Below are 461,373 nucleotides of genomic sequence, written 5' to 3' on the forward strand. Positions count from 1 at the left end.
TCGCGCCGCGCTCCGGAAAAACAGCCCGCGCGCGGTAGGCGGCGGGGATGGCGCACACGATATCGGAAAACGGCGTGAAAGGGGGGCCGGCGCGAGCCGACGACGGCTTTTACCCTTCCGATACCGCTCCCTTGAAGCGCACCACCTCCGCCCGCCCGGCGAGCTTCCACACCACCGCCGCCACCGACGCCGCGACGAGCGCCGCTACCCCCAACGCCGCCGCAAAACCCGCGACGAAGCTTGCCAGCGCGGCCGTCGTGAGCGCCGCCCGTAGCGCAGGCGCCAGCGACGCGGTGGCCTGCGCGGCGTCGCCCACCATCACGCACGACATAAAACCAGCGTCGAGCGCGGCGCGCACGGCCGGCGTCAACGGCGTGGCCGCGTCGAACGCCGCGCGCGCGTGCGCGGCCAGCACCGCGCCGAGCACGCCGACCGACGTGACGATCGCCGTAGAACGCGTGGTCGTGCTGATACCCGAGGCCATCCCGGTCCGCTCCGGCGGCACACACGCCATGATCGCCTTCTGGGTGTCGCCGTTCAGTACGCCCGCGCCGAGCCCGGTCACGATCATGCCGCCCGCGACCCAAGCGTAGCGCGCGCCGCCGGCCGCGAGCGCGGTCAGCAGATTGCCGAGCGCGATCAGCAGCAGCATCGGCGAAATCCATCTGCCGAGCGCCGCGCCGACATACGGCCCCACGACCATCGCGAGCGCAAACGGCAGCATGCCGATGCCCGCGGCCACCGCCGACAGCCCGAACGTGTTCTGCAGATACAGCGGCAGGAACGTCATCATGACTTGCGCGCACGCGGCATAACCGAACATCGCGAGCACCGCCGCGACGAAGCGCGGCTGGCGGAACAGCGCGAGATCGACCATCGGATGCGCGCGGCGCCGCTGCAACTGCACGAACGCGCCGCCCAGCAACGCGAAGGCCGTGAGCCGCGCGCCAGTGGCCCAGCTCGCGAAGCCGTGCGACGGCGCGTCGTTCAGGATCAACCTTCGTCCGCATATGCGCGGCCTCGAATCTCGGCCAGCGACGTATCGACCAGCAAGCGGCCCGCTTCGAACACCGTCTCGAGCGCTTCGTCCCACTCGCCCTCCACCGTGCTCCCGTCCCACGCGATCGGCAACGTGACCGTCCGGTACTCGCCGGTGCGGCGATGGCGCAGCAAGGTGAGCCGGCCTTTCATCGAGCGCTTGCCGTGATCCGTGACTGGATCCTTCGACACATCGTGCCACGTGTCGCCTAGCCGGATCGCCGAGCACTTCATCGCGAAGCGCTGCGTATCGCGGTTGATCTGCTGCAACAGCGCACCGCCCATGCCGAACACGATGTTGTCGGTGGCGAAGCCGGCCTCGTCCATCGCGGCGAGGATCGCGACGATCGAATCCGGGTTCACGCCGTCACCCTGAATCACGCGCACATGGTCGAGCACGCGCCGCCCCTTGCTGTTGGTCTGCGACCCGAACGAAGCCTCCAGCGAGCGCAGCGTGTGCAGGACGATCGTGCAAGGATCGCCGGAGTCCGGGCGAATCACGAGCATGCCGCCGGAATCGAGCACGGCCTGCTTCAGTTCGCCGCCCCATGCGTTCAGCGCGGCGAACAGGTCGTAAGAGTCGGACACCACCGAAACGATCGCGCCCGGCTTGCCGAAGCGGGCGATCATGTTGCGATATGCGTCGACTTCGCGCTCGCGGCCCCACGACGTGATCGTGCTGTGCTCGGCCGCCGGCACCGAGAACGCGGCCATGCGGTCGCGGTAGTAGTGATTCGCCGCAACCACGCCGAGCACCGTATCCGAGCCCATGAAGCTGACGAGATGTGCCGCGCCGCCGATCGCCGCCGACTCCGCGCTCGACACGCCGCGCGCGCCGAAATCATGCAGCTTGAACGGTAGCTGCGAGAGATCGTCGCTGCTTTTCAGCAGATACGCGCGGATCGTCTGGCGCAGATGCCAGCTTTGCGTCGCGACCGTGATCGGATACCACACGCGCATCAGCATCGTCTCCAGATACGACGTGAGCCAGAACACCTGCGGATCGTCGCATTCGACGGTGACGAGCACGTTGTGCGTGGGCACGACCGAGCCTTCGGGCGCCGCGCGAATCCGCACCGGCAGATAGCCTCCGTATCGCTGCACGACGTAGCGCCAGCCCGCCTCGTTGAACGGCTCGCCGTGCGCGCTGAAGAAGGTCCGCGCCTGGTCGATCATCGCGCCGGTAACCGGCCGGCACAGGTACTCCTTCAGCAGCATCTGCAAGCCGAAGAACAGCGTGCGGCCGTAACGTCCGCCGCGCGATTCGATGTACGAGAACATCGCCGTCGCGTCGGGCGGATATTGCAGATAGTGCGATGCCTTGTACGAATCCGTATTCAGAATCGGATTGGACAGGATCGACGCGAGGTCGCTGAAACTCTGCGCGTTTTGCATGGACGGTGCTGCGCTCACGTGATTTTCTCGCTGGAGTGACCGGGCGGCGCGAGCCTGCCCGACGCTTTCGAAACTCTGAGGCTGCGGCTCTACGCCTACAGAATATGCTGGGGATGACCCTGTATCTCACCTTACTACGGTATGCGCGATAGCGCTCGCCGTCGGACTGTAGCTTCTCTTCGCGCAGGATGAGTCGGGCCCGCAGCGCCAACTGCAGCCGCAGACGATCATGTTCCGGATCTCGAGGTTCACCAGCAGAAGACCGGGCTCGAGCAGCGAGTAGACGTCGTCCTAGACCCCCGGCTTCAATTGCGGCGGCAAATTCGGCCACGTCGCGAGCAACCTGCCGAGCATGCTCCTGCGGCGCTCCGCACCCGCGGGCCACAGCATGTTCGCGAGCAGCACGATACCTTGCGCGAGCCCGCTGTCGCGCGCGCACGCGACGAGCGGCACGCCGCGGCTGAGCGCATCGTTGACGTGCTGATCGTCGCGCGGCAGTTGATGCGCGACCTTCGCGCCGAGTGTGCGTTCGAGCATCGGCAGATTGATCTGCGCGTCCTTGTCGTACTGGTTGACGACGACCCGCACCTTGCTGGACGGATGCCCCAGTTCGCGAAAGATATCGAGCATGCGGCGCGCGCCATGCAGGTACAGCGGGTTCTGCCGCACCACCATGCAGATCGCGTCGCTATGCGCGAGCGCGCGGATCGTCGACGGATTCAGGCTCGGGCCGACGTCGATCAGCACCGCGTCGTAGCGCTCGCGCACCAGCGTCAGAATCCGGTCCAGCTGACCCGGCAGCAGTTCGGCGGCCTTCAACGGATCGCCGGCGCCGGCGAGCAGATCCAGGTTCGGGCACACATGCATCGCGCACGCGTCGAACAGCGCCGGGTCGAGTTGCTCGTTGCGCGAGCACAGATCGACGAGCGTCATGGGCGGGGGGCGATTCGCCATCAGCAGGCTCGCGTCGGCGAATTGCTGGCTCAGGTCGATCAGCAGCACGCGCCGCTCACGCCGCGCGGCGAGCGCGCACGCGAGGTTGACCGCGATCAGCGTGGTGCCGCTACCGCCCTTGCTCGACGCCAGGGTGACCACGCGCGCGTGGCGGCGCTCGGGCTCGCGGCGCCGCGCTTCGATCTGCGCAAGCGCATCGACGACGGCCTGACGATCGAGCGGCCACGACAGCACCTGCCGCACGCCGACGCGCAGCGCCGCGCCGATCAGCGCGGTGGACGGCGCCGGCGTCACCAGCATGCAATGGAGCGTCGGCGCGCAGGCGAGCGTTTCCTCGATGCCGTCAAGTCCGCGGACGCTCAGATTGGCGTCGTCGACGATCAGCAGGTCGGCGCCGCGGACCACGCGCGCGTGCATCGGCAGTTGCCGGGCCGGACCGAACGCGGTGTGCAGCCGGTAACGCACGCCGCTCTCTTCGAGCCGCACGACGATTCGCTGCGCGTTTTCGATGCTCGCGGCAATCAGGAAGATGTCGATCATGGCAGCTCTGCGGCGCTTGGCGCGTCATGCGCGGGCTTTTATTCCAGTCGTCTGTTCACGATTGACGACGCAGGCTTCGGCGCGAGTTCCTTACCGCGACGCTCCTCCGTGAAAACCATGAGCCGGCAAACGGTGCTATCGAATTCCTGCTCGGTCGCTGCGAGCCGACGAGCGGCAAGCGTCAGACGTCGGTTTCATCGTCGTCGCGCCGATGCGCCGCGCTGCGTTCAGCGCGCACTCGCATGGCGTACAGCGCGTCGCGCAGCAGGTCGCGGCGGATCTCGGCTTGCGCTCGGCGCTCGAGCGCCTTAGCGACGACGAGCGTCAGCAGATCGACCGACGAGCCCGCCGCCTGCGCGAAAAAGCGCGCGCGCGATGCCGCGACATACCGCCGGTAGGTGCTTCTGGTTCCTCCCGAAGCGGCCGGCCTGCGAATCAGTTGTGGTTTCATGTCAGCCCCCGATGTCGAGCAGATTTGCGCCAGGTCACGCCGTCTGGTCTCAGCGCCCCGGCCGTTGGGCCAGGTCGCCGTGCCCGTGCCAATCCACGGACACGGCCCCTGTACATTTGTCTCTCTGTGGAGACTAGCGTCTCTCCCCGCTTCATCGCGCCGGCCGGTCCTGATCCGGCGCTGCCCCTTCCCTTTGCGGCGCGTCGCTCGCGAACGTTGCCAGCGCGTTGCCTGTCGTTATCGCCACCCTTTTCGCGTCGTAAGGACAAAAAGTCGAAAAGGAAAAACGGCGAAGTCGTTGCCCTTTTTTCGTCCGGTTTTGAATGGCCGCCAAACCGGTCCGCCACTCACCCGTTTTCTAACGTATTCAAGAAGGCCCCGCCGCGCTCCCGCAAACACCTGATGGCTTCCCCGACCATGTCTGCGAGTGACTTTTTTACCGCCGGTCTTCTTTTAATCCGGTTTTCCCCGTACCGTCGACCTGGTGGCAAAACATTTTTCTGTGCAGACCTTATTGCAATGGTTATGCCAACACGCATTCGAATTTGTAAGGCGCCCGCCAAAGCTTCACTCTGGCGAGAAATCGATTTGCTTTTGACGCAGTGCGAGCCTGCCCGATTTTTGGCGTGGCGCGCATTGATTCGTTTCTGACACGCCAAATCGCCGCGCGCTGGCCGCAAAGCGCGCCTCCCGCTCCGTCTCGCCAGCCTGCTGACTGGCCGCGGGGCCGGCCACACGCGGCTTCGCCGCTCCTTCCGGTTGGCAAAGCACCTCACCCGGCGCGGCAAAGCGCATTCGACTCGCGCTGTCCAATCTGTCGCAAGTGTGAAACATGACTGCCCGCGCCCCGTCCGTTTTAGTCACGCCTTAATACCAGGGCAATTGCTACGCAATGTGCGATTCCGCGCATAACCAGCCTTGACCGCTTATTCATTAGTGATCCGTGTTATTCCGAAAATCCAACACGCATTCTTCATCCATGTTTCTTTATCTGGCGCTTTTAGGCGCTTTCGCTTATCGTTAGGCCATGCGCCAATCAGAGCGCTTGTATCAGGTCTACGAGGCAAGCCACGGTTCAAGTGGTTTTCACGGTTCGGGGAAAAAATCGCCGGGCAGTTTCAGCAATGAACGACAAGGTCGCCGCCATTGCATGAATCGGTCCGCCACGCAGCGCGTTCCGGTTCGCGCCGCGCTTGCAGCGTGTCCCTTGTTCGTGATTGCTGCTGTCGTGAATGCGTCGCAGCCGGAGTGCAGCAACTGGCCGCCTGAATCTCACAACGTCGCACGGCAGTCCTGAGGATCGAACGGGGGGAACCATGACTACGACTTGCACGCCGGCCGATATGGAACGCACGGTCCTGTACGTGGCGAACGCGCCCGACCAGAAACTCGTCGAGTTTCTGGTCGCGTCGGGATGGCAAGCCGTGCACGCAAAAAGCACGGCCGTGGCGGAACGCATGATCGAACGCGGCAACATCAAGGTCGGTCTCGTTCAGTTGCCCGAAGATTGCACGTCACAGCAGCTGTCCGCGCTCGCGCTGTGCATGCGCCGCGTCGAAACCAACTGGGTCGCGCAGATCGTGCCGGGCCAGGCCGACAACGAACTGGTCAGCCGTTTCATCCTCGATTACTGCTTCGACTTCGTCACGCAGCCGTGGCTCAACGAGCGGCTCATGTTTGCGCTCGGCCACGCGCATGGGCTGTCGAGCCTGCGTCAGCCGCGCGTCGTGCCGGAGCCGTCGCTCGGCCGCCACGGCATGGTCGGGCAATGCGAGCCGATGCAGCAGCTCTACCGGCGCATCGACAAATGCGGCGTGACCGATGCGCCGGTGTTCATCGCGGGCGAATCGGGCACCGGCAAGGAGCTGACCGCTCGTGCTATTCACGACCGCTCGCCACGAGCGGGCCGCACGTTCGTCGCGATCAATTGCGCGGCGATTCCGCCGAGCCTGTTGCAGGCCGAACTGTTCGGCCACGAGCGCGGCGCTTTTACCGGCGCGCTGCAACGCAAGCTCGGGCGGATCGAGAGCGCGCATGAAGGCACGCTGTTTCTCGACGAAATCGGCGACATGCCGCACGAATGCCAGGCGGTGCTGCTGCGCTTCCTGCAGGAAGGCACGATCGAGCGGCTTGGCGGCAACGGTCCGATCAGCGTCGACGTGCGCGTGATCTCGGCCACCCACGTCGATCTGGAGCGCGCCGTCGAAGACGGGCGTTTCCGTTCCGACCTCTATCACCGGCTGTGCGTGCTGCGCCTCGTCGAGCCGCCATTGCGCGAGCGCGGCGGCGACATCAAGCTACTCGCCAATTACGCGCTGAGCATGTACAAGCAGGACGGCGCGCGCAAGCTGCGCGGCCTGTCGAGCGACGCGATCGTCGCGATGTCGAACTATCCGTGGCCCGGCAACGTGCGCGAGCTGATCAACTGCGTGCGCCGCGCGGTCGTGATGAGCGAGGGCCGCTTCATCACCGCGAGCGACCTCGGCCTACCCGAAGCTGACAATGGCCCGGCGGTCACGCTGGCGGAAATCCGCAGCAAGGCCGAAAAGGATGCGATCGAGAATGCGCTGCTGCGGCACGGCTACAAGCTGTCCGATGCGGCGGCCGAACTCGGCATTTCGCGCGCGACGCTGTACCGGCTGATGCACGCGAACCGGTTGCATCAGGAGCCGGCCGGACGTGGCGCGAGCAGTGGCCCCCATGCCGATGACGAAGCAGAGCGCCAGACCTCTTCAGTGGCATAAGCGCGGATTTAAGCGTTTTTTGTAGTGAACGCTTAGCAGCGCACGGTCACGGCGATTGAGCATTCCCGACTTTCCGCGTTCTGCCCGCACGTAGCGTGGTCGTCGAGAACATCCTCGCGCTGCCGCCAGCATTGCCACGCGGCAAGCGGCCTCCTACCCCCTGCGCCGCCCCGCCCAGGGGGCTTTCCGGGCAGGCTTTCTGCTGCCTTCGACAGGCCTGCCGGCCATCATCGGCTATCCTGTCGGGTCAACGCCCCGCCCGACGGGCGCCGCTCTCGCGGCCCTTTCGCCCGTCCGGCGGGCCTCCGCCGCAGGAACTTCAGCGCTCCGCCCCGTGTCGGTCCCGGGTCACCCCGCTGAAACAGCCCATGTTCCGGCACAATCGTCCGCACTGGCTTCATCCCGCTTTACACCCTATGCAAAAATTTCTGCGTGTCTATTTTTTCATTTTTCTGCTCGCAGGCGCGGCGCCCGTCTTCGCCGCCGCGCCTGAGCTTGCCCATCCCACGCCCGCGACACCCGCTTCCGCCGCCGTCACGCTGACACCTCAGCAGGCCCGCGACGCGCTCGCTGTCCTGAACGACCCCAAACGCCGCGCGCAAGTCGCCGATACGCTGCAAGCGATCGCCGCGGCCGGCGCGTTGAGCGCGCCGCCCGCATCCGCGCCGGCGGCGGCGTCGGCAGCGGCGTCGGCGCCCGCCGCCGCAAGCGGCGCAGCCGCGCTCGTGCCGGACGCGTTCAAATCCAATGGCCTCGCCTCGCAACTCGCGCGCGAGGGCTCGCATTACGCCGGCTATCTCGCGACCTCGCTGCGCGGCTCGATCGCCGCGCTGCTCGACGTCGCGTCGGTGCGCGCATGGTGGAACTGGCAGTTCGCCAATCCGCACGCGCGCGCGGTGCTGTTCAAGGTGCTGTGGTCGCTGCTGGCCGCGCTGATCCCCGCTCTGGTGCTCGAATGGCTGGCGCGGCTGCTGCTGCGGCGCGTCTATCGGGCGATCGCCGAGCGCCGCGAAGCCGCGCTGCAGGATGACAACGACAACTCACCGCCGCCCGCGCACGCCGCCGGCGCCGCGCCGGCAGGTCATCCGCCGACCAGCACGCCGCCGCCGCCCCCGATGTCATCGGTGCCGTCAGTGCTCGAAGCGGAGGCGCAAGCCGTTGCGACTGGCCCGGCCGCGCCGTACGCGACGCCATCCGCCAAAGGCCGCGCCATCGAAACCGAAGGCAAGCGCAACGCGACGCACCACTGGACGCTGCTGCAACGTCTGCCGCGCGCGTTGCTGATCACGCTGGTGCGGCTCGTGCCGATCGCGGTGTTCGTCGGCGCGGCGAGCGCGCTGATGTCGATCTTCACCGGCAACGGCACGCCGCAGGATCGCGCGCTCGATTCGCTGATCGACGTCTATGTGGTGTGCCGCTGCGTCGTGATCGTCGGCGCGTTCTTCCTGCAGCCGAGCGCACCGCGTCTGCGGCTGCTACGCATGGGCGATGCGTGGGCCGCGTTCGTGCTCGGCTGGATCGTGCGAATCGTCAGCGTGGTCGGCGCCGGCGTCGCGCTAGCCGAAGTCGCGCAGGCGCTTGGCATGAACGACGCCGCGCATCTCGCGCTGCTGAAAGTGGTCTCACTCGCCGGTCACGTGATGATCTCGATCCTCGTGCTGCGCTGCGCGAAACCGGTCGCCAACCGGATCCGCAATCGCTTCGCCGCTCACGAGTCGTTAGAGATGTTCGGCAACGCGTTCGCGGACGCGTGGGCCGTGGTGACCGTGGTCATCGTGATGGGCCTGTGGTTCGTCTGGGCCTTCGACGTACAGAACGGCTATCACGCGCTCGTGAATATCGGCGGCAAGACGCTCGCGATACTGATCGGCGCGCGGCTCGTGTCGATCGTGATCTTCGGCGCGCTCGCGCGCATCTTCCATGTGCAGGACGATGCGTCACGCTCGCTCGTGCATGAGCACGCCTACCGATACTATCCGGCGCTGCGGCGCGTGATCGGCTGGATCATCGGCAGCGTCACCGCGCTGGTGCTGTTGCAGGCGTGGGGCGTCGACGTCATCGATCTGTTCCGCAGCGGCACGATCGGCCACCGGCTCGCATCGGCGCTCGCGACGATCGCCGTCGCCGCGATCATCGCGCTAGTGGTGTGGGAGGTCGTCAACGTGTCGGCCGAACGTCGCCTCGATAACTGGACGAGCAACGGCGATCTGGTGCGCGCCGCGCGTCTGCGCACCTTGATGCCGATGCTGCGCACCGCGCTGTTCTGCGTGATCGCGCTCGTCGTCGTGCTGACCGGCCTGAGCCAACTCGGCGTGAACATCGGCCCGCTGCTCGCGGGCGCGAGCATCTTCGGCGTCGCGCTCGGCTTCGGCTCGCAGAAGCTCGTGCAGGACTTCATCACCGGCATCTTTCTGCTGATGGAAAACGCGATGCAGGTCGGCGACTGGGTCACGCTCGCGGGCGTGTCGGGCACCGTCGAATATCTGTCGATTCGCACCGTGCGGCTGCGCGGCGGCGACGGCTCGCTGTTTACGGTGCCGTTCAGTTCGGTGTCGACCGTGAACAACACGAATCGCGGCATCGGCAACGCGGCGGTGCGCGTGAATATCGTGTTCGGCCAGGACGTCGAGCGCGCGATCGACACGCTGAAGGAAATCGGCGCATCGCTGCGCACGGACGACAACTTCAAGGACGGCATCCTGGCGGACTTCTCGTTCTGGGGCGTCGATGCGGTCGACGGTTCGGCGATCACGCTGGCCGGCCAGATGCAATGCCGCGATACGTCGCGCTGGGGCGTGCAACGCGAATTCAACCGACGCATCCTCGAGCGCTTCAGCGAACTCGGCATCGAGATCGCGAATCCGCAGCGTCATCTGCTCACGTGGGACCCGGCGAGCAAGGCCAGGTTCGATACGGCCCTGCCGCGCGAACGCCATAGCGACCGGCCGGACGGCGACGCCGCGGGGGACGGTCACGCTCCGCACAAGGGCGACGCGCCGCTCGACGACCAGATCCCGGTTGATCCGAGCCCGGCCGGCGGCCCTGGTACGCCCGGCAATCCGGGCTCGACCTCGCCGCACGCGTGACGCGTCGCGCGTCGCGCGCGTAAAGGTTCGCTAGCGCGGCGCTAGCGAACCTGCCACCAGCGCGGCAACAGGCGCCGCACTTCCGGCCTGCGAAAGCGGTCGTCGATCAGATGCAAGACGCCGCGGTCCTCTTCGGTGCGGATCACGCGCCCCGCCGCCTGCACGACTTTCTGCAAACCCGGATACAGGTACATGTAGTCGTAGCCATTGCCGAAGCGCGCATCGAGCGCGCGGCGCATCTGCTCGTTGACGTCGTTGATCTGCGGCAGACCGAGCGTCGCGACGAACGCGCCGATCAGTTGCTGCCCGGTCAGATCGACACCCTCCGAAAACGCGCCGCCGAGCACCGCGAAGCCGATGCCCTGATTCATCGTCCTGAAGCGCGCGAGAAACGCATCGCGCGCGGCTTCGTCCATGCCGGGTTCCTGGGCCCACACCGGCAAGCCGGGATGCCGCTCGCGCAGCAGCGTGACCACGCGTTGCAGATAGTCGAAACTGCTCAGGAACCCGAGATAATTGCCGGGCTGGGAGTCGTACTGCTTCGCGATCAGCTCCACGATCGGCGCGAGCGAGCGTTCGCGGTCGCGCCAGCGCGTCGACACATGAGCGGCCACGTGCACCTGCAACTGCTCCGCGCAAAACGGTCCCTCGACGTCGAGCCATTGCGTGTCCTCGGCTAGCCCAAGTGTGTCGCGATAGAAATGCTGCGGATTCAGCGTACCGGAGAACATCACCGTGGTACGCGCGGCCGCATAGCGTGGCGCGAGGAACGGCGCGGGGATCACGTTGCGCACGCAGAGCGTCGCACTGGTTTTGTGGCGCGGCGCGTAGCGGTCGGCGCTCAATGTCATGTCGAACATCGAGTGCTCGCCGAACTGCTCGGCGAGCGCGACGAAGTGCATCGCGTCGAAGAAAGCGCGCAGCGCATGTTCGTCGATCGACAACGGCGCGTCGGCGAGCTGATCCGTTACCGCGCCGATCAGATTCTGCGCGGCGGACAGCAATTTGCCGGGCACCTCCGCATACACCTTATAGCTGGACGTCTGCGTGCGCTTCACCGCATTCCACTCGCGCTGCAAGCGTTCGAGCGGCTTCTTCAGCGCCACCGGCGCGCTCTTGCGCGCGAGCCGGAACGCGCTTTGATCTAGCGACGCGGTATACATGCGCCGCGCGCGTTCGAGCAGGTTGTGCGCTTCGTCGACCAGCACGCCGACGCGCCACTGGTTGATCTGCGTGAGCGCATGCAGCATCGCGCTCCCGTCATAGTAGTAGTTGTAATCGCCGACGATCACATCGGCCCAGCGCGCGAGTTCCTGCGACAGATAGTACGGACAGATATTGTGCGTGAGCGCAGCCTCGCGCACCGCCGCGCGATCGAGCCGTGGCGTCGTCAACGCGGCGACGCGCGCCGCATCGAGACGGTCGTAAAAGCCGCGCGCGAGCGGACAGGACTCGCCGTTGCAGGCTTTGTCCGGATGCTCGCAGGCTTTGTCGCGCGCGACGAGTTCGAGCGTTCTGAGCGGCAACGGCGCACTCTGGTGCAGCGAGTCGATCGCATCGAACGCGAGCGCGCGGCCTGGCGTCTTCGCGGTCAGAAAGAACACACGATCGAGCCGGTCTTCGCCGCAGGCTTTCAGCAACGGAAAAATCGTCGCCAGCGTCTTACCGATACCGGTCGGCGCCTGCGCCATCAACGGCTTGCCGTCGCGTGCCGCGCGATACACGGCCACCGCGAGCTCGCGCTGCCCGCGCCGAAACCGCCCATACGGAAACTGCAACGCGACGAGCGCCACGTTGCGCGCGACGCGATGCGCGTCTTCCTGCACGGCCCAATCGAGAAATCGTTCACACTGGTCGACGAAGAAGATTTCGAGTTCGCGCGCGCTGTGCTGCTGCGTCAGCACGGTTTCCTTCTGACTGCCGATATCGAAGTACACGAGCGCGATCGTCAGCTCGCCGAGCCCGCGCGCCCGGCACAGCAGATGCCCATACACGAGTGCCTGCGCCCAATGCAGCACGCGATGATTCGCGGGCATACGCGCGAGATCGCCGCGATACGTCTTCACTTCTTCGAGCCGGTTCGCGATTCCGTCGTAGCCGTCCGCGCGGCCACGCACGGTCAGACTGCGATGCGTGCCCGTCAGCGTGAGTTCGGTTTCGTAGCCGCTCGCGCGACGGCCGGCGACCATCTGATGACCCGCGATGCCTTCGAGCGAAGTCGGCGCGGGCGTGAAGCGCAGATCGAGATCGCCGCGCCGAGCGGTGAATTCGCACATCGCGCGGACGGCCACCACGTAGCTCATACGACGCGCTCCGCTTCGGCTTGCGTCGCGGCGTCCGCTTCGCTCTGCGCCTCTTGCCCGGCCCAGCGCACGTCGACGACGCGCACCGGCATGCCGTGCTGCGCGCAGTACGCGAGCCAGCGGATCTGGTTGTCCTGCAGACGATCGCCGGGGCCTTTCACCTCGATCAGTTCATAGCGACGCTCGGCCGGCCAGAACCGGATCAGGTCGGGCAAGCCCGAACGATTGCCGCGAATGTCGCGCAGCAAGCGCTCGAAGCACAGCTTCAGATGCGCGGCGGGTAGACAGTCGAGCGCGAGTGCGATGAGGTCGGGCGTCAGCAGTCCCCAGAACACGAACGGCGACTGCATGCCGGCCTTGTCGTGCAGATGCCGCAGAATCGTGTCGCGATAGACGCCGCTATCGAATTGCGCGAAGCACGCGGCGAATTGTGTGGCGCGACGCGCCTGAAAGTCCGGCGCGTGCAGATCGGCCGGTCCGCGTTGGAACGGATGAAAAAACGCGCCGGGCAACGCCGTGAACACCGGCTCCCAGCACAGCAGGCCGAACAGCGAATTGATCAGCGCGTTCTCGACGTAGTGCACCGGCGCGTCGTCGCTGCTCAAATGATCGCGCACCAGGTACTCGACGGCCACCGGCGTATCAGGCTTCGGCAGCACCAGCGTGCCGCGCTCCACGGGCCTCGCCGCTGCTGCGCGCGGCACCGGCTCGCCGCACTTGCGCCGCAAGCGCGGCAACATCCGGGCGACGCGCTGCGCCTCTTCTTCGCTCTCAGGCGCGGCATCGGCCTGCGAGGCCAGCGCCAGCGCTTCGCCGTAACGCTCGCTGCGCTCGAGTACGCGCATGCGTCGAAGACGCGCGCCGGGCCAGGCGCACGCGTCGTACACCGCGAGCGCGGTGTCCCACTGCCCGCGCCGCTCGCAAGCCTGGCCGATCCGGAACAGTAGTTTCGCGCGACGCGTTTCGAGCCACGGATTCGCGGTGCCGATCGAGCGGACGGTCGCGATCAGTTCGTGAAGGTTGGGGGTGTCGGTGCCGACCGGTAGCCATTCGAGCGCTTCGCGGCACGCGTGCAGCGCGAGATAGACGTCGACGTCCGCGCGTTGCTGGAACGCGCGCGACAAAGGCCCGAACGCGACCTTCTCGTACTGGAACACGCCAAGATCGGCGAGCACGAACTCCGACCAGTCCTGATGCAGATTGCCGAAGAACATCAGGCGCAAGCGATCGCACAACGGCGCGATCGCGACGTGCAGCACGCGGTCCGTAGAAGCGTCGTGCCAGGCGGCGAGCGGACGTGATGTGCATGCTTGCGCGTCGCCGCTTGCGGTTTCGTAAAACTCGCGCAGCGTTTCGAGCAGATCTGGTTTGCGCAAAGCCTTTGCGCCGGGAATCCGCGCGATCGCGTCAGCGAAGATGTCCAGCAATTGCGCACGCGTGCTGAGCGCAAACAGGTCGTCGAGAGACAGGGCCGGCTCGGTGTCGATCCAGCGATGCACCGTCATCGGCATCGCCGCCTGCAACGGACAGCCGATTTCGTCGTAAGCCAGGCGGCTCGCGCGGAACAGCATGCCTTTGCGCATCAGCATGCGCACCAGCAGCGCACGCGATGCCTGCGGCAACGTCGCGAAAGTTTCCAGAAAAGCGTGCTCTTCGTCGTCGAGCAGATCGTCGTAACGCGCGGCGAGCCACGCAAGCGCGCGCTCGAAATTCAGCAGGTAGTAAGGGGCTTCAGAGCGGATCTCTGAGCGAGCATCGGTTGCCACGGACTTTGTGCGGGACCTGTATGTTTATACAGTGATGATAGCAAAGTCCGGCGCTGCGACCGCCGCGCATCAGCCCGCGAGCCACACGACCGTCAGCGAGCGCACGCCCTGCGCGCCGCGAATCAGTACGCCCTCGATATCGGCGGTGGCCGAAGGGCCGGTAACGACCGCCGCGTAGCGCGCCCTGCGGAAATCGTCGCGACGATAGACGTCTTGCAGTCCATCGAGCAATTGCGCCGGATCGAGCAGCACGACCAGATGCTGGACGATGTAGCCCAATGCATTGACCACATATTCGCGCTCGCTAAACCACACCGAGCCGGTTTCGGCGACGCCAAAGCGCGCACGGACCAAACCGACGTCGACGTCCTGCAGCGATGCGGGGTCCGTATCCGCGCCGATCACGCGCGTGCCCGGCACTTCGGCGCACGCCGATGCGATCGATGCCGTCGCGCCAAAACGCTCGCGAATCAGATCGCTGACGTCGCTCGCGCTGGCCGCTTCGACGCAAGTGCCGCCCATCGTTTGCAACGCCGCCGTGAAGCGCGCCCGCAGATCGCCGCCAACCGCATCGAACAGCGGCACGTCGGGACGCGGCCGCGCGGCCGGTTGCGCGGCGCGCACCTTGGCGAGAAAAGCCTCACGCGTTGTCATCGCCGCCTCCGCGATTCTTTTTGTACCATGCATGAAAAGTCATCTTCGGCGCCTCGGGCAATTCGCGCTGCCGGCCCCAGATATTCAGAGGGTTGTACAGCACGAAATTCGGCAGCCGCCGCAACGCGCTGCCCATCGACGACACCGTCGCGCGATACAAGGTCGGACTCGATAGCAGACGCCCCGCCATCTTCAGGACCTCCTGCTTCACGAACGGCACTTCGTGCTGCTCGGCGATCACCGCGCGCCACTTATAGATCTGCTCGTGAATGTTGATCTTCACCGGACACACATTCGTGCAACTGCCATTGAGTGTCGATGCGAACGGCAACGCGCTATAGCGTTTCAGATCGAACGTCGGATTGATGATCGCGCCGATCGGCCCCGAATAGGTGCCGCCATACGACAGGCCGCCGCTGCGTCGATAGACCGGACACGTATTCATGCACGCGCCGCAGCGTATGCATTTGAGCGAGTACCAGAAGTCCTCCATCGCGAGCCGTTCGGAGCGGCCATGATCGACGAGGATGAAATGCATCTCGGTGCCTGGCCGCGGCGCACGAAAATGCGACGTGTACTGCGTGATCGGCGAACCCAATGCGCTGCGCGACAGCATGCGCACGAACACGCCGAGATCCGACACCTTCGGTATCAGCTTCTCGATTCCGATCGATGCGATATGCAGCGGCGGCACGTTCGCCGAAAGATCGGCATTGCCTTCGTTCGTGCAGACGACGACCGTGCCCGTTTCCGCCACCGCGAAATTGCAGCCGGTCATGCCAGCCGTTTTCTCGCGCACGAAATACGGCCGCGTATTCATGCGCTGGCTTTCGGCCAGATAGTGGATATCACTATTGCTCGGATCGGTGCCGATGGTCCGGCCGAACAGCTCGGCCACATCCGCGCGCAGCTTGTGCACGGCCGGCACGACCATATGACTCGGGTCCTGGTGATCGAGCTGCTGGATGCGCTCGCCGAGGTCCGTTTCCATCACGGTAATGCCGCGCGGTTCGAGATACTCGCGCATCCGGCATTCGTCGGTCAGCATCGACTTGCTCTTCACGAGCGTCGTCATGCCGCGCCCGGACATCAGCTTGTGGACGATCGCGTTGTGCTCTTCCGCGCTCGCTGCCCAATGCACGACCACGCCATTGGCCTCGGCCGCCGCCGCGAACTGCTCCAGGTAGTCGGCCAGATGCGACAGCGTGTGTTCCTTGATGCCCGACGCCAGCGAGCGCAACGTTTCCCATTCGGCAATGCCGTGCGCCTGCGCGTCGCGCTTCTCGCGCAGGTCCCACAGACGCTTGTCGTGAAACGCGACATGCTCGGTCTTGCTGATGAAAGAACCCGCGGCTTTGGCGTGATCGATGCGGTGATGGTCGCCGCTCATGCGCGTGCTCCATTGAGAACCTGCGCGATATGAATGAAGCGCGTGTCGGCTTTCATGCGTTCCGCGCAACCCTGCTGGTGCATCAGGCACGACATGTCGCCCGAAACGATGTACTCGGCGCCCGCGTTCAGATGGTCGCGCACCTTGTCCTGCCCCATGCGCACCGACACCGCCTCTTCGGTGACCGAGAACGTGCCGCCAAAACCGCAACATTCGTCGGGCCTCGCCGGCTTGACGAACTCGACGCCCTTCACGCCTTCGAGCAACGCGCGCGGCTTCGAAAACGGCGTGCCGGCGATTTCCGACGCCGACGCCTGCTTCAGATGACGCAGTGCGCTGCAACTGGTGTGTAGACCGACGCGATGCGGAAACTCGGCCCACGGAAATTCGCGCGCGCCGATCACGTCGTGCAGAAACTCGACCAATTCGTAAGCGCCTGCGCGTACTTTCTTCACTTCGTCGGTCTGCTCGAGCGCGGTCAGATGTTCGCGCACGTGGTGAATGCAACTCGCGGACGGCCCGACGATGTAGTCGTAACCCGCGAAGTTGCGCGCGAATAGTCGCTCCGTGGCGGCGGCGTCCGCATGCGCGCCGCTATTGGCCATCGGCTGGCCGCAGCAGGTCTGCTGCTGCGGATAGTCGACCTCGATGCCGAAACGTTCGAGCAGTTCGAGCGTCGCGATACCGACCTCGGGATAGAACGCGTCGATAAAGCACGGGATAAACAGCGCGACTTTCATAGGCTCTTCAGAAAAGCGGCGGGAACGATGTCTGTTGACCGGTGTGGCCTGTCTGGCCGTCTTGGTCATGTTGGTCTGACCAAGACTATAAAAAAGTCCGTTGGCGGTGTCAATTCGGACGGCGCGGGCCTTGAAATCAGGGAATCAGGAAATCACCGCGGCCAACGGCTTCGTCGCATCGTCCTTGTAAATCTCTCGCACGAACGCCAGATGCCGCTCGGCGGCCTTGCGTGCCTTGGGCGCATCGCGTGCGACGACCGCGTCGTAAATCGCCTGGTGCTGGCTCATCAACTGCTTTTCCATCGCATCGTCGTAATCGATCAACCGATGATACTGGCGCATGCCCTCGCGAATCAGCGTATGAATGCCGTGCATCACATGCGCCAGCGCGACATTGTGCGTGGAGTCGGCGATCGCGAGATGAAACGCGGCATCGAGTTCGGCGAGATTCGCGCGATCGCGCGACAGCGACGCGGCCTTCAACGCCTCGAACGCCACGCGGATTTTCTTCAGATCGGTGGCGGTTGCGCGCTGCGCGGCATAGACCGTCGAAATCGCTTCGAGCCCCTGGCGCAACTCCAGAATGTCGGCACTGGTGCGCGGATTCTGCAGCAACAGTTCGGCAAGCGGCTTCGAGATGATGGGCGCGGTCACGTCGACCACCGTGAAACCGCCGCGCCCCGACGTTTCGATGTAACCGTCCGCCTCCAGCCGGATCAGCGCTTCGCGCAGCGATGGTCGCGACACGCCGAGCTGCGCCGCGAGATCGCGCTCGGCCGGCAGACGGTCGCCGGGCATGAGCGTGCCCTCCGAGATCAGTTGCTTGATCTGGTCGGACACCACGTCGGAAATGCGCTTGCGCGCGAAGGACGGAATCGGGGTGAATGGCATAAGCGGCGAACGATGAAGCCGATTGACAGAGCGCGCGGCTACTCCACGGTGCGGGGAATTATACCGTTCGACACCATGCGACGATTCGCCGATCTCAACGCGGCTGCTCCGTATAAAAGCTCACGAGGTCACGCTTCATCGCGTGCAGCGCGGCATCGTCGAGATACACCATATGGCCGGTCGGATAGTAGGCGATGCGCACGTTCTCGCGCAGCGACCGATCGAGGCCGAGATGCGCGAGCGCATATTCGGTCGCATAGAACGGCGTGGCGAGATCGAAGTAGCCGTTCAGCGATAACACCCGCAACTGCGGATTCTGCCGCATCGCTTCGGCCAGATCGCCGCCCGCGTAAGGCAGCTCCAGCCGTTCGCCCCACCATTCGCGATGTTTCCAGTCCCATTGCTTCAACGCGTCGTCGCTGAACACCAGGTAACGGTCGGTTGGCGTGTAGTGCAGGTCGTCCGACAGATGCTGATGAAGCGCCGCATTGAACGCATTCGACACGCTGCTCACCGACGCATCGAAGTCCGGATCCTCCGATGCATCGTCGTAGTTCAGGCCTTCGAAACGCGCATCGTAGCGGCCCACGCTGCGCGACTCGTTGCGCAGCAACTCGTTTCGAAAACGCGACGGATAAAGACGCAGACGGTTACGCTTCACGAAACCCACGTCCAATCCGGTGAAGTACGCGATGCGCGCGGCGATCGCGTCGCGCTGATCGTCGGGCAGCGCATCGCCCTGTTCGAGCGCCTGCGCATAGGGTCCGCGGGCGAACGCGCGTGCTTCGTCGAGAAAGGCCGGCAGGCTCGCGGGCTTCGGCGTGACCTTGTCGTGATACCACGCGATCGCCGCGAAACTCGGCAGATAACTCTCGCTCTTGAAATCGTTGCCAGGCGCGAACGCCGCGGAATTGAGCACCGACGACAGCAGGATCACGCCGTTCAGCGCGAGATTGTTCTGCCCCAACTGATAAGCGAGCATCGCGGCGCGCGCGGTGCCATACGATTCGCCGAGCAGGTACTTCGGCGAATTCCAGCGCTGATTCACCGTCAGATAACGGTCGATGAATTGCGCAAACGCACGGACGTCCTGATCGACGCCCCAGAAGTCCTTGCCCGAGCCATGCCCGACCGGTCTCGACAGGCCCGCGCCGACCGCGTCGATGAACACGAGGTCGCTGGTGTCGAGCAGGCTGTCGGGGTTGTCGTCGAGCGTGTACGGCGCGGGCGGCGTGCTCGCCGGGCTCGCGGTGCGCACGCGTTTCGGGCCGACCGAGCCCATCATCAGGAATACGCTGCCGGCGCCTGGGCCGCCGTTGAACAGAAAGGTGATCGGACGCGTCGCAGGCGTCCTGCTCGGCACCGTGTACGCGACATAGAACACGCTCGCGTTGGGCGCGCCGGTCTTGTCGTGCAGCAACAGATTGCCCGCGCTCGCCGTGTAGTCCAGCTTGCGACCGTTCAGACGAAGCGAATGCGTGGTGACGCTGGTGGTTTCGGGCGGCACGGGAATCGCGGGCGTCGAAGCCCTGTCGTTGCGAGGCGTTGCCGTCGCGTCGGCCGAGTCCGGTGCATTCGATGCAGCCTGCGTGTCGCCACGCGCCGCCGTCCGCTTGCGCGGCTCGCCGTTCGGGCGAGCCGTCATCGCGTGCGGCTCGCTCGATTCGCCGACCGGCGACGCGTTCGCCTCCGGCCCCTGGCGTGGTGCGATCGGCGCGAATGCGGCGGCGTCCGTGCTTTCCCCCGTTGCCGTGCTTTCCGAGGTGCTCGACGCATCGGCCTGTTCGGCTGCCATGCACCGTTCGCCGAACTGCATCACACCAGCGACAGAAAGCGTCACCGTCAGCGCGGCGGCCGGTAATCCGGCTGTCAGCAAGCGGCGCAATGAAGAAGAGAAGCGATGGATCATGAAGTTTTCCGCGACGGGTCGAAACGCGCTGGAATCGGGCTGGCCGGGTTCGGGAGCACACCCGGCGCTCGATTCTTGACGCAAGTTTGCGCGGCGTCAACCGTCGGCGTCACAGAGCGCCGAACATTACAAAGCGCTTTTTGCTCGACGTGGCGCAGAACTGCGCAGTCATGGCAGAATCGACAGCGCCTTCGTCGCCTTGTCGAGAATACCCAATGGACCAACTGGTACTGGATGCATTCGACGCTGCCGCGCTGATCCCCGGCTTTCGCGCGCCGCAACTGCCGCACGAGCAGCCCGACCCCTCGACCCTCGACGCCGCCGACCACGCGATGCGGCACTGGACTAGCACCGTCAGCGGCCCGCTGCCGCCCGGCTCCGACGTGCACCGGCAGGAAATGTGCCGCATGTTTCGCGAGACCTTCAATCCGTATCGGCCGGCCGTGCTCGCGTGGCCGCACCTCGAAGCCGCGACGCTCAAGCGCATCGTCGATTTGCCGATCTGGGACATCGCCGTGCAAACCGAAGGCAGGGCGCGCCTGCGCATGGCCGCCTACGCGGCCACGCTCGACACCCCGGACCTGCGCGACGCACTTGCGCTGAACGCGTGGGAAGAGAACCGCCATAAGGAAGTGCTGTCGCGCATGGTGCATGCGTATGGCATCGCGCTCGCGACCGAGCCGTCGTACGTCTATCCGAAAGACACGGAACGGGCTTACCTCGTGACCGGCTATAGCGAATGTATCGACAGCTTCTTCGCGTTCGGCCTGTTCGAGGTGGCGCGGCGCTCGGGCCTGTTCCCGCCGGCACTGACCGAGACATTCGAGCCGGTGATGCAGGAAGAGTGCCGCCATATTCTGCTGTTCGCGAACTGGGTCGCGTGGCATCGCGCGCAGCTTTCATGGTGGCAGCGCATCCGCTTCGAGCTCAAGGTGGCGGGTGTGTGGGCGTTTCTGGTGTGGGAGCGCATTGGGCTCGCACGTGCGATGGATGCTGAGGGCAACGTCCACGAGCACGATAACAACTTCACGGTAAACGGCGCGCAGTCGGTAACGGATATCGATATCAGCGTGCCCGAATTGATGCAACTGTGTCTTCAGGAAAACGAACGTCGATTCGCGGGGTATGACCCACGGTTGTTGCGCCCCGAAACGATGCCTCGGCTGGTGCGCTTCGGCTTGAAATTCGTGCGCAGGAAAAAGTAAGCCGCGCCGAACGCACTGCCCAGCCACCTTCGGCCGGCCGTGGTGCCCACCGACCGGATCGTCGCAATCTGCAACCCACCGCCCTCTCAGTCCCGCCCCCCTTCCACGAACCGCGCGATCCTCTCGCACGCCTCGATCAATCGAGCCTCGCCCACCACCAGCCCTAACCTCACGAAGCCGTTCGCCGTCTCCCCGAACGCACTCGCGTCGAGCACGGCCACGCCTTGTGCGCGAAACAGCTGCCATGTGAACTCGGTCGTATCGAGCCCGGTCCCGCTGACGTCGACCATCATGAACATGCCCGCTTCGGGCAACAGGCACCGCAAGCCCGGCACACGATGCAAGCGCTCGAACACGACGTCGCGCCGCCGCCGGTAGATCTCGCGAATATCGGCGACGATCTCCGCCCTGTTCTCCAAAGCCGTCAACGCGGCCTGCTGGATGAAACCCGGCAGGCCGTACAGCATGGCGAGCGCGAGCCGCGTCATGTGCTCGATCAGCGTCGCGGGCCCGATTGTCCAGCCGACACGCCACCCCGCCATCGCATGGGACTTCGACAGGCTTCCGAGCGTGACCGTGCGCTCCGCCATGCCGGACAGCGACGCAATGCTCACGTGATCGCGTTCGAACGTGAGTTCCGCATACACCTCGTCGGACAGCACCCACAGGTCGTGCTCGCACGCGAGCCGCGCGATGCGTTCGAGATCGGCGCGCTGCATCACCACGCCGGTCGGATTGCACGGCGTCGCGAAGAAAATCGCCTTCGTGCGCGGCGTGATCGCCGCTTCGAGCGCGTCGCAGTCGACGTGAAACGCGCGCGCCGAATCGACCGGCACCGCGACGAGCGTCGCACCCGCCGCGCGCACGCAGGCCTCGTAGGTCAGATACATCGGCTCGGGAACGATCACTTCGTCGCCCGCTTCGAGCAGGCACAGCGACACCGCGAACACGCCGTTTTGCGCGCCGGCGGTCAGCACCACGTTGGTGGCGCTCACGTCGCAGCCCGTCGTGCGCGCGTGCTCGGCGGCGATCGCGGCGCGCAGCGGCTCGCGACCGGCCATCGCCGTATAGTGCGTATCGCCGGCCCGCAACGCATCGATGGCGCGCTCGACGATCGGCGCGGGCGTCGAGAATTCGGGATCGCCGACGCTCAGCACGATCACGTCTTCTCCCCTGGCAGCCGCCTGCTGCGCGACCCGATGAATTTCCCACGCCGACGTGCGCCGCCCTTGCAGTCGCTCGACCAGATTCGAATACTTCATTGCGCTCACCCGTTGTTGTGCGGTCCGTTCCGCCGATCGCTTTCCAATTGACCCGCCAATGTAAAGGCACGCCGGCGAAACGTCCAGATACGAAAAAGGGTCATGCGAGCGGATAACCTCGCATGACCCTGTGCGCAATGTACTACGGTTTGAATGACTGTTTTGCTTCAAACCCCCGCCAGGTTTTATTTCAAACCCCCGTTAGAACTTCGGCGCGTCAAAGCTGCCGGCGCAGTTCAGCCGGCGGCACCTTCATCAGATGCCGGTATTTCGCCACCGTGCGTCGCGCGACCAGCACGCCCTGATCCGCGAGCATCTTCGCGAGCGTCACGTCCGACAGTGGATCGCGCGCGTTTTCCGCGGCGATCATCTCCTTGAGCAGCGCGCGCACCGCGGCGGCCGAGCAGGTTCCGCCGCTTTCGGTGCCGAGCTCGCGCGGGAAGAAATGCTTGAACTCGAAGATGCCGCGCGGCGTCGCCATATATTTGTTGCCCGTCGCGCGCGAGATCGTGGATTCGTGCAGGCCCAGCTCGTCAGCCACGTCACGCAGCACCATCGGCTTCAGCGCGATCTCGCCGTACAGGAAGAACGCCTTCTGATGCGCGACGATGCATTCGGCAACCCGCTGGATCGTATCGAAGCGCTGTTGCGCGTTGCGGATCAGCCAGCGCGCCTCCTGCAGCTGCTGCGCGAGCGGCGAACGGCTCGCGCCGGCCGACTGCGCGAACAGCTGCGCATACATGCGATGGATTCGCGCCCGCGGCTGCACCGCCGGATTGATCGACACGGCCCACTTGTTGCGCACCTGACGCACGATCACGTCGGGCACGACATAGTTATCCTCGGTGCGGCCGTAGCAATTGCCGGGCTTCGGATCGAGCTTGCGCACCAACGCGCAAGCCACACGCAAGTCCTCCGCGCTGCAGCCGATCTGTTTTTGCAACTCGGCCTGCTCGCGGCGCGCGAGCCTTTCCAGATGATGCTCGGCGATCTGCCGCGCGACGTCACGTCCCGGCGTATTGGCGGGTAGCGCATTGATCTGCAGCGCGAGGCATTCCGATAGCGAACGCGCGCCGAGCCCCGGACGATCGAGCGCCTGCACGAGGCGCAACGCCACCAGCAGTTCTTCCTCGGTCAGCGTGGGTTCCAGATCGACGCTATCGGCCAGGTCGGCCAGCGACTGCCGCAGATAGCCGTCGTCGTCGAGCGCCTCGATGATGAAACGGGCCACCGCGCGATCGCGGTCGTCTAGCCGGTACAGGCGCAACGCGTCATGCAACTGCTCGCGTAGCGTGGGTTGCGAGCGAGCCCAATCGGCCGGGTCGCTGCCGTCCGCGTCGCCGTTCTGGCGCGTCGAGTTGCGCGAACCGTAGTCGCCGGAAAAATCGGCGGGCATGTCGTCCTGGCCCGCGCTTTCGAGCGTATCGCTACCGGCGCTTTCCGCCGGCAGTCCGTCCGGCTCGGCGGCGGCAAGCGTATCGACGGCGGGCGGCGCGCTGGCGTCTTCACCTTCGCCTGGCGTCGTGCCGGCGAGCGCGACGTCCTCCGCTTCGGATGAGTCGTATTCGAGGAACGGATTGGTATCGAGCGCCGTGCGCAATTCCTGCTGGAACTCGAGAGCCGACAATTGCAAGAGCCGCACCGACTGCTGAAGACGAGGCGTCAGTGCGAGAGACTGCCTTGTACGTAGTTCGATTGAAGGCATTGGAGTGATCCCGTTCGTTAGTAGCCTCAGACTCAATGAGCCGAGTTCACTGACCAATGCAACGTCCGTACCAGATCGCGCAAGACGCTGTTTTGATTGCGCTTTGTTTATTCAGGAGGATGAATTGCCCTGACCGGGCGCGCCGGTTTTTACAAACGGCAGGCAATTTCCGGTCCCTTTCTTCACCTCTCCGGCGGCCTCGCGCATGGCCGCACTGCAACCGTATTCGTCAGTCGAAACTCCCCGGTGCGTGCGGCTTTCGCGAGCGGCATGGATTGGCTCGCAGCCGGCAGGCACGATGGTTGCGGGGCAACGGTGTGTGGATGGACGCCGCCCTTCGCAAACGCCTCGATCGAGCGCGGATGCGAGCACAGCGTCCGCTGTCGAGAAACGGGCCCCTGACGGTACCGTAGCGGCGACGACCCCACGTGTCTCATCAGCGGCTTCGGCCGCGATCGGCCACCGGCCAACAAGACCGCCATTTTCATTACCACCTGATGGAGAGAACCATGAAGACGATCCAGCTTCTGAAGACCGCAGGCAGCATCGCCGTCGTCGCGTTCGCGCTGAACGCGAACGCCCAGACCAGCGCTTCGGCCCCGCCCGCGGCGTCGGAAAGCGTCGGCCAGCATATCGACGATGGCACCATCACGACCAAGGTCAAGGCTGATCTGCTTGCCGCCAAGAACGTCAAATCGACGCATATCCACGTGAAGACCCGCAAGGGCGTCGTGTGGCTCACGGGTTCGGTGCCTTCGGCCGACGACAAGTCCGCCGCCGAAGATGTCGTGCAAAGCGTGAAGGGCGTGGCCAGCGTGAAGAACCATCTGAAGGTCGCGGCTGACTGATATCCGCGCGATCGGGTCGCACCGATTCGACTGAACAGAACGTAACAGAGCCGGCTGGCAGAGCCGGCTCTTCCTTATTGCACTGACGCGTCGATCAACGCTTCATCGCCGCATACTGGTCGCGCAGATCGCGCACGCGGTCATGCGTTTGCAGCACGCCCTGGTATTGCCGCTCGACGATTGCCCGCACGTCCGCCGGCAAATCCTTTTCCAGCGCGTCGTGATAGCGTTTCTTCGCGACGTCCTCGCCTTTTTCGCACTCGGCAAGAATCGCATGGTCGCTGCGATTCGCTACCGCCGATTTCACGTCGACCCAGCCGCGATGCAGCGCACCGCTCATGCTGCCGCCGGTCTCGGGCTTGCCGCCCAGGGTCTGAACGGCATCCTGCAACTCACGCGCACCGCGCGAGCAGTCCTCGGCACTCGAGCGGAACAGGATCTTCAGCTGGTCGTCGTGCGCATCCTCGGCTGCCTTCATAAAGCCCTTTTCGCCATCCTTCGACGTTTCGACCAGATCATTCAATACGGAAACAACGTTGGTAGCCATTCAATACCTCCAAGGGTTTCGTTCACCGCGGAATCCGCCGCGCGGGGCTTTTTATGTGCCTCGCGATGAATCGATTCGACGCGCGGCGGGCTGCATTTGATAGCCCGCATCACGCGTGCCCGGCACTGCATCGCGCGACGCAACAGCCGCCCATCCGCGTGCAACGAGGTCGACATGCGGCGGCGCGCATGACGGCGTCACGCCGGCCTCGTGCGAGCCGATGCATAGCGAAAGGCAGCTCGAACGATCGTAGCCGCCGCGCGATGCGCGGCCACCGCGGGTGTAGCGCGACGTCGAAACAGCGCGGTAAACGGAAAACGGAAAACGGAAAAAAACGGCCCGATGATCGTCATCGGGCCGTTTTTTGTTGGTATGCCGCGTCGCTCATATCACGCGCGCTTCTCCGCGAATTCCTTGATCGGCTCGGGCGTCTTCAGCGCATCGAAATCGGCCCAGCGTCCCTGCTGCCAGCGGCCGGTCGCCTTCTCGATCGACACGCCGCCCGCTTCATGCAGCACGCGCGCGGCGTCCAGCTGATTGTCGGGCGACACGTGCACGGCGACGAGCACGCCCGAATCGCGCGCCTCCTCGTGATACGGCACGCGATGGTCCGATTTGCCGCGCTCCCTCGTGCGCGACATCGCGCCGACCAGCGAGCCGACATACGCGCCGACGCCGGCCGCGATCAGCGACACCAGCAGCGGCGCGGAAAACACCGCGAAGATCGCCACGCCAATCACCGCGCCAATCACCGCGCCGATCGTCACGCCCATGCCCGCGCCTTTAGGCGCTTCTCGCGCGCCGGGGTCGGTATCGGTGTCGCCGCCGCTCGGGAAACGCGCATGCTGGCCGCGCGGATTGACGAAAAACAGTGTGACGTCCGCTTCCACGAAACCCGCATCGAACAGTTTTTGCGCCGCGCTTTCCGCAGCGGGAAAAGTCGTGAAGCGTGCCGCGACGATGAGTGACATACGGCCGCCTTATCGTTAATTGCCGTTCGCGGACCATCCGGTCGCCGGTGGCGCGAGTCGGAAGCTGCGCGCCCGTCAATGCGACACGCAGCGGCGCTACGCCGCGGCGCCGCGATCCGGTTCCATGCCTTCCACTCTGAACAGTCCGCTATGCAACACTACGCTTTCTCCGTTGTTCTGGTCGAGCGCTTCCGCGCAGACCGAGCGGATGCGCTGACAGCCTCTGTCGAAAGCGGCCATCAGCGCCGCTTCAAGCGCGGACTCCGCGCCGAAATGATCTTCCAGAGCCTCGGCAGTGATCGCGCAAACCACTGGCTCGCCATCGACGCGCGCAAGAAAGCGCACGGTCAGATTGGCGCCGTCGAAGGCCGCTTCGTCATCGGGGAAAGTGATCTGCATCAGAGAGTCCTCATAAGCAGGCCGCGGCAGGATCGCGTTCATGACGAGCCCTTCAATTTGCCGGCCAGTTGCTGCGCCATCTCGAGGTGATGCTTGATGGTTGGCAGCGCTTGCGCGGCCGCGGCCTTCAGTTGCGAGTCGGTGCCGCTCGCGCTTTGCTGCTGGAACAGGTCGACCGCGCGCTGATGCGCTTCCACGCCGACCTGCTCGACATAGGCCTGATCGAACTCGGTGCCCTTCAACGTCTGCAGTTTGCCGACCAGCGCGGAATCCGCGGACGGCGTCGGCTTGAAGCCCTTCTTCGCGACCAGCCCGGCCATTGCGTGCGACAGCTTCGTGTGGTCGGCGATCATCTGTTGAGCGAACGTCCTGACATGCGGATCGTTGGAGTTCTTCAGCGCAATCTTGCCAGCGGCGATTTCGGTGGCGTCCGACTTCGACGCTTCGAGCACGAACTGCTGATCCGCGGGTGACAGCGTCGTGCCGCCGGTCGGCGCTGCGCTCGCGGGCGCATCGCTCGCCTGCGCGCAGGCCGTGTCGATCGATGCCGCGCTCACGCCCAACACGGCCAGCGCGGCAGTCAACACTTGTAGGGAATACCGGAATTTCATGCATTTTCTCCCTGTCGAATCACCGATGCGCAGGCTCCGAAGCCAACGCGCCGCCTGCCATCAAGCCGCCTTGCGCCTCGTCAGTTGCCCGATCAGCGTCTTGTTGAACGCGGGAAGGTCGTCGGGTTTGCGGCTCGAAATGAGATTGCCGTCCTCGACCACTTCCTGATCGACCCACGTGCCGCCCGCGTTGCGAATATCGTCCTGCAGGCTAGGCCAGCTCGTCACCGTGCGCCCCTTGATGATCCCCGCCGATACCGGCAGCCACGTGCCGTGACAGATCACCGCGATCGGCTTCTTCGCGTTGTCGACCGCTTTGACGAACGCCTGCGCCTGCGGCAGCAGTCGCAGCGCGTCGCCGTTCACGACGCCGCCCGGCAACACCAGCGCGTCATAGTCGTCGGGACTGGCCTTGTCGAAGGTCGTATCGACGTCGACGGTATCGCCCTTGTCGACGTGTTTGAAGCCCTGGATCTTGCCCGGCTTCGCCGAGATCACATGGACCGTCGCGCCCACCTCGGTGAGCGCGCGTCTCGGCTCCACGAGTTCTGCCTGCTCGAAACCATCTACGGCGAGTACCGCTACCTTGTAGCCATTCAGTGCATCAGTCATGCGTGCTCTCCTTCATGCGGCGCCGCGGTCATGCACTTGCCCGTGATGCATGTGCATAGGTCAGCGCCTTCGCTAAGCGTGGTTTCGCAAAAAACGTGCCTGCTTGAGGCAGTGTTCAGCGGCCTGACATTACGTTGGCGCTGCACCGACGCTGCGGTTGCGCCGTTCAGCTCGAGCAGCCGCGTGTGCAAAAGCGTCGTGGTCAGACGTCGGTTTCGTCTTCGCCGGAGCGTTCCGCGCCCGGCGGCACTTGCGGATCGACGACGTGGTCGGTGTCGATATCGCGGTCCATCTCCAACGTCGAATCGCCATCGGCCGACGCGCGCTCGCCCGTACCTGAGCGATCGGTATCGCTGCCGAGTTCGGCGTCGCCGGCTTCGAGTGCGTGATTGTCGAGCTCCGTATCGACGTCGAAATCGTGACGCTTCGCGCCCGCCACGTCGCTGCCGCTATCGGACGAGTCGCTGGGGCCCAGCGCGCCCGTCGTGCCGGACGTTTGCTTGACGGTCTGTTGCGGCTCTTCATCGGGGTTGAGTGTGCTGCTCATGAAAGCTCCTTTTCCGGTTGGTCACGTCGACTTTTCCGCAAGGACCGTTCCGCCTCAGTGCGCTTGTCACCTACCAGTGGCATCGCCCTTGCTCCCCGCCGATCACACGGCACACATCGCATCTACTCGGCGAACCGGTTCGAACCGGGCTTGAAACTTCTACCTGCAACAATGGCTACCGCGACTCATTCCACATCACGCAGCCCGACCACCGCGAACGGCAACACCGCACCCCAACCGATGCCGCCGGGACTGCGCCACGCCGACGACACGAGGCCCGGCTACACACGCAAGCGCGACCGGAACGGCTTCATCTATTTCGACGTCAACGGCAAGCGCATCGTCGATGAGGACGAGATTAAACGCATCAATTCGCTCGCGATTCCACCCGCGTACGAAAACGTGTGGATCTGTCCCGATCCGCGCGGTCATCTGCAGGCGACCGGCCGCGACGCGCGCGGCCGCAAGCAGTACCGCTATCACCCCCACTGGCGCGAAACGCGCGACGCCGACAAGTACGAACGGATGGCCGAGTTCGGCCGCGCATTGCCCAAAATCCGCGCGCGCGTGGCGCGTGATCTGAAGCTGCCCGGCATGCCGCTCGACAAGGTCGTCGCGGCCATCGTGCAGTTGCTCGACACGACGCTGATCCGCATCGGCAGCGCAGAATACGCGCGCGATAACCAGTCGTACGGATTGACGACGTTGCGCAAGAAGCACGTGAAGATCAGGGCCGGTCAATTGCGCTTCCAGTTTCGCGGCAAGAGCGGCATCGAGCACGACGTGACAGTGGACAATCCGAACATCAAGCGCATCGTGCGACGTTGCGCGGAACTGCCCGGTCACGACCTGTTCCAGTATCTCGACGAAGACGGCACGCGCCACAGCGTCGGCTCGACGGATATCAACGACTACCTGCGCCGCGTAAGCGGCGCGGACTTCACCGCCAAGGACTACCGCACGTGGGCAGGCAGCGTGTACGCGCTGGCGGCATTGCGCCGCTTGATGTGCAGCAGCGCGGCCGAAGCGCGTCGTCATATCGTCGCGATCGTGAAAGAAGTGGCGACGCTGCTACGCAATACGCCCGCGGTCTGCCGGCGCTGCTATATCCACCCAGCGATCATCGGCGCGTTCGAGGCCGACGAGTTGCAGAGCCTCGCGCCAGACCAATCGCGCCGCGGACTCAAGGTAGATGAAGTGGCCTTTGCGGTGCTGCTCGCGCAGGCGGAAAAGCGTGCGGCGAAACTCGCGCGCGCATCCGGTGCCAAAGGACGCAAGACGCGGGAGTCGTCGGTCGACGACAGTATCAACGGTTCGTTGACGAGTCTGCTAAAAAAGTCGCGCGTCGTGCGCAAGAAAGCCACCGCCGCGAAAGAGAAAAGCGCCGCGGCACATTTGCGAGCCACGGCACGCGTGCGTACGCGGCGCGCTGCGCGGGAAATGGCATCCAAACCGAAACCGCCGGCCCAGTGACGGACTCAGCGCTGAATCGACCCCGGCTCAATCATCTTCCTCGAACGCCGCCATCACGAGCCAAACGTCGCGTTCGCCGTCGCGTATCTCCGCCGCCAGCGCATAGGCATCGTTTGGCGAACATACGCGCGCGAGCGTGCTATGCGCGACTTCACCGTTGTCGAACACACGCTCCGTCAACGGCCGCACTTCCTGCTTGCCTTCGAACATCGGCTGTTGCCGACGATACACGAGCGTCTCGGCCTTCCAGTTGCTGAAGCACTCGCGAACATGCGCGAAGTCCCCGCCGCAGATGTTCGCCTGATAATGAATTTTCTTCGTCACGATGTTCTCCCTCGATGGGGAGCGCGATAGCGCCGGCGCGTTACGATGAACGCACAGGTGCATGGCCGCGCCCGCATCGATCCAGCGTTACTGTCCCTTCGTATCGCTGCTGGCATCTGCGCCGGGCGTATTCGTCGTATCGGTCATCGGCTTGTTTGCCTTCGACTTCTTGTGATGATGTTTCATCGACGAAGTCGATCCCATGGTGCTGCCCGTGACATTCGACGCGGGCTCGTTGCCCGCCGTCGGTGCTGCGGTCGCCGCGCCATGCGCGTTGCCGCCGCCGGCGCCGCTATTGCCGTTACCGCCGCCCGCCTGCGCGAACGCGGCGCCCGACGCGACGGCGCCCGAGGCGACCACACATGCCGCGAACAGCCATGCCTTCGGATACTTACTCATCTGGGTTCTCCCTGAAGTAAAAAGGACGGGTGCGATCCTTCGGTTCCCTGCTGCCATCACTGAAAGGCGAGCAAGGCCTATGCCGCGCGATGCAGTCGTCGCATGCGCGCATCGCGCTTTGCTGATTAGCGCTTGCGTCGGCACGGACGAAATAATTGCAAACGCGCTCGCATACTTTACGCGCGCGCTGCCTCATCGCGCGGATGCGCCGCGCGCCACGGCGTAACGGCGCCGCATGGCTAGATGGAACGGCCGTTGCTAAATGCCTCGGTACATTCACCCCTTCAAAAGGAGCCCATCATGGTGATGCAGACCCAGACACAAGGTGCGAACATCGTCGGTAAAGGCGCCGCGACCGCGGAAGGCCCAGGTCCGGATGTAATGGCCGCGGCTACGCTCGACGGCAACAAGGTTATCAGCAGCGACGGCGAACACATCGGCAAGATCAAGGACATCATGCTCGACGTTCGTTCGGGCCGCGTCGCGTATGCGGTGCTGTCGAGCGGCGGCTTTCTCGGCATCGGCGACAAGCTGCTCGCGATTCCGTGGAGTGCGCTGACACTCGATACGCAGGAAAAATGCTTCGTGCTGAACATGGTGGCCGAGCGCGTGAAGAACGCACCGGGATTTGATAAGGATCACTGGCCATCGATGGCGGATCAGACGTGGGCCACCACCGTGCATCAGTACTACGGCAGCGAACCGTACTGGGGCGGCGACGTCTATACGAGGCGCGGCGATCTCGGCGTCGATGACATTCCCGCGGGTTCGTCGGATGCGCCCGAGGCCGGGGGCGTGAAGCTCTGATCGCCAAATCGACCATTTTCGACGCGGGGCGAATCCGACATTCCGCTTCAGGAGACAACACAATGGCGACCCGAAAGACCAGCAGCAAATCGAAACGCCCTGTGTCTCGTGGCAAGTCGGGACGGCCACCGCGTCAGCGCCACGCGCAGGCGCATGCCGCGCATCTCGCCAAAACCGCGAAGTCGAACGGCGCATCCGGCGCGAAGAGATGGTCGCATCACGTAATGGAAACGAGCGACGCGATGGACATCCAGAAGGATATTTTCAAAACCGGCAGCGCGGAGTCCATCGCGCAATCGTTGAAGCACTCGTCGACGGCGAGCCGTCGACGCAAGGGCACGCCGTTTCAATCGGCGATGTCGATGCTCAATTTCTACATCAATCGAGCGGGCCGAAACCTGCCGAAGGAGCGGCGCGATACATTGCAGCGGGCCAAGCGCAAGCTGCGCGAAGCGTTTGGACGCGAGCCGCAGTGAGGTGACCGGATGGCGGCGCATCACGCGGCACGGCGCTTCAGTCGGCTCCAGGCTGAATGCCGAAGGCAGTCTGCACGGCTTCGTACCGCGAATTGACGTTCAGTTTTTCGAACACGTTCTTCATGTGCCATTTGACCGTCTCGGGTGCCAGATTCAATGATCGTCCGATTTCCTTGTTGGACAGCCCGCGAGCGACGTAGCCCAGTATTTCGAGTTCTCGCGCGCTCAGTGTGCCCGGCGTCATCTTCGTGTCGGCATAGCTCGACGAAGAAGATGGCGCGTTATCCGCCTCGTCGAAAGCCGACAGCACCGTGCCGATATACGTGGCGTGCCCGGTCGCGATTTCCGATGGCGTGCGGCGAAAGCGTTCCAGTAACGCACGCATCGGCGGCCCCTCGTCCACGAAGCTATTGATCATCCCCATCGCGCCGCCGATCCGCAGCGCGTTTCCCAGCGCAGCGAACGCCTGTTCCGAAGCGCCGTTCTGCTCATGCGCGAGAGAAAGCAGCAGCGAAACGACGGCCTCGGCATAACGCCAGCCCAGTGCAACCAGATTGTCGAGTGAGCGCGAGAGAAAACCAACGGCGTCGCCGGCGGCATTTTCAGCGAGCAGAACGCGGGCTTGCAGCACGCAGTAGCTTGCCCACGTTTCCATCGCCGAGCCTCGTCGCCCTTCGCACATCATCGGTACACTCGCGCTCAGTTCGTCGGTGACCTGTCGCGCCTCGACCACCCTACCGTCGGCAAGCAGCTGTCTGACGGTTTCCGCATCGCACGCGAGCTTCAGACGCAACCATCGACGGGTTATCGCGAGCTGTCGACCGTCCTCGAGAACGGCGAGCGCCGGCCCTTTTTTGCCATCCCGCCACAGCAGGCGCGACGCGGTAAGCATATAGCGCATCAACGCGGCGAGCGGCGAGGTCTCCAGCGCGATTGTCATGCGAGCGTCGATCAACTTCCGCGCCTTGGACAGCTCGTTGCACTCGTAGTAAATCGACGCAAGGCAACCGGCTACCGCGGCCGCGGCCGCCGACCACTCCCCTAGCTGATCCTCGGAGTACCGCATCGCGACCTCCATCACCCGCCTCGCATCGGCAAGTTCGCCGTGTATCAGCGCGGCGATGCCGTACACCGCGTCGCGCAACATATCCGCGCTGTTCGGTTTCCGGCTGAGTCCCACCTGATCGACCCGCGCTCTCCATACGCGGGAGATGTAGGCGAACTGCCCTCTATACATCAAGCCGAAAATCTCCGCGCTTTGCCCGTAATGGCGTACCCACGGTTCCGCAGGCGCCGTCGATGCCTCAACGGCACGCCCGAGTTCCAGCGCATGTTCGCTGTCGTCGTTCACGCAAGCGATCACCGCGCGGATCGCGTTGATCTCCGCCCATGCGACCTCGTCGGCTACCGACCGATCATCACGGGCCATTCGCTCGAACTCGTCGGCAATCTCGCCGATCTCCTTCGACGCGCGCGCGGTCTCAAGCGACATCGCGAGAGCCCAGGCTTTCGCCAGACGCAAGCGCAGTCGACCCGCGATCACGTCCGGCGGCAGTTTGCGAATCCAGCCCGGCAGCATGAACGGGTCGCCGCGTTGGAGCATCTCCATCGCACAGTTTTCGGCCCACTGCGCCGCCTGCCCGATGTCGCCCGCAGCCAGCGCATGTCGCACGGCTTCGGGCCACAGGCGAGCCCGCGCGAACCACAGGCTGGCCCGGCGATGCAGCAACGGAACCTGTCGTGGCGTCTGACGCATGAGACGGCGGCGAAGCGCATCGCTCAGCAATGCGTGATAGCGATACCAGTTCTGCGTCTCATCGAGCGGCCGGATGAACACGTTATGCCGCTCGAGCCAGTCCAGCTTTTCTCCGCTTTCGCCCTCACCGCCCATGACATCGTCGCACAGCGTCGCCGTAAGCCGCTCGAGAATCGACGTGTAAAGCAAAAACGTCAGCATGGGCGGCGGCAAATGCGCAAACACCGTATCGTTCAGGTAGCGATCGATGCCGAAGCGGGAACCGGCGAGATGACTGGCGAGTGCGGCCACGTCATCGATCCGGTTCAGTCCGAGCGAAGCCAGTTGCAAACCGGCCACCCAGCCTTCGGTCGCGCTGTTCAACAACTCGACGCTGTTGCGGTTGAGCAGCGCGTTACCGGTGTGGTCGAAAAACGCCTGAGCATCGTCGAGCGAAAAGCGCAGATCGTCGACATTCACACGCGAAAGTTTGTCGGGCGAGCGCAGCCCGCTCAGCGACAGCGCCGGTTCGCCGCGCGCACCGAGCAGCACGTGCAGGTTGTCGGGCGCGTAGCGCAGCAGGCGCGACACGATCGCGAGAACGGATTTCGCGCTTAGACGGTCGACGTCGTCGAGCACCAGGAAAACACTACGGCCGTATGCGGCGATGCCATTGAGCAGCACTGAAATGACCGTTCTGACCGGCGTGTGTGCATCGTTATCGAGAAGTTGCTGTGCCTGCCACGCGATCTCCTTCGACGCGCGACAAAGTGCCGCCACCAGATAGGCCCCGAGTTGCTGCGGATCGTCGTCTTCTCCATCGAGACTGAGCCACGCAACGGGACGCTTCTTTCGCGTTTGCGCTTCGCTCCACGCGGCAAGCAAGGTCGTTTTGCCGAAACCCGCGGGCGCGGTCACAAGCGTAATGTGACGCGGACGTCGTTCATCGAGTCGCCGGAGCAATCCCGGCCGTTGCACGCAACCGGCGGGAAGACGCGGCGGCATCATCTTGGTCTGGATCAGCGACACGATCCATTCACGCTCGAAACTATCAGCGGTTGTATTCATGAGGTGTCCTCTCACCGGCTATCCGTGAGAGGCATGGAGGGTCGTTGTGAATTTGCTTTCAAGATACGCCGAACCGTATGACGACTCAATGAGGAGCCGCGCAACGAGGCGCGACCAGCGCAATCCGCTTCGGGTCGCTCATGGCCTCGTGTCGGATCGCTAGCGGAGATCGCCTTGCGCGCCCTGCTCGGACCTGTCCTTCTCCGCGACAGCGTCTTCCGGCTCGGCGCTCGCCGGCGCTTGCGCTTCCGCGCTGCCAGCATCGACCTCGTCGAGCCGGTAGCCGTGCGTATAGACGGTCGTCAATCGCACGCCGTTGTCCGGATGCAGGGCCAGCTTGCGTCGCAGCCGGTAGATATGCGTGTCGATCGTGCGCGACGTACTATCCAGCTCGCGGCCCCACGCAAGCTTCGCCAGAAGCCGCTTGGAAACGACCCGTCCGACGTTCGCGAAGAAATAGGCCGCCACGTCGAATTCCTTTTCCGTCAACAAGATCGATTCGCCGTGCAGAAAAACACTGCGCTGCGTGACGTCGAATACATACGGCCCAACCGCGATTGCACTTTCCACCTTTATGCTGCGTCGTGTGCGACGCAACAGCGCGCCTACCCGTGCCCCCACCTCTTTGGTCCGGAACGGCTTGACGACGTAGTCATCCGCGCCGGCGTCCAGCGCCTGCACGATGTCGACTTCCAGAAGCCGGCTGGTCACGAACAGCACCGCGGGTTCGCGGCCCAGGTGACGGCGTATCCAGTACAGCACCTCGAAGCCGCTCATGCCCGGCAATTCCCAGTCGAGCACCACGAGATCGACCTCGTTGGCCTGAAGAAAACTGATTGCGTCCTTGCCCCGCTCGACCTTGTTTATTCGATGCCCGGATTGCCCGATTTCCCTTTCGACCGAATCAGCTTGCGCGGGATCGTCTTCCACCAACAGGATATTCATCTATCACCTTTTTCTTTCGCCCTGGCGACTTGAAGACCGGCCCGCTCGACAAATGCGGCGAAAGACATTTGCATCTGGAATTTCACTCACACGAGCAACCAGTTCAAACAGGACGAAAAAGCCAACATAAAAAATCGCATACGGCACCAGGTCGGCGTGAGCGGCCAGCGGCGCCGGCCCCGTACGCCTTGTGAATTTCGAGAAGAAAGATAGAGCCAGTCGCTTTTCAAATCCCCCCCTTTGGGAGGGGGGGATGGTGTTTTCGAAGGGGGGGTCATATTGCACGATCACCCCCCCTTATCAGTGATTCGATCTGGCGCGCGAGCATCCGGCCGCGCGTCGGCTGCGGTAATGGATCGGGATCGTCGCGGACATACAGCCGGTTTCCCCGTCGCGCTCGTACCGACGCCGCCCTTGACCTTCAGGTTGGCGGTCACGCGCGCGGAAAAGCCGATTGCAACGGCCGTGTAGCCCTTGTAGTTGCCCGAGCCGATTCCAACCGAGAGGGTCTTGCCGGGGTCGACGTCCGGGATCATCGTCAACGCGGTCGCGCCGGCGATGCCTGAATAGGCCTGGCGCGCCACCGCGTTCACCCCCTGCTGAACCGAGTCCAACTGCTGCATGTTGACTGCGTCGGTCGGACTGACGCCCGGCGCGACGTTCGAGATCGTCCGTTCGTGACCGAGCGAGCCGATCGACACCGAGTTCGCGTCGCTGGCGACGGAGCCCGCACCGAGCGCGACCGAGTTGGGCGCGGCCGCAACGCATTCGCGCCGACCGCCGACGAACCCGCGCCGCTCGCCTGCGCGCCCGACCCCAGCGCGACGCTGCCGCCGACACCGCCGAGCGTCACGCTTGCATGGGACGCGTTGTCGTACAGCACCGCGTCGTTGGCGATCGCGGCCACCGCCTGCAACTGGCTCACGTTGACCGCATCGGTCGGCGCGGTGCCCGCGGCGACGCCGGTCAGTTGGCTCGCGCCCGCGGTGCCCATGAAGTCGCCGACGTTGCCGCCCGTGTTCGCGCCGACCGTTATCGTGCCATTGCCCGGCGCGCCGCCGACCTGCTGCACGAGGCCGACGGTGCCGTTGGCGATGCCTGTCGACAGTGCCGTCACACTGCTCGACGCCGTGGCGAGGCCGGTGGACAACGACGCGAGATTGCTGTTGGTGGACGTTACGTCGGTTTGTGCGTGCTGATGTCAGTTGAGGTCGAAGTCGACAACGAAGTCAATTGCCTAAAATTGACGGCATCGGTCGGGCACACGCCCGCGCCGCGCATTACGACGACCTTGCCCGGTTGCACGCGGCCGTCCTTGATCGCCGCGATCGAATCGTCGGATGTCGAGAAGCGGATCGCCTCGCCGGTGAACGCGGGCTGCTGACAGCCGGCCCAGTCTGAACAACGCTCACACCCCACTGCCGCCCACGGTCCGCTGACTCTTCCACTGCCCCTGCTGTACCTCGAACAGCGTATAAGGCGGCTTGATCAGATCCCCATGCGGATCGAACGCGATTTTCCCCGTCACGCCAGTCACGTTCACTTTTGGAAAAGCGGCGACGATCCTGGCGCGATCGAGCGAGTCCGCGTCCTGGATCGCCTGAATCATCGCCAGCGCGGCGTCGTATGCGAACGGCGCATAAAGCTCGACATCCTGATTGAAGCGCGCCTTGTAGCGCTTGCCGAACTCCTGCGCGGACGGCAGCTTGTCGAGCGCCGGACCGGGCTCGAGATCGCGTGTACCTTCGCCCGCGTTGCCCGCAATCTGCAGGAACGCGTTGCTCTTCAGCGCGCCCGCGCCAAACAGTTGCGCGGGCATGCCGAGCGAGCGCATCTGCTTGACCAGCATCGCTCCCTGTTCGTCGAGCCCGCCGAAGAAAATCAGGTCGACGTTTTTCTGCTTCAATGAAGTCAGGATCGCGCGCAGATCGACCGCCTTGTCGTTGGTGAACTCGCGATCGACGATATTGCCGTTCGCCTGCTTCGCGCCCTTCTCGAACGCATCGGCGAGGCCCTGGCCGAACGCGGTGCGGTCGTCGATGATGCCGATGCGCTTCGCCTTCAACTGCTGCACCGCGAACTCGCCCGCGATCACACCGCCCACGCCGTCGTGCCCCATCGTGCGAAACACGTTCGCGAAACCCTGCGCGGTGAGCGCCGGGTTCGTCGAGCCCGGTGTGATCATCGCGACGTTCGCCGTGTGATAGACGGCCGAGGCCGGAATGCTGCAGCCCGAGTTGTAATGGCCGATCACGCCGACCACGCCGTCGTCGACGAGCTTCTGCGCGACCTGAATCGCGATGCGTGGATCGGCCTGATCGTCCTGCACGTCGAGCACGTATTTGACGGGTTTGCCGCCGATCATGGGATGCTTCGCGTTCGCTTCGTCCACCGCGAGCTGCGCGCCGTTCTGCAGATCCTTGCCGACCCGCGCGACGGGTCCGGTCAGCGGTCCGACGAAGCCGATCTTGACGATTTGCGGCTCGGCGCCGTACGACGGCGCATGCGCACACAACATCCCAAGGGCGAGTGCGACAACCAGATTTCTGCGTTTCATGATGTCCGTCCTTTTCCGTGCAGCAGTTACGGTGGTTAAAAACGACGCGGGCTATATGGCGTGAGATCGACCGGCGGCACGCGCCCCACCACCAGATCGGCGACGACGCTGCCCGTGACGCCGCCCAGCGTGACGCCCAGATGCTGATGACCGAATGCGTAGACGACGCGTGGCGACCCGCTCGACGGCCCGACGACCGGCAGGCCGTCGGGCAGGCTCGGACGGAAACCGAGCCAGTCGCTATCCGGTTGCGGCAATTGCGGCAGCGCGTGCTGCGCGGAGCGCGTGATCAGATCGAGCAGCGCGGCATTGCGCTGTGGTCCATAGCCGCCGAGCTCGACGGTGCCCGCCGCGCGGGATGCCGCCGTCCATCGGCACCATGTAGAAGCCGCGCTCGGCCCAGCCGCACGGCCGCGAAATCAGCGACGACGTGCCGGGAAAACGCACGTGATAGCCGCGTTCGGTATCGAGCGGTACGCGGTCGCCGCATTGACGCGCGAAGCGGCCCGAAAACGCGCCGGCACAGACGACCACCTGCGCGGCGGCGTGGGCGCGACCCGCGTCGTCGACGATGCGCACGCTGGTGGCGCCCGGCACGAGCGTACGAACCGCGCTGCGCTCATGCGTGAGACCGCGAGCGAGCAGCGCCGCATGCAGCGCCTGCAAGAAGCCGCGCGGATCGCTGAGGAACCAGCTGCCGTTGAACAACGTGCCGTGCGCAAAGATCGGCGCGAGATTCGGTTCGAGTGCGGCGATGCCGGCGCGGTCGAAGTTTTCGAAGCTCACGCCGAGCGACCGGCGCAATGCGAGCGACGGCTGGGCGGCCTCGAACGATGCCGCATTCGAATACAGGTACAGGCATTCGCGGGGCCGCACGAAGCGCGACAGGTCGTCGCTCTCGAGCATCTCGCGATAGCCGTCGAACGCGCGCGACAGCAGGCTCGCCAGCGCCTGCGCGCTGTGCTCGTAGCGGCGCGGCATCGACGCGTACAGAAAGCGCGCAAGCCACGGCGCGAGTTGGGGCAGATAGCGCCAGCGAATCCGCAGCGGACTCGTCGGCGAAAACAGGAAACGCGGCAGATTGCGGAACACCGCCGGGTTGTTCACCGGAATGCATCCGTAGTTGGCGAACGTGCCCGCATTGCCGTATGACGTGGCCTCGCCCGGACCGAGCGCGTCGAACAACGTGACGTGGTGACCGTCGCGCATCAGCCAGTAGGCGCACGACAGGCCGACGAAGCCCGCGCCCAGCACGGCGACTTCGCTCATCGCGTTCGCCGGCCGGCCAAACTGGCCGCTCGACCCGAACCCGCACCGGACGCACCGACCGGCAGGAGCGTGCTCTGCTGTTCTGTCACAACCGTCCCTCCTGTACTACAGTTGCGCGTCGCCTTTCGACACAGCGCCATACAAATCATGCTTTAATACTCACACAAAGTTTTTTTGTGTTCAATTAATTTGGCTTTGTGTGGACTTAGGTACTTTCCCCGAGCGAAACGGGCGAGCATCGTGCAGGGCAACGTAACTTTCGCTTGGCGAGTCGATGACAAACGGGTTTAGTATTGGCTTGTCCGGTACGGTCGAACGAGTTTTTGTATGGAGATTCAAGCTGGATGAAAAGCGCAATTGACCACACAAACGGTGAAGACGTTCTCCAGACAAAGGGGCGTCAGCCGACTTATCTCGAAGTGTCGCGCAGCCTCGAGGAAAAAGTCCGCAGTGGCCTCTACCCGCCGGGCAGCCGCCTGCCGCCGCAGCGCGTGCTTGCGTTGGAGCTGGGCCTGAATGTCTCGACCGTGTCGCGCGCGTACAAGGAGTTACAGACGCGTGGGCTGATCGTCGCGAGCAAGCGGCGCGGCTCGATCGTCATCGGCGGCGCCATGCCTGCCGTACATGCCCGCAGCGACAGCACGTCGGCAAACGGCAACCCCAACCGGAACGCCGTGCTCGATCTGACCGTGAACCGGCCTGCCACCGGTGAATTCCTCACACAACTCGCGCGGACGATGGCGCAAATTGCGCACGATCCCCGCTATCCGGAGACCCAGGAATATCAGCCGCCGCAAGGCCCCGAATGGGCGCGGGCCGCGGGCGCGCAATGGCTCGCCGCGCCCGGCTTCACTCCCGGCGCCGACAGCGTGGTCGTCACGAGCGGCGCACAGCATGGCCTGTATGCGGTGTTGAGCAGCTTGATGGGGCATGAAGGCGTGATCCTGTCGGATCAGCTGACCTACTATGGGCTGAAAGCCCTTGCGCCGGTGTTTCAGTTCGAACTCGTCGGCATTCCGAGCGACGACGAAGGGCTGCTGCCCGACCGTCTCGAAGACGCGTGCCGGCATCGCCGCGTGAAGGCGATCTTCACGGTGCCGAATCTGCAGAACCCGACCGTCGTGACGATGAGCCTCGCGCGTCGCGCGGCGCTCGCCGACATCGCGCGTCGGCATCACATCGTGATCATCGAGGACGACGTGTACGGCCCGCTGCTGCAAGCGCGCCTGCCGACGATCGCCAGCCTGTGCCCGGAGCTGACCTTCCACATCACGTCGACGTCGAAGATCCTCGCGCCGGGTCTACGCATCGGCTATCTGCGCACGCCGCCGCATGGCGCGGCGCTGGCCGCGGAAGCGGTGCGAACGACCGCATGGATGCCTGCGCCGCTGTCGACGCTGATCGCGACACGCTGGATCGAGGACGGCACCGCGCGGACGATCCTCGACGCGCAGCGCGCCGAGTTGCGCGCGCGCCAGGAGATCGCGCGCGAACTATTGCCCGCCGAGCATCTGAAGAGCGACCCCGCATGCATGTTCGTGTGGTTGCGCGTGCCGCCGCCGTGGCGCTCGGACGACTTCGCGGCAAACGCGCTCGCACGCGGGGTCAACACGATGCCCGCATCCGCGTTCGCGGTCGATCGCTCGACGGTCGAGCACGGCGTGCGGATCAACCTCGCTTGCGCCGAGTCGCGCGAGCAGTTGACGCGTGGCCTGCAGATTCTCGCGCACACGCTGCGCGACCGGCCGCGCGCGCTGTTCGGCACGATCTAGTACAACATCCTTTAAATACGTTTAATAATTATCAGGCTGCAAATAAGGCTGTAGGAGCGTGACGACCACATCGGCCATTTCGTCGAGCGAACCCGTGCCCGGCAGCGGTTCCCAACGCCCACTATGGCTACGAAAGGCGGCGCCATATCGATTGCGGCCGAGCTCGGTGAGGCGCGCCACGACGGTTGGCTCGTCATCGTCCAGACGTTTGATCAGCAAGTGGCGCCCGTAGGCTTGCGTGACGATCTGCTCATGACCGAGCAGGCTGCGCAGTCGACGCTGCAGTTCAGCAGCGTGGTGTTTGGCAGGTACAGCTGGCATCTGCGTTCCTCGATTACGATGCACCGCTTTGCAGCGGATAGCCCCGGAAACTCCATTTGAAGGGGCGTGCGGCCTGATTGTGCTCGCCGACGAACTGCCCGGTGCGCTCGCGCAGGTGCGCGGTGCTGGTGTGGCTGGCATGGCGCAGCACCCGGCGCGTATAACGGGCAAACCAGAGTTCGATCTGATTGACCCAGCTTGCGTGCAACGGCGTGAAGTGGAAGTGAAACCGCTTGCCATGCCGCGCATTGAACGCCTGCCAGACGGCCTGCGCGCGATGCGTGTTCAGATTGTCCCAAACCACGTGCACCTGTTTGTCTGGGTACGCGGCCGCCACGCGTTCCATGAAGGCTACCAGATCGTCCTGGGTGCGCCGCTCGCGGCACTCTGCCAACACCTTTCCGGTATGCACATCGAGCGCAGCAATCAACGCCTGGGTGCCGTGACGGATATATTCGAATTCACGGCGACGCAGCCGTCCTGGCGCGGGTGCCCGTCCCGGGTGCTTGCGCTCAATGGCCTGAATGCCGGTCTTCTCGTCGATGCTGAGCACGACCGCGTTTCGCGGCGCCTTGCGGTACAGCTTGCAAATCACGTTGACCTTCTCGCGAAAGGCCGGGTCTGGACTGTGCAGCCATTGCCGGACCCGGTGCGGGCGTACGTCGCCGGCCTGCAGAATGCGCTGCACGTGACTGCGGCTGATCTGCCCGACGACGCCGCGCTCCACGGCACGCGCCGCAATCTCGTCGAGTGTCGGCGTGACCCGTCCCTCAGGCTCCTGCGCTTCACACGCCAGCGCAATCAACTGCAGTCGCGCTTCGTGCGTGATGCGTGGCGGACGGCCACTGCGCTCGCCCTCGCGAATACCCTGGACACCTTGCCGCGCAATGCGCTTGCGCCACAGGCAGACCGTTTGCACCGAGACACCCAGTTCCCGCGCAATCACCGTATTGGAGTGACCCTCGTGGGCCCACAACCCGATACGCGCCCGCATCACATCTCGCTGCGTAGCCGTCTTCCGCTCAATCAGCGATAGCAGTTCCTGTCGTTCTTTATTCGCCAGCTTCACTGGCGTTGCATGGCGGCCTCGGCTCATTCAGACATGATAACCGGGGCAGTTGATTATTCAATCTATTTCAGGGATGTTGTACTAGCTAGCAGTGGAAGCGTAAAGCGGAGCCGCTAGAATACGGCACCCCCTGCCCAGCCGAGCCGCCTTCATCCGATGACTCCGTCCGACGATTCAAGCCCTTCCTCACGCACGCACGCCGCCGATGCGCTGTTCGCTTTCCTGAAGACGCTGCCGCTCGGCGACCGCTTGATCGAGGGCGGCTTCATGGCCGTGCAGGCCGTGGCGGGCGCGAGTCTCGCGTTCGGCATCGGTCGCGCGCTGCACACCGAGCAGGCGTTCTGGGCCGCGATCACCGCGATCGCGGTGAGCCAGCATAGTTATATCGACACCCGCAAGCTGTCGCGCGATCAGTTCATCGGTGCGATGGTCGGCGGTATTTGCGGGCTGATCGGCACGCTCGCGGGCGGCGGCCATTTTGCCGCGTACGCGGCGACCGTGGCGGTCGCGATCCTGATCTGCTGGGTCGTCAACGTCGGCAGCGCAGCGCGCCTCGGCGGCATCACCGCGACGATCATGCTGCTGGCGCCAGGCATCGGCCCGGCGTGGGACAAGGCCTTTCTGCGGCTTGCCGAAGTGACGCTCGGCACGGTCTGCGCGCTCGTGGTCGCCCGACTGATGGCGTCGCTCGAAAGGCGCGCGTTCAGCAAGGGCGGACCGCCCAGATAGAATCGCCCACGCGTTGAGTCTTTAGTCACTCATCCAGAGCACCGTCCGTTGGTGTGCGGCGCCGGTAACGTCCCGGTGTCACACCGACGCTTTGCGCGAACGCCTTGCCGAACGCCGCCTCCGATTGATAGCCGACCGCCTCGCCGATGTCCGCCGCGCTGCGTTGTGTGCGCAACAGCAGATCGCTGGCGATCGCCATGCGGATCTGCGTCAGAAAATCCATCACGGTCACGCCCGCGCGCTCGTTGAAGTGGCGCGCGTATGTCGCGCGCGACATCGCCGCGCGCTCGCCGAGTTCAGAGATCGTCCATGCGCGTTCAGGCGCGTCGAGCATGGCCTGCACCGATGCGCCGAGGCGTGCGTCCGTCAGCAACGCGAGCATCCCGGTGCCGTTCGCATTGCGCTCGCCGTGCACGCGCAGTGCCATCGCGAGCAGCGCGTGGCTCAAGGCCGTCACGATCGCGAGCGCGCCAGGCTGACGCCGCTCCGCTTCGCCGCGCATCAGAGCGATCACCGTCTGCAACGCATCGAGCGTTTGCGCATCCCCGAGCGATACGTGCAGCGGATCGGGCAGCACATTGAGCAGCAACGCCGATGAACCGGGCGCATAGACGAAGCGGCCGCACAGCAGATCGACGCCGTCGTGAACCGCGGTGTCGTTGGGCGCGTGCGCGGCCGTGGCAGTGGTTTCGTGGTCATCGTTGCGCCGCACCGGCAGCATGCCGTCATGCCCGAGCGTCAACGGCAGGCCACCCGCCGAGCGCTTTACATCGCGCACGCGATGCGCGGCGCCACGCGGAAACAGCATGAAATCGCCGGCCTGCAATTCGAGCGGCACGCCGGCGGCGGTCTCGATCACACAGCTGCCGTCGAGCACCAGATGAAACGGCGCGACGCCGGCCTCCAGCGGCGCGTGATCGATGTCGAATGCGCCTGATAGCAGGCAGCGAAGATCGAGACTCGCTTGCGGCCTGGCGAGGTCGATCAGGCGACTGAGCGTGTCCATGAGACGAGCGCGCTAAAAGTTGAGTCGAATGAGTATTCAGGATATCGCGGCGCGGCGCAATACTTTGTCCCACGACGCCGGCAACCGCCGGCGCGCAACGGACCAAGGAGCACTGCCATGTTGAACTGGATCGATTACCGCAAGGAACTGTTCGGCCGTATCGGCGAAATGTCGAAGCTCGCGCCCGAAAGCGTGAAGGCGTATCAGGCGATGTCGAGCGCCGGTCAGAAGACCGATCTGCTCGGCGCGAAAACGCGCGAGCTGATTGCGCTCGCGGTAGCGGTCAGCCTGCGTTGTGACGGTTGTATCACGGTCCATACGGCCGAGGCGCTGAAGCACGGCGCGACCCGCGAGGAAATCGCCGAAGCGCTCGGCGTCGCGATGGCGATCAACGCGGGCGCGACGCTGGTGTACTCGGCGCGCACGCTGGACGCGGTCGCCGCGCATACGCAGGGGTAAGCGAGACTGATGATCAGACGCAGCGATCGCTAAGTCATCGTCCGTCCTTATGTGCCGCGTCGACCGGTCATGTCCGGCGATGCGGCGCGCGGCCCTTGGTGAAGCGATCGATCAAACGCGTACCAGCCTGATGACCGTTCCTCAGAACTGAATCGTCGTGCGCAAACCGAGAACCGCTTCGTTCTTGATGCGCTGGGACGAATCGTCCGGGTCCGGAATTCCGCCCCCCGGCCGCCAGAAGTACTGGAAGTCCGCTTGCAGCATCCACCACGGCGCGACCTGATACTGATAGGTGGCTTCGAGCATCGTCTCCGCGCTGCGCGACGGATAGCCTGGCGTGTACAGCGCCTGCGCGCTCGCGAGATCCTGCGCGTGCGAGCCGATCTTCGCATAGCCGAGCGCGAGCCCGACCACGTCGTTGTCGCGCCCCTTGAACGGCGCCTTGAGCGTCACGCCCGCGTTCACGCCGAGATCGACCAGATTGCGATCGCCCGGCGCACCCATGATGCGCGCGAACACACCGAGCGACTGCGGACTGTCGGAGCCCGCGCGCCACACCATCTGATCGGCGACCGCGTAGAAGCTGTAGTTGCCGCGATGACTCGTCGGCACGCCGTTGCTCGCCGGATTCGCTAGCGACACGCCGCTCGTGTCGAAACCCTGATCCGCGAAGTGGTTGCTGTTGTACCAGAAGCCGAGCTTGTAGGTGCCCGGCAGGCCGGCCGGTTTCGGGTCGGACGCATTCGCCGACGGCTGGTTGATCGCGTACTGCAGTTCGCCGATCACGAGCACGCCGTTGCCGAGATTGAAGTTCGTGCCGCTCGCGTCGAGCTTTTGCGGATCGCCGACGCCTGGCGCCGGATTGCCGTCGAATACGCCGCCCAACACGGTTACTCCGTTCGCGAACGACGCCCGCGCCCTCACGCCGAGCGACGACAGCGGATAGGCCGGGCCGCCCGCCGGCAGATCGACGGACGGCAGCACTGGCCAACCGAACGTCGCGTTCATGAAGGTGGCCGCGTACTGGCTGACCATGAACTCCTGATCGAGACTCTGCTGACCGATCTTCACGTCGACGTTGCCGAGCGACTGCTGATACCACAGTTCCCACAGACGGGTCGCGGCATCGGCTTCGATGCCGCTCGCGGTTTGCAGCGTTTGCAGATTTCTGGCGGTCAGGCTCGTGCCGTGAATCTGCAGACCGGACACGTTGAAAGTGCCGCCCGGCAATCCAAACGCCTTTTGCGTATCGACGACGAGTCCGAACTCGGTCAAGCCTTGATAAGCACCGCCGCGATTCGTCCCGCCCGACAGGTTGCCCATGTACTCGCCGGTCTCCTGCAGATTGAAAGTCACACCGTAGCTGCCGAGCCACGGACGCAAACCGCCCATGTCGCCGAGCAGGTTCGAGCGCTCCCACAATCCCGTGGGCGCGGCGACGCTCTGATCGGCGGGCGCCGCATGGTCCGTGGCGCCGGGAGCCAGTGCGGCCGGTGCAGTCGATGGCGCCGCTTGCGTCGGCGCGGCTTCGCCGGGTGTCTGCGCGAACGCGCAGGGAACGAGGCCGAGAGAAAGAACCGCGCTCACGGCGATGGCACCGCCGGAGCTCAGCGGTCTGCGCTTGTAGATATTTTCCATCACGTATCGGGGGTTGAAGTTATAGGCGGATCGCTCCGTTGTTATTCGCGCACGCAGGTGGCAAACGTGTGTTCAATTCATTGCCGGCATGCAAGCTTGCGCGAGCCAGCGACGTTACCGTGACGCACTCCGGCGCACAACGGCGCAACGCGCTTACGGATTCCGCCCGTAACAGGCGTTGCTGCAATATATGAAGCAGATAGGCAAGCATCATCCCTCCGCGCCGCTCGGCCCGAAGGCGAGCGCAATGCGAAAGCGCAACGGCCTCTGCAAGCAGAGGTTGCAGACGACCGTCAGAAAAGAGGAAGCGTGCTACGGAAAACCGGCAGCAAAGGCCGGTCAGAATTGAAGCGCGCTAACCCGACTTGGGCGAGTTAGCGGCGAAGGAGTGAACCTGCGGCGACTATCTCGCGGTTGTGTTGCCGGCGCTGGCCGGCATCGGACTTCCACTGCCTGAACATGCGTCCATGGATGACTCCTTCGATACGTTGGGGCGGATTGTATTGACATCGCCCGCAAAAGCGCAAGTAAAAAACGCATAAAGACAACGTCGGGTTCTCGGAGCCGCACGCAATGATTCTCGAGCTCGTTGCGCAAGCCTTCGTCGATAAATGTTGGCTCTGCTTACAGAATCTGGTTGACTCCGGGTTTTTACCGCGTCTAGAATTCGCCCGTCTTCTCAAATGGGGCTGATGCCTTGGACACCTGCAGTAGTCGATCTTCGAACAGTTTCACTGCCTGACCGGCAGAACGTCCGCGCCCCTTTCCCCACGCCGCCGTTCCGCCAGCAGGCAGAACGGTGCGCGCCGTAGCAAATCTTCTTCGTGCACCTCGATCATGAGCGCCATGTGGACGCGGCCTTCGCTCGTCCGCACTGGCACGCCCTCGCAAGCCTTCGGGTTAGCGGCCGACGCTCGCCGATACCCGCGCCTGGTCGCGGGTTCTGGCGTGGCCGGTAAAACCACGCTGCGCGCCCGAGCGCAGTTCAACCCGACGAGGAGCCCCATGCCCGACAGTGACAGTTGTTGTTTATGCCCCTTCCCTTCAGCCTTAGAGAAGGAAAGCAGCTAGCAACCTGACGCCGCGCCAAGCGTGCGACGTTGGACCGTCTGCCCGCTTTCCGCTTGCCGCGTCACATACGACGCGCGGAGAAACGTCATGTATTTCGCTCTGCTTTTGCCGCATCTGCCTTATCGCAACGAGTCGCGCGCTCACTACGAGTCGCTTCTGTCGCTCGATCCGGTCCAATCGAATCGGCTTGTCACGCTGTGGCGCCGAATCGGGTCGCTGCTCTCTTAAGTCCTGCCAGGTTTACGTCACGAATCAACGCCATTATCGAAAGACTGTGGCGTTGCCTCGTCGTGGCCGTTGCTTGCTGAATGAGCCCTTTCATCAACTTGCGATTCGTCATGTTCCAACTCAACAATCCCTCGCGAATCGATGCATGTGTCGCCGCCCTGTACGGCGACACGACTTCGCTGTGCGCGAATACCCACCGCCCCGGAGGTTACTGATGGAGTTCGGTTTCAACCTGAACCGCACCGCCAATGCATCCGCACGACGGCTGCGTCCAAACGGATGGGACTTCGTTGCGTTCCCGCTGATCATCTGCCTGATCGCGATGGCGTCGATCGGCTTTCACAAGACGCTCGCGCCGATGTCGACGCTCAACACGCAGGCGATCTCGCTCGATCCGGCCAACCTGCCCGAGTACGCGATGCGCACCACGCTGCGCATGCTCGCGGCGATGGTCGCGTCGCTGATCTTCACGCTGGTCTACGGGACGCTGGCCGCCAAGAGCCGCCGCGCCGGTCTCGTGCTGGTGCCGATCCTGGACATCCTGCAGTCGGTGCCGGTGCTCGGCTACATCTCGTTCACGGTCACGTTCTTCCTCGCGATGTTCCCGGGCCGCGTGCTCGGCGCCGAACTCGCCGCGATCTTCGCGATCTTCACGAGCCAGGCGTGGAACATGACGTTCAGCTTCTATCAGTCGCTGCGCACGGTGCCGCGCGATCTCGACGAAGTCTCGCGCGGCTTTCATCTGACTTCATGGCAGCGCTTCTGGAAACTCGAAGTGCCGTTCTCGATGCCCGGCCTGATCTGGAACATGATGATGTCGATGTCGGGCGGCTGGTTCTTCGTCGTGGCTTCCGAAGCGATTACGGTCGGCAATCATACGGTTACGCTGCCGGGCATCGGCGCCTACCTGGCGCAGGCGATCAGCGACAAGAACCTGCACGCGGTCGGCTGGGTCATCCTCGCGATGACGGTCGTGATTCTCGCCTATGACCAGTTGCTATTCCGTCCGCTCGTGGCGTGGGCCGACAAGTTCCGCATGGAGACCACGACTTCGGGCAACGCGCCGCAGTCCTGGCTGCTCGACATGATGCGGCGCACCCGTCTGATTCATCAGTTGCTGACGCCGGCGGGCGTGATGCTCGCGACCACCGCACGCATTCCGTTCCGTGTGCCTTTCGCGAGCGCGCGACGCGCCACCGGACCGCGCGGCGAGAAATCGACGCGCGTGGGGGACATCGTGTGCGGCGTGCTCGTATTCGTGCTGACGATCTATGCGATCTATCGCGTCGTCGCCTATGTGCGTGCCGGGGTCACGCTCGACGAGGTCGGTCACGTGTTCGTGCTCGGGCTCATCACACTACTGCGTGTCGCCGTGCTGATCGCGATCTCCTCGGCGATCTGGGTACCGATTGGGGTGTTGATCGGCCTGCGTCCGGCCCTCGCCGAGAAGGTCCAGCCGCTCGCGCAGTTTCTCGCCGCGTTCCCCGCGAACCTGCTGTTCCCGGTGTTCGTGATCGTGATCGTGCGCTTTCATCTGAATCCGGATATCTGGCTGTCGCCGCTGATCGTGCTCGGCACGCAGTGGTACATCCTGTTCAACGTGATCGCGGGCGCGACCGCCTATCCGAACGACTACCGCGAGGCGGCCATTAATTTCCGCATCCGGGGCTGGCAATGGTGGCGCCAGCTGATGCTGCCGGGCGTATTCCCTTACTACGTAACCGGCGCGATCACCGCATCGGGCGGCGCGTGGAACGCGAGCATCGTGTCCGAGTTCGTCCAGTGGGGCGATACCAATGTGGTCGCGCACGGCCTCGGCGCCTATATCGCCAAGACGACCGCCGCGGGCGACTTTCCGAAGATCATCCTTGGCGTCGCCGTGATGTCGCTATTCGTCACGCTATTCAACCGCGCGCTGTGGCGCCCCCTGTATGCCTTTGCCGAAATCAGGCTGCGACTCGACTAGGAGTGAACCCATGCAAAACGTCATTCAAGCCATTCCCGCCGACCTGCTCCAGTCGTCGCCGCGCGCGGGCGCGCAAGTGCTGAACATCGAGCACGTGAGCCGCGGCTTCCATAAAAACCAGAGCGAGCTGCTGGTGCTCGACGACGTCAATCTGACGCTGCACGAGGGCGAAATCGTCGGACTGCTCGGCCGCTCGGGCTCGGGTAAGTCGACGCTGCTGCGCATCATCGCCGGTCTGATCCGGCCGACGAGCGGCAATGCGACCTACCTGGGCAAGCCGCTCGACGGTCCCGCCGAAGGTGTCGCGATGGTGTTCCAGACCTTCGCGCTGTTTCCGTGGCTGACGGTGCTGCAGAACGTCGAAGCGGGGCTGGAGGCGCTCGGCGTCGGCGTCGAGGAGCGGCGCACGCGCGCGCTCGCCGCGATCGATCTGATCGGCCTCGACGGTTTCGAAAACGCGTATCCGCGCGAACTGTCGGGCGGCATGAGGCAGCGCGTCGGCTTCGCGCGCGCGCTCGTCGTCGATCCGACCATCCTGCTGATGGACGAGCCGTTCTCCGCGCTCGACGTGCTGACCGCCGAAACGCTGCGCACCGACCTGCTCGACCTGTGGAACCAGGACCGCATGCCGATCAAGTCAGTGCTGATCGTCACGCACAACATCGAGGAAGCCGTGTTCATGTGCGATCGCATTCTCGTGCTGTCGTCGAACCCCGGGCGCGTGGTGGCCGAGACCGTAGTGCCGTTCGCGCATCCGCGCAACCGGCTCGACCCGGATTTTCGCGCGCTCGTCGACGAAATCTACGCGAAGATGACCGCGCGCCCCAGCGACACCGCGGCCAAACGCGAACTCGAACCCGGCAGCTGGTTGCCGAACGTGTCGACCAACCTGATGGCCGGTCTGCTCGAAACGCTCGCTGCAGCGCCCTACAACGGCCGCGCCGACATGCCCGACATCGCGCGCACACTGCAGCTGGAAGTCGACGAACTGTTCCCGATCGCGGAGATGCTGCAGTACCTCGGCTTTGCCGAAGTCAGCGAGGGTGACGTGTTCCTGACGCCACCCGCGCATCGATTCGCCGAGGGCAGCACGCAGGAGCGCAAGATCATGTTCGCCGATCATCTGTTGCAGCGCGTGCCGCTCGCCGCGCGAATCAGAAAGGTGCTCAACGAACGGCCCGGACATCGCGCGCCGCGCGTGCGCTTCGAGCAGGAACTCGAGGACCTGCTGTCCGACAGCGCGGCACAGGAGACACTCGATGCGGTGATTGACTGGGGTCGTTACGCGGAAATCTTCTCGTACAACGACAAGACGGAGACTTTCAGTCTCGCGGACGTCGAGACCTGAGCGAGTGCCGAAACGAAATGGCCGCGGAGAACCTGAGAGCGGTGGATCGTCTTCACGAGTTGGCGGTTTTTCCAGTTGACCGCCTCAGGCCCACGCGCGCGAGCATGAAACTCGCGCGGCCCATCGATGAAGATTCGGGCTTCCAAGGCGAACGCGAGTACGCCGTCGCGTTATCGCTGCACGACGTGCCGAACCTCGGCCAGCTGCTGCCGGCGTTGCTCGCCCTGCCGCTCCAGCATCCAGCCGGGGTACTCCGCCGGCAGCGCGCTGACTTCGGCCAGCTTCGCGAGCTCATCGGCGGATAGCGCGACGTTGGTCGCCGCGATGTTGTCGTCGAGCTGCTCGATTTTCTTCGCGCCGACGATCACCGTGCTGACGACACGCTGATGCAGCAGCCACGCCAGCGCGATCTGCGCGACCGAGACGTTTTTCGCTGCAGCGATTTCGCGCATCACGTCGATGCAGTCATACGCGCGCTCGCGATCGACAGGCGGAAAATCGAAGTTCGTGCGACGGCTGCCCGCCTCGGCCTGCTGCTCGCGTCCGTATTTGCCGCTCAGCAAACCGCCCGCAAGCGGACTCCACACCATCAGGCCGAGGCCTTCGCTTTGCAGCATCGGCACGAGTTCGCGTTCGAGATCGCGGCCCGCGAGCGTGTAATACGCCTGCAGCGTTTCGAAGCGTGCGGTGCCGAGCCGCTCGGCGATGCCGAGCGCCTTCGCGATCTGCCACGCAGCCCAGTTCGACACGCCGACGTAGCGCACGTGGCCGTGCTGCACGAGCGTATCGAGCGCACGCACGGTTTCCTCGATCGGCGTGGCCGGATCGAAACCGTGGATCTGATACAGGTCGACGTGATCGAGTTGCAGACGCCTCAGGCTCGCCTTGATGCCGTCGAGGATGTGATAGCGCGACGCGCCGCGCGCGTTTGCGAACTCGCCGGTCTGGCCGAACACCTTGGTCGCGATCACGACCTTGTCGCGCGGTACTTGCAGATTCTTCAGCGCCTGGCCGGTGATCTGCTCGGACAGGCCGCCCGCGTAAACGTCGGCGGTGTCGATGAAATTGATGCCCGCGTCGAGCGCCCGGCCGACCAGCCGCTCCGCGTCGCTCTGCTGCAGATCGCCGATCTGCCGCCAGATGCCTTCGCCACCGCCGAAGGTCATCGTGCCCAAACACAACTCTGAAACAAACACACCGGTACGGCCCAACTGGTTATATCGCATCGTCGACGCTCCATCGTGGGTGCAGGAAGAGTCGTCAAGCGTACTGCAATTGGCGGAGGTTGGTAGGAGTGGCACACACGCCGCAAAAGACTACGAATTCCAGCAGCGGCGCGAAGCCCGATGCGCTGCGCACGAGCGGCGAAAACCTGCGAGACTGACGGCTATTGCGCCGTCAGCGTGGAATGACCCACAACCGCCAAAACGGTCGACATTGCCCGGTGCCGACTGGATATCCCCCGCGCCGCCCTCATCTGCACAAGCATGACTTCGGCAAAGACTTCCGCCGCACTCGACGCGGCGCCCCGCTCCCGCAAGGCCCGCTCCACCGCGAGCGCGGCGCGCCCCGCCGCGCCAGCCTTACCGCCAGCCCAGCAGGCACTCGACGGTTTTCACCCAGCCGTCGCCAACTGGTTCCAGCAAACCTTCGCCGCCCCGACCGACGCACAAGCCGCCGCGTGGCCGCAGATCCGTAGCGGCCGCTCGACGCTGGTCGCCGCGCCGACGGGCTCCGGCAAGACGCTGACCGCATTCCTGTCCGCGCTGAACGACCTGGTCTTGCAAGGCCTCGCGAACGGCGGCACGCTGCCCGACGAAACGCTGGTCGTCTACGTGTCGCCGCTGAAGGCGCTTTCGAACGACATCCGCCTGAATCTGCAACTGCCGCTGCAAGGCATCGCCGCCGAACTCGACAGGCTCGGCCTGCCGCCGCTCGACATTCGCACCGCGGTGCGCACCGGCGATACCACGCAGCAGGAACGCAACGCGTTGAAAAAGCGCGCGCCGCACATTCTCGTGACGACGCCCGAGTCGCTGTACGTGCTGCTCGGCTCGGATTCTGGCCGCCGCATGCTGGCGACGGTGCGCACGGTGATCGTCGATGAGATTCATGCGCTCGCCGGCAGCAAGCGCGGCAGTCATCTCGCGCTGAGCCTCGAACGGCTCGACGCCCTCTGCGCCCGGCGCCTGCCGCGCATCGGGCTGTCGGCGACGCAAAAGCCGGTCAGCGCGGTCGCGCGGTTTCTGGTCGGCGGCGCGAGCCTCGAGAGCGACGTACCGGCCGAGTGCGCGGTGATCGACGTCGGCCACGTCCGCGCGCGCGACCTCGCGCTCGAGATCCCGCCGGTGCCGCTCGAAGCGGTGATGGCCAACGAAGTGTGGGAGCGCGTCTACGACCGGCTCGCCGAGCTGGTCGCGCAGCATCGCACGACGCTGATCTTCGTCAACACGCGCCGGATGGCCGAGCGCGCCGCGCGTCATCTGACCGAGCGGCTCGGCAAGGACGCGGTCGCCGCGCATCACGGCAGTCTCGCGAAAGAACATCGTTTCGACGCCGAACAGCGCCTGAAACGCGGCGAACTGCGCGTGCTGATCGCGACCGCTTCGCTCGAACTCGGCATCGATATCGGCGACGTCGACCTCGTCTGCCAGATGGGTTCGCCACGCGCGATCGCGCCGTTCCTGCAACGCGTCGGCCGCTCGGGCCACCACGTCGGCGGCATGCCGAAGGGGCGGCTCTTTCCCGCCTCGCGCGACGACCTGCTCGAATGCGCGGCGCTGCTCGATTGCGTGCGGCGTGGCGAACTCGATGCGCTGCGCATCCCGCGCGCGCCGCTCGACGTGCTCGCGCAGCAGATCGTCGCGGAAGTGTCGAGCGCCGAGTGGAGCGAGGATGCGCTGTTCGACATGCTGCGGCGCGCAGCGCCGTACGCGGATCTGTCGCGCGAGCAATACGACGCGGTGCTGCGCATGCTCGCCGAGGGCTACACGAGCCGCCACGGCCCGCGCGCCGCGTACGTGCATCGCGATGCGGTAAGCGGCACGCTGCGCGGCCGGCGCGGCGGCAAGCTGGTCGCCGTAACGTCGGGCGGCACGATCCCCGAAAACGCCGATTACGCCGTCGTGCTCGAACCGCAGGCGATCAATATCGGCACCGTCAACGAGGACTTCGCGGTCGAAAGTCTCGCCGGCGATGTGTTCCAGCTCGGCAACGCGTCGTATCGGATTCTGCGAATCGAGAGTGGCCGGGTGCGGGTCGAGGACGCACAAGGGCAACCGCCGAACATTCCGTTCTGGCTCGGCGAGGCGCCGGGGCGCAGCGACGAGCTGTCTTTCGCGGTCACGAGATTGCGGGAGCAGGTCGAGCGTTTGCTGACGGAGGGCGAGCCGGCGTCACACGCGGTTGCGTCGGTGCCAATCGCCGCGGCGCAATTCGAAGCAGCCGCAACGCCCGCGAAATCCGCGGCAAAGAGAGGACGCAAAGCGAAAGCTGCCGTGGCGCAGAGCGCGACGCAGACCACAACGGCGTCCGCAACCGCCGCAGCCACGTTGGCCGCGAGCGAAGCCGAACCCACGACCGCGCGCCTCGACCACGCCATCGCCTGGCTCGCCGACGAGCTCGCGCTCGACGAGCCCGCCGCGCGCCAGATCGTCGAATACCTGGCGCGTGCCCGCGCCGCGCTCGGCGTGCTGCCGACGCAAAGCACGCTGGTGATGGAGCGCTTCTTCGACGAATCGGGCGGCACCCAGCTCGTGATCCACTCGCCGTTCGGCAGCCGCGTGAACCGCGCGTGGGGGCTCGCGCTGCGCAAGCGCTTCTGCCGCAGCTTCAACTTCGAGTTGCAGGCCGCCGCCACCGAAGATGCGATCGTGCTGTCGCTGACCGGCAGCCACTCGTTCGTGCTCGACGAGGTCTGGCGCTATCTGCACTCGAACAGCGCCGAACGTCTGCTGATCCAGGCACTGCTCGATGCGCCATTGTTCGGCGTGCGCTGGCGCTGGAACGCGACGACCGCGCTCGGCCTGCCGCGCTACACAGGCGGCCGCAAGACCGCGCCGCAACTGCAGCGCATGCGCAGCGAGGATCTGCTCGCGAGCGTGTTCCCCGAGCAGGCCGCGTGTCTGGAGAACGTCGTCGGCGAACGCGAGGTGCCGCGCCACCCCTTGGTCGACCAAACCATCGACGACTGTCTGCACGACGCGATGGACAGCGAACGCTGGCTCGCGCTGCTGCGCCGCATCGAGCGCGGCGAGTTGCGGCTCGTCGCGCGTGATCTGCCGGCGCCGTCACCGCTCGCCGCCGAAATCCTGACCGCGAAGCCCTACGCGTATCTCGACGACGCGCCGATCGAGGAGCGCCGCACCCAAGCGGTGCTGAACCGCCGCTGGGCGGACCCTGCAAGCGCCGACGATCTTGGCGCGCTCGACGCCGCCGCGATCGACAGCGTGCGCGACGAGGCATGGCCGCAGGCGCGCAACGCCGACGAAATGCACGAAGCGCTGACGGGCCTCGCGTGCATCACCGGGGCCGAGGCGCTCGCGCACGAGGATTGGCCGACGCTGCTTGCGGCGTTGGCGAAAGCCGGCCGGGCGACGCGCTTGCCGCTGGCCGTGCAAGCCAACGCGAGCACGGGCAACGACAACGCCAGCGACAGCGCACTGTGGCTGCCCGCCGAACGCCTCACCTGTTTCGAAGCGCTCTACCCCGGCATCGCGCGCAATCGCTACATGCCGCCGCTGAGCGCCCCGAAGGGCTACACCGAGAGCTGGAGCGCCGACGACGCGCTCGTCGACGTGTTGCGCGCGCGGCTGACCGGCTTCGGCCCGCTGACAGTCGAGGCGATCGCGCGCCCGCTCGGTTTGCCGGCCGACCGGATCGAACAGGCGCTGATCCGGCTCGAAGCCGAAGGCTATCTGTTGCGCGGCTGCTTCACGCCGCACACGAGCGACGAGGAATGGTGTGAACGACACCTGCTCGCACGCATCCACCGCTACACGGTGAGGCGGCTGCGGCGTGAGGTCGAGCCGGTCGAGCGGCACGACTTCATGCGCTTCCTGTTCGAATGGCAGCATCTGACGCCGACGACTCAGCATCTGACGCCGACGTCGCGCGCCGAAGGCCGCGACGCGCTCGCCGCCGCGCTCGACCAGCTCGAAGGCTTCCAGGCCGCGGCTGGCGCGTGGGAGGAAGACATCCTGCCCGCGCGCGTGCGTGCCTACACCAGCAGTTCGCTCGATGAGCTATGCCGCGCCGGCAAGATCGTCTGGACCCGCCTGACCGAGCGGGCGCGCGGCGCCGCCGGTCCGGTCCGCGGCACGCCGATCGTGCTGCTGCCGCGCGCCCAGCTGCGTGCGTGGCGCGCGCTGCTCGATCCGGCGCGCCAGGTCGAGTTGTCGGCGCTCGCGCAAAGCGTGCACGACACCCTCGCGCAACACGGCGCGATGTTCTTCGACGAACTGCTCGCCGAGGTGCGCGTGCTGCGCATGGAGCTCGAAAACGCGCTCGGCGAGCTGGTCGCGGCTGGCCTCGCGAACTCCGACAGCTTCGCGGGCTTGCGCGCGCTGCTGAAGCCGGTCGCCAAGCGCAACGCGTTTTCCAGCAGCCGGCGTGCGCGAGCGAGCGCGCTGATCGGCGGCATGGACGACGCGGGGCGTTGGGCGCTCGTAAGCCGTCCGTCCGCCGTCGCGCCGGAAAATCCACCCGAACGGCGGCGCCAGTTGCCGCCCGAGGCGCTCGAACACGTCGCAATGACGTTGCTGCGCCGCTACGGTGTCGTGTTCTGGCGCGTGCTCGAACGCGAGGCCGAATGGCTTCCGCCGTGGCGCGATCTGCTGCGCGTTCTGCAGAGGCTCGAGGCGCGCGGCGTGATCCGCGGCGGGCGGTTCGTCAACGGACTCGCGGGTGAGCAGTTCGCGCTGCCCGAGGCGATTCCGCTGCTGCGCGAGGTGCGCCGGCAGCCGAACGACGGTGCTCTTATCTGCGTTGCTGGGACCGATCCGCTGAATCTCGTCGGCACGCTGCTGGTCGGAGACAAGGTGCCGGCCGTGACCGGAAACCGCGTGCTGTATCGCGACGGCGTGATGGCGGCCACGCTGGTGGCCGGCAAGTTCCGGTTCGACGCGGCGCTCGACGCCAACCCGCCCGAACGCGAACGCGCCCGCGCGCTGCTGGCGCGCCGCCTCTAGCGACGTCATCGTGGCGTCGTTCTGGCGGGTATTAATCGCGCCGCGCGCGGCCGCGCCGGCCCATACCCATGGTTAGCAAAACGTTAACGATTCTTCGCTCGAGTTGTCACGCTTAGATACAATGAGGCAGTTTCACTTTAGTATGAGGAAGACTGTCTGCCGCCGCCCGTCTTGATAGGGACCGCCGGCACACTCCGGGGATTTCATGAGCGACGAGCTACACGACCAGGTGCTTCACGCGCGGTTCGGCACGAGCAGCCCTTGCTGGCACCTGGCGGCGGCCAGCGACACGCTGGAACTCGTGCCTGCGCACGGCCACGCGGCTGTCGGCGTCGCCATTTCCCTCACCTCTTCTCAAGCTTCCCAGGTCCGCGCGCTGAGCGGCGTGACCTCCCACGTCGTCGTCGACGTTCAGTTGGACGCCGCGCCGCTGCGGCTGCATCTGGTCGGCAAGAAACTCGATTGTCATCGCTGGGGCGGCACCGCGTCGGCCGATGGCGACACCGAATCCGTCGCGCGAGCGCTGCTGCACGGTCTGTCGTTCGCTGAACAGGTCGTCTCGGAGGTCAATTCGGTCGTCGTGATCGTCGACCGGAACGGCCGGATACAGCGCTTCAACCGGCTCGCCGAGGAGCTGACCGGACTCAGGGAAGAGGACATCATCGGCCGCAGCGTCTGGACGTTGTTCATGTCGTCCGACGACGGCGGGGTCTCGAACGAGGTCAGCGCGAATTTTTTCAATCGTGGCGAACCGTACGAGATCGAACGGCGCATCAAAACGGTGCACGGCGAACGGCTGTTCCTGTTCCGCAACAAATTCGTGCGCAGCGGCAGCGGCATCGAAGAGCAGTTCCTGATCTGCTCGGGCACCGACATCACCGAGCAGCGGCTCGCGCAGGACCGCCTGATCGAGCAGGCCACCACCGACCCGCTCACTGGCCTCGCCAATCGCAACGCAATCCAGGAGCGCATCCAGATCGCGATCGAACTGTCCGTGCCGGGCGAAACCGTCGGCGTCCTGTTTCTCGATCTCGACAACTTCAAGAAGGTCAACGATCACTACGGCCACGTGTTCGGCGACCGGCTGATCTGCGACGTGTCGGACGCGATCCGCAACTGCCTGAATCCGGGCGACTCGCTCGCGCGTCTGGGCGGCGACGAATTCATCGTGCTCGCGGCGAAGGGCTCCGCGCATGACCTGGAAAACACCGCGCTGCGCATTCTCGATCGTATGCGCATGCCGTTCGCTGTCGGGCTCGTCGAGGTCTATACCGGCTGCTCGATCGGCATCGCGCGTTCGCCCGAGCATGGCGAAACCCTCGAATCGCTGATCCGTTCGGCCGACACGGCGATGTACGTCGCGAAGGACGAAGGCAAGCGCACGCATCGCGTGTTCTCGCCGGACATGAATCGCCGCGTCGCGGAGTTCATGTGGCTCGACACGAATCTGCGCCGCGGACTCGAGGAAGGCCAGTTGGCGCTGCACTATCAGCCGAAGCTGAACCTCGCGACGGGCGCCGTGCAAGGCGCCGAAGCGCTGGTGCGCTGGAATTCGCCGGAGCGCGGCCAGATCATGCCGGCGGAATTCATCCGTTATGCCGAGGAATCCGGACTGATCGGCGTGCTCGGCCGCTGGGTGATGGAAACCGCGGCGAAACAGGCGGCCCGCTGGAAAGCGGCTGGCTATGACCTGCGCGTCGCGATCAACGTGTCGGCGCGACAGCTCACGGATACAGCCGTGGTCCGCCATTTCGCCGAGGCATTGCAGCACGCGAGTCTCGATCCATGCCTCGTCGACGTCGAACTGACCGAAAGCTGCCTGATCGAAAACGAAGCGGCCGCGATCGAGCTGATCAAGCAGTTCCGCCAACTCGGCGCGCAGGTGCATCTCGACGACTTCGGCACCGGCTACTCGTCGCTGTCGCAACTCGGCCGTATTCCGCTCGACGTGATCAAGCTCGACCGCAGCTTCACGCGCTCGATCCACGCGGACATGAAGGCACAGGCGCTGGTGCGCTCGATGGTCGCCGTCGCGCAGGAGCTCGATTTCCAGGTGGTCGCCGAAGGGATCGAAACCGAGGCGGAAGAAGCCTTCATGAAGGGGCTCGGCGTCGATTACGTGCAGGGCTTCCTGTACGCGAGGCCGATGCCCGCCACCGAGTTCGAGCGCTGGCTGCTCGACAGGCGCAAGCTCAGGCTGATCGCCTGAGGCCTGCTGTCGCGCGCTTCAGCCGAGGCGCGCGGACCAACCACCCACTTCGTCTTCATTCATCCCGACAGCGCGCGCCGCGGAGTGGATTTGCGTCCACGTAGCCGCGTCGATCGGAATGCCGGCGGCCTCGCGCTGCGCGCGCGTCACGCGCTCGGGCTCGCCGGGTTCGTAGATGCGCTCCGCGCCCGCCGCGAGCGGCGACGCCTTCACCCACGCGAGGAACGCATCGGCTTCGGCTTGCGCATCGGGCGCGTCGAATGCGGTGGGATCGATGATCACCGATAGCATGCAGTTGATGATCGCGTGCGTGGTAGCGAGCGTGTCCGCATGCGTCGTGAAGCCGCCCGACAGCGCACCGCCGAAAATCTCGCAGATCGCCGCGAGCCCGAAACCCTTGTAGCCGCCGAACGGCGTCAGCGCGCCGAACGGCGCTTCGTGCATGACTTTCGGTTCGAGCGTCGGCATGCCTTCGTGATCGATCAGCGCGCCGGGGGGTGTGTGCTTGCCCTGGTTATAAGCGACGCGCGTCTTGCCGAACGCGATCGTGCTGGTCGCGAAGTCGAGCACCAGCGGTGGTTTGCCGGGCCGCGGAAAAGCGGCGCAGAACGGATTCGTGCCGATGCGCCGGTCCGCGCCGCCGAATGGCGCGACGAGCGGATCGCCCGCCACGTTGACGAAGTGAAACGACACCAGCCCGGCGCGCGCGCACTGCTCTGCCCAATGCCCGATGCGGCCGATATGATGCGCGCCGCGCAAGCCCACCGCGCAGACGCCGAGCCGCCGCGCGCGCTCGATGCCCCGCTCCATCGCCTCGAACGCGATCACCTGACCGAAGCCCTTGCCGCCTTCGACGGTCAGTACCGCGCCCGCGTCCTTCACGACGTCGGCGTGTCGATTCAGTTGCAGTTGCTGGTCGGCGAGCGATTCGACATAGCGCGGGATCATGCCGACGCCGTGCGAGTCGTGCCCGGTCAGATTCGCGGCCACCAGATGATCGGCCACCAGCTCCGCTTCGCGCGGCGTACTGCCCGCTCGCTCCCAGATCGCCCTGACGTAGGCATGCAGTTGATCGACCGGAATCCGGGGCGTGGTGGTTTGGGCAGTCTGGGAGTCGGTCATTCAGCGTGTCGGTGAGGTTCGAACGGAAGGAATGAAACGGGCGGGAAAAACAGCTGCATCAAAGCAGCATCAATAAACAGCGGGCCCGGGTCACGCTCGAGCCCCACTCAAACGAAACCAGAACTCACGGCGCCACGGCAATCACTTTGGCAACCGCGGCCGTCAGCTTCTTGCCGTACGGCACGTGCAGGAACTCGTTCGGCCCATGTGCGTTCGACTTCGGCCCGAGCACGCCGCACACCATGAACTGCGACTTCGGGAAGCCCGCCTTCAGCACGTTCATCAACGGGATCGTGCCGCCGAGACCCATGTAGGCCGCGTCGGCGCCGAAGTGCTGACGCGACGCATCGTTGAGCGCGGTGGCGAGCCACGGCGCGACCTCCGGTGCGTTCCAGCCGCTCGCCGCGCCCGCATCCGGCTTGAACGTGACCTTCGCGTTGTACGGCGGATCGAATTCGAGCAGCGCCTTCAGTTCGGCGACCGCCTTCTCTGCTTCGATGCTCGGCGGCAGCCGCAGCGACAGCTTGAACGCCGTGCGCGGACGCAGCACGTTGCCGGCGTCGGCGAGCGCGGGCAAGCCAGCCGCGCCCGTCACCGACAGCGACGGACGCCACGTCGAATTGAGCAGCGCCTCGCGCGGATCGGTCGTGGTGGGCAGCACCTGACGGCCGTCCTGGCCACACGCCCACGGCATCTTCTTCCAGACGTCATCGCCGAGAATCTTTGCGGCCGCCTCCGCTTCGCGCAGACGATCGGCCGGCACCGTGCAGTGGAAGCCCTTCGGCAGCAGCGTGCCGTTGGCGGAGTCTTCGAGACGGTCGAACAGTTGCCGCATGATGCGGAAGCTCGACGGCACGATGCCGCCGTAGACGCCCGAGTGAATCCCTTCGTCGAGCACCTGCACTTCGAGATCGCCGCCGACGAGTCCGCGCAGCGACGTGGTCAGCCACAGCTGGTCGTAATTGCCCGCGCCCGAATCGAGACACACGACCAGCCCGACGTTGCCGAGCCGCTCGCGCAGCGCGTCGACGTAGGGCAGCAGATCGTAGCTGCCCGACTCCTCGCAGGTTTCGATCAGCCCGACGCAGCGCGGACGCTCGACACCCTGCGCATCGAGCGCGGCGAGCGCCGTCAGGCTCGCATAGATCGCGTAGCCGTCGTCCGCGCCGCCGCGGCCGTAGAGCTTGCCGTCTTCGAACTTCGGCGTCCACGGACCGAGGTCGTTGCGCCAGCCATCGAACTCGGGCTGCTTGTCGAGGTGGCCATAGAGCACGATGGTTTCGTCGCTGCCCGAGCGCGTCGCGGCCGTCTCGAAGAAGATCACCGGCGTGCGGCCCGGCAGGCGGATCACCTCGAGCTTCAGGCCTCGCACCGGTTGCTGCTCGGCCCATCGTGCCGCGTCGGTGATCACGCGCTCCAGATAACCGTGTTTCGCCCAGTCGGGATCGAACGCCGGACTCTTGGCCGGCACCGCGATGTAGTCCGTCAGCGCGGGCACGATCTCGTCGTTCCACTTGCGCTCGACGAATTCTCGTAGCGTGTCCGGGTTGAGTTGAGCCTGCTGGGTCGTGTCGTCGGTGATCATGATCGGGTCCGTGAAGTACTGTTCGGTCGAAACGATCATGATAGTCCCGATGCGTGTCGGGCTGAACCCCTTGCGGTGATTGGGGTGGAGACTGGAACGCGCAGGCGCGAGGCGCGCGGCCGCCATTCGCGCGACAATCGCTACATGCATCGCGCATCAGGAGCTTGTATGGGTGGCAACGTGGCCGTTCAGGCCATCGGCGCGGCGTTCGCGCTGGCGCTGTATTTTCTACCGGCGATCATCGCGGACCGGCGCAAGCGCCGCGACGTGCTGACGCTCGCGCTCTTCAATGCCTGCCTCGGCTGGACCGTGCTCGGCTGGGTGCTCGCGCTGTATTGGGCGCTACAGCCGAATCCGGCGGAGAACCTCGCGCGGGACGTCGTGGAGACGCGCAAGGTGTCGACCTTGCGCGCGTTTTCATCGGCGCTGACGATGCGCGTGCGGCGACGCGAGGCCGCGCGCGACCGGCCCGAGCGCTGAAACGATTCGGGCGGCTCGAGCAATACGAGCAGCAAACGAACAACAGGAAACCGATTGATTGACGTGCACGGGCGTCACTCAGGGGCGTCAGTCAGGGGCGTCACTCAGGCCGCGCGCCCGATGCGACTCCACTGTACCGAGCCCGCCGGAATGGAGCGCGGTTCCGCCCGCACGGCTTGCGCCGCAAAGCTTTCGTGGCGCAGTTCGCCGTGTTCGTCGAACCACTCGCAGATCACCCAGTCGCCGGGATTCAGCGCGACCGGACCTGCGTACGTCACGGTCATGCGCGGGCCCCCTTCTTTTAACTTGACGACGTCGCCCACATTGAAGGCGGCGGCGGATGTTGTCTGGAATGCGTCAATGGTAGCGGTCAGCATATTGGGTCCCCCTATCTTGAGCGTTTATTAAGTTGAGCCCGGCTTTATCGACTCCGACCTGTTGAACGTACACTCTAAAGTTAAGACAGATTAACAATCGAATTTAAACGCGGCAAGCGCTTTTTTATTGATACCGTTTTCATTGAACTCGCAGTTCATGCTCGCTGGCTAAAGTTCCCGGCATTACCGAAAACAATCATCGCGACACCTTGCGGCTAACCCTATGTGCGCTACCGCACAAATGCAACACTTACTGAAGGCCGTATGCAGGCCGGTAGAAAATGCGAGACCGGTTTCGTCTGATTAAAAAAGCTGACGCGATGCGGTCGAGCCGTTAATCGGATGAGCCAGTTTGATCTAAATCAGAATTACCTGTGAACGAGTAGATCGCCGGTAAATACCATGCAGTTCGTTATACCGCTTCGTTCAAAATTGAACGATTTTTTCAGCGAGCTAACAAATGAAAACGATTACCACCGGATTAATTTCAAACTGCCGGGGCGACTGAGCGCCGCACGCCTTTCTGATGATGCACCAGCAGCACGCTAAGGCCGATACACACGAACATCAGCACGGCATTGATAGCGAGGCTCAGCTGGAACGCGTGCGCATAAGAGGCGGGTGCCGAACTGCCGCCGAGCGCCCCGAAGAACGCGCCGCTGATCGCCGCGGTGCCGAACGCGGAGCCGATCTGCAACGTCGACGAGACCACACCCGATGCAAGCCCGGCCTTCTCGGGCACCACCTCCTGCAGCACGATGCGCATGATCGACGGCAACAGCAGACCATGTCCGACGCCCGCGCACACTAGCGCGCAGTAGAACAGCAGATCGGGCGTCGCGGATTGGGTCGCGGACCAGCCGGTCACCGCGAAGCCCAGCGTCATCATCGAGAAACCGAGCGTCAGCACATGGGCGCCGATGCGCTTGACCACGGCCGGCGACGTCAACGGCCCGATCACGAAGCCGAGCGCGAACGGCATGATCGCGATGCCCGACGCGAGCGGCGTCCAGTGGAGGCCGGTTTGCAGAAAGATGCCGTAGGTCAGGAAGAACGCGCTATTGCAATAGAACAGGAACGCGAGCACGAGACCGAGCGCGAACGCGCGATTGCGGAACAGTTGCAGGTCGACGAGCGGATGGCCGCCAGCGCGCTCGACGCGCCGCTCGGTCGCGACGAACAGCGCGAACATCGGCACCGCGAGTGCGAACATGGCGAAGGTCCACGCGGGCCAGCCGGCTTCACGGCCATGCGTCATCGGATAGATGACGAGCAGCAGCACCGCCGACAGCAGCGCGACGCCCTTCAGATCGACGCCGGTATGCGTGGCCGGCTGGTTCTCCGGCACGAACTTCCATGTGCCGATGAACGCCGCGATGCCGATCGGGATGTTGATCAGGAAGATCACGCGCCAGTCGAGCCCGAACGGGTGATACGTGATCAGCGCGCCGCCGCCGAGTTGCCCGACGATCGACGACAAGCCGAACACGAAGCCATACAGACTCATCACGCGCGTCTGCTGATGCAACGGCACGACCGCACGAATCGTCGCTAGCACTTGCGGCGCCATCACCGCGGCCGCGATGCCTTGCACGATGCGCGAGATCACGAGCATGTGGCCGCTCGTCGCGAAGCCGCACAACGCCGACGCGATCACGAAAGCCGCCATGCCCGTCATGAACATGCGACGGCGGCCGAACAGATCGCCAAGGCGGCCCCCCGTGATCAGCAGCACCGCGTAGGCGGACGCATAAGCCGACACGACGAGTTGCAGTTGCGCGTCGCTCGCGTTGAGGCCCGTGTGAATCGACGGCAGCGCCAGATTGACGATGAAGTAATCGAGCGGCGCGAGAAAGGCGCCGACGAACAGCACGGCGAGCGCGAGCGCCTGGCGCTGAAAGCCGGGCGCCGACGCTTTGGCGGCGACAGCCATGCCGGCCATCGCCGGGCCGGGACCGGTCACGGCTACGCTCGCCGCGCAGCTGACGGATCCACCGAATGCCGCCGGAGCGGACTTGATTGCTTCGCTTTTCATGACCGATCGTTCAAAAATTGGTTAAAAAATTTTTGCGCCAGTGCTCGCGGACGAGGCGTTACACCAACGCGCGCATCGCCACATCGACGATACCGATCAGCGCATCTTGCTGATGCGCGACTCGCCCCATGACCCGCAAGCCCTGCATCACGCATAACAGGAAATCGCCGACGGCTTTTTCGTCGAGCGTCGAATCGAATGCGCCGCTCGCCTGACCGCGGATCACCGCCGCAGCGAGCAAAGTCGCCATGCGGCGCTGAATCGCGGCGACACGCGCGCGCAGCACTTCGTCATCGGGCTGCATTTCGAGCGTCGTATTCGTAATGAAACAGCTGCGCCGGCCGCTCAATGCGCAGGACACCCGCGCGTAGTGCAGCAGCGCGTCGCGCAGCGCCTGCTCCGGCTCGGCCGTCGCGCTCAGTCGCTGCGCAAGCCGCGCGACCGCGCCCTCCGAATAATGATCCAGCGCGGCGAGCATGATGCCGTGCTTGTCGCCGAACACGCCGTACAGGCTGCCGCGCAGCAGACCGGTGGCCTTGCACAGATCGTCGATCGACGTCGCGTGGTAGCCGTGATCCCAGAACACCTGGCTCGCGTTCGCCAGCACGGTGGCCGTGTCGAACTCGCGCGGACGGCCGCGCTGACATGTTTCGCCAGATTTTTTCGCGGCTTGCTTTGAATGACTCAATTGCGATGACCTTGTTGCCTGGTTGCGTCGGTCTGTTGATATTATGACTGGATGTTCAATAAATCAAGGATGGCATTCCGTAGGCCTACTCGCGTCGGGGTCATCCGTTCATTCGACAACCGGCATCAAAAAACCGGCGGCGGACATGGCCCGTCGCCGGCTTCGTTGCGCGCTCACAGTGACAGCAGAGGCTCAGGTCTCGAGCTTCGCATCCATCGTAATCGTCGCATTCAGCACCTTCGACACTGGGCACCCGGCCTTCGCGTCCGCGGTGGCTTTGTCGAACGCGGCCTTGTCTCCGCCCGGAATCTTCACGGTCACGTCGAGATGCACCGCGGTGATCGCGAAGCCGCCGCCGTCCTTGTCGAGGGTGACGGTGGCCGTGGTGCCGATGCGCTCCGGCGTGATGTTGGCCTTGCCCAGCTCCGCCGACAACGCCATCGAGAAACATCCCGCATGCGCAGCCGCGATCAGCTCTTCCGGATTCGTGCCGATGCCGTCCGCGAAGCGCGTCGCGAACGAGTACTGGGTGTCCTTCAGGACGCCGCTGTCGGTGGAAATCGAGCCCTTGCCGTTCTGCAGGTCGCCTTGCCAGACTGCCGATGCCTTGCGCTTCATTGCTCTCTCCTGTTTGTGCCTTGCCGCACACGCTGCTCGACCAAAGATGATGCCCGCCGCGGCGGTCCGCCCGGATGTGTCCGCGCCTGGGCATCGGTCGCAGGTGCCGCGCGGCTTGCAGGCGCGGGCGTGGACCGGATTTTCATCATAGGCGCTTCCGCGTCCCGGCGCGGAAAAGCGCCTTTTTCACTATCTCAAAACTGGCAATAATATTTCGCCAGAAAGCCGCTTTTTTGCTGACCTCGTAAGAAATAGACTGCGTTCAACGGATCGGGGAACGCGGTTCACACCGATCCACCACACAATCAATTGGAGGTCGTCATGAAATCGCTTCTTTCCGCAGTCGTCGTCGCATCCGCTCTCATCGTGCCGGCACTGTCGTTCGCCCAGCAGGCAAACGGTCCGGTCACGCGCGCTCAGGTGCGCGCCGAACTCGTAGCCGCGCAAAAAGCAGGCCTCCTGAACCAGAACGACGTCACCTATCCGAAGGCCGTGCCCCAGGACTCGACGATCGTCACCGCTTCGGCGCAAGGTTCGCAAGACGTCGGCGGCGCGAAAGCCAGTTCGTCGGACGCGGGCGCGCCGGCGACGGTGCAGCAACGTCTCTTTTCGACGTATCGCGGTAACTGAGCGTGGTAACTGATCGTGATAACTGAGCGCGCATGTCGTTAATGCAGCGCGCAGTAAAAAGCCCCGGTTGCGAAGTTCGGCAACCGGGGCTTTTCGTTGGCGCGCGCGGCGCCGCTGCGCAGCCGTTCGTTGGCAAAAGCGCTATTCGGGAAACGGCAGGCTTTGCTGCCCCACTGCGCGCATGTCGAACACGTTCAGCGTCATCGCGACCAGCGCGTAGTAGCCGAGCAGGCCGACCAGGTTGATCACGACCTGATGCCCGAAACGCCCGACCGCCTGCGCATACGTCGCGGCCGTCACGCGCTTCGTCTCGTACAGTTCGCTCGCGAAGTCGTAGATCAGCGCGTCGTCGGCATTGGCGAACTCGGGGCGGCGCCCCTGGCGGATCGCCTCGGCGTCCGCTTCGCCGACGCCCGCCTGCAGCGCGATCGGATAGTGGATGTACCACTCCGCCTGGGCCTGCCAGCGCGAAGCGGTCACCAGAATCGCGAGTTCCGACAGCCGCAGCGGCAGCCCGGTCTGGTAGCGGCAAAACGCGCCGAGGCGTTGCGCGTGCTGCGCGAGATCGGGGCTGTGAATCCAGCCGAGGAACGGCCCATTCAGGTTGCCGCGCGGGCCGGACAGGATTTCGTCGAGCACCGCCTTCTGTTCGGGCGTGGCAGTGGACAGGTCGAAGTGAGGCAAGCGCTCGGTCATCGTCGTTCTCGCAAAAGTCGGTGGGTCGAATCTCAGCGGGCGGCGAGCGACGCGCCGATCGCATCGCTGAGGCGGCTGACGATTTCGTCGATGTCGCGCTCCGTGCAGATGAACGGCGGCGCGAGCAGCACGTGGTCGCCGCTCCTGCCGTCGACGGTCCCGCCCATCGGATACACCATCAGGCCGCGCGCGAACGCTTCGCGTTTGATCGTCGCGTGCAGTTTCAGTTTGGCGTCGAACGGCTCTTTGGTAACGCGATCCTTGACGAGTTCGACGCCGACGAACAAGCCGCGCCCGCGCACGTCGCCGATATGCGCATGTTGCGCATAGTGCTCGCGCAGCCGGCCGCGCAACTGCTCGCCACGCGCCTGCACGTTCGCCAGCAGATCGTCTTCCGCGATCACGCGCTGCACTTCGAGCGCGGCCGCGCACGCGGTCGCATGGCCGATATAGGTATGGCCATGCTGGAAGAAGCCGGAGCCGCCGACGATGGTCTGATAGATGCGGTCGCTGACCAGTGTCGCGCCGATCGGCTGGTAACCCGCGCCAAGGCCCTTGGCGATGGTCAGCATATCGGGCGCCACCCCGTCTTCGTCGCACGCGTACAGATAACCGGTGCGGCCCATGCCCGACATGATCTCGTCGAGAATCAGCAGCACGCCGTAGCGGTCGCACACCGCGCGGATCTTGCGGAAGTATTCGCGCACCGGCGGCACCGCGCCCGCCGTGGCGCCGACCACCGTTTCCGCGACGAACGCCGCGACCGTGTCCGCACCGAGCGCGAGAATCTTCTGCTCGAGTTCATCGGCGAGACGCTGAGCGAACGCTTCTTCGGTTTCGTCCGCGCGCTGCTCGCGATATGCGTAGCACGGGCTCACGTGATGCGCTTCGATCAGGATCGGCAGGAACGGCTCGCGGCGCCATGCATTGCCGCCGATCGCGAGTGCGCCGAGGGTGTTGCCGTGATAGCTCTGCCGACGCGCGATGAAATGGCGCCGCTGCGTCTCGCCCTTCTCGACGAAATACTGACGCGCGAGCTTGAGCGCCGCCTCGATCGCCTCCGAGCCGCCCGACACGAAGTACACGTGCTCGAGTCCGGCCGGCGCGCTCGCGACGAGCCGGTCGGCCAGTTGCTCGGCCGGCTCCGTCGTGAAGAACGACGTGTGCGCGTACGGCAACCGTTGGGCTTGCCGCTTGATCGCGTCGATCACGCGCTGGTTGCTGTGACCGAGGCACGACACGGCTGCGCCGCCCGACGCGTCGATATAACGCTTGCCCGTGGAGTCGATGATTTCGATGCCGTCGCCCGCGACGGCCACCGGCAAGGATTGCTTCGGAGAGCGATGAAAAACGGTGGACATGATGTTCAGTTCCTGGTGAGGGCGGCGGGCGCTGAAACGCGGGCCGGTTCGGGCGTCGCGCATGCGACGAAAGTGTCGAACGCGCATTGCTTCTGGCGATACGCTTTCATCGACACACCAGCGTTGCCGATTTCGAACAGCGCGGTGGCGAGGGTGTTTTCGTCGTCGGGATCGTGAGGATCGTCGCGATAGATCGGCAAGCCCGACGGCGCGCGATCGTGCAGTACGTCGAGCAGGGCCGCCGGTTGCAGCGGGCCGGCCGCGGCGAGCGCGGGCAGCAATGCGTTCACGCGCGACTGCCGGTCGCGCGACGACTCGGTGACGATCTGCGCTTCGGCTTCACAGCCCGGATGAATCATGTGATTCGCGTGGCCCGAGAGTGTCCGCACCGCCTCCACCGAGCAGCGCCGCGCGCTTGCTTCGACGCTGAACAGACGCGCGTCGCCCGCGCAGCCGAGCGTGTGATGAAAGCCGCTCGCCGACGGCATGCCGTGCAGAATCTGCAACGCCTGATCGAGCGAGCCGGCGTCGAGCACCGCGCGCGCGATGATCATGCGCGGCACGCCGGCCGCCGGCGTACGGATGCGCAGACTATTGATGGCCTGCGTGACCCCGGCGCGATTGGCCGCGAACGTATGACCCGGCAGCGAGCCGGGATAGTAGAAGCTGACGAAGCCGGGGCGGCCGTTCGGCTGGACTTCTACCATCGCGCAGTGTTCGAGCAGAAACGGGTCACCGTCCTCGTTGTGCGCGATGTAGCGGGGGTTGCCCGCGTTGCGCCCGATAGCCGCGAGCGTCGTGCAGCCGTCCGGCGCGTCGTGAATCAGCTCGCCGCGGCAGTTCCACAAGAATACGTCTTCGGCGGCCCAGCCGAGGCCGGCCGCCAGGCCGTCGAGTTCGACAAGCAACGCCGGATAGTGCGCACGCGCCGCGTCGCGCAGCGTCTGCACGAACGGTACGCCGCGCCAGCGCCGCACCGCCTGCCATGCGGCGCTTTGCGCCATGTAACCGGCGAACACCGGCCGGGCGATTTCGCCGAGCCGGTAGCCGATGTCGTACGGCTCACCGCTGACCTGAAAAACACTGAATTCCTGCATCGACGCCACGGGTCGCACCATATTCAACAATCGGTACGTATTTATACGCCAATACAACATTTGTTGTCAAATCCCTTGAACGGCATCGAGCGGAGCGCGGCGTGCCTCACGCAATCGCTCAAGGCACGTACGCGCCCATGGCATGCAACGATTGTTCGGCGAGCGCAAGCTGCTCGAGCGCATCCGCGCCTTCGAGCGCGAGCAAATGCGCGACCAGCGCTTCGGCGATCGCGGTGGCGGCCACCAGCGACGGAAAGAACGACGGGCTTTCGTGCGAGAAGATCAGTACCTTGTCGGCGTTCAACGCGATCGGCGACACGGCGCTGTCGGTGATGGCGATCAGTTTGCTGCCTTTTTCGAGCGCGGCCTCGGCGACGCGCGCGGCTTCGACCGAATACGGTGCGAAGCTGATGACGATGGTCGCGCTGTCGCGCTCGATCGTGCGCAGTTGCATTTCGAGCGTGCCGGCCTCGCCGTTGAGCAGCGACACCGACGGACGAAACAGCCGGTAGCCATAGACGAGACCGAACGCCACCGCGTAACACGAGCGGAAGCCCGCCACGTGCACGTGCGATGCACGCCGCAACACGCGCGCGGCCTCGACGATCACGCGGCCGTTATGCGCGGCGGTCGTTTCGAGATTGTGCTGCTGCGCGACGAGAAGATCGTTCGCGAGCGCATCTTTCGATTTGACCATCGAGCGCGCCCGGCTCGTCAATGGCTCGGGCCGCGTGCGCACGCGCGCGACGAACAGATCGCGCAATTCGTTCCAGCCGGGAAACCCCAGTTGCTGCGACAGCCGCACCAGCGACGCGGGCTGCACCTGCGCGCGCTCGGCCACCTTGCGCATCGACGACACCGCGACCTCGTCGGGATGATCGAGCAGGAAGCCCGCTCCCATCTGGAACTGCGGGCTCAGTTCGGGAAAGCGCGCCCGAATCAGGGCGACGAGTTGATCGAAGCTGTCTGGCATGGTGAGGTGGGTCGGCGCCGAGGTGAGAGATGACAACAAATGTTACCACCAGGCAGGCGCGTTTCAACGGCGCGAAGATGCTCAGTTCACCAGCGCTTCCCGATGCGCGTCGACGAAGTCCGCCATGCTGTCGAAGCGGAAGTCGATGTCAGGCTGCGAGCCCGGGTTCATCGTCGCGCCAAAGCCCGGCTGCGAATGACGGCGGTAAATCCAGCACGACGCCAGGCCGAACTCGTTTGCGGGCTTGTGGTCATGGAAGAGGCTTTCTGCCGTGTGAAGGATTTTTTCCTTCTTGATGCCGCGCTGATCGAGCTTCTGAAGCATGTACTCGAAGTTGCGCGGCGACGGCTTGTAGGATCCGACGTCCTCCGCTGTAATGATGGCGTCGAACTCAACCTGCAGCCTGGCGTTGCTGAAGGCGAAACTTTCGTTGTCGATGTTCGACAGGATGACCAGCTTGTAGTGCTTCTTCAGATATTGCAGCGCGACCGCGGAATCGGCGAATGCCGGCCAGTTTCTGATCGACTGGCCGTACGCCACGCATTCTTCGTGTGTATAGGGCAGGTCCCACTCTTCAGCCATGCGCTTATATACGATGGGAAGCAGTTCCTGATAGCGCTTCGCAGGGGTGAAGTTCTGCTGCGACGACTCGTGGCGAGCGTGCGCTTCGAGAACCTCGTCACGCCTGAGCGGCGTCCTGGCTCGCTCCAGCAGAGGCGTCAGGCCTTCAAGGATGCCACTCTCCCAGTCGATCAAGGTGCCGTAGCAGTCAAAAGTCAGTGTATCGAAATCGGTCAGTTTCACGACTCCTCCTGTCGGATGGCGTGCTCAAAGGTTGAACCCATGCCGAAGCGGAGCTAATCTCGTCAAACACGGGTCCAATACCTGGAGACTATATGCGCCCCCTCGTTCTAACAATGGCTGTCTTAACAGCCGCTGGCATCACCGCATCCGCCAATGCTCAATCGGTGGTCACCCTCGGTCACTCGGCTCCGCTTACGGGCCCCCAGGCGCCGAACGGAAAGGACAACGAGAACGGCGCCCGCCTTGCAATTGATGAACTCAACAAGAGCGGTGTCACGGTCGCTGGCCAGAAGGTAACTTTTAAACTCGACTCCGAGGACGACCAGGCAGATCCGAAGGTTGGCGTTCAGGTCGCGCAGAAACTCGTCGACAGCGGCGTGATTGCTGTCCTCGGCCCGTACAACTCAGGTGTGGCTATTCCGGCATCGCGCGTCTATAACACCGGCGGGGTACCGATGCTGCCGGTTGCCTCCAATCCGGCGCTGACGAAGCAAGGCTTCAAGAACATCTTCCGTATCGGCGCGAGCGACGAGCAGCTAGGCGGAACAATGGGTCAGTTTGCGGCCAAGACATTGAAGGCCAAGACCGCCGCGGTGATCGACGACCGCACGGCATATGGGCAAGGTGTGGCCGAGCAGTTCATCAAGGAGGCAAAGGCAAATGGAATTCAAATCGTGGACCAACAGTTCACGAACTCGTCGGCGACTGACTTCCTCGGCATTCTCACCAGCATCAAGGCCAAAAATCCGGATGTCGTCTTCTTCGGCGGATACGCTGCTCAAGGCGCGCCGATGGCCAGGCAAATGCGCGCACGCGGACTGCGAGCCAAGCTGCTTGGCGGTGATGGCATTTGCTCGGCCGACATGGGCAGGGTTGCCGGTGACGCGGCCTCTATCGTGTATTGCGCCCAGGGCGGCATCGCGCTCGACAAGACCCCAGCCGGCCGTGAGTTTCTGCAGAAATACAAGGCCGCGTTCAACACCGACACGCAGGTTTATGCGGTCAGCTACTACGACGGCGTAAAACTGCTGGCTGATGCGATGGTCAAAGCGGGAACCACGACCGACAAGGTAAAGCTCACCGCCCAGTTGGCAAAGACCAACTATAAGGGCGTGGCAGGCACCTACTCTTTCGATGAAAACGGCGATCTGAATGGCGCACCCACGACCGTCTATGTGATCAGAAACGGCCTTCCGGTGCCCTACGGGCAGTGACGCTCAATCGAATAACCCCCAACGCACACATGAAAATCACTCGCACTATTTCGACAGTCGAGGTCCATACCGGCGGCGAAGCGTTCCGTATCGTGACGAGCGGGCTTCCTCGTCTTCCCGGTGACACCATCGTAAAGCGTCGAGCGTGGCTGAAGGAGAACGCCGACGAAATTCGTACCGCGCTGATGTTCGAACCGCGTGGTCATGCTGACATGTACGGTGGATACCTGACCGAACCCGTTAGTCCCACGGCAGACTTCGGAATCATCTTCGTCCACAACGAGGGTTATAGCGACCACTGCGGACACGGCGTTATCGCGCTGTCTACCGCGGCGGTCGAGTTGGGCTGGGTTCAGCGCCAGATTCCCGAGACGCGAATCGGCATCGACGCTCCATGTGGCTTCATCGAGGCGTTCGTGCAATGGGATGGTGAACACGCCGGCAACGTACGCTTCGTCAACGTTCCGTCGTTCCTCTGGAAACGGGATGTCACGGTCGAGACGCCGTCGTTTGGCACGGTAAAGGGTGACATCGCCTTCGGTGGTGCGTTCTACTTCTATACGGACGGTGCACCGCACGATCTCGCAGTCCGGGAGTCTTCTGTCGAGGAACTGATCAAGTTTGGCGCCGAGGTCAAAAAAGCTGCAAACGACGCGTACCCGGTTGAGCATCCCGATATCCCGGAAATCAACCACATCTACGGGACCATCATTGCCAATGCACCACGGCACGAAGGCTCGACGCAAGCCAACTGTTGCGTCTTCGCCGACCGTGAAGTGGACCGTTCGCCCACCGGCTCAGGGACGGGCGGACGCGTCGCGCAACTCTATCTGCGCGGCGAACTGGCGAGCAACGAGACGCTCGTCAATGAGTCCATCATCGGCACGGTCTTCAAGGGGCGTGTACTCAGTGAGACGACCGTCGGCGACTTCAAGGCCGTGGTCCCCGAGGTCCAGGGCAACGCATACGTTTGCGGTTTCGCAACCTGGATCGTGGACGAGCGTGACCCGCTGACTTACGGTTTCCTCGTCCGATAATCGGTTCCTTGCAGTCGCTTTTAGCGCGGAACGCTGTGACAGGCATTCCGCGTTGTTTGATTGGCGATTCGAGCGGCCCGACCGGTAGGTCAAAGCGCGGCTTCGTGCGCGAGGCCAGCGCGTTGGCATCACCTCATCGCCCGTTCTTACCTTGCGTCTTCTTTGCGGTCGCTCCGCTTCGGTTCCGAAGCGCGAAGAACACACCGGCTCCGAGCGCGACGAGCAGAACCACGATCAGGCCGCCACTGATGTCGCTCATGCCGGTCATGCCACGAGATTCGCTCTGGCTGGGCGCCGCCGAGGCAGCCACGGGCGCGGAAGCCTCCGCCGCGACGGGCTGCGGAAGCGCCACACCGGCGGCACTCCCTTGACGCACCAGAGAAGCCTCCGATGTCGGCGAGGCCTGGGACACCTGAGATGCATCAGACGCGGCTACGGCTGGAGGCGCTTCGGGATTGGGACCGACAGGTGCCATCGCCGTTTCCGAGGCCGTCACGACAGGCGCGGCCGGCTCAGGCGCGGCCGCCTGAGGAGCGACGTCGACGGACCGGGCCATCGCCTTCCACTGCGCGAACACCCCATCCACGCAGTGCACATCGATACAGGCGTTTCGCGCCTGCCGCCACTTCGCCAGTTGCGCGGACGAGAGTTTCCCGCTGCTCAGAAGAGCCTGTTGCTGCGCGACGATGTCGTCGTACTCGTTGTTCAGGATCGCGTGATCGCAAATGACGCGCTCAGCGGGTTGCTGCGAGGTTGCACACTGAATGTCGTTCGCCGATGCCGCGGTCGAACCCAACGCCGCCATGGATAGCAGCAATACTCCGAATCGTCGTGCCAAGTGCACCCGTCCTCCCAGAATGTGAGTGTCAAAGTCCAGGCACCACGATGAATCCGCCTGGCTCGTCACCGTATGTATCGACTCTGCCTTCCAGCAGATAACGTGCCGCCAACGCGCACAGCGCCGCGTCGACGTCGTCGATCGAAGTCAGCGACGCTGTTGCGATACCTTCCCGTTCGAGGATTGCCCGGCGCTGCGGACCCTTTTGCTTCGCGGATGCGACGTCCGTCCCGAGGAAAGCGCATGTGATCGCGTGGGGGAATGTCTCGAAGCACACGCGGCCATTGATTTTTTCGCCGCCGCTGAAAAGCGGAAAGTGCGCGACGAATGCGTCGTAGACGCGCTCGCCGTTGAACATCCATCCATAGAAGCCGCTTTTGCTGGCGATCGCCGTTTCGCGAGCCGGTGTCGCAAACGAAAAGATTCGCTGCCGCGCGAGCGCCTTCTCGGCCAGTCGTCCCGCGGCGCCTGTTCGCCAACGACACGGCGCATCGATGCCGACCGCCGCCACCCCGAGTGCGCGACACCGTTCGAGCATCTGTTCGGGGGTCGCGTTACCGAGATGGCTCACGATCTCGGTGCCGCGCAAGACGACCAGATGGTTTCCCTTCCGATCGCCGCCAACATCGATGCCCGCTACCGTGGTCGGCGTCAAAGCAGCGCCACCACCCTCACATCGCCCTGCTCCGCCGACGCCACCACCTTCTCGCCGATCCGGCGGAACGTGATCGATACCGACGCATCCCCGACCCGCAGATCGCTGACCTCGAGCCAGTCGATACCTTCGGGCAGCATCGGCTGTTCGATCAGCACTTCGCGGCGCTCGGCGTCGATCGTGATGCCCAGACACGCCTCGAGCATCATGAACGGCGAGCCCGCCGCCCATGCCTGCGGCAAACACGCGACCGGATAGGCCGTGGGCGGCTCGCCGCGGCGTCGCGGGAAGCCGCAAAACAGCTCGGGCAAGCGCATGTCGAAATTGACCGCGGCCTGGAACAGCGCCTGCAGCAGCTTCACGGCCGACGCCTTGCCGCCATAGCGTGACAGCCCTCGCGCGCACAGCGCGTTGTCGTGCGGCCAGACCGAGCCGTTGTGATATGCCATCGGATTGAAGCGCGCCTGGCTCGCGGCCAGTGTGCGCACGCCCCAGCCAGTGTGGAACAGCGTCGAGTCGAGCGCCCGCACCACCGCCTCGCCGCGCTCGCGCGTGGGCAGGCCGAACGCCAGCAGATGCCCCGCGTTCGATGCCATCACGCGACACAACTCGCCATGACCGTCGAGCGCGATGCCGTAAAAGCCGACCTCGTCCATCCAGTACTTTTCTTCGACGCAGCGGCGGATCTTCTTCGCACGCTCCGCGTATTGCGCGGCCGCGTCGCGCAGGCCGCGCAGCTTCGCGTAGTGAGCCATCGTGTCGAACGCGGCGCTCGCATAGGCCTGCACTTCGACGAGCGCGATCGGGCCGTCAGGGAAGCGCCCGTCCGCATGGAACACCGAATCGTGACTGTCTTTCCAGCCCTGGTTCGCGAGGCCGCCATCCGATTCGCGCTGGTAATCGAGCAGCCCGTGCCGGTTTTTGTCGCACACGCCCGCGACCCACTGCGCCGCACGTTCGAGCGCCGGCCATAGTTCGTCGATCAACCCGACGTCGCCGGTGCGGGCCGCGTAGGCGCCGGCCAGCACGATGAACAGCGGCGTGGTGTCGACACCGCCGTAGTACAGCGCAAACGGCACTTCGCCGGCCGCGGCCATTTCGCCCTTGCGCATCTCGTGCATGATCTTGCCCGGCGCGGCGTCGCGAAACGGCGAGTTCTCGCGCGCCTGATGCTCGGCGAGAAAGCGCAGCACGCCGGCTGCGAGATGCGGTTGCAGCCACAGCGTCTGCAGCGACGTGATCACCGCGTCGCGGCCGAACGGGGTCGAAAACCATGGGATGCCCGCGTACGGGTACGGGCCGGTCGCGAGATCCGTCGTCAGCAGGCCGAGGTCGGCGAACGAGCGGTCGATCCACGCGTTGAACAGCGGATTGCTCGAACGCACACGCGCGCTCGCGTTGCGTCGCTCGCGCATCACCAGGTGCGCATCCACCATTGCCGCGCGTACCGCCGTGCGGCCGACGCGCGGGCGCTCCGCATCGATCTGCGAGAGATGCGCTTCGCTCAACGCGTGCATCGGCTGCGACACGTCGGCGCCGGGCTTGCCGGTCATCGGCACGACCTGCACCGCTATCGACAGATAGATCGACACGCATGCCTGCGCGGGCAGCTTGACGGTGTAGTCGGCACGGTCGGCGAACAGCTTGTCCGGCTGCGGCGAGAACGCGATCCGCACGTTGCGCGCCACGTCGTCGAGACCGATGTAGCCGAGCAGCACCTCCTGATTCTCGATGCGCGCGGGCTGCACGCGACCCTGTTTGTCGCGCTTCAGGCCGCGCACTTCGAACATGTCGCGGAAATCGCTGGAAAACGAAATCGAAAGCGGCACGGTCGCATCGCTCGTGCCGTAGTTCGTGAGCTCGATCGCCTCGTTGAGCACGGTGCCCGACAGCACGCGCACACGCTCGACGTGGATCACGCCTTCGGGCGTGCTGTCGCCGCCGAGCGGCGGCAGCGGGCGGTTGGTCAGATGCGCAGTGAAACTGGTGTTGTCGCTGCTGACGCTGCCCGACAGCAGCGACGGCGCGCGGCCGCCGAAGGTCAGGCGCAGTTGCGACATCACGCGCGTATCGTTGACGAACAGGCCATCGTCGTGGCCGGTGATATCGCCGAGCGGATCGTTGACGATGAAGGTGTCGCCCGACTTGAGCACGTGCTGCGTAGCGCTCGCGACGTTAAGGTTTTCCGTCGGGATGAAAACGCCGTCCTGCTCGGGCTCGCGATGATCGACGCCGCCCGAGTGGGTCAGCCCGCCGAGGGCTTCTGGCTGCTGTATCAAGGTCGCTCCTATGGATTCGCTGCTGCGTTTGGTTGCACTTCGGGTCTCGCCTCGGATCTGCCGCCGGATTGCCCGCTGGCCCCGTCACCCGGGCCCCGGTTGGCCGGACCCCGGTTGGCCGGCCCCATCCGATTGTAGAGGCTCTTTCCGCGTGAGACGAGCTTATCGCCTCGGAGTTTCGGCTTTTTGCGCCGTTTTTGACGGCGTTTTCGGTGGCACGGGACGTGCAGGCGGCAGGATGCGCGGAACGTAAAAAAACCCACGGCCTCGTGAGCCGTGGGTTGGCGACCGTCGTTGAACGCGTTGTCGGGCGTCTATCCGGCCTGTTACCGCTTCGCGACCGGCTTCGCCTCGCGCAGCGTCTCGCCGATGAACAGCTGACGCGGACGGCCGATCTTCTGCTCGGGATCGGCGATCATTTCGTTCCACTGCGCGATCCAGCCGACCGTGCGTGCCATCGCGAAGATGCAGGTGAACATCGACGTCGGAATGCCCAGCGCGCGCTGCACGATGCCCGAATAGAAGTCGACGTTCGGGTACAGCTGGCGCGACACGAAATATTCGTCTTCGAGCGCGATCTTTTCCAGCGCCATCGCGAGCTTGAACAGCGGGTCGTCGTGCAGGCCCAGCTCTTCGAGCACTTCGTGGCAGGTTTCGCGCATCAGCTTCGCGCGCGGATCGTAGTTCTTGTACACGCGGTGGCCGAAGCCCATCAGCTTCACGCCCGAATTCTTGTCCTTCACCTTCGCGATGAAGTCGGGAATGTTGTCGACCGAGCCGATCTCTTCCAGCATGTTCAGCGCGGCTTCGTTCGCGCCGCCGTGCGCCGGGCCCCACAGACACGCGATACCGGCCGCGATACACGCGAACGGATTCGCGCCCGACGAACCGGCGAGCCGCACGGTCGACGTCGACGCGTTCTGCTCGTGGTCCGCGTGCAGGATCAGGATACGGTCGAGCGCGCGCACCAGCACGTCGTTGACCACGTACTCCTCGGCCGGGTTCGAGAACATCATGCGCATGAAGTTGGCGCTGTACGACAGGTCGTTCTTCGGATACACGAACGGTTGACCGACGCTGTACTTGTACGCCATCGCGACCAGCGTCGGCAGCTTCGCGATCATGCGGACCGCCGATACGTCGCGATGCTGCTGGTTCGTGATGTCGAGCGAGTCGTGATAGAACGCCGACAGCGCGCCGACCGCGGCGACCAGAATCGCCATCGGGTGCGCGTCGCGACGGAAGCCGCGGAAAAAGAAGTGCATCTGCTCGTGCACCATCGTGTGCTGCGTGACGGTGTTCTCGAACTCGGCTTTCTGCTGGGCGTTCGGCAGTTCGCCCTTCAGCAGCAGGTAGCAGGTTTCGAGGAAGTCGGCGTTCTGCGCGAGGTTGTCGATCGGGTAGCCGCGGTACAGCAGCTCGCCCTTGTCGCCGTCGATATACGTGATTTCGGAGTTGCACGCCGCCGTCGACATGAAGCCCGGGTCGTACGTGAATTTGCCGGTCTGGCCGTACAGCTTGCGGATGTCGATGACGTCGGGGCCCAGCGAGCCCTGATAGATCGGCAGATCGATGGTCTGGTCGCTGTCGGAAAAGCTCAGCGTTGCGTGTGACTTCGAGTTCATCTACGTCTTCCTTTTGCTTGATACCGCACTCGCGCCGGCATGCATCGCAGTCGTACGGCGAGGCGCGACATCGGCGCTCCCGAAGAGGTACGGGCATGCTCAGGCTCCGCTGCGCATTCTACGGGTCGGCGTGTCGTTGATTGCGTCGATTGCTCGCAACAGTCCATCTCCCTGTGCGCAACATTCGTTGTCGGCACGCGGCGTGTGCATCGCGAAGCCAATGAAAGTTGCGCGAAAGCCGGAACACCAGCCGCAACAATGTTTTGCTGCCAGCACACTGCGTCGGGGTGGATCCATCTGCGATACTCAATCCGTGCATTGATGCTTGCGGCCCGCGATTCGAAGCGGGTTTTTTTGATCACACAGAAAAGCAGGACGAATACAAATGAATGTCTCTCTCGAAACGCTGTTTCCGGATCACGTCCATACCGAAGACCACACGGTCACCGCGCTGAATCATCAGGATATCGTCGTCGCGTTGTCGGCGGCGCTGAAGACGCAGGACGTCGCGGTGCTGCACATGCTCTATCCGCGCACCGACGCGCGCACGCATCGCAGTCTCGACACGCTCGTCGACGTGCTGCATGGACACGGCCTGCATGAAGTCGCCGATCTGATCGCGCAGGAAGCGCATTATCTGCTGTTCAAGGACCCGGTGAAGGGGTGGAAGGTGTTCCACGAAATCCGCAACGACTCGCTCGCGATCGGCGTACATCTGTACTATCACGGGCTCGTCGGCGAGGCGGCCGAACGCGCGCTCGACAAGGACGCGCATCGCAAGGCCTGATGCAGTAACGGGCGATCGGCGGCGGCGCGCGCCGGCCGATCGCCCTTGATCTTCGCTTCACTTGCTCAGCGCGCGCTCATCGCCTGAATGAAATCATCCACGTAACGATTGAACGCGGACGGATGCGCGAGGTTCATGCCATGCGACGCACCGCGTACCGTTTCGCGGCGCGCATCGGGCAACCATCCCTGCAACGCCGTCACCGTGCGGTGGAACATGTCGGGACTCTTCTCGCCGTCGATCAGCAGGACCGGGCAGCGCAGATCGGCCGCGTCCTCGGGCACGTAGGCAGGCAGCGGATCGCGGAATTGCCGCGCGAGCGTGTGCGCGTTGTCCGTCGCCATGCGGCGAAAACCCGGGGTGCTCATCGCCCAGAAGCCGGGGCGGCTCACCGAATCGACGAACAGTTGCAAGCCTGCTTCGACCGCGCCGCTTTCGATCAACCGAGCCGCTTTCGCACGCAATGCGTTGACCGTCTCCGGCACGCTCGCGGGTGGACGTCCGACGATCTGCAGCGGGCCGCCCGGATCGGCGAGCGTCAGCGTGCGCACGTGTTCGGGATGGCGTCGCGCGAAATGATAGGTGACGCAGCCGCCGCGCGAATGCCCGACCACATGCGCGGGCCCCGCGCCGAAACGCGCGATGAACTCCGCCACTTCATCGGCGTGGCTGCTCCAACTGAACGGCAGGTCCGCCGCGCTATCGGTCACTGGCCAGTAATGCGTGAGACTGACCGCGACGCAGCGATAGCGTTTCGACAGACCGGCCAGTTGCGGCTGCCAGTAGCGGTAGTCGCACAACGAACCGTGCACGAACAGCAGCAAGTCGCCGTCGCCGGTCTCGACGTAAGGCATGCGCAAGCCGCTGCGTAGTCCGATGAAGGATGGCGATGACAATAGCGACGAAGCGGAAACGGATTGATTCACGGGTGATCGACGGACAGCGGCAATCGGCGCGGGAATGCGGGCGGAGCTGGCTACAGGCATTGGGAAATGAGCGTACCGGTGTCCCTGAAAATGGGACGCGATGCGTATTGTCACATAAGCGACAGGGACGCGTTGGGCAGGCGTCTTCATCAAACCACTGACGCGTGGCGACAAGGATACTACTTCATCAGTCAGGCCGTTTCCTAAAGATCAACATAACCGGTGCGCCCCATAAAGCACCGTATATTGGGTTTCCCGATATTTTTTAGATGTTCGACGACCTCTTTAAACAGAGGCTCATCTTTGTCTGGCTCCATCATTATTCGCCAATCCTGGTCGCCGTCCCCTTTCATCTTTAAGAAGTGTGCGTCGCCTGGTTCGTCCACATAGGCCCTGACTATATAACTGACATTTCCCTCGACAAATTCATAGATATCGTACTCGTAATAATATTCATACATTCCATTTTCATCGCGGTCACTGCAGTCGATGTGGTGGCTCACAATTACTTTCATTAACTTCTCCTGCCGGTCAAAAATTTTGGCATCAAAGCTCAAGATACGCTGTGAGAATGTAGTACGGCATGCCATTGTGGGGTTCGCGCTTTATAAACATTTTAACCTTGCTCAACGGCACGAGTTTCCCTGCTGATCGAGTCATTCCATACCCTGCAGGGGACCCTACGTCATGAATCAGACATAGACGTATGTCATTTGTCGCCGCCCATGCCTTCACCCTCGCAGAGTTGAATTGCATAACCTTTGAAACTGCACTTTCAGCGGCGCGCAAATTCGTAAATGAGGATGCGATGTCAATGCGACTTTCAGCAGCCAGCCTGGCGCGCAATTGCGCCTCGGTTCGTCCCACATGCTTTGCGATTGTATGCCCACCAATCCGGCTGCCAGCTTGCGCCTCATGCTCAATCAGATTGATCCGGCCCATCGTAACGCTGGCGGCGCGTACCGCCCTGATCGAACCGGCAAAGCCGAACGGCACGACCATATCAACTGACAGGCCGATGTTGTTCGCCAGGTCAGGACTGGCTTTCATCGCCTCGGCCAGTTTCGTCGTACCTTGCTGTATCAGCGTGGCCGTATCCCGGCCTGTCCAGATTTGGCGTAGACCGGCCGACGCCGTATCTGAGCCATGCACGCCGAACACGACACACGCGGCCTTGCTGGCCATCGTCGGTTCCGGCAGCACACACAGAGCCGCCGCCCCGACCATTTCCAGCACCCCACCGACCACCTGCAAACCGCCCCATAGCCGGTTGGAAAGCATCTCCGTGGGGCTGATCGACTGGCGGGAGAGCACTGCCGCCAGTTGCGGCGCACTGAGCACCACCCGCACGCCGTCCGAATCCTGTTGATACGACATTCCGATGTCCTCTGTAGTTGTTAGGGCTGCCAAGCTAGCAGGCATCCACAGGGGTATGGAATGGGCGATGGATGATTTTTGGATTCCGCTTCGGTCAACGAAATGTCAATATTTGTCCGCGTCGGACCCCACGCGATGGCGGGTATGCACAGTCTGGACAATAACTGCTCCGCCCAGCAAGGCGGCGCTTCGTAGCGCAGTCACGCAAGTGGCAGATATGCTGCGCCAATGCTTCCATCATCTGGCCGCGCGGATGTTGTCACCTGGTTCGATATCACGTGACTTGGGGAGCAGGTTGGTCTCAAGCGTGCCGGATCCACTGCGCGGCATTGCCTGGCATTTTTTCAGCCGGGCCTCAGTTCACTGGGAAGCGCGTGCGCGGCATTCTGAAACGGGAGCGCTGCGGCGGCAACGCTGGCCGCTTCCTGTTCGCGGTCGCGTTCGTTAATTGAGTGTTTGCCAGCGTCGATCGAACGGCCCATCGCAAGCGCCTTCTCGTGCGTCCGCAATAGAGACCTCGGGAGACACGCCGGGCCCGCATCGCGTCGCTTGCCCGTCGCAGGGCCGGTAAAGCGCAGCGTCCATTTGCAGCCCGCCTTGCCAAGGGTGAGCAGCAGCCCGGTTACCTTGCCACCGAATGCCGGGTTTTTGCCGAGCTGTAGTGAAGCCCTTATCGACCGCTCACGCGCCCCCGGCGTCGTCCATCCACCCCGCCGCGGCCGCCGCGCCCGCGCCACGCACCGCGCAGGTCAGCGGTTCGTCGGCGACGTGCACGTCGAGGCCGATTTCCCGGCTCAAACGCCGCCCCAGATTGCGCAGCAGCGCGCCGCCACCGGTCAGCACGATGCCGTTGTGCGCGATGTCCGTCACGAGTTCGGCGGGAGCCAATTCGAGCCCGCGCTTCACCGCGCCGATCACCTGACTCAGCGGCCCTTCGATCGCCTCCGAAATATCGCGGTTGCTCAACTGCACCGTGCGCGGTAGCCCATCGTCGACGCTGCGACCGGTTGCGTTCATCTGCTCGAGCGGCACGTCGTGCACGGCCGAGCCGATGGCTCTCTTGACGTGCTCGGCGGTCTGCTCGCCGAGCAGCACGCCATACAGATTGCGCACGTAGCCGATGATCGCCGCGTCGAAATTGTCGCCGCCGACGCGCACCGAGCCACTATACGCGGTGCCGCCCAGCGCGATCACGCCGACCTCGGTGGTGCCGCCGCCGATGTCGACCACCATCGAGCCGGTCGGGTCGCCCACCGGCAGGCCCGCGCCGAGCGCCGACGCGAGCGATTCGCCGATCAGGCTGACCTTCCACGCGCCAGCCGCCTCGGCCGCTTCGCGGATCGCGCGACGCTCGACGTGGGTCGCGGAGGCCGGCACGCACAGCGTGAATGCCGCGCGCCGGCTGAAGAGCGAGCGCGGCCGCGCCATGTCGACGAATTGCTTGATCATGTGTTCGGCGGCGGAGAAATTGGCGATGACGCCGTGGCGCATCGGCCGCACCGCTTCGAGATTGCGCGGCACGCGGCCGAGCAGCTGGCGCGCCTCGGCGCCGATCGCGGCGATCCGCTTCGACCCGCTCGCGGGCTGCGTCTCGAAGCACACGACGGACGGCTGGTTCAGCACGATGCCGCCGTCGTCGGTATAGATAAGGGTGTTGGCCGTGCCGAGATCCACCGCCACGGAGTGGCGGAACAGTCGCTCAAAGAGCGGGTAATGCGGCGTCGGTCTGGCCATATGCAGGCTCTGATGTGTCGTTATGCGCCTTCCAAGGCGGTCTGGAAATGCGCCCCCGGTACCCCGAAGCCGCGCGACACGCCCGCTGGGCGTTGCGCTTCCCGCGCGGCGGGGGTGATTTTCAAGCTATTGCCCGTATGACGGCAAGCCCGTCAGAATCTTTAGGGCTTTAGGGCCGCTTTCTAGTAGGTTTGTGTCAATCGCGCGACAGCTCGCCCAGTGCGCGTTCCAGCGCATCACGGCCGAGCGCGACGCCGTCGGCGGTGATCGTGTGGCCGGCGCCGGGCAGCACGTAGGCGTCGACCGCATAGCCGGCGGAGTTGAAAGCGTCGGCCGCGGATTCGAGTTCGCGCACCGGGATCACCTCGTCGTTCTCGCCGTGGACGAGCGTGAGCGGCGTCGCGCGGTTCGACGATACGATCGGCGAGGCGAGCCGCCCCGAATACGCGACGACGCCCGCCGCGCCCTCAACGCTCGACGCGACGTGATGCAGCGCCATGATCGAACCTTGCGAGAAGCCAACCAGCGCAAGCCGATCGAAAGACAGCTGCCAATGCGCGAGCTCGGCGTCGAGCACGCGGCGCAGCGCCGGATAGGCGGCGACGACGCGCGCCTCGCGGTCCGCCGCGCCGACGTCGCGAAGGCTGAACCACTGGCGGCCGCCGAAGCCGCCGTCGAACGGATCGGTGCCGTCGAGCGACACGAACGCCGTGCCGGGCAGGTCCTCGCTCCAGATGTCGGCGAGCGGCATCAGATCGCGCGCGTTGCTGCCGACGCCGTGCATCAGCACGACGAGGCTCGTCGCGGGCGCGTTTTGCGGCGCGCGCCGCCAGCCGTGTTCGAATTGTTGCCAGCTCATGGTGGGGTCCTTTTTTCCGTGGGATTGGGTGTACGTTTCGGCCTTTGCTGACGCAACCTCTGCCGCGAGCATACGCCGCGTGCCGCGTTCGCGCCGTCGGGCGCCGCATCGGCTGCTGCCGTGGCCGGCGCCGGCCGGCGATTGCGGGTATGCTTTTGCGCATCGACGGACCCGCCGGCGCGGTGCACGGTCCACGGCATCCTGCGCCGACCATGCATTGCGAATCGCGCGCCCTCGCCGTCCGTCCTCACGCCGTTCGCGCCGTCCGCCGCAAAACCTCCGGAGAACGCCTTTTGAGCCAGCCCAACGCCGCGCCTGATTCCGCGTCGCCGCCGCCTCAGCCACCCGCGCCACCGTCGCCGCCCGCGCCTCTCGAAGGCGGCCGGCTGGTTCTCGCGACGATCGCCGTCGCGCTCGCCACGTTCATGAACGTGCTCGACACGTCGATCGCGAACGTCGCGATTCCGACCATTTCCGGCAACCTCGGCGTCTCGGTCGACGAAGGCACGTGGGTGATCACCGTGTTCGCGGCCTCCAACGCGGTGGCGATTCCGCTGACCGGCTGGCTCACGCAGCGCATCGGCCAGGTGAAGCTGTTCGTCGGCGCGATCCTGTCCTTCACGCTCGCGTCATGGCTGTGCGGCGTCGCGCCGACGCTGCCGATCCTCCTGCTGGCGCGGGTATTCCAGGGCGCGGTGGCCGGGCCGCTGATTCCGTTGTCGCAGGCGATCCTGCTCGGCTCGTATCCGAAGGAGAAGTCGTCGACGGCGCTCGCGCTGTGGGCGATGACCGCCACCGTCGGCCCGATCGCGGGCCCTGCTCTAGGCGGCTGGATCACCGACAGTTACAGCTGGTCGTGGATCTTCTACATCAACATCCCGGTCGGTCTGTTCGCGGCCGGCGTCACGTGGATGATCTACCGCACCCGCGAATCGCCGACGCGCAAGCCGCCGATCGACGTGGTCGGCCTCGGCCTGCTGATCACGTGGGTCGCGTCGCTGCAGATCATGCTCGACAAGGGCAAGGATCTCGACTGGTTCTCGTCGCCGGTGATCGCGATTCTCGGCCTCGTCGCGCTGATCAGCTTTGCGTTTTTCCTCGTATGGGAGCTGACCGAGGAGCACCCGATCGTCGATCTGCGGCTGTTTCAGCAGCGCAATTTTCTCGGCGGCACGATCGCGATTTCGATCGCCTACGGAGTATTTTTCGGCAATCTCGTGCTGCTGCCGCAATGGATGCAGGAGTACCTGAACTACCGTTCGATCGACGCCGGCCTCGTCACCGCACCGCTCGGCATCTTCGCGATCATTCTTGCGCCGATACTCGGCCGCGTGCTGCCGCACTCGGACGCGCGCGTGATCTCGACGGTCGCGTTCGTCGGCTTCGCGATCGTGTTCTACATGCGCTCGAAGTACGTGATCGAGATCGACACGTGGCACCTCGTGCTGCCGACGCTGCTGCAAGGCATTCCGATGGCGCTGTTCTTCGTGCCGCTAACGGCGATCATCCTGTCCGGCCAGCCGCAGAGCCGGATTCCGGCGGCGGCGGGGCTGTCGAATTTCGTGCGGGTGTTCTGCGGCGCGGTCGGCACGTCGATCGCGGGTACCGCGTGGAACAACCGCACGATACTGCATCATGTGCGGCTCACCGAGCAGGCGTCGGTCGACAACCCGTTGTTCGCGCAGCAGATCGACAACACGCAGTCGGTGCTGCATCTGAATCCACAATCGGCGAATGCGCTGTTCGATTTCACCGTGAACACGCAGGCCGCGATGATGGGCCTGAACGACGTCTTCTTTGTGTCGGCGATCATCTTCGTGCTGATCATTCCGCTGATCTGGATCACGCGGCCGGCCAAGGGCGGCGGTGGACCGGATGCGGCCGGCGCTCATTGAGGCAGATTCGTTTTCGTGCGACGGCGACGCTCGCGCGGTGGCCACGAAACGGCGTCAGCGGAAATAGCGCGCCGGCGTATCGCCGAACGCATCGCGAAACACCGCGATAAACGACGACACGTCGTTATAGCCGACTTCGAGCGCCACCTGCGTGACGCTCTCACCGGCACCCAGATGTTCGAGCGCGGTCAGCAGACGCAACTGCTGGCGCCATTGACCGAAGGTCTGCCCCGTTTCCTTCGCGAACAAACGCGCGGCCGTGCGCGCGGTCACGCCCGCGGCCGCGGCGAGCTCCTCCAGCACCAGCGATTGCGCGGGATTCGCGCTGAGCGCCTCGGCGATGCGCCGCGCGCGCGGATCGGCCGGCCAGTTCAAGCCAAGCGGCGCGGCGGGCAAGCCGGCGACGCGATCCAGCAGCACCTGCAGCAGACGGCGGGCGGGTTCATCGGGCGCGTGATCGTGCGGCAGATCGGCCGCGGCGGCGAGCAGCGCCTGCACCAGTGTGTCGGGGATCAGCGCGCCGGTCTGCGCGGGCAGCGGCGCGGCGTCGTCGGCGGCGGCGTCGGCGGAGTCGTCGGCGGAGTCGTCGGCGGAGTCGTCGGTGGCGTCCATTGCGGCATCGGTTGCGACGTAGAGCGAATACGACTGCACCGGCCGCGTCGCGTGCAGGCAATGCAGCGTATTCGCGGCGATCCACAGCGCGCGGGCGGGCGGCACGACCCAACGGCCGGATGCCGTGCGCACGGTCAGCACGCCTTCGCTAACGTAAATCAGACGCGCACGCCGATACGCGCGCCACGGCTCGTCCAGCGTCGCATGGCGTTCGCCGACCACGAAGACCGCTTGCCCGATGCCGTCCGGATCGAAGGCTTCCGTCATGGTGTCTGCTCTGACGCGGGACGTCCGCGAAGGGAGCAAGATTAGCACGCGCGCGGGGCGCGGCTCCGAGGCGGGCTAACAGGGTCCGGCCACCGTGAACGCACACCCCGCCTAAGGCCTGGTTACCCCGCCCGCTTCACCAACTCCTCCAGCACCGTCCGATACGACGTCATGCCAATCACCCGCTCGTTCACCCCCTCCTCGAAATCGATCCACCCAGAGTTGAAGCCGTCGAGCATCTCGATACGGGGCGCGGGCCACTCCGTGCCTTGCGCCTGAAACAGCGCCTCCCACTGCTCGCGCGGCACCGTCTGCGCTTCGACGGGCCGCCCGAGCGCCTCGCCTAGCAGCGCGGCAATCTCGTGCTGCGTAAAGCGCCCTGACGCCTCGATTTCGATCACGCGCCGCCCTTGCCACGACTGCGTGAGCGCCTGCGCGACCACGCGGCCGATATCTGCGGTCGCGACCATCGGATACGCCCGATCGAGCGGCTGCAGAAAGCTCGGCATCACGCCGGCGTTGCGGGCCGGCGCGATATCCCACAACGAGTTTTCCATGAACCAGGCCGGCCGCAGGATCGCGGTCGGAAGCGGCAGATCGGCGAGCGCCTGTTCGAGAATATGCACCTGCGTGATGAGGCCGAGCCCCGCATCGCGCTGCCCGCCCACCGACGACAACGCCGCCACCCGCCCCGGCCGCGCCTTCGACAACGCCTCCTTCAGCATCGCGGCCGCCGCATGCGCGTTCGGATAACCGGGCTGCGGCGCGAAATTCGGCGCAATCATCACGAATACGCCGGCCGTGTCGCGAAATGCGGCGCTGAGCGAGTCGGCGTCCTCGAACGACGCGATCGCCACCTCCGCGCCGCGCTCGCGCCACGGTGCCGCCTTGCTTGCGTCGCGCAGCACGGCGCGCACCGCGTGCCCCGCGTCGAGTAACGCGCGTGCCGCCGCGCCGCCCACCTGTCCTGTCACACCGGTAATTGCAAACATGCTGTTCTCCTCGATTACGGCGGATGCCGTGTTGGGAAGCATTCTCGGTGTGGTGTGGTGATTTCGCGAGAGCGTGGGTGTCATTTGTTTAATGACTCGATGTCATCAAACCTCCTTGGCGGGCCCAGGTGATGCGCTTGTCTGATGGAGTGTTGTCAACGCCAAGTATCGAATCGCCGCTCGATGTTCGCGAAACGCAGCGGCAATCGTGCGCAGCGCTCCACGCGACCTCGTATCCGAGAGGCTCGAATGCAGCACGATTTCCGAAGGAAGAAGCGCCGGGAGCCCCAGCAGCGCGCCGACTTCGACGGCACCGACCGGCGCGACCCGATGCGCGAACGCACCGACCGCAAGCCCGGCCGAGACACCGGCGGTGACGGCCGCCATGCCACCGCCTATGAACACGTCGATCCAGGCGATCCCCGCTGCGTCGAGCTTGCGGGTCGCGAGACTGCGCAGGTCGCACGATGTCGACAGCGATGCAAGCCGCAGCGGCGCATCGAGGCGGTCATTGGCGGAGTCCCGACAAAGCATGCCGGACTCGCCTCAGGGATTGTGATTGCTACGTTTCAGATCTGCTCGGCACTGGGCGTTGCGATCATTGGCGGCGTCTTTTACGGTGCGCCTGGCGAGAGCCACGCGGCCGCCGCATTCGGCCGCGCATTCAGGAATTCGTGCTTCAACGTACGCGACTCATTCGTGATCGTGGGCCGGGGCCACAAACCTCTCTCAGTGCTGCCCCTCGAGGCGATAGTCGGATCGGCAGGACACCGTCAACTTCACAACCAGTCCGGGATGGTTGTCCACCAGTGTCAGCGTGCCTCTATGCAGCGTTGCGACACCTTTCACGAGCGCGAGGCCGAGCCCGACGCCCGGCGTTCCCCGGCTCGCATCGCCCCGGTAGAAGCGCTCCGTTACCTTCGCCTTCTCGGCAGCAGGAACGCCCGGGCCATCGTCCGCTACTTCAATCTCGATGAGCCCGTCCCGCTCGCTCACTGTCACATGCACGCGCGAACATGCGAACTTCAGTCCGTTATCAATCACGTTTCCGACCGCTTGCGCAATCAGTAGCGGGTCCACAACCGCTTCCAGTTCGGCGGGGCAAGTCTGCGACAGGGCAATCCCTCGAAGGTCGCCCAGCGGTTGGTAAAACTCCACCGCTTCGGAAACGATATCTGCAACATTGCTCGCAACGAAGCCTGACCTTCGCACCCCTGCATCGATCTCCGCCAGACGAAGAAGGGCATTGAAAATGCTGATCACCCGGTCGATATCGGTGAGCGAACCCTCCAGGCGCTCAAGCGTGTCGGCGTCGACCCTCTTCTTCAAATCGAGAATCATCACCTCCATCCGCGTCCGGAGTTCAGTCAGAGGCGTTCGCAAATCGTGAGCGATTGCATTCGATGTGTTGCGCACGCTACTGATCATCTCGACCAGCGCCTCCTGGGCGGCCTGCCGCCTCTCCACCTCGTCGTGCAAGCGTGCATTGCTCTCTTGCAGGACCTTCTGTAGCCGCCGGAATTTCACGTGGGTTCTCACTCGCGCGAGGAGTTCTTCCATCTGCAAGGGCTTGGTGACGTAGTCAACGGCCCCGACCTGGAACCCCACGGTCTTGTCCTCGGTGTGCGACAGTGAGGTCATGAAGATGACGGGGATGTCCCACGTTTCCGGGGTCGCTTTCAAACGGCGGCAAACCTCGAACCCATCCAGACCCGGCATCATCACGTCGAGCAGTATCAGGTCCGGACGTACGAGGGCCGCGCGACTCAGCGCCTCTTCACCGTCCCGGGCAATCGAGACGTGCAAACCGCTCCCCTCAAGAAAGTCTACGACCAGGCCCAGATTCGGTGCCGTATCATCAACCACCAGGACTACAGGCGGATTTTTCTCGAACTCATCCGACATGTGCACTAACTTCCGTTCAGGTGTTTCTCGATGAGCACGAGCAGTTCTCGCGACTCAAAGCTTTCCGCAAGGTTGCCCACTCTGGTAGCGAATGCCGTATAGCGGGTGTCGCTCGCCCGAAGCGACTCAACGTGTCGCATGACCTCCCGCATCGAACCTCTGCGCGCGAGATCGTGCAACACCTCCATGCTCGCACGCGGCGGCAGGACGAACGACGAGACCGCTTCGGCGTCGGATGGCGTTGCGCCAATCCGGCGCGGACGCTCGGCCACATGTTCAGTTGCCGGGCGCACACCGTCACGTCCGGCAAACATCAGGCATTCGTCGCGTGGAGCTTGCCGATCGCCGGCGTCGTCACGCACCAGCGGCTCGTGAGCGGGACACTCAACCGCGAGGTCGAACCAGAATCGACTTCCTCGCCCGTATTCACTCTCGGCGTGAATATCGCTGCCCATAAGCCGTGCCAAATGTTGGCTGATGGAAAGCCCCAACCCCAGCCCGGCGCTCCTGCGCTCGATGTCACCTGCCTGTTCAAATGGCTGGAAGACTCGCTCGAGTTGGTCATGCTTAATGCCAATCCCGGTATCTTTCACTTCAAACCTCAAAATGCCACCTCGGACCAACTTCACCGAGAATGCCACCTCTCCGATGTCCGTGAACTTCACGGCATTGGAGAGCAGATTGAGCAGTACCTGCCGCAATCGCTTCTCGTCAACGCGAATCACTGCCGGCAGGTTTGGCGCAACCGCACAAATCTGCGCGAGCCCCTTCTCACGAGCCCGCACGCCAACCATCTCCCCAAGCATTTCGAGGAACGGCGCGAGCAAAACATCGTTCAGCTCCAGGTCGATTCGACCGGCACCGACGCGCGCGAAGTCCAGCAAATCATTAATCAACGTGACGAGATGCGAGCCGCTTTGCTCAATCAGCGAAACATGCGACTTTTGACGAACGCTCAGGTTGTCATCGCGCCGCAGAACCTGCGTATATCCGAGAATGCAGTTCAACGGGGTCCGGAGTTCGTGGCTGATGTTAGCCAGGAACTGGTCCTTCGCCTTGTTCGCCAATTCGGCCTCGTCCCGGGCAACACGCACCGTCTCCTCGAGCGCTTTGCGCGCCGAGATGTCCTGAATAATCGCAATGGTATGCTGAACCTGCTGACTGGAATCACGTTGTAACGACACGGTCGCACTGACCCACACGCGCGATCCGTCGCGCCGTATGTTGACTTTTTCGTCCGTGTAATGCGAGAAGTCGTTTTTGAGCAGTTTCTTGAATTGATTGATGCTCTCTGGAACACTGCCAACCGCTGTGACGTCCATGAACGTCATCGAGAGCAATTCTTCACGACTGTAGCCAACGATATCGCAATAGCGCCGGTTGACGCGGAGGAACCGGCCGCTCTGGTCACAATGAACAATACCCACTGCTGCGTTTTCAAAGGTTCCACGGAAGCGCTCTTCGCTGGTTCGCAGTGCGAGTTCTGCACGCTTCAAGTCCGTAATATCGACCATGGTTCCAGAGACGCGCGTAGCCGGCCCGCAGGAAAACCGAGGACCCGCGCCACGCGTCAAGACCCATCGCCAGGACCCGTCGCGGTGGAGCATGCGGTGTTCAATGCCAAACAGCCCGCCTGGCTCCTGGCGGCACCGCCAAAACGCGTCGCAAACGCGTTGCCTGTCCTCCGGGTGGATGACCTCCATCACGCGCGCGATGCCGGGAGCGGCGTCAGCCTCCGTGTAACCTAGCCATGCCTGGATGTTCCAGCACCTCAGCGACAGGTCCCGCCCCTCTTCGCCCGAGAGATCAATGGCCCACACCCCGACCTTCGAGCCGCGCATCGCGTCGTCCAGCCGATCGTTGGTTTCGCGCAGAATTTCCGCCTCGGCTGCCTGACGTGACGCTGTAGCGTCACGCACAACGAGCACCATGCCGATGACGTTGCCCGAGTCGTTCACAATCGGCGTTCCCCGATTTTCAACGGACACCATGCGCCCTGCTCTACCGACGAGCATCGTCTTCGGGGGAAAAGAAACGAAGCCACCCTCGCCCAGGGCTGCTGACACGCTGAATTTCAGTGGCGCATTCGTGTCCTCGTCGATTAGCCGGAGAACTTTTTCGAGCGGTTGCCCGACAGCGTCTTCCCGCGACCATTCTGTCAACGCCTCGGCGACGGGATTGATGAGCGTAATGTGTCCCTTACAGTCAGTGGCAATGACGCCATCGCCGATGCAGTCCAGCGTAACCGCATAACGCTGCTCGCTCTCGCGCAGCCGACGCTCCGCATCGTGCTTATAGAGGGCCATCTCGACAACCGTACGCAGTTGCAGGTCGTCGAAAGGCTTCAGGACGTAACCGAATGGTTCGGTCACTGTGGCGCGCCGGACCGTTTCCTCGTCGGCATAAGCCGTCAGGAACACAATGGGCAAACGGAGCGACTCGCGCAACTGACGAGCCGCATCAATGCCGTCCAGCTTTCCCTCGAGGCGCACATCCATGAGGACAAGGCTTGGCTTTTCCTTCGCAGCAACCGTTATCGCATCCTCGCCGGTCGTCACGCAACCTATGACGACGTGCCCGCAGCGAGTCATTTGTTGGGCAATGTCACGAGCGACCACCCGGTCGTCTTCGACAATCAGTATTCGCGCAGAAGACATGTTAGTGGCCGCCCGTTTGCTGGAGTCTGAAATTAATGTCAAATGCCGTCCCTCTCTCGCGACTAACCTCGATTGACCCGTGGAGTTGCCGGGAAAGGTCGAATACGAGCTGCAGTCCCAGGGATTCGGCATGCTCAAGTGAAAACTCTGGCGGCAAGCCGATACCGTCGTCGCCGACCCTCAAGCGGCACCGATGGTCTTCTTCCGCGGCCAGCTCAACGCGCAGCCGCCCGCTTCGACCGTCCGGAAACGCATGCTTGAGTGCATTCGAAACTAGCTCGTTGACGATCATGCCGCATCCGATCGCGCGATTCATGTCGAGCTGAACGTCGTCGACGACAACGTCCAGGATGACGTTCGATTGACTCAGTTCGTAAACGCGCGCCAGGTGCGCGCACAGATTCCTGATATGAGGCGCCATGTCGATTCGCGCGAAGTTGCCCGCACGATACAAATTTTCATGGACCATCGCCATCGAGCGAACGCGGTTCCGGCTCTCCTGAAACAGCTCCGCCACGACATTATCTTGCACACGAGCTGCCTGAAGGTTGAGAAGGCTACTAATCAGCTGCAGATTGTTTTTCACCCGATGGTGCAGTTCCTTCAGCAGAGCGTCCTTTTCTTCGAGAAGTGCTTCGATCTTCTCCAGGCTGGCGTTCTCGATAGAAATCGCCGCCTGGGACGCCAGCAACTTGAGCACCGCCATGCGCGGCGGCGTGAACGCGCCGGGCGCGAGCTCGTTCTCGAGGTACAGCGCGCCGACCAGTCTCGTCTGCTTGATGAGGGGCAAACAGAGCATCGAGCGTGAGCCTTTGCCACTGAAATACTCGTCAGAAGCAAACGGGTTTTCCGTCGTCGCATCATCGACAAGAAGCGTTTCGTGGGTGCGAAGACAATGGTGAAGCAGGGAGAGCGGCAAGTTCCGCGGCGAGGCAGTTCGCCGCTCTACGCGGACGTTACCTCCCTCGTTGGCCTCGGCTTCAATGTAAAGCTGCTCTTCGTGCGGAAGGATGAGCAGCGCGCGTCGCGCGCCCGCGTGCTCGAGCACGATGGTCATGAGTGTATTCATCAGGCTGTCGAGTACCCTTTCGCTCGATATCGCCTGTGACGCCTTGACGACCGTCTCCATCTCCAGCTGACTTTCCACGGCACCTGACAACGGACCTCCCGGCTCGTTAGCCCCGAGGTCAGGATATGCCGCCTCCAGCATTCTGACTTTCGCCGTTGCCCCCCAGTTCAAGTAGGCCGATCGGGCATTACGCAAGTACACCGCGGCGATGGTCGCGAAGCCGCGGTTGGCATAGAACCGTCCGGCTATCTCGCTGGCTAGCGCCTCGACATGCAGCAATCGGTGCGTTTTTGCATTTTCGATGGCTCGCTCGTATAGCCGCATGGCTTCACAAGCGTCGCCGCGCACGCGTGCGACTTCAGCTTCGACCAGCGCTGCACGCGCGGCGAAGTTCGTCGGACCGCTCAATGCCCAAGCGCGGAGCTTGTTCACGTGCTCGGCAAGCCTCGCGTCAGCGAGAACGTCGGCTTGCGATGAGTGGGCATCCCACTCCCGGAGCCATGTCAGCGCAGAAAAGAAGTGGTAAACGGCGAGTTCCTGGTGCCCCCATGTCGTCCACAACAAGGGGGCTGCCTTGTTCGCTGCCTCCATCGCACCAGCGATGTCGCCCGCCATGTAGCACGCCTCCTGTTTGCGAATCCAGTACCAGCATGCAGCAATGTCGAGTGCTCGATTGCCTTCGAGGTGCTGTTCCAGAGCCTTCGCGTTCGGATATTCCGAATCGGGTGAACCAAACCATGGCGCGCCGCCGCGCAATTCACGAATCAATGAGAGCTGCGAATTAATGATGTCGGCAATCAACCCGAATCCGGCGGACCGGACGACATGCAGCCGTTCGACTGCCTGATCTTCAACTTCGGCTAGTGGCGCAGAGGTGGCGAGCAGAGTGGTGACCAGACAACAACTGCTGAACCCGATGTATGTCAGGTCGCCGCATTGTGTTGCCACTTCGAATGCTCGTCGCAAGAGCGGAATCGCTGTTCGTATCGGCTCTGTCCACGGCATGACGTGATACGAGAAACACAGGTAGACACGGGCGCGAAACCGGTCAAGCCCCTTCTCATCGACGAGCGCCATCCCGAGCTTGCCAAACTCATGGGCGCTCTCGTAATCGCCGAAGAATGGACCGACAGCCATTCCTAAATAGGCGAAACCCAACGCAGATGCATCGGTGTTGCCGTGCGCTATGCTGAGATTCGCCATGCGCGTCAGCACAAGACACACCAGGTTTTCGTCAGTGAAGAATGCGGGCGGCAAAACGGCTGTGAATACGTTCAGCGTCGCCTCAAGCGCTTCGTCATCGAGCAATCGATTGTCACGCAATTCTGCAATCGAGCCGCGTTGAACATGAGCGACCACCTTTGCGTACTCTCTATCGACCTCTTCCCTGTCCGGATGGGGTACCCAATTGACGTCGACCTCGCGGAGATAGCTCAGGCAAATTTCTACCGCGGCGTGCATCTTGTCCAGGGCGGTATGCAGCGTTATCCGAAGGAAAGCCACTGCGGCCTTGTCGCGTACGCTCCCGGCATATCGTTCGAGACGACGCAGGCGGTCGTCTGCCTGTATTGGACTGCCGGCGAGGAACGTGCATTCTGCAAGCAAAAGCTCGATGGAAAACTTCTCGCAGTAATGGGTCTCCCACGCATCCTCGCCGAAAATCCGACTCGCTACCGTGAGATAGTTCAGCGCGGTACCGTAGGCAGCCGCTGCTCTCGCGCGACGGCCAGCGCGGAGGTTCAGGAGGGCTACGCGCGTGCGGACCCGGGAGTCGCTGATTGCGTGGAGTGCCCGGTTGTACTGGTTGACGACCTCGAAAATGTTCCGCTCGAGATTCGGGTCGGCGTCTCCCGTATCCAGCCGCATTCCGATGCGAAGATGCGATGGCGCGCGCTCGGCCTCCCCAAGTAACGCGTATGCAGCCTCTTGAATCCGGTCGTGGACGAAAGCGTAGCCCTCCGAACGGCGGTAAACCAGGCCTTGCCCGATTGCCTCGCCGAGCGCCGAGTCAACTTCTCCGCTTGACTGCCCGCTCACCTGCGCCAATACCGACGTAGCCGTCGTGGCGCCAAGGCAAGCGAAATCAACGAGCAGCCGTCGCGCGCGGTCAGACAGCCGCTCGATCTTGTTCACCAGCAAGTCAACTACGCTATCGGGGAAAGCTCCCTGCGCAATCTGCTCGACATTCCACACCCATTCCCGCGAGGCACGGTTTAACGTCAGATGACCTTCCTCGGCGAGGACGCGCAGGAACTGAACCGCAAAAAACGGGTTTCCGCCCGTCTTCTCGAACATCAGTCGCGCCAGCCTTCTGGCCTCTGCTGAATCACCGCGAGTGGTATCGCAAACGAGTCGCTCCACATCGCCAACCCCCAAGGGGGCCAGCAACACGTCATGAACTGGCACCGAGCCTTCTCGAATGTCGCTGATCACGCGAGCGAGAGGGTGACTGGGGCCGATCTCGTTGTCACGGAAGGCTCCAATGAGCAGAAAGTGGGCAATAGCGGAGCCCCGGCCGAGCGCCTCCAGTATCGAAATGGTTCCTGCGTCCAGCCATTGGAGATCGTCCAGAAACAGTACAAGCGGCTGTGCGGGTGTCGCGAACGCTCCAATGAAGCGAATCAAAGCAGTGACGAAGCGCTTTTGAGCGTCCAGAGGCGGCAATTCGGCGACTGCCGGTTGTGGCCCGACGATTTCTTCCAGCGCGGGGATGAGGTCGGTGAGCAGGCGGCCATGCGGTCTCATCGCGTACTGGATGCGCTTGCGCCACTTCACCAGTTCGCGCTTGTCCTCCCTGATAATCTGTTCGACGACTGTCTCCATGCACTGTGCAATCGTCGCGTAGGGGATATCTCGCTTGTACTGATCGAACTTGCCCGACGCAAATCGCCCGCGGCTCAGCGTTTGGTGGAATTCTCCAACCAGCGATGACTTCCCGATCCCTGAGTAACCGGACACCAGCACGAATTCGGTCGTACCGTCATGAGCCACGCGGTCGAAAGCTTGAGTCAGTGCGCTCAATTCCGCTTCCCGCCCATACAGTCGGTCTGGTATCAGCAGCCGGTCGTCAGAGTCTGCCGTTCCGAGGGCGAATGGCGTGAGGCAGTCTCCTGTCCGCAGTTGCTCCGCGCACAGACGCAAGTCGTATTCGACTCCGCGCGCGGTCTGGTAGCGGTCTTCCGCCGCTTTTGCGAGCAATCGCTCGACGATGGCTTCAAGCGATTCAGGAACGTCAGGAACGCGCTCGCGCAGAGGAGTTGGCTTCCTCGCCGTATGACAGTAAAGCCATTCCCCAGGGGAGTTAGCAGAGTACGGATACTTTGCCGTCAGCATCCAGTAGATGAGGACGCCCAGCGAGTATAGATCGGCGCGAGCGTCGACCGGCCGGTTGACGAGCCCAGTGCGCTCGGGAGCCAGATACGGAAGTGCGTCCGCGAGGATGACCGGGTGAGTCGACTCTTTTCCAGCAGAATCGACGCGCGTCGACAGACCGAAGCCCGTCAGAGCCACTGCCCAGTTGGCTGGGTTGACAAGAAGATGCGCCGGCCGGACATCCTTGTGTATGACGTCCCTCCTGTGCAACATCTCGAGGGCCGCCGTGGCGTTCGCGGCTATCGTCACGATCTGGCCGAATGACAACAGAGACGTATCGAGTGCAGGCAACACGATGCCGCCCGGGTCCTCGAGCTGCAGCGTAATGGAAGAACTATCGCGGACGAACTCAAGAGGCTGCGTGAAGCGGGGTCCATCCAGGTGGGCACGAAGCGAAAAGGCGTTCTCGAGCAAGGCCAGCGTTTGACCGGAGGGCTGACTAGCCGTTGGCCTCAGTGACAACCGTGACGTCCGGCCGTCGCCAGCGTCGATTCGCAACAGGACGAACAGACCATCGTCCCATAACATTTGCCCCGCCGATTCTTCGATATCCATGAGTCTCCGCCGTTCCCTCTCCACTCCGACACCGGCTGTTATCCATTCGCCGAAAGCATGTACCCAGCGTTTCGAACAGTTCTTAGAAGTGACACTTCAAACCCGGCATCGATCTTTTGCCGAAGCTTGCTGACATGCACATCCACCACGTTGGTCTGCGGGTCGAAGTGGTAGTCCCAGATGTTCTCGAGGAGCATCGTCCGGGTGACGACCTGCTCGGCGTGCCGCACCAGATATTCGAGCAATTTGAATTCGCGCGGCTTGAGGACAATGACTTTCCCGGCACGTGACACCTTGCGTGAAAAAAGGTCGATGCACAGGTCCGCGCACCTGAGCGTCGATTCGACCGCTTCATTCGGTGACCGGCGCATGAGCACCTCCAGTCGCGCGAGCACTTCTCCGAACGCGAACGGCTTGACCACATAGTCGTCACCGCCTGCCTTGAGACCCCGAATCCGCTCGTCGACAGCATCGAGGGCGCTCAGGATAAGCACCGGGACCTTGCTCCCGGTTGCCCTCATTGCCGCGACGATGCTAAGTCCGTCAAGCCCGCCCGGCAGCATGCGGTCGAGGATGATTGCATCGTAAGCGCTGCCCCCCATGGCCAGAAACATCCCGTCGCGGCCGTTATCCGCGGAATCAACGACATGACCCGCTTCCGTCAAACCCTTTTTCAGGAAGCCGGCCACCTGCACGTTGTCTTCTACTAACAAGATTTTCATCAGTTTGACTTTTGAATTGGGGATGCCGAGCCGGGCAGTTAACGCATCTCGGCAGTGATGCCGCTCTCTTCTGATCGACAGCCAACCCTGGATTATCCGCTCCGCCCGAAAACACAAGCTTCCATGCGCTCATTAAATTTCGTTAACGTTTCGTCCATATTTTGTCAATGCTGACCTCTCGCACCCGCTTGGCTGAAAACTGCCACGTCCCCACTTGTAAAAACATTAACAATAATTAATGCGGCGTTAACAAGGCGGAAAATACGACTCAGCTAATATCCTTGCGACACCGACCGTACGCGGCATGACAACTAGTGAATAACTCAGCTGCCCGCCGAAACCTCCGGGTTGCCCACGGACGAAAGCGCCATGACTCAAGCAATACTACGCCCCTCGACATGCACTTCCGGTGAGCGGGTTATCCGAATTGGTGAATGCGAGATCGACCTCAGCGTGCGATTGTTGCGCCGTCGCGGTGAGGTACTGGAACTGGGGTCTCGCGCATTCGACATCCTCGCTGTGCTTGCTCTGGCAGCCGGCCGCGTCGTCACGAAAAATGAACTCATGGATGTGGTCTGGCCGGATACGGTTGTCGAGGAAAACAACCTCCATGTGCACCTCTCCTGGATCCGCAAGGCACTTGGCCGCGATGGCCAGTTCATTGTAACGGTGCCACGACGTGGCTACCAACTGATAGCCTCCCGAATCGACGCACCCAGCTTTGACGAGGTTGCGCAGGACCGCCCCATTCGCGTCAAATCGGACGTGGCGCCGAGGGAAGAGCGACTGATCGGGCGGGAAAGCGCTATCGCGGAAATCAGGTCGCTGCTGCCATCCACGCGCGTTCTAACGCTTGTGGGCGCAGGGGGAATCGGCAAAACATCGATTGCCCGGGAAATTGCCCGCAGCGTTTCGGCGCAATGCGACCCCGAGATTCACTTCGTCGAGCTTGCCGCCCACAACACCTGTCGCGGCGTGGCTCAGGCATTGGCCGCCAGCTATGGTATCCCGGTCGACAGCGGGGAATCCGACCTCGAGCGCGTTGCACTGATGCTCGCGGGCAAGAAGGGCTTGCTCATCGTCGACAATGCCGAGCATGTCGTCGAATACGTGGCTCAGTTCCTGGAATTCGCTTGCCGTTATACGTCCGAACTGCGCTTCCTCGTTACCAGCAGATTGCGGCTTCGCGTGCCCTGTGAAGTTGTTTACCGCGTCGGCCCGCTTGCACTGCCTGACGTCGAGGATGCCCCTGGGGCAACGCTTCGCTCCCCATCCTTTCGGCTGTTCCAGCGACGTCTGTTCTCCAACGGGCAGAACATGGAGATGAACTGTGACCGCCTACGGCTGATCGACGACATATGTCGACGCCTGGACGGTGTCCCACTGGCCATTGAACTGGCGGCGGGGCGCGCCTCGATTCTTGGACTGGAGCATCTCCGAGTTGGGCTCGAGGAACCGTTGCTCTACCTGGGCGGCGGCTTCAGAACCGCGCAGGAAAGACAGAAAAGCTTGCGAGCCTCGTTGGACTGGAGTTTCGAGATGCTCAGCGACCGGGAGCGGGCGGTATTTCGGCGCCTTTGCGTGTTCGGCCATCCGTTCAACGCTGAGGCCGCGTGCCTGATCGCCCGCGATGACGCTCTCAATGACTCGGTGGTGATGGATTGCGTCTGCGAGCTCGTCGACAAATCGATGGTCGAGATTCGCTTCGAAGGCACCGTGGTCACGTATCACGTGTTGGCGCTGGCCCGCGCGTACGGAAGAGAAAAGCTTGCCGAGGCCGGTGAACTGGACGCAATCGTGGAACGATACGCCCTGTACGCCAGCGGCCAAAGCACCGACGAGGATTTCACCCAAACCTTGCGGCAAGCGCCCCACACGGCCGCGCACTCTGAAACTCTGCGGGATTTTTGGCAACTGGCCTCTTAACAATTGATTTGAGCCTCCGTCTTCGTTACGGCGAAGGACACCGGATGCTTTCGTCATCGACGTGGCGAAGACTCATCCTTCCGCACAGACAGGAAATCAGACTTTGCGGTGATAGAATTCAGCGGATATTTAGTTGTGGCCGTACTATTGACCTGCATGGTGGTTTGATGGTTGCCCGGTATAGCCTGACATTCGGCCCGTTCCGCATCGATTTCCCGCAGCGTGTCCTCACCAGAAATGGCGACGAAGTCCGCATTGGAAGTCGTGCGCTCGACATTCTTATCGTGCTAGCCGAGCACGGTGGTGAACTGGTCTCAACGCGTCAACTGCGCGACCAGGTCTGGAAAGAAAGCGTGGTCGACGATGGCGCGCTTCGTGTGCACGTTTCCACGCTTCGGAAGGCGCTGAGCGATGGCAAACCGGACAGCCGCTACATCGTGAACGACAATGGACGCGGCTATCGGCTCGCGGTGCCGGTCAATTCCACGAGGGCTACGCAATTCACCGCCGCCACGCCGACTGCGCCGGCCCGTACCCCCGATGAAGGTGCGCGAGCGTTGCCCGTGACCCTCACCCGGGTCATCGGCCGGGAGGATGTCATTGACGGCCTGACCGACCAGCTTCCCGAACGCAGGCTATTGACCATCGCCGGTCCGGGCGGCATCGGCAAGACCACGGTCGCCGTGGCTATAGCGCATCGCTTTTCCGAGCGTACCGGTATCCGGGCACTATTCGTCAACTTCGCCCCCGTTTCCGACAAGGCGAGCGTCGCCAGTACCGTGGCGTCGACGCTCGGCGTCGCCGTATTCAGCGGCAATCCAGTCCCGGACGTGATTGCCTCACTGGGCGACACGCCAATACTATTGGTCCTGGACAATTGCGAGCATGTCGTCGAGGCGGTTGCGCAGGTCGCGGAACAATTGCTGCAAGGCGCATCTGGCGTGTACCTTCTGGTAACAAGTCGGGAGCCGTTGCGCGCGGATGGCGAGTCGGTGCATCGGCTTTCGGCCCTGCCGTTTCCGGAAGTGGGTGCGCGGATGGGCATCGAGGAGGCCGGAAGTTATCCGGCCATCTCGTTGTTTCACGACCGGGCGAAGGCTGCCGATGACGCCTTTCAGTTCACGGTTTCGAACATCGGCGCCGTGGCCGACATTTGCCGGCGCCTGGACGGAATTCCTTTGGCGATTGAATTTGCCGCGGCGCGCGTCGCGCACATGGACGTGCGTGCGATCGCCGCGCGCCTGGACGACCGCTTTGCGCTACTCACACAAGGGCGCCGAACCGCATTGCCGCGGCATCAAACGTTGAAAGCGACGCTCGACTGGAGCTACGAGCTGCTGGACTCGCATGAGCAGCACGTCCTGCGCCGGCTGTCGGTGATGCGCTCTTCGTTTGGCATGCGTGAAGCCGTTGCCGTGGCAGGCTGTGGGCAGATCGATGAACTGGCGGTATTTGACGCAATCAGCGGCCTTGTCGCCAAGTCGCTTGTCGCACGTGATATCAGTGATGCCGACAACCCGTATCGGCTCCTCGATACGACCCGCCAATACGCACACCTTCGACTGCTGGAAGCCGGCGAAGCGAACGAGGCCCGGCGCCTGCATACGATACATTGCTGCGAGACCTTCGCAGACCTGGGCGCCGCCTGGGAGGGCAAGGCGCAACCCCAATGGCTCGCCCAGCTCAGCAAGCGAATTGACGATATCCGCGCGGCGTTCGAGTGGGCCTCGCATCAGGAGGGGGATCCCGAGCTCGAAATCGACCTCGTTATCGCCACGGCACCACTTTGGCTCCATCTCTCGCGGCCGCACGAGTTCCTTAGCATGGCCGAACACGCCATTGCAGCGGTTGAGAGCTCGGAACAGGCCGGTAGCACGCGACACGTCGAACTGCTGTTGGCTTACGGACACTCGCTCTGGCACACGCGTGGGCCAACCATCGAAATGGCACGTGCTTTTGAACGTGCCTACGCCCTGAGCCGACGATTGGGTGACGAGGCGTTGGAATTTCGCATTCTGTGGGGCGTATTTGCGCATCGGCTTGTCACAGGTCGATACGTGGAAGGTCTTGCACTGGCCGAGGCGATGCAGGCATTCGCGAATCGTTTCGGAGACTCCACGCTCAATCAGATGTCGGGCCGCAATCTCGCCTATGCACACCACTACCTCGGCGACCAGGCGAAAGCGCGAACGCTGATTGAACAGGTCATCGCCCTCGAAGCTGGCCCCACGCGGGAAAATCTTGCAAAGGCAAATGATGCACAAATGGATGGCCGCATCGCAAGCATGGCGGTGTACATGCGAATTCTTTGGCTGCAAGGCGAGACTGAGCGCGCTGTGAAGTCGGCAAGGGACTGCGCCGAGCTCGTCGCTTCGATCGAGCACGACCTGTCGATCGTCTACGGCCTCGCACTCGGCTCAATACCCGTCATGATCTGGGCAGGCGAGCATGACTTCGCCCGGCAGCTCACCCGCAAGCTTCGCGAGTGCACGAGCCGGCGGGGATTGGCGCATTGGGACATCTACGGGGAAGGATTCGAAAACATTCTTGGCGGCAGGCCTATCGCTCTTTCCAGAGCAACCGTTCCCCAACTGGAAGCGTTTGCAAGCGTCGGGTGCAAAGTCTCCATGGATGCGCTGATTCTGGCGGATCGCGTTGCAGAGCCGTCCTGGGTGAGCGAGGTGCTTCATGAGCATGCGCGCTCGAGCGTGTAATGGGCCGCACCTTGCACGGGTGAGACTCGCGGAGGCGGCGCCTGACGCGGACGCGCTGCCGGGTTTGCACCTGCGCCTAACGCTTCTTAGCAAACTTTAACTGAACGGTCCCGGCGCATCGCCTGGAGAATAGCGGTTACCGGGACTCGACATCGTTTCAGGCTCAGCAGGCGCAGTTGACACTGTGTGTGGCGCGAGTGGGAGTCCCCCCAAACCGCTGAACTCTCATATGTCGGCTTTCATGGACCACGTTCCGCCTGCAAGTACCGTCGATTCCGCGTCACCGCGTCTCGCGACGCCATGGTCGTCCCACCCAGTACTGGATCCCGAGACGCAGCAATTTCTCGATCTGGTCTCCGAAGCCGGCATGCATCCGGATTCGCTGCTCGCCGAACAGCCGTCGTTCCCCTGCCGCGCCGACAGTGACAACAGTTCCGCGGACGACTATGCCGTCACGACCGAAGCGCTGACCTTCAAGACTGGACCGACTGGCTCCGTCGACGTGCACATCGTGCGACCGGCCGGCACGCCGGGCTTACTGCCCGCCGTGCTCTACTATCCGGGCGGCGGCTGGCGCATGGCGAGCTTCGCAACCCACCGCAGGCTCGTGTCACGCCTTTCGGCTGAAGCAGAGGTGGCGGTTGTCTTCGTCTCTTGTTCGCCTGCACCTCACGCCCTGTTTCCGACACAAAACGAAGAGGCATACGCCGCACTGCAATACGTCGCTGCAAATGCCGAAGCGCTGCAGGTCAATGCTGGCGCGATTGCGGTGGCCGGCGATGGTGCAGGCGGAAACATCGCTGCAGTCATGGCGCGATGGGCGAGAGACCGGGATGGCCCGAGTCTGCGCCTGCAAGTGCTGTTCTGCCCCATCCTGTCGGCAGATTCCACCACGCAGTCATATCGTCAGTTCGCGACGGGGCCCGGTATGACGGCGAGAGCGCTGGAGCGTTTTATCGAGTCGCAGTTTCCCGAGAAATCTCGGTCACTCGCGGCGGCGATGCCGATACAGTCGAAACCCGACGAACTCGAAGACCTGCCTGCCGCACTCGTCATCACAGCAGAGAACGACATTACGCGAGATGACGCCGAAGAATATGCCCGCAAGCTCATGCGCGCCGGCGTCAGAGTCAATGCCGCTCGTTATATCGGCACGATTCATGACTTTATGGTTTTCGATGGCCTGGCTGAAACCAGTCCGACAGACGCTGCGTTCAGACACGCCAGCAGCGTTATAAAGCGCGCACTCCGGCGGTAACCGACCTGACTTCACCACTCACCGATGGCGAAGACACGCGTGTCTATTTCCCTTGCTGGAGGCGACCTTATGAAAATCGGCCGAATCGAACTCGATATGGACGTGCGACGCTTGCGGCGTGATGGCCAGGATGTGCGGCTGGGCTCGCGCGCCTTCGACCTGCTGGTGACGCTCGCCTCGGCAAATGGTCGAGTGGTGTCGAGGTCCGAGCTGATGCAGACGGTCTGGCCCGGCACCATCGTCGAAGACTGCAATATCGACGTCAACATCTCTGCGCTGCGCAAGGCGCTGGGTGATGACCGGGACCTCATCATGACGGTCGCGCGGCGTGGCTACCGGTTGGCCCCGTCTCAGGACGTACCCCCGAAATTCCGTACCGCCGCCAGTCCGCGGCCACTCCCGCGCCGCGTCGGGAATTTCGTCGGGAGGGACGTAGTCGTCGCCAAGGCAGCCGAGGCAATGGTGGAGTCCCAGGTGCTTACGCTGACGGGCACAGGTGGTGTCGGAAAATCGAGCCTTGCACTTGAAGTCGCCTATCGGATAGTGCCGTCATGCCCGGCGACGGTGGCCTTTGTCGATCTTGCGTCCCTAGCCACGATTGACGAGGTGCTGAGTGCCATCGCGTGCGGTTGCGGCGTCGAAATGCCGGAGGAAATCGTCTCTTCCGAGTGTTTAAGAGCAGCGCTATCGAATGCGCCGTGGTTGTTGATACTCGATGGCGCGGAGCATGTCATCTCAGCAGTTGCAAAAATCGTAGAAGCATTGTTGGCAGCGAGCCTGAATATCCAGTTCCTGGTCACGAGTCGGGAGCCGCTGAGGATTCGAAGCGAGACGGTTTTCAGAGTGGATCCGCTTGATGTTCCCAAACTCACGGACCGCTGCGACGAGATGCTGAACAGCCCGGCTGTCCAGTTGTTCGTCCACCATGCGCAGCAGATGCACCCGAGGTTTGTCCCTCGCATCGCTGAGATAGAGAACATCGCAAAGATTTGTCAGCGCCTGGATGGTATTCCACTTGCAATCGAGTTGGCCGCCGGACGAGCGGAATTATTGGGCGTAGAAGGCGTGCAACGGCTGCTGAACGATGGACTGTCGTTCCTGTCCGGGGGATACCGCACTGCGACGGCGCGGCATCGCTGTCTACAGGCAGCCTTTGATGTCAGCTTCGACCTGTTGAGCGCCCCGGCCCAGTCCCTGCTCGTTCAACTTTACCGGCTGGACAGACCGTTCAGCTTTGATTCGCTGCGTGGAGTCGTCAACAACATGGCAGTGACGACAGGCGGCTTGATTGAAAGCATGGATGAGCTTGTCTCGAAGTCACTTGTCAACGTCTGTTTCGACGGGCCAGAGGCGATGTATAGCCTTTTCGAATGCACCCGGACGTACGTCTCAGAGAAGTTCCAATGCGCCTTCGACGAGCACGCCCCTAAGCGGGCAGCTCAAAAATCTCTCGAAGGCGATGTTGACTTTCTCGGCAACCTGTTAGCCTTGAGCACCTGAACAACGAGCCCCTTCGTCCATCGGGCCAGCCGTAATCAGAGCCTGAACGAGGTTGACAAATGGCGCGGTCCCGGCACCGCTCCTCACGCCGCCGGGATCGCCACGAGCCTGATCACCGACGAGTCCTACCACCCGTACTTGAGTTCGACGCCGGCGTAGTCGGCATTGCGGCCGCCCGCCTCACGAATCGAGTTTCCCACCTGGAAGTGCACGGCTTCGACCGAACCTACCAGATTTGCCGCAATCGTCCAGTCCGCGCGCAACTGCACATACATGCCGGTCCACCGGCTGCCCTTGCCCGCCGTGCCCGGCACTGGCTGATTCGGCTGCTGGTACACGGCGTCGCCGGTCGTCTCGCGCCACTGGAAGCCCAGCGCGCCAAGCAGCGTGAGACTGGCCGAAGGCTTGAGCGTGATGGATGGTTTGATGTGGATCAGGTTCGCGTAGCCCGTATAGCCTGCGAGCGTGAAGTAATAGCCGTTCGGAAATAGCGGATTGAAGGTCTCGAGCCGCCCATCATGCGGGTGCCGGTCGCCAGAGGCAGCGTCGATCTGCAGCGCGACGCGCGGCGTCCACGGCAGGTCGAGCTTGTAACCCGCGATCGAGCCGACTGCCCACGCGAGAACCGTACTATTACCGACCGTTCCCGTCTGCAGCATCGCCTCGGCATCCCAATCGACGCGGCCGCGCGTGCCGAAATAATGCAGGTCCCAGACGTCGCGGTGCTCAGAACCTTGAGCGTCGAGGTATCGCGCGTTGGTGTTGTTATAGCGCGACCAGTAGCCGGACATATCACCCGGCCCGACGGATTGGCGCTCGAAACGCACGCCGCTGAAAGTGAGATTGCGGTTCGACACGTCGTCGAACACCGTCGCGTTACGGTACTGCACGGGCTGCGTCGCGTAGGCGATAATGCGCCACTTCTGGTATTCGTAGTCTGCCCAGATAGCATCGAACGCCTGTCGTACGTTCGGGCCATCGCGTACGGCAATGAAACGCTGCAAGTCGAATGCCATTTCCTGGCGGCCAACGCGAAACTTGAACGTACCGCCGCCGACCGCTCCGGTGTAGGCCACGAATCCCTGCTCGAGATCGAGCGGATTCTTGTCCACCGGCGTGACCACATTCTTGCCAAACGCCCGCGCATCCACGAGTTGCACGAAAAACTGCCAGTGCTCGGCGAGATGTGCATCGGCATGCACTTCGATGCGCTGAATCAGATAGGTATCCGACTGCGCAGAGCCGATACCGAACAGCGGGGCGTCATTGGTTTCGATACGCTCGCGCAGGTTCGCGCCAAGCGACAGATATGAGGCGGGGTCGCCGCCGAGCGGAATGTACTTGAGGCTGTCGAGTGGCTTGCGCGGAACGCAGGGGTTCGCAAGCACCGACCAGTCCTCCTGCCAGCGGTTGAACATCACGGCAAGACGTTTGACGTTACACGCGTCGGTCGTTGTGGCGTCATTCACCACCGTGCCAGTGGTCGCGCCGGCCGAGTCAGCCGCGAGGCTCGCACCTGCAACCGGTTGCGCAGCCGTATCCGCGAACGCTGCGTCGGCGCCCATCAGCAACAGCCCGGCGATGGCCGTCAAGCGCGCGGCCTTCTCGAATCGACGCCCGCGCGTCGTGCTCGATACCATGGATTTCCTTGCCTTTGTCGGCTCGTGTTTGTGTTTGCCCGTCCCGCTCACGCGCCGGGCCTGAGCGGGATGATTCCCTGCGCCGCCTGGATTCACGAGTGCCCCGGTGCGATCGCGCGCTCATGCTCTCCCGTGGTCACCGCGAGCCCGACGAGGGCGCACGCCGGCGCAAGCAGCGCCCAGAAGCCCATGTAGACCACCCCCAGTGCCCCGGCCACCGCGCTAACCGCAAACGCGACAATGGCCGGCATCATCGACCCGAAGCGCGAGCGCGCCGCGGCGCGCACGCTGTCGGCAGTACCCGGCGACAGCATGTCGATCACGTCCAGAACGGCTTGCGTGACGTTGCCCGTCATTACGGTATTCGGCACGCCAGGACGCTGGATCAGGCGCGGATGCGCATTCTGCACACCCATCGCGAACGCACCCACGACGCCGGCCACGATGACAGGCAAGCTGTCGGGCCGGCTGACCGGCGTCGCCCAGACGCCGGCGAGGCAAAAGCCGACGATCAGCACAGCCTGCACCGCATAGAGCAGGCGTGCGCCCTGACGCGCATGCCCCTGCGGGAGCCAACGCACGAGCAGGCTGCTGAGAACGACCCCGCCGATAAACGCGGGGAACACGATCAGCTTGAGCAGAACGCCCTGCCCCGAGCCGGCGATGCCGGCGCCAATCAACACGAAGTTGCCCGTCACGTGTGCGGTGAACAGACCGAACAGTGCAACGAAGCTCAGGGTGTCGACAAAGCCGGCGATCGCGGCAAGGATCGTGTCCTCGGACTTCATTGCGCCGCGCCTGCGTGAATTTCGGCGATATAGCCGCCCGGGAACTGCACGACCGCGGCATCACGCCCGGCCGAGGTGAACGGCGGCACCAGCACATTGACGCCAGCGGCCTTCGCCTTTTGAAGCGTATCGGCCAGATTCGATACTTCGTAGCCGGTCACTTCGCGCCCGAACGGGTAAGGCAGATGACCGTCCGTCACGAGCACGGTCATCTTGCCGAACGGCGATTCGATTCGAATGCGGCGATAGGTGTCGTCAGGTCTGCCGATCTCGACACCCGGCGCCTTCAGGTCATCGGACACCACCTTGCCGTGCGAGAATTTGACGAAATCGTGAACCAGCTTGTGCACGCTTTGCGGCGACACGTAGACCCGATTCTCGGGAATGGTCTGCAGCTTGTCGTAGTGCGGGGCCTCGGTGTGCCAGTAGAGTTGCATGTTGGTACCACCCGGCCACGTGATGATCGCATCGCGGCCGATCGGGTCGGGGAACGTATCGACGATCACATCGGCACCGAGTGCACGCGCCGACTTCACCGCCGCGTCCATGTCCGTCACGAGGTAGCCCGTGCGCTCCGCGCCGAAGGGATACGGCATGGGCGTCTTGAAGCCGAACACGGAGATCGTGCCTGCCGGGGTAAATACGAGTTGCGACATCGTCTGACTCGGTGTCGGCGTGACCTGGAACACACCCTGCTTCGACTTGCTGCCGCCGAACGTCGCCGCGAAGCTGTCGGTGAAGCGGTCGAAGTCCTCTGGTGCCACGTATACGTGCGTCGTGTCGTACTGCGGACCGACTGCGACCGACGGCGATTCGACCGGCGCTACGGGCGGTGTCGCGAAAGAAACGGGCGCGGCGACGAGACCACCCGCGATCATCAGGGTAACTAAGGCAGTGCGAATTGCTTTCATAGCGGAATTTCCTTGATATTTCATCGTACTGATCAATCGGTCAGGCGCGGCTCTCGCCGGTCGGACGCTGCGAATCGCCGAGCAGTATCGCGAGCACGAGCGCCGCGATCAGTCCCAGATGCTCGAAAAAACTGTTGAGCGCCGTGAAGCGCTCGACACCGGCATGGTTCCAGAAGTCGTTGGCAACCAGCATCGCGACGACGGTCAGCATGCCGAGGCCGCCTGCGCCGATCCACGCGAAGCGGCGCAATACCACGCACAGCGAGCCGACGATCTCGACCGCCACCGCGAGCGCTGCCCAGAGGGCGGCCGGGTGCAGGCCGAAATGCGCCTGCTCCGCAATCGCGCCCTCGAAGTTCAGCGCTTTGGTGACACCGCCGATGAGGTAGGCGGACACGAGCGCAAGGCGCACGAGCGGCCCAACCCACGGCGGCGATAGCAGCGCACGAACCCATGCGGGGTTGCTGCTGCCGTTCCATATCGTCATGTCAGATCGCCCAGCAAGAGCAGCCGAATGCGCCCCAGAAGCCCTTTGCATCCGAAGTCGGCAATGCGCTGGCCCACGCGCTCGCGTGCGCATGGCCGTGCACATCGCAGGCGCTCGCGCAGGCGCACATCGCCGCGGCAGCGGCACGCCCGAGCGGCGCGCCCTCGCGCTGCGTAGCGCCCCAGCCGCCATAGCCGCCGTATTGGCGCACCGGCGACCAGTCCGGCATTGCAGGCGGGATTGGCTGATCGTGTTGCGAGAATGGGCCCGCGCCCCAGACGATCTTTCCGCCGACCACCGTGAGCAATGCGGTGGTGCCGGCAATGTCGTCCTCCGCGCACGCGAAGAAGTCGCGGTCCGGAACCATGAGGTCGGCAAGCTGCCCGGGCACCATGCGCCCTTTCTTGCCCTCTTCGTTCGAGAACCAGGTGACGTACTCCGTCCACATGCGCAGCGCGGTATCGCGATCGAGCAGGTTACGTTGCGGATACATCCGCAGACCGCCAACTGTCTTGCCGCTCACGAGCCATGCGAGCGACACCCACGGGTTGTACGAGGCGACGCGCGTCGCATCGGTGCCGGCCGAGACCTTGATGCCCTTCTCGAGCATTCTCGCGACGGGCGGCGTGGCTTGTGCCGCTTGCGCGCCATAGCGCTCGACGAAATACTCGCCCTGATAGGCCATGCGATGCTGAACCGCGATGCCGCCACCCAGCGCCGCAATGCGATCCATCGATCGCTCGGAAACGGTTTCCGCGTGGTCGAAGAACCAGTTGATTCCGTCGAGCGGAATATCCTTGTTGACCTTCTCGAACACATCGAGCGCCCGGCTGATGGTTTCGTCATAGGTCGCATGCAGGCGCCACGGCCAGCGGTTCTGTGCGAGTACCCGCACCACGCCTTCGAGTTCGCCTTCCATTCCGGGCGGCAGTTCGGGGCGCGCCACGCGGAAGTCCTCGAAGTCGGCCGCCGAAAACACCAGCATTTCACCTGCACCGTTGTGGCGGAAGTAGTCCGAACCATCGTGATACTTGACCGACCCGGTCCAGTTCACGAAGTCTTCCTTTTCGGCCTTCGGCTTTTGCGTGAAGAGGTTGTACGCGATGCGCACCGTCATCTCGCCCGCATCATGGAGCTTGCGGATGACTTCGTAATCGTCCGGGTAGTTTTGCGAGCCGCCGCCGGCATCGATCGCGCCGGTCACGCCAAGGCGGTTGAGTTCGCGCATGAAATGACGCGTCGAATTGTATTGATACTCCAGCGGCAGCTTCGGGCCTTTCGCGAGTGTCGCGTAGAGGATCGACGCATTGGGGTTCGCCAGCAGCAGCCCGGTGGGGTTGCCCGCGCTGTCGCGCATGATCGTGCCGCCCGGCGGCTCCGGCGTATCCTTCGTATAGCCCACCACGCGCAACGCGGCGGCATTGAGCAGCGCCCGGTCGTACAAGTGCAGGATGAAGACCGGCGTATCCGGCGCGACGGCGTTCAGCTCATCGAGCGTCGGCAGCCGCTTCTCTTCGAATTGGTGCTCGGTGAAGCCGCCGACCACGCGCACCCATTGCGGCGCTGGCGTGATCGCCACCTGCTGCTTGAGCATCTCCATGGCAACGGCGAGCGAGCGTACGCCGTCCCAGCGCAGCTCCATGTTGTAGTTCAGACCGCCGCGGATCAAATGCAGGTGATTGTCGATGAGGCCTGGCAGCACCGGCCGGCCACCGAGATCGATAACTTTGGTCGCGCGGCCCGCGAGCGGCATGACGTCGGTATCGCTGCCGACCGCGACGAAGCGGCCATCGGCAATCGCCACGGCACTGGCGATCGGGTTCGAACGATCCAGCGTGGTGAACCGTCCATTGTGCAAAATGAGATCGGGATGGGTAGCGGTTGCGCTCATTTGCGTTTCCTCGTTTCTATCAGTTCGATTAAAAGCCCAACAACTGCCTCAGGGATGGAACGGCCTGTGCGCCGATCAACATGCCAAGCAGGCCGATCAGGGCAACGAGCGGAGGCGCGGGCGAGCGGACCTTGATCACGCTGTAGATCACGCCTATCAGCATCCCTGCACCGAGGGACACCAGATAAGATTCCATACGATCAGTCTCTCTGTGAGATTGGAATGCCGAAGCGAGACCTCGCAGTTCAACCCGAGTACCTCGCGGGGAATGCACTGCAGCGCAGCGATCGGCAGACCGCGTGCGCTGCCGCCGACTTCACGCGGAGCGCATCGCCCCGCTTTCGGCGATCGCGGAGGCGATTAGCGTGCCGGTACAGCCGGCAGCACCTCGTGCGGCGTAGCCGTGCGCTGCGCTGCCTTATGGACCATCGTGTACGCGTAGTCGACGCCCATGCCGTACGCGCCCGAATGTTCCTTCGCGATCGCCATCACGGCGTCGTAGGTCGCGCGGTGAGCCCAGTCACGCTGCCATTCGAGCAGGACCTGCTGCCACGTGACGGGCACGGCCCCCGCCTGGACCATGCGCTGCATCGCGAAGTCGTGCGCGTCTTTCGACGTGCCCCCCGATGCGTCGGCCACCATATAGATCTCGTAGTCACCTTCGAGCATGGCGCAGAGCGCGAACGTCGTGTTGCAGACCTCGGTCCACAGACCCGCTACGACCACCTTCTTGCGGCCATTCGCGGCGAGCGCGTCGCGTACCTTCTGGTCGTCCCACGAATTCATCGACGTGCGTTCGAGCACCTTGTGCTCGGGGAACACGTCGAGCAGTTCCGGATACGTGTAACCCGAGAAGCTTTGCGACTCGACCGTGGTGATCGTGGTCGGAACGTTGAACACCTTGGCCGCCTTGGCCAGACCGACGACGTTGTTCTTCAGCACCTGGCGGTCGATCGACTGAACGCCGAACGCCATTTGCGGTTGGTGATCGATGATGATCAGTTGGCTGTTCTGAGGAGTGAGAACTTCGAGCTTCGAATTGTTCATGACGGGTATGTCCTTTGAACCGGAGAGAGGAGGAAGCCGCCATGCCGGCATGACCAGCATGACCGGCAGGCGTCCAATGTGCATTGGCGCTGGGCAATTCGACATCCAGCTCCGGTTATTTGACACGCAAGGACAGAGCAGCAACAACTAAAAAGGGATTAAATTTTATTGCCCAAAGAATTAATCTTAAAAGCTCTTAATTGGTATTTTCTTAATCCAGAGTAGCCGGTAATCTTTCCACGAATTCGCTAGGTAGATCCTGTAATGGGACAGGTCGTCAATGAGACTCGCACTATGAAACCGTATATCCTTTCCTTGTTGGCCGGCATCCTTGCCGGGGTCGTCTACGGTGCGATCGGCGTGCAATCGCCGGCCCCGCCCACCATTGCGCTGATGGGCCTGCTCGGCATGCTGGCCGGCGAGCAGATACTTCCCCTCGCACGCAGGGTGCTCTCCGGTTACAAGTTGGGTGCCGCATGGCGCGAGGCGAAATGCAGCCAGCACATGTTCGGCTCGCTGCCGGGCGCTCAAGGCTCCAACGCGGCCGCAAGAGACCAGCAGTCATCCTCATTCTGATCGGCATCTCTCGGGCGTCAGCCTCGACGAAGGCGTGCCCGACGTTGGCCATCGCGACGCTTCAGTAACGTGACGACACGGTGTCTGAAGCAGCGAACGAGCGCCGCCCGCGACTCCATGACATCTCCGCTAAAAGTTCAGCGCTGCAATCCTTTACGCATCGGTGCACGTTTGCCCGGCGAGCCGTACCGATACGCCGAGAAGTCCTTCGGTTACATCGCACAATGCCTGGAGTCACGCGCTGACGACAAAGGTCGTTCGTTGCGTGACCCAAGCCTCTTTCATGCGAGCTCGAAACGGTCGAGGTTCATCACCTTGACCCACGCGACCACGAAGTCGCGCACCAACTTCTGCTCGCCGTCCGCGCTCGCATAGACCTCGCTCAGCGCGCGCAACACCGAATGCGCACCGAAGATAAGGTCGACGCGCGTGCCGGTCCACTTGACCTTGCCGGTGTTGCGGTCGCGGCCCTCGAACACGTCCTTCGCCGCCGAGACCGGCTGCCATTCGGTGCCCACGTGCCCCACGACCGCTCCAGACTCCCGTTGTGCACGCGGCATGCACCCTGCCCCGCCGCTTCACCGAAGCCGCGGTAAATTCGAAGCGGTTGTCTTCACAGCGGTCTTGCTGCGGCGGAGCAGCTTGACCTGGGACTGCGCGATGTCACTCCATGTCTGCTCCGCTCGACGCACGGCGCAATCAAACGACTCGTCTTCCACGGTGCAGCGACCGTCTACCGTGATCAGCCACCCCTTGCGCGTAGGCGTGCAACTCACGCGTCCGTCTTCCATGAGGTCGGCGTACCAGCGCCAGACACGCGCATCGTCAGCGTTCGCACGAACGGCGGCAGCGAGACGCGCGATCTCGAGGCTATGCGGGTGCGAGCCTTGCAGTTTCAAACCCATTTCATTCCCTTTTCGAAGCCACTCAAAACCGGGCACTATGAGCAAAAGGCCCGTTTCGCGTTCGTTCAAGACGCAAAGCAGCTAGAGCCGAGAGCGCCCCAGAAACCGTTCAGGTCCGAGGCGGGCACGTTGCTGCGCCATGCCCAGCCGTGCGCTGCGCGTACATCGGCGTGCCGCCCACCGTGTGCCCGGAATTCCAGTTCGCGCAGAGGAGTTGTTCTGGTGCGCTCATCGGCGCCCTCCTGACTCTCGGTCAGCGTGGGTTGAGCGCTGCAGTCCGCGTATGAACCGCAGCGGGGCGAACTCACGCATACCCCGCCGCACGACGGGGTATGGTGGTCGCGATTGGCATCGAGCTTAGGCGACGCGCGCCTCAAAGTCCTTGTGACAAGCTGAAGAGTTCTGAACAGACGCGCGTTGCCTCGCAGGCGCGTCACGCATATCTCGTCGTAGCGCCTCAGGACTTGAGGAACGCGAGCAGGTCCGCATTGACCTGATCGACATGCGTGCTGCACATGCCGTGCGGCGCGCCCTTGTACACCTTGAGCGTCGCGTTCTTGACGATCTTCGCCGAGAGCTTCGCCGAATCGTCGATCGGCACGATCTGGTCGTCGTCGCCGTGCAGGATCAGCGTGGGCACGCTGATCTTCTTGAGGTCGTCGGTGTAGTCGACTTCAGAGAATTGCTTGATGCACTCATACTGGCCTTTGATCGAACCGGCCATGCCCTGGCGCCAGAAGTCCTGCACGAGGCCCTGCGAGACTTTCGCGTCGGGGCGGTTGAAGCCGTAGAACGGCGTGGCCAGATCCAGATAGAACTGCGAGCGGTTCGCCGCCACGCCCGCGCGGATGTTGTCGAACACCGACATCGGCAGACCGTTCGGATTGTCCGCAGACTTGACCATTTGCGGCGGCACTGCGCCGATCAGCACGGCCTTCGCCACGCGCTTTTCACCATGGCGGCCGATGTAATGCGCCACCTCGCCGCCGCCCGTGGAATGGCCCACGAGCATCGCGCCCTTCACGTCGAGCGCGTCCAGCACAGCCGCGAGATCGTCGGCGTAGGTGTTCATGTCGTTGCCCTCGGACGGCTGGCCCGAACGGCCATGGCCGCGGCGGTCGTGCGCGATCACCCGGTAGCCCTGATTCACCAGGAAGAGCATCTGCGCGTCCCACGCGTCAGCCGAGAGCGGCCAGCCGTGCGAGAAGACGACCGGCACGCCCGTGCCCCAGTCCTTGAAGAAGATCTGCGTGCCGTCCTTCGCGCTCACGTAGTTGCCGCCGTGATGATGCGAGGTGCCGAGCGTATGCGCCGAACCGCCCGTCACGGACGCGGCTGCGTTCGCGGACAGGCTCGACATGGCTGCCACGGCGCCGGCCATGCCCGCACTTGCCGAAAGCAGCCTGCGGCGCGACGCCGAAGGCCTGGTCGAATCGATTTGCTGGGTGTTCATGCTAGATCTCCGTCGTTACATCGCCGCGCGCGGGCGTGGCGACGACCTTGCGTGTTGAGATGGATAGCGATGCGGCGAGGAGCGAGAACTTGCTGAATAGCGCCACATGCCGGCAGGCACTCTAATGACGCAAGCGGCCGAAGTCCTTGGCGCAAACTGAAAAGTCCTGAAATGAAGCCGCAATGCCTTTGCGCCCAGCGAGGCGCAAAAGCTTTAGCCACGATTCGGCGCCGTTGTCGCGCTCACGCACGACCCCAAAGCTCGATCGAACGGATATCTCGCATGCGCCAGAGATTAAATATTCTTAATCAGACTCTGCCTGATCCAGACGAACCTATACTTTTTCCGCGAGCCTTTCGCGTAGTTCCTGTCACGCCACGTTCACCAACCAAGACTCGCATCATGAATCCGTACATCCCTTCGCTGCTTGCCGGTACTCTCGCCGGGGTCGTCTACGGTCTGATCGACGTGCAATCCCCGGGCTTCTAGCGGATGAACAACGTCGAGTTTTTTCATTACCTCCTGCTGTTGATCTGCGGAGCGGGCGCCCTGACGTGGCTCGCGGAGCGCATCGCGATCCCGCCTGCCGTCGTTCTGCTGCTCGGCGGCTGTGTGATCGCAGTCGCCGGCAGGCGCGTACCCGACGTGGACCCGAACCTGCTGCTCGCGGCCGTGCTGCCGCCGCTGCTGATGTCGAGTTCGTTCTATACGGCGTGGAAGGAATTCCAACGCGACATCGGCACGATCGTTTCGCTCGTGCTCGGGGCCGTGACATTCACCACCGTCACCGTGGCTGTCGCCGTGCATGCCTTCAACCCGAACCTGCCATGGGCGGCGTGCTTCACGCTCGGTGCGATCGTCTCGCCGCCCGACGCGGTCGCCGCCAAAGCGATCCTTCAGCGCCACCCGCTACCCGCCAGGCTCGTGGCCGTGCTGGAAGGCGAAAGCCTCGTGAACGACGCGTCGGGCCTGCTGCTCTATCAGATGGCGGTCTCGGCAGCGCTAGCCGCGACGATCACGGTCACGAGCGGATCGGTGCTGTTCTTTACGCTTACCCTGATTGGCATCGCGGTCGGCATCGTGTGCGGCCAGGCAATGTGTTGGGTGCTGCCGCGTCTGGGCGATCCGATGCTCGGCATCGTCGTGACCTTCGTTATGGCGTGGGCCAGCTACGGTATCGCGGAGGCCGTCAGCGGATCGGGTGTGCTGTCCGTCGTGACCTGCGGTCTCGTGCTCGGCATCCGCCAGCATCGGGTATTCGACGCCGATATGCGCATAAAAGCCAAGGCGACCTGGGAAGCGGTCGTGTTCGTGCTCGAGGCGCTGGTCTTCATCCTGATCGGCCTCACATTGCATGCACTCCTCTCACGGGTGAATCACGAATCGGCCGTGTTGACGGCCGGGCTGCGTGTCGCGTTGCCGGCAACTGCGGCAGCCATCGTTGCGCGCCTCGCGTGGGTGTTCGCTGCGATCTGGCTGCCCGACCAGATACGCGCGAAACGCTCGGGCCGCGAGCCGTGGAGCTTCAAGGAAGCGGTTGTGCTCGGCTGGGCGGGTATGCGCGGCGTCGTCAGTCTGGCGGCCGCAATCGCGCTGCCAGACAATTTCCCCGGCCGCGACCTGATCGTCTTCAGCACATTTCTGCTGATCATCGCGACGCTTGTCGTGCAGGGCGGCAGCCTCGCGCCGCTCATCCGGCTGCTGAAACTGCGCCCGACAGCCCGTCACACCATGTCCGAGCACGAGGCGCGCGCCCATGCGTTCGGCGCCTCGCTCGCTGCGCTCGAGGAAATCGACGAGCGCTCGTCCGGCATCGAACGCGCGACCTTCGAGCGGCTGCTAGCCGAATACCGGATTCGCGTCACCGCGAACGAAAGCGCATACCAGTTGGGTGCGGACCGAATCGAACACCGTGCGCACTTCCTGCGTGTCGAACTCGAACTCGTTGGCGTGTCGCGTGAGGCATTGCTCCGCCTGCATCGCGACGGCAAGGTGGACGACGCGGTCCTGCATCGCATCGAATCCGAACTTGATTTCGAGGAACTGCGGCTGTTGCGGCTGCTCGAACCGTGACGGCTTGCCTCCACGTCGGCCCTCAACGAAAGGTATTCATCATGCCCACTACGATCAAGGCTCTGCTCACGCCGCGCGAAAGCGACATCGGCAAACCTGATCGTGCGGCGCGTGCTTCCCGCCCGTGCCGCGCGCCTCGTCGGACCATTCATTTTCTTCGACCATATGGGGCCAGCCGTGCTGCCCGCTGGCAGCGGCGTGGATGTGCTGCCGCATCCGCATATCGGCCTCGCGACCGTCACGTACCTGTTCGAAGGCTCGTTCATGCATCACGACAGCCTCGGCTATCGGCAGAAAATCGTGCCCGGCGACGTGAACTGGATGACGGCCGGTCGCGGCATCGTCCATTCAGAACGCACGCCGCTGGAGGATCGGCCAGTTGAACAGGCGATCCACGGCATTCAGACCTGGGTCGCGCTGCCTGTCGAACACGAAGACGCCGCGCCCGCGTTCATTCATCATCCGGCCGATACGCTGCCGACGTTCACGCGCGACGGGGCAACCGTACATGTGATCGCAGGCACGGCTTTCGGGAAGACCTCGCCGGTCGAAGTCTTTTCACCTACGCTCTACGTCTATGCCGGGTTCGCGGCTGCCGGTCGCCTTGCACTCGATGCCGAGCACGAGGAGCGCGGCGTCTATCTCGTCGACGGAGATCTGACCATCGACGGGACGCCGTTGTCTCCGACAACGATGGCCGTGCTGGAGCCGCGTGCAACGGTCGAACTCGCCAGCGCGCATGGCGCGCGCGTGATGCTCCTCGGCGGCGCGCACCTGCCGGGCGAACGCTTCATCGAGTGGAATTTCGTGTCTGGTTCGCGCGAGAAAATTGTGGCTGCGCGGCAAGCCTGGGCTGCGCGGACCTTCGGCAAAGTGCCTGGCGAAGAGCATGAGTGGACGCCTCAACCCGAGCGTGGCGCGCATTGAGCATTGACTTGGGGAGCGATTGCGTTTGGCGCGTCATGCCGCTCATTGCGCGCCTCAAGAAGCCTTGACGCGCGCTTCGTCTCGACCGAGCCACGCATGAATCTGGCTGACTACCGCTGCGCCGTCTCCTACCGCTGCGGCCACCCGCTTCGGCGCCCCTGATCGGACGTCGCCGATCGCGAAAAGCCCCGGCACATTCGTCTCGAGTGGGAAGCGCTCAGTGCCTGCGTTCGCATCGGGCGGCCCCGTTTCGACAAAGCCGCGCTCATCCAGTTGAACGCCCATCGATGTCAACCAGTCTGTTTTTGGATCGGCGCCGATGAACAGGAAAAGATGCTGTATCTCAATGAGCTCACTGCCCTGTTCGTGATGAAAGACGCGAATTCGCTCAAGACCACCGTCGCTCGCTTCCAGTGATTCAAGCGTGCATCTTGCGCAGATCGACACGTTTGGCAGAGCGCTGAGCCGGTCTATCAGGTAACGGGACATGGTGGCTTCGAGACCATGGCCACGTATCAAAACGCGTATGCTTTTCGCGAAGTTGGCGAGAAAGACGGCAGCCTGCCCAGCCGAGTTACCGCCACCGATCAGCACAACGTCTTTCCCGCTGACGAGACGCGCCTCGATGGGCGACGCCCAATAGTAGATCCCTCTGCCCTCGAAGCGCTCAAAGCCCGTCACGGAAGGCTTTCGATACACCGCTCCGCTCGCGACCACGACTGTCCGCGCACGCACGCACTGTCGATCGGAAAGCGCGAGCACGAAGTTGCCCGCAGCGCCCTCGACCCGATCGACCGCAGTGGGAATGGCCACGTGAGCACCAAATTTCAATGCCTGCTGAAACGCGCGTGCTGCAAGAGCTTGCCCCGATATGCCGGTCGGAAAGCCAAGGTAGTTCTCGATACGTGCGCTCGCACCGGCCTGACCACCTGGCGCGCGCCGATCGAAAACCACGACCGAAAGCCCCTCCGACGCCGCGTAAACGGCCGCCGCCAGGCCCGCCGGACCCGCGCCGATGATAGCGATGTCGTAGCACTGCGACGCACTGAACGTCGGCACCAAGCCGAGCCGGGTGGCGAGCTCCACTTCGTCGGGCGCCCTCAGGACCGACCCGTCCGGGCAAAAAACAAGCGGGAAATCGTCGGCCTTTGAAGTGAGGCCGGCGAGCAGCTGCACGGCGTCCGAATCCTTGTGTGCATCGATCACCGCAGCCGGATAGGCATTGCGCCGCAAAAAACCTTGCAGGCGGACTACCCTCGCGTCGTCACCCTTGCCGACGATAATGGGACCGAGCCCCTGCTCGATGAGCCCGAGACGCCTCAGGATCAACGCGCGCATGATGTGCTCGCCCAACTGGGCGTCCGCGATGATCAGCGCCCGCAACTCCTCTGAGTTCAGGACGAGCGTATCGCAGTCAGTCATGGCAATCGCGTCCACCAGCGACGGCTTGCCGGTGAGTTGCGCCATTTCGGCCATGAAATGGCCGTCATGATGGTCTGTCACGACCGTGGTACGCCCTTGCGGGTCGCACGAATAGATCCGCACACTCCCGCGCAGCAAGATGAATAGCCCTTCTGCAATGCGCCCCGTCCTGAAGATCGAATCGCCGGCCTTGAACGACTTCGGGCGGCCATAGCGCCTCGCACTGCGTATCTCCGCATTGGAAAGGCGCGGAAACATTTGATGCTGCCGATATTCAAGGGACGAAAACGGAAGTTCAGAGTCGAGTGAGCTTGCGTTCGTATTACCTGCGTCGATCATATTCGCCTCGCCTGCCGGCCGCGTTGAGTTCGACTCCGGATGTTAGCGACATCATGCCCAAAAGTACTTGTTGCGAAGCTGAATAGTTCTGAAGAGACCAGCAACCATAGGGGAAGCGCTTTCCCATCGAATGGGCCATTGCGCCACGCGCAACACGAGCTCGCGCGCTGAGTTTATTCAGCTGGGAGCTCGTGTTGTTTTGCTTGGTGAGCATCGCAAACTGCCCACGGGGCATGCCATGGAACGCGCAAAAATCACGATCGCCTACGACTTCATTTGTCCATGGTGCTGGATCGGACATCGAAATCTGGAGGCCGGCAAGGCCCTTGACGATCTTCCCGAATTAGATGTTCGTTATCTTCCGTTCGAATTGAACCCGGAAATACCGCCTCAAGGGATGCACGGGCGCGCCTACCGAAGGCTCGAGTTCGGTAGCTGGACTCGCTCGGAAATGCTGGGCGGACGTGACTGGATGCGGCCCCATGCCGGCCTGTCGCCGCGGCGCCACTTTCCGGCATCGCGCCTCGATGTAGGCAGCAACAGAGTCATTCCAGTCTACTCAGGCGACACTGGCTAGCAAGGTCAACAGCAACCGGCTGATTATTAATGATTATATTGGCGGCACACGGCAAAGCTTAACCAAGCTTGGTGCCGCCTAACCGGAAACCTGCGCGAAAATCAAAGGGATACCTAACGGCCGTTATGTACTCGCTCAGAGACCCCAACCGAATCTCGGTCAGATCACCAGCACGCGTTTAGCGATGCGCGTGGCCGCTGTGACTTTGCCGTGACGCGCCGCTATTTGAACTTGACGAGATCCTTGAAGATCAGTTGAGCCCAGGTATTCCCCCTGGCCTGGACGAGCGAACCGCCATCCTTGAGCGGTCCTAGCGCAATCGGCGCGAAACCGAGTTGTTCAGCCAGAGCCGCGACCGGTGCCACCGCACTTTCGTCATCGCTCGACAGAAACACGACGCGGCTGCCGCCATTTACACTCGGATCAGCGGCCAGAACAGCGGCGGGCAGATGGTTAAAACCCTTTACGAACCTGGACCCGTTAAACGCTTTGGCGACAACTGCGGAGGACGGCAGATCTTGTAGCTCTTCGACGGGAACGCCGTAAGCATTTGTCGCGTCGATGACCGTCTTGCCCTTCCAACTCTTGCTCTGCTTCGCGACCTCGCGGTGCTCCCAGAAAGGAACCGCCAGGAAGATCGTGTCGGACGCGATTGCATCCTGCAGCGTCCTGGGGACGACGGTAGGGCCAATCGCTCGCGCCTGCTGCATCAACGTCTCGGGTGGGCGCCGGCTGGCGACGGTCACATCGATGTTCTTTCTTGCAAACGCTCGGGCGAGCGCCTGGCCTACCGCGCCAAAGCCAATAATCGAATAGCTCATGCAAACTCTCCATTCAGGGGACGTTTTGATCAACCACGGACTCGTGTTAGTTGGTAACCGGGCGCGCGGGACCGTTGCCCGCGTCAGGCGGCCCGCTGCGCGCGATGCGCCACGCGGGCCGCAGCAGACACGCGGAGCCGAGCGCCTTCACCGCCGTTTACAGCGCAGCGCGAGCAGACGTGACAATACCCGCTGGACAATCACCGAAACCAATCCCGTTTATTGATCAGGATTTCATATCTATTGACACAACTCGTACCATCTTCGTCAAAATTGGCAGGCCTCCTTATACGTTTTTCGACGCGATTTCAGATGGCCGAGAAGCCGCCGTCGACAGACAACTCCACCCCATTCACGAAGCTCGAATCGTCTGAAGCAAGAAACAGCGCGACCGTCGCAATTTCCTCAGGACGACCCATCTTTCCCCGCGGGATCAGGGATTCGAACATCCGCTTCGCCTCCTCGTCGAGAACTTGGTCCTGCATCGGTGTGGCGATCGGCCCCGGGCTCAGCACGTTCACCCGGATATTCCTGCCCTTCAGTTCGTTGAGCCAAGTACGTGCGAATGAGCGCAATGCCGCCTTGCTCGCCGCATACACGCCGTAACCAGGAAAACCCTTCACCGAAGCAACTGACCCGGTCATGAAGATCGATCCGCCATCGTTGAACAGCGGCAACGCCTTCTGAACCGTAAACAGCGTACCGCGCGTATTCAGGCCGAAGGTCGCATCGAAGTGCTGCTCGGTAATCTCGCCCAGTGGGACGGCTTCGCCCATGCCAGCGCTCGCGAACAGGATGTCGATCTTGCCCTTTTCACGCTTGACTGTATCGAACAGGCGGTCGAGGTCGTCGAGATTGGCCGCGTCGCCGCGCACACCGGTCACGTTCCGGCCAATCTGCTTGACGGCCTCGTCGAGCACCTCCTGCCTCCGGCCCGTGATGAAAACATAGGCGCCTTCTTCGACGAACCGCTTGGCGCTCGCCAGCGCCATGCCGCTCGATCCCCCCGTGATGACTGCAACCTTACCCTCAAGCTTTCCCATGACATCTCCTTTCGTGGTGTCGGACAGCGTCCCGGTTCCCATTTGCACAAATGTGCTGTATCTTGTGGATCACTGATCCAGATACGAATTCATTATATACGGATCACCGATCCGTTTGTCAAGGAAACCCGTGCGAGCCGACGCCAGAAAAAATTACAGCCACCTACTTGCAGTCGCGCGCGACGTCGTCACCGAGCATGGCGCCGATGCGTCCATGCGAGATATCGCCCGCCGGGCCGACGTCGGGTTGGCCACACTGTTTCGCCATTTCCCGACGCGAGAAGCCTTGTTCGAAGCGTTGCTGCGTACGAATCTGGACGCACTGACGCAGAAGGCAAGCGAACTCGAAACGTCGAATCCACCTGACGAAGCGCTCGTGTCCTGGTTTCGCGAAGGGGTGGCATTCGTTCATAGCTATAGCGGCGTTGTCGCCCTGATGGCGAGCGCCCACGCGGACCCGGACTCCGCGCTCCACGCTTCATGCGCGGCGGTGCACTCAGCGGGCGCGCGACTACTGCTCCGTGCTCAGGCGGAGGGAACGGCGCGCGCCGATATGGATGGGGTCGACCTGTTCGCCCTGATGTCGGCGCTCGGCTGGCTCGTCGACCAACCCTCATTCGCGCCACGGGCCGATCATCTCTTTCACGTTATCGCGAGCGCCATCCTGACAAATCGGTCGAGCAACCATGTCGAGAAGGCAACGTGTTGAATCAGATCGCCGACGCATACTTTCCTGCCAGGAAAGCCCCGGGGATTCGAACCAGACGGCGGAAAGCCGACTGGAGCCGACACTCGAACGGCCATTACCGCACTTGATCCACCGGTTGAATCCGCCGCCGCTCGGTGACAGCCGGGTCAGTCCTCGATCTCTCTATCTCAGCCGGGTTGAAGGTGCTGGCACTCCGTTTGGAACCAATAGTCGACCAGGCGCTGTGCCGCTTGTAGATCATCCGGGTAATACGGATCATCAAACCACGGTGACGGGTCGTAGCCCGCTTTCCTCAAGGCAGCGAGTTCGCTTTGGTGCTGCGCCATCGTAGGGGGCGCGTTTGTCTTGAGCGCCGCCAGGTCGCGGCACTCTGTCGGAGTGAGGTGCGGCCCGGTATACGGCATGCCACCAGCGACACAGCCGGCGAGCAAAATCACCAGAGCGGGAAGTATTGACTGTGTTCCAGGCCGATTTCTCATCGTACGTCTCCTTCCCTGCGCCGCGCCGTGAACCAACTCGTAGTGCGCATCGTTGCCGCTGCGGGTGGAAAATGCTCGCCTTCGACGCATGTCACTTCGGAGCCGGAGCCGGAGCCGGCGTCGCCTTCTCTCACCACCTTGTAGATGCCACACGTCTGAACCTTCTCGCCCGGTTTGTGCCCTTCGGCCCTATCACGCTCCTTCGGTTGATCCGCCGCAGGAGCAGCAAGCATCGTTCCCCTCCCGGCTACCGCGGAGGTTGGTCAGCGAGGCGCGCCGCGAATAGGATCGCGCGAGGTTCGCATCGGCGGAGTCTCGGTCCTCGAGAGTCGCTCTTTTCGACCCGTTGCCGACGGTCAAGTCGTCGCGGTTCAAACGGCCGGTATCAAAGTGGAACGGCCAGTCGTAAGATTATTCGAGTGCCCGATGTAGAGGGTTTCCGTTAGATAACATTGCAGCGAAGCACGATGTGGCATCCACTTGAGTTTGTCGATGGTCCCAAACACGTTCGCGATGAAACTACTTCCAAAGCAACTGAACACCCGCCTGCAACTACGCAGGAAACTGCGTCGCGCCAGTGGCTTTCAAATCGCCATTGCTCATCGCCTGCGACAGCTTAACGTGGAGGATTGGCGCACGGTAACTGCCGGGCAAAGCTTTTATTTTTCGCCTGAATACCTGCAAATGCTTGAAGTGGCAGGTCCGGCCAATCTCGAGCCGCGTTACGCCTTAATCTCAGATGACGACGGACCGCGAGCCACAGTCTGCATGCAAATCGTCCGGGTGAGCCTCGAACACTTTGGTGAACAAGGCAAGCGCAAACTCAAAGTGCCATTCAAAGAGCGTATTCTTGTCTGCGGCAACCTGCTCAGTTACGGGCAGCACGGTGTTTGTTTCGCGCCGGGCAGCCCTCCTGCGGAACTGTGGCCCGCCGTGGCGGAGGCACTCTATCGTACCCGCCGATGCGAAAAGCTGGATGGTCAGACCAACGTGATTTTGGTTAAGGACATTCTGGAGGCCGACAAGGTACCCAGTGCCTGCCTTGGGAAACTCAGCTATTCTGCCGTCGAAACCGAGCCCAACATGGTGCTGACGCTACCCGAAGGCGTCCATACCCACGATGACTATCTTGCCAGTCTTGCTTCCAAGTACCGCAATGCCGTCAAGTCCCAGATCTACAAACCGTTCGATGCGGTTGGATTCCGGATCGAACGCCTTGAGGAGGTCGCCCCGGTTGCCGGACATTTACAAGATCTTTACCTGCAGACCCACGCCAATGCCAGCTTGCGCCCGTTTATGCTGGATCAGGAATACTGGCCAGCGTTAGCGGTAGCTGCCGGCGCATGTATCGCTTTCCACGTCGCAGTTAAGGGTAGCCGAATTTATGGCTTCGTTGTCACGCTCAAGGATGCGGAGACGGCGGTCGTGTGGCACATCGGTTTCGACCGCGAAACAGCCGCCAATGGTGTGCCGCTTTATCTGCGCCTCCTGCATGCGTCACTGACGCAGGCAATTGATTTCCGTTGCCGACGCGTCTCTTTCGGCAGAACGGCGCTCGCACCTAAAGCGCGCATTGGCTGTCAGCCGGAGCCGATGCAGATTTGGCTGCGCCACCGCCAGCCTCTGCTAAACCAGGCCATCAGCCCTTTGCTGCGACTGATGCAGCACGAAGAGGCGCCGGAATGCTCTCCTTTCAAAAAAACAACGAACCACTCTGAAGAGCTTTGATCTGATATAGCCGTACATATACTGAGCAAGCTCGGTGCGCATTTTGAACGTTTCCGATGAGTCTGTACATTCGGCTTTTGATGTGCCTGCCATCAGCACAAGCCGTGCGATCCCCCGGCTGAACCTCGGCTGGACGGCGACAATTATGTTGGCCGGCGCATTGACTCAGGTTTTCTATTACCAAGCGGCGCCTGTTGCCTCATGTAATTTGTTACCCGTCAGAATGCTGGCGGGGACGACTTATGACGAGGCGGCTCAGCATGACAACACGACGGGAATTGACTGAGGCAGTCGGTGAGCGGCACCGCCGTTCCAACCGAAACGCGGTTATCACCGCAGGCACGCCATCCGCGTGCTGTGCCGGGAGGCTCAGCCTCCAAAGGCGAAGCCCGGTCCGCAGCGACGCTACGACGACGAGGTGCGGGCTGCGCTGATCACGCTGTGGGAGGCTGCCGACCGGATCTGCGGCAAACGACTGAACGCGCTCATCCCCACGCTGATCGATTCGATGACCCGGCATGGCCCACTGACGCTATCGAAGCAGCCGCGCCAACGGCTCAACCAGATCAGCGCCGCCACCATCGACCGGCGCAGGCTCGTCCCTTCCACCTTCAAGGTCGTTCACATGCGAACCGCCGTCACCGAACCCATCGACATTCAAAGCATCCGCGCCGAACTCGCCGAACGGCAGGCGCGCTCGCCGCTGTTTTCGCGGCCCGGCTTTCTGATTCGCCGTATGCATCAGATCCACACATTCCTGTTCGCGCAGGAAACCAGCGAGTTCAACATCACGCCGGTGCAGTTCAGCCTGCTCACCGCGCTCGATTCGCTCGGCGAGATGGATCAGAACACACTGGCGACGGAAGTGGGGCTGGAGCGATCGAGCGTCGCTGAAGTGATTCCGCGCCTGAACGCGCGCGGTCTCGTGAGTCGCACGCAGGCCGAGCACGACAAGCGTCTGCGCCTTGTCAAACTCACGCCTGCTGGCAAGCGTCTCGTCAAGAAGATGGGACAGGCCGTGCAGCGCGCGCACGATCGCACCATCGAGCATCTGTCACCTCTCGAGCGTGACGTGTTCATGCTGCAAATGATCCGCCTCGTCGAAGCGAACAACTCGGACAGCCTCGTGCCCTTGCACCTGCCGGACAGCCAGTTGCTCGCGCACGACGAAAGCTCGGTCGACGTCGACGCGATATGAATGCGTTGCTTCGATCCGGATGCCTAATCAATTTCCCTGGGGCTCGGAAGCCACGCATTCGGCGCTCGCGCTCGCGCGTCGGCTGATGACTGCTTTGCGCGGTTGTTGATACGAGCGCTCGCCTTGACGAACACATGCCTGACGTCCGCCGGTTCAGGGATATTGGCCTTCGCCGCCGGATAGCTGCTGTGAACACGGCTAGCGGAATTTACGAACATCAACACCGGCCGATGGGAAAGGCCAGCTCACCGGCCCCTCGGCGTTATGCGGTTTTCGATTGCCCCGGCCTTGCCTTCGCCCTCAGCCGTGCTGCTGAGCCGCCGTGGCTTGCCAGCCAGTGCGCGCTTCCACCCACTCCGCCAACATCAGCAAATCCAGGTCGCCGTGAGCGGCGCCCACCAGTTGTGCGCCAAGCGGCAAGCCCGCCGGCCCGAATCCCACCGGAACGGTCACGGCCGGTACACCGAGGAACGTCCACGGTGCGCAGAACGATGCGTCGCCCGTATAGTCGAGTCCGCGCGGCGGCTCGCCCGTGGCCGGCGCGACCAGCAGCGCATCGAGCGCCATCGTGCGCGTCAGCCAGTCGTGAAAGCGATGCGCCATCGGCATCTGCGCCGCCTTGATCCTGGCGTAGGCGGTGACGGACAGCTTGCGTCCCTCGTCGACGAGACCGCGCATTGCTTGGCTCACGAGCTCGGGCGTGCGATCGACAAGTTCGCCGTGCGTGATGGCCGCTTCCACGGACATCAGTTTCAACGCATGCGCGGGCGTTTCGAAGATCTCGACAGGCAGATCGACTGAGACTATCTCGGCACCGTCTCGCGCGAGCTGGGCCGCGAGCCTGTCCAGCGCGGCCTGCTGCGCCGGCTCGACTTCGCCGCCGACCTGTTTCGACAGCACGCCGATGCGCCGCGTCCCAGTGCCGCGCGTCGTCGCGGCAGTGTGCGGAACGTGCGAGACGTGCGGATCGGCTGCATCGGCCCCAGTGACGAGCGCGAGTGTGTAAGCTACATCGGCGACGCGCGTCGCGAACATGCCGACGTGATCGAGCGACCACGCCAGCGGCAACACGCCCGTGCGCGCGATCGCGCCATAAGTCGGCTTGAACCCGACGATGCCGCAGTACGCCGCAGGCCGGATCACCGAGCCCTGTGTCTGCGTGCCGAGTGCGAGCGGCACGATGCCCGCCGCCACCGCCGCCGCGGAGCCACTCGACGAACCACCCGGTGTGAACCCGCCATTCCACGGGTTGACGGTCGCGCCCGGCTGACGCCAGGCGAATTCGGTGGTCACGGTCTTGCCGATAATCGACGCGCCCGCCGCACGCAGACGCGCCACCACCCACGCATCGTGCTCAGGGCGTCGGCCCTTGTAGGCGGGTGAGTTGAATTCGGTCGGCATGCCGGCGGTATCCAGAACGTCCTTCACCGCGACAGGCACGCCCGCCAACGGCGCAGTCGCATCGACGGCATTGACCGGCGCGATCTCCGGCAAATAGCAGAACGCATGCAATGACGCCTGCGATTCGCACGCGGCATCGTAGGCGCGCACGACGTACTGCGCGACGTCTGCATTGCCCGAGGCGACCTCGGCGCGAATCCGGGCGATAGTGGGAATCGGGGCGACGGTGGAAGAAGCAGGGAACATAGTCATGGAAGCGTCGGCAAACGGTGTCATTTCGCGGCAAGCGCCGGCTGAATGTAACTCTGAACGATGAACCTATCGTAGCTGGGTTGCTGCTTCAGGTTGCCGAGGGCGATCTGCGTGTCCATCGCGACGGTCAGCGCTTTCGGCGTGATGCCGACGTTCTTCGGATACACGCCTTCGTCCAGCATGCGCTTGACGGCTGCATCGACCACCACGGGATCGAGCGTCGGGAATTCCTTGCGAGCGATCGCCGCGGTTTCCGCAGGATGGCCCTGCATGAAAACCAGCGCGTTTTGCAGCCCCTTCACGAACCTCGCGGCCGCATCAGGATCGACGCTGCGTTTGGCGGAGATCGACGAGAACGCGTATTCGCCATAGAGCTTCGGAAAGCCGAGCACGACTTTCATGCCCTTCGCGACGGCCTGATCGAGACCCGGCTCATACATCACCGCGATCTTCGACTGACCGGCGACCAGCGGTCCGATCTCCGAGCCGAGCGGCACCTGAATCAGCTTGATGTCACTCTCGGACATGCCGTTCTCCTTCAACAGCTTGAAGAACAGCGACGTGCTCGTAGTCGGCATCTGTCCCGACACGACAACCTGATCCTTCACATCCTTGATGCCGCTGAACTTCACGTCCGGCGCAACCGCGATCCACACCGCCGCACCGTTCACGACGTTGGCGATCACGTCGACATCCGCGCCCTTCTCGGCGGCCACGGCCGTCCACTCCGGCCCGTGCAGCGAGAAATCGGCGCTGCCCGACAGCACGGCGGAGAGCGCCGCGCTCGGGCTACCCGCCGTCTGCTTGCTAACGTCGAGTCCCTGCTTCTCGAAGAAGCCACCGTCGATCGCTACATAGAGCGGCAAATACAGCATCGACTGGAACGCCTGCGAAATAGTCACTTTCTTGCCTGCGGCAAGCGCCGGCGTCGAAACAGCTGCAACGCTCACTGTTAAAGCGATGCTCAGCGCGGTCAGCGCTTTTCTTGCGGTTAGTGCCATCGTCTGTCCTGAGATGAAGTGGTTGGACTGCCGGAAATGGGTTAAACCTTGAGCGTGGTGGTATTCGACGCCTGCCGCCACGGCAGCAGCTTGCGCTCGAGCAGGTCGATCAAAAAGTACAGAACGAAGCCGATCGCCATCAGTACGAACAGGCCCGCCCACACGGTGTTGAGGTCATACAGGCTCGACGCTGTGAAGATCATGTGCCCGAGGCCCTTCTCTGACGAGATGAATTCGCCCACCACCGCGCCAACCAGACCGAAGCCGACGTTGATGCGAAAGGTGGAGATCACATAAGGGAGGGTGAACGGCACCACCACTTTCATGAAGACATCGTTTTTGTTCGCGCCGAGCGTGACAAGCAGCGCCTGCAAATCGGGATCGGCGTCTTTGGCCGCTTCATACGCGGCGATCAGCGCGACGATCGCGGTCAGCGAAATGGCCAGCGCGACCTTCGAGATCAACCCGGTGCCGAACCACAAAATCACGATCGGTGCGAAAGCGATCTTCGGCACACTGTTGATCGCGACGATGAATGGCTCGATCAGCCGCGCGACGAACGGCGAATACCACAGCGCGAGCCCGCACACCGATCCGACCGCCGTGCCGAACACGAAACCGAGAATGGCTTCGAAAAGCGTATAGCCGGTGTCGATAAAAAGCTGATGCGATTGCATGTCGCGCACGAGCGCCGCGAGGATTTTCGACGGCGAGCCGACTAGGAAATTCGATACCCAGCCCAAGCGCGCCGCCCCTTCCCAGATGGCGAAGAACGCAATCACGGCCGCCAGTTGCAGCAGCGAGCGGCCCCAGCCGCTGTCAAGTGCGTACCGCACGCGAGCCTTCGGTGCACGCCGTGCCGGTGCCGATTTATCGATGGAAACGGACTGCGTCATGCTGCCTTTACCTCCGTCTGAATATCGAGCTCGCCGCACAATGCATGAAAGTAACCCGCGAAGTTGGGGTCGCTGCGCGCACCGATCGGTGAGCGCGCGGCGATGTCGATGTCATAGATCTTCTTCACCTGCGAAGGCCGGCCGCCGAGCACGACCACGCGCCTGGACAACGCGACCGCTTCGTCGATGTCGTGTGTGACGAGCACCACTGTCTTATGGAACGTTTCGACAGCTTCCATCAACACGCCTTCCAGGTACAGGCGGGTCTGGTAGTCGAGCGCCGAGAACGGCTCGTCCAGCAAGATGATGTCGGGATCGTTGATCAGCGTGCGGATGAGCGCGACGCGCTGACGCATGCCGCCCGACAGCATGCGGGGATAGGCATGTTCGAAGCCCGCGAGGCCATACGTGTTGAGGTATTCCATCGCCATGTCGTGTGCCTGAGCGGCCGGCATATTCGACAGTTCCGGTCCGATCAGCACGTTTTGCAGCACGGTACGCCACGGCAGCAGCAGGTCGCGCTGCATCATGTAGCCGACCTTGCCGCGTAAGCCGTCGACGCTTTGCCCGCGATAGACGATATCGCCGCTATCCGCCTCGAGCAGGCCGGCGATCACGTTGAACACGGTCGTTTTCCCGCAGCCCGAAGGCCCGATGATGCTGACGAAATCGCGTTCGTGAATATCGAAGGTCAGACCGCCGAGGACGTCGACCGAGCCGAGTTTGTTCGAAAACGATTTGCGGATATTGCGTAAGGCAAGCTGAACGGGCATGTTTGTTCCTCGACGACGGTTCGGTGTGCATTGCGGCAGACGGCGGGCGGAGTCAAACGCCCCGCTGTGCGGCGAGAAAGCGGCGGCGCATCGGCTTAAGCACGGCAATGGCCAGCAGTGCGGTGGCGATGTCGAGCGTGATCGCGGTGGAGAACACCGGCTCCCAACTGCCCGCGTGCTGATGCAGCAATGCCGCGAGCGGACCGCCGAAGATCGAACCGATCCCTTGCGAGATGTAGAGCCAGCCGTAGTTCTCGGTGGCGTGACGCGTGCCGAAGGTGTCCGTCAGCGTCGCCGGGAACAATGAGAAGATTTCGCCCCAGCCGAAGAACACCACGCCCGACAGCAGCACGAATAGCACGGCGTTATCGCGCGTGAGCAGCCACAGCGCCATTGCTACGCCTTCGAGCGCGAACGCGAAGAACATTGTGTTCTCGCGCCCCACCTTGTCCGACACCCAGCCGAACAGCGGCCGCGTGAGTCCGTTCGTGAATCGGTCGATTGTCAACGCCAGCGGTAGCGCAGCCATGCCGAACACGAGCACCTTGGTCACGCCGAAGTCGGCGGCGAAGGTGGCCATCTGCGAGGTGACCATCAGACCCGACGTGGACATCATGGTCATCATCGCGAACATCAGCCAGAAGAGCGGCGTCTTCAGTGTCTGCGACGGGCGAAAACTCGCGACCGTCGGCGCGGAAATGGAACCCGCGGAACCGGCGGCATCGTCGTGCGAAGGCGGCACGCGCAAACCCTGCGAAGCCAGCAGACCGACCACTGCGAACGCAATGCCGAACATCCACAGCGTGGCTTCGATGCCGCGTGTCTGCAGCGACGTGGCGATCGGGAACGTCGTGACGATCGCGCCCATGCCATAGCCGGCAGCCACCGCGCCCGCCGCGAAGCCGCGCCTGGTCGGGAACCAGCGCACCATCAGCCCCACCACGCCGACATACACAATGCCCGTGCCCAGCCCGCCGATCACACCGTAGGTCAGATAGAGCATCGGCGCGCTATGCACCTGCGAGGCCAGAATCCAGCTCAGGCCCGCCATCGCGGTGCCGATCGAGATCGGCATGCGCGGTCCGAAGCGGTCGATCAGCTTGCCCTGAAACGCCGAGAAAAACGTCTGCAATATGATCAGCAGCGAGAACGTGACTTGCAGTTCAGGTAGCGCTACGCCGAGTTTCGCGGCGAGCGGTTTGGTCATCAGCGTCCATACATATTGCGGACTTGAGATCGCCATCATGCAGACGAGACCCAGCCCCAGCTGAAGCCAACGGTTGTCTGTCACGGTGGTCGACGTGCTGCGGAGGTCCGCCGACGCTATGGATTGCAAGCGTGTGGGTGTGGTCATCGTAACTCCATTTACTGAGCAAATGCCTGCCGGCGCCCGGCAGACGTGCAGCGTCCTCCGGGCCTCAAAGGCCGGACCTGCAATCTGATTGAAAAAAAGCGCGCGTGTGCGTCTACCAGCCCGCGGCTGCCCCGTCACTGCGCGGATCGTAGCCCGCTTCAATCAATCCATCTGGATACCGAACGATTGCGCCGGCGTGTCCCATTGCCTCGTCGTAGGCCTGCATCGTCTCGACCTGGTGGCCGAGCGCTTCGAGCCGGGCCACTGTGCCGGGCGCGAAGCGCGCTTCGAGCTTGAGCGTGTCGGTCGACTGGCCCCAGGTCCGGCCCAGCAGCCAACGCGGCGCATCGATCGCGGCTTGCGGATTCCAGCCGAATTTCGCGATGCGTGAGAAAACCGCGCTCTGCGATTGCGGCTGGCCGTCGCCGCCCATGTTGCCGTAGACCATCGTACGGCCGTCGGCAAAACGTGCGAGCGCCGGGTTCAGCGTATGAAAAGGCCGGCGCAGCGGCATCAGCGGATTGCGTGCGCGCTCGTCGAGCGAAAAACTGCAGCCGCGGTTCTGCCAGTTGATGCCCGACCCCGCCAGCACGATGCCGCTGCCGAACTCGTGATAGATGCTCTGGATGAAGCTCACCGCGACACCGTTGCTGTCTGTCACGCCAAGCCACACCGTATCGCCCGGCCCGCGACCGGCGCCCCACGGCGCGGCCTCCGTGATCGAGACTTGCGCGGCCATCGCGTCAAGCGCGGCCGGCTGCAGCAACTCACGCGGATCGACGCGCATGTAATCCGGGTCGGTAATCTCGGCGTCGCGCACGGCGAACGCCAGCTTGGTCGCTTCGACGCACGCATGCACGAACTCGGGACCAAGCGGGTCCATGTCCTTCGTCAGCACCCGATCGAGGATGCCCAGAATCAGCAGCGACACCAGCCCCTGGGTCGGCGGGGGCATGTTATAGATCGTGCCCAGTGAGTGCTTGAGCGCGAGTGGCGTTCGCAGGCGCGCCTCGTGCCGTTCGAGATCCGCAAGGCTCAGCAGGGAGCCCGCCGACTGCAGATCGCTGGCAATGCTGCGTGCGAGGTCGCCCCGATAGAAGTCGTCGAAGCCCGCGTCGGCCAGACGTTCGAGCGTAGCGGCAAGACGCGGTGCGACGAAGCGCTCGCCGGTAACGGGCGCGGAACCGCCGTGTAGAAAGGTTTCGGTGAAACCCGCGATCGGGCGCAATTCGGCAAGGCGGCTCTCCACACACTGCGCCTGGCTGCATGTGACCGGCACGCCGTGCTTCGCGTAATGGATCGCGTCTTCCAGCAGGCGTTTGACCGGCAGCCTGCCCCCGAGCGTTTCAGCCGACCAGCGCTGCGCGCGCTGCCAGCCCGACACCGTGCCGGCCACGGTATTGGCTGCAAGCGGGCCGCGCACGGGAATCGCCGATAATCCGCGCGCGCGGTATTCGTCGATTGTTGCGGCCAGCGCCGCCGCGCCACATGCTTCGATGCCGACCGGCTCGGCGCCGGGACGGGAGATCAGCCAGAAGCCGTCCCCGCCCATGCTGTTCATGTGCGGATAGATGACCGCGATGGTCGCGGCGGCGGAAATCATCGCTTCGACGGCATTGCCGCCTTCACGCAGGATCGCAAGAGCGCTCTGCGCGGCGAGCCCGTGAGGCGCAACCGCCATGCCACGGGTTCCGCGGCCCGGATTCAGGAATTTGGATGCCATGGGAGCAATAGGGGTAGCTTGTATACATACCCATGCCTATGCGAAAACCGTGCCATCAGCCAGGGTTCCCGCAGAGGCTGGCTGCAGAAGGTGCTTAAAAGCTCGAGCCGCTCCAACGTATGTTGCTAGATGGTGCCGCGCAACCTTGGTGGTGCATAGGGAGCGCTGTGAGGCTCCAATGCGGTGCGGGCGCGTTGCAGGCGCTCGGTCGTCAGCGTGCGCACCTCCGCCCGGCTCCCTTCTATGTGCCGTCCCAGCAACTCGACTGCACTGTCCGCCGCAAGATTGCGGACGGCCGCGAGAATTGCAATGTGTTCGTCGTAAGTGTCATCGATGCAGTCGCCATAGACGAGATCGAGCCGCCGCACCACGCGGATGCGGTCGGTCACGCGCTGCATGGCCGCGCTCAACTCGGCGTTGCCGGCGGCGACGACCAACGCCTCGTGAAAGGCTTCGTCGAGTGCCACCATTTCGCGGCCATCGCGAACGCGCTGTGCGTGAGGAACGTTCCAGATGCGGTCGAGCCGGTCGAGCATCTGCAAGGCGGTCGCGGATAAGGCGCCGTCGACCCCAAAGAACCGGCTGACCGAAAACGTCTCGATCAGCTTGCGCATTTCGTATAGATCTTCGAAGCGCTTGAAATCGATCGGCACGACTTCCCAGCCGCCGCGCACATAGCCGCGCATCAACCCGTCGCTTTGGAGGCGCTGCAGCGCCTCGCGCGCCGGTGTGCGGGAAACGCCGAAGCGATCCGCGATACTGCCTTCGGTCATACGATCGCCGGGCAGCAGGCGCATGTCGAAGATATCGTCGCGCACGCTGAAATAAACATGGTCAGCGCGCGATGAGGGAGATTGGGTTGTGTCTTTCACGCATGAGCCTGGAATTGACGGGTCTTTTCGGCAGTGACTATCGGATAGCCTCAAAACATCCGTCAACAGAAATTTAATCTGCCGGCGGCTCGGGCGGACGCCGCCATTGTGGCGTCAGTAACAAACTTAAATCGGACAGGTGCCGTATGTCGAGAAGCTGGGTAATACGGATGCTGAAAAGCTGAGGGCGCATGGAGTACTCCGCACTCCGGGGCGCGCCAGGCGCGCTTCTGGCTAGCGAGAAATGCTCCTGCAAGCTGATGATGCTCATCGCTTAAGTTCGCTGGCTCCGTAGCTGGAACGCCCGGTGCACCATGGCCTACCTCGCTTTGTTGCCGGTGGGTGCCGCAAAGCGCAAGCGGCTCTTCACTCGTTCGGCCAGAAAAGAGACCGCCTTGTACGTCCGGTCGGCTATCATGCCTATCCTCTCCGAAGTAGCTCCTTATGATTTCCGTCCGTAATGTCACGCTGCGCCGCGGCGTCAATGTCGTACTCGATAGCGCGTCCGTCACCTTCACCCCCGGCGAAAAGATTGGCCTTGTCGGCCGCAATGGCGCCGGCAAGTCATCCTTCTTCGGCCTTCTCAACGGCACGCTGCACGAAGACGGCGGCGAGTTCTCGATTCCCGCTGCATGGAAGATGGGCCAGGTCGCGCAGGAGATGCCGGAGACCGAGCAGAGTGCGACCGACTTCGTCATCGAGGGTGACACCATACTGCTGGCCGCGCAGGCCGAAGTAGCCGCCGCTGAGGCCAGCGACGATGGCATGCGCATGGCGCACGCCTACATGGCCCTGCACGACGCCGGGGCACACGATGCCCCCGCACGTGCCCAGGCGCTGATCCAGGGCCTTGGCTTCAGTGCTGCACAGCTTGGCCAGCCGGTCAACAGTTTCTCCGGCGGCTGGCGCATGCGACTGCAGCTGGCGCGCGCGCTCATGTGCCCGTCGGACCTGCTGTTGCTCGACGAACCGACCAATCACCTCGACCTCGACGCGCTGGTCTGGCTGGAAGCGTGGCTCAAGCGCTATCAAGGAACCCTGGTAGTGATCAGCCACGATCGCGAATTCCTCGACGCGGTGACGCAGGTGACGGTGCACGTCGACAACGCCAAGCTCGTGCGTTATGGCGGCAACTACAGCAAGTTCGAAGAGATGCGCGCCGAGCAACTGCTGTTGCAGCAGGCCGCGATGGCCAGACAGGCGGACAAGATCGCCCACCTCCAGAAGTTCATCGACCGTTTCAAGGCGAAGGCCTCGAAGGCGAAACAGGCGCAGAGCCGGGTCAAGGCGCTCGAACGCATGGAGAAGATCGCACCCGTGCTTGCAGACGCGGAGTTCACCTTCGAGTTCAAGGAGCCCCTCAACGTCCCGAACCCGCTGTTGTCGATGCTGGACACGAGCTTCGGCTACCCCGCGCCGGCCGGCGCACTGCCGGGCACGCCGCCCACGGTCATCGTGCGGGGCATCAACCGTTCGGTGCTGGCCGGGCAGCGGATCGGCATTCTCGGTGCCAACGGCCAAGGCAAGTCCACGCTGGTGAAGACGGTGGCGCACGCACTGGCGCCGATTGCCGGCGAAATCAGCGAAGGCAAAGGCCTGAACATCGGCTACTTTGCACAGCAGGAGCTGGACGTGCTGCGTCCTCTCGACACACCGTTGGAACACATGATCCGCCTTGCCAGGGACACGCCGGCGCACCTGCGTGCCCCCGGCCAGAGTGGCACCGAACAATCGCTTCGCACCTTCCTCGGCACCTTCAACTTCAGTGGTGACATGGTCCATCAGGCGGTCGGCACGATGAGCGGCGGCGAAAAGGCGCGGCTCGTGTTGTGCATGATCGTGTGGCAGCGCCCCAACCTGTTGCTGCTCGACGAGCCTACCAACCACCTCGACCTGGCCACACGCGAAGCGCTAGGCATGGCACTCAACGAATTCGAAGGCACAGTGTTGCTGGTCAGTCACGACCGGTCCCTGCTGCGCGCGGTATGTGACGAGTTCTGGCTCGTCACCAAGGGTGGCGTCGAGCCCTTCGACGGCGATCTGGACGACTACCAGCAGTTCCTGCGCGACGAAGCCCGTCGCATGCGCGAGCAGGCTGCCGCGGAGCAGAAGGTCATCGCCTGAGTTACCTCCAGGCGGGCGGCGGGCGTTGCATGGCGGGCGACGCGCGGACGTTCGCCAACGTCTTCAGCATTCGTGCGGACAAGCGCGCTCCAATGCAAGATATCGGCCACAAGCAGCCAGTCGATGCCGCGCCACGGATCGTGGACGATCCGCCGATCAACCCGGCCGGCGCTCTGCATATCAGGTGACCACCCGTCAGGGACACCTTGGGAGGGCACGTACACGCCTCGGCACGGCGAACATCGGCGACGCGTTCGCGCGAATCGTCGTATGGGTTCTACGAAACGATCCAACATGCACAGGTTCCGATCCACCGAACATCAGTGGACTCGGCGCAAGATTTAGAACGTGTGAACCTGAACGGCAGAAATAGCGACTACAAACATATCCGCTCCGGTCGTGACAAGGTGGGCGGCGCCCAACATCTCATCAGCGGGGCGGGTGAGATAGCGGACTATGGTCGGTCATACTGCCCGCCCGAAATAGCGACATTACATCGTTGCCCGAAGCGGAAAGCTCTACTTCTGAGCGCCGTTAAAAACGGGGGACTAAGAAGGCCCTCGATCTGCCTTTGTATCTGGCCATCAACGTCGGCGGCATCAACATTGATGCACGCCGGCACAGATGGTCGCGCAGGTATCGAACGGGTGTTTTTTGAGCGGAGGATGAGCGGTATCATCGCGTCCAGCCATGACTCACAACCCTACTTCGCAGTAGCCGCCGCATTGGCCCGCGCCTTATGCAATTTTTTGTAGCTGTCGATCAGGCGGTGGTGCCTGTCGAGACCCTCCAGCTTCATACTCGTTGGCGTTAGCCCAAAGAAGCGCACGCTGCCGTCCACTGTCCCAAGTACCGCGTCCATGCGGGCGTTGCCAAACATTCGACGGAAGTTGACCACGTAGTCGTCCAGTTCAAGGTCGTCATCGAGCATCACCTCCAGGACCACATTCAAGGCCTGGTAAAACAATCCGCGCTCGACCGTGTTGTCGTTGTACTGCAGAAAAGCTCCGACCAGCTCCTGCCCTTCCTCAAATTGCTTCAAGGCGAGATGAATCAACAGTTTCAACTCGAGAACTGTTAGCTGCCCCCAGTCCGTATTCTCGTCAAATTCGATGCCGATCAAAGTGGCAATATCGGAGTGCTCGTCCAGCTCACTGTTCTCCAACCGCTTAAGCAGTGCTGCCAGGGAGGCATTGTCCAGTCGATGCAAGTTCAAAATATCCGCGCGGAACAATAGCGCCTTGTTTGTGTTATCCCAGATCAAATCCTCTACCGGGTAAACTTCCGAATAATCGGGCACCAAAATCCGACAGGCTACGGCACCCAGTTGGTCATACACCGCCGTGTACACCTCCTTGCCCATGTCTTCGAGAATGCCGAACAAGGTTGCTGCTTCCTCGGCATTGGAGTTTTCACCCTGGCCCGAAAAATCCCACTCAACAAACTCGTAATTCGCTTTGGCGCTGAAAAAGCGCCACGACACCACACCGCTGGAATCAATGAAGTGCTCAACAAAATTGTTTGGTTCAGTCACGGCGTTACTGACAAAGGTGGGCTGAGGTAAATCGTTCAGGCCTTCAAAACTACGCCCCTGCAGTAATTCCGTCAGACTCCGTTCCAGCGCCACCTCGAAGCTTGGGTGCGCGCCGAACGAGGCAAAGACACCGCCTGTGCGCGGGTTCATCAAGGTGACGCACATCACCGGGTAGGTCCCGCCCAGCGACGCATCCTTTACCAGCACCGGAAAGCCCTGCTCTTCCAATCCATGAATTCCGGCCAGAATGCCAGGGTATTTCGCCAGCACTTCGTGCGGCACATCAGGCAAAGCGATTTCGCCTTCCAGAATTTCGCGCTTTACCGCCCGTTCGAAAATTTCGGACAGACATTGCACCTGTGCTTCGGCCAGCGTATTACCGGCACTCATGCCATTGCTGACGAACAGGTTCTCGATCAGGTTGGACGGAAAATACACCACTTCGCCGTCCGACTGCCGCACAAACGGCAGCGAACAGATGCCGCGCTCCACATTGCCGGAGTTGGTGTCGTATAGACGCGAGCCATACAACTCGCCATCGGGATTATAAATTTCGAGGCAGTACTCATCCAGAATTTCAGCCGGCAGCAAATCCTTAGGGCCAGGCTTGAACCAGCGCTCATTCGGGTAATGCACAAACTCCGCATTGGCGATGTCTTCGCCCCAAAATGCACCGCCATAGAAATGGTTGCAATTCAGTCGCTCGATAAACTCTCCCAACGCTGACGCCAACGCGCTTTCTTTGGTCGCTCCCTTGCCATTGGTAAAACACATCGGCGAGTGCGCATCGCGAATATGAAGCGACCACACATTTGGAACGATATTGCGCCACGAAGCGATCTCTATCTTCATGCCCAAGCCCGCCAGAACGCCCGACATATTGGCGATGGTTTGCTCCAACGGCAAATCCTTGCCCGCAATATAGGTGCTGGCATCAGAAGCCGACTTCAACGTCAGCAACGACTGAGCATCGGCATCCAGGTTTTCTACCTCTTCAATCACAAACTCGGGCCCGGCTTGCACCACTTTTTTCACCGTACAACGGTCGATGAAGCGCAAAATACCTCGGCGGTCCACTTCCGAGATATCCGACGGCAACTCAACCTGAATCTTGAAAATCTGTTGGTACCGGTTTTCCGGATCAACGATATTATTCTGCGACAGGCGAATATTTTCGGTAGGAATATTGCGATTTACGCAGTACAACTTCACAAAGTAAGCTGCACACAAAGCCGATGAGGCCAGAAAATAATCGAACGGACCAGGCGCCGAGCCATCGCCCTTATAACGGATAGGCTGGTCGGCCACTACCGTGAAGTCATCGAACTTGGCTTCAAGACGCAGCTTATCGAGAAAATTGACTTTAATTTCCATGGGGAAATTCCAAAAATTGTGCTCAAAATGATGTAGCCGCTATTATCCGTCACCAAGTGCAGTTGCTGTTGCAGATCGCGAATGTTGCTAGCGGTGTCCATTGAAGCGCTGACGCTGTCCGTTTTTTCCGCTAGCGTCGCTTTGCCCCCGGAGCACGAACTCACTGCCCGGAACGACTGACAAAGCGCAGCACGATAACACTCTCACCGCCATCAATGCGAACAGTGGTGGAGGCGCCTCGACAGCCGCACTAGCCAAATTCGAGGACACGCCGAACGCTACCAAAATCAATGGACATCCTGTCGCTCATTCCTAACTGCAACGCCAGGGGTGACAGAATTGTCAATCTGGCCTCCTGGCCTTACCTCGCACGGGACACCCGTTCTCTCCACAAACGGTGAACTATTAGCAGAAACGGTTAACAGCAACACCTTGCGGCGATGATATGCAACGCTCGGATTCGCTAGCAGTCACAGCAGGACCCGCGGATCGGGACCGATCCAGATCGTTGGTCCCGGTTCGAACGGCTGCTTTGGAGAAATCCGGTCGACTGCTGTGGGTCGCGCTCTGCCGGATGGCAGTTCGGCAAGAGTCGGCCATGTGCGGTCGGTCGACGTCGCCGTCGAAATTGCTGAAAATTGCTGACTTGAACCGACAGAGGACAGATTACCCATGAGCTTAAACTCACAGCGCGTATGAGAGATGGTTCGTGCTGCGGCGTATCGCGAGGCATATTTGATCGGCCGCAAGGCGTTGGAAGAGTCTGCGTGTGACGACGAAGTGATTGCTGCGCTACGCGATTTGACCACGCAGCTAAGGTCAAATTGCATGGACCTTGCGGCACGGAAGATGGACGTCGGTCCCGAGTATGACGCTCTTGAAAATCTGCTGAGAGAAGCGAACAGATTGATTGGCGAAGACTTGTACGGGCGCAAAATTGCCTCACCACCAAGTCAGGAACGGTAGCGTGTGCCGAGGCCCTCAATCATGCCCACGTCCCCGAAGGGAGGGCGGTGTCCATTCCATCTGGGTCGTGCGCCGCCGATCAAGCATAGGCGCCAGGCTGCCAACAGCGGTCATTGTGCCAAGCTTTTAAGATGGAGCCTGACTTTGCGGCTTTGTGCCGCTGCGTGACGGGTCTGATAGCGAAGCCTGAAATCGTTGACCCTAGCGCAAACGGCGCACGCTGCACGCGACTATCGCGCTGAAGCCTGTCATGGCAACACCGCGGTGTCACGCAGACGATTAGTCAACCTGGCACCAACGACCAGAATCTGGGCACACAATGGCCCGTGCGCCGTTCAGCCAGACTTCCTCTGCGTCCAGTTGCAACGAGGTTGAAGGCGCGATGTCGAAGGCAACCTTGAGGGCGTACCCAACATGGGCATCTTCGATGGGAAGCTCCCAGGTCAGAAATATTTGGATGCAATCCTGGTCCGGCGCGAAGTCGGCCACGTTAAAACCGCTGCTGCTGCGTTGAATGACGCCATGAGGCTGACCAGTATCGAATATCACAGCCGTTCCCCGGGTTAGGGGAATGCGATGGCCCGTAGAGGGAAAATGCAAGTCCAGACCCCTGTCCTCGCTCAGGAAGAGATTGCAAAAGGCCGCACCGCCATATTGCGCACCGTCATGGTGGTACTTCGCGCCGCGGCAGGCCATGAGGGCTACGTCACTGGAGGCGAGCACCTTAGGCAGTCCAAGCGCGCACGTCCAATCGGACACTGCCTGCACACAGCGCGTGTAGTCCGGCCAGCGCGCCTGCGCTCGCGCCAAAGGCATTGCCTCGACGTCCCCGGGCTCCAGGACCAGGCGCGACGATGTCTCTCTTTCCCAATCTGCGAGCAGGCGCGCAGGGGGCACGGGCACGTCAACCGAGCCTGATAGCACAATGTCACTGACGCGTCGACTGCGGATGATGTCGCCACTCCAGAAAAAGGAAGTCAGCATGTCTCGCACTCGATGCTGTTAAGGTGGGATGAATCTGGACCATTGTAACGATTCCAAGCGACCACTTCGGCCACAACCGGCCGTTCGCGCCCGGTTCGTGAGTGTCCGTTCACCACCGACCATCTGCCGTTCGCAGCGGCGGGGGACCTACAGTTTGTCGGCCCGCGGTCGCGGATTGGAGGCCGAGGCCGACCGGCACCGTGACGGGGCCGCCGCTTCCGGAAACGCTGAGGGGGCACTTCCAACGGATTCCGGTCGATCACGTGTTCAGAAAACAGCCTCCTCAACGTTATGGTTCTGAGTAGAGCGGAGACGCCTGCCGTCTACGCGCGGGCTGACCCTGTATGCAGTCCGCGCCCGGATCGAACTCGCCCCGACACCCTGGTCACCGATGCGGATGTAACGGGCGCTCATGCTCGTGGTCCTCCGTTCTCGAATCAAGCTTCACACGGTGTCGTCAACGTGGCCCATCGTTCGACAATTTTCCGGTTCGCAAACCGCCACAGGACAAAGCCGTGAAACTCGATCTTTTTCCCGGAGATAACGTCGGTGGCGCGCCACGTGTTTCTGACCATCACCTTGTCACCTTCGGAAATCATGTCTTCGATCGTGACGTGCAAGTCCGGCCACTTTTGATAAGCCGCCTTCATCATGGCCATCGCGGCTTCGGGGCCGACCTGAGGACCCGACGGTTCGTCGTGGTCGAGGAAATCCGCGCTGAAGTTCGCCGATGCGACTTCCGGTTTCTTCCGGTTGACGAAGTCTTCGAAGTGATCGGCCACGAATCGCTTCATCTCTTCCAGCGTCAGACCGGGATCACCCTTCAGCGGTACTTGAAGCGGCTCCATCGCTTCTCCTTAGTTCGTCAACATCTTGAACGCATGCTGCCAGTCGTTCCTGAGGAATCCCGGCAGGCACCACAGCATGCATAGCGGCTCGATCGCGCGTGCCGATACGATGCTTCCGCAGTCGTAGGGCTCCCATCCGAACTGCCGGGCGATTGCGCCAACCCGGGCCTTCGCATCGTCGCTGTTGCCGCACAAAAACATGGTCGGCGTGCCTTGAGAAAAATGGGGATTCACCATGAGCGCGTTGCCGACGCTGTTGAAAGCCTTGACCACGTGGGCGAGGTGAACCTTCGCCTGAATCCTCTCGCCGAGCGACTCGTTCGGTCCCGTCGTATATTTCAGGACCCCGTTGACCGGCGACTCGTCGGCGAGCGGGTTGGTTGCATCGATGACGGTCTTGCCGGCGAGATTCTCCGGCCCCGCAAGCTCGATCACGCTCTCAGCGATGCGGCCGAGCACGGCTAGCACGACGATCTCGCCAAACCGAGCGGCTTCGTCGAACGTCCCGACCCTGGCTCCGGTTGTATTGCGGACCCAGTCCTGTATCTCCTTCTTGTGCGGATCTCGGGTGCCCAGCATCGTGTCGTGGCCATGCTTGACGAAGCCGGCGCCCAGTGCTCGGCCGACATCACCTGATCCCAATACGCCTACGTTCATCTCATCCTCCTCGGTTGGTCATAGCGAGCCCTACGTCAATACTCAGGCACGCGTGTCATGCGGCACGCTCGCCGCTTTCTCGTGGAGTAACGACAGCCCGATCCTGGTGCCAAACCCGTGTGCGTAAGCCAGTTGCACCAGCAGCATGGCCGCCGGTTCCGCGTAGCGCGCAAGGGCGAGCGGTCCCGCATCGACCGGCTCGGCGTCGATGTCGCCGACCAGTGTTGCGACCACGGCCCGCGCATCGCTGTCATCGCCGCACACGAACACGCCCGCGCGGTTGCCACCTATCAGCATGCCGGGCGAATGCATCAGCTCCGCAAAAGGCGGGATGGCCTTGACCACCGTCGCCCATGGCGCGAGCCTGGCGATCTCTTCGGCGCCCGAGGTGGTTGTCGCGACGAGCAAGCCGCTCATGTCGGGCTTCAGTACCTGCATTTCCAGAGTCATGATGCGCCCGCGCTTTGCCACGGCCCGCGGAGTAGTTCTTTACGTGATCGATGAACGCACGCAGCTTCGGCATGATCTGCCGACGGCTTGGATAGTAGAGAAACACACCCGGTATCACCGGCGCGAACGGCTCCAGCACTTGCACCAGTTTTCCCGCTCTCAGCCGTTCGGCGGCCATCGGTTCAGGTAGCTGGGCAAGGCCTACACGTTCGATTGCCGCACCCACCATGGTAGGAAAATCATGGGCGATGAGCGGGCCCGACACAGCGAACTCGATCGCGCGGCCGTTGTCGTTGAATGACCACGGCGCGAGCGCACCGTTGGAGCGCCGCCATCGCAAACATGCATGTTCGCGCAGATCGTCGATGCGTTCGGGACGGCTGCGGTCTGAGAAGTAGGCAGGACTGCCGATGATGACGAAACGAAACGGAGGTGTCAGCGGTATCGCGACCATGTCGGCGGCGACGAACTGACCTAGCCGCATGCCGGCGTCGAATCCTTCCGCTGCGAGATCGATCAGCTTCTCGCTTGCGTCGATCTCCACTTCGACCTCGGGATAAGCCTTGCAGAACGATGCAATCAGGGGTTCCAGTAGAATCGGCACCGCCGCGCGCGGCACTGAAAGACGCAACAGTCCGGCGGGCCGCTGGCCGAGTCCGCGCGCAACCTCACTGGCGGCGACAAGCTCTTCGAAGACAGGCTTTGCACGCGAACGAAACCGTTCGCCCGCTTCTGTCAGACCCACACTGCGCGTGGTGCGTATGAACAGCGCTACGCCAATGCGCGCTTCAAGTACGCGCTCAGCCTGGCTGACGGCCGACGGCGTCACGCCGAGTTCGGCGGCTGCCCTGCGAAAACTGCGATGCCGGGCAACGCTGAGGAACGCCTCTACGCCATCGAGCACGCCCTGCCTGACTGTGAAGTTCTGCTTCATAGCCCGTCAACATTGTGATGAATAGTCGCTCGCGAGAAGCCATGGTACACCTACGCCTGCGGATGAGGCGTCGCGCAGATTCCGACGCGCGAGCCCGGAACAATCCGCTGGAGACCGTGGAGGAACCTCGCAATGAACGATGCGCTTGATGGCGTGCGCGATCACTATCGCGCGACCGGCCTGACCGAGCGGCTGAAAGCCGCACTCGCAGTCCTTGGACGGGAGGATCAGCTGCTCACACCGCAGCAACTGGACGCCCTCGACCAGTTTCACACCCGTGGGCTCGCTGCCACCGCCGAGCTTGCCCAATTGGCCGGGATCACTGCCGACACGTCGGTGCTAGACGTCGGTTCGGGCATCGGCGGGCCGGCCCGTGTTCTGGCTTCAACCCGTGGCTGCCGGGTTACGGGTATTGACCTCAGTGAACCGTTCGTGGATGCCGCGCGCTATCTCACCCAGCGCACTGGGCAGAGCGAACAGGTGTCGTTTCGTACCGCCAGCGCGCTGGAACTTCCCTTCGAAGACAGCCGTTTTGATGTCGTGTTGCTGCAGCATGTGGCGATGAACATCGCCGATCGCGCGCGGCTTTACCGAGAGATCCGGCGTGTCCTGAAGCCGGGCGGCAAATTTGCGACGTTCGACGTCGTCGCAAACGGCAGCAAACTGCACTATCCGGTTCCGTGGGCGCGAACCCCGGCCACAAGCTTTCTCCTGACGGCCGATGCAACACACGAAGCAATCGAGAAAGCAGGTTTCCGCACGCTGGCATGGCAGGACGACACCGAGGCCGCAAAGGCCTGGATCATCCAACGGCGTGCGTCCGGGCCGCCGCCCTCGCCAAATCTCAGCGTGGTGCTGGGGCCAGACTTCGCGCAACTTTTCACCAACTTGGGACGCAATCTCATGGAAGGCCGACTCGGCATTCTCACTGCGGTATTCGAGGCCGCCTCCACGAAGACACGGAATCACATGGAGAACCGCTCATGATCACCGCCCCTGTTCCTGTTAGTACCGTCCCGCCGCGTCCCGCTTGGCGCGGCCTGTTTTGGATCGCACCGCTGACGGTCCTGTGGACTGGCTTGATCTACTGGCTGCCGATAATCCCGGCTAGCGGCGTTCCAACCACCGCACACCAGCTGACGGCCCATGCAGTTATCGCGGTCGGTTTATGGCTCGGCCTCGAAAGCACCGACCTGACGCCGGGCCAACGCCGCACGACCTGGCTTGCGGTCACGATTCCATACACACTTTGGTTCGCTGTCGCCTGGAGCGCGGCCATCAATGGCGTCTTCCGCACCGGCACGTCGCCGTCACCGGTGCCGTTGCTGCCGTTGGCGATCTTTCTACCGGTGCTGATCGGTGCGCCACTGTTGCTGTTGTCGAGGCGGACGGGTCAGGTGCTCGATGCGATGCCGGTAACCTGGCTCGTTGCCATTCAGCTCTATCGCGTATTCGGCAGTTGGGCGCTCGCTGCCTCGCTGCGTGGGGAGATGCCCAGTGTGTTCGCTTTGCCGGCGGGAATCGGCGATGTGCTGACCGGCGTGTTCGCAGTACCGGCGGCAATCGCCGTCGCGACCGGCACGGCCGAGGGTCGGAAAGCGGCAATCATCTGGAACATCTTCGGCCTCGCGGATTTCGCCATTGCAGTCACTATGGGGCTGATCACTTCGCCGGGTCCGTTCCGGCTAATCGTTCCGAATGTGCCAAGCATCGGTGCCGGCGCTTATCCGGATGTGTTGACCCCGGCATTCGTTGTGCCAAGCTCGATCCTGCTGCACGCGCTGTCGCTGCGCCAACTGTTCCGACGATCCGCCGGCTGATCTCGTTCCTGCTCCTTATCGAGGATCCTGCCCCGTCTGCGAAAGGCACTCCATTCCGCACGATCAAGGTCGGCCTGTAGACGCGATTGAGCCCTTACTCTAGTTTGTCCCGTTCATGCACCTTCTGGAGGAAGAGGCTGCAACAGACAAACTCAGCCTGCAGTCAGCGTGAGAAGTCGCCTTTACCGATCACTCGTCGTCCGACGCGACCCGACGAATGGCCGCTGCAATTGCGAACTGCCGTTCAAGCACCCTCGACCCGGCCGGCAGCAGTGGGTCGGCTACGGAAGTTGGCGGCGATGCTGCGGCGCAACCGCAGCAACACAGGTCGACCGTCCGGGTCCGGCCAACTGCGGCCGTTGGCTAGCGCTTTCAGGCGGACATTCGAGCGTCGGCTTTCCTCCCTGACAGCGGACTCTCACGCTGCGAACCTATCTGGCGAGTCGTCGGCCTCGGGACAAACTCTTGCGTTCTTTTGAGACACTCGGGGTGCCTAAGCTTGAAAAGCGTCTCGTGGCCGCCTACGATACCGACAACAGATTCCAAGCGAATTCTCGCGAAAGCCGAGCGGTTTTTGGGCGGATTCCCGGGCGTAACCGGCGTCGGGGCAAATTGGCGCGACTTATTAAAATGATCAGCAATCGTTTCAATAAACTCTGGCGCTCTCGTCGTCGTATCGACGGAGAGTCTAGTCGTGGTCCTTGGAGGCACGGAGGCGAAAATGCGCAGGCTGTTACTCGTGGTTGGACTGTTGGTGACTTTCGTGTCCGGAGGATCGGCAACAGCTGCAGACTCCGGCCCTTACCTGGTTGGGCATTGGAAGCTGGCTGATACGTTTACGGAGTCTAAAGTACCGCCAGTAGTGACTGATAATACCGAGTTCGTTTCCTCCTCAATCCCACGCCATTAACTCTGACGCTCGAATATGCTTTTTTTGATTCGGCGGGGACTTTTTGTGGTTGCGACCGCGATACGCTCGCGCCAAATGGGCGTACTCGGTACACCATGTTAGCGGAGCTGAATGGCGGGCAGTTTTCTCAAGCGCTGTGCCCGAGCAAGACGAACCAGACCGACGGAGTGATGAAGACCATAGTCTTTACGAAAGCGGACGGGGGTGATGTTGATGTTGGCGATGCAGTAGAGGCGGGTTACCAAATCGACTTGTTTAACGGCGGAAGAACGGAATCCGATTTAAAGGCTGTTTTGCTGAATCCGCACACAAAGGCTGAAATCAATTCGATTCATAAGCAGTGCAACACGTTCATCAACAGCACAAGTTCATCAAAAAAGAAATAATTGACCGCAATAAAACGGCTGCGGCTTTCCCTGCCTTTCGCGCGGGATCGCAGCCGCTCGCAGTCTGTCTCGCCGGCTACGAGTCGGCGATGACGTTGGACCGTTCGAACGTCGGCTTCTATGGGGACTTGTTTGTCAAGCCGTTTTGATCACATGAAGGGCTTGGATCTCATGGTGGCGCCTGTAGGTTGTTGAGTGCGTGAAGCCTTGACGTGACATGGCTGTGCCATGGTGGTCCGAGGTCGGGGTGTGACGAGCGTTCGAGCCAGTGCCCGAACGAACTTCTATCCGTGCAGGGCGCCAACACCCTGCACCTCATGCAGCATGCGCGCAAGGCGCGCTGGCAAACCCCGGTTATGGGCGCGCCCCATCTCTGCGGGACGGTCACGGGGGCCGTGACCCGCCGACGTTCGCGACGCGCGCAATAGGAGTAACGGCGATAGCACTTGCCGGGCCAGCACATAGGCATCTATGACCGCTGGTATCCAGTAAGCTGCCGTTGAGGTGGCGCAGGTTCCAACGGCGGCAGTGGGTCGACTTGCGACGATCATCCGCTGCGGGCCGGCAAGCGATTCTCAATTCAGCTATCGGACCGGGTTCGGCCACTTACGGCCGTTCTCACTCGGTTCACGCACGTCCGTTCACGAGGGATCAGCGGCCCGTCGGCCCAGCAAATACATGGATGAGTTTGGCTATCTGTTGGACCGTGCCGGTGCCTGACAACCAGCGACTGATGGGTGCGGATTCTCGGCTACGCGTCAATGGTGACGACGACCCTCCATCGATATCCGCATCGCGGCACGTCTTTAGCGATCCACGCGCTGCGCCGAATGCGAGCGATCACGCGACATCGCTTTGATCGCGGTCACCGACTTGCCCGCTACGAAGCTCACGTGCACGGCGCACGAAATGGCCACAACTCCAAATAAGGCACCAATCGCGTCCCGCACAGTGTTCCCCGTATTCGATGCAAGGCGGTTGTCCCAGTACATCTTTCGTGCAACGCACCATCCTCTGATTTAGGCAATTCATGCATTCAGGCGCGCACGCTCAAACGCGATTCATTCATGCTGTCAAAAATGATGCGTTTAACGTCGCAAAAAAACTTGCATTTCCCGCGGGAAAAACTACCTTGATTGAATAAAACAGCTTCTGGCTCGGCACCGGAGGAGACACATGCCGGCTACACGTATGATGATTGCGCGTCGTGCGGGCGTTAGCGTGGCCACGGTCGATCGTGTGCTGCGCGACGACCTGGCTGTGCGTCCGGAAACGGCAGAGCGCGTCCATCTCGCGCTGGCGGCCCTGCGCGACAACCGCGCCAGTCGCGGTCGCCCTGCCAAGATCAACACGTATCGCGTGGCCTTCGTTCTACCTCAGGTCAATTCGCGCTTCCTCGACCACGTCGAGCGCGATATCGCACTATCCGCGAGCTTCTTTCGCGAGCACCGCATCATTCCGTCGTTCTACCGCTGCGATTTCTCCACACATCGCGACACTATTGCTTTCGCCGAGCAGGCGATCGACTACGACGCACTTGTTCTTGTGCCGCTCGACTACCCCGCGGTCGAACGCCTCATTGAAGATACGAGCGATGCGGGCGTGCCCGTTGTCACAGTGTTCTCCGATTTGCCTGCAAGTCGCCGCGCTGCGTATGTCGGGGTCGATAACCGGATTGCCGGACGCACCGCGGGAGTTTTGATGGGCCGTTTTCTCGGCGCACGACTCGGTACGGTGGCGGTTCTATCGGGCTCGTCGCGCCTGCACGATCAACTGGAACGCCGCACCGGCTTTTCGCAGGTGCTGGAAGAGGACTTTCGCAACCTGCGCTGGATTGCCGAACCGGACTTCGCCGAAGACGACGACGGCGCAGGCCTCGCCGTGCAAGGCCTCCTTGCGCGTCACCCGGATCTGGTCGGCGTTTATGCGACCGGTGGCGGCATCTCCGGCATCGCGACGGCATTGCAGGAATCCGGCGACAAAGCTCGCCTCGTACTGATCGGCCATGAATGCACCGCGGAGACTCGCGCGCAGTTGTCCGAGCGTGCGATCGACGTGATCCTCGATCAGGATGTGCGCGGCATCGTTCACTGGGCGGGCCTCGTTGCCATCAATTTTCTTAACGACGTGCGTGGCGCGCTCGCCATCCCAACGCCGGAAACCAGGATTTACCTTCGTGAGAATGCGCATGCCTGAAGCTCGCGGCACGTGGATTGCAGTCTGAGTCCGCTGGAGCCGAAACACAGCACCCGGCGCATGGGCGCTGTTCCATAGCAGGTTGGAGACCCGAAAAAGACAAGGAGAAGACAAATGTTACGTCTTACGTCAGCAAGGGTAATAGGGGCGGCCACCATATCGTTGGGACTCGGCATGGCAACGGGCGCGCAAGCACAGGGCAAGCAGTTGACGTTATGTTGGGCCGCATGGGACCCGGCTAATGCTCTCGTCGAACTGTCGAAGGATTTCACGAGCAAAACCGGCATCAAGATGAAGTTCGAGTTCGTGCCCTGGACAAGTTACGCCGATCGCTTTATCAACGAACTTAATTCGCACGGCAAACTATGTGACCTGATCATCGGCGACAGCCAGTGGATTGGTGGCGCAGCGGTTAACGGGCACTACGTCAAGCTCAACGATTTCTTCGCAAAGAACAAGATATCGATGAACGACTTCGTGCCGGCGACCGTCGTGGGTTATGCGGAGTGGCCAAAGAATACGCCTAACTACTGGGCGTTGCCCGCCATGGCGGATGCGGTCGGCTGGACATATCGCAAGGACTGGTTCGCGCGTCCTGAGTTACGCGCCGAGTTCAAGCAGAAATATAAACGCGAACTCGAACCGCCAACCACGTTGGACGAACTCAAGCAAACTGCGGAGTTCTTTCAGGGCCGCAAGATCGATGGCAAGACCGTATACGGTGCCTATATCTTTACAGAGCGCGGTTCTGAAGGCATCACGATGGGGGTGACCAATGCGCTTTACAACTTCGGCTTCGAATATGACGACCCCAAGAAACCCTATCACCTGGATGGCTTCGTCAACTCGCCGGGCGCGGTCAAGGGGCTGGAGTATTACAAGGCGCTTTACAAGTGCTGCACGGCGCCCGGCATGACCAACGCGTACATGCAGGAAGGATTGGACGCCTTCAAGTCTGGCCAGGTGGCGATGCAGATGAACTGGTTTGCATTCTTCCCAGGACTCTACAAAGACCCGAACGTCGGCGGCGACAAGATTGGTTTCTTCGTCAATCCGCGTGAATCGAAGCAGTACACGCAGCTTGGCGGACAGGGCATTTCCGTCGTTTCTTATTCGGATCATAAGGACGACGCACTCGAGTACATCAAATGGTTCGCGCAGCCGGATGTTCAGAAGAAATGGTGGCAGCTGGGCGGCTATTCGGCGGCGAAGTCGGTGGTGGATGCGCCCGACTTTCCGACGAGCGCACCTTTTGCGCCGGCATTCCTGAAGTCGATGTCGATCGTGAAAGACTTCTGGGCTGAACCCGCCTATGCAGAACTGCTGCTCGACATGCAAAAGCGCGTGCATGATTATGTGGTGGCCGATAAGGGCACGGCCAAGGAGGCGCTGGATCTGCTGGTCAAAGACTGGAACAAGGTCTTCAAGGCCGAAGGCAAGAATTAGCGTGTATCGAGGACTGGACCGGAGGCCCCTGCACGGATGCCGCCGGTCCGATTAAAGGAGCCACGCATGTTGGCAAACAAGCCTTTTTCGTCGGCGCGGCTGGAGTCGCGGGCGTCGGCGCGTGCGCGCACACGTCTGGCCGGGTTATCGGACAGAGCCATTGCGTGGCTGTTCATCCTTCCAACAATCCTGCTGCTGCTCGCGATCAACATTTTTCCGTTGATCTGGGCGTTACGTCTGTCGTTCACGAACTTCAAGTCGAATATGCCGAGTGTACCGGCGCGCTTTGTCGGTATCGACAACTACGTCGACATTCTCACCGACGAAGACATCTGGTACGCGATGCAGGTGACGGCGCGTTTCGTGTTCTGGTCGGTCGGGCTCGAGGTTCTACTGGGTTTCGGCCTCGCGTTGCTGATCAACCGACAGTTTCGCGGTCATAGCTTCTGGACCACGCTGATCCTGCTGCCGATGATGCTGTCACCGGCAGTCGTGGGCAACTTCTGGACCTTTCTGCTGCAACCGCAAACGGGCCTCTTCAACGATATCGTCGGCTTCTTCACCGGCATTGCGCCCGGTTCATTCCAGATGATCGGCGACGTGTCGCTCGCGCCGTGGACCATCGTGATGGTCGATACGTGGATGTGGACCCCCTATGTGATGCTCATCTGCCTCGCGGGCCTGCGGTCGATTCCCGACTACATCTACGAAGCGGCTGAGGTGGATCGCGCCACACCGTGGCGGCAGTTCTGGTCGATCACATTGCCAATGACCTTGCCGTTCCTGATGCTCGCCGTGCTGTTTCGCGGCATCGAGAACTTCAAGATGTTCGACATGGTGAACCTGCTGACTTCGGGCGGCCCGGGTTCGGTGACTGAAACCGTGTCAATCACATTGAAGCGTGCCGCTTTCGAGAAATGGCAGACGGGCTACTCTTCGGCGCTGGCCATCATCCTGTTCGTGGCGGTGTTCGGTGCGGCGAACATCTACGTCAAGGCACTCAACCGGGTGAAACAGCGATGAGACCGATTACGACCCAACATTCAGTGGTGGCGTCGTCGCCACGCGGCAAGCGCTTCGCTGCGGCGATTGTCATCACTTACTCGCTGCTTGCAACTTTGCCGATGGTATGGATCTTCCTGACGAGTTTCAAAACGCAGGAAGACGCGATTGCCTATCCGCCTGTCGTGCTGTTTCAGCCGTCGATGGAAGGCTATGTGAACCTGTTCACGATCCGTTCGCGGCAGACGCCCGAGTTCATCGCCAGTCTGCCGCCCGCGCAGACCTGGTATGAGCGCGATGTGCGCAAGCGCAACATGGTGATCGCCGGGCCCTCGAAGGTCTTGCCGCGGTTCGTGAATTCGCTCGTGATCGGTTTCGGTTCGACCTTTCTCGCAGTATTTCTCGGCACGCTGGCGGCTTATGCGTTCTCGCGTTTCAAGGTGCCGCTCGCCGACGACCTGCTGTTCTTCATCCTGTCGACGCGCATGATGCCGCCGATCGCGGTCGCCATTCCGATCTACCTGATGTATCGGGCACTGGGCTTGAGCGACAGCTATGTCGGCATGATCGTGCTGTATACGGCGGTGAATGTGTCGCTGGCGGTATGGCTGCTGAAGGGGTTCATGGACGAGATTCCGCGCGAATACGAGGAGGCGGCGCTCGTCGACGGGTACACCCGCCTGCAGGCTTTCGTCAAAGTGGTGCTGCCGCAGGCGATCACCGGCATCGCCGCCACTGCGATTTTCTGCCTGATCTTCGCGTGGAACGAGTACGCATTCGCGTCACTGCTTACAAGCGGCGATGCGCAGACCATGCCGCCGTTCATTCCGTTCATCATCGGCGAAGGCGGGCAGGATTGGCCGGCCGTCGCGGCGGCGACGACGCTTTTCGTGCTGCCTATCCTTATCTTCACTGTGGTGCTACGCAAACATTTGTTGCGCGGCATCACCTTCGGAGCGGTGCGCAAATGAAGCGAGACTCCGTTTTGCCGCAAGGACATTATCTGCGCCGTGGCCACAGCGAAGCGGTGTCGACTGCACTGATTGGTCTCGGCATGGCGATGCTAGTGCAGCCGTTTTCGCTGACGTTGTTCACATGGTCGTTTCCGGTCATCCTGGTAGGCGCGCTCGCGTTCGTCGTGACCAGCCATTTCCCGGACTGACACCATGTCCACGATCGTTCTTGCCAACCTTCACAAGCGCTTCGACGACTTCGTCGCGGTGCGCGACACCAGTCTGACGATTGGCGCCGGGCGCTTTGTCGTGTTGCTCGGTCCATCGGGTTGCGGCAAGACCACCACGCTGCGGATGATTGCCGGCCTCGAGTTGCCGACCTCCGGCCAGATTTTGATAGACGGTGAGGACGTGACGGCATTGCGCGCACGTCAACGCGATATCGCGTTCGTCTTCCAGATGTTCGCGCTATATCCCCATATGACGGTGCGCAATAACATCGCCTTTCCGCTGAAGAACGAGCATGTGTCGCGCAAGGAGATCGCGGCACGAGTGGATGCGGCCGCGCACATGCTGCGTATCGAGAACATTCTCGATCGCAAGACCGGTGGGCTGTCTGGCGGCGATCGGCAGCGCGTGGCGCTGGGCCGCGCGATCGTGCGGCAGCCGAAGGCGTTTCTGATGGATGAACCACTCGGCACGCTCGATGCGGATTTCCGCGAGCTGATGTGTCTCGAGTTGCGTAAGCTGCATAACGCGCTTGCCGCCACGACCGTCTATGTTACGCACGATCAGAGCGAAGCGATGGCGATGGCCGACGACATCGTCGTGATGAACAAGGGTGAGTTGCTGCAAACCGGTCCGCCGCAAGAGATCTATCACTTTCCGGCGACGGTGTTCGTCGGCAACTTCATCGGCAGTCCGCCGATGAATTTCCTGCCAGTCGATGGCGGTGTGGACGCGGGCCACGAAGAAGTCCGCCTGCACGGCGCACAGGTCCCGGTGCCGCGCTGCGAAGCCCCCGCTGAACGCGTGCTGCTGGGCATTCGTCCCGAGCATGTGGCGATCGATCAGCACGGCCCGCTGCGCGGCAAGGTCATTGCCGATGAATATCTCGGTTCGCATCAGGTGCTGGTGGTCGAGACCGCGCTGGGCGTGGTGAGGGTGCGAGTGGGAAAAGACGATGGCCTGCCGGCCGGATCACCGGTCGGCTTGTCGTTTCGCAAGGAACGCACGCTGCTGTACGACGCGCAGAGCGGCCGGCTGCTGCGGGGCGCCGCTCACGCGATTCCTGCACACGGAGAAGCCCATGGCTGAAATCCAGCTGCGCAATGTGTCGAAACGATTTGGCGATATCGTCGCGGTCGACGATATTTCGATCGATGTGATGGACGGCGAGTTCGTGGTGCTGCTCGGGCCAAGCGGCGCAGGCAAGACCACGACGCTGCGTCTGATCGCCGGGCTGGAGCGGCCGGATGCGGGCGACGTGCTGATCGACGGTGCAATTGCGACCGGCGTGCATCCGTCCGATCGCGACGTCGCGTTTATTTTCCAGCAATATTCGCTGTATCCGCATCTGACCGTGTTCGGCAACCTGGCGTTTCCGTTGCGCTCGCCAAGAAGGCGCAGCAGCGAGGCGGACGTGCGTGCGCGGGTTCACGCGGTCGCGGAGATGCTGCACATGGAATCAAAGCTCGACAACATGGCGACGCATCTGTCCGGCGGCGAAATGCAGCGCGTGGCGATAGGGCGCGCGCTCGTGCGGCAACCCAAGGTGTTTCTGATGGACGAGCCGCTGTCGTCGCTCGATGCGAAGCTGCGTGAAGAGCTGCGCATCGAACTCAAGCGCCTGCATCGCACGATCGGCGCGACGATCATCTACGTCACGCACGATCAGGTCGAAGCGACCACGCTCGCGGATCGCATCGGCATTCTTGACCATGGGCGTCTCGTGCAGCTCGGCACGCCGCGCGAGGTGTATGGCAATCCGGTGTCGCTGAGCGCCGCGCAGCGGCTCGGCTCTCCGCCGATCAACCTGCTGCCCCCCATGCTGTTCAATTCGGCTCACATGCCGGCGGGAACGGCGACTGTCGCGATCCGCCCCGAGGATATCGTGCTGCATGACCCTGATATGGGCGATGCGCGTGGCGTACAGGACGCACTTGATCTGACGGTGCTCGAATATTCGCCGCTGCGCCATCTGCTGATTCTCGATCGCGCGGGAACCGCCGTCGTGGCAACGACCGTTGCGGAGCGCAATTTTTCGCCGGGGCAATCGGTCGGCGTGTTGCTGCCGGCGCGCAGCCTTTTATATTTCCGTGCCGATGGCAGGAGGATCCCGACATGAACGGCAAAACGGTCATGGCGTGCATCGACGCTGCCTATGCGGCGTTGAAGGAGCATACCGACGAGATCGCGTCACTCGACCAGCAGATCGGCGATGGCGATCACATCTTCAATCTGCTGCGCGGCATGGAAGCCCTGCTTGCGGTGCGCGCGCAGCGGAGATCGAGGCCGAAGCATTTGGCCCCGCGCTCGATGTCGCGGCTTCCAAGGTGCTGTCGACGGTGGGCGGATCGTCCGGGCCTTTATTCTTCTCGTTGCTGAACGGCATGGCGAAAGCGTCCGTGAGCAATGCAATGGATGTGGCCGGCTTCGCCCACATCTTCGCGGCGGGCGTCGAGGCCGTCGGGCAACGCGGCAAGACCGGCGTCGGCAGCAAGACTATGATGGACGTGCTGATTCCGGTTGCGAAGCGCTTCGAGGAACTTGCCGCAGAAAGCGCCTCGGCGGGCGTGGTGCTCGACACGCTGCCGCAAGTCGCCGAGCAAAATATGCTTGCGACCCGCGACATGTTGGCGACCAAGGGACGGGCGTCGTTTCTCGGCGAGCGTTCGCGCGGACATATCGATCCCGGCGCGCGCTCCAGCCAGATCATGATTGCTTCGGTATGCGCGCGGCTCGCGCAACCCAACGGATAAAGGAGCAGGAGACCGTGAAAAAATTCATCAATCATGTGGACGATTTTCTGGCCGAGAGTCTGGCAGGATTCGCCGCAGCCCATGCCGACCTGGTCGTACTCAATAGCGAACCGGTGTTCGTGAGGCGCAAGGACCTGAAGCCTGGCAAGGTCGCTCTGATATCGGGCGGCGGCTCGGGGCACGAACCGCTCCATTCAGGGTTTGTCGGCAATGGCATGCTCGACGCCGCTTGCCCGGGCCAGATCTTCACGTCGCCGACACCGGACCAGATGATGGCCGCCGCCAGGGCCGTCGATACCGGTGCGGGCGTGCTCTTCATCGTGAAGAACTACTCGGGCGATCTGATGAACTTCGAAATGGCGTCGGAGATGTCCGAGGTGCCGAATGCAATGGTCCTCATCAACGATGACGTCGCGGTAGAGAACTCCAGCTATACGACCGGACGGCGCGGGGTTGCGGGCGCGGTGATCGTCGAGAAGCTGGTGGGCAGCCTGGCTGAAAGCGGTGCGAACCTCGATGAATGCAAGATGTTTGGCGACCGGATCAACAAGCACACGGCTTCGATGGGTGTCGCATTCTCCAGTTGCACGGTGCCGGCAGCTGGCACGCTGACGTTCAAGATCGGCGACGATGAGATCGAAGTCGGCGTCGGCATTCATGGCGAACCGGGCAGGCGGCGCGCGAAATTTGCGTCGGCCGATACGATTGCGGGGGAGTTGCTAACGGCTATCGTCGACGATCTCAAGCCACCTGCGGGGGCTGGCTTGCTGGTGCTTGTGAACGGTCTTGGCGGCACGCCGCTTGGCGAGCTTTATCTTCTCTTCAACTCTACGCGCGCTTGGCTTCAAAAGCGCGATCTGAAAATTGCGCGCGTGCAGGTGGGCGCGCTGACCACTTCGCTCGAGATGGCAGGCGCTTCGATCACACTTTGCATGCTCGACGAAGAGATGACGAAGCATTGGGACAGCGCGGTGCACACGCCGGCGCTAAGGTGGGGTATATAGCACCAAGGCGACAATATGCCGGTGCGAAAGCAAGCGTTCGCCGGTCGAAAGCGCATAGTCGGGAGAGGGTCTCATTGAAGCGGCGTCACTGTCTGCAAGGTCCGATTGTGCAAGAGTTTCATGAGGGCCGAAAGGCGGTGGTTCGAATCCTGGTAAGCGAACGTCTCGCATTGATCTGAGAGCCGACCCTCGTGGTGATGGTCCGAGCGGCTGTTCGCCGCCGCTCCTCGATGAACGACCGGTGAGCAGCGGTAAGCAGGCACGTCCGCGTCGACACACGAACGACAGCTGTGGCCGAGCTGCTGTCTCTGAGGCGCCGTCATGAACGACCGGTCCATCTTGTTACCTGCGCCTGAACTCCCAACGTCGCACCGGCGACGATGCGGTCGACAAGACTCGTTCAGCGATAAGGCTAACTTGTTCAACCGAAGGTAACGAGCCGCCTGAGTGTCGCGACGGTGAGTTCGGGATGCCCCGTGAGAAACGGCAATCCATGATCGGCAGCCTGAGCGACGCGCGGAGCCGCATGGGGCGGTAAGCCCTCTAGTCGCGCTCGTGAAATTCCCAGGGATTCATCCTGTCGACAGATACCGGCGCATTGGGTCGGGACACGACGCCCTTCAGGGCCTGCGTTGAGCCATCCGGTCCGGACGGCGGATCGACGCGAAGCCAACGCCGCAGCGTATCGCGGACGCACTGCTGGCAAAAGTCAGCTCATTTGGGCGCCTTCGCCGAAAACCGAGCCAAAGCCGCCACGCCAGTCGAGCGACACTTTTTCGTACCACTCCCACTGGTCGTCATCGGGCGTGATGCGCCGGCCGCAGCGGTCGCATGTGAACGCCGCAAGCTCCAACACTCTCCTGTCCCGGTTTTCGCGCATCACCTACTCCCTTTCCCAGTCCGGCGGCACGAGACCAAGCTGCTTCGCAGTGGCGACCGGCAGGCGCAACAGCATCGTGCCCGGCCTGCGCTCCATGTTCCCGAGCATTGTGACTTCAGCGGCTACACCGTCGAACTCGAGATACACGACGTCCTCCGGCTCAAAAATCTCGGTGTAGAGATCCCAGCCGGGCTGATCACCCTCTTTCGCCTGATACCTGATGCGGGCCTTGGTACTCATGAATCCCTGTTCCTTTTGTGAGCGTTTAGCCGATGCCCCAATTGTCGGCGGCCGATCCCTCCAGATACTGGATGCGGTCCGCGGTGTCACGGACAGCCGCCTCTCATCTCATTGTTCATAGTGCGATCCCGGTCGGCCTCTGGCATCAGCGCTGGCCGTTGAGAAAGTCGAACCAGTCGTGCGCGAAAGCACAGCCGTGATCGGGAATGCCCGAGCCGGCCAGCTTCCCGCCGAAGTAAGTTCTCGCCGGTTCAGGAATTTCGTCGAGACGCACGTAACGGTAGCCTGCATCATTCATGTGAACCGTCACCTGGGGTGGCACGGGTCGCGGTGGCAATGCTTCGCGGCCCTTGTTCAGGGCGGCGACAACACAGCGCGCAACGAGGTCCCATACGCTGCCAGCCCATCTCGGATAACCGCGCACCGTGGCGCGCTCGCCGACCACCCCGAGCACCGCATCGTCCAGGGCCACCCCGTAGTCCGCAAGTGCCCCAGCACTCACGCGCGCAATGTCCGCCGTCGCGATGACCCGCTTTCCGTCTTCCCGCCCACCGGGCAGCAATTCAATGGTGATCCGAAGCATTCGCCTCTCCTTCTCATGATCTTCTGATCCGGTGCCGCAGTTCCGCGGACGCACATCGTGTCGTGTCGAGGACCTGGACATGCACCGCGATCGCCTGCGCCCCCGGCAGATCCCTCCGTCCCGGCGAAGCCACCCGAACAGCAGAACGCCCCGTCAGGACTGCCGGTACCCGTCGAGTGGAAGACCATGCTGCTTCACGTGAGCGTTGTAGCTTTCGATGGCTTGCGCATTCTCCTTCGCCGATACCCCGCCCTGCCGGGCCGGCCCGAGGCTGGCTACGCCTCCTTGCGCCGCTTGCGACCTGTCGGCGTCCAGCGAAACTTTCGCCGGCATGCGTGTGCCGGCCGCCGCCTTGCCAGGAGCAGCCCCGGTGATGCGCCGGGACAAGATTTCGCCGGCGAATGCCGCAGCGCGTTCCATGGACAGCGAGGGCCCCAGCAGGTCACGCATGCGACCATCGGCAACGGCGGTCGTGAACGAAAAGCCCGCCGCGCCCACCGCCAGCATCGCATCCAGCACCGGAATCCTGAAGGCGAACCCGGCTGCGCGCGCGATCATGCGCGCCACCGTCTGGCGTGCGTGCGACGGATCGATCCCGTATGAGACGGCGAGGTCGACCAGTGGCCGCCGATGCGCGCCCACCCCATAGCGGTGGGCCAGCAGGTCGGCATCGCGCGCGGCCTGTGCATCGAGCGGCTGCTCCGGTTGGAGCAGGTTGCGTCCGCGGGTGGCGAGGCACGCCGCGACGCGATGGATGGCAGCCTCGAGCGTTTCAGTGCCGATCGTCACGCGCCAGCGGCCATCGCCTACCCCGGGATGCGACGCCGGCGGCGCCAGCAGTTGCCCGGGCGCGAGCAGCAGGGCGCGCTCCCAGGTGCGAAGGCGCGCCACGGTGAGCGCCTTCGGAAACGTCCCGTGTTCCCACTGCAACAGCGTGGGACGGGACACATGGCAGGCGCGCGCCACCTCCGCAACGCACAGGCCCAGTTCACTGCGCAGCCGCCGCGCGTGAGGGCCGATCTCGCGGCACCGGGCGGCGGGGATCCGTGACTGGGGATCGCCGTCTGCGCGGGCGGCGGCATCCGCCGCATTGAACACGGGGTCCGGCAACGGTTGCGTTTCAGGACCGAGCAGCCATCCCGGCGGCACCTGCAGGGCCGCTTCCAGCGCGTTCACGGTGGCGGCTGCGACGGTGTGCGGCCACCGCCCCTTCTCCCGGTGCACCAGGGCCGGTTTCGCCACCCCCGCCCTGACCGCGAGATCGTCCTGTGTCATCCCTGACGCCTTGCGTCGGTCCCGCAGGCGCTGTGCTATCCGCGGTACGTCGGATCGTGGAATCCACACACGCATCCCGGCCATCCTGATCCCCTTCATGAGGCTGTTTCTGTCTGAGCGAAGAAATGCGTCCGCACGTCCCGAAACCGGCCGACGGCCCGGCCGGCAGCCGCCCGGCTTCAACCGGTGCACGCATAGGCATTGGCGCGCGCGTCATGCAGCGCACGGTGCTCGCCGCCATGGCGCGCGTAGTAGGCGGCGCGCCGCTGCGGGTTGCGCGTGCCTGCGATGTTCTCGAGCCGCCAGCCACGCGGCAGCGGGCCGCCCAGCAGGAACCGCAACAGGGCCAGGTCCGTCTCGTAGTCGTAGCACAGCACCGGCCCGGAGTCGCCCGGCACCGCCACGAGCCATGCGCGCAGGGCCTCGCGCAGCGCTGCAAACGGCATCGCGCGCCCCTCGGACTGGCCGAACTGCGGCAGTACCACGGCGCGGACAAAGTCGCTGCACAGCGCCGGATCGAAATCGGTCCGCTCGCCGTAGAACTCGTACCCGTGCTCGCCCACGAGGGCGAGACTGAGCAGCTGGCACTGCCGGAAGTCGGTGAATTCCGTGTCGAGGAAATACCGGTTGTTCCAGCCAGCCTGCGGCTCGGGTTCGGCCGGCAGTGGCCAGCGCATGGCGCCGTGAAAGTGTGTATCCGTCATGTCCGCTACTTCGTCATTTTGCCGTCGGCTCGCCCCGTGTCATCCAGCGCGAACCCGCCCGGGGCTGATCCGGGTTGGTCGCCGTCTTCCCTGCGCGCGTCTGACCCGGCCCGCACCTCCGGCCCCGGCACCGTGCGGTGGTCGCGCGCGCCGCGGATCCGCCGCAGCGGCCCGGCGAGCACCGTCACGGGTGTGGGAAACGGGATCGGGACGGCCCCGGTCACGTCGTCGCGGGTCGCACGCACGAAGCGCCGCAGCCGCGCGCGCAGCGCCTCGGCGGTTTCGTCTGGAAGCTCGATCGCCCGTTTGCGTCTGCTCATGCCGATCCCTTTCTGAAGCCGCAGCCGATGCGCCGGTGGTGCGCTCGCCGCGATAAGGCGGATCTGGGGTGTCCATTTAACCGGAGTTGAGCGTGGACTGGGGCAATGGAACGTCCCCACGCCGGCACCCACCACCCTACTTCCCCAGCCCTTCACTTGGCGTGTTGACGGGCTGCTTCTAGGCCGGACAAGGCTGATTGAAGGGCAGAGACCAAAAATCTCTGCCCTTTTTATACGTTTCGGGCCTAAAAGGCTAAGAAAAGTACAGGATTTCGTGCGGGTCCCGCCGAGAACAACGCCCCCGTGGGATGCGCCGATGTCGGCGCATGGCTTTGTGCGCATCGCAGCAGTTCCTTCCGAACCTGCTCCGTTTCTGGCGACGCCAGCCGTCGAGGTTCTGGATTCCACGGCAGTGCGCTCACGGAGGTCATCGACGTGCGTAGCAACGACAATCCGAGACCCGACCGCATTCAAAAGGGGCGGGGGCAACAGGGAAAGCTTCTCACCTCGCGATATGATTTTGAGAAGATTCGATGCAATCTTATCAGTCAGTCGTAATCTTATCAGTTTAATGATAAGATTGTGATAAGATTGTCATCGACGAGAAGCTAATGTCTGAACAACAACTACTGAACGCCGTCGTCCAGTACGTCGCGCGAGAGCAGCAAGCCGGCGCTGTAGGCGTCTCGGCTGGTGCCATCCAGGCGCATGCCGGCCGTCCCCGGCCCACCGTTAACCGCGCCCTCGCTCGCCTGGTTGCGACGGGAGCGCTTGAACGGCAGGGGGCAGGCCGGTCGGTCACCTATCGGGTTCCAGGCTCCCCCCCTGCTCCTTCAGGGATGCCTCAAGGTTTGCCTGAAGGAGAGGCCTCACCCGGCTGGAGCGACAAGGCACGAGAGCTCATTGCCTCGCTGTCCGCCCCTATGGGCACCCGTAAGCCTGTTTCCTATCAACGCTCCTTCGTAGACAACTATCAGCCAAACGTTACGGGTTTGCTCCCTGCTTCGTTAGCAGCGCAGCTCCACGAAAGGGGCAAGTCCAAGGAGCAGCAACCTGCCGGTACTTACGCTCGCAAGGTTTTGGAGCAGTTGCTCATCGACTTGTCCTGGTTTTCTTCCCGGCTGGAGGGCAACCGCAAGAGCTTGCTGGATACCCGCGAGCTATTCGAAAGAGGCCGCTCCGAGGGCGATGACCGAGACGCCACGATGCTTCTGAACCACAAGGAAGCTATCGAATTTATGGTCGATGCGGTCCCCACCGACGGCATCACCGTTCCCGTTGTCCGAAATCTGCAGAGCTTGCTGATGCGCGACCTGTTACCCGACCCGGCCGACCTGGGCGCCATCCGGAACAAGATTGTCAACATCCAGGGCTCGGTGTATCTGCCCAGCCAGGTTCCGAACTTGCTCGAAGAGATGCTCCAGCAAATCGTGGACAAGTCGGGGCGCATTCACAATCCCGTCGAAGCAGCGTTCTTCCTTTGGGTGAACCTTGCGTATCTGCAGCCCTTCGTCGACGGCAACAAGCGCACCAGCCGCCTCAGCGCCAACATGCCGCTCATGCTGGCGAACTGTGCACCGTTATCTTTTCTAGACGTGGGACAGACCGACTATGCGCTAGCTATGCTCGGCGTCTACGAGCGACTCGACGTCTCACTGGCAGTCGAGTTGTTTGACTGGACTTACCGTCGCTCAATCGACAAGTACCAGGTCATCGTCGAGTCCATGGGTGGACCGGACCCTCTGCGGGCTCGTTACCGAGAACATCTCGGTGAAGCAATTCGACAGATTGTCTTCTTTAGTTCCACCCTCGACCGGGCTGTTGAAGCGGTTAAGGTTCCCGACGTCGATATTGCTGCGTTCAACAATATGCTGAACTCCGAACTGGAGCATCTCGAGGCGTACAACTGTGCCCGGTATCGCCTGCCGATGCGTAAGACGCAGGAATGGATTGACAAGGGGCGCCCACGTTAACATCGGCGCGGTTCTCCGAAGAATTCGCAACGCCACGATGGTTATCTTTGCATGCCCCGACGACGGTATATGTCGCCCACAGCCGTGGGCACACCTTTGTGTCGATACGGGTCGGGCGCGTCGGCCCCGCCGGGTGCCCAAAGTTCTCGCATCGCGGCGATTTGCAAAAGTGTATCTCGGCACCGCCCACATCAGGCGGTACGCGAAGTGCCTCGGGTGGGAGCTGCCGCCGCAAGGTCTGCAGAAAAATTTTCGAAAAAGACAATGCTCCGAAAGTCCTTGAATCACGGGGCATCATAGGGAATCACGACCCTTCCATCAACACGCCAAGTGAAGGGCTGGCCCTACTTCCCTTGGGGAGTTTCAGGCTTGGTTCCCGACGGATGCAGACTGCCAGGACTACCTGGAATGGCTGCGATGGCCTTGCGGCTTCGTCTGCCCGTCCTGTGTTCATCCGGGAGGATGGCGGAGGCAACGCGGACATCCGCCCGGCTTGGAGCGACCTTCGCCAAGCCGCCCGTGGAGGCAAATCGCTAACTCCGGTCAAATGGACACCCCACAGGCGGATTATCACGGCCAGCCTTCCCCCAAACGGTGCATCGCGCCAAGCGCGCTGATGCCCAGCACGGGATCGGTGTGCACCAGGTGAGCCCGGCACACCGCTGGCCAATCTCCGTCATCGTCATCGTCGTCGAGCGCGAGCCATACAGCACGCGGCCACCCCGCCAGCGCGGCCGCATGTCCGACGCCACAGTGGCCCGTCCCGACCCCACGTCGGCACGGCGTCCACTGCGAGCCAAGGTCAGCGACCGGCAGCGGCTGGTGCCTTCGCGCGCCAGAGCCGCCTGCCGCGCGCCGGACGCGTCGCCAGGGCAACCGGCACGGAGGACGTGCGCCCCGCCGCCGTCGTGAACCGGGTCACCGTCACCAGCCGCTCGCCCTGGCTGCACTGTTCGGGCTCGGTGACTCCCACCCGGATCTCGCTCAGCGGATCGAGCCTCCACCGGTCGACCTCGCGCGCGAATTTTGTGCTCAGCACGGCGGCGCCACGGAGAACGACATCCCCGCCGACAAACTGCTCCAAGTGCGGCGCCGTTGCGGACAAATCGAGCATCACGATCGTGGGGACCACCCGCGAGCGTGCCGGCGACACCCGCAGGATCAGCACGTCCCACGGAATCAGCTGCTCGATCGCCGTCCACGCGGTCGCGCCTTCGGACTCGCCGAACGGCAGCGCGTACGGCGGCAAACGGTTTCTTTCACTCGTCACAAACATACTGCCAACTACCTCATTGTTTTCTCTATCAACTAGCCGCCCTGTGGCCGCGCCAGCCTCCCCAAGAGGATCAAACACCCTCCCGCGAACAAATCACCACCACGAAAAATCCGCCAAACCCAGACTGCATATAGGTTTCAGCCTGATATTTCGCGTTTTATTCCCAGTGTACTGGGAAGACAAATTATAGCGCCAACTGGAGAGTGCTCCCATTTCACTGGGAGAAAAATTTGGAGTTGGCCGAAGTCTTCGGGGCGGTCCTGCGCGAGCACCGTCTCCGCGCCGAGCTAACACAGGAGCAGTTCGCTTTTGAAGCGGATATACGGCGCAATTACGTCAGCATGCTGGAACTTGGCCAGCACCAGCCAACTCTGACTATGCTGTTCGCGCTTGCTGCCGCTTTGAAATGTTCGCCCAGTGAACTTCTCGCCGAAGTCGAACGGAAGCTCAGAAAATCTCGTCGCTCGACCAACAAAGCGCCGAATGCGGTCAAAAGGCGCGTGACAACTGCCACCGACCATTCGCGTGACAGCGAGTCGACCGATCGCTCACACCGGCGGTCCCGGCGCAGCACCTAAACCAGCATCCCTGCTCTCCAAGTGAAGGACAGGATTTCGCGGCCTCAGAGCGGGGACGAGGTCCATCCGATTAGCCTGCGCTAGCGAGTCCACTTGCCTCCACTTCTTGCCCGTGCCGCTCGTGGCCGTGGTGGTGCAAACTGGGTAGGCGGGCGAGAAATCACCCATGTTTCGGAGACCTCAACGGGCTGAAAGAACCGCCATCCAAATCGAGGGCGAAGTGGTATCTTTGAGGTGCATGCTGGTGAGATCGAACTGGCCTTTGCGAATGCGATGCATCAGTTCGATGCCGGTGAGGGTAACGGCGCGCTGTGGAACCGCTTGAACCCGAGCATCACGTTCACCCGCGATTTGATGTGGCGGTGATCCTGCTCAATGAGGTTATTCAGGTACTTCGAGGATCGCAATTTCGTTCGCCTGGGTAGCGACTCGTCGGTCCTCATCTCGCGGACCGCCCGATGAGATGCCGCGTAGCCGTCCAGCGTAATCGTCTCAGGAGCGCGTCCCTGAGTTCTGATTGCCTTCGCGAAGAACGCCTTTGCTGCCGCCACGTCGCGCCTCGCGCTGAGGCGAAAATCGATCGTCTTTCCCGCTCGGTCATCGGCGCGGTAGAGATAGGCCCATTTGCCGCGAATCTTCACGTAGGTCTCGTCGACTCGCCACGACTGACCGGTAGTAGCCAACCGATTCCAGCGTTTGACGAACTCCGGCGTGTAGCGCTTTACCCAACGCAGGATCGTAGTGTGGGCGAGGGACAGGCCGCGCTCAGCCATCATCTCGACAAGATCACGCAGACTGAGCTTGTAGCGCAGATACCAACGCACGCAAAGGACGATGACTTCGCGGTCGAAATGACGCCCGTTGAACAACCGTTCGAGATCTTTCAGCTTGCTCATTGGCTCGTGGTCGTCAAAAGCTCAAGAGTAACAGACCGACGCACCGGAATTGCACCACAACCGGCCTATGCACGCAAGCTCATGCAAGCGGGTGTTGAGGTCAGTGCAACCCGCTACCTCGGCACGATCCATGACTTTGTCGGGCTTGAGGGTCTTGCGGACACTCTGCCAACCAGCACGGCGCTCATGCAAACGTGCAGCGTGGTGAAGGCTGCTCTCACGGCGACGCAAGTTTGAATAAGCCGCGCACTGCGCGAGCCTCTTTGGCCGTGATCATTCCACTTGAGACGCATCCAATTTCAAGACTTGCTACACAGGATGGTTAAATGAGCCGTAGCGGCTTCGGGCTCAGTGCGCCCCGCTCTTGCGCCCAATAGCAAGCTCGATGGAATCGAGCAGAACTTCTTCCTCAAAAGGTTTGCGCAGGAAACTGACCGCGCCGTGCTCCATCGCCCGCCGCACCGCCTCGTCGTCGCCATGTGCGGACATGAAGATGACAGGGATACGCCGGTGTTCCGCGTTCAGTTGCCGCTGCACTTCGAGACCCTGCATGCCTTGCATTCTAAGGTCGAGCAAAACACACAAAGCATCGTCGACCATCGGGGAGGCGAGGAATTCCTCTCCCGATGAAAATGTCACAGTCGCGTAACCCACTGCTTTAAGAAGGTTTCCGACGCCACTTCGTACCGAGGCATCATCGTCGACGATGCAAACAAAGCTCATAGCTGCCAATACTCCAGTTGCGCCGACGTAGTAACAGAGAAAAATATCCGGCGCGATATTTACTGCATCAGGATGCTCATCCCGTCCGGCGTATCACTTCCCACATCTGGGCGAGATCGATGAGCGTCTTCGCCCGCATCTTGCTCATCACCCGCCGCTTGTGAACCTTGACCGTGACCTCCTGCGTGCCGAGTTCATGCGCCATCTGCTTGATCATCATGCCTTTCACCGCCAGTTCCAACACGTCCATCTCGCGGGGCGTAAGCGAGCCGGCACGCTGTATGACGTCTGCGTTGAACGCACGCTCGGCGAGGTTGGCCTCGTCCTGGGCCAGCGCTCGCCGGACCGCGTTGATCAGTTCCTCATCGTCGATCGGTTTGGTCAGGAATTCATGCGCACCTGCCTTGATCGCACGCACCGACATCGGAATCGAGCCGTAGCCGGTCAGGAAAATAACGGGCACCTGTATGCCCTTTCGCGCGAGCTGGCTTTGCACATCGAAGCCACTCGTCGTTTTCAGGTTCATGTCGAGCAGGATGCACATCGGCACACTCGGCCATTCCTGCGACAACATCTCTGCGGGCGACGCAAAACTTCTGGCGCCGAAACCCGCTGATCGCAACAGCCGAACCAGCGCATTGCGCACCATTTCTTCGTCGTCAATCACATACACCAACGGTTCGAGTTCCGCGGGAACAGGCATTCCAGATTCCAGAATAAATTGGGTTTTGAGTGTCGTCATGGTACCTGAGACCCAACGCCGAACGCACCTGTCCAATCCGCGGACAACATCACTTTCATCGCGATGCGACGGCTACCATCGCGAGCCCGCCGCCAGACGCCGGTGCGCCGAAAACGCGTCCATAAGGCTGCTCGTCAGCGGGCGCCAGACAAGTCGCATTTCTCGTCAGCACTTCGTCTGCTTCGTCCGATTCGTACAGCTTGCGCAATGCGTATTCCCGCGTCGTCTCCAGCAGGAAGTATTCCTTGGTCTTGCTATCGAAGGTCGTCATCAGAAAACACTTCGAAGCGAGGCCGACGATCGCCTCCGTCACGTCGTTGTGCGTCAGGCGTCCGCACGCGGCGACGGCACACGCGGCTTCGAGTGAAAACCGGGCCGGGAACATGCTGAGCCGGTGCAGCACCACGCGCTCCGTTGCGCTCAAAAGCTGGTAACTCCAGTCGAGCGCGGCCTCCAGAGTCCGCTGCCGCGGCGGCGCTGTGCGGCGGCCGCCGGTCAGGCACTGGAAGCGGTCGTCGAGTTCGGCGAGCAGCTTTCGAATGCCGAACACGGCCGCGCGAGACGCCGCCAGTTCGAGCGCGAGCGGCACGCCGTCCAGCCGGCGGCAGATCGTCGCAACCATCTCGAGACTACTGCGGTCGCTCTCGACCGACGAATTGAGCGCGTTCATCTGTGCAAGGAACATGCGCACCGAACTGCAGGCGAGTATGGCTTGCGGACTTGCGCCTTCGCCGGGCGTTTCGAGCGGTGCGACCCAGCAGAACTTCTCGTCGCGTGTACGCAGCGGCTCGCGGCTCGTCGCCAGAATCCTCAGATCCGCGCTGGCCTGCACGAGCAGTTCGCAAATGGTGGCCGCCGACTCGATCACATGCTCGCAGTTGTCCAGCAGCACCAGCAGCTTCCGCTCGCGGATCGAATCGACCAGCGCCTGCAGCGGCACGTCGCCGCTGGCATGCGGCACGCCCAGTGCTTCCGCAACCGTATTGACGACGCTCTGCGCGCTGTTCACCGAGGCCAGCGTGATAAAGCACACTTCCCACTCCGACGCAGCCGCAATCGACCTCGCCACTGCAATGCCGAGTTGCGTCTTGCCGATGCCACCCGATCCAAGCAAGGTGACGATCGGCGTTCGCTTTAGTGCGCGGGTGACGTCGGCAACCGCCTCGCCACGGCCGATCAACGGCGTGTGGCAAACCGGCAAACCGCTTGGCCGCACAGGGCTTGCATGAGGCGCTGCTGCCGCGCCGCAAGGATCAACCGGCTCGGCCGCTTCGACCGGAATGGTCAGGCGGTAGCCGCGGCCGGAGAACGTGCGAATGACCTGCCTATCGGCGCCGAAGATCTTCCGCAGCGCCGATAGCTGCACGTGGATATTGTTTTCCTCCACCACCGAGTTCGGCCAGACGTGCTGAAAAATCTCGTCTTTCGTGACCGTCCTTCCCGCCGCGCGGATCAGCAGTTCGAGAATATCGAATGCGCGTGAGCCGACATGAAGCAGCCGGTCCTCCCGGTACACTTCGCGCATTTCCAGCGACACTACGACTCGACCGATCTTGATCATGCTGCTCTCACGCCTGGTTGATTAGCGGGACGGGCACGTTCCGGCGATGGACCCATTGCAGCGACGAAGCCTATGCGTGGCTTGCGTCGTTAGAACCATATTAATTGGGAAAGTCATCCGAAACTATTATCCATAGGGATACGATGAGCGCCGCCGCCATCGCCTCGCAGCGCCGTCAGGCCCGGCCCTGCTGGTGGCGGCTTCCAGCGCGTTCGAAGCGGCTCGCCGCCGTCCTGGCATCAGACCAACGTATGACCCCGTCATGCGCCAGGCTGAACGCAATCAGACCGGCGGTTCGGGCCGTTCGCGCAGTCTCGTGCCGAGCTCGCCTGCTGCGTGCGAATAGGCAAGCCATCGTGCAGCCGTGAAAGATCGGGACGGCCCGGACCACGATACTGGGTCCATCAACGCCTCGGCCATCGATTCAATGGCGCAGCCCGTCGCGGTCGGCGCCCGGAGAACACATTATGCGCGCCGTGAAAGCCACATGGTTTCGTCCCGCTTGCGGCTACGCGGCCGCTACCGTCTGTGTCGTGCTCGCAGCCTGGGGGGCCGCAAGCCCGCCGTCCACGCTCGGCATTATGCGCGCGCTCGACCAGACGGAGCGCGACACGCAGTTGCCGCTCGAACGGTTTGCGATCAAAGCAGGCAATGTGGCCGCCTCGTCCTCGCTGGCACCGCGGCCACAGTGGCAACGGCCGCAGCAGACCGCGCAGCCGTCGCGGCCCAATCGACGCATCGGCGCGTATCTGCGCGGTCGGGCGGTCAAGGCAGACACATCGCAACGGGACAGCGGCGCGCACGGCTATTACCGGAAGATCGACAACTGGAAGAACTGGACGTAACGCGTTTTTTCATTGCTCAACCGATCTCACACGAATCGTCGGAGGTATCCCATGATCGCCCCATCGCAGCAACCGGCCATGCTCACGCGACTCAATACAGCAACGAGAGCTACGCCGACCGCCGCTATCGCGGACCCGAAAATCTGGCGCTGGTATGCGGATCTGATGGACGACCGGCGGCTCGTCTGCGAACACGATGGCGCACGCTGGGTCGTCGCCGTCGACGGAAGGCGCCTTGCCGACGAGCGCGCGTTCGAGGCCGCGGTCCACAGCGCCTATGCGATGGCGCGCGCGCTGTTGGCGCTGGAAGGAACAAGAGCGGCCTGAGCCGCTCGCAAAAGAACACGGGAAGGAAGACGCCCTCTCTCAGACAGGCAATGAACGGCGCCGCCGCAGCGGCGCCTTCCGGCTCATTGCTCGTCGGGATAGACACCTGCCGACACGAGGCAAACAAAGGCAGTCGTTTTCAATACGCATTCCACCGAAGACAGCACGAATCCCAGCGGGAACACCCGATACTCGGCCGGCAATCCAAAGGCCACCGCCATCAGGCCGATCGTACAAAGAAATGCGTAGGCAATCCGCGCCACCCGGCTGCCGGCGAGCACGAAGCCGACCAGCGCGACCCACAATACCTTGGCCGTGACACAGGCCACCGCGTCACGCGTGGATATGCTGAACCACATTTCGAACGGCAACTCGAACACCGACCAGACCGCGGTCGCAACGACGACCCGGCGCGTCCAGCGTCCGAGCACGGCCGGCGCAGCCGGTTCAGTTGCCCTTTCTGACACATCCTGCAGCGCTGCATGCATGCGCCAGTCCGCTGCGTCGGCGCGCTCGGTGGCCGACATAAAGCCAGAATTTCTGCTGTTCATGTCGCGGTGTGATTCGTCAAGATATCGCATGGGGATGCTCCGGTGGTACTCAGCGGTCAGCGCGCTGTGAGACGAGAGGAATGCGGCTTCGCTGCGTCGAGATCACGCGGCCTCGCCGGGTGGAAACCATTATTGGCCGACGTGGCGCGCCAATCTTTTCAGAACGCCTGCGACGTTTAGAAAATGCACTGCGCTGCCGGTACGCCTTGACCGTGTGCCTGACGTGCGCCGCATCGGGCGTGCGAATCTGAAACGGTCGGGCATTTGAACAAGTGCCGTGCGCGACGCCAGCCCATCCTTCGACCGTATGTTCCTCAACGAAACACCAGGACACGGTCATGGCCAAAGGAAAAGCGATACGCATCTATAGCGAACCTGCGGGCGGCTGGGGTGCGCTGAAGGCAACCGGCGAGGCGCTCGCGCTGCAAGGCGTGGCCGTGTCGGGCGCGAAGACGTTGCTGCGGATGAACCAGCCCGAAGGCTTCGACTGTCCCGGCTGCGCGTGGCCGGATGCGAAGCACACGTCCTCATTCGAGTTCTGCGAGAACGGCGCCAAAGCTGTGGCCTGGGAGGCAACCGCCTTTCGTTGCACGCCTGATTTCTTTGCCGCGCATAGTGTCTCGGAGCTGACCGCCTGGGACGACTACGACCTCGAAATGGCCGGCCGCCTGACTCACCCGATGTCTTACGACAAAGCCACCAACCGATATCTGCCGATCGAATGGGACGACGCCTTCGCACTCGTCGCCAAGCATTTGAAGGGTCTCGACAGCCCGAATCGGGCCGACTTCTATACGTCGGGGCGCGCCTCCAACGAAGCCGCGTTTCTCTACCAGATCTTCGTGCGCGAGTTCGGCTCGAACAACTTTCCCGATTGCTCGAACATGTGCCATGAAGCGACCAGCGTTGGCCTGCCTGAATCGATCGGCGTGGGCAAAGGCACAGTGCTGCTCGAAGATTTCGAGAAAGCCGACGCGATTTTCATCTTCGGCCAGAATCCTGGGACCAACAGCCCGCGCATGATGAGCGATCTGCATAGCGCTTCACGGCGCGGCGCGAAGATCGTGTCGTTCAACCCGTTTCGCGAACGCGCGCTGGAACGCTTTGCTTCGCCGCAGAATCCGGTAGAAATGGCGACGCTGGGCTTCACGCAAATCAGCTCGTTTTTCTATCAGGTTCGTGTAGGTGGCGACGTTGCGGTGCTCAAGGGCATGATGAAAGCGGTGATCGAGGCCGACGATGCCGCCCTCGCCGCCGACGAACCCCGCGTGCTCGACATCGAGTTCATCGAAGGACATACGCACGGCCTCGAAGATCTGCTCGCCGACCTGTGCGCCACCACGTGGGACGCGATCGTGCGGCAAAGCGGCCTGTCGCGCGACGACATCCAGAACGCCGCCAACATCTACATGAACGCAAAGAACGTGATCCTGGTGTATGGCATGGGGCTCACGCAGCATCATCGCGGCACCGGGACGGTCCAGCAGGTCGCCAATCTGGCGCTGCTGCGCGGTAATATCGGCCGGCCCGGCGCAGGTGTGTGTCCGGTGCGCGGACATTCGAACGTGCAAGGCAACCGCACCGTCGGCATTACGGAAAAGCCGTCACCGGCATTGATCGACGGGATCGAACGGGCCTTCGGTTTCCGGCCGCCCGCGGCGCACGGCCACGACGTGCTCGCCGCGATCGATTCGATGATGCGCGGCGACGCGAAGGTGTTCATCGCGCTCGGTGGCAATTTCGCCGCCGCCGTGCCGGATTGGGTCCGCGTACAGGCCGCGATGCGCGAGCTCGACCTGACCGTATACATCGCTACCAAACTCAATCGCAGTCACCTCGTGCATGGCAAGGACTCGTTGATTCTGCCCTGCCTCGGCCGTACCGAGGTCGATATCCAGGCCGAAGGTCCGCAGTCGATTACCGTCGAAGATTCGATGTCGATGGTACATGCCTCAGGTGGACGCAACGAACCCGCCTCGCCGCATCTGAAGAGTGAACCGGCGATAGTCGCGGGGATTGCGCGCGCAACGTTGGGTCCCGACTCGCATGTCGAGTGGGAACATCTCGTCGCGAGCTACGACCGCATTCGCGACAAGATCGAAATCGTCTACCCGATTTTCCAGGCGTACAACGAACGCATTCGCGTGCCGGGCGGATTCCATCTGGCCTCGAGCGCGCGGGAACGTGTGTGGGCCACGTCCATGGGTCGCGCCAATTTCCTGGTTTTCAAGGGACTCGACGAAGATCCGGTTCAAAGCGATCCTGACGCGCTGTGGCTCACCACGATGCGCAGTCACGATCAATACAACACCACCCTCTACTCGCATTCCGATCGCTACCGTGGCGTGTTCGGTCAGCGCGACGTGATCTTCCTGAATCCGCGTGAATTGCAAAAGCGCAATCTGCGAGCTGGCGATCGCGTGGACGTGTACGCGCTGTCGACCGATGGCATCGAGCGCGTGATCCGCAGTTTCATGGTGATCGAATACGTGCTGCCGGATGGCTGCTGCGGCGCTTACTACCCGGAAGCGAATCCGCTCGTGCCGCTATATGCATTCGATCAGAAAAGCCGTACCCCTTCGTACAAATCCGTTCCGGTGAAGATCATGCGCGCCGCGGCGGCCGGGCCCCACTCCACACAACAGGCGGCCGTTGTCGGCGCCACGCGAGCTCATCATGCATCTCAGTGACGTCCTCGATCTGTCTCGCGCGCAGTTCGCGATGACAGCCATTTTTCACATCCTGTGGCCGATTCTGACCATCAGCCTGTCGGCGTTTCTCGTTTTGATCGAAGTGCTGTGGCTGCGCACCGGCAACGTCGGCTATTACCGCCACGCGCGCTTCTGGAGCAAGCTCCTAGTGCTGAACTTCGCGGTGGGCGTAGTGAGCGGCATTCCGATGGAGTTTCAGTTCGGGACCAACTGGGCCGGCTTCTCGCGTTACAGCGGACAGTTCTTCGGCAATATTCTCGGCTTCGAGGGCGCGATGGCCTTCATGCTCGAAGCGGGCTTCATCGGCGTGATGCTGCTCGGCTGGGGCCGCGTGCCGCGTGGCGTGCATCTGTTCGCAACCTCGATGGTCGCGCTGGGCTCCAGCATCTCCGCTTTGTGGATCATGGTCGCCAATTCGTGGATGCAAACGCCCGCGGGCGTGACGGTCGAGAACGGCAAGATCGTGGTGACCGACTATGCCGCTGCGATCTTCAACCCCGATATGGTCTGGGGCGTCACGCACATGTGGGTCGCGGCGATCGAAACCGGCATGTTCGTGATCGCCGGCATTTCCGCGTGGAATCTGTTCAAGCGACGCAATCCGGAATTCTTCGCGCGCTCGTTCAAGATCGCGCTGCTAGTACTCGTTTTCGTCGCGCCAATCCAGATCTGGCTCGGCGATTCCAGTGGCGGCAGCGTATTTGCGACGCAGCCAGCCAAAGGCGCCGCTATCGAAGGACACTGGACCACGAACAAGCCCGGCACCGCCGCGTCGTGGTCGCTGCTCGCATGGCCGAACCAGCAAGAGCAACGCAACGACTGGTCCCTCGAAGTGCCCGGCATGCTGAGCATTCTCGCCACGCACACGCCGGATGGCGAGGTGAAGGGCCTCAAGGACTTCGCGCCCGCCGACCAGCCGCCGGCGCTGCCCTTACTCTATTACGCATTCCGCGTGATGGCGGGCATCGGCTTCGCGTTCATGGTACTGGCGTTCTGGACCGCTTACATCTTGCGCAAAACGCGCGGCAGTCTCGAACGCCTGCTCGAACAACGCAAATTGCTGCTCGCATGGGTGCTGTGCATTCCGCTGCCGTATGTGGCGGTCGAAGCCGGCTGGATCGTGCGTGAAGTGGGACGTCAGCCGTGGGTCGTCTATGGGTTGCTGCGCACGAAGGATGCTGTGTCGACCGTAGCCGCTTCATCGGTGACGCTGAGCATTGCGATGTTTTTCGCCTTTTACGTCGTGCTGCTCGGTACGTTTTTCGTGCTGGCGCGCAACTGGCTGCATACCGGTCCGGACCTCACATTGAACCCGCCCGCTGCGGTCAAAGCCCAGGCGGCCGCGACCGTCACCGAGTACTAAATTCTTCCCGCTGCGAGGAAATCTCATGGACAGCTCCACACACACAATGCTCGCCGTCACCTGGTTCGGTCTTATCGGCCTGATGCTGGTGTTCTACGTCGTCACCGATGGCTTCGATCTCGGCATCGGCATACTTAGCCTGTTGCGCAAACGTCGCGAGGATCACGACGTGATGGTGCAGACGATCGGCCACGTCTGGGATGCCAACGAAACATGGCTCGTCGTGCTCGGGGGCGCACTGTTCGGCGCCTTCCCGGCGGCTTACGCGATGCTTTTACAGGACCTGTATTTGCCGGTGATGTTGTTGATTGCCGGGTTGATCATGCGTGGCGCCGCCATCGAATTCCGTCATAGCGTGTCGCACGGTCCGATATGGGACAAGGTGTTCGGTATCGGCAGCCTGGTCGCCGCCATTGCTCAGGGCGTGATACTCGGTAAAGTGATCACGGGGCTGCTTCCGGGCGATCTTAGAGGCGCGTTCGTCGCCGTATCCGCTATTGGCGTGGTAGCGGGCTATTCGCTGCTCGGCTCGACTTATCTCGTGAAGAAGACCGTGGGATCGATCGGGCAATGGTCGCGGCGTCTCGCGTTGTTGAGTGGCTTTGTCACGGTGGCGGCAGCCGTGGTGTTGACTGCTGCCACGTGGTTCATCAGCGAGGTGGGACACGATCGGTGGACGCAGCCCGGCGTGTTTCATTTGCTGATTGCACTTGGGCTGGCTGCTGTGCTGACGTTTGCTTACATCATGGGGGCGTTGTATCTGGGCAGTTCGAACGGGCCGTTCCTGGCTTCGGTGGCGTTGTTCGTGCTTTCGTTTGTTGGGTTAGCGGTGAGTCTTTTTCCGGACTTTGTGCCGGGGAAGTTGGGGATTATTGAAGCTGCTTCTGATGCTTCGACTCTCGTTTTTATGTTGATCGGGATTGGGTTGATTTTTCCCGTTATGATTGGGTATAACTTGTACCAGTACTATATTTTTCGGGGGAAGGTAGTCGGTGGGGCTCACGCGGGTGAGTGAGCGCCAGGCCGCGGTTGACTGTGGCTTCTTTTGGTTTTTTGCGCTGGCTCTTTTTGGGAGATGGCGTTTTTTTTTGCTTTTTTGTATTGTTTTTCTGCGCTTTTTGGTGTTTCCTGGCTTAGTGGTTTATTAGTGTTGTCCCATGTGCGGGCAATGCTCTCAACTGAAGTCCCACTGCATCAAGCGAGTTTGTACGCGAGTTGGAAGTGGGGCTTGGTTTTTCTGGGTGGTCTTGGATAGGAGCCTGAAGGCTGCACCCGGCATCGGGTGTGATGGATCACTTCCTGTACGCCGGCGAGGTTCGCCAGACAGCGCCTGATACGCAGCAGGCACGCGCCGAGGAAGGGTTTGAGTGCGCCCAGCAGCGCATATACTCGGTTCGGACGACTGGCACACGCATCGTCGGGCGATGCGTCGAGGTCACTGAGTAATGTGCACACGTTGTCAGCGAGGATTTTTTGCGCCGAAGCCCTGTTGCAATGCCGGGTAATCGAGACCTGTGACGGCCTCCAGTCGCAGCCCGTGCTTCAGGCGTTTGAACGCTTCCTCGACGCGCCAGGAATTCAAGAAAGGCCAACAACAATAACCAACCCAAAGCCCACGGCAAAAACATCAAACCGAAACCGCCTCATTAACAACACACCGCAATATCATAGCTCCAGCATTAAGCGGCGCCGGCCTGCAAGGCCTGGGCCTATAAATCGCATCACCGGCCCGAATGGCCCTCCCACTCATAGCACATACCCCAGCCACACGCGCCCGGGTCGCGTGCCAAACCTGATCGCCATACGAGCACTGCGTCGGATCCCTCCACACTACAGTGGCAGTCGACTGCGTAGGCCGGTCGATAACATGCACCTGAACATCGAACCGTTCACCCATGACAGGCAAATGCGCGCCTTTGCACTCACCACGCGCCGCAACAGCGGCCACATCGACTGCACCCGCATCGACATCGCCGGACAAAATCGATAACAACCCAAGGGTCTGCAGCCACGGATCGGTAAAACTCGCCTTCGTCAGCATGATGGCACTCCTGTATCAGTAAAACCCGTTGATCATCGAGACGGTCCCGCCAGAAATGGTCAGCACCGTTTGCCTCTATCCGCGCATTCGATTGCGCTCATGCACCGTCCTGTCTGTACGCCGGCATGGCATTGCCGCTCTGATTGCCATTGCCGTTGTTTTCCGTATTGCCCACCACACCCAATCCATCGAGCGGCGACCATCCGTCGCTCATCACCCCGGCTCCGGTCTGCCGGAGAAAGCTTTCGCTCACTTCGAGAAACGCGTGAATCTGTTTAACGATCGACATTCGTCTTCATCCTCCAGCAATGCGGCGTCTCGCCAACCAGGCGCTTGAACACCGTCGTAAAGTGAGCCTGTGAACGGAAGCCGCAGCTCAACGCAACGTCGAGCACGTTGTGCTTCGACTCGCGCAAAAGGTGTTGCGCATGTTCGATCCGGCGACGCAGCAGATATTCATGCGGACGCATGCCAGTCGCGCGACGGAACTGCGACGCGAAATGCATCCGCGTTAGCCCTGTGCTGTTGGCGATATCCGCGAGTCCGATCGATTCGGACAGGTGCGCGTCGACAAACTCAATCGCCCGGTTGAGGCGCCATGACGGCAACGCGCTCGCCTCGCGGGTCTGCCGATCGGCCACGGTGAAATGCCGTGCGATCACGCGCGACACGATCGCGAGACTCACGCTGTCGGTGAAAACCTTGCCGAGCGCGGCGTCGTCCGACTGCGTGACGGCAAGCGCCTGGCCAAGACGTTCGAGCGCGGGGTCACGCACGAGTTTGGGATTGTCGATCCGGATATCGCCCGCGTGCGGGCGGCCGAACATATCTTCGAAGCATTCGCCGAGCACCTGCTGCGAAACAAACAGGTGCAACACATCGCCCGCCGACTCGAACACGGCACTGCACGCCACGTTCGGCGCGGTGGTCTGCACGGCACCCGCCGTCACCCTGCCGCGCACGAGCGTACGGCCGGCATGGGAGAACGTCAGGGACATGCACTTGAGATTCATCGCGATGCAATGATGCGCAGTGCTGCCAGGATTGACGACCTCCAGCGGCTGCATGTCGTTGCGAGTCCAGCGCGACACGAGGATATTGCCGCGTTCGCGCGCCTCGCCATTTTCGGCACAGGGGGAACGCCATTGATGCTCCATGCCGATCCGGCTCACCCGACTCTTCTGGACAACACCCACTGCGGGTTCGGCATATAACGTCGACGAGCTGATCATGATCTGGTCATCCGGGTTAAGTGGTGAATCAGTGCGGGTTAAGAGCGGCGCTGCATTGACGCCAAGGTATCGCACGGCAATGCGTACAACTAGCCCTACATACGGTCGCCTGAAATGACCAATGGTTGGGTCGTCTCATATCCAGGTTTAGTCGTATTCCGAAGCGTGCAGGCGACGCTGCGCCGCGCCGGGCGGGGGTATGCCCCGGCGCGTGTCGGAATGATTGGAGAACCGCCGTGTTCCTTGAACAGAAACGGTGAATTACCTATACCCGCGTATGAGTCCGGTAGCCGTCAGAGCTGCGGAGGCTGCGCTTGTGCAGCGATTTCACACACGACCCAACGCGATCAGGCACGCGAACTGCGCGCTGGCGTCGTCGTGCCTTGTGGTGCCTTGATGCCGAGCGCTTCCGCCTTCAGCACAAAATCGGCAAGCGAGCGCGCGCCCATTTTGCGCATCGCCTGGCCGCGATGAATCTTCACCGTGATTTCACTCAGGTTCATTTCGCCCGCGATCTGCTTGTTCATCAGACCGGCGGCGACAAAAGCCATGACCTGACGTTCACGCGTCGTCAACGAGTCATAGCAACGACGTAGATCCGCCACCGAACGGCTTGTCGCAAGTCGCTTCTCGTCGCTCGCCAATGCGTGCGCAACGGCGTCCAGCATGTCCTGATCGCGAAACGGCTTGGCGAGAAAGTCTTTCGCGCCGGCCTTCATCGCCTTGACCGTCATCGCAATATCGCCATGCGCGGTCATGAAAACGATTTGCATACCCAACTGACTCGCGGACATCTGCTCCTGCACGGCGAGCCCGCTTTGTCCTTTGAGGCGCACATCGAGGACCAGACAGCTCGGCACGTCTGGCATGTCGAACGCAAGAAATTCCTGCGCGGAACCGAAGGTTTCGACGTTCAGGCCCACCGAGCGCAACAGGTTGCTGACGGCGTCGCGCATCGACTCGTCGTCGTCCACGACATACACCATCGCGGCGCTCGCATTGCTGCCGGCGTCGGCGTTAGCCTCGATGTGCGAATTACTGCTCATGACAACTCCCTCCATCAATGGGCAGAACGAACTGAAACACCGCGCCACCCGTTGCCGGCGACTCCGCCCAGATGCGGCCGCCATGCGCTTCGACGATCGAGCGGCAGATCGACAAGCCCATGCCTATGCCGTCGGCCTTGGTCGTAAAGAACGTACTGAACAGACGTCCTGCGTCTTCTTCGCTGATGCCCGTGCCCGAATCCTGCACGATCACCTGTGCCTGCCTTTCGTCGAAACTGCGCGTGCCGATCCGCAGCTTGCGTGGCCCGGCGACCTCCGCCATGGCCTGCACGCTATTCATGATCAGGTTGATCAGGACTTGCTGCAGTTGCACCCGATCGCAGCATACCGAGAGCGACGGCAGCGCGAGGTCAAGCCGCAACTCGACGCGATGACGCTCGAGATCGCGGCGCACCAGTGCGATCGACTCGCCGACGATGCCGTTCAGGTCCACTGTCGCCGGCAGACGTTCGCGCTTTCTCGCCATCGAACGGATTCGCTGAATCACCTCGTCCGCGCGTTTGGCGTCGCGAATCATCTGCGCGACCGACTGTACCGCCTCATTGATCTCCGGCGCGGGGCGGTTCAGCCAACGCAACGCCGCGCCGCCGCACGTGACGATCGCCGCGATCGGCTGCGTCACCTCATGTGCGATCGAAGCAGCCAGTTCGCCGAGCATGGTGATCCGCGTGACGTGGGCGAGTTCGTCGTTGGAACGCGCCAGCGCTTCCTGGGCCAGCCTGGTCCTGGTGATGTCCATCAGCGCGCCGACGTACTCAGTGTGGCCGGACTCCGTCGTGGCGGGACGGGCGACGAAGTGCACGTACTTGGTCTTGCCGTCGGGCATGACGAGCCGATGCTCGATGTCGACTAGCGATTCGCCGCCAGCAGCCTGTTCGAATACGCCACGCACGAGCGCGAGATCGTCGGGATGTGTGCGCGCAAAAATCACCTCTGGCGACGGCACGGTGTCGCGTGCGTAGTCGAAAATGCGATAAGCCTCATCGGACCACCACATCTCGCCATCTGGAAAGCGCAGCGCGATACTGCCGGTGGCGCTCAGCCGCTGCGCGTCGCGCAGGAAGGCTTCGCTGCGCTCGAGCGCCTGCTCCGCGTGCTTGCGGTCGGTGATGTCGTTGTTGGTCGCAAGTACGGCGCGTGGATTGCCCTTCGAGTCGCGCCACAACGCAGCCCGGCTCGAAATCACGACAACGCTGCCGTCACGCCGTACGCGCCGCAGCTCGCCATGCCAACGGTCAGAGCGCAGCAGTTCGGCGCCGATCTGTTCGGACGGAACCGGAAAGGACGTCTGCGTCATTTCCTGCAGCGACTGCCCGAGCGCCTGTTGCGCGGTCCAGCCATAGAGCGCCTCGGCGCCACGGTTCCAGAAGGTGATGCGATCGTTCATGTCATGCACGACGATCGCGTCGTGGGCGAGATTGAGCAGTTCCACCTGCTCCTGCAAGGTCGTGGTCGCAGTCAGGTTTCGCAAGGCGAGCATCGAGGTGGCGGCGATTGCCAGCAGGCTCACCGCGCAGCGCGCGACCGCGCCGCTCGAATACGCATCGTCGTGCGACATCACGAAGCCGAGCAATGTCAGCACGACGCAGCCCCACGCGGCCGTGACCGTGGTCGAACGGTTGCCGCTCGAGGCAACCATCAGCACGACCACGACGTAGAAGACGGCGACCGCGATATCGAGCGGCGTCAGCGCGTCGATCGCAAAGACGACGAGCGCGATGACGGCGGCTAGCAGCGACACGACATTCGCGTCGCGTGGCAGCGTTGAGAAGGCTCGGCGATAGGCTTTCATGACGGCCCGGGTCAATGGGCCGCCAGACGGCAGCGGAGCGCAGCAAATAACGGGAGCGTGGACATGGCGTTCGAAGCGGGCATTCGTTGACGAATACCGGCGGCCGGTCCGTCACGATGACAGCCAAAGCGGCTGTCAAAGCAGATGACATTCAGCCCTACCGGCGAGCGATAGCTTGCTATCTGAATAGCATCATGCGCGAGCCCGCGTCGATTGCGGTACTTATTTTTCCTTAATCCTTCCAAAATCATATCGGCGGCGGCCGGCGCCGCCGCGAAAAAGCCCCTCTATCAATGGTGGCCGAAATCCTTACGGGCGATCGGGACCGCGCGGACCTTCGCGTACTGGAATACGGGCAACGCCTTGACCACGTCGCGCGTCGCGCCGGCCCAGACGAGCTTGCCGTTCACATAGTCCAGTTGCGACATCGGAATCGCCACGTCGTGCTGCGACACGCCGAGGAACTGGTGAGCCGCCACGATCCCGAACGAAGCAGCGTTATCCGGCGCGATGATGATGTCGTGCAGCACGCCGACCTTCTCGCCGCTGTCGTTATAGATGCTCGTGCCGAGCAGGCTCTTCTTGACGCTCCAGCCTTCGATCACGAGTTGCGCCTGCTCGACGCTGATGCCGATCGGCTGCGCGCCCGCGATCTGCGCGTTTGCCTGCTGGCACACCGCGCCGAACGCCGACGCCGCCAGGAATACCAGTGTCCACTTTGCTTTCATGATGATTTTCTCCACGAGATGCGTTGATTGAAAACAGCTGATCGCAACGCGGTGACTGCTTCTGACGTGCTGCCTGCCGCGCTTGCTGACCGATATTCTCAACCCGTTTCACTCGACATGTTTTCGAATTCGCACGACGGCGTGCATACCTTTTGCATACGCACTGCGATCCGGCGCCGCGCCCCGGCTCAGTGGGCGCCCTGCGGCCGCAGCGTGACCGTGCAGGTCATGCCCATCGCGAGCTTGACGCCGGCGGGAATCTCGTCGAGGTGAATGCGCACCGGCACGCGCTGGGCGAGCCGCACCCACGTGAAGATCGGATTGACGTCCGCCAGCAGATCGCCGTTGCTGGTCGGGTTGTCGCGGTCGGCAATCCCGCTTGCCAGACTGTCGACGTGCCCCTGAATGTCCTTGCCGCCCGACATCAAGCGCACTACCGCGTGGTCGCCGACATGCACGTGCGGCAGCTTCGTCTCTTCAAAATAGCCGTAAACCCAGAACGAATGCGAGTCGATCAGCGCCATGCGTGCGGTGCCGGCCGTGGCGAAATCGCCGGGATACAGGTTCAGGTTGGTGATGAAACCGTCGGACGGTGCCCGTACTTCGCTGCGCGTGAGATTCAGCACAGCCGTCTGCTGCGCCACCACAGCCGCTTTGACGGCGGCTTCTGCCGCGCTGTAGGCCGCAACGTCGGCGGAATAGTCGGATGCGGACTGTTTGGCGACCGAGGCCGAATCCAGCCGGGTTTCGTCCGAGATCACGTCGCCCGCGAGGTTGGCGCGACGCGCCGCCTGAGCGCGCTTCATGGCGAAGCTGGATTCGCTCGCCGCCATCCGCGCCCTGGCCTGAGCCATTTGCGCCTGGGCACGCAGAAGATCGGCGTCGGCCTGCGCGACCGCGTAGTGAAAGCGCGCCGGGTCGAGCACGAACAGAATGTCGCCTTTACGCACCAGCTGGTTGTCCTTGACCCGCACTTCGCTCACCAGCCCCGACACGTCGGTGGCGACCTGCACTACCTGTGCGCGCACGCGCCCGTCGCGCGTCCACGGCGCAAACATATAGTCGAGCCACAGCATGCGAACCAGCACGATTGCCACCACGAGAAGCGTGAGCGTGAAACCTGCGCGCAGGATCGATTGCGTTTTCATCTTGGTGACCTGGCGTGAGCGTGAGCAGTCAGTGGATTCATGGGAATGGATGTCCGTCGGGGTTCATCGCCACAACAGCAGCGACGCGCCGCTGAACAGCGCAGCGAACATCGCGACCCGGAACAGACTCGGGTGCCACGTCAAGCGATAGAAGCCGAGCCTCGCCAGCACGAGATCGAGGACGACAAAAAACAGCACGCAGCCCGCGAGAATCGGCAGCAGGCCGGGCACGAGCAATGAAAAGAGGTCAATTTCCCCCGGCATTGGCCACTCCCTGCGCTGCATGATCGGGCGGCGTCGACACGTAGCCGCCGCCCAGATCCTTCATCAGCAGCGCCCATGCATCGAGGCGTTTGGCCTGAATCGCCGCGAGGCTTTCTTCCTGTTGCAACTGTTCGTTCTGCGCCGCCAGCACGTTCAGGAATTCGGTGATGCCGCTCCGATAACCGGTGTCAGCAAGCTGGAAAGATTTGCGCGCCGACTCCAGCGTGTTCTCGACCGATGCCTGCTGCTGCTCGAGCGAGCGCAACGACACCACCTCCGCCGCGACGCCCTGCATCGCGTTCACGATGCTCTGGTTGTACGCGTCCACGACGGCATCGCGGGAGGCCACCGCGACGCCGTAATTGCCGCGACGCCGGCCGCCGTCGAACATCGGCAGCGAGATCGCCGCGCCCACACCGTGGCCCACGCCGTCGCTATTGAGAAAGTTAAGGAAGCCGCCGAAGGTCGCCGCCGACCCCAGCGACGCTGTCGCCAGCAAGTTGATGTCGGGATAGAAATCCGCGTGCGCCGCGTCGATGCCCTTGTCCGCTTCGAGCACACGCCAGCGCCCCGCCACCACGTCCGCGCGATGCCCGATCAACTCGGCCGGCAACGATGCCGGCAAAGTCACCGGCACGCTCAGCGCGAGGCTGGGACGGCGCAGCGAATCGCCGTAACCCGGCCCCTTGCCGGCGAGCCCGGCGATGCTGATGCGCTCGAGCGCAAGTTGCTGTTGCGCCTGCTGCACCCGCGTCGTGCTCATCGCGAGTTGCGTCTGCGCCTGGCTGACCTCGAGTCCGCTGCCGACGCCCGCGTGCCAGCGGCGCATCGCGATGTCGAGGGTGCGCTGCTGTTCGGTTTGCACGGCACGGTAGACGTCGAGCAGTGAATACTGCAGCGACAACTGAACATAGCTGCGCACCACGGCGGTCTGCAATTCGACCTCCGCGAAACGCGCGTCCGCGGCCGTCGCGTGCACATTGTCCAGCGCGCCTTCGCGAATCGCGCGCGACTTGCCCCACAGATCGAGATCATAGGAAAGGTCCGCCTGGATGCTGTTGCTCCACACCGTCGTGCCGCCCGGCGGCGCCGGGGTCGTGTAGCGCGCATAGCGCCGGCGCTCGAAGCTGCCGCTCGCATCGAGTTGCGGCAACTTGGCGGCGCCGGCGATCTGCGCCTGGAAACGCGCCGCATCGATCCGCTCTTCGACCGCGCGTAAGCCGGGATTGCCCTCAGTCGCGTCCTGCACCAGCGTGTCGAGTTGCGGGTCGTTCCATTGACGCCACCAGCCGCCCGCCGGCCATTTCGCATCGGCTTGCGTGGCGCGCAGCGCGGCGCCTGGATCGAGCGCGGTCGGGTCGATCATCGATTCGTGCGTGTGAATCCCTCCGCTCGTGATGCAGGCCGAGAGCAACAGCGCAGAGGCGAGCGCGGTGGAAAGCGCCCGGCAGGTTGCGCGCACCGGCAAGGCCAGACAAGGCGCTTTCATACCTGCACCTCCGGCTTTTGCCACAGCGCCAGGGTCTCGTCACGCAGCGTCAGTTCGGTGAAATGCAGCAGCGCCCGCATCCGGTAGCGCGTGAGCGTCATTGCGTCCACCGCGATGTTTTCGCCGAGCGGCAGCATGTCCAGCGCGCGCCGCGTCGCTGTCAGCGCGCCCTCGGCGGCCTGCGGCGTGGCCGCCGTGAACACCTCGGCGAGCGCCGCCAGCCAGGCGTCCTGCTCCGCAGGCCAGCCCGTCGGCAAGGCCGCGCCGATCTCTTGGGTATCGAGGCGCATCTGGATCATCGAACGGCCGATCTCCAGCGCGGCGAACGCCCAGCCGATCAGATGATCGCGATTCACGCGCGCGTCGAGCGGTGACGACGCGATCTGCAGGATGAAATCCCGCAGGCTCAGTTCGAATGCGTACAGCAGGTCGTCGAGGTCGGCCTCGCGCGCGTCGTGCGTAATCAGTCCGCGAATCTGCTTCATGTACTGCGCCGAGATCCAGTCGCCCGCCCGCGGCACGAGAACCGAGAACGCGACGGCGGCCACCGCGATACCGCACAGCAGCGCAAAGCCGGTGTCGAGATACACGCTCGGGTTGTAGACCGTCGGATTGGTGATGCCGACAGTGAAACAGAAATAGAGGCTGAAGCCGAGCCCCAGAATCGCCGTCTTCGCGAACGTGTTCAGATAACTGCCGACCATCACGACGATCGCCATCGACGCAGCCAGCAATTCGAACGTATCGATACGCGGCAGAATGAAGAAATTTAGCGCGAAACCGGCGAGCCAGCCGCCGAGGCAACCGCCGAAAATCTGCCAGCTCGCGACCGCGGGATTGGGCGCGAGCGCGAACAGCGCACTCGTAATCGCCACCGCGACGATCGCGGTCGCGCCGCCCACCCAGCCTGACGCGATCCACGCCGCGCCGACCACGAGCACGGCCACCGCCGCGCGCGCGCCGGCAATCGTCGCGGACGTGCGGTTGGCGCTCGCTCGTGTTCGGCCGATGCGGCTGATTGCCTGAAGCACCGATTGCGGCCACGGCAGACGGCCGACCGTGCGTGCATCCACGTAGCTTCGGCACATCATGCGCAGATCGGCGATCGAAAAGAACAGCGCGGCACCTGTGGTCGCAACGAACTGACGCTGATGCGGCGAGAGATCCGCAAGGGATTGCAGCAGGCGGCCCAGGCGCGCAGGCAAATCCCGCTCGAAAGCGCCGAGTTGGCGCGACAAAGTCCCGACCTGTTCCGTCGTGATTAGCCCCGATTGCGCCTCGTTCGGCACGATGGCGAGCAAGCCGTCGATCAATTCATCGGCTGCGGCGAGCACGCGCGGATCGGCTTCGGCGGCGACCCTTGCCTTCAATTGATGCAGCGCATGAATCCACGTGACGGTGTCGAGAACGCTCCGGTCGAGGTCGAGATAGACATGGTTGTGCAAACGGATCGACGGGTCCTCGAACACCGCCCCGCTGCGCAGACTTTCGACGCCGACTCGCTCGCGAATCAGAACGAGAAACGTGTCGAAGCCGGCGACGCTCGTCGCACGGTCGAGCATCGTGTGCATCGCGTTCAACAGGTCCGTGAAATTCTTGCGACTCGACGCATAGAGCTCAGGCACGACCGAGCGTGGGAACACCACCGCACTGATCAGGCATGCAGATGCCACGCCGATCACGACCTCGCTGACGGTGAACACGACGTTGTCGTAGACGCCGTAGGGATTGGACCAGACCGGTATTGCCGTGATCGCCGTACCGTACCCGGTCAGCACGAAACCGTACGACTGGAAATTGCGGTAGTACGAGGCGCCGAACACACACACGCCGATCCATACGGCCAGTACGCCGAGAAATAGCAGCGGCTGCTGAGGAAAAAACGTGATGAGCAATAGCCCTGCGAAGCTGCCGCACACCATGCCCAGCCCACGATAGAAACCACGCGCGATCACCATGCCGCTTTGCTCATGCATCATCACGATGACGCAGGAGACCATCGCCGTGGCCGGCGTGCGCAGTTCGAGGCGCATGCAGAGACCCATCGCGAGCGTCATCGCGATCGCCACCTTCGCGATATGCCGGAAGCGTGGGCCATCATCCATCCAGTAGGTCTTGAGCTCCTCCCGCCATCGAGGCAGGGCGGCGCTGCTGGCATCTGCTTGCCGGGTCATCGGGTTCTCGTCTGTCGCTTGACATGCACTCGTGGGCGGACACGCAGGCACCCTGGCCTCGTGATTACCGCGATATTCGCTGGGCGTAGTCTGCGACAGGCGGAATGGCCGGCTTTTCGGATTCGCACGCTTTTTGCACATGCGCTGGGTGGTGAATGTAGTTGATGCGCCGCCTGCGAGCGCCGTTCAAGCGCCGTTCGGGCGGGCGCCCGGAATTCCGGACGCCCTGACATGCCGCAACCGTCCTCGCGCGGTTAGCGCAAGTTGGTGCGCGCCAGTTCGACGATCTCGTCGCCGCGTCCGTTGAGGATCGCGCGCAGCATATAGAGGCTGAAGCCCTTGGCCTGGGCGAGTTCGACGGAGGGCGGCATCGCGAGCTCGTGCTTGGACGTAACGACGTCCACGAGCGCCGGGCCAGGATGGTCGAACGCCTGCTTCAGCGCAGCCGCCACATCTTCCGATTCCTCGACGCGGATGCCGAAAATGCCCGCGCCCTTCGCGATTGCCGCGAAGTCGGTCTTGGCGAGATCGACGTTGCTGTCGAGGTAGCCACCCGCCTTTAACTCCATCGAGACGAAGCCGAGCAGGCTGTTGTTGAACACCACCACCTTGATCGGCAGGTCGAGTTGCCGCGCGGTGAGCAGATCGCCGAGCAGCATCGAGAGGCCGCCGTCACCGGACAGCGACACGACCTGCCGCCCCTGGTTCGCGCCCTGTGCGCCGAGCGCCTGCGGCATCGCGTTGGCCATCGATCCGTGACTGAACGAGCCGTGCAACTGGCGCTTGCCGTTCATCGTCAGATAGCGGGCGGACCAAATGGTCGGCGTGCCGACGTCGGCGGTGAAGATCGCGTCGTCGCTCGCGGCTTCGTCGATCATCTTCGCCAGATACTGTGGGTGGATCGGGCGGCCGGGGCCGGCCGGCGTCGCCAGGTCGTCCAGACCCTTGCGCGCCGACGCGTAGTGCTGGCGGGCGTTATCGATGAAACCGCGGTCGGTCTTGCGCTGCAGCCTGGGCAGCGTCGCGGCGACGGTCTCCTTCACCGTGCCGACCAGGCCGAGCGCGAGCGGCGCGCGATGGCCGCGCTGCGAGCCTTTCGAGTCGACCTGGATAATCTTCGCGTCGGCGGTTTGCGACTCTGCCGGACAGTCCTGCCCGCTTGGCGAGGCAAGTGATCCGAAGCAACTGCACCCCTGCGCATGCCAGAGTGCGCCGAGGCTGGTCGCCGCGCGCAACTGAAATGAACGGCATCCTTGCACGAGCGCCCAGTCCAGCGCCGCGACCAGACAGGCGTCTGCGTGCCGCACCACCATCTTGGACAACCCGTCGCGACGCGCGTTTCACACGCACTGCGCCAGCGAACGATACCGCAGCGTCGCCTAGCCAGACCAGGCTAATCTTTGTATGATGCGTCCCAACATACTGGGTACTCAACAAGCCATGCCGAGAAAAGTACGGACGGTCGAGACAGCGCAGAGCGAGATGCATGAGCGCGAGAAGCCCGTCACGCGCCGGCTCGCGCCTGAAGTCCGGGAACGCCAGATCGTGCTGAAGGCCGTCGACCATTTCGCCACGCATGGCTTTTCCGGCAGCACCCGCGAACTCGCGCGTCAGCTCGGCGTGACGCAGCCGCTTCTGTACCGCTACTTTCCCAGCAAGGAAGCATTGATCGACCGTGTGTACGAAGAGGTCTATCAATGGGACTCGAGTTGGGAACGCCTGATCAGGGACCGCTCGATTCCAATCCAGGAACGTATGGTCAGGTTCTACTCGTCGTATTCCGAGGTGATCTTGCGACGCGAGTGGATCCGGATCTTCATCTTCGCCGGCTTGACGCGTGAAGGCATCAACTCCAAATATCTGGCTCGGCTGCGTGAGCGCGTCTTTCTGCCGGTCATGGCGGAAATCCGCTCGGCCTACGAGCTGCCCGCGCCCACCGGCGCGAAACAACGCGAAATCGATCTGGAGCTGATCTGGAGTCTGCACGCGAGCATCTTCTATCTCGGCGTGCGCAAATGGATCTACGGCCTGCCGGTGACGGACGACATCGAAGACCACATCGCCCGTCAGGTCGACGCATTTCTCAACGGCGTGCCCGCCGCGCTCGGGCACTCTTCGAAAGAGTTCGCCCGCGCGAAAACCAGCTCCAGGGCCTGACTCCGGCCCACCGCGCGGTCCGCATGGCTGCCCGCGCCGGACTCCGCGCCACACCTCGTAGCAACGCCGGCCAGCGGGCCGGCCGTCCCTTTCCGCTCTCATTGCACTCGTGCCGCCCGCGTATTTCAGGGTAAACACCTGCGATACGCCGCTTTCTCCTGCTCGTGCATTCACCTACAATTTATCCATCGATCACTAATCGATCGATAAATAGCAGGAGTCGAAGATGCCCGTTACAAAACTTGCCCACTACTCGATTCGCACCACCGATCTCGAGCAATCCTGCCGCTTCTACGAGCGGATCCTCGGTTTCAGGCAGGGCTACCGTCCGCCCTTCGACTTTCCGGGCGCATGGCTCTACAAAGGCGGCGATGAAGCCGACTTCGGCACGGTCCATATCATCGGTACCGATCCGAACAACCCCGCCGGACTCACCGCATATCTGGGCGACAAGACGTTGCCCACGAGCGGAACCGGCACCGTCGACCACATCGCGTTTCTCGCCACCGGCGTCGAAGCAATGTGGGACACACTGAAGGCCGAAGGCATCGCCTGGCGCGATCGCACGGTGCCGAGCCTCGGCCTGCATCAGGTGTTTATCGAAGACCCGTCCGGCGTGACCGTCGAACTCAACTTCCCCGCCGAAGAAATCAGCCGCCACACCGAAGCACAAGCGGCCATCGCACAATCCGCCATCAACGCAGGAGAATGACCATGACCCAAAGTTCTGCGCGTAAAAGGGCGATCATCGTCGGCGGTTCGCTGGGCGGGCTGTTCGCGGCCAATCTGCTGGTGCGCAACGGCTGGGACGTCGACGTGTTCGAACGCGTTCCGGATGAACTGGCCGGACGCGGCGCCGGCATTGTCACGCACCCCGAACTATTCGAGGCACTCGCGGCAGCCGGTATCGAATATGACGACTCGATCGGCGTCAAGGTGCAGTCGCGCGTGACCTTCGCCGAGAACGGCGACGTGCTGTCCGAGCGCGATCTGCCGCAAACGCTGACCGCGTGGGGCAAGATGTACCACGTCTTGCGCGCCGCGCTTCCGGATGTTCATTACCACGCCGGCGGCACGGTCGCCTCGGTGCAGGACGGTCCCGGTCAGGCGGTCGTCACGCTCGGCGATGGTACGGTACTGCATGCCGACATCGTGATCGCGGCAGACGGTTTCAAGTCGTCGATCCGTGAGCGTTTTCTGCCTGACGTCAGGCTTCAATACGCCGGTTATGTCGCATGGCGTGGCCTCGTCGACGAAGCCGCGCTGTCGCGCGAAACCCGCGAAGCGTTGTTCGAGAAGTTCGCGTTTTGCCTGCCGCCGCGCGAGCAGATTCTCGGCTATCCGGTTGCCGGCCAGGGCAACAGCACGACGCCGGGCGAGCGCCGCTACAACTTCGTCTGGTATCGCGCGACCAGCGAAGAAATTCAGTTGCCGAACCTGCTGACCGATGCGGCCGGCAAGCGCTGGGTAGGCGGCATTCCGCCCACACTGATTCGCCAGGACGTACTCGCCGACATGGAAGACGCGGCGCTCACGCTACTCTCGCCGCAATTCGGCGAAGTCGTGACCAAGGCCGCGCAACCGCTCTTCCAGGCCATCTTCGATCTCGAAGTACCGCAGATGGCGTTCGGCCGGATCGCCTTGCTTGGCGATGCCGCATTCGTCGCGCGGCCGCATTGCGGCATGGGCGTGACCAAGGCAGCCAGCGACGCCATGGCGCTCGTCAAGGCGCTCAATGCGCACAGCGGCGTGCAGGACGCGCTCTCGGTCTACAGCAATGAACGCACCCAGGTGGGCACAGCAATCGTGCAGCACGCACGCCACCTCGGCGCGTACATGCAGGCGCAATTGAAGAACGAAGTCGACCGTGAAATGGCCGAGCGCTATCGCACGCCGGACGCCGTGATGCGCGAAACCGCGGTACCCGCGCGCTTCTGATATTCATTGCAGTGATGGCAGCTCCGAGCTGCTGTTGCCGCACCCAAAGAGAAGCCGTTTCGAAAGGAGACAAAGTGGAACATGGCGCCCCAACCTATTCGATGAGCGCGCAGTACGCCGCCACCGACCCGCCGCCTCCCGCGGCGAATCCGCTGCTCGACGATCCGCGCTTTCGCACGCTTGTCCGCAAGCGGCGCACCTTCTCGTGGATTCTGACGGTCCTGATGCTGGCCGTGTACTTCGCCTTCATCCTCACGCTTGCGTTCGCGCCGGCGCTGCTCGGCCAGCCGATTGTCGAAGGTTATCCCGCGACATGGGGCATTCCCGTCGGCTTCGGCATGTTCGTCTTCACGTTCGTGCTGGTCGCGGTTTATGTAGCGCGCGCCAACACCTTGCATGACCGCGCCGTGAATGGAATCCGGCAAGGAGTACGGCAATGAATCGACTCTCTCATTCGCGCAATCCGCTCGTCAGCGCAATGTTGTCTGGCGCGTTCAGCGCGTTCATCGCATTGCCGGCCGCTGCCGCCGAAAGCGCGGCGCCGACGCGCTCGCACAATCCGATCGCAATCGGTATGTTCCTGCTGTTCGTCGCGTCGACGCTGTTCATCACGCGCTGGGCGGCGAAGAAGAACAACAGCGTATCCGACCACTACGCGGCAGGCGGCAAGATCACTGCGTTCCAGAACGGCTGGGCAATCGCGGGTGACTATATGTCCGCTGCGTCCCTGCTCGGCATTTCCGCGCTCGTCTTCACGAGCGGCTATGACGGCCTGATCTATTCGATCGGCTTTCTCGCCAGCTGGCCGATCATTCTGTTTCTGATCGCCGAGCCACTGCGCAATCTGGGCCGCTATACGCTCGCCGACGTGGTGTCGTACCGGTTGCAACAACGGCCGGTTCGCGCCTTTGCCGCGTCGAGTTCGATCGTGATCGTGCTGCTCTATCTGGTCTCGCAGATGGTCGGCGCCGGCAAGCTCGTCGAATTGCTGTTCGGCTTCAACTACACGGCTGCCGTGGGCATCGTCGGCGTGTTGATGGTGGTATACGTGTTTTTCGGCGGCATGCTCGCCACCACGTGGATCCAGATCATCAAGGCAGCGCTGTTGCTGGCGGGCGCCGCGTTCATGGCATTCATGGTCATGAGCCGCTTCGGCTTCAGTATGAATGCGCTGTTCTCGCAGGCAATTCTCGCGCACCCGAAACATGCGGCGATCATGAGCCCGGGCGGTCTCGTATCGGATCCGGTGTCCGCTGTCTCGCTCGGTCTCGCGTTGATCTTCGGCACGGCGGGCCTGCCGCACATCCTGATGCGCTTCTTCACGGTGGGCGACGCCAAAGCCGCTCGCAAGAGCATTCTGTACGCAACGGGGATTGTGGGCATCGGCTACGCGCTGATCATCATCATCGGCTTCGGCACGATCGCGCTGGTGGCGACCGATCCGCAATATCACATCGCCTCGGGCGCGGTGGTCGGCGGCGTGAACATGGTGGCGATCCATCTAGCGCATGCAGTGGGCGGCAACGTGTTTCTCGGCTTCATCTGCGCAGTGGCGTTCTCGACGATTCTCGCGGTAGTTGCCGGATTGACGCTCGCCGGTTCCTCGGCGGTTTCGCACGATCTGTACGCCAACGTGATCCGGCGCGGCGCCGCCACGGACCGCGAAGAAATGCACGTATCGCGGATCACCACGCTCGTGCTCGGCGTGCTCGCGATTCTGCTGGGCATCGCATTCGAGAAGCAGAACATCGCGTTCATCGTAAGCCTGACTTTCTCGATCGCGGCCAGCTCGAATTTCCCGGTGCTGCTGCTCTCGATCTACTGGCGCGGACTGACCACGCGCGGCGCGGTGATCGGCGGCTCGCTCGGTCTGATCTCGGCGGTGGCCTTGACTATCCTCAGCCCGACCGTCTGGGTCCAGGTGCTCGGTCACGCGCATGCGATCTATCCGTACGAATATCCCGCGCTGTTCTCGATGATCGTCGCCTTCGCCGGCGTGGTGTTTTTCTCGATCACCGACACCTCGGCACGCGCAGCCCGCGAGCGTGCGTTGTACGGCAACCAGCTCGTCGACTGCGAACTGGGCATGGTCAAGCACGGCTGACACCCGACATTCGAAACCTATAACGGAGACTGACGCATGGATTGCAGCTGCTGTATTTCACCGAAGCGCCGGCGCTTGCTCAGAACGATGGCCGCACTCGCCGGCGGCCTCGCCGCGGGCGTGCCGGCCACGGCCGCCACCACGAATTCCGCCGCAGGCGTTGCAGGCAAAGCCGGCGCCGCGGGCAAAGGCCGCTCGATCGATATTCACGCGCACTACTACCCCGAGAGCTATTGCGAACTGGTGGGCAGCGAAGGCGCAAAGTTCGGCGGCAAATTCACGTGCAACGCAACCAGCTTCAGCTTTCAGACGCCCGCCGGCGGCCTCGGCCCCCTGCCGCTGAAGTTCATCAAGATCGACGAAAGGCTCGCCGACATGGACGCCTCCGGTGTCGATATGCAAGCGCTGTCGTTGAGCGTGCCGATGGCGTACTGGGCCGACCGCACTTTCAATGCAAAACTCGCGAGAACGTGGAACGCGTCGGCATCCGCGATACACGAGCAGTATCCGAACCGTTTCGTCGTACTGGCCACGCTGCCGATGCTGAACGCGCACGACGCGATCCACGAACTCGAACACGCATGCGGGTTGCCGGGCGTGCGCGGCATCTACATGGGGACCAACATCAACAACCGGGATCTCGACGACCCGCTGTTCGAGCCGGTCTTCGCACGCATCGAACAACTGGACCTGCCGGTGTTTCTGCATCCGCAGCAGACGGTCGGCGGCGCGCGACTCGGCGACTACTACCTGAGCAACCTGCTGGGCAATCCGTTCGACACCGCGATTGCCGGCTCGCATCTGATCCTCGGCGGCGTGATGGACAGGCATCCGAAGCTGAACATCACGTTGCCGCACGCCGGCGGCGCATTGCCGATCCTGATGGGCCGCATCGACGCAGGCTGGACGGTGCGCCCCGAAACGCGGCGGCTCGCACAGAAGCCGAGTAGCTACCTGCGCCGCTTCAATTACGACACGGTTTCGCATTCCGGTCCCGTGCTCGACTTCCTGATCCAGAACATCGGCATCGACCGGCTGGTGCTCGGCAGCGACTACTGCTTCGACATGGGCTACGAGCAGCCGGTCACTTTCCTCGATCGCCTCGACCTTCCGCCCGAGCAAAAGAATCTGATTCTCGGCGGCAATGCGACACACCTGCTGAAGATTTAACGCAGATCGCCCGCCCCTACCACGGCGGGCATCTGTTCGATTACCGAGGCGGGAATCATGGCGGCGGCATTCGCCGGCGTGCTGATTTTATTAATTGTCCTGAAGCGGGAAGCAGCCGCCAGTTCGTACAGGCATCATTCAGCCGTGACACGCCAAGATTCGATCAAACGAAAAGCCAACCTCAAAGGCCCACGGCTCGCGCAATCGTTCGGACCGGGTTCGCCATGACGCGTCAACGGCCGGCGTTTTCCTCCTGCCTCCTGCCAACCGTCGGGAATCCCTATACGTGCGGATGAGAAGCGTGAATGCATGAGTGACAGCGCGAGCCCAATGTAGGGATAGCGCAAGGCCGCCGCGGATCGTATTGTTTCCATATCAGGCAAGACGTGTTGTCGGAATCAACCCGATCAGGAGGTCACAGCGGCTATGGACAGAATCTTCAGCATGCGAGTGTTTTCGCGAGTCGCGGAAACCGGTAATTTCAGCGCAGTTGCCAAACATATGGACTGCAGCGCCGGCAATATTTCACGCGCGGTGGTATCGCTCGAAGAGCATCTCCACACGCGACTCCTGCAGCGCACCACGCGCAGCGTCTCACTCACCGAGTGTGGCGAGCGCTATTACCAGCGCTGCAAGAAAATCCTCGCCGATATCGACGACGCCGATGCGGAAGCGAGCGACGCGCACACGCTGCCGCGCGGCAAATTGCGGGTGCATGCCGTGCCCGACATCGGCCTGAAACAGTTGACGTCCACTATTGTCGAATACCGGCACGCCTTTCCCGCGGTGTCGGTCGATCTGAAACTGCTGCCGCATATGGCGAATCTGATCGAAGACGAGTTCGACGTCTCGATCGTGTCCGCTTCGTCGTTACCGGATTCGCGCAATGTGAGCCGGCTGATCGGCCGGTGCGAGCGTATTCTGGTCGCCGCGCCGGACTACCTCACGCGGCATCCGATCCGCACCATCGCCGATCTGCCGAATCACGCGCTCATGCAAACCAGTTCGTCCTTCGATCCGCCCGCCGAGTGGCCGTCCGAGCTTGCCGGCGATGCCGCGGGTGAAACGGAGCCGGCCGGGCATTTCGTCGTCAACAATATGCAGGCATTGCGGGTTGCCCTGCTGGCGGGCGCCGGCGTGGGCGCCGTGCCGACCTATTCGGTTGTGGACGAACTCAGGGAAGGCAAACTGGTTCAACTGTTTCCAGAGTATCCGCTTCAGACCACCAATGTGTTTGTGGTTTATTCGTCCCGTCAATTCGTCGATGCGAAGATAAAGACCTTCGTTGAATTTCTGGTCGTGGCGCTCAAACAGAAAATCGATTTGCGAATTGCGAATCTGGCGCCGGCGGCCGTGCACACACCCGCTCAACTGGCGCTTCAGCCTTGAAGGAAAAGGCTCTGCGAACACCGCCGAGTTAAATTATCGCTTGCAACGTCCAAACCTGAACGAAAATTAATAACCCTCGTAAATAATTCCCGCGATAATCGCGGTACTCCGCTGGGTATTACCATCTCTTGATTTTGGCAACGCGAACGGGCTTGTCTTCCTGATTGCCCGCATTTTTCAGATTCGCATGGCTGAAGGCCTGCTTGCCGCGTGGTCACGTTTGAAGCGAAACCGGCACCCGATGCCGTCGCGTCCGCTGAGAACGATTCGCAGTGCAAATTCGCAATGACAACGTCCCGCAGTGAATCCTTCTGCGCCGAAATGCCCTACGCTTCAGTCATCCCACGTGAGCGCCCCGGCTCACCTGACACCAACATCCCACCGCGTGCCGTGCGCGCGTGAAGCCAGGCAGGCTTCAGTCATCAGGAAACCGTTATGTGGATCGTCAGACTCGCCTTGCAGCGACCGTATACGTTCATCGTACTGGCCGTCCTGCTTTTCAGCCTCGGTCCGGTTGCGATCATGCGCACGCCTACGGACATTTTCCCCAACATCGACATTCCGGTAGTCAGCATTGTCTGGTCGTGCAACGGCTTTTCCGCCGAAGAAATGGCGCACCGGATCACCTCGAACTACGAGCGCGCGCTGACCACGGACGTGGACAATATCGAACACATCGAATCGCAATCGCTCAACGGCGTCTCCGTCGTGAAGATCTTTTTTCACCCCGGCGCCGACATCAATCGCGCGATTGCCGAGGCCGCGTCGAACTCGGCTTCGATCTTGCGCGTGCTGCCGCCGGGCACGCTGCCGCCGAACATCATTACGTATAACGCGTCGACGGTGCCGGTGCTTCAACTGGGACTGTCGAGCAACACGCTTCCTGAACAGACGCTATACGACCTCGGCAACAGCTTCATCCGCACCCAGCTCGCGACCGTGCAAGGCGCGGCCGTACCGCTGCCGTTCGGCGGCAAGATCCGCCAGATCATGGTCGAACTCAATCCGCAGGCATTGCAGGCGAGAGGCCTCGCACCCGCGGACGTGGTCACCGCCGTGAATGCGCAGAATCTGATCCTGCCGGGCGGCACCGCAAAGATCGGCACGAAGGAATACAACGTGCAGATGAACGGCAGCACCAACACGGTCGCCGCGCTGAACAACCTGCCGATCAAGACAATCGGCGGCGGCGTGGTCTACGTGCGCGACGTGGCGCACGTGATCGACGGTTATGCGCCGCAAACCAATATCGTGCGCAGCGACGCCAAGCGCGCGGCGCTGCTGCAGGTGGAGAAAACCGGCAGCGCCTCGACGCTCACGATCATCCAGCAGGTCAAGGACATGCTGCCGAAGATCGCGGCGGGGCTGCCGAAGGCGCTGGTCATCACTCCGCTGTCGGATCAGTCGGTGTTCGTGAAGTCGGCGATCACCGGTGTGGTGCGCGAGGCAATGATCGCGGCGTGCCTCACAGCCGTGATGATCCTGCTGTTTCTGGGTAGCTGGCGCGCCACGCTCATCATCGCCGCGTCGATTCCGCTTGCCGTGCTGACCTCGCTGATCGCACTTTCCGCGCTTGGCGAGACCATCAACATCATGACGCTAGGCGGCCTCGCGCTGGCGGTTGGCATCCTCGTCGACGACGCCACCGTGGCGATCGAGAACATTACCCATCACCTCGAGAACGGCTAGCCCTTGCACGATGCAATCCCGAATGGATCGGGCGAAATCGCCGTGCCGACCTTTGTGTCGACCTTGTCGCCGCGGAACTATCGCTCAGGCTCACGCAGAACGGTTATCGGGCCGGCGCGGTGAGTTACCTCGATGTCGTCACCGAGCAGACCATCGCGCTCTCCAACGAGCGCACCGAAGCGCAAATTCAGGCGCGACGCGTGAAGGCAAGCGTGCAATTGCTGAAAGCACTCGGCGGCGGCTGGGACCGCGCAACACTGGCATTGTCGCAAGGCACCGACTGATTTCGTAGCGGCGCCGCCTTGCGAATTGGGAAGATAGACCGCTTTGCCTTTGCGACACTCGATTTTCGCGAACGCGACTGACAACCCGCGTCGCATTCCACGCAACGACATCATCGTGATAGCTACCAGAGAGGTGAAAAAATGAGTCAGGACAACACCGTCATTTCCGTATTTTCGAGCCACGACGCCGCTGACGAAGCCGTCAAGGAATTGAGCCAGAACGACTTCGACATGACCAAACTGTCGATCGTCGGCAAGGGCTATCACTCCGAGGAACATCCGGTCGGCTTTTACACCGTCAGCGACCGCATCAAGTCGTGGGGCACGACCGGCGCGTTCTGGGGCGGCATCTGAGGCCTGCTGCTGTCGCCGGCGCTGTTTCTCGTACCCGGTCTCGGTGTGGTCGGCCTTGCGGGACCGATCGTCGCCGCCGTGATCTCGGCACTCGAAGGCGCCGCGATCGGCGGCGGTGTGACGGCGATCGGAGCGGCGCTGGCGGAACTGGGCGTGCCGAAGAATGACGCCGTAAAATGGTTTGGACAACTCATATCCAGGTGTGAATCGCGCAGAAGAAGGCGCATCGCGGACGTAAATGGACCGCGCCCGCTACAGGAGCGGGCGCGTTCTTCGAGTGGCTATACGAAAGTAAGGCGTTGCGCGTGGAAATGCAGCTAGGCCGCTGCCGGCAAAGTGAAAACGAACACCGTTCCGCGTGGCTCGCCCGGGCCGGCCGTCAGTGTGCCGCCGTGCGCTTCGATGATGGATCGGCAGATGGCAAGCCCCATTCCCATGCCGGTTTTCTTCGTCGTGAAGAAGGCGTCAAAAATGCGCGATGCGATGTCCGCATTGATCCCGCTGCCGTTGTCTTTCACGGACACGACCACCGAGCCCTGATCGCCGACGTTCGACGTCACGCTGAGCAGCCGCTGCCGCGCATCGAGATGGCCCATCGCATCCGCGGCATTCATGACCAGGTTGAACAACACCTGCTGCAATTGCACCCGGTCGGCCATCACCGAACAGTTGGCGCCCAGATCGATTCGCACCACCAGGCCGCGTTGCTCGATTTCCGCCGCGGCCAGTTCGAAGACCTCGCGCACCACATTGTCGACATAAGTTGGCACGAAGCTCGGCTTGGCTTCCTTCGCGAGAGACTGCAACGCGCGGATGATGTCGCCCGCCCGCTTGCCGTCCTTCACGATATCGCGCAAGCCGTTCAACGCTTCGGAAAGGTCCGGCACCGGCCGGTTGAGCCAGCGCACGCCCGCGCTCGCATTCGACATGATCGACGCCAGCGGCTGATTGATTTCGTGCGCGATCGATGCAGCGAGTTCGCCCATCGTCGTCGCACGCGACGCCTTCGCCAGTTCGAGCTTGGCGTTCTGCAACGCCAGCTCGGTCGTATGCCGGTCGGTCACATCCGTTACCACGCCGACAAAGCTGCTCACGCCCGAGGGCTCGCCGAGCACTTCGAGGTGCTTGAGCGTGCCGTCCGGTAAAACGATCCGGAACTTCTGCCTGAATGACGTGCGATTGCGCGCGGCCCGCTCGACGACTTCCTGATAGAGCGCGACGTCTTCGGGATGAATCCGGTCGAGAATCGTCTGGGTGCCGGGGCTGCCGGCGTCCATCGGCAGGTCGAATACGCTGTAAAGCTCCTTCGACCAGTAGCGTTCGGCTGTCAATGTGTTCCAGATGTAGCTGCCCGAGCGGCCGATTCTTTGTCCGAGCGCGAGGGCCTCCTCACTCATGCGCAAGGCCATTTCCGTTTCCTGGCGCCGCTGGTTTTCTTCGAGCAGCTCCGCGTAAAGGCGCGCCGTTTCGAGCGAAATGGCCGCTTGCGAGGCCAGCAATTCGAGCACCGACGTACGGCTTTCCGTGAACACGCCCGCGGTCAGATTGTTCTCCAGATACAGCGCGCCGACAGCATTGCCCTGTTTGACGAGCGGCAAGCAGCACACGGAGCGAACCAGGCGTTTCGCAAAGGCTACGTCGAATGAAAAGCGCGGATCGCGTTGCGCATCTTCCACCACGACCGGCTTGCGCGTGCGCAGCGCCGTATAGAACACCGAAGCCGGCAGATCTTCACGCGTGAGCTTGTCGCCGCCCAGCGCCACCTGAACGCCGTGCGGTGCGTCCTGTCCGCTCGCCTCGATAACCGGCACATTGCCCTTCAACAGGATCAGCATTCCGCACTGCGCGCCAGCGTGCACGATGGCCAACGTCACGAGCGTGCGGATGAGTTTGTCGAGCACGATCTCCTCGGAGAGTGCCTGCGACGACTTCAACGCGGCGACGAGATCGAACCGCTGTTGTGCATCGGCGATCTCGATCGAGGGACGCGACGCGACCGGCTGCTCGACCGACAATTGCGCTGGACGCCCGCCGCGTTCGAGTAGCTTGACTTTGGCCAGCGCGCCCCAACGCGTGTAGCTGTCGATCGCGCGACGGCGATGGTGGCGCGCTGCGCTGAAAAGACCATTCGCCTCGCAGCACAGCGACGCCAGCTCGTGAGCCAGCGCATTGCTGTGATTGAAGCCGCTTTTGGATGCCACGGCGGCGGCCTGCTCGTACAGCGCCATGGCCGCAAGAGGCGTGCCGTTCAGGCGCGCTACCTCGGCTTCGACCAGCAGCAGTTTGTCGCGGAAGGTCGCCGGGTTGAGTTGCGCCCAGGTCCTCAGTCTCGCGAGATGTGGTTCGATCTGCGCGACGGCGTGGGCCGTCTCGCCTTCGGCGGAATAGACCTTCGCGATAGTGAGCGCCGCGTAGAAATGATAGTCGAGCAGGTGAATGTGCGCGGGCGTCGCCCACTTGAGTTCGCCCGCTTCGGCAAGGCAATACAACGCGTTCTGATAGTCGCCGTGAAAGTAGCAGGAAACCCCTTTCAGCAGCCAGATCCAGAAGCGCAGCGTGGTCATCTGCGTGTCGAGCAGGTCGAAGTCGAACGTCATGCGTCCGTCGACCACGACGCCGAAATTGCCGGGCAGCCCGGGGCCGCCCGTCAAACTGTGCACGTAGCGTTTCTGCAGTTCGAGGATGTCTTCCACGTCCTTGAAGCGCACGCGTCTTGCGAACGAGAGGCCGAGATCGATTTCCCTGTCGACCTGCTCCAGTGGCGCACCGATCGTCAGCAGATCGGAGACGATGTGATTGCACGAGTAGCAGCTCATGGTCAGATCGCCGCTGGGGCGCGCCGACTCGAAAGCGTCGCGCGCGCATTCCAGCACGTAGGGCAGCGGCTGGGTCCAGACGGCGATCGTATCGAGCGCAACCAGCGTGCTCGTGGCTACCGCGTTGAAACCTCGCGTTTCGACCAGCGTGCGCGCCAGCCGCGAGAATTCGAAGCCTTCCTCATAGCGGCCGAAAAACTCCCCCACGTAGACGCCAAACCACGAAAGACAATGTGCGGAAGCCGCCGTGATGCCATGATCGATCGTGAGCTGCACCATATGGCACAGATGCAGGAAGCCGAGCCGTTCGTTCACGAACGACGCCGGCGCATAGACGCTTGCCAGCAGGTTCATCTCCGATTCGATCTCCTCGTCACGCAAGATCGGCAGATCCGCGAGCGAGGCGATCGTGCGCGACGCGAGCGAATCATTGAGCCGGCTATACGCGGTCTCGACATCGGCGGCCTCCGGATAGCGCGGCAGGTAGGTGCCGAACAGCTTGACGCCCTCGAGCGCGGTTTCAACCGCGGCTTCGTAGTCCGACAGATGCTGCTGCATGTCGACTTTCAGCTTGTAGACCGATGCGCGCGCAACGACCGAGAGATCCTGACGCAGCAGCTTCGCGATCTCCGTGCCGGCTGCATCGAAATTCGCGTTCAGGATGTAGCACTGCACCCGCAGCACGCCAATCTCATAGCCGAGCGATTGCACGTAGTATTCGCCGCTCGCGTGGAGCAGCTTTTGCGCGACGTCGAGATAGTTCAGCGCGGACTGCATGGCGATCGCTTCTTTCGCGTGACGCGCCGCCTGCAGACAGATTCTCGCGAACGCCTTCGTCTCGCCCGAATCCAGATCGCGCAACGCGCCGGCTGCCTGAGCCCGTTCGATGTGGTGCGCGATGTCGAACGGCGAATTCTGCACGGCCCGCAGGTCGAAATCTTCCATCAGAATGCGGGCGATGCGCGCATGCCCGACACCGCGCTCGTCTGCCGGAGTCAACGCGTACGCCGCCTCCTGAATCCGGTCGTGCGCGAAAGCAAAACCCATTCGGTCAGACACGACGAGACCCGCCTCGATCGCCGGACGCAGACGCCGCTCCAATTCCACGCCGCCGGCACGGTCGATCCGTACCAGCGTCGATCCGTCGAGCCGGCGCCCCATGAACGCAAGCAGCTTGAGCATGGCCTGAGCATCCCGAGGCAGGCGCGACAGGCGCGCTACCATCAGGTCGACTACGTTATCGGACGATTCATATTCGCCGATACGATCGATATCCCACGTCCATCTGCCGGCCATGCCATCGTAGGCGATCAACTGCTGGTCGGCCAGCGCAAGCAGCAGTTGCTTGATGAAAAACGGATTGCCACCGGTCTTTTCGTGGACGACCGCCGCCAACGGATAGACGTGCGCGGCGTCGCAATGCAGCGCGTCGGCGAGCAAGGCCATCACGTACGCGGTATCGAGCGGTCCCACGGCGAGCGTGGTGACGCGCGCGCCGTCGCCTGGCGGCGACTTGAGAAAGGCCTTGAACTTGGGCGAGCGGTCAACCTCGTTGTCGCGGTAAGCGCAGATCAGCAGCACGTGCTGGATCTCGGCGGTCGCCACGAAGTTCGCGATGAAATTCAGCGTGGCGTCGTCGAACCAGTGCACGTCGTCGAAGAACAGAACCAGCGGGTGCGCTTGAGTCGCGAAGACGGACAGCAGACGCGTGATCAGCGCCTGAAAGCGCAGTTGCGCTTCCACAGGCGGCAGATCCGCCACATCGGGCTGCGCGCCGAGCACCAGTTCCAGTTCGGGAATGAAACCCACGATGAGTTTGCCTTGCAGCCCGATCGCTTCGCGCAGCACCTCGCGCCAGCGGTCCAGATCGCTATCGGTCTCGCCGAGAATGCGCTGGAACAGCGAGCGTATCGCCTGCATCAGCGGTGCGTAGGGCGCATTCTGCCCGTACTGTTCGAGCTTGCCCGAAGCGAAGAGCGTGGAGGTCTGCGCGGTAGCGCGGTGCACGCTGCGAACGAGTTCGGATTTCCCCGCGCCCGAATAGCCGGACACGAAGATGAGTTCGGCCGCGCCCTGCATCGCGTTGCGCTCGAAAGCGCCGAGCAGCGCCTTATATTCGACCGCGCGACCGAACAACCGATGCGTGACGGCGAGATTCCTGACGTTGTCTTCCGCGGCGGGTTCAAACGGAACGATGTGCTGCATCTCGTTCCAGTCGGCGAGACAGCGGCGCAGATCGGCCTCGAGGCTCGACGCGCTTTGATAGCGCTCGCCAGGGCTCTTGGCCAGCAGCCGGAGCACGATCGAACCGAGCACTGTGGGCAAGGACGCGCGATATTGCCGTGGATCGGCGGGCTGACGGGCGACATGGTTATAAACCCATTCGACGGCGTCGTCCGCCTCGAAAGGCAACTGGCCGGTCAGCAGTTCGTAGAGGGTGACGCCGAGCGAATAGAGATCGCTGCGCTCGTCGGCCTGACCTTCCGCACGCCGCGCCTGCTCCGGCGACATATAGGCGAGCGTGCCGTACAGCGTGTCCGACGATTCTGTCGAGGGATCGCCGGCCAGGTTGAATGTATCGCGAAAGCCCAGCAGGCGCACCGTGCCGTCCGTGCCTTCCAGCAGGTTGGACGGCTTGATGTCGCGATGCAGAACGCCACGCATATGCGCGAGCCGCAAAGCATGCGCGGCGCCGACCGCGATGCGCAAAAACCGGCTGAGTGAGATCGTGCCGTCGGCCGGCGGCAGAACCAGCGCACCGCCGTTGTCTTCGTACACGAGTATCGGGCCGCGCGCGAGCCGCACGAGCGCGAGCGGCCGCACAGCCCACGCCGAATCGAGTTTGTCGGCCGGGGCGAACTCCTGCTGCAAACGCCGGAATACGGCTTCGGAGGGCAGATCGGTGGGCACGGCAACCACCCACGACTGCGCGCCGTCCGGTGTTCTCGCCCGATAGCGCACGATGTTGCCGTCGACCAGCAGCGCTTCGAGCACGAGCTGATCGAACCAGATCTGATCGAAATGCACAGTGGCGCTGGCCTCAGGGGACGCCCCGCGAAATCCCTCAATAAATGCCTCTGTGCTCACTTCGCTTCTCCATGTCGTTCGATGGCAAGCATATTGGAATCGAGTAACACGTCTTCTGCAAAGGGCTTGCGCAGAAAAGCCACGGCGCCGTGCTGCATCGCGCGGCGAACCGTTTCGTCGTCGCCGTGCGCGGACATGAACACGACAGGAATGTGCCGCTGCTTCTCGATCAGTTGACGGTGCACGTCGAATCCTTGCATGCCTGGCATTCTAAGGTCGAGCAATACGCACAGGGCGTCGTCGTCCACGATACGAACAAACCTCATTGCTACGGTCTTCCCCTTGCGCCAACGTGATGGTTCGGCTCGGTTTCGGACGCGCTTTCTCCATGGCGTCCGGAGCGTCCGGATCCGGCTCATGGCCGGTTTTCTTTGCATGTTAGGTGCCGCTCCCAGCCCGACACTATCACACTTGGGTATAACGCCGTCATGCGGTGCGGCGGACCTGCCGAGCCCTTTGTAGGATGGTCCGCTTGCGCCATATCTCTTACTGTGAGGTCGTGAGGCAACGGCCCGACGCCGGCCCGCGCCGCCTTTGGAATCCGCCACGCCGGCCAGCCGGCAGGCGTTTTCGCCACAGCAGCGAACGGAGTCACAGTGGACACGATCGAGCGGAAGAAGACAAGGCATGGCAATTTATCCTGAATGGACGTCCGCCTGACCGAGCCGCCCGTGGACGCCCTGGCGCGGCCGCTCAAGGATCTGCGCCTTTCGGTGATCGACCAGTGCAACTTCCGTTGCACCTACTGCATGCCGAAAGAGGTCTTCAGGCCGGGCTACCCGTTTCTGTCGGCTTCCGAATGGCTGTCGTTCGATCAGATGCATGCGCTGTGCAAGGCCTTTACGCAACTGGGCATCGAGAAGATCCGCCTGACCGGTGGCGAACCGCTGCCGCGCAAAGGCATCGAACACCTGATCGAGCGCCTCGCGCGCCTGCGCACCCGCAGCGGCGCCCCGGTCGACATTGCCATGACCACCAACGGCTCCCTGCTCGGCGCCAAGGCACGCGTGCTGCGCGAGGCCGGCTTGGGACGCGTGACCGTCAGTCTCGATGCCATTGACGACACCACGTTTCGCCGAATGAACGACGTCGGCTTTCCTATTGCCCGCGTGCTGGCCGGCATCGACGAAGCGCTCGCCGCTGGCCTCGCGCCGTTGAAGATCAATGCCGTGATCGAGCGTGGCGTGAACGACGATCAGATCCTTCCGCTCGCGGAGTACTTCCATCGTCTGCCGGTCGATCTGCGTTTCATCGAATACAGGGACGTGGGCGGCGCAGAGGCGTGATGCGGCGACAAGGTCGTGCCCTGGGAGCAGATCCTGCGCACCATGCAAAGCCGCTACGCGCTGATTCCCGAGCCTGGGTCGACCGCCGGCGAAACCTCAGTCAATTACCGCTTTGCGGGTGCTGCGGGCCGCGTGGGCTTCATCTCCAGCATGTCGAAGCCGTTCTGCGCGGACTGCTCGCGCGCGCGAAGCCCGCGAACTGGCCAGGCATCAGCGCGCCTTTGCGGTCTTCCTCATTAGAGAACCACGCACTGCCCACCGTGTATCGGCGCAACGCTTCCATGCGGTCCAGCTTGTTCTCGCTCGAATACATCGAGGTGCCGCCCACCGTCTTGCCCGACACCATCCAGTACAGCGAAACGAACGGGTTGAAGCTCGCGACGCGCGTTGCATCCGTTCCCGCGCCGACGGGCAGGCCGGCATCGAGCATGTGGCGGATCGGCGGCGTGCGCTTGACGGCCTCTTCGCCATATTGCTGGATGAAGTACTCGCCTTGAAAGGCCATGCGGTGCTGGATCGCGATACCACCGCCCAAAGCGCGCACGCGGTCGATATTCTTCTGCGTGATGGTCTCGCAGTGATCGAAGAACCAGCGCAGCCCGTTGAACGGAATGTCGGCATTCAACGCGTTCGAATACATTCAGGAAGCGCTCGATCGATTCGTTGTAGGTCGCATGCAGACGGAACGGCCAGCGGTTTGCCACCAGCAGCCTGACAATGGCTTCGAGCTCGGCTTCGAGCGTGTCCGGCAAATCGGGCCGCGGCTCCAGAAAGTCTTCGAAGTCGGCGGCGGAGAACACCAGCATTTCGCGCGCGCCGTTGACGCGCAGGAAATTGTCGCCCTCGCCGGGCTTCGTCATCTTCACCCACTTCGCGAAGTCTTCGATTTCCTTCTTCGCGTTTTGTGTGAACAGCTTGTAGGCGATACGCACAGTCAGTTCATTGTGCTTCGCCATGTCCATGATGACCGCGTAGTCGTCCGGATAAGCCTGGTAGCCGCCGCCCGCGTCGATCGCGCTCGTCACGCCGAGCCGGTTCAGTTCGCGCATGAAGTGGCGGGTGGAATTACGCTGATCGTCCAGCGCGAGTTTCGGCCCTTTGGCGAGCGTCGAGGTATTCAGAAGCAGAGTGAAGCGCACATGCGGAATTCGGGACCCAGATGTTCCGCTCTCGAATTCCGCGCAATGTGTTTAATGCGCTGGTTACTTCACCTTAGCCGGCACCGGCCTCAGGATTTCGTGCTGCTGAGCCGTACGCTGAGCCGCCTTGTGCACCATCGTGTACGCGTAGTCCACGCCCATTCCGTACGCGCCGGAGTGTTCCTTGGCGATCTTCATGACCGCGTCGTAGGTCTCTTTGTGCGCCCAGTCGCGTTGCCATTCGAGCAGCACCTGTTGCCACGTGACCGGCACCACGCCGGCCTGAACCATCCGTTGCATCGCGAAGTCGTGAGCTTCCTTCGAGGTGCCGCCCGACGCGTCGGCGACCATGTAGATTTCGTAGTCGCCTTCGTCCATCGCGCACAGCGCGAACGTGTCGTTGCAGACTTCGGTCCAGAGACCTGCCACGACGACCTTCTTGCGACCGGCGGCAGCCAGCGAGTCACGGACCTTCTGGTCGTCCCACGAATTCATCGACGTGCGGTCGAGCACCTTGTGATCCGGGAACACGTCCAGCAGTTCGGGGTACGTATAGCCCGAGAAGCTTTCCGTTTCCACCGACGTGATCGTGGTCGGAATGTTGAACACCTTCGCAGCCTTCGCGAGACCGACCACGTTGTTTTTCAGCGCCTGGCGGTCCATCGACTGGACACCGAAAGCCATTTGCGGCTGCTGGTCGATAAAAATGATCTGCGAGTTTGCAGGCGTCAGAACTTCGAGTTTCGGATTTGCCATGGTTTTGTGCATCCTAAAGGGCTAGTTAACATGGGAGGACATGCCGCACTCTCTTGAAGTGCGAGAAAAACTGAGACCCAGTCTATCGACGGTTCTTCCCAGAGTCCTTGTTGAACTCCTTAATCGTTCTCAAAAAATAACAACCAGGAAATCGGCGACATGGCGCGTGGCGAACGGCCGCTCAGAACATTTCATATTTTCTGCAGGACTTTATGTGCGCGGCGTTCCTACACTTCAGGTGCCGGATTCGGAAACACCCGTTTCACCGGCTGACACCTCAAAAGGAAAAGCAATGAAAGACGAACTGAACGCAGCAGCACGTCGCGCGGCGCCGCTAAAAACACCGAGTCGCCTGACCGACGACGCGACACGTGATATCGCCGCCGCGTTGACCACACTGCTAGCCGACGTGTTCGCGATCTATCTGAAGACGAAAAACTTCCATTGGCACATGTCGGGCCCGTACTTCCGCGACTATCACCTATTGCTCGACGACCAGTCCGAGCAGATCTTCGCGACCACCGATCCGATCGCGGAACGCGCGCGCAAGCTCGGCGGCCGGACGCTGCACTCGACCGGCCAGATCACGAAGCTGCAGCGCATTCTCGACAACGATGCGGAGTTCGTGACGCCAGCTGACATGCTCGCCGAATTGCGTGAGGACAATCTGGCGCTATCCGGCTACATGCGCGAGACGCATTCGCTATGCGACGAATATGGCGATGTCGCCACGGCGAGTCTGCTCGAAAACTGGATCGACGAAGCGGAGCAACGCGTGTGGTTCCTGTTCGAATCCGGGCGGAATGCGTAAAGCTGTATGACCCGGCATCGCGCACGTGGATAGGCGAACGCTAGTGAGACGTGGCACGTGGGCGCGTCGCCGTTCACCCTTCGAGCGTGGCGTGAAGCCGCGCTTCGAGAAACTGAATGAGCGCGTGCACTTTTCTGGAGTGACGGCGATTGGGCAGATACGCTGCATAGACGACTGCATCGCCTTGATGAGGACTCGCTTCGAAGTTCTCGAACAGGCGCAACTGGCGGCCCGCACGAATCTCGGCGCCGACGTGCCATTCGGGCAGCAACGCAATGCCGCGTCCCGCTATCACGGCCTCGAGCAGGACGTCGAGACTGTTCGACAACAGATGACCGCGCACCTCGACGCGCTGCTCCACACCTTCGCGCCGGAAGGCCCAGACCTGGCGAGTGCGATAGCCGCCACCGTAAGCGAAGCGAAGACACTCGTGCGCGTCGAGTGCCTGCGGTGTCCGAGGCATGCCGCATCGTTCGAGGTAGTCGTGGCTGGCGACGACGTAGCGCGGATTGTCGGCGAGCTTTCTGACGATCAGATTGGCGTCGCGATCTTGCAGTCCGATCCGGATCGCGACGTCGATCCGCTCGAGCGCGAGATCGACGAAGTGATCCGCGACGACAACGTCGAGGAATACACGCGGATTGTCGGAGAGGAAAGCCGCGAGGTGCGGCGCGAGCCGCAAGCGGCTGTAGGTTGACGGCACCGAGATTCTGAGCGAACCGACCGGCGACGCGCCGCTGTCGAAGACGCTCTCGTCAGCTTCGGCCAGATCGTCGAGCACCTTGCCGATCTGTTCGACGTACGCAATGCCGGCGTCCGTGAGACTGACCTTTCTGGGCGTACGGGTCAGCAGCGCGGTACCCAGGGAGGCCTCCAGCGAGTCCATCAGCCGCGTGACCGAGGAGGTGGCCACCCCGAGACGTTGCGCAGCCTTTGAAAAGCCGCCGGCGTCAGCCACTTCCAGCAACGTTTTCACGGCAAGGAACTTGTCCATGTTCGGTCTCAGCGATGTTGCAGTTGCAAAGATGGTTGCGATAAACGCAATGCGAAGTTGCATTTTACCCACATTCACCGAGTCTGACGCAACGTATAAGCTGCATCCATTACCTAGCGAGGGGTGCAACATGAAAGCCATTCAAGTTGAGGTCTATTACGACTTTATCTGTCCGTGGTGCTGGATCGGCCAACGGAGTCTCGCCGCGGCGCTCGCGGAATCCGGCGTCGGCGCGGCTGTTTCGATTCGTTATGTGCCGTTCGAATTGAATCCTTCCATGCCGGTCGAAGGCACCGATCGGCGCGCCTATCGAACCCACAAATTCGGCAGTTGGGCGCGTTCGCAAGTCATGGACGCGCAGGTGACGGTCGCCGGCCTGACGGCAGGCGCGTCGTTCGCCTATGACAAGGTGCTGCGCACGCCGAATACGCGTCTCGCCCATCGCCTGATGCAGTTTGCTCAGGACCGCAATGAACCGCGCACGACTGCCGCGCTTTATCAAGCCATCTACACCGCCTATTTTTCCGAAGGCCGAGACATCGGTTCGCTCGACACGCTCGTCGCGATCGCAGCCGAACACACGCTCGATGCGCACGAGGTTCGCGCATACCTGCTCTCCTCCGCCGGCTATCTGGAGATCGACGCGGCGCGCGAGCGGGCCGACCAACTCGGCATTCAGGCCGTGCCGACCATGGTGATCGACGGCAAGGCGATCAGCGGCGCGCAGCCGTCAGTCGTTTTCGCGAATGCGCTGCGCGCGGCGGACCAAAGGAGTACAGCATGAGAACGCTTGAGAAACCGCGTGCCGTCGTGATCGGCGGCTCGCTCGGAGGACTGTTCTCGGCCACCACTTTGAGCGCAGCCGGCTGGCAGGTCGACGTGTTCGAGACCTCCCAGAATCAGCTCGAAAGCCGCGGTGGCGGCATCGTACTTCAGCCTGATGTGCTGGACGCACTCCGGTTCGCCGGCGTCGTGTTGACCGATCCACCCGGCGTGATGTCCGGTGAGCGCATCTATCTGGACCGCGACGACAACCGCGTCGACCAACTGTACATGCCGCAGATGCAGACCTCGTGGAGCTTGCTCTACCGCGCCATGAAAAATGCGCTACCCGCGGATTGCCTGCACACGGGCGAGACCTTTGTTGATTTCCGCATGGAAGGCGAGCAGATCGTCGCTCTGTTCGAGAGCGGCCGCAGCGAGCAGGCAGATCTGCTGGTCGGCGCCGACGGCATACGTTCGACGCTCAGACGGCGCCTGCTGCCCGAGGTGGTGCCTGCCTACGCGGGCTATGTCGCGTGGCGCGGACTCGTCGAGGAACCGGACTTGCCGTTGCATGCGGCGAACATGCTGCGTGACCGGTTTACTTTTCAGCAAGGCGACGGGCATTCGGCGCTCGCCTATCTGATTCCGGGCGAACACGACTCGAGCGTGCCTGGCGAACGCCGGTGGAACTGGGTGTGGTATCGCAAATACAGCCGCGAACGGCTCGACGAGTTGCTGGTGGACCGCCACCGCGTGGCGCGCGCGTTTTCGTTGCCGCCAGGCGCGACCAAGCGCGCCGACATCGACCAGTTGCGGGATGACGCGCAGGCGCTGCTCGCGCCGACGTTTCGCGCGCTCGTCGATAGCACCGACGATCCGTTCATGCAGCCGATCGTCGACCTGCGCGCGCCGAAGATGGTGTTCGGCCGCGCGGTGCTGCTCGGCGACGCCGCATCGGTTCCGCGTCCGCATACGGCGGGCAGCACGGCGAAGGCCGCGGCCAATGCCCATGCTTTGGCGCTGGCGTTGTCATCGACATGGCAGAACGGCGCAACGATCGATTCAACCCTCAAGCGCTGGGAGAACCAGCAATTGCAACGCGGCCGGCTCATGACCGATCTGGGCATTTCGCTCGGCGGCCGGCTGATGAACATCGCCCGCTGAGCACACATTTTCCGTTTTTTCTTTTAGGGAGTTGCAATGTCAACCCAACCATCCATCACGGCGGGCGGCGCCGGCCATGTCAAGCTGACACGCGGGCTGATCGCGCTGTTCGCATTCTGCTGCGGCGCGATCGTCGCAAACCTGTACTACGCGCAGCCGATCACCGAATTGATCGCGCCGGACATTCACATGTCCGGCGGCACAGCCAGCCTGATCGTTTCGCTGACGCAAATCGGCTATGCGTTCGGCCTGTTCTTCCTCGTGCCGTTGGGCGACCTGCTGGAAAACCGCAAGCTGATGATCATCACCGCGCTGGTCTCGATTGCAAGTCTCGGCGCGGCGACGGTCGTGCATCAGCCAGGCTGGTTCCTCGTGATTTCCTTGCTGATCGGCTTCAGTTCGGTCGCCGTGCAGATTCTGATCCCGCTCGCCGCGCATCTCGCACCAGACGAGTCGCGCGGCAAGGTGGTCGGCACCATCATGAGCGGCCTGCTGCTCGGCATTCTGCTGTCGCGCCCGATCTCCAGCGTGGTGGCCGGCCACTTCGGCTGGCGCGTGGTGTTCGGTGCCGCGGCTGTGCTGATGGCCATCGTCACCAGCGTGCTCACGCTGACCATTCCGCGCCGCCAGCCTGATCACCAGGCCACTTACTTCGAACTGATCGGCTCGCTCGGCCATCTGGTCCGCACGATGCCGGTGCTACGCCACCGCTCGCTGTATCAGGCGCTGATGTTTGCTTCGTTCAGCCTGTTCTGGACCGCGGTACCCATCGAGCTGACCCGGCAGTTCGGGCTCTCGCAAACCGCCATCGGCATCTTCGCGCTGGTCGGGGCGATCGGCGCAACCTCCGCGCCGGTGGCGGGACGTCTGGCCGACGCGGGGCATACGGTGCGCGCGACGCTGATTGCGCTGGTGGTGGGCGCACTCGCTTACACGCCGGCGTTGATCCATCCGGCCTGGGGCGTGATCGGGCTCGTCGCAACCGGCATCGTTCTCGATTTCGCCGTGCAGATGAATATGGTGCTGGGTCAGCGTGAAATCTACGCGCTGCATGCGGCAAGCAGAAACCGCCTGAACGCGTTGTATATGACCAGCATCTTCGTCGGCGGTGCCTTCGGCTCGGCGCTCGCTAGCCCGCTCTACGAACACGGTGGCTGGACGTTGGTCGCGAGCGTCGCGACGGCCTTTCCGATCATTGCACTGATCCACTATCTCGCGATCGGCCGTCCGCACGCCGCACGCATTGCATGACGGCATTTGGGGCAAACCGGGCGGTATGCCCTCCGGATTAACAAGATTTCAGCGTGGTTTCAGGAATTCCCGTGACGGTCACGATACGCTAGCCAGCATCGTCACGCACCTGAACGACGTTCAATCGTTTAAAAAGGAATCACCATGTCGTCTCTTTCCCCTTTGCTCAACGGCTACGATCTGCCTGGACTGCACTTGCCGAACCGCGTCGTGATGGCGCCCATGACCCGCTCGCGCGCACCGTTGCGCGGCCGTCCGACGGAAATGATGGCGGAATACTATGCGCAGCGCGCGTCGGCGGGGCTGATCATTACCGAGGCGACCAATGTGAGTCCTGCCTCGGCGTCCTTCGAGCTCACGCCGGGCATCATCACGGCCGAGCAGATCGAGGGCTGGCGTCACATCACGAGCCAGGTGCATGCAGCCGGCGGCCGCATCTTCATGCAGTTGTGGCATGGCGGGCGCGTCGGTTCGTTCGCACTGCTTGGCGGCGAGGCACCGCTCTCGCCCTCCGGCGTGAATGACGATCTCGACCAGTTGCAGGTGTGGGCGCAATTGCAGAACGGCCAGTACACCAGAATCCACGCCACGCCGTCGCGCGCCATGTCGCTCGACGAGGTGAAGCTTGCTATCGGCGCGTTCAGACAAGGCGCGGCCAATGCGATTGCCGCCGGCTTCGACGGCGTCGAAGTCCACGCGGCGAACGGCTACTTGCCGCATCAATTCCTGTCACCGACCATCAATACCCGCGACGACCGGTACGGTGGCTCGCTTGCGAACCGCGCCAACTTCCTGCGCGACATACTCACGGAGATCGGCTCGGTCGTTTCGCTCGACCGGGTCGGCGTACGCGTTTCGCCGTATGCGCAGTACAACAACGTGCGCGATGCGGATCCGGACGGCACCTACGACTACGTCGGCAAGATGCTCAACGAGTTCGGCGTCGCCTACGTTCACGCGGCGGACACGAACGCCTGGAGCGGCGCACCGGACCTGCCGCGCATCATCGAGCGTATACGCAAGGCGTTCTCCGGCACGCTGATGGTCAACGGCGGCATTGCCATCGACCAGGCCGACCAACTGATCCGCGACGGCCAGGCGGACCTGGTCGCGTTCGCGCGCGCCTATATCGCCAATCCCGACCTCGTCGAGCGCATTGCGACTCACGCGGCGCTCGCGACGCCCAAGGCGGCCGGCTGGTACGGCGGCGGCGACGCCGGCTATATCGACTACCCGTTCGACGGCAGCGCCGGCCAGAACGCACAAGCCGTATAAGCACGCGCCGTGCAGGCATGACGCATCTCCCGGCCGCGCGCAGCCTGTGCGTGCGGATTCTTCGATTCATGACTTCAGTGACAGGTACGTGATGACGCACAAGTCTAGACTGTTGGCGATGGGCGGCGTGATCGTCGCGGCCGCGCTAACCGGCGCGCTGCTGTTGATGTGGAAGCCCGCCATTGCCCCGGTCAATCCTCCGGCGCCTGCGTCGTTCGACACGCAGACGAAGCTCGCGGGCGCGCGCTTGGTGGCGCTCGGCGACTGCATTGTCTGTCACACCGCGAAGGGCGGCAAACCGTTCGCCGGCGGCCTGCCGCTTGCCACGCCGTTCGGCACCATTTACGCGACCAACATCACGCCCGATGTCGAAACGGGCATCGGCAGCTGGTCGCTCGAAACATTCACGCGCGCTGTGCGTTACGGCGTGGCCCGCGACGGGCACTTGTTGTACCCCGCGTTTCCGTACATTCACTTTATGCGTATGTCCGATCGTGACATTGCCGCGGCCTACGCATACCTGATGACGCGCGAGCCGGTCAACGCGACCACGCCCACGAACGAGCTAATCTTTCCGCTGAACTTTCGGCCTCTGCTGGCCTTCTGGAACGTGTTGTTCCTGCATCCCGGCGAGCAGGTGGCAGACGCGTCGAAAGACGCCGAGTGGAACCGCGGCAAGCTGCTGGTGGATGGCCTCGGGCACTGCGCGTCGTGTCATTCGCCGCTCAATATGATCGGCGGCGAAAAGACGGGACACGCATTCGACGGCGGTATCGTCGACGGCTGGGAAGCGCCCGCGCTCAATGCGCTCGGCGCGGCGCCGAAGCCGTGGACCCAGGAACAGCTCGTGACCTATCTGCGCAGCGGCCGCGCCAGCGAACACGGCGCGGCGGCCGGCCCGATGCTGCCCGTCACGCGCGACCTCGCTACCGTGCCTGAAGAGGACGTGCAGGCCATCGCCACCTACATCCTGTCGATTCAGAAGCCGCAGCCGGCCGTCGCCGGTGTGTCGACCAACGCAGCAGCGCAAGGCGAGAAGTCACCGGAGGCCCAGCGCGGCGCACTGCTGTTTGCGGCGTCGTGCGCCCAGTGCCACGGTCCCGCTGCGCCGATGCAGTCGATTGGCGAGCGCCCCACGCTCGCGTTCAGCACCGCCATCAATGCAGCGACGCCGCGCAACGCAGCTCAGATGATTCTTAGCGGCAACGGCTGGCACGGCGAGGACAGCATGAACTACATGCCGTCCTTCAGCGAAATCTACAGTGACCAGCAGATCGCCGACCTGGTGTCCTATATCCGCGCGACCTATTCGCAGCGCGGCGAGTGGAAGGACGTCGAGGAAACGGTGGTCAAAGTCAGAAAGGAGAATAACGCGCGATGATCAACCTTACCGTCAATGGCGTGCAGCACGTGCTGGATATCGATCCGTCGACGCCACTGCTCTACGCACTGCGCAATGACCTGCACCTGCACGGCGCGAAGTTCGGCTGCGGTCTTGGACAATGCGGCGCATGCACGGTGATCGTGGGCGACAAGGCTGCATTTTCCTGCCTGATTCCCGTGTCGTCGATCGGCAGCCGCCCCGTGCGCACGATCGAAAGTCTCGGCACGGTCGAACATCCCGGCCCGCTGCAGAAGTCCTTCATCGAACATCAGGCCGTGCAGTGCGGCTATTGCATCGCCGGCATGATCATGCGCGCCCAGGCCCTGCTCGAGCGCAACCCGCGGCCGACCGAGAATGAACTGCGCGAACACATGGAGCCGAATCTTTGCCGTTGCGGCACCCACATGCGCGTCCTCGCTGCGATCCGCGAAGTCGCGCACCTGCCCGCACCCGACGCTACGCCCACCCCGCCTCAAGGCGCGGTGACCCATGGAGGCACGCAATGAGCGTCAACGAAGACGATATTAACGAGGGACGCCGCCGCTTCATGATGTCCGGCGCGCTCGTGGTGAGCTTCAGTCTGTTCCCCGGTATCAAGGCCATGGCGCAGGAGGTGATCGCGGACGAAGGCGCTGCGGTACACGTGGCGAAAGAGACCGAAACGCTCGCGGGCAGTCTGAAGACCAATCCGTTCCTCGATGCATGGATCAAGATCGATCCCGCGGGCAAGGTGACTGTCTACACCGGCAAGGTGGAATTAGGCACCGGGGTACGCACCGCGCTGCTGCAAATCGCAGCCGAGGAGCTGGACATGGCGCCCTCGCTGATCACGTTTTTGACCGCCGATACGGGCGCCTCGCCGGACGAGGGACTCACGGCAGGCAGCCACACCATCGTCGACAGCGGCAGCGCCTTGCTGAACGCGTCTGCCCAGGTCCGTGGCCTGCTCGTCGATGCGGCGGCCAAACGCTTCGGCGTCAGCAGCAGCGTGCTGAAAGCCCACAACGCGGTCATCACGGCGCCAGACGGCCGGACGATGACGTATGGCGAAGCGGTCGGCGCCGCCGGTCTGCATCGCATCGCGTCGCCCGTATCGCCGTTGAAAGACCCCGCAACGTTCGCAGTGGTCGGTAGGTCATTGCCTCGGCTGGACATCCCGGGCAAGGTGACCGGCGGACCGAGTTATGTTCAGGACATGTTCATGCCGGACATGCTGCATGCGCGTGTAGTGTTGCCGCCGGTCTATGCTGCGAAGCTGCTGAAGACCAATACGCCCGACATTCTGAAGATGCCGGGCGTCGTCAAGGTGATCAGGGACGGCAGCATGCTGGCGGTGGTCGCCAAAGGCGAATGGCAAGCGGTGCAGGCGCAGCGCGCGCTGGCCGCGGGAAGTCAGTGGAGCGCCGGACGCACATTGCCCGACCCGGCTGCAGTACACCGCGATCTGAAGACGATTTCCACGCAACACATCGAAATCGCGAACACTCATAATGCGGCCGGCACGCCAGTCAAAACGCTGAGTGCGAAGTACACCAAGCACTACATGCTGCACGGTTCGATCGGCCCGTCCTGCTCAGTCGCGCAATTCAAGGACGGCACCATGACGGTCTGGACGCACTCGCAAGGCGTCTATCCGCTGCGCGATGCGCTCGCGGAAATGCTGTCGCTGCCGAAAGAGAATGTGCGCTGCGTTCATGTCGAAGGATCGGGCTGCTATGGGCACAACGGCGCGGACGACGTAGCATCGCACGCCGCCTTGATCGCCCGCGAGATGGCGGGCCAACCGGTTCGTGTGCAATGGATGCGCGAACAGGAACATACCTGGGATCACTTCACACCCGCGATGGTCACCGAAGTGAGCGCATCGCTGGACGCGAGCGGCAGCATCGTCAACTGGGACTACGCGCTGTGGAGCAGCTCGCACAACGAGCGGATCGTCAACGCGGGCCGGCTCCTTCCCGCGCAAATGCTGGAAAAACCGTTCGTGCCGGCGCCGTCGGTGCCGATGATGCAGCCCGAAGGCGGCGGCGACCGCAACGCGATTCCCCTGTACACGTTCCCCAACATGCATGTGATGAACAACTTCTCGCCGACCATGCCATTGCAAACTTCGGCGATGCGCTCGCTCGGTGCGCATATGAACGTCTTCACGATCGAGACGTTCATGGACGAGTTGGCCGCCGCAGCCGGCGCCGACCCCGTCGCGTTCCGGCTCAAGCATATGCAGGATCCGCGCGCCCGCGACGTGATCCGGCTTGCGGCCGAGAAATTCGGCTGGCCGCGCGCGCCGCGCAAGGCCAATCACGGCGTCGGCTTTGCGTTTGGCAAGTACAAGAACCTGATGTCGTATGTGGCGATGGCCGTGGAGATATCCGTGGTGCCCGAGACGGGCCAGGTGATTCTCGAACACGCCGAAGTCGCGGTTGACGCGGGGCAGATCGTTACCCCCGACGGCATCCGCAACCAGATCGAAGGCGGCGTGATTCAATCCGCAAGTTGGACACTCTATGAAGAATTGCAGTTCGACACATCTCGAATCCGTAGCTTCGACTGGAGCAGCTACCCGATCCTGCGGTATTCCGCCGTGCCGCGCAGTTTGAACGTGCATCTGATCAATCGGCCGGGTGCGCCATTTCTCGGCGCCGCAGAAGCGTCGATGGGGCCGACCGCCGGCGCGCTCGGCAACGCGTTGTTCGACGCGACCGGAAAGCGCTTGCGCGACATGCCGCTGGGTGGCGATAGCCTGCGCCGGCTGACCGACGTTTAGAGAGCCCGCACGGCGCCGCCTGCAACGGATGATTCTGCCTCGCGGACATAAGCACATGAAGTTTCTACAAGGAGCAAGCAAGTGATCATCGATCTATCGGGCAAGACCGCCATTGTGAGCGCGTCCACCGGGGGCATCGGCCTGGCGATCGCTACTGGGATCGCAACGGCCGGCGCGGACACCATTGTCAATGGACGCAAACAGGAAGCGGTGGACCGCGCCATCGACGCCATTCTCAAGACTGTTCCCACCGCGAAGCTACGCGGTTTTGCCGGCGACCTCAGCACACCCGAGGGCTGCGACGCGCTGGCGAAAGCCATACCGCAAGTGGACATCCTCGTAAGCAACCTGGGCGTGTACGGCCCCGGCGACGTTTTCACGACCACCGACGTCGACTGGGAGCGCTATTTCCAGGTCAACGTGATGTCCGGCGTAAGGCTGACGCGCGGCTACCTCAAGGGGATGATCGAACGCAAATGGGGGCGCGTTGTGTTCATCTCGTCGGAGTCGGCACTGAACATTCCCCCGGATATGCTCGCGTACGGCTTCTCGAAGACCGCGCAATTGAGCATCGCGCGCGGCATCGCCAAGCAGGCTGCCGGCACAGGCGTGACGGTGAATGCCGTGCTGCCGGGACCCACCTTGTCAGACGGCTTTCGCGCAATGGTGGAAGAGACGGCGAAGGCACAAGGCAAAACGGTCGAACAGGTCGGCATCGATTTCGTGCGCGCGCACCGCCGCAGTTCGATCATCCAGCGGCCGGCAACCACGGAGGAAATCGCGAACATGGTCGTGTACGTGTGCTCGCCGCAGGCTTCGGCAACCACTGGCGCGGCGCTGCGGGTGGACGGCGGCGTGGTGGATACGATTGCGTGACCGGTCGATGGGTACGCGCTACAGAAGGGGTTCAACGAAAACACTATGAACAGAAAAAAGAATATTGCCACTGTGCTCGTGGCAGCCCTCTTTTTTACCGGTCAAGGTTTTGCACAGGGACTCGCTGACAACACCGCACAGAACGGCTCCGATGCGGGTAACCGTCCACCGGTCGCTCACCAGGGTACCGGTCCTTCGGAGTCTGGCACCAGCAGGCCTCACATGTTGCATGCTGGCTTCAAGGATTTTCACTGCGCGCGCGTCATTCTGAGTGGCGTCGAATTAATGCACATGATCAAGAAAGGGCAGATGAAATGTCGGGGCGAGACTCCGCTGTCTCCCGCACAGCAGTTCTACTCGCTCGTTTCATAAGCAATCCTCCGCATATCACCGCTGCTTGACCCGTTGACCTTACTGCGACAGAGCCGAAGAAAGTGCTCAAGCGGAATCACGTTGCGGAGTTCTTCGCCAACCTCCCCGCTTGCGTGATCGGGATGGAAGCGTGCGCCAGCGCGCACTATTGGGCCCGCAAGCTGCAGGCCATGGGCCATACGGTCCGACTGATTGCACCGCAGTTTGTCAAACCGTACGTCAAGACGAACAAGAATGACGCGGCGGATGCCGAAGCAATCTGCGAGGCAGTCGCGCGCCCGAACATGCGCTTTGTGCCGGTCAAGAGCATCGAGCAGCAATCGGTGTTGTCGCTGCATCGCGTACGCGAGGGTTTTGTGCGGGCGCGAACCGCGCAGGCCAATCAGATTCGCGGACTGCTGGCCGAATTCGGGATCGTTATTCCCAAGGGAATTGGGCATCTCGAGCGCCAGGTACCCGAACTGATCGAAGATGCAGAGAACGAACTAACGTCAAGACACACCGCGCCGCGTCGCTCTATTGGGGCAGCCGCCGTCGTCACTCATTCTGCCTGCACCCAGCAGCCATGAAAGCTCAATGGGAGGGTGTGCGTGAGCCACACTTTTGCAATGGGGCCGTCTTCGATGCGGTTTGCGCGAAACACTGCCAGGCAGTTCTGCTGAAGCCGGCTATCGAGAACCTCGACGAGCAGCCAGCCCTCATCCTGCAGCGAGTCGGCCTTGTCCGGCCCTGCGGCGAAAATGGGTTCCGCACAGTACTGCCCCGGCTGGAACGTGAACTGTTGGCGCCTGCCACCCAGCATATCCATGCGGACGATTGCATTCCAGAAGCCGGTATCGTCGGTGCCCAAACCGAAATAGCCGTACCGGTTCTGTCGCAACGCGTGCGCGGGATTGATGGTGGGAAACTCGTGGCTCCCAGTGTCCAGCGTTTCCATACGCGCCCGCCGCTGGTCTGGCGCAATGACGAAGCGTCGTATGGCGCCCGGCGCGCCTACCACTCCCTGCTGGTCGTTCATGACCGCGCGCCAGCTCGCCTCCGGACCCACAAAAGTACTGGGATTGTCGTACGCGACGCAGTCTGCAACGATTTCGCCGCCCCGCTCGTAAGCGTTGACGCCATGCCACATCCATACCGCTTCGGTCTCGATTTGTATGGGGTTTTCGCTGCCGCCCCGGTGCACGACGAGCAGCAGGCCGCCTGCTTCGAGTCGCCACTGAATGCATCCCAATAGACTGGTTTGACCAGCCTGCCAGCTTGCCACGTCCATGAAAGCCGGATGCAGGTGCAGCACGATGTAGCGCTCAGTCACGAAGAAGTCATGCACGTACACGTAGCGCGGCGCTTGCACTACCCGGTGCCAGTTCAGCTTGCCCTCCCGGTCAAATTCCGTCAGGTGTATCTGCAGCGTCGGCCCGTACTGCGTTCCGAAATGGATCCATGCACCACTCACAGGATCTTCCTTGGGATGTGCCGAATAAACAGTCAGTCCGCTCGGCAGCCCCAGCAGCGTTACGCCGCGCGTCAACAGCGATTGCGGCTCGAGTTGGTAGGGTTGAAATGACTCGTCGAACGCATAGAGCTGGTTGTTACGCCACCGTACCGATATGCCTGCCTGGCCGCCGTGAAAGTCGGGACGCGCGTTACGAGCCGGTCCGCCCGGAAGCTGGGAGGCCCACGTCGAGTAGAGGTATTGTCCGGCCTTCGATTCGTCGAGATATTTGGTGGTGCGGACAAAACGATTCTGAAACGTCACCCCGTCTGAAGCGATCCGGTAGCAGCGAATCATCCCGTCGCCGTCCAGGATGTGTTGCTTGCGCCAACCCGCTCGCTCGAACAGACCTGGTCCGTCGCGAAACAGCGTGCCTCGCAGGTTGTGTGGCATCTGCCCCTCGACTCGTGCGGCGTAGTTCAACTCCTGGTCCATCGAGTTCGCCAGTGCAAACCAAGGAAGCGGTGGCGCCGATGCAACGGTCTGAGCGAGGCCACGCGCGCCGGTGAAAGCGTCGAGCGTGCTTAAGACGCCCAGCTTGAGTAGGTCCCTTCTTTGCATGTCGTTCCTCCGGTGAGTGATGGCCGCGCGATGCGAGACCTTCTGGAGACACCGTAGGAGCTCAGCGGCGCAGATCCCAGACTGCCCGGCGCGAACGCGGGAATTGGCGTGCGAACGGTGCAATTGCGGCGGCGAACGCGCAGCGCAAAACGGCCGCGTGCGAAACAGCCGGCCGCTTCGTTCGCAACCCACGTTTACGCGCTCGACGCCAAAATCCGGCGCTGAGCCCGACGAGCATGCAAACCGTAACGGTTTGGCGCAAACTTGAGCGGCAGCACGCGAGGAAGCCTCGAATCTGGACACTCATGGACGCACAGCTCAATCCGGCGACGCTATTGGGACAGCTCATCGGCTACGGACTCAGCTTGATGCTGGCGGTTTTGCTGGCAGCGCTCGCGTGGCGGTCTCCTGGCGAAGGCCGTCATGCACGTGCGCTCAACGCCGCGTGCGGAGCCGTATGGAGCATGGGCGGGCTGACTCGATTCAGCCTGCTCGCTGCAGGTGTTCCTTCGCAGTCGACGGCCGTACTGTGGGTCAACAGCCTGTCTTTCTGTGCCCCTGCCGCGTGGCCGATCTGCCTGTTGCTGTTCTGGAACACCAGCCCCGCGACCACGTCGCGGAGGAAAGCAGGAGACTGGCTCCTACGCTGCACACTCGCCCTGGCCGTACTCCAGATGATCGGTCTCGCAGTTGCGCCACGCGCGTTTCCCCAATGGCTCGATGCACTGCACTGGATGACCGGATATAGCGCGCTGGCTGTCCTGTTCTGCGCACTCGTCCTGCTTCGTCCGCACATTTCGTCGGCTGCAGAGCGGGTCGGGTTCGCGCTGATCCTGTTGGGTCCGTCGCTGAGCATGGCCGCGCACTGGATGCGAATGTTGAGCGTCTTGTCCACGCGTTGGGATCCGCCGCTCGATATATTGGCGAAGCAGAGCATCGTCCTGACCATGCTCGGTGGGCTGCTCTATCTCGGCCAATTCCGGGCTGCCGACTGTTTCGCCAAACTTGGCTTGCGCGTCGTACTCGCGTGCACGCTGGGCGTGTCGCTCGCATGGATCGCCATGTGGTCGTCGGGCGGAGGCTTCGCGCTGCGCACTGCGTCCGACGCGGCGGGCGCCGCCCTCTTTTGCGCGGCGGCGACCGCTGCGCTGCTGCTAACAGGCTGGCTCGCAAGCGCAGGTGACCGCCTTGTCGACCAGCGCGTCTTCGGTCGTGACGATCCGCAGGCGGCACTCGCCGAATTGCGCGAGCGCCTCGCCCAGCAGGAGACACAAGCGGCCGTTTTTCACTGCGCCGAGCACTTTCTGCACGACATGCTGAACATCGAAGTGCGCGTGTCGCGACGCACGGCAGAAGCGGTCCCATCAAATGATCTTGTCGCGGTCCCCGTGGGCGATGTCGAGCTCTTCGAGCTATCGGCGCGCCATGGCATGCGCCGCCGAGCACTGCTGAGCGGGGAACTGGACATTCTCCGGCAGGCGGGATATGTGGTCGGGCGACGGCTCGAAGCGCTCGAACGCGAACGAGAGCGCATCGAGACAGCGCAGCGCGAGGCGAGTCTGTTGCACCAGGTGGTCGAGGCTGAACTACGGACGCTGCGCGCACAGATCAATCCGCATTTCCTGTTCAATTCGCTCAATACCATCGCCGCCATGGTGCATCAGGCGCCCGAGATCGCTGAAACGATGACGCTGCGTCTGGCCGGTATTTTTCGTCACGTTCTGCACCAAAGCGCGCAATCATTCGTCCCGCTGCACGAGGAGACTGCGTTCCTGAAGGCCTATCTGGAGATCGAGCAAATCCGCTTCGGACAGCGCCTGCGAGTGGACTTCCACATCGCCGATCAGACAGCCGACTGTCCGATTCCTTCGCTCATCCTGCAGCCGCTTGTGGAGAATGCGATCAAGCACGGCTTTGCACCGAAGCTCGGCGAGTGCCAACTGGTGGTCAGCGCGGAACGGATAGGAGCCGAGCTCATACTGAGCGTCGAGGACAACGGAGGCGGAACACGTATTGCCAGTGCGAACGACGCGTCGAACGAAGGTGTCGGGATGCGCAACGTGCGTGATCGGCTGAAAGCAGCCTATGGTAGCCACGCACGTTTTACGTTCAATAGCGAACCACGGCGAGGCAGCCGTGCGACAGTGACAATACCGCTCCAGGCGGAGCAGGTATGAGCGTCGAGTTGCGCACACTGCTGATCGACGACGAGCAGGCCTCGCGGCTGCGTTTGCGCAGGCTGCTGGAGAGCCGGCCGGAAGTCGACATCATCGGCGAGGCGCGCGACGGGCTTGAAGCGACAGAACTCATCGAGCGCTTGCGGCCCGACCTGACTTTCCTCGACGTGCAGATGCCCGGGCTCGACGGATTCGAAGTGCTGCGCGCCATTGAGCCGACTACGCCTCTTCCGTTGGTGATCTTCGTCACCGGCTATGATGAACATGCGCTGCGCGCTTTCCAGGCCCAGGCGCTGGCCTATCTGCTCAAGCCGGTAGAAGCGGAGGTTCTCGATGCGATGGTCGAGCGTGCGTATGGAATTCAAAGCTATCGCGAGCGGCGCGCCGAGCATGACGACAAGGTGCGCGGCGCGTTGAACCAGATGCCGCGTGCGGCCCGGCACATCGTTGCCCGCAAGGCCGGGCACCTGCTGTTGCTGGAACCGTCGGATATCTGCTACTTCTGGATGGATGCGGGCATTCTGCGCGTTCAGACGGAAGCCGGGCACTACTGGGTCAACTATGCGATTGGAGAACTGGAAGCGACACTATCCGAGAGCGGTTTCTTTCGCGCCCATCGCGGCGTGCTGGTGAATCTGCACAAGGTTCTTGAGATTCGCCCGACCGCCCGCAGTTCGTTCCAGTTCGTCATGAACGACCGTAATCGGACAGTGATCGATGTCAGCGAGCGCCAGGGGCGGGCCCTGAGGTCCCGCATTCCCGGTCTTTGACAGCCTGTTGAGCCGACTGAAAAATTGCGGTTCTGTCGCGATAAAGATTATCGCTTGAACAAAGCGTGAAAGATCGCCTGCCGTGTGCAACGGTGGCGCGAGCGCGGCATTGAGGGAATCAGTGTCGGCGACATCATGAAAGAAGCTGGCTTAACCGTCGGCGGCTTCTACAAGCATTTCGAGTCACGCGATGCGCTCGTGACGGAAGCTTTCATAATGGCGTTGCAGGACATCGAGCATATTCAGGCCGCGCTCAAGACGGCGCCTGAGCGCGCAATAAGCACATATGTGTCGGAAAGCCATCGGAACAACCTCGGCAGAGGTTGCCCAATTTCAGCGTTAGTCAACGACGTACCGCGCGCGCCCGAAGCAACCCGCGAGGCATTCACTGAACGTGTCAGTGAGATCATCGCTTTGCTCGAACAGACTTTGCCGGATACAGAAGACGCCCATGCTAAAGCGGTGATGATCTTCAGCACCTGCGTGGGTTCAATAGCGCTCGCTCGCGCCGTGAATGACCCGCGTCTGTCGAACAGGATAATCGTAGGAGCTCTGGCGAAGATGCTCAAGATGTACGAATGATGTCGATCAGCGGAAAAGGATAATTCGCTGGCTTCGACCATAAGCCGGTTGATGGAGCAGAGCGGACGCTCGAATGTCTGCGCGGATCAGCGGCCGGAGGGCCGCAGTTGGCCGATTGCACGCGCTGAACGATGATGCATAAAGCGGTCGCTGGGGAGGACGACCTGTTTTCACCGGCTGCTTACGGTGAAGTGGGTCGAATGCGTACAGTCGGCCATGAAGTGACGTTGGCCCAAACTTTCACACGGACGTTCAAATGTCGGATCCGCCCAGACAGCGGACCTTCGCTCGCCAATTGCGCTCCTCGCGTCATCGGCCGAAGCGGACGTCCGCGCAAGTGTGACGCGGCCCAAACGCGTATGTCCGCTTTCGCTCGTTGTGAATGTTACTTTCGGCCCGATGCGACCGACCGCAGTATCGGAGTGACCACGTGCGTAGCGTCGGCGACGAGGCTAAGAACGCGTCTTTCTCCGGGTAGACCATGCGGCACACCATATCGCGAATGACCTGCTGCGCAATCCTCACAGCGAGTCAGCCTCCTAGTACTCATTCATCCGATCCACCACGTTTTGAAGTGGCCGACCGGTAAGATGTTGCCGCAAATTGGCGAAAAGCAATCGCATCGTTTCCGTCATGTAAGTGGTTGGGTCGTCCGCACCTACATGCGGATTGATCATCAGATTCGGGCATGACCAAAGCTCCGACGATGAGGGCAACGGCTCTTGCGGCAGCACGTCCAATATCGCGCCGCTTAGCCGGCCATTCTTTAGCAAGTCGACGAGCGCGCCGTGATCCAGAACCTCCGCTCGCCCGATATTCAACAATGCTGCCGCCGGCTTCGCAGCTTCCAATACCGAACGGTCAACGAGGTTCCGCGTACCGGAAGTCAAGGGCGTAGCGATCACGATGAAGTCGGCTAATTCGACCGCATCCTGTAGCTGGCTCGGCAAATAAACTCGCTCGACGCCGGGGACACTCATGCCGGAACGCCGTACGCCAAGGACTTTCATGCCGAGCGTGCGGCCAGCCGCCACTGCTGCCTGCCCCATATCACCAAGCCCGATTACCAGGAGCGATTTTCCTCGAATGAGCGGTGTGAAAACCTGCTCCCATTGCGCCCGCCGCTGGTGCCCCACGATTTCTGGGAGGCGCGCGTTGAGTGCGAGCAACGACATGATCGCGAATTCGCGCGCCTTCTCTGCGTGGACCCCGCTGTTGTTGATTAGCTGGACGTTCGACGGCAACCAGTTCAACGGCATGACGTCCTCCACGCCGGCATCGATCAGGTGAATGAACTGAAGATGGGGCGCAGCCACGGCCAGCTCACGGCGCGGAAACCGTAGATCGCAAATGACGCCCGCCGATGTAACGAGCGCGGTCGCAGTCGATAAACTGCCGGCGATGTCTTGCAGATCGCTACCGACGGTGAACCGCACGTCGCCCGGCAGCGCGGCATCGCTCGAGCGCGCGGCGTCGACGAGTTCAGGCGTCAGCCAGAACGGGCGGGGCTTGGAGGTCGTATTTTCCAGGTGGACGTGCATCTGTCGTGTTCCGTTTATTGAGTAATTCGCGCCATAACCTTCCTGGTTGACGGCGCGCGTCCGCGAGAGCAGGCAATCGCGTTACGAGCCGGGCTCATTTCGTCAGTCTGTCGTAAATCCACTGCGCGCTCGAGAGCAAGCGATGGTCCTCGCCCCAGCGGCCGACCAGTTGCAGTCCGACCGGGAGCCCGTTGCTGCCACGCGTGAACGGCAAGTGCACGCAGGGCAGTCCTAGCAAGGTCCAGGCGCGGCAAAACAGCGGATCGCCGGTCGCATCGATGCCAACTGGCGCTTCGCCCGCTGCACTGGGCGCGAGCAGCACGTCAAACCGGTCGAACAGGGCATCAATGCGATGTCTTGCGCCTTCGGTACGCACGAGGTTGGCCGCGTGTGCGCCACCGGAAATCACGCTGCCACTGTCCAGTTGAGCCTGCAATTGAAGGCTAAGCTGATCCCGGTGATGCAGCCGTTCAACGCTTAGCGCACGGCGCATTTCGAATGCCATGACTTCCTTTTGCAACGCAACCAGATCCGGCAGATCGTCCGGTAGCGCGACGTCTGCGAGCGCTGGCGCAACATGGGTTAGTGCGGCAGTCGCTGTGTCCCACGCACGTTGCGTGTCCGCTTCGGCATATGCCCACTCAGGCGTCCGACACAGGCCGATGCGTGGCGCTGCTGATTCGTCCGGACTGGTATCGAGCCGCGCGTCGCCGGTGAGCACAGCGCCCAGCAGCGCCACGTCACGTACGCTGCGTCCAAATCCTCCCGGCGTATCGAGCGTCTCCGACAGGCTCTTGATTCCAGCCCGCGGAACGCGCCCCGAACTCGGCTTATAGCCGACTACGCCGCAATACGCGGCGGGCCGGATGACCGAGCCGGCCGTCTGCGTACCCAGCGCCAGCGGCAGCATGCTGTCAGCAACCGCCGCTGCCGAGCCGCTCGAAGATCCACCGGGTGTGCGCGCCAGATCATGTGGGTTACGGGTGGCCCCGGGATAAAAATAGGCGAATTCAGTCGTTACGGTCTTTCCCAACACCAAAGCGCCAGCCTCGCGGCACAGAGCGACGGAGGCCGCGTCAGCCTTCGGGCGGTGCGCACCGTAGACGGGCGAGCCGTAGCTGGTGGGGAAATCGATGGTGTCGAACAGGTCCTTCACGCCGATCGGCAGCCCATGCAGCAGCCCGCGCACGGGGCCCTTATCGAGGGCGTGCGCCTGCGCTAACGCATGAGCGCGATCGAGATGCGCAAAGGCGTGCACCTGGTCGTCGCGTTCCGCAATCCGGTCAAGGCACGCATGCAGCAGATCGACCGCGCGAAGTTCGCGTTTCGCCATGAGACGTGCGGCTTGCCATGCGTCCAGTTGATTGAGTTTCGAAGAGTTCATGCTTCGAGTTCCCGGACGCTTCCCTGCGATAGTCGGTGAGACACGGCGAGAAAAGCCGCGGTTTGTCCCCGGTTGCTTTCTGCCAAGCAGTACAAATAGATCATTGAAAGGTTACGAATGTCGTCATTCGAGTTAAAAATGAGGCACGGACCAGCCGCCCCGGCCTGACTGCCCGAACTCGTTCGCAGGGCAGGGAGATTTTGTCACCCGCCTATGCGGGCTGCGGCGGGGCGTCCCATATCAGCACGCGTACGGGCGTCGGGTTGAAGTCATTGCTAGGGTTGTTGATCTGTGGGCAATTGGAGAACACACAAAGCAGATCCATCTCGGCGACGAGATCAATGTAGCTTCCCGGTGGCGATATACCGTCGAGCACGGCGAAATTGCCGGCGTCGTCGATCGGCACGTTCATGAAGAAGTTCACGTTGGGTGCGATGTCCCGCTTGCCCATCCCATACCGGCCGAGTTCCAGCACAAAATTCTCCCTGCATGCGTGCTGGTAGCGGGTTGCCTCGCCAAACCGGACCACATTGCTCTCGCATGAACAACAACCCGCCAGCGTGTCATGCCGGCCCGAACTGTCTTCGACAACGCGCGCCATCACGGCACCCTGGTTGGATACGAGCCGCGTGCCCAGTCCTATGTAAGCCGATCCCTGTTCGCGCACCGTGTCCTGTGCGCTATAGCGCTGCGCAGTGTCCGCGGCGCTGTAAAACAGGGCATCGACTGCCTGCTGTCCTTCAATGTCGATGAGGCGCAGCTTCTGTCCGCGACGCAACACGTGGGACCACGGCGAGCGGGCGGGTATGACCACGTCGAGCACGAGGTCCGTAATAGCGGACGTTTCCATCATGACTTGCTCCCGCGGCGGATGTGCCGCTCAGTTTGTTCGAATGCGCGCTCGACTTCGCTGCAGGCATGGCGACAGGAATCGTCGGGGTCCACTTGAGGTGCGACAAAATGGATCACGTCAACAGGCGCAGGGAGTGTTTTCACAGCCGGATCAAGCGGATGGCCCGCGTTGGACAACACGACGAGGAGCTCCATTTCCGCGCGAACGTCGACAAAATCTCCCGGTGTCCGGCGCTCGGGGTGCCAGACGAACCGGCCGTCGGCTGCGATCCCCACCGGTGCGAAAAAGTTGATGCAGGCCGGAACATCGCGACGCGTCAAGCCAAGCTTTGCAGAGGCGGCGAAGAAGTTATCGCGGGAATTCCTCGCCGCTGAGGGTCCGAGCGCTTTCTCCATCGATTCTCTCGTGGTTGGCCCGACGAGCGGGTCGTGGGCGCCGGAGGTGTCTTCCACAATGGAGAACGCTACCCGTCCCATTTCCGTATAAATCACGCGGCCCTTGCGCAGCCCGGTGCTCCACTGCACTTTCATCGTGTCCGCGGTATTCAGGCGCTCCGAGGGATCGGCTTCGCACCACGCAACCATCGAAACGGCAGAGGTCCCCGCCGTGTTCACGATGCGCAGCGCTTCGCCACGCGCCAGACGGGTGGTCCAGTACCAGCCGCCCGGGAGGTGTTCGCGGTGCAGGACGGCATCGTCGTGCACTGGCTGATCGCGCGCGGTAAGGGGCGGCAGTGCTTGCGCCGACGCGCCTTGCCCTTCGGCACGAAGTGCTTCGTAGCGTGCGCGATGCGCGTCGCGTTCGGCCATTGGGGTGTTCGAATGGGTACTCATGCCAGCAGCTCTGTAGATGTCATCGCCCGGGGTCCTAGCGTGGTGGTTTAGCTGTGCTCGTGGTCAACTGCTTGCCAACGAGCGGTCCGATGCAGTGGAATAGCGCTGCAAAAATTGGCGCGCGCGCTCCGTGGTCGGAGCGGTGAAGAAAACGTCAGGCGCCGCGCTTTCGACAATCGTGCCTCGATCCATGAAGGCAACGCGGCTTGCGGCATCCCTTGCAAAAGCCATTTCGTGTGTGACGACGATCATGGTCATACCCTCGCTTGCGAGATCCCGCATAACGGCGAGCACTTCGCCAACGAGTTCGGGATCGAGCGCACTGGTCGGTTCATCGAAGAGCAGCAGTTCCGGTCTCATTGCCAGCGCTCTTGCGATTCCAATCCGTTGCTTTTGACCGCCCGAAAGACGCGCCGGGAACGAGTCTCTCTTCTCATGCATTCCAACCCGGCGCAAGAGTGCTTCTGCTTCCTCGCGCACCACGTCTTTAGGGCGGCGCTGCACGTGCACCGGCGCTTCCATCACGTTTTGCAAAACAGTCAGATGAGGCCAGAGCGCGAAATGCTGAAACACCATGCCGATGCGCATGCGCATCCTCGCGAGATCTCGGTCGCTCATGACGACGCCGGCGCGTGAGACGCCGACCTGTTCTCCGTTCAGCAGAATGCGCCCCTGGTCTGGACGCTCGAGCCAGTTAACGCAGCGCAGCAGCGTCGATTTTCCTGAACCGGATGGTCCTAACAGGCAGACCGTCTCTCCCGCAGCAACGCTAAAGCTGACGTTGTCGAGCACCTGCAAAGATCCAAAGCTCTTCGAGAGTCCAATAATATTCAGAACGGCGTGGGAATCCATTTTCGTAGGGAAGTGCATCATGTTCACCGGCGCGCCTCCGCCATCCGACCCAGCGCCGATACACAGGCTTCGACGACGAGACAAAGTGCCCAATACAGCAACATGGCGGTGATAAAGGCCGCAAACGGGACGAAATACTGCGACTGAATGGCGCTCGCCGCGTGTGTGAGTTCTGGTAGCGCAATGATCGTCAGAAACGCGCTGTCCTTGACGATCTGAATGATCTGATTGCCTATCACCGGCGCTGCGTTCAGGGCGAGCGGCGGCAGCACGATGCGGTGAAAGAGGCGCAGGCCGCTATATCCGAACGCATGGCCTGCTTCGATTGGGTCGCGCGGCAGGGAGCGCCAGGCCGACCCGAAGATTTCGGCCATATAGGCGGAGTGGTAGGCAATCAATGCCAGTACCCCTGCGCCCCAGTTGTCGAAACGCAACCCGAGCGATGGCAGGCCGTAGTAGATAATGTAAGCAAAAAGAAGGAAAGGCGTGCAGCGCGCGACGTCTATCAGGACACGGACAATATGGCCAGCGGCGCGCGTCCGGCGAACGAGAACCGTTGAAATCAGCGCGCCGATTACGAGCGCACTTAATGCGGCCAAGACCGACAAAACGACGGTGTTCGCAAGCCCCGACAGAAGCAGATTGCGGTGCAACCAGACAATGCCGAAATCGTGGATCATGCCGAAGCCTCCAGGCGAGCCTGTCTGCGCTCGATCCAGCGCTGAACGCTGACGAGCGCGAAGATGATCGGTATGTAAATCGCAAGGGCGACGCAGAACGGCGGCAATGGTTCATAGGTGTCCGCGCCGACGCGAACCGCAGCCCGTGTGATATCGACCACACCAACAATGGCAAGTACCGGCGTGACCTTGATCAATTGCGACATCTCGTTGACCAGCGCGGGCAGGCTCGTGCGTGCGATCTGTGGAAGCACAATACGACGAAGACACATGCTCCGCCGCATACCGACTGCCCGCGCGGCCTCCAGTTGTTCCCGCGGAAAGGCGAAGAGTGCCGAGCGCCAGATCTCGCAATAGAAAGCCGAGGTATTCATCGTGAGCGCAAGCACTCCGGCGGCGATCGGACCGATTTCAATGCCCATATCGGGCAATCCATAGAACAGCAGCAGCAGGAGTGTGACTAACGGCGATGCCCGCAGCAAACTCACGTATACGGCGACGAAGCGCGCAACGGCAGGTACACGCCCCCAGCGCAGCAAGGCCATCGCGAGTCCGATAGGCAGGCCCAGGACAATGCCGGCAATCGACAGCAGGAGCGTGGTCAACGCCCCGCTAAAAATCGACAGTACGTCGGAGTAACTCATTCGCGCTCAGTACTCAGGGGTGAAGGTCACCGGCAGGTTGAATGACTGGCCGAACCATTTCTTCTGCAGGGTCGCCACCGTGCCGTTTGCCTTTTCCCTGGCGATGAACTGATTAACGTACGCGAGCAGGTCCGCATTGCCCTTTTGCACGGACCAAGCTGCCATCGACGGAGCGGCTACAGGTTGTCCGAGCGCGAAGACGCCGGGCTTCTGATTGACGAGCGTGGTGAGGTTGATGATCGTGTTCACGACGTAGTCAGTGCGGCCCAGTGCCAGGTCCTGGTATGCCTCGGGATACGAGGTGTACTGCACGATCTTGCCCATCTTCCCGCCGCTCTTCTCGATCTGTTCCTGCAGTTGGGACAGGTGAGCGAGTTGGGCGCTGCCGGCCTGAACGCCGACGGTTTTGCCGCTCAGGTCCTTGAGCGACTTGATCGAGTCGTCGTTCTTCCGCTTGACGTAGTAGTCGGTGGCGTCCGCAATCGGACTTGCAAAGTCGAGCGATTGCATCCGGTCCTTAGTCATCGTTGCCCCTGTGATCGCGATGTCATATTTACCCGTCGCCACGCCAGCGAGGATGCCGGTGAAGGGCAAAATTTCATGACGGATCTCGAAGGGCGCGTACTTCTGCAGCGCGTCGACCATTTCATTGTCAAAGCCCGTAGGCTTGCCGTCCTTGACGAATTCAAAGGGCCGGTAGTCGTCTTCGGTGGCCACGACAATGTAGCCGCGCTTTTTGATTTCCTCGAGGGACGCTGCGTGCGCAGTGCCGATGGTTGCCCATGCAACCAGGGGAAGCAACATGGCGGCGAGGGCTCGGCGTCGGGCAACTATGGCCTTTGAAAGCTTGGTCATCTTCAGATCCTGAAAGGTTGGCAAAAGTCGTGGCAACGGCTTAGGGCACGAACGGACAGCGAATTGAAATCACTTGCAGCAAAGACGGCACGGGGAGGCAGCACATCAGTGCGCACTGGAATCCCGCCCGTCGAGAAAAGTATTGAGAATCAAAATTGGTGGGTCCAATATATTGCACACACATATTTGATACGTGGGATATATCAATGACCGACATACGCCAGTTACGCCAGTTCATCGCCGTTGCGGAGGAGTTGCATTTTCGACGTGCAGCCGAGCGGCTCCACATGACGCAACCGCCACTTACGCAGGCAATGCACAGCCTCGAGGCATCTCTTGAGGTGGCGTTGTTCGATCGCACCAGGAAAAGGGTGACGTTGACGCCGGGCGGCGAAGCACTGCTTGCCTATGCACGGCACCTGATTCGCGCCTCAGACGAACTGCCGAGGATCGTCAAGGCGGCTGCGGAAGGACAGACCGGCCGTCTACGCCTTGCCTTCGCCTCGACGGTGTCCTATGGAAGGATGCCCGGCTGGGTCAGTGGTTTCCGGCACGCGAACCCGGACGTTCTGCTTGAGCTTCGCGAGGCAACGCTCGATGTGCAGATTGAGGCGCTTAGCGCAGACCAGGTGGATGCCGGTTTTATCCTGCACGCTCTAGGCGCTGCGCCGGTCGGACTTTCAGCGCTAACTTTGCTGGTCGAGCCGTTTCTCGTTGCGCTTCCGGTCAATCACCGGCTTGCGAACCGCGACCCGGTGTCGTTCGCAGACATCGCGTCGGACCCGGTTGTCATCTTTCCCCGCCAAATCATGCCGTCGCTCTTCGATGCACTGCTGTCGTACTACCACCAGAAGGGAATCACCCCTCGTATCGCGCAGGAGGCCATCGAGATGCAGACTATCGTGAGCCTCGTGGCAGCGGGGATGGGCATTGCATGGGTGCCCCACGTCTTTGCGCGTTTTGCCCGCCCCGGCGTGGCGTACCGGCAGGTAGACGACATGCCGGTTTCGATCGAAACGAGTCTGATCTGGAACAGCTGCGAGACTCCAATCGTCGACCGATTCGTAGACCATATTAAAAGCGCTCCTAATTTCTCGCCGCCAGTTTTCGATCCGATCATATAACTGAGAGATGATTCCGAGATCGCGTGAAGGAGCGAGGACCTCGACGAGCGTGAGTTACACCTACCTATTACCTATTCCCAAGCGCGTTTGAGGAACGCCGCTTGTAACAGTTAAAGAAGGTATCGACGGCACATTTTGAAGGCGCATAGCCGACTTCACCTCCACTTTGAGAGAGACTCGTGAAAGCAGCGGCTCGGTATATGTCATATGCATCGTTTCGGCAATCGGGTGCCGGCTTATATGAAAGCCGCGTGAATGCTCATTGCGCGCTCCCCCAGCCGGTCGGCTACGGGCATTAAAGCTTTTCGCAAGCGGTCATTTGCGGCGCTCTTAGCGGTAGTTCTGTGAATGACCGCTCCGCGCCCGAACTCCTGTCCCGGAGACGCCGACTTGGAGGACCGGACCGCTCCCTTAGCTGCCCGTCGATGGTCGGGAGTGTGAGTTCGCTGATGCAGGAAGCTGCCGTCTAGCTGCTCGATGCCGCCACCGTCAGCAATCCGCCGCATTGCTGACGCAGAACTCAGCCCGGCCCAATGTCAGCAATGGCCGACATTGCGCCACTCGAAACTGCCCGCGAATGTCGCCCGATTCCGGCGATGGGCTAGTCACGAGCCTGGCCCGCACCTCCTTCCCGCCGTAAGAAGGCCACCGGCATGAAAGCGCATCGAAACATTCGTGGAGCGCCGCCTCCGGCGGGACGAATGCGCACCCTCATGTGGTCAGCCATACCATCTCCGAGAGCCAGCATGCATTCCGTGGCGGATCTGGTGTGGAATGAGGATCTGGCGCGGCCGCGGATCAATGTCGACGAGGCCGACCAGTGGACGTTGCGCGTCTTCGGCAAGGGCGGCAATCTCCGCATGAGCAAGAGTCCGAAAGTCATGAGTCGAAGACGTCTGCTTGATCCGAGGCACGGGATCACTTCAATCCATCCCTATTTAAGCGACCGATAAATAGCCATTGCTTCCGCCCTACTTTCAGGCGTTCAAACCCTGCTAACCCCGGCAGAAAATGCTGCAATGCAATGCGCCTTTTGGACCTGCTGCAGACTTTGTTGTCTCTGAAAGCGGGGTTTTCGTATGCCGCAGACTTTGTTGTGCGCCGATAAGATCGCAAAAAGAGTTTGACAGACAATCTTAAGATATATATCTTAAGATGCATCTTACGACACTCATAGGAGCGTCCCAGATGCGTCATCCTCATCATTTTTCCGCTCCGCGCGGCGCGCGCGACCGTTTTCATGCCGGTTTCGGCCTTCCGCCGCCACAGGCGAGCGAACTCGCCGACCTAGGCGCCTCCGAAGCATGTGCTTCCTCCGGCGCCCGTCACCACTACCTGCTGCACGTTTTGCGTCACGCCTTTGGCCGCCATCACGAGTGGCGCTTCGGCGGCCGTGGCTCGCGCTTCGGCGGTGGTTTCGGTGGTCCGGGCGGATACGGTGGTTTCGGCGGCGGCCCCGGCGGCGACGGCGATGGTTTCCCGCGTGGCCGCAAATTCAGCTCCGACGATCTGCAACTGCTGCTGCTATCGCTGATCGAAGCGCAGCCGAGTCACGGCTACGAGTTGATCAAGGCGCTCGAAACGCGCTCGAACGGTTTCTACTGCCCGAGCCCCGGCATGGTCTATCCAGCGCTGACCTATCTCGAAGAACTCGGCTACGTCACCGTGCAGCTCGAAGGCAACCGCAAGCGCTATGAGCTGGCGGATGCGGGCCGCGAATATCTGGCCGCGAACCGCGAGCGCGTCGATCTGATGCTCGCGCGACTCTCGCATATCGCACGCAAGATGGATTCGGTCCGCCGCGCATTTGCCGGCGAGGAGCCGGCCGACGTCAGCGAAGGCGGCTGGGTGCCCGAGCTGAATGAAGCGCGCCGCACGCTGAAGAACGCGCTGCTGCGCCGCGACAACGCGCCGGCGGACGAACAGCGCCGCATCGCAGCGATCCTGATGCGCGCGGCCAAAGAAATCGAAGGCGGCAACCGTGGCGACATCGCAAAGCCCGGCAACGACAGCGAGCCGACCGCCTGACAACACGCGCCCGTCCACGAGGCGACCCGCGCGTCCTCCCGAACCGAACCGGAGCATCGCCCACATGCAAGAGCAACCCACTCGCCCTGATCTCGCCGTGCATCGCGTACGGCATCCGTTGAAGTTTCGTCTGCTGCAGGTCAAGCAGGTGCGCGCGCTGACGCCGCACCTGATTCGCGTGACCTTCACCGGCGCCGATCTGGACGACTTCATCTCAGCCTCGTTCGACGACCACATCAAGGTCTTCTTCCCCGACCCCGGCGCCGACAAACCTACGCTGCCGCAAGCCGGCCCCGACGGCCCGGTGTTCCCGGAAGGCAAGCGGCCGACCGCGCGCGATTTCACGCCGCGCCGTTTCGATCGCGACGCCCGCGAGCTCGACATCGAGTTCGCGATGCACGACGCGGGTCCCGCGGCGACGTGGGCCGCGCAGGCGCAGGTGGGCCAGTATCTGGGCGTCGGCGGCCCGCGCGGTTCGCTGGTGATTCCGACCGGCTTCGACTGGCATCTGCTGATCGGCGACGACACCGCGCTCCCCGCGATCGCGCGCCGTCTCGAAGAGTTGCCTGCCGCCACGCGCGTCGCCGCGGTGATCGAGGTCGCCGATCCGTCGGCGCGCATCGAGTTCACGACGCAGGCCGAGGTGCATCTCGTCTGGTGCTATCGCAACGAGGCCAACACGCAAAACGGCACGCGCGGCAAAGCGCTGTTGCACGCGGTGCGCGAGACCTGGCTGCCGGAGAACGGTGAAGGCTACGTGTGGGCCGCAGGCGAAGCGGCGACGATCCGCGCGGTGCGTCAGCATCTATCCGGCGAGCGCGGCGTCGACAAAACGCGGATTCGCGCGGCCAGCTACTGGAAACAGGGCGCGGTCGCGGTCCACGAAACGATCGACGACTGAGCTTCTGCTCGCGTGGCGCGCGGCATTAGCGGCGTACTTCGAACAACAACTAAAGGAAATCAACCGATGTACTCAATCACTGCACGGCACGAGCGTCGTTTGTTGTGGCTGCTCGCGCTCACGCAGTTCACGATCATCACGGACTTCATGGTGATGATGCCGCTCGGCCCGCAGATCATGAGCGCGTTCCAGATCGCGCCTGGCCCGGGAACCATAAAACTTTAACTTTGAAGTTAATTGCTTCCCTTTTTCAAACTGTGCGCGCGCCAAGGCCAGCATTGCACCATCGCGGTGCGCAAAGCATTACAAAAAAATTCCATTTAGCTTCTTGCAAACCCTATGGGATTTGACGGCCTCCCTAGGAGCACCGTCGCAATCTACGCGAGTCCGAGTAAGACAGCAGTCGCCGCCAGAGTGGGTACTTGTCAAGAGAGAGGCGTCGACATCGTTAGAGGTCGATGTCGGCACGTTATTATTACGGTGGGGCGTAACGACCGATAAATATGTTCCGCGAAACGCGAGTGCTAGTTCAAGCTAGGCAATTTCTTCGCTTAATTTTTTTGATCACTCGCCCGCGAATGCCGCGAACTAACAGTTTTTGCGTCGTCGGCGCAACAGCGTCATTTTTAACAGGACCGATTTTGTTCATCAATGCGTTGAGGCGCTACAGCGACTTGTCTGATCGCTTCCTTGATTACCGAGCGCTTCCACTCACTCGAGAATTGTCCTACACCTCCGCACTCTATATCAATCCGCCTTCTACCTGGTATGACACCCCGGGCCGCACATTCCCTGATATATGTCGCAATCTTGACCTGGTATGTTTCCTTCTGAGCTTGCGTCTGCTTGCTCACGAATTCGGCATGCATCCGCGCGAGACGCGATGCCAATTCTCGCTCGCGTCTCCATACCGTCGTCGCCGATATGTTCAGGCTAGCTGCTACCGCACCAACAGACTGCATTCCGCCTGCTGCAAGCGCGTCGTTGAGCTGAATCAAGAGGTCAGCGTGCAACTGTAGTCGACGAGGGACCGATCGTTGAATGTCAAACTGTGGTGTACTTGCTATTCTTCCGTCCACTTCAAACTTGTTAGTGACGAAAATCTGTGCCATCGTTGCGCCCGTCGCACGGCTTGCGCGAACGAACAGATGTAATGGCGCCGGAAACGTACCAACTGCAAAGTGAACAACCTGCGAAGGTAAAATTCCCAATGCTCGCCCCATCTGCGCCGACGACCCACAAAAGAACACATCCCGCAACGCACGCACCGCAACATCCGAAGGTATGAGTTCGATGTCGTCTTCCACGTTGGACAATGATAATGCATCTTCGACAGCGCGTGAAAAAAACGCTTCCTGTTCGTCGATCGGCGCACGCTCGGCCGAGGTTAATCTTCCGAGCCACTTCCCGCATCCGCGACAGCATCCAACTCTCGTAAAAGCGCCGAATGATGGCTGCCGGCCCCGGCCACAGTACGGACATTCAATTTCGAGACGTACACGATGATGCGGGCAAACAACCACACTTGCTACACGCCACACGAGTGGTTCATAGACCGTCTTTCCGTGGCTTGCAAAATCGTATAGGCAGACGGGGCACCATGCACGGTGTGTCCTGACTAAGGTTCGTGGTGCAAGAGTTTGACGCCACGATAAAAGCGTCGCTCGCCGCAAATCTGACCGATCCATTAGCGAATTCATCGCGTTCACCCAAATGTTTGCGGCTTGAAGCATTCCGTCAACTGCTCCATTCACGGGTATTCCTCGCGCATCAGGCATCGTACGTCCTTCGTACAAATGCGGTGCGACCATTTCACGATAAAAGTCGCGAAATGGAACAGACAAGCGCTCCGCGCACCTAAGCGCGAGGCTACTGAGTTGCTCTCCACGCCCGCCCCGCTCAGTTGCTAACTCGATGTCCATTCGAACCTCATAGAAAATCACGTGTTGTTTGAGCATCGTGATTGATGGTGGAAGTTCCTCTTCAAATCGGTTGTGGCTTCAGCTCGAAGCCACTCTTCATCAATCAGCTCTTTAAAGGTGCCAGAAATCAGTCTGGCATCAACACCAGTTATTTTTTGCAATTTGTAAAATGACGGGTATTCCCCCGCTTCGACAAGCGTCCGAAACGCTATGCGGACTACTGTTAACCTTTCCTGACGTCTCTCTGCAGCCCAATTTGATTTTAACTCTCTTGCCCGAGAATCGATCCGTGCGACCAAATCAGGCAAATGCTTTCTTACCAATCGTGGCGATATTTTCAACTTCTCGCAGGCTTTCTCCAGACTGTTAAACATACAACTATCCACAAGCATCTCGAACTCGCGTTCAATCGCTGTCCAGTCGGTTCGATCACTAATTTTTGGGTCGCCGTTAGCCGACGTGTACTCGCTGTTCCAATGCAGATATCCAACGAGCACATCGTGCAACGGTTGATTGAAGCCTGACGCTATCGCTAACAACATTCTCAGACTAGGCGCTTTAGATCTTCGCCTGTAATGCGAAATTGTTTTGAGCGAGACATGAAGCTTCGCCCTCAAAAGATCACTCACTCCATTTACTTGCAACAACTTTTGCAACGTATAGCGCCCATCATGCGCGTTACCGTCGAACTTTGCAGTCCACACCAATAAGCTCATTAGAGTACTAGAAGCTCCAACCTCCGAGCTAACGGCATACCGAAATCCATAAGGGATGTCCCTCGCCCCCAACCACCCACCGCAATAATTACAGCAGCCCACCCTCGCAAAGCGCCCCATAACGTCTTGTTGTGGCGCCATGCACAGATGGCAAGACTCCGCCAGTTCGATTCTGTGTATCGGGCAAGCGGTGACATCTCGGAGTCGCCATAGCAATAGCTCGTACACTCCTGTATTCGAACGCATTGAATCGAGACACACAGAACACCAAGCTCGATATCGACGGAGCAGGCCCCGACCACACAAAAAACCATCAAATGGAAGTAGTGTACAGGCCTCCAAAAAGTTCGATCTAGTAAGGCTACCAAGCGGCGCAAGATAAGCCCGAGAGATATCTCCCAAGCCGTCGATCCCGGCAAATTTCCTGTCAATTGCGATCTGGCCGGTAACTTTGCAATCGTAGTCGATATCTAGTTTTTGTTTATCGAATGCCCACCTCGCCAAATCGCCGATCCTGACGGACAAGCGTTCAGCCGCCCGCTTCCAGAGGCTCGAAGATGCCTCAACAAGACCGGTGCAGATTCCAATCGGCTCAATCAGATCAGACCTATGCGAAAGGATGGTTGGAAGCATTTGTATTCTTTGTTGCTCCGACTCGACCATTTCGTCCTCCTTTTTTCGGCTGTGGTGTTTTCTTCGTGGTAGGCGCCTCCGAAGCTGCAATGATCGGTCTTTTTGTCACGCGACGCTCTTCCGCAAGGTCGGCTTCTGCAGTTTCTACGAGTTGATCAAGATACTTCTTATAGAGTTTCCAGCTCAGCCGGTGCTCACTGCCGTGCTGGCTTAGCGCATCGGTTGCGACTCGAACCGCTAAGCCACACCGGCCATTAACGCCTCGACGAATCTCCGTCGAATGCGACGACAGACTACCAGGTTCACAGAACCTCGGACCGAGTCGCTCTTCCATTTGTACTATGAAGGTATAGAAGCTATTCTCGTCTTTCTCATTGTCATCGTAAGGATCGTACATCAGCACTTTTGTACGCACTTTTAACTGCGTGTCGTGCTCGACAATATGTTTGATAGCGGAGGTTCCTCCAATCATGAGTGGCTGCTTGGTTTGCGCAACGATGTACTTAAGAGCATGTATCGCCCGCGCAACCTGCAGCTCAGAAAGTGTGACGGGAATCGTGTTCCCCTCGTCAACGATCGTGAAAAGTTTCTCTAGTCGAATGTTTTTTACAAAACTCTGCCAAAGTGCTTTTTCAATAGCGACGGTCGACGAAACGGCCGGATTGTACCTGGGCGCGCCCTCTGTAATATCACCATATGCGATCTTATTGAATGGCAGGATCTCATCGCTTAACACGTAAGCTTCCGTGATTGCGGTAGTCCAGTCGAACCGTCCTCGCGAGTCGGGCGGAGGCACTGTGAATCTGAAACATCCTCTTTTATTTCCTGCTTGCCGTGCCAACTCATCGATCATCCCTGCAATTGACTCAAATAGAGTCGTTTTTCCGACGCGCGCAGGACCAATGACGACAATCAGAAGATCCCGGGATCGTCCCGAAACAGCGTTCATGATAGTCTGCAGCAGCACGCCGAATTTGTCGTGCAGACACACCCACTCGTTAAGGTCATCGATTGCACCAATGACATCCTGCGGCGTCAGGTCTAACTGTTGCGCCATCGCTGCGTAGTCTGGTTTTGCCATGTGATACCTCCTGGTTGCGGTTCACGTTAGAAAGACCGTCGAGAAGGTTTGACGGGTGATTTCGAAATCCTCATTTTTTCTCGAAATGTCCGATAGATCAGTGTCAGAGCGAGCCACGATAGGCTCGATGGATTCGATGTTCGAGTCGAGAGAACGTCCATCGCTATTTGTCGCAGCTTGTTCGTTCGAAGCGGGCTCCGCGCCCGAGACCGATCGAGAATTGTCTGCCAGTTCGGTACACTTCCTTGAAGTCTTGTCAGAAATTTCGCTAAGCACTGCATCAGCTCCGACATTAGGCGGTACATTGAAGTAGCTCTGCGAATCGGTCTCAGTCTTGAGAAGCGATGGTGCCCTGTTCAGCAACCGGTCCATCTGCTGAGCAAGGTGATCCTTGCGTTCAGGGTCCCGCTCCAGTTCGAGGAGCTTCTCTGCGAGCACCGTTGCTATGAAGACTGGGTCCCGAACGCCACGCAGCCTTCCATGCTTGAGCTCAGCGATGACACCAAGAATCTCCCGCCTCGAATAGAGAGCATAGAAATCCGAATAGATACTCTTCGCGTCTAACCATCCAACATCATTGTTCACGTAGACGTAAACCAGACCCGGATGGATCACATCTGGAAAAACACGCACATATTGGCCCCGGAAGCGTTTCAGATCTTCCGAGAAATACGCCAAGTTATTCACCGCAACATAACCTTCGTCGCGCACCCGCCTTATTCCTTCATTTGACGCCGACGGCATGCAGATACGCCGCAACGAGAGCGTGAGATTGATTGGCTTCCGATATGAGAGACCGACTTCCAGCTCTCTGCGTGAGTCGTATTCCTCTACGGACTCATCTCCTGTTCGAGCAGATCCAACTCGCGGTTCAACCTCATCAAAGACACCTTTGAGGTGTGCGCACAATTGCGTGAGCGTCATGAGTTTCCGATTGCGTGCTATAAAAGTCCGCGAATATTCGTACAGACTCTTCACCGCCACGGTGTTCCCCGCCAGCAGTTGCAATACTTGTACAGTGATCTTGCTGTTTGCCGCCTCGACCGGACTACCGTAGCGAGGCTGATATGGAGGGCGCCATAACAGGTGGGACTCTGCCTCCTGCAGAATACGATGCATCACGATGGAATCGAATTCTGGAGCATTGTCGAGGACGATGAATCGCGGCAGGCAGCCGTGCCTGTTGATACACTCAAACAGAACCGTTGCGACCGCCGCGGCGTTTGGTGCACTAAACGAAATCGTCCACGCGAGCTTTCTGCCCGTCGCGACGTCGATCATCACCGTGAGCCACACTTGGCTTTTGATGCGCCGACCATTAGCTGAATTCTCGATCTTGATTGCTAGCGGCGTGTGGTCGATATGCGCAAGGAAGAGCGGTACCGTTGCCTGATAGAGGCGGTTCGCCGTCCCGGGTGGAGCAAAACCCGCAATGGCGTAGCGAGCCGCACTACCATCGCGGAATTTGACGAAGATGCTCCGGTCATATTCCTTATCGCGCTTCTTTGCGGTCCTCTCCGAAAAGGCCGGCAAACGTTGCCGCTTGGCAAGCTCACAAAACATTCCATGCGTCGCACGGATAGTCCATCGTTTCTGAAGGCGATGTTTTACATAAACTCGCTCCCAGAGTTTTTCGCTCTCGGGAAACCTCATCGCTCTGCTACCACGTTCATGCCAACGTGGGATGAGCCCGTAGGTCGCACTGTTGTAAAGCAGTTCCCCTAGCTCTGCCCGCGACTTCCAGAGTGCTTTTGTCGCAGGGGGGATAAGCACGCCCTCCCTTTTGGGACCACTGCCGGGCCACCAGAAGGAGATTTTCTCAGAGAGCGTGGCCAGCTTATGCTGAGCATAGTCATACGCTTCAGGCGACACAAATCGAATAAAGTCTGGCTCGGGGACAGCTACTATGTTCCCCGCCTGTTCTCTTTCCGTCGTGTCCAGCGACAGAAATCCATCGCTGGCCGCCTTGGTCGCCCTGAAGGCTTCGTGCGCGATGGCATCCCTGAAAACCATCGAAGAGCGCATATCCGTCAGATCCTGCGTCCTCAGCGGAAAGAACACCCGGCGTGTGACGATCAGATGGTTTAGATCATCCGCACCAATCAGTTGCTGGTCAATCAGATCCCGGCGAAACATATATCCTTTTGCCTTCACCATCGCCACCACAGCCTCGCATGCTGCGGGATCTCGAACCTTGTATTGAAGCTGATGATAAGGGCTGAGCAACGCCATGTTTATCAGATACCAGTGGCCAAAGTGCTTCTCTGTCAGTATCTGGTACCGCAGGCCGTATGATGCCAAACGCTCTGCCACTGCGGGACATGTCCAATGCCCCTCATCGACTTCCTCGTATAGCGCGCTTCCACTCATCGCACTCTTTTTCAGCATCGATGTCGGGAGGATATCAACGAATCCGACCCACTCTTCACTGATCGTGAGCAAAAACGGTCTGATGACGTCGACTTGCGTGCGACTTCCAAAGCTCACGCCGTAACGCACTCCACCAATATCCGTTGGCCAACTATAGAATTCGAGACATTGCTCGTGCGGATCGTCCAGCTCATGTAGCAGCGCTGACTGTAGCCCGGCATCATTAAGCCTGACAGCAAAACCCATTAAGGTACTGACGTGTACTCCCCGTAGCCGCCCAGCGCGGACCCGTGGTTTTGGCTCTAGAGGTTCGCCATCCCGAATCTCGCTTACAAGCTCGATCCCCCGCTTCGTTACGAGCAAGCGTTGAAGCAGCGCTTCAAGCACGTCGGAATTAATTCGCTTCAAGATGCACCTCATCGTCGACTCGCGGCGGGTTTCGAAGTCTCACCGGCACAATTGTCTCCAAATACGGCTAAGGTCAACGCGACTTTTTCTCCACAAAGGGAAAGTCGAGCATCAGTCGGTGGCGGTAGAATCCAGCTAGCAAATTAACAACCTCGATATAGTTCATCGCCAAGTGCGTATTCTTCCTTTAGAAGCCTCCTTCCTTGGAATGCAGATCGCGCGCTCCGGCCCACGAAGAACAATCACCGCTCGCCAGGATCGACCGCCAAAAACGCATTGCATCCAGGATGCCAAAATTCGTTGACCGCCGTGTTGTGACATTAGATTATAAAAATCAATTTTTCAAATAAATTAATTCGTAATACGAAACATTGAAAATATTTTAAAAAGATTAAATATTTAATTTTCTTTTCAAATAAATATTTAATCTCTTCTGTTATATTGCCTATCCCATCGTCCAAGGAAAGATGAGGATTTTTCGACGTCGAAAGCTCTTATGAACCATGAATCATGGTTTTCGGCGCCGAAAACCTCGTCAACCGAGATACGGATTTTTCGACGTCGAAAACCGTCATGAGCCGTGAGACGGATTTTTCGGCGCCGAAAAGCTACCAAACTCAGAACGATGCAGTTTAAAATATAATGGGGTCAGATGATTTCGTGTGCGCGTGAGTGGGAGATATGGCCGTGATAAGCGCGGGTTATCACCGCTACGCCCCGGGCAACTCCGGCGGCGTCTCCCTACGTGTTGACTCGTATGGTTCGGATGGGACCCCGGTTTAGAAAACATGCGCACCTATGCCAAGCACTCCTACAGAAAAACCGATGGCAATTCCTTTTATGTAAAAAGTTACCCAGCTTTCCTACACGCTTTCGCCGCCTTTTTGACATCCAGGCTATCGTGTTCGGCGATTTCGCGGTTGAACGCGATAGGTGCCGCGCAGGTGGGAAAGACGATCGGCAACGAGGAGAAGAGTCGAAGTTTTGCCCGCGCCCGCATAAGCCTTTATCTTAAGCTTGCCTGCTGACATATGCGCGGTCGAGGTTCAGCCGCCAGATCGCTTTCTCGCTAGGCACAGCTACCTGGGCCGGGCCGCTTGGGCTCGGCCGCCCGACGGAACGGCGTCAACTATCGCCTGCTGTTCTACGGTTGGTTGTCCTTGCCCACCCGCCCGGCATCAGACGAGGGAGGCTTTTATGGCTTTGAACGCATCTAGCAAGTTGTTTTGCGTGTACGCCGAACCAGAAGCTTCTGCAGACCGGCCCATATATTCTTTGCTCGACTTGCCGACGGTTCCTGACGAGCTTTCGCCAAAACGGCACGGCTTGCGGGTCATGCCGTGCGGTGTCTATGATTCCAGGATAGTAGAGACGAGGGTTCTGATAATCATGAACCGATGACGGGCCGCCTATCAGTGCCCAGCGGGTCAAGCCTCTTGTCGACGCAGGTTCACGCGCTCAATGAACTCGAACACGGCCATGCCGCCGAACATCGCGGCCACAAAACCCCACGCCTTTGGGAGGCCAGCGCCCAAGGCGACCAGTGCGGGCCCCGGGCAAAATCCTGCAAGCCCCCAGCCGACGCCAAACACCGCACTTCCCAGTACAAGTCTCAACGTTACGTTGGTGCTGGCCGGTATCTGCATGGGCAGCCCCAGCAGGGATTTTTTGCGGCGCTTTGCAAACAGGAACGCGACAGAGCCTACGGCTATCGCCCCGGCCATCACGAATGCCAGTGAAGGGTCCCATCGTCCCCCGAGGTCGAGAAATCCCAGCACCTTTGCTGGATTGGCCATGCCGGACACCATCAGGCCGACGCCGAACAGCAGGCCGGAAAGCAAAGCAGCGAGCAAACCCATTTCAGCCTCCCAGCAAATGTCTGGACACGAATACGGTCAGAAAACCGCTTGCCATGAATGTGGCCGTTGCGACCAGCGAACGGACGGAGCCCCGCGAGATGCCACAGACACCGTGACCGCTCGTGCAACCGCTTGCGTAACGCGTGCCAATGCCAACCAGAAAGCCCGCGACAAGTATTTCGCCCCACCCCGCCTGGATATCAGGCGCTACCGGGTTCCCGAGCAGGCTTGCCAGCGCAGGTGCCCCAATCAACCCTGCAAGAAAAGCGACACGCCACCCCGTATCTTTCTGAGGCGTGCCCAGCAGGCCACCGAGGATGCCGCTGATGCCGGCGATACGTCCGTTGAATAAAACAAGCACGGCAGCCGCGGCGCCAATCACCAGACCGCCAGTCAATGACAGGCCCGGCGTAAAACTCGCGATATCAATCGACATACCCCCTCCTCACCTTCATTGGGCGCAAAACTGGTCATACAGCACGTTCATGACCGCAATCGCTTCCTTGCTTGCGATGGAATAAAAGATGCTCTTTCCCTCTCGCCGTGTCGCCACGAGCTCGTTATCGCGAAGTACGCCGAGCTGTTGGGAGAGTGTCGGCTGACGTATGCCCAACTGTTCTTCCAGGTCACTCACACACAACTCGCCCTGCGACAACTGGCACATCAGAAGCAACCTGTCGGGATTGGCCAGCACCTTCAGTAGCGCACAGGCTTTCTCTGCCGATGCCTGCATCACCGACAGGTCGATTGGGACGGACTTCTTCCTCATCTCACCACCCATAATTTACACACAAACATTATATTGCATTGTAGATTATTTGTGAATAGAATGAGTACATCTGAGGAGGTCAGGATGCAGCCCATCGTTCAGCCGTTCTTCGACCCGGTCACCGGCACGGTGACTTAGTGGTGTTTCAGTCCGGGCGTCAGGAATGTGCAGTCATTGACCCAGTCCTTGACTACGACCCCAAGGCAGGACGCACTGCGACGACGAACGCCGACCGGGTCATCGAGTTCGTGCGCCAGCGAGGCTTGCACGTTCAGTGGATACTGGAAACGCACGCACACGCGGACCACCTGTCCGCAGCGCACTATTTGCGCGACCAGCTAGGCGGCAAGATTGCGATTGGAGGGCACATTCGCACCGTTCAGGGCGTGTTCAAGAAGCTCTTCAATCTGGAGCCCGAATTCCGGCTTGACGGCTTCCAGTTTGACCATCTGTTTCGCGAAAACGAAACGTTCTCTATCGGAGCTCTGACGGCCAGAGCGCTGTGTGTTCCCGGTCATACACCTGCCGACACGGCCTACCAGATTGGCGATGTGGTCTTCGTGGGCGACACGCTCTTTATGCCGGATGTCGGCACCGCGCGTTGCGACTTCCCGGGTGGCAATGCACACACGTTGTACGGGTCGATTCGAAAGCTGCTGGACCTGCCAGGCGACACCCGGCTCTTCATGTGCCACGACTATCCACCCAAGGGCCGTGAACCCGAATGGGAAACTACCGTGCTCGCGCAGCGTGCACATAACATCCATGTGCACGACGGTGTCACAGAGGAACAGTTCGTGAGCATGCGCGAAGCGCGCGATGCAACGCTGGCGATGCCCGTTCTCATCCTGCCTTCTGTGCAGGTAAATATACGGGCCGGCGATTTGCCTCCTGCCGACGAGAACGGCACCCGCTACCTGAAGATTCCCTTAAACGCACTTTGATTCAAACCACTAGCTGCTCCGAGTGCATCGAGTCGGCAGGCTGGGACCGTTGCGGCACCCGCCAAAGCATGCGACGGCGCGACGTGGTGCGAACCATAAACTCATTGAAGCGTCCGTCGTTCTTGGTTTTTTCGCTGAAGACCAGTTAGAACACGCCGGACTCGCGGGGGGCGCGGGCCTAATTGACAGTCACGGATAGGTTGATTGAGCCCGGACCTACGACGCGACCATCCAATGGCTGCCTCTTCGGGACCCTGTTTGGTGTTGGACCTGCTTCCGTTGGGTTACTCCGTCTGACTAGTGACGCTCCTTTAAAGCTCTCGTCGCATGCAGGCCATTGACTAGGTCGCATTTCTGTCGCTGGACGCCTCTTCGCGAAGCCACTCGCGAAACGCAACGAGTCTTGGCAGGTTAGCGCACTCCTTCCTATAGACGATGTAATAGGCAAGTTCCGACGGCCGCTCGATATCTGGAAAAAGCCGCACCAATCGCCCTGAGGCCACATCGTCGCGTGCAAGAGCGCTACGCGCCAGCGCTACCCCATGGCCATCGATCGAGGCTTGAAGGACGGCAGAGGAACTATTGATCTTCAAATTCGATCGGGCCGCGGTCAGCTTAATGCCCACTTTGTCGAGCCACGCGTCCCAGGTAACGAACCCTATTTGCCGATCGACAGATAGATCATCGATCAGCGTAAGTCCGTCCAGGTCGGCGGGGTTGCGGATTCCCGGATGACGCTCAAGAAACACGGGCGAGCAGACGGGGAAGACTTCCTCGTCCATCAGCTTTTCTGCCTCCAGATCCGGCCAGTGTCCGGCTCCATAGCGCACGCCGATATCGATGCCTTGTGTCGCGAAGTTCACCAGCTTGAGATTTGTGTCAAGGCGAATGTCAGTTTCGGGCCATGCGGTCTGAAAGCGGTCGATGCGGGGCAGAAGCCACTTTGCCGCGAACGCGGGACTGAGCGTCACTGTCAGCACCCCGACCGGTGACCGCTCTCTAAGTCTTGCGAATCCGACGTTCAACGTATCGAACCCGTCGCGAATGTCGGGCAGCGCCCTTACCGCCGCCTCCGTGGGCACCAGACGCGCCCGCCCACCGCTGCCTCGATGGAATAGCGACATGCCAAGCCACTCTTCCAGGCTGCGGACGAGCTGCCCCACCGCCGCTGGCGTGACGTTCAGCTCGGTCGCCGCTGCAGAGAAACTCTGGTGGCGCGCGCTTGCTTCAAACGCGCGTAACGCATTCAGGAAGATTGGAGCAGTCATCACGTAAAGAATTTCTTTCAGTGACTGGCAGAATATCTCATTTGTGAATCCATACGTGTCATCCAATAATGTGGTCACCACGCAAAGCTTTCGAATCAACTCGAAAGTTTCAATCCGCGTTCGGTTCACAAAGGACTTCCACAATGAATAGTTTCTCGTCTAAAGTCGCCATCATCACCGGTGGCGGTTCCGGTATCGGCAAGGAGGTGGCCATCCGCCTGGTGCGCGCCGGCGCTAGCGTGGTTATCGGTGGCCGCGATCAGGCTAAGCTCAAACAAGCCGCTGCCGAAATCGACCCCGCAGGAATCAAAGTGCGCACGTACGCAGGGGATATCGCTTTACCAGCCACGGGCGCTGCGCTTGTGAATGTCGCGATCGACGCGTTTGGCGGTGTCGACATTCTGATCAACAACGCGGGCGTATTCCGACCCAAGGAATTCTTGGAGCTGAGCGAGTCCGATTACGACTGGTTCCTCGACACCATCCTCAAAGGCAAGTTCTTCATGGCACAGGCCGCGGCGCGCGCGATGAAGCAACGCGGCGGCGGCGCCATCGTTCAGACCGGCTCGCTCTGGGCCCTGCAGGCCATCGGTGCGACGCCGTCTTCGGCCTACTCGGCAGCGAATGCTGGAGTGCATGCTCTCACGCGCAACCTGGCCATTGAGCTTGCGCCAGCGAATATCCGCATCAACACAGTTGCTCCAGGCGTTGTTGAGACGCCGATCTACAACACGTTCATGACGGACAATCAGGTCAAGCAGACGCTGCCCTCATTCAATGCGTTCCATCCTCTCGGGCGCAACGGCCGACCGGCCGATATCGCCGAGGCGATCCTTTTTCTGGCATCGCCGAGCGCCTCCTGGATTACGGGCGCGGTGTTGCCGGTCGACGGCGGTGTGATGGCCGGTCGCCAGCGGTGTGATGGCCGGTCGCCAGGAGTGACGTGCCACGCTGAAAGGAGAGGTCAATCTTTCTGCAAATCACTTTAGCTTGCTGCTCGAAGACGGCCCGGATCCCGGTTTTTACGAGACAGTCTAACGCAGCGCGCTTCCTCACCGAGGCCCGACGGTGAACGACAGAGATCAGGCACACTTCAGCCGGTCGGTTATTACCGGAAGATTTGTTACCGAATTGCGAATCTGCCGAGGAGTACGGATGAGCCGCCAAGGGTGCCTTCGCTGCACGCAGTGTTCCGTTTTGCCGGTTGACCGCGTGCAAACGTCACTGCCGAATGGAACACGCAAATCTCTGAGTTCCCTGAGCGTGAGAGCACCGTGGCTCGCGGTCCTAGGTACCGACAAAAAAAATCGAATACTCAATGATCCGCTGATTTTCTCCACACGAGTGATTCGGGGTGCTGTTCCACGTAATCAGAGAGTGCCCTCAATGCGGCAAGCGTCCGACGCAATTCGCGTCAACGATTGTCGTAAGTCCGACTGCATCGGCGCGTCATGCTGTAGCGTCGCATTCGCGGCATTGAACGACTGTTGGGCACCCTCTAGTGTTCTGTGTGCCCGCCGAACCAGTTCCGTGTCTGCGCGCCGGAATAGCGAATTGACGTGCGAGAGCGCCTGATCGAGATTGAAGCCGACCTCCTCGAACGTCACATGGTCGAGGGCACGTTCGTCCACAGCCAACCGTTTGGCGCGTCACTTGACCTTGACGACGACCTTGCCCTTGGCGCGTCCCTGGGCCAGGTATTCAAGCGCTTCCTTCGCTTGCTCAAACGGAAACACCTTGTCAATGACTGGACGGATGCGTTCTGACTTAATCAGTTCGCCAATTTCGGCGAGCTGAGCTCCATCGGGGCGCACGAAGAGAAATGAATACGTCACCTCCCGCTTCTTCGCAAGCCGCATGATCTTGCGGCTCATTAGCCCGAATACAAACCTCAGAATAAAGTTCAGCCTGCGAGCGCGGGCGAACGCTGCGTCCAGCGGCCCGATAAGCGACACAATCTTGCTCCCCGGTTTGAGGATGCCCATCGATTTTTCAATCGCGTCACCTCTGATAGTGCCAAGCACCACGTCGTAGCCGCGCAGCACTTTCTCGAATTCCTGCTTTTTATAGTCGACGACCTCGTCTGCGCCCAGACTGGTTACCAGTTGGACGTTGCCCGTACTGGTGGTCGTTCCCACCCTGGCGCCGAAGTGCTTTGCCAGTTGGATCGCAAACGTGCCAATACCGCCGGACCCGGCAGGGATGAACACCTTCTGGCCAGCTCGAAGATTGGCGCGCTCCTTCAACGCCTGCCAGGAGGTGAGTCCGACCATCGGAACGGCCGCAGCCTGCACAAAGTCGAGATTGGCCGGCTTCGACGCGGCGACGCTCTCCGGCACCGCCGCGAATTCGGCGATCGAGCCCCTACCGAGATCGAAGAGGCTGGCAAAGACTGCGTCGCCCGGCTTGAAACGCGTCACACGGCTGCCGACCTCAGTCACCACACCAGCAATATCGCTGCCCAGCGTAGCGGGCAACTCGAACTTGAGGACGGGCTTGAACGTTCCCGCCGGAATCATGTTGTCGATTGGGTTCAACCCCGCCGCGTGGACCTGGACCAACAGTTCATCAGGCTTTAGCGTGGGGCGAGGCACTTCGGCGAACCCGATCTCGGGTGACTTGCCATAGCGTTTGAAGGTGAGCGCTTTCATGTTGCTCTAATTCCAATGTTGGGTAAATGACGGGCAGAGTTCCGGATGAAATCCAACTCACGCCCAAGGCTGCAGCACGACCTTACCGGTGGTGCTGCGCCCTTCCAGGAGGCGATGTGCTTCGGCGGCCTGCGAGAGCGGCAACACCGTTTCCGTTTGCAGCGTTACTTTGCCGGACAGGACCAGCCCGATGAGCTCGGTCAGCGTCGCCTGGATAAGATCGGGGAAGGCCAGGTAGGCACCGACGTAAAAGCTGGTGACGGTGTGGTTGGGGACGGTCAGCTTCCACGGGTCGATCAGGCTGGTCTTGCCGCTGGACTGGCCGACGAAAATCAGGCGTCCGAACGGAGCCAATGCCTTGAACGCCTCGGCGACGTTGTCGCCACCGGCTGTCTCCAGGATCACGTCTACACCCTTGCCGTCGGTCAGCCCGCGCACTTGCCCGGCCCAGTCGGGGGCGGTGTAGTCAACCGACGCATCAGCCCCCAGGCGCTCGGCCAGAGCCCGCTTTGCGGGGCTGCTGGCGGCCGCGATGACCTTGCCAGCGCCATACAGCCTGGCGAGTTGTACGGCGAGCGACCCCACTCCGCCTGCCGCAGCCTCCACCAACACGGTTTCGCCCGGCGCCAGTCGTGCGGCCTTGCGCAGGACCAGAGCGGCGGTCAGGCCATGGGCAACCAGCGCCGAAGCGCGTAGCAAGTCGAGCCCTGGCGGCAGCTGCATCACGATGGCGGCGGGCACGCGGACGTACTGTGCATAACCGCCTGCTCCCGGCGCGGCCGGCACCGGCGTGCCGACGGGGAGCGAGGTCACGGCCTTCCCGACGGCGGCGACCGTACCGGCCACTTCAGCACCCAGCGTGAAGGGCGTGGGGGACGGCTCAGGATAGTCGTCGCCGCGTCGACGCATGACGTCGGCAAAGTTCACTCCAGCCGCTTCGACGCGGATGAGAACCTCATCGTCGGCGAGTGTCGGATCGGGCACCTCCTCATAAACCAGCGTTTCGGGGCCGCCCGTCTTATGAAACCGGACTGCTTTCATCTGTTTCTCCAAATTTGGGTGAAGTACGGCAAGGCCTGTCTTCGACGAGACCTGTTCGAAATTCACTTTCTGCTCAGCTTCATAGGACTTCGCTCGTCGCTGACCGCGAAGGATTCATTGCGCCAGAAACTCCAGTGCTTTGGGCACGAAGTCGGCGTGATACTGGAAGATGCCTCCGTGCCCGGCGTCCGGATAAATGACGAGCTGCGCGTTGGGAATGCGGCGGGCCATGTCGTGGCTCAGGGTGGTTGGCACCATGATGTCGTTGTCTCCATTGGCGATGAGGACAGGCATGTGCAGGCGGGTGAGGTCCTGCGGCGCCTGCTGGCCCCAGGTCTTGATCGCCTTGAGCTGGCGAAGCAAGGCGCGGGGTGTCGGCCCCTTGTCGCGACCCGCCTTGCGTTCCTTCAGCCTTTTCAGGAATGCGCCTGCTGCCTGCCGGCCGTTGGCCGTGGAGGTGAAGAACAGATAGGTCTTGGGATCGCGCAGCGTCAGCAGGCCCTTGAGCATCAGTGGCCAGGACATGGCACCGACGCGATCGATGCCCTGACCGCCCGCGGGACCCGTGCCTGTGAGGATGAGCCTACGCACCAGATCCGGCGCTTTTAGCGCCACGTCCTGCGCGACGAAGCCGCCGAGCGAAAAGCCGAGCAGATCCACCTGATCGAAACCCATCGCGCGGATCAACGCGATGGTGTCGCCCGCCATCTCGTCCACGGTCACGGGCGCAATGCCGCCGGACGAACCGATTCCCCGGTAGTCGATCGCAATAACGCGATGCTTGCGGGCCAGGCCATCGACGATACGCGGGTCGAAGTTGTCCAGCACGGCGCCCCAGTGGTTGAGCAGGATCAGCGGGATGCCGCCATGCGGGCCCAGTTCGCGGTAAGCGAAGGTGGTTCCGCCCGCCCTGACCTGGTTGTTCTGTGCGTGGGCATAGAACGTTGCCGATTGGCTATCTGGGTTCAAACTGAACATCATCGATTCCCTGGCTGCGGCCTTCACGCGTTGACGTCCACGACGGTGCGGCCACGCACCTGACCCTGGAGTACCGCATATGCAAGACCAGGCACTTCGGCCAGGCCGACCACCTGGGAAGCGCGTGCGAGCTTTCCGGGGTCCAGGTCGGTGGCCAGACGTGCCCATGCCTGCACCCGCACGTCCTGCGGTGTGTTGACCGAGTCGATGCCGGCCAGGGTAACGTTGCGCAGGATGAAGGGCAACACCGAGCCGTGCAGGTCCGCGCCCTGCGCGAGCCCGAAGGCTGCAACCGCGCCGCGGTAGCAGGTCTGCGCCAGTACGTTGGCCAGCGTGTGGCTGCCCACCGAGTCGATCGCTCCGGCCCAACGTTCCTTGGCGATCGGTGCACCCGGCTCGCTCAACGTGCGACGGTCGATAACCTCCTCCGCACCCAGCTCGCGCAGGTAGCCCGTCTCCTCCAGCCGCCCGGTCGAGGCCACCACCCGATACCCCAGCGTGGACAGCAAGGCGATGGCGATGGACCCGGCCCCGCCGCCGGCCCCAGTCACGAGCACATTGCCTTTATCCGGCGTCACTCCCGCATGCTCCAGCCCGAGCACGGCCAACATCGCGGTGTACCCCGCCGTGCCGATGGCCATGGCATCGCGCGTCGAAAACACGTCAGGCAGCTTGACCAGCCAGTCACCCCTGACGCGTGCCTTCTGCGCGAAACCGCCATGGTGGGTTTGACTCAGGCCCCAGCCGTTGGCGACGACGCGGTCGCCCACCGCGAACCCTGCGTGCGACGTAGCCTCCACGACGCCGGAAAAGTCGATGCCCGGAATCAGCGGGAACTGGCGGATCACCGGCGCGAGGCCGCTGACAGCCATCGCGTCCTTGTAGTTCACCGTCGAATAGTCGATCGCGACGGTGACGTCGCCCGGCATCAGGTCGGCTTCGTCGAAATCGACCAGGGCGGTGGCAATCGCATCGCCGGTTCTGGTGGCCAGCAGCGCCTTGAATGTCATGATCACTTCTCCTTTGGGGGCACGGGTTTCATATGTCGAGCATCATGCTCAGGGATAAAAAAAGGCCGATGGAGACTCAATCCGCCGCTGGGATGAGGTGCTCCAGCGCCGCCTCCAGCAACGATCTGGACAGCGGTTCTTCGTCGACCGCGCGCGCCAGCACGACCGCCCCAATCATCGTGGCGGCGGTCGCCAGGGCGCGCTCGTGCGCACCGGGCTGGCCCCAGTCGGCCGATTGGCGGGAGACCATGTCGATCATTTCCTTGATGCGGTGGGTAATTGCGCGTCGAACCGCCGGCGCCTGACGCGGCATTTCCGTTCCCAGCGCGGCGATCGGGCAACCGACCTCCGGGTTTTTCACGTGCTCTTTGGACAGATAGGCGCGCAGCAGCGCCTGCAGGGATTGTTCGGCGGGCACGGCGGCCGTGAATTGCAAAAAGGTGGCGATGGCCTCGGCTCCTGCGCGGTCTGCCAACTCGGCCAGCATGGCCTCGCGTGAGGCGAAATGCGCGTAGAACCCGCCGTGGGTGAGGCCGGCCTCTTTCATGATGTCCGCAATGCCAATGCCGTCATAGCCACAGCGGCGGATCGCGCGTGCACCAGCTTCGACGATGCGCTCGTGCGTGACTTCCTTGGATCGCGTTGTTGATCGTTTCATATGACGTTCACCAGTGGTGAGTCTCTGATCGCCAGCCCTCGGCACTCAATTCCGCGCCCGCAGGCGCCGCGTGCGAAAGGTGCCCCAGCCGCTATTGAAAGCAGACCTCACGAACGCTGACAGTCCGCTCTCGTCGGGACGCGGCTCTCTACCCCTTGCAATGCGCTTGAGCTGGCGCGTGTACCACAGCACCTCCATGATTCCCATGCGATCGACAGCCTTGAGGCCGGTGTTGATCGGGCGCACCTGCCTCAGGCTATCGCGCCCGTGCAGCAAGGCGGCTGGTGCTTCGGGATCGATCGCCAGCAGCCGCGCCAGGCCCACCACATCCAGCGCGCCAGAGCGCAGGGCTGCGTTCATGCCGGCCGCCGAGCGGAACCCGCCGGTCACCATCAGCGGCACCTTTACGGCGGCCCGCACCTTCTCGGCAAATTCGAGAAAGTAGGCTTCGCGGGCCACGGTGGAAACCTTCTTCGACTCTCGCATCGCACCGCTCATCGCGGGTGCCTCGTAGGTGCCGCCCGAGATCTCGATGAGGTCAATGCCCGCGTCGGTCAACGCGCGAATCGTTTCGATCGATTCTTCCTCGGTGAAGCCGCCTCGCTGGAAGTCGGCCGAGTTGAGCTTGATCCCCACCGGGAATTCCGGACCGACCTGCCGGCGGATCTCCAAATAGACGGCCAGTACGAAGTGGCGCCGCTTCTCGGGAGTTCCGCCCCATTCGTCTTCGCGACGGTTGTGATGCGGAGACAGGAACTGGCTGATCAGGTAGCCGTGCGCCCCGTGGATCTGCACACCACTGAACCCGGCCTTCCTGCAGATCGCCGCGCTGCGGCCGAAGCGCTCGACGATGTCGTGGATCTCGGACGTGGTGGCTTCGCGCGGGGTTTCGAAGAACGCGGCCATGTCCTCGCGGAAGGGAACGGCCGACGGCGCGAGGTTGAATGCGTTTAAACCCTTGGTCGATTGCTTGCCCGGATGGTTGAGCTGTGCCCAGATGGCCGCCCCTTGCCCAGTCGCCGCTTGTGCCCACTGTCGGAGGGCAGGCAAGTCAGTTTCGTCCTCGATCACCACATTGCCAGGCTCGCCCAGGGCGCGACGGTCGATCATTACGTTGCCCGTCATGATCAGTCCCAGCCCCGAGGCCGCCCAGCGTCGGTACAACTGCACCAGGTCCGGAGTCGGACGATTGTCGTAGGTGCCCAGCGTCTCGCTCATGGCCGCCTTGGCGAGCCGATTGCGCAGCACACTGCCATTGGGCAGGCTCAACGGCTGGTTCAGCAGATCTGGTTTCATGGACAGCTCAGAACGCGGTGCGGTTGTATGGCGAAACGACTTTCGGGGGCTGCAGGAATGCCGTCAGGCCCTGAAACCACATCACTTCGCGAAAGTCGCCGCTAATGATCAGATCCTTGTTGCCCAGGCCTCTGAGGAAGGCCGCCTGGCTTTCGTTGGCCGACAGGATCGCGAAGCCTTTGACGGCATCTCTGAAAGTGAGCGTGAACTGGGGGTTCGCCGTCAGTCCCCCAATAGATCGGATGGCGCCATCGCGAATGACGTAGTAGCGACCGACGCCGGACACCGTGCGGATCTGAAACACAAGGGTCTTGCCCGCGACGTACTTCGCGCAGTCGGGGTTGTTCCTGATCTGTCGTTTCAGGAGCTGGGTGAACATCCACAGCAGGAACTTGAACTTGAGCATGGCGAGGGCCTTTGGATACTGGATCGTGACTTCGGGGCGATGAGTGGCGTGGTCGTCACTCGCTCAGAAACCGCTCCACGTGATAAAGAAAACGCTGCGGGTGCTGGAACTGCGCAGCGTGGCCCGAGTCCGCGTAGATGAACAACTGGGCGTTCGGCAGGTTGCGGGCCATGTAGAACGAGTTGACCGTCGGAATCATCACGTCGTTGACGCCGTTGAGGATGAACGTGGGCTGCTGGATGCCACGCAGGTAGGCGAATGGATCGTCCTCCGAGAGCCGTGGCAGATACAGCATGTTGGCCTCGATCTGTGCTTTCGCGACCTCTGGGGAAGACGGTGGGTCCTGGTCGACGCGTTGATGGCGACGTTCCCAGAATTCCCTCGCGGCCTGCTCGGCATGCGCCGACCGGCCGAAGAACAGGTAGAGAAAGTCTTCGAAGACGGGGACGGGATTGACCGCTGTGCTCAGCACGCGCGGCTCCATGTCGGGGTCGCCACCACGTGGGCCTGTACCCAGCAGCATGAGTTTGCGCACCAACTCGGGATGACACCAGGTCAAATCCAGCGCCTGAAAACCGCCCAGCGAGAAGCCCAGAACATCGATCTGCGGCAAGCCCAGCGTGCGAACGAAGGCTGCCGCGTCATCGGCCATGTCCTCAATGCGGGTGCGCGGCTGGCCGCCGGACGAAGCAATGCCGCGACCGTTGTAGAGGATGACTTCGCGGCCTTCGGCAAGGCCGTCCGTCATCAACGGGTCCCAATGGTCCATGCCGCCGCGAAAGTGCTGCAGAAGCAGTAAAGGTGGCTGCGAGGAATCGGTGTTACCCCAGCGGCGGTAGGCGAATAGCGTACCGTCGACATCCGCGAAGCGCGTGGGCGTGGTGATATGGGTGTCGGTCATCGGGTTATCTGTTGAGGGCTGAGCCGGAGTGTCGGTCGATAAGGCATGGCCTGGCTTTCGAGTAAGAGAGAAGCCGCAGTGGTCAGGCTTCCGGCCGATAGCGATCGGCCGCGTGCGCTTGTCGAATATCCGACAAAAGCCCTTGACGCGCGCCATCCAGCGCGTCCCAGCGCGCCGCCACGTGCAGCGGCGGGATGGTGACCAGCTCGCGGCGATCGAAGCCGACCAGTGCCGCATCAACCAGTTCGCCGACCTCCATCACCTCGGTAAGCGTATTGACGTCGACGCCGGCGCGCTCCCAGATCTCCGTGCGGGTCGCCGCCGGCAGCACCGCCTGCACGTAGACGCCGCTGGGCGACAACTCGAGGTTCAATCCCTGCGACAGGAACAGCACGAAGGCCTTGGTGGCGCCGTAGATCGACATGCCGAGCTCGGGCGCGAAACCCACCACCGAGCCGATGTTGACGATCGCGCCAGTCCCCGACTGCACGAAGCGCGGAGCGACCGCGGCTGCGAGCCGCGTCAGTGCCGTGGTGTTGAGCGTAATCAGGCGTTCGATGCCCTCAGCGGTCTGCTGCACGAAGCCACCCGACTGACCCATGCCGGCGTTGTTGATCAGGATGCCTATGCGAGAGTCGTCGCGCAGGCGAGTCTCGACCGCGGCCAGATCCCCAGGCTGGGTCAGGTCGGCCTGCAGCACATCGACAGACACACCGCGTTCTTCACGCAGGCGCGCGGCCAGCGTATCGAGGCGCGCCTTGTCGCGTGCAACCAGCACGAGGTCGTGGCCGCGGCCGGCGAAGCGCTCGGCGTAGGTGGCGCCGATGCCGGAGGAGGCGCCGGTGATGAGAACAGTCGGAAGCGAGGTCACGGGTATTTCCTTTGCAAGAGTGGTTCGGACGCGAACGCAAGCAGCGCGCGCCTCAGGCGGCAATGGTCGGGTAGTCGGTGTAGCCCGCAGCGCCGCCGCCATAGAGCGTGGCGAAGTCGGGCTGCGCCAGCGGTGCGCCGGTCTTCAGACGTTCGACCAGATCGGGGTTGCTGATGAATGCACGGCCGAAGGCGAACAGGTCCGCTTTACCCTCGTTGAGCCTGGCGGTAGCGAGTTCCAGGTCGTAGCCGTTGTTGGCCAGGTAGGTTTGCCTGAACCGGCGGCGCAACGCGTCGTAGTCGAACGGTGCGACATTGCGCGGGCCGCCGGTCGCACCCTCGACCACGTGCAGGTAGACGATGCCCAGCGCGCTGAGCTGCCCGGCGATGTAGTCGTACTGCGGCTGGGGATCGCTGCTCGAGATACCGTTTGCCGGCGACACAGGCGAGATGCGTACACCGGTGCAATCGGCGCCGATTTCTTCCACCACTGCAGCGACGACTTCCAGCAACAGGCGCGCACGGTTCTCGATCGAGCCGCCGTAGGCGTCAGTGCGCTGGTTGGCCCCGTCCTTGATGAACTGCTCCAGCAGATAGCCGTTGGCACCGTGGATCTCCACCCCGTCGAAGCCGGCGGCCATGGCATTGGCCGCGGCTCGACGAAAGTCGCCAACGATGCCCGGCAATTCGTCGAGTTCGAGGGCGCGTGGCTGCGACACGTCGGCAAAGCCATTGTTGACGAAGGTTTTCGTCTCCGCGCGGATGGCCGAAGGCGCGACCGGCGCAGCGCCGCCAGGCTGGACATCGACGTGCGAAACACGGCCGACGTGCCAGAGTTGCGCGACGATGCGTCCACCCTTGGCATGCACGGCCTCGGTGACCTTGCGCCAGCCGGCGATTTGCTCGGGTGTGTACAGGCCCGGGGTGTCCTGATAGCCCTGGGCCTGGGCTGACACCTGAGTGGCCTCCGTGATGATCAGGCCGGCCGAGGCGCGCTGGGCGTAGTAGGTCGCGGCCAGTTCGCTGGGCACCAGCCCCGCGCCTGCGCGATTGCGGGTCAGCGGTGCCATGACAAAGCGATTGGCGAGTGTCAGGCGGCCAAGGGCGTAGGGCTCGAAAAGCGTCTTGTCGGTCATGTTGCGTCAGTTTCCGGAGTTGGGAATGAGATCAATGATGACGATCATAATCTAACCTGTCAAGGTTTTGATGACGGTCGACATCAATGTATAATGGAGGCTTCGCAGATATGAACCCACCGTGGTCAAGAAATGAAGATCACCAAGGCACAGGCACAGGCCAACCGGGAGCACGTGGTCGAGACGGCGTCCCAGCTGTTTCGGGAGCGTGGCTACGATGGAGTTGGCGTTGCCGATCTGATGGCCGCCGCCGGCTTCACCCATGGCGGCTTTTACAAACAGTTCCGCTCCAAGGCCGACCTGATGGCGGAATCGGCGGCCTGCGGCATCGCGCAGACCGTGGCGTTGAGCGCGGGCGTAAACGCGCCTGAGTTTGTGCGGTATTACCTTTCTCGCGAGCACCGTGACACCCGCGCGACCGGTTGCACGATGGCCGCACTGGGCGGGGATGCCGCGCGTCAGCCGGAAGCGGTTCGGGCCACGTTTGCGGCCGGCATTGAGAGCCTGCTGGCTGCGCTGAGCCCCGAGGGCACTGCGTCGGACGGTGCAGACTCAGGGCAGGCGCGAGCCAGGGCCCTCGACATACTGGCGCACACAGTCGGCGCCGTTATCATGTCGCGCGCCTGCCCGGACGATTCGCCGCTGGCCGACGAAATCCTGGCGGTTTGCCGCGACGAGATTCTCGCGTCACTGAGTCCGTCCGCAACAGCGCGCGCGCCTGCGCGCAATCACGGTAACGACAACTCCGCCAAGCCGAAGTGACGCGGGCAAAGGCGGCCGGCAGGAAGGTACGGGGGCTCATGGAGCACGAAACGTCAGACAGCCGATGGCCCCCTGCGGGGCCGATTATCGTTCTTGCCTTTGATCTCTCGGCTCCAGACCGTCCATGACCCATTCGTGGATAGCCATTAGCATTCCGAGATCGAGTTCCTGTGGGTCGGTCGCCCCAAAATAGTGAACCCACCTTTCAAAAATATCGGCCTGCTCCTCGGAATATGTGAGGCCACCGGTTTCCGTTTGATTCGGCAAAATTTCCTCCATCGATCACCCCATCAGAAGAATCGGCTGCGCATTGCAACAAGTATCCAGGATATTGTGACTACTCCCATAGAAACGCTTTAATATTCTTTTACGCAACTCTGTCATATATTTTCAATTTCAGATAATCCGTCGGTCCCTGGAATGACATTGCCTCCGCAAAGTCACCACTGACTGCGAGATCTTCTTGATGCAGAGTCACAAGGAATGCCTCTTTACCTTCCTTCGCCGAAAGAGTCGAAAAACCCTTGGCGGCGTCCCTGAAAGTCATGGTGAATTTTGGTTCTTTTGAAAGTCCGGAAACGGAACTTACCGCACCTTTCTGATAATGAAATAACGTCCAATTCCCCCGATTCCTTGCCCTTTGTGCGGTTGGCGCATTCGGGATTTGCAATGCCGCGACCGTTATAAAGGATCACCTCAGGCCCTGCCGCCAGGCCGTCTGTCATGAGCCGATCCCAATGATCCATTCCGCCGCGGAAGTGTTGGGGGAAAAACAATGGCGGCTGGTCAGTCGTCCTCGTGTTGCCCCAGCGGCGATAGGCAAATCTATCGCCATCGACTTCCACGAAGCGGGTCGGCGCGGTGAAGTGCGTATCGATCATGTTGGAATCCTTATTAAATTGCTAAATATGAATATGAAATGCTCATGTTCGGTGCCAACTGCCGAACCAGGAGGCTATTGCCTCAAACGTGCTCTTCGTCCTTCCGGCACGCTGCCTGCGACGATCGCGCGCCCGGGCGGGCGTTTCTTCAAAGCTTATTTAGCAAGGAACTCTAGCGCCGTGGGCACAAAGTCGGCGTAGAACTGAAACACGCCGCCATGGCCGGAATCAGGGTAGATGATCAGGTTGCTGTTCGGAAGGCGTCGCGCCAGGTCTTCCGAGTTCTTGCTTGGGACCATCCGATCGCTGTCGCCGTTGACAACGAACACCGGGTTCTGCACCACCGACAGGTTCTCTGGCTCTTTCCGGCCCCAACCGCGAATCGCCTCCAATTGAGCGAGAAACGCGGTCACGGAGATTTTCTTGTCACGGTCCTCCGAGCGCTCGTTCAAACGAGCCAGGAATGCCTTGCCCGCGTCGATACCGTTGGGCGTACGGGTGAAGAACAGATACTGCTTCGGATCCTGGCCGGTGAAAAAGCCTCGGAGCATGTCGTAGAAAGTTACGCCGGTCACGGCACTGATGCCTTCCCCACCAGCGGGACCCGTCCCCGCGAGAATAATCTTGCGAACAAGTTGCGGCTCCTTCAGCACGATTTCCTGGGCGACCATGCCGCCCATCGAGAAACCAAAAAGATCTACCTGTTTGAATCCCATGGCCTTGATGAAGGCGATGGCATCGTCAGCCATCTGCTCAATCGAATTCGACGGTGAACCACTGGAAGCGCCAACACCCCGATTGTCGAACGTGACTACATGATGCTTCGCCGCAATGCCGTCCACCACCCGAGGATCCCAGTTGTCCAGCACGGCGGCCAGGTGGGTAAGAAAGACCACCGGCGTGCCGCCACGGTATTTCCCAAGTTCCCGATATGCGAAGTCCACTCCGCCTGCCGTGATGGTTTGCGTTGGCGCATCTTTCCAGCTGACCTCGAGTTCCTGTTTCAGCGGCGACGAACTCATCGTCGCGTTGTCTGGCGAAACTTCGGCCGCCTGCACTGGCGCTGAAACGAGGGTAGCTGCCAGGGCGAGTCCGAGGACGCTTGCCTTCAGTAGACAACGCATTGCATTGATCTCCTGGATCATTTTTTTGACAGTAATAGTGGAAAGATCGTGTCAGCGATCACGCCCGCATGCGCTTGGTGCGATAGTTGCCCCAACTGCTATTCACCAGACTTTTGAGGAAGGCCATCAGGCCGCTTTCCTTGGGGCGTGGATTGCCCCCCTCTGCAATGCGCCTGAGCTGCCGCGTGTACCAAAGAACCTCCATGATGCCCATGCGGTCCACCGGTTTGATGCCCGTGCTGATCGGCCGCACGCGCTGCGGGCTGTCGCGCCCTTGCAGCAAGGCAACCGGCGCATCCGGGTCGATCGCCAACAGCCGCGCCAGGCCGACGATGTCGAGCGAACCCGAACGCAGTGCGGCGTTCATGCCGTCAGCTGTGCGGAAGCCGCCGGTGACCATTAGCAACACCGGGCTCTTCGCGCGGACTTTCTCCGCGAACTCCAGGAAGTAGGCTTCACGCGCTGCCGTCGAGGCCTTTTGCGGCTGCTGGAAGGCGCCGCTCATGGCCGGCGCCTCGTAGGTGCCGCCGGAAACCTCGATCAGGTCAATGCCCGCCTCGGCAAGCGCGTGGATGGTGGCCATCGACTCCTCCTCGGTGAAGCCGCCGCGCTGGAAATCGGCCGAATTGAGTTTGATGCCCACTGGAAAATCGCTGCCGACCCGGCGGCGGATTTCTGCGTAAACCTCCATCAGGAAGCGGCGTCGATGCTCAGGGCTGCCGCCCCATTCGTCAGTGCGCCGGTTGTGATGAGGCGACAGGAACTGGTTGATCAGATAGCCGTGGGCCCCGTGGATCTGCACGCCGCTGAAGCCGGCGCTCTTGCAGATGGCGGCGCTGCGCCCAAAGCGACGGATAATGTCGCGGATCTCTGCGGTAGTGGCTTCGCGCGGGGTCTCGAAAAACGCCGCCATGTCCTCGCGAAACGGAATGGCCGACGGCGACAGGTTGCTGACGTTCAGCCCTTTGGGCGACTGTTTGCCGGGATGGTTTAGTTGCACCCACAGGGCCGCGCCCTGATCGGTGGCCGCGCGAGCCCATTGCTTCAGGATGAGCATGTCGGACTCGTCCTCGATTACTACATTGCCAGGCTCGCCGAGCGCACGGCGGTCGATCATGACGTTGCCGGTCAGCAGCAAGCCCACACCGGAAGCGGCCCAACGCCGGTACAACTCGACGAGCCTGGGCGTCGCATGGTTGTCATAGGTACCCAGCGTCTCGCTCATGGACGACTTGGCGAGACGGTTGCGGAGCATGCTGCCATTGGGCAGACGCAACGGCTGGCTCAGCGGGTTGGCGTTAAATGAGGACGGATTGGCCATGGAGAGCACTCGGATGGAGGGTTGCAAGGGACGATTTCGTCGGAATGTGGGACATCGCGTGCTCGGTCAGCGCGGTGATGGTCAGGCTGGGGTTCACGCCCAGGTTGGAACTGAGCATCGAGCCGTCGCAGACCAGCAGATTCTGATAACCGAAGACGCGGTTCTGGACATCCATGACGCCGCGTTCGGGAGAGTCCGCCATCGCGCACCCACCCATGCAGTGCGCCGTGGTGGGGATGTTGAACAGGATCTCGGTCAATAAGGTGGTAGGAATGCCGCCCAGTGCCTTTGCCCCCTTTTCAACAAACGCATTGGCTTCAGGGATGAAGGTGGGAATCGGGCCGCCCTCGGTGCACAACCGCTTTTTGAACGGCCAGTACCAGCGGCGCTTGAACTGCATGTTGATAAACGCATCCACCGTCTGCATCACCACGAACAGGACAGTCTGGCGCGCAAACCCGAACGGGTTGTGCACATGCGCCGCTTTGAGCGGATGGGTCAGCAAGGTCCATAGCCAGGTGAAAATCCGCGTCCATCCGGCACGGCCGCCGCACAGCAAGGTCATCATCAGACCCGTCGCGTCCGAGCCTTCCGGGTAACGTACTGCACCGATGTGCGTTCGCTCGTCGATATAGACGCCGGCGCCGCCCGCCACGCCGGGCGACATGCTCTTGTCTTTGGCTGGAAAGCGCACACCCACCAGGGATTCGGCATTGGTGCGCACGCGTTTGCCAAGGTCGTCGCTGATGCGCGGCAGGGAGCCGCTGTGCTTGAGCCGGAACAACAACTCCATCGTGCCCAATGAAGAAGCGGCAAATACGACACCGCGGCAGCGGAAACTGCGCCGCTGCTTGTCGAACCAGGCAGTTGAACGTTCGGTGAAGACCTCGTAGCCGTCACTGCCGTCTTCCTTGCCGTTGAGCGGGCGCACGTCGACCACCCTGGTTTCGGCAAAGACCTGTGCACCACGTTTTTCCGCGAAGTAAAGATAGTTCTTGTCGAGAGTGTTCTTGGCGTTGTGCTTGCAACCCACCATGCAGCCACCGCAACCGACGCAAGTGCCGCGCTCCGGACCTTCACCGCCGAAGTAGGGATCAGGATAAGTCTCGCCGCCGGCCTCGCCTTTGGGAGCAAAGAACGTCGCGACGCGGCCGCTGTGGTACGTGTCGCCCACGCCTTGCAAATCCGCCATCTTCTTGAGCCGAAGATCCGCCTCGCCCAGCATCCTGTTCTCGGTGACGCCCAGCATTTTCTCCGCCATGGCGTAGTACTGCGGCATGGCGCTTCCAGTCCGTCAGGCCAGCCCAGGAGCCCTCGTCCCACACTCTGTCGGGCGGAATCAGCAGGGCGTTGGCGTACGTGATGGAGCCGCCGCCGACCGCGTTGCCGCTCAGGACCATCACGTGGCGAAAGATGCGCATGTTGTAGAAGCCGAACATTTTCAGACCAGGTTTCCACATCCAGCGCCGCGCGTCCCAGTTGGTCCGGGGAAAATCCTCAGCCGTCCAGCGCCGGCCCATCTCCATTACGCCAACCGAGTAGCCCTTCTCGGTCAGCCGGCAGGCCGACACGCTACCGCCAAAGCCCGAGCCGATGACGATGTAGTCGAAATCATGGGAAGCACTCATTGCGGGCACCTCGAGCCTGCACCGGTCGCGCTCTCCACGCGCACATCAGCGTGCAAGACGTTCATGGTTTGTCTCCGTTTTCCTGGTTCTAGTAGTCACAATTCAGAGCCCGACTGTCGCGCCAAGCGGCGCTCATACAATGCTGCGGAGTTCTCGTCGAAGGATCTTTCCCACGGTTGATTTCGGAAGTGCATCGACGAATTGGATAATTCTGGGCACCTTGTAGGCGGCCATGCCGGCTCGACAGTGCGCGAGCAGACCGTCCCCGGTCACATCGGCGCCGTCCTTCCTGATGACGAACAGTTTCACCGCCTCGCCTGTTTTTTCGTCCGACACGCCAATGCATGCGCATTCGGCGACGCCGGGAAATGTGGTCGCGACCGCTTCCACTTCGTTTGGGTAAACGTTGAAGCCCGAGACGATAATCATGTCTTTCTTGCGGTCAACGATCTTCAGGAAACCCTTGTCGTCGAAGAGGCCGATATCGCCCGTGCGGAAATAGCCGTCAGCGGTGAACGCTTTTGCGTTTGCCTCGGGCTTTTCCCAGTACCCGGACATCACTTGTGGCCCCTTGACATGGATCTCGCCGGCCTCACCGATACCGACCTCCCTGTCCTCGTCGTCCAGCAGCCTGACATCGGTGGAAGGCACCGGCAGGCCCGTGCTACCCGTGAAGTCACTAACGAACTGCGGGTTAAAAGACACGACCGGAGAAGTCTCAGACAACCCGTAGCCCTCGCGAATGAAGCTGCCCGTCACCGCCTTCCATCGCGCCGAGATGATGTCGATCACCGCCGCCCCGCCGCCGACGGAAAGCTTCAGTCTCGACCAGTCCACTTCCATCAGGCGTGGGTGGACAGCCAGGTCGGCGTACAACGTGTTGACGCCGGAAAACACTGTGGGCCGCGCGGCCTTCAGCAAATCGATGAAGGCCTCAGTGTCCCGCGGGTTGGCCACGAGCCAGTTTTCGGCGCCCACGGAGAAGTAAGTCAGGAAGTTCACCATGAGCGCGAAAATGTGGTAAAGCGGGATCGCGGTCACGACAACCTCCTCGCCGGGCCGCTGCGCATCGGGCATCAAGGCCCTGAACTGTTCGATGTTGGCGATCAGATTACGGTGTGACAACGCGGCGCCTTTCGAAAGCCCGGTCGTGCCGCCGGTGTATTGCAGGAAGAGCAAATCACTGCCAATCACGGTCACCGGATCGAATTCGAGCGTCTCGCCCAGATCGATTGCAGCTTGTAGCGTGATCCATTCGCTCAGCAACCCGTCGACCGTGGGCCCTGGAGCCGCAGCGCCTCCGTCGTCGGTACCGGCTGTAATCATCTTCCTGACGTGCGTCTTGCCAACCACTTGCGCAAAGGTGGATGCTGAAGCGCTATGGACCACGATCACTTCGGCGCCAGCGTCGTTAAGCTGATACTCGAGTTCCCGGGCCGTGTATAGCGGATTGACGTTGACCTGGATGCCGCCGATTTTTGCAATGGCAATGAAGGCGATCGGGAACGACAGCAGGTTCGGCAGCATCACGGCCACACGATCGCCTTTTTTCACGCCGACCACTTTTTGCAGGTAAGCGGCGAACGCAGACGAGAAGTGATCAACATCGGCATACGTCAGTGTCCGTCCACCGACACGGAAGGCTGGTTTGTCAGCGAACCGGCACATTGCGTCCTTCAGCAGCGCAGTCACGGACGGATAGCGATCGGCGTCGATCTCGGGCGGGATCGAGCCGTACGACTGGATCCAGTGTCTTCTGCTCATTCGGGTCTCCATAGACTTTATGCGAAAGCCTCATATAGTCTGGCTCGCTACCACACTTTGCTCGCCTGGGAGCAAAGGTCGGGCGGACACCGCCCGGGTCGAAGGCTAAAGATGCGCGAGCCTCAGGCAATGATTACGCATTAAACTATACACTTTATATAGTGTACAGACTATACAAATGATATAGTTAAACGTGTGCACTCCGAGCCTAAAATCGGAAGCAAAGGCATGGACCCTGTTACGACATTGACATCGCAGGACTTCGAGGCACCGCTGCTGTTCGAGCGGGCTGCCGCGTGGGTATGGCCCCTCTTCGTCGGTAACCGCGACGATGGATGCCCATTTCGTTGCGGCGCCGATAGCATGGCTCATCTGCCAATTCGCAGACGGACCCGCGCATACACCGTGCGGGTTGCCCCCGCGAAGTCTCCGGTCATGGCTGGGCGAGCAAACGCAGCCCGGCAGCAGATCCGCGATGGCTGGGCGCGACTTTTCCGGGAGCAGATTTCCCGCCTCGTCCGCGACTGTTGTGTTCCACCCGGCTTCGCCTGAGCAGGGCCTTGTACAATGTGACATGCCAAACAAAACCTACGGTCAACTTTGCCCAATGGCCCGGGCATTAGACGTCCTCGGCGATCGTTGGACGCTGCTCGTGATCCGCGAACTCCTGCTAGGTCCGAAGCGGTTCAAGGATCTGCTGACGATCATGCCTGCCATGGGCGCAAACCGGCTGTCCGAGCGCCTGGCCATGCTGGTGGAGAGCGATGTCATCCAGCCGACCACGTTGCCAGCGCCCGCCGCAGCGCCAGCTTACGAACTGACGGAATTGGGCGAACAATTGCGCAAACCGGTAATCGCGCTTGGGCTCTGGGGTCTGCGCCTGCCGATCGATGAGCGCATCGAACCGTCCAGTGCGCGTGCGGAACTCATCGCACTGTGCTTGACGGGCTCGAGCGATCCGGCGTCAAGCGCCGGTTTGCAAGCGTTGTACGAGTTCCATGTGGGGGCGGAAGTTTTCCATGTCCCTGTGAACGACGGGAAGGTGCTGGTCCGCTCCGGTCCCAGCGAAGAGCCCGCCGACGTCAAGATACAGTGCGACATGGAAACGTTCATGGCGCTGGCCCTGCGTCAGGTCAGACCTGCGCATGCGCTCCGCGAGGGGCGCGCAACCCTGCTGCATGGAAGCCGACAAGCGTTCACGCAGGTATTCAAGGTTCTCGAATACAAGCCCTGATGCGTTGCCTCGCCCTACCTGCATCCGCACACTGCGAATCGGGCGTGGCGCGCGTGAGCAGGTTTGCCTTGTCACGGGCGCGAGAGCGGGCAACAGCGTACCCTTTTGCCGCCGCCTGCTGGCGAATTGTGATCAGCCGTATATTCAGCCCGCCGCATTGAACGCACTCGGAGCGAAACTGTGGCCCAGGTTGGCGGCTTCGCCGACGCTGGATATTAGCGATGCTGCGTCGCTCGAGGGCGCTTTCAGGTCCATTGCAGGGCAATGACGAAAGACTCCATCTGCCGGCAAACAATGCCGGCATCGAGCATGTCGACCCGCCCGAGCAAAAGCTGCTGCCCACGGCCTGGAGAGGGTCGGCATCGGCGGCGAACTCAACTGCGTCTGTCTGGCAATTTTCGTCGTGAAGTGATTGCGGGCAGATTGGTGCACGCATCCCCGGTCGCCGCCATCTAGGGAACCGCCGATGTGGACACATGCGCCACCCTGGCGTCCCGGGCGCGCAACTTCGTCGAAGCGACAGTCTGACCGGGGAGTCGCAAAGGACCCAAGTCCGCGACGTCGTGCCTACCTCGTTCAGAACTTCAATAACTCGAAGGATCGAGCGCAGGCTCGTCGAGCATTTCGGCATTCATGCTGATTCACAAGATTCGGCCGTAATCTACCGAGCCGGAGCGGCAAGCCGCGCTCATATAGGCTCGCCCCGCGGCAGTCGGTTGTGGGTTTAACATACTATACATTTAGTATAGTACTAATACTATACTATTCGTATAGCACATCTCGACCGCCCTCGATATCAGACTGATACACATGCACGTGCCCACGCGTGACATCTGGTGATTCCGACACTGGCCGGCAGGTGCCCCGCTTTCTCGAAGCTTCCGAGTATGCACCATGCGCAAATCCTCTCCGCTTGACATAGATTCGTTGCTTCAGCCTCTGCGCCTGCCGAACGGCAGCGTACTTCGAACCCGGCTCGCCAAGGCGTCCGTGAAAGAGACGCTGGGCACCTACGACAATCGTCCGACATCGAAACTCGTCGGCCTGCACCTGCGCTGGTCCGCGACGGGCGTTGAATTTGTCATTACGGGGAGCGGGACGATCGACCGTCGTGCGGTGGGCGCACCCAGCAACGTGGTGATTGAGAATGAAGTGGATCTGCCCGTGTTGCGGCAGTGGGTGCGCGGCGTAACCAAGCAGGGAGTGGTGATCCGCGTTCGGCTCGATCATCCTGGAAAGCAGTCGCCGAAAGGCCTGAATCTCCGCAGTCTCTTCCCATCGTCCATCCCGTTCGATGGCGACATGGCAGCGTACTTCTGCACCCCACCCGAAGCCTATATCGCCGAGATTGACGACATCATTCAGCGCTTCGGACGCAATGCAGCCATCCGCAAGAAAGCCGGCTTCAGCGGCGTGCAAATCCGCGGCGCGCACGGTTATCTCGACAGCCGGGTCCTATCGCCGCTTCACAACCGCCACGACCACGATCCGGAAATGCAGCGTCTCTTCGTGCTGGCCACCTACGCCGACATCCGGCGGCAGGTAGATCCCGACTTCCCAGTCGACATCAAGCTCGATCCGGTTCATTTCCAACGAGGAGGCCCTTCACGGCATCACAGCCCCACTGCATGCAGTGCTGTGTCCGTTGCTGGCTCCCCCCGGCCCTAAGCTCCGCGCCCAGATCATCGCCCCGGCTTTGGCGACTTCTCGTCTGTTCGCGGAAACAACCAACTCCGCGACACGGGAGCGACAGCCACACGCGCCACCAGCTCCCTAGAAACAACCTCGACAACCAGCCTTGAATCAGAGGCTGGTCAGCGTTAAACCCCAAACAGGAGGCAATGATGGTCAAAGAGGGACGCTCTATCGCGCAAGCAATCGCAGCGGGCAACTATCACCAGATCACTGTGTACCGCACGACAGAATCCGGAACCCGCCGCATTGTGCGTCACTACGATCCGCCTGCGTGCGAATCACTGGATGAGGTTATCGAGTGCTATCGCGGGCTATTTGGCACCCTGAGCGAAGGCTTCATCGCAGAAGGCAGTCGAATTGCCGCCGGCTCGCGTCGGGGCCGCTTTATTGAGGACGTTTGCGACGTGACAGAGCGCCTTCGATAGTGCCCTCGCGTCCCACCTCCCAGTTGCTTTGCCGTTTCAGCTCATCACCATAAACGTAAAGCCGGAGGAGACAGGATGTTGCAAAAACGAATTTTTGCCGTTGCCACCGCAGTGCTAACGTGCACTTCGGCTCAGGCGCAAAGCGCCGGAGATTTCGTCGGGAACTTAGGCTGGTTCCATCTCGCGCCACAGGACTCCAGCGAACCACTCACAGTCAACGCACTCGGCACCAGCGTCACCGCGCCGGGCACCGGCACGTCGGTTGACAATGCCGATACGGTCGGGTTCGCCGCCACATACTTTATTACCGATCACATCGCCGCCGCCGCGGTAGGGGGCATTCCGCCCAAGTTTCGACTAGCCGGCACCGGGTCGCTCAGCTCTCTCGGGCGGGCGGGCTCAGCATATGAGTGGAGCCCGACAATATTGCTGAAGTACTACTTCAACGATGCCACGAGTAACCTTCGACCGTATCTTGCTGCAGGCGCAGCTTACGTCTGGTTTAGTGGCGTGAAACTTGAGCCCGCGGCGGCCAGCGGCGCGCTTTTATATTCGCCAACCCTTGGGAGCGCTCTCGAGGGGCCGACTAGCGTCAAGCTGAGCCACTCTTTTGCACTGTGATCAACGCAGGCTTGACCTACAACATTACCCAACATTGGTCGGTTGATGCCTCGCTTTCATATATGTGGCTGTCCGTCCGGGCAACGCTGACAACGCAGTCGAAGCTGGGTACCGTGACCAGCAGTGCGAAGCTCAAGGTTAATCCCATCATTTCGTTTGTATCCCTCGGCGGCCTCAAATCTGAAGTGCAACACCTGTTTCGTATAAGGTGTTGCGATGCACGAAAGAACTCAGTATCAACAACTTCAGCCTGAAGAGCGCCTGATCATTGCAAGTCTGCATCTGCAGGGTTCGAGTGTCCGGGCCATGGCCCGGACACTCGGGCGCTCGCCAGCCACCGTTAGCCGTGAACTGGCGCGAAACAGCTTGCCTGCTGGCTACGCGTCCGTGTCGGCTGAAGCGCTCAGTGCCGCACGCCGCAGCGCGGGTCGCCGCCCCCCAAAGCTTTGCCTGCAAACCGTCTGCTGGCGCATCGTTCTCACTCTGCTCGAGTGGAAATGGTCACCCCAGCAGATATCGGGCACACTGAAGCGTATGTATCCGACCGACCCGACCCAGCAGGTTTCGCACGAAACCATCTACACGGCTATCTACGCCCAGCCGCGCGGCGAACTGCGCCGTCAGCTCATTGCGTGCTTGCGCCATGGCCACAGCACGCGCATGCCGCGTACACGGGGCACAGACCGGCGCGGACAGATTCCCGACATGGTCAGTATTCATGTGCGGCCGCCCGAAATCGAAGACCGACTGCTGCCTGGGCACTGGGAAGGCGACTTCATCAAGGGTGCCGGCAACCAGTCCTAGGTAGGCGTGCTGGTCGAACGGACCAGCCGTCTGGTGCTGCTTGCCAGGATGGAAGATGCCACCGCCGCTTCAGCGCTGGCCGGCTTCTCCGCCAAACTCAATTCGATTGTCGCGCCATTACGGCAGAGCTTCACCTACGACCAGGGCAAAGAAATGTCGCGGCATCAAGAACTCACCGCCGCAACCGGCGTGAAGGTGTACTTCTGCGACCCGCACAGTCCCTGGCAACGCGGCACTTGCGAAAACACCAACGGGCTGCTGCGCCAGTATCTGCCCAAAGGCACGGACCTTTCGGTCTACAGTCAGGACGAACTTGACGCTATCGCCGACAGTCTGAACAGCCGACCTCGTGCAACTCATGCCTTCCATTCGCCGTTCGAGGTCTTCGCCGCGACCCTTGCTTCAGCAAGTCAACCTCAAGGCTCTAAACATTAAACCCGCTGTTGCGCTTCACTCTTGAAACCGCCCTCGGATACAAGTTTTAGCACTCGTCCAATCCGTATGAGGCGTGAGATCGGTCCCATGCCTCATATCTGTGCGCCGGCGCCAACTGGCAAGAAATTTCTACCTAGCTGCAAAGGCGGAGATTCCCCAACTGGCTAACGTCAAGCATGTGTTCGCAAAGGCGGCTGCCCGGTGAAACAACCGGGCAGAAAACAGATCCTATGAAGCATCCAGGTCGTCGACTGGCTAACGCCTAAAATCGGCGTACCGAGGTTTGCTCACGGGAGAGCATCATGCGTACAGATCAGGGATACACGCGTACTGCGGAACCGGCGCTGGCGGTGTCACTCGAACTCGCTGCGGCGAAGTGGAAGGTAGCGTTGCACGACGGGCAGCGGGAGCAGCCGGCGGTGTACACCGTAGCGCAACCGCAAGCCCCCGCGCGCCTACAGGCCGTGCTGGAAGTGATCGAACAACAGAAGCTGAAGTGGTCGCTGCCCGCGGGCGTGCACCTTGTCGTGAGTTATGAAGCCGGCCAGGACGCGTTCTGGATCTATCGGGCGCTACGGGCACGCGGTATCGAGTGTCATGTGGTCGATCCAGCGAGCATTCCGGTCGAGCGCCACAAGCGGCGTGCCAAGACTGACCGGCTTGATGCAATCAGGCTGGTGATCAGCCTGCGCGCGTGGCTGCGCGGCGAGCGCGACCGCATGCACGTGGTGCACGTGCCATCACCGCAGGACGAAGCGTCCCGCCATCTGATGCGCGACCGAGGGGAACTGCAGAAAGAGGTGCTACAGCATCGTGACCGGATGCGCAAACTGCTTGTCACGCTAGGCTGCTGGGATGAGGTTGACCACAAGGCCTTCGCCGCCCGCCTCGCCCGTGACCAGGTGCGGTGTCACGACGGTGCGCCACTGCCGCGCGAGCTGCGGGAGCGGCTGCTGCGCGAGTGCGAACGGCTGGCGCTGGCCGTGCAGCAACTCGCGGCACTCGAGAAAACGCAACACGCTGGCCTGCCCGCACCCGCACGCGAAAGGATCGATCTTCTGACGCAGCTAAATGGCATTGGCCCGGTGGGTGGCTCGCGTCTGGCGCTCGAGCTGTTCTGGCGGGACTTCCATAACCGGCGCGAAGTTGGGGCCTGCGTAGGGCTGGTTCCACAACCCTACGACAGTGGCGAGAGCCAGGTGGACCAGGGGATCAGCAGGCAGGGCAACCGTCGCGTGCGCGCACTGCTGATTGAGATGGCGTGGTGCTGGATCCGTTACCAGCCTGGCAGTGCACTGACGCAGTGGTTCAACCAGCGCACGCAAGGCACGGGACCGAATCGCCGCGTGCGGCGCATTGCGATCGTCGCACTAGCACGACGCCTCGCGATCGCGCTGTGGCGTTACTTGCAGGACGGCGTGATACCCGAAGGCGCACAACTGAAGTCAGTCTGAGCCCGAAAGGTATCGCGACAACGCAATCAAGGGTGGAACGATACCTGTCGATAGAGAGTTTGAAGTGAACATGCCCGTGTTGATGGCGGGTTGCTAACGCGACCGATTAAACAGATGGGGCATGCTCCCGGAACAGGTTCCGGCGTAACGCGCATAAAGGATGAGGCTGGCCATACGCCAGCGGATAGAAGTTGGTGAGACGTTGCTGTCTTACGCGCGCGATAAGCGGCTTCAGGCTAACGACGTTGACCGGACTGTAGCCATGGTTGAAGTTGAGGGCGGTGGGAATCCGCCGGACTATGCCGCGAAAATGCGGCTTGTATGGCGGCGAGCGCCATCACTCGCGCTTGCCGCCATACGCCAGCATGTCACCACTTTGCAGCGAGGAGAAGGAGACTTGACCTATCCTTTGTAAGCCAGTTCGCAAATGGCCTTGACAACTTTCTGCTCATAGAAGTCATCAGCCTACGTGTGAACGCGAGCGCCGCATGCGGGGCCTTCGTGAGCGTGAGCGCCAGCGCACGCACGAATTTCTGTCGAGCTTTGGTCAGATCCGGCGGCACTTCGCGCTCGAAAGACATCTGCTGCGAGCTTCGTCGTATCGGAAACAACTCTGCGAACGCTTTGCCGCGTAGCGTCGATTCACTGAACTCACCCAAAACCCATCGACTGGTTTCTGAGCCGTCGCCGCTTATCCTGAAGTTCGTCTCGGTAAGGCAAGTTGGTAAAGCCATGCAGAGAGCCGGCCGGGAACTGGTGGCGCAGGCCGGGGCGGCGGCTGGCGCGCCAGGCTCAGGGCACTTCGTGCTCTCTGGCCAGGTCGTGGCTCGGTTTCGGGCCAAGACCCGATGGGGGCGGTTGAATTTCCTATGCGCGAGCTCGTGCCGGGCCCCGCCTTCCGGTTATGCCCGATTCGCGCTCGGCCGCATAGCGTCACCCTTCCACAGGCTCTGGCGTCGTCGCGGGTGCGCTTGGGAGCCGATCCATTGCGTATTCGGCGAGCGCGGTGATCGTGAGCGCGGGGTTGACCCCGGGATTCGCGGGCAGCGCGGCGGCGTCGCAGACGATCATGTTCTTGTAACCGAACACTTTCAGCTCCGCGTCGATGACGCCGGTGGTCGCGTTCGAGCCGATGACCGCCCCGCCGAGGATGTGCGCCGTCCACGGGGCGTTGCGGAAGGCTTCGGTCAGGGTGCTGCCCGCAACCCCACCCGTTTCCTCGGCGAGCCACTTAGCGACCTTGTGCCCGACGGAGAGGAATGTCGGGGCGGGACGGGACTTGTCGATCTCGCTGACGAGCGTGTAGCCGGTGCCGGTGCTGCGCTTCTGCGCGCGTAACCGGACCGCGTTGTCGCGAGGCTGCATGACGAGCATCGCCAGTGATCGGGCGCTCCAGCCCTCGGATTGCTTGGTTGCCTTCCACCGTCTCGGATGAAGGATGACGTTCGTCAACCACTTGACGCGACGGACGAGGATGTTCCCCTTGCCTGTGAGCACGGTGAACTTGCCCTGCCATGCGTCGGCATGCTTCCCGACGGTAAGGAGTTCGACCTGAGTGTCCCCGTCGAAGATCAATCGGCTAGGCGCTGTTACGTCGCGCCATGCCTCGAGATCCCGGGGGAACTGGACGCTGAGGAAGGTCTCGCTGTTCGTGCGGACCAGGTGGCCGAGTCTGTCGCTGATCCGCGGTAGTGATCCACGGTACTTGCAGTCTGCGAGCAGTTCGTTGGTTGCGATAGCTCCGCCGGCGAAGACGACGCCGCGAGCGGTGTACTCAGTGCGGGCGCGGGACCCGTCGGGGCTGCGCTGCTCTACGACCAGCCGGTATCCGTCTGCGCCGTCGGCTGCGCCGAGGGGCCGGACGTCGATGACCTCCTGTTCCGGAATGATCCGGGCGCCCCGCTTCTCCGCGAACCAGAGATAGTTCTTCGTCAGCCTGTTCGCGGCGCCCGTGCGGCATCCGATCATGCAATCGCCGCAACGTCTGCATCCGGTCCGCGCAGGTCCTTCGCCGCCGAAGTAGGGGTCATCCACGGTCTTGCCGGGTTCGCCGAAGAACACGCCGGTCGGCGCAAGCCTGAAGCCGTCGGAGACCCCGAAGTGCTCGCCGATGCGCTTGGTCAGCTGGATCGAGACCGAGTCCCACGGGGATTCCCGCACGCCGAGCATGAACTCCGCCTTGGCGTAGTGCGGGTCGAGCGCCGCCTCCCAGGACTCGAGGCCTCGCCACTGGGGGGCGTCGTAGAACCCCTTCTGCGCACGGAAGAGCACGCCCCCGTACATGAGGCTCCCACCTCCTACGCCCGTCTGCGAGGCGGTCTCGACATGTTGGTACGCGACATCTCGGAGGATGCCGTAGAGCCCTTGCTCCGGGGCCCAGACGAACTTTTCGATCTCGGCTGTCGAAGTGGGTAGATCACTGTCCTCGTAGCGACGACCGCGTTCGATCACGCCCACCCGGTACCCCTTCTCGGTCAGCCGGAGAGCGGCGACGCTTCCACCGAATCCGGACCCGACGATCGCCCAGTCGAAGTCGAACTCCGGGTTCGGCGAGGCCTGCGGTGCGCTGTCGCGTGTTGTTTCTGAGTTGGCATTCGTCATCGAAGTCTCCATATGCTTATGTAATACGCAAGCCTGTATATCGCTCTTTTCCGTCAAAATGCCACTACCATCTTCGCCCAAACCGCCTCCCCGGCCGGACGATTCCGCACGAAAAACTCCTTCACGACGCGTGCCTCGACGCTGACCTTGCTGAACTGATAGCGTAAGCCGGGACCCATCGCGAAGACCTGCCCACGAAATCCGTCTCCGGCTACCGATTGACCGTTTTGTACATCGTCCGTCATCTGCTTGATGAAATAGCCAGAAATTCCGACGCGCGCCGCTGGCGTGACCGCATAGCTCGCCGAGTAGTCAAAGTGGAACAGGTTCCCGGAGTGGTAGTTCGTGTCGGTGTTCGGCGAATTGAAGCTGTAGGTCACCTTCGCGGACAGTTCTACCCTCTCGTTCGGCAACCACGACACGGCGAACACCGGCCGCGCCGTATAATAATTCTTGCCGGTGTTCAGAACCGCGTTCTTGTCGTACTGACCAGTGGGCAGTACGAACTCAATGGCCGCCGCAGTCCGAAGCGCGCCGGTTCCCCACGCGATCAATGCCGGACTGACGAGCAGGTCGCCGAGACTGGTTCGGTCGAATGGCATCCCGCCTGCACTCAGAGAAAGCCGTGCCACGGGCAGTACCGCGTAGGCCCCGTAGCGTCCGCCCAGCAACGACAGATTCGACATATATACGGTGCGAGGAATCAGCAAGTCGGCGTCGAGCTTAAACCCCGGAACCGAATTGTTGCCGTGCGAATCGTTGAAGTGCGACGCATGGTAATGCGAGTAATACAGGATGCCGTACAGGCCAGGTGGCGGCAACGCGCCGGCGAAAAACGCCTCGGCACCTTCGCCGATGTTATCGCTTCCCCCTTCTGTGGCAAACGCAACCGAACTTAATGCCATGCTCGCGCATACCATCAGAGCGCCCAAGCCGGGCGTCACATTCCGCCTCATCCTACATCTCCATATTTAGTTATACTTAATTAGTACGTCATTACCCATACTGCTTGCTTCTTTTTTGTGCCGATATTTCGATCAAGGCCGCCATGCACCGGATCTGCCGACGATCCGCAAAAAGAGATGAATTCGGGCGCACGCTGATTAATTCCGACGCATCTTTGGTGTGCGCGGCTCACCACATGCGGTACGTTTAAATCGGCATTTACGGAAGTAACCCACGCATTCCCGCGCAAGTAAGTATCGACCGTATTTTGGCCCTGGTTCGCCGTCTATCTAGTTATCGGGAGTCGCGCGGTTGCGATGCCGATCGCAGACGAGAACATAAGCCGAACTTCGCCTGCGACACATACCTTTAGTCAATCCTCAAAGTCACATAAGTGGGTGACTCAAGCTAGATATACCGGTGCGCCTTGGGGGGCACCGGTGGCACCACCGTCGATAACCAGCTCCGCCGCACGCATGCTGCTTGAGCGATCGGAAGCCAGGAAGAGCGCGGCGTGGGCCACCTCCTCTGCGTTATTGAGCCGGCCAATCGGGATGCTTCTGATCAATCCCTGCTCGATTTCCTGCACCTGGGCTTCCGTTTGCGCCAGGCTGTTCCAGATTGGAGTTCGCGTAGCGCCTGGAACCAGCGTGTTTACGCGGATGCCTCTAGGTGTTAACTCTGAAGCCAATGAGCGCGCCATCCCAGATATCCCGGCTTTACTCGCGGCATAGACACCGAATCCGGCATATCCCATCGTTGACATGACAGAGCCAACGAGAATAATCGATGCGCCAGAGCGCAAGTGAGGAAGGGCGGCCTGTACGGTATAGAAGCTGCCCGCAAAATTTATCGTGAGGACGCGCTCAACAGTCTCAACGGACGCGCCGTCCAGAGGGGTAGTCGATGCAACGCCAGCGCCTGCAAACAGGACATCGATATGGCCAAACCGATCACCGACCTCTGCAAACGCAGCGCCGAGGGTCTTGGGGATTGTGACGTCTGCCTGAATTGCCATTACGTTGGCACCAAGCTGATTTTTAGCAGCGCTGAGGGTTTCAGAATTGTTGCTTATGATCGCAACATCGGCACCCTCTGCAAGGAATAGACGCGCGCAGGCTAGCCCTATTCCACTGTCTCCGCCGGTGATAACTGCTACTTTATCTTTGAGTTGCATTCGTGTCTCCATCCATTGTCATGATATTGATGATGAGCAGGTAACTGTCCTGCGCTCATCGTTCTACCGGAGTTGATGCAACGGCCTCCGTCGCCGTGTCGCTATCGATACGACCAGAATGAGCCACGCAGGCCGAGCTTGCTGCTCGGCAGGTACATTCGCCAGATGAACACCATTTTCGCGTTGATGCCATTCTCCCGGGCCAGCTTCGCGACTGATACGCCCGGTTCGCAAGCCGCTGCAGCCAATCCCTCACCAGGCTTCCGGGCGTGATTCTGGCCGCCCGTCTGGTGCCCGGCTTCTCCCCTTCAGCTTAAGACAAAGGGGGTGCCCATCAGATCAGCAATGATGGCCACCACTTGCTGTCTCACACACTTACCATCTATAACGGCCCGTGCGAGCCGCTTACGTTGGAATGACCGACTCTGCAATTGCTTCTAATACAGACGGGTCTTCGATAGTCGTGATGTTTCCTGGTTCCCGGCCCTCGCAGATTGCCTGAATCGCTCGGCGCAGTAACTTACCTGATCGCGTCTTTGGCAGCGCTGGAACGAAAAGAACCCGTGCGGGACGCGCTATAGCGCCGAGGCGGAGCTCGACAAGTTTCAGAATCTCGTGTTTCTGCGCGGACGCGCCCTCACTGGCAGCGACAGCACTTCGATCCTTCACTGTTATAAATGCAACAGCGACCTGCCCTTTCAAGGAGTCGGCAACTCCGACAACAGCGACCTCGGCGACGTTCGGGTGGTCAGAAATAGTCTCTTCTATCTCCCGCGTGCCGAGCCGATGGCCGGCTACGTTGATGACATCATCGGCGCGCCCAAGGATGAAGTAATAGCCATCTTCGTCCCGGACGCCCCAATCGAACGTTGAATAGACATACCGTCCACGAACCTTGGACCAGTAGGTTTTCACAAAACGCTCATCGTCGTTCGCAATCGTCTGAATGCACCCGGGCGGAAGCGGCCCATCGATGATGAGAATGCCTTTTCGATTTGGGACCGTTATCTCCTCACCCGTTTCATCGTCAATCAGGCGTACCGAAAACCCGTACATTGGTAGCCCAGGCGACCCGAATTTACTATCTGCGCTCTCGACGCCATTCGCGAGTGCAAGGATTGGCCACCCAGACTCCGTCTGCCAATAGTTGTCGATAATTGGTTTACGTAAGGCACCATTTATCCATTTCCCTGTTGGCGCATCTAGAGGTTCACCGGCCAAATACAAACTTCGCAAGCTGGACAGATCGGCCTCGAAAAGCAACTCATTTTCATGTTGCTTCATCACTCGGATGGCTGTCGGTGAGCTAAACATGGTCGTCACCTTGTACTTCTCGACAAGCCTCCACCAGATGCCAGGGTCCGGGCGTGTGGGCAGTCCCTCGTAGAGCAGGGTTGCCATGCCCGCGATAAGAGGACCATAAACGATATAGCTGTGGCCGACCACCCAGCCGATATCGCTCGTTGTGAAGAACGTCTCACCGGGAGAGCCGCAAAAAATGTGCTTCATGCTGGCCGCGAGCGCGACGCAGTATCCGCCAGTGTCCCGTTGAACGGCTTTCGGGGTACCTGTTGTGCCGCTGGTATATAACGTGTAGCTCGGAGAACTGGACTCTAGCCATTCGCAAGCGACAGAGGCGCCAAGAAATTCCTGCCTCAAGGAGATGTAAGACTCGTCCCTACGAGCGCGCATCGGGGTCGGCGCGAGTCCCCGGTCGACGATGAGAACCTTGGCAGGCCGTGTCGACACAAGTTCAAGGGCCTCATCAAGTAATGGCTTATATGGAATGACCTTCCCGGCACGGCATCCAGCATCGGCGCTGATAATCAGTGTGGGCTTGGCGTCTTCGATGCGACTGGCCAAGCTTGAGCTGGCAAATCCACCAAATACAACCGAATGGACGGCACCGATACGGGCGCAGGCCAACATCGCAAAAACAGCCTGCGGGATCATAGGCATGTAGATCAACACCCGGTCGCCCCTTTTCACGCCTAGCGACAAGATAATCGCAGCCATTGTCTGCACTTCCGCGTGCAGGTCACTAAAGCTATAAGTTTCTTCCTGCCCTGTCTCCGTCGAGACCCAGATCAGTGCGGTTTGGTCGGCACGATTGGCTAGGTGCCGATCAATTGCGTTGTGGCAGAGATTTGTCAGTCCTCCGACAAACCATCTCGTGAATGGAGGCGACCCATAGTCGCGAACTCTTTCGAACGGCTTTTCCCAATCGATCAATGAGGCCTGCTCGGCCCAGAAATCATCTGGTTCTTCGATCGAACGCCGATAGAACTCCGTATAAATCGTCATCGCAGCATCTCCTTCCGTGTGAAGGCAACCAGCAACTGTTATGTCTATTCCTGAATTGCTTTTCCGACGCCTTCGCTCTTTTATGTTCCTAATTGATCTAGCCAAATCAAAACGTGCTCCCATGCCCTGAGGTCCGCAACCCGAAGAGATTCAGCTTCGAAAACACAGTCACCAACGCTGTTACGTCACCGGCCATCAGGTATTTGTAATTCAGCCCGACCACATTCGTCGACATTTTCGAGCCGGGTTCGGTCGCCAGAAGAGCATTGAATGCCACTGGCGCCTCCATTTTCTGTGTTGTTTGAATCTCGGCCGGCGCACGCCGAACGGAACGTATCAGCCGCCCGATAAAAAGTTAGAGCCGATCAGGTCGTGGACAGGAAGTATTCGATCTTCTCGGCCACCTCTTCGGGATGCTGCTGATGCGGCCCATGGCCCGAATTGGGATAGGCCAGCAACTGTGCGTTGGGCAGTTCGCGATACAGCATCCAGATGTTCTTGAAAGGGAAGAACGGATCTCTGTCGCCGGAGACGATCAGCGTGGGCTGACGAAGGTCCTTCAGCTTCTCGTAGTGACCGGTTTTCCCGCTCATGAAGTCGCCGATGAGCGACACCATCTTGCCGATGACCTCGGGCGTTACAGGAGGTTCCTGGTTAGAAGTCCGGGTTGCTCGACGATCGAGATAGGCCCGCGTTTCCTCGTCACGCCCTTCCGCGAAGAACAGATACCGGACATCCTCGAGAGAGTACTCAGGACGAAGAGCAATCTCAAACACGATATCCGTCGGCGGTGCCGCTTCCGGATTGCCACCTCCAGCCGCGCCGACAATGATCACCTTTCGCACAAGCGTCGGCTCATTGATCGCAATCGCCTGGGCAACGAACCCTCCCATGGAAAAGCCAAGCACATCGATGGTTAGAAAGCCTAGTTCCTTCGCGAAATCTGCGGCGTTGCGCGCCTTTTCGTCCACGCTCGTCGCTGCCGATCCCGACGACGAACCGACTTCCTGATCACTGAACAGAATGACGTGGCGGGTCGTGGCCAATGCGTCGACAAAGCCCGGATCCCAGTCGTCGAGCGTACCCCGGAACCGATGGAGGAACAGGACAGGCGTCTTGTCCACCGGATTGTCGGGCCCAAGTTCCCGATATGCATAGCGCACGCCATCGACGTCAAGATACCTGGTCGGGGCGGTCGCAGCACGTTCAGCCGTTTTGTCCATAGTGTCTTCTCCTTTGTGTACTGATCAGTAAGTTAATGAATGCAGTTGCCCTCGTCAAGCGATTTGTGTATCGTGCAGTAAGAAAATGTGAAACCCTCGGATCATGCCTACAGTTGAGAAAAAAAGAGGGCGCGGGCGGCCGCGCGCGTTTAACGTAGATTCGGCGCTCGATCGCGCCGTCGAGATTTTTTGGAAAAAGGGGTATGAAGGTGCCGATCTAGACACGCTCACTAACGCGATGGAGATCAACCGTCCAAGTCTTTATGCCGCCTATGGCGATAAGCGTGCCCTTTTTTTTAAGGCCGTGGAGCGTTATTATCAAAACTTTGCAATGCTTCGTCTTCCCAACGAGGCGGACGGGAAACGCTTCGATCCATCATTCTTTACCGAAGCAATTGTTCATCTCTTCTACGATCACGAACGGCCCCGCGGCTGCCTCATCGCATGCGTGCTCGCTGATGAAGCCAATGCCCACGAGGACGCAAGAGCAATTCTCAAAGAGCTTATCGAGCGAGAAGAGCGCCGCATCGAGAAATGGGCGAGTACGTTCCTGTCGGGTGACTCTGCTATGGTGAATGCGCGGTTTTGCGCAAATCTGTTGATCGCAACACTTCATTCGGTAGCTATCAAAGCGAGTGCTGGAATTCCACGTCATCAAATCATTGCCGACCTCGATGCCACCATGTCCATTCTCATGGGAATCCTAAAGACCTAATTGTAGCGACCTGCAGACCCGGGAGCAGTTCAACGAACACTGGCAGAAGGTACATGGACCGCTGTTAGCAGCAATCCCGGCGTACCTGAAGAACAATGGGAGCTACGTGCAAAGCTGCGTTCTTCCGATGCCCGCAAGCATCGGGACCGAGGCAGAATTTGATGGTTTTGCGCAGACAATGCAACGTCCGCGCCAGGATATGACCAGAGACTTCTTCGACGAGCCAGAGTGTCTAGCGCTCGTTCGCTCGGATGAACAGGAGTTTCTGTCACTCGCCGATTGCACGGCCATCTTCGCCCGCCAGAAAGTCGTCAAGGACGGTCCGCGCACTGGGGTAAAATTCCGCATTGGGGTAAAATTCATGTCTTTCCTGCGGCCAGCATCGGGGTTCACGCACGAGTCATTTCTTGAATACTGACGGAATAATCATGCTCCGCTGGTCGAAGATACCAAGTCGTTCTGGAATCGGACCCGGCGGTATGTCCAGAATCATGGCATGCCGAGCGTTACCGCAGCCTGAGTCCCGAAGGAAGAATCGCACCGTACTCTGGCGTTGCTGAAATCTGGTTCGACTCAACGGAAGACCTGGAAGCTGCGTTCAATGATTCCCAGTACCTTGCCCGAGTCCGGCCTGATGAAGGTGTGTTCATCGCGAAGCCGACGACTCGCTTCATTATCCGTCACCGGAAGGTTATCTGGCCGGACGACGCAAACTTGTAGAGGCGCGCGCCGGCGACGCGATGGCGGCAAACCTCGACACGCCCCGTCACTTCGATATCTGAGCAACCGTCCGCTCATTGGTAGCAGCGTCGCTCGACTGCGAACTCACCCTTCCGACCTACTTGGGTCATTGGCCCGTTCTCTCTGAAGGACTGAAATGCGGTCAGAACCGGTCATAGCGGCGCAGGTGGTCGCCCGTTTTGCAAGGAGTATCGCGCGCTTGCCGCCGAATATTCGAGCGCCGATCGTGGACTTCTCTCACTCATCTAACCTCAGGCGGCCGCAATCGCGACGGCCGTCCGAGTCGACGAACCAGATCCCGCCGGTCAACCCGACGGCAGGCCCGACGCTCGGGTTCAATAGAGCAATTCACCTATGGGCTTTTTTTGATCAGTGGTGAAAATCGTGTTCCGAGTAATCAACAAAGTTTCACGGGATTGAAAAGGGCGCACAAATTCTCTATCCAAACTCTTACGTCGCCACGCGCCTCGGCCAGATCATCTCCATGGCTGCCATTGGGACGTCCGTCGTTGATGCTAAACGCGACGATATCACCTGCGTCTAGGCGTACTAACGCCGACAGCGACTGCAGGATGCTCGCCATGGGCACCGGCAACTCACAGGTGGACCATCGCGAGCACTCGCGACCATCGATCGATGAGACCACCTCCGCCTGTCGGAGGTCGACGTCAAGGTCCTCGACTGTAATGAAGGGCCCGATAGGTCCGAAGGTGTCGACACTGTTGGACAGGGCAGATATTTCCATATCACCGGCATCCAAGCTGGCCTTGCCAGGTGCTCTTTCGGAGCGGCCGGTACTCATCCCGGGCGCCGTGATGTCATTCATGACCGTATAGCCGAAAGTCGGCACGTGCAGGTTGGTCCTCGCTGCGTCTGAAGCGCCAATGACCACTGCCAGCGCTGGCCGCGAAAACACCCCTCCGTAGCAGGACTTAATACGAACCGCTCCGAGATGTCCCACCAGCGACGACGTTGACTTCATCAGGACTGTCGCCCGCCAATCCCCACTCGGCGCCTTATCAAAAACGACGCTTATCACTTTCGTCTCAGCTGTAACGGGAGGAAGCCAGGTCAGTCGATCCAACTTAACGACCGGGGCGTCGGGCAGCACTGCGCTGAACCTTGATCGCGCATGAGACCACGACCCGATGACCTCAGATATACGATTCGGACAACCATCTCCACTGCGTCCAAGGATTGCTACGTTCTCACTGTCTACGGGCACGGCTATGCGAGGATTTCCCTCGTAGTACACGCTTCCGAACTTCATCGCATCCTCCTCAATTCGAAACTGCCGCGAAGACCACTAGACGACGCCTCGATTGTCATGGAACGACGGTCATTGGATAGTCGCTTTCATTCAACACCCAACCGTCCTTTTGCGAGAAATCGATTCGCGGTGGAGAGAAAATGTCCACCAGCTGGTTGATTCCTTCGGACATGCCACGCGATGTGTGAATGGCGGGCGGTGGGATGACTGCTAGCGATGCAGCACCGCAATACTCGTGGTCGTCAGCCCTCCAGTTGTTCAGATTCGATGTCCATGGCCAACGGACATGATGTGTGAACGAACCTTCCAGCGCTAACGACCCCTGCTCGAACGAATCGTGGAAATGCGGAGACAGCTTCGTTACATCCCGAGGTCCATGTTGAGCTGGTAATACATTCACCATGAAAGTGGTGCATCGCCAGATTCGCCCAAACCGCCCGGGCTGGTCCGGCACATCGAGACTGTATTGCCGGACCATGAATCCATCTGGGGGGTCTGGCCACGGCGCGAACGGTGGGATGTTGGGATGGGCCGAGCGATACGCCTTTGCGTTCGCAGATTTCTCGCACAGATCTTCGCTAGCCGCCGTGAACATCATGACGAGGCGACCGGGCGCCGTGGCTCGGATCACGCTGTCTCCGGCGGGGATAAAGACTATCGAGTTCCCCGCTATCTTGCTTGTTGACCCTGCCCACGTCACTTCGATCGATGTCGCCGCGTCAGGAATCAGGACGACGTACTCATCCGGTTGCTTCGGTCGGACATATTTCGCTCCGTCCAACACCTCCGCATAGGCCACGACGAAGTTCTGGCCTCTTCCATACCAGACTTTCATTGACTCAGACTTTTCCCGCGGCTCCGTCGCGTAGAACCGAAGATACTCAGCGGCCGCAAAGTCTGTCGCTGTTGAGCCGCCTGCAGAGAGCGTGGATCGGGGATCCGATTGGTCGTACATGGTCATCCTCAACGGTGGATGGTGTCATTTGCTGATGCCGTTCCTGCATGCAGCCTGAAAATCGCCCAGGGCGAGTTTCGCGGCGCTTCGCATGAATCCCTGATCGGACGAGATCACAAACGCCGACACGCCCAGAGTATGAAACTCAAGCGCCTCATGCGCGTCCGTTGCCAGCAGGCAGACCGGTTTTCGCAACCGGCGCGCGGCTTCGATTACTCTGTGTGTCGCGGCGTTTACCCGCGGCGTGCCCGGTTCGCGGTCGCCGAGTGCCACTGCAAGATCGCCGCGGCCGATGAAAATTCCGTCGAGCCCTTCTATGCTCAGGATTTCGTCGATCTGATCGACGGCTGGTGGGTCCTCAATCATGGCGATGACCGTCACGGTTTCGTCTGCTTCGTCGATGTGTTGCCACATGCTTTTTCCACCATATCGACCAGCACGCGGCGAGTTTGAATATCCTCGCGTACCCGCGTACCGACATAACGATACAAGTTGAGCCGCATCACGCGCCGAAGAAATATGGGGAGCGAGAATGCCGGTCGCACCATCATCAAGAGCTGCGAGAATATGTTCAGGCACTGCAACCGGAACGCGAACCAGGGCGCTGGTACGGGCCGCTTTCGCAGCAAGCAACGTTCTGTCAATTGAGACTCTGTCGAACGGCGCATGTTCAGCATCAATAATGACGAAGTCGTATCCGAGCTCACCGACGATTTCAACCGAATGGGAAGAAGGCGTCTTTACAAACGTACCAAAAAGCGGGACGTCCCCGGATGTGAAAGTCCGACGAAACGTCCGTTCGGATATAGTGTCCATTACCATGTTCTTCCCATATTTCAACCCAGGATCAGGTCGCGGGAGAGGGCGCGTGAAGTTACCGTTTCAAGCGCACTCTATGTTTTCCATCTTTGCGTCGTGACCCAGCGTCGTCTATATCGAGCCTGCGGTACCATCTACCTTGCTAATCAATCAGAATTTGTGCGTGTAGCCGATCGTATAGAGCTGGAGATTCGTGCTGATGTTGGTTCCCGTGCTAGGCCCAGTACCTACAATGGTTCGTGGGATGTCATATTCGAGCGACGCTGTCACGAGGTTCCTCTTGTCGATGGCATAGGTAACGCCAAGCGTCACCGCCTTATCGTTGATTCCGTTCGCGAAGAAATTGGCTAGCGTATGATCAGAGTCGAGGTGGCTGTTAGCCATGCTATAGCCTGCGCGAATTGTCCAACGGTCGCTGAAGTCGTAAGAGGCTCCGAAACGGAAGACATTCTGGTCGTGCCAGTTGAAGCTCGATGCAATGTTGTAACCCGCGGCTTTCGACCATTCGATTCGCATGTAATCCATACCGACCGTCAGCCTTGGGAGTGGACGCACCGCGATGCCGGCACCGTAGTGGGCCGGACTGTCCACGTGTCCATTGCTCGGTGCGAAAAGGTCGTTTTTGTACCCGCTCAGCGCACTGAACCAGGTCTTGGTGTAGTAGGAGGCGCCCACCGTCACGGCCGGAACAGGGGTCCACAAGACGCCCACCCCGCTCCCGATACCCGCGGCCCACGAATTACCATGGGTAGGCAAGGCGAAAGGAATGCCGTCTGGGCCCGCACCGATAACACCGTTTGCGCGAAACTGTTCGATCCCCAGAACCAGCGAGAGGCCGATCGCGAGATTAGGCAACGGTTTGTATGTAACCGTCGGCGCGGTGTTCACGACGGTGAGGCTTGCCTTTGCCGGGCCTGCTCCTGGGATCGGTAAGAGCGGCTGACCGTAGTTTGAGGCAAGACCTGCGCCGGTAACTGAAACGCCAAACGTCCATTGAGGAGCGATCTGAAAATTGACTCCTCCCCCAGGCGCGGGGACTATCCCGCGCGAATAGAACTTGTTAGCCGTCGAGCCAAACGTGGCATCAGCCTGAGTCACCAGCAGAAGGCCATATCCATCGAAGCGGGCACCCAGCTCGGCCATCCCGGCGGGGTTATTCGCGGCTGCCGTGGTATCCTGAGGCAAGGCGATTGATACTCCACCCATGCCCGAAGCGAACGGACCGTTCGCAGTGAGATAAGATCCATTTGTGGCGAACGCGGTACTGCTCAACGCGCCCATACCGCACATCGATAGGGCGAGTTTGATGCCTCTGAGTGCTCGATGATTCATGTCTGTCTCCATATTTTTTATGAGTCGACCCGGCCTTTTCACCGAAATTGATGTGGCTCGCCGATGCGTTGCGTAACTATGTGATTAGCTTTCGCGAACTCCTTCCGTACGATGAGTCGACTGATAGCTGCATTCGCTGTACGCGAGCGCGTCGAACAGAAAGCTGCCCAAAAGCTCCCATTGATCTCTGACCACGCGAAGATCGGAAGCTTTCAGCCAAGCTGTCACTGTCCCTGTTGCTACGCGCCTGCACGTCTTCAATATCTGTTTCATATTCCTGTTCATTTGCCGCGTACCGGATTTCGAGGAACATTCGCCGCTGCAGCATGCCGATGCGATTCTGCAATTTGATAGACTCGGTCAGAGATCCAGAATCAGGCGAGCCGATTTTGAGCGCGAACAACACGGAGTGAATCGATCCTTCTGGCGATGTTCTGCCTCGGTCAGGATCATGTCCCGATGGTCTGGATCGCCTCCCAGTATTCGCGTTACACAGGTACCGCAGACGCCTTGCTCGCAGGAAACGGGGATGTCAATTCCATGCTCTGCGAGAACCTGTACGACTGACTTCTCGACGGGAACTTCGAACACCTTTCCGGTACTGGCGATTTCAACCTCAAACCTGCCTGCGCTTTGATTTGCTGTGGGCACCGCGGCGGCAAAGTATTCCCGGTGCAGGTTCGTCTCCACCCAACCGAGATTCGTTGCGGTTCCCAGGACATGCTCGATGAATCCGCCAGGTCCGCACACGTACGCGTGTGTGGACGACTCGGGGCGACCAAGGACTCTTTCCGCGTTGAATTGCTGGTCAGCGGGCCCGTCATCAAGGTGGAATTGCACTCTCGAAGAAAATGACGAAGCGTTAATCTGGTCTGCAAACGCCGTTCGGCTCAGCGAACGGCTCGCGTAATGCATTTCGAATTGCGCCCCGACAATCGCAAGTCGGTGGGCCATACAAAGGATCGGGGTCACTCCGATCCCACCCGCAATCAAGATCGTTTTCTTTGCATCGCGCTTCAATTCGAAGAGATTTTTTGGCTTGCTGATCTCCAGAATCTGCCCTTCGTTCACAGTGTCATGCATGCAGGAAGACCCGCCCCGCGTTTTTGGGTCACGGAGCACCGCGATCAGATAGCGATGATTCTCCGCCGGCGAATTGCAGAGGGAATATTGCCGGACCATGTTATCCGGAAGATGTACATCGATATGAGATCCGGCACTGAACGGCGGCAGTCGATCGTCGCCCACCGGCGCCAGTTCGAAACTGGCGATCCCATCGGCCTCCATCAGTTTCTTTACCACTCTAACCGTAACATTGCCGTCCGACATGATTCGCATTCCTTATTTACTTAAATGCCTTCCCATGATGGAATAGGCGTTGCGCTATCTGGCGCCCTGGACGGTATCCAGGTCTAGAATTCCACCCGATTGCGTCCCTTCAGTCGCAAAAGACCTCGGGCCTCCTCTGGGGTCGCGACTCCAAGCGAAAGGGCTTCGATGATGGTCTTCACCCGCCTGACCTGTTCTGCATTTGTCTGGGCCAACTTACCTCGCCCTTCCCACAATGAGTCCTCGAGCCCGACGCGACAGTTGCCACCCATCGACGCAGAGAGGGCGCACACGCGCATTTGATGCGCTCCCGCTCCAAGCACTGACCACACGTAGTCGTTACCGAAGAGGCGATCAGCCGTCCGTTTCATTTGCAGAACGTCTTCTGCATGAGCCCCGATGCCGCCAAGAATTCCGAAGACCGACTGAATGAAGATTGGCGGCTCGAGAAGTCCCCGCTCAAGGAAGTGCGCAGCCACGTAAAGGTGGCCGATGTCATAGCACTCAATCTCGAATCGGGTATCGTTGTCGCGACATGACCCGAGGATGAACTCGATATCCTTGAATGTGTTGCGGAAGATGCGATCGTTGCTTCCTTCCAGGTACGGTCGCTCCCAGTCGTGCTGGAACTCCTTGAACCGATTGAGCATCGGATACAGACCGAAATTCATTGAGCCCATGTTTAACGAAGCGACCTCGGGCTTCAGTTGCAATGCCGGTTGCAGGCGCTCCTCGACGGACATCGTGGGAGCCCCCCCGGTAGTAAGATTGATGATCACGTCGCTAGCCGCGCTAATCTGCGGCAGAAACTGACTGAACATTTCCGGATCCTGGGTGGGGCGTCCATCGCGGGGGTCCCGGGCGTGCAGATGGACCATCGCGGCACCGGCCTTCGCTGCCTCAATTGCGGATGTGGCGATCTGCTCAGGCGTGACTGGCAGATATGGCGACATTGAAGGGGTATGGATGGAGCCTGTAATCGCGCAGGTGATGATGACTTTGTTCATTTTCAGTTCGTGACTCTGGGTTCGGCCGATCGGAAAAAACGTCAGGCAGCGAGAAAGGCGAGCGCCGCGCGCTGGAAAACATCCGACTCCGGCAGGTGAAGGTGATCCACGCCCGGCACCAGCTCAACCTGGCATCGCGGAAAAACCTCGGCCAGAGGTTCGAGTGGAAGCGCAATTGAATCGCGATCTCCGCAGACAAGCAGCGTTTCGCAGCCGACGCTGGAAATCGCCTTCGACGACAGCACCGGGTTTGGCGACCGACGCAGGCATGCGGCGACCGACAGCGGGTCGTTGCCCGCTGAAATTGCGTATTCGACAAGCGCTTTGACACCTGCAGGGGTATCTTGCGTAACGCCCTGCTCCAGTGCAGATGCGACCACGTCGCCCAACTTTTCGGGGGCAAATACGTTACCGCCCAGCCCGGCGAGCACGAGTCGGCTGAACGTTCCCGGTGAGCGTCTTTCGATTTCGAGCAAGAGCTTCGCGCCGAGCGAATAGCCAACGCCGTACATTGCCCCGGAATCCGGAAGGTCCAGGCTCACCGATTTTGCGAGGTCTGCATAGTCGGCGGGGTCGCCTGAAGGCCTGGAGCGTCCATGACCCGGCAGGTCGACAGCGATAGGTTCCATGCCGGCGGCCTCCAACCTGCTTACGAAACCAGTCGCGCGCCATACCTTGTCGTAGGATCCTCCCCAGCCATGGAGCAGCAAGACCTTGGGGGCCCGTCTTGAGTTATTGGACACAATTTGCTCCTCAGATTACTGCGCGCCTCGGAATCGATTTCGCTAATGGACATCTGAAAAAACGTCGAGCCACATCTTCCAGCTACCAGACGTCGTTTTTCGAATCAGCGGGCGTGCACGATACCGACGCCGACAGCGAGCGTGGTGTTCGGCGAGTAGAAGTCCACGGTCAACATTGAGCGGTCGTCAAATTCCTGGGCGGCCGCGACTGCCGCGATCCATTGCCTGATTTCACTTCCGCCGTAGCCCGCCGCCTTGAGGACATCCGCGTCGGTCCAGGTGTCGAAGACTGTGAGGTCGCCGCTTGTAAGTGCGGTGAGAAATTTCTTATCCCAGTCTTCGTTGATCCAGGACGCGTGAAAGCTGCCGTCAAGCAGTTGGTCACTCAGTTTATCCATCCCGGTGCCGATGTCGGTCATCCACTTCTCGCGCGACAGGGTCCCTTGTTTGCCCCCGGATACGATGTAGTCGCGCACGACGTCGGTTGGAGCCGTGTCGTATTGAGGGAAGATAAAGTCGGTTTGATGCGAGAGTCCGCCTGAACCGAGAAATGCGACCCGCTTATTCAGCGTTCGTGCAAACCGGCCGATTTCCGCGCCAATCTGACGGCAGCGCCGAAACGTCGGACGTGGGTCGGCAATGGTGTTGATGTGAATAGGCAACACAGGCTTCGCGTCCAGTTCGCCGAGAAAATGATGGAGCACATTGGAGAAACCGTGGTCGACTTCCATTGCATACGACGTGGCAACGTCAAAGTCCCGGTCTACCAGATGTGCTGCGGCGGCCGACGCCACGTCGCGCGGAATATCGAGCCGACCGGGGTAGCCGCCGCAATCGTTGAGCGCTGTGGCAATCTGTCCGACGACAAATTGCGGCATCAGGTTCAGATGGATGCCATCGTAATGGTCACCGCCGAACACGATTACCAGCTCGGGATCGAACTCCTTGAATTCCCGGACCCGTTCGTCATAGACTTCCCAGAAGTCCCGATTGGCATGGCGCCCCTGGACCGTAACCAACGGCACGTGCGGAACACACGCCAGATAACCCTGTGCGTTTCGGCTGGTGTTTTCTTGATTGATCATCTCAGTCTCCGTTACTGTCATTTCTAACGAGCAAACTTCGCCGCTCCCGGCCCGACAAAGATCGGGTGGATGCTGCGACGCTCAAACAACCATTCCCCTTCGGGACCCCTGATACACACGTCGCTGACGTCGGCAATAGTCGACGGGAGGTCCGAGGCGATCGGTAGCTCTCCATGCCCCGCAAAGACGACCAGGACAGAGGTAAGCGTTGCGTGCTCGGCGTCATGAACGCTTACATCAAGTCCGCTTACGACATGTCGTGTCTGTCGCTTCGTTCGCACGTTGTCTTCGTTGCGCGCAGCGAAGAATTCCTGAATCGCCCGGCGTCCTTTCAGTTCCATCGAGCCAAGCTGCAGTATTCCGCTCTCGGTGAAAAGACTGCCCGCGTCGGTGTCATTGCGACGATCGGCACATGCCCAGTAAGCAGCGTCCAACCCGATAAGTTCGAAGGTGTCGCTCGGTGTTGCCATAACGTGCCTCTGATAAAAAGTTCTGTTCCTCGGGTGAATCCTGATCGCAGCCCGTTGGCCGACTGGTCGGAACTCCACGGGTTAATGTTGCTTAGCGTCCAGACGTTCTCGCGCATCATTGAGATGTCTGCGCAGGAAAGCGGACGCTCCGCGAATCGCTCGCCAGCCTTCCTCGAGAACGGGTGCGAACGACTGCCACACGTGCGGCATGTTTGGCCAGACCTCGAGACAAACCGCCACGCCTTGCGCTCCGGCCCGGGAAGCCAACCGAACGGAGTCATCAAGCAGGATCTCGGCGGATCCTGCCTGGACAAGGAGCGGTGGAAAGCCCTCAAAATCGGCGCCAAGTGGCGACGCAAGTGGATCTGAAACCGCTGCACCACCTAGGTAGGCTTGCACGCATCCCAGCAGCATCTGGGAATCGAGCATCAGATCCTCAGCCTGCTTGGACACCACCGTATTTCCCTGTAGCGAAAGGTCAATCCATGGCGAAAACAGGACGGCAGCGGCGGGCATCGGCAGATCCCGATTGCGCGCCACTGAAAGCGCCGCCAGGACCAGGCACGCACCGGCAGAGTCGCCAGCCATGACAACAGCCGATGCAGGCGTGCCGTTGCTCAACAACCATTCATAGGCGTCGGCTGCATCCTCGACCGCGGCCGGATATGGACTTTCTGGCGCCAACCGGTAATCGACAATGAGCACCCGCGCCTGGGCGTCCTCCGCGATTGCACCGGCCAGACCACGAAACCCTTCCGCATCGCCAAGTACAAATCCGCCCCCGTGCAGATAGAGCATGACTTCGCGCTGGCTTGCGCTCGAGGGTGTGCCCTGAATCATCTGCAACGCGGGCTTGTCGATGCGTGCGACTTCTACCCGGTCGAACCGCATTGCCTCCGGCAAGGGAAATTGCCGGTTTCGCTCATTTACAGCGTGCCGGAGATCCTCCAGCGATCCGGTTGGGCGACCGCGGAACTCTGTCAGAAGTGACTGCACCATTTCCAGTTGGGAACGATTCATTGTCTCGCCATATTCTGTGGTTCAACCGATTCGCCAAAGTGCTGCGCGAGCGGTTATGCCAGCTCCGTCGTTTCAAGTGAGTCCGCCGCTTCTTTCTTCAGCAGGTTGTCAAGAACCCACAACAGCTTGCCAGGGCCGGCGTCATGAACAATGCTGACCTCTCTGGCATCGGGCCGATCTTTCATGTTGCGATGCTGACCTTCCAGCATCTCCTTGTCTTCAACAAACGCGGCGTTGACCGCCTCGTACAGCATGTCGCTCATGCCCGGGCCATCCGTTGACACGTTTGAACCCCACGAGTAGTAGTAGTCCACCCAATCTTCGTCGCGAGGCGTAATCGCCTGGCAGGTGTAGCTGTCGAGTACCAGGTTGCCGTCTGAGGGTCCCTCGGTGGCCGAGCCCGCAGTCCATACCTGAAAATGCAGAATGAAATTGCACGGTACCGTCATCTGCACCTCAAAGTTCAGGTCGAAGAGCATGTCGGGCGGAAAGAGATGTTGAGCAAAGACCGGCGCGGGAACACTACGAACCCAGAATTTGGAGTCGACCCCGCGAGGCGTAATGGTGTGTTCGGGGCGTACTTTTGTGTACCCGTCGGTACCGCCGAAGGTATTGCGATGGACCCATGTGAGATGGCTCAGGTCCATCAGGTTTGCGATCTCGAGACGGTAGTTCGCGTTTACACTGACCTTGGACGTCTTGATGTTCCACTGCGGATCACTCGGGCCGACGGCAAAGCAGATCACTTCCGGGTCCGCCTTCGCCGGATCGCCCATCCATACCCAGATCCAGTTGTGTTTCTCGACCACGGGGAACGTCCGTACACACGCTTTTTCGGGGATTCTTTCCTGGCCGGGGATTTCGGTGCACACGCCGTCCGGACCGAACTTCATTCCGTGATACATGCATCGAATCGAATCACCCTCTTTCTGCCCAAGGTGAAGCGGCGCCTGCCTGTGGCAGCAACGGTCCTCCATCGCCACCACCGCGCCGTCGGGCTTGCGATATAACACCAGGGGTTCACCGGCGATACGACGGCTCAGCAATGCATTCTTGCCCTGGCTCACTTCATAATCCCAGCCCGCGCAGTACCAGCTATTCCGAAGGAACATGTTTGTCTCCATTTAGATGTTGGCCGGGGTGACCGTCACCGGCCTTTCGTGCTTGCTTGATGGCAAGTCTATAAAAGTGAATCAGGTCCCGCTCCCTCCTTTGGGGAGGGAGCCTCCAATACGCAGACCAGGAATAACCCGATGATCAAGCGTCACGCCCCAAGAAGCTTGCATCCACGGCGACGCCTGTGAGATCGTTCGCGTCTGTTGGCGAGTTCCGATCGCAAACTTCGAAAAACGTTGGAACTTTGGCTTGCAAGCCGTCACCTGAGCGGTGAGAGCGGCTGCGGGCGACTCCCTCAGTCGTGAAGCGGCCAGGCCGTCCAGATTCCGGGTTGTCGTTGTATGGAAGTAGGTCCAAAATCAACGACTGCCATCAAACCTGCGTGTGTCAATAGAGCCCACAAGGCACTAGCGGGAAGAAACATTAAGGGGCAGATCGCACAGACGGCCGAAGAAAGTCATAGGCTTGAAACCGAACGTGCGACTGGAGACACGAATGCAGTTACCGGAAATCACCGGCCTGTCGACGATCGACACCAAGCTCCTGCCCCCGACGCAGAAGCGTCAGTTACTGAAGCGCGAAAGGCTTATGCGCGAATTCAGCCAGCACCGGCTGCGTCGGCTCGTCCTGATTACAGCGCCGGCTGGTTATGGCAAGACCAGCCTGCTTGGCCAGGTCATCGAAAGCCTGGCGGTCCAACGCTACCCGGTCGCATGGATCAGCATTGACCAGGACGACAATGATCTGATGCGGTTCTTCGCGCATTTGTGGAAAGCGGTGAGCACCGCCCTTGGTGACCGCAATACATTCCAGAGTCTTGTTGTCTTGCAAGGCGTGAGCGCAGGTTACCTTCCGCCTGCCGCCACTCTGAAGGCAGAGCTCCTGAACCTGTTGGCTTCCCTGAAACAGGATCTATATTTATTCTTCGACGATTTTCATCTCATCGAGAACCCCGGCGTTCTCGAGCTTGCCAGTGCGATCCTGCTTGCTCCCCTCAACCGACTGCATGTTATTGTTGCCGCGCGTCACGTTCCGAAGCTGCCCATCCCGCGTTTGCGCGCCTTAGGGGAATTGCATGAAATCACAACCGACCACCTGGCGTTTTCAAACGAAGAAACAACTGCGTTGATTGACGCCGCTGGCGGGATTTGTGTATCGCCAGATCAGGTGAAGCGACTTCGCGAAAAGACGGAAGGATGGGTCGTCAGCCTGCAGCTCGCGACGTTTGCAATACAGAGCACGGGTGACACCGAAGCCTTTATAAGAGAGTTCACCGGTGCGGACCGCGACGTGGGTGATTTCCTCATGGAGGAAGTCGTCAAGTCCCTACCCGACGAGATGCACGAGTTTCTGATCGCTACCTCCATACTTGACAGATTCAGCGCAGAACTGGCCGATGCCGTCCTGTTGCGGAAAGACAGTCGTTTGAGAATTGACCGGCTTGAGTCGCAGAACATGTTTCTGTTTTCTCTCGACCGCGAAAGGGTCTGGTATCGGTACCATCACCTCTTTTCTGAGCTCTTGCGTAAGCGGTTGCGGGATAGCTCCTGCGATGCTCTGATTCCTGAGTATCACAGACGCGCGTGCACCTGGCTGGAAAGTCGCGGACACATCACGGACGCCGTACGACACGCGTTCGCATGCGGCGATCTGGACCGTGCCGGCGACCTCCTGGACACTGCCAGCACAAGTTTGTTTGCTGCAGGCCAGGCGTCGACCTTGCATGCTCTTGCTTCAAGGCTTCCTGCAGCCATTTTGAATAGACTGCCGCGTCTTCAGCTCGAACTGGCATGGACAAACGAAATTCAGTGGCGGTTCGAGGAGGCACGGGAGGAAATCAGCAACGTTCGGTCACAGCTGGCGCGCGACCTTCAGCGTTCCGATGAAGCCGAGGTGCGCCTTGCTTCGCCTGAGGCCGCCGTAAATCTCCATGCAAAACTTGAGCATCGCAACATCATGCTCAAGGTCTTCACCGACGACCTTAACGAGATGGAGACCGCCGGTACCGTCTGGAACACAACGTTCGGCCGCAGGGATCACTTCATGAGCGCATCAATCGCTACCGCCATGATGCTGGCTCGTCGGGAACACTACGTCTGCGATCTCACGCAGGCCGAGTCGGATGACATTCGTCGAGAACTTGTTGAGGGACGGGCCGTGTATGGAAACGTCTTCCTGGATACTGTGGTAGGTGGGACCTACTTCATGCGCGGCGAACTAGGTCTAGCTGAAAAATCCTTGCGGCAAGCTCGCGAGTTAGCCAGTCGACTTCACGGTGAGCACTCGCTGCTTTCGGCGATGCCCAGCACCCAGCTCGCGCAAATACTCTACGAAAAAGGCGAGTTAGACGAAGCACGGACGTTGATCGATGAATGCACTGATCTTTCGCCAGTATTCGGAATTCCTGACTCCGTCATTGCCAGACAGTTGACCACGGCACGTCTCGCCGTGTCCGACGGTAATGATCAAGCGGCCCACTCTGCGCTGGACGCGGCAACCCTCATTGCCGATAGGTACAACATCCCGCGACTTCATGCTCGTGTTCTCGCTGAGCGAATGCGCCTTCTTATTGCAGACGGTAAGTCCCGCGAAGCTGAGCTCCTCGCATCGCACCCACGATATGTGAAAGGACTGCAGGACGTCTCGCCGTCAGGACGCGTTGACACGACAAAGGAACAGTTCGCTATCGCCATGGCACTTCTCGAGGGAGAGAAAGGAAACTTGCCGCAAGCCATAACTCTTGTTCGTCGCTGGGTCAGTTGGGCGCGAGACCGACGGTGCCTGCGGTCCGCCATACGTCTGTCGATCCTTCTTGCGAAGCTGCAATACCGCTCCGGAGAGGTTTCTGCCGCGCGTCGCAGCATGCTCGATGCGCTGGAATGGGGCTTGAAAGGCCCATTCGTTCAGACCTTCATAGACGAGGGCTCCATTGTCGCGAAGATCATTGACGAAATCTCCGCATCTGCGGTTCCCATGGCCTCGGCAACTTCTGAGTACTTCCGCCGCCTACAACACGCGTTCGGCAGAGACAGTTCGCCAGATCAGATTGATCTTGATGCGTCCGCGGAACCTGTGGAACAGTCAGCTTCACTTTCTGACAGAGAGAGGCAAATACTTGACTTGGCTTCGAGGAATTATGGAAACGATGAGATTGCGGTAGCTTTGAGTCTGGCCCAAAGTACGATCAAATGGTACTGGAGACGCATCTTCGAAAAACTCGGCGTGCATAAAAAGACCGCGGCGATGCGATTGGCCAGGCAGAAGGGAATCATTACGTGAACGAGGCTTGTTGCGGTTGCTCGTGCCATAGCGCGAAGCCTGGATGTTCTGCTAGTAGAGACCCCGGGTCGAAAAAAGCAGGGATGAATACAGCAATGAAGGTCGGACCATGACCGCTCGCTCGCGGCCACCGTCCATAGCAAGCAGGTAACCGGCCACTCACCGAACCTGAACGAATGTCTCAAAGTGGCCGGTCACTGCCCCATGCAAGCGGCATACGCACGCCGAGGCGCGCCATGCATCGACCGGTTGAATCCGCCACCCGTTTGGGCCATTCAGATTCAATGACCCAACGTCTGTTGCTCCCTCATGAGCGGACGTGCACAAACGAATAGAGAGAGATCGCTCCTGGCCGGTCGATCCGCGCTGTGAATAGTGGAGAAATGGCCTCGGAAAGCACTGCCACCAAGGTTGCAGGATCAGCTCCAATGCTCCGCTATCGAAATGCGGGCGGAGCACACCCTCGAAAATGTGAATGACGCCCACCCCTGCTACGGCAGTACTGATTGCGAGCTCAACTGCCGCGCCGGGCCTGACTACGGGTGGCCCCGGAGGATCCAGCCGCACTATCTCGCCGTCCCGCTCAAAATCCCGGGTCGGCGTCGCGCCCCCGGCGAACGGGCCACGCAAGCATGCGTGGCACAGCAGGTGGGTGTTCCTGCAACGGCGTCCCCCGCGGCAAAGGCGGGCAGCCCGATCGAGCCGGCAAAGCGTTGCTAAACGCCCCAGCCGTTTGGCGGGCCACGCAGACGTCACCGGGGAGGCACGCACCGACTGACGCAATCGCCGCGGAATTGCTTACGGCGACCGCGTCGTGCAGCAAGCAACGCGAATGCGTTACTCCCGGTCGTCCTCTGCCGGTACGAAGGCCATGCCGTGCGGACTGACCAGATTGGTCACCAATGGAAGGAGCGCTCCGCTGCGCAAATCGAGTTGGCCGACATAACCCGGCACTGGCGGCGTAGTAGTGGCTACGCCCGTGGACGCCGAGAATGCCGCGTTGCGCTGCCAGACGTCAGCACTGATCTTGTATACCGTGTTTGCCTTCGTGTCGGCCACCAGCAGGAAGCCCCGTCGGGCAGTGGCGAATACCGTGTCGTCAACCTGCACGTGGCCGAGAAGTGGAAGATATTGCACTCGCGGTTCACCGCCGGACGAGCGCAAGAGGACAAGCTGACCATCTCCCTGATCATCGAGCAGTAGATCACCCGACGGCGTCAGCGTCATCGAATCCGGATCGGTCAGGTTGAGGTCTGCCACCGTGTCAAACGGAATGTTGCTGGCGTCAAGTGTGCCGCGCAATACCGGAAAGACGTCGACCATGTGGGTGTTTGGATTAAGGTGCGCGCGGACAATTGCAGGACCCCTATTCTGGCCGCTGCTGTTAAGGGTGGGATTGGACGCGCTGAAGTAGGCCTGACCATCCTTGAACACGATGTCATCGTAACCGCCACCGTGCAGCGTCTTGCCAAAGGAATAGGGCTTGGATGCTTGGCCGGTCGCGGGGGTTATTATGACCAGGTTCGGATTCGCATCCTCATTCTGCATCGCCCAGATCTCACGAGTGTACGGATTGACCTTCAGGCCATCGTTGTGTCCCGCCACTTCATAAGTCTTCACGACACGGCCGTCCAGGCCGTATTCAACAATCTCGCTCATCGCGCCATTCGAGCCATCCGGTGCGCCGGTGTTTGCATAGCCGACCCAGACGTGATCATCGAGCACGGCTAGTGAGTCTGGTGCGCTGAACAACCCACCGGAACCAGTCGTGAAGACGCTTAAGCTAAAACCCGGAGTGACCACCGGCTTCGCCGAGGTTTGCGCGTCGGCGCCGCCAGCCGCGAAACAAATTGCGATGAACGCGGTGCGACTGAAAATGCGGCTTATTGTGTAGACAGGTCGAATGCTCGGCATGTTCGTCTCCTGAAACGTGTACACGGTTTGGGAAAGCGCGAGGCGCAGAGTGGACTCCCCGAAGCTGACTTGATGAATGGCGGGGTATGAAACGTGATAGGTCGAAAATGTGACTGTATGGTGACGCCAGCGGCGCCGAGCGTCGTGCCCGTGAGCCGTCCCTACTCGCGGGAAGCAGCCCATACGGGAGCCCCGAATGGCCGGCCGGGGACCGGGCTTGTTGTGGAGTTGTTACATATCGGCCACCGTGCCGGGGTCCTTTCTCTATGAGTCGGCTTCGGCGCAGCTACACCAACCGAATTTGCATACTTTCCAGGAAGGAAAACTGCGACACGCGGCCCCGGGTCCATGCAGACACGCGTCGGCGCTAGTATGCGCCGTATCGTCGCTGCAAAGAGACCGACCTTTGCCCGCGTTCCGCGACCGGCCGGTATGGCCAAATCAACGGTCGTTAGGCGCCGTTTCGCGACTGTCCTTTCGTGGCCGAATTCGGGCAAGACTGTGCGTCGCGCATGCCACTACATGAGAGCACTTGAGCAGGACCATTGATGCCCGGGTTGCAACGTAAATCGATTTCGATTCCGCGCGGATCGCAAATCGGCTTACCGATTTCTTATCAAAATGAGGCCAGCAGGCAAACCTTATCGGAGCCCGGGAGCCCCGCGTCGTCGGCAGAAGCTTCTTGGCTCGGCCCGCATGTCGCCGCGTCGCTAGTCGGCCAGGACGGCGTCATAATCATGCGGCCGCCCTGTGACCCTCGCATCATCGGCCGCGAAATCAGTCGGGCCGACACGTTCAGGCAGTTCCGTGCGGCCACGCGGGCAGCTTCACCGACACCCGGCCTTGACCCCGTATCCTTTAAGCGTCGCATAAGCATCGTCGAGTGTCTCTGCAGGCTTGATGTCATTTTTATGACATCCTAAGCGATCGCCTTATTCCAAAAAACAAAGGATCGCCGATTTGACCTTTCATCCACCGTTGCCTAGAACGTTGGAGGTAATCGAATCGGGCCGCGTTTGCTACACGCGTCCGGTTCCCTCAGGGCACTTCAACCGTGGCGCGGGAGACTCGAGATGGCACAAGGATTCACAGGGGCGACATTCGCGAAGGCACGCCGGCAAGTCGGCGATCCGGTTTCACCGGCCGCACCCCATCCGCGCTTCGAGGCGCTGCCCGCTTATACCGGCACGGGCAGTGACCTCGTGCTGATGCTCGAATCAATCTTGCCCGGGATCACCGCCAAGGCGTCCAAGGCGGGCAAGCTCGTCTTTCATTCGCTCGGCGACACCGGCGGCATTCACGGCACCGAAACCCAAACTGCGATCTCGGACGCGATGGAAGCCCAGATTAGCAACGCCGCGCAAGGCAGCGCGCCCGGGTTCTTCTATCATCTGGGCGATGTCGTGTACTTCAACGGCATGAGCACGCACTACATCGAGCAGTTCTATGAGCCGTATCAGTACTACGACGCACCCATCTTCGCCATTCCGGGCAATCACGATGGCGACACTCAGACGCGCCCGGGCGACGAGAGCGATAATGAGCCCTCGCTGTATGGCTTCATGAAGAACTTCTGCAGCGTGACCTCGCAGCCTTTCTTCAAGTACCGCTCCACGATGACGCAGCCCTACTGCTATTGGGCGCTGGACGCGCCGTTCGTCCAGATCATCGGCGCGTACTCGAATGTAGACGGACTCCTCGATGCGCGCGGATCGAACGCCCAATTGAACTGGCTGGTACAACGGCTTAAAGCCGCGCCGCAGGACAAGTGGGTCATCCTGGCGGTCCATCACCCATGCTACTCGCTCGACTCGGTTCACGGCGGCTATGAGGAGACACTGAACACGCTCGACAAGGCGTTCGAGACGAGCGGGCGTACGGCGGACGCGGTCTTCTCCGGTCACGTGCACAACTCCCAGCGCTTTTCGCGCAAGCTCGGTAACAACGAGATTCCATACGTCATCGCAGGCGCGGGCGGTTACGCCAACACCCAGCGGGCGATGCACAAGCTGCAGACGGGGCTGGAAAACGTGCAACTACCGTATGCGACCAAGTCGGAGGGCGTCTCGCTCCAGTTCGCCGACGACAAGAACTCGGGGTTCCTGCGCGTTACGGCGAGCCCGTCGGCACTGGTAGTGGACTATTTCTCGGTGTCGTTCGACTCGCCGGCGAAGGTCGCGAGCGCACCCGTCGACTCAGTGACCATCAAAGCCCCGGCCAAAACGAAGATGAAGGCTTGACGCTGGGTCCTTCCATGCATGGACGAGGCGCGAAGTTGCCGTCGCCCGCGGCCTTGAAAGTGCTGCCGGCGTGGACCACACGCCGGGCAGCACTTCGCCGAAGGCCGCGCGTTTTCGCGGCTGCTGAGCTGCGAATGTTTGAGCAAGGCGCGCTCTGCATCGATATCGTCGCCCGCCGCACTGATTCCAGAGCGGTTCGATGCGAGATCGGTCGGTGCGAAGAGGAACTCCGCGCCCCAAAAGTGGCGGATCACTCTGACACCTCGCCCAAATGCGTTCAGCATACCTACTGCCGCCTTGCATCGGTTTCAGTTCAGCGGGCCGGCGTAGCAAACTGGAGTCGCCGCCGCCGACCTGGAATCGGGTCCGGTCAACACCGGACGTCGGCAGGCTCCGGCTCCTGACGTGCCGACGTGTCGCGAGCGAGCACGTGTAGCGGCAGTTGCCAGAGTCACAAGGGCAAGCCGGTTCCAGCGATCCCGCCTGGAACGGCGAGGCGAAATCCACTATCGTGTCAGTAGAGGTGCATTGCAGGCGTGCAGGGTCGCTGGGCGAGATGTCTCGCCCGATGCCGCCGGCGACGATCGCAGGACCGAGGCTGTCCTCTGGAGCGCTGCGCGGCGCTGCTGGCTTGTTAGCCGTCGAAGGACTGCACGCTCAATGCGCTCACGGTCGGTCGATCACGGATGGAGGTGTCTTATGGGCACTAAAGGTCTGCTCGTCAGGTTGGAAGTCAAGGCCGGCTACGACGACGCCAGGGCGGAAGACGTCCTGCGTTCGGCTCTCGCGATGGGTCGGGCGGAAGCCGCAACGACCGCGTGGTTCGCGATCAGATTCGGGCGATCGGAGTACGGCATCTTCGACGTGTTCCCAGACGATGCCGGCCGCGAGGCGCATCTGGCGGGGCCAGTTATACAAACGCTGTTGGATGCCGGCGGCAGCGTGTTTGCCGGGGCGACGCGGATTCAGGAGATCGAGGTCCTAGCCGACAAGTTGCCTGCAAGATCATCGGGCGAGCCGGTCACGAAGGCGCTGCTCCTCACGTTCAAGGCAAAGCGCGGGCCATGAGGCGCAGGTCGCGCAGTTCCTTCGCGACGCGCAAGCACTCGTGGAGCAGGAACCCAAGACCGTTGCCTGGTTTGCCATCCGCCTTGACGACAGTCACTTCGGCATCTTTGACGTCTTCCCCGACAACGGCGGTCGGTTTGCGCACTTGACGGGTCATGTTCCTCGGGAACTCGCCAAGCATTCGCTGTCATTGCTGGGCAGCGTGCCGGATATCGCAATGCTCGACGTGGTCGACGCAAAATGGGCCGACCAGTCTGCGGGGGCGCGGTGAACGGTCAAGCAGACGGCGAACGATGCCTGATAGGGAACCTTCCCCAAAGGTCGGAATCTGCCTCCGGTCGTATCGTCAGGGACAGCGCAAACAGACTTACAGTGAATATCGCGTCGCGCGGCGGTACCCGGCCCCGAAGGTTTTCAGGCAAGACCGTCTGTGTTCGACCCTGAGCCGACGGTGGACCCAGCAGCACATATTCGACAGCGTCCAAACTACAGCGGCCATTCACTCCTGCCAGTCGCTCGGCGGGTCATCGGCCGAAGTGGCCATGGCCGAGATTGGCCGCGAGTCACGGCTAACGTCCGCTCCTAAACCGCTATTATCGATGTTCGCCCTAAAGGAGAACAACCGATGAGCCGACCAGATTTCATCAAACACTGGACTGAACTCGAAGAACCGGATGCGCATTCCTATCGCGCCGATACCGAGCTAATGGCGCTAGACGCGCCGCTTTCCGCCGCACTCGGCATTACGCGTATTGGCATTCATCATGTGAGGCTTCTGCCCGGCCGGCGGACGTCATATCCGCACGCCGAAAGTACCGAGCAGGAGTTTGTGTACGTGCTCGAGGGCAAGCCCGATGTCTGGATCGACGGCGTGCTGCATCCCATTGCTGAAGGCGATTCCGTCGCGTTTCCGGCAGGCACCGGAATCTGCCACACCTTCATCAACAATACGAAGGACGAAGTCAGGCTGATGGTGATCGGTGAACGTCCGCGCGACGACAACCGTGTTCGTTACCCGCTCAACGAAGCGCACGAACTTACCCGCGCGGACCGCTGGGTGGACTGGCCCGCTAGACCACTCGGCGACCATAACGGGATGCCGGACTGAAGCTTACGCGGATGACCGCAATGGCCGATGAAGCACAATTCGTCCTCGCGAATTGAATGGCCGCTTGCTGGGGCGGATTCAACCGGTCGATGCAACACAATGAACGTCGCATGAGCGGCGGGAGTGTTGCAAATGAAACAGAGGCGCCGGATCTATTACAGCGAAAGCCAGAAGGCATTGATGTGGGAACGCTGGCGCAAAGGCGAGTCGTTGCAGCACATCGCCCAGCTATTTGACCGCAATCACTCGTCAGTACAGGGAATTCTGGCGCAAACTGGAGGAATCCAGCCTGCACCCCGCCAGCGATCCAGGCTGGCGCTGACGCTTGCCGAACGCGAGGAGATTTCGCGAGGCCTCGTCGCGGGTGATTCGATTCAGGCAATCGCCCGGCGACTGTCGCGATCACCGTCCACGGTCTGTCGCGAGATCAAGCGCAACAGTGGGCAGGGCGGCTATCGGGCCAGCCACGCCGACCAGCTGGCATGGGATCGGTCGCTGCGCCCGAAAGTCTGCAAACTGGTCGAGCACCGGAAGCTGGCTCATATCGTGGCCGACAAGCTCCAGTTGCAGTGGTCGCCCCAGCAGATTGCTGGATGGCTCAAACGCGCCTGGCCAGGCAACGAGGACTACCACGTGTCACACGAGACCATCTACCGCAGTCTTTTCATTCAGGCACGGGGTGCACTGAAGAAAGAACTGCTGGAGCATTTACGGCGCACCCGGGCCATGCGCCGCTCGCGCCATCACACCCAGAAAACGGACGATCACGGCAGAATCCGCGAAGCGGTATCAATCAGTGAACGCCCCGCCACCGTGGAAGATCGCGCGGTGCCGGGACACTGGGAAGGCGATCTCCTGTGTGGCAGTGGCGGTAGCCAGATTGCAACGCTTGTAGAGCGTCAGACGCGCTATGTGATGCTGGTGAAGATCGCCAGCAAGGACAGCGAAACAGTAGTCAATGCGCTCATCAGACATGCCGGAAAGCTGCCGAAGGAGCTGTATAAATCGCTTACCTGGGATCGGGGATCAGAGATGGCGAACCACAAGCAGTTCACCATCGCCACGGACATTGCCGTGTACTTCTGCGATCCGAAACACCCCTGGCAACGGGGCTCGAATGAAAACACCAATGGCCTGTTGAGACAATACTTCCCGAAAGGCATCGATCTGTCGGTCTACTCACAGGCCAAACTCAATGCCGTGGCTCGAAGGCTGAACGAGCGTCCAAGGAAGACACTGGATTACGAAACGCCGGCTGAACGGTTCCATCGAACTATTGCATCGACCGGTTGAATCCGCCGGGTGGATCCGACATCCGAACGTCCGCGCAACGGTGCGGGCGAATGACGCTTCATGGCCGGCTTCTGCCCGATGACGCCACATGCAAACTGCCGGGCGTCCAACCCCACGTGACGTAGCAGCTGAACCCCTAATGCCACGAAAGCTGGATGCGGTCTGGCGGTTGTGGCCGGCGGGTCGTCCGGCGACAATTCTCCCCCTCGCTGAAAGGCTGCGGTAACGGCAGTTAGCGTGGGAAAACGGCTAGGCAAGCGCCGGCCACCGTCTGGACATCACAGATTGGCGGCAGAACGACCGCGCTGTCGCAGTTGATACGACTCAGCCAAGAGCGGCGATCGTCAATGACACGAGCAGCCTGCTGTGGCGCTCTGGATCCGCAGTCGCCGCCTCAGTTGCCGCGAAGCGACCCTTATCCGTGCCCTGTCACGAACTTTTTCGTCGCGTGATAGCCGTGCCTTGTTGCATCGGCAACGGCATGGCCGGCCTCCTTCGCACCGTGGCCGACCGCGTGCGCGGCGTCGCGCACAGCATGCCCGCTCTTCTTTACTGCCGTCTTGACATCGTTCTTGAACTCGTGGGCACCAGTAGCCAGGCTCGCATGCGCCAGCGGGCTGAGCACGGCCAACACGAACAGAATGATCGAAATTCTCGCCTTCTTCATCATTTTAGTTTTCCCACATAAAATTGGTGCGCACGATAGTCAGCCGGACAAGCGGGCGGGGCGCGGTCATACTGGATGCGAGCGGCGTTCTCAAGCTCCGGGCAGCCGGGATGCCACCCGGTCGACATCTAACGGCAAAGATCTCCGCTCAGATACGCAGCCACTGGCACTGTCAGTCCGAAGCCATGCAATTCCTCCGGCGTTGCCAGATGCGCGGCGACAATCTCGCGATTATCGATCCGCAGCTCGGGTAGGCGATCGAGGTGTAGTTCGAAGAAATGCACCCGGTCTCGTCGTCCGTCCCAGGCGCCGCAGACGCTGCCCACCGGGAGCAATGTGTACGACGACAGACCAATTTCCTCTTCCATTTCGCGCTGCGCGGCTGCCTCGGGCGTCTCTCCGGGATGGACACTTCCTCCCGGAAGATTCCAAGCGGTCCGGTACGATGCTTTCACGAGCAACAGCGACTGCCCGACATAGATTGCGACAAGCGCGCCCTGATGGCTGGGTCGTCGAAGGTGCCACCAGACACGAGCAAGCGGATATCCGATGCGAAGTGCCATACGCCAGACAAAGTCGATGATCATGGAACCGTAGTTTAGGCAGCGTTTGATCTTGCTCAGGATAGCGATTGTCGGCAATTCCGAGGCGTATGTCGACCGGCGTCGATGGCCGGCCGCTGCCGATCACGCGTACCTGGCTTGCCATCAGCTTTTAGAACTTAAGGAACAAATCGTCGATCGAATACGGTAATGCCAGTTCGGGCATTTCGTGCCTTTTGAAATACCGGGTGTCCTTGGTTTCGGTGTCGGTAGGAATTCCGGAACCGCCAGTGATCTTGCACTGAAACAACGTCGCAACGTATTCAACCTGATCGCCATGGGATACGTGTACCGGAATGCTCGGCCGCCGAAGACGCCGAGAATGCCATGAATGCGGATGGCGTATCCGGTCTCTTCCATCACCTCCCGGGCAATTGCTTCTTGGGGGCTTTCACCCAGTTCAATTCCCCCAGCTGGCAAACTCCAAGCCTCATCCGAAGATTTCTCTTGCAAGAGATGTCTGCCCTCGTGATCGTGAATCACGGCCCCAACCGACGGGCTCAGTATCAAACCATTACCGACCTTCTGTCTCAACCAACCGATGTAGCTCTCGTCATTCAAAATGCCACCCGCATAGGAGAGTCGAACCGTTGAGATGGAAAACCGAACCTCGGCATCGGAGGCGATTGTCGCGGATCTGAACGGCCTTGTCGAACGGCCGAAAGTGGCCGCGCGGTGACATCCGAGTCAGTCCTCGATTTCTCTATCTCAGCCGGGTTGAAGGTGCTGGCACTCCGTTTGGAACCAATAGTCGACCAGGCGCTGTGCCGCTTGTAGATCATCCGGGTAATACGGATCATCAAACCACGGTGACGGGTCGTAGCCCGCTTTCCTCAAGGCAGCGAGTTCGCTTTGGTGCTGCGCCATCGTAGGGGGCGCGTTTGTCTTGAGCGCCGCCAGGTCGCGGCACTCTGTCGGAGTGAGGTGCGGCCCGGTATACGGCATGCCACTAGCGACACAGCCGGCGAGCAAAATCACCAGAGCGGGAAGTATTGACCGTATTCCAGACCGATTTCTCATAGTACGTCTCCTTCCCTGCGCCGCGCCGTGAACCAACTCGTAGTGCACGCTTGCCGCTGCGTGTGGGCGGAAAATGCTCGCCTTCGACGCATGTCACTTCGAAGCCGGAGCCGGCGTCGTCCTCTCTCACCACCTTGTAGATGCCAGACGTCTGAACCTTCTCGCCCGGTTTGTGCCCTTCGGCCCTATCACGCTCCTTCGATTGATCCGCCGCAGGGCAGCAAGCATCGTTCCTTCCGGCTACCGCGGAGGTTGGTCAGCTAGGCGCGCCGCGAATAGGATCGCGCGAGGTTCGCATCGGCGGAGTCTCGGTCCTCGAGAGTCGCTCTTCGACCCACAACCGTCGTTCGACCCTCCGCCATCTCATCGGCAGCCTTTAGATTGCAGCAGTCATTCATCCATTCGAGTCGGCCGGCAAGTCATCGGCCTTATGGAAAGCTTCGCATAAGGCCGACGCGCCGCCGCTCAACGCAGCAAACGCGGGAAGCTGTTTGTCGGCCAGAACGGTCTCTTGTCGCGCCATCGCATCGCGTGCAGGCCGTCATCACGACGACCGTCGGGCAGCAGCAATAGCGGCGTCGCCTGACGACGCGCAAAAAAATCAGCGTGCGAAGTACGCCTTCACGGCAGACAGAAACGTATCGATGTCCGCGCGCGACACGTCCATGTGCGTGACAAAGCGCGACGCATAGAGCATCTGCGTGAGGATGCCGCGCTCCTTGAGCCACGCTTCGAGTGGCGCGCAGTGCTCTTGCGGAAACTGCGCGAACACCATGTTGGTCGCCTGCCACTGCACCTTCACCTGGTCGATCTGTGCGAGGCCGGCTGCGAGATGCGCAGCGTTTGCATGATCGTCGGCGAGGCGCTCCACGTTGTGGTCAAGCGCATACAGACAGGCCGCCGCGAGCACGCCCGATTGCCGCATGCCGCCGCCCAGCACCTTGCGCCAGCGATGTGCGGTGTCGATCAACGCCTTGCTGCCGACCAGCACCGACCCCACCGGCGCACCGAGCCCCTTCGAGAAGCAGATCGACACCGAATCGAAGGGCTCGCACAGCGCCGCAAGCGACTGCCCGGAGGCCACCGCGGCGTTAAACACGCGGGCGCCGTCGAGGTGCGTCGCCAGACTGCGCTGACGGACGAACGCAACCGCCTCCGCGACATAGCCCGCCGCCAGTACCTTGCCGCCAATCGTGTTCTCCAGCGCGAACAGACGCGTACGTGCAAAGTGATCGTCGATAGGCTTGATCGCGGCGGCGACCTTGTCGAGCGGCAACGTGCCGTCGGCGGCATTTTCCAGCGGTTGCGGCTGGATGCTGCCCAGCACCGCGGCACCGCCGCCTTCGTATTTGTAGGTGTGCGCCGCCTGACCGACGATGTATTCGTCGCCGCGGGTGCAATGGGCCATCAACGCGGCCAGGTTGCTCTGCGTTCCGGTGGGAAAGAAAAGGCCAGCTTCCTTGCCGGCCCGCTCGGCGACTGCTGCTTGCTGACGCAGGACCGTCGGATCGTCGCCCCAGACATCGTCGCCGACCTCGGCGGCTGTCATCGCGGCGAGCATGGCCTTGCCCGGACGGGTCACGGTATCGCTGCGCAGATCGATCATGTGCTTCTCCTTAAGTGTGGCGGCCGCGTCACGCCGGCGGCGCAGACGACGTGGATGGATTTGCGGGTTTTGCAACTCCGCGTGGTGCTAAAGAATAAGTCCCTGTTCAGCGAATGGCCCTCGTGGCTGCTTCGCCTTAACAAGTCGATATAAAACCACCGAAACGAACCGCGCTTTGGTGACCGCGACAACCGACGAAGCGAGGGACCCGCGCAGCTCGCTGTCGCAACGTCCCCAAGTGCTGCAGGCTGGATGAGGCGAATTCAGAATCCATGTGCTGACGTATGGCCTTCGAATGCCGATTGTCAAAGGCCAGATCGTGACACAACACGACGCTTCGATGGCAACACCTTGCCCCACGATGTTCGGATATCGGCCAGCGCAGCGGGCGGTTCGCATTCGACGATTCGAAGAGTTCTTTCATTGCGACGATGGGAACGGCTAGCTGCGCCTAATCGACAACACAGACTCGATCCACTCCTGTGCATAGGTCTGCATCGATGCGGCAAAGTGCAGACGGAACCCGTCCAGTGTGCGATGCAGCGTGACGTTGATCGCACCGAGTGTCGTACAGGCGCATTGCCCGACGCCGAACACTTCGTGTCGCAGGTCGACTGCAGATCCGCGCGATAGCAGTTCGCCGGCATATCTGCCGATAAGGTCGAGCGAAACCAGCGACGACGTCGCGTCGGTCACCAGTACATCGGTACGATGGCACAACGCAGCCGTCAGGTCATCGGTCAACGTCGGCGATGTCGAAACTGCGAGGGCCGTATGGCGATTGATGAACAGCACGTGGTCGGCCTGGGCATCCACCACCTCGCGGCCACGAGGCAGTACCAGCCCGCTCGGTAGCACGAGGTCGGCCGACGGCACTCCAGCGAACGCAATCGTTGCCTTGTGCAGATCGAGCCGCGGGACAATACGCAGATCGTCCCATCCGAAGCTGGCGTCGGGCGTCAGGTTTGCGTACGTCGCAGTGTTCGCGTGATCAGGAAGCAAGACGCCCTCCGGCCGGATCAAAAAAACAGGGCTGGACGACGCGTGCGGCGATCGTCCTGCCATCGTCATAGACGTCAAGCGTGGTGCCCACGCGTGCGGTGCCATCTGCGAGCATAGCGAGTGCAATCGAGCGTCCGAGGGTCGGGGACCACACTGCCGAAGTCAGATGCCCTTCGCTGCGCCGTTGCCCAGGTGTGAGCAAGTGCGCTCCGGCGCGCAGCCTCGCCTCGCGATCGACCGCTTCGATTCCGACGAGCTGCAGGCGGGCGCTGCCCTGCATCGCGGGCCGGCGCGCCGCACGCTGGCCGATGAATGGCACGGTCTTTTTGCTGCCGAATGCGCCCATACCGACATCGGCCGGGGTCGTAGCCGGCTCGGTTTCCACCCCGACGTGAATGAACCCCTTTTCTGCACGCATGACCATCACCGCTTCGATACCGAACGGCGTCGCACCCGCTGCGACGATCTGTTCGAAAACCTCATCGGCGTTACGCACAGGAACACTGACTTCGAACGTCAGTTCGCCGGTGAAGCTCACGCGCGCGATCCGGCATGGCTCCGCACCGAACCTGCCCGAGCGGAACGACATGTGCGGGAACGCATCGGCGGCGAGTGGGATATCGAGCGGCAAGCGGGTCAGCACCTCGCGTGCCCTTGGGCCGGCTACGGCGAAGGTCGCCCATGCATCGGTGACCTGGCTCAGGGCGACGCGATAACGGGTCATGCCTGCCTCGCGCCAGTAGGTCAGCCATTCCGTGATCCGCTGCGCGCCGGCGCTGGTGGTGCCGACAAGGAAATGATCGTCCGCCAGCCTCGTCAGCACACCGTCATCGAGAATGCCGCCGCCCTCGTTAAGCATCAGGCAGTAGCGGCAACGGCCAACCGCGAGATTGCCGATCTCGTTGACATAAATCGCGTTGAGGAACGTGACGGCATCTGGTCCCTTGACTTCGAACTTTCCAAGCGGCGAGCCATCGAACACACCCACAGACTCGCGCACGAGATGGACTTCGCGTGTCCACGCCTGCTCGGGGGTTTCCGATGTCTGCGGATAGTACGCTGGCCTCACCCATGCGCCGTAGTCGTCAAGACGAGCGCCATGCCTGAGATGGGCGGAGTGCGCCGGCAGCCTCAGACGCGGACGCAGAAGATTGCTGCGCAGGTGAGCGCCGAACGTGCCGATCGTAACGGGTGTGTACGGCGGCCGGAAGGTCGTTGTGCCGACGGCGCCCGGCGTGCGGCCGGTTGCTTCGCCCAGCAGCGCCAGCGAATTGACGTTGCTGGTCTTGCCCTGGTCCGAACCCATGCCCGCTGTCGTGTAGCGCTTCAGATGCTCGACAGAAACAAAATTCTCGCGGGCCGCGAGTGCGATGTCGGCGGCGGTCACGTCGTTCTGAAAGTCGACCCACGCCGACGCATTCTGCGCGCCTGCGCACCACAGCGGCTCGAGATCGGTACCGGTGACCTCGCAGGCGATCTCGTCGGCCGGGAGATCGCGCGGCGGCAGGCCGAGTTCGGCCATCACATGCCGCGCGGCAGCGTATGCTTGCGCGAATGTCTTGGCGAGTGAGAGTGCACCATTAGCGCTGCCCGGAACGGTTAGTCCGCGCTGCGGATGAGCGCTGTCTGGGATGAACATGGCACGTGCGTCGTCGTACACGAGCCGGCCGCCTGCCTGCGAATACAGATGCACGGCCGGCGACCATCCGCCTGACATCAGCAGCAGATCGCAGTCGAGCCATCGCGGCCGGCCGCCGACCGATTCGATGCACACGCGCGAAACGCGGCTGCGTCCTGCTGTATCCACGATCCGGGCATCGACAAGCAGCGTAATGCCGCGCGTGCGACAACTGTCGTGCAGCGACTGTGCCACGTTACAGCGCGTATCGACGATCGTGGCGACGCGTGTGCCGCTATCATGCACGGCGAACAAGGCGGCATATGCGGCATCATTATTGACGAACGCCAGCACGGTCTTCGCGGTCAACGCATCGTAGTAGACCGCATAGAGCGCGGCCGCGCTCGAGAGGACGATGCCGGGCCGGTCGTTATGCGGAAAGACCAGCGGCCTTTCGTGTGCCCCCGTCGCCAGAATGACCTGCCTTGCCCGCGCGAACAAGAATCGCTGCTTCGGCGCTCCCTGCAGCGAACCGGGACGGGCATGTTCGGCCACGCGCTCGACAAGGGCGATCGCGTTGTCTTCGTAGTAGCCGGTGGCCGTGGTACGGCGCAGGTAACGTACTCCGCGCGCCTCGAGTGTTTCGACTGTCGCCGCAACCCATTCGCAAGCCTGTCTGCCTGCGATCTGCGCATTGCACCAGCGTAACGCGCCGCCGGCTTCCGGTTGTTCGTCAACCAGCACGACGGAACGTCCGTGGCCGCTCAACGCAAGTGCGGCCGCCAGGCCCGCAGCCCCCGCGCCGACGATCAGCACGTCGCAGTGCAGGTGGCTGTTGTCGTATCGATCCGGGTCGGGCAGACGCGGCGCGCGCCCAAGCCCGGCCGCGCGCCGGATCGCTGGCTCGAACGTATGCCAGGTCGGCCATGTGAACGTCTTGTAGTAGAACCCGGCGGGAAGAAACCGCTTGAAAAGCCCGAGTACCGCATACACGTCAAAGCGCGCGCTCGGCCAGCAGTTGACACTGCGCGCGTCGAGTCCTCCGTACAGTTCGACCTGCGGCGCCTTCAGGTTTGGCTCCTCGAACGGCGTGCCGGGCGCGAGCTGGACAATTGCGTTTGGCTCGTCCGCACCGGCTGCCAGCAGGCCGCGCGGCCGGTGCAGTTTGAAACTGCGACCGACGATCCAGACACCGTTCGCAAGCAGCGCAGAAGCGAGCGTATCGCCGGCGAAGCCTTGCAGGCGCCGACCGTCGAAGGTGAACGTGAGGGGCCGCGTGGCGTCGATGCCAGAAGCCGTGCGTGCGGTGCGCATTACGTTACCTCCTGTGCAGGGGCATCGCCATGCAGGAACCCGACGCTGGCGATCATGTTGCGACGGACATCGCGCGTGACTTTTAGCCATTCGCCACATCCGTGCCGGTGCACCCAGCATTCGGTCTGCATGCCGGCGGCGTTGTTGTGCAGATAGAGGTAGTCGGCCAGTTCCGCATCGCCGGTAGCGAGGTCCGGGATGCGAGCGTCGCCTTCGCCGATGTAGTGGAATTCCGCTTCTGGTCGCGGGCCGCATACCGGGCAGTCAATAGAGAGCATTCGAACGTCCTCAGCGAAAACGACAGTACGATGCCTGTCGTCGAGAATGATGCGGTCTTCCACATGCCAGCCGACTGCGCGCGACAGCGCGCTGCATTCGACGTCGCGGCCCGTCTGCGCGAGCTGGTCCGGCGACAGACTTTGGTCGACGCGCGAGACTTCCTGTTCGATGATCGGGCCTTCGTCGAGGTCCACCGTCACGTAGTGCGCAGTCGCGCCGATCAGCTAGCTTCACGCCGCGTGCGTGCGCCTGATGGTAGGGCCGTGGGCCCTTGAAGCTCGGCAGAAACGAATGGTGAATGTTGATGATGCGCGCCGGCAGGCGCTCGCACAGCGCTGACGACAGAATCTGCATGTAGCGCGCGAGGACGACCAGATCAATCGCATGTGCGTCGATCAGGTCGAGCAGTTCGCTCTCGCAGGCTTCCCGGGTCGCCGGCGTCACCGGCAGATAGCGGAACGGCACGTTGTACGCGTCACACAGCTCGCGCTGCGATTCATGGTTGGAGACGACGAGCGCGATGTCGGCATGGATTGCGTTCGCCCGCGTGCGGAACAGCAGGTCGTTCAGGCAATGGCCGTACTGCGAGACCATCACCAGCAGACGCGCGCGTCGCCCGGCTTGAACGAGGCGCCATTCCATCGCATGACGGGCGGCAACGCCGGCGAAGCCGTCGCGGATGGCGTCAAGGCTCGCGCCCGGCTGCATCGAAAACTGCGGGCGCATGAAGAAGCGGCCGGTCGTCCCGTCGGCGCACTGCGCGCTCTGCGTGACATTACCGCCGTGGTCCGCAATGAAGCCTGCGACGTCGCGAACGATGCCGGGATGATCGTTGCAGGACAGATTGACGATGAACTGATGCGTATCCACAGAATACCTTTAGTGTGAAATACCTGCGGCGGCGGCTTCATCGATCAGGGCGCCGGTCGAGAACCGGTCGAGGCCGAACGGTGCGGCCACCGGGTGTGGCACGCCGGTGGCGATGTGATGGGCCATCAGCCAGCCGCCAGCGGGGATCGCCTTGAAGCCGCCCGCGCCCCAGCCGCAGTTGACGAGCAGTCCGGGCACGCCCGTTTCACCGAGAATCGGACTCGAATCCGGCGACATATCGACGATGCCGGCCCATTGGCGCAGGATGCGCAGGCGCCTGAACGACGGGAAATGCTCGGCGAGTGCGGAAAGCGTGGCGATCTGCGAAGGCAGCGTGCCGCGCTGCGCGTACGACGTGTAGTGGTCCAGTCCTCCGCCGATCACCAGCTCGCCCTTGTCGGACTGGCTGACGTAGACGCCCGTCGCTGGCGAAATTACGACCGTATCGAGCACCGGCTTGAGCGGCTCGGACACCATCGCCTGCAGCGTGAAACTCTGCAGCGGCAGGCGCAGGCTCGCCTGCGCCGTGAGCAGCGACGTGCGGCCCGCAACACTGAGTAGCACGACGTCCGCCTGCACCGAGCCCTGGGCCGTTTGCACGCCGGTCACGTGGCCGCTTGCGTTGCGCTCGAAGCCTTGCACTTCGCAGTTCTGCACGATGTCGATGCCGAGTGCGCTCGCGCCGCGCGCATAGCCCCACGCGACCGCGTCGTGGCGCGCCGTGCCCGCGCGGCGCTGAATGAATCCGCCAAGCACAGGAAAGCGCGCACGCCCGTCGAGATCAAGCACAGGCACCAGCGCGCCCACTTCTTCGCGCGTAAGGATTTCAGAGTCGATGCCGTTCAGCTGCAGCGCATTCGACCGGCGGACCAGCTGGTCCAGATCATGCGGCGAGTGAGCGAGTGTAACGTTTCCGCGCTGGGAGAACATGATGTTGTAGTTCAGCTCGCGGGCCAGTCCCTCGTACAGCTTCAGGGAAAGTTCATAGAGCGCCGCCGACTCCGGCAACAGGTAGTTCGACCGGATCACCGTGGTGTTACGCCCGGTGTTACCGCCGCCGATCCAGCCTTTCTCCAGCACGGCAACGTCGTGGATGCCGTGCTGTCGCGCGAGGTAATAGGCAGTCGCGAGACCGTGACCGCCGCCCCCGACTATGACAACGCGATAACGGCGCTTAAGCGTCGCGTCGCGCCAGACGGGCTGCCATCGGCGGTGGCCATGCAGGCTCTCCAGTATCAGACGGCCAGCGGAATATTTCATGAGTCTTCGCATGGCCTTCAGCGAATGCCGACCGTCGTTACGGGGTTAAACTTGCCCTGTCTTGCCTGGTAGATCGTCACGTTAGCCGCGCGCAGATCGCCTTTCTGGTCAAACTGGATGTGCCCCGTCACGCCGTCGAAGTTGACGGCCCTGAGCGCCGGCAGGTAATCGTGGGGGCCCGTGGAGTTGGCAGCCTGCATCGCGCGGATCAGCGCCCAGGTTGCATCGTAGGCATACGGCGAGTAGAGCACCGGCTGACCGTACTTTGCGAACTTGCGCTCGAAGTCCGCGGACTTCGGCATCTTGCTCAACGGATAACCGGATTCGGCCGAGTAGGTGCCTTCGGACGTCGGCCCGGCCAGTTCGATGAATTTGTCGGTTTCGATGGACGAACCGAACAGCGTGCTGTCGAGGCCGAGCTCGGTCAGCTGCTTGCGCATCGGTCCAGCCTGTCCGTCGACTCCGCCGTAGATGATCACGTCCGGCTTGGCGGATTTGAGCGAGGTCAGAATCCCCTTGAAATCGACGGCCTGATCGGTGGTGTAATCGCGCGCGACGGGCTTCACGCCACGCTCGCCGAGCCGGGCGACGACGGAGTCGGCGAGACCCTGGCCATACACCGTGCGGTCGTCGATGACGGCGATACGGGTCGCGTGAAGCGTGTCGAGCGCATAGTTCGCGATCACCGAGCCCACGTCCTGGTCGTCGCCGATTACGCGAAACGCTGTCGCGAACCCTTGGCGGGTCAGCAGCGGATTGGTCGACGACTGCGAAATCTGCGGGATGCCCGCTGCCGCATAGACGCGCGACGCGGGCAGCGTCGCGCCCGACGTGAGGTGGCCGACCATACCCGAGATGCCGTCGTCGACGAGCCGCTGCGCGACCAGCACGGCGGTTTTCGGGTCGGCTTGATCGTCCTGCGCGTCGAGAACGAAGCGGACCGGCTCGCCATTGATCGTTATTTTTGCATCGTTGGCCTCGTCAAGCGCGGCGCGCACACCGTTTTCGGCGTCCTTGCCGAGGTGCGCCAACTCGCCAGTCAACGGACCCGCATAGCCGATCTTGACTACCTTCTCTGCATGCACAAGGACTGCATGTCCCATCGCCGCCGCCAGCACAGCCAATATCAAACCGGTCCTGATCTGCATCGGACGCCTCTCTGGTTGAGGGTTAACAAGGCACATCATTCGATTCGTCAAATTTACTGTCAACGCAGTATTTCGCATGTATTGCATGCATAATCGCATGCAAACGCTTCGTTGAGAAAGTTCGATGACCCTGCCCGCCAAACGACTGCCGCCGCTCAATACGATCGCAGCCTTCGAGGCTTCGGCGCGTCTTGCCAGCTTCACGCGGGCCGCGCAGGAACTGCATCTGTCGCAAGGGGCAGTGAGCCGTCAGATCCAGATGCTCGAAGCGCGCCTGGGCGTGCCCCTGTTCGAGCGGCGCCACAAGGAAATCCGGCTGACGAAGGCCGGGGCGATTTTCCAGCAGGCAATCACCGCGAGCCTCGTATCGATTCGACGCGCGGTGTCGATGATCGAAGAGCTCGAAACGCACAGCGTCACGATTTCGGCGAGCGTCGCCATGTCGAGCTTCTGGTTGATGCCGGCGATCATCGCGTTCCGGGACGCATGGCCGGACATTAACATCCGTGTCATAGCGAGCGCCCAGCCGATGGACCCGCGCCGCGAGCCGGTGGACCTTGCGATCCGCTACGGCGATGGCAACTGGCCGGGGCTGCGCAAGTACAAGCTGTTCGACGAGGAGATCGTGCCGATCTGCAGTCCGGGCTACCTAGCCGAGCATCCGGTCGGTGCGGTTAAGGATCTCGCGAAACAGGCGCTGGTCGAACTCGACGCGGACATCTCGGTCTGTTCGACATGGGACCGCTGGTTCAGCCTCGCCGGCATTGCGTACACGCCGCGACAGCCGGCGCTGCTGGTGTCCAGCTACGATTTGGTGTATCGCGCGGTCTGCAGCGGCAAAGGCGTGGGGCTCGCGTGGTGCTATTCGATTCCGCCCGAGGCGCGCGAAAGCCTCGTTGTCAGGCCGGTGGATACGCGTGTGAGGACTGGACTCTGCGAGTATCTGGTCACGTCGGGGGCGGAAGAGCTGAGCGCTGCCGCACAAACGGTGCTGACATGGTTGCTGGAATATGCGGGGAATAGTGTATGGCTGTAGATCGGGTTCGGTCTGCCGCGAGCTATACCACCACGTCACTCAATTCGCTGGCTTCGGTGAGCCGCGCTTCGCGCGTTGCGCAACACTAACCATTCGGGGATCGATCTGCAGGCAAACAGCGTGGCATCGCTCGCGGCCACCGGTTCCCGCGCCATCCCAACGGCCGCTTTCTCCAGCGGCAAACCGTACCTTCGTGCAGTCGGCAAGCTCGCAGTCATTCCGGCCTTTACGTCGTCGGCTCAACGTTCTCAAATAGCCGCTATTGCCCCGCAGGAGTTCGGGGCCGATTGGGTCAGCGACGACCATAGCAACCATAGTGAACATTCGAGCCAAGCCGAGCCGCTCGGCCCCGACCGGAAAGAATTTTAGGTGTTACCGATAGATTTCATTTAGCTTGTGCGCAACGCGGCTTTCGGGATCGATTTTTTCGTAGGTCAGTTCATTAAAAAAGCTTGAAATATCAAAATAGACCTTTTTATTTCGTCCGTCTGGGAATGTCAGATCAATTACATCGAATCGGATCTTCTCTGATTCGCTTTCAGCTGTTTCCGCCAGCTTCAGGCGATCTAGGGTCGTTAAAGTTTGCCTCCCCATTGTGGCTTCAGGATAGCGAGTGTGAATCCACTCGTGCTCAGAGGCGACGCCTAAAAAATGCTGATTTGCATTGACTTTAACGATATCGTACTCAGCGCTGCGAATAAACTCCGTGAACGTCACGCGCTCCTCTCCAACATTGAGCGCTATCTCGCCATGCAGCCTCTTCTCATTGTCTTCTTTCGTTGCCGCAACCGCCTCTTGATGATCCCGCCTACGATGCAGAAAGACGGCGACTGCAACAAAGATTAGGGTGGCTACAGCTGAGGCGACTGAAAACGCTGTGTTTTTTATCGAAATGAAGTACCACAATGCACCGGTAGCAAATATTCCTGCGATAAACCAAATGGATTGCAGTAACCAATCTGGAGCTTTCTTATTCACTGCCTTTCCTCTTGACTGATCAAAGTGGTAGGCGAGCTAGCGAGCCCGTCTACTTGCGATGCCACAACACGCGCATGAGACTTAACTCGCGGTTCGGCGAATTGTATACGGCCCCAAATCCGACCATCAAGCCGTTTCGTTAGCGAACGGGCCGAGGAAATTGCGTCTCAGATAAGTACTTCCCGTCAGTTCCGAGACGCTGGCCCAGCGGCAAGCCGACGCGAACATGCTGGTCAAACTGCAGCGGCCATCCGCGTTTTTGACCGACGACTTGACTGAGGTGGTCTGTTTTCAGACGGCGTTTGCTCGCCGGAGCGGACATTCAAATGATCGTGCGAAGGCGTGGGCCAACGACCGTAGATGGCCGACTGTACGCGTTCAGCAACGGAACCTTGATCAGCCATTCGCAGGCTCGCACGATGCCACCGGCCGCTTCGTGGCTTGATAGCTCAGTGAGCGCAACCCGAGCGCACCGGTCAGCCGGATGTCGGGGCTAAAGATCGTTTTTCCGGTTGCGTCCGAAACTGCGCGGCGAAAAGGCTTGCTCAAGGGGATGCCCAGCGACAACATACAAGTTATCGCATCGGATGATCGTCGGCTTTAGGCGATGTGCGGATGCGCAATCGGGCAACAAGTTCTTCAGTCGCGCCCCCAAAGTCCGGCCTTTTGCTATCCGTACCCTTCGTCAATCCGCACCAGCGCTTCCTCAACCAGCCGTGCGTCATCCTCGGTCTTCGCCATTTCGAGCGCAGTTCGGCCGGCAAACTGCTTGTGCGGCATGACTAGCCACCGGATCGCCTTATCCTGCTCCCGGAAGACGGCTATCGCCTGCGCGACTATTTTCGCGAGACGTGTCGCAAGGAGTAACGTGCCACGGGACTCGTCTTGCTCGCCGAACAGCAGTGGATTCATCTGGTCCACAGTTACCCCCACGTCGGGTCGGGAAACGACGCCCTTCAAGGCTTCAATCACGTTATCCGTTGCGGACGGCGGATCGACCCGCAGCCATGACCCGAGCGTATCGCGGAGACACTGCTGACAAAGGTCAATGCTCAGATGTGCGTATTCCACGCCAAACCGAACACCAATTCCACGGCGAACCGAGCACGGATTCCACAGCAAGCCGAGCGTCGATTCCACGGCAAATCGAGCAGGGATTCCGCGACTGCCCGAGCGCGATTTCCACGCGTAACCGAGCGGTAAGCTGGAGGGACGGCAACGCGGGATAACCATGGCACGCTTGACGATTTTGTCGAGCGAGCGAATGTCGAATAAAAGGTTATCCATGCGTCAAATCAAGGAAGTGCTACGCCTGCGCTTTGTGTGCCAGCGTAGCCAGCGTGAGATCGCGACGACGATAGGCGCATCGAGCGCGACGGTCTGGGACTATCTGGATCGCGTACGGCGCGCACAACTGGACTTCGAGAAGGCGATGACGATGGAGGAGACAGCGTTGGATGCGCTGCTATTCCCGCCGCCGCCGTCGTCAAGCCGGACACGGCCGATGCCCAATTGGCCGATGGTACATCGTGAGCTCGGCAGGAAAGGCGTGACGCTTGACCTGCTATGGAACGAGTACAAAGCGCAGGAGCCCGAAGGCTACGGCTACAGCTGGTTCTGCAAGTATTACGAGCGATGGGCGGCAGCGTTGCCGGTCACGCTTCGCCAGACGCACACGCCCGGGGAGAAGCTGTTCATCGACTATTCGGGTAACAGGTTGGGCATCGTCGATCCGCACACCGGCGAGATCCGTGAAGCAGAGGTATTCGTCGCGACGCTCGGCGCATCAAACTACACCTACGCCGAAGTCACCTGGACCCAGCAGCTTGAGGACTGGATTGGCTCGCATGTGCGCGCCTTGAACTTCATTGGCGGTTGTCCCGAGATCCTGGTCCCCGACAACCTGAGGTCCGGCGTGCACAAAGCCGACTTCTACGATCCGGTTCTGAACCGGACCTATGGAGAGATGGCCGCGCATTATTCCGTGGCGATCATCCCAGCCCGCAAACGTCGGCCCCGTGATAAAGCGAAGGTCGAGCAGTCGGTGCTCCTGGCGCAGCGCTGGATTCTGGCACGGCTGCGCAACCAGCGGCTGTTCAGCCTCGACGAAGCCAACCGCGCGATCGCGGCACTCCTCGTTGAACTGAACAACAGGCCGTTCAAGAAACTGCCCGGTTGCCGCCGCAGCGCCTTCGAGGAACTTGATCGTCCGGCACTTCGTCCGCTGCCAGACAGACCCTACCAGTATGCGCAGTGGAAGGTTGCTCGCGTCGGCATTGATTACCATGTCGAGCTCGACGAACACTTTTACTCCGTCTCATACAGCCACGCCCGCGAGCAGGTGGAGGTGCGCCACACGAAGACGACCGTCGAGATCTTCCTGCGCGGTCAGCGCATTGCCGCGCACGCGAAGAGCGAGCGCCGCGGCCATCACACCACGATCGCCGCCCACATGCCGGCGAATCATCGGGCAGCGACCACCGAGTGGAATCCGCAGCGGCTGATCAACTGGGCCATGGAGATCGGCCCGCACACCGCCGCAGTCATCGAACACCTGCTTGGCGGTCGCCAGCATCCACAGCAGGCTTACCGCGCCTGTCTGGGCGTGCTGCGCATGGGCAAGGACTATGGCCATGCGCGACTGGAAGCCGCCTGCCAGCGTGCCATTGATCTTAAAGCGCCGAGCTATCGGTTCATCGCCTCGACGCTGAAGAACGGTCTGGAGAACAGGGCCGACACGGCCGCCGCCCAGACCGAATTGCCGCTCGCGCATGCCAACGTGCGTGGACCGTCTTACTACCACTGAAAGGAGATCATGACATGCTGCATCATCCAACTGTCGAGCGGCTGCACGAGTTGCGCCTGTTCGGCATGGCCGCCGCGCTGGCCGACCAGCAATCCCAGAGCAGCATCGACCAGCTCGGCTTCGAGGAGCGCCTGGGGCTGCTCGTCGAACGGGAAGCAAGCGAACGTCAGTCGCGCCTGCTCACGGCGCGGCTACGCCGCGCGAAGCTGCGTTTCCCGGACGCGGTGCCCGAAGACATCAACTACCGCGAGCCCCGTGGACTGGATCGTGCGCTGCTCGCCCGGGTGCTCACTGGCGAATGGGTACGGGCGCACCAGAACATCATTCTGGTCGCACCAACCGGGCTCGGTAAAAGCTGGCTTGCATGCGCGCTGGTCAACCAGGCGTGTCGCCAGGGCTTCTCGGCCTGCTATCTGCGCATGCCGAAGTTCAACGAGGAGATGGCCATCGCGCACGGCAGTGGGGGCTACGCAAAGCTGCTGGCACAGTTGGCCAAGACCGACATCCTCGTCATGGATGACCTGGCCATGGCACCGCTGTCAGATGCGGCGCGGCGCGATCTGCTGGAGGTGCTCGACGACCGGCACGGCCGGCGCTCGGTGATCGTCACCAGCCAGATTCCAGTCGACAGCTGGCATGCTGCCATCGGAGATCCGACGCTCGCTGATGCAATTCTCGACCGGCTGGTTCACAACGCGCATCGCTTCACGCTCTCAGGCGAATCGATGCGCAAGCGCCGAAATAGTTTGACCGCCGAAGGCGGGAAGGAGTAAAAAAACTCACCCCGCGTCGCCATGTCCGCAGCGCTCGCTTTGTTGTGGAATGCCTGCTCGGTTTCGCGTGGAATGCTTGCTCGCTTTGCCGCAGAATGGCCGCTCGATTTGCGTGGAATATGCACTCAGATGGGCACCGTCGCCAAAAACCGAGCCAAAGCCCCCGCGCCAGTCGAGCGACACTTTTTCATACCACTCCCCCTGGTCATCATCGGGCGACATGCGCTGGCTGCAGCGGTCGCATGTGCAGACGGCGATCTCCTGCACCATCCTGTCACGGTATTCGCGCATGACCTACTCCCTTTCCCAGCCCGACTTTTTCCAGCCCGGAGGCACGAGACCGAGCTGCTTCGCGGTGGCGACCGGCAGGCGCAACAGCACCGTGCCCGGCCCGCGCTCCAGGTTCCCGAGCATCGTGACTTCAGCGGCTACACCGTCAAGTTCCAGATACACGACGTCCTCTGGCTCAAAAATCTCGGCGTAAAGATCCCAGCCGGGCTGACCGCCCTCTTTCGCCTGATACCGGATGTGGTCCCTGCTGCTCATAAATCGCTGTTCCTTTTGCGAGCGTTTAGCCGACGCGCCACGTGTCACGGGCAGTCGCTTCAGATACTGGACGCAATCCGCGTCGTCAATGACATAAGCCTTTTTCTGCAACGCGGCGGTCGCGCGTTCGGACATGTGCCCATCAGATCGAGCTGACACTTGCATCCTGGCATCAGCGATGACCGTTGAGAAAGTCGAACCAGTCTTGCGCGTAAGCGCAACCTTGATCGGGAATGCCCGAACCGGACAGTTTCCGGTCGGAAAGGCCCTGTCGGGTCGGGAAATTCGTCCATGGTTAGTGTTGTTGACGGCCCCGGGCACGTCCGGTCGATCCGCGCGGGCTGCACCCCAGCCCGAACCTCCGGCACAGGCAGCACGGAGTTGCGGCTGCGCCACCAGCCTGACGGCCAAGTCAAGCCTTGCGCGTGGCAGCAACTGCGAAGGCGTGCAGGGTTTGAGTTCGCCGCTGTCGTTGGCGTACCAGAAGCACGATGCATCATCCGGCGCACCGACTTCGCGCCACAGCCCCGTGACGCGCTCAGCCGCGCACTCTGCGTGCCGACGCGGTCAAACACATAGACGGCAATGGTACCCGGTTCGAATTCGCTGGCGACATCGTGCAGGGCCTCGGGGCCGGCGACCGGCCAGCCTCCGGCGCGTCGGCTGCGTCGGGCGCGTCGTCATCCGATCGGATCACCCAGAAGTTCACCGTCCCACAGGTCCAGGCAACATACTTTCACGCCTGTTGCGACCCAGTCACGGGCGGTCGGGTGGGATCGGCCCATTCTGTAATTGTCATCAGCATCTTAAAATTCCTTTCTATTGCCCGGAGGTGGGCCGGGACCCTGCTTACGGCAATCAGGCGACAACGACCCGACGCTCGCGGACGCTGCATGAACGGTTCGCACGACAGGGGTGGCAGCTCGGGCCGGACTACGGGCGGTGGGAATCGGTTCGCCCTGGATTTTCAGTGGCGATTCAGATCGCACGCAGGTCGCACCCGCCTGCGACGTGGAGCATGTTTCCTCGCCTCAGCGTTGGCCGTTGATGAAATCAAACCAGTCGTGCGCGAAAGCGCAGCCGTGATCCGGAATGCCCGAGCCGGCCAGCTTCCGGTCGAAGAACGTTCTGGTCGGCTCGGGAATTTCATCCAGACGCACGTAACGGTAGCCCGCATCGTTCGTGCGAACCGTTACCTCCGGCCGTGCAGGTCGCGGCGGCAACGCTTCGCGCCCCTGATTCAGCGCGGTGGCAAGACAGCGGGCAACGAGATCCCATACGCTGCTCACCCATCTCGGATAGCTGCGCACGACCGTCGGTTCGCCAACCTCGCCGAGTATTGCGTCGCTCAGGGCGACCCTGTAATCGCCGAGTGCGCCGGTCGGCCCATCGCTCGCCCGTGCGATATCCGCCGTCGCGATGACACGCTTTCCCTCCTCCTGCCCACCGGGCAGCAACTCAATGGTGATTCGAAGCATCCGCTTCTCCTTCTGTTGACCTTTCATCGGGTGCAGCAGGCGTGCAGATCCGCAGTCGCCCGGACAGCCATATGCACCGCGGCCGCCTGCGTGACCCGGCTCGTTCTCGGGATGAACATCAACAGATTGGCCACGGCTAACAGATTCGTGGCCCCCAGAGTCTGCCGCCTGCAGACCGTTTGAGCGGTCAGCCATCGTTTCCTCAAGCACGGCCGCAATTGCCTTCGCCTCCATCCCGGCGTGCGAATGCGGCAACAGCCGGACGGGCGAAGCATCGACGAGTCCCTGCAGGGCACTATGTTCCAGCTCGTTTATTTGCTGGCGCACCTGACGCGTCAGCCCTGCTCTGGCATCCTGTGGGGTCGCACTACCAAGTTTTCCAGCCCGTTTAGAATCAACGACGCCGCGGCACGTGTTGCGTCCAGTCTCATCACGATCCGGTCGATATCACTGAGGTCCGTCTGGCCAGTATCTAAAGATAAGTCACGCGTCATCGGGACAGTCGCGTCGTTGGCGATCGCGGCATTCACCTGCTCAACAGACAGCGCATCATCAGCATCATGCCGGAGGATGCCTCGCAGCGAACCTCAGCGGGATCTGAATCCGAGGATGGTTCGAGGTCGTAGATGCCTGTTGATGAGATCCGCAACCATTCACCCATAGTGTCCCGCACACAGTGCTGGCACAGGTCGATACTGATTGCGCAGCCATCGCCGAAAATAGAATGAAATCCACATAGTCGGCAATCGAAACCCGCTCATGCCAATCCCGGTCGGCCTCATCCGGGGTCATGCGTCGTCCGCAGCGATCGCACGTGCACCCCGAGACCTCGTACACCCCTTTCTCCCGGAATTCGAGCATGCCCTACTTCCTGAATCGCGACGCATCCCTTGTCCACTCTTGTGGAACCAGCCCCAACTGCCGTGCCGTGGCCGTCGGCATACGCAGCACGACAGTGCCGGAGGGATGTCCCCATACACTGTTGATCATGGTCACATCGGCCTGCACGCTTTCGAGCTCCAGATAGACGGTGTCTTCCTTCTCGAACATTTCGGTGTAAGGCGTCCAACCTGGCAGATCGCCGGTCTTGTCCTGAAACCGGATAGTGTCTTTGGTGCCCATGATGGGTTTCCTTGCAAGAATCAGTCGACGTGTTCGGAGAGGGATTGACTCGGTAAGAAGATGATCACGTCACTGGACGTTATGCTCCGAATGTTCCGCGGAACCGGCGTGCGGCGTCAACGACCGCAACGTGGTGATCAAGCGCATCCTTGGGCGCGATCGGGGCGGTACAACCCTCCTCCACAATCCAGCCGTTGGGAAAGTGAAACCAGGCAGCAATTGTCCACGGGTCCGTGGCGAGTCCGAGCTCTGCCAGAATTTCCCTGATGACCGGCAGCGGCTGATCACGATCATCGAACTGGTATCGGGCAAAGTACCGCTGACCTTCAGCTTCCACGCCAAAGATCCAGCCGCGTTGCTGCCATCCGGCTACGTCCGCGGGAACGGTGTCTGCCCCGATCCACTCGCCCTCGGCCAGTATTTTCAGGATCGTGTCTTCTCGCTGAACCTGAAGACTGTGGAGGGCTGTAGTCATCGCTGTTCCTGTTTTACGCGTGGCGAGCGCAAAGGCCTTCAGGCGCGCCCGTAACTGTGCGCTGCTCCCGTCAGGCGGCAATGACTGTCGCCGTCTTTTTTTCGCCGGTTCGCCCTGGTCAAGCGCGCTCCATGTCGGGATGCTCCCTCGAGTCCGTAGTCTTGGGGGTCAACCATTTTTTTGCAGGCGATCTCCTCGCGGCAGCGCCCATGCGCATCGCCAGAACGTTTGCGCCGCCTCAGCGCGCCACGGCACAGCTGCTCACAACTCGATCATCAGCGCCGGATCAAACGCCGGATTTTCCCATTTCAGGTCGGTCGGCGCACCCGCCATCAGACGGTTCGTCGCATAGCCGCGCGGGTTGGCAATCACCCGCGACTGGCCAACGCGGTAATCGAACGAGTCATGCACGTGACCGTGAATCCACACGTCGGCCAGCTCGAGCACAGGTCGCAGGTCACTCACGAATGCAGCGTTGACCGGGTCGTTCGCATAGCGCGGATGCACCGACGGCGGAGCAACGCCGTGATGGGTCACGACGACCGTGCGCCCGTCGAAGGGCTTTGCCAGTTCGGTCCGCAGCCACTTCACTGCCTTTTCGTGCTCCGCCAGCGCGTGCTCCGGCCGAAAACGTGTGCCGTCGCCGACGCGGATCACACGATGGTCATGCAGCATCCGCCCGGCCAGCGCCATATTCCGGTCGCGCACGCCACTGAGCGCATAGTCTGTCCAGAGGCAACAACCGAGAAACCGCACATCACCCATGACAAACGTGTCGCGCTCAAGGTAATGAATCGCCGTACCGGCCGCGCGCATACGGATGGAGTTGGCCAGCGTGTCGTACTCCGTGCCATACGCTTCATGGTTGCCATGCACGTAGATGACGGGCACCGGCCAGCGCGCAAACTGCTCAATGGCATCGCCCCCCTTCGCGATGTCCCCCGCGAGCACCAGCACGTCCGCATTGGACCGCACGACCGGGTTGAAGCCCGGAAAAGTCTGGTGCAGGATCTCCAGATGCAGGTCGGAGGCGATCTGGATGCGCATACGTCAGGTTTTATCTGCTACGTCGGCCGGTTTCAGGCGGTCAGCCTTCGGCGAGCGCGCCGGGGGGCTCGGGTAAATGCGCCTGCCGCGAGAGGGTTTGTCGGTGAAACCGATAGGCAGCGAGATGTTCTCGCCCGCTGCGGTCGTGAAGCGCGCAAAGGAGACCAGCGGAGACTGGTCATCAAAGGCTTCCGTGGCACCGAGGTGAATTTTGCTCACCGGCTCCAGCGTCCACTGCGCACAATTCTTCTGCCTGGCGCTCAGCACCGCAGCGCCCCGCACGATCTGGCCGTCCGACTCAAGCCGCACCACCGTATTTGCACCACCCGTTGAGAGCCCCACCATTGCAATCCGGGGAAGACCGCGTTTGGTGGCGGCAAACTGCAGGATGAGTACATCTTCGCCGCCCCACATCTCGGCAACCGCCCACAACGCTACCTCCGAAGTGAATGCGGGTCCTGCCGGCAGGCGGTTCTGTTCACACGTTAAAAACATAACTTCAGCTTCTCAAATCATCAACAGTAAGTGTCGCCCGGTCGCAGGGCGCAATGCCAGCGTCGACCTGCCCGTGTCCGTTTCCTCGACAACCGGCCGCTTTCATGCAGGCCGCAACGGGAAATTATGCAAAATCATATCAAATGAACACTATAGATTGTAGCCCTTTAGTGTTCACGATGAGTACATCAAGTCCTTTATCAGGAGGACTTGCATGCGCCCCACAGCCGCCATCGGCACTGCACTACAACGGCTTCGAGAGCTAAAGAACCTGACACAGGAAGACTTCTCGCTGGTATCCAGCCGCACCTACCTGAGCACGGTCGAGCGAAACCTGAAATCGCCTACGATCGGAAAGATTGAACAGTTTGCCGAAGTGCTTGGTATCCATCCGCTGACGCTGCTGGCCGTCGCCTACATGGACAGACTCACTCCGAAAGAGATCGAACGGGTCACCGCCGCATTGCACACTCAACTCTTGCACACCCTCGCTGACCGATAGCGCGTCCCGGAGTTGACGTACGCCGGCGGCACACAGTCGCATCGCATGGTACTTCGACGGGGCCCCGCCCTCGTTCAAGCGACCAATGGTCACCGGGGTGGGCCTGACAGCTGCAAGGCGTCAAACGGGAATTTCTCGAACGGGAATTTCTCGCAATGCGGCGTCAACCGCCTGATCCGGGTCCTGCCGTCAGGCGCCGCTGACGTCCCCGGCACTTCGATTTCTGGCAAGGCACAGCCGTACACCGTCAGCTGTCGGAGTAAGCGTCCCATCTTGCTGGTCGCACGGGCGTGAGGTGGCCCGCGCGCCGTCGTGGGAGCCGTCCGCGTTTTCCGGTGATAAGGGTGATTATCACCGGAACCGGCTCCATTTCCGCCCGAAAAACGGTTGCCTAACGTTCAGGCCGTGCGTGAACTTGGCGGTGGACTAGACTGGAACGAGCGCCCAGCTCCTTCCCAACAGGCGCCGGAGTCCCGCCATGGCCCGTCCCGCCGCCGTCACCCCCGACCAGATCCGCGCGACCGTGCTCACGATGCTCGCCGAAGCCGGCGACGCTGACGCCGCCACTGCCCCGTCCGCCTCACCAGCCCCGCCCGTGACCCGTGAACGCTTCCGCCGCGCGGTGTCGGTGCGGCGCCTGCGCGCGCGGCTGGGCGCTGGCGACCCCGCGGTGCTGTCGCGCGCGCTGAACGACCTCGAGGCGGAGCTCGTGCAGGCGGGCATCGCACAGGTGGCGCTGCCGGGCCTGCCCGAGCCGATCGCGGAACAGATGCGGGCACTGTGGGCCGCGGCGGTCAGCGTGCAGCTCGACGACGTGGTACGCCTGAAGGCCGAGGCTCGCGACGAGAAGGATGCCGCACAGGCCGCCCGGCACGACGCGACGCTACGGGTGGAACTGCCGCGTGTCGAACTCGCCGAACTGCGCGCGCAGCTGTCGGCGCGCGACACGGAACTCGCGACAGCCCGCACCGAATGCCGCGCCGCGACGACGACCCTCGCCGAACGCGAGCAGGCAGCCGCAGCGCTCAGACTGTCCGCAGCGAAGGCAACCCAGGCACTCGAGGCTGCGCGCGCCGACCACGCGGCGGCGCTCGCGGCGGTCCACGCCCGCTACGAAGGCCTGTCGAAACGGCTGCTGCAGGAGACCGAACACCAGCGTTACGCGCTCGCCGCCGAGCGGGAGCGGCTTGCGAAACAGTTCGCCGACGCGCAGACCCGGATCACCGCGCTCGAGGGACTGCGCGAGCGGCTGCTCGAGGACGTGGCCACCGCACGCGACGCCCACCGGCAGGCAGCCGCCGAGGCCGCGGCACTCGCGACCGTGGTCGCCGAACAGCGCCATGCACTCCAGGCGCTGCAGGCCCTTCAGGCACTACCAGCTGCGCACGCAACGCAGTCCGCCGTGCAGAAACGACCCGCCCGGCACCAGCCCCCACGGCAAATGAACTCCGGCCACGCGGCCGCGGTGGCCGCTGCGCCGCGCCCACGCGCCCGTTCGCGTCAAAGCCCGTCATCATGAACCCCGCCGACTGGGTCGACGCGGGCGTCCACCCGCCGCAGCGGCTGCCGCCTGGCGTCGACGCTGCGCTCGCGTATGTCGCGGAAGTACTGGGCCATGCGGTCTACCGCCGCTGGACCCTCGCCGACCTGAAACGCGCTGCGCCGTCGCTTGCCGACGCGAAGCGCGCGCACCCCGCCGTGTTCGCGCTGCTGCTCGAGCACGATGCCGCGATCGAATACTGGGCGCACGGGCGCCTGCACCTGGCCGCCGCGGGCGCAGCGCCCTCACCCGTTACCGTGCTCTCCCGCGTGCTGCACGCGCACCGCCGCCGGTTCCGCGATCTGCCCGGCGGCACGGCGAACAGCACAGACCGGCCTGGCCTGACCGCGGGCAGTGAGGGTGACGGGGCCGCCCCACCCGCTGACGCGCCGGCCCAACCCGCCAGTACCGAGGTCGCCGACACGGTCGGACTGGTCTCATCGAGCGGCAGCGATCCCACGGCGCTGCGCGTGTGGCTCACCCGCGCCGGCCGATTCATGAACGCGACGACCACCAATTCCCTCGGTGTGACCGACGACGCGCGGGCACTCGCGCTGTTTCTGCGCGACCGCGCGCAGCGCTCGCCGCACACCTTGCGCGCGTACCGCACCGAAGTGCGCCGCCTGATCGGCTGGTGCGAGGAGCACCGGCGCGGCCCGTTATCCGACCTGACGCGCGACGACCTGCTCGCCTTCCGGCACACGCTCGGCCCTGCGGGCAGCATCGGGGGCGCCAGGTCCATGGTCCCGTCCCGACCCAACGCCGCGCGTGCCAGCGAGCCGTCCCGCAGCGACGCGAGCCGTCGGCGCGCGCTGGCGGTCATCTCGAGCCTGTTCCGTTACTGGCAGAAGACGGGCTACCTGGTGATCAACCCGGCCGCCGAGCTTTCGGGTGGTGGCGCCGCCCGCATGACGTGGACACCGGCGCGGATCCTGCCCGCCCGGGTGCTGGCGCTGTGCGACACGGTGACGGCCGGTGCACGGCCGCCGGGGATATCCCCCCTCGTCTGGGCGCGCCGCTGTGCGATCTGGTCGCTGTACCGCTTCGCCGGCGTGCGGCTGGCCGAACTCGAGTGGTCCGCGGAACCGGGACTGCCCCGCCTGAGTGTCGAGCCGGACACGGCCACGGCGGCCGGCCCGGCGAGCCTATCGTCTGGCGCGACCGACGGTCACTGGACGCTGCACGTGCGCGGCAAGGGCGGCAGGCTTCGCGCGATCCCGCTGCCGTCGCGCTGCGCGCCCGTGCTGCGTGACTATCGCGTTTTACGGGGCCTGCCCGCCGAACCCGCGCCGTTCGAGTCGGTCCCGCTGGTTCACAGCGAGAAGCGCGACGCGCTCGGTCACAGCGGCCTCTACGATGAGGTGAAGGCGGTCCTGCTGGCGGCGGAAGAAACGGTCCCGGCCGGCGACACGGCGACCCGCGCGCTGATCCACGCAGCGTCGACCCACTGGCTGCGGCACGGCTATGCGCGCACGCTGGTCGTGGATCACGCCGTGCCCCTACCCGTCGCGCAGACGCTGCTCGGGCACGCGTCAGTGCAGACGACGGCCGCGTATGCGGGCACGGACCTCACGCAGCTGCGGGACTTTGTGGAGGGAAGTTTTCAAGGCTCAAACTAATAGCCTTCGAACACGACGAGTACCCAACTATTTGGCCGCTCGTCTTGAGGTTTGTTCGATGCCTGCCCATGTCCGTGGACTCGGGGTGCGCGCCGGCGCGTGCGGGCAGGCGTTGAATAAACCTGAAGGGAGGAAACCGCGGAGTGCTCTGATGCAATGGGAGTCTTCGGGGCTATGGCGATTGATTGCCCGGGATGGCGAGCGGTGTTGCGGGATGCGTGGTCAGGCGGGATGGTGGCTGAGGGCTGATGCTGTGCCGAAGCGGTGCAGTGGCGCCATCGTGATGGCGGAACGGACGTGCAAGGGCCTGTGCGAAGCGACAGACGCAAAGGTCTGCTCGTGGGCCGCGTTGCCGCAAAGCCGAGGGTCGGGTTGTTCGTCCTGGAACAGTGGCGCTCATATCTCGCCCCGGCGCGTGGGTGGTGCGCGAATCGGTGCAGTGCGCGCAAGGATATCGATGACGATCATCGGCGCGCCGCAGTGCCGGCAGATGAAGGCCGGCCGAGTTTCAACGAGAGTCTCTTCGGGTGATGTGTTTACCGCCGCCGCGACGTGCAGCAGTTCGCGGAGCTTCGCGAGACTGGCGCGGCGCACCGGGTTGGCGAGCAGTCCGTAGTGACGGATACGATGGAAGCCACCGGGCAGCACATGGAGCAGGAAGCGGCGCATGAACTCGCCGGCTTCGAGGGTCATGGTCTTGTAGCGGGTGCGCCCCTTCGCACGGTAGTCCTTCCAGCGGAAGGTCACGCCGCGTTCATCGAATGCAAGCAGGCGCTGGCTGGAGATCGCGACGCGGTGCGTATAGCGCGACAGGTACGCGAGCACTGCTTCGGGTCCTGCAAAGGGACGCTTTGCGTAGACGGCCCATTCGCAGGCACGCAGCGGCGCAAGCCACACGTCAAAGACAGCTGGGTCGGCAAGTTCAGCGTACTGGCCGAAGAACTGCAGGTGGCCGTGCCGGTGCGCGTCCGTGAGCGCTTCGAGGAAGCGCCTGCGGAACAGGCGCGAGAGCACACGTACCGGCAGGAAGAAGCCGGGCCGGCATGCGATCCACCGCTGACCATCGGGCGACAGCCCCCCACCGGGGACGATACCGTGCACATGCGGATGATGCGTGAGCGCCGAGCCCCAGGTGTGCAGCACGAGCGTCGCGCCGATCTGGGCGCCGAGGTGCTTCGGATCAGCGGCAATGGTGCGTAGCGTTTCGGCGGCGATATCGAACAGCAGCCCGTAGATGACGGCCTTGTTGTACCAGGCGATGGCACTGATGGGCGCGGGCAGCGTGAAGACGACATGGTAGTACCCGACCGGAAGCAGATCGGCCTGGCGTGCCTGGAGCCAGCGATGCGCAGCACTGCCCTGGCACTTCGGGCAATGACGGTTGCGGCAGGAGTTGTAGGCAACCTCGATCCGGTCGCAGCCGGCGCAGCGCAGCACATGCCCCCCAGTGCCGCACTGCGGCACTGTTCGATGGCCGACATGACCTTCAACTGCCCCAGGCTCAGCGCTACCGTGCGCCGCCACGCCGGCCCGCAGGCGCGGAAGATATCCGCGACCTCCAGCACGGGGTGCTCCGCGTGCGGCCGGGCTAGCCGGCGGGCAGGCGGTCCAGCGGACTGACCACCTTGCGCAGGAGGTCAGTGGCAACCTGGGTATAGAGCGTGGTGGTCTCGATCTGCCTGTGTCCAAGGAGCACCTGGATCACGCGGATATCCTCCTTCTGTTCCAGCAGGTGCGTGGCAAAGGAATGCCTCAGCGTGTGCATGGATACGCGCTTGTCGATGTTTGCGGTGGGCGGCGACAATGACTACGTCCGGTGTACCGACATTCATCTTGGCCGGTAGTGAGGAGTCGGAGGCGGCGTAGCCGCCGGAGACGACGAACTGCCGGCGGCGCCGGAGCGGCGAGGCTTAGGATGGCTGACTGAACCTAAAAAGAGGCGGTCAGCCCATGTCTGGAAGCCGTATCACCGACCAGCAGGTCCGCCTCTACATGAACCATCGCAAACACCATCCGCAGAAGCTCGCTGCGGCGAAGTCAGGCATGAGCGAGCGCACGGCGCGGCGTGTCGAACACGAAGCCGGGCTACCGTCGCAGCAGCCCCGGCGCTACTGGCGCTCGCGCCCTGATCCGTTTGCCGATGTCTGGGAGAGCGAAGTGGTGCCATTGCTACGCGCTGCGCCAAAGCTGAAGGCGATCACCCTGCTGCGCAAATTGCAGGAGGACCATCCCGAGCGCTTTCCGGACAGCATGCGGCGCACGTTTGAGCGACATGTCAGCCAGTGGCGCGCGCTCGAAGGGCCGAACCAGGAAGTGTTCTTCCCTCAAACGTATCAACCAGGCGCGCGAGGCCTGTCGGACTTCACGCACATGGACAAGTTGTGCGTAACGATTGGTGGCATCCCGTTCAACCACCTGCTGTATCACTTCGTGCTGGCGTTCTCGCGCTGGGAATACGCCAGCGTGGTTGATGGTGGTGAGAGCTTCCAGGCGCTCGCGACGGGACTGCAGAACGCGCTTTGGCAGGCCGGCGGCTGCCCACGCGAACACCGTTCCGACAGTCTGTCGGCGGCGTTCAGAAACCTGCAGGAAGAGGAAGACTTCACGGTTCGCTATGCAGCGCTGCTCGAACATTACGGGATGCAAGGCACGCGCAACAATCGTGGCATGGGTCATGAGAATGGCAGCGTCGAATCCTCGCATCGCTATCTGAAGGATCAGGTCGATCAGGCTCTGGAGTTGCGCGGTCACCGCGACTTCGCAGACCGCGCCGCGTACGACGAGTTCGTGCGCGGGGTGGTAATGCGCCGCAACCGGCGCAATGCTGCAGCGTTCCAGATCGAGCGCGAACACCTGCTGGATCTGCCTGAGCACCGTACCACCGACTTCGTTGAGGAAGAGGCGCGCGTGACCCGTTGCGGAACCTTCACCGTACGTTGCGTCCTGTACAGCGCGCCGTCGCGGCTGATCGGCCATCGCCTGAAGGTGCGCCTTTACAGTGACCGGCTCGATTGCTATCTGTCCGGCGCGCTCGTGCACAGCACGACGAGGGCCACGCACACCAGCAAGCGGCGCGGTCGCGGCATCGACTACCGGCACTTCATCGATTCGCTCAAACGCAAGCCGCAGGCCTTCAGGGGTCTCGCGTTCCGTGACGATCTGTTTCCGCGTGACGCTTACCGACGGACCTGGGAGCGACTCGAGGAGACGCTGACGCCGCGCAGCGCGTGCAAGACCATGGTGGGCCTGCTTGAGCTGGCAGGAAACCACGGCGTCGAGGCGCAGCTGGCGCAGAGACTCGATGCATTGCTCGAACTCGGTGAACTGCCCGATCTGAAGGCGCTGTTCGAAGAGTTCGCGCCGCGCCTGTCCGAGTGTCCGGTGGTTGTCGTCGAGATGCCGTCCGCCGCGCTCTATGACACGTTGCTCGATGAGGAGGCGCCCATATGAACGCCGCCTACGATGCTGGCCGTATCGCGCTGATGCTCAACGAACTGCGCCTGCCAACGATCGGCCGGTTGTGGCCGGACTTCGCTGAGCGCTCGGACAAGGAAAGCTGGCAGGCGTCGCGGCTACTCGGTGCATTGCTCGAACATGAACTTGCCGAGCGCGCCAAACGAAGAATCGAACGTCATCGTGCCGAGTCACATCTGGATCCGACCAAGACGCTCGCCACCTTCGACTTCGGTGTTGTGCCTATGGTCTCAAAGGCGCATGTGATGGCGCTGGCCACCGGCGATTCGTGGCTTGAGAAAGGCGCCACGATTCTACTGTTCGGGCCGCCTGGAGGCGGGAAAAGTCATCTTGGAAGCGCAATCGGACATGCCCTGATCGATGCCGGCTATCGTGTGTTGTTCACCCGAACCGGCGAAATCGTGCAGAAACTCCAGGTCGCACGTCAGAGTCTGCAACTGCCTTCGGCGCTCGCCAAACTCGACCGGTTCGACCTGATCATCCTGGACGATCTGTCATATGTGAGGAAGGACCAGGCCGAAACCAGCGTGCTGTTCGAGCTGATCGCCGAAAGATACGAGCGGAAAAGTCTTCTGATAACCGCCAACCAGCCATTCTCCGGCTGGAATGACGTCTTCCCGGACCCCGGCATGACAGTGGCGGCCATCGACCGGCTCGTCCATCACTCGACGATCTTTGAGCTGAATGTCGAAAGCTATCGGCGCCGCACAGCCAGCGACAAACAGAAAGAGCGCCGCCGTCAATTACCCACTGACAACCCGAACGGAGCGACAACCATGCTCCCCTGCGTGTTGCCTCACGAAGGAATGTTACTCGGCGGATTGTTGTCGTTTTCGCTTTCTTTTTTTTCTTCTTTCGTGGTTTGCCGGGCGCGGAGCGCGCGGCCCCCGGCGACTTTCAACTTTTGCGCAACTTACACTTCGGCTGGCGCATCAGCGGACTTTCGCAGGCCGCCCAGAATGAGTTCTTTTACGCGCTCTGCGCGCCACGCCTTGACCCGACGCTGTAGCGTTCTTAGTTGTGCCTGACTTGCGTACGCTTCTGGAAACATCGCGGCCAACCGATCCATCAATACGTTGGCCGGCACCGAGGGCTCTGCAATCAGCCATCCTTCGATTAGCGGCCACGCGTCGGCGAACGGATCCACCCGACTTCTCCACCAGTGCTTTGCCTTGGGTTGTTTTCGGTGCGTTGGACGTGCCTCACCTTCCTTCCATGCGGAAGAAAGGCCTGCGAGGAAGACGGCGACGTCTGAGTCGCCCGCCGGCGCGGCTTCAGCACGCACGCCGTGGGCCGCGAACTCGCTCAATGTTTGCTGTGCCGTTCGCATCTCCTGCAGCAGCCGCACAGGATCAAGGCCTTTGAACTGTGCCTTCAGCTTTTCCTTGATAGCGGGTTCAACGCTGTCGTGTGCCAGAAGCCGATCGCACGGCGTCGCCGGCGCTAGATAGACCTTGTGTACGCGCGCACCGTCACGCGTCTTGGACTTCAGCTTGAACGAAGGCTGGAAGAAGTTAATGTATAGCCGTGATGACGCGTACAGCTGCGCCAGCGCGTTCCTGGCATCGACACCGCTCAGCCGGCCATAACCGACCAGCCGCCGCACGACGGCGCCGTTCTTCTGCTCCACCCAGGCCTGATCGTTCTTCTTGTAGGCCCTCGAGCGCGTCTGCACAAGACCGCGGCCCTTGCAGTAGTCGAGGACGCTTTGGTTCATGAACGCACTGTCATTATCCGAGTCCACTCCAAGCATCGCGAATGGCAGATCGGCAGCCGCTTTCTCAAATCCTTCAATCACCAACATCTGGTTGCGTACCCGCATGGCCACACATTCTGTCCAGCCGCTGGCGATATCAGTCAGCGTGAGGGTGTGGACGAACTCACCGTCTATCTTCGAACCGCCGCAGTGTTCGACCATGTCGATCTCGAAGAAGCCCGGTGGTGGATCGCGCCAGTCGGCGAAGGTACGCACTGGAATGCTGCGCCGGATGGCCGAGCCCACCCCCGTGCGCCGTTTGCGCTGCCCATCAATGTGCGCACGCGCATTGGCCAGCATGCGATCGATGGTCGCCGCGCTGACCTGAAGGAGTTTGGCCTTGACGACCGGATCCAGGTCGAGATGACCATGCCGCTCCATGGCATCAACCAGCTTCGGGATCAACGCCTTCAGTCGCTTGCCGCAAACCCTGTCGGCTGCTTCCCAGAGCACCGTCAGCGCCTGGCGTACCGCTTCGTCGTATAGCCGGTTGCGCTCGCGTGTCCCCTTTGCCGCGCCGGGTTCTTCCCGTAGCAGCCGAATGGCGTGCTTGCGGTGATACCCGGTCAGAGCCACGAACTCATCGAGAATCCTGATCCGGTCACCGAACGTCGCGCTGCCATACCGCAATTGCAATGCTGCCACCAACTCCTTGCGTGTCGTCATGCTGATTTGCCTCGTCACCTCGTGCCGCTCCCGCCGGACAATCCGACGGGTAGCAAACTACGTGAGGCAACAGGTCAGCGCGAGTTGCAATTCCGATGAGTCAATGCGCCCTGAGCGCGACCACTTCGCTCGCACGCAGCCCGGCGCCATAGGCGACCGACAGCGCGGTCTGATGCTTGAGGTTTCCGGCTGCCGCGATGAGCCGACGCACCTCCTCGGGGCTGAGCACAACCGGGAGCGTGCGAGGCACGCGTACCGGCTGCATCCGCGCCATCAGCTCAGGCCGGCCGAGCGTGACTTCGAAGAAGAACTTCAGACCGCTGATCGCGGCGTTCAGCGACACCGGCGACGCGCCGTGATCGACCAGATGCAACTGGTAGTCCCGGAGGTCCTCGACAGTGGCGGTATCGGGTAAACGCCCGAGGTATCGGGCGAACTGACGTACGGCACGCAGATAGGCGGCCTGGGTCTTGGGTGCGAACTTGCGCATGCGCAAGTCCTCAAGCATACGGCGGCGCAGCGGGCTGATGCCCGGATCGGAGGAGGTCATGATGGGACTCCTGCTGGAGGACGAGGCGGATTGCCTCAACCACCAACATAAGCACCGGCGCCACTCGCCTCCCATTCGCCGCCAGAGTCGGGCCGCAGCCCCCTACCGCGCGAGCGGTTTAGTGTACGCCCGTGATGGCGTGCTATCTGCGGGGTGTAAGTCCCCGCCGGAGTTGGCCACAGCTCCGTAGCTGAAGGTAACTGCGTCGTCGTGAGGCGGGGTGGGGAGTAACCGGAAGCGAACTGTCGGTCCGTAGGTTAACGAACCTGTTTCGGCGGGGTATGGCGGCGAGCCTGCACTAAAGTGGCGAAGCCTGGAAACAACACAGCACGCTGTCGTGGCGGACAAAGCGGTGCGGTGGCGTACCACGTGGTTGAGGACGGAACGATGGGACGGTAGTGCGAAGCAAACGGGGAGACCTGTCAGCGAGGTGAACGCTGGCAGGAGTCAGAGTCCCGATAGTACTGCACACGGCAGCGTCAAGCCGTGGAGACCTGCGTCAGAGCAAAAGGCGCAATAGGGAAGCGGGGCAGGAAAGTTGATAGCAAAAGACCGGAAGGAAGCAGAGGTGAAGATCGAAGCATCGCCAGTGTCGGAAACGACTAAACAAGATGCAGACGCGCCGGGAAGCTGCGTGCAGCGGAAATTCGCGTCGGCTTCAATCTGGACGGACGCTATGTTGGCTGCTCTACAAAACGGAGTTAAAGGAGGCAAATGGCACAGTCTGATCGACAAGGTGTTTCGCCTGGAGACGCTCGCGCTGGGATGGGCTCAGGTCGAGAAGAACGCCGGGGCGGCGGGAGTGGACCGCATGAGCGTGAAGCGATTCGCGCAAGCGCGGGACCGATACCTCGCTGAACTGGCGCATGCATTGCAGGATGGTAGCTATTGCCCGCAGCCGGTGCGGCGCGTCTACATACCGAAAGGGAAAGGACGCCGCCCGCTCGGTATACCCGCTGTGAAGGACCGCGTTGTTCAAGCGGCCCTGAAGCTGGTGATCGAGCCGATCTTTGAGCATGAGTTCGAGCCAAGAAGCTACGGCTTCCGTCCGGGCTTGGGCTGCAAGGATGCGCTGCGCGAAGTGGACCGGCATGTGAAAGCGGGCTACTGCTGGGTGGTCGACGCCGATCTGCAAAGCTATTTCGACTCGATTCCGCACCTACCTCTCCTCGCGAGAGTGGCCGGGCGAATCGCGGACGGCCGGGTACTGGAACTGATCCAGTCCTTTCTCAAGCAAGACATCATGGAAGACATGACGCGGTGGACGCCGACTTCCGGCAGTCCTCAAGGGGCGGTTGTCAGCCCCCTGTTGGCAAACCTCTACCTGCACGAACTTGACGTGGAAATGCGTCGGGCGGGGCTGGTCATGGTGCGCTACGCGGATGACGCCGTGGTGTTATGCCGCACACGTGAGGAAGCGGAAGCTGCGCTCACTCGCATGCGGGCTTGGGTGGATGCGAACGGCTTGACACTTCATCCCGACAAAACCCACGTAGGGGATTGCCGGTTGGAGGGTCATGGGTTCGAATTTCTGGGCTACCGGTTCGAGGCGGGCCAACGTTGGGTGCGCAAGAAGAGTCTCATGGGGCTGCGGGACAAGATCCGCGCCCTGACCAGGCGTAACAGGGGCGATTCGATCGAGGGCATCATTGCGTCGATCAACCCGATCCTACGCGGCTGGTTCGGCTATTTCCAGAATGCCCACCGATACACCTTCTCGTCGGTTGACGGCTTCGTCCGCCGCCGTCTGCGAGCGATCCTGCGCCGACAGTTACACCGTCCGGGCCAGGGTAAATGCTTGCGCGATCACACCCGATGGCCTAATGCCTTCTTCGCTAATCTTGGGCTGTTCACGATGTCCGAGGCTCATCGATTGGCGCGCCAATCCCGATGTGGAAACAACTGACTGGAGAGCCCGTCGCGGGAAAACTGCACACCGGGTTCGGAGGGAGGGGACGGCGACCGCCGTTTCCTACCCCTATCCTCTCGGCCATAGCAGCCGCTGGCGCGACCACCGGGCAACGGCGGCTATGGTGTGCTTTACTGGCGTCCGGCCCGCGATTAGTTTGAATGGCAGCTTTGTGCCGGTCCGGAGGTCAGGAAGCGTTGAGGGTGGTTCGGCGCATGCCGGCAGGCGTCGAACGAGCCTCAACGAACCCGGAAGTTTCGCGATGGGAACGCGATGCCTGGAAGACTACGCATGCCGTTCCCAATGGGCCGGTGAAGACGAAGGAGCAAGTACCAATGTGGAGACCTTGCCATCGTTTTCGATTTCTATAAAACCGATTCTGCTGTACCAGTCATAGGCAACTCGGTTGCATACGAAAACATTCAAGTACAGCGGTTTTTGTAAGTGACTGGACAACGACATCACCTTGGCAATCGCCGCACGGCCAATTGACGTGTTTTGCATTTCCGGCACGACACAAAGCATCCGCAGCCATACGAGATCGGGTTCGACGTCCCAGTGCACAAATCCGCATTGGTTGCCTTCCCATGTAACTATTTGACAAGAGCCTTGGCGAAGGCTTTTGGCAAACCCAGCCTGTTGCAAGTCGTCGTCCCAGCCATACGCTGAGGTCACGAAGACTTTCATCGTTCGCCGATACGTGTCAAATAGCCATTCCGAGTCTTCAGGTACAGCCTGCCGATAATCCAGATTCATCACAACCGCCGATCGCGATAAGCAGGTCTTAGCCAGAATATCGGATGCAAGGGATTGGCATCAATCGGTAGAAGCCGCGAGTGTCGACGGATGCGTAATGTTCAACGGACGGCTGGGATAACGATCTGCGCAGGCCTGCGAGGCCCCGCGACGAACCGCTGCAGTCGACTCAGAGCCTTCAGGTTGCTCTGCTCTTAGTGGACATCGATTGAGACAGCGGCAGACACTGATGTAGTCGTCGCTACAAACCATGATTCGCTGCTGCCGACACAGAACTCACTCCGCGGAGACCGGGGCCGATCGGCTTCGCGCGAAGACGTCTGGTCCACCATCTACCGACTCAACACCATTCGAGAGAGTCGCCCGTGTCGTAACGACCCTTCGAAAGGTGATCCTGACGGCTCACTATGCGGTATGTTGCCACCGGAGCCGTGATGTCCGCTCTGGGCGGATTGTGCCTCACCCCGTTAGACGGGTAGCCGCACCGACCGATTTGGGCTCTGTGGAGGTCGTCGCATCGATCGTGGGTCCTCCACTTGAGAGCCCTTCGCCAGGTTGCCGGCTTTCCCGCATTGCGGGCTGATTTTGATGTTGCAGAAGAATTCGGAAGATGAGTCCGTGCGTGATCAGCAGTAGTGGTACAACGAGAGTCGGAATGAAGTACGTCGCGCCCAACTGCCCCGCCACGAGCCCGGCATCATTGGCCTGATAGAACGCGTTCAGGAGATCTGCGAGGCCCCACCAGTTGAAGATCCAGGCGACCACAATGCCAGCCCCGCGTGGCAGCAATACCAGTGATAGCGACGCGAGTGTCGCCGCAACGAGATCCCCGTAGGCGGCGCAATACGCGAAGGCAGACGGCAGATCGGGCGACACGACGCCTGGGACAAGGAATGCCAACCCAATGAAGCGGAAGCTGTGCAGGATGAGAAGAGGCCGCAGCGCATCGACCGGTCGCAGGAGGCGGAGTTTTGGCCAGACGTATCGCCTGGTGATGATTCCCCACGTGCAGAAGCTGAATGCGATGCTAACGAAAAACCAGAGCTGGGGCAGCATGAGTCTCTCCTTTGGTTCGAATTCCCGCGATCGACCGTGAGAACTTAAACGCGCAGCGTGCGTAGCTCTGCGGTCACAGCGCCTCGCTCCGTGTGAGCCAGGGCATGCTCGCGCAGCCAGACCTTGGACTCAGGGGCAAACTGCGGTTCTGACGGAAACGGACGGCGTAGTTCACGGTCGTAGCGCTCGAGATCGAAACCGGGGCTGAGCGGGGCGATCACGAACTGCGCGAACTGGCGAAGCCAATTGCCAGGCGTCCGCCGGTTGCCTGGAAGCGCCGCGTAGCGACGCGCGATCGTCTCGAAGTCCTCGGCTGGCTGACCGGTCACATCGGGGACGTCCGTGGTCGGAGCGCCCAGCTCAAAAGCCCCGCGTTTGTGATCGTCAATGTAGTAGCGAACGCCGCTGATCAGGTCGATCGGCAAGCCGCCCATCCGGGCGGCCTTCATGAATAGCCAGATCGGCATTGGCACAACCTTGACCGATCGTCGGACGGCCCGGCCGATCGCCTTGGCCATGTCCTCCGCGCCAAGGAGCTCCGGCCCAGTGGGGCGGTAGCGCTTCCCGGCGTGCCGCGCAGGATCCATCAGGGCCGCGACGGCGACTCGCGCGATATCCTCGTTGGACGGTGGCGCGTTACGGCTATCGCCAAAGATCCAGGGAAATGCTCCGAGGTGCGCAGCAAATCCAGTCAATGCGAGATAGGCGTCAGCGAAGAAGCCCGGCCTCACGATCGTGTGCGCGACTCCCGGCGTCATCGAGAAAAGCTGATCGACGAGCCAGAGTTGTCGGGTCATGAGGGCGGGATGCGAGGGACTCGACAGCCACTGGGTCAGGCTGACGATGTGTTCGAGCCCGGATTCCCTGGCGGCGACGGCGAACGCGACAGCGCCCTGAATCATGTAGGGATCGAAAGGCGGACAAAAGTAGGCGCGCTGAACGTCTTTTAGCGCGTCGGCGACGCGCTCGACATCACTGATGTCGGCAACCGCTATCTCGGCCCCCTGCGCTTTCAGCCGCATGCTGCGGCCATCTTCCCGGTGCACCATGGCGCGTACGGGATAGCCGGCCTTCAGCAGTTCGGCAACGACGACGCTGCCTGTCTTCCCGGTCGCACCGGTTACGAGGATCCTTGGCTTAAGCATGATCGCCTCCGAGCAGTCGCGGTACTCATCAGTACCAGATGGTTGTTCCAGTATGGTACTATGCGGTACCGAATGTCAAGAGAGATGACGATGACCACGGTATCGCTGTCAAAGGACCCCCAGGAAGGCCGCGACGAAACTGAGGTGTGCGCGCGCATTCTCGATGCAGCCTTCGCGTCGTTCATGGCGAGTGGCTACGCGGCGACCAGCACGCTTGAGATCGCCACGCGCGCGCGGGTTTCGAAACGAGAACTGTATGCGCTGGTGGGCAACAAGAAGGAAATGCTAGTCGCGTGCATCAGCGCGCGCGCCGCAAGACTGCAGGTACCCGCTGACTTGCCCGTGCCGCACGACCGAGAGACACTCGCGAACGTACTGACTTCCCTAGGGACGCAGCTCGTCCGCGAGATCACCGATCCAACGGTCATTGCGGTCTTCCGACTGGCGATCGCAGAGGCGGTCCACGCGCCCGAGGTGGCGCAAGCGCTCGACTCGACAGGGCGCGAGACAAGTCGTGCCGCCTTGCGTCAAATCATGGCCCGGGCTCAGGCGTCCGGACTTCTCAATGGCCGTCCTGCCGAACTTGCCGAACAGTTCAGCGGGTTGCTGTGGGGTAATTTGATGGTCAGCCTGCTGCTTGGCGTCGCCCAGCGGCCGAACTCACGCGAGGTCGCGGCACGTGCCCGCAACGCCACAGCTGTTTTTCTTCAACTTCATCCGCTCCCGTAGCGCTGCGATGCCCCGCCAGTACAGTACATCTAATGCGTGGATGATCCATCCGATGCCACGCCACCTGGCAATTCCGGGAACGGCTCCCGGGTGACCGCTATCGAGAAACCCGCGAGGCGAGCTTGAGTGACAGTTCCTGGCCGACGACTGCTGGGCGTTAAGGTTTATTCGATGCCTACGATCGGCCGCAGGAATGTGCCTGCCTCCGCGCATGTCGGCAGGCGTCGAATAAACCTTAACGAATCCCGCCCGATGCTCAAAGCATGGATGTCGGCCAATGCGGTCATTGGGCCGATCGCCAGCCAAGGGTCACTATAGATTGCTCTGCGGTCGTTGGGCGACCCCTCACGTCGAATGACAACTTTCGCCCTGCCAGAGGACGACACCCGACCCGGAGCGCCCGGTCGAACTCCAAGAAGCGTATGGCCGCTTCCGAATGGCGGATTCAACCGGTCGATGCAACACAATGAACGTCGCATGAGCGGCGGGAGTGTTGCAAATGAAACAGAGGCGCCGGATCTATTACAGCGAAAGCCAGAAGGCGTTGATGTGGGAACGCTGGCGTAGGGGCGAGTCGTTGCAGCACATCGCCCAGCTATTCGATCGCAATCATTCGTCGGTCCAGGGAATTCTGGCGCAAACTGGAGGAATCCAGCCTGCGCCCCGCCAGCGATCCAGGCTGGCGCTCACGCTTGCCGAGCGTGAGAAGATTTTGCGAGGTCTCGTCGCGGGCGATTCGATTCAGTCAATCGCCCGGCGGCTGTCGCGGTCACCGTCCACGGTCTTTCGCGAGATCAAGCGCAACAGTGGACAGGGCGGCTATCGGGCCAGCCACGCCGACCAGCTTGCATGGGATCGGTCGCTGCGCCCGAAAGTCTGCAAACTGGTCGAGCACCGGACGCTGGCCCATATTGAACCGCCCCGGGTTTCCCCTCAGGATTACCCATAAGTCGCTCGCGACTGTGCGATTGAAGGGCGATGGCTTGTAAACGGTGACGACCGATGTTAACTTTGATCCGGTTCGTGATCTGTGATGCCGGGCATTGTCGGACACCTCTGACCTTGATGATTGGGCAAATGAAGAGTTTGGCGCCGCCGAGCTCGGCGACGCTCGCCTGACCAGACGGCTAGTGACGCTGGCACGCAAGCTTTCGTTGGGCCCACATTGCTCTTTTCCGCAGTCGTTCAATGGTTCGGAGCTGAAGGCGGCATATCGTTTTTTCGACAACCCGCACGTGGATGTCGATGGCGTGCTGGGTGGGCACATCGGTCAAACGCTGTGTCGTATGCAACAGGTGCCAGTCGTCCTTGCTGTTCAGGACACCACCGAGTTCAATTTGTCTCATCTGCGGGCAACCGAAGGTCTGGGATATGGCTCCGATCCACACGTGCGTGGTTTCCTGATACACAGTCTGCTTGCGCTCACGCCAGAGGGTCTGCCACTCGGGGTGATCGGGATGAAGACCTGGATACGTAGGCACGAGGAGTTGGGCAAGAAACATCTGCGCGGGCAACGAACCGTACAACAGAAAGAGAGCGCGAAATGGCTCGAAGGCATCGAGCAACTGGGCGTACTCAAGACGCACTGTCCGTGCACGCATGTCATCGGCGTGAGCGACCGTGAAGGCGATGTCTATGACGTTTTCCTGGCGCAGCGGCCTGCCGGTGTCGACTGGTTGGTGCGCGCGTCGTGGAACCGACGCGTTGCTCACCCCGATCGATATTTGTGGGAAACCGTGCTGGCCTCGCCAGCGCTTGGAGAGGCGCAACTGCAGGTGCCTGCACGCGAAAACCGCCAGGCACGCACCGCACGGCTGGTTGTGCGCTGCATGCCCGTCCGCCTTCGTCCGCCGCAAAATCGTCGTCGCGAGAAGCTTCCCGAAATTGAAGTGTTTGCAATTCATGCACAGGAAACGAACTTGGACGAAGGAGCAGAGCCATTGGAATGGCTTCTACTGACTTCGGTGCCTACGCAAACACACGCAGAGGCCCTCGAGCGTCTGGCATGGTATGCGCGCCGATGGACGATTGAATCGTGGCATCGTGTGCTTAAAAGTGGCTGTCGCATTGAAGCCCGCCAATTTGGCAATCTCGATCGATTCGTCCGCGCCACCGCATTGTTCGCCGTCGTAAGCTGGAGGATCCTGTACTCCATGTTGCTTGCCAGGCTTGATGGCAACCTGCCATGCGAAGTATTGCTGCAGCCAATCGAGTGGCGAGCCCTCTACTGTCGTACGCATGGCAGTACTGAAATACCTGATAAACCGCCATCACTGGCGCAGGTCATCTTGTGGATCGCCAGACTCGGCGGATATCTCGCTCGAAAGCATGATCGTCCACCTGGTCCTACCGTCATCTGGCGTGGATTTCTTGTCCTCCACGAAATCACGATGATGTACCGAATATTCAGGCAAAACGAATAGCACCATCACATTACTTGTGGGTAATCCTGAGGGGTTTCCCGGAGGCTGTTTTGCTTGAGTCACGCCGCGATGGCGGACCCAGCGAGTTTTGAATAATAAGCGGCTTCTGCCTCAGCAGGTGGAATGTTGCCGATGGGGCCGAAGAGCCGACGATTGTTGAACCAGTCGACCCATTCGAGCGTCGCAATTTCAACGGCCTGCGGATTGCGCCACGGTCCGAGGCGATGGATCACCTCTGCCTTGTACAAGCCGTTGATCGTTTCCGCCAGTGCGTTATCGTAGGAGTCGCCCACGCTGCCCACTGACGGCTCAATGCCAGCCTCGACCAGCCGATCCGTATAGCGGATCGATACGTATTGCCCGCCGCGGTCGCTGTGATGTATCAACCCGTCCTGCTGCGCCGGCTGTCGCTCGTACAAGGCCTGCTCCAGTGCGTCCAGAACGAAGTCCGTGCGCGCCGAGCTCGACACACGCCAGCCGACAATGCGTCGGGCGAACACGTCAATGATGAACGCGACATAGACGAAGCCCTGCCAGCTCGATACATAGGTAAAATCTGACACCCACAGCGCATTGGGCCGTTCGGCGGTGAATTGCCGGTTCACGAGATCCTTCGGGCACGGCGTCGAACCATCGCTCACTGTCGTGCGTACCGTCTTGCCCCGCACCACACCGCGCAGGCCCATCTGCTTCATCAGCCGCTCGACCGTGCAGCGCGCCGCGACAATGCCTTCCCGCTTCAATTGCGTCCAGACCTTGTCTGCGCCATACACCTGGAAATTTTCTTCCCACACGCGCCGGATCTCATCCTTGAGCATCCTGTCGCGCTGGGCCCGCGGCGGCACCAGGCCTGGATTGACGCGGCGGGCCACATGCGTGTAGTACGTCGACGGGGCAATTGGCAGCACCCTGCAGATCGGCTCGACCCCGTAGACGTGCCGGTGATCATCGATGAACGTGATCATCACTTCGGTCGGCGGTCGAGCTCCGCCTGTGCGAAATATGCTGACGCCTTGCGCAGGATTTCATTAACCTGGCGCAGCTCACGGTTCTCCCGCTCCAGTTCCTTGAGCCGATCCTGCTCCTGCGTGCTTGTGCCCGGGCGCAAACCCCGATCCCGCTCTTCCTTGCGCACCCAGCTACGCAGCGTTTCACCCGAGCAGCCAAATTTCGCTGCGATCGACGCGATCACTTTCCATTGCGATTCGCGGTCGCCCTGGTGTTCCAGCACCATTCGCACAGCCCGCTCACGAACTTCCGGCGAGTACCTTGGGGACTTCTTCTTGGTGTTTTCCATAGCTCCATTTTCTCAAGAAGTGGAGCCTCCGGAAATCCCGGGCCGGTTCATATCGTGGCCGACAAGCTCCAGTTGCAGTGGTCGCCCCAGCAGATTGCTGGATGGTTCAATCGAGCCTTGCGGGGCAACGAGGACTACCACGTGTCACACGAGACCATCTACCGCAGTCTTTTCATTCAGGCACGGGGTGCACTGAAGAAAGAACTGCTGGAGCATCTACGGCGCACCCGGGCCATGCGTCGCTCGCGCCATCACACGCAGAAAACGGACGATCACGGCAGGATCCGTGACGCGGTATCAATCCGTGAGCACCCCGCCACTGTGGAAGACCGTGCGGTGCCGGGGCACTGGGAAGGCGATCTCCTGTGTGGCAGTGGCGGCAGCCAGATTGCAACGCTTGTAGAGCGTCAGACGCGCTATGTGATGCTGGTGAAGATCGCCAGCAAGGACAGCGAAACAGTAGTCAATGCGCTCATCAGACATGCCGGAAAGCTGCCGAAGGAACTGTATAAATCGCTTACCTGGGATCGGGGATCAGAGATGGCGAACCACAAGCAGTTCACCATTGCCACCGACATTGCCGTGTACTTCTGCGATCCGAAGCACCCCTGGCAACGGGGCTCGAATGAAAACACCAACGGCCTGTTAAGACAATACTTCCCGAAAGGCATCGATCTGTCGGTCTACTCACAGACTAAACTCAACGCCGTGGCACGACGGCTGAACGAGCGACCACGAAAGACACTGGATTACGAAACACCCGCTGAACGATTCCATCGAACTATTGCATCGACCGGTTGAATCCGCCATGTACTGCAGCCGTTGCGGCCACCCATGCGAGCAACGAGCTATCGTCGCTTGCCGACATTGGGACGAACTGGGTTCTAGGTCAGCAATGTTGCGGATGCTGACCGTGGCGGCATTGAAGAGCCGATCAGTTTCCACTCACGGTCTTGACGGGCTGCCATTTACCGTCTTTGACCTGATACAACGTCGACATCGGACTCTTCTGGTCGCCCTTCGAATCGAATGCAATCTTGCCCGTGATGCCCTCGTAGTCCGTGCTCCGAATCGCCGGCACAAATGCCGCGGGCTTTGCTGACCCGGCCTTCTTCATCGCGTCTATCGCCAGCCATGTGGCGTCGTAGGCAAAGGGTGAGTAAGTCAGGTTTTCGGTGCCAAACTTGTGCTTGTATTTGTCGGCAAACTCGGTACCACGCGGGAGTTCGTTAAGCGGACGCCCGTATTCCCAAGCCAGCGCGCCTTCTGCTGAAGGGCCGGCTACTTGAGTGGATACCGTGTCCGCGACGGCTCCCCCGCCGAGGAATTGCGCACGCATGCCGAGCGTCTTCATCTGCTTGATGACCAGGCCGGCTTGATTGTCCAGACCACCGAAATACACCAGGTCGGCATTCGAGGACTTGATATGTGTCAGTTGTGCACGGAAGTCGACAGCCTTGTCATTCGTGTATTGCTGATCAACGATCTGGCCCCCGGCGGCCTTCACGGCCTTGATGAATTCCTCGGCTTCGCCTTGACCGAACGCGGTTCGGTCATCCATGACGGCAATGCGCTTTGCCTTGGTGACAGTCACGGCATAGTTACCCGCGATGCCGGCGTTCTGGGCGTCGGTCGGAATCATACGGAAAATCGTCTTCATCCCTCGCCGCGTGATTTCGGGGTTGGTCGCCGAAGCCAGCATCATTGGAATGCCGGCCGCCGTGTATGCAGGTGACGTGGGCAGGCATACCCCAGAATTCAAGGGGCCGATTACGACGGCGATGCCATCGTCAACCAGTTTCTGTGCAACCTGCACCCCGATGCGCGGATCACCCTGATCGTCGACCGAGTCAAGTTCGAATTGAACCGGCTGGCCACCCACCGTCAAATGCTGCGCGTTGGCCTCGTCGATGGCCATACGCACTCCATTCTCGGTGTCTTTGCCAAGCGCGGCGGTTCCGCCCGTGAGAGGCGCCGACACCCCGATCTTTACCACCTGTACCGCGTTCGCTATCCCGGGCGCGACTACAAATGAAGCCGCCGCTACACCCATTGAAAGCACTACTAAGCAAGCATTCATTTTCAACATGGCCAATCTCCTGATCGCGCTCGGAAAATACAGTTTTGAATACACAATGGAACAGAACTCTCCAGCTGGATCCTTTACCCGGTTACCAACTGAAGTTGCAACAACGTCACCGCTACACGCCGATTTGAAGCCTGATTACCTCATCATGCGAAAAGGCCTGCCTCCCCTGACCATCTTCGATTTCGCGCCGCACGTCAACGACCGACAAGCCCCCCGCCGGTAGACTTCGAGCAGTTCGACGCCACTGCTAAATGACTTCATCCGATCACCGATCATCTGAAGACGATGGTTCGCGTTCCACTGAGAAAGACCTTCTTCTCAATGTGGTAGCGCACAGCTTTTGCCAAGGCCAGGCACTCCAGGTCCAGGCCGACAGTCGCGAGCTCGTTCGCGCTGTATATATGGTCGACACGTTCAATGGCCTGCTCGATGATCGGACCTTCATCGAGGTCTGGCGTGACATAGTGAGCCGTCGCGCCGATATATTTAACGCCCCGATCGTAAGCTTGCCGGTAGGGCAACGCGCCCTTGAAGCTCGGCAGCAGTGAGTGATGGATGTTGATCGCACGCCCAGCGAGCTTTTCGCAAAGATCGTTCGAGAGAACCTGCATATACCGGGCGAGTATGATCAGCTCGCTGGACGTTTGCTCGACAATTTCCAACAATTCTGCTTCTCGCTCCGGTTTTGTTTCCGGGGTGACCGGGAGAACATGGAACGGAATACCGTGCCGCTCCGCCGTGGGGCGAAGTGTGTCGTGGTTCGAAACGATCGCGCGGATGTCCATCCGAAGATCGCCGGTGCGGACACGGTAAAGGAGATCCTCGAGGCAGTGGTCTGCCTTCGAGACCATGATCAGCACGCGCGGGCGATATTCCTGCCTCTCGATACTCCATCGCATGGCGAACCGCTCCCCAGTCTGCTCGAACGCTTCGCGAAGCGGGTGCAGGGCCTGCGGCGCCTCGCCTCGTGCACGAAAGGCGATACGCGAAAAGTACCGGTCCGCATCCAGGTCGTCGTACTGCGACATTTCCGTGATGTCACAGCAGCGTTCGGCGAGAAAGCTGCCAATCGCCCCGACGATGCCGAGTGCGCCGCGACTCGTGACTGTCAGAACGTACCGATCCGAACTTGCCGCGCCACGACTGCCGGCTCCGGCGATCGGCGCATGCGCCGCAATACCTGCATCAACAACGGACATCTGAAAATCTCCAATTCATGCTTCTCAACGGTGGACGCGTCCGACCTGTTTCGTTGAGCCGCGCGTGGCAAGACAAGCACGATTTACGGCTGACGGCGCACGTAGATCGGGAAGCGTTCGCAGAGCTGCTTCACTTCTGCGCGTACCTTGGCGGCCACAGCAGACGCGTCTGGGCTCCCGGTGTCGGCTGCCACGGATTTGAGCACCTCGACGATCAGGTCGCCGATCCGTTCAAATTCCGCAACGCCGAATCCACGCGTCGTTCCCGCGGCGGTGCCCAGCCGGATTCCGGAAGTGACCGCTGGCCGCTCCGGGTCGAAAGGTATGCCGTTCTTGTTGCACGTCAGGCCCGCACGTTCGAGGGCCAATTCCGCATCCTTGCCGGTCACTCCCAGCGGACGCAGATCGACGAGGACGATATGGCTGTCGGTGCCGCCCGAAACGATCGTGGCGCCGTGCTGCGCCAGCCGTGCAGCCAGCGCCTTGGCGTTCGCCACCACCGACTCGGCATATGTACGGAAAGCGGGCACCAGGGCTTCACCGAAAGCGACCGCCTTGGCAGCGATCACATGCATCAACGGACCACCTTGCAGTCCCGGGAAAACCGCTGAGTTGATCTTCTTCGCGAGCGCTTCGTCGTTGGTGAGAATCAAGCCTCCGCGCGGGCCGCGAAGCGTCTTGTGGGTCGTCGACGTCACGATGTGCGCGTGCGGGAACGGGGACGGATAGACGCCCGCCACAATGAGGCCGGCGTAGTGAGCGGCATCGACGAGCAGATGAGCCCCCACGGCATCGGCAATGGCACGGAACCGCGCGAAGTCGATGGTGCGCGGATAACTGGAGCCGCCGGCGATGATCATCTTGGGGCGATGCTCATGGGCGAGGCGCTCCACCTCCTCATAGTCGATCAGCGCATCTTCCTGCCGAACGCCATAGCCGACCGCCTTGAACCACTTCCCGGAAAGGGTGGGCGGGGCACCGTGTGTGAGGTGACCGCCCGCGGACAGCGACATGCCGAGAATGGTGTCGCCCGGCTGCAGCAGCGCGAACATGACTGCGCTGTTCGCCTGCGCCCCCGAGTGGGCCTGGACATTGGCGTATTCACATCCGAACAACCGTTTGGCCCGTTGAATCGCAATGTCTTCAACGACGTCGACGTGCTCGCAACCGCCGTAGTAGCGGCGACCGGGGTAGCCCTCGGCATACTTGTTGGTCAGAACGGAGCCCTGCGCCGCAAGCACGGTCGCCGAGACGATGTTCTCGGAGGCGATCAGCTCGATCTGGTCCTGTTGACGGCCGAGTTCGTCCCTGATTGCCGCGAACACATCCTCGTCCGCAGCGGTCGATTCGTTGATCGCTGCTTGCAGCTCTTCCAAGTTATTCAACATCGCTGTTTCCCTGATCGGATTGAATCGAAGCAATAAGCCAAACCAAAGGCACGCCTGAGCGCGTACCCGTGCCAATTTCAGTTCACGCGGCCTGCTATAGCTCGTTCGCGGGCCGCCGAATCGCGCAGAAATCCTGTGAAGTACACCAAGCGACTGCGCTCGACGCCGAGCGTCCACCGTGCGTCACCATTTCGGACGACCACCACCGGAATACCTGCGAGCAGCGTTCGTTTCGCGTGGCCCGTCTTCAGGCCCGCTATCTCGAGCGAAAGGAACCCGGCCGAGGTCAACAGCGTATGCGCCTCCTTGCCGCCAATTTCCAGCCAGCACAGATAGTCGGAGAACGCCGATGCGTGGACGCGCTTATCGGGAAACGCCGCGTTGATGCGTGCAATGAGCCCGAACTCCTCGGAAACCGGACAAGGGATCAACCACGACCTCGGCGTGAGCCACACGACCGCGCCTGGCCCATGCCCACTCGGGATGGCGGCGCTCACCGGCACCTCGAATCCCAAGCTGTCGGCGATGGACGACACCACCTCCTTGGTATCGACGGCGCTATTGAGAAGGATGCAGCCGATATCCGAGCGTTCGGTCAGCGTGACGAACGCTCGATCGAAGTCCGGTAGTGGCTTCGACGAATCAAACGGCGAGCCGAATGCCGATTCAGGCTTGAGATTCACGCTTGCAACCTCTCATTGCTCGGGTCATAAAAAGTCGGATCGCCGATCTGACAACGAATGATTTCGCCGTCGCAGTAGACCGACACCGTCTCTCCGTCGCGCTGAGAGCCTTGCTCGATCAGAGCGAGGCCAATCGAGCGGCCTACGGACGGGCTGACACAGGCGGACGTAACGTAACCGACGGTCGGGCACGGAACGGACTCGTGGCCCTTCGCCATCACGCGTCCACCGACGCTAAGCGTGCCGTTGAGCGCAGTGAGACCGACCAGCTGCTCACGCTCGTTGCTGGTCGCAAAGGAAAGTCCGAGAGAGCGCTTGCCGATGAAATCGCCTTTTCGTTTGGAAACGATCGGACCCATGCCCACGTCAAGCGGCGTGGTCCGACCATTGGTATCGGAACCCAGGTGCAAATACCCCTTCTCGAGACGCAGGCGCAGCCACGCTTCCATGCCGACCGGACGGATAGACAGCGGCTTGCCCTGTTCCAGGATGACGCGCAGCAGCGAGGACGCGTATCGCGCTTGCACCGAAATCTCGTACTGCAGCTCGCCGGTGTAGCTGATCCTCGCCACCCGCGCCGTCACGCCGCAAATGCTTCCCTCGCGAAAATCCATGTGCGGAAACGCTTCATGCGAGATGTCGAAATCCGGTTCGAGCTGGCTCAGGAGCTCACGGGCACGCGGGCCGGCGATCGCAATCGATGCCCAGTTCGACGTGACCGGCGATATGGCGACCCGCATGTTCGGCCATTCGGTCTGACGCCAGCGTTCAAACCAGGCAGCGACCGCCTCGGCGTTGCCGGACGAGGGGCCGGCAAGGAAATGATTCTCGCCGATGCAAGTGACCACGCCGTCGTCAAAAATCACGCCGTCTTCGCGGAGCATGACCGAGTACCGAATTCGGCCCGGCTTCAGCGTCGCGATATTGGACACGTAGAACTTCGCAAGGAACTCCCCCGCGTCCGGACCTGTCACCTCGATTTTCCCTAGCGACGAACCATCGAATACCCCGACGTGGTTTCGTACGGCCGCCATCTCGGCCGCCACTGCATTCTCGCGATCGTTGCCGTTGCTCTGGTACCAGTCCGGACGTTCCCAGCCGAAATCCTCCATGACGCCGCGAAGTTCGCGATGAATCGCATCCGCGGGCAAGTAGCGACGTGGCTGGTAGCGATCGCCCGTCCGGGCGTTGGCGATCGTGCTCATCCGCACAGCCGTATAGGGAGGACGGAACGTGGTCGTTCCAACCGCACCGATCTCGCGTCCTGTCAGGCCTGCCATCACTGCCAGGCCGTTCACGTTGGAGGTGCGGCCCTGATCGGTGCCCATACCAAGCGTGGTGTAGCGCTTGAGGTGTTCGACCGATACGTAGTTTTCTCGAGCCGCGATCTCGACATCCGACACCTTGACATCGTTCTGGAGGTCGATCCACATCTTGCTGGCCGATCCGTAGCCGGGCTTCCACGTCGGGGCAACCGTTCCATAGGTGCGTGCCGTGACATGAGCACGCGCCGCCCGGGCCTTGACGTTCCGCCCCGCAGCGATCACCGTGCCGGCCTTCAGCGCTTCGCCGATGGAATCATCGAGATCGACCGTTCCGTTGGCGCCTCCGACAATGAACCATCCGGGCGGCGCTTCGCGACAAACAAACGTGCTGAGGTCATGGTCATACGACGGCTTCACGCCGCGGTGCGCGGCCAGATGGATCAACGGCGTCCATCCGCCGGAAACCGCCAGGCCGTCGCAGCTCAGCCGACGCCGTTCTCCCTTGTGATCGCGCACGGTGATTCCGCTCAAGCGTCGATACCCCGAGGTCTTCTCGATCTGGCTTTCGAAGAAGCACGGAATCTTGTGTGTCCGTGCTTCCTCGGCATGCACGGCTTCGCTTGCCTTGCGGATGTCGATAATGGCGACCACCTTGACACCCGCTCGCTGTGCTTCGAGGGCCGTCAAGTAGCCGCTGTCGTTGTTCGTGTACACAGCTAATGCTTTGGCCGGGCTCACGGCAAACTCGCCCATCAGCCGACGGACGGCGGAGGACAGCATGATGCCGGGACGATCATTCCCCTGGAACAGCATGGGGCGATCGACCATGCCGCTCGCCAGGACGACGTGCTGGGCGTTCAGCTTCCAATGGCACTCGCCCCGAACACCCCGGGCATCGCCAATCGATTGCGTGAGCGTAAAAACATTGCTCTCGTACGCGCCGGTGACGGTCGTCGACGACAAGACCGTGAAATTCGGGCGCGAGCTCGCCTCCTCCACGATCTTCGCAGTCCACGCGCGAGCCGGCTGACCACCGATCTGTGCAGCCTCCCACAGCGCCGACCCGCCAGGCACCGGTTGATCGTCAACGACGAACACGTTCAATCCCGAATCGAGAAGGGTGTTGGCTGCCGCCAGGCCGACCGGACCACCGCCGATGATCAGGACATTGCATGAAGCGTGTCTGTGCTGCACATGATGACGATCCGGTGTGGCGTCGGGGCGGCCGAAGCCCGTTGTCCGGCGAACGGCGGGCTCGAAGACTTTCCAGTCGGGCCACTTGAAGGTCTTATAGTAAAAGCCGGCGACAAGAAACGCGGACCCGAGTTGAGCGATTGCGCCGACGTCGAAATTCGTCGAAGGCCAACCTGTCAACGATTCGGCCTGCATCCCATCCACGAGCCGGATCTGTCCGGCCCGAAGTGCCGGGTAGTACGCATAGCCGTCACGGACGGCCAGCATGGAGTTGGGGTCCTCGAGACCGGCGCCATAAAAGCCGCGCGGCCGATGATATTTGAAGCTACGGCCGATCAGGCTTACGCCATTGGCCATCAGGGCGGACGCGAGCGTGTCGCCCGGGTGCCCCTTCATCGTCTTGCCGTTGAACGTGAACTGAAGCGTACGAGAACGATCGACGCCGCCGCCGCCGCTCAAACGATGGCTCTGAAATGACTGGCTCATCGTGCGGGTTCCTCAATATCGCCCGTGGCGTGGTCAAAACTAAACACGGTACCTAGCTTGTGCGTGACCGTGTCGCGCTCGACCTTGAACCACTGTCCGCATCCGGCCGCGCAGCACCATTGCTCCACCAGCGAACCTTTCGGGTTCGTGCGCATGAACAGATAGTCGGTCCATTGCTCGTCGGTCACCGAGTCCGGGTCGAGCGGACGAACAGTGTCGGCCTCTCCCCCATAGACCAGCTCCTCTTCGGAGCGAAGCTCGCTGCAGTATGGGCATCGAATAATGATCATGTCTTTCTACCGTCAATGTGCGATTCCGGCAGCGGCGCCTTCGTCAACCAGGCGATTGCTGCGGAAGCGGTCCAGGCCGAACTTTTCTGCAAGCGGGTGCGTTCGTCCGGTGCCAAGGGAATGCGCGAGCAACAGGCCGCCCGCCGGGATTGCCTTGAAGCCGCCGGTTCCCCAGCCGCAGTTGATGAACATGTTCTCTACCGGCGTCGGTCCGAGGATTGGCGAGCTGTCAGGCACGATGTCGACAATCCCGGCCCAGTGGCGCATCAGTCGAAGCTGCGCAAAGATCGGGAACATCTCAACGGCCGCGGTGACTACTTTCTCGATCGTCGGAAAGTTCCCCCGCTGCGCGTAGGAGTGGTACAAGTCCAGAACCCCACCCATCACGAGCTCGCCCTTCTGCGTCTGATTGATGTAGACGCCGGTGCCAGGTGAAATCACTACGTGATCGAGCAACGGTTTGATGGGTTCGGAGACCATGGCCTGCAGTGGCCGACTGGTCACCGGGAGGCGGAAGCCCGCCAGGTTGGCGACGACGCTGGAGTGCCCGGCGACCGCCATGCCGACTCTGTCGCAGGCAATGCGGCCTTGCGTCGTGACGATCTCTGTGATCTTTCCACCCGTCTTGACGAATTCCTTCACCTCGCAGTTCTGGATGATGTCCACCCCGAGTCGATCCGCGGCGCGCGCATAGCCCCAAGCGACCGCGTCGTGACGGATGGTGCCCCCGCGCCGCTGCAGAAAAGCGCCGAGAACGGGGTGCCGCGGATTGGCGTCCATGTTCATGTGGGGCATCATTTCCTTGACGACCGCCCGATCGATGATCTCCCCATCGACGCCATTGCAACGCAGCCAGTTAGCCTTGTGATGGGCCGACTCCATTTGATGCTGATTGTGGATGAGCGTCACCCATCCCCGCTGCGAAAGCATGATGTTGAAGTTCACATCCTTGGACAGACCTTCATACAGCCGGAGTGCAAGGTCATAGAGCGCGGCGCTTTCCGGAAACATATAGTCCGACCGGACATTCGTGGTGTTTCGTCCGGTGTTGCCGCCGCCGATCCAACCCTTCTCGATAACGGCTACGTTCGTGACGCCATGCTCTTTGGCGAGGTAGTACGCGGTGGCGAGCCCATGTCCCCCCCCGCCGATGATCACCACGTCGTAGTGACGCTTCGGAGCAGGCGAGCGCCATGCGGCCTGCCAGTTTTTGTGGCCCGTCAGCGCCCCGGTCACCAAGGTCGAAAGAGAGTAGTTTTTCCAGTCCATCTGGCTTTCCCTGCAATGAACCACGCCACTCAGGCGTGCTTGAACAGACCAAAATTCGAAATCGTTGGACGGCATGAGCGCGGTGCGCTGCACAGTCACCCGTCTGTTGCCGAGATGGGGCTCGCTCGGCTTCACGACGATCCTCACTTCACCGCCCATTTGCGTGAACCCGCTGGATCATGTGTTCGAGACGAACTCGCACGACACCTTCGCACTGGGACAAGCGCGTCCGGATGCTCCTGGCTTCCCGCTCACCGATTCCCGTCAACACGATGCGTTGTTGCACAAGGTCTTCGTCTCGCGTGGCCTGCAAAGTCTTCAGTGCATTGTCGTAACCAGCCAGACACGAGAACATGCGCGAGAGCACCGAAAACTGGGCGCGACATACTACGTGCAGGGTGTGCACGATTCGAGATCCCGGAAAGAATCGTTCGATCGAATCGCATACCGTTTCGGTATCCTTATTGCAGGTTTCCATGAAAACTTGCCGCGCGCTTACGCAGAGATAAAAAAGGTTGTTCAGAGCCGCTGGGTGGCTTGCGAGAAAGCTTGTTTGCTGCGCTCCACGGCGGCCCAGTCGATCTCGAAACCCAGGCCCGGTGCTTTCAGAACGGGAAGACTTCCGTTCTTCGGCGTGAGATCCGGCGAGGCGACCAGATCCCATTCGAGGAAACGTGTCATATGCTGATTCGCGTCGTCCAGATTCGGAATCGTCGCGGCGATCTGGTTCGACGCAGCCGTGGTGATTCCCGTCTCGTAGAGACCGTGGAGGCAGACGTTGATCCCCGCGGCTTCGGCAATGTGGGCGACCTTCGACATCCGGGTCAGTCCACCCGTTTCATGAAGTCCGACGACAATCATGTCTGCGGCCTGTTGCCGGCATACGTCGAAGGCGTCGAAAGGCGTGAACACCGACTGGTCCGCCGAGATCGGGATCGGACTGGTTCGCTGCACCTGAGCGAGAGCGGAAATACTCTCGCAGTGAGTCGGCTGTTCAATGACCTCCACATCGAGCGGCAGCAGTCTGCGAGCCATGCGGGCCAGTTGAACAGGCGTCCAGTGTTCGTTCGGATCGACCCTCATGCGGATGTCGGGGCCGATCGCATCCCGGACGGCTTTCGCGGTGTCCAGGTCCAGCGAATCGCCACGCCCGACCTTGAAATAGATCACGTCGAAGCCGTCTTCAACCAGGTGTGTCGCGTCAGCCGCGACGTCCCGAGCGGACTCGCCTTGGGCGAATCCGAAGTAGTGGATCTCGTCCCGCACGGCGCCGCCAAGAAGCGCGTGCACGGGCTGTCCCGTAGCCTTTCCCATGACGTCCCACAACGCCATTTCCAGTCCCGCCAGGACCTGCCCTGCGAAACGGGGCGAACTGCAAGTGCCGAGCCCCTGGAACAGACGCTGATAAGCGTCTGCCATGAGGCGTGCATTGGCGAACGGATTGTGTCCGATGCACGTTTTTGCGGCCTCCTGGATGTATGCGGCGATGGACGTCGGCGACGGCGATCCGATGGACTCGCCGTAACCCACCACGCCTTCGTCGGTGTGTACTTCGACGAGGACGACAGTCGCGCCATTGATTACACCTTGCGCCCAGTAGTAAGGGCGCGTGTATGGAACGAGCAGTGGTGTGGTTTTGACGTCGATGATCTTCAAGGTTATCTCCACATCGCATTTCGTGAGTACTGCGCGGGTCGATCCCTGCAGTGCTGGTGTCGATTCGCTAGCTCAGGCCCGAACCAGACGCAACCCGCCGCGACATTGGAAACGACATGCGGAAGAGTGTTGACACGTTACGCGAATGCTATCTAGCCGATAATGGGTTAGTATTGAACGAATCGGACGTCTCGTTGAACATTTCAGACTTTCCGTGTTTTCCCCTAGTGGGTTCTCGATCCGCTTTCCTCCGCAATTTGAGAGCCGACCACCATGAGCCGATACGAGGCATTAGCAACCAAGCCCCCGGAATTGCACGGTATCGAACCGAGTATCCGCGCAGCCTTCGTTCTCTGCCCGAAGTTCACGCTTCTGCCTTATGCGGCGTTTGTGGACAGCCTGCGTCACGCAGCAGACGAAGCGGACTACAGCAGACAGATTTACTGTAAGTGGAAGATCGTCTCTGAAGACCGCAAAACGCCTATCGCGGCAAGTTGCGGCTCGTTGGTCATGCCCGACGAAGAGTTCGGAGACGCGGGCGATCTGAATTTCGTTGTCGTCGTCGGCGGATTGTTGCCGGCGTGTCTCGAATTGAGCGAAGCGGCGAGGAGCTTCATTCGGGGCGCCTACGAGTCAGGCGTCGCGATCGTGGGGCTGTGTACGGGGAGCTTCATCCTGGCAGACATGGGACTGCTGGCGGGGCGACGCTGTACCGTTCACCACGAACATCAAACCGCATTCCGAGCGCTCTTTCCCGACGTGGAGTCGGTTTCGGACGAAATGTACGTCAGTGATCGTGGAATCTTGACATGCCCAGGCGGCACTTCGGCCCTCGATTTGGCGTTTCATCTCATCGACACGCATTGCGGAAAGGCACGGGCCGTGAAAGGCCTTACGTCACTTCTCATCGAGCAGCATCGGTCTACGTCGCGCTTTCCCCATCGGCCGTACGGGCAGCTGGCAGCATGCGGAAATCGAAAGGTCCAGGCTGCGGTTGAGATCATGGAGCGCCACATCGCAACTCCGTATCCCATTAGCGTATTGGCCAATAAGGTGGGCTGCAGCGAGCGTGAACTTTGCCGTCTCTTTATGAAATATGGGAGCGATAGCCCTGGAGACACGTGGCGCAATATCAGGCTCGCGCACGGCCATTGGCTCCTGCTCAATTCGGATCGCGGTATCGCGCAAATTGCGAACGAATGCGGATTTTCAGACGCAGCCCACTTCACCCGGTGGTTCAAGTCGACGTTCAAGGAAACGCCCGACGCTTTCAGGCGCCGTCGTCGGATTATCAAGTAGCCCGCGCGAAGGCGAAGATGCAGCGATAACTCCTCTATGCGGAGGTAGCACTCGTGGCTTGAGCAAACAGTCGTTTCCGCAAATCGATGGACAGCCTGGCCGTCTGGATCGGCCGATGAAGCAATGTTCGTCTCGACGAATCGAATGGCCGTTTGCTGAGTGAACCCGACGTCCGAACGTCCGAGCCATGACGTGGGCGAATGGCGCTTCATGGCCGAATTCGGGCAAGACTGTGCGTCGCGCATGCCACTACATGAGAGCACTTGAGCAGGACCATTGATGCCCGGGTTGCAACGTAAATCGATTTCGATTCCGCGAGCATCGCACATCGGCTTACCGATTTCTTATCAAAATGAGGCCAGCAGGCAAACCTTATCGGAGCCCGGGAGCCCCGCGTCGTCGGCAGAAGCTTCTTGGCTCGGCCCGCATGTCGCCGCGTCGCTAGTCGGCCAGGACGGCGTCATAATCATGCGGCCGCCCTGTGACCCTCGCATCATCGGCCGCGAAATCAGTCGGGCCGACACGTTCAGGCAGTTCCGTGCGGCCACGCGGGCAGCTTCACCGACACCCGGCCTTGACCCCGTATCCTTTAAGCGTCGCATAAGCATCGTCGAGTGTCTCTGCAGGCTTGATGTCATTTTTATGACATCCTAAGCGATCGCCTTATTCCAAAAAACAAAGGATTGTTTACGCCGACCGAAAATTCAGCCACGTGTAGGGATCGCGCCGACTGAAAATTGAGCCGGGCAATCAACCTATCCTGCTAGTTTTTCTGGCAGGGTGTTTGGGGATGATCCCGATGACGATGATTGGCAAGGTGCGGCGGATGTTCCACCGCCAGAACAAGTCGGTACGCGAGATAGCACGTCTCACAAGCCTGTCGCGCAACACGATTAGTAAATATCTGAACATGGATGTTCAGGAGGAGCCGAAGTATCAGCGGCGCTCCCAGCCGACCCGGTTGACGCCGTTTCATGAGGTGCTGGTGCAGGCGCTCAGTGTCGACGCGCGGCGACTGAAGAAGGAGCGGCGCACCGCCTGGATGCTGTTCCAGGAGATCAAGGCGGGCGGCTACGACGGCTGTTACTCGCGGGTGACCGATTTCATCCGGGCCTGGCGGCAAGGCGAAGGCAAGGCGGTTTCGAAATCGGCGTTTGTGCCGTTGCGATTCGAGCTGGGCGAGGCATTCCAGTTTGACTGGTCCGAGGAAGGACTGGTTGTCGGCGGCATTTACCGCAAGCTGCAGGTGTCGCACATGAAGCTATGTGCGTCGCGGGCGTTCTGGCTGGTTGCCTATCCGAGCCAGGGGCACGAAATGCTGTTCGATGCCCATACGCGCTCGTTCGCGGCCTTCGGCGGGGTGGCCCGCCGGGGCATCTACGACAATATGAAAACGGCCGTAGACAAGGTTCACAAAGGCAAGGGTCGCACGGTCAATCCGCGTTTCGCAGTGATGTGTTCGCACTACCTGTTCGATCCGGACTTCTGCAACGTGGCCAGCGGCTGGGAGAAAGGCGTCGTTAAGAAGAACGTGCAGGACAGCCGTCTGCGCATCTGGATTGAGGCGCGTGCGCAGCGCTTCGGCAGTTTCGCTGATCTGAATGCATGGCTGGCGACGCGGTGCCGGTCGTTGTGGGATCAGGTGAAGCACCCGGACTATCGTGACCTGAGCGTCGCCGACGTGTTCGAGCAGGAGCGCGCCCATCTGATGCCGATGCCGACACCGTTTGACGGTTATGTTGAGCGTGCGGCACGCGTCTCGTCGACCTGCCTGGTGGTGATTGGCCGCAATCGCTACTCGGTGCCATGCGAATTCGCAGGCCAGATGCTCAGCACGCGGCTCTATCCTGGCCGTGTTGTGGTGGTGAGCGACGACGCGGTGGTAGCCGAACACGATCGACTGGCCGACGAAGGACTGGTGCGATACGAGTGGCAGCACTATATCCCGCTGATCCAGCGCAAGCCTGGCGCGCTGCGCAACGGTGCGCCGTTCCAGGATATGCCCGAGCCGCTGCAATGCCTGCGTCGGGCGTTACTACGCGAGCCAGGTGGTGACCGGGTAATGGCGAAGGTTCTGGCGCTAGTCCCGGAAAGCGGTCTGGATGCCATAGTGGTTGCAGTCGAACTTGCATTGGAGCAGGCGCCGCCCTCCGGGCGCGTGAGCGTCGAGCATGTGGTGAACGTGCTGTCGCGCATGCGCAGCGTGCAGATGCCGCCGAAGATCGATACTGCGCTACAACTGACGACACCGCCGCTGGCCGACACATCACGCTACGACGGGCTGCGCCCGGCGCTGCAACAGCCGGAGGCCGGTCATGCGTGATCTGATTGTCGAACTCAAACACTTGCGGTTGCACGGCATGGCTGCCGGCTGGACCGAACTGCTCGAACAGGTGAATGTCGAGGCGGCGTCTTCGCAGTGGCTGCTCGAACGGCTGCTGCAGGCCGAGGTCGCGGATCGGGCCGTGCGTTCGGTCAGCCACCAGATGAACGCGGCGAAGTTCCCGGTGCATCGCGACATCGCCGGCTTTGACTTCGATGGCTCGCCGGTCGATCGGCAGCTCGTCATTCAACTGGCCAGCATGACGTTCACCGAGGGCGCGCACAACCTGGTTCTGGTCGGCGGTCCGGGCTCGGGCAAGACGCATCTGGCGACCGCCATCGGCGTGTCCGGCGTCATGCACCACGGCAAGCGGGTGCGCTTCTACTCGACCGTGGATCTGGCCAACGCACTGGAGCAGGAGAAGGCGCAGGGACGCGCCGGGAGGATCGCGGCGAGCCTGCTGCGCCTCGACCTGGTCATTCTGGACGAACTCGGATATCTGCCCTTCAGCCAGGCCGGCGGGGCGTTGCTATTCCACCTGCTGAGTCGCCTGTACGAGCACACGAGCGTTGCGGTGACAACGAATCTGGACTTCGCCGAATGGTCCAGTGTGTTCGGCGACGCGAAGATGACCACGGCATTGCTGGACCGGCTGACGCATCACTGCCACATCGTGGAAACCGGCAACGAAAGCTACCGTTTCCGCCATAGCAGCGCCAGTGCAAAGAAGCGTATCCGCTCGCGTGAAGCAGCGCGCAGAGCCGACAGTGCGAGCGCGAACGAATCAGCCTGATCGTCGCTTGCGGCGCAGGGGAAGCCGCTACGGGCTACGCCCTTCGCAGCTTCCCCTGCGCAATGAGGCCTCACACGAAGGAGGACAAGCACTCCCGAAACCCATACACTTATCCACAACCGGTCCTGCTTCAGACCGGTCTCCACCCTGGCTCAAAACTCGATCGGCGCGGTGGCTCAAAATTCATTCGGCGCGGACAGTCCGACGACGTCAAATAACGTCTGGGAAACTGGAAAGGGCCGGTGCCGCTTGGACATCATCGACTCGGTATGTTCGTCGTCAAGCCGGAATCGAAAGCACTAACCATGACTCGACGCTGTTTGAGTTGCAGCACCTAGTCCGTCTGCAGCCCCGCGTACTGCTTCTTCCCGCGATAAAAGGTCTGTTCCGATATTGCCGCGCGGCAAATCAGCTCGGCGATCGGCATCCCTGCTTCCGCCTGTCGTTGGCCGAGGACTCGTCGGAAGCTATTTTCCAACGGGCGGCCGCTGTCAGCGGTCAAACCGACGTCCAAATGTCCGCGCGACGGCTTGAACGAACGGCCGTAGTTGGCCGCCCTCTGCGTGTGGCGGCCGACGACAGGCGTCCCCGCTTCTGCCGATTGTCTGAGATCCACGACTGGCCGTTTCTCTGCGCGATGGACACTGTTGCAAATCGGCTGCTTTGCGCTGCGTCAAAGCGGCTTGAGCGCAAGCATCTTGCCAAGCCCAACGCGGGCATACTGTGGAACAGCCCCCTGGCGTTTCAGGCAACCGGCTTGCGCCATACGCTGGCTAGCCACGGCTGCCGCTCACGCGGTAAGCCGGCGGGCCGGTAATAGTGCTCAATTTCGACAAAGCCTGCGTCCGCCATATATCGGCGCCATGCTTCGAGATCATGGAAGACGCCGTAGCGGCCGTGGCTCCAGCCTTCCTGATTCGTGCCGCGCGGGTTGGAGCTGAACAGCACGCCGCCGGGCTTCAGCGTCGCGTGCAATTGCCGCAACACGCGCGGCAACGCCTGACTCGGGACATGGAACAGCGCGGCGTTGGCGAAAATGCCGTCAAAGTGCGCGGCCGGCAAATCGAGATGCAGGAAATCCTGCTGCCAGACGTCGCAGCCAGTCGCGTCACGCGCCATTGCAACGAAGCGCTCGGCGCCATCGAGGCCGACCGCGCAATGGCCGAGTGTAGTGAAGGCCTTGAGATCTCGCCCCGGCCCGCAGCCGAAATCCAGGATCGTAAGAGGCGGCTCGACTTCGATATGGTGCAGCAGCGCCGCGATGTTCTGCGTGACGTCGTGGTCGTACGTGCCGTTGCGGAAATCTTCCGCGTGCGCGTCGTAGTGCTGTAACGTGACGGCACTGATTTTATCGAGGTCGCGGGGGTCGAGTTCCATGCGGGAAGTATATCTCGGGGCATTTCCCGCACGACTACGTCGTACTTCCGGTGTCATCAGTCGTGGTCGGTTGCGTGCCGAACAGGATGAACAACGCGATTCCGTGTGCGCAACTGATTCCTCTCGGGTTTCCGAGGAAAGCGCACGGTATCAGGCGAACGGCTGGAGATGGCCGTCCCTTGCCGATCGTCGTGCGATCGACCCGTGCGTGCCACGAGCGGCAGCACGCGACCCACTTCTGCCCCTCGACCGACGGTATCTCAACGGGAGCTTTAGCTGCGGAGCAGACAGTCGGAAAAGTCGTTCGGAGGGAGGCACGAGCGATGCGCTGGCGTGGGCGCTACACTCATATCTGTACTCCGACTGCGATGACGATGGAGACGGCGAGGACCCACAGCTCGATGGCGGTGAAGCGGGGGTATCCAATCTTTTTCATCGTCTTCCTGTCCTTATGCCCCGCAGCCCGAACTTCATTGGGCATTCCTGGCCGGCAAGTACCTGGCTCTGGCCGTCGTCGATGTGCAACAAATCAACGGCTTGTACCTCAGCCGACGTTGAACCTCGGCCCGAGGTCGAGGTCGACGCGCCGTACTTGGCCGGGGTCTGCGCCTGTCTAACCGGTGGCAGGCGCTTTCGGCCGCTCGCTGACCGCTCGGTAAAAAAAAGCCGGCGGAAGCCGGCTTCGAAGCAGGTTCCGTTTTACCCAGGGGTGGGGAGGTAGGAACCTGAGGAGACTCATTGTGTCAACGCGTTGGTCGGGTGATGTCCTACAACAGTTCACAAGCGTCCAAACTAAGACCTGCCGATTCGATCCTCGCCTCCTAAATAACAATCGCACCGTCCATGGAACCATGGTATGCGGATGGTCCCAAGACGGCCATTCTACGAACGGTTGCCGCAGTCGTACGTGAGCGTCGGGCTCTTATACTCGTGTATATCATCGAGACGATGAAGCGGGCCGGGCGTCGAACAAACATATCGCAGTACAACAAGACGGAGCCGGCCTGCCCGAGCGGCGGGTACTGCGGGGTAGCAGACGTCGGAACGTCCGCGCGAAGGTGCTGACCAACGTCCGTAGCTGGCCGGTCACTGCCCCATGCAAGCGGCATACGCACGCCGAGGCACCCCATGCAGCGATCGGCAGCATGCGACCCGTTACGGTCCGCTTATGAAGACGCTCGAGTGAACGGGAACGCGATTTGCGTCAATTGCAATGACCGGTCGAGGTGCAACAAGCCCGCAGGTCGCGTGCATTCCGTTCACCGAGCACCGAGAGTCGGGGTTGCAGCCATGCCAGGAGGAATCTGCGATGAAACTAACTGCGAGACATCTTGTAGTTGCGGCGTCGGTCGTGCTGCTGACGATGGGTGCATCTGGATGCAAGCGGGCGGACAACAGTAGCGAGACCAGCGGCGCAGCGGCGCGCAGTAGCGGCACAATGGCTAATCCCGCAGCGACCGGAGCGATGGGCGCAAGCGGCCCGGCGGCAGCATCGGGCGCCAAATAACGGAAAACACGATAGCCCGCACACGGTGCCCGCAAGTGAGCGGCTATCAAATTGGTAGAAGGCAAACAGGAAGTCCGTCCGCTGTCTGCCGGGCCGTTCAGCAATGGGAGAAGCGGCGCAGAACATATGCGGATTCGAAGGCAGCGGCCGCGTGCTTGCCGCGACTGCCCATATGTATCAAGATCGAGTCGACGTCTTCAGGAACGAGCCATCCCGTGACAGACAAACCCGATTCGGACGAACTAAAAGGACCCGGTGGCTTGACGTTGCGCCAGATCCACGAACAGGTCCAGAAGAGCGTCGAGCGCGACCGCGAAGAGCAGGCAAAGCGCAATAATACCGCTGCGCAACAGAGCCGCTGGCAACGTTGGGTACGCTACGTGTGGGGCCGTAGCGGCCGTCGCTAAGATGGCTTGATACGAAATGCGCCGGTCGTGATTGCCAAGTCGGGAGCAAACGTGAATCGCCGAGCCCAGCCAGCCTTAGCGTGTCTGCGAGCGGCGAGACCCGACCCACAAGGGACAGTCGAGTCGCCTGAAAGCGGACGCTCAGCGGGCGCTCGGTCGCGCGATAGCACCGTTGACAGAATCATTCTGCAGCAATGACGCTCGTGTAGTGGAACGGAAAACCGGGTTAAGCGTTGTCATGCCCTACATGGAAGGCTCGGCAAGTAGGTGCTGGGCCATTTTATGAAGCGGCCAAGATGGGTACACGTCAATTGGCTAGCCTGAAACCAGATTGCCAACAACGCCGAAATCCGATGTTAATTGGCTAGCGCCTATTCGGCTATGTCTCTGGGCTGTCGGGATCAGAGGCGCGATGCAAGCACACGCGAACGCCGCGCACGATCCGCCGACGGTTCGTCGTCTGCGCGAATGCGGCTCAGAAACGCGAACACCGCAATCGCACAGAGCAGCGTGACGACAGTCAACCCTCCGAGCAAATGACCAAACGCGTCGGCGTAAATGTGCTGCAGCGTTGCGCGCGCGACGTTGGGGAGCAACACCGACGCTCGATCAAGGTCGCCCGCAGCGAGTCGCGCGGCGGCTTCGGACACTGTGGCGGACGTTGCATGTGGCTTCATGGCCGACAGCACGCGTGCCTGCGTGAGCGCCGCCAGAATCGCGTTCACCATTGCGAGTGCAATGCATTCGCCCGCGACGCGAGTAGTGCTGAATATGCCCGTCGCCATCCCGGCGCGCTCCTTCGGCACGACGCTCACTGACAGCCCGTCCATCAATCCCCAAGGTATCCCTGCGCCGATGCCAATCGTGAGCAATGGCGCTATCGCGGCCGAGCTTGCGCCGTCGCGTAACGCAACACTCAGCCAATACAGGCCGAGTGCGGCAATCAACAAGCCAATGCCCGAGATGACGCCAGCAGACATCCAGCGCGTTAGCAGCGCGGCGACAAGCGGCACAACGAGCATGGGAGCAGACAGCGCGAGCATCAGCAAGCCGGCGTCGATCTCGCTGTAGCCGTCGGCGCCGATGAAACGCAGTGGCAGCACGACGAGCGGCACGATGTAGCAGTAGCAGGTTGCGATCGGCAGCACTTGCACGCCAACGAAACGCGGATAGCGGAACAACGACAAATCGAGCATCGGTCCCGCGACTCGCGTTTCGATCACCGCGAACGCGGCGACCAGCAGCGCCGCGCCCACAAGGAATCCGACAACGAGCTGGCTCGACCAGCCGCTTTCGGGCGCCTGGATGACGCCGAAGGTGAAGCATGACAACGCGCCTGTGAAGGTTGCCGTTCCCGCCCAGTCGAGGCCCTGTGCGTTCGGGTCACGCGACTCGCGCATCCGCGGCGCGCCGAACAACAGTGAGATTGCGCCAGCCGCGGTTCCAGTCACGAAGATCGCGCGCCATCCGAATCGCTCGACCAGGAAGCCGGCCAGCACAGGCCCGAACGCGAGCCCTAGCCCGAATGTCGTGCCGAGTAGGCTGAATGCGCGGGTGCGCTCGGGACCATCGAACTCCTGCACGAGGGCCGCTGTCCCGCCCGCCAGCGCCGCCGCCGCCGTAACGCCCTGCACCGCGCGCAGCACATCGAGGACGAAGATCGACGGCGCGAAGCCGAGGACCAGCGAGACCACCGTGAATCCGCTCACACCGAACGCAAACAATCGCTTTCGTCCGAACCGGTCGGCCAGCGCTCCTGCCGCCATCAGCAGGCTGCCAAAGGTGAGCATGAATGCGTTCGTGATCCAGTTCATCGCGACTGGACCACCTGCGAGATCCCGTCCGATCGCGGGCGTTGCTACCGCACCGCCCGAAAAACTGAGCGGCAACGCGAGCGCAGCCAGACAAACGGCCGTGAGGATTGCGACTTGCCGCCCCGATGGAACGGAGGAAAAGGTCTTGTTCCTCTTCGCTCTCCAAAGAAAGCCGGTGCGTGCAGCGCCACGTAGATATGCACTCCCGGCAGAGCGATGAACGATAATTCGGATTCAATCGAAGAAAAACAAGGTGATATTCCGCAGATAACGGAGTTGAATTCCTGAATTGAGCGGCCTTGCGGGCATCGGAGCGAGATGGACAACCTCAACAAAATCGTTGCATTCGTGCGCACGGCGGAGGCGCTCAGTTTCGTCGCCGCCGGCCGAAAGCTCGGCATCTCGGCGTCGGCGGTCGGCGGTCGGCAAGACCATTGCGAAGCTGGAGCAATCGCTCGGCGTGCGCCTCTTTCACCGCACAACACGCAAGGTCATGCTCACCGACGAAGGACGTCGCTTCTACGAGAGCTGCCACCGGATTCTCGACGATCTACGAGACGCCCAAGCCGTGCTGTCGGAGGCGACACAAACGCCACGCGGCCGGCTGCGTGTCAGCCTGCCGGTAATCGGGTATCGATTCATGATGCCCGTCCTGCCGGAATTCACACGGCTCTATCCCGATGTCGAACTCGATCTGGATTTCAACGACCGGCTCGCCGACATCGTCGAAGGCGGCTTCAACACGGTGATCCGCAGCGGCGTGCTGACGGATTCGAGCCTGATGTCGCGCCGTCTCGGTCCGTTCAGCTTCATTTTGTGCGCGGCGCCTGGCTATCTTGCGCAAGCCGGCGTGCCGCGCACGCTGCGCGACCTCGAAGCGCACGCATGCGTGCGCTACCGCTTTCTGATGACGGGTAAGCTCCAGCCGTGGGCGTTGTCGGCGGACGGCAGCGAGCCTCCGAACCTGCGCACAGCGATGACCTGCAACAACATGGAAGCGTTGCGCGAGGCGGTTATCGCGGGCTTTGGTATCGGGTACATGCCCGATTTTCTGGTACGCGACGCGCTCGCGATGAGTACGCTCGCGATGGTGCTCGACGATCACCGGACGACCCCAGGACAATTCTCGATCCTATGGCCGTCGAGTCGGCAGCTATCGCCCAAACTCAGGGTGTTCGTCGACTTCATGTGCGAGCGGCTGTTCAAGGTCGTGTAAACCGACAGATCACGACCTTCTGCAACGTGCTCACCTGCTGGCGCTCGGAATTTCGAACGCCGGTCCCGATGACGCAGCGCCTGTGGTCGACGACCGAACATCCGCTGTCGATGATGCGAAGCGTGGGCGCCAATCATATGGCCGTGAGGGCCGGGGAATGATGGCCGCAATCTACTGCTCGTTCGCTCACTTGACACCGGGCCCGCTAATGGGTGTCAACGATCTGCACCGTTATGTCGAACAGCCGATATTGGCCGAACCCGGCAGTTCGTGGGCCCAGCGAGGTCGAGCCCCGACCGCAACCGAACTTCCATAGTCGACCGTTGCCGTCATTCGCCTGTTCGCAAAGCGGATCTCCGCTGGTTATGCTCTATCCCCGTAGAAGCTATAAAACTGCGCAATGGGGGCTTCGACCGCGAGCGCCTGGAATGGGAAGCTCCGCCCCAGGTCTCGTACATTTGTTACGTTCGATAGCCGCCGCATGAATCTTCGGCGATGCCAATTCTGACCAAGCCGTTGCGATCGAGAAATTGACCCCATAGAGGCATGTTGCGAAACCGCGATTCCGCGATCTTGGCGCTTGCAACGTATCCCTCTGGAAAGCACCGTTGATAAGCACGCAGGTTATAGAGCCATGAAGTTCCGGCAACGCGTGCCGCTTCTTGCTGGTTGCGCCTTACGCGATCGAAAAGCAAACGGAGTTCAGCAAGGCGTACAGGCAGACGGTCGATGCTTAGCGAAGAAACTATCGCCGGCTCGATATTCTGGAAATCAATGCGGACGCATCCTGCATCCTGCCTGGCGTATGAATAGCAACCGAACGTCGCGACCACGGACTGCGTCTGGGAAACTTCAGTTCGCGCGAGATAGATGCTATGGGAGGGCTGCGGAAGTAGGCCCGCTGGAGTAAAAACGGGATTCATACTCGTTTTCTCCAAAGGAGCACGCAAAATGGATGCGCCTGACACAGCCCTTCGAGGGCAGAATACGACGGTAGTTGGCCGGCTGTACATGGCTTTTGAACTGGGCGATAAGAGCTGGAAGCTCTCACTGGGTGATGGCCACCGCGCGCCGAGCCGGTGTACGGTCGCCGCAGGTGATACCTCGGCGGTCCTCACCGCCATCGCGAACGCCAGGGTGCGTTGCCACCTCAGCGCCGGCGCACCCGTCTACAGCTGTTATGAGGCTGGCCGTGACGGCTTCTGGCTGCACCGCTGGCTGGCTCAGCAGGGTATTGCCAATCTCGTGGTGGATTCGGCCAGTATCGAGGTGAACCGGCGCTCCCGTCGCGCGAAGACGGACCGCCTTGACAGCGACAAGCTCCTCTCGATGCTTATGCGTTATTACGCGGGCGAGCACCGGCTATGGGCCGTCGCGCGCATCCCGACGCCTGAGCAGGAAGACGACCGGCGCCTGCACCGGGAACTGGAGCGCCTGCGGCAGGAGCGTACCGCACACACCAACCGGATCCGCTCCTTGCTCGTGCTGCACAACCTTCGGGTCAGGTATGTCGGTGGCCGGATCTGGACTCACTGGTGGGCCCAGCAGCGCGAGCAACTGCCGCCCGGCCTGCGCGCCGAGATTGAACGCGAATGTGAGCGGCTCGCGCTTGTGCGCAAACAGATAAGCCTGCTGGAAGCACTGCAGGACCAGCAGGTGCGCAGCGGCTCGCACCCCGGCATGGCGTTGCTGGCACAGCTTGCGGGCATCGGCACAGGCAGCGCCTGGACCCTGATGAGGGAACTGTTTAGCTGGCGGCAGTTTCACAACCGTCGGGAAGTGGCCGGCTGCCTGGGCCTGACGCCCACGCCATATGCCAGCGGCACCAGTCAGGTCGAACTGGGTATCAGCAAGGCGGGCAACAAGCGATGCCGGTGGTTGATGGTCGAGCTCGCATGGAGCTGGTTACGCTTCCAGCCCAACAGCCAGCTTAGCCGCTGGTTCAACCAGCGGTTTGCCGGCACCGGCAAGCGACTGCGGCGCATCGGTATCGTGGCGCTCGCACGCCGTCTGGCGATTGCCCTGTGGCGCTATCTGGAACACGGTGAAATTCCCGACGGTGCGATACTCAAGCCACGTGATGTCAACATGGCGAACGCCTGAACGGCACAGGATGGCAGGCGGTGTTCAACGGTCAACGCGCCCGTAAATCGCTCGGGCTACCCATGCGGGTAGCCGTTTGGATTAGATGGGGCGCGTCGGTAACAGAGTGATCCAGCGCTTTGCGCATGCGGCATGAGGTGACCGGCCTGGTTGGCCGGCACGGATAGAAGATCGACCCGGCACTGGCCGGGTCCCCCAAGACACTCTGACCTGAATGACATGACATCGACATGTTAACTTGCAAAAGGGTATATGCCATCAGCCCAGCCTCTGTGCTCTCCGGTTATCTACTGGCCGGCCTGCGTCTGGTCGTAGCAGGCGACCCCGCAGGCCGGCCAGTAGATAACCGGCAGTCCCAGGAGATTTCCTTCACATAACAGAATTTTTCCATTCAGCAGGGCTTGACTTTCAATACCTCATAGAAGAAGCGATATGTCCAGTCGCACAGGTCGGCCGCTTTGCTCAAGCCGTCTACGTAGCAACGCCAAGTCGGATGACCCTGGTCAAAGGCGCGACCAAGCCCGAAGCGGACATAGATATTCGTATAGTCGAGCAACGCCTGCTCGATCGGCATGTCACTCAGGGCGGCAATGGTCCGGGCAAAGCGGATTTGCAGGTCGAAGAACTCCTTGCTGTATTGCATCCCGCCCTCTCCTCTAGCAAGGATTGTCATCAATCGAGCTCTCTATGCCAATTGCCGATCGTCTCCTCCCGCGCTCAGACCCGGGCAAGCACTCGTGGTATCTCGTCTACCAGCGCGTCGATTGCGACGCGTACCTTCGAGGGCAGGTGTCGCGATTGCGGGCGGATCAGGTGAACCTCGGCGCCCTGCACGCTGTTGCTATCCATCACGAGCGACAGCCGGCCGTCGCGCAGATAGGGCGCCATGAGCCAGCATGGTAACCAGGCGAGGCCTGCGCCCGCAGCCGCTGCGTCGGCGATCGCCTGGAGATCGTCATAACGCAGGCGCGCGGAAAGTCGGCACTCCTGCACCTCGCCGTCTGCGCCGAGCACGCGCCATGGTGTGCTCTGTCCACCGCGCCCGTAAGCGATGCCGACGTGCGAGCCGAGTTCGGCGAGGCCCGACGGCCGGCCGTGTCGTTCGAGCCAGGCCGGAGACGCGCAAATGCCCATCCGCTGCACGCCGAGCCGGCGCCCGACAAGCGTTGCATGGTCCCGCAGCGCTCCAATCCGCACCGCGATATCGAAGCCGTCCTCGACCAGGTCGGAAACGCGATCGCTGAACGACATCTCGACGTCAAGCAACGGATGGCGCTCGACCAGCTTCAGCATCACGGGTGCGACGCACTGCCTGCCGAACAGCACCGGCGCGGTGATGCGTAGCCGCCCGGACGGATCGCGGCGGCCCGCCTCCAGCGCCGCCTCGGCCGCGCCGAGTTCGGCCATCACGCGGCGGCACTGCTCATAGTACGCATGTCCTTCGTCGGTCAGGCTCAGATGGCGGGTGGTTCGCTGCAGCAGCCGCACCCCGAGACGCTGCTCAAGCCTCGCGACAATCTTCGCGATCGCCGAGCGCGTGACACCAAGGCGTTCGCCCGCTGCGGCGAAGCTGCCGGCATCCACCACGTCCACAAATTCCGCAACGCCTCTTAGCCGATCGTCCATCGGGTGAGCTCCCAGTACCGCGGCTTCTGTTTCCTCTCAGGCGACGGTAAGTCGTCCAAATCTCGTCAATGCGTCCTTTCCGGCAACACTAACATAGGTGCTTCTACCCGATGAGGAGTTGATATGAACGCATGGAAACTGAAACCCGGCGCCGGTATCTCCGGCCTGAAGCGCAGCGACGCGACCATCCGATCGCCGGGGCCGACCGAGGTCGTTGTCAGGGTTCACGCGGCGTCGCTCAACTATCGGGACTTGATGTTCGCCCGCGGTGACTATCTCGGCATCGGCGATGCGCCGCTGATCCCGCTGTGCGATGGCGCGGGCGAAGTCGTCGAGACTGGCCGCGACGTGAGCCGCTTCAAACCGGGTGATCGCGTGGTCAACACATATTTCCCGCGCTGGATCGACGGCGCTCCGGCGCAGTGGAAAGTCCACGATTCGCCAGGCGCGAAAGTCGACGGCGTGCTGACCGAGCGGTTCCTGGTCGAAGAAACGGCTCTTGCGATGATCCCGGCGCACCTAGGTTATGAAGAAGCCTCCACGTTGTCGTGCGTCGGCGTCACCGCATGGAACGCGCTATTCGCGGACGGCGACGCGAAACCGGGTTCCACGGTGGTGCTGCTCGGCACAGGCGGGGTGTCGATCTGCGCGCTGCAGCTGGCGCGCGCGGCGGGTCTGCGCACGATCATCACGTCGTCGAGCGATGAAAAACTGGAACGCGCGCAGAAACTCGGCGCAGATGAGACGATCAACTACCGCGCCAAGCCGGAATGGCAGAACGAGGTTCTCCGGCTGACCGATGGGGTAGGTGCGGATATCGTGCTGGAGATCGGTGGGCGGGAAACACTGCCGCGCTCGGTGGCCGCGACGAAAATGGGCGGTCTCGTGTCGATCATCGGTGGTGTGAGCGGCTTTAGCGGTCCGGAGATTGGACTCCTTCCGGTGATCGGCGGCATCAAGCGGCTGCACGGAATCATGGTGGGCAGCCGCTCGATGCTCGACGAGGTTGTTAGGCTGGTGTCCGCGCATCAAATCCGGCCGGTGATCGATCACGTCTTCGGCTTTGACGACGCGCCCGCCGCGTACAGGCATCTTGAGTCGGGTCAGCACTTCGGTAAGGTGGTGGTCCGGATAGACTCCTGAAACCTGTGCTGGTGAGGGTCGGCGATGTCTGGAAACGCGGGCATGAGGCCTGGGGATATAGTCGAACCGCGTGTACGGCGGTGATCGACCCTTCCCAGTCGTTCGCCACTCGGCGGTCCCAATGTCTCCTATCAATGCTGAATCGCCGTTCGGATGATCATGCGAAAGCGACGCGCAAAGGTTTGTCGTGGCCAGCCGCACGCCGACGAAGCCGCATGCTGCGTCAGCCTTATTCGGTTTGACGCCCCGTCACGGCAACCCTAACTTCGGTCGCAACCCGTCTTTTATTCCATGCGCCCTTGGTATGAATTGCTGTCTTTCGCTGTGACCGAAAGACATTCGGCGACGCGAGCAGCCTCACGCTCACGAAACGCATCGCCGCGACGATGAGAAAACCCAGGTTGGGATCGTGAAAGGGCGCATTCAGGTCGCCGCTCAACACGATGAACGCTATGCCGATCGCGGCGACGATTGCGGACAGGTGCCGTGTCGGCAGAATCCGGAAACACCGGCTGCGAATGCTCGCGACGGACTCAAGCGCGAGCGCCCCGGGAACACCATCGCCGTTGCGACATGACGATTGCTATCGCGCTTGTTCACGTCCACCGTACCGCTGGACGGTCGACCCTTACCGCATCAAACGGGACGGAATTTCTGTCATCGGCAACGCAGCGGCGGCAGATTGGTCCATGTGATGTCGCAGTAGTCGAAGGCTTTGCAGCTGATGCAGAACGGCGCAGAGCTAGCCGGCGCTGACCAGCCTGCGTTCGTTCACGAAGTGCAAGTGATACGCTTTCTTCGGCCGGGCGATCAGCTGTCGGCGGACAATTTGCCGCCGTGCGCAACTTCATCGGCGCTGCGCTCGAAGAAGTACACGGCCACCCGCTTCAGAGGTACGTCGAAGTAAGCTGCGAGTAGCGGCGTCAACGCCGCCGCGAGCGAGCGTCGCAGCTCGACCGATCGCGCATACGCATGCACCTTAACGAACACCCGTTGAGCCCGACCATCGCCAGGAGGCAGATCCGTGGCGAGAGCACCATCGTGCGCATAGGCGTCGTCATCCAACCGTAAGAAAAACAGCGTGATTGCGGTGCTATCTACGTCGAAGATCAATGAGACGCACTGCGTCACCTCGCTGACGAAGGCGCTCAGTCGCGCATCGTTCGATGCACGCTCGCGGCGCGCGAAAATTTCCAGATAAGGCATGGCGGGTTCGATACCGATTCAGGGATGTCACGGCGAGCGAGCAGGCGGCGGCGCAACGATGAGCGCATCGACGCAAAAGCCGAAGCGCGCGTGAAAGAACGCACGCAAACGCGCGAGCTTCACGCTCAGTTCGTGCGGATCGATGTCCAGCGCCCGCGCTGCCTGCACGCGATTCCACTCCGCATCCGGCCGCCCGAACACTTCGAGCGCGGGCAGTTGCGCGATGCTCGCGGCGGTGGCATCGGCGGGAAGTATGCGGCACAGCCCCTGACGCGCGCCGGTGCGCTGCTGCATCAGATAGTCGAAGCGGCGCAGCGCGGGCACGTAGCGCATGCCGCGGATCGGCATCGGCACCGGCGCTTCGCCGGGACGGCACGCGAGCGCATGCATGCCGTCGATGACGTGCGCCTCGACGGCGAACGGAAACAGCAAGCCGCGCACGCATCGGCCGATCAGCACGCCTTCGCCGATTCCGCCCATCGCGGCGATCAGGCCACTTGCTGAAGAAAACTCTGCGCGCGCGCACATTGCGGACGATGAAAGAACGTCTCCGGCGGCGCGATCTCTGCAATTTGCCCGTGATCCATGAACACGATGCGATCCGCCACCGTGCGCGCGAAGGCCATCTCGTGCGTCACGCACATCATCGTCATGCCGTCCTGCGCAAGGCTCACCATCACGTCGAGGACTTCCTTGATCATCTCGGGATCGAGCGCGGAGGTCGGCTCGTCGAACAGCATCAGGCGCGGCTTCATGCACAGCGCCCGCGCAATGGCCACGCGCTGCTGCTGGCCGCCCGACAATTGCGCCGGATACTTGTGCGCGTGCTCGGGAATCTTCACACGCCCCAGATAGTGCATCGCGAGTTCGGTGGCATCGTGCTTCGAGAGCTTGCGCAGCCACATCGGAGCGAGAATCAGGTTGTCGAGCACCGACATGTGCGGAAACAGGTTGAACTGCTGAAACACCATGCCGACTTCGCACCGAATCGCAGCGAGGTCGCGCGTATCGGACGTGAGTTCGATGCCATCAACGATCAAGGTGCCTTCCTGATGCTTCTCCAGCTGGTTGATGCAGCGGATAAGCGTCGATTTGCCCGACCCGGAAGGCCCGCAAATCACAATCCGCTCGCCGCGTGCCACTTGCAGGTTGATGTCGTTCAACGCGTGATACGTGCCGTAGTACGTGTGCACGCCGCGGAATTCGACCATGCGGTCGTTGAGTTGAATGACGGCATCGCTCATGGCGTTGCTCCTTTGATCAGGCCCGATTGCACCAGCGCGTTTCGAATGACGTCGCGCATCTCCGCCGAGACGGGCAGAAACGGCTCGCGCGCGCGTTCGCATTCGATGACGTTCATCATCGCCAGTGCGACCTTGATGCGCGCATACATTTCGTTGCGCGGCGCGGCATAGATCGCGCGCACGAGTGGCAGCATGCGCTCGCCGGCGCGGCGCATCGCGGCGAGGTCTTCGGCTTCGCCCGCGCGCCACAACGCGACGAGGTCCTGCGGCACGAGACTCGCGAGTCCGGACAGAATGCCGTCGCTGCCCACCGCAATCTGCGCGAGAAACCAGTCGAAATTCGATGCGAGTATCTTCAGGTCGGCACGCACCGCCTTCACCGCCGCGCGAGTTTCTTCGTAGGCGCGCATCGAATCGCTGCCTTCCTTGATCGCGACGACGAACGGCAGACGCGCCAGCTCGACGAGCGTCGCGGTCGAATAGCCGTAGCCCGACGCCAGCGGATACTGAAAGATCGCAAGCGGCAGCCCCGATGCCTCGCCAATTGCGCGAACGTACGCGACGACCATTGCCGTGCTCGCGTTCACGAACGTCGCGGGCGGGAAAACGGTCAGCATGTTCGCGCCGGCATCGCGGGCGGCGAGCGCTTCGTCGATCGCCTCGCGCGTCGAAATCGCGATGATGCCCGCGACCAGCGGACGCCCATCGCCGAGCATTTCGCGTGTGAAGCGCAGCACGTCGATGCGCTCCTTGCGGTCGAGCGCGCCGCCTTCGCCCGCGTGACCGTTCACGAACACCGCGGAAATGCCGTCGGCGAGGCCGCAGTAGCGCAGCACGCGCCCGTAACTCTTCCAGTCGATCGACTGGTCCTCGTGGAACGGCAGCACGGTTGCGACCACCACGTCGCCGGGAGAACGCATCGTCTTCGTCATCTGTGGGTCCTCATGCGTGCGGTGTCATCGGCTGGTCTCATGGCCAGCGCCGAAATGCTTTTCGAGGCCGCGCTGGATCAAACCCCAGCCGGTCGTCATCAGCAGATAGAAGATCGCCGCCGCGCCGAACACTTCGAGCACTTCGAATTTCTCCTGCATCAGCATCTGGCTGCGGCGCATGAGTTCTTCCATCGAAATGACAGAGGTGATCGATGTCGATTTCAGCAGCCCGTTCACCGAATTGCCGAACGACGGGATCATCAGGCGGAACGCCTGCGGCAGCGTGACTTTCCACATCACGAGCCAGCGCGGCAGTCCGAGCGCCTGCGCCGCTTCGTACTGGCCGCGCGCAACGCCCATGAAACCGCTGCGGATAATCTCGGCGAGATAGGCCGCTTCATTAAGAATCAGCGCCAGCAGCGACGACTCGATCACCGACAGTCGCACGCCCAACTGCGGCAAACCCGTATAGATGATCACGAGCTGAATCAGCAACGGCGTGCCGCGAAACACCCAGATATAGAAGCGCGCAATGCCGATCAAAGGCTTGCTCGCCGACATGCGCAGCATCGCGATCAGCATGCCGAGCACCATGCCACCGATCACCGTCGCCACCGTCAGCCCGAGCGTGACGAACACGCCGCGCAGTAGGAAGCCGTTGACGAGATAGCCGAAGAAGTCATGTACGTTGAACAGGTTCATCGCTCAGTCAGCCCGCTCATGCCGGTCCAGATCCGCGCACCGTGATGTGCGCATCGGGCAGCTTGGTCATGCCGTAGCTGTCGAGCAGACGGGCGTAGCTGCCGTCGGCGCGCATGTCGTCTAGCGCATGTGCGACGGCTTCGGCCACCGCGCGCTGGCGGAACGCGAGCGTGGTCTGCGCATCGCCGAGGCCGGGCAACGCCATGCGGGCCTGCTTGTGCTTGACGATGGCGCCCGCCGCGTAGCTCGGCAGCGCGGCGGCATCGAACTGACCGGCGCGCAATGCCGCGATCACTTCGCTCGCCGTCGCGAACGCGCGAATGGTGATGGGCTTACCGCCCTCCTTCTCGCTTTCCTTCGACCGCTCGCGCAGCCAGCGCTCCTGATACGAATCCGCCTCGACGCCGATCGCGAGTCCGCGCAAGTCCTTCGCATCCTTGAGGGTGAGCTTGCTGTCCGGATTCGCGACGATATCGATGGTCGAAAGCGCATACGGCACCGTGTACATCGTGCGCGAACGCTCTTCGGTCCAGAACATGCCCGTGTTGATGCCATCGAAGCGGCCCGCCTTGAGCGCGGGAATCATCGCAGGGAAATCCATGCGCATGAAGTCGACCTGTACGCACAGACGCCTGGCGAGCTCACGGCCAAGTTCGATGTTCATGCCTTTCAGCTCGCCGTCGCCATCGACGAATTGCAAGGGCGGCAGCGTCGGGTTCGTCGAGAGCAGTATGTGTCCCGGGTTCACCAACGTTCCCGAGGGAATCGTGGAAGTGCATGCATGGGCGGATCCGGTCGCGGCGAACCACGCCGCGCAGAGGGTCGTGACGGCGACGAGCACCTTCGCCGGGCGGCTTGTAAACATGGAACCTCCGAAATGACGGAACAACGATGAACACCGCGTAAGCAGCACTATGCGGCTCCCGGTAACGAGACATTACGGTGGCCGCAATGGGACGCGCCAGTGAAAAAAAATGGCCAACTATAACGGCGCGTTATACGGCGCAGGCCCCGCGACGGCCGCTTGCGGCGTCGCAGAAACGTTTTTTTACGCGCGTGCGCGCATTAATATGGCGACTTAAGATGGAGACGTCGCCCGGCAGACTCACACGATCGGGACGATCGGAACGATGGCGAACACACGAGACGAGACGAGACGAAACGAAACGGGACGATCATGAACAGGGGCGGCACCGCGCGGGTCTTGATCAACCTGCGTCAGCTTGAAGTCTTGCGCGCCGTGATGCGCTACCGGACCACGACGGGCGCCGCCGACGAGCTGGGCATGTCGCAGCCCGCCGTCAGCAACGCCATCCGCCTGGCCGAAGCCAAGCTGGGCTTCGCGCTGTTCGATCGCATCAGCAACCGGCTCATTCCCACGTCCGAAGCGAAGATGCTGTTTGACGACGCCGAACCGCTCTTCCTCGTGCATCAGGCCATTCAGCAGAAAGCGTGGGATTTGCGCACTGGCCGCGCGGGGGTGATCCGCATTTTCGCCACGGCGGAACTGTCCGAATGGCTCGTGCCCAAAGTGCTCGCGCGCTTTTGCGCCGATCATCCGCGCGTGAAGATTCACCTCGAAACCATGCGCATGGACGCGCTGCTCGAAAGCCTCGACTCCGGCATGGCCGATGTCGGCCTCTCGATGATGCCGCCCACACGCCCGAGCCTCGTCAGCGAGTTGCTGGCCGAATTCTCGGTGATGTGCGCCGCGCCGCCCGGCGATGCCATCGACATGCTCGATGTCGTCGCGCCATCCGACCTCAAGGGCCGGCGGGTGATCGGCCCGCCCGCGGGCAGTCCGCTCGGGCTGATCGTCGAGCGCGCCTTCGAGGCGGCGGGCGACTACTTCGTGCCCGAGATCGAAGTGCGCTTTGCCAACATCGCGTGCAGGCTCGTCAGCGAAGGGCTGGGCGTTGCCGTCGTCGATGAACTGTCGGCGCTCGCGCAGCCGCCCGGCAGCGTCGTCGTGCGTCCGCTGAAGACGGGCATGCCCGTCACGCTTTGCGCGCTGACGCCGAAGGACCGCCCGCGTCAGCGTCTCACGCAGAGCTTCGTCGATCATGCGCGCGAGGCCGTCAAGGCGCAACGCGCGGCCGCCGCGTTCACCGCGGTGCGTCAAGGGACGCGCGAAGCGTCTTAGCGGCCACGCGAAGCATCGTAGATCAAGACAATGAGACCGGCTTATAGTCGGTCGCATCCATTTAATAGCGCCGCGCGCGCAGCGAACATTTCTCGATTGTTATTCTGAATGTGACCTCGATCGTTGCATCGGATGCCTGCTCAAAGGACTCCGATGCAACGGTTAATTTCCTTCGGAATAGCCATGCTCAAACTTCTCGATGGCGTTCGTGTCATCAGCTTCAATCACTTTCATGCGGGACCGATGGCCGCGCAGATGCTTGCCGATCTCGGCGCGGACGTCATCGCCGTGGAGCCGATCGATGGCGCGTTTCATCGCAATTGGGCGGTCGCGAATCGCTTCGTCGGCGGACAAAGCGTCAATCACCTGACGACGGGACGCAACAAGCGCAGCCTGTCCATCGACATGAAAAGCGAAGCGGGACGCGCGCTTGCGCGTCAACTCGTCGCGCGCGCCGATGTGGTAATGGAGAACTTCCGCCCCGGCGCGATGGCGCGGCTCGGTCTGGGCTACGAGCAAGTGCGCGAGGCGAATCCGCGCGTGATCTATGCGAGCGCGAGCGGCTACGGCGGCTCGGGTCCGTATGCCGCACGCCCTGGGCAGGATCTGCTGCTACAGGCGCTGTCGGGACTGGCTGCGCGGACTGGCCGCGCCGATGGTCCACCGACGCCGGTCGGCCCGGTCATCGTCGATCAACACGCGGCCACGATCTATGTGATGAGCATCCTCGCCGCGCTGTTCAACCGCGAACGCACGGGCGATGGGCGTCTCGTCGAAGTGAGTCTGTTGCAGGCGGCGATCGATCTGCAAACGGAATCGCTGACCGCGTGGCTCAACGGCGCGCGCAGCAATTCGCCGCGCGGCGCGGAAGGACTCGCGAGCTGGTTCAGCCAGGGCGCGTACGGCATCCACGCGACCGCCGACGGTCACATGGCCATTTCGATGGCAACGCCCGACGCGCTCAAACGCGTACTCGACGATCCCGCGCTGGATGCGTTCACGAACGACATGGGCTTCTCGCATCGAGAGGAGATCACGCGTGCGGTTGCGCGCCGCATCGCGCAGAAGACGACCGCCGAATGGCTCGACATCCTGCGCGACAGCGACGTGTGGCACGCGCCCGTTCAGGACTATGACGACCTTCCGGCCGATCCACAGCTTCAGCATCTCGGCACGTTCCAGAACGCCGAGAGCGGGACGGGCGAAGCGGTCACGTTCGTCATGCATCCCGCGCGTTACGACGGACAGGCGCCGGGCGTCGCGCGCGTGCCGCAGGCGCTAGGCGCGCAGACCGACGAAATCCTCGACGAACTCGGTTATACGCGCGAACAGATCGACTCCTTCAAGGCGAAAGGCGTCGTGCGTTCCGCCGACACGCCCTCTTCAACCGCTCACTAAAAGCACGCACGTCATGATCGATTTCTCCATTCCCTCCGAAACGCAGTTACTCGTCGATACGGTGCGCAAGTTCGTGACCAACGAAGTGCAGCCGCTAGAAGCCGAAACCGAGGCGACCGGCATCGTGCCCCCCGGGAAGCTGCGCATCGTGCGCCACAAGGCGCAGACACTCGGCCTCTTCGCGATGAACATGCCCGACGAAGTCGGCGGCGGCGGTCTGTCGAACGTCGATATGTGCCTGGTCGAGGAAGAGTTGGGCAGGACGTCGGACGCGTTGATCCGCCGCATCTTCGGACAGGTGTATCCGATGCTGATGGCCTGCCAGGGCGATCAGCGCGACAAGTATCTGCTGCCCACGGTGCGCGGCGAAAAGATCTGCGCGATGGCGATCACCGAGCCCGGCGCGGGATCGGACGCGGCGGCGATTTCCACGACTGCACGGCTCGACGGCGACGAGTGGGTGATCGACGGGCGCAAGCATTTCATCAGCGACGGCGATATCGCCGATTACGTGATCGTGATGGCCGTCACCGACAAGGAGAAACGCGCGCGCGGCGGCATCACGCTGCTGCTCGTGGAGAAGGGCACGCCGGGCTTCGAAGTCACCGGCAAGCAGCCGATGATGGGGCATCGCGGCTATGGTCACGCCGAACTCGTGTTCGAGAACTGCCGCATTCCGCGCGCGAACGTGCTGGGCGAAATCGGCGGCGGGTTCAAGCTCATCATGGAGAGCGTGTCGTCGATCCGTCTCGCGCATATCGGCGCGCGCGCGTGCGGCATGGCGCAGCGCGTGCTCGAACTCATGCGCAATCACGCTGCGGAGCGGAGGCAGTTTGGTCAGCCCATCGGCGACTTCCAGATGGTGCAGCAGATGATCGCCGACAGCGCAACTGAAATCTTCGCGACCCGGATGATGGTGATGAACACCGCGTGGGAACTCGATCAGGGCCACGACGTGCGCGACAAGCTTTCGATGGTCAAGCTCTATGCATCGGAGATGATCGGACGGGTTGCGGATCGCGGCATTCAGGTATTCGGCGGCATGGGCTTCACGAAGGAAATGCCGCTCGAACGCATCTATCGCGACAGCCGTGTCACGCGCATCTACGACGGCACCTCGGAGATTCATCGCATGCTCATCGCGCGCAGCGTCATCAAGCGCGGCCTCACGCTTTAAGCCCTTATTTTAGGACCTTTTCATGCAGACCGAGACCATTCCCGAACGCGGCGCCAGCCTGTCGTTTCGCAAGACCATGACCGTCGCGGAGCAGGCCATGTTTACCGGCATCAGCGGCAATCTCGCGCCGCTTCATGTCGATGCCGCCGCCGCGCGCGCGGCGGGCTTTCCCAACATGCTGAGCTTCGAACTGGCCGTGCTGTCACTCGCGACCTCGGCATTGAACCGGCTGGCGGGACCGGCTTGGCGCATCGGCGCGCTCGACATGCGCTTCGATGCACCCGTCGCGGTCGGCAGCACGATCGAGGCGTCCGCGACCGTCACCGAAGCCGATCCGCAGGCGATCCGCTTCGACGTGACCTGCACGCTCGACGGCGGCGCACGCGCCATTCGCGGCCACGCGACCATGGTGCCGCTGGTGGCATCGGCTGCATTGGTCTGAGCGGAGCGCGCCATGTACGACATCAAGCCATTCGATTCGCTTTCCGTCGGCGACGAAGTGAGCATCTGCAAGACCATCACCGAAGCCGATGGCGCCATGTACATCGCCGCGACGGGCGACTTCGGGCCGGTTCACGTCGACGAAGGTTATGCGGGCAAGACGCGCTTCGGCCAGCGGCTCGCGCCGGGCATTCTGGTGGCGGGCATCTGCACGAGCGTGCTGACGGCGGAACTGGTCGGCACGCTGGGCGTGTCGATCGAAGACCGCTTCTGGTTCACGGGTCCGGTCTTTTACGGCGATACGCTGCGCTTTCGCATCTGGATCGATGCAATGCAGCCCGACACGCGCACCGCCGTCTGGAAAGCGAGCGCCACAAACGAAGAAGGCAAGGAAGTGCTGAAGGCCGAAGCGACGCTGAAATTTCCGCGCCCGAAACCCGTCGCCGCTTGAGATGAACTCGATGAAATTTTCCGCCGACCGTTTGCCCGTGAATTCGAGCGGGCCGTTCATTCATATCGTGCGCATCGATGTGGCGCCCGAGCACGACGAAGCGTTCAACCGCTGGTACGACGACGTGCATCTTCCGGCGATTCTCGGCTGTCCCGGCTGGCTGACGGGCGCGCGCTACATCGCCATCGACGATGGTCCGCGTTATGCCGCCGTCTATACGATCGCGGGCGACTGGGCGTACGAAACGCCCGAGTTTCTCGCGGTGAAGGGCTTCATGGAGTTCGAAGCGCACGTGAGCAATTTCATGCGCATGCGTCTCGCGCCGATCTAAAGCAGAAAGGGCCGTTCGCTTTCAAGAACGGCCCTGATTCATGCAGCTTTATTGTAAGCGATCCATCTTCGACGTCTACCAACTGACGCTCTGAGCGAGGAGCATAGGTGTCCACCTAACATGGAGGTGGACACCTATGCCAGAAAATAATCCTGAGTTGAAAGTCGTGTTCAAGAGCCGCGATGGGCGCAGGCGCTACGACGAAAATGGAAAGCGCGCGCTCATCGAGTCAGCCCTGCAGCCCGGCGTCTCGGTTGCCCGTCTTGCGCAGGAGCACGGGCTCAATGCGAACCTGCTGCGCAAATGGATTACGAAGTACCTGATGGCGCGCGAGAAAGCTATCACACAGGAGCAGCAGGATCGTGGTGCTGACGAACCGCATGGACCGTGCGCTGCGAAAGTGATCGACAGCTTACCTGTTGAGATCGTGGATTCGCGCAGGCTGCCCGTGTCGGAGCAAATACCCAGCGCCTTTCTGACGGTCGTGCCGGCACCGCTGCCGTCAGCACCCGCGTTGGCGATGACGCTCTCGTTACACGTGCGCCTGTGCAACGGCGGTGAATTCGATCTCGGCAAGGCAAGCCTCGAAGAGCTGTCCGCTGTCGTGCAGATGCTGGGGTCTTCCGATGCCCACAGTAGCTCACGCATCAGTCTGTCTCCTCGCGAAACGGCGCGGCGTGCGCCGGGCACATATCGTAGCGCGAAAGTTTGCGGGCCGCCGACGTGATGGCCGCGTTCGTCAGATCGAGTTCGACGAACCGCACGTCGAGCCTTTGTCGCGCAATTGCGCAACTGCTCGTTCACCGAAGCCGGCGTTGCGCGCGCCCGGCAGCACACGCAGCCCCGCTCGACGCGATGATCGAGGCGCTGGTCGGCGCTTTTGTCGAAGCGAAAACGGCGCGGATGGACGAGTCGCGCGTTGTACGCGATCGCCGCCGAATTGAACGCCACGAACCTGGTGCGTGACGCGTCGGAACGCATGCGAGCGGCCGCCGTCGCGATGCTGGAGACGCCTGTCGACGCGAAGTTCGCCGATTTGCCGATGCTGGCGTTTATCTGGCTGAACGCGCTGGTCGGGCCAACGCGCGCGATGCTGGAAGGCCGCGCGCCGCCAGAAAAGCTGCGCGCATTGCGCGCGCAGCTGTTGTTGCTAAGCAACGCTTATCTGCAACGCGTTGCCGTGGCGGCGTAGCGAAACGACGCAAACGCCTGATACGCCGCCGCTACTACCCGATCAGAACTTGTGGATGATGCCCATGCCGACGGCAACCTGGCTGCGCGACGACGACGGCGACCCGTTCTGACCGTCGCCGACGCTTGCCGTTGCGTCGATGATCGTGCGGCCGTTGCCGGCGAGCGTCTGGCCGTTAGCACGCTGATACGCTTCCAGCGCATACAGGCCGGTACGCTTGGACAGGCTGTAGTACTGCGACAGGTTGAACTGGTTGTAGCTAGCCGTGTTCGAAATGCCGTTCGACGACGTCGCACGGGTGTAGCTATAGCCGGCGGCCAGGTCCAGAACCGTGAGCGGCTTCCAGTGCAGCACGGCGCCAGCCGTGTTCCAGATTTGCGTGTCGTGGAAGAACGAGTTCGAACCCGCAGCGTATTGAACGTTCGAGTAAGCGAACGAAACGTCCCACTGCGAGTTGAACGCCCAGCCGCCCGTCACTGCAATACGCTGCTGCTTGGCTGCCGTCTGGAAGCCGTTGTTGATAGCCGAGTTGGCCGGCGCCGCCGGGCTGGAGCTGGAGTTGATCGTCGTGGAGTTCGCACCCCAGAGGCCGCCGCCCGACGCCCCGTTGTCGATACGCTGGATACCTGCAGCGATACCGAACGGCCCGTTCAGGTACTGGACTGCCGCGCTCCAGGTCTGACCGGCGCTGAAGCTGCCCGGCGTGCCGCCCAGCGAGTACGAACCGCTGACCGTCAGGCCGCGCATGCTCGGCGACGTATAGACCAGCGAGTTGTTGACGCGATACACCGTATCCAGCGAGTCGATATCGCCCGGGTGTGCGCCGTATGCACCGGTCAGCCATGTGGTCGGGCTGTACGGCGACAGCAGCGTGTAGTACGACGTGTACTGGCGACCGGCCGTCAGCGTACCGAACGTACCGTTCGTCACGCCCACCCATGCCTGACGGTTGAACGCCAGACCCGACACGCTTTGTGCGCCGGTTGCGCTGTTGAAGCCCTGCTCCAACTGGAAAATCGCCTTTGTGCCGCCACCCAGATCTTCCGAGCCCTTCAGGCCGAAACGGCTGCCAGCCCAGATGCCGTTGATCATCTTGACTTGCGAGCTGCCGCCCGGGGATGGTCTCGCCGATGCCGCGCTTGATGTCGGGCTCAACGTCGTCGAACTGTTTTGATAACCCAACCCCGTGTCGACGATACCGTACAACGTGACGCTGCTTTGCGCATGTGCGCCCAGGGCGATCAACCCCAAAGCCGAAGTTGCAAGTGCCTTTTTCATTTCTACTCCTCTGGTAAAAACTTTTTTTGATGTGCGACCTGGGCCGGCGCCGCAGAGTGTGGACTCGTGAATTCAGATCAAAACACCGGGTGCCCATTGATCAGGCTCGGCAACCAGGTCGAAAACATCGGTACATAGGTCACGATGTTGATCGCGCTGAAGATAGCCAGGGCGGCCTCAAATCTGAAGTGCAACACCTGTTTCGTATAAGGTGTTGCGATGCACGAAAGAACTCAGTATCAACAACTTCAGCCTGAAGAGCGCCTGATCATTGCAAGTCTGCATCTGCAGGGTTCGAGTATCCGGGCCATGGCCCGGATACTCGGTCGCTCGCCAGCCACCGTTAGCCGTGAACTGGCGCGAAACAGCTTGCCTGCTGGCTACGCGTCCGTGTCGGCTGAAGCGCTCAGTGCCGCACGCCGCAGCGCGGGTCGCCGCCCCCCAAAGCTTTGCCTGCAAAGCGTCTGCTGGCGCATCGTTCTCACTCTGCTCGAGTGGAAATGGTCACCTCAGCAGATATCGGGCACACTGAAGCGTATGTATCCGACCGACCCAACCCAGCAGGTTTCGCACGAAACCATCTACACGGCTATCTACGCCCAGCCGCGCGGCGAACTGCGCCGTCAGCTCATTGCGTGCTTGCGCCATGGCCACAGCACGCGCATGCCGCGTACACGGGGCACAGACCGGCGCGGACAGATTCCCGACATGGTCAGTATTCATGTGCGGCCGCCCGAAATCGAAGACCGACTGCTGCCTGGGCACTGGGAAGGCGACTTCATCAAGGGTGCCGGCAACCAGTCCTCGGTAGGCGTGCTGGTTGAACGGACCAGCCGTCTGGTGCTGCTTGCCAGGATGGAAGATGCCACCGCCGCTTCAGCGCTGGCCGGCTTCTCCGCCAAACTCAATTCGATTGTCGCGCCATTACGGCAGAGCTTCACCTACGACCAGGGCAAAGAAATGTCGCGGCATCAAGAACTCACCGCCGCAACCGGCGTGAAGGTGTACTTCTGCGACCCGCACAGTCCCTGGCAACGCGGCACTTGCGAAAACACCAACGGGCTGCTGCGCCAGTATCTGCCCAAAGGCACGGACCTTTCGGTCTACAGTCAGGACGAACTTGACGCTATCGCCGACAGTCTGAACAGCCGACCTCGTGCAACTCATGCCTTCCATTCGCCGTTCGAGGTCTTCGCCGCGACCCTTGCTTCAGCAAGTCAACCTCAAGGCTCTAAACATTAAACCCGCTGTTGCGCTTCACTCTTGAAACCGCCCAGGTAATACGGCCACGCTACCTTGGTGGTTTGCCCTATCGACACATTGCCGATCGCGCAGCCGATGAACTGCACCGAGCCGATCGGCGGGTGCACGAGACCCAATGCGCAGTTCAGCAGGATCACGATGCCGAACTGGACCGGACCCACGCCGTTATGCATCACCATCGGCAGGAACAGCGGCGTGGTGATCAGGATGTGCGCCGCTATGTCGACGAACGTGCCGACGAAAAACTGGATCACGTTGATGTACAGCAGCATCAGCCAGGGCAGCGCCGTCGCGCCGTCGAGCATGCGTTCGATCGCCTCGGGGATCTCCAGATAGGCCATCTGGAAGCGCAGCATGTTCGATACGCCGATCAGCAGCAGCACCACGCCGGTGGCCTTGGCCGCCTTCGACAGCGCGTGGCCCAGCTTCTTCATCACCCGGCACCGCGCCGATGAAACTGCGGCTCACCGCCATCCAGCCCGGGAAGCGTTGCAGTTCCGTCGAACCGTCGGCGCGGATAGCCATATTGACCGCTTGCGCTTTATTGCGGACCCGGCCCGCGAATCCCGAAGCTCGCGGTCTTCAAGGGCGTCATGTGAAACTTGCTGAAGAGCTTGTCGTAGGTGCCATCGCTTTTGAGTTCCGCAAGCGCCCGCGCGACGGCTTCGGCGGTCGCCTTGTCGCGCATCGCGAACGTGATGTCGGTGCCTTCGAGTCCATGCGTCCAGATCTTCACAATACCGCGATCCGCGAGCGATGTCGCCGTCTCGTCGATATTGATGCCCGCTTCGAGCTGACGCGCGCGCAGTGCCGCCGATGTATCGGTGACGGTCGTGAAGGTGCGGAAATCGATGCTCTTCTTGCCGTCCGCGACGAGCTTCGCGTTGACCTCGCGCGCCTTGCGCTCCTGATACGTCGACAATTCCACGCCCACAGAATGTCCCGACAGGTCAGCGAAACTCTTTGGCTGGAACGTGCTGCCGGGCAGCGTGTAGATGCTCAGCGCCTGTTGTCCGTATGGCACCATGTACAGCATCTTGGAACGCTCTTCGGTCCAGAACAGACCGGTGTTAATCGCATCGAACTGGCCGGTGCGCAGGCCGGGAATCATCGGCGGCATGTCCATGCGCACGAACACCGGTTCGAGACAGAGCTTCTCCGCAATCGCGCGGCCGAGTTCGACGTTCAGGCCCTGAAGCTGGCCTTTGTCGTCGACGTATTGCTGCGGCGGCAAGGTCGGATTGATCGCCATCTGAAACTTGCCCGAGGCGACGAGATGCGACGCCGCGAGCTTCGGCGTGCAGGCGGCCGATGCCGCGTTCGCCGTGTTCATCGAACACGAAAGCACGCCTAGCATGGCCGTGCCTAGTAAGAGTTGCCTGATCATTTTTCGTATCCCTGTTTGCGATCGGTTGAATGCGTCATGCCGCGCGTGTCTTCGTGTCGCGCGCGGGAGAAGGCGTCGGGGCGCGCGTGCTTACGCATCGCGCGAGAGAACCAGCGCGGCGTGCCGTGCATCGATCACGACTTCATCGCATTGATTGATGAGCCGCACGGCTTCGGTCAGCACGCCGCGCCCCGGCTTCGAACTGAGCCGCTTGTCGATGACGTTGAAGCTCACGCGCACCGTGTCGCCCGCGAGTACCGGTTGCCTGAAGCGCACCGCGTCCCAGCCGAGCGACGCGATCGACGTGTTCTCGTAGAGCTTCATCGATGTCTTGAGCCCTTCCATCAACGCAAGGCCATAAAGCCCGTGCGCGATCAGCCCGGAGAAGCCGCGGCTTTTCGCATACTCTGCGTCCGTGTGCAGCGGGTGAAAATCCTCGGTCAGCGCGCAGAACGCCGCGATATCGTCGGGCGTGATGGTGCGCGCGGGGCTGGTCATCACTTCGTCAATCACGACGTCTTCGAAATAGAGATCGGTTTTCATCGTGGCGATGCCTCGCGTGCGATCAGCGTGTCGCGCAGATTCATCGGGCCGGGACGGAAGATGCGTGCATCCATCCGTTTGAGGTCTTCGCTCACGCGCACATCGAACGCGATGCGATCGAGCACGTCTTCCTTCAGCCGCGCACCCGGCGCGATTTCCTTCAGCACGAGTCCGTCCGCTTCGAGATCGAAGACCGCGCGATCCGTCACGAACTTGACGTGCTGGCCGCGTTCGCGCGCGAGTTCGCCGGAGAAGCTGACCTGATCGACGCGCGGCAAGAACTTGTCGAAGGCACCGTCGCGGCGAATTTGCAGCGCGCCATCGCTCACGCCGATATCAAGCTCGCCGCCCGTCAGGGAGCCGTTGAACACGAGCCGCTTGCTGTTCTGCGTGATGTCGATGAAACCGCCCGAGCCGTCCGCGCGCTCGCCGAAGCGTGTGACGTTGACATTGCCGCGCGCATCGACCTGTGCAAACGACAGGAACGCGCACGTGAGGCCGCCGCCATCGTAGAAATCGAACTGATAGGCCTGGTCAAGGATCATGCGCGGATTCACCGCCGTGCCGAACTCACGCGTATGGCCCGGCACTCCGCCGACGACGCCCGATTCGACCGTCAGCGTCATCATGTCGGAGATGCCTTCTTCGGCGGCGACGTTGGGGATCATCGCGGAGACGCCGACGCCGAGATTCACGACATCGTTCAGCCGCAGCTCGAAGGCGGCACGCCGCGCGATCACGCGTCGCGCGGTCAGTGCATCAGGCACGATGCGCGATGCCGGCAGACGCGTCTCACCACTGCGCGCGGGGTCGTAACGCGTCGTGTAGGTCTGCAGCTGCTCCGGCTCGACGACGAAGTAATCAATCAGGAAGCCGGGGATCTTGATCATGTGCGGATTGACGCTGCCGCGCTGCACGATGCGCTTCACCTGACAGATGACGATGCCGCCCGCGTTATGCACCGCCTGCGCGATCGACAGGTCTTCGCGCGTCGTCGCTTCGTGCTCCATGCTGACGTAGCCGTCTTCATCGGCAGAGGTGCCGCGAATGATCGCGACATTCGGCACGCCCGGCGCGCGATAGAACATATACTCGCCGCCCGCGACATGCAGCAGGTCGACGAGCGGTTCCGTCGTGCAATCATTCATGCGTCCGCCGTCCTGGCGCGGATCGACATACGTACGCAGGCCGACGTGCGACACGAGACCCGGCTGACGGCCCGCCATCGCGCGGCACATCTGCGCCATCACGCCTTGCGGAAAGTTGTACGCCTCGATGCGGTTCGCGCGGATCAGCCGCATGAACGGCATCTGCATGCCATAGTTGCCGCCGATCACGCGCCTGACCAGCTCCGGATACGCCAGCCGGCACAAGCCTTTCTCGTGCACCGCGCCAACGCCCGTCACATGAAAGAGCGTGAGATCGCGCGGACCGTCGCCCGACAGATGACGCGCCTCGATCGCTTCGAAGATCGCTTCGGGCACGCCCGATCCGCCGTTGCCGCCCGTCATCAGCATGTCGCCGTCGCGGATCAGCGCGGCGGCTTCCTTTGCCGTTATGCACTTGATCATAACGCGCCTTATGTCCGTTCTTTCTCGATCTGCCGCGCAATGATGAGGCGCTGGATCTGATTCGTGCCTTCGAAAATCTGCGCGAGGCGCACGTCGCGGAACAGACGCTCGACGCGATATTCGCGCGAGTAGCCGTTGCCGCCGTGGATTTGCAGCGCGTTGGAGACGTGGCGCATGGCCATGTCGGTGGTGAAGAGCTTCGCGTGCGCCGCTTCCTTCGCGATGGACAAGCCCGCGTCATGCACGCGCGCCGCGTGATGGATCAGGAGACGCGACGCCGCAATATCCGTCGACATATCGGCGAGCATGAACTGGATCGCCTGAAACGATGCGATCGGGCTGCCGAACTGACGCCGTGTCGATGCGTACGCCTGCGCGTCTTCGAACGCGGCCTGCGCCATGCCGAGCGCCATCGCGGACATCAGCAGGCGGCTGAAGTTGAAGTTCGCCATCGCCATTTTGAACGCGCGATGTTCTACGCCGACGAGCGCATCGGCAGCGAGCTTCACGTTATCGAACGCGATCTGGCAGTCTTCCAGACCGTGCATGCCGAGCAGTTCCTCGGACTTACCGCGCCTGATGCCGGGCAGGTTCATATCGACGAGAAAGCAACTGATCGCATGATGCCCGCCCTGGCCTTTTTCGCTCGGCGTGCGCGCGAACACCAGGACGAAATCCGCGGCGCCGCCGAGCGTGACCCACGCCTTGACCCCGTTGAGCACGTAGCCGTCCGCCGTGCGACGCGCGGTCGTCGTGAGACTGGCGACATCGGAACCGTGGTCGGGTTCCGACACGGCGGTCGCCGCGACGATGCTGCCGTCAAGCAATCCCGCGATGCGTTCCTTCTGAGCCTCGCTGCCGTGCTGATACAGGAAGAGCGCCGCTTCCACGGGAATGGCGAACGCGTTGCCGATGCTGCCGGAGCAGCGCGCCAGCTCTTCCATTGCGATGCAGACGGACACGGTATCGAGACCCGCGCCGCCGCCCGCTTCGGGCAGGCTGATGCCGAACAGGCCGAGTTCGGCCATCTGCCGATACAAGATGCGATCGAAGCGGTCTTCTCGATCAATCGCGGCGGCGCGTTTCAGCACTTCGCGCTCGGCGAAACGGCGCGTGGTATCGCGCAGCGAAGTCTGCTCTTCGGAAAGAAATAGTTGCATGGGTCCCGTCGTTGCTTTGCGGCCTCGCCGTGATGACGAGCGTTCGATAGCAGTATGGGTGGAGCAAAAAACGACGGTTATCGCAAACGTGAGGTTGAGTATTCACTGTTCTTATAGATTTGAAATAATGCGAATCCGAACTTGTTTCGTCTCCTGGCGCCTCCGTTGCGATCCGTCGCGCCATGGGACTACCAAGGGCCGCTGCTAGCGGTAAAGCCGTCGTCTGAACGACACTTCTCAGTGACCGCGAACGGCTGGAATTGGCCGGCAGTACGCGTTCATACCACCAACCGGAAGCCGCCGTTGAGGATTCCAACGTCGGCTCTGTAAGATGTTCATCGAACTGGTGCTATCGGCCGCTGGTGGAGGGTATTGCGCTCGTGGGTCGCCAAGCAGGTTCTGTCGGGTGGCTGCACGGATACGGAGATGGTTGTCGTAGGAGAGCTTTGGGCCCAGAAGTGCGGCCCTGTAATCGGACGGTCGACGAAGCAATGACCCTTGCCTGGCCACCGCCGACAGGTAGGCCGTGCGTAGTGAGCCCGGGTCTGATGTTGTGAACGCGCTCGCGCTGCGAAGGGGATTGGAATCGTAACGCGGTCCGCCTTGGCTATGCCGGCCGCACCACGGGAACATCCCCTCGCAACACCTTCGCAGGGCGTCAATCAGGTAAGTCTAAAGACCACCCATGCACAAGTACTTGATCTCCAGGTACTCGTCGATCCCATATTTCGAACCTTCACGCCCGAGGCCCGACTGCTTCACACCGCCAAAAGGCGCCACCTCGTTCGAAATCAGGCCCGTGTTGATGCCCACCATTCCGTACTCCAGCGCCTCGGCGACACGCCACACACGCCCGATATCGCGACTGTAGAAGTACGCAGCCAACCCAAACTCCGTATCATTCGCCATCTTGATGACCTCGTCATCCGAGGAGAAGCGAAAGAGAGGCGCAACTGGCCCGAACGTTTCTTCACGTGCAATTAGCATCGCGGAAGTTGCATCCGCGATAATGGTTGGCTCGAAGAACGTGCCGCCAAGTGCGTGGCGCTTGCCACCAGCAATCACGCGCGCGCCGTGCGACAGTGCATCGGCGATGTGCGTTTCGACTTTGGCGATCGCCGCCGCGTTGATCAGCGGACCCTGCGTAACGCCTGCGTGGAATCCGTTGCCGACTTTCAGCTTTGTGACTGCGTCGGCGATTTTCGTGGCGAACGAGTCATAGACCGCATCGTGAATATAGAAACGATTCGTGCAGACGCAGGTCTGCCCTGCGTTCCGGTATTTCGACGCGAGCGCGCCTTCGACCGCCGCATCGAGGTCCGCGTCATCGAATACGATAAACGGCGCGTTACCGCCGAGTTCAAGCGAGAGCTTTTTGATCGTGGGCGCGCACTGTGCAGCAAGCAGACGGCCAACCGTCGTCGATCCGGTGAAAGACAGCTTGCGGACAACTGGATTGCCCGTCATTTCCGCACCGATTGCCTTTGGATCACCAGTAACGATGCTTAACACGCCAGCCGGGACGCCCGCCCGCTCAGCCAGCACTGCCAGAGCGAACGCCGACAGCGGCGTTGCTTCCGCCGGCTTGACGACGATTGCGCAACCTGAGGCAAGCGCCGGCCCGACCTTGCGCGTGATCATCGCAGCCGGGAAGTTCCACGGCGTAATCGCCGCGCAAACGCCAACAGGCTCCTTGATGACCACCAGGCGCTTGTCATTCTGCGGTGTCGCGAGCACGTCGCCGTCGACGCGTTTCGCTTCTTCGGCGAACCATTCGAGAAACGATGCTGCGTATCCGATCTCGCCTTTGGCTTCGGTAAGTGGCTTACCCTGTTCGGCCGTCATGATAGTGGCCAGGTCGTCAGCGTTCGCGAGCATCAGGTCGTGCCAACGGCGCAGCACGGCGGCCCGCTCCTTTGCGGTCCTCTTGCACCAGTGCCGTTGCGCGACCTGAGCAGCTTCGATTGCGCGGCGCGTTTCGGCAGCGCCCATCGCGGGGACCTCTGCGATTACGCGGCCAGTCGCAGGGTCGCTGACGTCGAAGGTTTCGCCGTTGTCTGCACGGATCCATTCGCCGTTCACATAAGCGAGCGATCGCAGCAGAGTCGCGTCCTTCAGCGACAGGGTTTGTACGTCATGTGCCATCGTCAGCTCCTGATCAGGCGTGAGCCGTTGCGTCAACCGTCAGCACATCTTCGAGAATCGCGAGGCCTTCGTCGAATATGGTTTGCTGGATCGTCAGCGGGAACAGGAAGCGGATTACGTTGCTGTGCACGCCGCAAATCAGCAGGATCAAACCGCGTTCGAGCGCGCGCGTCTGCACCTGCTTTGTGAACACCGGGTCAGGCGCTCCGGTCTTCGGGTCGATGAACTCGGCCGCGACCATGCTGCCCGGACCGCGCACATCGGCGAGTTGCGGCAACCTTGCCTTGATGCTGGCAAGTCGCTCTTTCAGTTGCGCGCCAAGGTTGGCCGCCCGCGCCGAGAGATTCTCTTCGGCGATTACGTCGAGAACCGCGTGTGCTGCTGCAATCGCGAGCGGGTTGCCAGCATAGGTGCCGCCGAGACCGCCCGGCTGCGGAGCGTCCATCAGGTCAGCGCGGCCGACTACGCCTGACAGCGGCATGCCGCCCGCGAGACTCTTCGCGATCGTCATCAGGTCCGCTTCGGCGTCGTAGTGCTGCATCGCGAACAGCTTGCCCGTGCGAGCGAAGCCCGTCTGGATTTCATCGGCGATCAGCAGGATGCCGTGCTGGTCGCAAAGCGCGCGCAGCCCGCGCACGAATTCCGGCGGTGCCATGTAGAACCCACCCTCGCCTTGCACCGGTTCGAAGATGAAGGCAGCAACACGCTGCGGATCGATGTCGGCCTTAAAGCGCTGCGCAATACCGTCCAGCGCTTCTTCAACGCTGATGCCGTGCAATTCATACGGATACGGCGCGTGATAGGTCTCCGCCGGGAACGGCCCAAAGCCGATCTTGTACGGAGCGACCTTGCCGGTCAGCGCCATGCCCATCATCGTGCGGCCGTGGAAACCGCCGTTGAAGGCGATGACGCCCGAACGGCCGGTCGCTGCGCGGGCGATCTTGATCGCGTTTTCAACGGCCTCGGCACCGGTCGTAAAGAACGCGGTTTTCTTCGGCTGTGAGCCGGGTGCGAGGCGATTGATCCTCTCTGCGAGTTCGACGTATGACGCGTACGGGACGATCTGGTACGCCGTATGGATGAATCCCTCGTCGAGTTGTTTGCGGATCGCCGCGACGATCTTCGGATGGCGGTGACCGACGTTGTTGACGGCGATCCCGCTTGCGAAGTCGATGAAGCGGCGCCCTTCGATATCCCAAAGTTCCGCGTTCTCAGCGCGTGCTGCGTAGAAGTCGCACATCACGCCGACGCCGCGCGGTGTGGCGGCATTCTTACGGGATTGCAAGTCTTTGTTGATCATGGCTGTTCCAAATTGGTTGAAGGTCTCGTATGTAAAAAATAGGCGACATGGGCAGTTGTATGCGGTCAAAACTCAAAAAATGAATTACGAATCGCGACGTTCACATTGACAGATCGATATGTATCAACTCTCGCCACGGAGAGATCGTGCTCGGGACACTGTCTGATCTGGCGCAAGGATTTCCAATAAGGCGCACTAGCACAATTAATGAACACCATTAGCGCTCCTGCGAACGCCGCTAGGGAAATGCTGATCAATGAGCCTGTCGTCCGCATAACGGACGAGGCAGGTTGCCATTTTCAGATTGACGAAGGAATTTGACGGCACTCGAGGTGAGTTTCGCGCGTATTCGGGCCTCACTTCCCGCGTTTTTCACACGCATGACGGACTGCTTCCATGAGTCGACAGCAGCTGATTTTTCGCGATCACCAGGTTCGCCAGCGCGAACAGGCTGAATAGCTGCGCCGTGTTCTTGGCGAGACCCTTGTAGCGGACCTTACGATGACGAAACAGGTTCTTCACGACATGAAACGGATGCTCGACCCGCGCGCGAATCTGCGCCTTGGTTCGCTCAACCGCGATCATCAGGTCCTTCAGCGGGCCTTCCTGCATCGCCTTGATCTTTCCGCGCTTGGCCGCCACACGCCACTTCACCGGCTTGCCCTTCATCTCGTCGCGTTTGTCCACGCCGAGGTAGCCCGCGTCGCCAAAAGCTTCCTCTTCATGCCCGTGAAGCAGGACATGGGCCTGCGACACGTCAGACACGTTGGCCGCCGTGCCCACCACGCTATGCACCAGGCCCGAATCGGCGTCGGCACCGATGTGGGCCTTCATCCCGAAGTGCCACTCGTTGCCCTTCTTCGTCTGATGCATCTCCGGGTCTCGGCTCTTCTCAGCGTTCTTGGTCGACGGCGGCGCTTCGATGATCGTCGCGTCGACCAGCGTGCCTTCCTTCATCATCAGTCCGCGCTCACACAGCGAGATGCCTATCTCGTCGAACAACTTCCGCGTAAGCTCATGCTCGACCAGCAGACGCCGGAACTTCAACAGCGTGGTCGCATCCGGCGCGTTCTCGACGGCCAGATCGATGCCGGCGAACGCGCGCATCGCAATGCTGTCATACAGCGCGTCTTCCAGCCCTTCGTCCGACAACCCGTACCACTGCTGCAGGAAGTAGATTCGCAGCATCCGTTCCAAGCCAATCGGCGGCCGGCCTCGCTTGCCCTTCGGGTAGTACGGCTCGATGACCGACAGCAGCCGCGACCACGGAACGACCTTCTCCATCTCGGCGAGAAAGCGTTGACGCTTGGTCACGCGCTTCTTGCCCGCACTTTCCGCTTCCGCAAAACCGATCTGCCGCTTCATCATCCTGGGTCCGTTCCGTGAACTTTCCTTCCACAACGTCCTCGGCTACGTCAGCGATGACAGCCGGGCCTGATAAATCAGCGTTTCCCTAGCGGAATTAGCGAACTTCAACAGCGGCGACCTGTCCTGAGTGGCGGAGACGTTAGTGCAGTATCTTCGCGAGAAAATCCTTTGCGCGATCCGACTTCGGGTTCGCGAAGAAATCTTCCTTGCGGTCGTCTTCGACAATCAGGCCCTTGTCCATGAATATCACGCGGTGCGCGACCTTCTTCGCGAAGCCCATTTCGTGTGTGACGCACATCATCGTCATGCCTTCCTGAGCGAGTTCGACCATCACGTCGAGCACTTCGTTGATCATCTCCGGGTCGAGCGCAGAGGTCGGTTCGTCGAACAGCATCGCGATCGGATCCATCGACAGAGCGCGCGCAATAGCCACACGTTGCTGCTGACCGCCTGACAATTGTCCAGGAAACTTGTCCGCGTGCGCGCGCAGGCCGACGCGATCCAGCAGCTTCAGCGCCTTCGCCGCGGCTTCGTCCTTCGAACGGCCCAGCACCTTTATTTGCGCAAGCGTCAGATTTCCGGTGATAGACAGGTGTGGGAACAGTTCGAAGTGCTGGAACACCATGCCGACTTTCGCACGCAGCTTCGACAGGTTGGTCTTCTTGTCGCCGACCGACTGGCGGTCGATCCTGATCTCGCCCTTCTGGAACGGCTCGAGGCCGTTCACCGCTTTGATCAGGGTCGACTTGCCGGAGCCCGATGGGCCGCACACCACCACCACTTCCCCCTTTTTGACTTCCGTCGTGCATTCGCTCAGCACCTGAAAATGCCCGTACCACTTCGAAACATTGTTGATTGAGATCATTGTGAAATTCATTCCTGGTTGGACTCCGTGGAACACGCCACGAAGCGGGAAGCCCGTTGAGTGGTGGGCGGCGGTGCGGTGCATGCCTGCGTGACCGCTAGCCATGTACCGGTCTTCTCCGGTGCGGTAATGTCCAAAACCGGCTGTATGACCGGTGGGGCCGCATCTTGACTACGTGAGACCGGTACCGATCAGTTTGAGTAGATGCCACGGTGAGCAGCCTGAAGCGGCAAGCCTCAGATCCTCGCCGGACTGCCACCAAGCAGCTGCGATGAAAAACAACGTCGAGGTGGGCACAAGGGCGTCTCGCATCCTGGCCATTGTCACCGGCGCGCCTGCACGCGTTGTACCTGCTCCAGCCGTCGCGCATACCACGTCAGCGGGTAGCACATCGCGAAGTAAAGTAGCGCGACCATTCCGTAGATCGGAAACGGGCGGAACGCTGTGTTGGTGATCATCGTGCCGGTCTTCGTCAGTTCGGTGAAACCGATGATCGACGTCAACGCGGTGCTCTTGACCACCTGCACCAGAAAACCGACGGTCGGCGCGACCGCGATCTTCCTTGCCTGCGGCCACACGATATAGCGCAGCTGCTGGCCGAACGTCATGCCGAGACTCGCGCCCGCTGCCCACTGTCCGCGCGGCACCGCTTCGACGCAGCCGCGCCAGATATCGGAGAGATACGCGCTGGTGTAGAGCGTCAGCGTGACGGTGGCGGCAACCCATGCGGACACGTCCACGCCCAGCAACGGCAGACCGAAGAACGCGAGGAACAGTTGCATCAGCAACGGCGTGCCCTGGAACAGTTCGACATAGAGCGAGACCACGCGGCGCAGCCACGGCAGCGGCGACACGCGCATCGCGAGTAGCAGGAGACCGACCGCACCGCCGCAGACGAAGGCGATCAGTGAGAGCAGCACGGTCCAGCGCGCGGCGAGCAGCAGATTGCGCGCGATATCCCACAGGGTGAATTCGTTCATTGTGAGCGCTCCGTTGCCAGCGTCGGCACACGACGCCAGGAGAACCATGTCCGCCAGCTTCGCCGCGCATCGGGTGTGCGTGGCGTGCGTCCCGCAAAAAGGCCGCGGCCGAGCCGGTTCAGCAGTTGCCGCAACAGGATCGACAGCAGCAGATAGGTCGCGGTGATGATCAGATAGCTCTCGAATGAGCGGAAGTTACGCGACTGGATGAAATTGGCCGCATACGTCAGGTCGGGCACCGAGATCTGCGACACCACGGCGGAACCGAGCATCACGATCAGCACCTGGCTCAGGAGCGCCGGAAACACATTGGCCAGTGCCTGCGGCAGCACCACATGGCGGAACACCTGGCGTCCGCGCAGGCCCAGCGCCTGCGCGGCTTGCACCTGGCCGCGCGGAATCGAGTCGATGCCCGCACGCACGATCTCCGTCGCGTAGGCGCCGAGATTGACCGTCATCGCGAGGATCGCAGCCTGCACTTCGTCGATACGGATACCGAGACCCGGCAAGCCGAAGAACACAAAGAACAGCTGCACGATGAACGGCGTGTTCCGTATCAACTCGACGTAACTGGCGACCAGCGTGCGGGCCCAGCGAGGCCCGGCGACGCTGACGCTGGCGCCCGTGACTCCGACGACGCCGCCCAGCACGGTGGACACCGCAGTGAGCCCAAGGGTGACGGCGACGCCATGCGCGAGCATGCCCGCGTAGAAGCCGAAGCCGCTGAAATCGAACGCATAGGTCATGGCGTATTGCTCATGGTCAGGTGAGGCCGGTTCCGAAAGCCGGTCGTCAAAGATTGGCCGGCAGTGGCGCGCGCAGCCACTTTTCCGAAATCGCGTTCATCGTGCCGTCCTTGCGGGCGTGGGCAATCGTCTCATTGACCTTCTGCTGCAGACGCGGCTCGTTCTTGTTCAGACCGACGTGATCCGGCGAGCTGAACAGTGCGAACTTCTGCTCCGGATCGTTCGCCGGATGGCGCGCGAGGATCGTCGCACCGACGTCGTTACCGACCACCATCAACTGGGCCTGTCCGGAAAGAAAGGCGGAGATCGCCCCGTTCGGATCGTCGAAACGTTTGATGGTGGCGCTCGCCGGCGCGACCTTGGTGACGCTCAGGTCTTCCAGCGTGCCGCGCGCCACCGAAATCGTCTTGCCGGCGAGGTCATTGGCGTTTTTGACGACGAGGGTCTTCGGGCCGAATACCGCGAGGTAGTACGGTGCGTACGGCTGCGAGAAGTCGATCACTTTCTCGCGCTCGGGCGTCTGGCCGACCGAGAGCAGCATGTCGGCCTTGCGGTCGGCGAGGTAGGCCATGCGGTTGTCGCCCGTCACCTGGACGAGTTCGACCTTCGCGTTGAGCGCCTTGCCGATCAGGTTGGCGACGTCGATGTCATAGCCTTGCGGCTTCATGTCCGGGCCGATCGAGCCGAACGGCGGATAGTCTTCGAAGACGCCGATCCGGACGACGCCGGACTTGGCGATCGAGTCGAGTGCATCGGCGTGAGCGGCCGGCGCAAATGCCGACAGCGCGGCGATGCCAGCGAACGTCAGCGTCGCGGCGGCCGTGGCGAAGACGCGCCGGGCGCGCAGGGGGAAGGGCCGAAGGGTAGTCATGGTTGTTCCTCTGTCGAAAACGTGGGTGTGGGGGGAATTCAGTGGGTCACGCGCGCCGCGATCAGCTTGCAGGCGTGCGCGGGCAATTCGGCCAGCACCGGCATGCCGAGTACCAGGCCCGGCGTTTCGCGCGGCGTCGTTGCTGCAGTCAGCGTGAAGCCGGCGCAGTCGATCGTCGCTTCGAGCGAGGCGCCGACGTCGCGGATGAATGTGACCGTACCGGCGAGGCGGTTGGGGCCGAGCCCGCTGGAGGCGGGCTTAACGTAGACGTCCTCGGGACGGATCAGCAGGCGAATGTCGCCCGTCGAGCCGGACATGCTCGCCGGATTGGCGACGATGATCTGCTGACCGCCCGGCAGACTCACGTCACCGCGACTGTCGTATGTCACCGGCACGATGTTGCCGAGACCGATGAAGTCCGCGACGAACTCGCTAACCGGGTCGCGGTAGATGTCGAGCGGCTTGCCGACCTGCGCAATCCGGCCTTTTTCCATGACGACGATTTCGTCGGCCATCGTCATCGCTTCGCGCTGATCGTGCGTGACCATGATTGTCGTGATGCCGAGGCGCTGTTGCAGCAGGCGGATTTCAACCTGCATCGCCTCGCGCAGTTTGGCGTCGAGCGCGGACAGCGGTTCGTCGAGCAGCAGCAGTTTCGGTTGCGAGGCAATCGCGCGGGCGATTGCGACGCGCTGGCGTTGTCCGCCGGAAAGTTGCGTGACTGGCCGGTTTGCCATGTGCGGCAACTGGATCAGTTCGAGAAGTTCCGTGACACGGCGCGTTTGCGCGGCCTTGCCGGTCTTGCGCAGGCGCAGCGGATAGGCGATGTTCCCGGCCACCGTCATATGCGGAAACAGCGCGAGCGACTGGAACACCATGCCGAAATCGCGTCGATTGGCAGGTAAATGGGTGATGTCGCGGCCCGCGAAGTTTACGCTGCCGGAGCTCGGCGTTTCCAACCCGGCGATCATGCGCAGCAGGGTCGTCTTACCGCAGCCGGACGGGCCAAGAAAGCAGACCAGCTTGCCGTCCGGCACGCGCAGATCGACGTGGTCGACGGCGTACGCGGCGTTGAAGCGTTTGGTCACGGCCTGAAGTGTCAGATGAGTCATGAGGGTTCCTTGAGCTCTTGCGCGCTCAGAGTGCGACGCCTTCATCGCCAATCAGCTTTTCAAGCAGCCAGATCAGTGCGAAGTCGATGGCGACGATGAAGACCGCGAACGAAAACACGGTCGGGTCGAGCGACGACACCGTGCGGCTGTAGAGCCATATCGGCAGCGTCATCGTGTTGATGCCGTAGAGAAAAAACGTCACGGTGAATTCGTTGAACGAGATGATGAACGCGAACAGCATGCCGGCGAGGATGCCGGGGCGCATCAGCGGCAACACAACGTCGATCAGCGCGCGGCGCGGGCTCGCGCCCATCACGCAGGCGGCTTCCTCGAACTCCGGACCGATCGAGGCCACCGATGCCGCGCAGTTCTTCACCGTGAAAGGCAGCGTGAGAATCACGTGCGCAATGATCAGACGGAACACGCCGAGTTCGACCGGCAGGACGTTAAACACGAGCAGCAGCGACAGCCCGAGCATCACCAGCGGATAGACGAGCGGCAGCGCAACGAACTGTTCGACGGCCGACTTGCCGCGAAAACGGTAGCGGCTCAATGCATACGCGGCCGGCACGGAAACCAGCGTCGAAATGATCATTGTCGACACCGCGACGATCAGGCTCGTTGTCAATGCGCTACCCATTGACAGCACGTCGCTTGCATCGGGTGAGACAAAGGTGTGCCATGCGGCCCGATACCACTGCAGGCTATAGCTGGGCGGCGGAAATTGCAGCGTGTCCGACGCGCTGAACGACATCGTGATCATCGTCAGAATCGGCAGCGCTGCGAGGAACAGGACGATCGCCGCGAGCAGCGCCGCGGGCTTGCCGAGCTGGCCCGGCATCGTCATGGGCAGGCGCAGGGTGCGCAACCGAAGGATTTGGGCTGGCGTGCTCATGCGGACGGCTCCTCAAGACGTTGAGTGCGGCGCGCGAGGCTCTGCGAGATCGCCATGACGGCGAGCGTCGCCACCATCAGCACCACGCCGGATGCCGACGCAGCCGGCCAGTTCAGCAGCGGCGAGACCTGGTCGTGTACCAGCACGGCGAGCATCGGCACGCGCCGGCCGCCGAGCAGCAGCGGCACCGCGAACGCACTTGCGTTGTAGGCGAAGACGAGCAGGCCGCCGGAGACAAGCCCGGGCATCGCGAGCGGTAACATCACGTGACGCAGCGTCTGCCAGCGCGTCGCACCGAGCGTTGCCGCGGCTTCTTCGTACGAGCGCGACACGGCACGCATTGCGCTCGACAACGGCAGCACCGCGAGCGGAAACGCCGTCTGGATCAGGCCGAGCAGCACGCCATGCTCACGATAAAGCCATTGCACCGGACGCTGGATCATGCCGCTCGCGAGCAATGCGTGATTGAGCAAACCCGCCGGTCCAAGAATCACCAGCCAGCCATAACCCTGCAGCAACAGATTGACGAGCAGCGGCAGCAGTACGCCAGCCAATAGCAGCCGGCGCGCCAGACGCGACTCGGTGCGCGCCATCGCAAGCGCGACCGGAATCGCCAGCAGCACCGCGCACACCATGCTCTGAAACGCGAGCCGCAGCGTGAGCCACAACGCGTTCAGGAAATATGAATCGGCGAGATCGGCGTAATTCTGCAGCGTGAAGCCGCGCCATTCGTCGCCGGCCGTGCCGAAGCTCATGCGCAGCACGACGAGCGACGCTGCGGCGAGCACCGCGAGAAACGCGAGGATTGGCGCGAGCAGCAGCCACGGCCGAGCCTTGGTGAGTGCGGTGCCCGACGCGGGGGCAACCGGCTCGTCCGGCGCCCCTGGTCCGGCGCGGCGCAAAGGGAGTTCGGACATGGTAGTCATCCCGAGAAGATCTCGGTGTAGCGCTTGATCCACGCGGGCTGCACTACGGCAAGTGCCTTGTCGTCATGCAGGAAGGCCTTCTCCGCAATCTGCTGCGGACTCGGCACATACGCGCGCCCTTCGGCTGGGATCACCGCCTTGGAGTTGACAGGACCGTTCAGCACGTCGGCAGCCATTCGGCCTTGCACACCCGCATCAAGCGAATGATTGATGAAGGCGTGAATGAGGTCGCTGTCGCCCGGATGCGATTTCGGAATCACGGTGAACAACAGCTGCGTGGCAAAGCCTTCCTTCATGCCGTATGTCACAGCCATCTTGTATTCGGGCTTCCTGATCTGCTCAGGAAAGAACGCGGGCGAATAGATGCCACCGATATCGAGCGAACCGGTCCGGAACAGGTCGGCGACCTGATTCGGATTCTCGCCGAGCGTCATCACACGGTCCTTCAATACCATCAGCTTCTTGAAGCCGGGATCAATGTTCTGCTGCGAGCCGCCTGACATTTTCGCGGCGATGATCGCCAGATCGACCGCCTCGGCAAACTCAGGCGGCGGCAGGAACAGGCGGCCTGCGTATTTGGGGTCCCACAGCGCCTCGTATGACGAAGGCGGCGTCTTGACGGTCGCCGTGCTGTAGATCAGTCCGTCGGACCACAGCAGGTAACCGACACCAAAGCCGTTTGCGCCGGTTCGATACTGTGCGGACACGTCCTTGAGATTCGGCAGCTTGTCGAGATCGGGCTTGACGAGCAGGCCCGCATCGCCGAGACCCGCGGCGCCCACGCCCGCGAGCGTGATCACGTCATAGGTGGGACGGTCGCCCGTAGCCTTCACCTTGGCGACCATGCCCGAGGTACCATCTGCGCGATCGGCAATCACCTTCGCGCCGGTCTTGGCCATGAACGTCGCGGCAATATTGTGCAGCGCGGCAGTCCCTGTATCGTCCGACCAGGTCAACAGGCGCAGCGTCTTACCCGCAAAATTGTGTTCCTGGGCCCTCACATTGATGAAGGGCATCGGTAGTGCGGACGCCGCGAGCGCTGCGCCGATCGTCTTGAAGGCTTGTCGCCGTCCCGTACTGAAATTTTTCATCGCCGTCTCCATGGATGGTTACATTAGGAATCCGATCTATGCGCCGGATGAGTGCTTGTATTGTGTCGCGTATGCATTGACTCTAGGACTGCGAGAAGGGCATCACAAACGAAATATGGGCATGCGCGTCATGACGAACGTGCATAGCCTGGTGGCCTGGTTTCCTGGTCTTACAGGAAGCGTCATGTGAAGTACGCGTGGCGCGGCCTCTAGCCTGGACGGAGCGAAGCGGAGCACGGGGGACAGTCCGCCGCGCCCCCGGATTCACACGTTACGTCCGGTACTTCACCTTCGGTAGCACGCACAACATTTCATACAGCAGGTTCGCGCCGACCAGCGCCGTATTGCCGGACGGGTCGTACGGCGGCGAAATTTCCACCAGGTCACAGCCCACGATGTCCAGCCCACGGCAGCCACGGATGATTTCGAGCGCTTGCCAGATCGTCAGGCCGCCGATTTCTGGCGTGCCCGTGCCGGGTGCGAAACTCGGGTCCAGGCCGTCGATGTCGAAGCTCAGATACACCGGGCCGTCGCCCAGTTTCGTGCGCACCTCGTCCATGATCGGCGCGACCGACTTGTACCAGCACTCCTCCGCCTGCACGACACGTATGCCGTGCGATCTCGACCAGTCGAAGTCCTCCGCCGTATAGCCGGTGCCGCGCAGGCCGATCTGCGCGACGCGGTTGCCGTCGATCAGCCCTTCTTCGATCGCGCGCCGAAACGGCGTGCCATGCGCGATCTTTTCGCCGAACATTGTGTCGTTCACATCCGCATGGGCGTCGACGTGAACCACGCCGACCGGGCCGTATTTCTTCTTCATCGCGCGCAGGATCGGTAGCACGATCGTGTGGTCGCCGCCCATCGTGAGCGGCACGCAGCCATGCGCGAGGATCTCGTCATACGCTTCGGTGACGATGTCCATACTCTTCTGCAGGTTGAACGTGTTGATCGCGACGTCGCCGATGTCGGCCACCTGGATACTGTCGTAGGGCGCTGCGCGGGTCGCCATGTTGTACGGGCGCAGCAGACACGATTCGGCGCGGATCGCGCGCGGCCCGAACCGCGCGCCCGACCGGTTTGACGTGCCGGTGTCAAGCGGCACGCCGACGAAACATGCATCAAGCCCCTCGGCCGACATCGCGGTCGGCAAGCGCATCATCGTCGCCGGGCCCGCGAAACGCGGCATCCGGTTGCCGCCGAGCGGCTGGTTGAACGGGTTATCGGACGGGTTATCGTGCTTCATCGCAAATCCTTTTAAATAGACTGGCTAATTGGCTGACGAAGCGTCAGCACCTGCTTGATTTCCTGGAAGGCGGCAAGCCCGAACGGGCCCAGTTCGCGCCCCACACTGCTGCGCTTGTAGCCGCCCCACGAGGTTTGCGGATAGATCAGTTGCGGTGTGTTGACCCACACCACGCCGGCCTCCAGCGCGCGCGCGACCCGTTCGCCGCGTGCCTCGTCGGCGGTGACGACCGTCGCCACCAGCCCGTACTCGCTGTCATTGGCGACGTCAACGGCTTCCTGTTCGGTGTCGAACACGCGCACGCACAGGACCGGGCCGAAGATCTCGTCACGCCACAAAGCGCTCGTCGGCGGCACGTCGGCAAAAATCGTTGGCGCGATGAAAAACCCCTGCTCTGGCGCGTCGGCTGGCCGGCCGCCGCCGGTTAAGAGCCGCGCACCGTCGGCAATACCCTGTTCGATGTGGCCGCGCACCCGTTCGAATTGGGCTCGGTTCACGAGCGGCCCCATCTGCACACCCGGCGCAAACGGGTCGCCGACGACGATCCGCTCCGCGCGCTCGACAAGCCTCGCCAGCAGCGTGGGCGCGAGTTTGCGCGCCACCAGCACCCGGCTCGTCGCGGAGCACATCTGGCCACTGTTGAAGAAGCCGCCCGCCTCGATCAGGGCGAGCGCCAGGTCAACGTCCGCATCGTCGAAAACCATGATCGACGACTTGCCGCCGAGTTCGAGACTCACACCCTTCAGCGTGTCGGCGGCAGTCTTCATCACTGTCTGGCCGACGCCCGTGCTGCCGGTAAACGACACTTTCCTGACACCGGAATGCGCGACGAGCGGCGCGCCCACGTCGGCTCCGGTGCCCGTCACCGCGTTGAAAACGCCCGCCGGTAAGCCGACAGATGCGATGGCCGAGGCCAGTTCAAGCTCCGGCAGCGGTGTGATTTCGGACGGCTTGAGCACGACCGTGCAGCCGGCCGCGAGCGCCGGGGCGAGCTTCCATGCCGTCGTCACCATCGGGAAATTCCACGGTACGATCAGCGCGGCTACGCCGCACGGCTCGCGGCAAATCCGCGCACGGTACTCGGTGCTGGGGATGCTGACGTCTTCGTCGGTCATGTCGTCCAGCCGCTCGGCCAGTTGGGCGTAATAGCGGAACGTCCCGATCACGTCGTCGACGTCCGTCTGCGCCTCTTCTTGCGGCTTGCCGTTGTTCAGCGATTGCAGCATCGCGAGACGCTCGCGCCGCGCCTCGACTTCCGCCACGATTGCGCGCAGGTAGCGTGCGCGCTCGGCGCCGGTCGTTTGCCGCCACGCGCGAAACGCGCGGGCAGCGCCGGCCACCGCCAGTTCGACGTCGTGGGCGGTACCCGCGGCCACGTCGGCCAGATGGGCCCCAGTCGCCGGGTTGGTCACGGCAACCGTCCTGCCCAGTGCGCCGTCGACCCAGCGGCCATCAATATAGAGCTGCGTCAGGAACTGCGCGTCGTTCGGCGCGTTCATGCCTGTTCTCCCGGCACATGGTCGAACCATTTCTGTTCGTCGATTTCGATCAAAGTGGGCACGTGGCGTCCCGCGGCCTGCTTCAGTTCGTTCGCAAGCAGGGCCGGCGTATCGGCCGATGTGGCGCAGCAGCCGAAACCGCGGGCCAGGGCGAGGAAGTCCGGCGTGTATATGTCGACGCCGATCGGCTCGATATCGCGCTCGACCATGTATTTCCTGATCTCGGCATAGCCCCGGTTGTTCCACAGGAGCACGATCACCGGCACGGCGGCTTCGACGGCGCTCGCCAGTTCGGGCAGCGTGAACTGCAGGCCACCGTCGCCGATCAGACAGATCACGGGCCGGTTGCCGGCCGCAACCCGCGCGCCGATCGCGGCCGGCAACCCGTAGCCGAGCGTGCCGTAGCCCGTCGACGAGTTGAACCATGACCTGGGCACGGCCGCCTCGAAAACGAAATTGCCGGCGTAGACCGGGCGCGTCGAATCGCCCACGATGACCGCGTCGGGTAGCGTGTCCGATACGGTGTCAAAGAGAGCCGCCTGCGAGCGAGTGGGTGCGTCGTAACCGGCATTGACCGCGGCACGTACGGCGCTCACGCGTAGTGCGCCCCAGCCGGCATCGCGCGGCGGCAGCGGGCGCGTCGCCAGCCTGGCGTCGAGCGCGGCGAGGGCGAGCTTCGCGTCGGCCGCGATCGCCACGTCGGGCGGGAAGTTGCGCATCGCCTGCTGGGCATCGATATCGATTCTGACCAGCTTGCCGTCGATGGCGAACCCGCCGTCGAACACCACGTCGTAGTCGGTCTCACCGAGTTCGGTGCCGACTGCGAGCACCACGTCGGCCTCGCGCACCACCGTGCGCGTCGCGGGAAGCGACTGGGTCGAGCCGATCGACAGCGCATGGCCGCGCGGCAACAGGCCCTTCCCGTTGATCGTCAGCGCTACCGGCGCGTGCAAGCGTTCGGCCAGCGCGCGCAATTCGGGGGCGGCCTCGATAGCCCCGCCGCCGGCCAGGATCAGCGGGCGTCGCGCGCTAGCTAGCAAGGCGGCGGCGGCGTCGAGCGCGGTCGGTGCGCCTGCGGGCTTCGCGGGAAGCACCGCCGCGCCGGATGTCATGCCGCAAGCGGGCGCGACGATCACGTCGAGCGGAATCTCGATGTGGACCGGCCGCGGCCGCTCGCTCGCGAACACCGCGAACGCGCGGGCCAGCACCTGCGGCAGTTCGTCCGCATTCAGCAGCGTGTGGGAAAAGGCGGTGAGCCCGGCGAATACGCCGCGCTGCGACGGCAGTTCGTGCAGGCGGCCAGCGCCGCCACCGAGCTGGCGCGTGGCGTTGACGCTGGAAATCACGAGCATCGGGATCGAATCGGCATAAGCCTGAGCCATCGCGGTCGCGATATTCGTCATGCCCGGCCCGGTGATGATGAAGCACACGCCGGGCTTGCCAGTAAGGCGCGCATAGCCGTCGGCCATGAACCCGGCGCCCTGCTCGTGGCGTGGCGTGACGTGGCGCAGCGTCGACGCCGCGAGCCCACGATACAGCTCGACGGTATGGACGCCGGGAATGCCGAACACCAGTTCGACGCCATAGTGTTCGAGCAGCGTCACGAGCGCTTCGCCGCAGGTCTGCGTGATCATCGGCCGGGGCTGATGGTGCCCGTCCGCGTGGCCGAAGAGCGAGGCCGTTTCAGGATAGTTCATGAGACTCCTGCGAATTGATCGGTTGCCGGTGCATGCCTGTCTCCGGAGTTTGCGTAGTGATCCATTCTTGTTCCTTGACGTGTGCACGGCAAACGATGAATTTGCATGCTCGCCATGTTCCTTGCACATGGCCGTAATCAGGAGAGCGATACGTTCAGACGAATCGGCGGCTTTGTTCGGTGCATATAATAGAAAGCGAGTTGGGAAGTACATCCGGCCGTCATGAATTTTCCAAATGGTGGAAGGGAACGACCATGCGCCGCCTGCCGCCGCTGAACGCGCTGCAAATCTTCGAAACGGTGGCGCGCCACCGCAGTTTCACGCGCGCTGCCGATCATCTTTGCCTGACGCAGGGGGCCGTGAGCCGCCAGATCCAGGCGTTGGAGGAGTACTACGGATTTGCTCTGTTCACGCGACACGCGAAGGGGCTCGTGCTGACGATGGAAGGCGAACAGCTACTGCCGACAGTGAAAGAGAGCTTCGCGCGCATCGAGGAGACTTCGCTGCGGCTAACCCGGCAGCGCACCGATCTCGCGCTGAAGGTACCCACCTGCCTGATGCGCTGGATCCTGCCGAAGATCATGCGCTTTCAGGCCGAGTATCCCGACATCCAGTTGCAACTCACGACGACATGGCAGCACGACGTCGATTTCCAGATCGAGCCGTTCGATGCGGCGATCATCTATGGCTCTTCGCCGGGCGCCGGCGTTCATTCGATTGCGCTGTTCGACGAACAACTGGCGCCTGTTTGCGCGCCGTCGCTGAGGGAAACCACGTCGCTCGACAGCGTGGCCGATCTTGCGCGGCATACGCTTCTGCACCCGACGCGCGACCACCGCGACTGGAAGATGTGGCTCGCCCATGCCCATGCACCCGAGATCGATGCCGACCTCGGTCAGAGTTTTGATACGCTCGACCTTGCGACGAACGCGGCGATGCAGGGTTTCGGCGTTGCGATCAGCGACTGCTCGCTCGTCAGTGAGGATGTCGCGTCGAAGCGTCTCGCGATGCCGTTCAACATCGTGCTGACGACGGGCGCCCGCTATTATTTCGTCTATCCGGATTGCCTCGCGCACCAGCACAAGGTGAACCTGTTTCGCGAGTGGATCGGGGCTAATGGGGAGGCGTGACGACGGGAACCGGCGAAAGGGTGGGGCGCGGATGGTCTACCCCGCCGACAGCATGCGTCGCGTGGAGTCGATCGCGTGGGGCGCGCGTCGCGAGTTCCTTCGGTTCTGGTGATCATGTAGCCCGCCCCCTCCGTTCGACTCGAACGCCTGGCGTAGAGTCGGGTGCGAACACCGACGTGACGCAAAGATGCTGTAATGGTCGAGTTGCATGAGAGTCGCCAGTGATTGGGTCTTCCCGGCTTGGGAGCTGTCAGTCGCGATCCGCTTCTGAACGGCTCAAACGGGTCGACAACGAGCATTAGCTTTTCTCGTAAGCGGCCATTTTCGATCGGTGCGTTCCACTGGTAGCTTAATGACCGGAATGGCCCACGATCTGCCGACCGACTCGAAGTGATGAGTGGCCGCTGCACCTTGCAAGCAGCCGTTGAGTTCGGGAGGGGTTGAAGGGCTGCAGTGGGTCGCGTGCAGCCGATCGCCGCATCGCGCAGCTTTGGCGTGCGTATGCTGCTTGCATGAGGCAGCGACCAGGCCAGAAACGGCCCGTCACGATCTGTTCGCGAACGTCAACTCATGAGGAGCGAGCGGCCCTTCGACGCGGCGACGCCTCGATCGATAGCTGCGCCTGAAAGCGGTCGATGAGCTATCAATGCCTCGACGAGGCTCGCCAGTGACGCCGATCATTTACCGTGGCGGTATTGTGGGCATAATGTCATTCGTGCGGCCCACCAGCCCCAACTTTGAAAGAAAGGTGAATACGGCGGCCCCTGAAAAAATTGTTCAAACACTTTTCGCGAACCCTCCGTTACGGAACGGGAGAAGGGGCCTACGTCGAAGAATTGATTTCGTAGAGTGCGAGACAGCGTGGTCGCAATTCAAATAGACAGATGAAAAGAATCTATACGTACAAAGGCTTCGAGATCGCGGTCGAGCTTGAACCAGTGTGGGAAGCGTCCGGCAACGTTACATTGCTGCCTCCGCGTGGCTTCATCGCCGTCGTGCACATTAGAACGGCGGGCGCTACTCGGCTCATGATTGCGCCGATACGGCTGACAGCAGATAACCAGCAGCCTTTCGCGACGGAAGCCGCCGCGCTCATGGCAGGGTTCAGCGCCGGGCAGCGGGTCGTAGACGACACACTCGTCCAGTGAGTTCGCCAATCGCGATGGATTGACGATTGGATGAAGGTAACGGCGGAAGCGGTTTGGCTTCCGCTTAGTATCGGTTTTGTCCGCAGTATCGCGTGAGCATGACCAAGCTGATTCTCGCGAACGCAAAAACTGGGGAGTTCTCGGCGATCATGCAAGACGAAGATGTCGACGCTGACCAGATCAACAAGCTATCAATACAATCGCCCCCCGTACCGCAACAACAGGGGCGAGCGCAGAGATTCAATGCCGGGTGCTGCTCCAGTCCCACCAGTCGCGATGGTAATCCAGCCTTCTAAGCAGTTTTCGGCGCATTTGCTCCCGGTGATAGTGAGCGGCGACGAACGCTGTTGCCGTCACCAGCACGAATGAACCTACGACGATTGCCACTGCTTCGCTCATCGGAACCTCCATTGCTAATCTCTCGGGTTCACTGCAGGTGTTGCCCTCCGTTGATCGCGATGTTGGCGCCGGTCACAAAGCCCGCTTCGCGCGAGCACAGGTACAGCACGAGTGCGGCGACTTCGTCCGGCTGCCCGAGCCGGCCGACCGGAATCTGCGGAATGATCTTTGTCTCGCGGATGTCCTCGGGCACCGCCATCACCATCTTCGTCGCGATATAGCCGGGCGAGATCGTGTTGACAGTGACGCCTTTTTTCGCCACCTCGAGCGCCAGCGATTTCGTGAAACCATGCATGCCGGCCTTTGCCGCCGCATAGTTGGTCTGGCCGAACCCACCCTTGGAGCCAATGACCGACGACACGTTGATGATGCGGCCCCAGCCGCGCTCGACCATGCTGTCGCACACCGGCTTCGTCATGTTGAACACCGAATCGAGGTTGGTGCGGAGTACCGCGTCCCAATTGACCTTGTCCAGTTTTTTGAAGCTGGCGTCGCGCGTGATGCCGGCGTTGTTGATCAGGATGTCGACCGGTCCGACTTCCGCTTGGATCTGCGCCAGGCATTTTTCGCATGAGTCGTAGTCGGCGACGTCGACCGCATACGCGCGGAACTGTCGTCCCTCGGCTTCCATGCGTGCGAGCCCCGCTCGTTCGCACCGGTGTTGCAAGGCGAATGGGTGACGACGACCGCGTGACCGGCGTCATGCAACTTGATGCTGATCGCCTCGCCCAGTCCGCCCATGCCACCCGTTACTACCGCGATCTGCTTTGCCATCGAATCGTCCTCACAAATTCCGGCGGCGTGCCCGTCTGGAGCAACACTGCCTTCAGTCAAGAATTGGATGCATTGAAATGCCGGATCCTTCTCCAAAATGAATAAAAGGAATCCTACATATAGATATGGGACCGACAACGCGGGCATTGCTGCCCGCGTGAGTCTTAGTGCTTCACGCTTGCGACTACGGCAGCCGACTCGGCGGCACTACGTTTGGCGGCCTTGGACGCTGAGGCCGTGACGGCTTCGAGATTGGTCCCGGCCATCTCCACGGCCTGCTGCCCCGTCTTCTGCAGCGATTCGCACAGCGTGGCGGTGGCGCTGATCGCGGACTTCCACGAGGCGATCGCCGCTTCGGAACCCGCGGGAGCACTCTTCGTCGCTTCCTCGATGAATTCCTGCATGCGTGCGTTATACCGTTCGTACTGCGTTTGTGCGAGTTGCGCGATCTCAGCCTGCGTGGTTGACGCGATGTCGAAGAGTTGACGGCCGTATGACAGTGATTTCTCCGCGAAAGGTGCGGTGAAACCGGCTTGCAGCGTGAACCACTGCTGCGGGTCGGTTGTGCCGGACGCCTTCGTCAGGTTCTCCTGCGACTCCGCCAGCGTGGACCTGATGACCTGCAGGTTCAGGGCGACCAGTTTTTCGACGCCTTCAAAGACCTTGCCGGTCAATCCGAAGAATGCGTCGAGGCCAGCCTTCTGCGATGCGGCGATTTGCTCGGGACTCGATAGAGCCATTATTGAAATTCCTCAGGATTCAGTCCGCCGGACGAAGCCCCGATCGACCGGGTTTCGCGCGACGAATGGCGATAATGGATGGACCGACGCGCAAGGACGCCTGCCAGGCAGCATGCGTCGCGAGTACTCGGAGGGTCGTTACAGCAGGAGGCACTACACATTAAAGTCCAACTAAAGCTACTTCGCTTAGTTTTTCTTCGGCGCGCGCGCCGCAATTCCCTAGCGCCTACGCGCGACGGCCTTGAGAATGGAAGCGCCTTCGCTTGTGACTTGAGGACGTGGATAGCCCGATGCGAGGCTTTCCAGCGATATGAGTTGGCGCTCCAGCAGCGTGTCGAGCTCGGCGCGGCCCAGTTCGATCTGATCCGGCGCGTCCTTGATGAGCATTAAGGTGGCGAATTCATGGGGACTCAGCATATCGTCTCCTCGATTTAGTCTGTCTGCGCCGCGCAGCATTAGTTACCCTCTTCGCGGAGAATGGCGGCAAATATTTCCCTTACCAGGCAAAACAAACGTTAGGGAAATCCTGACCGAGACGTCATCATAACCGCTCAATTTTCAATTGCAATATGCGGAGTACTTTTTTGATTTGTCTGCTTATTTAGCCTGCATGGAAGGCGACGCTTGCCATTCCCTGCCGGCGAGATACCACGGAAGCCTCGATGGGCTGGGCCCGGGCAGATCTGACGCACACTTCGATGTCTGAATTGGCAGTCCAATCAATGCGCAGTGCAACGCCCCTATTCATATTTGAATATGGTGTTTATCTGGCAGCATTCTCTTTTTCAGACATGGCCGCTTATAACCGGATATTGAGAAATATTTATTACATCGCATGCGAGTCGCTTATTCTCTAGAATGCTGACCGGCGTAAAGGCTCAATAGCATTGACTTCTCCCGCGTCGCGAAGGGAAGTCAACAGGTCATCGACAATACGTCATCCCGCGCCAGAGCCACCCACCAGCGCATCGGCTTCGCTGAAAAATGGCTTGCCGCGCGATTCGCCCAAGCGCAGTGGGGAGAACACGGCGACAGCGGCACGGCCCTTGCGGATCCTCACGACCGCCACAAATCCGATGCTGGTTGTCGCGCTGGGTCCGGCCTCCCAGTTGAACTCAGTCACGCCAAAGCCCATATCGACGTTCGGTGACACCCGAGGCCGCCGTTTTCCCTCCGGTAGCTCTGCATGGCGATTTGTGCCGTCGAAGTTAGCGGCACCGGACAGCCAAAACCAGTTGCGCTTTCGCGCAACGCGCCATGCCTGGCGCACCAAAAAAAAGCCGCAGACATTGCTGCGGCCTGAACACACACGCCGCGCACAGGGCGCTGACGTTAGCTTCACCCTACACATCTGCATTCCCGAAGCAATCAGGTATTTCGTCTGGATATTTGCGTGAGCGCGCGTTGCCGCATCTGCCGCGGCGCGGGCTTATGTCAATCGCTGCCGCAGGCGTTGCAGAATGGCCACGATGCCGGACGTTCGGCGCTCGAATGTCACAAGCGAGGTCATTGATCAAGCCTAGGGCAAAGCTGAACAAGCGGGTAAATCGGCGACGTGTCAGCGATTTGAACTTCGCCAAGTGATGAGGCCGAGCTTAAGCCCTTGCTTTTCGGCCCTCGCAGGCCTGTTGGGCGGGCACTTTGCCCGCCTTTCGCCCACTATGGGCGTACCGGTGCCATCAGTTTCTTGCGCGACAGGTAGACGTTCGCCAGTGCGAGCGCGACGAACGCCCGGTTGGCGTTCTTTGCCAGCCCTCGATAGCGCACCTTGGTAAATCCCCACAGGCGCTTCACAACCGCGAAGACGTGTTCGACTCGCGCCCGGATCTTCGACTTGTTGCGGTTCTTGCCGCGCTGCACCTCGTCGACTTCGCCGCCCGCACGGCGCGTGCGCTGATTGGTATAGTCGCGCGCCCTGGGCGCCTTGCTGTGGATCAGTGCCTTCTGGCTCGCATAGGCGCTGTCGCCGTAGACGCGCCGCTCCTGCCCGTGCAGCAATTGCGGCAGTGGATGCTTGTCATGCACATTGGCGGGCGTGAGCACCGCGCTGTGCGCCAGGCCGCTCTGGCTGTCCACACCGATGTGCAGCTTGGCGCCGAAATACCATTGGCGACCCTTGCGGGTCTGATGCATCTCGGGGTCGCGCGCCTTCTGCTCATTCTTCGTCGAGCTCGGCGCGCCGATGATCGTCGCGTCCACGATGGTGCCGCTTTTGAGCTTCATGCCGCTGGCCTGAAGGACCCGGCCGACTTCGGCAAACAATTGCTCGCCCAGTTTGTGCGTCTCCAGCAGGCGCCGGAATTTGAGCAGCGTCGTCGCATCGGGCACACCTTCGCAACCCAGGTCAATTCCGGCAAAGCGACGCAGGCTGGCGCTGTCGTAGAGGGCCTCTTCGCAAGCGAAGTCGGCCAGATTGAACCAGTGCTGCACGAAGTGGATCCGCAGCATGCGCTCCAGACCAATTGGCGGGCGGCCATTGCCGCGCTTCGGATAATGCGGCTCGATCACCGCGCACAACTGCGACCATGGCACGATCGCATTCATCGTGTCGAGAAACTCGTCGCGCCGCGTGCGTTTGCGGTGGGTCTCGAAACCCGCACCTTGATCGGCTGCCATCGCCAGCGTCTGCTGTTTCATCCTGTTCTGCCTTCCTCGTTTAATCCGATCTCTATAACGCTTGACGTGCCAGATTGGTGGACTTAATCAGTGTTGCCCTAGTACGACATCCGTAAAGTGCCTTAACAATTTTCCAACTCAACGAAGCTGGCAGGAAGGTGAACACGGGCCGAAATCATGCGCGGAATTATTAAAGCTAATTGCGGGACGTTGTACTAGTCCTTCGTGAGCATGGACGGAAGCGAACGCGAATCCCGGCCTCCAGTTAGATCCGACGGGGCGGCGGGGGCAGAACGGCCGCTCTGGAGCGCGGTGGTGACATTCGCAGAAACTAACTGAGTGGCAGGAATGGGTCGAGCCCGTGTAAAAACGCAAAAACAGTCGGTTTTCGGGTGTCGCTTTACCCTTCCCAAGTCGCTACCAAGCCGATACAGAGCGATCTGGAGGGCCGGTTTTTTAGAGCGCCACATTCAACGAGTGTTTTCGCACAGCCTCGGTCGAAAGTACGCGTTCGTTGAACTCGGTAGCGGCTGTTCGCCGCCGCTCCTCGATGAACGACCGGTGAGCAGCGGTAAGCAGGCACGAAAAGCTGCGGCCAGCCCGGTGTCAGCGAATGACCGCTGGACATGGGTGACCCGCCGTTGACACCGCTGCGATCCGTACCGATCGTAACGGGAGTCAAAATTCGTTTATGCGGCGAGGCCGGGTTTTCGCGCTGAGCGTTGAGCAGAGTGCCGCGCCTCACCCGTTCCAGGCGTCCATCCGGGGCGCAGCAGTCAACCCCGTCCCCTCCTAGCCAGGCGTGGCCGGCACGGCCACGCTGCCGCGCCTGCCGCGCGGCACCCTCACCCGGTCAACTCGAGGCATGGCATGCACCCGGCTCCCAGGGTCCCGCCCTTGACCCGCGACCGTAGCCGATAGCGGGCAGGCATCAAGGGGCGAGGGACCGTGTCGCCCGCACTCCTCCCTCGCCTTTTTCCTTGACGCCTGCCCGCTATCGGCTCCTCCAGTCGCACGGGCGGGAACCCGGGACCCTGGCGGCAGCAACGCCAACCCCGAGTTCCACCGGGAGGTGTCCAGCCGCAACGGCAAGTCACATCCCCTCGCCCGGTTCAGGTCCTCAACCTTGACTGTGGAGACTGCCATGCAACTCGCTTCCTCTTTCCGTTACGGCTCCCCGGTGCTGCGCGCTGACTCGCCCCTTTCAGATGATCAGATTCGCCGTGTTGCCCCGTCCATCTTCGCGGACGGCAAGCACGAAAGCCGTTCGGAACGCTACACGTACATTCCCACCATCGACGTGCTGCGCGGCCTACGCAACGAAGGCTTTCAGCCGTTCATGATCTGCCAGACCCGCGTGCGCGATGAGGGCAAGCGCGAATTCACCAAGCATATGCTCCGGCTGCGCCATGCCGACCAGATCACCGGCGAGGAAGCCGACGAAATCGTGCTGCTGAACTCGCACGACGGCACGAGCAGTTACCAGATGCTCGCAGGCACATTCCGGTTTGTGTGCCAAAACGGCATGGTGGCTGGCGAGAACATCGCCGATATCCGTGTGCCGCACAAAGGCAACGTCGTTCAGAACGTGATCAATGGCGCGTTCGACGTGCTCGACGGCTTCGACCTGATCCGCGAGCAGAAGGAAGGCATGCGCGCCGTGACGCTCGACCGCGACGAACAGCAAGCGTTCTCCCGCTCCGCGCTCGCGCTGCGCTACGACCCGAGCGATGCCGAAGCACCCGCCCCCATCACCGAAAGCCAATTGCTCGCGCCGCGCCGTTACGAGGATCGCCGCGATGATCTCTGGACGGTCTTCAACCGCATTCAGGAAAACCTGACCAAGGGCGGTCTACATGGACGTTCGCGCACGGGCCGGTCCATGTCCACGCGCCCCATCACCGGCATCGATCAGAACGTGAAGCTGAACCGCGCCCTCTGGATGCTCGCGGACGCCATGCGCCAGATGAAGGTGTAACCGACCGTGGGGCGGCGCACTCGCGCCGCCCATTCTCCGCCGTTGCTGAAGAAGGTCGACGCCGCTGCCACCGCCGAACTGCGGCCCGCGAAAGTCGCACGGGTCCCGGAAGTCCTCACCGTTCGCGAGATTTCGACCATACCCTCGTGGGCCGTCCGCGACGACGTGGATGAGGACGACTCCGTTACCGGAAGCGACACAGGAAACTCGCGGGACAGCAACGACGACGACGCGGAATCAGCGCACAGCCGGCGTGGCCCTTCCCGACTGCCGCCATAGTGAATACGGCGCAAGGCTGCCCTTCGCGACGCGTAAGCTTCGCCTCGTACTGATGACGCGGCACAGCAGGCGGCAGCACCCTTTAGGGGCCGCCGTGTGCCTGCCGCAACTGCACCGCGCGACAATTCGCGCCCGCCGTATGACCACCCGCCCCCCTTCCACTAAACCGTCCACGACCAGTAACATCAGGCAGAGCACGGCTCCGCCCATCAGCAATAGACGGCGCATCGAGCGTGCAAAACGCCTTTCCATCCCTGTCGCCATCGCATCCACCCGCACCACCGTTGCATCAGTTGCCTGTCCGAACGCGCCAATCGCATCATCCAGCCGCTCACGCTGCTCGCGCCCCGAAATTGCAGCTGCGCCAATCAGCCGATTACCTGCCGAGCGCGCGACCCGATTTGCTATACGCACGGTCAAAGCCGTCAGCGCCGCCTCATTGAGATTCGCCAGCGCAGCCCGATACCGCGCCTCATGTTCCCGTATCAGCTTTTCCGCGAGTTGGATCGTCGACTTGCACCGCTCAAGCGCATCCTGGTGTTGTTGCATCAGAGCATCGGTCGCGCCGCCGACTTCTCGGCGCGCGGCTTCGAGACTGCCCTCGCTCACCCACCGAATACGTTCCGGCATCCCCTCATACAGGCGCGCATAGTATTCGAGCACCGCGATGATCGACCATAGCGCGTCGTTCTCTTGCAGATTCAGTACGCTCGATACTCGACGCATACGGGCCAGACTAGCCTCGTCCGGGACATCGCCGGATATTTCATGAAACAGGCGCATGAGCGGATCAACCGGCTGCGATCGTCTACTGCTCATGGGCGGTCCCGTCGGCGCCGATCGCCTTCGCGAACATGACATCGCACAACGCCCGCCAACGCAATAGTTCCGCTCGCTCCCCTATGTGCATCATTTCCGACGCCTTGCGGATGGACATCCGCCGACTCCGAAGTTCGTCGGCCACACGATCCGCAAGATCTGGAAAATCGAGTGAGTGCCCTCTCGCCTCAATGGTCTTGCGAAGCTGCGATAACTGATACAGCGCGAACTTGTCGGGCGTGCCGAAATAGCCATTTCGCACCACGTGCGTCACCGCATTGGGAAATGTCTTACTGAATGCGTGCAGCAGCTCGAGGCTGTCGCGCTGCCGGTTGATCACCCACAGCACGACGAGCTGACGCCGCAATTCGCCGAGCGTACTGGCGAGTGTCGCACCGAAGCGTGCGACACCCGTCTGACTGCGAGCCGCCGTGTTCACGATGACGGCGGCGTCCCGGCGTTCGTCGCAGAAGTTGACAAGACCGATCCAGCCGTCTGCCTCGTCCAGGCTATAGGCGATGCAATGCATCTCGTCCTGAACAGATTTCATTACGTCTGGATTGGAAGTATCGGTTTCAACCAGGGCGACAGGAAAGTCGTGCCGCTGCAGGTAATCGGCCAGCGCGAGTGAAACAAAGCTCTTGCCAACACCGCCCTTGCTGCCACCGACCAGATAAATGGGATAAGTCGTTGCCATATGAGCCCTCTACAGGTTTTCGATATCGGGCGTGATCTCGAACGAGAAAGCATCCCGAATCACCATTGACCCCGGCGTGGTCACTGTCTTTCCCCCATCCTGCCTGGATTCCTTCTCTGCGCTGTCCGCGCTCCACGACCTTGTCTGATTGGGCTTCTTGGCGCGAGGCGATGCTACCGTCGGAGTCGTCGTCGTGATTTTCTTTCCCACGGGCTCGGACTTGCTTTCCTTCGTCGCGCGTTGAATCGCGTACCTCAACGTGCTGGTACTGATGTCCACGCCCTCCTGCGCCAGCTGCTGGACGATCTCTTCGAGCGTGTACCCTTTCCTTTTCGCGCCACTGATTTGAGGTTGCATCGACTTCACCGCATCGCACACATTGACGCGATGCTCGTGCGCAGGCTTTTCCGGCAGCGCGTCGAGACGGCGCGCCGCAGCGTCCCATTGGGCTTGAGTAAAGCTCTTCACGAGCGGCATGATCCGCCTCAACACACTGCCTTCATGCCATCTTGCGGAGGAGATTAACGGTCGTCAATCCCTGAAAACAGACCCAATTCGAGGTATCGGAACGTCCAGGAGCGGACCGGAATTGCCCGGAATCAGAAATTTTTTTGCTCCGTCGCGAGCGGCAGTGCCTTCAATTGCACGCGAAGATATGCAGCGACGTCCCGCCTCCGATCTAACGATCAATCACCGTTCGTTGGCGACTGACTGTCTTTGAAATTCGTGGCTCACGATACTATGTCAGGTGATCGCAGGACCTGCTGAAACCTGCACGGCAGACAAGGTTTTCCTGCGCTGCCACACGGGAGCAGACTCGTTTAACCTGCGCGAGCATTGACACCCTCGTGCATCGGAGCGGCTGTCTTTTTGCGCGAAGCATGACCGGAATGGTTTTGCATGCTGCGCTCGGCGTTTAGCTTTCGTGTTCCAAGTGGATCAGCTTACTCGCGCGAACGGCCGGAGATGTCCATGCGACGTCCTGTTCATTTCACTGCGCATGTTTCATCTTCCAGCGCGGGCCACGCGTTTTTCCTGCGCGTCCAGACACGGCGTTTTGCAGCGGTAGTCCATCTATCCGCTCGACCATGGTCAGGCCCACTCACCGGATTCGCGAACGGCGATCTTAAAGACATAAAAACCAGTAACGGCAGGATAGGCTATCGCCGGTTTTGGGCGCCCAATGACCAACGCTTGATTACAGAAATCTATCCGCGCCACATCCACGTCGTGATCATGCTCGTCCCAGTCATCTTGATCGCCGGCGGCATATGGTTGAATGCCCAACACTGACCCCCGGGACAGAAGTCGTTGCAGAGTCTTCGGCAGAAACGCGATCGCTATTGGACGAGTCCCGAAGCATTCGCGAGACGTCTCGCTAACGCACGAGCGGCAGCCCATGCGCGCGCTACCATGCCCTACACCGCAGGCGTCAGGTATGGATTCTCATGGCCCGGCTCATAGGGCCGCGTCTTGATCTCCATGCGCGCAATGCTCTGGAGATGCACCTCGTCCGGGCCATCGGCGAAACGCAGCGCGCGCCCCCAGGTCCAGCTGTCCGCCAGCGGCGTGTCGGGACTCAGGCCCATCGCGCCGAAGGTCTGTATCGCCCGCTCGCACACGGCGGTGTGCACGCTCGGCACGAGCGCCTTGATCATCGAGATTTCCTTGCGTGCCTCCTTGGCGCCCACGTTGTCGATCATCCACGCTGCCTTCAGCACGAAGAGACGAGCCTGATCGATTTCGATGCGCGACTTCGCGATCCACTCCGCAACACTGCCGTGCTCATATAGCTTCTTGCCGAACGCCGTGCGCGCCTGCGCGCGTTCGATCATCAACTCGAGCGCGAGCTCGGCAGCGCCGATCGAGCGCATGCAGTGGTGAATGCGCCCCGGGCCAAGACGCGCCTGGGCGAGCGCAAAGCCGTTACCCTCTTCGCCCAGAAGATTCGAGCGCGGCACGCGCACGCCCCTGAATTCGATCTCGCAGTGGCCTTCGGGCGCCGTGTGATTGACCACCGTGATATTGCGGATGACCCTCACACCCGGTGTGTCGCGCGGCACGAGAATCATGCTTTGCTGACGATGCGCGGGTGCGTCCGGGTCCGTTTTGCCCATGACGATAAACAGCTCGCAATTCGGATGCGCTGCATTCGTGATGAACCACTTGCGGCCGTCGATCACGTAGTCGTCGCCATCGAGACGAATGGACGTGGTGATATTGGTTGCATCCGAAGAAGCCACCGCGGGTTCGGTCATCGCAAACGCCGAACGGATCTTGCCGTCGAGCAGCGGCTGGAGCCACTTCTTGCGTTGGGCAGGCGTGGCGAACATATGGAGCAGCTCCATGTTGCCCGTATCCGGCGCATTGCAGTTGAATACTTCCGAGGCCCAGGAAACTCGCCCCATGATCTCAGCAAGGGGGGCGTACTCGAGGTTGGTCAGCCGCGTGCCGGGCTCGTCGTCGTGCAGATGCGGCAAGAACAGGTTCCAGAGGCCCTCCGCACGCGCCTTCTCCTTCAAGTCATCCATGAAGGAAACGGGATATTGTCCCCCGCTCACTTCTTCGTGCCATTGGTGGATGCGCGGCACGATATGCGTGTCCATGAACGCACGCACCTGCGCGCACAGCGCTTCGACTTTCGGGCTATAGGCGAAGTCCATTTTGCTCTCCCTTGAATCCTTGTGAATGTCGTGCGGCGCGAGCATCAATCGTGCGCCGCTCGCTTGATCAGATCGTCAGTCCGCCATCAACGACGATGCACTCGCCGTTGGTGTAGCTCGCCGCATCGGAGACGAGATACAGCACCGTGCCGGCCATCTCGCCCGGCTCTGCATGCCGGCGCAGAGGAATCTTCGTCATCCACGCTTCGTAGATGGCCTGGTCTTCGAACAGGGCGCCGGCGAATTTGGTCTTGGTGAGGCCCGGCAGCAACGCATTCACGCGAATGCCGAACGGGCCGCATTCCTTAGCGAACGCGCGCGTCATATTGACCACGGCGGCCTTCGTGATCGAATAGATGCCCTGCTTGTCGCCGGGCTGCAGCGCATTGACAGAAGCCGTGTTGACGATCGCGCCGCCGTGCTCGCGCATCAGCTTGCCCGCTTCGACCGACATGAAGAAGTAGCCACGCAAGTTGACCTCCACCGTTTTTTCGAACGACGAAAGATCGGTATCGAGAATGTGGCCGAAATACGGATTCGCCGCCGCGTTGTTCACGAGGATGTTAAGCCGGCCATGCCGCGAGCGGATGTGCTGGAAAACGCCCTGAATGTCGTCGAGACGCCCCACGTGGCACGGGTACGCCTCGGCGCTGCCGCCCGCCTCCTTGATCCCGCGTGCCACCGTCTCGCAGTCTTCGAGCTTCCGGCTCGATACGATCACATGGGCGCCCTGTTCTGCGAGCAGCTTCGCGATCTCTTCGCCAATGCCACGGCTCGCTCCCGTGACCAATGCAATCTTGCCCTGCAGATCGAATAAATGGGTACTCACAACTGTCTCCTCGACATATCCACGTGTATGTATCAACCGCCAGGCGTCAGATGAGGTCGAAACCCATCTGCGCGAGCGCACCGGCCATTTCACCGACCTGACGCGCCTTCTCGTTCGACGCGTTGCCGCCAAGCGCACGCCTCTTCACGCCCTGCGCAATGGCGGCAAGCCGGAAGAAGCTGAACGCGAGGTAAAAATTCCAGTTCTCGATCGCCCCTATGCCCCGCAGCCGGCAATACCGCTCTACGATCGCAGCCTCGTCCGGCACGCCAAGCGCAGCCCGGTCCAGCCCGGCGAGACCGACGATATGACCTTTGGGCGGAAGCCGCAGGCACATGCAGAAGTACGCGAGGTCCGCCAGCGGATTGCCAAGCGTGGAGAGTTCCCAGTCGAGCACCGCGCGAACCTGCGGCGTGCCGCGGTGAAAAATCAGGTTGTCGATGCGAAAGTCGCCGTGCACGAGCGAAGGCTTCCCCATTTCGGCCGGACAGTGCGCCGGCAGCCAGTCGATCTGGGCTTCCATGGTGTCGAGGTCTTCGGTCTGCGCCGCGCGATACTGCTTGGTCCACACGTCGATCTGGCGCGAGAAGTAGTTGCCCGCGCGGCCATAGTCGGCAAGGCCAACGGCCACGACATCCACATCGTGCAGAGCGGCCATCGTGCCGATCAGCGCGTCGTAGATGGCGCCGCGCTCGCTAACGTCCAATGCGGGCAAGGACGGATCCCAGTAGATTTCACCCTCTTCGAAGCTCATCACGTAGAACATGCTGCCGATCATTTCTCGGTCCTCGCAAAGGTGCAAGACCCGCGCAACAGGAACCGGCGTACCGCTAAGCGCCCTCAACACACGAAATTCGCGGTCCACGGCGTGGGCCGACTTGAGCAGTTCACCCAGCGGCTGACGCCGCAGCACATAGCGGCCACTTTGCGCTTCGAGGAGAAACGTGGGGTTCGACTGGCCGCCCGCGAACTTCTCGACGGACATAGGTTCCTGAAAGGCAGGTACGTGTGCCTCGAGGTAGCGTGTGAGGGCAACGACATCGAACTGAAGACTTGCATTCATCATGGCGCGGGAATCCGGATTCGAATCAGCCGTAGGTAACGAGTTCGCGCCCCTCGATCTGTTCGAGATGCGGCAACGCGTTGAAGGTGACCAGCGACATCGCGCTGTCGTTGAAGACGTACTGGCTCACGCTGCTGTTGCGGATTTGCATGTTGAGCGCGATGGCCGCGGCCGCGGGTGCGTTCAGGATCTGCTGGGTGAAGACGGCGATCGGCCCCCCCGAACTCACCACCAGAACGCGCTTGCCGCCCGAACGCTGAATGGCGAGACGCGCGTGCTCTACACGCGCCTGGAACTCTCCCCAGGTCTCGGGAATGCATCCCGGCAATTTATCTTCGGACCAAAGCTGCAAGACCTGCCTGAGTCCCTTGTAGAAGTGCTTCATCGAGCTTTCGGCCACGGGACCCGACGCCGGACCGCTTTCTCCCAGCGCGGAAAACAGCGCGTGAAAATTGTACTCGTTCAAACCGGCGTCCTGCACGATCTCTACCGGCTGGCCGCCCATTGCGGTGAGCAAGGCGTCGGCGGTTTGAGCGTGCCGCCGCATCGTGCCGGTCACGACGCGATCGAAGCTCAGGTGCGACTGCGCGAAGTATTCGCCTAGCCAGCGCGACTGGGCAAAGCCCGAAGATGAAAGCTCGTCATAGTTTTCAGCGCCGAAAGACGCTTGCCCATGCCGCACCAGATAGAGTTCCCCCATGCCAACCTCGTCTGAACATGACTGAAACGATATCGGGGCCCATGACATTCAGGAAATTTATTCTGGTGATGGTTCGCCATAACGTTTCGTGACACCCCGTCTACTGCCTCTGCTTGCGCATGAGACGGCCGATCTGCTCGCGCAGCCAGCGATGCGCCGGGTCCGCCGCGACGCTGCGGTGCCAGTAGCCATGCGTGTCGAGAACGGGGAGGTCGAAGGGGAGCGCGAGGATGCGCGCGTCATAGCGCTTAAGCAGCGTGAGTGGCGCAGTCAGGACGAGATCGGTGCGCATCGCGATCAAGGGCGCAACGAGATAGTGCTGGACCCGCGTCTGGATGGTGCGCCTGAGCCCCAGCTTGTTGAGTTCCGTATCGACGAGGCCTGGCCCCTGCCTGCGACTGGACACGTGGATATGTCCAAAGCGCAAGTAGTCGTCGATCGTGAGCTTCTTCTTCGCGAACGGATGATCCTGACGCAGCATGCAGGCGTAACGGTCACGGCCCATCGGCTCCTGTTCCAGGTACGGATCGTCGATGAGAGGCGCATCGATCGCAAGATGGACCGCGCCGCTCGCGAGCGCTTCGGGCACGTCGCGTCGCGTCGTGAAGTAGCTCTCGATGCGGATGCCCGGCGCGAGGTGCTGCAGCACCTCCTCCAGCGCAGGCAGCAGCATCGCCTCAGTCAGATCGTTCATGCTGAGACGGAAGGTCCGCTGCGACGTGGCCGGATCGAAACGCTCGCCAGCATGCGTGCTCGAATCGAGTAGCTGCAGCGCCTCACGCACGCGGCCAATGATGTTCTCGGAAACCGGCGTGGGCATCATGCCGGCCGGTGTGCTCACGAACAGCGGATCGTCGAATGCCTTGCGCATGCGTGCGAGCGCATTGCTCACCGCGGGCTGCGTGATGAACAGCAACTCCGCCGCGCGTGTGAGGTTGCGCGTTCGATAGACGGCTTCGAACACGACAAAGAGATTCAGATCGACTTTGGATGGGCGCATGTCGCGAGCCTAACCGGGCCATCGCAATGCCGTCAATCGAGGGCGCGAGCCAGCTGATTCGCCAGACCTGCAGAAGACGTCCTGGCGGAGGCGAATCAGGCAGATGACGCGTCCGATAGCGATTGCATGTCGAATACGGCAATGGCGCGCCGCTGGGCGCGCGCCTGCTCTTTTAGCGACGCCGCCGCTTCTGCCGCTTGTTGAACTACCGCCGCGTTCTTGCGAATGACCTGGTCCATACGGCCCACGGCCTCGTTGACTTGCCCGATTCCCCCGCGCTGTTCTTCTGAAGCGTCGAAAATATTGTCGTTGATCTCGACCACGCGCTGGATCGCTCCCCGAACGTCCACCATGGCTTGCACGACGCGGTCAGCGTGCACGGCCCCCCCGGAAATCGCCTCGGCGGAGGTCCGGACCAGAGCCTTGATCTCCTTCGCTGCGATGGCTGCGCGCTGCGCGAGGCTACGAACTTCTCCGGCGACCACCGCAAACCCCCGCCCATGCTCGCCTGCGCGTGCAGCCTCGACAGCCGCATTCAGCGCAAGAATGTTAGTCTGCAGAGCGATTTCTTCGATGAGCGCGGTAATTTCCACGATCTTCGCCGAGCTGGCTGAGATGTTGTCCATCGTGCCTCTCATCTGCTCGACCGCGGCCATGCTGGTATCGGCCGCGAGCGACGTCGCGTTGGCAAACTCCGCTGCCAGGCGCACATGATCCGAATTGCGGCGAACCGAGAGGATGAGTTCATCCATGCTTGCCGCCGTTTCCTCAAGTGACGCGGCTTGCCGCCTCGCGCCTGCTGAGAGGTCGGTACTGCCGTCGGCTATCTGGCTGGATGCATTCGGAATCGCGTCGCTTGAAACCTTGATCGTCTGAACGGTTCTTGCGAGATGTCCGTCCATCGCCCGGAGCGCCCGGAGCAACTGCCCAAACTCACCGCGCAAGCGTATCCCCTCGGCGTCCCCCAGCCGACCCTCGGCAATTCGCCGGGCTACTCCAAGTGCGGCCTTCAACGGACTCGTAATCGCCCACACCAGCCACGCGGACGCGGCGGATGCTGCTGCAATACCCAGACCGATTGCGCCAAGCACCTTCCATCGCAACGCGTTGAACGTGGCATTGCCCCGTTCAGCCAACTGCTGCGCCTGCATCGCGCTCAACGCAACGTCGCGGCCGATCGCGTCGGACACCGCATCGCCAGTCTCTGTGAGTTCGTCGATCGTGAATGCCGCCATCTCCAGATTTCCGGCGCGCAGCACCGAAACGATGTCGTCCGACTGAGTCCGGAAGACCGCGAGTTCCTTCGCCACGCGATCGGCCACTCGACGCTCATCGGCCGTGGCAATTTTCGCCGGGTAATAGTCATGCCAGGCTCGATCGAGCTTTTGCTGCTCTTCGCCGATGCTTGCTACGAGCTCTGTAGCCTTGTCCTCGTCATGCAGCGCCTGGATGTAACGCATCTGAAGGCGGATTTTCAGTGCGGCTGCCTGTACCGAGGCAAGATCTTCGATCGGGACCGTGCTCACCGAATACATGCTGCCCATATCCGCGCTGAGCCTCGCGAGACCGCGAAGCCCCATCAGACCGATGGACGCCATCAGCGCGACGCAAACGCCTAGCGCCAGCATGATTTTGAACCGGATCGTACCTGTGAATGCGCTCATTTAGACAAGCCCTTTAATTGAGCATGCTTTAATGCGTTACCACCTTGCCAACAGATATCCTGGCTATCTGGTGAATCCGCCGACGGAGTCCACTATGTAGTGTGAACCCGAATCGCTCGCGCCGATCGGTTGTGCGCTGGGGGCGCGAAACGATGCGCGGCATGCACACTTCTTTCGTGTTCGAGCAGCCTGTGTGCGATCAGACCTTTTTGTTATAGGCACTACACCAGCCCTTGCCCGCCACCTGCTTGCCGCCGAAAATCGGGCACGGAGCGAACGCATCATTCGATTTACCCTGATAGAAGGCGCAGTTTCGACAGACCTGACCCGCTGCGTACTTTGCATACTTCGTCTTGTCGACGTTCGCAGCGTCGATCCTGTAACCGAGCGCGAGCGACGTCGAGTCGGCTTCCGACACCTTGGCCTCATCGGCAAAAGCAATGCGAGACAGCGCTAGTCCAGAAGCAATACCTGCGGTAATGGTCATAAAAGTACGGCGCGAATTACTCATGCAAATACTCCTTTATTTGAAATGGCATGCCAATAAGACACAGGGATATCAGTAAATTATGGATAGACAAAGGTGCGTGGATTTGCGCATGGGAAGCGCACATCGCCGCGTTCAGGCCTTCAACACCCCGAAGATCTCACTCAACATCGTCTTCGCATCGCCGAACAGCATGCGATTGTTGTCTTTGTAGAAGAGCGGGTTGTCCACACCGGCATAGCCCGAGGCCATGCTGCGTTTCATCACGATCGAGGTTTTCGCCTTCCACACCTCCAGCACCGGCATGCCGGCGATCGGGCTCGCCGGGTCCTCCTGCGCCGCGGGGTTCACGATGTCGTTCGCGCCAATGACCATCGAGACGTCCGCCTCGGGGAAGTCGGCGTTGATCTCGTCCATCTCCATCACGATGTTGTAGGGCACCCTCGCTTCGGCCAGTAGCACGTTCATGTGGCCAGGCATCCGGCCAGCGACCGGGTGGATCGCGAAGCGCACGTCGACGCCCTTTTCGCGCAGCAGGCTGGTGAGTTCGAACACCGTGTGCTGGGCCTGCGCCACCGCCATGCCATAGCCGGGCACGATGATCACGCTCTTCGCGTCGCGCAGCAGCTCGGCGGTTTCGGCGGAGCTCACCGCCACCACCTCGCCGGCCGGCTGCGCGCCGCCGCCCGCCACCGCCGGCGCGGACGCGCCGCTGCCGAAGCCGCCAGCGATCACGCTGATGAAGTTGCGGTTCATCGCACGACACATGATGTAGGACAGAATCGCGCCCGACGACCCCACCAGCGCGCCGATCACGATCAGCAGGTCGTTGCTGAGCATGAAGCCGGTAGCCGCCGCCGCCCAGCCCGAGTAGCTGTTGAGCATCGACACCACCACGGGCATGTCGGCACCGCCGATCGCCATCACCATGTACACGCCGAACAGCAGCGCGATCACGGTCATCACGACGAGCGGCATCATGCCGTCCTGAATCGTCTCCGCCTGCAGGAACGCGCGGCCGAACACGATCACCACCAGCAGCGCGGCCAGATTGAGCCAGTGGCGCGCCGGCAGCAGCAGCGGTTTGCCGCCGATCTTGCCCGACAGTTTGCCGAACGCGATGACCGAGCCCGCGAAGGTCACCGCGCCGATCAGGATGCCGACGTAGATCTCCACTTCGTGGATGGCCTTCTCGGCGCCGGTGAACTGCACGGAACTGTCGATGTAGCTGGCAAAGCCGACGAGGCAAGCCGCGAGGCCGACCAGGCTGTGCATCAGCGCGACCAGTTCGGGCATCTGCGTCATCTGTACTTTCTTCGCGGCGATGAGGCCGATCGCGCCGCCGACGACCAGCGCAGCGACGACGTACGGAGTGCCCGCTGCCGATACGCGTGGACCGAGTACAGTGGCCAGCACGGCGATGACCATGCCGATCATGCCGAGCAGGTTGCCGCGGCGCGCGGTCTCGGGATTGGCCAGCCCGCCGAGGCTGAGGATGAAGAGGATGGCCGCGCCGATGTAGGAAACGGTAGTCAGATTGGAAGTCATTGTTGTCGTTCCCTTATTTGCGGAACATCGCCAGCATGCGTCGCGTCACCGCGAAGCCGCCGAACATGTTGACGGCCGTGAGGGCCAGCGCGCCCACGGCGAGGCCAAGGATCAGCCCCGATGGCCGGTCGCCTACCGCGGCCCCATCCAGCGGCGGCGCGACCTGCACCAGCGCACCGATCGCGATGATCGACGAGATCGCGTTGGTCACGCTCATCAGCGGCGTGTGCAGCGACGGCGTGACGTTCCAGATCACCATGTAGCCGACGAAGCAGGCCAGCACGAACACCGTGAAGTGCGACAGGAAAGCGGCGGGCGCAAACTGGCCAACCAGCAGGAAAGCCAGTGCGCCGAGAGCAAAGACGATGGCAAGCGTCTTTGCAGACATCGGCTCGCCAGCGCCGTGGCCATGGCCTTTCGGCGTGGCCACCGCAGACGGCGACGTCTGAGGCTTCGGTGCGGCTGCCGCCTGCTTGATCGGCGGCGGCGGCCAGGTGATGTTGCCTTCCTTGATGACCGTGAGGCCGCGGATGGCGTCGTCGTCGAAGTCGACATTGATCTTGCCGTCCTTGGTCTTGCACAGTTCTTCGACCACGCGCAGCAGGTTGGACGCATACAGCGTGGACGACTGCCGGGCGAGGCGCGAGGCGAGATCCGTGTAGCCGACGATCGTCACGCCGTGGCACACCACCGCCTCGCCGGGCACGGTCAGCTCGCAGTTGCCGCCCTGCTCCGCTGCCATGTCCACGATCACGCTGCCCGGCTTCATCGACTGCACCATTTCGGCCATGATGAGCTTCGGAGCAGGCTTGCCGGGAATCAGCGCGGTCGTGATGATGATGTCCGCGTCTTTGGCCTGCTGCGCGTACATCGCGCGTTGCGCCTGCTGGAAGCCCTCGCTCATGACCCTGGCGTAGCCGCCGCCGCCCGAGCCTTCCTCGTCGTAGTCCACCTTGACGAATTCGCCACCGAGGGACTTGACCTGGTCGGCCACCTCGGCGCGCGTGTCGTTGGCGCGCACGATCGCGCCGAGACTCGCCGCGGTGCCGATGGCAGCCAGGCCTGCGACGCCGGCGCCGGCGATGAAGACCTTGGCAGGCGGAACCTTGCCGGCGGCGGTGACCTGACCGTTCAGGAAGCGGCCGAACACATGGGCTGCCTCGATGACGGCCCGGTAGCCGCTGATGCCCGCCATCGAGGTGAGCGCGTCCATCTTCTGCGCGCGTGAGAGCGTGCGCGGCAGCGAGTCGATCGCCAGCACGGTGGCCCGTTTCGCTGCCAGCTGTTGCATCAGTTCGGGGTTCTGGGCCGGCCACACGAATCCGATCAGCGTGCCACCCTCGCGCATCAGGGCCACTTCTTCGCTACTCGGGAGGCGAACCTTGAACACGATGTCGCTGCGGGCCCAGAGTTCGGCGGCCGTTGCCACGACTTCGGCACCCGCGGCACGGTAATCATCATCGCCAAAGTTCGCACCTGCGCCGGCGCCGCTTTGCACGGCAACTGCGAACCCCAGCTTGATCAGTTTCTCGACCACCTCGGGCACGGTTGCTACACGCCGCTCCCCGGTGGCCACTTCCAGAGGAATGCCAATCAGTAATGTCATAGGGCAAGTTGATTGTTCACATTGGTATCGGCCATCGCAAGAAGGGTCGAGCGAGTCGAGCCCCCTTTCACTTTCCGGCAATCGAAAGCGCAGTGATGCGATGCAGGGATGGCGGCAAGGGCGAAGTCAGTCAGGCCGCGCGATCGGTCAGTCGTCCGCGCAGAAAATCGTCGGTGTGGTATTGGTGAAGTTCTTTACGTCGCCGATGACCTCGGCGGCCTTCGCGGAGGAAAGGGCGTTATCGATCCCGGCCTGATCCCTGAAAAGCAGTATCGCTACGCATGCGAACGGTTGCGGCTCTGATGATGGAAACAGGACCTCGGCCGATTGCAGACCGAACTCACTCCACGCCGAGTGGACAAGCGGAGCATGGGTCGAAAGGTAATACTCGCGGTCAAACGTCCCGCCTTCTGTGCTCGGGTAGCTCACGATCAGGGTAGTCATATTCAATTCCGTGTTGAAATGTATGTGAGAGTAGATTCAAGTGGGCACGCCAGCGCCCAGCAAGCTTGCCGGCAACGTTCGTGCGCGGCGCAGCAACTGCCAGCCGAACAACAACATCCACAACGGCAGAACCAGCACGACGACCATCTCGCTCGCATTCGAAAGCGCGTCGAGATCCGGGAAAAAGCCGAACAGGAAGAAGATCCCGAAAGCCCCGCCGACGATCTTCAGCAGGATCGATCCCTTCCACCCTGCCCTCTTGAGCACGTTGGCGGCAATCGGCGTCCAGAAGAGCACGAGGGGACCCTCGATCCACCAAAGGCCGTTTTGCGTCCCATTGGCTATTGCCGTCCATACCGCCGCCGCGGCGTTTCTCGTGGCATCGTCGCCGCCCGCATATAGGTGCGCCAGCGGGTGAAGGATTGCGAACTGGAGGACCGCGCCGCTCACGCCCACCATGACGTACAGCACGACGGCCATCGCCACCATGTTGCCGAGTGCGCCCAGTTCCTCGCGAAATGCGTGCACAAAGTAGCCACCGATGGCGAGGAAAGGCAGGTAGAAGCCGAACACGTCGGCAGCCATGCTCCAGCGAAACAGGTCGCGGGTCTCCGGTGGCAATGCCAGCATCGATGCACCGTGCAGGACCATATCCGCATCCGAGCCCGTCACCGCCACGGACAATCCAACATTCGCGTACGCCAGCAGAGCGCCGATGATGGCGCTCCAGGCCGTGAAGCGCATTAACCCGCGCGAGGTCTGATTCATCACAAATCTCCAGGAGAAACGTTCAGCGTTGCCCGCGTTTGACTTCCGGTCGCATCGGACCGCGGCAACCGCGGGGGCTTTTGCTCAATTGCCATAAGGAATGGGGTTATTTGACGCCACACTCCTGCTTTGGACCCGCTCCAAGGCGCAATAGCCGTAATAGATGGCTGGCATGAAGTAGGCCCACGTGCACAACGCAAGCGTGAAGAAATTGAGCACGACGTTGGTTTCCTCTCCAGGGATCTTGTAGAAGTCGTAAATGCCGGCAATCGCGAGCGATGTCACCAGCGCCACTGCCACTCCCAACGCCTCGAGCATCGCGCCGATGTCCAGTAATCGCTTGACGAAATAAGCGAGATAGATCGACAGCCAGATCCACATCGCCAGATAGAAGTAGGGCAAAACTCCGGAGATGAAATCCGCCCCGACGAGGACGAATGTGAGCGCAAAGGAAGCGACGAATACCACGACGTCCTGGCGAATTGATGGTCTGTAGCCGTGCGTAATCGCCATCAAGCCCGCGACGGCAATAATGGGCATGCCGAACCCACGAGAAAACGCGTCAAAGAAGTGTGCTATCTCATAGGAAACTGCATTGCCAGTAGCAAAAAATCCGATGGCGTTCGTGGCCGAGGTACCGACGATCCACATCTCCAGCCCGAGAAGATAGTTTCGTTTCCTGACGATCTTCCAGCCGAAAAAAAATGAACTCAATGCCAGCACAGCACTGGATAGCATAAGAACTAAGGTTCTGAGGTCCATGACTAAACTCCTAACTCCGGTTGCATCTGATTGGTCAATTTTTCTTCGGCTCCAGGCTTGCCAGATAGGTGGCAATGGCCTTGCGGTCTTCGGCCGAAAAGCCTGTTGCAAGGTTCTTCATGACGCCAGTGGGTTCGCTGCGGATTCCGGAAGCGAACTCGTCGAACTGCGCGAGCAGATAGTCATATCCCTGACCAGCCAGACGCGGAAACTGGTCGTGGCCCGTCAATTGGGCACCGTGACATGCGACACAGTTGCCCGTGGCCACCAGGCGCTGCCCCTGCTCGCGCAGTTGCGCATCCGGCTTGAAGTAGCGATTCGCGGCAGGAGTGACAGTGGAGAAATATTCAGCAAGCGATTTGATCTGCGGATCGCTCATCGTCATCGCGAGAGGCCCCATGTTCGGATTGCGCCGCGCCTCAGTCGCGAAACTGTGGAGCTGGGCTTCCAGGTAAGGCGCTGGCTGCCCCGCCAGGCTCGGATACCCCTGATCGAGCGAATTGCCTTTGACCCCATGGCAGCCCATGCAGACATCGGTCATATGCGGCCAGGCGCCGCCGTCGGCCAGGTAAGCCGTGGTCGACGTCGTGATATAGCTCTGAAAGCGATAAAGACCCAGCAGATCCGAACCGAAAATTGCGAGCAACAGGACGACAACCAAAGGAATGCCAATCAATAGAATTTTTTTCATCGTCGCCTTCCTACGCCCGACGCAGGGCATTCAGCGCCTGAAGCGCGCCATGATGGCCAGAACGCACGGCACCATCCATGTAGCCGGCCCAGATATTCGCAGTCTCCGTCCCCGACCAGATCAGCTTGCCGCACGACGGGCGCAGCGCTTCGCCGTGGGCGCTCCAGAATCCCGGCGGAATCGCGGAAACGCAGGTAATGGTCCACGGATCGGCCCGGCCCCAGTCCTGATCGTGATAGGCGATGGGAGACAGCGCTTCGTCGCCCCATGCCTGCGCGTAGAACTGCTTATGCATGGCCATTGCCGCGTCCCGATCCGACGGGACCATCGCATTCTCGACGAATGCGTTGATGACCCCGATCTCTGCGGCCGGCGGGGAGTTGTCAAAGGCCCAGAGGATCGGGCCATTGAACTGGAAAATGCTGCCGTTCATGCCCTTGTCACGCCAGAACGGGCGGCGATAGACCATGGCCGTCTTCCGTGCAGGGGAATGCGCGGGCCAGGCTCGCTGCAGGGCCGCGCGCTTCTCGGGCAGGGGCGGATCGAACTGCACCCGATGACACAAAGCCGGATGGATGGCCATGATGACGGTCCGTGCCCGCACTTCGCCGTGGTCGGTATGCACGGTGACGATGTCGCCGTCCCAACCGGAAATCTGGCGGACCGGTGAGGACATGCGCACCTTGTCGCCAAGTTGCTGGGCCATCTTGATGCTGAGGATTTGCGAGCCGCCGATGAAGCGGGTCTCCTGGGCGCTGTGCTTGATGGAATCGAGCTGCGAGTAATCGCAATCCGCCGAATTGACCATCGAAAGGAAATGCAGCAGCCCCATCTTCGCCGGCGCTGCGCCGCCCGAAAGCGTGATGCTGCCATTCCATGCAACCTGGTCTTCAGGCTTGATATTCTGCTTTTCCAGCCAATCACCGACCGAGAGCTTGTCCAGTTCGCTGGCCTTCGGGGACGTCCATGGTTCGCCACAAGGCACGTCGCGCGAGAGCCTGCTGAGCTTTGCCCCGACCGACTCGTCGGTGCCGAACGTGCCCTTCAGATCGACTGCCACGCGACCGTCTCCGCCCAGAATGACCGTATTCCCGTCGTAGTAGGTCGGGAAGGTCCCGACGCACAGTTCGCGTGCGAGATCCGCGACGGCGGTCTGGCCGGGCCCGATCCATTGGCCGCCGACTTCCGAAACGTATCCGCCGGGGATGTTGTAGTTGAGCGTTCGCCCCCCCACGCGGTCCCGGGCTTCCAGCACGAGAAAGGACTCGCAGCCTGCCTGACGCAGGTCGCGCGCGGCGGTCAGTCCGGCCAGCCCTGCGCCGATGATGGCGACGTCGAGAACGCCGTCCGCGCCTGGCGCGGTCCTGGTAATTGCGGCATACGTCTGTTGCGCACCCATCGCGAGCGTGCCCGCGGCAGCCGAGGCACCGGCATATTTGAGCCATTGCCTGCGCTGCGGGTTTGCAGCGTTGTCCGCGGAAGATTTTTTTGCCATATTGACTCTGTCTACGTGATGAGGGCGCTCCCGCTCCGCGCGGGTCACCGCGACTGCCCGGTCAAAGGCAAGTCTCCATATCTTGTCGATACACCTTGCCGCGCAGCTCATTCGCACTCCTTTGAGAATCACTTGTGCGCCTCAACGGGGAACCGCGAGATCTCTCGCTTCAGCGAACCTAGCTTGACGGCACTGCCCTCACACTAGCTGCTAACTGATAACCCGATCCGAGTGCCATCGAGCTCCAACGCCGAACCGATTCTTCGGCGCCGAAGGCGTGGTTACTCCTTCGTCCACCCGTTCTGATAGAGCTTTCCTGCCAGCACGCCCAGACGCAACGTGAGGTGGTAGTTCTCGCCATCTTCGATCAGTGCGGATCGCACGTCGCGGAACAGTTTCTCGATCGCAAATTCACGGGTAGTGCCGTTGCCGCCGAACAGCTGGAACGCCTCGTGCGTGATCTTCATCGCCTCTTCGGTCACGCTTACCTTTGCCTGGGCCGTCGCATAGGGATGGCTCTTCGGAGACAGACGCGAGAAAGCGAGGCTGCGCCGCGCGATCGCACGCGCCATCTCCAGCCGGCGCAGCATCTCGCCAACCCGCAGTTGCGTCATCTGGTGGTCGATCAACAACGCGCCACCCTGCTTGCGCTCGTGGCAATACGCCAGCGCGAGGTCGAACGCGGCGCGCGCCACCCCCACGAACACCTGACACATGTGTGTGCCTGCGAACGACCAGGTCGAGGCCAGATTGCCGAGATAATCGTCCTGCAACGCAATGGCGAAACGCGTGGGCACCTTCACGTTGTCGAAGTAGATCTCGCCTTGCGGCAGCGAGCGCTGGCCAATCTTGTCGAGCGGTTTACCGCGCGAGATACCCGGCAGATCGAGCGGAATGATCATGCCCACGCCATTGGTGAATGAGCCATGTTCGCCGGTGCCATAGAAGCCATCGCCATAGTCCGCCGCCATGTACGCGAGCGCCACCTGTGCGACCGAGCCGTTCGAGATCCACGCCGAACTCTGCCCGTTGATGACGATTTCGTCCGCGCCCACCTTCGCCGTGAGGTTACCCACCGGTTGCTTGCCGCCCGCGCCGATCTCGTCGCGGTAGAGAATCGCGGCATCGGTGCCACGGTCGGGCTGCGTGTTCATCCAGCAACCAATCTTGCCCGTGCACATATCAATCAGCTCCTGATTGCCGACTGACTGCGCCATCATCAACGGCGCGGGCGCCACACCGATCGAGATGGCAAACCCGGCATCACCCCAGCCGAGTTCTTCGCCGATCAACGATTCGATCCGCACCGCCATGTCCGCAGGAAGCTGCGCGAGAAGCTGCGGATCGAGGCCGAGTTTCGCGCTTTCCATCATGGCCGCCCAGTACGGCGAACCGGGCGCGATCACTTCTTCCGGCGTCATGCGGTCGAGTTCGCGGCCGACGGGCTTCAGTACGTCGCGTGCGAAACGGTGGACCGTGTCCTGGATCGCACGCTCCTCCTCGCTCATCGGTGTTTCGAAACCGGTCAATCCTGCCAGCGGCAACCCTACGGACTTGTGCAGTCGAATCATTTCGGTACTCCTCCTCTCCTGGACGCATGTCGACCGAACCGCCCTGCAACCCGGCCACCACATTTATAGATCAACATACCAAACATAGGTAACAATACAAAACACGGAGTGAAAAAAAAAGACAGGGTATTCCCCTGTCCTCTTTCTTCACTGGCATGGCGCTGCGGCTGCCAGTGCCTCCACTGGCGTGAGCTGCCCTACGCGGCCTCTGCGTCCACCGTCTTTCCCCATACCAGCTCATGCGCGATCTGAAGAAACTTCGCTTCGAAACCTCGCATGTACGCGCGCTTGGCGCGTGGAGTGCCCAGATGCATTGTCATGCCGTCCGCCATCGAAATGAGCAGCACGGCAATGTGTGCACTCTCGGCCGCCCCACGCTCCGGATTCGCCGCGCGAATGAGCGTGGCAAGTTCGGTCGTCAAGGTGTCGTACCATTCGTCGCGCAACTGTCCGCACTCCGGGTCGGTAGACGCAAACGAAAAGAAATGCCACCACAGCGCGATGTTCTTCGAGTCCTTCGCGTCTTTCACAGACTGATCGAAAATGGCGTCGATCGTCGCACGCGGCGAAACGTTGCTCTGGAGCGCCTGTTTCAGCGTATCGAGATACGTGTCGATGATGGGCGCCATGACCGCCCGCAGGACGGCAGGCCGCGTCGGGAAGTAATACTGGAGGTTGCTGACACTGATTCCCGCTTTGAGGGCGACGGCACGCAGCGAGAAGTCCATGGGACCACTCTCGAGCAAGAGCTTCCTTGCCACACGAATAATGGCATTCCGCGTACGTAAGCCTTGGGCACGCAGGCCGTCCGGGGCGGTTCCCGCGGAGGCTGCCACACTCGACGTGCGCCGCTTACGGGTGCTTGGTTCTTTTGGCACTGTCATCGCTTTCCGTCCTGAGTGAAGTATGACGCCTCGCCGAAGCGAAGCAACGCGGTCACACGAACCGTTCTCTAGGTAAACATGACTATACCTTACGCCAGGCTGAACAACCATCCACATGGAGGGCGCGTGACGCAGCGTTCGTCCCCGCCTAATAGGACCCCTATTCACAGTAGCCAATCATCGAGCGACTCTCCCAATGCTCGAATCGGGCCGCGAGCGGCATGGTCTCCGCAAGCATTCCATGGCGCTATGCACATTACGCCCGCTGCGCTTGCGCTGCGCGCGCCTTGTGGTTTACGCGGTCGTCGAGCGCGTTCACCACGCCCAGCGCCCCGTTGACCACACACCATCGCAAGGGCTCGGGAAGCGTTGATGGTGTCTTGTGATCCAGCGCAGAAAGGAGCGGATTGTCGATGCCGCGAATCCGCCCGGCAATCATGTTTCCCACCATGGATTGGGCGGCCACGCCATGTCCGGAGCACCCGGCACTGTAGAAGATGTTCCGGTGCGCCCCTGTCGCCCCTACAACCGGCAGCGCGTCATTGGCCAAACTGATATAGCCGCTCCAGCAGGCCCGCAACGCAATACCTTGGAGTGTCGGGAAGCGGTCGTGCAGCGCCGTGCGCAGCTCGCGATACGACTCGTAGTCCGGCACGTTCGGCGTTTTGGAGCCGTATGGATAATGTATCCGCTTCGTCGTCACAACGAGCGTGTTGTTGACGGTCAGACGGTGGCTTTCCATGGTCCAGTGTGCCGTCACGATGCCTTCGCGCCGCGGCCAGCCCAAGGTCTTGCGCTGAGCATCGGAAAGCGGCTCGGTCTCGATGGCCGAGACCCGCAACGGTATGACCTTGTCTGCAAGAAGGCGAAGCTGCGGCGTATAGGCGTTGGTGGCCAGCATCAGCACCGGGGCGCTCGCACTGCCTCGTGGGGTTTGCACCTTGATGACCGGCCCCTCCGTGTAAGACAGCAGCGGCGTATTCTCGTAGAGCTTAACCCCGGCTCGCAGAGCCGCGCGCCTGAGACCCATCACGTACTTGCCGGGGTGGAGCGTGCCACCGCGCGGCACGTAGTTGCCAAACAGAAATGCCGGCGGAATACCGCGCGCGCGCATCTCAGCCTGATCAAGAAACTCCGACTGAAAGCCCAACTCGGCGCCAGTTCGCATGTCCTCGCGTACCTTCTCCTCCTGGGCGGGATCGATTCCCGCGCGGATGATCCCCGTCTGGTTGTAGTCACAGTCGATCTCGTACTCTTTGAGCTTGCCTTCCACGAAGGGGACGGCGTCCTCGTAGTAGCGGACGATCGACTTCCCTTTCTCATTGCCGATGTCCTTGAGAAACAGATCGTATTCGAGCGCGAGCGCGCCGGCCAGATAGCCCGCGTTGCGTCCGCTCGCGCCAAATCCGGCGAACTCACGCTCGAGCACGACCACTTTCGCTCCGTGGCTGACCAGCTCCAGCGCCGCCGAAAGTCCAGCAAAACCGGCGCCGACGATAACCACATCCGCGCTCACGTCGCCAGCGAGTTCGGGTTGCATATCGTCCGGCCTTTCAACCCAGCCGCCTAGCGCGCGGTACTTCTCCATGTCCGCAGACATTCTGCCCTCCGCAACGGGTCCAGCAGAATCGACACGTGAGCATTGCGTGGCCGCCACTGCTGGCACCACCACGGCAGCAGCCGCCGCGCCCTTGAGGAAAGTGCGGCGATTCACTCCGGAGCGCGAGTCGTCTTGCCGCCCTGCCTGGGTTTCCGTCATTTCGTCCATACCTGCTCCGTCAAGACTTGCTCAGAATGTGGACGGCAAGTGCCGCCTCTTCGACGCCTTGAAATCCACCGCCATTTTCCTGAATCGCATGACGCGCCTCAGGTACCTGACGCGCCCCCGCTTCACCCCGCAGTTGGGTAACCAGTTCGTAAAGCTGACCGATCCCCGTCGCACCCAATGGATGTCCCTTCGATTCGAGTCCGCCCGACGTGTTGATGGGAATGCGCCCGCCCAGCGTGAACTCGCCGCGCTCGGCAGCCGGACCGCCCTGACCGGGTGGAACCAGTTGGAGGTTTTCGGCCTGGATGATTTCGCCCATCGCCGACGCGTCGTGCACCTCGGCGACATCGATGTCATCGGGACCGAGACTCGCCTGCTCGTAGGCCTGCAGCGCCGCGAGGCGGCCGATGTTCTTCTGCGGCTCGTCGAGGCGACGATGCGTGAAGCTACGAACCACGCTCGCCGCGACCCGGATGCAGCGGCTGCGGTCGGCACCGATGCGTCGCAAGCCCTCCCCCGTGCACAGGATCGCCGCCGCCGCGCCGTCCGAAACCGGCGCGCACATGGGCAGCGTGATCGGATATGTGATCGGCGGCGCCGCGAGCACCTCGTCGATCGTGAAAGCCTGGCGGAACTGGGAATACGGGTTGTGCACCGAATGCAGATGGTTCTTCGACGACACGGCGCCGATCTGGCGCTGCGTGGTGCCGTAGGTCTTCATGTGATACCGGCACAGCGCGGCATAGACCGACATGAAGCGGCTATAGGGGCGATCCGACTCGGAACCGGGCGGCGGCTCGACGCCTTCGCCAAGCTTCAACAGGCTGGCGAAGTTCTCATCGACGCGCGTCACGTCCCAACCCGCCTCGAACAGGGCGAATGACTTCGCCTTGTCCGCGACGTTCATCTTCTCCACACCGAGCGCCAGCGCAACATCGCAGGCACCCGACCTCAATGCCTGTACCGCGAGATGCACGGCGGTGCTGCCCGATGCGCAGGCGTTTTCGACGTTGTAGACCGGGATGCCTTCAATGCCGATCTTGCTGAAGACGACCTGCCCCGGAATCGACAGCTGGCCTTGCAACGGCCCCGCAGTGATGCCAGCGTAGAAAGCCGCGCCGATCGCCTCGGCGCCACAATCCGCATCCTTCAACGCGCCGCGTAATGCTTCGCCCGCGAGATCGTCGATGCTGCGTTCGAAGTGCCGGCCGAACACGGTCATCGCAATGCCGGCAATGTAAATGTCGCTCATGGTGTTTTTTCTCTACGTGGCTGACTTAGATCCGGCGGGTTTCTCCCTGCCAGTACTGCTCGCGCAGATCCTTTTTCAGCACCTTGCCGGCCGTGCTGCGCGGCAATGCTGCAATGAAGTCCACGCTCTTCGGTGACTTGACCGAGCCGAGCTTCTCCTTGCACAACGCCACGAGCTCTTCGGCACTGACGCTATGACCCGCGTTGAGCTCCACTACCGCCTTCACGGCTTCGCCCCACTTTTCGTCGGGCACGCCGATCACCGCGCAATCCTGCACCGCCGGATGCGCCCAGATCACCTGCTCGACTTCGCTCGGATAGACGTTGAAGCCGCCGCTGATGATCATGTCCTTCTTGCGGTCCGTGATGTGCAGGTACCCTTCCGGGTCAAGATGGCCGACGTCGCCCGTGTGCAGCCAGCCGTTCACCATCGTTTCCGCGGTTTTCTCCGGCGCCTTGTAGTAGCCCTTCATGACGAGGTCGCCGCGTACGCAGATTTCGCCGGTCTCGCCCTGCGGCACGATTTCACCGCGATCGTTCATGATTTCGACACGGATCAGCGGGTTGGGCCTGCCGACCGACGAGAGCCGGCTATCCGGCGCAAGCTTGCCGTCGACGAAGTGCTCGGCAGGCGTGAGATAGGAGATGGACGCGGGGGCTTCCGTCTGGCCATAGCCACCCGCCATGACCGGACCGAACACCGCGATCGCGCGCTTGAGCTTCTCCACCGACATCGGCGCGGCACCATAGAGGAAGCATTTGAGCGACGAAAAATCCTGGCTCTCGATGCCCGGGATATCCAGCAGTCGATAGATGACCGTCGGCGGCAGGAAGAACTCCGTGACCCGATGCTTCGCGATCGCCGCGAGAAGAAGCGCCGGATCGGGCTTCGGCAGCACGACCACCGTACCGCCGCGAGCGGTGCAAGGCAGCGACAGCATCCCCGCGGTATGTGTCATGGGCGCTGCAGCGAGATTCACCGGGCGCTCCACGCCATAGGGATACGCCATCATGAACTGCGCGAAGTAAGTCTGAAACGCACGATGCGTGTTCATCACGCCCTTGGGCAATCCGGTCGTCCCGCCCGTACCCGAAAGCGTCACGATGTCGTCCATGTCGTAATCGACGCGCGGTTCGGTCGCGGGCTGCGCCGCGCTCCATTTCTCGAGCGACGGCGCCCACGGCAGATCGGCATCGATACAGACCCAGAGCCTGACCTTGGGCAGGCTGGGACGCAGCGCTTCGATCGCCGGTGCGAACGCCTGATGAAAGAAAAGCGCTTCGCAATCGAACGCGTCGAGCAGGTACTGATTCTCCTGCGGTGCGGTGCGTCCGTTCACGGGTATCCACACCACCCCGGCACGCCACAGCCCCAGCGTGCAAGTCCATGCCGTGACGTCGTTGTCGGCCCAGACCGCCGCCTTCGCTTCTTTTTCGAAGCCGGCTGCGAGCAGGCCGTTGGCGATGCGGCACGACAGTGTGTGAACCTCACTGAACGAATAGCTACGCTCGTCCTGAATGTAGGCGACGCCATTGGGGTTGATGCGCCAACCGCGGTCGAAGAAGTCAATGATTGCCATGTCCCATGTTTCCCTGAGTCAGTCCGGAATCTGCGCGCGCGGTGCTTACAGCTGCGCGATCGTTGCGCGCGCGAGCCCACGCTGCTCGAGGAACCCGAGCAAATAGCGATGTCCGAATGCCTTCGAACCTGAAGCGAAGCCCACCCTGGCGGTCTCGCCGTCAAGCAGCTTGATGGCACCGGCCGCATGAATGGCGCCAGTGGAGATGTACGGCGTGATGCCGTGCAGGGTTGCACGCACCGCTGCAAGCTGGCCGCGACCGATCGCGAAGTCGACCGTGCGATGAAGCGACGTGCGCTCGCGCGGCGGCATGGCCGGCGTGGTGGAATCGACGAGCTGCTTGAGCACCGCATCCTGGTGCTCGCGGGGCAGGTTCGCGTACTCGGCATCCCACTTTTGTCCGAGCGCATGCACCATCTGCATCGCGTTGTTGTCGTAGAAGCCCACGCAAGAAATGCAGCTGCGCACGCGCGGATCGTGCTCGAAGTACACCGGCAGCGACGTGCCACCCCAAGGGAGCGCGAACACGGGCTGAAGGAAATCGGGGGAGGCAACGTTGAATGAAGCGTGCTTCTCATGCGGCACCAGCTCCTTTTCCCACAGATAGCACGACTCCTGGCGATAGCCTCCGAAGATGGTCGCCGTGGAGCCGACGCTCACACCGGCGCCGGCACCGCGGGGGCCCCGCGTCAAGGTCGCCGTCTCGAGCGCGTCGACACCCGGCGTCTCGAGTGCCAGCTCGGCGGCAATTTCCGCGAACGTGTACATGTACGCGTTCGACGGCGACAACAGCAGACCAGCCTGACGGTACAACTCGCCAAATTGATCGCGCGCCTGGCGGATGAAGTGTTGCTCGCCAGTAGTGTCGAGGTAGTGACAACCTGCCTTGAGTGCCGCCTCTACCGCAACCAGCCCGAAATCGAAGAACGGCCCGACGGTGGTGCACACGACCTTCGCACCTCGAAATGCATTCACGAGCGCATCAACATTGTGGTCGGCCTCGATGATTTCGTAGTTCGCTGATTCGAGGCGCACGACTCGCCGCGCCATCATGTCCTGCGTACGCTTCGCATTGCGCGCAACCGCCGTAAAGGGAATGTCCTGGTCGATGAGCCAGTCCATGATCAACATGCCGGTGTAACCGCTTGCGCCATAAACGACGACGGGGTGCCTTGCCATACCTGCCTCCTGAAACTTGATTGGTGGAATGTTTGCGTCGGCTAGATGCCGGGCTTGCCGCGATAATGCGCTCCGATGTTATAGAACATAATACCAAATATAGGTCACGTTACAAAATACATAGATTTAAAAAAAAGCAGGTTATTTCCTGCTTCTTCCCGACTCCTGTAGCTCTACGCCATAGCGGCTATTGCATGCCTGCGCTGCCGCCTCCCGGGCTCAACCCCGCAAGGTAGCTGGCCACCGCGTGGATGTCTTCGCCGGACAATGTAGCGGCCATCCCGTTCATTGCGCCGCTCGGGTCACGACGTTCGCCCGTCTTGAACGCAGCAAGCTGCTCCGCGAGATAGGCTTCGCCCTGGCCGGCCAGCCGTGGAATCTGTTCCCGGCCCATGAACGATGCCCCGTGGCAGGCCTGGCAGCTTTTCGCCGCGACGAGTGCCATGCCGCGCTGTTCGAGCGCCGGCTGGCCGCGCTCCGCTTCACTTTGGACCGGCATCTGCCGCGAGAAATAGACAGCCAGTGTTTTGATCTGCTCATCCGTAAGCTCCCTCACAATCGCACCCATGTAGGGGTCGAGTCGCTGCCCATCGGCAAACGCGTGCAACTGCGCGACGAGATAAGCCTCGGGCTGTCCGGACAGCGCCGGATACGAGGCGTTGACGGATTGCCCGTGCGCACCGTGACAGAAGTAGCAGGTCTCCTGACGTTGCGGCCAGGGGCCGCCGTTGGCCACCTCTGTCTTGTCGACCTCGCTCATCGCTTTCTCAAACTGCATGCCGTCGATGTAATCGCGTCCGTAGAGCGCTCCAACGCTCACGACACCTGCCAGCAAGACGGCTGCGCTCACGATCCATGTGCGTTTCATTCACGCCACCTCGCCGCGTCGAGTGAAGCCGGCCAGCGCCTGCAAGGCAGCGCGGTGGCCCGAACGCACTGCGCCGTCCATTGCGCCGGCCCAGATGTCCGCGGTTTCGGTCCCTGACCAGATCAGACGCCCCACTTCGGGATGCAGATACTTGCCCCACTTCGTCCAGAAGCCCGGCGGCACAGGATCGATGCAATGCAGGGTCCAGGGATCGACCCGGCCCCAGTCGTAATCGTGGAACTGCGTCGGATGCAGCGCGCGGTCCCCGAATGCCTTGGCATAAGTGGCCGACAGTGTCTTTTCGGCCATCGCCGAGTCGTGCGGCAGCATCCCCGGTGCAACGAATGCGGCGATCACGCCGAGCGATGCATCGGGAGGCGAGTTGTCGTAGGCCATGAAGACCGGGCCGCCGACCTGGAAGATCGTTCCGCAGTATCCGGCGTCACGCCAGAACGGCTTGTCGTAGACGTGGACCGTCTTGCGCATGGGGGCGTTCGTGGGCCAGTTCTGCTGGAGTTGCGCCCGTCCGCCGGGCAACGGCGGATCGAAAACCACCTGATTGCACAGGGCCGGATTCATCGCAACGATCACACGACGCGCCTTGAGGACGCCCTGATCGGTGTGAAGCTCAACGACATCACGATCCCAGCCCGCGATCCTGCGCACCGGCGAGGACAGCCTGACCTTGTCGCCCAGTTGCTCGGCCATCTTGATGCTCAGACGCTGCGAGCCGCCGACGATGCGTGTTTCCTGCGCGCCGCCCTTGAACGCTTCGAGCTGCGTGTAGTTGCAGCTTGCACTGTTGATCATCGATAAGTAATGCAGCAGACCCAGCTGCGCCGGCGCGCCGCCCGTGGTCAGCTTCGCGGCTAGTGCGAGGAAGTAGCCGTCCTCGTATTTCACCCCCTGCTGCAAGAGCCACTCGCCGTAGGAGAGTTTGTCCAGTTCCGCCAGATGAGGCGCCGTCCACGGCGCGCCGGACGGCACACCGCGCGACAGTTCGGCAAGCCGGTTCCCGATCGTGTCATCGCCGCCAGTCCCACCATGGAAGTCCTGGGCCACCGTGGCGTCTTCCGCCATCACCACGGTCTTGCCGGTGTACCAGCTCGGAAACGTATCGATCTCGAGTTGACGCGCCAGATCGAAGATCGCCGTCTGGCCGGGACCGATCCACTGCCCTCCGGCTTCGGAAACGACGCCATGCCCGAGGTCATGGTTATACGTGCGTCCACCGACGCGGTTGCGTGCCTCGAGCACGACGAACGAATCACATCCGGCCTGTTTGAGGTCGCGACCCGCGGTCAGTCCTGCTAGACCCGCGCCGACGATCGCGACGTCCAGAATGTCGCCGTTGATGGGCTTGGTTACGGCGGCTTGTGCCAGCGACATGCCGCCGGCGGCGAGTGACGCCGCCCCCAACGCCGTAACACGTAGCAGCTGACGCCGGGTCTGTGCATCCGGCTTATTTTTCCGATCCATGCTTGATGCCCAATTCAGTTTCATTATTTCTCCCCTTTCTTCTCTGCACCTCAGGAGAACGTTCTGACAAGGTAGCGACTGGCGTTTCTCAACGTGCCGTCAGCGCCCCGTCCTGCGAAATCAACACCGGTTTGCCGGCGTCATCGATCACTGCAGCGGTGAGCGTCGCGCGATCGTCGCGCTGCTGAACCTCGAACGACATGCTGCCCTCGCGTTGCCGGAACACGAGGCCATCGAGCCCGACGCCCATCAGTCCGTTTTGAGTCGCCACGAGATCGGTGATCGAACTCTTCGTACCCGAGTTGAGCGCGGCCCACGTCGCTCCGCCGTCGCTGCTCTGGTACAGGCTGCCCAGCAGCGCCGCCCACCACGATCCGCCCGTCAGGCAGCGCCACGCCGCTCCACAGCGTGCCCTTTCCGCCCGTCGCCAGATAGCTCCAGTTCGCGCCACCGTCCGTGGACTTCAGCACCATGCCTTGTTCCGAATCGATATAAAGCGCGCCCTGGCGGTCCGCGAAGATGTGGTACAGGTTGCGGTCCGCCCTCGTGCTGCCCGGCGGCTTCGGCGCGGTCACTTTGGCCCACGTCTTGCCGCCATCGTGTGTGGCCAGCATCAGCGACCACAGGCCTACCGCCAGGCCATCCCTCTCGTTCGTGAACAGAACCGAGAACAGCGGCTGGTCCACCGAGCGATTCATGCGCTGCCTCTCCCACGTTTCTCCGCCATCGGTGGTCGCGAGAATCACGCCCCACTGGCCGACCGCCCAGCCGCGCTGCGCATCGATGAACGTCACCGCCGAAAGCGTGGCCGAGACCGGCGCCTGCCGGGCCTGGCGCCACGTCTTTCCTTCGTCATCCGATAGAACGATCACGCCGTGCTCGCCCACCGCCACGATGCGTTTGCCCGCACGCGCGGCGTCCAGCAACATCATGTGGGATGGGCCCGCCCATGCGCGCGCCGGCATCGCCGCCCACTGCGCAACGGTTCCCGGCGGCAGGGCCCAGACTGCCGCAATCGCGCACAGCGCGGCACAGGCAACAAGCATCTTGATCATGACTGCGTCTCCCATGTTCAATGACTGAAGAGTCCGGGCGCGCGCGCCGGTTTGCGCCTCGGGAACCACCGTTCCAGCACCGAAGCCAGTGCGGGCAGCGCCGTCATCGCCATCAGCAGGTTCACGAGGAACATGAACGCCAGCAGCTTGCCCATGTCGGCCTGGAACTTCAGCGCCGAGAAGCTCCAGGTCGCCACCCCGATCGCCAGCGTGATCGCGGTGAAAATCGTCGCCACGCCCACTTCGAGCATCGCGTGCTGCACCGCCTTGACGATGTTCTGCCCACCCGCCAGATGCACCTGCAGCCGGTTGTAGATATAGAACGCGTAATCAACGCCAACGCCCACGGCCAGCACCATCACCGGAAGCGTGGCTACCGTAAGCCCGATCTGCAGTTCCTTCATGAACCAGTAACCGATGAACGTCGCCACCGATAGCGGCAGGCAGCACGCCAGCATCGCGCGCCAGTCGCGGTAGGCGAGGAACACGAGGATCAGGATCGCCGCGTACACGTAAAGCATCATCGGCAGCTCGCTTGCCGCCACTTCCTCGTTGGTTGCGGCGAGTACGCCCGCATTGCCGGCTGCGAGACGCACGGCAATGCCCGGGAACCGATGCGTTGCGCGATACGTCTTCACGTCATCCAGAATCCGGCTGATCGTCGTGGCCTTGTGATCGGTGAGGAACAGATGCACGGCCGTCATGCTGCAATCCGCCTTCATGAAGCCTTTGACACGACCGACGTCCACCGACACCGCCCCATAGTTCTCCGGGTCGATCGGCACGACATTCATCTTCGGATAGTCCTCGTTGTAGCCCTGGTTGTAACGGCGCAGCATCGCCGAGTACGACTGTGCCGATACCACGCCGGGCTCGGTGCGCATCGCACTCGTGAGGTCGTCCTCGTACAGGCCGACCGCCGGGTTATCGCAGCCCTTCTGCGCCGACTCGATCGCGACCGTGAGCCAGTCGAGGCCGATGTCGTAGCTCGACGCAATCGACGCGGCATCGCGGTTGAAACGCGCATCCGCACGCAGTTCCGGCGCGCCCGGCTGAAGCGTGCCGATCACGCGGTCGCGGCTTTGCCAGGCGGCCAGTGCGAACACCACCAGCGTCAATGCCACGGTCGCGCCTGCATAGCGCGGCTGCGCGATGCGCGCGAGCCCCCGCAGCCACGACGAGCGCCGCTCGCTGCGCTTGAGCGCACTGTCCGCATAGCGCTTCGTGAAGTTGAAGCACGACGCCGCGACCGGCAGCAGCACGAGGTTCGTCACGATCTTGTATGCGACCCCCAGCGAGGCCGTGATGGCCAGTTCCCGCACCATCGGAATCGGAATCAGCAGCAGCGTGATGAACGAGACGAATGCGGTGACAAGTGCCAGCACGCCCGGAATCAGCAGACCGCTGAAGCTGTGCCGCGCTGCGTCGAACGAGCTGTTGCCGTGCGCGATCTCGCGCACGATGAAGTTGACCTGCTGCACGCCGTGCGAGACGCCAATCGCAAAGACGAGGAATGGCACCAGCACCGCGAGCGGATCCAGTCCGAAGCCCAGCAGCTTGAGCGTGCCGAATTGCCAGACGAGCGACGTCAGCGAGCATGAAATCAGCAGCACCGTGAAGCGCACCGAATGGCAGTACCAGTAGACCGCGAGCGCAGTCAGCAGCAGTGCGATGCCGCAGAAGCCGAGCACGGCGGTCGCGCCATCGGCGATATCGCCAATCTGCTTGGCAAAGCCGATGATCTGGATTTCATAGCCCGCGTCTTCGAACTGCTTGCGGATCTGCGCTTCCAGCAGGTGGTTGAACGCTACGTAGTCGAGCACCTTGCCGTTGCGGTCGCGCTCGTTGAGCTCGGCCGTAATCATGGCGCTGTCTTCGTTGTGCGAAACGAGCGTGCCGACATAGCCGCCGAGTGTGGTCGCGCGGCGGATCTTCGCGACGACGTCCGGCGTGAGCTGGTCCGGCGTGATCGTGCCGGAGATGATCGGCTCTGCGCGGAAGCCCTCGTCGGTGATCTCGTTCACGTAGGCGTTTGGCGTCCACAGCGACTGCACGCCAATGCGGTCCACGTTCGGCAGGTACGAGACGGCCTGGGTCACCTTGTACAGACGCGTAAGGCCCTCCTTCGTCCAGATCGGGCCCTTGCGGGCGCGCACGACCACGGTGATCCGGTTCGCGCCGAGCAGGTCGGAGCGGTATTTCTGGAAGGTCTGGATGTATTCGTGGCCGATCGGCATCTGCTTCTCGAAGCCCGCGTCCATGCGCAGTTGCACCGCGAAAAAGGCCATGACGGCGGTGAACAGGACGATGCTCACGAGCACCGCCGCACGGTAACCGAAGAAGACCCTTTCCAGCGTTTTTACCAGGCGATTTAACACGGCATTATCCCTTCAGGTGTTTCGACGATCCCATACGTGGGATCGCCCTCTGGCTGATGAATCGTCAGAAGTTGCGGGTGACGAACATCCCGACGAAGTTTCGGTCCGCATAAGGCTGTCCGACCGTGTTGTGCCCTCCCCAGAACAGCGTGTAGTTGATCCCCGCCTGCCACACCGTCGGGTTCTGGTTGAACAGCACGTAGAGGTTCAACGACTTCGCCCCCTGCATGTAGTTCGCGCTCAGCGTTGGTGTATAGCCGTACAGGCCATCGGCAAATGTAATGCCCGGCGTCACCTGCCAGCCATGAATCAGAGAACCGTCATAGGTCCAGTTGAAGTCCACCGTGGCGCCCACCGAGCTCGACGTTCCCTGTCCCATAGCGATGGGATAGCCCAGGTTCGAGTTGTTGTTCAGCCATGGGAAATATCCCGCCATCGGCACCTGCGTGACGCTCTGCCCGTTGACCGTGCGCGTAACGCCATTCGAGCCCAGGCCCGGGTAGTAGATCCACGTGAGTTCCCAGGTGAGCGCCGCAGCGTCTGCGCCGATCAGTTTGAGAAACGGATATTCGCTGCGCGTGAGCGCGAGAATGCCGTTGATGTCGTACTGGAATCTCTTTTTATCGGCCCATTGCTGGCAGTCGATGCCTGCCACGCCGTTGGTGTTCAGGTCCAGCGGGCCACCCGCGCCATAGCAGCTCGACAGCGCCACGGCATCATGAGGCCGGTACGAAAGCTCCGTGCCGATCGCCCAGGGACCAAGCCCGAAGTTTGCGCTCGCTCCAAAGAGCTGACGGTTCTGCAGATACGACCACTGCAATGTCCCGTTGGCCAGCGACGAAAGCACCGGCGACTTGTCGGTATAGTTGAGGTAGTAAATCGCGAAGTTTGCGTCAAACGAGCGCGGCGAATAGTTGAACTTCACGCCGAACTGGGGCTTGTACTTTGATGGTGCCTGCCACTCGACCGGAAGGCCAATCACGTTGTACGGCGGCCCGGCGAAAGCGCCGTTGACGAGACCCGTGTAGATGCCGTTGAGCGTGTCCTGGTTGCCGCTGGCAGGCCCGGCGATCGTGCCTGCACTCGGGCCGGCTACGTTGAGGTTGTTGGTGCTGACCGTATATGGCTCCGTCCCGCGGCCGAGGCTGTTGGACACTGACCAGTAGGAACCGACCGGTGGATAGCGGTTGCCGTTCCACCAAAATTGATAGTAACCCTCAGTACTAAAACCATGAGAAAGATCGGCGGCGAAGCTAATCATGGGCGCCGGAAGCAGCGCCTGCTTCAGTTGCGAGCCGGGAATCAGCAGCTTCTGGACATCGAGAGAATTAGTGGCGTTCACGCCACCCATCGCGAAGATACTTTCTCCCCAGTTGATCACCTGATTGCCGAGCCGCACATGCGCGGCGTTACCACCGATCGTAAAGTCCTTCTCGCCCCATAGATCGAGCAACTGCACGTCATAGACGACCTGTGCCGACGCGGTGCTCGATAGCGGGGTTCTGTTCGTATCACCGGCAAGAAAGTCGTACATGCCGGTGCCGCGAATCATGAACTTGAGTCCCTCGCTCGGCATCTTGAAGAGCAGCTCGCTCGTCGCGCTGACGTAGGTGCTGAAGGGCTGACCCTTGCGATAGTTCAGGTTGCCGTTGTCGCCAACGCCCCACTGGTTCACGTTAGCGCCTGCTCCACAGTCGAACGCGTTCGGGTCACCCGTGAGCGAGCAGCTCGGGTTTTTGGTGCGGATGCCTGCGCCCGCCGTGAGGTTGGTCACCCACGAGCCGGTAAGATCGTTGATCCCGGTCGTAAACTCGTAGCCATACGCGCTGGAGGTGGCAGCCGCGCCGGCGATCGCCAGCGAAACTGTCGCAGTCCTTACTATCGTCTTCGTTTTCATCACCCTCCCCTGCCGCCAATCTCATTGCCAGCGCGCCTCATCGATGCGCGCCGGCCCCCTTTGTGGTTTGCCGAACTTCAGCGCTCGCTCACCGATCGCAGGGATTCGGCCGAGTAGAAGTCCGTCTTGAAACGAGGATCGTTGACCTGCTGGTACCAGCGGACGTCCTTGCCCTGGCCGATCGACGAGGCGTCAAAGACGTAGCGTCCATTGTTGAGGTCGTACTGCGCCATCGGCTCGTTATCGCAGGCGCCGCCCAACTCCCATACCGGGATCGGATAGCTCTCGCGCATCTTCCAGAGCTTGCCCTGCGCGTCATAGTCCTCGCCCACGAGCGCGAGCCAGCTGTCCTCATCCAGATAGAAGACCTTTTTCGAAGCGACGTGGCGGGCCGATGGCTTAAGCGTTGCCTCGACCACCCAGACGCGGTGCACCTCGTAACGACGATGATCGGACGAAATGCCGTTGGGCGTGGCGACGTCGTGCAGCTTGTCCTTGAAGGTGTACATGCCGAAATCGTCATACGGGACGATCATTTCCTTCTTGCCCACGAGCTTCCAGTTGAAGCGGTCGATGGAGCCGTTGAACATGTTGGATTCGTCGATCAGGTACTGGTTTTCGAAGCCGATCAGCGGCGCATCGTGCGTATAGGCCGGCATGCGTCTCACGCGCCGCTGTCCAGGGAAGTAGTAGTAGGTCTCCGAGTCCTTGTCGAAGTACTGGCGTTGCACGAATGCCTGTCCGGCCAGCGCCGCGGGCGAATCGACCGAGAAATAGGCGCCGAGGTTGAACTGATCGACGTCCTGCGGTGTGGTCTTGCCCTCCTTGCCCGCCGGGAAATAGAACGCCTGCGGGCCGATTGCGTCGATCCAGTCACTACTGCCGGGGCGCGGAGAAATGGATGTCACAACCGGTGACCACTCGATACCCTCGCCGCGATAGCGCGTCTCGTAGTTGAGGATCGCTTCGGCGCCGCTCTTCGGCTGCGGGAAAGCCACCCCGGGAAGCACTGCGGCCTGCACCGTCTCACCATCCGAAGCGAGTTTCGCCGTCGTGAGATTAGCCTTCGAATTCTGCTCGGCGAAGTCCGGCAACTGGCATTCGCGGTGGGACGGATAGACGTCCATGCGGTAACCCTTCGACTGCTTGATGAGCTGGATCTGCCCCGGCGCTAATTTGTCGGCGTACTTGTCGACGTTCGACGCATCGATCGTGTACAAGGGTTTCTCGTTCTTGTGCGACCAGAACTCGCCGCGAACCTTGCCCCATTCCCAGCCTGCAGGCGTGGCCTCCCTGCCGGCAAACGCCGGGACGAGCCCGTCCTTGCTGGCCGCTCGCTCGCCGCCGACCGGCGTGAGGTCGTCGGCAGCGGCCACGCCGGCCATGAACAATAACGCCGCCGTGATGGCAGATGCGGCTCCGATTGTGTGCTTTCTCATCATGACTCTCCGTCCTATACCACGTTCATTTGCAGTACATATCGTTTGATTCAAACCAGGCGTCCCGGGACCGGACCGCTCAGCCCTCGCCGCACCCTGCCACCGCCACAGCCCGAATCTCGATGCACAACTCGGGAAGCGCCAGTTGTGTTACGCCAACCGCGGTCCACGACGGATAGCGCGCCGGGAAGTACGCGTCCTTGACCGCCGAAAAGGCCTCGATCTCGCCGCGCAGGTCCGTGTGGAACGTGGTCAGCTCCACAATGTCTGCAAGGCTGCCGCCCGCGCTCTCGAGCACGGCTTTCAGGGACTCGAAGGCAATGCGGGCCTGCGCCTCCATACCTTCGCCGGCTTTCATATCGGGGCCGATGCCAACCTGGCCGGAGACCCAGATCGTGTCGCCCACGCGTGTCGCGGGCGAAAAATGGTAAGCGTCGTAGAACGCCTGGAACGGCGGCGGAACGATCGATTGCCGCCTGGTGGACGTTGTCATGATGTGGGTTCCTATGGTCACACGAGTTGACGGAAACACGGCGCGCGAAACGGATCACCTTCTTTTAACCCGGCAAGGTCATCGAGGAACAGGACGCCCGCCGGTGTGAAGCCCGAGACGCTCGGCTGTGGAAGTGGACTGAAAACCGCGTCGTCGCCGAAGAAGCGCAGCACGAGCGTGTGGCGATCTGGAAATGCGGCGTCCACCGCGCCGCCGCCGTGCAGCACGCCGGGATGCAGCAGCAGGACGTCGCCCGGCTCCGTCGCCCACGAAATGATGTCGTAGGCAGCGGGGTCGACCCGGCGCTCAGCTTCGATATTCGGTAGGCGCGGCCACGCATCGCCGCCATGCAGAGGATCAGTCGGATCTTCAGCATTTTGAAAGGTCGTGCCGTCGTGACGCGGGCCTCGATGCGAGCCGCGCACGATCTCGAGCGCATTTTGTCTGGGTACGGCCTCGAAGCTGATCCACGCATTGGCGAAGTGCAACCCCTCCCATGGCAGGTAGGACGTGTCCTGATGCCACGGCGAGCGACCACTCTTGCCTCCGCTTTTGAGAAACAGCTCCTCCGCGAAATACCAGACGCTATCCGAGCCCCACAGATCCGTGAGCAGTCGGCCGAATGGCAATTCTCCAGCCAGCTCGTCCAGACGCTCTTTCGCAAACGGATTGGCGTTGTCGTTGTGCGTCTGGTGCTCCGTGCCTTCGAACAGGCTGCAGGCCATGGGCCCTGGGTTTTCAATGCCCCAGTCGAAGACCTGCCGGCACCGTGCCAACTGTTGCTCGCTGAGAAGACCTTTGACCAGAACGGCGCCGTCTTCCGCAAACGCCTTGTGCGCGACTTCATCCATGATCGACTCCTGAACCGTCAATCGGCGACCAGGTTGCAAACGCTTCCCGTGGCGCCATAAGTAGAAAATACCACCAAAGTTAGGTCATAATACAAAACTCCAAAAAAGAAGAAAGACAGGGAATTCCCTGCCTTTGTGAGCGTACGGATCAGCCAGCCACTCCGTTAGTCGCGGGATAGGGCTTTCCGCTCCGGCAGGCGGCGTGGGCGACCGAGTCCCTGCCTTCGGTTGACACGAGGCGATGGGCGTGCTGTCCAGGTTTCCTTGCTTTATTTTGTACTTTGACCTATCTTAGTCATCGTGTACTACGTGATGAAAATATCCGGTATCTGCGGTCGCGCTGGCCGCGGCAGACGAATGGTGTCGCGTCAGCCGTGTTCCTCTGCAAACATCCACGATCCGGATACCACGCGTAAAGACCGGCTTCTCGGATCACTTTTTAGGCGAAATGGCGGTGTCGATGCGGCGTGCGGTCTTGCTCTATGGCGGTGACGTGCTGCAGCCGCTCGGGTAGCAGCCCGGCACCATGGGATCAGAAGACGCTAGAACGTGGCTTGGAGCGGGTATGCCGCAAACCAGGCGCGACCAACTAGTAACGGAAAGGGTAGGAGACGGTAATGTCCAACATTCTCAGCAATTGGATTTATATGGGCAGCAACGCATACGACGAATACACGTTTGTTCCCTGGCTGAACCGGAACGTCTACCGTCGGACTGTAGACTTTAGCCGAGTCTGCATGCTGTAACTTCCTGGGCAAAAAGACCGGATAGCGGGTGCGATTTACTGCCCTCGTCCCAAGCGAAATATCGGAATCGTTTCACGGAAACGATAATGCGCCGCTGAGATCTTGGTCTTTTGCGCATACAAGTGCGTATATCGCTGAGATAGAGAGTAATTTTCTTGCGATTTTCAGAAGGTTACTCATTCAATTCGAGTCCTCTCCCGGAACCAAAACAAGGTTTTCCGTGATAAATAGGAGTCCGATTCATCAAAAAACATTTTCGACGTACTACCAAATTCTGTTTCTTGCGGTCCAGCGTCAAACATGGCGATCCGAGTGCAAACGGGTACATTCTTGAGCACACAGAAGTTCGAGCTCAAGAGACGTACTCACGAGTCTTGGGAGGCTGTGCCAACGCTAGGACGCTTGCCTCTGGATTCGTAGCAATCCAGCCGTCCAGCATATCTGCCCACGCCTGGAGCATCGCCCTCCTCTGCTCTGCATACTCCGCCTTGTTATAGACCGCGCGCACGCCACGCTGTTCGTGAGCGAGACATTTCTCGATCCAGTCGGTGTTGAACCCTGCTTCGTGCAACAGCGTGCTGGCTGTCCGACGCAGATCGTGCACCGTGAAAGGATCAAAATCTGCCCCGTCGTCGCGCATCAGCTTGACCGTGCTGTCGATAACACGGTTCAGGGTCGCCGCACTTATTGGGGAAGCCGTCTCATAGCGGCCGGGATGCACGTACGAACTCGCTCCGAAGCACGTCTTGAATGCAACCAGAATGTCCAAAGCCTGTTGGCTCAGATAGACAATGTGGGGGCGACCGGCCTTCATCCGTTCCTTCGGAATTGTCCAGACTGCGGCGTTGAAATCTATCTCACCCCACATCGCCAGAATGAACTCGGACTTGCGCACCAGCGTGAGCAGCATGAATCTGATAGCAAGACGCAGCGTAGGCATCGTCGGCGTCCGTTCCAGTGCACTGAAAAAGACGTGGATTTCGGCAGGCGACAGTGCCCGATCACGCGGCTTGAAGCTGGCGATGGCAGACGGGCGGATGGCCTCCGCAGGATTGTCCACCTTTAGTCCCCGCGCCTGCACGAAACGGTAGACCTGCAGAACGATGTCGCGCGCCTGCACGGCAGGGGCCGCGGCGCCCCTCTCCTTGATCTTCTCGCAGCGCGCCATTAGTCGTGCGGGCGTGATCTCTTCCAACTTCAGCCGGCCAAATTCCGACGCGAGATTCCGCTGGTATACCGATTTGCGCATCGCTCGTGTTGAGTCGGCAAGGGCAGTCTCCACAAAGTATTTCTCCGCCCACTTACCAAACGTCAGTGCCTCGGTCGCCTCGACCCGTTTCCCGACTTTCGCACGTGAAGGACTTTCTCCGCGTTGGGTTGCTCCGTAGGCTTGATCGCGTAGAAGCCGGGCTTCCGGGAGGCTGATAGCCATTCCGAATCCGAGTTCGTCTGGCTTGCGTGGCTTCCGTGCGGAAAGTGATGGATCGTACCGACCGATAACCAGGGTTTCCCGGCGACCGTTCAACCGGTAGTCGTACCGGAAGCTCACCGCGCCTGACGGCGTCACCGCCGCATAGAGCCCCCGTTGATCGGTGACCTTATAGATTCTTTCGGCAGGCTTCAGCGCTCGCAACTGCATGTCGGTGAGCATAAGAACTCCTCGAACGTATACCGTCAGCCGATACCGTCATACCGCTTTGACGGTATCGGACGAGGCCGTCCGAGGGAGAAATGCCGATACCGTCAACGATACCGACATTTCCTTCGGGCACTGTCCGGATTGCAACGGATCGAATCGGACAGTAACCCCATGTTTTTTAACGGAAAAACAGGGAAAACCGGCGCTCCCGGGACGGCTTGGGAGCAGTCTAAATCATTCCCGCTCAATGACCGCCTGAACTGTGCGCCGCGCCACGTCCAGCACGTCATGGCCGCCGATTACTCGTGAGAAGGGCCGCCCCTAGCTAGGTCGGACTTCGAGGACGGCGGTGTGGTCGTCGGTATCTCGAACCGATTCACCGCCCGAAGTCACTACGCCGAATGAGTCCTCGCGAGGATTTCCAGGGAAAGGCGCTTGCCGACCCGATATAGATAGTCCGTTCCGCTTTCATCGATACTGGTGGGACTGGCAGCTCGCTGCCAGTCAATGCGGAACATGCACCCGTGGACTACGAATAAGTCGACCCAAACGCCTGGACGATTGCCGCTTTAGCTTCGAGTCCACGGGTGCGCTTGCGTCCGATAACGAATACTCAGGGTTCGCCGTCACACCGGCTCACTATATTGCCTTCGCTGAACGCAAGCATGCATGTCCCTACCGGGTAATCTATCACTTGCGGAGGTTCGCATGGCGCCGCTATCGAATCAGCATTTCAAGGCTTTTGTCGGCATCGACTGGGCCGATACCAAACATGACATCTGCCTGCAGCAGGCTGGCGACGACAGGCGCGAGTTCGACTGCATTCCTCACCAGGTTACACGCATCGATGAATGGGCAAAGGTATTACATCGGCGCTTTGGTGGCCCCATCGCGATCGCGCTTGAGCTGGCCAGAGGGCCGATCGTCTCTGTGTTGCAGAAACATGCGTTCTTCACACTGTTCCCGGTCAATCCCGCAATGCTTGCGAAGTACCGTGAGGCGTTCAAACCGAGCCGGGCCAAGGACGATCCCACCGATGCCGAGCTGGCACTCGACCTGCTGCTGCGCCATCCTGAGCGGTTCAGCCCGCTCAGGCCGCAGAGCGCCGGCATGCGTTCCTTGCTGAGCCTGATCGAACAGCGTCGTGAACTGGTCGGCGACAAGACCCGGTTCACCAACCGGCTAACCAACGCACTCAAGCAGTATTACCCTCAACCCCTGGAATGGTTCGACGATATCGACACGGTACTGTTCTGTGATTTCCTGACCCGCTGGCCAACTCTGCCAGCAGTCAGGCGCGCGAGCAGAAAGACCCTTGAAACGTTCTTCCATGCGCACAACTGTCGGCGGGCCAAACTGATTGAGGGACGTCTGGAGTCGATCCGTTGTGCTGCATCGCTCACTGATGATCCCGGGATCGTTGCGCCTCACCGCTTGCTCGCATTGATGTTGGTTTCGCAACTGCGCACAGCGCTCGCCGCGATCGACGTGTTCGACAAGGAGATCGCGGCAGTCGCACGCACACTGCCCGACTTCGACCTGTTTGACAGCTTGCCCGGCGCAGGTCCGCATCTGACACCGCGCCTGCTGGCTGCATTCGGTGAGCAACGTGACCGCTTCAGCGGCGCTGATGAACTGCAGAAGTACTCCGGCATCGCGCCGGTCACCGAGCGCAGCGGCAAGAAGTGCTGGGTGCACTGGCGCTGGCAATGCCCGACCTTCCTGCGCCAGACCTTCGTCGAATGGGCCGGCCAGACCATCAACAAATCGTTCTGGGCCGGCGCCTATTACCGGCAACAGCGGGCGAAGGGCAGCTCGTATCAGGCCGCCGTGAGGGCGTTGGCGTTCAAGTGGATACGGATCCTCTACCGCTGCTGGCAGACCGGCACACGATACGACGAGAGCGTCTACCTCAACGCCCTCAGGAAGCGTGGTTCGTCACTCCTCAGGAACCTCGAACTTCCGGGGTAACCCGTTCCGGTCGACGATGACGCAGCTGGTTCCGGGGCCGTGGGTTGCCTCCATTTGACGTGATGTCGCGAGTTGTCCACGGCCGGCCGGCGGGTCGCCTGTTATGACCATGACGCTGGCCGGCGGTGGGCAACTCGCCAGGTGGGCGCGCGACGTTTCTTCGACATACGCCGTTTCATGAATGAGCGACGCCCGAGACTACAGGGTCAAGGATGTGGGCTGCACATGCCCTCGGAAAAACCTTGACGGACTGCCTCAGGGCGTGAAGCGGAAATACAAGGCATCGAATTCGACGGCCGAAAGCGGTCGTTCAATTTTCGAAATGACCGGCATCGGCAAAGGGAAGCGAAGCACGAGAGAAGATGCTCACGCATCCACCGAGACCGGGCAGAATCTAGTCCAGATAGAAACCCGAAGCTACAAGGCCTGGAACTCCATTGATCTTGACTGCCTTCACATAGGTCCATTTATGTGAAGGCTGAGTCTGCCCGGGCCTCAGGAACATGTAATCGACCCAGCCCGATCCCTTCGTTTCCGCCGTCTGAATCATCGCGTCGTGAAACAGTTTGCCGTTGGTGTCTTTCTGACCGCTAACGTTGGTGCCCTCACGGGCTGGGAAGGCCGGATTCAACAAGACATTTGCTTTCAGATCGTAGACGAACAGATAGGTGTCCCCTTGGAACCACTCGCTGCCTTTCACTCTGAACTCGGTAAACGCGGCCTTACCTTTGGCGTCAATCAGTGCCGCGGCTTTGTCGACCAACGCTTCGGTTTGTTTCGTTTTCTCCGACGCCGGGGGCGATGACTGAGAAAATGCAGGCGAGACCGAGCAGAACAATCCAGCCAGCAGCAAGATGCTCGTAAGGAGAGCTTTCCCGTTCATAGCGCTACCTCCGACTTCTACAACGCGCGTTGTTTCGTGCGTCGGTTGCTCTTCCTGGCCTGGGATGGTGGCGATGGATTTGGCCAGCCTCTGCGCGAAATCGCGCGTATATCGCGAATTTCAGGACGCATGCCGCTTTCAGCGACTAGTCCAGCCAATCGAATGACGACCTTTCCGCGACCTCGTGGCGTTTCGCGATAGGCTCGGCGAAGGCCCCACAAGCGCCACCTGCAGAAGTGAAGCACCCACTCCGCATCTAAAGACACTAGTAGGCGAAGCCCAGCCCCGTCATGCTCGTTTTCCCGCATCGCATCGGCGACTTGACGTGGCGCTAGCGACCGCAGCTAACAGTAGTCAACCGATATAGATAGTCCGTTCCGCTTTCATCGATACTGGTGGGACTGGCAGCTCGCTGCCAGTCAATGCGGAACATGCACCCGTGGACTACGAATAAGTCGACCCAAACGCCTGGACGATTGCCGCTTTAGCTTCGAGTCCACGGGTGCGCTTGCGTCCGATAACGAATACTCAGGGTTCGCCGTCACACCGGCTCACTATATTGCCTTCGCTGAACGCAAGCATGCATGTCCCTACCGGGTAATCTATCACTTGCGGAGGTTCGCATGGCGCCGCTATCGAATCAGCATTTCAAGGCTTTTGTCGGCATCGACTGGGCCGATACCAAACATGACATCTGCCTGCAGCAGGCTGGCGACGACAGGCGCGAGTTCGACTGCATTCCTCACCAGGTTACACGCATCGATGAATGGGCAAAGGTATTACATCGGCGCTTTGGTGGCCCCATCGCGATCGCGCTTGAGCTGGCCAGAGGGCCGATCGTCTCTGTGTTGCAGAAACATGCGTTCTTCACACTGTTCCCGGTCAATCCCGCAATGCTTGCGAAGTACCGTGAGGCGTTCAAACCGAGCCGGGCCAAGGACGATCCCACCGATGCCGAGCTGGCACTCGACCTGCTGCTGCGCCATCCTGAGCGGTTCAGCCCGCTCAGGCCGCAGAGCGCCGGCATGCGTTCCTTGCTGAGCCTGATCGAACAGCGTCGTGAACTGGTCGGCGACAAGACCCGGTTCACCAACCGGCTAACCAACGCACTCAAGCAGTATTACCCTCAACCCCTGGAATGGTTCGACGATATCGACACGGTACT

The 461,373-nt window shown here is 61.8% G+C and carries 390 protein-coding genes, 33 pseudogenes and 1 other annotated feature (1 of these 424 cut by a window edge); of the genes and pseudogenes, 145 read left to right on the forward strand and 278 right to left on the reverse strand.

The window, feature by feature from the left end; genetic code table 11:
* Positions 1-109 precede the first annotated feature (109 nt).
* The 4 genes and pseudogenes from OKW41_RS12060 to OKW41_RS12075 form a co-directional block, all read right to left on the reverse strand.
* Positions 110-991 (reverse strand): annotated as a pseudogene (locus OKW41_RS12060) (MFS transporter); the annotation flags it as partial.
* 2 nt (positions 992-993) lie between these two features.
* The gene (locus OKW41_RS12065; protein ID WP_429572619.1) at positions 994-2,433 is read right to left on the reverse strand and encodes a nicotinate phosphoribosyltransferase; all 1,440 of its coding nucleotides are present in this window, start codon (positions 2,431-2,433) and stop codon (positions 994-996) included.
* 291 nt (positions 2,434-2,724) lie between these two features.
* Positions 2,725-3,927: an AAA family ATPase gene (locus tag OKW41_RS12070; protein ID WP_429572620.1), complete on the reverse strand. Its 1,203-nt coding sequence runs from the start codon at positions 3,925-3,927 to the stop codon at positions 2,725-2,727.
* Between the two features lie 181 nt (positions 3,928-4,108).
* A complete protein-coding gene (locus OKW41_RS12075; RefSeq protein ID WP_429443678.1) occupies positions 4,109-4,378 on the reverse strand; it encodes a hypothetical protein in 270 nt (89 codons plus the stop codon).
* Between the two features lie 1,316 nt (positions 4,379-5,694).
* Between OKW41_RS12075 and OKW41_RS12080 the strand changes: the two genes are divergently transcribed.
* Both OKW41_RS12080 and OKW41_RS12085 read left to right on the forward strand, forming a co-directional pair.
* Positions 5,695-7,122, forward strand: a complete 1,428-nt coding sequence (locus OKW41_RS12080; protein WP_429443679.1) for a sigma 54-interacting transcriptional regulator — start codon at positions 5,695-5,697, stop codon at positions 7,120-7,122.
* Between the two features lie 416 nt (positions 7,123-7,538).
* On the forward strand, positions 7,539-10,208 hold the full coding sequence (locus OKW41_RS12085; protein ID WP_429572621.1) for a mechanosensitive ion channel domain-containing protein: 2,670 nt from the start codon (positions 7,539-7,541) through the stop codon (positions 10,206-10,208).
* Positions 10,209-10,249: 41 nt separating this feature from the next.
* Here OKW41_RS12085 and OKW41_RS12090 read toward each other — a convergent pair whose 3' ends face one another.
* The 7 genes from OKW41_RS12090 to OKW41_RS12120 form a co-directional block, all read right to left on the reverse strand.
* Positions 10,250-12,511, reverse strand: coding sequence for an ATP-dependent DNA helicase (locus tag OKW41_RS12090; RefSeq protein WP_429572622.1), 2,262 nt, complete (start codon positions 12,509-12,511; stop codon positions 10,250-10,252).
* Entirely contained in the window at positions 12,508-14,277 is a 1,770-nt protein-coding gene (locus OKW41_RS12095) for a VRR-NUC domain-containing protein (protein WP_429572623.1), read from the reverse strand. Before OKW41_RS12095 ends, OKW41_RS12090 begins: the two co-directional genes overlap by 4 nt.
* Before the next feature lie 69 nt (positions 14,278-14,346).
* On the reverse strand, positions 14,347-14,931 hold the full coding sequence (locus OKW41_RS12100; protein WP_429572624.1) for a LutC/YkgG family protein: 585 nt from the start codon (positions 14,929-14,931) through the stop codon (positions 14,347-14,349).
* The gene (locus OKW41_RS12105) at positions 14,918-16,321 is read right to left on the reverse strand and encodes a lactate utilization protein B (protein ID WP_429443684.1); all 1,404 of its coding nucleotides are present in this window, start codon (positions 16,319-16,321) and stop codon (positions 14,918-14,920) included. Before OKW41_RS12105 ends, OKW41_RS12100 begins: the two co-directional genes overlap by 14 nt.
* Positions 16,318-17,061 carry a (Fe-S)-binding protein gene (locus OKW41_RS12110; RefSeq protein ID WP_429572625.1) on the reverse strand — a complete coding sequence of 248 codons (744 nt, stop codon included), beginning with the start codon at positions 17,059-17,061 and terminating at the stop codon, positions 16,318-16,320. Before OKW41_RS12110 ends, OKW41_RS12105 begins: the two co-directional genes overlap by 4 nt.
* Before the next feature lie 144 nt (positions 17,062-17,205).
* Positions 17,206-17,952 carry a FadR/GntR family transcriptional regulator gene (locus tag OKW41_RS12115; protein WP_429572626.1) on the reverse strand — a complete coding sequence of 249 codons (747 nt, stop codon included), beginning with the start codon at positions 17,950-17,952 and terminating at the stop codon, positions 17,206-17,208.
* Positions 17,953-18,046: 94 nt separating this feature from the next.
* Complete coding sequence (locus tag OKW41_RS12120; protein ID WP_429572627.1) at positions 18,047-19,861, reverse strand: S10 family peptidase; 1,815 nt, start codon at positions 19,859-19,861, stop codon at positions 18,047-18,049.
* Between the two features lie 215 nt (positions 19,862-20,076).
* Between OKW41_RS12120 and OKW41_RS12125 the strand changes: the two genes are divergently transcribed.
* Positions 20,077-21,066 carry a ferritin-like domain-containing protein gene (locus tag OKW41_RS12125; RefSeq protein WP_429572628.1) on the forward strand — a complete coding sequence of 330 codons (990 nt, stop codon included), beginning with the start codon at positions 20,077-20,079 and terminating at the stop codon, positions 21,064-21,066.
* An 86-nt stretch (positions 21,067-21,152) separates the two neighbouring features.
* On the opposite strand, the gene OKW41_RS12130 is transcribed toward OKW41_RS12125, so the two are convergent.
* Positions 21,153-22,328 carry a pyridoxal phosphate-dependent aminotransferase gene (locus tag OKW41_RS12130; protein ID WP_429572629.1) on the reverse strand — a complete coding sequence of 392 codons (1,176 nt, stop codon included), beginning with the start codon at positions 22,326-22,328 and terminating at the stop codon, positions 21,153-21,155.
* Between the two features lie 217 nt (positions 22,329-22,545).
* Positions 22,546-24,033: an RNA polymerase factor sigma-54 gene (locus tag OKW41_RS12135; protein WP_429443690.1), complete on the reverse strand. Its 1,488-nt coding sequence runs from the start codon at positions 24,031-24,033 to the stop codon at positions 22,546-22,548.
* A 509-nt stretch (positions 24,034-24,542) separates the two neighbouring features.
* On the opposite strand from OKW41_RS12135, the gene OKW41_RS12140 reads away from it, so the two are divergent.
* Positions 24,543-24,881, forward strand: a complete 339-nt coding sequence (locus tag OKW41_RS12140; RefSeq protein ID WP_429443691.1) for a BON domain-containing protein — start codon at positions 24,543-24,545, stop codon at positions 24,879-24,881.
* 94 nt (positions 24,882-24,975) lie between these two features.
* Here OKW41_RS12140 and OKW41_RS12145 read toward each other — a convergent pair whose 3' ends face one another.
* The 6 genes from OKW41_RS12145 to OKW41_RS12170 all read right to left on the reverse strand — a co-directional run bounded on the left by OKW41_RS12145 (position 24,976) and on the right by OKW41_RS12170 (position 28,568).
* Positions 24,976-25,428, reverse strand: a complete 453-nt coding sequence (locus OKW41_RS12145; RefSeq protein WP_429443692.1) for a PA2169 family four-helix-bundle protein — start codon at positions 25,426-25,428, stop codon at positions 24,976-24,978.
* A 389-nt stretch (positions 25,429-25,817) separates the two neighbouring features.
* Positions 25,818-26,399, reverse strand: coding sequence for a hypothetical protein (locus tag OKW41_RS12150; protein WP_429572630.1), 582 nt, complete (start codon positions 26,397-26,399; stop codon positions 25,818-25,820).
* Between the two features lie 96 nt (positions 26,400-26,495).
* The gene (locus OKW41_RS12155) at positions 26,496-26,840 is read right to left on the reverse strand and encodes a DUF1488 domain-containing protein (RefSeq protein ID WP_429572631.1); all 345 of its coding nucleotides are present in this window, start codon (positions 26,838-26,840) and stop codon (positions 26,496-26,498) included.
* A complete protein-coding gene (locus OKW41_RS12160; RefSeq protein ID WP_429572632.1) occupies positions 26,837-27,409 on the reverse strand; it encodes a DUF4142 domain-containing protein in 573 nt (190 codons plus the stop codon). The genes OKW41_RS12155 and OKW41_RS12160 overlap by 4 nt, the downstream gene beginning before the upstream one ends.
* A 60-nt stretch (positions 27,410-27,469) precedes the next feature.
* Complete coding sequence (locus OKW41_RS12165) at positions 27,470-28,021, reverse strand: type 1 glutamine amidotransferase domain-containing protein (protein WP_429572633.1); 552 nt, start codon at positions 28,019-28,021, stop codon at positions 27,470-27,472.
* A 202-nt stretch (positions 28,022-28,223) separates the two neighbouring features.
* The gene (locus OKW41_RS12170; protein WP_429572634.1) at positions 28,224-28,568 is read right to left on the reverse strand and encodes a chemotaxis protein; all 345 of its coding nucleotides are present in this window, start codon (positions 28,566-28,568) and stop codon (positions 28,224-28,226) included.
* A gap of 171 nt (positions 28,569-28,739) precedes the next feature.
* On the opposite strand from OKW41_RS12170, the gene OKW41_RS12175 reads away from it, so the two are divergent.
* The gene (locus tag OKW41_RS12175; protein ID WP_429572635.1) at positions 28,740-30,041 is read left to right on the forward strand and encodes a DNA topoisomerase IB; all 1,302 of its coding nucleotides are present in this window, start codon (positions 28,740-28,742) and stop codon (positions 30,039-30,041) included.
* 27 nt (positions 30,042-30,068) lie between these two features.
* Here the strand turns inward: OKW41_RS12175 and OKW41_RS12180 are convergent, their stop codons facing one another.
* The gene (locus OKW41_RS12180; RefSeq protein WP_429572636.1) at positions 30,069-30,365 is read right to left on the reverse strand and encodes a hypothetical protein; all 297 of its coding nucleotides are present in this window, start codon (positions 30,363-30,365) and stop codon (positions 30,069-30,071) included.
* 87 nt (positions 30,366-30,452) lie between these two features.
* Entirely contained in the window at positions 30,453-30,764 is a 312-nt protein-coding gene (locus tag OKW41_RS12185) for a hypothetical protein (RefSeq protein ID WP_429572637.1), read from the reverse strand.
* A gap of 300 nt (positions 30,765-31,064) precedes the next feature.
* Here OKW41_RS12185 and OKW41_RS12190 point away from each other — a divergent pair, with 300 nt between their 5' ends.
* Together OKW41_RS12190 and OKW41_RS12195 are read left to right on the forward strand one after the other, a co-directional pair.
* Positions 31,065-31,571: a PRC-barrel domain-containing protein gene (locus OKW41_RS12190; protein WP_429443701.1), complete on the forward strand. Its 507-nt coding sequence runs from the start codon at positions 31,065-31,067 to the stop codon at positions 31,569-31,571.
* A gap of 62 nt (positions 31,572-31,633) precedes the next feature.
* Positions 31,634-32,047, forward strand: coding sequence for a DUF3175 domain-containing protein (locus tag OKW41_RS12195; protein ID WP_429443702.1), 414 nt, complete (start codon positions 31,634-31,636; stop codon positions 32,045-32,047).
* 37 nt (positions 32,048-32,084) lie between these two features.
* Here OKW41_RS12195 and OKW41_RS12200 read toward each other — a convergent pair whose 3' ends face one another.
* The 5 genes from OKW41_RS12200 to OKW41_RS12220 form a co-directional block, all read right to left on the reverse strand.
* Positions 32,085-34,850, reverse strand: coding sequence for a LuxR C-terminal-related transcriptional regulator (locus OKW41_RS12200; protein WP_429572638.1), 2,766 nt, complete (start codon positions 34,848-34,850; stop codon positions 32,085-32,087).
* Between the two features lie 159 nt (positions 34,851-35,009).
* Positions 35,010-35,795 carry a response regulator transcription factor gene (locus tag OKW41_RS12205; protein WP_429572639.1) on the reverse strand — a complete coding sequence of 262 codons (786 nt, stop codon included), beginning with the start codon at positions 35,793-35,795 and terminating at the stop codon, positions 35,010-35,012.
* Positions 35,796-35,798: 3 nt separating this feature from the next.
* Positions 35,799-36,080, reverse strand: coding sequence for a hypothetical protein (locus tag OKW41_RS12210; protein WP_429572640.1), 282 nt, complete (start codon positions 36,078-36,080; stop codon positions 35,799-35,801).
* A gap of 2 nt (positions 36,081-36,082) precedes the next feature.
* The gene (locus tag OKW41_RS12215) at positions 36,083-36,496 is read right to left on the reverse strand and encodes a YadA-like family protein (RefSeq protein ID WP_429572641.1); all 414 of its coding nucleotides are present in this window, start codon (positions 36,494-36,496) and stop codon (positions 36,083-36,085) included.
* On the reverse strand, positions 36,385-36,789 hold the full coding sequence (locus tag OKW41_RS12220) for a hypothetical protein (protein WP_429573396.1): 405 nt from the start codon (positions 36,787-36,789) through the stop codon (positions 36,385-36,387). The genes OKW41_RS12215 and OKW41_RS12220 overlap by 112 nt, the downstream gene beginning before the upstream one ends.
* A gap of 198 nt (positions 36,790-36,987) precedes the next feature.
* On the opposite strand from OKW41_RS12220, the gene OKW41_RS12225 reads away from it, so the two are divergent.
* Entirely contained in the window at positions 36,988-37,179 is a 192-nt protein-coding gene (locus OKW41_RS12225) for a hypothetical protein (protein WP_429572642.1), read from the forward strand.
* 24 nt (positions 37,180-37,203) lie between these two features.
* Here OKW41_RS12225 and OKW41_RS12230 read toward each other — a convergent pair whose 3' ends face one another.
* Genes OKW41_RS12230 through OKW41_RS12240 form a run of 3 tightly spaced genes read right to left on the reverse strand, consistent with a single transcriptional unit; the run spans position 37,204 to position 39,621 of the window.
* Positions 37,204-38,352, reverse strand: a complete 1,149-nt coding sequence (locus OKW41_RS12230) for a branched-chain amino acid ABC transporter substrate-binding protein (protein ID WP_429572643.1) — start codon at positions 38,350-38,352, stop codon at positions 37,204-37,206.
* A 35-nt stretch (positions 38,353-38,387) separates the two neighbouring features.
* Entirely contained in the window at positions 38,388-38,609 is a 222-nt protein-coding gene (locus tag OKW41_RS12235) for an NAD(P)/FAD-dependent oxidoreductase (protein WP_429572644.1), read from the reverse strand.
* On the reverse strand, positions 38,593-39,621 hold the full coding sequence (locus tag OKW41_RS12240; RefSeq protein ID WP_429572645.1) for an NAD(P)/FAD-dependent oxidoreductase: 1,029 nt from the start codon (positions 39,619-39,621) through the stop codon (positions 38,593-38,595). The genes OKW41_RS12235 and OKW41_RS12240 overlap by 17 nt, the downstream gene beginning before the upstream one ends.
* A 344-nt stretch (positions 39,622-39,965) precedes the next feature.
* Here OKW41_RS12240 and OKW41_RS12245 point away from each other — a divergent pair, with 344 nt between their 5' ends.
* Positions 39,966-41,393 carry a PLP-dependent aminotransferase family protein gene (locus OKW41_RS12245; protein ID WP_429572646.1) on the forward strand — a complete coding sequence of 476 codons (1,428 nt, stop codon included), beginning with the start codon at positions 39,966-39,968 and terminating at the stop codon, positions 41,391-41,393.
* 21 nt (positions 41,394-41,414) lie between these two features.
* On the opposite strand, the gene OKW41_RS12250 is transcribed toward OKW41_RS12245, so the two are convergent.
* Together OKW41_RS12250 and OKW41_RS12255 are read right to left on the reverse strand one after the other, a co-directional pair.
* On the reverse strand, positions 41,415-41,714 hold the full coding sequence (locus OKW41_RS12250) for a hypothetical protein (protein WP_429571246.1): 300 nt from the start codon (positions 41,712-41,714) through the stop codon (positions 41,415-41,417).
* Between the two features lie 13 nt (positions 41,715-41,727).
* Complete coding sequence (locus OKW41_RS12255; protein WP_429571245.1) at positions 41,728-42,810, reverse strand: IS630 family transposase; 1,083 nt, start codon at positions 42,808-42,810, stop codon at positions 41,728-41,730.
* 129 nt (positions 42,811-42,939) lie between these two features.
* Between OKW41_RS12255 and OKW41_RS12260 the strand changes: the two genes are divergently transcribed.
* On the forward strand, positions 42,940-43,512 hold the full coding sequence (locus tag OKW41_RS12260) for an FUSC family protein (RefSeq protein ID WP_429572647.1): 573 nt from the start codon (positions 42,940-42,942) through the stop codon (positions 43,510-43,512).
* A 25-nt stretch (positions 43,513-43,537) separates the two neighbouring features.
* On the opposite strand, the gene OKW41_RS12265 is transcribed toward OKW41_RS12260, so the two are convergent.
* Entirely contained in the window at positions 43,538-44,518 is a 981-nt protein-coding gene (locus tag OKW41_RS12265) for a cupin domain-containing protein (protein WP_429572648.1), read from the reverse strand.
* A 117-nt stretch (positions 44,519-44,635) separates the two neighbouring features.
* On the opposite strand from OKW41_RS12265, the gene OKW41_RS12270 reads away from it, so the two are divergent.
* A complete protein-coding gene (locus tag OKW41_RS12270) occupies positions 44,636-44,977 on the forward strand; it encodes a carboxymuconolactone decarboxylase family protein (RefSeq protein WP_184009880.1) in 342 nt (113 codons plus the stop codon).
* Between the two features lie 141 nt (positions 44,978-45,118).
* On the opposite strand, the gene OKW41_RS12275 is transcribed toward OKW41_RS12270, so the two are convergent.
* The gene (locus tag OKW41_RS12275; protein WP_429572649.1) at positions 45,119-46,615 is read right to left on the reverse strand and encodes a carbohydrate porin; all 1,497 of its coding nucleotides are present in this window, start codon (positions 46,613-46,615) and stop codon (positions 45,119-45,121) included.
* Between the two features lie 1,158 nt (positions 46,616-47,773).
* Between OKW41_RS12275 and OKW41_RS12280 the strand changes: the two genes are divergently transcribed.
* The 3 genes from OKW41_RS12280 (at position 47,774) to OKW41_RS12290 (ending at position 51,228) form a co-directional block, all read left to right on the forward strand.
* Positions 47,774-47,914 (forward strand): hypothetical protein, encoded by a 141-nt coding sequence (locus tag OKW41_RS12280; protein WP_184009884.1) that lies wholly within the window; start codon positions 47,774-47,776, stop codon positions 47,912-47,914.
* Positions 47,915-48,128: 214 nt separating this feature from the next.
* The gene (locus OKW41_RS12285) at positions 48,129-49,880 is read left to right on the forward strand and encodes an ABC transporter permease (protein WP_429572650.1); all 1,752 of its coding nucleotides are present in this window, start codon (positions 48,129-48,131) and stop codon (positions 49,878-49,880) included.
* 10 nt (positions 49,881-49,890) lie between these two features.
* Complete coding sequence (locus tag OKW41_RS12290; RefSeq protein WP_429572651.1) at positions 49,891-51,228, forward strand: AAA-associated domain-containing protein; 1,338 nt, start codon at positions 49,891-49,893, stop codon at positions 51,226-51,228.
* A gap of 170 nt (positions 51,229-51,398) precedes the next feature.
* On the opposite strand, the gene OKW41_RS12295 is transcribed toward OKW41_RS12290, so the two are convergent.
* Positions 51,399-52,454 carry an aldo/keto reductase gene (locus OKW41_RS12295; protein WP_429572652.1) on the reverse strand — a complete coding sequence of 352 codons (1,056 nt, stop codon included), beginning with the start codon at positions 52,452-52,454 and terminating at the stop codon, positions 51,399-51,401.
* Positions 52,455-52,715: 261 nt separating this feature from the next.
* Between OKW41_RS12295 and OKW41_RS12300 the strand changes: the two genes are divergently transcribed.
* Positions 52,716-57,416, forward strand: coding sequence for a DEAD/DEAH box helicase (locus tag OKW41_RS12300; RefSeq protein ID WP_429572653.1), 4,701 nt, complete (start codon positions 52,716-52,718; stop codon positions 57,414-57,416).
* 205 nt (positions 57,417-57,621) lie between these two features.
* Positions 57,622-59,625, forward strand: coding sequence for a cyclic di-GMP phosphodiesterase (gene pdeR, locus OKW41_RS12305; RefSeq protein WP_429443718.1), 2,004 nt, complete (start codon positions 57,622-57,624; stop codon positions 59,623-59,625).
* 18 nt (positions 59,626-59,643) lie between these two features.
* Here pdeR and OKW41_RS12310 read toward each other — a convergent pair whose 3' ends face one another.
* Both OKW41_RS12310 and OKW41_RS12315 read right to left on the reverse strand, forming a co-directional pair.
* Complete coding sequence (locus OKW41_RS12310; protein WP_429572654.1) at positions 59,644-60,747, reverse strand: malate/lactate/ureidoglycolate dehydrogenase; 1,104 nt, start codon at positions 60,745-60,747, stop codon at positions 59,644-59,646.
* A 124-nt stretch (positions 60,748-60,871) separates the two neighbouring features.
* The gene (locus OKW41_RS12315; protein WP_429446826.1) at positions 60,872-62,332 is read right to left on the reverse strand and encodes a M20 family metallopeptidase; all 1,461 of its coding nucleotides are present in this window, start codon (positions 62,330-62,332) and stop codon (positions 60,872-60,874) included.
* Between the two features lie 168 nt (positions 62,333-62,500).
* Between OKW41_RS12315 and OKW41_RS12320 the strand changes: the two genes are divergently transcribed.
* The gene (locus OKW41_RS12320; RefSeq protein ID WP_429443720.1) at positions 62,501-62,812 is read left to right on the forward strand and encodes a superinfection immunity protein; all 312 of its coding nucleotides are present in this window, start codon (positions 62,501-62,503) and stop codon (positions 62,810-62,812) included.
* 104 nt (positions 62,813-62,916) lie between these two features.
* Here OKW41_RS12320 and OKW41_RS12325 read toward each other — a convergent pair whose 3' ends face one another.
* The 4 genes from OKW41_RS12325 to OKW41_RS12340 all read right to left on the reverse strand — a co-directional run bounded on the left by OKW41_RS12325 (position 62,917) and on the right by OKW41_RS12340 (position 66,530).
* The gene (locus tag OKW41_RS12325; protein ID WP_090809708.1) at positions 62,917-63,189 is read right to left on the reverse strand and encodes a YodC family protein; all 273 of its coding nucleotides are present in this window, start codon (positions 63,187-63,189) and stop codon (positions 62,917-62,919) included.
* A 487-nt stretch (positions 63,190-63,676) separates the two neighbouring features.
* Complete coding sequence (locus OKW41_RS12330; RefSeq protein WP_429572655.1) at positions 63,677-65,224, reverse strand: MFS transporter; 1,548 nt, start codon at positions 65,222-65,224, stop codon at positions 63,677-63,679.
* A gap of 58 nt (positions 65,225-65,282) precedes the next feature.
* Positions 65,283-65,912, reverse strand: a complete 630-nt coding sequence (locus OKW41_RS12335) for a TetR/AcrR family transcriptional regulator (RefSeq protein ID WP_429572656.1) — start codon at positions 65,910-65,912, stop codon at positions 65,283-65,285.
* Between the two features lie 192 nt (positions 65,913-66,104).
* Positions 66,105-66,530, reverse strand: coding sequence for an OsmC family protein (locus OKW41_RS12340; RefSeq protein WP_429443723.1), 426 nt, complete (start codon positions 66,528-66,530; stop codon positions 66,105-66,107).
* Between the two features lie 321 nt (positions 66,531-66,851).
* Between OKW41_RS12340 and OKW41_RS12345 the strand changes: the two genes are divergently transcribed.
* Positions 66,852-67,160: a DUF4148 domain-containing protein gene (locus OKW41_RS12345; RefSeq protein WP_429443724.1), complete on the forward strand. Its 309-nt coding sequence runs from the start codon at positions 66,852-66,854 to the stop codon at positions 67,158-67,160.
* A 141-nt stretch (positions 67,161-67,301) separates the two neighbouring features.
* Here the strand turns inward: OKW41_RS12345 and OKW41_RS12350 are convergent, their stop codons facing one another.
* The 5 genes from OKW41_RS12350 to OKW41_RS12370 form a co-directional block, all read right to left on the reverse strand.
* Complete coding sequence (locus tag OKW41_RS12350; protein WP_429572657.1) at positions 67,302-67,856, reverse strand: carboxymuconolactone decarboxylase family protein; 555 nt, start codon at positions 67,854-67,856, stop codon at positions 67,302-67,304.
* A 32-nt stretch (positions 67,857-67,888) separates the two neighbouring features.
* Complete coding sequence (locus OKW41_RS12355; RefSeq protein ID WP_429572658.1) at positions 67,889-69,217, reverse strand: aspartate aminotransferase family protein; 1,329 nt, start codon at positions 69,215-69,217, stop codon at positions 67,889-67,891.
* Positions 69,218-69,222: 5 nt separating this feature from the next.
* Positions 69,223-70,335, reverse strand: coding sequence for a C45 family autoproteolytic acyltransferase/hydolase (locus OKW41_RS12360; RefSeq protein WP_429572659.1), 1,113 nt, complete (start codon positions 70,333-70,335; stop codon positions 69,223-69,225).
* A 97-nt stretch (positions 70,336-70,432) separates the two neighbouring features.
* Positions 70,433-71,287 carry a MurR/RpiR family transcriptional regulator gene (locus OKW41_RS12365; protein WP_429573397.1) on the reverse strand — a complete coding sequence of 285 codons (855 nt, stop codon included), beginning with the start codon at positions 71,285-71,287 and terminating at the stop codon, positions 70,433-70,435.
* A gap of 81 nt (positions 71,288-71,368) precedes the next feature.
* The gene (locus OKW41_RS12370; RefSeq protein WP_429572660.1) at positions 71,369-72,091 is read right to left on the reverse strand and encodes a haloacid dehalogenase type II; all 723 of its coding nucleotides are present in this window, start codon (positions 72,089-72,091) and stop codon (positions 71,369-71,371) included.
* 92 nt (positions 72,092-72,183) lie between these two features.
* On the opposite strand from OKW41_RS12370, the gene OKW41_RS12375 reads away from it, so the two are divergent.
* On the forward strand, positions 72,184-73,305 hold the full coding sequence (locus OKW41_RS12375) for a branched-chain amino acid ABC transporter substrate-binding protein (protein WP_429572661.1): 1,122 nt from the start codon (positions 72,184-72,186) through the stop codon (positions 73,303-73,305).
* Positions 73,306-73,334: 29 nt separating this feature from the next.
* Positions 73,335-74,342 (forward strand): trans-3-hydroxy-L-proline dehydratase, encoded by a 1,008-nt coding sequence (lhpH, locus tag OKW41_RS12380; protein ID WP_429572662.1) that lies wholly within the window; start codon positions 73,335-73,337, stop codon positions 74,340-74,342.
* Positions 74,343-74,475: 133 nt separating this feature from the next.
* Here the strand turns inward: lhpH and OKW41_RS12385 are convergent, their stop codons facing one another.
* The 4 genes from OKW41_RS12385 to gltA form a co-directional block, all read right to left on the reverse strand.
* Positions 74,476-75,147, reverse strand: coding sequence for a hypothetical protein (locus tag OKW41_RS12385; protein ID WP_429572663.1), 672 nt, complete (start codon positions 75,145-75,147; stop codon positions 74,476-74,478).
* A gap of 61 nt (positions 75,148-75,208) precedes the next feature.
* A complete protein-coding gene (locus tag OKW41_RS12390) occupies positions 75,209-75,835 on the reverse strand; it encodes a DUF429 domain-containing protein (RefSeq protein WP_429572664.1) in 627 nt (208 codons plus the stop codon).
* Entirely contained in the window at positions 75,832-78,111 is a 2,280-nt protein-coding gene (locus OKW41_RS12395; protein WP_429573398.1) for an amylo-alpha-1,6-glucosidase, read from the reverse strand. Before OKW41_RS12395 ends, OKW41_RS12390 begins: the two co-directional genes overlap by 4 nt.
* 329 nt (positions 78,112-78,440) lie before the next feature.
* The gene (gene gltA, locus OKW41_RS12400) at positions 78,441-79,739 is read right to left on the reverse strand and encodes a citrate synthase (RefSeq protein WP_429572665.1); all 1,299 of its coding nucleotides are present in this window, start codon (positions 79,737-79,739) and stop codon (positions 78,441-78,443) included.
* 385 nt (positions 79,740-80,124) lie between these two features.
* Here gltA and OKW41_RS12405 point away from each other — a divergent pair, with 385 nt between their 5' ends.
* Positions 80,125-80,526 (forward strand): hypothetical protein, encoded by a 402-nt coding sequence (locus tag OKW41_RS12405; RefSeq protein WP_429443733.1) that lies wholly within the window; start codon positions 80,125-80,127, stop codon positions 80,524-80,526.
* A gap of 65 nt (positions 80,527-80,591) precedes the next feature.
* Here the strand turns inward: OKW41_RS12405 and OKW41_RS12410 are convergent, their stop codons facing one another.
* The 6 genes from OKW41_RS12410 to OKW41_RS12435 all read right to left on the reverse strand — a co-directional run bounded on the left by OKW41_RS12410 (position 80,592) and on the right by OKW41_RS12435 (position 85,422).
* Positions 80,592-81,380, reverse strand: a complete 789-nt coding sequence (locus OKW41_RS12410; protein ID WP_429572666.1) for an alpha/beta fold hydrolase — start codon at positions 81,378-81,380, stop codon at positions 80,592-80,594.
* A 275-nt stretch (positions 81,381-81,655) separates the two neighbouring features.
* Positions 81,656-81,967 (reverse strand): hypothetical protein, encoded by a 312-nt coding sequence (locus OKW41_RS12415; protein ID WP_429572667.1) that lies wholly within the window; start codon positions 81,965-81,967, stop codon positions 81,656-81,658.
* A gap of 31 nt (positions 81,968-81,998) precedes the next feature.
* Positions 81,999-82,829 carry an RNase A-like domain-containing protein gene (locus tag OKW41_RS12420; protein ID WP_429572668.1) on the reverse strand — a complete coding sequence of 277 codons (831 nt, stop codon included), beginning with the start codon at positions 82,827-82,829 and terminating at the stop codon, positions 81,999-82,001.
* Between the two features lie 344 nt (positions 82,830-83,173).
* Positions 83,174-83,311, reverse strand: a complete 138-nt coding sequence (locus OKW41_RS12425) for a hypothetical protein (RefSeq protein ID WP_429572669.1) — start codon at positions 83,309-83,311, stop codon at positions 83,174-83,176.
* Positions 83,312-83,510: 199 nt separating this feature from the next.
* A complete protein-coding gene (locus OKW41_RS12430) occupies positions 83,511-84,563 on the reverse strand; it encodes a rod shape-determining protein (protein WP_429572670.1) in 1,053 nt (350 codons plus the stop codon).
* 196 nt (positions 84,564-84,759) lie between these two features.
* Positions 84,760-85,422, reverse strand: a complete 663-nt coding sequence (locus OKW41_RS12435; RefSeq protein WP_429572671.1) for an alpha/beta hydrolase — start codon at positions 85,420-85,422, stop codon at positions 84,760-84,762.
* A gap of 293 nt (positions 85,423-85,715) precedes the next feature.
* Between OKW41_RS12435 and OKW41_RS12440 the strand changes: the two genes are divergently transcribed.
* Positions 85,716-87,317, forward strand: coding sequence for a DHA2 family efflux MFS transporter permease subunit (locus OKW41_RS12440; protein WP_429572672.1), 1,602 nt, complete (start codon positions 85,716-85,718; stop codon positions 87,315-87,317).
* Positions 87,318-87,371: 54 nt separating this feature from the next.
* Here the strand turns inward: OKW41_RS12440 and OKW41_RS12445 are convergent, their stop codons facing one another.
* The 7 genes from OKW41_RS12445 to OKW41_RS12475 all read right to left on the reverse strand — a co-directional run bounded on the left by OKW41_RS12445 (position 87,372) and on the right by OKW41_RS12475 (position 99,468).
* On the reverse strand, positions 87,372-88,196 hold the full coding sequence (locus OKW41_RS12445) for an AraC family transcriptional regulator (protein WP_429572673.1): 825 nt from the start codon (positions 88,194-88,196) through the stop codon (positions 87,372-87,374).
* A 122-nt stretch (positions 88,197-88,318) separates the two neighbouring features.
* Positions 88,319-89,188, reverse strand: a complete 870-nt coding sequence (locus OKW41_RS12450; RefSeq protein WP_429572674.1) for an NmrA family NAD(P)-binding protein — start codon at positions 89,186-89,188, stop codon at positions 88,319-88,321.
* A 105-nt stretch (positions 89,189-89,293) separates the two neighbouring features.
* Entirely contained in the window at positions 89,294-89,722 is a 429-nt protein-coding gene (locus tag OKW41_RS12455; protein ID WP_429572675.1) for a hypothetical protein, read from the reverse strand.
* Between the two features lie 195 nt (positions 89,723-89,917).
* Complete coding sequence (locus OKW41_RS12460; RefSeq protein WP_429572676.1) at positions 89,918-91,093, reverse strand: hybrid sensor histidine kinase/response regulator; 1,176 nt, start codon at positions 91,091-91,093, stop codon at positions 89,918-89,920.
* A gap of 5 nt (positions 91,094-91,098) precedes the next feature.
* Positions 91,099-93,750: a PAS domain S-box protein gene (locus OKW41_RS12465; RefSeq protein WP_429572677.1), complete on the reverse strand. Its 2,652-nt coding sequence runs from the start codon at positions 93,748-93,750 to the stop codon at positions 91,099-91,101.
* Position 93,751: 1 nt separating this feature from the next.
* Positions 93,752-98,746 carry an AAA family ATPase gene (locus OKW41_RS12470; protein ID WP_429572678.1) on the reverse strand — a complete coding sequence of 1,665 codons (4,995 nt, stop codon included), beginning with the start codon at positions 98,744-98,746 and terminating at the stop codon, positions 93,752-93,754.
* 38 nt (positions 98,747-98,784) lie between these two features.
* The gene (locus OKW41_RS12475; RefSeq protein ID WP_429443747.1) at positions 98,785-99,468 is read right to left on the reverse strand and encodes a winged helix-turn-helix domain-containing protein; all 684 of its coding nucleotides are present in this window, start codon (positions 99,466-99,468) and stop codon (positions 98,785-98,787) included.
* A 369-nt stretch (positions 99,469-99,837) separates the two neighbouring features.
* Here OKW41_RS12475 and OKW41_RS12480 point away from each other — a divergent pair, with 369 nt between their 5' ends.
* The 4 genes from OKW41_RS12480 to OKW41_RS12495 all read left to right on the forward strand — a co-directional run bounded on the left by OKW41_RS12480 (position 99,838) and on the right by OKW41_RS12495 (position 106,866).
* Positions 99,838-101,394 (forward strand): ATP-binding protein, encoded by a 1,557-nt coding sequence (locus OKW41_RS12480; protein ID WP_429572679.1) that lies wholly within the window; start codon positions 99,838-99,840, stop codon positions 101,392-101,394.
* Between the two features lie 167 nt (positions 101,395-101,561).
* Positions 101,562-104,108 (forward strand): ATP-binding protein, encoded by a 2,547-nt coding sequence (locus tag OKW41_RS12485; RefSeq protein WP_429572680.1) that lies wholly within the window; start codon positions 101,562-101,564, stop codon positions 104,106-104,108.
* A 229-nt stretch (positions 104,109-104,337) separates the two neighbouring features.
* Positions 104,338-105,366, forward strand: a complete 1,029-nt coding sequence (locus OKW41_RS12490; protein ID WP_429572681.1) for an alpha/beta hydrolase — start codon at positions 104,338-104,340, stop codon at positions 105,364-105,366.
* A gap of 69 nt (positions 105,367-105,435) precedes the next feature.
* The gene (locus OKW41_RS12495; protein ID WP_429572682.1) at positions 105,436-106,866 is read left to right on the forward strand and encodes an ATP-binding protein; all 1,431 of its coding nucleotides are present in this window, start codon (positions 105,436-105,438) and stop codon (positions 106,864-106,866) included.
* A gap of 125 nt (positions 106,867-106,991) precedes the next feature.
* Here the strand turns inward: OKW41_RS12495 and OKW41_RS12500 are convergent, their stop codons facing one another.
* The 7 genes from OKW41_RS12500 to OKW41_RS12530 form a co-directional block, all read right to left on the reverse strand.
* Positions 106,992-108,506, reverse strand: coding sequence for an alginate export family protein (locus tag OKW41_RS12500; protein WP_429572683.1), 1,515 nt, complete (start codon positions 108,504-108,506; stop codon positions 106,992-106,994).
* Positions 108,507-108,598: 92 nt separating this feature from the next.
* Complete coding sequence (locus OKW41_RS12505) at positions 108,599-109,294, reverse strand: YoaK family protein (RefSeq protein WP_429572684.1); 696 nt, start codon at positions 109,292-109,294, stop codon at positions 108,599-108,601.
* The gene (locus OKW41_RS12510) at positions 109,291-110,205 is read right to left on the reverse strand and encodes a glyoxalase (RefSeq protein WP_429572685.1); all 915 of its coding nucleotides are present in this window, start codon (positions 110,203-110,205) and stop codon (positions 109,291-109,293) included. Before OKW41_RS12510 ends, OKW41_RS12505 begins: the two co-directional genes overlap by 4 nt.
* A 40-nt stretch (positions 110,206-110,245) precedes the next feature.
* Positions 110,246-110,692: a DoxX family protein gene (locus OKW41_RS12515; RefSeq protein WP_429572686.1), complete on the reverse strand. Its 447-nt coding sequence runs from the start codon at positions 110,690-110,692 to the stop codon at positions 110,246-110,248.
* Position 110,693: 1 nt separating this feature from the next.
* On the reverse strand, positions 110,694-112,583 hold the full coding sequence (locus tag OKW41_RS12520) for an amidohydrolase (RefSeq protein ID WP_429572687.1): 1,890 nt from the start codon (positions 112,581-112,583) through the stop codon (positions 110,694-110,696).
* 28 nt (positions 112,584-112,611) lie between these two features.
* Positions 112,612-112,779: a DUF1427 family protein gene (locus OKW41_RS12525; RefSeq protein WP_184062561.1), complete on the reverse strand. Its 168-nt coding sequence runs from the start codon at positions 112,777-112,779 to the stop codon at positions 112,612-112,614.
* A 164-nt stretch (positions 112,780-112,943) separates the two neighbouring features.
* Positions 112,944-113,630, reverse strand: a complete 687-nt coding sequence (locus OKW41_RS12530; protein WP_184031324.1) for a hydrolase — start codon at positions 113,628-113,630, stop codon at positions 112,944-112,946.
* Positions 113,631-113,924: 294 nt separating this feature from the next.
* Here OKW41_RS12530 and OKW41_RS12535 point away from each other — a divergent pair, with 294 nt between their 5' ends.
* A complete protein-coding gene (locus tag OKW41_RS12535; protein WP_184031326.1) occupies positions 113,925-114,206 on the forward strand; it encodes a XapX domain-containing protein in 282 nt (93 codons plus the stop codon).
* Positions 114,207-114,487: 281 nt separating this feature from the next.
* Here the strand turns inward: OKW41_RS12535 and OKW41_RS12540 are convergent.
* The 4 genes and pseudogenes from OKW41_RS12540 to OKW41_RS12555 all read right to left on the reverse strand — a co-directional run.
* Positions 114,488-114,724 (reverse strand): annotated as a pseudogene (locus OKW41_RS12540) (catalase/peroxidase HPI); the annotation flags it as partial.
* A gap of 60 nt (positions 114,725-114,784) precedes the next feature.
* A complete protein-coding gene (locus OKW41_RS12545) occupies positions 114,785-115,180 on the reverse strand; it encodes a hypothetical protein (protein WP_429443758.1) in 396 nt (131 codons plus the stop codon).
* 40 nt (positions 115,181-115,220) lie between these two features.
* The gene (locus tag OKW41_RS12550) at positions 115,221-115,343 is read right to left on the reverse strand and encodes a hypothetical protein (protein ID WP_429573441.1); all 123 of its coding nucleotides are present in this window, start codon (positions 115,341-115,343) and stop codon (positions 115,221-115,223) included.
* 225 nt (positions 115,344-115,568) lie between these two features.
* Positions 115,569-116,564 carry an alpha/beta fold hydrolase gene (locus OKW41_RS12555; RefSeq protein WP_429572688.1) on the reverse strand — a complete coding sequence of 332 codons (996 nt, stop codon included), beginning with the start codon at positions 116,562-116,564 and terminating at the stop codon, positions 115,569-115,571.
* Positions 116,565-117,056: 492 nt separating this feature from the next.
* Between OKW41_RS12555 and OKW41_RS12560 the strand changes: the two genes are divergently transcribed.
* Positions 117,057-118,637 carry a cation:proton antiporter gene (locus OKW41_RS12560; RefSeq protein WP_429572689.1) on the forward strand — a complete coding sequence of 527 codons (1,581 nt, stop codon included), beginning with the start codon at positions 117,057-117,059 and terminating at the stop codon, positions 118,635-118,637.
* A gap of 41 nt (positions 118,638-118,678) precedes the next feature.
* A pseudogene (locus OKW41_RS12565) lies at positions 118,679-119,564 on the forward strand (pirin family protein).
* A gap of 54 nt (positions 119,565-119,618) precedes the next feature.
* Here OKW41_RS12565 and OKW41_RS12570 read toward each other — a convergent pair.
* A complete protein-coding gene (locus OKW41_RS12570; RefSeq protein ID WP_429572690.1) occupies positions 119,619-121,325 on the reverse strand; it encodes an FAD-dependent oxidoreductase in 1,707 nt (568 codons plus the stop codon).
* Between the two features lie 238 nt (positions 121,326-121,563).
* On the opposite strand from OKW41_RS12570, the gene OKW41_RS12575 reads away from it, so the two are divergent.
* A complete protein-coding gene (locus tag OKW41_RS12575; protein WP_429572691.1) occupies positions 121,564-121,902 on the forward strand; it encodes a DsbA family protein in 339 nt (112 codons plus the stop codon).
* 221 nt (positions 121,903-122,123) lie between these two features.
* On the opposite strand, the gene OKW41_RS12580 is transcribed toward OKW41_RS12575, so the two are convergent.
* Both OKW41_RS12580 and OKW41_RS12585 read right to left on the reverse strand, forming a co-directional pair.
* Positions 122,124-122,723, reverse strand: a complete 600-nt coding sequence (locus OKW41_RS12580) for an NADPH-dependent F420 reductase (protein WP_429572692.1) — start codon at positions 122,721-122,723, stop codon at positions 122,124-122,126.
* A gap of 308 nt (positions 122,724-123,031) precedes the next feature.
* On the reverse strand, positions 123,032-123,766 hold the full coding sequence (locus OKW41_RS12585; protein ID WP_429572693.1) for an SDR family NAD(P)-dependent oxidoreductase: 735 nt from the start codon (positions 123,764-123,766) through the stop codon (positions 123,032-123,034).
* 130 nt (positions 123,767-123,896) lie between these two features.
* Here OKW41_RS12585 and OKW41_RS12590 point away from each other — a divergent pair, with 130 nt between their 5' ends.
* Positions 123,897-124,475: a TetR/AcrR family transcriptional regulator gene (locus OKW41_RS12590; protein WP_429572694.1), complete on the forward strand. Its 579-nt coding sequence runs from the start codon at positions 123,897-123,899 to the stop codon at positions 124,473-124,475.
* 167 nt (positions 124,476-124,642) lie between these two features.
* Here the strand turns inward: OKW41_RS12590 and OKW41_RS12595 are convergent, their stop codons facing one another.
* On the reverse strand, positions 124,643-124,954 hold the full coding sequence (locus tag OKW41_RS12595; protein ID WP_184047346.1) for a DUF4148 domain-containing protein: 312 nt from the start codon (positions 124,952-124,954) through the stop codon (positions 124,643-124,645).
* 513 nt (positions 124,955-125,467) lie between these two features.
* On the opposite strand from OKW41_RS12595, the gene OKW41_RS12600 reads away from it, so the two are divergent.
* From OKW41_RS12600 to OKW41_RS12610, 3 genes are all read left to right on the forward strand, one after another.
* On the forward strand, positions 125,468-126,682 hold the full coding sequence (locus OKW41_RS12600; protein ID WP_429572695.1) for a GNAT family N-acetyltransferase: 1,215 nt from the start codon (positions 125,468-125,470) through the stop codon (positions 126,680-126,682).
* A 34-nt stretch (positions 126,683-126,716) separates the two neighbouring features.
* On the forward strand, positions 126,717-126,968 hold the full coding sequence (locus OKW41_RS12605) for a hypothetical protein (RefSeq protein ID WP_429443767.1): 252 nt from the start codon (positions 126,717-126,719) through the stop codon (positions 126,966-126,968).
* A 66-nt stretch (positions 126,969-127,034) separates the two neighbouring features.
* Positions 127,035-127,880: a MarR family winged helix-turn-helix transcriptional regulator gene (locus OKW41_RS12610; protein WP_429572696.1), complete on the forward strand. Its 846-nt coding sequence runs from the start codon at positions 127,035-127,037 to the stop codon at positions 127,878-127,880.
* Between the two features lie 37 nt (positions 127,881-127,917).
* On the opposite strand, the pseudogene OKW41_RS12615 reads toward OKW41_RS12610, so the two are convergent.
* The 8 genes and pseudogenes from OKW41_RS12615 to OKW41_RS12650 form a co-directional block, all read right to left on the reverse strand.
* Positions 127,918-128,065, reverse strand: a pseudogene (locus OKW41_RS12615) (IS6 family transposase); the annotation flags it as partial.
* Positions 128,066-128,180: 115 nt separating this feature from the next.
* Complete coding sequence (locus OKW41_RS12620; protein ID WP_429572697.1) at positions 128,181-129,533, reverse strand: amidase; 1,353 nt, start codon at positions 129,531-129,533, stop codon at positions 128,181-128,183.
* Between the two features lie 20 nt (positions 129,534-129,553).
* Positions 129,554-130,534, reverse strand: a complete 981-nt coding sequence (locus tag OKW41_RS12625) for an ABC transporter substrate-binding protein (RefSeq protein ID WP_429572698.1) — start codon at positions 130,532-130,534, stop codon at positions 129,554-129,556.
* A gap of 41 nt (positions 130,535-130,575) precedes the next feature.
* Positions 130,576-131,430 carry an ABC transporter permease gene (locus tag OKW41_RS12630; RefSeq protein WP_429443771.1) on the reverse strand — a complete coding sequence of 285 codons (855 nt, stop codon included), beginning with the start codon at positions 131,428-131,430 and terminating at the stop codon, positions 130,576-130,578.
* A complete protein-coding gene (locus OKW41_RS12635; protein WP_184044181.1) occupies positions 131,427-132,203 on the reverse strand; it encodes an ABC transporter ATP-binding protein in 777 nt (258 codons plus the stop codon). Before OKW41_RS12635 ends, OKW41_RS12630 begins: the two co-directional genes overlap by 4 nt.
* A 52-nt stretch (positions 132,204-132,255) precedes the next feature.
* On the reverse strand, positions 132,256-133,557 hold the full coding sequence (oxlT, locus tag OKW41_RS12640) for an oxalate/formate MFS antiporter (protein WP_429572699.1): 1,302 nt from the start codon (positions 133,555-133,557) through the stop codon (positions 132,256-132,258).
* A 112-nt stretch (positions 133,558-133,669) separates the two neighbouring features.
* Positions 133,670-135,238 (reverse strand): gamma-glutamyltransferase family protein, encoded by a 1,569-nt coding sequence (locus tag OKW41_RS12645; RefSeq protein ID WP_429572700.1) that lies wholly within the window; start codon positions 135,236-135,238, stop codon positions 133,670-133,672.
* 167 nt (positions 135,239-135,405) lie between these two features.
* On the reverse strand, positions 135,406-136,152 hold the full coding sequence (locus OKW41_RS12650; RefSeq protein ID WP_429572701.1) for a GntR family transcriptional regulator: 747 nt from the start codon (positions 136,150-136,152) through the stop codon (positions 135,406-135,408).
* 444 nt (positions 136,153-136,596) lie between these two features.
* On the opposite strand from OKW41_RS12650, the gene OKW41_RS12655 reads away from it, so the two are divergent.
* Together OKW41_RS12655 and OKW41_RS12660 are read left to right on the forward strand one after the other, a co-directional pair.
* The gene (locus OKW41_RS12655; protein WP_429572702.1) at positions 136,597-138,276 is read left to right on the forward strand and encodes an ABC-F family ATP-binding cassette domain-containing protein; all 1,680 of its coding nucleotides are present in this window, start codon (positions 136,597-136,599) and stop codon (positions 138,274-138,276) included.
* A 29-nt stretch (positions 138,277-138,305) separates the two neighbouring features.
* The gene (locus OKW41_RS12660) at positions 138,306-138,464 is read left to right on the forward strand and encodes a hypothetical protein (RefSeq protein ID WP_429443775.1); all 159 of its coding nucleotides are present in this window, start codon (positions 138,306-138,308) and stop codon (positions 138,462-138,464) included.
* 515 nt (positions 138,465-138,979) lie between these two features.
* On the opposite strand, the gene OKW41_RS12665 is transcribed toward OKW41_RS12660, so the two are convergent.
* The 6 genes and pseudogenes from OKW41_RS12665 to OKW41_RS12690 form a co-directional block, all read right to left on the reverse strand.
* On the reverse strand, positions 138,980-141,184 hold the full coding sequence (locus tag OKW41_RS12665) for an OsmC domain/YcaO domain-containing protein (RefSeq protein WP_429572703.1): 2,205 nt from the start codon (positions 141,182-141,184) through the stop codon (positions 138,980-138,982).
* 1,245 nt (positions 141,185-142,429) lie between these two features.
* The gene (locus tag OKW41_RS12670; protein WP_429443778.1) at positions 142,430-143,134 is read right to left on the reverse strand and encodes a hypothetical protein; all 705 of its coding nucleotides are present in this window, start codon (positions 143,132-143,134) and stop codon (positions 142,430-142,432) included.
* A 437-nt stretch (positions 143,135-143,571) separates the two neighbouring features.
* Positions 143,572-143,982 (reverse strand): ester cyclase, encoded by a 411-nt coding sequence (locus tag OKW41_RS12675; protein ID WP_429565311.1) that lies wholly within the window; start codon positions 143,980-143,982, stop codon positions 143,572-143,574.
* Positions 143,983-143,991: 9 nt separating this feature from the next.
* Positions 143,992-144,639, reverse strand: coding sequence for an NADPH-dependent F420 reductase (locus OKW41_RS12680; protein ID WP_429572704.1), 648 nt, complete (start codon positions 144,637-144,639; stop codon positions 143,992-143,994).
* 42 nt (positions 144,640-144,681) lie between these two features.
* A complete protein-coding gene (locus tag OKW41_RS12685) occupies positions 144,682-144,936 on the reverse strand; it encodes a hypothetical protein (protein WP_429572705.1) in 255 nt (84 codons plus the stop codon).
* A 175-nt stretch (positions 144,937-145,111) separates the two neighbouring features.
* Positions 145,112-146,023: pseudogene (locus OKW41_RS12690) on the reverse strand (LysR family transcriptional regulator); the annotation flags it as partial.
* A gap of 132 nt (positions 146,024-146,155) precedes the next feature.
* On the opposite strand from OKW41_RS12690, the gene OKW41_RS12695 reads away from it, so the two are divergent.
* The 12 genes and pseudogenes from OKW41_RS12695 to dhaK all read left to right on the forward strand — a co-directional run bounded on the left by OKW41_RS12695 (position 146,156) and on the right by dhaK (position 158,721).
* Positions 146,156-147,010, forward strand: a complete 855-nt coding sequence (locus OKW41_RS12695; protein ID WP_429572706.1) for a class I SAM-dependent methyltransferase — start codon at positions 146,156-146,158, stop codon at positions 147,008-147,010.
* Positions 147,007-147,843 carry an MFS transporter gene (locus OKW41_RS12700; RefSeq protein WP_429572707.1) on the forward strand — a complete coding sequence of 279 codons (837 nt, stop codon included), beginning with the start codon at positions 147,007-147,009 and terminating at the stop codon, positions 147,841-147,843. The genes OKW41_RS12695 and OKW41_RS12700 overlap by 4 nt, the downstream gene beginning before the upstream one ends.
* Before the next feature lie 1,005 nt (positions 147,844-148,848).
* Positions 148,849-149,139 carry a hypothetical protein gene (locus tag OKW41_RS12705; protein WP_429572708.1) on the forward strand — a complete coding sequence of 97 codons (291 nt, stop codon included), beginning with the start codon at positions 148,849-148,851 and terminating at the stop codon, positions 149,137-149,139.
* 1,176 nt (positions 149,140-150,315) lie between these two features.
* Complete coding sequence (locus OKW41_RS12710) at positions 150,316-151,335, forward strand: LacI family DNA-binding transcriptional regulator (RefSeq protein WP_429443788.1); 1,020 nt, start codon at positions 150,316-150,318, stop codon at positions 151,333-151,335.
* A 114-nt stretch (positions 151,336-151,449) separates the two neighbouring features.
* A complete protein-coding gene (locus tag OKW41_RS12715; protein ID WP_429443789.1) occupies positions 151,450-152,781 on the forward strand; it encodes an ABC transporter substrate-binding protein in 1,332 nt (443 codons plus the stop codon).
* Positions 152,782-152,847: 66 nt separating this feature from the next.
* Positions 152,848-153,804: a carbohydrate ABC transporter permease gene (locus tag OKW41_RS12720; protein WP_429443790.1), complete on the forward strand. Its 957-nt coding sequence runs from the start codon at positions 152,848-152,850 to the stop codon at positions 153,802-153,804.
* The gene (locus OKW41_RS12725) at positions 153,801-154,754 is read left to right on the forward strand and encodes a carbohydrate ABC transporter permease (protein ID WP_429443791.1); all 954 of its coding nucleotides are present in this window, start codon (positions 153,801-153,803) and stop codon (positions 154,752-154,754) included. The genes OKW41_RS12720 and OKW41_RS12725 overlap by 4 nt, the downstream gene beginning before the upstream one ends.
* Positions 154,751-154,945, forward strand: coding sequence for a hypothetical protein (locus tag OKW41_RS12730; protein WP_429572709.1), 195 nt, complete (start codon positions 154,751-154,753; stop codon positions 154,943-154,945). Before OKW41_RS12725 ends, OKW41_RS12730 begins: the two co-directional genes overlap by 4 nt.
* 4 nt (positions 154,946-154,949) lie before the next feature.
* Complete coding sequence (locus OKW41_RS12735) at positions 154,950-156,053, forward strand: ABC transporter ATP-binding protein (protein WP_429572710.1); 1,104 nt, start codon at positions 154,950-154,952, stop codon at positions 156,051-156,053.
* Positions 156,046-157,083 (forward strand): ABC transporter ATP-binding protein, encoded by a 1,038-nt coding sequence (locus OKW41_RS12740; RefSeq protein ID WP_429443794.1) that lies wholly within the window; start codon positions 156,046-156,048, stop codon positions 157,081-157,083. Before OKW41_RS12735 ends, OKW41_RS12740 begins: the two co-directional genes overlap by 8 nt.
* Positions 157,080-157,717 (forward strand): annotated as a pseudogene (gene dhaL, locus OKW41_RS12745) (dihydroxyacetone kinase subunit DhaL). Before OKW41_RS12740 ends, dhaL begins: the two are co-directional and overlap by 4 nt.
* A gap of 14 nt (positions 157,718-157,731) precedes the next feature.
* Positions 157,732-158,721 carry a dihydroxyacetone kinase subunit DhaK gene (gene dhaK / locus OKW41_RS12750; RefSeq protein WP_429443796.1) on the forward strand — a complete coding sequence of 330 codons (990 nt, stop codon included), beginning with the start codon at positions 157,732-157,734 and terminating at the stop codon, positions 158,719-158,721.
* A gap of 709 nt (positions 158,722-159,430) precedes the next feature.
* On the opposite strand, the gene OKW41_RS12755 is transcribed toward dhaK, so the two are convergent.
* From OKW41_RS12755 to OKW41_RS12780, 6 genes are all read right to left on the reverse strand, one after another.
* Positions 159,431-159,601: a hypothetical protein gene (locus OKW41_RS12755; RefSeq protein WP_429572711.1), complete on the reverse strand. Its 171-nt coding sequence runs from the start codon at positions 159,599-159,601 to the stop codon at positions 159,431-159,433.
* Positions 159,602-159,604: 3 nt separating this feature from the next.
* The gene (locus OKW41_RS12760; protein WP_429572712.1) at positions 159,605-159,841 is read right to left on the reverse strand and encodes a hypothetical protein; all 237 of its coding nucleotides are present in this window, start codon (positions 159,839-159,841) and stop codon (positions 159,605-159,607) included.
* 145 nt (positions 159,842-159,986) lie between these two features.
* Positions 159,987-160,424, reverse strand: a complete 438-nt coding sequence (locus OKW41_RS12765; protein WP_429572713.1) for a hypothetical protein — start codon at positions 160,422-160,424, stop codon at positions 159,987-159,989.
* Between the two features lie 153 nt (positions 160,425-160,577).
* Positions 160,578-161,798, reverse strand: coding sequence for a helix-turn-helix domain-containing protein (locus tag OKW41_RS12770; protein ID WP_429572714.1), 1,221 nt, complete (start codon positions 161,796-161,798; stop codon positions 160,578-160,580).
* Positions 161,799-161,878: 80 nt separating this feature from the next.
* Positions 161,879-162,403, reverse strand: coding sequence for a hypothetical protein (locus OKW41_RS12775; RefSeq protein ID WP_429572715.1), 525 nt, complete (start codon positions 162,401-162,403; stop codon positions 161,879-161,881).
* 5 nt (positions 162,404-162,408) lie between these two features.
* The gene (locus OKW41_RS12780) at positions 162,409-162,723 is read right to left on the reverse strand and encodes a hypothetical protein (protein WP_429572716.1); all 315 of its coding nucleotides are present in this window, start codon (positions 162,721-162,723) and stop codon (positions 162,409-162,411) included.
* A 611-nt stretch (positions 162,724-163,334) separates the two neighbouring features.
* On the opposite strand from OKW41_RS12780, the gene OKW41_RS12785 reads away from it, so the two are divergent.
* Entirely contained in the window at positions 163,335-164,696 is a 1,362-nt protein-coding gene (locus tag OKW41_RS12785) for a Fic family protein (protein WP_429572717.1), read from the forward strand.
* A 385-nt stretch (positions 164,697-165,081) separates the two neighbouring features.
* Positions 165,082-165,345: pseudogene (locus OKW41_RS12790) on the forward strand (hypothetical protein); the annotation flags it as partial.
* Between the two features lie 153 nt (positions 165,346-165,498).
* On the opposite strand, the gene OKW41_RS12795 reads toward OKW41_RS12790, so the two are convergent.
* The gene (locus tag OKW41_RS12795; protein WP_429572718.1) at positions 165,499-165,972 is read right to left on the reverse strand and encodes a hypothetical protein; all 474 of its coding nucleotides are present in this window, start codon (positions 165,970-165,972) and stop codon (positions 165,499-165,501) included.
* 230 nt (positions 165,973-166,202) lie between these two features.
* Here OKW41_RS12795 and OKW41_RS12800 point away from each other — a divergent pair, with 230 nt between their 5' ends.
* Positions 166,203-166,550, forward strand: coding sequence for a helix-turn-helix domain-containing protein (locus OKW41_RS12800; RefSeq protein WP_429572719.1), 348 nt, complete (start codon positions 166,203-166,205; stop codon positions 166,548-166,550).
* A 180-nt stretch (positions 166,551-166,730) separates the two neighbouring features.
* Here OKW41_RS12800 and OKW41_RS12805 read toward each other — a convergent pair.
* The 4 genes from OKW41_RS12805 to OKW41_RS12820 all read right to left on the reverse strand — a co-directional run bounded on the left by OKW41_RS12805 (position 166,731) and on the right by OKW41_RS12820 (position 170,472).
* Positions 166,731-167,446 (reverse strand): IS6 family transposase gene (locus OKW41_RS12805; RefSeq protein ID WP_429572720.1). Its coding sequence is split into 2 segments (ribosomal slippage): positions 166,731-166,855 and positions 166,855-167,446, totalling 717 coding nucleotides; the frame shifts between segments, so codons are not numbered across the junction.
* A 348-nt stretch (positions 167,447-167,794) separates the two neighbouring features.
* Positions 167,795-168,169, reverse strand: coding sequence for a response regulator transcription factor (locus tag OKW41_RS12810; protein WP_429572721.1), 375 nt, complete (start codon positions 168,167-168,169; stop codon positions 167,795-167,797).
* A gap of 76 nt (positions 168,170-168,245) precedes the next feature.
* Entirely contained in the window at positions 168,246-168,911 is a 666-nt protein-coding gene (locus OKW41_RS12815) for a response regulator transcription factor (RefSeq protein ID WP_429572722.1), read from the reverse strand.
* A gap of 55 nt (positions 168,912-168,966) precedes the next feature.
* Positions 168,967-170,472: an ATP-binding protein gene (locus tag OKW41_RS12820; RefSeq protein ID WP_429572723.1), complete on the reverse strand. Its 1,506-nt coding sequence runs from the start codon at positions 170,470-170,472 to the stop codon at positions 168,967-168,969.
* 467 nt (positions 170,473-170,939) lie between these two features.
* On the opposite strand from OKW41_RS12820, the gene OKW41_RS12825 reads away from it, so the two are divergent.
* Both OKW41_RS12825 and OKW41_RS12830 read left to right on the forward strand, forming a co-directional pair.
* Entirely contained in the window at positions 170,940-171,317 is a 378-nt protein-coding gene (locus OKW41_RS12825; protein ID WP_429572724.1) for a hypothetical protein, read from the forward strand.
* Positions 171,318-171,368: 51 nt separating this feature from the next.
* Positions 171,369-171,644, forward strand: a complete 276-nt coding sequence (locus OKW41_RS12830) for a hypothetical protein (protein WP_429572725.1) — start codon at positions 171,369-171,371, stop codon at positions 171,642-171,644.
* An 83-nt stretch (positions 171,645-171,727) separates the two neighbouring features.
* Here OKW41_RS12830 and OKW41_RS12835 read toward each other — a convergent pair whose 3' ends face one another.
* Positions 171,728-172,225, reverse strand: coding sequence for a hypothetical protein (locus OKW41_RS12835; RefSeq protein ID WP_429572726.1), 498 nt, complete (start codon positions 172,223-172,225; stop codon positions 171,728-171,730).
* Between the two features lie 308 nt (positions 172,226-172,533).
* On the opposite strand from OKW41_RS12835, the gene OKW41_RS12840 reads away from it, so the two are divergent.
* From OKW41_RS12840 to OKW41_RS12850, 3 genes are read left to right on the forward strand one after another with little or no spacing between them, the layout of a single operon-like run.
* Complete coding sequence (locus OKW41_RS12840; protein ID WP_429572727.1) at positions 172,534-174,885, forward strand: FdhF/YdeP family oxidoreductase; 2,352 nt, start codon at positions 172,534-172,536, stop codon at positions 174,883-174,885.
* Positions 174,872-176,269 (forward strand): cytochrome ubiquinol oxidase subunit I, encoded by a 1,398-nt coding sequence (locus OKW41_RS12845; protein WP_429572728.1) that lies wholly within the window; start codon positions 174,872-174,874, stop codon positions 176,267-176,269. The genes OKW41_RS12840 and OKW41_RS12845 overlap by 14 nt, the downstream gene beginning before the upstream one ends.
* Positions 176,270-176,294: 25 nt before the next feature.
* Entirely contained in the window at positions 176,295-177,284 is a 990-nt protein-coding gene (locus OKW41_RS12850) for a cytochrome d ubiquinol oxidase subunit II (RefSeq protein WP_429572729.1), read from the forward strand.
* Between the two features lie 612 nt (positions 177,285-177,896).
* Here OKW41_RS12850 and OKW41_RS12855 read toward each other — a convergent pair.
* The 11 genes and pseudogenes from OKW41_RS12855 to OKW41_RS12905 form a co-directional block, all read right to left on the reverse strand.
* Positions 177,897-178,310: a DUF3331 domain-containing protein gene (locus OKW41_RS12855; protein WP_429572730.1), complete on the reverse strand. Its 414-nt coding sequence runs from the start codon at positions 178,308-178,310 to the stop codon at positions 177,897-177,899.
* A gap of 97 nt (positions 178,311-178,407) precedes the next feature.
* A complete protein-coding gene (locus OKW41_RS12860; RefSeq protein ID WP_184073688.1) occupies positions 178,408-178,599 on the reverse strand; it encodes a hypothetical protein in 192 nt (63 codons plus the stop codon).
* Positions 178,586-179,542, reverse strand: coding sequence for a helix-turn-helix domain-containing protein (locus OKW41_RS12865; protein ID WP_429572731.1), 957 nt, complete (start codon positions 179,540-179,542; stop codon positions 178,586-178,588). The genes OKW41_RS12860 and OKW41_RS12865 overlap by 14 nt, the downstream gene beginning before the upstream one ends.
* Before the next feature lie 347 nt (positions 179,543-179,889).
* Positions 179,890-180,588, reverse strand: coding sequence for a response regulator transcription factor (locus OKW41_RS12870; protein WP_429572732.1), 699 nt, complete (start codon positions 180,586-180,588; stop codon positions 179,890-179,892).
* Positions 180,578-182,401 carry a PAS domain-containing sensor histidine kinase gene (locus tag OKW41_RS12875; RefSeq protein WP_429572733.1) on the reverse strand — a complete coding sequence of 608 codons (1,824 nt, stop codon included), beginning with the start codon at positions 182,399-182,401 and terminating at the stop codon, positions 180,578-180,580. Before OKW41_RS12875 ends, OKW41_RS12870 begins: the two co-directional genes overlap by 11 nt.
* Positions 182,402-182,691: 290 nt before the next feature.
* On the reverse strand, positions 182,692-183,129 hold the full coding sequence (locus OKW41_RS12880) for a PRC-barrel domain-containing protein (RefSeq protein ID WP_429572734.1): 438 nt from the start codon (positions 183,127-183,129) through the stop codon (positions 182,692-182,694).
* 188 nt (positions 183,130-183,317) lie between these two features.
* Positions 183,318-184,277, reverse strand: a complete 960-nt coding sequence (locus OKW41_RS12885; protein WP_429572735.1) for a biotin/lipoyl-binding protein — start codon at positions 184,275-184,277, stop codon at positions 183,318-183,320.
* Positions 184,278-184,340: 63 nt separating this feature from the next.
* Positions 184,341-184,541 carry a DUF1656 domain-containing protein gene (locus OKW41_RS12890; RefSeq protein WP_429572736.1) on the reverse strand — a complete coding sequence of 67 codons (201 nt, stop codon included), beginning with the start codon at positions 184,539-184,541 and terminating at the stop codon, positions 184,341-184,343.
* Complete coding sequence (locus tag OKW41_RS12895; RefSeq protein WP_429572737.1) at positions 184,525-186,030, reverse strand: efflux transporter outer membrane subunit; 1,506 nt, start codon at positions 186,028-186,030, stop codon at positions 184,525-184,527. Before OKW41_RS12895 ends, OKW41_RS12890 begins: the two co-directional genes overlap by 17 nt.
* Positions 186,027-188,204, reverse strand: a complete 2,178-nt coding sequence (locus OKW41_RS12900; protein WP_429572738.1) for an FUSC family protein — start codon at positions 188,202-188,204, stop codon at positions 186,027-186,029. The genes OKW41_RS12895 and OKW41_RS12900 overlap by 4 nt, the downstream gene beginning before the upstream one ends.
* Positions 188,205-188,458: 254 nt before the next feature.
* Positions 188,459-189,325: pseudogene (locus OKW41_RS12905) on the reverse strand (thiamine pyrophosphate-dependent enzyme); the annotation flags it as partial.
* Positions 189,326-189,686: 361 nt separating this feature from the next.
* On the opposite strand from OKW41_RS12905, the gene OKW41_RS12910 reads away from it, so the two are divergent.
* From OKW41_RS12910 to OKW41_RS12960, 11 genes and pseudogenes are all read left to right on the forward strand, one after another.
* Positions 189,687-190,361 carry a TetR/AcrR family transcriptional regulator gene (locus OKW41_RS12910; RefSeq protein ID WP_429573399.1) on the forward strand — a complete coding sequence of 225 codons (675 nt, stop codon included), beginning with the start codon at positions 189,687-189,689 and terminating at the stop codon, positions 190,359-190,361.
* Between the two features lie 226 nt (positions 190,362-190,587).
* Positions 190,588-191,073, forward strand: coding sequence for a VOC family protein (locus OKW41_RS12915; RefSeq protein ID WP_429572739.1), 486 nt, complete (start codon positions 190,588-190,590; stop codon positions 191,071-191,073).
* Between the two features lie 2 nt (positions 191,074-191,075).
* Positions 191,076-192,299, forward strand: coding sequence for an FAD binding domain-containing protein (locus tag OKW41_RS12920; protein ID WP_429572740.1), 1,224 nt, complete (start codon positions 191,076-191,078; stop codon positions 192,297-192,299).
* Between the two features lie 101 nt (positions 192,300-192,400).
* Positions 192,401-192,739 (forward strand): DUF485 domain-containing protein, encoded by a 339-nt coding sequence (locus OKW41_RS12925; RefSeq protein ID WP_429573400.1) that lies wholly within the window; start codon positions 192,401-192,403, stop codon positions 192,737-192,739.
* A 38-nt stretch (positions 192,740-192,777) separates the two neighbouring features.
* Positions 192,778-194,403: a cation acetate symporter gene (locus OKW41_RS12930; RefSeq protein WP_429573401.1), complete on the forward strand. Its 1,626-nt coding sequence runs from the start codon at positions 192,778-192,780 to the stop codon at positions 194,401-194,403.
* An 87-nt stretch (positions 194,404-194,490) separates the two neighbouring features.
* Positions 194,491-195,573, forward strand: a complete 1,083-nt coding sequence (locus OKW41_RS12935; protein ID WP_429572741.1) for an amidohydrolase family protein — start codon at positions 194,491-194,493, stop codon at positions 195,571-195,573.
* Between the two features lie 57 nt (positions 195,574-195,630).
* Positions 195,631-195,801 (forward strand): hypothetical protein, encoded by a 171-nt coding sequence (locus OKW41_RS12940; protein ID WP_429572742.1) that lies wholly within the window; start codon positions 195,631-195,633, stop codon positions 195,799-195,801.
* Between the two features lie 198 nt (positions 195,802-195,999).
* Positions 196,000-196,962, forward strand: coding sequence for a LysR family transcriptional regulator (locus tag OKW41_RS12945; protein WP_429572743.1), 963 nt, complete (start codon positions 196,000-196,002; stop codon positions 196,960-196,962).
* 435 nt (positions 196,963-197,397) lie between these two features.
* Positions 197,398-198,720, forward strand: a pseudogene (locus OKW41_RS12950) (efflux RND transporter permease subunit); the annotation flags it as partial.
* Positions 198,720-198,935: pseudogene (locus OKW41_RS12955) on the forward strand (TolC family protein); the annotation flags it as partial. The pseudogenes OKW41_RS12950 and OKW41_RS12955, both read left to right, overlap by 1 nt.
* 141 nt (positions 198,936-199,076) lie before the next feature.
* A complete protein-coding gene (locus tag OKW41_RS12960; RefSeq protein WP_429572744.1) occupies positions 199,077-199,289 on the forward strand; it encodes a general stress protein in 213 nt (70 codons plus the stop codon).
* Between the two features lie 317 nt (positions 199,290-199,606).
* Here the strand turns inward: OKW41_RS12960 and OKW41_RS12965 are convergent, their stop codons facing one another.
* Complete coding sequence (locus tag OKW41_RS12965; RefSeq protein ID WP_429572745.1) at positions 199,607-205,192, reverse strand: trifunctional serine/threonine-protein kinase/ATP-binding protein/sensor histidine kinase; 5,586 nt, start codon at positions 205,190-205,192, stop codon at positions 199,607-199,609.
* Positions 205,189-205,440 (reverse strand): response regulator transcription factor, encoded by a 252-nt coding sequence (locus OKW41_RS12970; protein ID WP_429572746.1) that lies wholly within the window; start codon positions 205,438-205,440, stop codon positions 205,189-205,191. The genes OKW41_RS12965 and OKW41_RS12970 overlap by 4 nt, the downstream gene beginning before the upstream one ends.
* A gap of 396 nt (positions 205,441-205,836) precedes the next feature.
* On the opposite strand from OKW41_RS12970, the pseudogene moaA reads away from it, so the two are divergent.
* Positions 205,837-206,685: pseudogene (gene moaA / locus OKW41_RS12975) on the forward strand (GTP 3',8-cyclase MoaA); the annotation flags it as partial.
* Here moaA and OKW41_RS12980 read toward each other — a convergent pair.
* Positions 206,618-207,527, reverse strand: a pseudogene (locus OKW41_RS12980) (amidohydrolase family protein). The pseudogenes moaA and OKW41_RS12980 sit on opposite strands and share 68 nt — an antisense overlap.
* Before the next feature lie 153 nt (positions 207,528-207,680).
* Positions 207,681-208,373 carry a hydrolase gene (locus tag OKW41_RS12985; protein ID WP_429572747.1) on the reverse strand — a complete coding sequence of 231 codons (693 nt, stop codon included), beginning with the start codon at positions 208,371-208,373 and terminating at the stop codon, positions 207,681-207,683.
* Between the two features lie 292 nt (positions 208,374-208,665).
* On the opposite strand from OKW41_RS12985, the gene OKW41_RS12990 reads away from it, so the two are divergent.
* Positions 208,666-209,184, forward strand: coding sequence for a Dps family protein (locus OKW41_RS12990; RefSeq protein ID WP_429572748.1), 519 nt, complete (start codon positions 208,666-208,668; stop codon positions 209,182-209,184).
* Positions 209,185-209,257: 73 nt separating this feature from the next.
* Here OKW41_RS12990 and OKW41_RS12995 read toward each other — a convergent pair whose 3' ends face one another.
* On the reverse strand, positions 209,258-210,178 hold the full coding sequence (locus OKW41_RS12995) for a LysR family transcriptional regulator (protein ID WP_429572749.1): 921 nt from the start codon (positions 210,176-210,178) through the stop codon (positions 209,258-209,260).
* A 130-nt stretch (positions 210,179-210,308) separates the two neighbouring features.
* On the opposite strand from OKW41_RS12995, the gene OKW41_RS13000 reads away from it, so the two are divergent.
* From OKW41_RS13000 to OKW41_RS13045, 10 genes and pseudogenes are all read left to right on the forward strand, one after another.
* The gene (locus OKW41_RS13000) at positions 210,309-210,962 is read left to right on the forward strand and encodes a DsbA family oxidoreductase (protein ID WP_429573402.1); all 654 of its coding nucleotides are present in this window, start codon (positions 210,309-210,311) and stop codon (positions 210,960-210,962) included.
* The gene (locus OKW41_RS13005; protein ID WP_429572750.1) at positions 210,959-212,107 is read left to right on the forward strand and encodes an FAD binding domain-containing protein; all 1,149 of its coding nucleotides are present in this window, start codon (positions 210,959-210,961) and stop codon (positions 212,105-212,107) included. The genes OKW41_RS13000 and OKW41_RS13005 overlap by 4 nt, the downstream gene beginning before the upstream one ends.
* A gap of 36 nt (positions 212,108-212,143) precedes the next feature.
* Positions 212,144-213,358 carry an MFS transporter gene (locus OKW41_RS13010; protein WP_429572751.1) on the forward strand — a complete coding sequence of 405 codons (1,215 nt, stop codon included), beginning with the start codon at positions 212,144-212,146 and terminating at the stop codon, positions 213,356-213,358.
* Between the two features lie 144 nt (positions 213,359-213,502).
* Positions 213,503-214,633 carry an alkene reductase gene (locus OKW41_RS13015; protein ID WP_429572752.1) on the forward strand — a complete coding sequence of 377 codons (1,131 nt, stop codon included), beginning with the start codon at positions 213,503-213,505 and terminating at the stop codon, positions 214,631-214,633.
* A 91-nt stretch (positions 214,634-214,724) separates the two neighbouring features.
* Positions 214,725-216,014: a c-type cytochrome gene (locus tag OKW41_RS13020; RefSeq protein ID WP_429572753.1), complete on the forward strand. Its 1,290-nt coding sequence runs from the start codon at positions 214,725-214,727 to the stop codon at positions 216,012-216,014.
* Positions 216,011-216,523, forward strand: a complete 513-nt coding sequence (locus OKW41_RS13025) for a (2Fe-2S)-binding protein (protein WP_429572754.1) — start codon at positions 216,011-216,013, stop codon at positions 216,521-216,523. Before OKW41_RS13020 ends, OKW41_RS13025 begins: the two co-directional genes overlap by 4 nt.
* Positions 216,520-218,784 carry a molybdopterin cofactor-binding domain-containing protein gene (locus OKW41_RS13030; protein WP_429572755.1) on the forward strand — a complete coding sequence of 755 codons (2,265 nt, stop codon included), beginning with the start codon at positions 216,520-216,522 and terminating at the stop codon, positions 218,782-218,784. Before OKW41_RS13025 ends, OKW41_RS13030 begins: the two co-directional genes overlap by 4 nt.
* 81 nt (positions 218,785-218,865) lie before the next feature.
* On the forward strand, positions 218,866-219,660 hold the full coding sequence (locus OKW41_RS13035; protein WP_429572756.1) for an SDR family NAD(P)-dependent oxidoreductase: 795 nt from the start codon (positions 218,866-218,868) through the stop codon (positions 219,658-219,660).
* 213 nt (positions 219,661-219,873) lie between these two features.
* Positions 219,874-220,032 (forward strand): annotated as a pseudogene (locus tag OKW41_RS13040) (IS6 family transposase); the annotation flags it as partial.
* 59 nt (positions 220,033-220,091) lie between these two features.
* Positions 220,092-220,523, forward strand: a pseudogene (locus OKW41_RS13045) (IS110 family transposase); the annotation flags it as partial.
* Positions 220,524-220,573: 50 nt separating this feature from the next.
* On the opposite strand, the gene OKW41_RS13050 reads toward OKW41_RS13045, so the two are convergent.
* Positions 220,574-222,085: a carotenoid oxygenase family protein gene (locus tag OKW41_RS13050; RefSeq protein ID WP_429572757.1), complete on the reverse strand. Its 1,512-nt coding sequence runs from the start codon at positions 222,083-222,085 to the stop codon at positions 220,574-220,576.
* A gap of 305 nt (positions 222,086-222,390) precedes the next feature.
* Here OKW41_RS13050 and OKW41_RS13055 point away from each other — a divergent pair, with 305 nt between their 5' ends.
* From OKW41_RS13055 to OKW41_RS13065, 3 genes are all read left to right on the forward strand, one after another.
* Positions 222,391-224,262 carry a sensor histidine kinase gene (locus OKW41_RS13055; RefSeq protein WP_429572758.1) on the forward strand — a complete coding sequence of 624 codons (1,872 nt, stop codon included), beginning with the start codon at positions 222,391-222,393 and terminating at the stop codon, positions 224,260-224,262.
* Positions 224,259-225,032: a LytR/AlgR family response regulator transcription factor gene (locus OKW41_RS13060; RefSeq protein WP_429289744.1), complete on the forward strand. Its 774-nt coding sequence runs from the start codon at positions 224,259-224,261 to the stop codon at positions 225,030-225,032. The genes OKW41_RS13055 and OKW41_RS13060 overlap by 4 nt, the downstream gene beginning before the upstream one ends.
* 84 nt (positions 225,033-225,116) lie before the next feature.
* Positions 225,117-225,614 carry a TetR/AcrR family transcriptional regulator gene (locus OKW41_RS13065; RefSeq protein ID WP_429572759.1) on the forward strand — a complete coding sequence of 166 codons (498 nt, stop codon included), beginning with the start codon at positions 225,117-225,119 and terminating at the stop codon, positions 225,612-225,614.
* 539 nt (positions 225,615-226,153) lie between these two features.
* On the opposite strand, the gene OKW41_RS13070 is transcribed toward OKW41_RS13065, so the two are convergent.
* A complete protein-coding gene (locus OKW41_RS13070; RefSeq protein WP_429572760.1) occupies positions 226,154-227,155 on the reverse strand; it encodes a D-2-hydroxyacid dehydrogenase in 1,002 nt (333 codons plus the stop codon).
* Between the two features lie 94 nt (positions 227,156-227,249).
* Positions 227,250-228,413 (reverse strand): amidase, encoded by a 1,164-nt coding sequence (locus tag OKW41_RS13075; RefSeq protein WP_429446833.1) that lies wholly within the window; start codon positions 228,411-228,413, stop codon positions 227,250-227,252.
* Between OKW41_RS13075 and OKW41_RS13080 the strand changes: the two genes are divergently transcribed.
* A complete protein-coding gene (locus OKW41_RS13080; RefSeq protein ID WP_429447000.1) occupies positions 228,381-228,578 on the forward strand; it encodes a hypothetical protein in 198 nt (65 codons plus the stop codon). The two genes, OKW41_RS13075 and OKW41_RS13080, sit on opposite strands and share 33 nt — an antisense overlap.
* Positions 228,579-228,750: 172 nt before the next feature.
* On the opposite strand, the gene OKW41_RS13085 is transcribed toward OKW41_RS13080, so the two are convergent.
* The 6 genes from OKW41_RS13085 to OKW41_RS13110 all read right to left on the reverse strand — a co-directional run bounded on the left by OKW41_RS13085 (position 228,751) and on the right by OKW41_RS13110 (position 233,256).
* The gene (locus OKW41_RS13085; RefSeq protein ID WP_429573403.1) at positions 228,751-229,389 is read right to left on the reverse strand and encodes an urea amidolyase associated protein UAAP2; all 639 of its coding nucleotides are present in this window, start codon (positions 229,387-229,389) and stop codon (positions 228,751-228,753) included.
* A complete protein-coding gene (locus OKW41_RS13090; RefSeq protein ID WP_429572761.1) occupies positions 229,389-230,225 on the reverse strand; it encodes an urea amidolyase associated protein UAAP1 in 837 nt (278 codons plus the stop codon). Before OKW41_RS13090 ends, OKW41_RS13085 begins: the two co-directional genes overlap by 1 nt.
* 63 nt (positions 230,226-230,288) lie before the next feature.
* A complete protein-coding gene (locus OKW41_RS13095; RefSeq protein ID WP_429446837.1) occupies positions 230,289-231,098 on the reverse strand; it encodes an amino acid ABC transporter ATP-binding protein in 810 nt (269 codons plus the stop codon).
* 2 nt (positions 231,099-231,100) lie between these two features.
* The gene (locus OKW41_RS13100) at positions 231,101-231,757 is read right to left on the reverse strand and encodes an amino acid ABC transporter permease (RefSeq protein ID WP_429443806.1); all 657 of its coding nucleotides are present in this window, start codon (positions 231,755-231,757) and stop codon (positions 231,101-231,103) included.
* A complete protein-coding gene (locus tag OKW41_RS13105) occupies positions 231,754-232,401 on the reverse strand; it encodes an amino acid ABC transporter permease (RefSeq protein ID WP_429443807.1) in 648 nt (215 codons plus the stop codon). Before OKW41_RS13105 ends, OKW41_RS13100 begins: the two co-directional genes overlap by 4 nt.
* Before the next feature lie 6 nt (positions 232,402-232,407).
* Complete coding sequence (locus tag OKW41_RS13110; protein ID WP_429443808.1) at positions 232,408-233,256, reverse strand: transporter substrate-binding domain-containing protein; 849 nt, start codon at positions 233,254-233,256, stop codon at positions 232,408-232,410.
* A 206-nt stretch (positions 233,257-233,462) separates the two neighbouring features.
* Between OKW41_RS13110 and OKW41_RS13115 the strand changes: the two genes are divergently transcribed.
* The 5 genes and pseudogenes from OKW41_RS13115 to OKW41_RS13135 all read left to right on the forward strand — a co-directional run.
* Complete coding sequence (locus tag OKW41_RS13115; protein ID WP_429572762.1) at positions 233,463-234,380, forward strand: LysR family transcriptional regulator; 918 nt, start codon at positions 233,463-233,465, stop codon at positions 234,378-234,380.
* 746 nt (positions 234,381-235,126) lie between these two features.
* The gene (locus OKW41_RS13120; RefSeq protein ID WP_429443810.1) at positions 235,127-235,333 is read left to right on the forward strand and encodes a hypothetical protein; all 207 of its coding nucleotides are present in this window, start codon (positions 235,127-235,129) and stop codon (positions 235,331-235,333) included.
* Between the two features lie 235 nt (positions 235,334-235,568).
* Positions 235,569-236,408 (forward strand): PadR family transcriptional regulator, encoded by an 840-nt coding sequence (locus OKW41_RS13125; RefSeq protein WP_429572763.1) that lies wholly within the window; start codon positions 235,569-235,571, stop codon positions 236,406-236,408.
* Positions 236,409-236,472: 64 nt separating this feature from the next.
* On the forward strand, positions 236,473-237,309 hold the full coding sequence (locus tag OKW41_RS13130) for a siderophore-interacting protein (protein ID WP_429443812.1): 837 nt from the start codon (positions 236,473-236,475) through the stop codon (positions 237,307-237,309).
* Between the two features lie 66 nt (positions 237,310-237,375).
* Positions 237,376-237,510 (forward strand): annotated as a pseudogene (locus tag OKW41_RS13135) (MFS transporter); the annotation flags it as partial.
* A gap of 425 nt (positions 237,511-237,935) precedes the next feature.
* Here OKW41_RS13135 and OKW41_RS13140 read toward each other — a convergent pair.
* From OKW41_RS13140 to OKW41_RS13180, 9 genes and pseudogenes are all read right to left on the reverse strand, one after another.
* Positions 237,936-238,616: a hypothetical protein gene (locus tag OKW41_RS13140; protein WP_429573442.1), complete on the reverse strand. Its 681-nt coding sequence runs from the start codon at positions 238,614-238,616 to the stop codon at positions 237,936-237,938.
* 195 nt (positions 238,617-238,811) lie between these two features.
* A pseudogene (locus OKW41_RS13145) lies at positions 238,812-239,267 on the reverse strand (TniQ family protein); the annotation flags it as partial.
* Positions 239,249-239,935 carry a hypothetical protein gene (locus OKW41_RS13150; RefSeq protein ID WP_429573443.1) on the reverse strand — a complete coding sequence of 229 codons (687 nt, stop codon included), beginning with the start codon at positions 239,933-239,935 and terminating at the stop codon, positions 239,249-239,251. The gene OKW41_RS13150 and the pseudogene OKW41_RS13145, both read right to left, overlap by 19 nt.
* A gap of 186 nt (positions 239,936-240,121) precedes the next feature.
* Positions 240,122-240,610, reverse strand: a pseudogene (locus OKW41_RS13155) (TniQ family protein); the annotation flags it as partial.
* The gene (locus tag OKW41_RS13160; RefSeq protein ID WP_429572764.1) at positions 240,555-241,661 is read right to left on the reverse strand and encodes a hypothetical protein; all 1,107 of its coding nucleotides are present in this window, start codon (positions 241,659-241,661) and stop codon (positions 240,555-240,557) included. The gene OKW41_RS13160 and the pseudogene OKW41_RS13155, both read right to left, overlap by 56 nt.
* A 21-nt stretch (positions 241,662-241,682) precedes the next feature.
* The gene (locus OKW41_RS13165; protein WP_429572765.1) at positions 241,683-244,439 is read right to left on the reverse strand and encodes a Mu transposase C-terminal domain-containing protein; all 2,757 of its coding nucleotides are present in this window, start codon (positions 244,437-244,439) and stop codon (positions 241,683-241,685) included.
* Positions 244,440-245,866: 1,427 nt separating this feature from the next.
* On the reverse strand, positions 245,867-246,298 hold the full coding sequence (locus OKW41_RS13170) for a DUF6691 family protein (RefSeq protein WP_429572766.1): 432 nt from the start codon (positions 246,296-246,298) through the stop codon (positions 245,867-245,869).
* Position 246,299: 1 nt separating this feature from the next.
* Positions 246,300-246,734: a YeeE/YedE family protein gene (locus tag OKW41_RS13175; RefSeq protein ID WP_187639541.1), complete on the reverse strand. Its 435-nt coding sequence runs from the start codon at positions 246,732-246,734 to the stop codon at positions 246,300-246,302.
* A gap of 15 nt (positions 246,735-246,749) precedes the next feature.
* Positions 246,750-247,067 (reverse strand): ArsR/SmtB family transcription factor, encoded by a 318-nt coding sequence (locus tag OKW41_RS13180; protein ID WP_026226058.1) that lies wholly within the window; start codon positions 247,065-247,067, stop codon positions 246,750-246,752.
* Positions 247,068-247,151: 84 nt separating this feature from the next.
* Between OKW41_RS13180 and OKW41_RS13185 the strand changes: the two are divergent.
* A pseudogene (locus tag OKW41_RS13185) lies at positions 247,152-248,011 on the forward strand (MBL fold metallo-hydrolase).
* Positions 248,012-248,352: 341 nt separating this feature from the next.
* Here the strand turns inward: OKW41_RS13185 and gcvA are convergent.
* Complete coding sequence (gene gcvA, locus OKW41_RS13190) at positions 248,353-249,279, reverse strand: transcriptional regulator GcvA (RefSeq protein WP_429573404.1); 927 nt, start codon at positions 249,277-249,279, stop codon at positions 248,353-248,355.
* A gap of 143 nt (positions 249,280-249,422) precedes the next feature.
* Between gcvA and OKW41_RS13195 the strand changes: the two genes are divergently transcribed.
* Complete coding sequence (locus OKW41_RS13195) at positions 249,423-250,268, forward strand: SDR family NAD(P)-dependent oxidoreductase (protein ID WP_429572767.1); 846 nt, start codon at positions 249,423-249,425, stop codon at positions 250,266-250,268.
* Positions 250,269-250,928: 660 nt separating this feature from the next.
* Here OKW41_RS13195 and OKW41_RS13200 read toward each other — a convergent pair.
* The 10 genes from OKW41_RS13200 to OKW41_RS13245 all read right to left on the reverse strand — a co-directional run bounded on the left by OKW41_RS13200 (position 250,929) and on the right by OKW41_RS13245 (position 260,226).
* Complete coding sequence (locus OKW41_RS13200; RefSeq protein ID WP_429572768.1) at positions 250,929-251,930, reverse strand: NADP-dependent oxidoreductase; 1,002 nt, start codon at positions 251,928-251,930, stop codon at positions 250,929-250,931.
* 57 nt (positions 251,931-251,987) lie between these two features.
* The gene (locus tag OKW41_RS13205; protein ID WP_429572769.1) at positions 251,988-253,037 is read right to left on the reverse strand and encodes a quinone oxidoreductase family protein; all 1,050 of its coding nucleotides are present in this window, start codon (positions 253,035-253,037) and stop codon (positions 251,988-251,990) included.
* A 48-nt stretch (positions 253,038-253,085) separates the two neighbouring features.
* A complete protein-coding gene (locus OKW41_RS13210; protein WP_429573405.1) occupies positions 253,086-253,949 on the reverse strand; it encodes an alpha/beta fold hydrolase in 864 nt (287 codons plus the stop codon).
* Positions 253,950-253,972: 23 nt separating this feature from the next.
* The gene (locus OKW41_RS13215) at positions 253,973-254,959 is read right to left on the reverse strand and encodes an MDR family oxidoreductase (RefSeq protein ID WP_429572770.1); all 987 of its coding nucleotides are present in this window, start codon (positions 254,957-254,959) and stop codon (positions 253,973-253,975) included.
* A gap of 76 nt (positions 254,960-255,035) precedes the next feature.
* Complete coding sequence (locus OKW41_RS13220) at positions 255,036-255,617, reverse strand: TetR/AcrR family transcriptional regulator (RefSeq protein WP_429572771.1); 582 nt, start codon at positions 255,615-255,617, stop codon at positions 255,036-255,038.
* Between the two features lie 45 nt (positions 255,618-255,662).
* A complete protein-coding gene (locus OKW41_RS13225) occupies positions 255,663-256,913 on the reverse strand; it encodes an NADH:flavin oxidoreductase/NADH oxidase family protein (RefSeq protein ID WP_429572772.1) in 1,251 nt (416 codons plus the stop codon).
* Positions 256,914-256,920: 7 nt separating this feature from the next.
* Entirely contained in the window at positions 256,921-257,319 is a 399-nt protein-coding gene (locus tag OKW41_RS13230) for a helicase (protein WP_429572773.1), read from the reverse strand.
* Between the two features lie 55 nt (positions 257,320-257,374).
* Positions 257,375-258,220, reverse strand: coding sequence for an alpha/beta fold hydrolase (locus tag OKW41_RS13235; protein ID WP_429572774.1), 846 nt, complete (start codon positions 258,218-258,220; stop codon positions 257,375-257,377).
* 82 nt (positions 258,221-258,302) lie between these two features.
* Positions 258,303-259,091 carry an SDR family NAD(P)-dependent oxidoreductase gene (locus OKW41_RS13240; RefSeq protein WP_429572775.1) on the reverse strand — a complete coding sequence of 263 codons (789 nt, stop codon included), beginning with the start codon at positions 259,089-259,091 and terminating at the stop codon, positions 258,303-258,305.
* 52 nt (positions 259,092-259,143) lie between these two features.
* A complete protein-coding gene (locus OKW41_RS13245) occupies positions 259,144-260,226 on the reverse strand; it encodes an alkene reductase (protein WP_429572776.1) in 1,083 nt (360 codons plus the stop codon).
* A gap of 132 nt (positions 260,227-260,358) precedes the next feature.
* Between OKW41_RS13245 and OKW41_RS13250 the strand changes: the two genes are divergently transcribed.
* The gene (locus tag OKW41_RS13250) at positions 260,359-260,988 is read left to right on the forward strand and encodes a TetR/AcrR family transcriptional regulator (RefSeq protein WP_429572777.1); all 630 of its coding nucleotides are present in this window, start codon (positions 260,359-260,361) and stop codon (positions 260,986-260,988) included.
* 84 nt (positions 260,989-261,072) lie between these two features.
* On the opposite strand, the gene OKW41_RS13255 is transcribed toward OKW41_RS13250, so the two are convergent.
* The 6 genes and pseudogenes from OKW41_RS13255 to OKW41_RS13280 form a co-directional block, all read right to left on the reverse strand.
* Positions 261,073-261,267, reverse strand: a complete 195-nt coding sequence (locus OKW41_RS13255; protein ID WP_429572778.1) for a hypothetical protein — start codon at positions 261,265-261,267, stop codon at positions 261,073-261,075.
* 212 nt (positions 261,268-261,479) lie between these two features.
* On the reverse strand, positions 261,480-261,869 hold the full coding sequence (locus OKW41_RS13260) for an alpha/beta fold hydrolase (protein ID WP_429572779.1): 390 nt from the start codon (positions 261,867-261,869) through the stop codon (positions 261,480-261,482).
* Positions 261,870-262,024: 155 nt separating this feature from the next.
* The gene (locus tag OKW41_RS13265) at positions 262,025-263,014 is read right to left on the reverse strand and encodes an alpha/beta fold hydrolase (protein ID WP_429572780.1); all 990 of its coding nucleotides are present in this window, start codon (positions 263,012-263,014) and stop codon (positions 262,025-262,027) included.
* A 37-nt stretch (positions 263,015-263,051) separates the two neighbouring features.
* Positions 263,052-264,314, reverse strand: coding sequence for an NADH:flavin oxidoreductase/NADH oxidase family protein (locus OKW41_RS13270; RefSeq protein ID WP_429572781.1), 1,263 nt, complete (start codon positions 264,312-264,314; stop codon positions 263,052-263,054).
* Positions 264,292-265,942: pseudogene (locus OKW41_RS13275) on the reverse strand (GMC family oxidoreductase). Before OKW41_RS13275 ends, OKW41_RS13270 begins: the two are co-directional and overlap by 23 nt.
* 132 nt (positions 265,943-266,074) lie before the next feature.
* Positions 266,075-267,706 (reverse strand): AMP-binding protein, encoded by a 1,632-nt coding sequence (locus OKW41_RS13280; protein WP_429572782.1) that lies wholly within the window; start codon positions 267,704-267,706, stop codon positions 266,075-266,077.
* A 574-nt stretch (positions 267,707-268,280) separates the two neighbouring features.
* Between OKW41_RS13280 and OKW41_RS13285 the strand changes: the two genes are divergently transcribed.
* The 7 genes and pseudogenes from OKW41_RS13285 to OKW41_RS13315 all read left to right on the forward strand — a co-directional run.
* On the forward strand, positions 268,281-268,940 hold the full coding sequence (locus OKW41_RS13285; RefSeq protein WP_429572783.1) for a winged helix-turn-helix transcriptional regulator: 660 nt from the start codon (positions 268,281-268,283) through the stop codon (positions 268,938-268,940).
* An 894-nt stretch (positions 268,941-269,834) separates the two neighbouring features.
* Entirely contained in the window at positions 269,835-270,608 is a 774-nt protein-coding gene (locus OKW41_RS13290) for a hypothetical protein (RefSeq protein WP_429572784.1), read from the forward strand.
* A 173-nt stretch (positions 270,609-270,781) separates the two neighbouring features.
* Positions 270,782-271,060, forward strand: a complete 279-nt coding sequence (locus tag OKW41_RS13295; protein ID WP_429572785.1) for a hypothetical protein — start codon at positions 270,782-270,784, stop codon at positions 271,058-271,060.
* A 75-nt stretch (positions 271,061-271,135) separates the two neighbouring features.
* Positions 271,136-271,851 (forward strand): annotated as a pseudogene (locus OKW41_RS13300) (OmpW/AlkL family protein); the annotation flags it as partial.
* Between the two features lie 46 nt (positions 271,852-271,897).
* Positions 271,898-272,920, forward strand: a pseudogene (locus tag OKW41_RS13305) (IS30 family transposase).
* Positions 272,921-273,222: 302 nt separating this feature from the next.
* Positions 273,223-274,374, forward strand: a complete 1,152-nt coding sequence (locus OKW41_RS13310) for an IS110 family transposase (protein WP_429572786.1) — start codon at positions 273,223-273,225, stop codon at positions 274,372-274,374.
* Positions 274,375-274,820: 446 nt separating this feature from the next.
* Positions 274,821-275,009 (forward strand): annotated as a pseudogene (locus OKW41_RS13315) (IS6 family transposase); the annotation flags it as partial.
* 298 nt (positions 275,010-275,307) lie between these two features.
* Here the strand turns inward: OKW41_RS13315 and OKW41_RS13320 are convergent.
* The 6 genes from OKW41_RS13320 to OKW41_RS13345 all read right to left on the reverse strand — a co-directional run bounded on the left by OKW41_RS13320 (position 275,308) and on the right by OKW41_RS13345 (position 282,624).
* Positions 275,308-276,975 carry a GMC oxidoreductase gene (locus OKW41_RS13320; RefSeq protein ID WP_429572787.1) on the reverse strand — a complete coding sequence of 556 codons (1,668 nt, stop codon included), beginning with the start codon at positions 276,973-276,975 and terminating at the stop codon, positions 275,308-275,310.
* A gap of 53 nt (positions 276,976-277,028) precedes the next feature.
* Positions 277,029-277,880, reverse strand: coding sequence for a SphA family protein (locus OKW41_RS13325; protein ID WP_429572788.1), 852 nt, complete (start codon positions 277,878-277,880; stop codon positions 277,029-277,031).
* A 443-nt stretch (positions 277,881-278,323) separates the two neighbouring features.
* Positions 278,324-279,097 carry an SDR family NAD(P)-dependent oxidoreductase gene (locus tag OKW41_RS13330; protein ID WP_429572789.1) on the reverse strand — a complete coding sequence of 258 codons (774 nt, stop codon included), beginning with the start codon at positions 279,095-279,097 and terminating at the stop codon, positions 278,324-278,326.
* 405 nt (positions 279,098-279,502) lie between these two features.
* Positions 279,503-281,401: a propionate--CoA ligase gene (locus OKW41_RS13335; RefSeq protein WP_429572790.1), complete on the reverse strand. Its 1,899-nt coding sequence runs from the start codon at positions 281,399-281,401 to the stop codon at positions 279,503-279,505.
* A gap of 106 nt (positions 281,402-281,507) precedes the next feature.
* Complete coding sequence (locus OKW41_RS13340) at positions 281,508-281,678, reverse strand: hypothetical protein (protein ID WP_429572791.1); 171 nt, start codon at positions 281,676-281,678, stop codon at positions 281,508-281,510.
* 88 nt (positions 281,679-281,766) lie between these two features.
* On the reverse strand, positions 281,767-282,624 hold the full coding sequence (locus tag OKW41_RS13345; protein WP_429572792.1) for an alpha/beta fold hydrolase: 858 nt from the start codon (positions 282,622-282,624) through the stop codon (positions 281,767-281,769).
* 103 nt (positions 282,625-282,727) lie between these two features.
* Between OKW41_RS13345 and OKW41_RS13350 the strand changes: the two genes are divergently transcribed.
* The 3 genes from OKW41_RS13350 (at position 282,728) to OKW41_RS13360 (ending at position 284,059) form a co-directional block, all read left to right on the forward strand.
* Positions 282,728-283,339 (forward strand): TetR/AcrR family transcriptional regulator, encoded by a 612-nt coding sequence (locus OKW41_RS13350; protein ID WP_429572793.1) that lies wholly within the window; start codon positions 282,728-282,730, stop codon positions 283,337-283,339.
* Between the two features lie 10 nt (positions 283,340-283,349).
* Entirely contained in the window at positions 283,350-283,757 is a 408-nt protein-coding gene (locus tag OKW41_RS13355) for an EthD domain-containing protein (RefSeq protein WP_429573406.1), read from the forward strand.
* Between the two features lie 98 nt (positions 283,758-283,855).
* The gene (locus tag OKW41_RS13360) at positions 283,856-284,059 is read left to right on the forward strand and encodes an EthD domain-containing protein (RefSeq protein WP_429573407.1); all 204 of its coding nucleotides are present in this window, start codon (positions 283,856-283,858) and stop codon (positions 284,057-284,059) included.
* A gap of 418 nt (positions 284,060-284,477) precedes the next feature.
* On the opposite strand, the gene OKW41_RS13365 is transcribed toward OKW41_RS13360, so the two are convergent.
* The 11 genes from OKW41_RS13365 to OKW41_RS13415 form a co-directional block, all read right to left on the reverse strand.
* Positions 284,478-285,191 (reverse strand): fumarylacetoacetate hydrolase family protein, encoded by a 714-nt coding sequence (locus OKW41_RS13365; protein ID WP_429572794.1) that lies wholly within the window; start codon positions 285,189-285,191, stop codon positions 284,478-284,480.
* A gap of 214 nt (positions 285,192-285,405) precedes the next feature.
* Positions 285,406-286,305 carry a hypothetical protein gene (locus tag OKW41_RS13370; RefSeq protein ID WP_429572795.1) on the reverse strand — a complete coding sequence of 300 codons (900 nt, stop codon included), beginning with the start codon at positions 286,303-286,305 and terminating at the stop codon, positions 285,406-285,408.
* A 24-nt stretch (positions 286,306-286,329) separates the two neighbouring features.
* Positions 286,330-287,121 carry an HpcH/HpaI aldolase family protein gene (locus tag OKW41_RS13375; RefSeq protein ID WP_429572796.1) on the reverse strand — a complete coding sequence of 264 codons (792 nt, stop codon included), beginning with the start codon at positions 287,119-287,121 and terminating at the stop codon, positions 286,330-286,332.
* A 153-nt stretch (positions 287,122-287,274) separates the two neighbouring features.
* On the reverse strand, positions 287,275-288,456 hold the full coding sequence (locus tag OKW41_RS13380) for an OmpP1/FadL family transporter (RefSeq protein ID WP_429572797.1): 1,182 nt from the start codon (positions 288,454-288,456) through the stop codon (positions 287,275-287,277).
* A 360-nt stretch (positions 288,457-288,816) separates the two neighbouring features.
* A complete protein-coding gene (locus OKW41_RS13385) occupies positions 288,817-289,785 on the reverse strand; it encodes a PDR/VanB family oxidoreductase (RefSeq protein WP_429572798.1) in 969 nt (322 codons plus the stop codon).
* A gap of 83 nt (positions 289,786-289,868) precedes the next feature.
* Positions 289,869-290,792 (reverse strand): 3-keto-5-aminohexanoate cleavage protein, encoded by a 924-nt coding sequence (locus tag OKW41_RS13390; RefSeq protein ID WP_429572799.1) that lies wholly within the window; start codon positions 290,790-290,792, stop codon positions 289,869-289,871.
* Positions 290,793-290,833: 41 nt separating this feature from the next.
* A complete protein-coding gene (locus tag OKW41_RS13395) occupies positions 290,834-291,535 on the reverse strand; it encodes an alpha/beta fold hydrolase (RefSeq protein WP_429572800.1) in 702 nt (233 codons plus the stop codon).
* Positions 291,536-291,639: 104 nt separating this feature from the next.
* On the reverse strand, positions 291,640-292,620 hold the full coding sequence (locus OKW41_RS13400; protein WP_429572801.1) for a hypothetical protein: 981 nt from the start codon (positions 292,618-292,620) through the stop codon (positions 291,640-291,642).
* A 23-nt stretch (positions 292,621-292,643) separates the two neighbouring features.
* Positions 292,644-293,090, reverse strand: coding sequence for a nuclear transport factor 2 family protein (locus OKW41_RS13405; protein ID WP_429572802.1), 447 nt, complete (start codon positions 293,088-293,090; stop codon positions 292,644-292,646).
* Positions 293,091-293,171: 81 nt separating this feature from the next.
* A complete protein-coding gene (locus tag OKW41_RS13410; RefSeq protein WP_429572803.1) occupies positions 293,172-294,110 on the reverse strand; it encodes an alpha/beta hydrolase in 939 nt (312 codons plus the stop codon).
* Between the two features lie 53 nt (positions 294,111-294,163).
* On the reverse strand, positions 294,164-295,222 hold the full coding sequence (locus OKW41_RS13415) for a Rieske 2Fe-2S domain-containing protein (RefSeq protein ID WP_429572804.1): 1,059 nt from the start codon (positions 295,220-295,222) through the stop codon (positions 294,164-294,166).
* 499 nt (positions 295,223-295,721) lie between these two features.
* On the opposite strand from OKW41_RS13415, the gene OKW41_RS13420 reads away from it, so the two are divergent.
* Positions 295,722-298,505, forward strand: coding sequence for a LuxR C-terminal-related transcriptional regulator (locus OKW41_RS13420; protein ID WP_429572805.1), 2,784 nt, complete (start codon positions 295,722-295,724; stop codon positions 298,503-298,505).
* An 837-nt stretch (positions 298,506-299,342) separates the two neighbouring features.
* Here OKW41_RS13420 and OKW41_RS13425 read toward each other — a convergent pair.
* Entirely contained in the window at positions 299,343-300,419 is a 1,077-nt protein-coding gene (locus OKW41_RS13425; protein WP_429572806.1) for a hypothetical protein, read from the reverse strand.
* 1,073 nt (positions 300,420-301,492) lie between these two features.
* Here OKW41_RS13425 and OKW41_RS13430 point away from each other — a divergent pair.
* The 5 genes from OKW41_RS13430 (at position 301,493) to OKW41_RS13450 (ending at position 306,128) form a co-directional block, all read left to right on the forward strand.
* On the forward strand, positions 301,493-302,659 hold the full coding sequence (locus tag OKW41_RS13430; RefSeq protein ID WP_429572807.1) for a metallophosphoesterase: 1,167 nt from the start codon (positions 301,493-301,495) through the stop codon (positions 302,657-302,659).
* 699 nt (positions 302,660-303,358) lie between these two features.
* Entirely contained in the window at positions 303,359-303,727 is a 369-nt protein-coding gene (locus OKW41_RS13435; protein ID WP_429572808.1) for a putative quinol monooxygenase, read from the forward strand.
* A 40-nt stretch (positions 303,728-303,767) separates the two neighbouring features.
* On the forward strand, positions 303,768-303,998 hold the full coding sequence (locus tag OKW41_RS13440) for an antibiotic biosynthesis monooxygenase (RefSeq protein WP_429572809.1): 231 nt from the start codon (positions 303,768-303,770) through the stop codon (positions 303,996-303,998).
* Between the two features lie 354 nt (positions 303,999-304,352).
* Entirely contained in the window at positions 304,353-304,835 is a 483-nt protein-coding gene (locus OKW41_RS13445; RefSeq protein ID WP_429571241.1) for a cupin domain-containing protein, read from the forward strand.
* 132 nt (positions 304,836-304,967) lie between these two features.
* Positions 304,968-306,128: an IS30 family transposase gene (locus tag OKW41_RS13450; protein WP_429572810.1), complete on the forward strand. Its 1,161-nt coding sequence runs from the start codon at positions 304,968-304,970 to the stop codon at positions 306,126-306,128.
* 415 nt (positions 306,129-306,543) lie between these two features.
* Here OKW41_RS13450 and OKW41_RS13455 read toward each other — a convergent pair whose 3' ends face one another.
* From OKW41_RS13455 to OKW41_RS13505, 11 genes and pseudogenes are all read right to left on the reverse strand, one after another.
* Positions 306,544-306,795, reverse strand: a complete 252-nt coding sequence (locus tag OKW41_RS13455) for a hypothetical protein (RefSeq protein ID WP_429573408.1) — start codon at positions 306,793-306,795, stop codon at positions 306,544-306,546.
* A 128-nt stretch (positions 306,796-306,923) separates the two neighbouring features.
* On the reverse strand, positions 306,924-307,382 hold the full coding sequence (locus OKW41_RS13460) for an NUDIX domain-containing protein (RefSeq protein ID WP_429572811.1): 459 nt from the start codon (positions 307,380-307,382) through the stop codon (positions 306,924-306,926).
* Positions 307,383-307,502: 120 nt separating this feature from the next.
* Positions 307,503-307,958 carry an NUDIX domain-containing protein gene (locus OKW41_RS13465; protein ID WP_429572812.1) on the reverse strand — a complete coding sequence of 152 codons (456 nt, stop codon included), beginning with the start codon at positions 307,956-307,958 and terminating at the stop codon, positions 307,503-307,505.
* Between the two features lie 147 nt (positions 307,959-308,105).
* On the reverse strand, positions 308,106-308,417 hold the full coding sequence (locus tag OKW41_RS13470; protein WP_429572813.1) for a DUF4148 domain-containing protein: 312 nt from the start codon (positions 308,415-308,417) through the stop codon (positions 308,106-308,108).
* Positions 308,418-309,018: 601 nt separating this feature from the next.
* Positions 309,019-310,023 carry a low-specificity L-threonine aldolase gene (gene ltaE / locus OKW41_RS13475; protein WP_429572814.1) on the reverse strand — a complete coding sequence of 335 codons (1,005 nt, stop codon included), beginning with the start codon at positions 310,021-310,023 and terminating at the stop codon, positions 309,019-309,021.
* A gap of 441 nt (positions 310,024-310,464) precedes the next feature.
* Entirely contained in the window at positions 310,465-311,025 is a 561-nt protein-coding gene (locus OKW41_RS13480; protein WP_429572815.1) for a hypothetical protein, read from the reverse strand.
* Positions 311,015-313,957 carry a sarcosine oxidase subunit alpha family protein gene (locus tag OKW41_RS13485; protein WP_429572816.1) on the reverse strand — a complete coding sequence of 981 codons (2,943 nt, stop codon included), beginning with the start codon at positions 313,955-313,957 and terminating at the stop codon, positions 311,015-311,017. Before OKW41_RS13485 ends, OKW41_RS13480 begins: the two co-directional genes overlap by 11 nt.
* A complete protein-coding gene (locus OKW41_RS13490) occupies positions 313,957-314,235 on the reverse strand; it encodes a sarcosine oxidase subunit delta (RefSeq protein WP_429573409.1) in 279 nt (92 codons plus the stop codon). Before OKW41_RS13490 ends, OKW41_RS13485 begins: the two co-directional genes overlap by 1 nt.
* A gap of 12 nt (positions 314,236-314,247) precedes the next feature.
* Positions 314,248-315,106: pseudogene (purU, locus tag OKW41_RS13495) on the reverse strand (formyltetrahydrofolate deformylase); the annotation flags it as partial.
* Between the two features lie 9 nt (positions 315,107-315,115).
* Positions 315,116-316,366, reverse strand: coding sequence for a sarcosine oxidase subunit beta family protein (locus OKW41_RS13500; RefSeq protein ID WP_429572817.1), 1,251 nt, complete (start codon positions 316,364-316,366; stop codon positions 315,116-315,118).
* A 17-nt stretch (positions 316,367-316,383) separates the two neighbouring features.
* The gene (locus OKW41_RS13505; protein WP_429572818.1) at positions 316,384-317,514 is read right to left on the reverse strand and encodes a branched-chain amino acid ABC transporter substrate-binding protein; all 1,131 of its coding nucleotides are present in this window, start codon (positions 317,512-317,514) and stop codon (positions 316,384-316,386) included.
* Between the two features lie 124 nt (positions 317,515-317,638).
* Between OKW41_RS13505 and OKW41_RS13510 the strand changes: the two genes are divergently transcribed.
* Together OKW41_RS13510 and OKW41_RS13515 are read left to right on the forward strand one after the other, a co-directional pair.
* On the forward strand, positions 317,639-318,550 hold the full coding sequence (locus OKW41_RS13510) for a LysR substrate-binding domain-containing protein (protein ID WP_429572819.1): 912 nt from the start codon (positions 317,639-317,641) through the stop codon (positions 318,548-318,550).
* Between the two features lie 75 nt (positions 318,551-318,625).
* Positions 318,626-318,919, forward strand: a complete 294-nt coding sequence (locus OKW41_RS13515; protein ID WP_429572820.1) for a hypothetical protein — start codon at positions 318,626-318,628, stop codon at positions 318,917-318,919.
* A 3-nt stretch (positions 318,920-318,922) separates the two neighbouring features.
* Here OKW41_RS13515 and OKW41_RS13520 read toward each other — a convergent pair whose 3' ends face one another.
* Positions 318,923-319,528, reverse strand: coding sequence for a hypothetical protein (locus OKW41_RS13520; RefSeq protein WP_429572821.1), 606 nt, complete (start codon positions 319,526-319,528; stop codon positions 318,923-318,925).
* Positions 319,529-320,197: 669 nt separating this feature from the next.
* Positions 320,198-320,815: an antitoxin Xre/MbcA/ParS toxin-binding domain-containing protein gene (locus OKW41_RS13525; protein WP_429572822.1), complete on the reverse strand. Its 618-nt coding sequence runs from the start codon at positions 320,813-320,815 to the stop codon at positions 320,198-320,200.
* On the opposite strand from OKW41_RS13525, the gene istA (OKW41_RS13530) reads away from it, so the two are divergent.
* Both istA (OKW41_RS13530) and istB (OKW41_RS13535) read left to right on the forward strand, forming a co-directional pair.
* Positions 320,793-322,334 (forward strand): IS21 family transposase, encoded by a 1,542-nt coding sequence (istA, locus tag OKW41_RS13530; protein ID WP_429571339.1) that lies wholly within the window; start codon positions 320,793-320,795, stop codon positions 322,332-322,334. The genes OKW41_RS13525 and istA (OKW41_RS13530) overlap by 23 nt on opposite strands.
* 14 nt (positions 322,335-322,348) lie before the next feature.
* On the forward strand, positions 322,349-323,107 hold the full coding sequence (istB, locus tag OKW41_RS13535; RefSeq protein ID WP_429571338.1) for an IS21-like element helper ATPase IstB: 759 nt from the start codon (positions 322,349-322,351) through the stop codon (positions 323,105-323,107).
* Between the two features lie 6 nt (positions 323,108-323,113).
* Here istB (OKW41_RS13535) and OKW41_RS13540 read toward each other — a convergent pair whose 3' ends face one another.
* The 7 genes from OKW41_RS13540 to OKW41_RS13570 all read right to left on the reverse strand — a co-directional run bounded on the left by OKW41_RS13540 (position 323,114) and on the right by OKW41_RS13570 (position 328,207).
* On the reverse strand, positions 323,114-323,398 hold the full coding sequence (locus tag OKW41_RS13540) for a hypothetical protein (protein ID WP_429572823.1): 285 nt from the start codon (positions 323,396-323,398) through the stop codon (positions 323,114-323,116).
* Between the two features lie 3 nt (positions 323,399-323,401).
* Complete coding sequence (locus OKW41_RS13545) at positions 323,402-323,653, reverse strand: hypothetical protein (protein ID WP_121319892.1); 252 nt, start codon at positions 323,651-323,653, stop codon at positions 323,402-323,404.
* 1,031 nt (positions 323,654-324,684) lie between these two features.
* Complete coding sequence (locus OKW41_RS13550) at positions 324,685-325,458, reverse strand: hypothetical protein (RefSeq protein ID WP_429572824.1); 774 nt, start codon at positions 325,456-325,458, stop codon at positions 324,685-324,687.
* A gap of 537 nt (positions 325,459-325,995) precedes the next feature.
* Positions 325,996-326,253 (reverse strand): hypothetical protein, encoded by a 258-nt coding sequence (locus tag OKW41_RS13555; RefSeq protein ID WP_429572825.1) that lies wholly within the window; start codon positions 326,251-326,253, stop codon positions 325,996-325,998.
* Between the two features lie 79 nt (positions 326,254-326,332).
* Positions 326,333-326,728, reverse strand: coding sequence for a hypothetical protein (locus OKW41_RS13560; RefSeq protein ID WP_018417870.1), 396 nt, complete (start codon positions 326,726-326,728; stop codon positions 326,333-326,335).
* A gap of 261 nt (positions 326,729-326,989) precedes the next feature.
* Complete coding sequence (locus OKW41_RS13565; protein WP_429572826.1) at positions 326,990-327,775, reverse strand: metallophosphoesterase; 786 nt, start codon at positions 327,773-327,775, stop codon at positions 326,990-326,992.
* Between the two features lie 3 nt (positions 327,776-327,778).
* Positions 327,779-328,207, reverse strand: coding sequence for a hypothetical protein (locus tag OKW41_RS13570; RefSeq protein WP_429572827.1), 429 nt, complete (start codon positions 328,205-328,207; stop codon positions 327,779-327,781).
* 277 nt (positions 328,208-328,484) lie between these two features.
* Here OKW41_RS13570 and OKW41_RS13575 point away from each other — a divergent pair, with 277 nt between their 5' ends.
* The 3 genes from OKW41_RS13575 to OKW41_RS13585 all read left to right on the forward strand — a co-directional run bounded on the left by OKW41_RS13575 (position 328,485) and on the right by OKW41_RS13585 (position 331,931).
* Positions 328,485-328,772 (forward strand): helix-turn-helix domain-containing protein, encoded by a 288-nt coding sequence (locus OKW41_RS13575; RefSeq protein ID WP_429492844.1) that lies wholly within the window; start codon positions 328,485-328,487, stop codon positions 328,770-328,772.
* 478 nt (positions 328,773-329,250) lie between these two features.
* The gene (locus OKW41_RS13580) at positions 329,251-330,291 is read left to right on the forward strand and encodes a DNA-binding protein (RefSeq protein ID WP_429572828.1); all 1,041 of its coding nucleotides are present in this window, start codon (positions 329,251-329,253) and stop codon (positions 330,289-330,291) included.
* Positions 330,288-331,931: a tyrosine-type recombinase/integrase gene (locus tag OKW41_RS13585; protein ID WP_429572829.1), complete on the forward strand. Its 1,644-nt coding sequence runs from the start codon at positions 330,288-330,290 to the stop codon at positions 331,929-331,931. Before OKW41_RS13580 ends, OKW41_RS13585 begins: the two co-directional genes overlap by 4 nt.
* 396 nt (positions 331,932-332,327) lie before the next feature.
* On the opposite strand, the pseudogene OKW41_RS13590 reads toward OKW41_RS13585, so the two are convergent.
* Together OKW41_RS13590 and OKW41_RS13595 are read right to left on the reverse strand one after the other, a co-directional pair.
* Positions 332,328-333,496: pseudogene (locus OKW41_RS13590) on the reverse strand (IS91 family transposase).
* 23 nt (positions 333,497-333,519) lie between these two features.
* A pseudogene (locus OKW41_RS13595) lies at positions 333,520-333,720 on the reverse strand (tyrosine-type recombinase/integrase); the annotation flags it as partial.
* A gap of 161 nt (positions 333,721-333,881) precedes the next feature.
* Between OKW41_RS13595 and istA (OKW41_RS13600) the strand changes: the two are divergent.
* Entirely contained in the window at positions 333,882-335,381 is a 1,500-nt protein-coding gene (gene istA / locus OKW41_RS13600; protein WP_429572830.1) for an IS21 family transposase, read from the forward strand.
* A pseudogene (gene istB, locus OKW41_RS13605) lies at positions 335,378-336,184 on the forward strand (IS21-like element helper ATPase IstB); the annotation flags it as partial. The gene istA (OKW41_RS13600) and the pseudogene istB (OKW41_RS13605), both read left to right, overlap by 4 nt.
* Positions 336,185-336,318: 134 nt before the next feature.
* On the opposite strand, the gene OKW41_RS13610 reads toward istB (OKW41_RS13605), so the two are convergent.
* Positions 336,319-337,827, reverse strand: a complete 1,509-nt coding sequence (locus OKW41_RS13610) for an integrase catalytic domain-containing protein (protein ID WP_429447466.1) — start codon at positions 337,825-337,827, stop codon at positions 336,319-336,321.
* Positions 337,828-337,936: 109 nt separating this feature from the next.
* Positions 337,937-338,377: pseudogene (locus OKW41_RS13615) on the reverse strand (tyrosine-type recombinase/integrase); the annotation flags it as partial.
* Positions 338,378-338,945: 568 nt separating this feature from the next.
* Here OKW41_RS13615 and ltrA point away from each other — a divergent pair.
* Positions 338,946-340,283: a group II intron reverse transcriptase/maturase gene (gene ltrA / locus OKW41_RS13620; RefSeq protein ID WP_429572831.1), complete on the forward strand. Its 1,338-nt coding sequence runs from the start codon at positions 338,946-338,948 to the stop codon at positions 340,281-340,283.
* 288 nt (positions 340,284-340,571) lie between these two features.
* On the opposite strand, the gene OKW41_RS13625 is transcribed toward ltrA, so the two are convergent.
* From OKW41_RS13625 to OKW41_RS13635, 3 genes are all read right to left on the reverse strand, one after another.
* Positions 340,572-341,042 carry a GNAT family N-acetyltransferase gene (locus tag OKW41_RS13625; RefSeq protein ID WP_429572832.1) on the reverse strand — a complete coding sequence of 157 codons (471 nt, stop codon included), beginning with the start codon at positions 341,040-341,042 and terminating at the stop codon, positions 340,572-340,574.
* Positions 341,043-341,501: 459 nt separating this feature from the next.
* Complete coding sequence (locus OKW41_RS13630) at positions 341,502-342,098, reverse strand: hypothetical protein (protein ID WP_429572833.1); 597 nt, start codon at positions 342,096-342,098, stop codon at positions 341,502-341,504.
* Between the two features lie 44 nt (positions 342,099-342,142).
* Positions 342,143-343,243 (reverse strand): NmrA family NAD(P)-binding protein, encoded by a 1,101-nt coding sequence (locus tag OKW41_RS13635; RefSeq protein WP_429572834.1) that lies wholly within the window; start codon positions 343,241-343,243, stop codon positions 342,143-342,145.
* Between the two features lie 90 nt (positions 343,244-343,333).
* Between OKW41_RS13635 and OKW41_RS13640 the strand changes: the two genes are divergently transcribed.
* The 3 genes and pseudogenes from OKW41_RS13640 (at position 343,334) to OKW41_RS13650 (ending at position 346,395) form a co-directional block, all read left to right on the forward strand.
* Positions 343,334-343,972 carry a TetR/AcrR family transcriptional regulator gene (locus OKW41_RS13640; protein WP_429572835.1) on the forward strand — a complete coding sequence of 213 codons (639 nt, stop codon included), beginning with the start codon at positions 343,334-343,336 and terminating at the stop codon, positions 343,970-343,972.
* A 499-nt stretch (positions 343,973-344,471) separates the two neighbouring features.
* A pseudogene (locus OKW41_RS13645) lies at positions 344,472-344,879 on the forward strand (transposase); the annotation flags it as partial.
* Positions 344,880-345,015: 136 nt separating this feature from the next.
* Positions 345,016-346,395 carry an IS4 family transposase gene (locus tag OKW41_RS13650; RefSeq protein WP_429451256.1) on the forward strand — a complete coding sequence of 460 codons (1,380 nt, stop codon included), beginning with the start codon at positions 345,016-345,018 and terminating at the stop codon, positions 346,393-346,395.
* Between the two features lie 59 nt (positions 346,396-346,454).
* Here OKW41_RS13650 and OKW41_RS13655 read toward each other — a convergent pair.
* Positions 346,455-347,692 (reverse strand): IS3 family transposase gene (locus OKW41_RS13655; protein WP_429572836.1). Its coding sequence is split into 2 segments (ribosomal slippage): positions 346,455-347,389 and positions 347,389-347,692, totalling 1,239 coding nucleotides; the frame shifts between segments, so codons are not numbered across the junction.
* Positions 347,286-347,402: a sequence feature (AL1L pseudoknot), on the reverse strand. (Overlaps the previous gene by 117 nt.)
* A gap of 51 nt (positions 347,693-347,743) precedes the next feature.
* Between OKW41_RS13655 and OKW41_RS13660 the strand changes: the two are divergent.
* A pseudogene (locus OKW41_RS13660) lies at positions 347,744-348,493 on the forward strand (IS30 family transposase); the annotation flags it as partial.
* A 133-nt stretch (positions 348,494-348,626) separates the two neighbouring features.
* On the opposite strand, the gene OKW41_RS13665 reads toward OKW41_RS13660, so the two are convergent.
* Complete coding sequence (locus OKW41_RS13665) at positions 348,627-349,745, reverse strand: branched-chain amino acid ABC transporter substrate-binding protein (protein WP_429573410.1); 1,119 nt, start codon at positions 349,743-349,745, stop codon at positions 348,627-348,629.
* Here OKW41_RS13665 and OKW41_RS13670 point away from each other — a divergent pair.
* The gene (locus tag OKW41_RS13670) at positions 349,657-350,004 is read left to right on the forward strand and encodes a hypothetical protein (RefSeq protein WP_429573444.1); all 348 of its coding nucleotides are present in this window, start codon (positions 349,657-349,659) and stop codon (positions 350,002-350,004) included. The two genes, OKW41_RS13665 and OKW41_RS13670, sit on opposite strands and share 89 nt — an antisense overlap.
* Positions 350,005-350,053: 49 nt before the next feature.
* On the opposite strand, the gene purU (OKW41_RS13675) is transcribed toward OKW41_RS13670, so the two are convergent.
* The 7 genes from purU (OKW41_RS13675) to OKW41_RS13705 all read right to left on the reverse strand — a co-directional run bounded on the left by purU (OKW41_RS13675) (position 350,054) and on the right by OKW41_RS13705 (position 359,211).
* The gene (gene purU, locus OKW41_RS13675) at positions 350,054-350,980 is read right to left on the reverse strand and encodes a formyltetrahydrofolate deformylase (protein WP_429572837.1); all 927 of its coding nucleotides are present in this window, start codon (positions 350,978-350,980) and stop codon (positions 350,054-350,056) included.
* 83 nt (positions 350,981-351,063) lie between these two features.
* Positions 351,064-352,368: a serine hydroxymethyltransferase gene (glyA, locus tag OKW41_RS13680; RefSeq protein WP_429572838.1), complete on the reverse strand. Its 1,305-nt coding sequence runs from the start codon at positions 352,366-352,368 to the stop codon at positions 351,064-351,066.
* Positions 352,369-352,445: 77 nt separating this feature from the next.
* The gene (locus OKW41_RS13685; RefSeq protein WP_429572839.1) at positions 352,446-353,051 is read right to left on the reverse strand and encodes a sarcosine oxidase subunit gamma family protein; all 606 of its coding nucleotides are present in this window, start codon (positions 353,049-353,051) and stop codon (positions 352,446-352,448) included.
* The gene (locus OKW41_RS13690) at positions 353,048-355,996 is read right to left on the reverse strand and encodes a 2Fe-2S iron-sulfur cluster-binding protein (RefSeq protein ID WP_429572840.1); all 2,949 of its coding nucleotides are present in this window, start codon (positions 355,994-355,996) and stop codon (positions 353,048-353,050) included. Before OKW41_RS13690 ends, OKW41_RS13685 begins: the two co-directional genes overlap by 4 nt.
* The gene (locus OKW41_RS13695; RefSeq protein WP_429572841.1) at positions 355,993-356,286 is read right to left on the reverse strand and encodes a sarcosine oxidase subunit delta; all 294 of its coding nucleotides are present in this window, start codon (positions 356,284-356,286) and stop codon (positions 355,993-355,995) included. The genes OKW41_RS13690 and OKW41_RS13695 overlap by 4 nt, the downstream gene beginning before the upstream one ends.
* Before the next feature lie 12 nt (positions 356,287-356,298).
* Positions 356,299-357,555, reverse strand: a complete 1,257-nt coding sequence (locus OKW41_RS13700; RefSeq protein WP_429573411.1) for a sarcosine oxidase subunit beta family protein — start codon at positions 357,553-357,555, stop codon at positions 356,299-356,301.
* 519 nt (positions 357,556-358,074) lie between these two features.
* Complete coding sequence (locus OKW41_RS13705) at positions 358,075-359,211, reverse strand: mandelate racemase/muconate lactonizing enzyme family protein (protein ID WP_429572842.1); 1,137 nt, start codon at positions 359,209-359,211, stop codon at positions 358,075-358,077.
* A 273-nt stretch (positions 359,212-359,484) separates the two neighbouring features.
* On the opposite strand from OKW41_RS13705, the gene OKW41_RS13710 reads away from it, so the two are divergent.
* The 3 genes from OKW41_RS13710 (at position 359,485) to istB (OKW41_RS13720) (ending at position 363,626) form a co-directional block, all read left to right on the forward strand.
* On the forward strand, positions 359,485-360,510 hold the full coding sequence (locus OKW41_RS13710) for a GlxA family transcriptional regulator (protein WP_429572843.1): 1,026 nt from the start codon (positions 359,485-359,487) through the stop codon (positions 360,508-360,510).
* A 799-nt stretch (positions 360,511-361,309) separates the two neighbouring features.
* Positions 361,310-362,833, forward strand: a complete 1,524-nt coding sequence (gene istA / locus OKW41_RS13715) for an IS21 family transposase (protein ID WP_429572844.1) — start codon at positions 361,310-361,312, stop codon at positions 362,831-362,833.
* A complete protein-coding gene (gene istB, locus OKW41_RS13720) occupies positions 362,826-363,626 on the forward strand; it encodes an IS21-like element helper ATPase IstB (RefSeq protein WP_429572845.1) in 801 nt (266 codons plus the stop codon). The genes istA (OKW41_RS13715) and istB (OKW41_RS13720) overlap by 8 nt, the downstream gene beginning before the upstream one ends.
* Before the next feature lie 744 nt (positions 363,627-364,370).
* Here istB (OKW41_RS13720) and OKW41_RS13725 read toward each other — a convergent pair.
* Positions 364,371-365,003 (reverse strand): class I SAM-dependent methyltransferase, encoded by a 633-nt coding sequence (locus tag OKW41_RS13725; RefSeq protein ID WP_429401084.1) that lies wholly within the window; start codon positions 365,001-365,003, stop codon positions 364,371-364,373.
* A gap of 1,722 nt (positions 365,004-366,725) precedes the next feature.
* Between OKW41_RS13725 and OKW41_RS13730 the strand changes: the two genes are divergently transcribed.
* On the forward strand, positions 366,726-366,917 hold the full coding sequence (locus OKW41_RS13730; RefSeq protein WP_429572846.1) for a hypothetical protein: 192 nt from the start codon (positions 366,726-366,728) through the stop codon (positions 366,915-366,917).
* A 401-nt stretch (positions 366,918-367,318) separates the two neighbouring features.
* Here OKW41_RS13730 and OKW41_RS13735 read toward each other — a convergent pair whose 3' ends face one another.
* Positions 367,319-368,839, reverse strand: coding sequence for an MFS transporter (locus tag OKW41_RS13735; protein WP_429573412.1), 1,521 nt, complete (start codon positions 368,837-368,839; stop codon positions 367,319-367,321).
* A gap of 210 nt (positions 368,840-369,049) precedes the next feature.
* Here OKW41_RS13735 and OKW41_RS13740 point away from each other — a divergent pair.
* Positions 369,050-369,947: pseudogene (locus OKW41_RS13740) on the forward strand (LysR family transcriptional regulator).
* A 461-nt stretch (positions 369,948-370,408) separates the two neighbouring features.
* Here the strand turns inward: OKW41_RS13740 and OKW41_RS13745 are convergent.
* Positions 370,409-370,870: a hypothetical protein gene (locus OKW41_RS13745; RefSeq protein WP_429572847.1), complete on the reverse strand. Its 462-nt coding sequence runs from the start codon at positions 370,868-370,870 to the stop codon at positions 370,409-370,411.
* A 28-nt stretch (positions 370,871-370,898) separates the two neighbouring features.
* Here OKW41_RS13745 and OKW41_RS13750 point away from each other — a divergent pair, with 28 nt between their 5' ends.
* The gene (locus tag OKW41_RS13750) at positions 370,899-372,050 is read left to right on the forward strand and encodes an IS110 family transposase (protein ID WP_429572848.1); all 1,152 of its coding nucleotides are present in this window, start codon (positions 370,899-370,901) and stop codon (positions 372,048-372,050) included.
* Positions 372,051-372,441: 391 nt separating this feature from the next.
* On the opposite strand, the gene OKW41_RS13755 is transcribed toward OKW41_RS13750, so the two are convergent.
* Together OKW41_RS13755 and OKW41_RS13760 are read right to left on the reverse strand one after the other, a co-directional pair.
* Positions 372,442-372,693 (reverse strand): hypothetical protein, encoded by a 252-nt coding sequence (locus tag OKW41_RS13755; RefSeq protein ID WP_429572849.1) that lies wholly within the window; start codon positions 372,691-372,693, stop codon positions 372,442-372,444.
* A gap of 74 nt (positions 372,694-372,767) precedes the next feature.
* Positions 372,768-373,676, reverse strand: a complete 909-nt coding sequence (locus OKW41_RS13760; protein WP_429572850.1) for a LysR substrate-binding domain-containing protein — start codon at positions 373,674-373,676, stop codon at positions 372,768-372,770.
* Between the two features lie 123 nt (positions 373,677-373,799).
* On the opposite strand from OKW41_RS13760, the gene OKW41_RS13765 reads away from it, so the two are divergent.
* Positions 373,800-374,819 (forward strand): zinc-dependent alcohol dehydrogenase family protein, encoded by a 1,020-nt coding sequence (locus tag OKW41_RS13765; protein ID WP_429572851.1) that lies wholly within the window; start codon positions 373,800-373,802, stop codon positions 374,817-374,819.
* A gap of 810 nt (positions 374,820-375,629) precedes the next feature.
* On the opposite strand, the gene OKW41_RS13770 is transcribed toward OKW41_RS13765, so the two are convergent.
* From OKW41_RS13770 to OKW41_RS13795, 6 genes are all read right to left on the reverse strand, one after another.
* Complete coding sequence (locus OKW41_RS13770) at positions 375,630-375,932, reverse strand: hypothetical protein (RefSeq protein WP_429572852.1); 303 nt, start codon at positions 375,930-375,932, stop codon at positions 375,630-375,632.
* A gap of 120 nt (positions 375,933-376,052) precedes the next feature.
* Positions 376,053-376,505, reverse strand: a complete 453-nt coding sequence (locus OKW41_RS13775; protein ID WP_429572853.1) for a hypothetical protein — start codon at positions 376,503-376,505, stop codon at positions 376,053-376,055.
* A gap of 8 nt (positions 376,506-376,513) precedes the next feature.
* Positions 376,514-377,269 carry an amino acid ABC transporter ATP-binding protein gene (locus OKW41_RS13780; RefSeq protein WP_429572854.1) on the reverse strand — a complete coding sequence of 252 codons (756 nt, stop codon included), beginning with the start codon at positions 377,267-377,269 and terminating at the stop codon, positions 376,514-376,516.
* A complete protein-coding gene (locus OKW41_RS13785; RefSeq protein WP_429572855.1) occupies positions 377,266-378,201 on the reverse strand; it encodes a dihydrodipicolinate synthase family protein in 936 nt (311 codons plus the stop codon). The genes OKW41_RS13780 and OKW41_RS13785 overlap by 4 nt, the downstream gene beginning before the upstream one ends.
* Positions 378,202-378,225: 24 nt before the next feature.
* Positions 378,226-378,903: an amino acid ABC transporter permease gene (locus OKW41_RS13790; protein WP_090812183.1), complete on the reverse strand. Its 678-nt coding sequence runs from the start codon at positions 378,901-378,903 to the stop codon at positions 378,226-378,228.
* A gap of 16 nt (positions 378,904-378,919) precedes the next feature.
* On the reverse strand, positions 378,920-379,768 hold the full coding sequence (locus OKW41_RS13795) for an ABC transporter substrate-binding protein (RefSeq protein WP_429572856.1): 849 nt from the start codon (positions 379,766-379,768) through the stop codon (positions 378,920-378,922).
* A gap of 312 nt (positions 379,769-380,080) precedes the next feature.
* On the opposite strand from OKW41_RS13795, the gene OKW41_RS13800 reads away from it, so the two are divergent.
* The 8 genes from OKW41_RS13800 to OKW41_RS13835 all read left to right on the forward strand — a co-directional run bounded on the left by OKW41_RS13800 (position 380,081) and on the right by OKW41_RS13835 (position 386,036).
* Positions 380,081-381,046 (forward strand): LysR family transcriptional regulator, encoded by a 966-nt coding sequence (locus tag OKW41_RS13800; RefSeq protein ID WP_429354946.1) that lies wholly within the window; start codon positions 380,081-380,083, stop codon positions 381,044-381,046.
* Between the two features lie 183 nt (positions 381,047-381,229).
* On the forward strand, positions 381,230-382,444 hold the full coding sequence (locus OKW41_RS13805) for a CaiB/BaiF CoA transferase family protein (protein ID WP_429572857.1): 1,215 nt from the start codon (positions 381,230-381,232) through the stop codon (positions 382,442-382,444).
* Positions 382,445-382,457: 13 nt separating this feature from the next.
* Complete coding sequence (locus tag OKW41_RS13810; protein WP_429572858.1) at positions 382,458-383,621, forward strand: acyl-CoA dehydrogenase family protein; 1,164 nt, start codon at positions 382,458-382,460, stop codon at positions 383,619-383,621.
* A gap of 22 nt (positions 383,622-383,643) precedes the next feature.
* Positions 383,644-384,063, forward strand: coding sequence for a MaoC/PaaZ C-terminal domain-containing protein (locus tag OKW41_RS13815; protein WP_090812178.1), 420 nt, complete (start codon positions 383,644-383,646; stop codon positions 384,061-384,063).
* Between the two features lie 12 nt (positions 384,064-384,075).
* Complete coding sequence (locus OKW41_RS13820; protein ID WP_429572859.1) at positions 384,076-384,513, forward strand: MaoC family dehydratase; 438 nt, start codon at positions 384,076-384,078, stop codon at positions 384,511-384,513.
* A 10-nt stretch (positions 384,514-384,523) separates the two neighbouring features.
* On the forward strand, positions 384,524-384,844 hold the full coding sequence (locus tag OKW41_RS13825) for a hypothetical protein (protein ID WP_429572860.1): 321 nt from the start codon (positions 384,524-384,526) through the stop codon (positions 384,842-384,844).
* A gap of 136 nt (positions 384,845-384,980) precedes the next feature.
* Positions 384,981-385,571, forward strand: a complete 591-nt coding sequence (locus OKW41_RS13830) for a transposase (protein ID WP_429572861.1) — start codon at positions 384,981-384,983, stop codon at positions 385,569-385,571.
* 192 nt (positions 385,572-385,763) lie between these two features.
* A complete protein-coding gene (locus tag OKW41_RS13835) occupies positions 385,764-386,036 on the forward strand; it encodes a hypothetical protein (RefSeq protein ID WP_429572862.1) in 273 nt (90 codons plus the stop codon).
* Between the two features lie 42 nt (positions 386,037-386,078).
* On the opposite strand, the gene OKW41_RS13840 is transcribed toward OKW41_RS13835, so the two are convergent.
* On the reverse strand, positions 386,079-387,314 hold the full coding sequence (locus OKW41_RS13840; RefSeq protein ID WP_429572863.1) for a porin: 1,236 nt from the start codon (positions 387,312-387,314) through the stop codon (positions 386,079-386,081).
* A 219-nt stretch (positions 387,315-387,533) separates the two neighbouring features.
* On the opposite strand from OKW41_RS13840, the gene OKW41_RS13845 reads away from it, so the two are divergent.
* Entirely contained in the window at positions 387,534-388,556 is a 1,023-nt protein-coding gene (locus tag OKW41_RS13845) for an IS30 family transposase (RefSeq protein WP_429448106.1), read from the forward strand.
* A 17-nt stretch (positions 388,557-388,573) separates the two neighbouring features.
* On the opposite strand, the pseudogene OKW41_RS13850 reads toward OKW41_RS13845, so the two are convergent.
* From OKW41_RS13850 to OKW41_RS13940, 19 genes and pseudogenes are all read right to left on the reverse strand, one after another.
* Positions 388,574-389,093, reverse strand: a pseudogene (locus OKW41_RS13850) (TRAP transporter large permease subunit); the annotation flags it as partial.
* A gap of 25 nt (positions 389,094-389,118) precedes the next feature.
* The gene (locus tag OKW41_RS13855) at positions 389,119-389,964 is read right to left on the reverse strand and encodes an ABC transporter substrate-binding protein (RefSeq protein WP_429572864.1); all 846 of its coding nucleotides are present in this window, start codon (positions 389,962-389,964) and stop codon (positions 389,119-389,121) included.
* 90 nt (positions 389,965-390,054) lie between these two features.
* On the reverse strand, positions 390,055-390,507 hold the full coding sequence (locus OKW41_RS13860) for a MaoC family dehydratase (protein ID WP_429572865.1): 453 nt from the start codon (positions 390,505-390,507) through the stop codon (positions 390,055-390,057).
* Positions 390,504-392,078 (reverse strand): acyl CoA:acetate/3-ketoacid CoA transferase, encoded by a 1,575-nt coding sequence (locus tag OKW41_RS13865; protein ID WP_429572866.1) that lies wholly within the window; start codon positions 392,076-392,078, stop codon positions 390,504-390,506. Before OKW41_RS13865 ends, OKW41_RS13860 begins: the two co-directional genes overlap by 4 nt.
* Before the next feature lie 8 nt (positions 392,079-392,086).
* Positions 392,087-393,238 (reverse strand): acyl-CoA dehydrogenase family protein, encoded by a 1,152-nt coding sequence (locus tag OKW41_RS13870; RefSeq protein ID WP_429572867.1) that lies wholly within the window; start codon positions 393,236-393,238, stop codon positions 392,087-392,089.
* 672 nt (positions 393,239-393,910) lie between these two features.
* Entirely contained in the window at positions 393,911-395,383 is a 1,473-nt protein-coding gene (locus OKW41_RS13875) for an NAD-dependent succinate-semialdehyde dehydrogenase (RefSeq protein WP_429572868.1), read from the reverse strand.
* 13 nt (positions 395,384-395,396) lie between these two features.
* Entirely contained in the window at positions 395,397-396,683 is a 1,287-nt protein-coding gene (gene gabT / locus OKW41_RS13880; RefSeq protein ID WP_429572869.1) for a 4-aminobutyrate--2-oxoglutarate transaminase, read from the reverse strand.
* Positions 396,684-397,055: 372 nt separating this feature from the next.
* A complete protein-coding gene (locus tag OKW41_RS13885; protein ID WP_429573413.1) occupies positions 397,056-398,048 on the reverse strand; it encodes an IS5 family transposase in 993 nt (330 codons plus the stop codon).
* 142 nt (positions 398,049-398,190) lie between these two features.
* Positions 398,191-398,916, reverse strand: coding sequence for an amino acid ABC transporter ATP-binding protein (locus OKW41_RS13890; protein WP_429572870.1), 726 nt, complete (start codon positions 398,914-398,916; stop codon positions 398,191-398,193).
* A 323-nt stretch (positions 398,917-399,239) separates the two neighbouring features.
* On the reverse strand, positions 399,240-399,896 hold the full coding sequence (locus OKW41_RS13895; protein ID WP_429572871.1) for an amino acid ABC transporter permease: 657 nt from the start codon (positions 399,894-399,896) through the stop codon (positions 399,240-399,242).
* Positions 399,893-400,642, reverse strand: coding sequence for an amino acid ABC transporter permease (locus OKW41_RS13900; RefSeq protein WP_429572872.1), 750 nt, complete (start codon positions 400,640-400,642; stop codon positions 399,893-399,895). The genes OKW41_RS13895 and OKW41_RS13900 overlap by 4 nt, the downstream gene beginning before the upstream one ends.
* Positions 400,643-400,688: 46 nt before the next feature.
* Positions 400,689-401,513: a transporter substrate-binding domain-containing protein gene (locus OKW41_RS13905; RefSeq protein WP_429572873.1), complete on the reverse strand. Its 825-nt coding sequence runs from the start codon at positions 401,511-401,513 to the stop codon at positions 400,689-400,691.
* 38 nt (positions 401,514-401,551) lie between these two features.
* Positions 401,552-402,625, reverse strand: a complete 1,074-nt coding sequence (locus OKW41_RS13910; RefSeq protein ID WP_429572874.1) for an ABC transporter ATP-binding protein — start codon at positions 402,623-402,625, stop codon at positions 401,552-401,554.
* Between the two features lie 25 nt (positions 402,626-402,650).
* Complete coding sequence (locus OKW41_RS13915) at positions 402,651-403,520, reverse strand: ABC transporter permease (RefSeq protein WP_429572875.1); 870 nt, start codon at positions 403,518-403,520, stop codon at positions 402,651-402,653.
* A complete protein-coding gene (locus OKW41_RS13920; protein WP_429572876.1) occupies positions 403,517-404,437 on the reverse strand; it encodes an ABC transporter permease in 921 nt (306 codons plus the stop codon). The genes OKW41_RS13915 and OKW41_RS13920 overlap by 4 nt, the downstream gene beginning before the upstream one ends.
* Before the next feature lie 5 nt (positions 404,438-404,442).
* Positions 404,443-405,537, reverse strand: coding sequence for an ABC transporter substrate-binding protein (locus OKW41_RS13925; RefSeq protein ID WP_429572877.1), 1,095 nt, complete (start codon positions 405,535-405,537; stop codon positions 404,443-404,445).
* Positions 405,538-405,808: 271 nt separating this feature from the next.
* Complete coding sequence (gene speB / locus OKW41_RS13930; protein WP_429572878.1) at positions 405,809-406,780, reverse strand: agmatinase; 972 nt, start codon at positions 406,778-406,780, stop codon at positions 405,809-405,811.
* 11 nt (positions 406,781-406,791) lie between these two features.
* A complete protein-coding gene (locus tag OKW41_RS13935; RefSeq protein ID WP_429572879.1) occupies positions 406,792-408,279 on the reverse strand; it encodes an aldehyde dehydrogenase family protein in 1,488 nt (495 codons plus the stop codon).
* On the reverse strand, positions 408,276-409,976 hold the full coding sequence (locus OKW41_RS13940; protein ID WP_429572880.1) for a 5-guanidino-2-oxopentanoate decarboxylase: 1,701 nt from the start codon (positions 409,974-409,976) through the stop codon (positions 408,276-408,278). The genes OKW41_RS13935 and OKW41_RS13940 overlap by 4 nt, the downstream gene beginning before the upstream one ends.
* A gap of 254 nt (positions 409,977-410,230) precedes the next feature.
* Here OKW41_RS13940 and OKW41_RS13945 point away from each other — a divergent pair, with 254 nt between their 5' ends.
* Entirely contained in the window at positions 410,231-411,106 is an 876-nt protein-coding gene (locus OKW41_RS13945) for a LysR substrate-binding domain-containing protein (RefSeq protein ID WP_429572881.1), read from the forward strand.
* 884 nt (positions 411,107-411,990) lie between these two features.
* Entirely contained in the window at positions 411,991-412,254 is a 264-nt protein-coding gene (locus OKW41_RS13950) for a hypothetical protein (RefSeq protein ID WP_187617103.1), read from the forward strand.
* Between the two features lie 240 nt (positions 412,255-412,494).
* On the opposite strand, the gene OKW41_RS13955 is transcribed toward OKW41_RS13950, so the two are convergent.
* Positions 412,495-412,653, reverse strand: coding sequence for a hypothetical protein (locus OKW41_RS13955; protein WP_429572882.1), 159 nt, complete (start codon positions 412,651-412,653; stop codon positions 412,495-412,497).
* A 28-nt stretch (positions 412,654-412,681) separates the two neighbouring features.
* Positions 412,682-413,394 (reverse strand): annotated as a pseudogene (gene phbB, locus OKW41_RS13960) (acetoacetyl-CoA reductase).
* Here phbB and OKW41_RS13965 point away from each other — a divergent pair.
* Positions 413,326-413,532, forward strand: coding sequence for a hypothetical protein (locus tag OKW41_RS13965; protein ID WP_429573445.1), 207 nt, complete (start codon positions 413,326-413,328; stop codon positions 413,530-413,532). The pseudogene phbB and the gene OKW41_RS13965 sit on opposite strands and share 69 nt — an antisense overlap.
* A 59-nt stretch (positions 413,533-413,591) precedes the next feature.
* Here OKW41_RS13965 and OKW41_RS13970 read toward each other — a convergent pair whose 3' ends face one another.
* The 4 genes from OKW41_RS13970 to OKW41_RS13985 all read right to left on the reverse strand — a co-directional run bounded on the left by OKW41_RS13970 (position 413,592) and on the right by OKW41_RS13985 (position 416,804).
* Positions 413,592-414,167, reverse strand: coding sequence for a phasin family protein (locus OKW41_RS13970; RefSeq protein WP_429572883.1), 576 nt, complete (start codon positions 414,165-414,167; stop codon positions 413,592-413,594).
* Positions 414,168-414,386: 219 nt separating this feature from the next.
* On the reverse strand, positions 414,387-414,584 hold the full coding sequence (locus OKW41_RS13975) for a hypothetical protein (RefSeq protein WP_429572884.1): 198 nt from the start codon (positions 414,582-414,584) through the stop codon (positions 414,387-414,389).
* Positions 414,585-415,104: 520 nt separating this feature from the next.
* A complete protein-coding gene (locus OKW41_RS13980; RefSeq protein ID WP_429572885.1) occupies positions 415,105-415,320 on the reverse strand; it encodes a hypothetical protein in 216 nt (71 codons plus the stop codon).
* A gap of 506 nt (positions 415,321-415,826) precedes the next feature.
* The gene (locus tag OKW41_RS13985; RefSeq protein WP_429449359.1) at positions 415,827-416,804 is read right to left on the reverse strand and encodes an IS5 family transposase; all 978 of its coding nucleotides are present in this window, start codon (positions 416,802-416,804) and stop codon (positions 415,827-415,829) included.
* A 1,123-nt stretch (positions 416,805-417,927) separates the two neighbouring features.
* On the opposite strand from OKW41_RS13985, the gene OKW41_RS13990 reads away from it, so the two are divergent.
* Entirely contained in the window at positions 417,928-418,761 is an 834-nt protein-coding gene (locus OKW41_RS13990; protein WP_429572886.1) for a DUF932 domain-containing protein, read from the forward strand.
* Between the two features lie 237 nt (positions 418,762-418,998).
* Here the strand turns inward: OKW41_RS13990 and OKW41_RS13995 are convergent, their stop codons facing one another.
* The 3 genes from OKW41_RS13995 to OKW41_RS14005 are packed head-to-tail and all read right to left on the reverse strand — an operon-like array spanning position 418,999 to position 421,033.
* A complete protein-coding gene (locus OKW41_RS13995) occupies positions 418,999-419,859 on the reverse strand; it encodes a hypothetical protein (RefSeq protein ID WP_429572887.1) in 861 nt (286 codons plus the stop codon).
* The gene (locus OKW41_RS14000) at positions 419,849-420,556 is read right to left on the reverse strand and encodes a P-loop NTPase (RefSeq protein ID WP_429443970.1); all 708 of its coding nucleotides are present in this window, start codon (positions 420,554-420,556) and stop codon (positions 419,849-419,851) included. Before OKW41_RS14000 ends, OKW41_RS13995 begins: the two co-directional genes overlap by 11 nt.
* A gap of 9 nt (positions 420,557-420,565) precedes the next feature.
* Positions 420,566-421,033, reverse strand: coding sequence for a hypothetical protein (locus OKW41_RS14005; RefSeq protein ID WP_429443971.1), 468 nt, complete (start codon positions 421,031-421,033; stop codon positions 420,566-420,568).
* A 495-nt stretch (positions 421,034-421,528) separates the two neighbouring features.
* On the opposite strand from OKW41_RS14005, the gene OKW41_RS14010 reads away from it, so the two are divergent.
* Positions 421,529-421,849, forward strand: a complete 321-nt coding sequence (locus OKW41_RS14010; protein WP_429572888.1) for a hypothetical protein — start codon at positions 421,529-421,531, stop codon at positions 421,847-421,849.
* A gap of 125 nt (positions 421,850-421,974) precedes the next feature.
* Here the strand turns inward: OKW41_RS14010 and OKW41_RS14015 are convergent, their stop codons facing one another.
* The 29 genes and pseudogenes from OKW41_RS14015 to OKW41_RS14155 form a co-directional block, all read right to left on the reverse strand.
* A complete protein-coding gene (locus OKW41_RS14015; RefSeq protein WP_429572889.1) occupies positions 421,975-423,219 on the reverse strand; it encodes an acyl-CoA dehydrogenase family protein in 1,245 nt (414 codons plus the stop codon).
* 67 nt (positions 423,220-423,286) lie between these two features.
* Positions 423,287-424,048 carry an SDR family oxidoreductase gene (locus OKW41_RS14020; RefSeq protein WP_429292832.1) on the reverse strand — a complete coding sequence of 254 codons (762 nt, stop codon included), beginning with the start codon at positions 424,046-424,048 and terminating at the stop codon, positions 423,287-423,289.
* A 46-nt stretch (positions 424,049-424,094) separates the two neighbouring features.
* A complete protein-coding gene (locus tag OKW41_RS14025) occupies positions 424,095-425,114 on the reverse strand; it encodes a phosphotransferase (protein ID WP_429572890.1) in 1,020 nt (339 codons plus the stop codon).
* Positions 425,115-425,136: 22 nt separating this feature from the next.
* Entirely contained in the window at positions 425,137-425,811 is a 675-nt protein-coding gene (locus OKW41_RS14030; RefSeq protein ID WP_429572891.1) for a histidine phosphatase family protein, read from the reverse strand.
* A gap of 100 nt (positions 425,812-425,911) precedes the next feature.
* Positions 425,912-426,811 carry a LysR family transcriptional regulator gene (locus tag OKW41_RS14035; protein WP_429572892.1) on the reverse strand — a complete coding sequence of 300 codons (900 nt, stop codon included), beginning with the start codon at positions 426,809-426,811 and terminating at the stop codon, positions 425,912-425,914.
* A gap of 95 nt (positions 426,812-426,906) precedes the next feature.
* The gene (locus OKW41_RS14040) at positions 426,907-428,475 is read right to left on the reverse strand and encodes a methyl-accepting chemotaxis protein (protein WP_429572893.1); all 1,569 of its coding nucleotides are present in this window, start codon (positions 428,473-428,475) and stop codon (positions 426,907-426,909) included.
* Between the two features lie 199 nt (positions 428,476-428,674).
* Entirely contained in the window at positions 428,675-428,986 is a 312-nt protein-coding gene (locus OKW41_RS14045; RefSeq protein ID WP_429292827.1) for a high-potential iron-sulfur protein, read from the reverse strand.
* Positions 428,987-429,097: 111 nt separating this feature from the next.
* Complete coding sequence (gene pntB / locus OKW41_RS14050) at positions 429,098-430,510, reverse strand: Re/Si-specific NAD(P)(+) transhydrogenase subunit beta (RefSeq protein WP_429572894.1); 1,413 nt, start codon at positions 430,508-430,510, stop codon at positions 429,098-429,100.
* Positions 430,511-430,523: 13 nt separating this feature from the next.
* Positions 430,524-432,116, reverse strand: coding sequence for a Re/Si-specific NAD(P)(+) transhydrogenase subunit alpha (locus OKW41_RS14055; RefSeq protein ID WP_429573414.1), 1,593 nt, complete (start codon positions 432,114-432,116; stop codon positions 430,524-430,526).
* 147 nt (positions 432,117-432,263) lie between these two features.
* Positions 432,264-432,560 carry an EthD family reductase gene (locus OKW41_RS14060; RefSeq protein ID WP_429292825.1) on the reverse strand — a complete coding sequence of 99 codons (297 nt, stop codon included), beginning with the start codon at positions 432,558-432,560 and terminating at the stop codon, positions 432,264-432,266.
* 36 nt (positions 432,561-432,596) lie between these two features.
* On the reverse strand, positions 432,597-433,328 hold the full coding sequence (locus tag OKW41_RS14065; protein ID WP_429360816.1) for a hypothetical protein: 732 nt from the start codon (positions 433,326-433,328) through the stop codon (positions 432,597-432,599).
* 84 nt (positions 433,329-433,412) lie between these two features.
* Positions 433,413-434,090, reverse strand: coding sequence for a hypothetical protein (locus OKW41_RS14070; RefSeq protein WP_429360814.1), 678 nt, complete (start codon positions 434,088-434,090; stop codon positions 433,413-433,415).
* 34 nt (positions 434,091-434,124) lie between these two features.
* Positions 434,125-434,781: a c-type cytochrome gene (locus OKW41_RS14075; RefSeq protein ID WP_429563417.1), complete on the reverse strand. Its 657-nt coding sequence runs from the start codon at positions 434,779-434,781 to the stop codon at positions 434,125-434,127.
* Between the two features lie 10 nt (positions 434,782-434,791).
* Positions 434,792-436,276, reverse strand: a complete 1,485-nt coding sequence (locus tag OKW41_RS14080; protein ID WP_429572895.1) for a flavin monoamine oxidase family protein — start codon at positions 436,274-436,276, stop codon at positions 434,792-434,794.
* Between the two features lie 281 nt (positions 436,277-436,557).
* Positions 436,558-437,847 (reverse strand): acyl-CoA dehydrogenase family protein, encoded by a 1,290-nt coding sequence (locus tag OKW41_RS14085; protein ID WP_429572896.1) that lies wholly within the window; start codon positions 437,845-437,847, stop codon positions 436,558-436,560.
* Positions 437,848-438,044: 197 nt separating this feature from the next.
* Positions 438,045-438,731, reverse strand: a complete 687-nt coding sequence (locus OKW41_RS14090) for a TetR/AcrR family transcriptional regulator (RefSeq protein ID WP_429292819.1) — start codon at positions 438,729-438,731, stop codon at positions 438,045-438,047.
* A 256-nt stretch (positions 438,732-438,987) separates the two neighbouring features.
* A complete protein-coding gene (locus OKW41_RS14095; protein ID WP_429573415.1) occupies positions 438,988-440,331 on the reverse strand; it encodes an NAD(P)/FAD-dependent oxidoreductase in 1,344 nt (447 codons plus the stop codon).
* Positions 440,332-440,509: 178 nt separating this feature from the next.
* Positions 440,510-441,751, reverse strand: coding sequence for a thiolase family protein (locus OKW41_RS14100; RefSeq protein WP_429572897.1), 1,242 nt, complete (start codon positions 441,749-441,751; stop codon positions 440,510-440,512).
* A 25-nt stretch (positions 441,752-441,776) separates the two neighbouring features.
* Entirely contained in the window at positions 441,777-443,330 is a 1,554-nt protein-coding gene (locus OKW41_RS14105) for a class I adenylate-forming enzyme family protein (RefSeq protein ID WP_429572898.1), read from the reverse strand.
* Between the two features lie 45 nt (positions 443,331-443,375).
* Complete coding sequence (locus OKW41_RS14110; protein ID WP_429572899.1) at positions 443,376-444,509, reverse strand: saccharopine dehydrogenase family protein; 1,134 nt, start codon at positions 444,507-444,509, stop codon at positions 443,376-443,378.
* 187 nt (positions 444,510-444,696) lie between these two features.
* On the reverse strand, positions 444,697-445,377 hold the full coding sequence (locus OKW41_RS14115) for a c-type cytochrome (protein ID WP_429572900.1): 681 nt from the start codon (positions 445,375-445,377) through the stop codon (positions 444,697-444,699).
* A complete protein-coding gene (locus OKW41_RS14120) occupies positions 445,378-446,856 on the reverse strand; it encodes a flavin monoamine oxidase family protein (protein WP_429572901.1) in 1,479 nt (492 codons plus the stop codon).
* A gap of 88 nt (positions 446,857-446,944) precedes the next feature.
* Positions 446,945-447,911, reverse strand: a pseudogene (locus OKW41_RS14125) (WD40/YVTN/BNR-like repeat-containing protein).
* A 17-nt stretch (positions 447,912-447,928) separates the two neighbouring features.
* Positions 447,929-450,289, reverse strand: coding sequence for an efflux RND transporter permease subunit (locus tag OKW41_RS14130; protein WP_429572902.1), 2,361 nt, complete (start codon positions 450,287-450,289; stop codon positions 447,929-447,931).
* Positions 450,290-450,353: 64 nt separating this feature from the next.
* Positions 450,354-452,186, reverse strand: a complete 1,833-nt coding sequence (locus OKW41_RS14135; RefSeq protein WP_429572903.1) for a DUF1302 domain-containing protein — start codon at positions 452,184-452,186, stop codon at positions 450,354-450,356.
* Positions 452,187-452,263: 77 nt separating this feature from the next.
* Positions 452,264-453,628 carry a DUF1329 domain-containing protein gene (locus OKW41_RS14140; RefSeq protein ID WP_429572904.1) on the reverse strand — a complete coding sequence of 455 codons (1,365 nt, stop codon included), beginning with the start codon at positions 453,626-453,628 and terminating at the stop codon, positions 452,264-452,266.
* Positions 453,629-453,704: 76 nt separating this feature from the next.
* A complete protein-coding gene (locus OKW41_RS14145) occupies positions 453,705-454,118 on the reverse strand; it encodes a RidA family protein (protein ID WP_429360802.1) in 414 nt (137 codons plus the stop codon).
* A gap of 17 nt (positions 454,119-454,135) precedes the next feature.
* Positions 454,136-454,969 (reverse strand): phytanoyl-CoA dioxygenase family protein, encoded by an 834-nt coding sequence (locus tag OKW41_RS14150; RefSeq protein WP_429572905.1) that lies wholly within the window; start codon positions 454,967-454,969, stop codon positions 454,136-454,138.
* 1,098 nt (positions 454,970-456,067) lie between these two features.
* Complete coding sequence (locus tag OKW41_RS14155; protein WP_429572906.1) at positions 456,068-457,366, reverse strand: tyrosine-type recombinase/integrase; 1,299 nt, start codon at positions 457,364-457,366, stop codon at positions 456,068-456,070.
* Positions 457,367-458,062: 696 nt separating this feature from the next.
* Between OKW41_RS14155 and OKW41_RS14160 the strand changes: the two genes are divergently transcribed.
* A complete protein-coding gene (locus tag OKW41_RS14160) occupies positions 458,063-459,325 on the forward strand; it encodes an IS110 family transposase (RefSeq protein WP_429443797.1) in 1,263 nt (420 codons plus the stop codon).
* A gap of 394 nt (positions 459,326-459,719) precedes the next feature.
* Here OKW41_RS14160 and OKW41_RS14165 read toward each other — a convergent pair whose 3' ends face one another.
* Positions 459,720-460,208 carry a cache domain-containing protein gene (locus OKW41_RS14165; RefSeq protein WP_429572907.1) on the reverse strand — a complete coding sequence of 163 codons (489 nt, stop codon included), beginning with the start codon at positions 460,206-460,208 and terminating at the stop codon, positions 459,720-459,722.
* A 623-nt stretch (positions 460,209-460,831) separates the two neighbouring features.
* On the opposite strand from OKW41_RS14165, the gene OKW41_RS14170 reads away from it, so the two are divergent.
* Positions 460,832-461,373 carry the 5' portion of an IS110 family transposase gene (locus OKW41_RS14170; RefSeq protein ID WP_429443797.1) on the forward strand. The gene runs 721 nt beyond the window's last position, so the window shows 542 of its 1,263 coding nt (coding positions 1-542); its start codon is at positions 460,832-460,834; the stop codon falls past the right edge of the window.

This window comes from Paraburkholderia sp. UCT70 (assembly GCF_050434085.1).
Classification (GTDB): Bacteria; Pseudomonadota; Gammaproteobacteria; order Burkholderiales; family Burkholderiaceae; genus Paraburkholderia; species Paraburkholderia tuberum.

Excerpts from the sequence above, each read along its gene's own strand:
- OKW41_RS13180 (WP_026226058.1), bottom strand. The coding sequence starts at position 247,067 with ATGAGGAAGAAGTCCGTCCCAATCGACCTGTCGGTGATGCAGGCATCG.
- OKW41_RS12775 (WP_429572715.1), bottom strand. The coding sequence starts at position 162,403 with ATGACGGATACACACTTTCACGGCGCCATGCGCTGGCCACTGCCGGCC.
- OKW41_RS12320 (WP_429443720.1), top strand. The coding sequence starts at position 62,501 with ATGGGTGGCAACGTGGCCGTTCAGGCCATCGGCGCGGCGTTCGCGCTG.
- OKW41_RS12795 (WP_429572718.1), bottom strand. The coding sequence starts at position 165,972 with ATGTTTGTGACGAGTGAAAGAAACCGTTTGCCGCCGTACGCGCTGCCG.
- OKW41_RS13455 (WP_429573408.1), bottom strand. The coding sequence starts at position 306,795 with ATGAAGAAGGCGAGAATTTCGATCATTCTGTTCGTGTTGGCCGTGCTC.
- OKW41_RS12890 (WP_429572736.1), bottom strand. The coding sequence starts at position 184,541 with ATGCCGGGGGAAATTGACCTCTTTTCATTGCTCGTGCCCGGCCTGCTG.
- OKW41_RS14110 (WP_429572899.1), bottom strand. The coding sequence starts at position 444,509 with ATGGCAAGGCACCCCGTCGTCGTTTATGGCGCAAGCGGTTACACCGGC.
- OKW41_RS12260 (WP_429572647.1), top strand. The coding sequence starts at position 42,940 with ATGACTCCGTCCGACGATTCAAGCCCTTCCTCACGCACGCACGCCGCC.
- OKW41_RS13310 (WP_429572786.1), top strand. The coding sequence starts at position 273,223 with ATGCGTACAGATCAGGGATACACGCGTACTGCGGAACCGGCGCTGGCG.
- OKW41_RS12345 (WP_429443724.1), top strand. The coding sequence starts at position 66,852 with ATGAAATCGCTTCTTTCCGCAGTCGTCGTCGCATCCGCTCTCATCGTG.
- OKW41_RS13525 (WP_429572822.1), bottom strand. The coding sequence starts at position 320,815 with ATGGATAACCTTTTATTCGACATTCGCTCGCTCGACAAAATCGTCAAG.
- speB (WP_429572878.1), bottom strand. The coding sequence starts at position 406,780 with ATGAAGCACGATAACCCGTCCGATAACCCGTTCAACCAGCCGCTCGGC.
- OKW41_RS12090 (WP_429572622.1), bottom strand. The coding sequence starts at position 12,511 with ATGAGCTACGTGGTGGCCGTCCGCGCGATGTGCGAATTCACCGCTCGG.
- OKW41_RS12310 (WP_429572654.1), bottom strand. The coding sequence starts at position 60,747 with ATGACCGACTCCCAGACTGCCCAAACCACCACGCCCCGGATTCCGGTC.
- OKW41_RS12875 (WP_429572733.1), bottom strand. The coding sequence starts at position 182,401 with ATGAAAGCCTATCGCCGAGCCTTCTCAACGCTGCCACGCGACGCGAAT.
- OKW41_RS13765 (WP_429572851.1), top strand. The coding sequence starts at position 373,800 with ATGAACGCATGGAAACTGAAACCCGGCGCCGGTATCTCCGGCCTGAAG.
- OKW41_RS13090 (WP_429572761.1), bottom strand. The coding sequence starts at position 230,225 with ATGAGTACCCATTCGAACACCCCAATGGCCGAACGCGACGCGCATCGC.
- OKW41_RS13565 (WP_429572826.1), bottom strand. The coding sequence starts at position 327,775 with ATGCGCATCCAGATCGCCTCCGACCTGCATCTGGAGATCCTGCACCAG.
- OKW41_RS13995 (WP_429572887.1), bottom strand. The coding sequence starts at position 419,859 with ATGAGCAGTAGACGATCGCAGCCGGTTGATCCGCTCATGCGCCTGTTT.
- OKW41_RS12420 (WP_429572668.1), bottom strand. The coding sequence starts at position 82,829 with ATGTCGTATCAACAGGATTCGGACGGCGTGCGGGTGGTGCTCAGTGCG.
- OKW41_RS12560 (WP_429572689.1), top strand. The coding sequence starts at position 117,057 with ATGAACAACGTCGAGTTTTTTCATTACCTCCTGCTGTTGATCTGCGGA.
- OKW41_RS12910 (WP_429573399.1), top strand. The coding sequence starts at position 189,687 with ATGCATGAGCGCGAGAAGCCCGTCACGCGCCGGCTCGCGCCTGAAGTC.
- OKW41_RS14120 (WP_429572901.1), bottom strand. The coding sequence starts at position 446,856 with ATGGATCGGAAAAATAAGCCGGATGCACAGACCCGGCGTCAGCTGCTA.
- OKW41_RS13725 (WP_429401084.1), bottom strand. The coding sequence starts at position 365,003 with ATGGAACTCGACCCCCGCGACCTCGATAAAATCAGTGCCGTCACGTTA.
- OKW41_RS12850 (WP_429572729.1), top strand. The coding sequence starts at position 176,295 with ATGGACAGCTCCACACACACAATGCTCGCCGTCACCTGGTTCGGTCTT.
- OKW41_RS13635 (WP_429572834.1), bottom strand. The coding sequence starts at position 343,243 with ATGCTTAAGCCAAGGATCCTCGTAACCGGTGCGACCGGGAAGACAGGC.
- OKW41_RS13370 (WP_429572795.1), bottom strand. The coding sequence starts at position 286,305 with ATGTACGACCAATCGGATCCCCGATCCACGCTCTCTGCAGGCGGCTCA.
- OKW41_RS12685 (WP_429572705.1), bottom strand. The coding sequence starts at position 144,936 with ATGCTGATAGGTGGCAACCGCGCGGGCGTGTTCGTGTGCGGCGATGAC.
- OKW41_RS12730 (WP_429572709.1), top strand. The coding sequence starts at position 154,751 with ATGAAGCGAGACTCCGTTTTGCCGCAAGGACATTATCTGCGCCGTGGC.
- OKW41_RS13910 (WP_429572874.1), bottom strand. The coding sequence starts at position 402,625 with ATGACTCATCTGACACTTCAGGCCGTGACCAAACGCTTCAACGCCGCG.
- OKW41_RS13415 (WP_429572804.1), bottom strand. The coding sequence starts at position 295,222 with ATGTTCCTTCGGAATAGCTGGTACTGCGCGGGCTGGGATTATGAAGTG.
- OKW41_RS13610 (WP_429447466.1), bottom strand. The coding sequence starts at position 337,827 with ATGACGACACGCAAGGAGTTGGTGGCAGCATTGCAATTGCGGTATGGC.
- OKW41_RS12925 (WP_429573400.1), top strand. The coding sequence starts at position 192,401 with ATGAGCGCGCAGTACGCCGCCACCGACCCGCCGCCTCCCGCGGCGAAT.
- OKW41_RS12475 (WP_429443747.1), bottom strand. The coding sequence starts at position 99,468 with ATGAAAATCTTGTTAGTAGAAGACAACGTGCAGGTGGCCGGCTTCCTG.
- OKW41_RS12715 (WP_429443789.1), top strand. The coding sequence starts at position 151,450 with ATGTTACGTCTTACGTCAGCAAGGGTAATAGGGGCGGCCACCATATCG.
- OKW41_RS12450 (WP_429572674.1), bottom strand. The coding sequence starts at position 89,188 with ATGTTTGCAATTACCGGTGTGACAGGACAGGTGGGCGGCGCGGCGGCA.
- lhpH (WP_429572662.1), top strand. The coding sequence starts at position 73,335 with ATGAAAATCACTCGCACTATTTCGACAGTCGAGGTCCATACCGGCGGC.
- OKW41_RS12080 (WP_429443679.1), top strand. The coding sequence starts at position 5,695 with ATGACTACGACTTGCACGCCGGCCGATATGGAACGCACGGTCCTGTAC.
- OKW41_RS12070 (WP_429572620.1), bottom strand. The coding sequence starts at position 3,927 with ATGATCGACATCTTCCTGATTGCCGCGAGCATCGAAAACGCGCAGCGA.
- OKW41_RS13235 (WP_429572774.1), bottom strand. The coding sequence starts at position 258,220 with ATGACCGACACCCATATCACCACGCCCACGCGCTTCGCGGATGTCGAC.
- OKW41_RS12120 (WP_429572627.1), bottom strand. The coding sequence starts at position 19,861 with ATGATCCATCGCTTCTCTTCTTCATTGCGCCGCTTGCTGACAGCCGGA.
- OKW41_RS13780 (WP_429572854.1), bottom strand. The coding sequence starts at position 377,269 with ATGAGCGATGCCGTCATTCAACTCAACGACCGCATGGTCGAATTCCGC.
- OKW41_RS12635 (WP_184044181.1), bottom strand. The coding sequence starts at position 132,203 with ATGCCCGTTCAGCTTGCCTTACGCAATATCCGCAAATCGTTTTCGAAC.
- OKW41_RS12600 (WP_429572695.1), top strand. The coding sequence starts at position 125,468 with ATGAAACTACTTCCAAAGCAACTGAACACCCGCCTGCAACTACGCAGG.
- OKW41_RS14045 (WP_429292827.1), bottom strand. The coding sequence starts at position 428,986 with ATGAGTAATTCGCGCCGTACTTTTATGACCATTACCGCAGGTATTGCT.
- OKW41_RS14055 (WP_429573414.1), bottom strand. The coding sequence starts at position 432,116 with ATGACATTACTGATTGGCATTCCTCTGGAAGTGGCCACCGGGGAGCGG.
- OKW41_RS12995 (WP_429572749.1), bottom strand. The coding sequence starts at position 210,178 with ATGGACAAGTTCCTTGCCGTGAAAACGTTGCTGGAAGTGGCTGACGCC.
- OKW41_RS14165 (WP_429572907.1), bottom strand. The coding sequence starts at position 460,208 with ATGAACGGGAAAGCTCTCCTTACGAGCATCTTGCTGCTGGCTGGATTG.
- OKW41_RS13935 (WP_429572879.1), bottom strand. The coding sequence starts at position 408,279 with ATGAACGCGCCGAACGACGCGCAGTTCCTGACGCAGCTCTATATTGAT.
- OKW41_RS13585 (WP_429572829.1), top strand. The coding sequence starts at position 330,288 with ATGAACCCCGCCGACTGGGTCGACGCGGGCGTCCACCCGCCGCAGCGG.
- OKW41_RS12900 (WP_429572738.1), bottom strand. The coding sequence starts at position 188,204 with ATGACCCGGCAAGCAGATGCCAGCAGCGCCGCCCTGCCTCGATGGCGG.
- OKW41_RS12845 (WP_429572728.1), top strand. The coding sequence starts at position 174,872 with ATGCATCTCAGTGACGTCCTCGATCTGTCTCGCGCGCAGTTCGCGATG.
- OKW41_RS12280 (WP_184009884.1), top strand. The coding sequence starts at position 47,774 with ATGTATTTCGCTCTGCTTTTGCCGCATCTGCCTTATCGCAACGAGTCG.
- OKW41_RS12785 (WP_429572717.1), top strand. The coding sequence starts at position 163,335 with ATGTCTGAACAACAACTACTGAACGCCGTCGTCCAGTACGTCGCGCGA.
- OKW41_RS13120 (WP_429443810.1), top strand. The coding sequence starts at position 235,127 with ATGCATTCCGTGGCGGATCTGGTGTGGAATGAGGATCTGGCGCGGCCG.
- OKW41_RS13900 (WP_429572872.1), bottom strand. The coding sequence starts at position 400,642 with ATGACCTATGCGTTCGATTTCAGCGGCTTCGGCTTCTACGCGGGCATG.
- gabT (WP_429572869.1), bottom strand. The coding sequence starts at position 396,683 with ATGATCAACAAAGACTTGCAATCCCGTAAGAATGCCGCCACACCGCGC.
- OKW41_RS13790 (WP_090812183.1), bottom strand. The coding sequence starts at position 378,903 with ATGAACCTGTTCAACGTACATGACTTCTTCGGCTATCTCGTCAACGGC.
- OKW41_RS12230 (WP_429572643.1), bottom strand. The coding sequence starts at position 38,352 with ATGAAACGCAGAAATCTGGTTGTCGCACTCGCCCTTGGGATGTTGTGT.
- OKW41_RS13345 (WP_429572792.1), bottom strand. The coding sequence starts at position 282,624 with ATGGACAAAACGGCTGAACGTGCTGCGACCGCCCCGACCAGGTATCTT.
- OKW41_RS13640 (WP_429572835.1), top strand. The coding sequence starts at position 343,334 with ATGACCACGGTATCGCTGTCAAAGGACCCCCAGGAAGGCCGCGACGAA.
- OKW41_RS13540 (WP_429572823.1), bottom strand. The coding sequence starts at position 323,398 with ATGCGCGAATACCGTGACAGGATGGTGCAGGAGATCGCCGTCTGCACA.
- OKW41_RS13510 (WP_429572819.1), top strand. The coding sequence starts at position 317,639 with ATGACCCTGCCCGCCAAACGACTGCCGCCGCTCAATACGATCGCAGCC.
- OKW41_RS12175 (WP_429572635.1), top strand. The coding sequence starts at position 28,740 with ATGGCTACCGCGACTCATTCCACATCACGCAGCCCGACCACCGCGAAC.
- OKW41_RS13630 (WP_429572833.1), bottom strand. The coding sequence starts at position 342,098 with ATGCTGCCCCAGCTCTGGTTTTTCGTTAGCATCGCATTCAGCTTCTGC.
- OKW41_RS12245 (WP_429572646.1), top strand. The coding sequence starts at position 39,966 with ATGAAAAGCGCAATTGACCACACAAACGGTGAAGACGTTCTCCAGACA.
- OKW41_RS14105 (WP_429572898.1), bottom strand. The coding sequence starts at position 443,330 with ATGGCAATCATTGACTTCTTCGACCGCGGTTGGCGCATCAACCCCAAT.
- OKW41_RS13320 (WP_429572787.1), bottom strand. The coding sequence starts at position 276,975 with ATGACGAATGCCAACTCAGAAACAACACGCGACAGCGCACCGCAGGCC.
- pntB (WP_429572894.1), bottom strand. The coding sequence starts at position 430,510 with ATGACTTCCAATCTGACTACCGTTTCCTACATCGGCGCGGCCATCCTC.
- OKW41_RS13750 (WP_429572848.1), top strand. The coding sequence starts at position 370,899 with ATGGATGCGCCTGACACAGCCCTTCGAGGGCAGAATACGACGGTAGTT.
- OKW41_RS14005 (WP_429443971.1), bottom strand. The coding sequence starts at position 421,033 with ATGCCGCTCGTGAAGAGCTTTACTCAAGCCCAATGGGACGCTGCGGCG.
- OKW41_RS13575 (WP_429492844.1), top strand. The coding sequence starts at position 328,485 with ATGCGCCCCACAGCCGCCATCGGCACTGCACTACAACGGCTTCGAGAG.
- OKW41_RS12355 (WP_429572658.1), bottom strand. The coding sequence starts at position 69,217 with ATGTCCACCGTTTTTCATCGCTCTCCGAAGCAATCCTTGCCGGTGGCC.
- OKW41_RS12275 (WP_429572649.1), bottom strand. The coding sequence starts at position 46,615 with ATGGAAAATATCTACAAGCGCAGACCGCTGAGCTCCGGCGGTGCCATC.
- OKW41_RS13385 (WP_429572798.1), bottom strand. The coding sequence starts at position 289,785 with ATGTCGGACGGCAATGTTACGGTTAGAGTGGTAAAGAAACTGATGGAG.
- OKW41_RS12960 (WP_429572744.1), top strand. The coding sequence starts at position 199,077 with ATGAGTCAGGACAACACCGTCATTTCCGTATTTTCGAGCCACGACGCC.
- OKW41_RS12585 (WP_429572693.1), bottom strand. The coding sequence starts at position 123,766 with ATGGGAAAGCTTGAGGGTAAGGTTGCAGTCATCACGGGGGGATCGAGC.
- OKW41_RS13800 (WP_429354946.1), top strand. The coding sequence starts at position 380,081 with ATGAACAGGGGCGGCACCGCGCGGGTCTTGATCAACCTGCGTCAGCTT.
- OKW41_RS13505 (WP_429572818.1), bottom strand. The coding sequence starts at position 317,514 with ATGCAGATCAGGACCGGTTTGATATTGGCTGTGCTGGCGGCGGCGATG.
- OKW41_RS12495 (WP_429572682.1), top strand. The coding sequence starts at position 105,436 with ATGAAAATCGGCCGAATCGAACTCGATATGGACGTGCGACGCTTGCGG.
- OKW41_RS12645 (WP_429572700.1), bottom strand. The coding sequence starts at position 135,238 with ATGGCGGTTGCGCCTCACGGGCTCGCCGCGCAGAGCGCTCTTGCGATC.
- OKW41_RS14160 (WP_429443797.1), top strand. The coding sequence starts at position 458,063 with ATGGCGCCGCTATCGAATCAGCATTTCAAGGCTTTTGTCGGCATCGAC.
- OKW41_RS14080 (WP_429572895.1), bottom strand. The coding sequence starts at position 436,276 with ATGGCAAAAAAATCTTCCGCGGACAACGCTGCAAACCCGCAGCGCAGG.
- OKW41_RS14100 (WP_429572897.1), bottom strand. The coding sequence starts at position 441,751 with ATGAGCGACATTTACATTGCCGGCATTGCGATGACCGTGTTCGGCCGG.
- OKW41_RS13030 (WP_429572755.1), top strand. The coding sequence starts at position 216,520 with ATGAGCGTCAACGAAGACGATATTAACGAGGGACGCCGCCGCTTCATG.
- OKW41_RS12665 (WP_429572703.1), bottom strand. The coding sequence starts at position 141,184 with ATGGAAATTAAAGTCAATTTTCTCGATAAGCTGCGTCTTGAAGCCAAG.
- OKW41_RS13420 (WP_429572805.1), top strand. The coding sequence starts at position 295,722 with ATGCAGTTACCGGAAATCACCGGCCTGTCGACGATCGACACCAAGCTC.
- OKW41_RS13895 (WP_429572871.1), bottom strand. The coding sequence starts at position 399,896 with ATGAACGAATTCACCCTGTGGGATATCGCGCGCAATCTGCTGCTCGCC.
- OKW41_RS14065 (WP_429360816.1), bottom strand. The coding sequence starts at position 433,328 with ATGAATCAGACCTCGCGCGGGTTAATGCGCTTCACGGCCTGGAGCGCC.
- OKW41_RS13745 (WP_429572847.1), bottom strand. The coding sequence starts at position 370,870 with ATGAATCCCGTTTTTACTCCAGCGGGCCTACTTCCGCAGCCCTCCCAT.
- OKW41_RS13875 (WP_429572868.1), bottom strand. The coding sequence starts at position 395,383 with ATGGCACATGACGTACAAACCCTGTCGCTGAAGGACGCGACTCTGCTG.
- OKW41_RS13350 (WP_429572793.1), top strand. The coding sequence starts at position 282,728 with ATGCCTACAGTTGAGAAAAAAAGAGGGCGCGGGCGGCCGCGCGCGTTT.
- OKW41_RS12140 (WP_429443691.1), top strand. The coding sequence starts at position 24,543 with ATGAAGACGATCCAGCTTCTGAAGACCGCAGGCAGCATCGCCGTCGTC.
- OKW41_RS13290 (WP_429572784.1), top strand. The coding sequence starts at position 269,835 with ATGCGCAAATCCTCTCCGCTTGACATAGATTCGTTGCTTCAGCCTCTG.
- OKW41_RS14070 (WP_429360814.1), bottom strand. The coding sequence starts at position 434,090 with ATGGACCTCAGAACCTTAGTTCTTATGCTATCCAGTGCTGTGCTGGCA.
- OKW41_RS12470 (WP_429572678.1), bottom strand. The coding sequence starts at position 98,746 with ATGGATATCGAAGAATCGGCGGGGCAAATGTTATGGGACGATGGTCTG.
- OKW41_RS13845 (WP_429448106.1), top strand. The coding sequence starts at position 387,534 with ATGCACGAAAGAACTCAGTATCAACAACTTCAGCCTGAAGAGCGCCTG.
- OKW41_RS12195 (WP_429443702.1), top strand. The coding sequence starts at position 31,634 with ATGGCGACCCGAAAGACCAGCAGCAAATCGAAACGCCCTGTGTCTCGT.
- OKW41_RS12755 (WP_429572711.1), bottom strand. The coding sequence starts at position 159,601 with ATGCGCGAAAACCGGGACAGGAGAGTGTTGGAGCTTGCGGCGTTCACA.
- OKW41_RS12660 (WP_429443775.1), top strand. The coding sequence starts at position 138,306 with ATGGCGGGCGACGCGCGGACGTTCGCCAACGTCTTCAGCATTCGTGCG.
- OKW41_RS12945 (WP_429572743.1), top strand. The coding sequence starts at position 196,000 with ATGGACAGAATCTTCAGCATGCGAGTGTTTTCGCGAGTCGCGGAAACC.
- OKW41_RS13560 (WP_018417870.1), bottom strand. The coding sequence starts at position 326,728 with ATGACTACAGCCCTCCACAGTCTTCAGGTTCAGCGAGAAGACACGATC.
- OKW41_RS13500 (WP_429572817.1), bottom strand. The coding sequence starts at position 316,366 with ATGAAATATTCCGCTGGCCGTCTGATACTGGAGAGCCTGCATGGCCAC.
- OKW41_RS13940 (WP_429572880.1), bottom strand. The coding sequence starts at position 409,976 with ATGAACTATCCTGAAACGGCCTCGCTCTTCGGCCACGCGGACGGGCAC.
- OKW41_RS14115 (WP_429572900.1), bottom strand. The coding sequence starts at position 445,377 with ATGAAACGCACATGGATCGTGAGCGCAGCCGTCTTGCTGGCAGGTGTC.
- OKW41_RS12940 (WP_429572742.1), top strand. The coding sequence starts at position 195,631 with ATGGCGGCGGCATTCGCCGGCGTGCTGATTTTATTAATTGTCCTGAAG.
- OKW41_RS13425 (WP_429572806.1), bottom strand. The coding sequence starts at position 300,419 with ATGCCGAGCATTCGACCTGTCTACACAATAAGCCGCATTTTCAGTCGC.
- OKW41_RS14025 (WP_429572890.1), bottom strand. The coding sequence starts at position 425,114 with ATGATGAATGCAAGTCTTCAGTTCGATGTCGTTGCCCTCACACGCTAC.
- OKW41_RS13160 (WP_429572764.1), bottom strand. The coding sequence starts at position 241,661 with ATGGCAAAACCAGACTACGCAGCGATGGCGCAACAGTTAGACCTGACG.
- OKW41_RS12915 (WP_429572739.1), top strand. The coding sequence starts at position 190,588 with ATGCCCGTTACAAAACTTGCCCACTACTCGATTCGCACCACCGATCTC.
- OKW41_RS12165 (WP_429572633.1), bottom strand. The coding sequence starts at position 28,021 with ATGACTGATGCACTGAATGGCTACAAGGTAGCGGTACTCGCCGTAGAT.
- OKW41_RS13080 (WP_429447000.1), top strand. The coding sequence starts at position 228,381 with ATGAGCGCGATCGAGATGCGCAAAGGCGTGCACCTGGTCGTCGCGTTC.
- oxlT (WP_429572699.1), bottom strand. The coding sequence starts at position 133,557 with ATGACCACACCCACACGCTTGCAATCCATAGCGTCGGCGGACCTCCGC.
- OKW41_RS12435 (WP_429572671.1), bottom strand. The coding sequence starts at position 85,422 with ATGAGCTGGCAACAATTCGAACACGGCTGGCGGCGCGCGCCGCAAAAC.
- OKW41_RS12735 (WP_429572710.1), top strand. The coding sequence starts at position 154,950 with ATGTCCACGATCGTTCTTGCCAACCTTCACAAGCGCTTCGACGACTTC.
- OKW41_RS13005 (WP_429572750.1), top strand. The coding sequence starts at position 210,959 with ATGAGAACGCTTGAGAAACCGCGTGCCGTCGTGATCGGCGGCTCGCTC.
- OKW41_RS13840 (WP_429572863.1), bottom strand. The coding sequence starts at position 387,314 with ATGAAAAAGGCACTTGCAACTTCGGCTTTGGGGTTGATCGCCCTGGGC.
- OKW41_RS13890 (WP_429572870.1), bottom strand. The coding sequence starts at position 398,916 with ATGATCTCAATCAACAATGTTTCGAAGTGGTACGGGCATTTTCAGGTG.
- OKW41_RS12930 (WP_429573401.1), top strand. The coding sequence starts at position 192,778 with ATGTTGTCTGGCGCGTTCAGCGCGTTCATCGCATTGCCGGCCGCTGCC.
- OKW41_RS14095 (WP_429573415.1), bottom strand. The coding sequence starts at position 440,331 with ATGTCTGCGGACATGGAGAAGTACCGCGCGCTAGGCGGCTGGGTTGAA.
- OKW41_RS12085 (WP_429572621.1), top strand. The coding sequence starts at position 7,539 with ATGCAAAAATTTCTGCGTGTCTATTTTTTCATTTTTCTGCTCGCAGGC.
- OKW41_RS13285 (WP_429572783.1), top strand. The coding sequence starts at position 268,281 with ATGCCAAACAAAACCTACGGTCAACTTTGCCCAATGGCCCGGGCATTA.
- OKW41_RS12185 (WP_429572637.1), bottom strand. The coding sequence starts at position 30,764 with ATGAGTAAGTATCCGAAGGCATGGCTGTTCGCGGCATGTGTGGTCGCC.
- OKW41_RS13060 (WP_429289744.1), top strand. The coding sequence starts at position 224,259 with ATGAGCGTCGAGTTGCGCACACTGCTGATCGACGACGAGCAGGCCTCG.
- istB (WP_429571338.1), top strand. The coding sequence starts at position 322,349 with ATGCTGCATCATCCAACTGTCGAGCGGCTGCACGAGTTGCGCCTGTTC.
- OKW41_RS12820 (WP_429572723.1), bottom strand. The coding sequence starts at position 170,472 with ATGATCAAGATCGGTCGAGTCGTAGTGTCGCTGGAAATGCGCGAAGTG.
- OKW41_RS12065 (WP_429572619.1), bottom strand. The coding sequence starts at position 2,433 with ATGCAAAACGCGCAGAGTTTCAGCGACCTCGCGTCGATCCTGTCCAAT.
- OKW41_RS13105 (WP_429443807.1), bottom strand. The coding sequence starts at position 232,401 with ATGAGTTACTCCGACGTACTGTCGATTTTTAGCGGGGCGTTGACCACG.
- OKW41_RS12295 (WP_429572652.1), bottom strand. The coding sequence starts at position 52,454 with ATGCGATATAACCAGTTGGGCCGTACCGGTGTGTTTGTTTCAGAGTTG.
- OKW41_RS13070 (WP_429572760.1), bottom strand. The coding sequence starts at position 227,155 with ATGCACGTCCACCTGGAAAATACGACCTCCAAGCCCCGCCCGTTCTGG.
- OKW41_RS13945 (WP_429572881.1), top strand. The coding sequence starts at position 410,231 with ATGCGCCGCCTGCCGCCGCTGAACGCGCTGCAAATCTTCGAAACGGTG.
- OKW41_RS14140 (WP_429572904.1), bottom strand. The coding sequence starts at position 453,628 with ATGATGAGAAAGCACACAATCGGAGCCGCATCTGCCATCACGGCGGCG.
- OKW41_RS12375 (WP_429572661.1), top strand. The coding sequence starts at position 72,184 with ATGCGCCCCCTCGTTCTAACAATGGCTGTCTTAACAGCCGCTGGCATC.
- OKW41_RS12870 (WP_429572732.1), bottom strand. The coding sequence starts at position 180,588 with ATGAGCAGTAATTCGCACATCGAGGCTAACGCCGACGCCGGCAGCAAT.
- OKW41_RS13230 (WP_429572773.1), bottom strand. The coding sequence starts at position 257,319 with ATGCTCAAGTTCAAGTTCCTGCTGTGGATGTTCACCCAGCTCCTGAAA.
- OKW41_RS13485 (WP_429572816.1), bottom strand. The coding sequence starts at position 313,957 with ATGCGCACCGCACGCACGGCTTCTGGCATCGACGCCACGCGGCCCCTC.
- OKW41_RS12855 (WP_429572730.1), bottom strand. The coding sequence starts at position 178,310 with ATGCTGACGAAGGCGAGTTTTACCGATCCGTGGCTGCAGACCCTTGGG.
- istA (WP_429571339.1), top strand. The coding sequence starts at position 320,793 with ATGTCGAATAAAAGGTTATCCATGCGTCAAATCAAGGAAGTGCTACGC.
- OKW41_RS13435 (WP_429572808.1), top strand. The coding sequence starts at position 303,359 with ATGGGCACTAAAGGTCTGCTCGTCAGGTTGGAAGTCAAGGCCGGCTAC.
- OKW41_RS13985 (WP_429449359.1), bottom strand. The coding sequence starts at position 416,804 with ATGAAACAGCAGACGCTGGCGATGGCAGCCGATCAAGGTGCGGGTTTC.
- OKW41_RS12480 (WP_429572679.1), top strand. The coding sequence starts at position 99,838 with ATGACTCAAGCAATACTACGCCCCTCGACATGCACTTCCGGTGAGCGG.
- OKW41_RS13210 (WP_429573405.1), bottom strand. The coding sequence starts at position 253,949 with ATGTTCAGTTTGAACCCAGATAGCCAATCGGCAACGTTCTATGCCCAC.
- OKW41_RS13020 (WP_429572753.1), top strand. The coding sequence starts at position 214,725 with ATGACGCACAAGTCTAGACTGTTGGCGATGGGCGGCGTGATCGTCGCG.
- istA (WP_429572844.1), top strand. The coding sequence starts at position 361,310 with ATGACGATGATTGGCAAGGTGCGGCGGATGTTCCACCGCCAGAACAAG.
- OKW41_RS13795 (WP_429572856.1), bottom strand. The coding sequence starts at position 379,768 with ATGTTTACAAGCCGCCCGGCGAAGGTGCTCGTCGCCGTCACGACCCTC.
- OKW41_RS12740 (WP_429443794.1), top strand. The coding sequence starts at position 156,046 with ATGGCTGAAATCCAGCTGCGCAATGTGTCGAAACGATTTGGCGATATC.
- OKW41_RS12705 (WP_429572708.1), top strand. The coding sequence starts at position 148,849 with ATGTTAGCGGAGCTGAATGGCGGGCAGTTTTCTCAAGCGCTGTGCCCG.
- OKW41_RS12865 (WP_429572731.1), bottom strand. The coding sequence starts at position 179,542 with ATGATCAGCTCGTCGACGTTATATGCCGAACCCGCAGTGGGTGTTGTC.
- OKW41_RS14075 (WP_429563417.1), bottom strand. The coding sequence starts at position 434,781 with ATGAAAAAAATTCTATTGATTGGCATTCCTTTGGTTGTCGTCCTGTTG.
- OKW41_RS13000 (WP_429573402.1), top strand. The coding sequence starts at position 210,309 with ATGAAAGCCATTCAAGTTGAGGTCTATTACGACTTTATCTGTCCGTGG.
- OKW41_RS12405 (WP_429443733.1), top strand. The coding sequence starts at position 80,125 with ATGAATGTCTCTCTCGAAACGCTGTTTCCGGATCACGTCCATACCGAA.
- OKW41_RS13115 (WP_429572762.1), top strand. The coding sequence starts at position 233,463 with ATGACCGACATACGCCAGTTACGCCAGTTCATCGCCGTTGCGGAGGAG.
- OKW41_RS14135 (WP_429572903.1), bottom strand. The coding sequence starts at position 452,186 with ATGAAAACGAAGACGATAGTAAGGACTGCGACAGTTTCGCTGGCGATC.
- OKW41_RS12410 (WP_429572666.1), bottom strand. The coding sequence starts at position 81,380 with ATGCCTTACGTCGAGACCGGCGACGGCGACTTGCTGCTGTTCGTGCAC.
- OKW41_RS12190 (WP_429443701.1), top strand. The coding sequence starts at position 31,065 with ATGGTGATGCAGACCCAGACACAAGGTGCGAACATCGTCGGTAAAGGC.
- OKW41_RS13855 (WP_429572864.1), bottom strand. The coding sequence starts at position 389,964 with ATGATCAGGCAACTCTTACTAGGCACGGCCATGCTAGGCGTGCTTTCG.
- OKW41_RS13810 (WP_429572858.1), top strand. The coding sequence starts at position 382,458 with ATGATCGATTTCTCCATTCCCTCCGAAACGCAGTTACTCGTCGATACG.
- OKW41_RS13690 (WP_429572840.1), bottom strand. The coding sequence starts at position 355,996 with ATGAGCCAGTCATTTCAGAGCCATCGTTTGAGCGGCGGCGGCGGCGTC.
- OKW41_RS13710 (WP_429572843.1), top strand. The coding sequence starts at position 359,485 with ATGAGCCGATACGAGGCATTAGCAACCAAGCCCCCGGAATTGCACGGT.
- OKW41_RS12985 (WP_429572747.1), bottom strand. The coding sequence starts at position 208,373 with ATGGCAAATCCGAAACTCGAAGTTCTGACGCCTGCAAACTCGCAGATC.
- OKW41_RS12525 (WP_184062561.1), bottom strand. The coding sequence starts at position 112,779 with ATGGAATCTTATCTGGTGTCCCTCGGTGCAGGGATGCTGATAGGCGTG.
- OKW41_RS14015 (WP_429572889.1), bottom strand. The coding sequence starts at position 423,219 with ATGGACTTCGCCTATAGCCCGAAAGTCGAAGCGCTGTGCGCGCAGGTG.
- OKW41_RS14030 (WP_429572891.1), bottom strand. The coding sequence starts at position 425,811 with ATGGGGGAACTCTATCTGGTGCGGCATGGGCAAGCGTCTTTCGGCGCT.
- OKW41_RS13870 (WP_429572867.1), bottom strand. The coding sequence starts at position 393,238 with ATGCAACTATTTCTTTCCGAAGAGCAGACTTCGCTGCGCGATACCACG.
- OKW41_RS12485 (WP_429572680.1), top strand. The coding sequence starts at position 101,562 with ATGGTTGCCCGGTATAGCCTGACATTCGGCCCGTTCCGCATCGATTTC.
- istB (WP_429572845.1), top strand. The coding sequence starts at position 362,826 with ATGCGTGATCTGATTGTCGAACTCAAACACTTGCGGTTGCACGGCATG.
- OKW41_RS12170 (WP_429572634.1), bottom strand. The coding sequence starts at position 28,568 with ATGAGCAGCACACTCAACCCCGATGAAGAGCCGCAACAGACCGTCAAG.
- OKW41_RS12250 (WP_429571246.1), bottom strand. The coding sequence starts at position 41,714 with ATGCCAGCTGTACCTGCCAAACACCACGCTGCTGAACTGCAGCGTCGA.
- OKW41_RS13470 (WP_429572813.1), bottom strand. The coding sequence starts at position 308,417 with ATGAGAAATCGGTCTGGAATACGGTCAATACTTCCCGCTCTGGTGATT.
- OKW41_RS13915 (WP_429572875.1), bottom strand. The coding sequence starts at position 403,520 with ATGAGCACGCCAGCCCAAATCCTTCGGTTGCGCACCCTGCGCCTGCCC.
- OKW41_RS13050 (WP_429572757.1), bottom strand. The coding sequence starts at position 222,085 with ATGCAAAGAAGGGACCTACTCAAGCTGGGCGTCTTAAGCACGCTCGAC.
- OKW41_RS12265 (WP_429572648.1), bottom strand. The coding sequence starts at position 44,518 with ATGGACACGCTCAGTCGCCTGATCGACCTCGCCAGGCCGCAAGCGAGT.
- OKW41_RS13025 (WP_429572754.1), top strand. The coding sequence starts at position 216,011 with ATGATCAACCTTACCGTCAATGGCGTGCAGCACGTGCTGGATATCGAT.
- OKW41_RS12135 (WP_429443690.1), bottom strand. The coding sequence starts at position 24,033 with ATGCCTTCAATCGAACTACGTACAAGGCAGTCTCTCGCACTGACGCCT.
- OKW41_RS12675 (WP_429565311.1), bottom strand. The coding sequence starts at position 143,982 with ATGGAGCCGCTTCAAGTACCGCTGAAGGGTGATCCCGGTCTGACGCTG.
- OKW41_RS12200 (WP_429572638.1), bottom strand. The coding sequence starts at position 34,850 with ATGAATACAACCGCTGATAGTTTCGAGCGTGAATGGATCGTGTCGCTG.
- OKW41_RS13400 (WP_429572801.1), bottom strand. The coding sequence starts at position 292,620 with ATGATCAATCAAGAAAACACCAGCCGAAACGCACAGGGTTATCTGGCG.
- OKW41_RS13865 (WP_429572866.1), bottom strand. The coding sequence starts at position 392,078 with ATGATCAAGTGCATAACGGCAAAGGAAGCCGCCGCGCTGATCCGCGAC.
- OKW41_RS13700 (WP_429573411.1), bottom strand. The coding sequence starts at position 357,555 with ATGGACTGGAAAAACTACTCTCTTTCGACCTTGGTGACCGGGGCGCTG.
- OKW41_RS13245 (WP_429572776.1), bottom strand. The coding sequence starts at position 260,226 with ATGACCGACAAGACGCTTTTCGAGCCCTACGCCCTTGGCCGCCTGACA.
- OKW41_RS13820 (WP_429572859.1), top strand. The coding sequence starts at position 384,076 with ATGTACGACATCAAGCCATTCGATTCGCTTTCCGTCGGCGACGAAGTG.
- OKW41_RS12700 (WP_429572707.1), top strand. The coding sequence starts at position 147,007 with ATGATCACCGCCCCTGTTCCTGTTAGTACCGTCCCGCCGCGTCCCGCT.
- OKW41_RS14060 (WP_429292825.1), bottom strand. The coding sequence starts at position 432,560 with ATGACTACCCTGATCGTGAGCTACCCGAGCACAGAAGGCGGGACGTTT.
- OKW41_RS13195 (WP_429572767.1), top strand. The coding sequence starts at position 249,423 with ATGAATAGTTTCTCGTCTAAAGTCGCCATCATCACCGGTGGCGGTTCC.
- OKW41_RS12530 (WP_184031324.1), bottom strand. The coding sequence starts at position 113,630 with ATGAACAATTCGAAGCTCGAAGTTCTCACTCCTCAGAACAGCCAACTG.
- OKW41_RS12770 (WP_429572714.1), bottom strand. The coding sequence starts at position 161,798 with ATGAAGGGGATCAGGATGGCCGGGATGCGTGTGTGGATTCCACGATCC.
- OKW41_RS12220 (WP_429573396.1), bottom strand. The coding sequence starts at position 36,789 with ATGGGCACCGCGGGCGCGAGCCAACTGACCGGCGTCGCCGCGGGCACC.
- OKW41_RS12680 (WP_429572704.1), bottom strand. The coding sequence starts at position 144,639 with ATGAACGTAGGCGTATTGGGATCAGGTGATGTCGGCCGAGCACTGGGC.
- OKW41_RS13215 (WP_429572770.1), bottom strand. The coding sequence starts at position 254,959 with ATGACATTCAAGGCGCTGCTGGCCACCAGAACCGGCGATGCGATTGCC.
- OKW41_RS13405 (WP_429572802.1), bottom strand. The coding sequence starts at position 293,090 with ATGGCAACACCGAGCGACACCTTCGAACTTATCGGGTTGGACGCTGCT.
- OKW41_RS13955 (WP_429572882.1), bottom strand. The coding sequence starts at position 412,653 with ATGAGCGAAGCAGTGGCAATCGTCGTAGGTTCATTCGTGCTGGTGACG.
- OKW41_RS13990 (WP_429572886.1), top strand. The coding sequence starts at position 417,928 with ATGCAACTCGCTTCCTCTTTCCGTTACGGCTCCCCGGTGCTGCGCGCT.
- OKW41_RS12885 (WP_429572735.1), bottom strand. The coding sequence starts at position 184,277 with ATGAAAACGCAATCGATCCTGCGCGCAGGTTTCACGCTCACGCTTCTC.
- OKW41_RS12105 (WP_429443684.1), bottom strand. The coding sequence starts at position 16,321 with ATGAGCGGCGACCATCACCGCATCGATCACGCCAAAGCCGCGGGTTCT.
- OKW41_RS12455 (WP_429572675.1), bottom strand. The coding sequence starts at position 89,722 with ATGCTTTGTCGGGACTCCGCCAATGACCGCCTCGATGCGCCGCTGCGG.
- OKW41_RS13445 (WP_429571241.1), top strand. The coding sequence starts at position 304,353 with ATGAGCCGACCAGATTTCATCAAACACTGGACTGAACTCGAAGAACCG.
- OKW41_RS13760 (WP_429572850.1), bottom strand. The coding sequence starts at position 373,676 with ATGGACGATCGGCTAAGAGGCGTTGCGGAATTTGTGGACGTGGTGGAT.
- OKW41_RS12630 (WP_429443771.1), bottom strand. The coding sequence starts at position 131,430 with ATGACGCAGTCCGTTTCCATCGATAAATCGGCACCGGCACGGCGTGCA.
- OKW41_RS13125 (WP_429572763.1), top strand. The coding sequence starts at position 235,569 with ATGCGTCATCCTCATCATTTTTCCGCTCCGCGCGGCGCGCGCGACCGT.
- OKW41_RS13830 (WP_429572861.1), top strand. The coding sequence starts at position 384,981 with ATGCCAGAAAATAATCCTGAGTTGAAAGTCGTGTTCAAGAGCCGCGAT.
- OKW41_RS12935 (WP_429572741.1), top strand. The coding sequence starts at position 194,491 with ATGGCCGCACTCGCCGGCGGCCTCGCCGCGGGCGTGCCGGCCACGGCC.
- gltA (WP_429572665.1), bottom strand. The coding sequence starts at position 79,739 with ATGAACTCGAAGTCACACGCAACGCTGAGCTTTTCCGACAGCGACCAG.
- OKW41_RS12155 (WP_429572631.1), bottom strand. The coding sequence starts at position 26,840 with ATGAACGCGATCCTGCCGCGGCCTGCTTATGAGGACTCTCTGATGCAG.
- OKW41_RS13085 (WP_429573403.1), bottom strand. The coding sequence starts at position 229,389 with ATGGAAACGTCCGCTATTACGGACCTCGTGCTCGACGTGGTCATACCC.
- OKW41_RS12415 (WP_429572667.1), bottom strand. The coding sequence starts at position 81,967 with ATGAAAGTAATTGTGAGCCACCACATCGACTGCAGTGACCGCGATGAA.
- OKW41_RS12670 (WP_429443778.1), bottom strand. The coding sequence starts at position 143,134 with ATGCTGACTTCCTTTTTCTGGAGTGGCGACATCATCCGCAGTCGACGC.
- OKW41_RS12330 (WP_429572655.1), bottom strand. The coding sequence starts at position 65,224 with ATGAAAAGCGAAGCAATCAAGTCCGCTCCGGCGGCATTCGGTGGATCC.
- OKW41_RS12150 (WP_429572630.1), bottom strand. The coding sequence starts at position 26,399 with ATGTCACTCATCGTCGCGGCACGCTTCACGACTTTTCCCGCTGCGGAA.
- OKW41_RS12655 (WP_429572702.1), top strand. The coding sequence starts at position 136,597 with ATGATTTCCGTCCGTAATGTCACGCTGCGCCGCGGCGTCAATGTCGTA.
- OKW41_RS12425 (WP_429572669.1), bottom strand. The coding sequence starts at position 83,311 with ATGGGCCGTTCGATCGACGCTGGCAAACACTCAATTAACGAACGCGAC.
- OKW41_RS12160 (WP_429572632.1), bottom strand. The coding sequence starts at position 27,409 with ATGAAATTCCGGTATTCCCTACAAGTGTTGACTGCCGCGCTGGCCGTG.
- istA (WP_429572830.1), top strand. The coding sequence starts at position 333,882 with ATGTCTGGAAGCCGTATCACCGACCAGCAGGTCCGCCTCTACATGAAC.
- OKW41_RS12110 (WP_429572625.1), bottom strand. The coding sequence starts at position 17,061 with ATGAAAGTCGCGCTGTTTATCCCGTGCTTTATCGACGCGTTCTATCCC.
- OKW41_RS13325 (WP_429572788.1), bottom strand. The coding sequence starts at position 277,880 with ATGGCATTAAGTTCGGTTGCGTTTGCCACAGAAGGGGGAAGCGATAAC.
- OKW41_RS12880 (WP_429572734.1), bottom strand. The coding sequence starts at position 183,129 with ATGAAAGCAAAGTGGACACTGGTATTCCTGGCGGCGTCGGCGTTCGGC.
- OKW41_RS12765 (WP_429572713.1), bottom strand. The coding sequence starts at position 160,424 with ATGCTTCGGATCACCATTGAATTGCTGCCCGGTGGGCGGGAAGACGGA.
- OKW41_RS13100 (WP_429443806.1), bottom strand. The coding sequence starts at position 231,757 with ATGATCCACGATTTCGGCATTGTCTGGTTGCACCGCAATCTGCTTCTG.
- OKW41_RS12840 (WP_429572727.1), top strand. The coding sequence starts at position 172,534 with ATGGCCAAAGGAAAAGCGATACGCATCTATAGCGAACCTGCGGGCGGC.
- OKW41_RS13925 (WP_429572877.1), bottom strand. The coding sequence starts at position 405,537 with ATGAAAAATTTCAGTACGGGACGGCGACAAGCCTTCAAGACGATCGGC.
- OKW41_RS13885 (WP_429573413.1), bottom strand. The coding sequence starts at position 398,048 with ATGAAGCGGCAGATCGGTTTTGCGGAAGCGGAAAGTGCGGGCAAGAAG.
- OKW41_RS12510 (WP_429572685.1), bottom strand. The coding sequence starts at position 110,205 with ATGAAAGCAATTCGCACTGCCTTAGTTACCCTGATGATCGCGGGTGGT.
- OKW41_RS12595 (WP_184047346.1), bottom strand. The coding sequence starts at position 124,954 with ATGAGAAATCGGCCTGGAACACAGTCAATACTTCCCGCTCTGGTGATT.
- OKW41_RS12285 (WP_429572650.1), top strand. The coding sequence starts at position 48,129 with ATGGAGTTCGGTTTCAACCTGAACCGCACCGCCAATGCATCCGCACGA.
- OKW41_RS12825 (WP_429572724.1), top strand. The coding sequence starts at position 170,940 with ATGCGCGCCGTGAAAGCCACATGGTTTCGTCCCGCTTGCGGCTACGCG.
- OKW41_RS13825 (WP_429572860.1), top strand. The coding sequence starts at position 384,524 with ATGAAATTTTCCGCCGACCGTTTGCCCGTGAATTCGAGCGGGCCGTTC.
- OKW41_RS13695 (WP_429572841.1), bottom strand. The coding sequence starts at position 356,286 with ATGATCATTATTCGATGCCCATACTGCAGCGAGCTTCGCTCCGAAGAG.
- OKW41_RS13545 (WP_121319892.1), bottom strand. The coding sequence starts at position 323,653 with ATGAGCAGCAGGGACCACATCCGGTATCAGGCGAAAGAGGGCGGTCAG.
- OKW41_RS12620 (WP_429572697.1), bottom strand. The coding sequence starts at position 129,533 with ATGACTATGTTCCCTGCTTCTTCCACCGTCGCCCCGATTCCCACTATC.
- OKW41_RS12505 (WP_429572684.1), bottom strand. The coding sequence starts at position 109,294 with ATGAAGTCCGAGGACACGATCCTTGCCGCGATCGCCGGCTTTGTCGAC.
- OKW41_RS13095 (WP_429446837.1), bottom strand. The coding sequence starts at position 231,098 with ATGATGCACTTCCCTACGAAAATGGATTCCCACGCCGTTCTGAATATT.
- OKW41_RS12815 (WP_429572722.1), bottom strand. The coding sequence starts at position 168,911 with ATGACGACACTCAAAACCCAATTTATTCTGGAATCTGGAATGCCTGTT.
- OKW41_RS12725 (WP_429443791.1), top strand. The coding sequence starts at position 153,801 with ATGAGACCGATTACGACCCAACATTCAGTGGTGGCGTCGTCGCCACGC.
- OKW41_RS12695 (WP_429572706.1), top strand. The coding sequence starts at position 146,156 with ATGAACGATGCGCTTGATGGCGTGCGCGATCACTATCGCGCGACCGGC.
- OKW41_RS13380 (WP_429572797.1), bottom strand. The coding sequence starts at position 288,456 with ATGAATCATCGAGCACTCAGAGGCATCAAACTCGCCCTATCGATGTGC.
- OKW41_RS12365 (WP_429573397.1), bottom strand. The coding sequence starts at position 71,287 with ATGCCAGACAGCTTCGATCAACTCGTCGCCCTGATTCGGGCGCGCTTT.
- OKW41_RS12290 (WP_429572651.1), top strand. The coding sequence starts at position 49,891 with ATGCAAAACGTCATTCAAGCCATTCCCGCCGACCTGCTCCAGTCGTCG.
- OKW41_RS13950 (WP_187617103.1), top strand. The coding sequence starts at position 411,991 with ATGAAAAGAATCTATACGTACAAAGGCTTCGAGATCGCGGTCGAGCTT.
- OKW41_RS13055 (WP_429572758.1), top strand. The coding sequence starts at position 222,391 with ATGGACGCACAGCTCAATCCGGCGACGCTATTGGGACAGCTCATCGGC.
- OKW41_RS12535 (WP_184031326.1), top strand. The coding sequence starts at position 113,925 with ATGAAACCGTATATCCTTTCCTTGTTGGCCGGCATCCTTGCCGGGGTC.
- OKW41_RS12100 (WP_429572624.1), bottom strand. The coding sequence starts at position 14,931 with ATGACAACGCGTGAGGCTTTTCTCGCCAAGGTGCGCGCCGCGCAACCG.
- OKW41_RS12810 (WP_429572721.1), bottom strand. The coding sequence starts at position 168,169 with ATGAGCTTTGTTTGCATCGTCGACGATGATGCCTCGGTACGAAGTGGC.
- OKW41_RS12760 (WP_429572712.1), bottom strand. The coding sequence starts at position 159,841 with ATGAGTACCAAGGCCCGCATCAGGTATCAGGCGAAAGAGGGTGATCAG.
- OKW41_RS13665 (WP_429573410.1), bottom strand. The coding sequence starts at position 349,745 with ATGGGTGTAGCGGCGGCTTCATTTGTAGTCGCGCCCGGGATAGCGAAC.
- OKW41_RS12920 (WP_429572740.1), top strand. The coding sequence starts at position 191,076 with ATGACCCAAAGTTCTGCGCGTAAAAGGGCGATCATCGTCGGCGGTTCG.
- OKW41_RS12340 (WP_429443723.1), bottom strand. The coding sequence starts at position 66,530 with ATGAAGCGCAAGGCATCGGCAGTCTGGCAAGGCGACCTGCAGAACGGC.
- OKW41_RS14155 (WP_429572906.1), bottom strand. The coding sequence starts at position 457,366 with ATGCTCACCGACATGCAGTTGCGAGCGCTGAAGCCTGCCGAAAGAATC.
- OKW41_RS12430 (WP_429572670.1), bottom strand. The coding sequence starts at position 84,563 with ATGGCCAGACCGACGCCGCATTACCCGCTCTTTGAGCGACTGTTCCGC.
- purU (WP_429572837.1), bottom strand. The coding sequence starts at position 350,980 with ATGTCCGTTGTTGATGCAGGTATTGCGGCGCATGCGCCGATCGCCGGA.
- OKW41_RS13110 (WP_429443808.1), bottom strand. The coding sequence starts at position 233,256 with ATGACCAAGCTTTCAAAGGCCATAGTTGCCCGACGCCGAGCCCTCGCC.
- OKW41_RS13390 (WP_429572799.1), bottom strand. The coding sequence starts at position 290,792 with ATGAACAAAGTCATCATCACCTGCGCGATTACAGGCTCCATCCATACC.
- OKW41_RS12720 (WP_429443790.1), top strand. The coding sequence starts at position 152,848 with ATGTTGGCAAACAAGCCTTTTTCGTCGGCGCGGCTGGAGTCGCGGGCG.
- OKW41_RS12075 (WP_429443678.1), bottom strand. The coding sequence starts at position 4,378 with ATGAAACCACAACTGATTCGCAGGCCGGCCGCTTCGGGAGGAACCAGA.
- OKW41_RS12520 (WP_429572687.1), bottom strand. The coding sequence starts at position 112,583 with ATGAGCGCAACCGCTACCCATCCCGATCTCATTTTGCACAATGGACGG.
- OKW41_RS13905 (WP_429572873.1), bottom strand. The coding sequence starts at position 401,513 with ATGACTACCCTTCGGCCCTTCCCCCTGCGCGCCCGGCGCGTCTTCGCC.
- OKW41_RS12830 (WP_429572725.1), top strand. The coding sequence starts at position 171,369 with ATGATCGCCCCATCGCAGCAACCGGCCATGCTCACGCGACTCAATACA.
- OKW41_RS12625 (WP_429572698.1), bottom strand. The coding sequence starts at position 130,534 with ATGGCACTAACCGCAAGAAAAGCGCTGACCGCGCTGAGCATCGCTTTA.
- OKW41_RS13490 (WP_429573409.1), bottom strand. The coding sequence starts at position 314,235 with ATGCTCTCTATTGACTGCCCGGTATGCGGCCCGCGACCAGAAGCGGAA.
- OKW41_RS12300 (WP_429572653.1), top strand. The coding sequence starts at position 52,716 with ATGACTTCGGCAAAGACTTCCGCCGCACTCGACGCGGCGCCCCGCTCC.
- OKW41_RS13375 (WP_429572796.1), bottom strand. The coding sequence starts at position 287,121 with ATGGACACTATATCCGAACGGACGTTTCGTCGGACTTTCACATCCGGG.
- OKW41_RS13450 (WP_429572810.1), top strand. The coding sequence starts at position 304,968 with ATGAAACAGAGGCGCCGGATCTATTACAGCGAAAGCCAGAAGGCATTG.
- OKW41_RS13775 (WP_429572853.1), bottom strand. The coding sequence starts at position 376,505 with ATGGGCGGAATCGGCGAAGGCGTGCTGATCGGCCGATGCGTGCGCGGC.
- OKW41_RS12445 (WP_429572673.1), bottom strand. The coding sequence starts at position 88,196 with ATGACGGAAGCCTTCGATCCGGACGGCATCGGGCAAGCGGTCTTCGTG.
- ltaE (WP_429572814.1), bottom strand. The coding sequence starts at position 310,023 with ATGATCGATCTGCGCAGCGATACCGTGACCCGTCCGGGCAAGGCCATG.
- OKW41_RS12350 (WP_429572657.1), bottom strand. The coding sequence starts at position 67,856 with ATGACCGAGCGCTTGCCTCACTTCGACCTGTCCACTGCCACGCCCGAA.
- OKW41_RS12555 (WP_429572688.1), bottom strand. The coding sequence starts at position 116,564 with ATGAACACCCAGCAAATCGATTCGACCAGGCCTTCGGCGTCGCGCCGC.
- OKW41_RS12575 (WP_429572691.1), top strand. The coding sequence starts at position 121,564 with ATGGAACGCGCAAAAATCACGATCGCCTACGACTTCATTTGTCCATGG.
- OKW41_RS12115 (WP_429572626.1), bottom strand. The coding sequence starts at position 17,952 with ATGCCATTCACCCCGATTCCGTCCTTCGCGCGCAAGCGCATTTCCGAC.
- OKW41_RS14145 (WP_429360802.1), bottom strand. The coding sequence starts at position 454,118 with ATGACAACGTCCACCAGGCGGCAATCGATCGTTCCGCCGCCGTTCCAG.
- OKW41_RS13815 (WP_090812178.1), top strand. The coding sequence starts at position 383,644 with ATGCAGACCGAGACCATTCCCGAACGCGGCGCCAGCCTGTCGTTTCGC.
- OKW41_RS13965 (WP_429573445.1), top strand. The coding sequence starts at position 413,326 with ATGGGTGACGACGACCGCGTGACCGGCGTCATGCAACTTGATGCTGAT.
- OKW41_RS13010 (WP_429572751.1), top strand. The coding sequence starts at position 212,144 with ATGTCAACCCAACCATCCATCACGGCGGGCGGCGCCGGCCATGTCAAG.
- OKW41_RS13265 (WP_429572780.1), bottom strand. The coding sequence starts at position 263,014 with ATGATCCAGGAGATCAATGCAATGCGTTGTCTACTGAAGGCAAGCGTC.
- OKW41_RS12325 (WP_090809708.1), bottom strand. The coding sequence starts at position 63,189 with ATGCTGACCGCTACCATTGACGCATTCCAGACAACATCCGCCGCCGCC.
- OKW41_RS12315 (WP_429446826.1), bottom strand. The coding sequence starts at position 62,332 with ATGATCACCGACGACACGACCCAGCAGGCTCAACTCAACCCGGACACG.
- OKW41_RS12860 (WP_184073688.1), bottom strand. The coding sequence starts at position 178,599 with ATGTCGATCGTTAAACAGATTCACGCGTTTCTCGAAGTGAGCGAAAGC.
- OKW41_RS12270 (WP_184009880.1), top strand. The coding sequence starts at position 44,636 with ATGTTGAACTGGATCGATTACCGCAAGGAACTGTTCGGCCGTATCGGC.
- gcvA (WP_429573404.1), bottom strand. The coding sequence starts at position 249,279 with ATGACTGCTCCAATCTTCCTGAATGCGTTACGCGCGTTTGAAGCAAGC.
- OKW41_RS13330 (WP_429572789.1), bottom strand. The coding sequence starts at position 279,097 with ATGCAACTCAAAGATAAAGTAGCAGTTATCACCGGCGGAGACAGTGGA.
- OKW41_RS12360 (WP_429572659.1), bottom strand. The coding sequence starts at position 70,335 with ATGGTGCGACCCGTGGCGTCGATGCAGGAATTCAGTGTTTTTCAGGTC.
- pdeR (WP_429443718.1), top strand. The coding sequence starts at position 57,622 with ATGAGCGACGAGCTACACGACCAGGTGCTTCACGCGCGGTTCGGCACG.
- OKW41_RS14085 (WP_429572896.1), bottom strand. The coding sequence starts at position 437,847 with ATGATTCGACTGCACAAGTCCGTAGGGTTGCCGCTGGCAGGATTGACC.
- OKW41_RS12125 (WP_429572628.1), top strand. The coding sequence starts at position 20,077 with ATGGACCAACTGGTACTGGATGCATTCGACGCTGCCGCGCTGATCCCC.
- OKW41_RS12255 (WP_429571245.1), bottom strand. The coding sequence starts at position 42,810 with ATGAGCCGAGGCCGCCATGCAACGCCAGTGAAGCTGGCGAATAAAGAA.
- OKW41_RS13280 (WP_429572782.1), bottom strand. The coding sequence starts at position 267,706 with ATGAGCAGAAGACACTGGATCCAGTCGTACGGCTCGATCCCGCCCGAG.
- OKW41_RS14035 (WP_429572892.1), bottom strand. The coding sequence starts at position 426,811 with ATGCGCCCATCCAAAGTCGATCTGAATCTCTTTGTCGTGTTCGAAGCC.
- OKW41_RS12385 (WP_429572663.1), bottom strand. The coding sequence starts at position 75,147 with ATGGCGGCGTTGGGTTCGACCGCGGCATCGGCGAACGACATTCAGTGT.
- OKW41_RS13260 (WP_429572779.1), bottom strand. The coding sequence starts at position 261,869 with ATGATCGATACGCACTTCACCGCGCCGACCCGCTTCGTGGAAGTCGAT.
- OKW41_RS13335 (WP_429572790.1), bottom strand. The coding sequence starts at position 281,401 with ATGACGATTTATACGGAGTTCTATCGGCGTTCGATCGAAGAACCAGAT.
- OKW41_RS12490 (WP_429572681.1), top strand. The coding sequence starts at position 104,338 with ATGTCGGCTTTCATGGACCACGTTCCGCCTGCAAGTACCGTCGATTCC.
- OKW41_RS13225 (WP_429572772.1), bottom strand. The coding sequence starts at position 256,913 with ATGAAACCAGATCTGCTGAACCAGCCGTTGAGCCTGCCCAATGGCAGT.
- OKW41_RS12240 (WP_429572645.1), bottom strand. The coding sequence starts at position 39,621 with ATGAGCGAAGTCGCCGTGCTGGGCGCGGGCTTCGTCGGCCTGTCGTGC.
- OKW41_RS12550 (WP_429573441.1), bottom strand. The coding sequence starts at position 115,343 with ATGAGCGCACCAGAACAACTCCTCTGCGCGAACTGGAATTCCGGGCAC.
- OKW41_RS13220 (WP_429572771.1), bottom strand. The coding sequence starts at position 255,617 with ATGAAACGATCAACAACGCGATCCAAGGAAGTCACGCACGAGCGCATC.
- OKW41_RS13785 (WP_429572855.1), bottom strand. The coding sequence starts at position 378,201 with ATGACGAAGACGATGCGTTCTCCCGGCGACGTGGTGGTCGCAACCGTG.
- OKW41_RS13200 (WP_429572768.1), bottom strand. The coding sequence starts at position 251,930 with ATGAAAGCGCTCACCTTCAAACGCTATGGCAAGTCACCCGAGATCGGG.
- OKW41_RS13805 (WP_429572857.1), top strand. The coding sequence starts at position 381,230 with ATGCTCAAACTTCTCGATGGCGTTCGTGTCATCAGCTTCAATCACTTT.
- OKW41_RS14000 (WP_429443970.1), bottom strand. The coding sequence starts at position 420,556 with ATGGCAACGACTTATCCCATTTATCTGGTCGGTGGCAGCAAGGGCGGT.
- OKW41_RS13625 (WP_429572832.1), bottom strand. The coding sequence starts at position 341,042 with ATGAATCTGGATTATCGGCAGGCTGTACCTGAAGACTCGGAATGGCTA.
- OKW41_RS12780 (WP_429572716.1), bottom strand. The coding sequence starts at position 162,723 with ATGAGCAGACGCAAACGGGCGATCGAGCTTCCAGACGAAACCGCCGAG.
- OKW41_RS12570 (WP_429572690.1), bottom strand. The coding sequence starts at position 121,325 with ATGATCGACGCAGGTAATACGAACGCAAGCTCACTCGACTCTGAACTT.
- OKW41_RS13015 (WP_429572752.1), top strand. The coding sequence starts at position 213,503 with ATGTCGTCTCTTTCCCCTTTGCTCAACGGCTACGATCTGCCTGGACTG.
- OKW41_RS14150 (WP_429572905.1), bottom strand. The coding sequence starts at position 454,969 with ATGGATGAAGTCGCGCACAAGGCGTTTGCGGAAGACGGCGCCGTTCTG.
- OKW41_RS12465 (WP_429572677.1), bottom strand. The coding sequence starts at position 93,750 with ATGTCTTCTGCGCGAATACTGATTGTCGAAGACGACCGGGTGGTCGCT.
- OKW41_RS13555 (WP_429572825.1), bottom strand. The coding sequence starts at position 326,253 with ATGGGCACCAAAGACACTATCCGGTTTCAGGACAAGACCGGCGATCTG.
- OKW41_RS13755 (WP_429572849.1), bottom strand. The coding sequence starts at position 372,693 with ATGCAATACAGCAAGGAGTTCTTCGACCTGCAAATCCGCTTTGCCCGG.
- OKW41_RS13460 (WP_429572811.1), bottom strand. The coding sequence starts at position 307,382 with ATGATCATCGACTTTGTCTGGCGTATGGCACTTCGCATCGGATATCCG.
- OKW41_RS12835 (WP_429572726.1), bottom strand. The coding sequence starts at position 172,225 with ATGCGATATCTTGACGAATCACACCGCGACATGAACAGCAGAAATTCT.
- OKW41_RS13920 (WP_429572876.1), bottom strand. The coding sequence starts at position 404,437 with ATGTCCGAACTCCCTTTGCGCCGCGCCGGACCAGGGGCGCCGGACGAG.
- OKW41_RS13410 (WP_429572803.1), bottom strand. The coding sequence starts at position 294,110 with ATGAATCGTTCCCAACTGGAAATGGTGCAGTCACTTCTGACAGAGTTC.
- OKW41_RS14090 (WP_429292819.1), bottom strand. The coding sequence starts at position 438,731 with ATGACAGTGCCAAAAGAACCAAGCACCCGTAAGCGGCGCACGTCGAGT.
- OKW41_RS12205 (WP_429572639.1), bottom strand. The coding sequence starts at position 35,795 with ATGAATATCCTGTTGGTGGAAGACGATCCCGCGCAAGCTGATTCGGTC.
- OKW41_RS13255 (WP_429572778.1), bottom strand. The coding sequence starts at position 261,267 with ATGGAGGAAATTTTGCCGAATCAAACGGAAACCGGTGGCCTCACATAT.
- OKW41_RS13170 (WP_429572766.1), bottom strand. The coding sequence starts at position 246,298 with ATGGGTTTGCTCGCTGCTTTGCTTTCCGGCCTGCTGTTCGGCGTCGGC.
- OKW41_RS14040 (WP_429572893.1), bottom strand. The coding sequence starts at position 428,475 with ATGAGCGCATTCACAGGTACGATCCGGTTCAAAATCATGCTGGCGCTA.
- OKW41_RS12130 (WP_429572629.1), bottom strand. The coding sequence starts at position 22,328 with ATGAAGTATTCGAATCTGGTCGAGCGACTGCAAGGGCGGCGCACGTCG.
- OKW41_RS13860 (WP_429572865.1), bottom strand. The coding sequence starts at position 390,507 with ATGAAAACCGATCTCTATTTCGAAGACGTCGTGATTGACGAAGTGATG.
- OKW41_RS13175 (WP_187639541.1), bottom strand. The coding sequence starts at position 246,734 with ATGTCGATTGATATCGCGAGTTTTACGCCGGGCCTGTCATTGACTGGC.
- OKW41_RS13975 (WP_429572884.1), bottom strand. The coding sequence starts at position 414,584 with ATGCTGAGTCCCCATGAATTCGCCACCTTAATGCTCATCAAGGACGCG.
- OKW41_RS12145 (WP_429443692.1), bottom strand. The coding sequence starts at position 25,428 with ATGGCTACCAACGTTGTTTCCGTATTGAATGATCTGGTCGAAACGTCG.
- OKW41_RS12710 (WP_429443788.1), top strand. The coding sequence starts at position 150,316 with ATGCCGGCTACACGTATGATGATTGCGCGTCGTGCGGGCGTTAGCGTG.
- OKW41_RS12460 (WP_429572676.1), bottom strand. The coding sequence starts at position 91,093 with ATGTCGGATGAGTTCGAGAAAAATCCGCCTGTAGTCCTGGTGGTTGAT.
- OKW41_RS13430 (WP_429572807.1), top strand. The coding sequence starts at position 301,493 with ATGGCACAAGGATTCACAGGGGCGACATTCGCGAAGGCACGCCGGCAA.
- OKW41_RS13295 (WP_429572785.1), top strand. The coding sequence starts at position 270,782 with ATGATGGTCAAAGAGGGACGCTCTATCGCGCAAGCAATCGCAGCGGGC.
- OKW41_RS12895 (WP_429572737.1), bottom strand. The coding sequence starts at position 186,030 with ATGAAAGCGCCTTGTCTGGCCTTGCCGGTGCGCGCAACCTGCCGGGCG.
- OKW41_RS13970 (WP_429572883.1), bottom strand. The coding sequence starts at position 414,167 with ATGGCTCTATCGAGTCCCGAGCAAATCGCCGCATCGCAGAAGGCTGGC.
- OKW41_RS14010 (WP_429572888.1), top strand. The coding sequence starts at position 421,529 with ATGCGACGTCCTGTTCATTTCACTGCGCATGTTTCATCTTCCAGCGCG.
- OKW41_RS12500 (WP_429572683.1), bottom strand. The coding sequence starts at position 108,506 with ATGGTATCGAGCACGACGCGCGGGCGTCGATTCGAGAAGGCCGCGCGC.
- glyA (WP_429572838.1), bottom strand. The coding sequence starts at position 352,368 with ATGTTGAATAACTTGGAAGAGCTGCAAGCAGCGATCAACGAATCGACC.
- OKW41_RS12580 (WP_429572692.1), bottom strand. The coding sequence starts at position 122,723 with ATGAGCTATTCGATTATTGGCTTTGGCGCGGTAGGCCAGGCGCTCGCC.
- OKW41_RS13580 (WP_429572828.1), top strand. The coding sequence starts at position 329,251 with ATGGCCCGTCCCGCCGCCGTCACCCCCGACCAGATCCGCGCGACCGTG.
- OKW41_RS13270 (WP_429572781.1), bottom strand. The coding sequence starts at position 264,314 with ATGGCCAATCCGTCCTCATTTAACGCCAACCCGCTGAGCCAGCCGTTG.
- OKW41_RS13250 (WP_429572777.1), top strand. The coding sequence starts at position 260,359 with ATGAAGATCACCAAGGCACAGGCACAGGCCAACCGGGAGCACGTGGTC.
- OKW41_RS12990 (WP_429572748.1), top strand. The coding sequence starts at position 208,666 with ATGAAAGACGAACTGAACGCAGCAGCACGTCGCGCGGCGCCGCTAAAA.
- OKW41_RS13130 (WP_429443812.1), top strand. The coding sequence starts at position 236,473 with ATGCAAGAGCAACCCACTCGCCCTGATCTCGCCGTGCATCGCGTACGG.
- OKW41_RS12515 (WP_429572686.1), bottom strand. The coding sequence starts at position 110,692 with ATGACGATATGGAACGGCAGCAGCAACCCCGCATGGGTTCGTGCGCTG.